Raw genomic sequence first — 454,835 nt, forward strand, 5'->3', positions numbered from 1 at the left:
AAGTTCGGGTGCGGAACTCATCGTGCTGGCGCGTTACATGCAGGTGCTTTCCGACAGGATGTGCGAGGCGATGTCGGGCAGGATCATCAATATCCATCACTCCTTCCTGCCGTCCTTCAAGGGGGCCAACCCTTACAAGCAGGCCTATCAGCGCGGTGTGAAGCTGATCGGTGCGACGGCGCATTATGTGACCGCCGATCTGGATGAGGGACCGATCATCGAGCAGGATACCGTGCGTATCACCCATGCCCAGTCGGCCGAGGATTACGTGTCGCTCGGCCGCGACGTGGAGGCGCAGGTGCTGGCGCGTGCCATCCACGCCCATATTCATCGGCGTGTATTCCTGAACGGCAGCCGAACCGTGGTGTTTCCCCCCGGTCCCGGCTCTTACGCTTCGGAAAGAATGGGATGAGCATTCTGCGTGAGCCGTGCTGATGTTGCCTTAAGCAGAGCACGGCGCTAAATAAGCTGGTACGCCATAATACAAAAGCCATTTCCCGTTTTGTTCGTAACTGCGTTGCAACGAAACGGGAGGTGTCAAACGAGGTGATACCATGACAGATGCTTCGCACGGAACTGCCATTCGCGTTGAGCGCCCGACAAAGACGCTGAGGGAGCTCGCGCTCGACAAGGTCCGTGACGCCATCGTGAACGGTTATTTCCGCCCGGGCGACCGTCTGGTCGAGCGGGATCTCTGCGCCCAGCTCGGCGTTTCCCGCACCATCGTTCGTGAGGTTCTGCGGCATCTGGAATCCGAGGGGCTGGTGGCGAATTTGCCGAACAAGGGCCCGATGGTCGCGATGCTCGATCTCGATGAGGCGAAGCAGATTTATGAAATTCGCGGTGCGCTGGAAGGAATGGCGGCGCGCCTTTGTGCGGAGCGCCGCGATCCTGCCATCGTGGAAGCGCTTGAAGCGTCGCTCAGTCATATCCGCGAAAGCTATGTCGAAAGGGATATGCCGGCCGTTCTGGCGCATACCTCGTCCTTTTATCAGACGCTGTTCAGCAAGATCGACCGTCATGTCGCCTGGGGCGTCGTCAACCTGCTGACGGTGCGGATCAACCATCTTCGTTCGATGACGATCAAGACGAAAAGCCGCGATACCGAAGGTCCGGCGCAAATGGAAAAGATCGTCGAAGCCATCCGGCAGGGGGATGGAGACGCCGCTTACAAGGCGGCTCTGGACCATGTCGCGAGCGCAAGCGCGATTGCGGAAGCCGTTCTCATCGCGCAGAAGAGCGGCAAAGAGTAACCTCTCCCGCCTCGTGTGCGGCTAAAATTTCCGACGCAGTATCTAGCCTGCGTCGGCACCTGTCCCCGCAAGCGTGGTTTGCAGCACTTCCCGAACGGAAGCTACCAGCTCGTTGAGCGGCTGGTCGTCGCGGTAAAATGGCACCGCCGTCCGGACACGCCGGTAGAGCGTATCGGTGCCGGGCGCACGGCCGCCTTCGTCTGGCTGCATGTCGTAAGCCTGCGCGGCGCTCATGATCTCGATTGCGAGAATGGTTTCCAGATTGCCGATAATCGAAAGCGTCTTGTCGGCGGCGGCGGTGGCATGTGTCAGTATATCCTCCTGCAATGCGGAGGTGATGCCGCCATCGAGGCTGGCGGGGGCGGCGAGGCGGCGATTTTCCGCGGCAAGCGCTGCGGCCGTGTACTGGATGATCATGAAACCGGAACATACACCATCGCTTTCCGCCAGAAAGGCGGGCAGCCCGCTGACAAGCGGGTTGACGAGCCGGTCGATACGCCGCTCGGAAATCGCCGCAAGTTCGGCTGCGGCCGTCGCCAGCCCATCCATGGCAAGCCCAAGCGCCGCACCGACGGCATGGGCCTGGGAATGGACCTCCGGCGCCTGCGGCGTGCCGCCGACGACCGGGTTGTCCGTGACGCTTGCGAGTTCGCGGTCTACGACGTCTGCGATCTGCGCGACGCTGTCGCGAACGGCGCCATGCACCTGTGGCACGGCGCGCAGGCTTAGCGGATCCTGCGTACGCGATCCGGCCGACCGGGCAAGAAGCGGGCTTGCCGCCAGAAGCTGGCGCAGGTTCGCACCAACGGTCTGGATGCCGGGCGAGCTGCGCAGTGCCAGCGGCGCTGCGGCGAAGGGATCGGCCTGTGCACCAAGGTTTTCATAGCTCATCGCCGCTGCCGCATCGGCCCATTCAAGGAGCGAAGTCGTGCGTGCGAGTGCGAGGCTGGCGAGGCCGGTGGCGCAGGGTGTGCCGTTGACGAGGCTGAGCCCCTCCTTCGCCTGCAGAACCATGGGTTCGAGGCCGAGCTTTTCGAGCCCCTGCCTGCCGCTGATGAGTTCGCCGCCGTTGCGGGCCTGGCCTTCGCCAATCAGCACCAACCCTATGGCCGCGGCATGGGTGAGGTAACCCACCGAGCCCTTTGATGGAATAACGGGAAGAATATCGCCATTCAGCAGGGCGAGCAGCGCTTCGACCGTCTTGACCTGCACGCCGGAATAACCATGCGCGAAGTTGTTGATCTGGGCGGCCATTATGGCGCGCGTTTCTTCGCGCCCGAGCGGTTCTCCGACGCCGCAGGAATGGCTGAGCAGGATGTTGCGGGAGAGGGCCTGCTGCTGCGGGATGTCAACGATCACATCGCAGAGTGCGCCGACACCCGTATTGATGCCGTAACCGCGCACCCGTTTTTCGACGAGTGCATCGACGATGGCGCGGGCTTCGGCGATGCGCCGCCACGCCTTATCCGACAGGGAAAGCGTGGCGCCCTTTGCAATAGCGGCGATCTCCTGCCAGGTGAGGGGACGATCGATGGTGATCGTATCAGCCATGCTGGCCTTCCCCCGCACCCGTGCGGCGCTCCACGAAACGGGCGACATAGTCGTTTGCGGGGCTGTTGAGGATCTGGTCCGGCGTTCCCACCTGCACCAGTTTGCCGTCCTTCAGGATCGCGATCTGCGCGCCGATGCGGAGCGCCTCGTCGAGATCGTGGGTGATGAAAACGATGGTCTTGTGCAGGTTCTTTTCGAGCTGCAGCAACTGGTCCTGCATGTCGGCGCGGATCAGCGGGTCGAGCGCCGAAAAGGCCTCGTCCATCAGGATGACGTCAGTATCGGCGGCGAGCGCGCGGGCGAGGCCGACACGCTGCTTCATGCCACCGGAAAGCTGGTGCGGAAACTTGTCCTCATAACCAGAAAGGCCGACGGTCTCGATCCACTTCATGCCGATGGGCCGCGCATCGGCCTTGGTCAACCCGCGCACGCGCTGGCCATAAACGACGTTCTGCAACACGGTACGGTGCGGCATCAGGCCGAAATTCTGGAACACCATGCTGACGCGCCGGTTGCGGAAGTCGCGCAGGTCCTTCGGTTTCAGCGCGAGAACATTGTCGTCGCCGACGAGAATCTCGCCGCTTGTCGGTTCGATAAGGCGGTTGATGTGGCGCACGAGGGTCGACTTGCCGGAGCCGGAGAGGCCCATGATCACGAAAATGCGCCCGCCCGCTATATCGAGGCTGACATTGTCGAGACCGACGCTGCATCCCGTCTTTGCCAGGATGTCGCTCTTTTCCGCGCCCTGCTGCGCCATGGCGAGCGCGGCCTTCCAGTTGCCGCCGAAGATCTTGGACACGTTGCGGATATGGATATCAGTCATTGCCCATTTCCTTTCGGCTGGATCGGCCAAAACCCTGGGTGATACGATCGAGCACGATTGCGAGAATAACGATGCCGAGGCCCGCTTCGAGGCCCTTGCCGACATCGAGTGTCTGGATGCCATTCAGCACCTGCTCACCGAGGCCGCGCGCGCCGATCATCGAGGCGACGACGACCATGGAGAGCGCCATCATGATTGTCTGGTTAAGGCCGGCCATGATCGTGGGCGTGGCGAGCGGCAATTCGACGCCGAAGAGGATTTGTCGCGGGCTGCCGCCGAATGCGGTCGCCGCCTCCACCACTTCCCGGTCCACCTGCCGGATGCCGAGATCGGTCAGGCGGATCAGCGGCGGGACGGCATAAACGATGGTGGCCAGCACGGCCGGAACCTTGCCGAGGCCGAAAAGCATGATGGCGGGAATGAGATAGACGAAGCTCGGCATGGTCTGCATGACGTCGAGCACCGGCAGGGTGATGCGCCGCGCCCATTCGCTTTTGGCAAGCAGGATGCCCATGGGCACGCCGATGACGATGGAGATGAGGCTGGCAATCAGCATCAGCGCCAGCGTCTGCATTGTCAGGTCCCAGAGACCGAGCGCGCCGACGATGAAAAGCATCACCGCCACCATGATGACGAGCGAAATCTTCTTCGCCGCGAACCAGGCGAGCACCAGGAAGACCAGAAAAATGACCCACCACGGCAGACCGCGCAGCACCCATTCCACGAAGAGGATCGCCTGCAGGATCGTCTGCGATATCGCCTTGAAAACGGAGCCGTAATTCACCACCAGCGAACGCACGATCTCATTGATCGGGCCTCGGATGGAAATATGGAAAACTTCAGGAAACATTGGTGTCGTCCTCGCGCCTGCCGACCCCATGTCCGGTAGCCGGCCCCTGTCCTGACGGGAAAATGCGCGCCGGAAGCCCGGCGCGCCTGCGATGTTTACTTGACGGCGGCTTCGATACGCGCCTTGGCGTCCGCAGAAACCCAGCTGCCCCAGATATCGGCCTTGGTCTGAAGGAAGGTTTTGGCGGCGGCTGTCGCATCGACCTGCTTGTCGGTCATGTAGGCGAGGCTGGAGTTGATCTCGCTCAGCGGGAATGTCGCCTTTTCAAGGATCGCGATGATGTCCGGCGCTTCCTTCGCAAAGGTGCTGTTCACGCCATAGGCCACCTCGACGGAGGGGAAGGCGCAACCGGCGTCGCGCTTTCCATCGGCGCTCGTCAGTTCCTTCCAGCAGGCGTCGCTATAGGCCGGCTCCTGCAACTGGATGAGCTTATATTTGCCCATGATTGCCGTCGGGCTCCAGTAATAGAACAGCATCGGCTCGCCCTGGAGATAGGCGGCGGCAATTGCGGCGTCGAGAGCGGTGCCGGTGCCGGGGCGGAAGTTCACATAATTTGCTTCCAGCTTGTAGGCCTGAAGCTTGGCGGTGTTGACGCCTTCGCAGGTCCAGCCCGAGGGGCAATTGAGGAAGCGGCCTTTGGTCGGCTCTTCCGGATCCTTGAACAGTTCGACGATCTTCGGGTCGGAAAGCTGGTCGACGCTCTTCAGGTCCGGAGCCTTGGCTTCGATGCCTTTTGCCGGGTCGCCCTTGACCAGATATTCTGGCACGAACCAGCCTTCGGCGGCGCCAACGAAGGTCTTGCCGACCGATGTTACCTGCCCGGCTTCCGCAGCCTTGTTCCAGACGTCGGAGCGGCCGATCCATTCTTCAGCGAAGATCTGCACATCGTTATTGGCGGTCGCCTGTTCCAGCGTCACGGAGTTGCCGGGAATGGAATCGACCTTGCAATCATAGCCCTTGGAGAGGATTTCCTTCATGACTTCGGTGATGAAAGCGCCGCTTTCCCAGTCGATGCCGGCGAAGGTGATGGTCTTTCCAGCGGCGCAATAGCCTTCCGCTCTCGCGGACCCGGCATAGGCTCCCATGATGAGCGCGGTGGTGGCCAGCGCGATTTTCAGCTTTGAATTCAGCATTGCATTCCCCTTTTGGTTTGATGATTGGCAAGTTGCTGGCATGCGTTTTGTGGTTTCAGCCGGGCGTGCCCTGGGCAGATGTCTATCCCTGAGCCCGGCGGTCATTGGTGCATTTCATGTCCCGTCGAAATCGGCGGCCGGGCGCTCGTCGAATCAATATGGAATTCGATGTTCACCCTGGAGCGGCGTGCCGGAAGTTCACTATACAACTTTGAGAAATTCATATGCTTCACGCGCATTGGCCACGCCGGGTCGAAGGAGCATGGGGTTGGCGGGTTCTGGCAAGGGCGGTCTTTCAGCGCATATTGCCCGGCCGAGCCATCAAACATGGCTTCGGCATCGGTATGGCAGCTCCTGCCGTTGCGCTGGGCGGGCATTCGAATATCGCCCCGACTATCGGCGGGAGACTTGCGGCCGCTGGAGATCGAGTCTTCGCTTGCCATTATTTTCCCCTCAAGTTGTATATGTAACTTCACACATTTGCGAAAGACAAGCAAGGTGGGATGTGATAATTTTGTGCTTGTGCGGATTCTGGCTGCGTTTTGTGCAGTCGCCCGATTTTTAGGAGTTTCAATGCTGCCCGTCACCGAAAACGAGTTTCCTGTCTCGGGCGATCGCTCCTCCCTGCCGCTGTATGAGCGGGTGAAAGAACAGATCAAGGAAAAGATCGCCAGCGGCGAGTGGTTGACCAACCACAGGATACCCTCCGAAAACGAGATCGTCGACATGCTGGGTGTCAGTCGGATGACGGCAAACCGCGCCCTGCGGGAGCTGGCAACCGAGGGGGTGATCGTTCGTGTGCAGGGGCGCGGCTCTTTTGTCGCCCCGAAAAAGCGAAGCGCCGGCATGATGGGCGTGCGCAATATCGCCGACGAGATCAAGGAGCGCGGTTCGACGCATCGGCCGAGCCTGATCCTCGCCCAGACGGAAGTTTGCGGTCCCGATCTTGCGACGGCGCTGGAGATCGCCGTGGGAGCGAAGGTTTTTCACTCCATCATCGTGCACCACGAAGACGATGTGCCGATCCAGCTCGAAGATCGCTTTGTCAATGCGGAGATCGCTCCGGATTATCTGATGCAGGATTTCAATACGCTTACCCCGAATGCCTATCTGACGGCGGCCGCACCCATTTCCCGGACCGAGCAATTCATAGAGGCGGCATCGCCCCAGCCCTGGGAATGCAAATTGATGGCCATCAGCCGAAACGAGCCCTGCCTTCTCGTGCGCCGCAGAACCTGGTCGTCGAGCCGTGCTGTCACGTCCGTGCGGCTGCTCTATCCGGGTTCCCGATATCGGCTTGAAAGTCAGGAATAGAGGCCGCCGGCCTCGGCTGCCCTGATCTTCCGGAACATGATCGCCGTATAAGGCGGCCACTTGCGTATCCAGCCCGGCTGATGATGCCCCGGTCAAATCTGCCCCATTTTCCCGCCTCCAATCGTTGCTTGCCAAGTGCAATCGGTTGCCCATAGCGCTCGACTTATCGGCGACGACAATCCTCAAAATTCAACTGCTCGCCCTTGCGGGATTACGGTACTTGACAGTCTTATATTATGGCATACCATAAGCCATCATATTTACGGAGAGAGCGCTGATGTCCATCCAGATCCGCAAGACCCTGCTGCAGGTCGAAACGACGTTGATTGAGGGGGGCAAGGCTGCCGCAGCGCCGTTGAAGCTGTTCGCCGCCATTGCGGTTGTTAAAAATCCGTGGGCGGGTAAAGGTTTCGTGGCCGATCTGAAGCCGGAAATTCACGCAGGCGCGCCGGTGCTTGGCGAGTTGCTGACGAAGATGATCCTTGACGCTGTCGGTTCCGGCGAGGCGGTGGAGGCCTATGGCAAGGCGGCCGTCGTGGGGCTGGATGGTGAGATCGAACATGCTTCCGCGCTCATCCATACGCTGCGCTTCGGCAATCACTATCGTCAGGCGGTCGGCGCCAAATCCTATCTCGCCTTCTGCAACACGCGCGGCCCCGGCAATGCGCCGATCATGATCCCCCTGATGGACAAGAATGATGAAGGCCGTCGTTCGCATTATCTGACGATCCAGACGGCCATTCCCGATGCTCCGGCGGCCGACGAGATCGTGATCGCGCTCGGTGCTTCCGTTGGCGGCCGGCCGCATCACCGCATCGGCGACCGTTATCAGGATCTGAAGGATCTCGGTCAGGATGTCGCCAATCCGGCCGGCGTTTGAGGCGCACACCAATGCAAAGGGTCGCCGACACGTCACGGGTCAATGGTGCAAAGGCAGGCGCCGCCACGCTCCCCCGGAAAACGACCGGAGGCGGGGCCGCCTATTTCGAAGCCGGCGCGGGCGAGAATCTGATCCTCATCCACGGTGTTGGAATGCGGCTCGAAGCCTGGACGCCGCAGATCGAGGTGTTTTCGAGGACGCACCGCGTCATCGCAGTCGACATGCCCGGCCACGGCGGCAGCGAACGTCTTGCGGCCGGCAGCACTCTTGAGGATTTCGTCGGCTGGTTCGGCCGGTTTCTCGACGACATGCGGATAGAGAGCGCCAATGTCGCCGGGCATTCCATGGGGGCGCTGATTTCCGGCGGGGCAGCCGCGACGCTTGCAGATCGCATAGCGCGTGTCGGGTATCTGAACGGTGTTTATCGCCGCGACCCCGTTGCGAAGGCGGCGGTGCTTGCGCGTGCGGCGGCGATCCGCACCACGGGCGTGGACAAGGAAGGCCCCTTGCTGCGCTGGTTCGGCGATGATCTGAAAAGCCGGCACGCGCGGGAATTGACGAGAGGCTGGCTGGAAATGGTCGATCCGGAAGGTTACGCGGTCGCCTATACCGCCTTTGCGGGCGGGGACGAGACCTATGCCGACCGCTGGCCTTCGGTTGCCTGCCCGGCGCTTTTTCTGACCGGTTCGGACGATCCGAACTCCACGCCCCTGATGGCGGAACAGATGGCGGCGATCACGCCGCGCGGTTATGCCCGCATCGTCGAGGCGCACCGGCATATGGTCAATCTGACCGCACCTGAAACCGTCAATGCACTGATGGCCGAATGGCTGGCTTTAGAGGAGGAGCCGCAATGACCGTTGCAACCCTTGACCCGCGCGCCCTGCGCGACGCATTCGGCGCCTTCGTGACGGGGGTGACGATCGTTACCACCCGCGACGAAGCCGGAAAGCCGGTGGGTTTCACCGCAAATTCCTTCACCTCGGTCTCGCTCGATCCGCCGCTGCTGCTGATCTGCCTTGCCCGCACCTCGCGCAATTTCGCGACGATGACGGGTGCGAAAAATTTCGCCGTCAATATTCTGTCGGAAGGCCAGAAGGACCTGTCCAATACGTTCGCCCGGCCGGTGGAAGATCGTTTTGCCGCCGCCATCTGGTCGGATGCGCCGGCAGGCTCACCGGTCTTTGCCGATGTTGCGGCCTGGTTCGAATGTTCGATGCAGGAGGTTATCGAGGCCGGAGACCACGTCATTCTGCTCGGTCGTATCGACGCTTTCGAGAATAGCGGTCTGAACGGTCTCGGTTATGCGCGCGGCGGTTACTTCACGCCGATGCTGGCCGCCAGGGCGCTTTCGGCTGCGGCAGAGGGTGAAATCGCTGTCGGCGCGGTTCTTGAGCGTCGTGGCGAGATTTACCTCGTTGGTGAGGATGTGCTGTCGCTGCCCGGCTGCGTCGTGGCGGGCGGCGATCCGGTCGCGGCGCTGACGGCGCGGCTGGAAGAGCTGACCGGACTGCCGGTCAGGACCGGCTTTCTTTACTCGGTTTATGAAAACAAGGCGGGTGGGCGTCAGCACATCGTCTACCACGCGCTTGCGGATGGGGACGACGCGCCGCGCCAGGGCCGTTTTCTGTTGCCCGGCGCGCTTGCTTCGGCAAAGTTCGACTCCGGCGCGACGGCGGACATTGTCAACCGGTTCGCGCTGGAAAGTTCAATCGGCAATTTCGGTGTCTATGTCGGTAACGAGACTGCCGGCAGGGTCCATCCCATCTCGATGAAGGCGGCAAATCCATGAAATTCTCCCTCTTCGTCCATATGGAACGACTGGACGCCTCGCAGGATCACAAGACGCTCTACGAAGAATTCGTGACGCTTTGCGAAATCGCCGATCGCGGCGGCATGCATGCCATCTGGACCGGTGAACATCACGGCATGGATTTCACCATTGCCCCGAACCCCTTCGTGACGATCGCCGATCTGGCGCGGCGCACCAGGACGGCGCGTCTTGGCACTGGTACGGTAATCGCGCCCTTCTGGCATCCGATCAAGCTTGCCGGCGAAGCCGCGATGACGGACCTGATCTGCGACGGCCGTCTCGATATCGGCATCGCGCGCGGTGCTTACTCGTTTGAATATGAGCGGCTGCTTCCGGGTCTCGATGCCTGGGGCGCCGGCCAGCGCATGCGCGAGTTGATCCCGGCCGTCAAAGGTGTGTGGGCGGGCGACTATGCCCATGACGGCGAGTTCTACAAATTTCCGGCCACCACCTCCGCTCCCAAGCCATTGCAGCAGCCCTTCCCGCCGATCTGGGTGGCGGCGCGCGATCCGAATTCGCATGAATTCGCCGTCGCCAATGATTGCAACGTGCAGGTGACGCCACTCTGGCAGGGCGATGACGAGGTGGAAACCCTGATGGGCCGCTTCAACGATGCCTGCGCCAAGAACCCGGAAAAACAGCGGCCGAAAATCATGTTGCTCCGCCACACCTATGTCGGTTCCGATGAAGCCGATATCGCTCAGGCGGCGCATGAGATGAGCGTCTATTACAATTACTTCTTCGCCTGGTTCAAAAACGAAAAGCCGATCCATCAGGGGCTGATCGAGCGTATTGCGCCCGAAGACATCGCCGCCAACGCGATGCTTTCCACCGATGTCATGCGAAAGAACAATGTCGTCGGCAATGCCGATGAGGTGATTAGCCGGCTTAAAGCTTACGAGGCCATGGGCTATGACGAATATTCCTTCTGGATCGATACGGGCATGAGCTTCGAGCGTAAGAAGGCCTCGCTGGAGCGCTTCCTTTCCGATGTCATGCCGGCTTTCGGGGAGTAACGCGATGCGCAGTTTCCAGTGCTATATCGACGGACGTTTCGAAGATGGCGAGGCGCGTTTCACAAGTCTCGATCCCGCAAGCGGCACTGCATGGGCCGAAATGCCGGAAAGCCGCGAGGCGGATGTCGGCCGTGCGGTCGAAGCCGCGCATCGGGCGCTTTACGAAGATGCAGGCTGGTCGAAACTGACGGCGACACAGCGTGGCAAGCTGCTCTACCGGCTCGCCGATCTGGTCACTGAGAATGCGAAGACGCTTGCCGAACTCGAAACCCGCGATACCGGCAAGATCATTCGGGAAACCTCCGCGCAGATTGCCTATGTCGCGGATTATTATCGTTATTATGCGGGTCTGGCCGACAAGATTGAGGGCGCCTATCTGCCGATCGACAAGCCGGATATGGATGTCTGGCTGCGGCGCGAACCCGTGGGCGTCGTGGCGGCCATCGTGCCGTGGAACAGCCAGCTGTTTCTCGCCGCCGTCAAGATCGGTCCCGCACTCGCGGCCGGCTGCACCATCGTCGTCAAGGCCTCGGAAGATGGGCCGGCACCCCTTCTGGAATTCGCCCGGCTGGTGCATGAGGCCGGTTTTCCCGTCGGCGTCGTCAATATCGTCTCCGGCTTCGGCGCATCCTGCGGCACGGCGCTCACCACCCATCCGAAGGTGGCTCATATCGCCTTTACCGGCGGTCCGGAAACGGCGCGTCACATCGTGCGTAATTCGGCTGAAAACCTTGCTTCCACCTCGCTGGAGCTCGGCGGCAAATCGCCGATCCTCGTTTTTGCCGATGCCGATCTCGAGAGCGCTGCCAATGCGCAGGTGGCGGGCATTTTCGCCGCGACCGGCCAGAGCTGCGTCGCCGGCTCGCGGCTGATCATCGAAAGAAGCGTCAAGGATCGGTTCCTCGAGATTCTGAAGGCGAAGGCTGAGGCGATCCGCATCGGCTCGCCGCTGGATATGGCGACGGAAGTAGGCCCGCTGGCGACGGAGCGCCAGAGGAAGCATATCGTTTCTCTGGTTTCCGCCTCCGTGGACGCGGGCGCCAAGGTTGTCACAGGCGGTGCGCCTGTAGACGGCGACGGTTATTTCTATCGGCCAACCATTCTCGATTGCGACGGCATTCGTTCGCCATCGATGGAGAAAGAGTTCTTCGGCCCCGTCCTCTCGGTCGTTTCCTTTGAAACCGAAGCGGAAGCCATCGCGCTGGCCAATGACACGGTCTATGGCCTCGCCTCCGGTGTCTTCACGCAGAACCTGACGCGCGCCCATCGCTTGATGAAGGCGATCCGTGCCGGCGTCGTCTGGGTGAATACCTATCGTGCGGTCTCGCCGATTGCGCCTTTCGGTGGCTTCGGCCTGTCGGGCGACGGACGCGAGGGCGGGCTTGCGGCGGCGCTCGATTACACGCGCACCAAGACCATATGGTTGCGCACCTCCGATGACCCGATCCCCGATCCCTTCGTGATGCGGTGAGCCCATGTTTTACGAAATCCGCACCTACCGTCTGAAGAACGGCACCATTCCCGCCTACCTCAAGGTGGTCGAGGAAGAGGGCATCGAAATCCAGAAGAGCCATCTCGGCGAGCTGGTGGGTTACTTCTTTTCCGAGATCGGCCCGATCAATGAGATCGTCCATATCTGGGCTTTTTCGAGCCTGGATGACCGCGAGGAAAGGCGCGCACGGCTGATGGCCGATCCGCGCTGGTTGTCCTTCCTTCCGAAAATCCGCGACCTCATCGAAGTCGCCGAAAACAAGATCATGAAACCGGCAAGGTTTTCACCGCTCGGGTGAAATGCGCCGGTCGCGACGTGCATACCAACAAGAAGCTCTAAAACGGAGTAAGGGAACATGAAATTGAAACTGGTATTGACGACATGCGCCGCTCTTTTTGCCCTTGGTGCATCTGCTGAGGCGAATGATCTGGTTTTCTCCAGCTGGGGAGGAACCACGCAGGACGCCCAGAAGGCGGCCTGGGCTGAAAAATTCATGGTATCGACCGGCATTAACGTGGTGCAGGACGGCCCGACGGACTACGGCAAATTGAAAGCCATGGTCGAGGCGAACGGCGTGACCTGGGATGTGGTCGATGTCGAGGGCGATTATGCCGCGCAGGCCGGCCCGAAAGGCCTGTTGGAGAAGCTCGATTTTGCCGTCATCGACAAGACCAAGCTCGATCCGCGCTTCGTGACGGACTACTCCGTCGGCAGCTTTTATTATTCCTTCGTCATCGGCTGCAATGTCGATGCCGTGGCCGCCTGCCCGAAGAGTTGGGCGGATCTGTTCGACACCGCGAAATTTCCGGGAAAACGCACCTTCTACAAATGGTCGGCACCGGGCGTGATCGAAGCCGCTCTTCTGGCCGATGGCGTGGCCGCCGACAAGCTTTATCCGCTCGATCTCGACCGCGCTTTCAAGAAGCTCGATACGATCAAATCCGATATCATCTGGTGGTCCGGCGGTGCGCAGTCGCAGCAGTTGATTGCATCTGCGGAAGCGCCTTTCGGCAGCGTCTGGAACGGCCGCATGACGGCGCTTGAAAAAAGCGGCGTGAAGGTGGAAACCTCCTGGCAGCAGAACATCACCGCGGCGGATTCCCTCGTCGTTCCCAAGGGAACGAAGAACAAGGATGCGGCGATGAAGTTCATTGCGCTCGCCACCTCTGCGCAGGCGCAGGCGGATATGGCGACCGCGACGGGTTATGCGCCGGTCAATATCGAATCCGCCAAGCTGATGGATCCGGAAACCGCCAAGACCCTGCCGGATCAGCAGACGGCAAGCCAGGTAAACGCCGATATGAACTACTGGGCGCAGCATCGCGACGAGATCGGCGAGCGCTGGTACGCCTGGCAGGCGAAGTAAGATAACGGCGCGGGCCGCGACAGGCGCCCGCGCGATTTTCCACGTCCGGGAGGTTTGGGCATGGTCTCGCTTACCGATGAAACAGTCAGCCCGAAAGCGAAGGTGCGGATGCCTTTCCGGCCCGGCAACTTTACGGCTACCCTGCCGGCGCTTGTCCTGCTTGTCCTGTTCTTCGTCGTTCCGGTTCTGATCCTGCTGTCGCGCAGCGTCACCGAACCCGTTTTCGGATTGGGCAACTATGCCGCCCTGCTCGGAAGCTCCACCTATCTGAAGATCTTCTTCAATACCTTCGCGGTGTCGGCGCTGGTCACGGTCGTGTCGCTGGCGATCGGCTTTCCCGTCGCCTGGGCGCTCGCCATCATGCCGGCGCGGCTCGCTTCCATCGTCTTTGCCATATTGCTCCTGTCGATGTGGACCAATCTTCTGGCGCGCACCTATGCGTGGATGGTGCTGTTGCAGCGCACGGGCGTGGTGAACAAGACGCTGATGGGGCTGGGTATCATCGATCAGCCTCTGGCGCTGGTCAATAATCTTACCGGGGTAACGATAGGCATGACCTATATCATGCTGCCCTTCATCATCATTCCGCTCTATGGCGTCATCCGCAAGATCGATCCGGCCATTCTTCAGGCGGCGGCCTTGTGCGGGGCGACACGCTTTCAGGCGCTGACACGCATCCTCATTCCGCTGGCAGCACCCGGTATGATTTCCGGCGCGCTGATGGTCTTCGTCATGTCGCTCGGTTATTTCGTCACCCCGGCGCTCCTCGGCGGTACGGCGAACATGATGCTGGCCGAACTCATTGCGCAATTCGTCCAGTCGCTGGTCAACTGGGGCATGGGTGGGGCGGCCGCACTGGTGCTGCTGGTGGTGACGCTGACGCTTTACGCCATCCAGCTCAAATTTTTCGGCGCGGCCGGGGCAGGGGGGCGCTGACATGCTTTTGAACTATAACAGCCTCGGCCTCTGGAAATGGCTACTCCTCCTGATCACGCTGCTGACGACGGCATTTCTCATCCTGCCCATCGTTTTCATCGCAGCGCTGTCCTTCGGCTCGTCGCAATGGCTGATCTTTCCGCCGCCCGGCTGGACATTGAAATGGTATGCGGATTTCTTCGCCGATCCGCGATGGCTGGAGGCCGCCTGGACCAGCCTGCGCATCGCCCTCATGGTCACGGTGCTGTCCGTGCTGATCGGCCTTGTCGCCTCCTTCGGGCTGGTGCGCGGCCGTTTCATCGGGCGTAACACGCTTCGCGCGCTGTTCATGACGCCGATGATCCTGCCTGTCGTGGTGCTGGCGGTGGCGCTTTACGCCTTTTTCCTGAAACTTGGCCTTGCCGGCACCACTGCCGGTTTCGTTATCGCCCATCTCGTCGTGGCGATGCCTTTTTCCATTCTGGCGTTGACCGGCGCGCTCGAGGGTTTCGACAAATCGATTGAGGATGCGGCGGTGCTGTGCGGCGCAAGCCCGTTGCAGGCGAAAATCCGCATCACGCTTCCCGCCATCAGCCACGGCCTGTTCTCGGCGGCGATCTTCTCTTTCCTTACCTCGTGGGATGAGGTGGTGCTGGCGATCTTCATGGCAAGCCCGACATTGCAGACGCTGCCGGTGAAAATCTGGGCAACACTGCGTCAGGATCTGACGCCGGTGATTGCGGCCGCCTCCACGCTTCTCATCGCGGTGACCATCATTCTCATGCTGCTTGTCGCGGCTGTGCGAAAAGGACTGAAAACATGACCAAACCGCTCCTGCAGATTCGCGGCATCCGCAAGCAATACGGACCGGTCGTCGCCGTTCAGGACGTCAATCTCGACGTGCAGCCGGGTGAGTTCATGACATTTCTCGGACCGTCCGGTTCGGGCAAGAGCACGACGCTTTATATCCTTGCCGGTTTCGAGCAGCCGACATCGGGCGATATTCTGCTGAACGGCGAAAGCCTGCTGTCGACGCCGTCGCACAAGCGCAATATCGGCATGGTCTTCCAGCGTTACACCCTGTTTCCGCATCTGTCGGTTGGCGAGAACATCGCCTTTCCGCTGAAGGTCCGCCGCAAGAGCAAGGCGGAAATCGATGCGAAGGTGAAGGAAATGTTGCGGCTTGTCCGTCTCGAAGGTTTCGAGGACAGAAAGCCGGCGCAGATGTCGGGCGGCCAGCAGCAACGCGTGGCGCTGGCGAGGGCGCTTGCCTACGACCCGCCGGTGCTCTTGATGGATGAGCCGCTGTCGGCGCTCGACAAGAAGCTGCGCGAAGAAATCCAGTTCGAAATCCGCCGTATTCACCAGCAGACGGAAGTGACGATCCTCTATGTCACCCACGACCAGGAAGAGGCCTTGCGTCTTTCCGACCGCATCGCCGTGTTTTCCAAGGGGGTTATCGACCAGATCGGCACGGGACCGGAGCTTTACGCTCACCCGGCGACCCGTTTCGTGGCTGAATTCATCGGCGACAGCGATTTCATCGCCTGCGATCTCCTCGCCGCCTCGGGCGGCAAGGCGACGGTGTCGCTCGGCCGGGATATCGTTTTTGATCATATTCCGATGCATGGCGAAGCCACGCCGGGAAAGAAGGCGGCGCTGATGCTGCGCCCGGAGCGGCTGCAGCTGAGCCGCAACCGGCCGGTCGCCGCCGCCGGTTTCCAGGCCACGGTCAGCGACATCACTTTCCTCGGCAACAATGTCCATGTGGTGGCCAATACAGGCTCGGGTGAGCCGCTTGCGGTGCGCCTGCCTTTCGGCCATGAGGCGATTTCCGGCCTCAGCCGTGGCGACCTCGTGCATCTCGCCTTCGATCCGGCCTCGGCGCAGGTCTTCTGTTGAGGGATGGGCCATGCATCTGAATGATCCCACACTCTTCGGCGAGAAAGTGCCGGTGGCGGGCCGCTGGGTCGGTTGCGATGGCCGTGAAACGGCGGCGATCCGCAATCCCGCGACCGGTGAGATCGTCGGGCGGGTTCCAGAACTCGGTGCGAAGGAAACGAGAGAAGCAATCGCTTCCGCCGTGATCGCCCAGAAGGAATGGGCCCGCCGCACCGCCGGCGAGCGCGCGAATATCCTGAAGGAATGGTTCCGGCTCGTCATGGAAAACCGTGACGATCTCGGCATGATACTGACGCTGGAACAGGGAAAGCCGCTCGCGGAAGCCAAAGGTGAGATCGCCTATGGTGCGAGCTTCATCGAATGGTTTGCAGAAGAGGCGCGGCGGATCAATGGCGAGACAGTGCCCGGCCACCAGCCGGATAAACGCATTCTGGTTCTTCGCCAGCCCGTGGGCGTGGTTGCAGCCATCACGCCATGGAATTTCCCCAATGCCATGATCACTCGCAAAGCCGGCCCGGCCTTGGCCGCCGGCTGTGCGGTGGTGCTGAAACCGGCGCCGCAAACGCCGTTTTCTGCCATCGCCCTTGCCATCCTTGCAGAGCGCGCCGGCCTGCCGCTTGCGCTTTTCAGCATTTTGACGGGGCCAGCGGCCGAGATAGGCGCAGAAATGACGGCAAGCCCGGATGTCCGCCTTCTGACCTTTACCGGATCGACGCGCACGGGAGAACATCTTTACCGGCAATGTGCGCCGACGATCAAGAAACTGGGGCTGGAACTCGGCGGCAATGCGCCCTTCATCGTCTTCGATGACGCCGATCTCGATGTCGCTGTCGAGGGCGCGATCCTCGCCAAATTCCGCAACAATGGTCAGACCTGCGTTTGCGCCAACCGTCTTTATGTGCAGAGCGGCGTCTATGACGCTTTCGCTGAAAAATTCGCAGGGGCCGTCGCGCAATTGAAGGTCGGTAACGGGTTGGAGGCGGCAAGCATTCTCGGGCCTCTCATCGACGCAAACGCCGTTGCTAAAGTGGAGGCGCATATTGCTGATGCGCTTTCGAAAGGCGCCGAGATCGCCACCGGCGGCAAGAGGCATGTACTGGGCGGCAATTTCTTCGAGCCGACGATCCTGCGCAATGTCGATGCCGGCATGCAGGTGGCGCGTGAGGAAACCTTCGGACCGCTTGCGCCGCTCTTCCGCTTCGAGGATGAGGCGGATGTGATCGTGCAGGCGAACAATACCGATTTTGGCCTCGCCTCCTATTTTTATGCGCGCGATCTCTCACGGGTCTTCCGGGTTGCCGAAGCGCTCGAATATGGCATGGTCGGCGTCAATACGGGGGCTATTTCCACTGCCGAGGCGCCTTTCGGTGGTGTCAAGATGTCGGGTCTCGGCCGGGAAGGGTCACGCCACGGCATCGAGGAATATACCGAGCTCAAATATGTCTGCATCGGCGGCGTCGGCTGAGACCGGGCCGCGAAGAATGATGCCTATGCCAGCAGCCCACGCATGATCAGCTCGAGATGAATTTTCAGGACAGCCTGTCTGTCCAGAATGCGTCGGTCGTTGAAAATCAGCCGAAACACCAATGTTCCGACCATGGGTGACATCACCACTTTGGCGAGTTCGGGAGGGTTGGCCCTGAACCTTTTTTTCGCGACGCCTTCCTCGAGGACCGTATCGATGCGCGCAAAGACCGGTGCCATCAACGTGTCGTGATGCTGATCGATGAGATCGGGAAATTTTGCGCCTTCCGCAAGGATCAAGCGGAACAGTTCCCGCATCTTCTTGTTGTCGACGAGTGCATCGAACAGGAATTCCAGCAGCAGGCGAAGCTCCTCGACGGGGTCGTCGGATGTATGCGTATAGGCCTTGAACGCCTCCTGGAATGGCAGGGAGGCGTGCTTGACCATCGCTTCGAAGAGCGCTTCCTTGGTTTCGAAATAGACGTAGACCGTTCCTTTCGTCACCCCCACCCTTTCCGCGATGTCTTCCACCCGCGTCGCGGTAAATCCCCTTTTGGTGAATTCCTCGAATGCGGCATCGAGAATTTGCAACGGACGTTGTATCTTCTGTTCAGCACGTGTCAGTTTTGCTTTCGCCATGGCCCCGGATCCTTCTTTATTTTCGACGCGTGCCCTTCTGTCCGTCGCGATTGGCGGAAATGAGAGATGGGTTTGCCTATAGCACCGGCGCAAAAACCGGAATGATTTTTGTGAAGGCGCGCGCATGCTTCACCATGCCGGAACATTGCCAATGCGCCCGCAGGTATGTGCCGGACGACGAGTGAATGATCATTCGCGAACCCGTGCCGGTACTCCGGACAGCTCCCCGATCAGCGGCATAAGAATTTCATTGACTATTCAGTCAGTCAAATATTATAGGATGAGGCGAAGATCAAGAGGTCACCATGAGAACCATTCTTATCGCGGCGGCGCTTGGCGGTATTTTCGCCCTGTCGTCCTGCAGCAATGAAGAGCCGCCCGCCGAAAAGCCGCTCCGCACCGTCGATGTGGTCGCGGCTGAGAAAAAGCCCGTTGATCGCGGCAGCGTCATCACGGGCGAAGTAAAGGCGCGGGTCCAGACGGATCTGTCCTTCCGGGTCAGCGGCAAAATCACCGAGCGGCTGGTGGATGTGGGCGCACGGGTGAAGACCGGGCAATTGCTTGCCCGCATGGATCCCGAAGAGCAAAAGGCCGATCTAGATGTCGCCCTGGCCAACCTGCAATCTGCCGAAGCGCAGCAGACGCAGGCGCAATTGACGTTCGACCGTCAGCAAAGCCTGTTCAAGACGCAGGTGACCTCGCGTTCGGCGGTCGACAAGGCCCAGGAAACCCTTCTCACGACGCAAGGGGCGGTGAGATCGGCGCAGGCGCAGCTCGATACGGCGCGCGATGCCCTGTCCTATACCGAACTCAGGGCGGATGCGGATGGCGTTATCACGGCGCGTAATGTGGAGGTCGGCCAGGTGGCGCAGGCCGCCCAGCTCGTCTTTACGCTGGCGCATGACGGACCGCGCGATGCGGTTTTCGATGTTTATGAATCCCTTTTCCTTGAGCGGGACATCGACAATCTCGTCAATGTCAGCCTCCTGTCGGATTCCACCCGCAGCGTTGCGGCACCGGTACGGGAAATTTCTCCGACGATAGACCCGGACAATGGAACGATCAGGGTCAAGGTCGGTCTGAACGGCGATATGACCATGCCGCTCGGCGCGCCCGTATCCGGCCATTTCCGCTTCAAACAGGTCGATGCGATTGAGCTTCCGTGGTCGGCGATGACGTCGCAGGACGGCTTCCCCGCCGTCTGGGTGGTCGATCCGCAATCCTCGGAAATCGCCATGCGGCGTATCGAGGTCGCCGATTACGAGACGGGTCAATTCGTCATCACGCAGGGGCTTAATCCCGGCGATCTCGTCGTCACCGTCGGCACCAAATTTCTCCGCGCCGGTGAAAAGGTCGCCTATGAAAAGGGGCAGGCACAATAATGTCCAGTATATACAAAAGCTTGTTTTTGGTGGCTGTGGCGATTGCGGTTTCCTCCTGCGAAGACAAGCAGGAAGCCGCCGCCGAGGCGCCGCGCCCGGTGCTTTCCGTCGTCGTGGAAGAGAAGCCGGCCGATGCCCTGCGGCTGACCGGCACGGTGGAATCGCGCATTCAGACCGATCTCGGCTTTCGCGTGCTCGGGCGCATTATCGCCCGCAATGTCGATGTCGCCGATCTGGTCAAGAAGGGTGACGTGGTGGCCTCGATTGATCCGCTCGCGCTCGAGCTTGCGGTGAAGAGCGCGCAATCCGACCTCTCCAATGCGGAAGCGCAGCTGGCCAATGCAGTGACGACCGAGCAGCGCCAGCGTGTGCTGGCGGAAGCCCGCAGCGGCACGGAAGCGGCACTGGAAGAGGCCGAGCAGGCCACCCGCACCGCCAATGCTTCCGTCGCCAAGGCCCGCGCCAATCTGGACAAGGCCGAGGAACAGCTGGGTTATGCGCAGCTGCATGCGGAATTTGACGGTGTGGTGACGGCAACCTCAGGCGAAATCGGTCAGGTCGTCTCGGCCGGGCAAACGGTCGTGACCATTGCCCGCCCGGAAGTGCGCGACGTGGTGGTCGACGTTCCGCAATTTGCGGCGCAACGGCTGGAGATCGGCTCCGCCTTCGAGATCGCCCTGCAGCTCGATCCGAAAATTCGCACCACCGGCGTGGTGCGCGAGATCGCTCCGGAAGCCGAAACGGCGACGCGCACACGCCGCACGAAGATCAGCCTTCAGGACGCGCCGCCGGCATTTCGGCTCGGTTCCGTCGTCACAGCCTCGGTGCTTGCCGCATCCGAACCGCAGATCATGCTTCCGTCATCGGCCCTGCTGAAAACCGACAATGGATGGGGCGTCTGGATCGTCAATGCCGATACGGCAACAGTAACGCTTCGCCCCGTCACGATAGAGGGCGAGCCTGCCGAAGGCGGCAACGTGCGCATCACCGGCGGCGTCAAGCCCGGCGAGCGCGTTGCCAGCGCCGGCGTTCACAAGCTCAAGGATGGACAGGCCATCAGGATCGATCAGGAGGTCCGTCAGTGAAGAAATTCAATCTCTCCGACTGGGCGCTCGAACACCGTTCGCTCGTCTGGTACTTCATGCTGGTTTTCGTTCTTGCCGGCGTTTTCTCCTATCTCAACCTCGGCCGCGAGGAAGATCCGAACTTCACCATCAAGACCATGGTGATCAGCGCGCAATGGCCCGGCGCTTCCGCCGAAGAGGTGGCGCGGCAGGTGACTGACAGGATCGAGAAAAAGCTTGAGGAACTCGACAATCTCGACCATCTGCGCAGCCAGACGGTGGCCGGCCGTACGACGATCTTCGTGGAGCTGGTGCCGGAGACCAAGGCGCGCAACGTCGAGCCGACCTGGGTGCGGGTGCGCAACATGATCGGCGACATCAAGGGCGATTTCCCCTCGGGCGTCGTCGGTCCCTTCTTCAACGACCGCTTCGGCGATGTCTATGGCAATATCTACGCCTTCACCAGCGACGGTCTCAGCCAGCGGCAATTGCGCGATCTGGTGGAGGATGCCCGTGCGAAGGTGCTGACCGTCGACAATATCGGCAAGGTGGATGTCATCGGCGCGCAGGATGAGACGATCTATCTGGAGTTTTCCACGCGGCAGATCGCGGCGCTCGGCATCGACCAGCAGTCGATCATCAAGACGCTGCAAGCCCAGAACGCCGTCACGCAGTCCGGCTTCGTCAATGCCGGGCCTGAGCGCGTGGCGCTGCGCGTCAGCGGCCAGTTCACCTCGGAAGACAGCCTGCGGTCCATCAATCTGCGGGTCAATAACCGGTTCTTCCCGCTGACGGAAGTGGCGACGATCCGGCGCGGTTATGTCGATCCGCCATCTTCGCTGTTCCGCTTCAACGGCCAGCCGGCCATCGGCCTTGCTATCGGCATGAAAACCGGCGCGAACCTGCTGCATTTCGGCGAGGCGCTGGATGCTGAGATGAAGCGGGTGGTGGCGGATTTGCCTGTTGGTGTCGATGTGCATCGCGTGTCCGATCAGCCGGCCGTGGTCGATGAGGCGGTCTCGGGCTTCACCTCGGCGCTCTTCGAGGCCATCGCCATCGTTCTCGTCATCAGCTTCATCAGCCTTGGCCTCAGGGCCGGCATGGTGGTTGCCGTTTCCATTCCGCTCGTGCTGGCGATCACCTTCGTCTACATGGAATATACCGGCATTTCCTTGCAGCGTATCTCTCTGGGCGCCCTCATCATCGCGCTCGGGCTTCTCGTCGACGATGCGATGATTGCCGTCGAGATGATGGTCGCGCGGCTTGAGGTCGGAGACGATCTCAGAAAAGCGGCGACCTATGTCTACACCTCCACCGCTTTCCCGATGTTGACCGGTACGCTGGTCACCGTTGCCGGCTTCATTCCGGTCGGTCTCAACAACAGCGCGGCGGGTGAATTCACCTTCACGCTTTTTGTGGTGATCGCCGTTTCGCTGATCGTGTCATGGATCGTCGCGGTTCTTTTCACGCCGTTGCTCGGCGTGACGATCCTGCCGAAGACGATGAAATCGCACCATGAGAAAAAGGGCCGTTTTGCCTCCGCCTTTTCCTGGCTTCTCGGCCGGGCGCTGCGTTGGCGCTGGGTGACGATTATCCTCACCATCGCGCTGTTCGGTCTTTCCGTTGGCGGCATGAGCCTTGTCCAGCAGCAGTTCTTCCCGTCATCCGACCGCGTGGAGCTGATCGTTGACTGGAACCTGCCGCAGAACAGTTCCATTGCCGAAACCAACCGGCAGATGGCGCAGTTCGAGCAGGACATGCTGGCCAAGAATCCGGATATCGACCATTGGACAACTTATGTCGGTGAAGGCGCGCCGCGTTTCATCCTGTCTTTCGACGTACAGACGCCGGATGTCACCTTCGGCCAGACGGTCATCGTCACCAAGGGGCTGAATGTGCGTGACAAGGTGCGCGCCGAGCTGCAGGACTATCTGAACAAGACTTTTATCGGCACCGACGCCTTCGTGAAACTGCTCGATATCGGTCCTCCGGTTGGAAAGCCGGTGCAATATCGCCTCAGCGGTCCTGATATCCAGAAGGTCCGCGAGCTCGGGCAGCAATTGTCGGGCATCGTCGGCGAACACCGGCTCTTGTCCAACATGGTCATGGACTGGAACGAGCCGACGCGCGTGGTGAAAGTGGATGTTCTGCAGGACAAGGCCCGCCAGCTCGGCGTCTCGTCGGAAGACATCGCCAATGCCATGAACAGCATTGTCGAAGGGTCCACCGTCACGCAGGTGAGGGACGATATCTACCTCGTCAACGTAGTGGCGCGGGCGCAGCTTTCGGAGCGCGGCTCCATCGAGACCTTGCAAAACCTGCAATTGCCGGCAACCAATGGCAAGGCCGTGCCGCTCTCGGCAATCGCCAATTTCCGCTATGAGCTGGAGCAGCCGACCATCTGGCGTCGCGACCGGATTCCGACTGTCACCGTCAAGGCCGCCGTCATCGGCTCGACGCAGCCCGCCACAATCGTGGAACAGCTGAAGCCGAAGATCGAGGCGTTCCAGAAAGCGCTTCCCGTCGGCTACACGCTGGAGACGGGCGGCTCGGTAGAATCCAGCGCGGATTCGCAAGGGCCAATCGTTGCCGTGGTGCCGATGATGCTGTTTGCGATGGCGACGATCCTGATGATCCAGTTGCAGAGTTTCAGCCGGCTGTTCCTGGTCTTTGCCGTGGCGCCGACTGCCCTGATCGGTGTCGTGGTGGCGCTGCTCTTCTCCAATGCGCCGATGGGCTTCGTCGCCATTCTCGGCGTGCTGGCGCTGATCGGCATCCTGATCCGCAACTCGGTCATCCTCGTCGTACAGATCGAGCATCTGAGAAGCGAAGGGGTCTCGGCGTGGCGTGCCGTCATCGAGGCGACCGAGCATCGCATGCGGCCGATCATGCTGACGGCGGCGGCGGCCACCCTTGCCCTCATCCCCATCTCCCGGGAAATCTTCTGGGGGCCGATGGCCTATGCGATGATGGGCGGCATTGTGGTTGGCACGGCGCTCACGCTGCTTTTCCTGCCGGCGCTCTATGTCGCGTGGTTCCGCATTCCGCGTGAGGATGACAAGCCGGAGGCAGCGGAAATCAAGGCGTAATATCGGACGCGGAGCGAGGGTGCGGCGATACCGTACCCTCGCTCCAACAAAAATATCCGCCGTCGTTGTTCCGGCGGGCAGGATAATGTTAGGAAGGTCGGCTTGGCCGCGAGAGCGGCGGCCGTCCTTTGCGTTTGGGCGGTTGTCTGGTTTTGCGTTGATATTGCGAACATATTGAGAGTGCGGAGGGTTTAAAGATGGGCGGGTTGTCGGATTGGCTAGCGGATGCGCAGCCGATCAATCGCAAGAATGCCGCAGAAGCGGTGTTCGATGATATCCGTTCCGCCATCACCTCGGGGCAGCTTGCGGTCGGCACCCGGCTGCCTTCCGAAGCCCATCTGGCCGCCCGATATGGCGTTAGCCGACCGATCATTCGCGAGGCTTTGCGGTCGCTCCAGACCCTGGGGCTGACGCAGACCCGCACGGGAAGCGGCACCTATGTGATGACGCCGACCCCGCCTTCCGAATTGAACTACGGCGCCTATTCCGCCCGCGATCTGATCGAGGCCCGCCCCTTCATCGAAGTTCCTGCGGCCGGTTGGGCGGCGTTGCGGCGCACGAATGCTCAGCTGGAAGTCCTGCTTGACCTCTGTGATCGGATGGAAGCCGAAGAAAGGCCGCATCCCTGGGTGCTGCTGGATGGGCAATTCCATTGCGCCATTGCGGAAGCTTCGGCCAACAGGCTGTTCGCCAAGGTGGTGGCCGATGCCCGCGAGGCCCTTTCCCAACAGTCAGAGATGGTCAACCTGATGGCCGGCCGACGCGTCGCGTCGAATTTCGAGCACCGCCGGATCGTCGAGGCGATCCGGCGGGGTTCAGCGCCCGAGGCGCGGGAGGCGATGGAGCTTCACCTTGGGCAGGTGAAGCAGGTGGTGACGACGATTATTGGCGAAGATCGGCTTCGCCAGCCGTGATGGCGGGCAGGTTTGCAAGGTGCCGCGGGCTCAGTGCCTGCTGCAATTGCGCGTCGGTAAGATAACCGCGCTCCAGAACCACCTGCGGTACCGTGCGGCCGCTGGCAAGTGCTTCCTTCGCCACTTCGGTCGCCGCATAATAACCGATCAACGGGTTGAGCGCGGTGGCGAGACCGATGGATTCTTCCACGCGCTGCGCCATGATGGCCGGATTGGCGACGATGCCGTCGACGCAGCGTTCCGCCAGCGTGCGGCAGGCGGCGCTGAGTTGGCTGATGCTCTGCGATAAGGCTCGCACGATGATCGGCTCGAAAGCGTTCAGCTGCAATTGCCCGGCTTCAGCGGCCATGGTGATGGTGATGTCATTGCCGATCACCGCATAGGCCACCTGGTTGACCACTTCGGGAATGACCGGGTTGATCTTGCCCGGCATGATGCTGGAACCCGCCTGAACGGAGGGCAGTGTGATTTCGCCGATACCAGCGCGCGGGCCGGAAGAGAGCAGGCGAAGATCGTTGCAGGTTTTCGATAGTTTGACGGCGACGCGTTTCAGCACGCCGGAGAGATGCACGAAGGCGCCGGGATCCTGCGTGGCCTCGATGAGGTCCGCCGCCGTCACCAGCGGTCGTCCGGTCAGTTCCGCCAGGTGCTGGCAGGCAAGCTCGGCATAACCGCGCGGTGCATTGAGCCCGGTACCGATGGCGGTGGCGCCGAGATTGATCTCGTGCAGAAGTGCTGCGGATTCGATGAGGCGCGCCTGATCTTCTCCCAGCATCACCACGAAGGTACGGAATTCCTGGCCGAGCGTCATCGGCACGGCGTCCTGCAATTGCGTGCGGCCGATCTTGATGAAGCCGGCAAATTCCTGCGCCTTGCGGTCGAAGGCGTCCTTCAGCACGCCCATGGAAGCCGCCAGATCGTCGATGGCCTCGATCAGCCCGACATTGATTGCGGTCGGATAGGCGTCGTTGGTCGACTGGCTGAGATTGACATGATCGTTCGGGTGAAGGCGGGCATAATCGCCTTTTTCGTGACCGAGCAGTTCGAGTGCACGGTTGGCGATGACCTCATTGGCGTTCATGTTGGTGGAGGTGCCGGCTCCGCCCTGAATTTCATCCACCACGAACTGCTCATGCAGCGCGCCGGCGCGGATTTCGCGGCAGGCCGCGGCGATGGCTTCCATGCGTTCCGTGTCGAGAAGGCCGAGCTCGTGATTTGCGCGTGCCGCCGCCTCCTTCACATAGGCCAGTCCCCGGACGAGATAGGGGTTATGGCCGATGGTCACCCCGGTGATCTTGAAGTTTTCCACAGCGCGCGCCGTGTGCACGCCCCAATAGACATCCGCCGGAATTTCCTTCGTCCCGAGCAAATCATGCTCCTTGCGCGTCACGCTCACTTTTTCCTCCACTGGCTTTTAAGCGTTGCTATATCTGTAAAGCTGTCTTACAGATTTTTTGACCTTAATTGGGGTAGAGGAGAAGGTCAATCATATCGAATACGCTTGACGAACGGCATTATCTGCCATTATGAGGGGCGAAAATCTGTCATGCAGCTTTACAGCGCGCATGAGCATGCATGCTGGCCATATTCCAGCGCGGACTGTGCCAGTTTCATTTTCATTTCCGGCTTATCGCCGACTGCAAGCACTTTATCGGGAGGATAAATATCCATGCATTCTGGGAAAACGGCGTCTGCCGACCGTGAGGTCTTCGTCGAAGAAGATCTCGGCTACCACAAGGCCCTCAAGCCGCGTCAGATCCAGATGATCGCCATTGGCGGCGCCATCGGCACCGGGCTTTTCCTCGGTGCGGGCGGGCGTCTGGCGCAGGCAGGGCCGGCGCTGGTGTTTGTTTATGCGCTGTGCGGTTTCTTCGCGTTTCTGGTGCTGCGCGCACTCGGCGAGCTGATCATGCATCGCCCCAGCTCCGGTTCCTTCGTGTCCTATGCCCGTGAGTTCTACGGCGAGAAAATGGCCTTCGCGGCCGGCTGGATGTACTGGCTGAACTGGGCCATGACCTCGGTGGCGGATGTGACCGCTGTTGCCCTCTACATGAATTTCTTCAAGCAATATGTTCCGTGGCTTGCGGGTATCGACCAGTGGGTCTTCGCGATGACGGCGCTTCTGGTCGTGCTGGCGATGAACATGCTGTCGGTGAAGGTTTTCGGCGAGCTTGAATTCTGGTTCAGCCTCATCAAGGTGCTGGCGCTTGCGATCTTCCTCGTGGTCGGCATTTATTTCGTCATCTTCGGCACCCCCATCGAAGGCCATGTCACCGGTTTCAGCATCATCACCGATAATGGCGGTTTCTTCCCGAACGGTATTTTGCCAGCCTTCGTCATCATACAGGGCGTTGTCTTCGCTTATGCCTCCATCGAACTGATCGGCACGGCGGCAGGCGAGACGGAAGACCCGCGCAAGGTCATGCCCCGCGCCATCCGCGCCGTGGTTCTCCGTCTCGTAGTCTTTTATGTCGGTTCGGTGCTGCTGTTCGCGCTGCTTCTGCCCTATACCGCCTATAAGGCCGGTGAGAGCCCCTTCGTCACCTTCTTCGGTTCCATCGGCGTGCAGGGCGCTGACGTGATCATGAACCTCGTCGTTCTGACCGCCGTGCTGTCCTCGCTCAATGCCGGGCTTTATTCCACCGGCCGCATCCTGCATTCGATGGCGGTTTCCGGCTCGGCGCCGGCAGCACTTGCGAAGATGAACAAGAACGGCGTGCCCTATGGCGGCATCGCGGTGACCGCCGTCGTCACTGTTCTCGGTGTGGCGCTGAACGCTGTCGTTCCCGCTTCGGCCTTCGAGATCGCGCTCAACCTTTCGGCGCTCGGCATTATCTGCGCATGGGCCGTCATCGTGCTCTGCCAGTTGAAGCTCTGGCAGCTTTCTGAGCGCGGTGAACTCGTGCGTCCGGATTTCCGCATGTTCGGCGCGCCCTATACCGGCATTCTCACGCTCATCTTCCTGTTCGGCGTGCTGGTGCTGATGGCCTTCGATTATCCCGTCGGCTCCTGGACCATCGCGTCCCTGCTGGTCATCATCCCGGCGCTCGTCATCGGCTGGTATCTCTTGCGTGACCGCATCTACCGCCTCGCGGACGAGCGTGCGGGGGCATCGCAGTGAGCGGGCAGGACGCAACGCCTCTGGTGGCGGTCATCGCCACCGGCGGCACCATCGCCAGCCGGCGTGGTGCCGATGGCGTCAGCACGCCCAGCCTTTCGGGTGAGGACCTGCTGGCGCTGGTTCCGCAGATCAACGCCCGGCTGAAGCCGGTCGACCTGATGGCGAAGGATTCCTCCAGCCTGACACTGGCAGACATGCAGCGCATCAGCGATGCGGTGGGCGCCGAGCTCGATGATCCCGCTATTGCCGGCATCGTGGTTCTGCATGGCACCGACGCCATGGAAGAATCCTCGCTGCTCGTGCATTTGCAGCGGGCCATCACAAAGCCGGTGGTCTTCACCGGCGCACAGTTTACCGCAGACCATAAGGACGCGGACGGGCCGGCCAATCTGGCCCGGGCCATAGAGACAGCGCTCGATCAGGCGAATGCCGCAAAAGGCGTGCTCCTCTCCTTCGGCGGCCGCTGTCTGTCGGCCTGGGGGCTTTATAAGCTGAGCGCGGACGAGGCGGACGCCTTCCGCTCCGCCCGGCCGCTGGCTGCTGGCGCAACGCTGCGGCTTTCCGCCCCGGTAACCGATCAACGCGTCGATATCGTCGCCATTCATCCCGGCTGTGACGCGACCCATATCGATGCAAGCCTGCAGGCGGGCGCGAAAGGCATCGTGCTTGCCGCACTCGGTTCGGGCAACGCCAATCCGCGTATCGCTGAAGCCGTGAAGCGCTGCGCCGAACGCGGCGTTCCCGTCATCGTTTCCAGCCGCGTGCCGGAAGGGCTGCTGGTGGCGACTTATGGCGGCGGCGGCGGCGGGCATGATCTTGTCGCGGCCGGCGCCGTGCATTCATCCACGCTTCGCCCGGGCCAGGCCCGCATTTTGCTGGCCGCGCTGCTGGCCGGTAAAAGTCCGGCGGAAACCATCGTTTCCGCTTTCGGTGACAGCCCGCTCGCTTAGAGCATTTCCAGGAAAAGTGGACCCCGGTTTTCCGTCCGGAAATGCGTCAAAACTCTAAGTAGCGGCAGCGATGCCCGCGACCGGCGGGCATCGAAATTCCTATAGGATTCCTATTTTATTGTCTCTGTGGCCGTCTCGAACCTTTATGCGGTTCGGGTGCATTCTTCTGTGCGTGAAGGGATGGTGTTCCCTTCTCAGCCAGAAAGAATGAAAAGCGACGTCCCACATGACGGCGCTTTTCTTCCTGTCCGGCTCCTCGAATAAAAAGGAGTCCCATCGATGATGGATGTTGTTCTGATCGGCGCAGCCACGCTGTTTTTCGCCCTCTGCTTTGCCTATACGCGCGCCTGCGACCGGCTTTAGACGGGAGGCTGCGATGACATTCGACTATATCTTGAGCGGTGCCGTCACGGTCTTTATCGCCGCCTATCTCACCTATGCTCTCATTCGCCCCGAACGTTTCTGATCGGGAAGCGGCGGCTATTGAAAGTTCAATACCATGACCCTCAATGGATGGTTTCAGATTCTGCTGTTTTGCGGGATCATTTTTGTGCTGGTGAAGCCGCTCGGCTTCTATATGGCGCGTGTCTTTAATGGCGAGCGCACCCTGCTGTCGCCGGTTCTCGCACCCGTCGAGCGCGGCCTTTATGCCCTTGCCGGGACAAGCGAGCGTGAGGAGCAGCACTGGACGACCTATGCTTTCTCCATGCTTCTCTTCAACCTGCTCGGTTTTGCCCTGCTTTATGCCCTGATGCGCTTTCAGGCGGTGCTGCCCTATAATCCGCAGGGAATGGCGGCCGTGGGGCCGGAATTGTCCTTCAATACGGCGGTCAGCTTCGTCACCAACACCAACTGGCAGAATTATGGCGGCGAAAGCACGCTGTCCTATCTGACCCAGATGGCCGGTCTCACCGTGCAGAACTTCGTTTCCGCGGCGACAGGCATGGCAATCGCCATCGGCCTCATCCGCGCTTTTTCACGCGCCTCCGGCAAGGCGATCGGCAATTTCTGGGTGGATATGGTCCGCTCAACGCTCTACGTGCTTTTGCCCCTCTGCATCGTGCTGACCCTCATCTATGTGTGGCTCGGCGTGCCGCAGACCCTCGGCGCTTATGTGAACGCGCAGACGCTGGAAGGCGTGCAGCAGACGATTGCCGTCGGTCCCGTGGCGTCGCAGCTGGCGATCAAGATGCTGGGCACCAATGGCGGCGGCTTCTTCAACGCCAATTCCGCGCATCCCTTCGAAAACCCCGATGCCATTTCCAACATGATCCAGATGGTGTCGATCTTCGCGATCGGCGCCGCCTTCACCAATGTTTTCGGGCGCATGGTTGGCAACCAGCGCCAGGGCTGGGCGATCCTCGCCGCCATGGGCGTTCTGTTCATCGCCGGCGTCGCCGTTACCTATTGGGCGGAAGCGGCCGGAAATCCGCTGATGCACAGCTTCGGCCTTGCTGGCGGCAATATGGAAGGCAAGGAGGTCCGTTTCGGCGTGGCGCTCTCGTCGCTCTTCGCGGTCATCACCACAGCTGCGTCCTGCGGCGCGGTCAATGCCATGCATGGCAGCTTCACGGCGCTGGGCGGTCTTGTTCCCCTCATCAACATGCAGTTGGGTGAGGTGATCGTCGGCGGTGTCGGCGCGGGCTTTTACGGCATCCTGCTCTTCATCGTCATCGCCATCTTCGTGGCGGGTCTGATGGTCGGACGCACGCCGGAATATCTCGGCAAGAAGATCGAGGCCAAGGAAATGAAAATGGCGGTTCTGGCCATTCTCTGCCTGCCGCTCGCCATGCTGGCTTTCACGGCAACGGCCACCGTCCTTCCCTCGGCCGTGGCGTCGATCGGTACGGCGGGACCGCACGGCTTCTCCGAAATCCTCTATGCCTATACCTCCGCCGCCGCCAATAACGGCTCCGCTTTCGGCGGGCTGACGGGTAATACCACCTGGTACAACATCACGCTTGGCCTTGGCATGCTGATGGGTCGTTTTCTGGTGATCATTCCGGCGCTCGCCATTGCCGGTTCGCTGGTCGCCAAGAAGACCGTTCCGGCCTCAGCCGGCACCTTCCCGACGGATGGTCCGCTCTTCGTCGGCCTGCTTGCCGGCACGATCCTGATTGTCGGTGGTCTCACCTTCCTGCCAGCGCTCGCACTCGGCCCCGTTGCCGAACATCTTGTCATGGCGGCGGGCCAGCTCTTCTGAGGTGATGCCATGAATGACGAAAAGTCTCGAAGTAACCGCATCGTTTCCGCCCGCAAGGGCGCTCCCGGCAAGGGGAGCGCCACGCCCGGCGGCTGGTGCGCCTCCAATCTCATTCTTGCGATGATGGCGGCTCTGTTCGCCGCCGTCGTCGCTCTCGAAGTTATCACGGGCTGATCGACCCTTATCGGTCGCCCCGTTTCAAACGCTGGAGCCTCTTCATGAGCCAGTCCAAACAAGCGAGCATCCTTGATTCTCGCATTCTCGTGCCGGCCATTGCCGCCGCATTCAAAAAGCTCAACCCGCGCACATTGGCGCGCAACCCGGTCATGTTCGTGGTGGCGACAGTGTCGGTGCTGACGACAGTGCTGTTCATCCGCGATCTCATCACCGGTGGCGCCAATCTCGGCTTTTCCTTCCAGATCAATCTCTGGCTCTGGTTTACCGTGTTGTTCGCCAATTTCGCGGAAGCCGTCGCCGAAGGGCGCGGCAAGGCGCAGGCGGATTCGTTGCGCCGGACCCGCACGGAGACCCAGGCGAAACTGCTGACCGGCGATGACCGCAGCCAATATAAAATGGTGGCGGGCACCAGCCTGAAGGTGAACGATGTCGTTCTCGTCGAGGCGGGCGATATCATCCCCTCCGACGGTGAGGTCATCGAAGGTGTCGCCTCCGTCAACGAGGCGGCCATCACTGGCGAATCCGCCCCCGTCATCCGCGAATCCGGTGGCGACCGCTCGGCGGTTACCGGCGGCACGCAGGTGCTGTCGGACTGGATCAGGGTTCGCATCACTGCCGCTGCCGGTTCCACCTTTCTCGACCGGATGATTTCGCTAGTCGAAGGCGCTGAACGCCAGAAGACGCCGAACGAGATCGCGCTCAATATCCTGCTGGCCGGCATGACGCTGATCTTCGTTCTGGCCACAGCCACCATTCCGAGTTTCGCGGCCTATGCCGGAGGTTCGATCCCGATTATCGTGCTGGTGGCACTGTTCGTGACGCTCATCCCGACCACCATCGGTGCGCTTCTGTCCGCCATCGGCATCGCCGGCATGGACAGGCTAGTGCGTTTCAATGTGCTGGCCATGTCCGGCCGCGCCGTCGAGGCGGCCGGCGATGTGGATACGCTGCTGCTCGACAAGACCGGCACCATCACCCTTGGCAACCGTCAGGCGACCGAGTTTCGTCCCGTTGCCGGCGTTTCCGAGCAGGAACTGGCCGATGCGGCGCAGCTTGCCTCCCTTGCCGACGAAACGCCGGAAGGCCGCTCGATCGTGGTTCTGGCCAAGGAAAAATACGGCATCCGCGCCCGTGACATGCAGAAACTCCATGCGAATTTCGTACCTTTCACCGCCCAGACCCGAATGAGCGGTGTCGATTTCGAAGGTTCCTCCATTCGCAAGGGCGCAGTCGATGCCGTTCTTGCCTATGTTGATGGCGGCGCTCCGCAACAGGGCAATGTGGCGCTTGCCGTCAAAACCGAAACGGACGCCACGCGCGGCATCCGGGCAATTGCGGAAGAGATCGCCAAGACCGGCGGCACGCCGCTCGCCGTTGTGCGCGATGGAAAATTGCTCGGCGTTGTGCAGCTGAAGGACATCGTCAAGGGTGGCATTCGCGAGCGTTTTGCGGAGCTTCGCCGCATGGGCATCCGCACGGTGATGATCACCGGCGACAATCCCATGACGGCCGCGGCAATAGCGGCGGAAGCAGGGGTGGATGATTTCCTCGCCCAGGCGACGCCGGAAAACAAGCTGGAGCTTATCCGCGAGGAACAGGCCAAGGGCAAGCTCGTCGCCATGTGCGGCGACGGCACCAATGATGCTCCCGCGCTGGCGCAGGCCGATGTCGGCGTTGCCATGAACACCGGCACGGTGGCGGCCCGCGAGGCCGGCAATATGGTCGATCTCGACAGCGATCCGACCAAGCTCATAGAGATCGTCGAAATCGGCAAGCAATTGCTGATGACGCGCGGTGCGCTGACGACGTTCTCCATTGCCAACGACATCGCCAAATATTTCGCCATCATCCCGGCAATGTTCCTGGCGCTCTATCCGCAGCTTGGCGTTCTGAACGTGATGGGGCTTTCGACACCCCAGAGCGCCATCCTGTCAGCCATCATCTTCAACGCGCTCATCATCATCGCGCTGATCCCCCTGTCGCTGAAGGGCGTTAAATATCGTCCGATTGGCGCCGGCGCGCTGCTGTCGCGCAATCTGGTCATCTATGGCCTCGGCGGCATCATCGTTCCCTTCATCGGCATCAAGGCCATTGACCTCGCTATTACGGCGCTCGGTCTCGCCTGAGGAGTAAAGACAATGTTTAAACAGCTTCGTCCCGCACTGGTGCTCATCCTCGCCACCACCGCCATCACCGGCCTTGCCTATCCCTTGGGCATGACAGGTCTCGCGCAGGCGATCTTCCCCTTTCAGGCAAATGGCAGCCTGGTAGAAAAAGGTGGTGCCGTGGTGGGTTCGCAATTGATAGGGCAGGCCTTCACCGGTGAGAAATATTTCCACGGAAGGCCGTCCGCTGCCGGCGATGGTTATAATGCCGCTTCGTCTTCCGGCTCCAATCTCGGGCCGACGAGCGCCAAGCTCATCGACCGGGTGAAACAGGATTACGAGGCCGCAAAAGCCGAAAATCCGGAGGCCGAGGTTCCCGCCGATCTGGTAACGGCTTCGGGCAGCGGCCTTGATCCACATGTTTCGCCTGAATCCGCCTATTTTCAGGTTCCCCGCGTGGCCAAGGCGAGGGGCATGGATGAGGCGTCCCTGCGTAGCATCATCGAGCGCCATGTCGAAGGACCGGAACTCGGCTTCATGGGAGAGCCTGTCGTGAATGTGCTGGCACTCAACATGGCCCTTGACGCAGCCGGCTCATGAATTGAAATGGCTATGGCTTGTTCGCAAGCCATAGCCTCGACCACTGGTGGGTTAAATGCCTGACGACAATCGTGATATGCCGAGCCGACCATCGCCCGATGCGCTGCTGGAAAACGCCCGGCGCGAGGCGCGGGGCCGGTTGAAGATTTTTCTGGGCGCAGCGCCCGGCGTCGGCAAGACCTATGAAATGCTGATGTCCGGCCGGGCGAAGCTGGCGGATGGTGTGGATGCCGTCATCGGCGTCGTTGAAACCCATGGCCGCCGGGAAACCGAAACGCTGGTGCAGGGTTTCGAGATCATCCACCGCCGTCGCATCGATTATCGGGGTCAGGTGCTGGAGGAGATGGATCTCGATGCCATTCTGGCCCGTCGTCCCGCTCTGGTTCTGGTCGATGAACTGGCTCACACCAATGCCACCGGCAGCCGCCATCCCAAGCGTTACATGGATGTTCAGGAGATTCTGGCGCAGGGCATCAACGTCTATACGACGCTGAATATCCAGCATGTCGAAAGCCTGAACGACATCGTTGCGCAGATCACCCGCATCCGTGTTCGTGAAACGGTGCCTGACAGCATCATCGACCGGGCCGACGATGTCGAAATCATCGATATTACCCCTGACGATCTGATCAAACGCCTGCAGGATGGCAAGGTGTACCTGCCCCGCACCGCCCGGCGCGCCATCGAGAATTATTTTTCGCGCGGTAACCTGACGGCCCTGCGAGAGCTTGCCCTCCGGCGCACTGCCCAACGGGTGGATGAGCAATTGCTCAACCACATGCAGTCCCATGCCATTTCCGGCCCCTGGGCGGCGGGAGACAGGGTTCTGGTCTGTCTCGACCATGGCGGCAATGGTCCGGGGCTGGTGCGTTACGCCCGCCGACAGGCGGATCGCCTGCGTGCACCCTGGACGGCGCTGCATCTCGATACGCCGCGTTCGCAACAATTGTCGGAGGCGGAAAAAGACCGGCTGGCGGGCACGATGCGGCTCGCGCAGCAGCTTGGCGGCGAGACGGTGACCCTGCCGGCGCTCGATCTGACGCGGGAGATCATCTCCTACGCCAACGCCAATAATTTCACCCACATCATCATCGGCCGCCCGCGAAAATCGTGGTGGCAGCGGATTTTTCAGCGTTCGCTGACGCATGATCTGATCGATCATGCGGGCGATATCAGCGTTCACGTCATTTCCGGCGATAAAAAAGAAGAGAAGCTGGGCCAGGCCGCAAAGCCGGCCTCGGCGCAATCGCATCGTTCCATACGGCCTTATCTTAACAGCACCCTGTTCGTCGGCCTGGCGATCGTGGCCGGCATCGTGCTCGACCAGACGCTCGATGTCAGAAATCTGGCGCTGGTGTTCCTGATGGCGGTTCTGGCCGCCGCCGTGCGCGGCGGGCTGGGGCCAGCGCTTTATGCTTCCCTGCTCGGCGCTTTTGCATTCAATTTTTTCTTCCTTGAGCCGCGTTACACCCTGACCGTTCGCGATCCGGAAAGCGTCGTGGCGCTGCTTTTTTATCTCGGCGTGGCGCTTGTCGCCTCCAATCTTACCGCGGCCGTACAACGGCAGGCCGCCGCCGCGCGGGCAAGGGCGCGAACGACGGAAGATTTATATCTGTTCTCCAAGAAGCTTTCGGTCACGGGAACGCTGGACGATGTGTTGTGGGCGGCCGCTTTCCAGATGGCCTCGATGCTGAAGGTTCGGATCGTTCTGCTTTTGCCGGAAAATAATACGATCACGGTCAAGGCGGGGTATCCACCTGATGATACGCTGGTGGATGCCGATATTGCCGCCGCGCAATGGGCCTGGGAACATAACAAGGCTGCCGGCAGGGGCGCGGATACGCTGCCAGGCGCCAAACGTCTTTATCTGCCCCTGCGCACCGGCAGCGGCGCCGTCGGTGTGGTGGGGCTGGACGATGACCGGCTCGGCCCGCTTCTGACGCCGGAACAGCAGCGATTGTTCGATGCTTTGGCCGATCAGGCGGCGCTCGCCATCGAGCGGATTCAGCTCGTCTCGGATGTCGACCGGGCAAGGCTTGCGGCGGAAACCGACCGGCTACGCACCGCGCTCCTGACATCCATCTCCCATGACCTTAAAACGCCGCTTGCGGCCATTCTGGGTTCGGCGGGAACGCTGAAGGATTTCGCCGAGGACATCCCGCCGGATGCCCGCGCCGAACTGCTTTCGACGATCATCGAGGAATCCGAGCGGCTGAACCGGTTCATCTCCAATCTTCTTGATATGACGCGGATCGGGTCGGGAGCGATGGAGCCGAATTACGGTCTGCATTTCGTGGGCGATATGGTCGGAACCGCACTTTCGCGCGCAGCGAAAATCGTCGTCAGGCATGAGATCGTTCTGGATATTCCCTCCGACCTGCCGATGCTGAAGGTCGATCCCGTGCTTTTCGAACAGGTTCTGTTCAATCTCATCGACAATGCCGCCAAATACGCTCCCGAACATACCGCCATCGAGATGCGCGGTTGGCGGCAGGGCAAAAATATCTTCCTCTCCGTGGCCGATGCGGGGCCGGGTATTCCACCCGACGATACGGAACGGGTCTTTGACAGTTTCTACCGGGTGCGTAAGGCGGATCATGTGCAGGCCGGAACGGGCCTGGGGCTATCGATCTGCAAAGGGTTCATCGAGGCCATGGGCGGTTCGATCCGCGCGGAAAACAGGACGGGCCGTACCGGTGCGCAGTTTACCGTCAGTCTGCCGGTTCCCGCCGATGCGCCGGTGATAGACCATGATTAAGGCGCGATTGCCGGCGACAAGCAGCTACGCCGCTGAAGGAGATCGGGAATGACCAATTCCGTCGTTCGTATTCTGATCGTCGACGACGAACCGCCGATCCGCAAGCTTTTGCGCGTAGGGCTGTCGACCCAAGAATATGCGGTGAGCGAGGCGATGAATGCGAAGGTTGCCATGGAGCTGGTCAGTGAGGACAAGCCCGATCTCGTCGTTCTCGATCTTGGCCTGCCGGATATGTCGGGGCATGATCTTCTGGCGAAATGGCGCGGCGAAGGGTTGGCGCTGCCGGTCATCATTCTCTCCAGCCGCACGGATGAGGCGGGTATCGTGAAGGCCCTGGAACTGGGGGCGGATGACTATATCACCAAGCCTTTCGGCATGAACGAACTCGTCGCCCGCATCCGCCTCGCCCTGCGCCATCGTCTGCAAAGCCAGGGGGAGAGGCCGGTGTTCCAGACCGGCGATCTTTCTGTCGATCTGGTCAGGCGCATCGTCAAGGTGGAGGATCGGGAGGTGAAGCTCTCGCCCAAGGAATATGACATTCTGCGGGTTCTGGTGCAGCATGCCGGCAAGGTGCTGACGCACCGTTTCCTGCTGGAGCATGTATGGGACGAACTGACCGATGTGCAATATTTGCGGGTCTATGTGCGCCAGCTTCGTCAGAAGATCGAGAAAACCCCGGATCAGCCGCGTTATATCCTGACGGAAACCGGTGTCGGCTACCGGCTGCAGGAGGTGTGAGGGCGCCGCAAGGCGACGCCCTCCGATAGTTTAAACGGCGGCGCAGATCGACAGGAATTCGTCCACATCGGCCTCGGTCGTCGCAAAGCTGGTGACCATGCGGATCAGCACTTCGTCCTTGCCGACCTTTTCCGGCATGTCGCGCGGCTCCAGCCAGTCATAGAACTTCGCACCCTTTGCCGTGGCGGCTTCTGCGGCGGCCTTTGGCAAGATGGCAAAAACTTCATTGGCCTGGGTCGGCCATGCAAGGCGGGCACTGTTCAGCGAAGCGAAACCGGCGCGCAGGCGATTGGCCATGGCATTGGCGTGGCTGGCGAGCCCAAGCCACAGGTCGTCCTGCAGATAGGCCTCGAACTGCGCGGCGATGAAGCGCGACTTGGAAAACAGCTGGGCGGTGCGCTTGCGCAGGAAGGAAAAATCCCGGGCGAGCGAGGGATCGAAGAAGACGATGGCTTCCGCACACCAGCAGCCATTTTTCGTGCCGCCGAAAGATAGGACGTCGACGCCGCGTTTCCAGGTCATTTCGGCGGGCGTGGTGCCGAGGGCGGCCAACGCATTGGCGAAACGCGCGCCGTCCATATGCAGCGGCAGGCCGTTGTCTTTTGCGATTTTGGCGATGGCGTCGATTTCATCGAGCGTGTAGACCGTGCCGGCCTCGGTCGCCTGCGTCATGGTGATGGCTGCGGCGCGGCCGTGATGCACGGCATCCTGCGGATAACGCGCAATGCGCTCGATGAGGTTCTCCGGCAACATCTTGCCGTTCGGCCCCTCGACGGCGACCATGCGCATGCCGGAAAAGAAATCCGGTGCGCCGCATTCGTCCTCGATCACATGTGCTTCGGAGTGACAGAAGGTCAGGCCGCCGGCGCGGGCGATGCTGGCCAGCGAAAGCGAATTGGCCGCCGTGCCGGTGGCGACGAAAAACACCGCGACCTCGCGCTCGAAAATCTCGTTGAAGCGCTTTTCGATGGAGAGATCGAGTTCGCTGGTGCCGTAAGCGGCGGCAAAGCGCGTGGATTCCCGCGAAAGCCGTTCGTTGACGGCAGGGTGGGCGCCGGCCCAATTGTCTGAAGCAAAAAACATCTCTGAAGGCTTTCCGATGGCTGGGGTTCTGGTTTGGGAATGCGTGGCGCGATGAACGGCAAAGTTCTATGACCTAAGATTGCGATTGGCAAATCCGGCAATGAAAGCAATGGCTCTGCGGGTGTTGCGATAAGAAAGTTTCGCGCAATAGGTCAGTATCGAAACTTCGCTGCAAAATGGGGCTTTCACTAATTGGATTCGCACCCTTGCTAAATTCGCCTGTTTCTGCCAAAATCCTCGTGAATTGAGACAGCTTTGCTGTCCTAAATTTGGTCGAGCCGGATTGAATGCGGATTTTGCGGGAAGCGAAAATTCGTGTCGAGCCGGATCTTCGCATGAAACCATGCAAGTAATTTTGCAGGAGGGACAAAAATGACGAACAAGCCGCAGGCGGAAATCGCCGCCGCCACCCTGACCACAGACTGTCCCACCGCGGCTGCGGCCGCACCCGTTTCTGCGAAAGCGCGTTTCGCGGGCGGTTTGCCGGAAAGGCAGGGTCTTTACGATCCGGCCAATGAACATGATGCCTGCGGCGTTGGCTTCGTTGCCCATATGAAGGGCGCCAAGTCGCACCAGATCGTCAAGGACGGCCTGTTCATCCTTGAAAACCTGACGCATCGTGGTGCCGTCGGAGCCGATCCTCTGATGGGCGATGGTGCGGGCATTCTCGTGCAGATCCCCGACCGCTTCTTCCGCGAGGAAATGGCGGCGCAGGGCGTCACCCTGCCGAAGGCCGGTGAATATGCCGTCGGCCACATCTTCATGCCGCGCGATCCTTCCCGCATCGAGCACTACAAGAAGGTCATCGTCGACGTCATCGGCGAAGAGGGGCAGCAGTTCCTCGGCTTCCGCGATGTGCCGGTCGATAACTCCTCGCTCTCCAAGGCGCCGGATATCGCAGCGACCGAACCGCACCACGTGCAGGTCTTCATCGGTGCCGGCCGCGATGCCGCAAGCAATGCCGATTTCGAGCGCAAGCTGTTCCTGATCCGCAAGGTACTGTCCAACCGTATCTATGACGAGGGCGGCGGCAAGGAAACGCAGGATTTCTATCCCGTTTCGCTGTCGTCTTCGACCATCGTCTACAAGGGCATGTTCCTCGCCTATCAGGTGGGCGCCTATTACAAGGATCTGGCCGATCCGCGCTTCGAATCCGCCGTCGCCCTCGTGCATCAGCGTTTTTCGACCAACACCTTCCCGTCCTGGAAGCTGGCGCACCCCTACCGCATGGTCGCCCATAACGGCGAAATCAACACGCTGCGCGGCAACGTCAACTGGATGGCGGCGCGTCAGGCGTCGGTTTCCTCCGTGCTGTTCGGCGACGATATCTCCAAGCTCTGGCCGATCTCCTATGAAGGCCAGTCGGACACCGCCTGCTTCGACAACGCGCTCGAATTCCTCGTGCGCGGCGGCTACTCCATGGCCCATGCCGTGATGATGCTGATCCCGGAGGCCTGGGCCGGCAACCAGTCCATGTCTGCCGAACGCAAGGCATTCTACGAATATCACGCAGCGCTGATGGAGCCGTGGGACGGCCCGGCCGCCGTCGCCTTCACCGACGGTAAGCAGATCGGCGCGACGCTTGACCGCAACGGCCTGCGTCCGGCGCGTTATCTCGTCACCGATGACGACCGCATCATCATGGCGTCGGAAGCAGGCACGCTGCCCGTGCCGGAAGAGCGCATCGTCAAGAAGTGGCGCTTGCAGCCCGGCAAGATGCTGCTGATCGACATGGAAAAGGGCTCCATCGTTTCCGACGAGGAAGTGAAGCACGAGCTTGCCGCCAAGCACCCCTACCGCACCTGGCTCGACCGCACGCAGCTCATCCTCGAAGAGCTGAAGCCGGTCGAACCGCGCGCGCTGCGCCGCGACGTGTCGCTGCTCGACCGCCAGCAGGCCTTCGGCTACACCAGCGAAGATACCAAGCTCCTGATGTCGCCGATGGCGACGACCGGTCAGGAAGCCATCGGCTCGATGGGGACCGATACGCCGATCTCGGCCATGTCGGAAAAGTCGAAGCTGCTTTACACCTATTTCAAGCAGAACTTCGCGCAGGTGACGAACCCGCCGATCGACCCGATCCGCGAAGAGCTTGTCATGAGCCTCGTGTCCTTCATCGGTCCGCGTCCGAACATTCTCGACCATGAAGGTGCCGCCCGGGCCAAGCGTCTGGAAGTGCGCCAGCCGATCCTGACCAATGGCGATCTGGAAAAGATTCGCTCCATCGGCCACACGGAAGACCGTTTCGACACCAAGACGCTCGACTTCACCTATGATGTGGAGCGCGGCGCCGAAGGCATGCCTGAAATGCTCGACCGCCTGTGCGAGCGCGCAGAATCGGCCGTTCGCGGCGGTTATAACATCATCGTTCTCTCAGACCGCCAGCTCGGCCCGGACCGCATCGCGATCCCCGCCCTGCTGGCAACGGCCGCCGTGCACCACCACCTGATCCGCAAGGGTCTGCGCACCTCGGTCGGCCTCGTTGTCGAAACCGGTGAGCCGCGCGAAATCCACCATTTCTGTCTGCTGGCCGGTTATGGTGCCGAAGCGATCAACCCCTATCTCGCCTTCGATACGCTGCTCGACATGCACAAGCACGGCGCCTTCCCGAAGGAAGTCTCCGACGATGAAGTGGTCTATCGCTACATCAAGGCTGTGGGTAAGGGCATCCTCAAGGTCATGTCCAAGATGGGCATTTCCACCTACCAGTCCTATTGCGGCGCGCAGATCTTCGACGCCATCGGCCTTTCCTCGGAATTCGTCGAGAAGTATTTCTTCGGCACCGCCACCTCCATCGAAGGCGTCGGCCTGACGGAGATTGCCGAAGAAACCGTAACGCGCCACACGGCTGCCTTCGGCAAGGATCCGATCCTTGCCAACACGCTCGATATTGGCGGCGAATACGCCTACCGCATGCGCGGCGAAAGCCACGCCTGGACGCCGGATGCCGTTGCCTCGCTGCAGCACGCCGTGCGCGGCAACAGCCAGGATCGCTACCGCGAATTCGCCGGCATGGTGAACGAGACAGCGCTGCGCATGAACACCATTCGCGGCCTGTTCAAGGTCAAGTCGGCGGAAGCGCTCGGCCGCAAGCCGGTTTCCATCGACGATGTCGAGCCGGCGGCTGATATCGTCAAGCGGTTCTCGACTGGCGCCATGTCCTTCGGCTCGATCAGCCGCGAGGCGCATACCACGCTTGCGATCGCCATGAACCGTATCGGCGGCAAGTCCAACACAGGTGAGGGCGGCGAAGAATCCGACCGTTACATGCCGTTGTTGAACGGCAAACCGAACCCGGAACGCTCGGCCATCAAGCAGATCGCTTCCGGACGCTTCGGTGTAACGACCGAATATCTCGTCAATGCCGATATGCTGCAGATCAAGGTGGCGCAGGGTGCCAAGCCTGGCGAAGGCGGCCAGCTGCCCGGCCACAAGGTGGATGCGACGGTTGCCAAGACGCGTCATTCGACGCCGGGTGTCGGCCTCATCTCGCCGCCGCCGCATCACGATATCTACTCCATCGAAGATCTGGCGCAGCTGATCTACGACCTGAAGAACGTCAACCCGGAAGCCGATGTTTCGGTGAAGCTGGTGTCGGAAGTCGGCGTCGGCACGGTTGCGGCCGGTGTCGCCAAGGCGCGCGCCGACCATATCACCGTTGCCGGTTTCGATGGCGGCACGGGCGCTTCGCCGCTTACCTCGCTGAAGCACGCCGGTTCCCCATGGGAAATCGGTCTTGCCGAAACTCAGCAGACGCTGGTGCTGAACGGTCTTCGCTCGCGCGTTGCCCTGCAGGTGGATGGCGGTTTGAAGACCGGCCGCGACGTCATCATCGGCGCGCTGCTCGGTGCGGATGAATTCGGCTTTGCCACCGCGCCGCTGATTGCGGCCGGCTGCATCATGATGCGTAAATGCCATCTCAACACCTGCCCGGTGGGCGTCGCCACGCAGGACCCGGTTCTGCGCAAGCGTTTCAAGGGCACGCCGGAACATGTCATCAACTACTTCTTCTTCGTGGCCGAAGAAGTGCGCGAAATCCTCGCTTCGCTTGGCGTTACCAGGCTGGATGAGATCATCGGTGCTTCCGAACTGCTCGAGAAGGATGAGATGCTGGCGCACTGGAAGGCCAAGGGGCTGGATTTCAGCCGCATCTTCCACAAGGTCGAGGCTCCCAAGGAAGCAACCTTCTGGACCGAGCGCCAGAAGCATCCGATCGACGATATTCTCGACCGCAAGCTGATCGAGAAGTCCCTGCCGTCGCTCGAAAACCGCGAGCCCGTGGTCTTCGAAGTGCCGATCAAGAACGTCGACCGTTCCGCCGGCGCCATGCTGTCGGGTGCGCTTGCCAAGCGCTGGGGTCACAAGGGCCTGAAAGACGACACGATCCACGTCACCCTCAAGGGGACGGCGGGCCAGTCCTTCGGCGCGTTCCTCGCCCGTGGCATCACCTTCGATCTGGTGGGTGATGGTAACGACTATGTCGGCAAGGGCCTTTCGGGTGGCCGCATCATCGTGCGTCCGCCGGAAAACACCCGTATTGTCGCGGAAAACTCGATCATCGTTGGTAATACCGTTCTTTACGGCGCGATCACCGGCGAGTGTTATTTCCGTGGCGTGGCCGGCGAGCGTTTCGCGGTGCGCAACTCCGGCGCGGTCGCGGTTGTCGAAGGTGTCGGCGACCACGGTTGCGAATATATGACCGGCGGCATCGTCGTTGTTCTCGGTGAAACGGGCCGCAACTTCGCGGCCGGCATGTCCGGCGGCGTGGCTTATGTTCTCGACGAGAAGGGCGATTTCGCTACCCGCTGCAACATGGCCATGGTCGAGTTGGAGCCGGTTCCGGAAGAAGACGATATGCTGGAGAAGCTGCACCATCACGGCGGCGACCTCATGCACAAGGGACGCGTGGACGTTTCCGAGGACATGACGCGCCACGACGAGGAGCGTCTCTATCAGCTGATCTCGAACCACTTCCATTACACGAACTCGTCGCGCGCCAAGGATATACTCGACCGCTGGAGCGAGTTCCGTCCGAAATTCCGCAAGGTCATGCCGGTCGAATACCGCCGTGCGCTTGAGGAAATGGAGCGCATGCGCATGGGCGTGGCGGCGGAGTAATCCGCCGCGTGAGGATACTACACCAACTGGTCTCGCTGATGATCGCGGTCGCCGTCCCACGGCGATCACCTGAACGAGCGGCGAGACTGGATTTGAGTTCATCGTGCTGGGGGCGGCTTTTGGTTTCGCTTACTGGTACTGGGGCCCGACAGGCGCTCCGCTTTGATGTGAGGACATAAACGTGGGCAAGGTTACAGGTTTTCTGGAGATCGACCGGCAGGTGGGCAAGTATCAGCCCGCATCGGATCGTATCCGCCATTTCCGCGAATTCACCATTCCGATGTCGGATGCCGAGGTGCAGAAGCAGGCGGCGCGCTGCATGGATTGCGGCATTCCCTACTGTCATGGCCCGACCGGCTGTCCCGTGCACAACCAGATCCCCGACTGGAACGATCTGGTCTATAACAACAATTGGGAAGAGGCGATCCGCAACCTCCATTCCACCAACAACTTCCCGGAATTTACCGGCCGCGTCTGTCCCGCGCCTTGTGAGGAGGCGTGCACGCTGAACCTTGAGGATGCGCCGGTCGCCATCAAGACCGTCGAACAGGCGATTGCCGACAAGGCCTATGAGCTGGGCTTCATCGTGCCGAAGCCGGCGACGATCCACACCGGCAGACGAGTCGCCATCATCGGTTCCGGTCCTTCGGGCATGGCGGCGGCGCAGCAACTCGGCCGCGCCGGCCACGAGGTTCATGTCTATGAGCGCGAATCCAAGCCCGGCGGCCTGTTGCGTTACGGCATCCCGGACTTCAAGATGGAGAAGAACTTCATCGACCGCCGTGTCGAGCAGATCAAGGGCGAAGGCGTCACGTTCCATTGCGGCGTCAATGTCGGCGTCGATGTGACGGTCGAGGCGCTTCTGGCCGATCACGATGCGGTTCTTTATTGCGGCGGTTCGGAAACCCCGCGCCCGGCCGGTATCGGCGGCGGCGACCTGCATGGCGTTTACGATGCCATGCCTTACCTCGTGCAGCAGAACCGCCGCGTCGGTCGCGAAAATATCGACAGCGTCGGCTGGCCGGCCGATCCGATTCTTGCCGGCGGCAAGCATGTCGTCGTTGTCGGCGGCGGTGATACCGCATCTGACTGCGTTGGTACGGCTTTCCGTCAGGGTGCGGTGAAGGTCACACAGCTCGACATTCGCCCGATGCCGCCGGAAAAGGAAGACAAGCTGGCGGTCTGGCCCTTCTGGGCAACCAAGATGCGCACCTCGTCGTCGCAGGCCGAAGGCGCCATCCGTGAGTTCCAGGTGGCGACGCTCGAATTCGTCGGCGAAGACGGCGTGTTGACCGGCGTGAAGTGCTGCCAGGTGGATGACCGCCGCAAGCCGATTGCCGGCACGGAATTCATCATCAAGGCCGATCTCGCCTTCATCGCCATCGGCTTTTCCGGTCCCTTCACGGACAGCGTGCTGAAGGAAATGGACGGCAAGCTGGCGCTCAACACCGACCGTCGCGGTTCCACCAATGTGATCGCCAACGAAACGGACTACAAAACCTCGGTCGACAAGCTGTGGGCGGCGGGTGATGTGCGCCGTGGCCAGTCGCTGGTGGTCTGGGCGATCCGCGAAGGCCGCCAGGCGGCGCGTGCGATCGATGAGGCGCTGATGGGTGCGACCGTTCTTCCGCGCTAAGCACCGACGGTAATAAGAACCGGAAAGGCCTGTTGCAGACGCAACGGGCCTTTTCTTTTGGCTGCGAAAATGACGGCTTCTTCTTCAGCAATAGGGAAGGGCGATACGAAAGCACGCACCACCGGTGGAAGCATCGCTGATGGTAATCTCCCCGCCGTGATAACGGACGATTTCCTGCACGAGGTTGAGCCCGAGCCCGGTGCCGCGATCTTTCGGTCGCAGGCGGTGGAAGGCATCGAAAACCAGTTCCCGGTCCTCCTCGGGAATGCCATTGCCTTCATCGGCTATCTCGATCACCCGGCTTGCCGCCACCCTTATCGTGATCGTGCCGCGATTGCCGCCATGTTCGATGGCGTTTTGCACGATGTTCATCAGGGCGCGCTGCAACGAAGCGTCGTCGGCAAGGGCGAGGATCGGCTCTTCCTCCGGTTCGAAAGACAGCGCATATCCCTGTGATATGGCGAGCGGGGCCATATCGGCGACGACCGATCTGCACAGGGTGACAAGATCAAGGGGGACCAGAGGGGCCTTCTGCCCGCCGAGGCGCTGCAAATCGAGCAATTGTTCGGCCAGCACGGCGATACGGCTGGCATCCGCCAATATTCTGCTGCGGGCCGGGCCGTCCAGCAAGGTTTCCACCCGGGTCTGGAGAATGGCGACGGGGGTTCGCAATTCATGGGCGGCATCGAGAATGAAGCGCTTGTGCCGTTCGTAGCCATCGTCCAGCCGCTTCAATGCGCCGTTGACGGCATGCACGAGCGGCTGCACCTCCCGTGGAATATCGCCATCCGGCAATCGGTATCCGCGCCTGTCGATATCGATGGTTTCCGCCGTGCGGGCAATGGTGGAAAGGGCGCGAAATTCCCTGCGGATGATCCAGGGGATGGTCACGACCGTCACGATGGACATGAGAATGAGGACAGGCATGATCAATATGTTCGAGAACAACAAAACGGGGAAGGTCATGCTGAACGGCCCGCCTTTGCCGATCATGACGAATTCTCCCGCCGGCCCCGAAGCGCGGCGAACGACGGCGATGCGCACCACGGCGAGGTAGGAATAGGACAGCGCCGCGTCGCGCACGTCGGAAACCCTGATGTCGCTCAGCTGCTGATCCATGTTGCTGAATGCCTCGGGCACCTGCCCGCCCTGCACGATCTCACCTTTTTCGCTGACCGCGACGAACCAGAAATCGGAGGTATTGCTGCGCAGGTTGATGAATTCGGGCGTTTCTTTGAGAACCAGCCGATTGTCCTCATTCCGTATGATCGCGTTGGCGGTTATCTGGGCCGCCTCCGGGCTGAGCAGCGCGCTGCCTGCGCCGCCGCTCGACATATAGGTGACAATGGCGGCGGTGACGAAGAACAGGCTGCCGATCTGGAACAGCAGCAGTTGAATGGTGAGCCGGCGCTTGAGCGATTTTCTTCTGGCCAGCTTCACGAGGTTGCCCTCAGCAGGTAACCGACGCCGCGAATGCCGTGGACCTCAAGGCCCGCATCCGCGGCCGCCAATTTGCGGCGCAAGCGGGAAATATGGGAATCAAGTGCATTGGACTGGATCTCATCGTCGAAATTATAAACGGCTTCCTCAAGTAATGAGCGCAGCACCGTTCTGCCCTGTCGCCGCAACAGGGCTTCGAGGATCAGCAGTTCGCGTCTCGTCAGCGGAAGGAATTCACCCTTGATGCGCACTTCGCGGGTTTCGAAGCAGAATTCCAGCCTGCCCAGTTTTGCCGTCATCGTCACGGCGCCGGCCGGGCGGCGCATCAGGGCGCGAATGCGTGCAAGCAGTTCCTCGACAGCAAATGGCTTGGCCAGATAATCGTCCGCACCGAGGTTCAGACCATTCACCCGATCCACAAGCGCCCCCTGCGCCGTCAGCACGATGACGGGCGGGGTGACGGGCAGAAGCCGCAAATCTTCGATAAGCTGGATGCCGTCACCGTCGGGCAATTGCCGGTCGAGCACGACAAGGTCGTGGACGCCGTCCATGATGGCGTGACGGGCAAGATCGAGCGTGCCGACCGTATCCACGATAATATCGAACCGATGGAGCGCGGCGGACAGGGCTGCTGCCATTTCGCGTTCGTCTTCAACAAGCAGCAGGCGCATGAATTCATCTCGGTATTGTCCGGCGTACCTTCCGGAAAGGGGCGCGGTGAAAGGCAAAAAAACGACGGCGCCGCTGACGCTACGGACAAGCGAGGCGTCGCCGTCAAATAGATGTCGCCATGCAAAAAGGGGAGCGGGGATGGTGGATGGCCAACCCCGCATTCCTGCAAAGCTGTACCTATCCTGTCATGTGCGGATTGCCTAAACATTACGCCCGCTGCGGGGCGGTCAGGCCGCTGCGAAAGCGTCTATTGTTTTGCCTGTGTGGTATCGGGCGCCACACGATAGTCATCGATGCGGCCTGCCGGTGCATCGGCCATTTCGCCCCGCTTGGTCAACCTTTCGCGCGGCGATTCCACCACGGATACGCGTGTCGGTCCGGCGGCCAAAGGGGCATCGCCCAGCAGCTTGTCGCCGCCATCGAGATTGGGGTCGGTGAGACTGATAGGCTGGGTGCGCACCTGCCCGGCATCGATGCCGAGCGCGGGCAGGGAGGTAAGTGCCGGCAGATTGCTGCCGTCCAGTTTCACGAGGTCCGGCCCGGCGCTATCGAGGTGCCTGCGCACGAATTTTTCGACGTAAAAGGCAAGCTTGCGTTTGCCGGCCTGGGTCATGCCGATGCCATCAGCCTCGCGCAGGCGCGCCTGCTGGCCGTTCATGTCGTAGCCGGTAATGACGAATTTTCCCGCCTCATCGACGAAACCGTCCCAGACGTCCACGAATTCACCGCCATATTTCTCGACATGGCTGCGATAAAGCCGGTTGAAACCGACAAGATCGGCCGAAAGCGACGGCGACTGGAAGGCGGGCAGGCCAACCCACAAGAGCGGCACCTTTTGGCGTCCGGCAAGGGCCAGAAGCTCGTCGATCCGCCGCTCATATTCCTTGAACCAGACCTCCGTGCCGAATTTTTCCCTGATATCGCCGATCTGCATCTGCTGGCGATCGTTCGATCCCATCATGATGACGATGGTGGCCGGTTTGGTCTCGCTGATGAATTGCGGCAGGTTGGTGAACCAGTCGTAATAATCGGTACGGACGAGGCCGGAAGAACCATTGGCACGCACATCGACAGCGATTGCAGGCGAACTGGCGAAGGCATTGACCAGTTCTTCACCCATGCCGCCGGCGAGAAAATCGCCGATGACCAGAACGCGTCGTGCATTTTCAAGCTTGGCGGCAGGCTCCGGCTTTGCGGTTCGCATCTGCACCACCGAGGGCGCTTTTCTGGCGGGTTGTGGGCGGGTGACCGATCTTTCGCGCGGAGCAGACGGAAAGTCGCGGCGGTTGCGCGGCTGGTATTCGCGCCCGGATCCGCCATCGCGGCCCACCGGTCTGCCGAAGAGCATTTCAAACAGGGTGCGCCGTTGCTCCTGGGCGAAGCTTTCGGAAGGAACGAGCGGCACGGTAAGGACAGCGGAAAGAAGGACGGCGCAGAAACGCCAGCCGGTTCTTCCGTTCTTCGCCGCAGGTTTCCTACTCATGATATCAACCTTTCCGGATGCATCGGCGGCGCTCACGCCGCCGCCGAATTCACCGGCACATTATCAATTGCGCAGGGCTCTCAGCAACCGCTGCGACGGCTGGCCATCGGTTTCCATACCCATGCGCGACTGGATGGCGCTGATGGCGGCTTTTGACCCGGAGCCGAAGTTCCCATCCACCTCGCCGTCATAATAGCCGAGTTCCTTCATGCGGGTCTGCAGCTCGAATTTTTCACGAATGTCCAGCGTCCCATCGGGGCGCGGCCATTTCTGCTGCATGCCGCCATAACCGGCGATCTCATCCGCAAGCAGACCGACGGCGAGCGCATAGCTGTCGGAGGCGTTGTATTTCTTGATGGTGAAGAAGTTCTTCATCATCAGGAAGCCGGGGCCGTTTGCTCCGCCCTGCAATTTCAGCATGGCGCGATCGGAGCCGCGCGTGAAGTTCTTGCCGTTCGGGCGGGCAAAGCCGAGCTTCGTCCATTCCGCAATGGTCTTCGTCTGCCCTTCATAACGGGCGCCGCCACGCGGAACGGCGGTTTCATAACCCCAGGTCCGGCCGGGCTCCCAGCCGTTCTTGGAAAGAAGATTGGCCGCGGTTGCCAGCGCGTCCGGAACGGAGTGCCAGATGTCGCGCTTGCCGTTGCCATCCGCATCCACCGCATAAAGCAGGTAGCTGGTGGGAATGAACTGGGTGTGCCCCATCGCGCCCGCCCAGGAGCCTGTCAGCTGTTTCGGCGTGACATCGCCCGCCTGGAGAATCTTCAGAGCGGCGATCAATTGTGTGCGCGCGAATTTGGCGCGTTTGGGATCGGAATAGGCGAGCGTTGCCAGCGCCTGCGGGATGTTGTGCAGCCGCTCCGGCTTTTCGAGAACCGCGCCGTAATTCGATTCCATCGACCAGATGGCGAGAATGATGTGCTTGTCGACATTGAAGTTACGCTCGATCCAGTTGAGGGTCGTTGCGTGCTTCATCTTCATCTCGCGACCGATCCGCACCGTGTACGGATTGACGCGGGAATCGAGATAATCCCAGATCTGCGTGGTGAATTCCGGCTGGAAGGTGGCCTTGCGCAGCGCGTCGGGATCCGGCTCGCTGACACCGGCAAAGGCCTTCTGATAGGTCGCCTTGCTAATGCCTTCTTTCGCGGCTGTTGCATAGAACTGGTTGATCCACTGACGGAATCCCTGATCGGCGCGGGACGAAACGGGCGCCAGCGAGATTGCCAGGCCTGCAACCACCATGCAGCCGAATTTGCGGACATCTGAAAGGATCATCTTTGTCATCGTCTGTCTTTCGTTCTCTCGAATGTCATTTCGATTGCGAAAACGCATCGGGCGTCATCATGGATAACAAAAGAACGTCAACAAATTCTTTACCATTAATAGATGGTAGCGTCACCCTTTACAAAACGTTGTTATTTTTGAAATAACAACAGCGTGCGGGGATTGTGATCAAGTTTTATCTCTCAGGAGGGATATGTGGTAGAACAGAAGAAAATTCGGAAGGCCGTATTTCCGGTCGCAGGTCTCGGCACGCGTTTCCTGCCCGCAACCAAGGCGGTTCCGAAAGAAATGCTCACCGTCGTCGACAAGCCGGTCATTCAATACGTCGTCGATGAGGCGGCGGAAGCGGGCATTGAGCATTTTGTATTTGTCACCGGCCGCGGCAAGGCGGTGATCGAAGATTATTTTGATATTCAATTTGAACTTGAACAGATGCTGCGCGAGCGCAACAAGAATGCCGAGCTGACATTGCTGGCCGGCCTTCTGCCCAAGGCGGGCACCGCGAGCTTCACGCGCCAGCAGGTGCCGCTCGGTCTTGGCCATGCGGTCTGGTGCGCCCGTGATATCGTCGGCGACGAGCCTTTCGCCGTGCTCTTGCCCGATATGATCATGCATTCGCAGAAAAGCTGCCTCAAGGGCATGGTCGAACTTTACGACCAGACCCAGGGCAACGTCATCGCGGTGCAGGAATGTGCTCCCGACCAGACGCATAAATACGGTATCGTCGGCGTGGGTGATGCCGTGGGCGAAGGTTTCAAGATCACCGAAATGGTCGAAAAGCCTGCCAAGGGTACGGCGCCGTCGAATTTCTACATCAACGGCCGTTACATTCTTCAGCCCGAGATTTTCGACATTCTCGAAAATCAGGAGCGTGGCGCCGGCAACGAAATCCAGCTGACGGACGGCATGCTGACGCTCGCGAAGTCGCAGGAATTCTCCGGCTATCATTTCCGTGGCCAGACCTTCGACTGCGGCGCCAAGGATGGTTTCATCCTTGCCAACGTCGCCTTTGCGCTGGAGCGTGGTGATATTCGCCCTGCGATTGAAGAGCCGATCAAGGCCCTGATCGATGGGCTGAAGTAATCTACCAGAACAACAACGGGATCCCGGCCTCAGCGCCGGGATTTCTTTTTGGCCGGAGCCTATCGCTTGAGGACAAGTCCTGCGCCGACGCGCAGCTCACTGCTGTCGTAAACCGGCGTCCACTGGTAACTGACATCCGCCGTCAGGTCGAGATAGCGGTTGAGCCCCCAGGTCAGGCCGGCGCCTGCGGTATATTCCACGGCATTTTCCGTGTCGGAAGAGGGGAATGTGCGATGTACGATCTGCCCCGTCAGGCGGGCAACGAGGTTGCTGCGCAATTCGTGGGTCAGGCCGGCATCCAGCCGATAGGAAATCCAGCCTCCCTGCGGTCCACCGGCAAAGTCCTCTATCGTCGTGCGCAGGCCGAGATTGACATTCGTGCCGCGCTGGGGTGACCAGTTGAGTTCGCCATCCAGCGTCAATGCGCCGATCGAGGCGAGGCGATCGTCGTCATATTGCTTGCGCAGATAACCGATGGCGGCCTCGCCGCGGGTCTTCTCGCCAAGATCGACTTCCGCGCCGACCTTCGCCCCATAGGCATTGGAGGAGCGCGCATAGCCCGAATTGTCGAGACGCCTGTCATATTTGGTCGTCCCGGCATTCAGTTCGAGGAAGGGGATGAGCGCCGGCGACAATTCATAACCGATGCGTCCGCGCAGGTTCGCGCCGTTCTGGTCGCGGTCACTGAGGCTGATCGGCCGGCCGTCGACGCCTTTCGCATCCGTATAGACCGTGCGTGAGAGATCGAGCGCCGCCAGGCCGCGCAGCTTGCCGAAATCCCGCTCTATCGATGCGCTGGTGGTGAAGCGGTGTTCGCCGCCCTGCACGGCAGCGCCGGTGAGAGCATTGGGGTCCGTCGTGTCCTCGCGGCTGAATTCGTAACCGGCCTTGAGATTGGCCGTCGTTTCTTCACCGAGATCAAGGCGCAGATCGGCCTCTATCCTTGCCCGGGGTTCTTCGCCGTCCTTGTCACTGCCGAAGTTCCTCTCCCAGGCGCCGTCGCCCGTCACCGTCAAAGCGTGGCGGGACCAGTCGCTGGTGAGCGTACCGCGTATGCCTGTCGTCAGATAGTTGCGTCTGGAAGGGCCGCCGGTATTCGTCTGCTTTTCCGTATTGATCGTCTGGCTGATCGAAGGCCGCAGCAGGAATGTGCCGAGCCGGATGCCGGGCGTCTGGCCGGGTTCGGTCGCTATCCGTGGATTTTCGCCACCGTCCACCGTCGGCTCATAGGGATTTTCGGCCTCGGCATAGGGTTGGCCCGCTTCGTCCTGCTGTTCGTAAATCGGATCGCCGGGATTGTTGGACGGACGCCAGAGTTGCGGTGCGGGCGTGGGTGTAGCTGTGGCAGGGACAGTGCCAGTGCTCACGCCATTGTCCGTCGCCGGTGTGGGTGAAGCTGCTCCGTCGACGGCAGAAGCGCTGCCCGGCAAGACTGGTATGGCTGTTGTTGCAGTCTGCGCGAAGGTGTTTCCCTGCGGGTAAAAAATCGTGCAGGCGAGCAGCAGGGTTGCTGCTTTCCGCGACGTCGGCAGACGTGTGGCGGTGCCCTTCACGTTCATTCCTTTTCACCCGGCGAGTTTGGCCGATGCCGGATCGAAGGACCACCAAGACATCTCCTCAGGCCCGATGAGTGACAGGCCGATGAAATGACGTGAAGAAACCAGGGACCAGACAGGCGACGCAAGTTTTAACATCGCTTTAACAATAGGTTTTTTATGGTTAACAGTTGATAAAGATCGCCGGGATTTCAGTGTTATGGCAGGGGCGCAAAGCCAACGGCGCCGATCATCGGACCCGGCGGGCCGATTTCCCCCGTCACCATGACTGGAGGAAAATGGTCAAGAATGCAAAATATTCCTAATATGAGAAGATTAAAACGTTTCAATTCGGCACGGAATCGCCCTATAGTTTATAGGGGCTGATCTTCTATTGCTCAGCAAGTGGTATTGAATTTTATTTTGTGTGACAGCGTCGTTTCATGAATCCCGTTTTGAACACCAAGCAGGTCGGTTTTTATTGTTGGGATATTACCAATGACCGTTTCTATCTAGACGAAGTATGTGCTGAACTCTTCGGGATTCCACTGCGGCAGGCGATGCAGGGCATCAGCATTTTTCAGATGCTTGAAAAAGTGGACCTGGATCATCGAAACCGTGTGATTGAAACGGCTTTGATTACCCTCAAGGCCGCGAGTTTTTATAATCAGGAATATGCCGTGCGCCGCAGCGACGGCTCGGTCTCATGGGTAAGGACGCTCGGGCGATATCTGGTCGACGAGGAAAACATCCCTTTCAAGCGGCTTGGAACGATGGAGGAGATTTCTCCGCCGGACCGGCGTCATTGATGATATGTCGTTATACCGAAACCGTTGAACATTTTCGGACGACATCTACTAAAACCCGGCGCTGGCCGGCTGGAGAGTGGACTTATTCCGGCTGAAAGAGTAACAGTCGGCCATGATTACGCGCGCCGTCAAACTGGTCGAAGACAATGCCATCGAATCCGCCGTGCGGACGATTTCGATGGAGCGGGCTGGCCTTGCCGCCCTTGAGGATGCTCTGAGGAACGGCCTTTCCGAGCCCTTCTGCAAGGCGATCGAGACCATCGGCCAGTCGAATGGCCGTCTCATCATTACCGGGGTCGGGAAAAGCGGCCACATAGGCGCGAAGCTTGCCGCCACCTTCGCCTCCACCGGAACGCCTGCCTTTTTTGTGCATGCGGCGGAGGCCAATCACGGCGATCTGGGCATGATCGGCGGCGATGACGTGGTGCTGGCCATTTCCAAGGGCGGCGAAAGCGCGGAGCTGCGCAGCATCATCAACTATTCGCGTCGTTTCTCCATTCCGCTGATCGCGCTCACCTGTTCGGAAAATTCATCGCTGGCACAGGCTTCCGATATCGTGCTGCTGGTTCCCAATGAGCAGGAAGCCTGCCCGCTCGGCCTTGCGCCCACGACCTCTACGTTGATGCAGCTTGCGCTGGGCGATGCCCTTGCCGTTGCACTGCTGGAGGCGCGCAATTTTACGGCGGGCGATTTCAAGGTGTTTCATCCCGGCGGCAAGCTGGGGGCGAGCCTGACGCTGGTTAGCGATATCATGCATACCGGCGATCGTGTGCCGCTGGTCAACAAGGGAACAGCCATGCCGGAAGCGGTCGGGGTTCTCTCCCGCAAGCATTTCGGCTGCGTCGGCATTCTGGACGAGGATGGCCGCCTGTGCGGCATCGTCACCGAGGGCGATATGGCGCGCAACCTGTCGCGCAACCTCGCCGAGATGACGGTCGATGATATCATGACCCGCACGCCTAAGACCGTCAAAAAATCGGTGCTGGCGACCAGCGCGCTGGCGACGCTGGAAAAATTCCACATTGGCGCGCTGATTGTCATCGATGACGACAACCGGCCCATTGGGCTGGTGCATTTCCACGATCTCTTGAGAATTGGCGTGGCTTGACGCCACCGCCGATCCTGAAAAGCTGGTCTGAATCTATCGGTCCAACGGCTCGATTGTCAGCGTTCGTCCGCGTGCGGAAGCGATCCTCACCCGGGTGCCGGCCGGCAGGTCTTCGCCGTTGACCGGCCACCAGGTATCGTCCAGCCTGATCCGGCCACGCCCTTCGACAATCGGTTCCTGAAGGGTCGCGGTGCGGCCGACAAGGCTTGCCTCACGCTGGTTGAGGAAGGGCTCGTCGCTTGCCGCCCGGTTCCTGCCGAAATACTTGCGGCCGAGCAGGGCGAAGACGACGGAAAGCGCGGCAAACAGCACCAGCTGCAATTGCCAGGCCCAGAATGCCGCATCCCACAAAAGCAGCGAGACCGCGCCGATAACCAGCGCGGCGAGGCCGATCCAGATCAGGAACACGCCGGGAGCGATGAGTTCGGCGGCCAGAAGCACGAAGGCGACGATCCACCAGCTCCATGGTCCCAGCTCAGTGGCAAGCCGTTGCAACATCATTACTTCTCCGACGAGGAACCGAAGGGATTACCGGGGATCGTGACGTTGATGCTCTGGCCGGAAGGCCGCGTCGGCGGCACGGAGCGGGACGATGTGGAGGCGGCAGGCGCGGTCGGCGCATCGCCCCTGTCACCGAAAACCTCTTTCGCAATCGTGCCGATGCCGCCGAGTGAGCCGATTAGCGCCGAAGCCTCCATCGGCATCAGCACGATCTTGGAATTCTTCGCCGTGCCGATCTCCGCCAGAGCCTCGGTATATTTCTGGGCGACGAAATAGTTGATGGCGTGGACATTGCCGGCGGCGATGGCTTCCGAGACCATGCGGGTGGCGTTGGCCTCGGCCTCGGCCAGACGCTCGCGCGCCTCGGCATCGCGGAATGCCGCTTCGCGCTGGCCTTCCGCCTCCAGAATGGCGGATTGCTTTGCGCCTTCCGCCCGCAGGATCTGGGCATTGCGGGCGCCTTCGGCTTCCAGCACCTGCGCGCGTTTTTCACGCTCGGCCTTCATCTGCCGCGCCATGGAATCGACGAGATCCTTCGGCGGCGCAATGTCCTTGATTTCGATACGGGTGACCTTGATGCCCCATGGTCCCACTGCCTCGTCCACCACGCGCAGCAGGCGATCATTGATGGCGTCGCGGTTCGACAGCAATTCGTCGAGGTCCATCGAGCCCATCACCGAACGGATATTGGTCATGGTGAGGTTTTCGATGGCCATTTCCAGATTGGCGATCTGGTAAGCGGCCTGCGCGGCATTGAGGACCTGGTAGAAGGTGACGGCGTCGGCGGAGACGCTGGCATTGTCGCGGGTGATGACTTCCTGTGTCGGTATATGAAGGACCTGCTCCATCACGTTCATTTTCGAACCGATGGTTTCGAAGAACGGCACGATGAGGTTCAGGCCCGGCTCGAGCGTGCGGGTATAGCGCCCGAACCGTTCAACCGTGTAGCGATGCCCCTGGGGCACGGTCTTGATGCCGGCAAACAGCACCAGAATAACGAGAACCACCGCTGCCATGACGACGATGTCGAAACCGCCCAATGCAATCATCACTTTTCCTCCTGATCAGAACCGTCCGGGTTTTACCCCGGCATCGTTATGGCAAGATTACACCCATCCTTGCAACTCCCGTCGCACAACCTTTTCGAGAACATTCATGCCCTCGGCGCTGTCGTTCAGGCAGGGAATATGGGTAAATTTCTCTCCGCCATTATGCAGGAAAATCTCGCCCGCTTCACCGGCGATTTCTTCCAGCGTCTCAAGACAATCCGAAACGAAGCCGGGATTCATCACGGCGATGCGCTTGATGCCTTCCGACGCCAGCTTTTCCACGGTCTTGTCGGTATAGGGCTGCAACCATTCTTCCGGTCCGAAACGCGACTGGAAGGTGATCATGAAATTTTTCTCTGTCCGCCCCAGCGCCTCGCGCAGCAGCCTGGCGGTTTTCTGGCAGTGACAATAATAGGGATCGCCCTTTTTGAAATAGGATTGCGGAATGCCGTGGAAAGAGGTGATCAGCATTTCCGGTTCCCAGTCCAGCGTCGCCAGATGGTTTTTGACCGAGGCGGCGAGCGCCTCGATATAGGCCGGATCGTCGTGATAGGGCGGTACGGTGCGGATGGCGGGCTGCCAGCGCAGCTTCATCAGATGCTCGAAAGCCTTGTCGTTCACGGTTGCCGTGGTCGATGCGGCATATTGCGGATAAAGCGGGAAAAGCAGGATTTTTTCGCAACCCTGTTCCTTCAGCGCATCGATCTTCGAGGCGATGGAGGGCTGGCCGTAACGCATGCCCCAGTCGACCGCGACATTGGGCAGGTCCTTCAGCGCTTCCGCCAGCAGCTCGCCCTGGCTGCGAGTATAGGTGCGCAGATAGCTTTCATTGCGCGCGTGGTTCCAGATTTCCTCATAGGCCTTGCCGACTTTCTGCGGGCGCTTGTTGAGAACAATGCCGTAAAGGATCGGATACCAGTAGAGACGCGACCATTCGATTACCCGCTTGTCGCTCAGGAATTCCGCCAGATAACGGCGCATCGGCCAATAGTCCGTCCCGTCAGGTGTGCCGAGGTTGACGAGCAGGACGCCGACCTTGCCAAATGCCGTGCGGGGATGGTTTGCGGGGAGTGCGGATAGTTCTGTCGCCATGAATGATACCCTGAAACTCGGACTGGTTGCGTGAGGAACGGTTCCGTTTCGGAAATGCTCCATCTTCTGTTTATGCGTGCCGAACGCAAACCGCGACGGTTGGGCCGGCAATGCCCGAGCTATACGCTCGTGCCGTCAATTTGTTCACGTGTTCTAGACGAAATTTTTCAGGATTAAACCACCGGCGGAGGCTATTTCCGGGGCGGGCGGCGCTGCAGGATGTCCTTTGCCAAAATTTGATCTGTAAAGAATTGTTTTTAAAAGGAAAATAAGAAGCCGGCCCCGATCTCCGAGGGCCGGCTTCCTGTCTGCGGCAAATTGCCCTGTCTGTTCCCGTCCGGCTTATTGAGCCGGCAGTTCCAGTTCCTCGCCGATCTCGATGTGGTTCGGATGCTTCAGCGTGTTTGCCTTGGCAATCCTGCTCCAGAGAGCGCCGTCGCCATATTTCTCGGCTGCGATCTTCCAGAGCGAGTCACCCTTTTCAACGACATATTTGCTGGCGGCTGCAGCGGCAGCGGCGGGCGTCGTCGTGGCCGGAGCCGTGGCGGCCGGTGCTGTGGCGGCGGGTGCAGTGGCGGCGGGTGCAGTGGGAGCGGGGGCCGGTGTGGCGGCCGGCGCGGGTGCCGCAGGCTTTGCCGGAGCGACATAACCCGCCGGCGTCACTTCGCTGATGCGGCCATCCGTGTAGGGCTTATAGGGGCTGTTGGCGGTGATATAGGCCGCAACGGCTTCCTCGAGGTTGGGGCCGAAGTCATAGGCGTTGATGGCCTTGGTCGCAAAGACCTTGAAGCCGTCGCCGCCGGTACGCACGTAATTATTGGCCGCGACGATATAGGTCTTGGCGGGATCGAGGGGCACGAAGGCGTCGCCTTCCTTGACCTCGACCGAAACGACGCGGCCGCCGGCCGGCTTCGAGCGGTCGAAGGAATATTTCAGGCCGGAGACCTGCATGAAACGACCAGCGCCGTCGTCGATCTGGCTGACGCCGTTTTCGAGGGCGGCGCGAATGTCCTCACCCTTCAGCTGGAAGGTCGCGACGGTGTTCTGGAACGGTAGAACCGTCAACACTTCGCCCATGGAGACATCGCCGGCATCGATGGAGGAGCGCAGGCCGCCGCTATTGGCGAAAGCGATGGTCACGCCCTGATCCTTGACGCGCGCAAGCGTTGCATCGGCCACCAGATTGCCCATGGAGCATTCCTTCACGCGGCAAACCTTACGGTCTCCCTCAATCGGGCCTTCCGAGGAGCCGACGACCTTCGATTTCAGAGCCTCGATCGGCGCCTTCAGCTCATCGATGCGCTTCAGCGTGGCTTCATCGGGCTTGAAGGAGGAGTCGATCAGGATGGGATCGCCCTTGCTTTCCTTGACCACGCCACTGTCGTCGAAGACCACTTTGAGGTCGCCCAGATATTTGCTGTACTGCCCGGCCTGAACGACCGGAACCTTGTAGCCGCCGGGATTGTCGACGAGGGTCGGATAGGGGCCTTCGGCCTTCTGGTCGGTGTTGGAAAGCAGCGTATGTGTGTGGCCGCCAACCACGACGTCGACGTCAGGGATTTTGGCGATGAATTCGAGATCGCGCGGATAGCCGACATGGGTCAGCGCGATGATCTTGTCGACGCCGTCCTGCTTCAGCTTCTGCACCTGCTCGCTGATTTTCGCGACATCTTCGGCGATGGTGATATTGGGACCGGGCGTTGCCAGTTCCGCCGTGTCGTTGGCCACCGCGCCAACGATGCCGATTTTCTGTCCGCCGACTTCGAGTACGATGGACGGCTTGACGCGGTCGCCGATTTTCGAGGCGGCGGTTGCCACCACATTGGCGGTCACGACGGGGAACTGCACCTTGTCGAGGAAGCCGGCAAGCCCGTCCTCGCTGTCGTCGAACTCATGGTTGCCGACGGTCATGGCGTCGAACTTCATGGCGTTCAGCACTTCCGCTTCCACGGTGCCCTTGTAGGTGGTGTAGAACAGCGAGCCCTGGAAATTGTCGCCGGCATTGAGCAGGAGGACATTCTTGCCTTGAGCCTTCAAGGCATCGCGGGTCTGATTGATTGCGGTCAGAAGACGGGCGGCGCCGCCGAAGCATTCGTTTTTGCCTTCTTCTTCCGCCGAGCAGGTCGAGTCGAACTTGTTGATCGATTCGATACGGGAGTGAAAATCGTTGATGTGAAGAATGTTGAGCTCGTAATCGGCCAGAGCCGCTCCGGCCGAAAGCGTTATCGCTGAAACGCTCAGCATGCCCAGTCCCAAAATTTTCTTCATGGTCCCTCTCTCCTGTTCAAAGCGGAAGCCCGGGCCGGTCGATCATCCTCCGGCCGTGCTCATTTTCTAATCTGAAATCATGTCAGTCTTTCAAAGCGCGATGTTTCCATTTAGCGGCAATCGCCGCAAGCGAAATTATGACAGGCGCACAATAAACAAAAACGCACGCCTGAGGCGTGCGTTCCGGAAGATCATCTCTTTGAAAAGGTGATGTTATCAGCCCTGGCGCGTCAGCGAGAACTGGCTGTTCGTGTCTGTCGTGCAGTTCAATTGTGACGGGGAGACGAGGGCGCAGTTGACGCGCGACTGCGTATTGCGCACCAGCGAGGTCATGTTGATTTCGTAAAGCGTCGGCGAAATCGTCACATAGGTGCCGGAGGCCAGAAGCGTGTTGGTGTCGGTCGAGCGGGTGGAGAAGGCGCCGTTCTGGAACGTCGATACGATGCCGTTGCGGTCGATCCAGCGACCGTCGACAGCCGGGCCGCGGGCAAGCGAAGGCGCCATCGAGGTCTGCTGGGAGGGACCCGGCGCGACGCATGAAGACACCGCGATTGCGGCTGAAAGCAAAGCAGCGCTTGTCTTGAAGTTCATGAGCCTGTTCTCCTGCGATTCGATGAAACCTTCTGTGCTTCGACCATGCCGCGAAGCGTTGCTTATTTCAAGGCAACGTTGTTCGCTCTCCCCGGTTCCTGATGTCGTGCAGGAAAGCCCCGACGTGACAAATATGAGACTCCGTCCCGTCAGCGCACGAGGATGTTGCGAAACTGCCAGGGATCGGACGTATCGATATTGTCGGGAAACAGGCCGGGGCGGCCATCGGTCGGCTTCCAGTCGGTATAATGTCCCTCGACGGGTCCGAGATAGGGGCGCTGCACCTCAAGGCAACGGCGGTAATCCATTTCATCCGCCTCGACGATACCGGCCTGCGGGTTCTCAATCGCCCAGACCATGCCCGCGAGCACAGCGGAACTGACCTGCAATCCGGTCGCATTCTGGTTGGGGGCGAGGGAGCGTGCTTCCTGCAGGCTCAACCGCGAGCCATACCAATAGGCATTCCTGTCATGGCCATAAAGAAGAACGCCGAGTTCATCGGCGCCGTCGACAAGCTCGTCTTCGCCGAGCACATGCTGGATCGGCTGAGGGGTGCCGCCATTGCCGAAAAGCTCATGCAGGGAAAGAATGGCGTCATTGCAGGGATGGTAGGCATAATGGCAGGTCGGCCGATAGGTCACGTCGCCATCATCGTTGCGGACGGTGAAATAGTCGGAAATCGAAATCGCTTCGTTATGCGTGACGAGAAATCCGTATTGCGGCCCAAGGCCCGGACACCATGTCCGCACCCGCGTATTGGCGCCGGGCTGATCGAGATAGATCGCCGCCTTGCTGCCCTTTTTCTGCTTTTTCGCGTTTTTCGGCATCCAGTTTTCATGCGTTCCCCAGCCGAGTTCGGCCGGCTGAAAACCTTCCGCGATAAAACCTTCGACCGACCATGTGTTCCAGAAAGCGCCGAAGGGCTTGGGTTCTTTCGCCCGCTGGGTGTCGCGTTCGGCCACGTGAACGCCCTTGACGCCAAGCCGCTTCATCAGCTTTGCCCAGCCTTCTCGGTCATGCGGCTGCGGCTCCCCGATGTCGAGGCCGGTATCTTTGGCGAGATTGACGAGTGCCTGTTTCACGAACCAGGACACCATGCCGGGATTGGCGCCGCAGGTGGAAACCGCCGTCGTGCCGCCCGGCTTGCGCGCCCTTTCCTTCAACATGGTCTCGCGCAGTGAATAGTTGGTTCGGGCCGCATTGTCGGCATCGGCGTCGAAATAAAAACCGGGCCAGGGTTCGACGACCGTGTCGATGTAAAGCATGCCATGCTTGCGACAGATCCGCATCAGATCGACGGAGGCGGCATCGACCGAAAGATTGACGCAGAAGCCCTGGCCCTGAACGCCCTTGAGGAGCGGCTTGAGAATCTCGCGGTAATTTTCCTTGGTCAGATGCGTCTGGATATGGCGGATGTTTCTCTCGGCCAGAAAGGCGGCGATGTCTTCGCGCGGGTCGATGACGACGAGCCGGGCCCTGTCGAAATTGAAATGACGTTCGATCAACGGAAGAGTGCCGCGCCCGATGGAGCCAAAGCCGATCATGATGATGGGGCCGTCAATATCGCCGTAAATCGGGTGGTTTGCATCCGTCATTCGTCAATTTTCCTTTTTCAGCCAATAAGTAAGCTAGATCACAAAAGCGTGCCACAATAAAGGGCAGGTGGATGACGGACATATGACGATGGCGACTGCAAGACGGGCGCACGCACCCTTTCCACCGCATTCTGCCTCTTCGCATTTTAGAGAGTGCGTTTATAATTAAGTTCTTCTTTTCCTCTCTATGTCCAAAGGCTTGGGGGCTTTGGCCGGATGACGACGGGGGAATTTTCGCCATCACGGGGGAGTTACCTGTTGAATAATCTTATCGAGCGTGTCGCAGCGCTTCAGAGTGCTACCCCCGTTCTTATTGCGCTTTACGATTCCGAGGACCGGTTGCGCCATGCCAATCCGTCGTTTCGGGAAAGCTTTCAGCTCGCCGCCGGCGATTTCCCGACCTGGGCGGATATCATGCGGCTGAACCACCGGCTGCGCACCGGTGTCGTCGTCCGCAACAATGATTTCGAGGGATGGCTGCTGTCGGCGCAGTCCCGGCGCGGCAAGCTGCCTTACCGTGCCTTTGAGATGGATATGCATGACGGCCGCTGGTTCTGGATGACGGAAACGGTGCAGCAGGATGGCTGGATGCTGTGCGTTGCAAGCGACGTCACCGAATTGCGCCAGGGCTACAGAACGCTGCGGCAGGATCGGGATCTGGCAGTCCGCGCCTCGCAGACGGATGAATTGACGGGAACGGCAAATCGCCGTTTCGTTTTCGCCAAGCTGGCTTTGCAGGTGGAGCGGGTTGCCAAGGGGCTGGAAACGCCTTTTTGTCTGTGCACGCTCGATATCGATTTCTTCAAGCAGATCAACGATCGTTTCGGTCATAAATGCGGGGATGCGGTGCTTCGCGATTTCGTCGGCATCGCCCATTCCGTCATCCGGCGGGTGGATTGTTTCGGCAGGATCGGCGGCGAGGAATTCATGCTCATCCTGCCGCGCAGCACGGTGGCCGAGGGCCGGGAGATCGTCGAGCGGCTGCTGCAGAAGGTGCGCCTTTCGAGGCCCCTCTCCGAATTCCCGGACTTTTTCTATAGCTGCTCGGCCGGGTTGACGGTCTATCGCGCGCCCGAAAGCGCCGACGATGTTTTCATGCGGGCGGATCAGGCTCTTTATGCGGCCAAGGAAAAAGGCCGGGACCGGCTTCTGGCGGTGACCGTTTAGACGAGTTCCGCCGCAATCAACCCATGCAGCGAATTGCCGACGAAGAGTTTCCGGCCGGCAATATCTTCCGGTTTCAGCGCCTGTCCGCGCGCCCTGCGTTCGCGGATCAGATCGGCGCGCAGCACACCCGGCAAAATGCCGCTGTCGAGCGGCGGCGTCAGCAATTGCCCATCCGGCATTTCGACGAAAATGCTTGTCGACGATCCCTCGCACAACTCGCCGCGCTCGTTGAGCAGCAGCACCTCGTCGGCCTCTCCGGCTGAAAATTCGGCCCGGGCGGCATCATAGGGCTCGCGGCGCGAAGACTTGTGACGATAGAAGGTGTCGGTGGAATCGAGCGTGGTTTGCCGGGCGATGCGAACCCGCCAGACGGCATCCTGCCGCAAGGGCTGGAAGTCGGCGGTTTCGACCTCGAGTTCGCCCTTGTAGTTCATCACCAGCCTGACGCAGAGCGGCTTTTCGCCGCCCACCTTTTTTTCCAGAACCTGAACCGCATTGACCGGCGCGCGAAAACCGAGCGCGTCGGCGGAGCGCAGCAATCGGCGCATATGCTGGTCGATGCGCTGAAAGCCGGTCTGCGGCTCCCAGCGCAGGGTTTCCCTCAAGGTCAGATCGGCGGGTTTGCGTTTCATTGCCTGTGCTCGTCGCCTGAATTGTTGCCGGTGTCTTCCGCCGGCAATATCAACCGGCAAAGCTTGTCCGAAATAGGATAGCCCTGCCGGCGGAAGAGATTAAGCCTGTTTATTATCCAGCGCTTCGAGCTCGTCGATCAGCCCCTCGATCATCGAAAGCCCCTTGTCCCAGAAGGAGGGATCGGTCGCATCGAGGCCGAAGGGTTTCAGAAGATCCGAATGATGCTTGGTGCCGCCCGCCTTCAGAAGCTCGAAATATTTCTCCTGAAAACCCGTCTCGGCCTTCTGGTAAACCGCATAGAGCGAGTTCACCAGGCAGTCGCCGAAGGCATAGGCATAAACGTAAAAGGGCGAGTGAATGAAATGGGGGATGTAGGTCCACCATGTCTCGTAGCCTTCGGAAATCCGGATCGCCGGGCCCAGGCTCTCGGCCTGAACGGACAGCCACAATTCGCCGATCTGCTCGGAGGTCAGTTCGCCCTGTTTGCGGGCGGTGTGCAGTTTGCGCTCGAATTCATAAAAAGCGATCTGGCGCACGACCGTGTTGATCATGTCCTCGACCTTGCGGGCGAGCATGGCCTTGCGTTCCCGGATATCCCTGGTGTCGTCGAGCAGCTTGCGGAAGGTCAGCATTTCCCCGAAGACGGAGGCGGTCTCGGCAAGCGTCAGCGGCGTCGCGCACATCAAGGCGCCCTGTTCGCCGGCCAGAACCTGGTGAACGCCGTGGCCGAGTTCGTGGGCAAGCGTCATCACGTCACGCGGTTTGCCGAGATAGTTGACCAGCACATAAGGATGGGCTGAGGGCACGGTCGGATGCGCGAAGGCGCCCGGCGCCTTGCCGGGGCGGGCCGGCGCGTCGATCCATTCTTCATCGAAGAAACGGCGGGCAATGTCGGCCATCTCGGGGGCGAAATTGCCATAGGCGGAAAGCACGGTGTCCTTTGCCTCATCCCAGGGAATGATCGTGTTCGACGTATCGGGAAGCGGCGCGTTGCGGTCCCAATAATTCATCTGCTCCATGCCGAGCCATTTCGCCTTCATGGCGTAATAACGATGCGAGAGGCGCGGATAGGCCTTCTTGACCGCCGCCGCCAAGGCATCGACCACCTCGCGCTCGACGCGGTTGGCGAGATGACGGCTATCGGCAATATCCTCGAATTTGCGCCAGCGGTCGGAAATATCCTTGTCCTTGGCAAGCGTGTTGGTGATGAGCGTGAAGACGCGCAGATTGTCCTTGAAGGTGGCGCTCAGCGCCTGAGCCGCTTTCTTTCGGGTTTCCGGCTCCGGCTCCTGCAGCATGTTGAGCGTCACTTCCAGCGGCAGGCTCGCACCGTCTATGTCGAAACGCAGATCGGCCATCGTCTCGTCGAACAGGCGGTTGAAGGCCGCCGCGCTGGTCATCGATTTTTCGAGGAACAGCTGCTCCAGCTGGTCGTCGAGCTGGTGCGGCTTGTCCTTGCGCAAATCCACCAGCCATGGGCGGTAGTGCCCCGCTACGGCGTCATTCGCCATGCAGGCATCCATCGTGGCGTCATCGATGCGGTTGAGTTCAAGGGTGAAGAACAGGAGGTGAGAGGAAATATCCGTCAGCTTCGCCTGGGCATCGCCGTAAAGCTTGCCATTCGCCGGGTTCGACGTATCGGAAAAATAGGTGAGCCCGGCAAAGGAGCCGATGCGGCCGATGAGATCGTCCAGCGCTTCATATTCCTTTAGCGCAGCTCCGATGCCCTTTTCGCCCGTCGCCTTCGCGGCAGCTTCAAGCTTGCCCTTCCATTTCTTCTCGAAAGCCGCCGCCATCGACGCCGCCTTCTCGAGATCGCCCTTGTATTCCGGCGAATCGCCCGACGGATAGAGGTCCGAGAGCTTCCAGCCGGGCAGGTCGCCAAGCGCCGGACCGGCGGTTTCGGCAAGGGAGAAGACGGGTTGCGGGGTAGGGCGGTTGAGGGTCATCGAACGTGTCCTTCTGATTATGCGTGCGAAGCATATGGGGACCTTGTTTCCCGCGGCAATGGATAAAATGCAAGCAATTCTCAAAACTGGATGTTCAAGTCTCCCATGCCAGAGTGCGGAATAAGGGACCGCATGAAGCAGGTCCATAAACCGGAAACCGGAGCTAAAAATGACCGCGCATGTTCTCGTGATAGACGATGATCCCGTCCAGCGCCGCCTGCTCAAAAATGCGGTGGAACGTTATGGGCATCTCGCCTTGCTCGCCGAAAACGGCAAGGCGGGGCTGGAATTGCTCAAGCAATATAGCGGCGAGATCAATGTCATCGTCCTCGACCTCATGATGCCTGAAATGGACGGGCTTACCTTTCTCAAAGCTATCGGCGAACTCGGCACCGATGTTCCCGTCATTGTCCAGACGGGGCAGGGCGGCATCGATACCGTCGTGCAGGCCATGCGCGCCGGCGCTTTCGATTTTGTCGTCAAGCCGGTTTCGCCGGAAAGGATCGGCGCTGCCATCTCCAATGCGCTCAAGCTCGACAGGAGAGAGGCAAAGGCCCGCACGGGCCGGCGCGGACGGAGCAATGCAGTGAATTTTACCGATATCGTTTCCGCAAGCCCCGCAATGCTGAGGGTCATTGAACTCGCGCAGCGCGCCGCCCAGTCCAGCATTCCCGTGGTGCTGGAAGGCGAATCCGGTGTGGGCAAGGAAATGGTCGCTCGCGCCATCCAGTCGGCCGGAGACAGGGCGAGCAAGCCGTTCATCACCGTCAATTGCGGCGCCATTCCCCATAATCTCGTGGAAAGCATCCTCTTCGGCCACGAAAAGGGAGCCTTCACGGGCGCGACGGAAAAACATGTCGGCAAATTCATGGAGGCGGATGGCGGCACGCTGTTCCTCGACGAAATCGGCGATCTGCCGCTGGACGTGCAGGTGAAGCTGCTCCGCGCGGTCCAGCAGGGCGAAATCGAAACCGTCGGCTCCGCACGGGTGCAGAAGGTGAATGTGCGGCTGATCTCCGCCACCAACAAGAACCTCATCGAAGAGGTGAAGGAAGGCCGCTTCCGCGAAGACCTTTATTATCGCCTCAACGTCTTCCCGATCACCATTCCGGCGCTGCGCCGCCGCAAGGAAGATATTCCCCATCTGGCGCGGGTTTTTGCCGAGCGCTTTTCGGCGGAACAGAAATTGCCCAATCCCGTCGGCCTCAACGCCAGCGCGCTGGCGCTGCTGACGGCCTATGACTGGCCGGGCAATATCCGCCAGCTCGAAAACGCCGTCTTCCGCGCCGTGGTGCTCTCGCAGGGCGAGGAACTGTCGGATTCCGATTTTCCGCAGATCGCGCTTCAGCTGCCGGAATTTTCGACCGGCGACGATGCGGACGATGTCATCCGCACACCATCGGGAGCGTCGCTGAAGCTTGCGGCCTATTCACCGGCTCCGCCACCGGCCGCTGAAAACCACGCCGTCATCGAGGAGCCGTCGGATATTTCCACCACCATCTACCGGGGCGGAAACCTGATCTCCAGCATGGATGAATCGGGCAATATCCGCAAACTGGCCGAGATCGAGGAGGAGCTCATCCGTTTCGCCCTGCGCTTCTATCGCGGGCAGATGAGCCAGGTCGCCAGAAAGCTCGGCATCGGCCGTTCGACTCTTTACCGAAAGCTGAAGGATTATGGCATCGATCCCGACGATCCCCTTCGAGATGCAGCCTGACCGCACAAACCCCGCATTCGAAGGCAGATCGTAAATTCGTTAACTTCTGAGCAAGGATATCCGCTTACCGTCTATAAACCTCTTGTTAGTGGCTGATTCACTATGTAGAGGAAGGTTGTATGTGTGTGGCAATTTTGCCATCGTGTCACCGTATTTGACGTTCATTTGAGGCAATGTGACAGAAATTGTCTTCCAGGCGGGGATCGAATTGCCATATCTGCATCGGAATAACGCGCTTTCGACAAAGATCGCGCGCGGCTTGATCAAGGATATATGCACGAAGCTGTCGGCGCGCGCTGTCACCTTTGCCTGCCTGATGCTCGCCGCAATGCCTTTCGTAGGTGTTTCGGCGACGGAAGCCGCCGCCGAGACGCGCAGCCTCAAACTGTATTATATCCATACACGCGAGAAGGCGGTCATCACCTTCAAGCGCAATGGAAAATATGACCAGAAAGGTCTGCAGGAGCTGAACCGCTTCCTGCGTGACTGGCGTCGCAACCAGCCGACACGCATGGACCCGCGCCTTTTCGATCTCGTCTGGGAAGTTTATCGCCGCAGCGGCGCGACCGACTATATCAACGTCGTTTCGGCCTTCCGCTCGCCGGAGACCAACGGTTTGCTGCGGACACGCACCAAGGGTGTCGCGGAAAAAAGCCAGCACATGCTCGGCAAGGCCATGGATTTTTATATCCCCGGTGTGAAGCTCGCTCGCCTTCGTGAAATCGGTATGCAGATGCAGATCGGTGGCGTCGGTTTCTATCCGACGTCGGGCTCTCCCTTCGTGCACATGGATGTCGGCGGCGTTCGCGCCTGGCCGCGCATGAGCCGCCAGGAACTCGTCCGCATCTTCCCGAACGGCAATACGCTGCATCTTCCTTCCGACGGCAAGCCGCTTCCCGGTTACGAGCAGGCGCTTGCCGATTACAAGAAGCGCGTCAGCTCCTCCTCCATTCAGGTTGCTTCCAGCGCCGGTGCCGGCCCAGCCTCATCTGGCGGCGGCAAGCGCAAGACCCTGTTGCAGGCCCTCTTTGGCGGTGGCGGCGACGAGGATGAAGATCCCGATAGCATCGCAGCGCCGGAGCCCGCAGAACGCCCGGCTGTCGCCCGTCCGGCGGCTCCGCAGCAGGCGGCTCCCGAGCCTGAACCCACAATTGCAGTTGCTTCGGCACAGGCGCTTCCCGGCGTGAACGATGCGCCGCTGCCGACGGCCCGACCTGCCTTCGGCAACCAGCCGCCAGCCAATACCGGCCTTGCGACCGCGCTTTATTCGCCGGCCCGCAATGCCGCACAGGATGCCCTGCAGGCAGCGACCACGCCGACTCCGGCTTCCGCGCCGGCCGAGCGCCAGCAATTTGCCGATCTGGCTGAAGTATCCGTGCCGGTGCCTACACTTCTTGGGCCCCGTGGCATGAAAGGTGATGCGGAAGGATCGATCCTGACGGCTTCCGCAGATGGTGCGACACCGGCTGCGACCGGCGAACTCGCTTCTGTTCCGGTTCCCGCAAATCGTCCGGCCGTGGCGGAAGCCCTGCTGGCGGCGGCCAATGCCGACCCCGAAGGTGAGGACGATCTTGCCGAAGCGCAGGAGGATACGCTTTCGCCGACGGTGGTTGCGGCTCTTGAACAGAGCGGTCAGGCCGCCCGGTCGCAGGTCCAGTCGGCTGCCATGCCGACAGCCGCGCCATTCCCGGCCGCCGTCAACCACAAGGTTACCGTCGCACCCGCTGAAACGGCCAAGGCTGAACCGCAGGCTGGCTTCGGTGATGCTTTCGACCTGAAGCCCGCCATCAATGGCGGCCTCAGCGCCGGCATGCCGACCAAGGGTTCGCGCCCGAGCAGGCAGGATGCCGCCGTTTCCCAGCAGGCCATGGTGGGCGGTGGACGCCTGACGCAGGATCTGATTTCGGATTGGGCGCTCAACCAGAACAAGGGTACGACTGGGCGCTCGGTGAAGGCGCCGCGTGTTGTCGCCAACCGCATGCTCAGCAGCGACATGTCGGCTTCCGCCACCTCGGCGAGCTTCAAGCCCGGTGCCGTTGCCATCGAATCCAGCCGCTTCAGCACGCCGGTGAAGATGCACTGAGCCTGTTTTCATAAGTAAGACGGCCGAGAGGCCAACAAAAAACCCGCCGTTACCGGCGGGTTTTTTTATGCTGTATATTGAAGCTTTAGACGCCGCTCTGGCCGTCCGAGCCGATATAGGCGATGCGGACCATATTGGTTGCGCCGGGAGTGCCGAGCGGCACGCCTGCGGAGATGATGATACGATCGCCCGGCTTGCCGAAACCTTCGGAAACCACGATGCGACAAGCGCGGTTCACCATGTCGTCGAGGTCGCTGGCATCGCCGGTGACGACGCAGTGCAGGCCCCAGACGACCGACAGTCGGCGGGCGGTCTGGATGATCGGCGACAGTGCGATGATCGGAACCTGCGGCCGTTCGCGCGCGGCGCGCAGGCCGGTCGTGCCCGAGGACGTATAGGTGACGATCGCCGCAAGCTTCAGGGTTTCGGCGATCTGGCGGGCGGCAAGCGAAATGGCGTCGGCACCGGTCGGTTCCGGCTGGGCGCGCTGCGCATAGATGATATTGGAATAATAGGGGTCCTGCTCCACCGTGCTGGCAATGGATGCCATGGTGGAAACCGCTTCGACCGGATAGTCGCCGGAGGCGGATTCAGCAGAGAGCATGATGGCGTCTGCGCCTTCGAAGACGGCGGTGGCGACGTCGGAGACTTCGGCGCGGGTCGGCACAGGCGCGGTGATCATCGATTCCAGCATCTGCGTGGCGACCACGACCGGCTTGCCGGCGCGGCGGCAGGCGCGGGTCAGCTGCTTCTGGATGCCCGGAACGGCTTCCAGCGGCATTTCGACGCCGAGATCGCCACGGGCGACCATCAGCGCGTCGGAAAGTTCGATGATTTCCTCGATGCGCTCGACAGCCTGCGGCTTTTCGATCTTGGACATCAGGCCGACGCGGCCGCGTGCGATCTTGCGAACTTCCGCAAGGTCTTCCGGACGCTGGACGAAGGAAAGCGCCACCCAGTCGACTTCGCCGGTGGCGAGAACGGCGTCGAGATCGACGCGGTCCTTGTCGGTCAGAACGCCGACGCCGAGCAACGTATCCGGCAGGCTGATGCCCTTGCGGTCAGAAATGCGGGTGCCGGAAATGACGGTGGTGACGATGCTTTTGCCGTCGCTCTTTTCAGCGCGCAGATGCAGCTTGCCGTCGTCGATCAGCAGGCGATGGCCGGGCTTGACCGCCTCGAGAATTTCCGGATGGGGAAGGAAAACGCGGGTGTTGTCACCGGGCGTGTCGTTATTGTCCAGCGTGAAGGTCTGGCCCGGAACGAGTTCGACCTTGCCTTCGGCGAATTTTCCGACGCGCAGCTTGGGACCCTGCAGGTCGGCCAGAATGCCGATGGGGCGGCCGGTACGGCTCTCGACAGAACGGATACGCTGAATGAGCGTCCGCATCACGTCGTGGCTCGCATGGCTCATGTTGATCCGGAAAAGATCTGCGCCAGCAAGATGCAGCTTCTCGATCATCGCCTCTTCGGAAGAGGCCGGGCCGAGAGTTGCAAGAATTTTGACTTTGCGGTTACGCTTCATCAGTTTTGATTTCCCTGTGTGCCTGGCGTATCGGAGAGCTGGACCATCCAGCTGCCCTGTCTGCCCGTGTCATATTCCTTGAAACCCATTCTCTGGAAGCTGCGGGCAAAACAATCGTCCACGCCGTTGATCTTGAACTCGTTTTCCGCCACGCACATGTTGACGTCACCGGTCCAGCGGCCGCCATGGGCGGCATCTTCGGCATAGAGATAATAATAACGTGACTGCAGCTCACCCTCGATCAGCGTCGCGCAGGTCGAGGAGGGGACCTGCCACCAGCCTTCGCTGACCCAGCCCTCCTGTGCCCGGTAGCCGATTGCGACCCCCACGAGGTTCTGCGTGCTGTTGCACACGCGAAAATCCGCATGCGCGGGCGCCGCGATCATGAACGGGGTCAGAAACAATGCCGCTGCGGAAAAAAGACGGGCGATATGCCGAAAGTGGCGAGGAAGAGCGAGAGATGACTGAGTCACGGCTTCCATCCGGATTCCATGGTTATAATGAACACACTTCTTGGCGTGGCCGCCCAAGAAAGTCAACGCGATTTTAATCGATTATATTGTTCGTGGGATCGTGAGTGCGATAAGGTAGATGGCTGTTCTTTCGCCGCAACTTGCGCCCGGCCTCAAGCCATGCCATCAAGCTTCTCTCCTCAATCCTGCCCCAGAAAATCATCGATGAACGACTTCATACCCTATGAAATCATAGAAGGCGATTATGACAAAGGCATGGTTCTTCTGGCGGACCATGCCATGAACCTCCTGCCGGCACACTACGGCAAACTTGGCCTTCCGCAAACCGCTTTTCATCGCCATATCGCATTTGATATCGGTATAGAGGGGCTGACACGCTCACTTGCCGCGCGCCTTGGCGTGCCGGCGGTGCTCGGGCGGTTTTCGCGGCTGCTCATCGATCCGAATCGCGGCGAGGACGATCCCACTCTCATCATGAAGATTTCGGACGGGGCGATCATTCCCGGCAACCATCCGATTTCGGACGAGGAATGGCAAAGGCGGATCGAGATTTTTCACCGGCCCTATCACAATGCCGTGGATCGTGTGCTGACCGGCGTGGCCGAGGCATCGGAAGAAGCGCCGCTGGTTCTGTCGCTGCATTCCTACACGCCGTTCTGGAAGGAAACGCCGCGGCCATGGCATGCGGCGGTTCTGTGGGATACGGATCATCGCGCGGTCGATCCGCTCCTGGCGCATCTGCGGGCCACGGGCGACATCCTCGTCGGTGACAACGAACCCTATGACGGTGCATTGAAGGGCGATACCATGTATCGCCATTGCATGATGAAGGGCATACCGCATGCGCTTCTCGAGGTTCGGCAGGATCTGATCGCGAATGAAGAGGGGATCGCCGAATGGTCGGACCGGCTCGCTCCCATTTTCGCCGCAATGAACGACGATCCCGTCCTGCATGAATATCAGCTGTTCGCCTCCCGCACCGGTCCCTATTGAGCCTGGAGTTTTGCCATGACGAATGAAAACGACAATCGGCAGGTCGAATTCGAGGCGGCGGCATTTCGCCGTCTTGTGCAGCACCTTCGCGAACGTCACGACGTGCAGAACATCGACCTGATGAATCTCGCGGGTTTTTGCCGCAACTGCCTGTCCAACTGGTACCGGGAAGCGGCCGAGGAGGCCGGTGTTCCGCTCAGCAAGGAAGAGTCCCGGGAAATCGTCTACGGCATGCCTTATGAGGACTGGAAGGAAAAATATCAGGCGGAGGCGAGTGATGCCCAGAAAGCCGCCTTTGAGCAGAACAGGCTCAGGGAATAACCCCGATCGACGGAAACGACTTGACGCGACGCCTTTCAGTGGGCAGTTCACAGGCCGGAATTCTGCTGCCCGCCGGCAGCGACCGGCGAAGGCTTCGCCCGGATATAATGAACAGGGCTCGCATGCGGGCCGCCAATGAAGGATGATATGATGGACGATACCAGCACCACCGAAACCGTCGCCGCCGCGGAACTGCGCCAGTTCATCGAGCGCGTCGAGCGCCTCGAAGAAGAAAAGGCCGCCATTCAGGGTGATATCAAGGATGTCATGGGCGAGGCGAAGGGCCGTGGTTACGACACCAAGGCGATCCGCACCATCATCCGCCTGCGCAAGAAGGATGCCAATGAGCGCATCGAGGAAGAAACGATTCTCCAGACCTATATGGCCGCGCTCGGCATGGAATGATCGGCTGGAAACGCCTCAATGAAAAATCGCCGCTTTTGCGGCGATTTTTGTTTGAGCATCTCGCGAATTCAGCCGCGTGTGCCGGCCAGCTTTTCCGAAAGGTCGACGGCCTCCTTGCGGGCGTCCTTGTCGGCGGGGTAGAGCGCCAGATAACGTTCCCACGCCTTCAGCGCCAGCTCGTCGCGGCCCGAGGCTTCGAGGATGTTGGCAAGGCTTGCCAGCGCCGGGAAATAGCGCGGTTCCCTTTCCAGCGTCAGGTTGATATCCGCCATCGCCTTGCGGGTGTCGCCATCGGCAAAATGCACCATGGCGCGGCGATAGGGCGCCTGCACATAGTCCGGATCGAGCAGAATGACCTGGTCGAGAAAATCGTAAGCGGCGGCGTTGCGCTTTTCGTCGGCGGCTTCGCCCGCCCATTGCATCAGCAGATTGACCGTTGCGCTGCCGGAATCATTCCATTCGGAGGCGATCTGGTTGGCGATGCTGCGCGCCTTGACCGCATTCCGTTCTTTTTTCAGCGATGCGAAAAGCGTGTCGATCGTCTTGGCGGGTGAAGGTGCGGAGTCCGCAACAGCAGGCGATTGCCCGTCCGCCGCATGGGCAATGGCAGCCATTCCCGGAATCGGGAGGCTTGAAAACAGGAAGCCCTGAGCGAGGATGATAGCCGTGCAAAAACGATTTGGGCGCATGGGTTAAAGCTTAACCCGACTGCGCCCAATATCAAATGCAAACTTCTGCTCTGTCAACAAAGTGATCCGCGAGCCTGATCGCGAACCGCAGTCGCAGTCAATCAGCCCTGACGAGCCTTGAAGCGCGGGTTCTGCTTGTTGATGATGTAGACGCGGCCCTTGCGGCGAACCAGGCGGTTATCGCGATGACGGGCCTTAAGCGCTTTAAGCGAATTCTTGATCTTCATTTTACTGGTCCGCAGTTTTGCACGGTTTCTGCCGTGCTTATTCAAACAATCAAAAGCGCGCAACGGGGCGCGCTCTTTTCGGTTGGCAGGCAGATACCCGTTTGAGCCCTGCCTGTCAACACTTGCCCGTGTCTTTGCCTTAAAAGACTAGGCTTTTCCTGTGCGCAAAAGCTCGGTCACATGGCCCATCTTGCGGCCCGGCCGTGCTTCCGTCTTGCCGTAGAGATGCACGAGACAGTCTTTTTTCGACAGCCATGCCGGCACATCGTCGATGTCGTCGCCGATGAGGTTGGTCATGACGCAATCCGAATGGCGATCCGTGCTGCCGGGCGTAAGGCCCGATACGGCCCGGATATGCTGTTCGAATTGCGAGATTACGCAGGCCGCCTCCGTCCAGTGGCCGGTATTGTGAACGCGTGGTGCCATTTCATTGGCGACCAGCGAACCATCCGGCAGGACGAAAAACTCGATGCCGATGATGCCGACATAATCGAGCGCGGCCAGAAGCTTTTCCGCCGATTGCACGGCAACCTCCCTGGCGGCGTCAGAAAGTGCGGCCGGAACGGTGGACGTGTGTAGAATGCCGTTCAGATGGACATTCTCGGCGGGATCGTAACAGGCAACGGCGCCGTCCTGGAAACGGGCGGCAATGATCGAAATTTCCCGCTCGAAGGAGATGAAGCTTTCGAGAATCAGCGGCACGCCGCCGAGCGCCGCAAAAGCGCCTGTAAGGTCTTCCCCACCGCGGAAAAGGCGCTGGCCCTTGCCGTCATAACCCATGCGGCGGGTTTTCAGCACGCCCTTGCCGCCGAAGGCGGCCAATGCGGCCTCCAGCTCTTCCTGGCTGTCCACGGCGCGGAAATCGGCGGTCGGGATGCCGCAGCCGTTGAGGAAGCGTTTTTCCGTCAACCGGTCCTGCGAGGCGCTGAGCGCTTTCGGAGGCGGATAGACGGGAACGGAGAGGCTGAGCTTTTCGGCGGCCGCGACAGGCACGTTCTCGAATTCGTAGGTCACGACATCGCAACGGCTTGCGAGTTCCGCAAGCGCGTTTTCATCGTCATATTCCGCCACGATCTGTTCGTTGCAGGCCTGCGCAGCCGGACAATCGGCCTGCGGTTCCAGCACGATGGTACGGTGGTTGAGACGGGCTGCGGCCATAGCTAGCATACGCCCGAGCTGCCCGCCACCGATGATGCCGATGGTCAGGTTGGTCGTCTTTGCCATCACTTTTGTCGTCACTGGGCGCTATCCATGGGATATTCCGCGACAGCCGCCGACTGGCGCGCACGCCAGGCATCCAGCCGGTCGGCGAGGTCCTCGTCGCTCAGCGCCAGAACCGCGGCGGCGAGAAGGGCGGCGTTGATCGCGCCGGCCTTGCCGATGGCGAGCGTGCCGACCGGAATGCCGGCGGGCATCTGCACGATGGAATAGAGGCTGTCCTGACCGGACATGGTCTTCGATTGAACCGGAACGCCAAACACCGGAAGCGGCGTCATCGAGGCCGTCATGCCCGGCAGATGGGCGGCGCCGCCCGCACCGGCGATGATGACCTTGAAGCCTTCGTCCTTCGCGCCATTGGCGAAGTCATAAAGCCGGTCCGGGGTGCGGTGGGCGGAAATGATGCGGGCTTCGTATTCGATGTCGAGCGCATCCAGCGTATCGGCGGCGTTCTTCATGGTCTCCCAGTCGGACTGGCTGCCCATGATGATGGCGACGGGGGGCGTTTCTGCTGTCACGTAATGTCTCCGGGCTCAGGCGATGATATCGGGAATGACCTGGTCTTCGAGCTGGGTCATCTTGTCCTTGACGGCCAGCTTCTTCTTTTTCATGCGCTGTATTCTCAGCGCATCGCAGCTGGTCTGGATCATCGCGTTGATCGCCGCGTCATAATCCTCATGCTCCTGGCGCAGCCGCGCCAGCGTGAGCCTGATGTCCGCCTGGTCCTGATCGGGCATCTCGTCATCCCCATTTTATGCCAGCCGGAGAGTGTCCGGCGCGTATGTCATCCGTTCTGGAGGCTCTATCATCAAATCGCGGTAACGGGAAGTTATCCCTTGCGACCAAATTGCCCACTTATTGCCTTCATTTCGCCTTCGACAAGCCGGTCGATCCGTGTCACATTGTCGTCGCAAACCTGAAACTCCAGCGATGGAGAGCTGGAGGTAGGTTCAAAAAGGAAGGACGTGCCGCATGACCATTCAGGCTCATATTGCATCGCTCGAAAAGAAACACGGTGCTCTGGAGGAGGAGCTCGAAAGTATTCTTGCTTCCCCGTCGTCTGACGATAGAGAGATCGCGGACCTTAAACGTCGAAAACTGCGCCTGAAGGATGAACTGCAGAGGCTCAAGGCCTCGACAAGACATTGATTTATGCCAGACCGTCGGCCTTCGATGAATGAAGGGTCGACGGTCTGAGCCTTTCGAGCTCTGGCGGCGAAAACCTGCTGCCAGAGCTTTTTTATTGTCGGATTTAGAACGGCAGTCCATCCCACAGCAGTTTAAGCGCCGCAATCAGCGCCATGGCATACATGAGTGGGTAAAACACGGCGGGTTTCAGATATTTCACCACCCTGGCGCCGGCAAGCGTCGCCAGCATCGCCACCGGCAGCAGGCTTGCCGATGTCTTGAGGTTGGTGGCGTCCAGCGCGCCGAGCGCGAAATAGGGAATGAGCTTGATCGCATTCATGATGGCGAAGAAGCGCACGCTCATGCCGGTATAGGTCTTTGGATCGAGCTTCAGCGGCAGAACATAGATCTGGAAGGGCGGACCGCCCGCATGGGCCACGAAACTCGCATAACCCGACAGGCTGGACCAGAGGGTCGCAGCCACCGGTCTTTGCGGCTTGGCCGGAATTTCCTGGCCCTTGCGGCTTTTGAAGCTCTCATAGAAATAACGCAGCACGAACAGGATCGTGACAGAGGCGACGACGAGACGCATGGCGTCCGCGGAAATGAGGCTTGAGGTCGCCCAGCCGAGCGCGATACCGGCGATTGCGCCCGGCAGCATGATGAGGAGCGTTTCCCGGTGGTTGTAGTGCCGCCAGGCAAAAAGCGCCACGATATCCATGACGATCAGGATCGGCAGGAAGATGGCCGCCGCCTGCACGGGCGATACGGCAAGCGCCATCAGCGGCACCCCCATCAGGGCGAGAGCGCCGCCCAGCCCGCCCTTGGAAAGGCCGACGAGCACGACTGCGGGGATGGCGACGAGATAAAAATGAAAATCGGTGAGCATGGATGGACGGTTGATCCTTTCGCCGGTCCGGTTTATCGGATTTGTCATATGAAAACGAGTGCAGATTGCGCGGTAAGCGTCTTCTGTCTGAAATGGACGAACCGATGACCCTAGTTGAAGATCGTTGCCGCCTTGTCCTGATCGTTCCGCAATCGGACGACGCGCAAAAGCAGGCGACAGAGGTGGAAGACGCATTGCGGGGTGGCGATGTCGCTTCCGTCATCATTCCGCAATATGGTCTGGATGACGCCGCTTTCCAGAAACGCGCCGAACTGATCGTGCCGGTTGTCCAGAAGGCAGGTGCGGCAGCGCTCATCGCCGGTGACAGCCGCGTTGCCGGTCGCGTGAAGGCGGATGGCCTGCATGTGGTTGGCAATGGCGAGGCGCTTGCCGAGGCCGTGGAAAAGTTCACGCCGAAGCTCATCGTCGGCGGCGGCAATGCGGATGACCGTCACAAGGCGCTGGAGCAGGGCGAGGCCAATCCGGATTATGTGTTTTTCGGAAAGCTCGAAGGGGACATCAAGCCGGAAGCGCACCCCAAAAACCTGGCGCTCGGCGAGTGGTGGGCCTCGATGATCGAAATCCCGGCCATCGTCATGGGTGGTACCGATGTGTCCTCGGTGGTTGCAGTGGCCGAGACCGGTGTGGAGTTCGTGGCGATGCGCAGCGGTGTTTTCGATAACGCCAGTGGCGCTGCCCAGGCCGTTTCTGAAATCAACGCCCTGCTTGACGAAAAAGCGCCACGGTTTGACGGTTGATACAGGCGATGATCATGCGCTCGGTTCACCTCTGCCTTTCCGTTTCGCTGCTGGCGCTCGCTTTCGGCGCGCCGGCGGGTGTTGCTTTTGCCCAGTCCGGGCCGCAGAGCGAAAGCAATGCACTTTCCCGCCAGCTGGAAAATGAGGCTCAGCCTACCCGTCAGGGCAGGGTGCAATCCGAAGAGCAGAAGGACTTGCAGCCGTCGGCAGGCGTGAATGTCTATCAGCGCATGGGCGCGGAGCTGCCGGCGCTGCCGCCTGAAAAGGAATTCAAGGGCCGGGTGGACGAAGCTTACGGGCATTTCCAGCGCGGCGAATATGTGCAGGCGCTCGACAAGGCGCTGAACCGCGCGCAGAACGGTGACGCAGCCGCCCAGACGCTGGTGGCGGAAATGATGTCGCGTGGTCTGGGCATCGCCCGTGACGAGAAGACGGCTGCTTTCTGGTACCAGCAGGCGGCTCAGGGTGGCGATCCCGTCGCCATGTTCAAATTCGCGCTGATCCTGATGGAAGGCAAATTCGTCACCCGGGACAAGGCGAAAGCCGACGATTTCATGCGCCGTGCGGCGGAAGCCGGCAACGCCTCTGCCCAGTTCAACTGGGGCCAGATACTGGTTTCGGAAAATCCCGGCGCCAAGGGTCTTTTGATGGCTTTGCCGTTCTATGAGAAATCCGCTGAACAGGGCATTGCCGATGCGCAATATGCGGTGTCGCAGATTTACTGGTCGCTCAAGGATGTGCCGGCCGAGAAGAAGACAAAGGCGCGGGACTGGCTGACACGGGCCGCGAAGGCGGGCTACGATACCGCGCAGGTCGATCTCGGCATCTGGCTGGTCAATGGTTTCGGCGGTGAGCGCAATCTGGATGAGGGCTTCCGCTGGCTCTACGGTGCGGCACAGCGCGGCAATGTCGTGGCGCAGAACAAGGTGGCGCATCTTTACATTCAGGCGCTCGGCACCCGGCCGGATCCGGTCGAAGCGGCCAAATGGTATGTGCTTTCCCGCCGCGCCGGGCTGAAGGATCCGTCTCTCGAGGACTTCTATCTCGGCATCACCGACGAGCAGCAGAAGAAGGCGATTGAGGCCGCAAATCGTTTCCGCCCGACGTGATGGAAGGGTAGCCTTGCCACGCCGGCGTTGACCCATGGGCTTTTTGCCTTGAATTTCCGCGCGTTTTGTGGTCTTGAACCGCAAACTTTCAATTCAAGAAAATAATGACGTGCCTGCCCGGTGAGCTTCCGGGCGGTTCGCAAGCTTTCCAGGAAACAACATCGATGGCCCGTTCAGCCCTTCTCAATGTCATGGTTCAGGCCGCCATCAAGGCGGGTAAGTCTTTGTCGCGTGACTTCGGTGAAGTGCAGAACCTTCAGGTCTCGGTCAAGGGACCGAGCGATTTCGTCTCGCAGGCGGACCTGAAAGCCGAGAAGATCGTGCGCGACGAGCTGATGAAGGCCCGCCCGACCTACGATTTTCTGGGTGAAGAAGGCGGCGAGGAAAAAGGCACGGACGGCGCACATCGCTGGATCGTCGATCCGCTGGATGGCACCACCAACTTCCTGCACGGCATTCCGCATTTCGCGGTTTCCATCGCGCTCGAGCGTAACGGTGAAGTCGTCGCCGGCGTGATCTTCAATCCGGCCACCGACGAACTCTACACCGCCGAGCGCGGTGGCGGCGCGTTCCTCAACGATCGCCGCATCCGTGTCGCTGCGCGCAAGGCGCTGACCGATTGCGTCATCGGCTGCGGCGTGCCGCATCTCGGCCGTGGCAATCACGGCAAGTTCCTGGTCGAACTTCGCCACGTCATGGGTGAGGCAGCCGGCATCCGCCGCATGGGTGCGGCTTCGCTCGATCTCGCTTATGTCGCCGCTGGCCGTCTCGACGGTTTCTGGGAAGCCGATCTTTCGCCATGGGACATGGCGGCAGGTCTGGTGCTGATTCGTGAAGCCGGTGGTTTCGCCTCCGACATCAAGGGCGGTACGGATATCTTCGGCAGCAGCTCCGTCGCTGCCGGCAATGAATATATCCACAAGGCGCTCGTTGAGGTCGCCAACCGTCCCATTCCGGGCCGCTGATTGGTTTTCGGCGGAAAACCTGCCGTTTTCTGCAAGTTTTAGACGCCCGGCGAATATTCGCCGGGTGTTTTTATTTTCCGTCATCCGGTTCCAGGCTGTTTTCGTGAAACGCCTGTGACGAAAGACCGGCTTTTCGCTTCAAATCGTCGCAATTTTCAAATAGCTTCCGCTGGATACCTGACCAGAGGGAATGCGAACGTTATGGCGGATTCGGAGCTGCTCGATCTTGGCGTCGAGAAACCGGTGACCACACGGCAATACAGCCACAAGCTGTCCAGCCCGACACCGTTTCTCTGGACGATGGTTCTGTTTCTGATCCTCGTGGGCTTTCTGGCGGCCATTCTTTACCGGCAGGCCCACACTGCCTTTATGACCAATCCGGGGCTCAACGGGTTCATTCTCGGCGTGCTGGCCATCGGCATCATTCTGGTGTTCACGCAGACGATGAGCCTGCGTTCCGAAGTGCGCTGGTTCAATGCCTTTCGCGCTGCCGGCAGCGTCGAAAAGGTCGGCCGTGCGCCCAAGCTGCTTGCGCCGATGAGCACGCTGATCGGCAAGCGTGGCGAAGTCCGGCTTTCTGCCGTTACGCAGCGGACGATCCTCGATTCCATCGCGACGCGCCTTGACGAGACGCGTGACACATCGCGTTATCTCGTCGGCCTGCTGGTGTTTCTCGGCCTGCTCGGCACCTTCTGGGGCCTGATCGGCACCATTGGCGCCATCAGCAATGTCATCCAGTCGCTCGATCCGAGCGCCGGTGACAGTAACGATATTCTCGGCTCCCTCAAGGCCGGCCTGACCGCGCCGCTGGCGGGCATGGGAACGGCCTTTTCCTCGTCGCTGCTCGGTCTTTCGGGTTCGCTGATTCTCGGCTTCCTCGATCTTCAGGCCGGCCGCGCCCAGAACCGTTTTTATACCCAGCTCGAAAACTGGCTTTCCTCGGTGACGGATACCACGGAAGGGCCGAGGGAGTTCAAGGGCGAACCCGGCGCCGTGGTCAGCACCGAGCGCTCGCTTGCGGCCATGACCAGCCTTGCCGAAGGCATTCAGGGCCTGGTCAAGAACATGCGCAGCGAACAGCAGATGTTGCGTGACTGGATCGAAGCGCAGCAAGAAGAATCGAAATCGCTCCGCCGCACGCTCGACCGGCTGTCGGCGCGGATCGACAGCGACACGAAATCTTCCGGACGCACCCGGCACGATAACGGGAGCGAGTAGCCATGGCGCTTGCGCGCAACCGCCGCCGCGACAGGGGCGTGGATTATTGGCCGGGTTTCGTCGACGCGCTTTCGACGCTGCTCATGGCCATCATGTTTCTGCTCACGGTCTTCGTGCTAGCGCAATTCGTTTTGTCGCGGGAAATCACCGGCAAGGATGAGGTGCTGACACGTCTCAACAGCCAGATTGCGGAACTGACCGAACTTCTGGCCATGGAAAAAGGTAACAAGCAGGATATTGAGGACGCACTCGCGAGCCTGCAATCCACCCTTGCCGCATCCGAAAACGAGCGCTCGCGCCTGCAGTCGCTTCTCGATGCGGGATCTGGCAACAACGCAAGCGCCAATGCCCGGATCGGTAGCCTGACCGGCGAACTGGACGACCAGAAACAGGCCAATTCCCGTGCCTCCGCGCAGATTGAATTGCTTAACCAGCAGATTGCGGCGCTGAGGGCGCAGATCGCCTCGGTGGAAGCCGCGCTTCAGGCCTCGGAAGCCAAGGACGCCTCTTCTCAGGTCAAGATCGCCGATCTCGGCCGCCGTCTCAATGTCGCGCTGGCGCAGCGGGTGCAGGAACTGAACCGCTATCGCTCCGATTTCTTCGGGCGGCTGCGCGAAATCCTGTCGGATCGCGAAAACATCCGCATTGTCGGTGACCGGTTCGTCTTCCAGTCCGAAGTGCTCTTCCCCTCCGGCGGCAATGAACTCAACCCGGAAGGGCAGGCGGAGATGGAGAAGCTGGCTGTCGCGCTGCTCGATCTCGCCAAGGAAATCCCGGCGGAGATCAACTGGGTGCTGCGCGTGGATGGCCATACGGATAATGTCCAGCTTTCCGGTTCCGGGCGTTACCGGGACAATTGGGAGCTTTCCTCGGCCCGCGCCACCTCGGTGGTGAAATTCCTGATCTCCAAGGGCGTGCCGGCAAATCGGCTGGTCGCCGCTGGTTTCGGCGAATATCAGCCAATTGCCGAAGGCGATACGCCGGAAGCACGGCAGCAGAACCGCCGTATCGAACTCAAGCTTACCGAGCGCTGAAATCGCGGACCGCGTCATCGCGGTTGCCTTCTGATGAAAGTGAATTTACGTTCGCGTAAACGTAATTCCGTCATATCTGGGAGGGGCTGATGGAAGGCTATGATGTGGTCGTTGTCGGTGCAGGGCTTGCCGGGCTGGTGGCGGCAACCGAGGCGGCTGAGCGGGGTTTCAGCGTCTGCGTCGTGGATCAGGAGGGTGAGCAGAACCTTGGCGGGCAGGCCTTCTGGTCGCTGGGCGGACTGTTTTTCATCGATAGTCCCGAACAGCGCCGGATGCGGGTGCGAGACAGTCTCGATCTTGCAAGACAGGACTGGCTCGGTTCGGCCGGTTTCGACCGTCCGGAGGATTATTGGCCGCGCCGCTGGGCGGAGGCCTATCTCGATTTTGCTGCCGGTGAGAAACGCGAATGGCTGCACCGCATGGGCATGCGCTGGTTTCCCGTTGTCGGCTGGGCCGAGCGCGGTGGCAGCCTTGCCCACGGCCATGGCAATTCCGTTCCGCGTTTCCATGTAACCTGGGGCACGGGTCCGGGCGTACTTGCACCCTTCGTAAAAAAGGCGAAGGCCGTGGCGGCAACCGGACGGCTGTCCTTTCGCTTTCGCCACCGGGTCGATCGTCTGGAGATCGCCGACGGCCGGGTGACCGGCATTTCGGGTGCGATTCTAGCGTCCGACCCCGTGCAACGCGGGCAAGAGAGCAGCCGGGAAGAGCAGGGCGATTTTATCTTCGCCGCTGCGGCGGTCATCGTCAGTTCCGGCGGCATCGGCGGCAATCAGGAACTGGTGCGGCGCAACTGGCCGGTGGAACGGCTGGGCCAGCCTCCTGCCAGCATGGTCTGCGGTGTTCCCGCGCATGTGGATGGCCGCATGATCGCCATTACGGAAACGGCCGGCGGAGCCGTCATCAATCGTGACCGCATGTGGCATTATACCGAGGGCGTAAAGAACCACGATCCGATCTGGCCGGGTCACGGTATCCGCATCCTGCCCGGTCCCTCGTCCTTCTGGTGCGATGCGGATGGAAACCGCCTCGCCGCTCCCGCCATGCCGGGTTTCGATACGCTCGGTACGCTAAAAATGCTTGGCGAACGCGGCAGCGGCCATAGCTGGTTCATTCTGACCAAGGCGATCATCAAGAAGGAATTTGCGCTTTCAGGCTCGGAACAGAATCCGGATCTGACCGGCAAGGATATAAGGCTGCTGCTCAAACGGCTGGGCAAGGAACCACCGGGACCGGTGCGTGCCTTCATGGAGCGCGGCGAAGATTTTGCCGTTCGGGATACGCTGGAAGAACTGGTGGCAGCGATGAATGCCATCAGCGGCGACGACCGGCTGAATATAGACCATATCCGCCATCAGATAGAAGCGCGCGACCGCGAAATCGAAAACGGTTTCAGCAAGGATGCGCAGGTAACGGCCATCCACGGCGCGCGCCGTTATCTCGGTGACCGGCTGATGCGGACGGCAAAACCGCACCGATTGCTCGATCCGGCAATGGGGCCGTTGATTGCCGTGCGGCTGCATGTGCTGACGCGCAAGACGCTTGGCGGCCTTCATACCGATCTTGAGGCGCGGGTGCTGGATGCTGCCGGTGCGCCGGTGCCGGGCCTTTATGCCGCCGGCGAAGTGGCGGGTTTCGGTGGCGGCGGCATGCATGGCTATAATGCGCTGGAGGGCACGTTCCTTGGCGGCTGCCTGTTTTCCGGCCGCGTCGCGGGGCGCAGAGTGCTGGCGTGATCTAGGCCTGGGCGCGCAATTCGTCCGGCCCGGTCTGGAATTGCAGCCGGGCAAGCCGCGCATAAAGGCCATTCTGGCGAATGAGGCTCTGATGCGTGCCTTCTTCGATGATGCGGCCTTCATCCATCACCAGAATGCGGTCGGCCTTCAGCACGGTGGCAAGGCGATGGGCGATGACGATGGTGGTGCGGGTTTTCATTAGCTCATCGAGCGCCTTCTGCACCAGCGTTTCGCTTTCCGCATCCAGCGCCGAGGTGGCTTCGTCCAGCAGCAGGATTGGCGCATTGCGCAGAATGGCGCGGGCAATGGCGATGCGCTGGCGCTGGCCGCCGGAAAGCGTCACGCCGCGTTCACCCACCTGCGTATCATATCCGTCGGTGAGACGTTCGATGAAGCTGTCGGCCTGTGCGGCGATGGCGGCGATGCGCACTTCCTCGCGCGTCGCATCAGGCCGGCCAAAGGCGATATTGTCATGAATGGAGGAGGCGAATATCGCCACATCCTGCGGAACGATGGACAGGCGCGCGCGCAGATCGGCAAGGGTGACGTCGCGAATATCCGTGCCATCGACGGTGATGCGGCCCTGCTGCGGATCGTAAAAGCGCATCAGCAGCGAAAAGACCGTGCTCTTGCCGGCACCGGAAGGCCCGACGATGGCGACGGTTTCGCCGGCGCTGACCTTGAAGGAGAGGCCGGAAACGATCGGCCGCCCTGTCGCGAGCGGATAGACGAAATCGACATTTTCGAACTCGGCCTCGCCGCGTGGCGGCTGCGGCATGGCGACGGGCGATGTGGGTTCCGCGACGGGCGAGTGCTCGTTCAGCAGTTCGGAAAGCCGTTCGGCCGCACCGCCCGCCTGCGCCAGTTCACCCCAGACTTCGGAGAGCTGGCCGAGACCGCTTGCCGCGATGACCGAATAAAGCACGAACTGACCGAGCGTGCCCGCGGTCATGCTGCCCGACAGCACGCTTTGCGCGCCATACCAGAGAATGCCGACAACGCTGCCGAAGACGAGCGCAATGGCGACGGCGGTGAGGATGGAGCGGGCGCCGATGGCGGCGCGTGCGCCCTGATAAGCGGCTTCCACGGAAGCGCCATAACGGGCATTCGCCAGCACCTCGGCATTAAAGGACTGCACGGTGCGGCTCGCCGCAATCGTCTCGGAAGCATAGGCGGCGGAATTGGCCAATGTGTCCTGCGTGGTGCGGGAGCGGGCGCGAACCGAGCGCCCGAAGGCGATCAGCGGAAAAACGATGAAGGGAATGGCAAGCAGCGCAAGGCCGGAAAGGCCGGGGCTGGTGTAGATCATCATCGCCACCGCGCCGCAGCACATGATGATATTGCGCAGCGCTACCGAGGCGGACGAGCCAAAAGCCGAGCGAATCTGCACGGTATCGGCGGTCAGCCGCGAGGTCAGCTCGCCGGATCGATTGCTATCGAAAAACTGCTGCGACAGGGTGGTGAGATGGGCAAAGACATCGCGGCGCAGATCGGCAACGACCCTTTCACCGATGGTCATGACGTAATAATAACGCATGGCGCTGGCGAGAGCGAGGACAACGGCAATCGCCAGAAGCATGGCGAAATAGCTGTTGATCATGCCGCCATCCGGCGTCTGGAATCCGTGATCGATGATGCGGCGAACGGCAAGCGGCAGGGCGAGTGTCGTGGCGGAAGAAAGCACGAGAGCGAAAAGGGCGGCCGCCATCAGGCCGCGATAACGCCCGAGATAGGGAAACAGGCCAAGAAGCGGCTTCAGGCTTCTTTGTTTCGCCGCTTTCTGCTCGTCAATGTCTGCCACGTCCTCTATGCTCCTCATTCCCTGCCGTTTTGGGCCTTTTGCGGGTGAATTTCCGGTGTGCGGCAAAATTCCCGCCTCTTTGGCCATCTCCTTTCACAAGGGGATAGCAGGCTCTTGTTATCTGGGCGACCTTCATGTATAGGCTCCGCATCGAATTGGGAAGCCATAGCCCATCTGGTCTATGGCTTCATTTATTGAAATGGCTCAGTTGACGCAATTGCGGCAAATGGACCGCACGTCACTTAACCAGGAAGATTGTCATGAAGGCTGATATCCATCCCGATTATCACACGATCAAGGTGGTCATGACCGATGGCACCGAATACGAAACCCGCTCCACCTGGGGTTCGGAAGGCGCCGTCATGAACCTTGAAATCGACCCCAAGTCCCATCCGGCATGGACGGGCGGCAACCAGCAGCTTATGGACCGCGGTGGTCGCGTTTCCAAGTTCAACAAGCGTTTCGGCGGCCTCGGCCTCTGATCCTCTTGCGGACGGATCGTTTAAAAAAAAGCCCGGTTTTGCCGGGCTTTTTTGTTGCCATTTTTCGGCGATGGCGCTCGCGCCCGCGTAGCACGCAAAAGAAAAAAGCAGGCTGGTGAGCCTGCTTTTCAAATTGTCCGGATAAGATCGTCTTTTCTCAGTTGATCGAGAAAGCCGTGCGCAGAAGATTGAGCTGCGCCTGCACGCTGTTTTCATTGTCCGGCACCTTGGCGGCTTCGGACGGGCGATAGATTTCGCGGTCGAGCAGGGCGATGCGGTTCTGGAGACGCAGCGAGCGCTCGATGAGGTCGCGGAAGGATTCCGGCAGGTCGTTCCAGCCGGGCGCGTTGCGGTCGACGTTGAAGCTGTCGAGTCGCACCTTGTTCTTTTCATTCAGAACCTGATCGCGCGTCATTTCGCCGTTGTTGACGGCGCGCTGCAGAAGCAGCCAGGAGGCCATCTGCATCAGGCGGGTGGTGAGGCGCATCGATTCCGCCGCATAAAGCACCGAGGCCATACGCGGCAGCACCTTGGAGGCGGCGCGGCCGGCGCCGTCGAGATAACTTGCCGTTTCCTCAACCAAGGTCATGCCTTCGGTATAGAGGGTCTTGAACTGGTTGGAAGCAGCCGCGCGACCCGCAAAGCTTATGGTATTTAAAACCTGTTCCGACATTTTCTTTAAATCCCTGCTCACGCACCACACTGTCAGGCAACGACGACCCGGATATTTTGTTCCGGCCTTTAGTGTTTTCAGGATGGTATCTTTACCTGAAATGCGCAAGGCAATTATTAAAGAAGGGTTAATACCCACAGTTTTACGGAAACCGGCCAGCGGCAAAAAAAGAGCCGCGAAAGCGGCTCTCAAGGTAAAACAGGGAGAAAAATCAGACCAATTCGCCGTATGGAGAAGATGCCTGAGGTCCAGAAGAACTGGACATGTATAGTAATCTCTCAGAAAGCTTAATTTTTGGTTAATGGTAAACGAAAGACTGCCCCGTAATATTCATTTTCGGGCGCCGGCTGAGCCGTAGCTTACAGAAGCGGAAGTGCAGTCGTGTACCTATTCTGCAGTGCGCATCAGGATCGGAAGAGATTTTCCGCCGCCTGCCTTCCGGCGGATTTCCGTGTCCTCTCCTCTTCGAGTCGGGTGATTTCGGCTTGCAGAAGATCGATACGGCTGCTCAGCTCGTCCACGGAAAGAAGGCTGAGATCGCCTCCGATCTCATGCGCTGCCGGTTTTTGCGGACGGTCATCGTCAAAGAGGCTCATATGCCTGCTCCTTTTTCCACATAGTCGCCATCGTCGCCTGGATATTGCGGCGCGCGCGGGTCAAGCGCAATACTTTCCGGCGTGACGAGCGGTGAGGGCGTCGTTGGCATCATCGTCGAGAAATTGTCTTTTTCCTCGGTGGAAAGCGCAGCGCGCCGGCGGCTTCTGATGATGGCATAGGCGGTGATGAGCAGATGCGCCACAGCCGTCACCAGGAACAGCGCATAGGGGCCGAAATGGGTCATGATCGCGCCGCCGAGCGTCGGGCCGATGATGGTGCCGATGCCGTAAAGCAGCAGCAGACCACCGGAAACCTTGACGAAGTCTTCCGATGCGGCGAAGTCGTTGGCATGGGCCACGGCGATGGGATAGAGGGCGTTGGCGGCGGCGCCATAAATGGCGATCATCGAAATCAGCACATAGACATCATGCGGTTGGACCACCGCGACAGCCAGGCCGGCGACCGCGCCAAGTCCGGCCAGCCCGGCCAGCACATAGCGGCGGTCTATCCGGTCTGAGAGCCGGCCTGCGGGAAATTGCGCCAGCGCACCGACGAAAATCGTGACGGACACCATGATGGCGATCATGGTCGGGTCCAGCCCTGCCCGCGCACCGAAGACGGCGCCGAGCGTACCGTAAGCGCCGTTGGCAATGCCTATCATCAGGATGCCGATGAAGGAAACCGGTGAGTTGCGGTAAAGGGCCGGCAGATCCAGCTTCACCTTCTGCAACGGCTGTGGGCTCGCCGCCTTCGAAAGCGTGGCCGGCAGAATGGCGATGCAATAGATGATGCCGCAGATCATGAAGAGCGAGGTATTGCTGATATCGCCCATCGGCACGATCATCTGCCCCGCCACGACGCCGAGCAGCGTGATGGCGATATAAAGCGAGAAGATCATGCCACGACTTTCATTGGTGGCGCGCTCGTTCAGCCAGCTTTCGATGATCATCGAGGTTCCGGCCGTGCAGAAACCGGTAAGCGCGCGCAGCGCGATCCATGAGGTGTCGTCGATGATAAGGCCGGTCATCAGCACCGTCAGGCACACCAGCGCCACGAAGGACCCGAATGCCCTAACATGCCCGGCGCGGCGCACGATGGCAGGCGCGACAAAGCAACCGACGACGAATCCCGCCGCCCAGGAAGTGCCCAGAAAGCCAAGAATTTCATTGGAGTAACCTTCCGCCGAACCACGCACCGGCAGCACGAGGCCCTGGAGGCCGTTGCCGAGAAAAAGAAACAGAGTGCTGGATAAAAGAGCGAATACGGGTAGAAGATTTCTGCTCATGAAAACACTCTCATGCGTTCGTACGGACGGTCGGACAGGTCATAGGACGGGCGTTACCCGAATGAGTTGCACTCTTCTGGTGAACGGTAAAAATGTCCAGCCTGTGACGATGCAGAAATAAAGAAAAGGCTCAATAAATGACGAAGGCGATCGGCCTTTTTTTACTGCTGGCCATGGTGGTCCAGATCATCCGGCCGCTCGGTCTGCCGGGCCTGAAAAAAAGAGGCGATTGCTGGAAGATCGCGGTTGCCGCCTTTGTCATCTGGTCGGTGACGCTGCTTCTGCGCCCGTAACGAAAAAGCCACCCGTCGGAATGGTTTCAAGGGCTGGCAAAGTGCGAAAATCTCTCCACCGTACCATTCCTGTCCGCGGTCAGGCCCATTCAGCCAGACGGAGGCTCGGCATCGGGTACAACTGACAATGTGTGCTTGAGGCATTTAAGTGCGAAACAGGAGCGGGAATGGCGCACACCCTCGATCTTGTAGAGCTTGCGGCGCAGAAACTGCTCGTAGCCCGCGGTTCCCGCCACCGCCACCTTGATGAGATAATCATATTCGCCGGTTGTCAGATAGGCTTCCAGCACTTCGGGAAGAGCGGCCATGGCCTTACCGAAACGTTCCAGAACCTCATCGTCGTGACGTTCCAGCATGACCTCGATGATCACCGTCTCGGCCAGTCCCAGATGGGCCTGATCGAGAATGGCGGTATAGCCGCGAATGACCCCTTCGTCTTCCAGCCGCTTGACGCGCTGCCAGCAAGGGCTGGGCGACAGCCCCACCTTTTCCGATAGTTCCGTATTGCTCAGCCTGCCGTTCTCCAGCAGGGCCCGCAATATTTTGCGGTCAATTCTGTCCAGCGGCTTCGTCATGCCGGCCTCCCTGAAATATATCGCAAAAAAATCTGCCGTCCGTGGGGCCGCTTGCGAAAGAAGTGTTTTCCGAAGGGCACTTTGGCGGCGCCATTCGAAAGCACCTTTGGCTGGTCTTTGAGTACCGTACTGCAAGGTACAGGCAGCAGGGAGGAGCAGGCATGGCACCAACACAGCAACAGCATTTTCCAAGGCCGAGAACGCTGATACACCCCGGTATTTCTTCGCCGGTGCGTATCAACAGCCTGCGCTCGCCGTCTGCGCGTCATATGCGGCTGTTCATCGCGCCGGGGTGCAGCCTCTACGATGGCATCGTGCGGTCTTTGGCCGCAAACGGCATCGAAAATGCCTCTTTGACCATTCTCGGCGGTTATTTCGACATCCTGTCCTATTGCGTGGCTCCACCCGATCCCTCCGGCAGGGCGGTCATCGCCTATACGAAACCCATCGATGCCGGGGCGGCCTGGCTGGTTTTCGGCAACGCCACGCTGGGGCGGAGCATGAAGGGCGAGCCGATCGTGCATTGCCATGCCGCCATGCGGACTTCGGCGGGTGTGGTCAAAGGCGGCCATTTGCTGACGGAATCCTGTATCGTCGGCGAAGGCGGCATTTCCGCACTTGTGACCTCGCTCGACAGTTTCGTGCTGCAGCAGTCCTTCGATCCCGAAACCAATATTCCCCTTCTTCAACCCAGGAACCGCACGGAGCGCGCCGATGAACACGCATAACATTGTCGAATCCGGCTCCATGGGCCGCGTGGCCTATGCCCGCATCGCGCCCAATGAAGACCTCGTGCTCGGCGTCGAGAAACTGTGTCTGGCCGAAGGTTTCCGTAATGCCTTCGTGCGCGGCGCGCTGGGCAGTCTGGTGGATGCGTGCCTCGGCACCCGCAGCGGCGCGTTTTTGCAGATAAGCGGTCCTGCCGTTGAGATCGTTTCGATTGCCGGTGAGGTGCGCGCCCAGCCGGATGGCTCCCTGCGCGCCGCGCTGACCGGCGTTGTCGCCGATACCGATGGCGCGGTTTACGGCGGTCCCTTCATCGCTGGCGCCAACCCCGTATGCATGACCTTTGAGGTGACGCTGGAAGAATGGTTGCCTGCGGAAAAGCCGCAGGCGGCGTGAGGTACGGTAAGGCGGGCGGTGGAGTTGCACGGCGCAACTCATGCGGCCGCCCCCTGTCTTTCGGTCAGAAGCAGCTCGAAAGTGACGCAGACCGGGTTTTTGCCGCGCACCAGCCGCCCGCCGCTAATCTGCGTGGTAAGATCGACCATCGCAATATCCAGCATTGCCCGTTCGCCACCCGTGGCGGAGGGGTGGATGCGGCCATTGCGGATGAGGATTTCGCTGGCATAGGCGGTGAGGCTTGTTCCGTCTTCATAATCCGCACCGATCAGGCTGCCGATACCATTGACCTCGGCCTCCCGCAGGTCGAATTGTCTGCAGGCGGCTTCAAGCGCCGTGCAGATATCGGTATTGGGCCGCACGGTGCACAACAGCGCCCGGAGCCCTGCATCTTTCCGGTTGCGCGGCTGCGTGATGGGCGTGAAGAGGGGGAAATTGGTTTCCTCATCCTTTTGCACGTCCAGAATGGCGCCATCCAGCGCCAGCGCCTCGAGCGGCGTTTCCCCGGCAAATTCGGACTCCAAAGGCAGCAGGTGGCCCATGGATAGAACGCCTTCGGCACTTTTCCACGAACCATGGCAGTGCAGGAACGGCTGACCGTCGCGCCGCCCCATATGCAGGCCGGCATCGATGATCGTGCCCCCCGGCATGGAGAATGTTTCGCTATACCAGGCGGCATGGGCGTCATTGGGTGCGGCTGCGGGCATCACATAGTGCAACCGCTTCATCGGCACATTTTTCAGTCTGACATAACCGCCATCGAAACCCTGTTCGACAAAGGCCTCTGCAATCGCCTGGTTGACGCAGACACCGGGTCTGGCATTCAGCGTGACCGGATGGGCATGGCAGCCGACGACGCGGAAGCGTTCTGGTGTTGCCGGCCCCGGATGGACGATGCTGCGCGGAAGCCCCTCCGGGGGCATTATCGTCATACCGCAAGCCCTGCGGTAATGAAGCCGCCATCCACGGCCAGCACCTGTCCGTTGATGTAGCTCGCATCGTCCGACACAAGGAAAGCCACGGCAGAGGCGATCTCGTCCGTCCTGCCATAGCGGTGCATGGGAACGCGGCTGTGCCACTGGCTGCGAACATTCTCCGTATGAACCGCCTGGGTGAGGGGGGTATCGACGGGGCCGGGCGCAATCGCATTGACGCGAATGCCAGATTGCCCCAGCTCGTTTGCCATAACCATCGTCAGAAGATTGACGCCGCCTTTTGAAGCGCCATAGGCGCTGCGGCCACGGTTGCCGCACATGCCGGAAACAGAGCTGATATTGACGATCGAACCGGAAATTGCGCGGTCCAGCCAGTAACGCGCGGCGGCGCGGGCCACGGCGAAGCTGCCGACGAGATTAACGTCAACGATACGACGGAATTCTTCCACGCTGGTATCGACGGAAAGCTTGTCGATACCGATGCCGGCGCTGTTGACGACGGCCACCAGATCAACGGCATGATCGGCGCCGCCTGCCGTCAAGGCGGCGAAAGCCTCCTCTATCGACGCCTCATCCGCCACGTTGCAGACGATGCCGCGCGAGGCATCGATGCCGAGTTTTTCGCAGGCCGTATCCAGCGCCTCGCGCTTGAGGTCCAAAAGCCATGGCTGCCAGCCGCGCGCCATTAAGAGCTGCGCCGTGGAAAAGCCGATACCCGATGCGCCGCCGGTGATGGCGACAGCGCCTTTCATCTCTCTCGTCTGCTGTGTCATATCGTCTCCTCCCGGTTATGCGTTACGGCCGTCAGCCGGTCAGTTTTTCCTCGAAAACCGGCATCTGGCCGCGCTTTTCCAGCTCCTCGCGGATCATCTTCTTGGTGATCTTGCCATAGGCGGATTTCGGCATGGCATCCCAGAACACAACGGCCTTCGGCAGCTTGTAACGGGCCATCTTGCCGTCGAGATAGGCTTTCAGGTCGATGCCGGCGATATCCGCGCCCTCCCGCGCCACGCAGACGGCGACGCCGACCTCGCCCCAAACCGCATCCGGCACGCCCAGAACCGCTGTCTCGCTGATATCCGGGTGCATGAGGATTTTCTCCTCGATCTCACGCGGATAGATGTTCGAGCCGCCGGAAATATACATGTCGGAGGCGCGGCCGGTGATGTAGACGAAACCGTTCTCATCGCGGTGGCCAAGATCGCCGGTGCGGAACCAGCCGTTGCGGAAGGCTTTGGCATTGGCATCGGGATTATCGTAATAACCCGCGAAAACCGCCGGGCCGATCACGCAGATCTCGCCGGTTTCACCGGCCTGAAGCTCCTCGCCCGCATCGTTCTGGATTTGCACTTCCATGCCGGTGCGATCGAAGCCGCAGGTGCCGACCCGCGCCTCCGGGCCGTCCTCGGCGGCGTGGAAGGAAGGCGGCAGCACGGTGATGTTGCCGGTCACTTCGCCGAGGCCGAAATATTGCACCAGCACAGGGCCGAGCTTGGCGAGCGCCCGTTTCTGATCGGCGCGATACATGGGCGCGCCGGCATAGATGACGTAGCGCAGCGAGGAATGATCGAAACGATCCACGGAAGGGTCTTCGATCAGCATTTTCAGAATGGTCGGCACGGTAAAGGCATTGGTGACGCGCCATTTCTCGATCAGCGCCCATACCGCAGGCACATCGAGTTTTTCCGCAGCCGGAAGCACCGTTTTTGCCCCATGCGCCACCTGCACCAGCTGGTGAATGCCCGCGCCATGCGACAGCGGCGCAACGACGATGGAAGCGTCGCCCGGTCCGGTGCCGGGCATCAGATCGCAAAGATGGTTGGTGATGACGAAGGCCATCTGGCCATGGGTCAGCACCGCCGCCTTGGGCCGACCCGTCGTGCCGGAGGTGAAGAAGAACCAGCAGGGATCGTCCCGATCCACCGCCTGGCTTTTTACTTTCTGGCCCAGATGACGGGCCACGATGGTATCGTAGTCCTCGCCGAATTCGGCCGTGCCAATGGCGATGGTGAAATCGATCGCGGTCGCATCACGGCTCGCCCTTGCATGCTCGGGAAAAGCGCTGGCGCAGATCATGCCGCGTGCGCCGCTGGCTTTTGCGAGATAGGCCACTTCATCGGGCGACTGGCGATAATTGGTCGGCACCCACACTGCGCCCACGCGGAAGCAGGCGAACATGGATTCGAACATCTGGTTGTTGTTGGAAGACTGCACCAGAATGCGGTCACCTTTCCTGACGCCGAATTCCGTTACCAGCGCCTGCGCCATGGCATCGACGCGGGCGTCCATTTCAGCCCATGTCCAGGTCTTCTCACCCCATACGAAGCCGATGTCGGCGGGGTTGCGGCGCGCTGCCTGGGTCAGGAAATGCGAGAGATTCATCACCCGCGTGGTGGAAGGCGCAACTCCGCCGGGAGGATGCTGCACGGCGCTTTGTATCGTCATTTCACGCGCTCCATGATCGAGACATAGTTGGCAACCGCAGTTCCCCCCATGTTGAAAACACCGGCGAGCGAGGCGCCGGGGATCTGCATGTCGCCCGCTTCACCCATCAATTGCATCGCCGCCATGACATGCATGGAGACCCCGGTTGCTCCGACCGGATGCCCCTTGGATTTCAGCCCGCCGGAGGGGTTGATCGGCAGGCGACCGGTTTTCAGGGCCGTGCCTTCGCGCACCACCCGATGACCTTCACCGGGCTTTGCCAATCCCATGGCCTCATATTCGATGAGTTCGGCAATGGTGAAGCAATCATGGGTTTCGACGAAGGAGAGGTCGTCGAGCGTCGCCCCGGCGAGTTCCAGCGAACCTGCCCAGGCGCGGCGCGCGCCCTCGAAGGCCAGCGGATCGCGGCGGCTGAGCGCCAGAATGTCATTGACATGCTTGCGGCCCCTGAAACCGATGGCCCGGTTGAGTGTCGCTGCAGTTTCCTCATCGGCCAGAATGATGGCGGCGGCGCCATCGGAAATCAGCGAGCAGTCGGTGCGGCGCAACGGGCCTGCGACGTATGGGTTCTTCTCCGATACCGTGTTGCAGAAATCGAAGCCGAAATCCTTGCGCATATGGGCATAGGGATTGACCGCGCCATTGGCGTGGTTCTTGGCGGCGATCATCGCCAGTTCTTCCGAGCGATCGCCATAGCGCTGGAAATAGGCCTGTGCTATGCGTCCGAACTGGCCGGCAAAGCCGCCGGAAATATCGGCTTCCTCAGCACGGTAGCAGGCGGATAGCAGGATTTCACCCACCTCGGCGGTTGGCAGCGCCGTCATTTTTTCGGCGCCGACAACGAGCGCGATGCGTCCACGCCCGGCCTCGATGAAATCCATGGCGCTGTAAAGGGCGGCCGATCCCGTCGAGCAGGCATTCTCGAAACGCACGGCGGGCGTATAGGCGAGGCGCTCATCGCCCATGGCCACCAGCGCGCCCTGGAAATCCTGTTTCGAGAAACCGTTATTCATCACGCCGACGAAAATGCCGTCTATATCGCCGACATCGACGCCGGCATGATCGATGGCCGGCGCCACGACCGAAGCCATCAGTTGCTCGGTATTTTCAAGGGCCGATTTGCCGAAAGGCGAATGCGCCCAGCCGACGATCTGCGCTTTGCTCATTTGCTCGTTCTCCTTGTTTGCCGTTTCGCGTCGCCTTCGCCGCGCGTGCGGGCGCGGCTGGCCATCATTTCCGCAATGCGTGTCTCGATGCGGGTCACTTCCTCGCGCAGCACCGCCGCCAGTTCCGGCTGGCGCTCCGGCCGCATGCGGCTGTCGACGGCGGCAATGCTCAACGCCCCCGCCACCGCGCCATCCGGTGTTCGGATGGCAACGCCGATACCCCAGGAATTCGAGAGGATCAGACCCGGATTGAGCGAATAACCATTGGTTCGCGTCAATTCGACATCGCGGCGCAGTCCATCCAGCGTGATGCCGGGATAGTTCGCGGCAATCAGCCCGCTATTGGCGGCAATGACGCTTTCCACCTCGGCATCGGGCAGCGCCGCCAGCATGGCGAGCGATCCCGCGCCAATACCCAGCGGGTGCTCGAAACCGGCCTGAAGCGCGTGGGTGCGCACCGGCCAGGTGCCTTCTTCGCGATAGAGGCACAGTGCAAACGTATCGCGACGCACGGAAAGGAAGCTCGAATCTTCTGTGCGGCGGGAAATGCGCGTCAGACTGTCCTGGGCCATCTGCAGCAAGCCGAAACGGCGCGATGACAGGCTGCCCAGCACATAGGCTTCCTCGCCCAGATAATAACGGCGCGTTTCCTCATCCTGCTCCACCAGGCCTGCGCGGATCAGCGCCAGCAGCAGGCGGCGGGCCGTGGGCTTGTTCAGCCCGCTTTCGGTGACGATGACCGAAAGCGCCACACCGCGTTCGGCATGACGCCCCACCATCGATAGAAGCCCCAGCGCCCGGTCTACCGCGCGCGCGCCTGTCAGGTCGTTTTCCGTCGGGATCATCGTGGCCATATCAGGAAAACGCTCCCACCGCACAGCTTTGCCCGCCATCGACCGGCAGGCAGATGCCGGTGATGAACTTGGCTTCATCGGATGCCAGAAAGACTGCCGCGCGGGCGATATCGAAGGCATCGCCCATGCGGCCGACCGGGACCGCGGCATTGCGCGCTGCCACCATATCCTCGACGGAGGCATATTGATTGCTGATCTGCTTGTAGATCAGCGGCGTGTCGATCATTCCGGGCAGAACGCAATTGGCGCGAATGCCCTGGCGGGCATATTGCATGGCCAGCGCCACGGTTGCCTGGTTTACGGCGGCTTTCATGGCGTAATAGGCAAAATAGGGATAGCCGGTCCAGCGAATGGAGGCGAGCGAGGAGATGTTGACGATGGCCCCGCCGCCCTGCGCCAGCATCACCGGCAGCACGGCCTTTGTGGTGCGATAAACGGAACCGATATTGAGATCGACCGAGGCTCGAAAACGTTCCTCGTCCAGCTCGACCGGGCCGCCCATATGGGTCACGCCGACATTGTTGTGCAGGATATCGATGCCGCCGAAGACCTCGCAGGTCCGCGCAACCGTGGCCGATACGGAATCGAGTTCCGTGACATCGGCAGCAATCGCAATCGCCTCGAAACCTTCGCCGCGAATGATCTGCGCGGTTTCCTCGGCCGCATCAGCGGAGAGGTCGACACAGGCCACGCGTGCGCCTTCGCGGGCAAATTGCACGGCCGCAGCCTTGCCATTGCCGAAACCCGGACCAGATGATCCTGCGCCAAAAACAATGGCGCGTTTTCCCGTCAGGCGACCTGTCAAAACAGTCTCCATTACAATCGTCAGAAATAGTCGGGTCGGCCCCGCCTGACGCGGGGCCAGTTATTCAGCGGACCGATCAGGTCAGGCTGGCGCCAACGGCCTTTTCGAGAATGGCCCAGGCTTCATCGCCATATTTGCCCTTCCATTCGGAATAGAAACCGGCTTCCTTGAGGGTTGCACGGAAGAGTGAGGCGTCGGTGTCGTTGAAGGTCATGCCCTTGGCAATCAGGTCTTCCTTCACCGAGGCATTGAGTTTCGCCACATCGGCCCGCTCGTCCTTGCCGGCCTGATTGAGGTTTTTGGCAACGATGACGCGCAGGTCATCCGGAAGGCGCTCCCAGGCGCGCTTGTTCGCCAGGAACCAGAAGCCGTCCCACATATGGTTGGTGACCGAGCAGAATTTCTGCACTTCGAACAGCTTGGCGGTGGAAATGATCGCCAGCGGGTTTTCCTGGCCATCGACAACGCCGGTCTGCAAGGCGGTGTAAACTTCAGCGAAATTGATCGAGGCTGGGGCCGACTTGAAGGCCTTGAACATCGAAGTCCAGAGCGGGCTTACCGGCACGCGGATCTTGAAGCTTTCGAGATCGGCCGGCGTGGCGATTGGCTTGGACGCGCTGGTGATCTGGCGGAAACCGTTATCCCAGATGGTGTCCATGGCAACGAGGTTCTGCTTGGCGATTTCGCCGCGCACATATTTGCCGAGATCGCCATCCATGGCCGCCCAAACCGAATCGTAGTTCGGGAAGGCGAAGCCGATGCCGCTGATGGATGCATTCGGCACCAGCGTCGACAGGATCAGTGGCGAAAGCGTAAAGAATTCAACGCCGCCCGAGCGTACCTGGCTCAACACATCAGTATCGGCACCCAGCTGGCTGCTGGGGAAGATGTTGATATTCACCTGGCCGTCGGTTTCCTTGGCGATACGGTCAGCCGCTTCCTTGGCGCGGATGTTCATGGGGTGTGCGGCAGGCAGGTTGTTGGCGTATTTATAATTGAATTGCGCAGCGCGGGCGCGCGACACAAAAGCGGTGGCAAGAACGGCAGAGCCGGCGCCGGCCAACACGGTACGTCTATTGATATTCATTGCTTTCTCCTCCCAAAATAAAAGCATGTGTCATTCATCGGCGTGGCGGATGGACCCGCCACGGTCTCAGAGCAGAATTGTCGAGAAGCCCGGAATTGCCGCAATCAGCAGCAGACCGATGACCATGGCTGCAAGATAGGGCCAGATGGCGCCCATGGCCTCATCAGGCGAAACATTGCCTATCTTGCAGGCGATATAGAAACCGATGCCGATGGGCGGCGCCATCAGGCCGATATTCATGGCGACCACCACCACCATCGAATAATGGATGTCGTTGATGCCAAGCGTGCGGGCAATGGGGAACATGATCGGTGCGAGCAATACGATTGCCGGCAGGCCTTCCAGCACGCAGCCGAGGATCATGAAAATCAGGATCGACACGATCATATAGGTCATCCAGCCGCCCGGCAGATCGGTGATCATCGCGGTCAACTGGAAGGCAAAGCCGCTCTGCGTCAACCCCCAGGCCATGGCCGAGGCGCAGCCGAGGATCAGCAGGATCGCCCCGGAAAGGGCGGCCGTCTCCACCAGCATGGAATAAAGCTTTTTGAGGCTGATGCCGCCATAAAGCACCGCACCGATAATCATCGCATAGAGCACGGCAATGGTGGAAACCTCGGTTGCCGTCGCCACGCCGCCGCCGACGAGGCTGCGGATGAGGAAGGGCAGAACCAGCGCCGGTGCGGCAACCAAGGCCGCCTTGCCGACCAGAGGCCATGGGGTGCGTTTTGCGCCTTCCATGTTTTCATGCCGCGCCTTCCAGCGGGCCAGAACGGCCAGTACCAGAAGCAGCACCATGGCGATCATGAAGCCGGAAGTGAACAGGCCGGCAATCGACACGCCCGCCGCCGAACCGAGAACGATCAGCACGATGGAGGGCGGAACCGTATCGGCCATGGCGGCGCCGGTGGCGAGCAGCGCAATCATTTCCTTGGGCTTGTGGCCACGGCGCTTCATTTCCGGAAACAACGCCGGTGCAACCGTCGCCATATCCGAAACCTTGGAGCCGGAAATGCCCGAGACCAGAAACAGCGAGCCGAGCAGCACATAGGACATGCCGGCGCGAATATGGCCGAACATCGAGGATAGCAGCTCGACAATCGCCTTGCCCATGCCGGTGGCATCGAGCACACAGCCCAGCAGCACGAAAACCGGAACCGAGAGCAGAATGATGCCCGACATGCCCTCGTCAATGCGGCCGATCATCACGATGGTCGGAACCCAGGTGGTGAAGGTCAGGTAGGCGAGGGTTCCAAGGCCGAAACAGAAGGCGATCGGTACGCCCAGCACCAGAAACACCGCCACGAACAGGCCGAGGAAGATCGCCAGATTGAAATTACCGAAAGTTTCGAGCGTCGGCGATGCCAGATAGAGCAGGCCGGAGGCGACCGCGACGGTGACAACGGCTGCGATGATGTCCCGCAGATTTTCCCTGCGGAAGAGGTTGTTGAGGACCAGCAGCAGCATTAGACAGGCGCCAACCGGCAGCGCCGCGGCGCGGAAGGACATCGGAATATTCAGCGCCGCCGAGGTGACGACCCATTCCTCGATGGCATATTCTATCGCCGGCTTGATAATCGCCGCAAGAAATGTCGCCACCAGCACCAAAGCGAGCGAATTGACATAGCCCAGAATACGCTGCGGAAACATGTTGAGAAACAGCGTCAGGCGCAGGTGTTCGCTGCGATCGATGGCAATTGCCGCACCCAGCATGGCAAACCAAAGGAAGCTCAACGACGCCGTTTCATCGATCCAGACGATTGGCAAATGCAGGGCATAGCGCGATGTCACGCCCAGCAGAAGCAGGCCGATCATCACCGCCAGCAGCACCGCCGCCACGGCCTCGATGGGTCGCATGAACCACGAGCCTGTTACCGGCCCGGTATGCAAAAGCTCTCCATCGAGTACAAATACGTCGTCATTCGCGTTTGCGGTCATGGTCATCGGGGCCTCCTCTCCCACAGAACAACCTTCGCAACGGACTGCGGCAGACAAAGAGAATTATCCGCGCCGAGGCCAATATCATGACCGACGCATCAGGATATATCTGTCATTGCCAGACCGGCCAGACCCCTCCAAAAGCCTGAAACTAGCGGTATATTGCCTCCACAATATGGACCGTTAAAAAACTATGCATTCGGGATACACAGGAAAAGTGCCAAAATCAACTGTATAAATGCAGTATTGCGCGGTTTTCATCGCATGTTTATAGGTCCACATAGTGGATCTACTGTAATTGATTGAAATTTATCTGTGATGTAACGAGCGCGCAGCAATTTCCGGGGCTTTTCGGAAGCCCGTCGAGACGAAAGCGCTTATGATGCCGGGCGATCCGGATGGTCTGGCGCTATGCGCTGGAGAAGTCGGGGAGGGCATCCACAGTCTATTGCGGCAATGACGGTCATAAAGTCGTCAGGTCGCACGACTTGAGCGGATAAGGCTGCCCATGGTGGACATGCTTCCACGCAGGTAGCGATGCACAATCAAAACGGTTGAGAATTATCAGTCAGGTAAAATGAAAGACGATTGGTCCGGGTGACGGAATACGGATGATGATCTTGCTTTATCAAACGAAGCAGCCGCCCGTTGGGGCGGCTGCTGTTTATCTGATGTTCTCTGTGAGGCTCAGGCTGCCTTTTCGAGTTCCTGTTTCCAGTTGCCCTTGGCGGCGAGGCTGTTCATCGCGGCGCGGTGCGTGAAGGCGCGCTGGCCGGCGGCGACGTTTTCCTGCTTGCCGCCCCATGTCTTGAGGGCCGTATCCTGAAGCGCGCGGCCGTAGGAATAGGTCAGCGACCAGGGCAGGTCGTAGCCGGCATTCATGGCGGAGAGATGGGCGGTCGCCTCTTCGGAGGACTGGCCGCCGGAAAGGAAGGCGATGCCCGGAACGGCGGAAGGCACGGTCGCCTTCAGAACCTTCACGGTCTTTTCGGCCACTTCCTCGACGGAAGCCTTGCGGGCCTTCTTGCCGTCGATGATCATGTTCGGCTTGAGGATCATGCCTTCAAGGTTCACGCGGGCGTCGAACAGGTCCGCAAAGACGGTCTGGAGAACCCACTGCGTGACTTCCGCACAGCGGTCGATGTCATGCGTGCCCGGCTCGCCGTCCATCAGCACTTCCGGCTCCACGATCGGCACGATATCCGCCTGCTGGCAGAGGGCGGCGTAACGGGCGAGCGACTGGGAGTTTGCCTTGATCGAACCCCAGCTCGGACGCTGTTCACCAATGGTGATGACGCCGCGCCATTTGGCGAAACGGGCACCGGCCTCATGATACTTGCGCAGGCGCTCGTAAAGACCGTCGAGGCCTTCGGTGATGAATTCATGCGGATGGAAAGCCATCGGCTTGGCGCCGATATCCACCTTGATACCCGGCAGGCTGCCAGCGGCCTTGATGATATCAACGAAAGGCGTGCCGTCGGCGGCCTTCTGGAAAAGGGTCTCTTCATAAAGGATGACGCCGGAGATGTATTTCTTCATGGCGTCGTCGGAACGGAACAGCATCTCGCGATAATCGCGGCGGGCGGTCTCGGTGGACTCCAGATTGATGCTGTCGAAACGCTTTTTGATCGTTCCTGTGGATTCGTCGGCGGCGAGCAGGCCCTTGCCGTCGGCGACCATTTTGATTGCGATGTCTTCGAGACGTTCGGTCATTTGCTATTCTCCCAAGGCACAATAAATTTCCGATAACAGAAGTTCCAGGGCAGGGAAATGGCACGCTAACTCATTGAAACGATTGAAATGATTTCAATCGTTTGAAAGTTTTCCTCCCGGTGCCGCTTACCAAAAAGCAAGGCCGGACAAGCATGGCTTGTCCGGCCTCGTGTCAGGCAAGTAGGGTGAGTTTACTTGGCGGCGGTCAGGATGGCAACGCCCGGCAATTCCTTGCCTTCCATCCATTCGAGGAAGGCGCCGCCGGCCGTCGAAACATAGGAGAAATCCTCGGAAACGCCGGCGTGGTTGAGCGCGGCAACGGTATCGCCGCCGCCAGCGACGGAGACGAGCTTGCCGGCCTTGGTGCATTCCGCCGCGTGTTTTGCAGCGGCAACGGTCGCCGCGTCGAAGGGCTCGATTTCGAAGGCGCCGAGCGGGCCGTTCCAGACCAGCGTTTCGGCGCGGGAAATCCAGGCCTTGATGCTTTCAACCGATTTTGGGCCGACATCGAGAACCATGGCATCAGTGGGAATGGCGTTGATGTCGACGATTTCATTGGCGGCACCGGCCTTGAATTCGCGAGCGACAACGCCGTCCTCCGGCAGCACGATGGCGCAGCCGGATGTCGCAGCCTCGATCATGATCTGCTTTGCGGTCTCGGCGAGATCATGCTCGCACAGCGATTTGCCGACCTGCGCGCCGCGGGCGGCGAGGAAGGTGTTGGCCATGCCGCCGCCGATGACGAGGGCGTCGACCTTCTTGACGAGGTTCATCAGCAGATCGATCTTGCTCGAAACCTTGGCGCCGCCAACGATGGCGACGACCGGACGAACTGGCTGGCCGAGGCCCTTTTCCAGGGCCTCAAGCTCGGCCTGCATGGTGCGGCCGGCATAGGCGGGCAGGTGGCGTGCAAGGCCTTCGGTGGAAGCGTGGGCGCGGTGGGCGGCGGAGAAGGCGTCGTTCACATAGATATCGCCATTGGCAGCCAGAGCTTCGACGAAGGCCGGATCGTTCTTTTCTTCGCCCTTGTGGAAACGGGTGTTTTCCAGAAGCAGGATATCGCCATCGTTCAGGTTCGCGACGGCATCCGCCGCCGGTGCGCCGATGCAGTCGGCTGCGAAGGAAACGGCGTGATCGAGCACTTCCTCGACGGCAGGCACGATCTGGGAAAGCGACATGTCGGCCACCGGTTCACCCTTCGGACGGCCGAAATGGGCAAGCAGAATGACTTTCGCGCCCTTGGAGGACAGTTCCAGAATGGTCGGCGCAACGCGTTCGATACGGGTTGCGTCCGTCACCTTGCCATCTGCGACCGGCACGTTGAGATCAACGCGGACGAGAACGCGCTTTCCGGCAATGTCGTTGAGGTCGTCGAGGGTCTTGAAAGCGGGCATAGGTCGATCCTGATTTGTTGCGAGTTCGGCACGGACCATACTATGCCTGATTGACGACGCAAGCCGGTCAGGCCTCATTTTCTCTTACTGTATTCGCAGCGGCGGGGGGCGCCTTCTTCAACGCTGGCGGCGCGCGGCTGGCGCTTCTCTGCCAGATGGTTGCGCACACGATTGAGGATTTCCGAAAAGCTGATGAAGATCGGCAGGCTGGTGGCCGGTTCCACCGGTTCGAGGGAGATGCCCACACCGGTTATCGCCTCGTGTTCGTCCAATGTGCGGACGATCAGCACGATGGAGCCGAGGCGCACGCGGTCGGCATAATCGGCCTTTCCGGCAAGACGGGCCTCGATGAGTTCTGCGACGCTCATCGCCTGTTCGGCGGGCGAAAGCAGGCCGGGGCCATAGGCTGCGTCCAGCTCCTTTGCCGGACGGGTGGGCGAGATCGCGAAGGTGCCGAAGAAATCGGCGTCGTCATCGGCAACCGGCAGGGCGCTCGCAAACAGCCGGTCGATAAGGCGGGAATAGCCGGGCGCGATGAAGAGATAGACGAGATCGTTCTCCCGCAGCCGCCCGGCATATTGATAGCGGATCGATTTGCCGTCGCGCACCACCAGCGAGGGCATGGCCCAGCGCGGAATGCGCTCGCCCTGCATGATGGCGCTACCCTTGGCGACCCGGTAGGAGATCAGTTCGTGATTGGCGGTGCCGGGAAGGTCCACCTCCAGCTTGTCCACTTCGCCCATGCGCGGCGGCACGATCAGCCCGAGCCTTGTTGCCACCGGCTTGATGGTCCAGCCCTGCACGAGGAGCGACACCAGCACGATGATGAAGGCGGCGTTGAAATAGATCTGCGCATCGTCAAGTCCGCCGAGAATGGGCATGATGGCGAGCAGGATGGAAACCGCGCCGCGCAGGCCCACCCAGGCGACGAAGGAGGTTTCCTGCTGGGTATAGTTGAAGGGCATCAGGCTCAGCCAGACCGCAAGCGGGCGGGCGACGAAGATCAGGAAAAGCGCGAGCAGCACGGCCGGAATGGCGATTGCCGGAAATTGCGACGGGGTGGCCAGAAGGCCGAGCATCAGGAACATGATGATCTGGGCAAGCCAGGTCAGCCCCTCATGGAAACGGCGGATGGTTTCCTTGGCGAAAATCCGCCGGTTGCCGGCAACGATGCCAGCCACATAGACCGCCAGAAAACCGCTGCCGCCAATTGTGCCGGTGAAGGAAAAGACCAGCAGCGCCAGCGCCAGCACGAAGATTGGCGCAAGCCCGCGGTCGGCGGCGAACCGATTGACGACGGTGGCGATCATGACGCCGCCGAGCAGGCCGAAAATCACGCCAAGGCCCATCTGCTCGATGAAAAGCAGCAGAAAGCCGCTATCGATGCCGGCCAGCCCCTGGCCCTTGGCGATGATTTCGACCAGGGCGATGGTGAGGAAGATCGCCATCGGATCGTTGGTACCGGATTCGACTTCCAGCGTCGAACGCACCTGATCGCGGATATGGATGCCGCCGATGCGCAGCAGGAAGAACACGGCCGCCGCATCCGTGGAAGCGACGATGGCGCCAAGCAGCAGGCCCTCAAGCCACGAAAGCCCGAGCAGCAGGGCCGCCGCGCCCGCAAAAAAGACGGATGTGAGGATGACGCCGACTGTAGCGAGAGCGACGGCGGGTGCCGCCGAAAGCCGGAAGGACTGGATGGACGTGCCGAACCCGGAATCGAAGAGGATGACGGCAAGCACCAGCGAGCCGAGCATATAGGCCAGCGGATTGTTGGTGAATTCGATACCGAGGCCATCCACACCAGCCACAAGGCCGATCATCAGGAAAAGCAGGAGGAGCGGCGCGCCGAAGCGGAAGGCGATGAGGCTGGAAAAGGCGGCGACGAGAACGAGAACAGTTGCGACCAGCAACAGAAGATAAAATGATTCCACGTCCACCGCCTCATTCAAACCGCGTTGACCGCTGCAATGAATGCTCTGCGCGTCTGCAGTCAATGCGCCACGGGTTGCGGTCTGTCAGCGCTGTTTCGGGTGGCGTTGAAAGGCGACGCAAGGCGGGGTGTATCGAATGATACGGCAGGGCCGAAGTGCATTGCGCACGACCGTTAACCCTGTGTTTCTTGTCCGTCCCAAAGTGGACCAGACAAAGGCAGGAAATGGGAATTTTTTCGGCGTGCAGGGAAAACATGCAAGGCCTGGAGAAGCGGCGCATAGCCTGCACAAACAATTCAGCCGCCGGTGTTTCAACGTAACATAGAGACAATGCAGCTGCGTTAGTTCTCGCCTCCGAATTGCTTTTCCCCATGATCGGAGCGATCGGATGAAACGGATATCTACCTTTATGATGCTGCTGGCGGCCGGCCCGATAGTTTCGGGTTGCTCGAGTACGGAGCAGACGGCAGAAAACATGGCCGCGCAACGGGAGCGCTGTCGCGTCTTCGGCTATTACGAAGGCTCGCGGGATTTCGCCGACTGCATGATGAAACTTTCCATGCAGCAAAGCGAATTGAGGCAACAGACTTTCGATACGATCTGGAGCAGTGCCGGGAATTCCGGTCCGGTCATTATCAACAATAGAAAATGACGAATGCGCGCACCTCTTCCGGCTGGTTGAGGGACGGCTTGCATCGTCGCTTGGCCAGTGACGGTTTTCGATCCGAAGCGCCCCGCCTTGCTTCTGGATCAATGCCGGCGGGATCCCTCATTCCCGCCGGCATTTTTAGGCAAACAAAAACCGGCAGGATCGCTCCTGCCGGTTTTTACGAAAGTGATATTTGCTTAGATGGTCTTCGCGAAGGCGACGGCCGTGTCCGACATGCGGTTGGAGAAGCCCCACTCGTTGTCGTACCAGGACAGAACGCGCACGAACTTGCCTTCCATGACCTTGGTCTGGTCGATAGCGAAGATCGAGGAATGGCTGTCGTGGTTGAAGTCGCGGGAAACCAGCGGCTCCTCGGTATAGCCGAGAATGCCCTTCAGCTTGCCATTGGCGGCAGACTTGATCGCCTCGTTGATTTCCTCGACCGTCGTGTCGCGCTTGGCGATGAACTTGAAGTCGACGACCGAAACGTTCGGGGTCGGAACGCGGATCGAGGTGCCGTCCAGCTTGCCCTTGAGGTGCGGCAGAACGAGGCCAACGGCCTTGGCGGCGCCCGTCGAGGTCGGGATCATGGAAAGGGCTGCGGCGCGGGCGCGGTACAGATCCTTGTGCATGGTGTCGAGCGTCGGCTGGTCGCCCGTGTAGGAGTGGATCGTGGTCATGAAGCCATGGTCGATGCCAACGACGTCATCGAGAACCTTCACGACTGGCACGAGGCAGTTGGTGGTGCAGGACGCGTTGGAAATGACCAGATGGTCCTTCGTCAGCTGGTCGTCATTGACGCCGAAGACGACCGTGAGGTCTGCGCCGTCAGCCGGAGCAGACACGATGACGCGCTTTGCGCCGGCCGTCAGGTGAGCGGCAGCCTTGTCGCGGGCGGTGAAGATACCCGTGCATTCCAGCGCGATGTCGACGCCGAGTTCCTTGTGCGGCAGCGTTGCCGGATCGCGAACGGCTGTCACCTTGATCGGCTTGCCGCCGCCAACGATGATCGTGTCGCCTTCGACCTTCACATCGGCCGGGAACTTGCCGTGGATCGAATCGTAGCGCAGCAGGTGTGCGTTGGTCTCAACCGGGCCGAGGTCGTTGATGGCAACGACTTCGATATCGGTGCGGCCGGATTCGACGATGGCACGCAGGACGTTGCGGCCGATGCGGCCGAAGCCGTTAATGGCAACTTTTACAGTCATTTACAGTCTCCCGAACAAGAATGGGCGTGGTCTTTGCTGAATGGTGAGGGCCTGGGAAGCCCTCACGCAAGTTTTGCCTCGACTGCGGCGACGACGGCTTCCGCCGTGATGCCGAAGTGCTTGAAGAGATCCTTCGCCGGCGCGGACGCTCCAAAGGAGTGCATGCCGACGAATGCGCCGTCGGAGCCGATGAAATAATCCCAGCCCTGGCGGATGGCGGCTTCGACCGCTATTCTGACCGGAGCCTTGCCGATAATGGCGTTGCGATAGGTCTCCGGCTGTTCCTTGAAAAGCTCGAAGCAGGGAACGGAAACGACACGGACGGAAACGCCGTTGTCCTTCAACGTTGCGGCGGCCTTCAGCGCCACTTCGACTTCCGAACCGGAGGCGAAGATCGAAACCTTGGCGTCGCTGGCGGAAACGAGTTCGTAAGCGCCGTAAGCGGAGAGGTTCTTCTCTTCATATTCCTTGCGTGAGGGCGCAAGGTTCTGGCGGGTAAGGGCCAGCGCGGAAGGACGATGCTTCTGCTCGAGAGCCAGCTGCCAGCATTCCGCCGTTTCGGTTTCATCCGCCGGGCGGAAGACGAGAAGGTTCGGAATGGCGCGAAGGGCGGCGATCTGCTCGACCGGCTGGTGGGTCGGGCCGTCTTCGCCGACGCCGATGGAATCATGCGTCAGAACGTGGACGACACGGATGCCCATGAGCGCTGCAAGGCGGATCGAGGGACGGCAGTAATCCGAGAAGATCAGGAAGCCGCCGGCATAGGGAATGAGACCGCCATGGAGCGCGATGCCGTTCATCGCCGCCGCCATACCGTGCTCGCGGATGCCGTAATGCAGGTAACGGCCGGAGAAGTCCGTCGGCGTGATGGACTTCATCTGGCTGGTCTTGGTGTTGTTGGACGGCGTCAGGTCAGCCGAACCGCCGATCATTTCCGGCAGGACGCCGTTGATGACTTCGAGCGAATCTTCCGAAGCTTTGCGGGTGGCGACCGTTGGGTTGTTCTCGATGATCTTCTTCTTGAAGGCGTCGATGGAGCTGTCGAAATTGCCGGGCAGGTCGCCGGCGAAGCGGCGCTTGAATTCGGCCTTCTTGCCGGCTTCAGCGGCTTCAAGGCGGGCTTCCCAGTCCTGGCGGGTCTTGGTGGAGCGCAGGCCGGCGAGACGCCATGCATCGAGCACGTCTTCCGGAACGACGAAGGCTTCGGCTTCCCAGTTCAGGTGCTTGCGGGTGGCGGCGATTTCTTCGGCGCCGAGCGGGTTGCCGTGAACCTTGTGGGTGCCCTGCTTGTTGGGCGCGCCGAAGCCGATAACGGTCTTGCAGGCGATGAAGGTCGGGCGGTCGGATTTCTGCGCGGCTTCGATGGCGGCGGCAATCGCGTCCGGATCGTGGCCATCGACGCGGATGGTGTTCCAGTGAACGGCCTGGAAGCGGGCGATCTGGTCGGTGCTGTCGGAGAGGCCGACTTCGCCGTCGATGGTGATGTTGTTGTCATCCCAGAACAGAACGAGCTTGTTGAGCTTCAGGTGGCCGGCAAGCGCGATGGCTTCGTGGCTGATGCCTTCCATGAGGCAGCCGTCGCCGCAAAGCACATAGGTGAAGTGGCTCTGCAGGTCGGAACCGAACTCCTCTTCCAGCTTGCGCTCAGCGATTGCCATGCCGACGGCGTTCGCGATGCCCTGGCCGAGCGGGCCTGTCGTCGTTTCGATGCCGGTCGCGTGGCCGTATTCAGGGTGGCCGGCGGTCTTGGAACCGAACTGACGGAAACGCTTGATCTCGTCGATCGTCATGTCCTCGTAGCCCGTCAGATAGAGCAGCGAGTAAAGAAGCATCGAGCCATGACCTGCCGACAGCACGAAGCGGTCGCGATCCGCCCAGAGCGGCGCCTTGGGATCGAATTTCAGGTAACGGGTGAAGAGAACGGTGGCGACATCAGCGGCGCCCATCGGCAGACCGGGATGGCCGGAATTGGCCTTCTCCACTGCATCCATGGCAAGAAATCGGATCGCATTTGCCATCCGGTTGTGTTTGTCGCGAGAAATCATGGCTTTTCCGTCTGTTTCCGGGTGAAAGGAGATAGTTTTACGCAACTATCCAAAAAGCGGGTTGATCCATAGCAGGTGAGGCCGGCAAGTCAATAAATCCACGGGCGTTTGCGGTTCGCTGAGGGAGAAAAAATCGTTTAGAAAATCGGGCATCCTGACAAAATCCGTGCGATAGGCGCTGCCGCCTCTTCGTTCATCCACAGAGCAAAACGTCTCAATGCACTGGTTTGATTGACGGGATGGTAAATCGGGTAATAACCTCGTGATTGTTGAAAAGGCCTGAAACCGGACGATTCGGCCGGTGGCGTGCGAGTTGGAAAAAACGATGTCGGCTGACAAGACCGTACAATCTGCGCTGACGGAGCTGAATGCTGCCATCACAAATCTCGAAAATGCCATCGATATGCGTATCGAGCGGCAAAGGGAGACGGGCGAGATCGATAATGAGGTCAAGCGGGTCCATGTCGACCGCGCAAGGCTCGCGCATGAGCTGGATCAGGCCGAGTTTCGCGCCAATCGTCTTGAAGAAGTCAACCGCGAGGTTTCCCGCCGGCTGGTAACGGCGATGGAGACGATCCGCGCGGTGCTGGATCGATAGGAGCGGGCTCATGGCGCAAGTCACAGTTATGATCGACGGCAAGGCCTATCGCATGGCGTGCGAGGCGGGGCAGGAAGACCATCTGACCGATCTCGCAACGAGGTTCGACCGGTATGTCGGGCACCTCAAGAGCCAGTTTGGTGAAATCGGCGATCTTCGCCTGACCGTCATGGCGGGCATCATGGTGATGGACGAGCTTTCCGAACTCAATCGCAAGATCGAGAAGCTGGAAGGTGAGGTCGCATCCCTTTCCCGCACCCGCGACGGCATGGCCGAGCACCGGGCGAAATCGGACGAGATGGTGGCGCTCGCCATCGGCGATCTGGCCGACCGCCTGAACGGGATTACCGAAAAACTGCTGGCGCGGCCGAAGCCCGCCGCGCATTGATGGCCTGAAGAGTTCTGAGGCGGCAAAATTTCGCGCGCTGCCCTCTGGCGGTTTTCTCCGATCCGTCCTATATCTTGGATGCGTTCTGCGCTTCCCGACAGGAACCACAATCCCTGGGGCCATACTCGATCCAAAGGGAGCTGTCCCTGGCCAGTCCCGTGGGGCTGGACACACGGTGCCCACCTACTTTTGTAGGCGCCCAGGATCGTAAATCTCCATCGGTCGCCGTGGATCGCGCTTGAAGTTTCGGATCAACCCCGGTGCTTCCCTGTATCCTTGATATATTCGACAGTCATTTTTCATAACTGCCGGACGCGGCTTTTTTATATTGCCGTCATTGCAATGGCGGAACAATTCCCTATTATCCGGATTGGTATGTCTGTCATGCCCTTTAAAAAGGGCGCTGCGGTCAAAACCGCGACGTGCCGTTCAACAGCCCAAAGAGCTAAACTTGTTTACTGAAATTATGATCGTGGTCCTGCTCACCGTATTGAACGGTGTGCTTGCCATGTCCGAGCTTGCCGTTGTCTCCTCCAGACCGGCGAGGCTCAAAGTGCTTGCCACACAAGGCAGCAAGGGCGCCACACTGGCGCTCAGCCTTTCTGAAAATCCCGGACGCTTTCTTTCCACGGTGCAGATCGGCATCACGCTGGTCGGCGTCCTTTCCGGCGCTTTTTCCGGCGCCACGCTCGGTGCGCGCTTCACGGCGTGGCTTCTGGAGCAAGGCGTTCCCGACCGTGCCGCCGATGCGCTCGGCGTCGGCTCGGTGGTCGTCGCCATCACCTATCTGTCGCTGATCGTCGGCGAACTGGTGCCCAAGCAGATTGCGCTGCGCGATCCCGAAAAGGTCGCCGCCCGCGTCGCCCCCACCATGATGCTGCTGTCCAAGGTCGGCGCGCCGCTGGTGTGGCTGCTCGACCGGTCGGGCAAGGCCGTTCTGGCGCTTCTCGGCCATAGCGGTGAATCCAACGCTTCGGTCACCGACGATGAAATCCGCACGGTTCTGGCCGAAGCCCACAGTGCCGGTGTGATCGAGACCGAGGAATCGGCGATGATCACCAGCGTCATGCGCCTTGCCGACCGCAATGCGCGCGGCCTGATGACGCCGCGTCGCGATGTGGAAGTGGTCGATATCGAAGACAGCGCCGAAGAAATCCGCGAGCAGCTTCGCCAGACGCAGCGTTCGCGCCTGCCGGTGCGCAACGGCGCCTCGGATGAAATTCTCGGCGTGCTTTTCGCCAAGGACGCTTTCGATGCGCTGGCTTCCGGCAAGGAACTCAACATTCGCGAGCTTCTGCGGGAAGTTCCGGTCGTATCGGATCTGACGAGCGCGGTGGATGTCATCCAGTCGCTGCGTCGCTCCACCGTACATATGGTGCTGGTCTACGACGAATACGGCCATTTCGAAGGTATCGTCAGCTCCGGCGACGTTCTGGAGGCCATCACCGGCGCTTTCCAGGAAGATGATGACGAGGAGCCGGCCATGGTCGAGCGCGAGGACGGTTCGTTCCTCGTCGCCGGCTGGATGCCCGCCGATGAGTTCGCCTATCGCATGGGTTTCCAGATCGACGAGGATGCCGAGTTCGAAACCGTTGCCGGTCTGGTTCTTGACGAGTTCCGCCGCTTGCCGGAACTGGGCGAACATGTCACCCGCAATGGTTGGCGTTTCGAGGTTATCGATCTCGATGGCCATCGTATCGACAAGGTTCTCGTGAGCCGGGCCGCCTGATGCCCGGTGACGTTGCCGAAAAAGCAAGGCTGCGCGGCGAAAGGCTCGCCGCGCGCGATGCGCTGACGCTGGCGGAGCGCCAGCAGAAGAGCCAGTCCATAACGGCCCATGGCGCCTCCGGCATCCCCTTTGCACCGGGCACCGTAATTTCCGGCTTTATGCCGATCCGCTCCGAGGCCGATACCCGGCCGCTGATGGAAGCGTTGCGGACAAGGGGCGGGCGTCTCGTCCTGCCCGTTGTGCTGGATCGTGAAACCATTGTCTTCCGCGCCTTTGAAACGGATACGCCGCTGGTGAAGACCGGCTTCGGCACGACCGGGCCGGGCGAGGATGCGGAGGTTCTCGATCCGGATATTCTGCTCGTGCCTCTTTCCGTCTTCGATGGCAAAGGTCAGCGGGTCGGTTATGGCGCGGGCCATTATGACCGCGCCATTGCGCGATTGCATGGCAAAGGTCGGTTTCCCATTCTCATCGGCGTCGCCTTTGACTGTCAGGAAGTGCCGTCGGTACCGGCAGAACCCCACGATGTGCCGCTTCATGCCATTTTGACGGAGAGCGGCCTGCGCTGGTTTTCCGGCCAGCCGTTGATGTCTGATAATGGGCAAACGGCGCTTTAGCACTTTTTAAAAGACGGATTACCCGCTAGAGGGACGAAATCCAAAGAACATACGCAAAACGGGGCGGTGAATGAGACTTCTTTTTCTCGGAGATATGGTTGGCAAGACCGGACGCACGGCTGTCTGGGAGCGGTTGCCGGGGCTGATTTCCGACCTGAAGCTGGATTTCGTCATCGTCAACGGTGAAAACGCTGCCGGCGGTTTCGGCATCACCGAGGATATCTATCTCGAGACCATCAATGCTGGCGCCGATGTGGTGACCACCGGCAACCATGTCTGGGATCAGAAGGAAGCGGTTTCCTTCTGCGAGCGCCACGACCAGTTCCTGCGGCCCGCCAATTATCCTGACGGTACGCCGGGCAAGGGCTCGGGAATTTTTTATGCCCGCAACGGCGCGCGTGTGCTCGTCGCCAACATCATGGGCCGGGTCTTCATGCATCCGGAACTGGACGACCCCTTCAAGTCGGCGGAAAACATTCTTGCCGCCTGCCCGCTGAAGGAGCAGGCCGACGCCATCATTTTCGATTTCCACGCGGAAGCGACCAGCGAAAAACAGTGTTTCGGCCATTTCGTTGATGGGCGCGCTAGTTTCGTTGTCGGCACCCACACCCATGTTCCGACCGCCGATGCCCAGATATTGAACGGCGGAACCGCCTATATGTCGGATGCCGGCATGTGCGGCGATTATGACAGTTCGCTTGGCATGGAGAAGGAAGAGCCGATCAACCGCTTCATTTCCAAAATGCCGAAGGGCCGTTTCGAGGCTGCGAGCGGACCTGCAACGATCTGCGGTGTCGGCGTTGAGATTTCCGACCGAACCGGACTTGCGGAAAAGATTGCGCCGCTGCGCATCGGACCGCGACTTTCGGAAACCCTGCCATCCTTCTGGGTTTAATCTTCCCCGAAGCGTTCACAATGACGAGAGTGTAAGCCTTCCGTTGCTCTTGTAACTGGACGCTCGCCAAAACCTGTCCCATCCTCTCAGCTTCGCAAGTTCAGGGGAGTGGCATGATGCTGCGCGTGCTAATGCTTGCAATAGCGGGGCTGATCGCCTGTTCGGGAGCGGCCTTCTCCCAGACGGCGAGCCGTCCTCCCGTCAGCCAGTGCCAGGCGATCGCCAGCAACATTCCGGGCGTCATGTTCGCGAGCTTCAATCCGTCGGGTGTTCAGCTGGCGCAGGCGACGGCGAAGGAAGAGGTGAAGATCAGCTTCATCGGCCATTCCACCTATCTGATCGAAAGCCCCGGCGGTGTGACCATCGCCACCGATTATAACGGCGTCTATCGTCCGCCCGTCACGCCGACGGTGGTGACGATGAACCGGGCGCATTCGACGCATTTTACCCTCAGTCCGGACCCGGCCATTCAATATGTGCTGCATGGCTGGAGCGATACGCCGGGAGAAAAGGCCGAGCACAAGGTTCTGGTGGGCGATGTCTATATCCGCAATGTCGCAACCGATATCCGCAACCGCTGGGGCGATTACGAGTCCTTTCAGGAGAACGGCAATTCCATCTTCATCTTCGAGGTTGCCGGGCTTTGCATCGGCCATCTCGGGCATCTGCATCATGAGTTGACGGATACGCATTATGCCGAGATCGGCCGTCTGGATGTGCTGATGGTGCCGGTGGATGGCGGGCTGACCATGGGTGCCGACAGCATGAGCCGGGTGGTCAAGCGTCTGCGCTCCGCGCTTATCCTGCCGATGCACCGCACCGGCCCGCCGCTGGAGCAGTTTCTGACGATGTTCGGCGAAAGTTTCCGCATTGCCTATGCGACCGATCCGGTGATCCGGGTTTCGATGAGGAACCTTCCCCGCCAGCCGCAGATACTGGTGCCGAAGGGCATGTAGCATGGCGACAGGCGAGGAGGGCCGGGGAGAGCCGTTTCTCAGGCAAAGGTGAGGTGCTGGCGGACGCCGACGTCAGGCGTCTTGTCATCCGACATGTTCGCCTTGGCGATTTCCCAGCCGAATTTCAGCGTGCTGTCCGTCGAAGCCCAGATATCGGCATCGTCGACATGCAACGCCAGCATGGTCAGTTGCGGGTCGCTTTTGCCATGTTCGTACCAGGCCGCCGTGACGGAGTTCCAATATTCGTCGATCTTGGTTTTGTCGTCGCGCGCTTCGAGGATGCCTGAAAGGCAGGCGTGGTAGTCATGATCCTTGCCCACCACGCAGAAATGCGCCCGGGAGCCGGATTTCAGCGATTTTACCAGATCGGTGTCTTTTTTGGAGAAAAACCAGATGGTGTTGGTCTTGGGGTCAGCATGAGGCGCCATGGGCTGCATGTGGTTGTGCAGTCCTTCGAGACCGAGCATGCCGGCATGGACGGAATTGATCTCGTCCCATAGCTGGCGGGCCGGTGCTTCTCGTGCTTCAGTCAGGCTGACCATATGTTTTCTCCTTTGGGTCTCATGCTGCGACGGAGGAAAAATGCCCTGTTCCGCCGCGTTCATGATCAGAACGAAGAGCGGATAAATCAGTTCCTTCTGTTGTTGCGGCAAGAGAAAGCGCTTGCGGGGTTGAATGGCGCGGCTATCGCACTTATAAGGCCCGCAATCTCCAAATTACGACAATCAGGTTTTCCATGGCTGGTCATTCACAGTTCAAGAACATCATGCACCGCAAGGGCAAGCAGGACTCCGTGCGGTCCAAAATGTTTTCCAAGCTTGCGCGCGAAATCACCGTTGCGGCAAAGACGGGCATGCCCGACCCGAACATGAACCCGCGCCTGCGTCTGGCAATCCAGAACGCCAAGGCCCAGTCCATGCCGAAGGACAATATCGAGCGCGCGATCAAGAAGGCCTCCGGCGCCGATGGCGAAAACTATGACGAAGTCCGCTACGAGGGTTACGGCCCGGGCGGCGTTGCCGTCATCGTCGAGGCCCTGACGGACAACCGCAACCGCACCGCCTCCAACGTTCGCTCCATCTTCACCAAGGCCGGTGGTGCGCTTGGCGAAACCGGTTCGGTCTCCTTCTCCTTCGACCGGGTTGGCGAAATCTCCTACAAGGCTGAAGTCGGCGATGCCGACAAGGTCATGGAAGCCGCCATCGAGGCCGGTGCCGACGACGTCGAATCCAGCGAAGACGGCCACACCATCATCTGCGGTTTCGAAGCGATGAACGAGGTTTCCAAGGCGCTGGAAGGCGTGCTGGGCGAAGCCGAAAGCGTCAAGGCCATCTGGAAGCCGCAGAACACGGTGCCGGTGGATGAAGAAAAGGCGCAGTCGCTGATGAAGCTCATCGACAATCTCGAAGACGATGACGACGTACAGAACGTCTATTCCAACTTCGAAGTGTCCGAAGAAATTCTCGCCAAGCTTTCCGCCTGACGTCTTTCAAAAAAGCCCCGGCAGCGATCCGCTCCGGGGCTTTTTGTTTAGGCGGCCTTCTTTATGGAGGTCCGCACGGCGGCAAAAATCTCCACGGATCGCAGCCGCTTTTCGATGTCATGGATCGGCATGGAAACGATCAGCTCATCCGCCTGCGTTTCCGCCAGGAAACCGTCGAGATGGCGCTGGATCGTCTCAGGCGAGCCCACGGCTGCGAAACGCAGCGTGTGTTCGACAGAGAAACGTTCCATCTCGTTCCAGTAATCGTCCATGCTGTGCACCGGCTTCGGAAACTGCGTGCGCACGTTGCGGCGCAGGTTGACGAATTGCTGCTGCGACGAGGTGAAGAGATGCTGCGCCTCCTCGTCCGTATCGGCGCCGACCCCCATCACACCCACCATCACATAGGGCTTGTCCAGCACTTCGGAGGGCTGGAAGCGCTCGCGATAGATATGGATCGCTTCCATCAGCATGTCAGGGGCAAAATGCGAGGCGAAGGAATAGGGCAGGCCGAGGGCTGCGGCGAGATGCGCGCTATAGGTGCTGGAGCCGAGCAGCCAGATCGGCACATTCGAATTCATGCCGGGCACGGCGAGAATCGCCTGATCCTGCTGCGGCGGGCCGAGGTAACGCTGGAGTTCGACGATATCGTGCGGGAAATTTTCCGCGCCGGCATCGAGATTGCGGCGCAGCGCCCGTGCCGTGCGCATGTCGGTTCCAGGCGCACGGCCGAGACCGAGATCGACACGGCCGGGAAGCAGCGCCGCAAGCGTGCCGAATTGTTCGGCGATGACGAGCGGGGAGTGGTTGGGCAGCATGATGCCGCCGGAACCGACGCGGATATGTTTCGTGGCCGCGCCCACATGGGCGATGACGAGCGATGTCGCCGCACTGGCAATGCCCGGCATGCCGTGGTGCTCCGCCAGCCAGATGCGGTTATAGCCGTGTTCTTCGGCCTTGATCGCCATTCGGCGGGAATTTTCAAGCGCCTCGCTGACGCTCTCGCCTTCGCCGATGGGCGAAAGGTCGAGAATGGAAAAGGGGATCATCCGACGCTCCTGCGAAATTTAAATCTTTGCTGCGGATGTAAGGCGCGTGTCCCGATTTACCAGTGAAGTCGCGCAGAATTGAAGGATGGTTCAAAAAAATTGGGGCCTCCGGAGAGGCCCCTTTGCTTTTTCAGCCTGCCCGCCGAATTTGTCGGGCGTTGTGATTGCCTGCCGCATCCCGGTCGGAAGCCAGCGTGAATTGTCCAAGCCTGCCGTCCATTTCACCCGCTTCGGAGGCGAGATTGTGAATGGCGGCCGTCGTTTCTTCCACCATGGCGGCATTCTGCTGGGTCATGGTGTCGAGGCTGGCGACGGTGCTGTTGATTTCCGAGAGCGTGTGCGCTTCCTCGCGGGTGGAGTCCATGATCTCCTCGATGCGCGCGCTGATGGTCTGCACATGCTTGCCGATGCCGGAAAGCGACGTGCCTGCTTTTTCCACCAGCGCCACGCCGGCGGAAACCTCGTCGGTGGAGCGTTTCAGCAGGCTGGTGATCTCCTTTGCGGCCGCTGCCGAACGCTGCGCCAGTTCGCGCACCTCCTGCGCCACGACCGCAAAGCCCTTGCCTGCTTCGCCTGCGCGGGCTGCCTCCACGCCGGCATTGAGGGCGAGAAGATTGGTCTGAAAGGCGATTTCATCGATGACGCCGATGATCTGGTTGATCTGGCGTGATGAGGTCTGGATCGCTTCCATGGCGGCGATGGTCTGCTCCATCACGCGGCTGGATGCCGTGGCCTCCGCGCTGGCGTCGCGGGCGATCCGCGTTGCCAGTTCGGCGCGTTCGATCTGGTCGCGAACGGCTTCGGTGATCGCCTTGATGGCGCTTGCCGTTTCGGTGATGGAAGCTGCCTGCCGCTCGGTGCGTTCGGCGAGCTGGTCGGCGCCCACCCGCATTTCCTCGGAACCGCCACGAACTGCGGCGGAGTTGCCGCCGATGGCCTGCATGGTTTCGCTGAGCCGGGAAAGCGCCGTGTTGAAGTTATGACGCAGGCTTTCGAGATCGTCGGGGAAGACGGTTTCGATACGATAGGCGAGGTTGCCGTTCGCCAGCCGGTCCAGACCTTCATCCAGGGAATGCACGACCATCTGCAGGGTGCCGGCCTCGGCCTCCCGTTCCGCAAGATGCGCGCGGCGGGCCGTTTCGGCTTCCTCCCGCGTGCGTGATGCGGTTTCTTCCATCTCCCGCTGCAGGATGAGCTTTTCGCGGAAACTGCCGAGCGCCTGCGCCATGCGGCCGATCTCGTCCTTTCGGTCCTGATTGCCGATCTCCGCATCGAGACGGCCTGCGGCCACTTCGCCGGTCAATCCTGCAAGCTTTTCCAGCGGTGCAAAGAGACGCCGCGCGAAAAAGGCCGTGGCCGCGCACATGGCCGCCAGAACGCAAAGGCCGATCACGGCAAGCGTGCCGGCAATCGAAACCGAGCCCGCATTCAATTCGCTGCGCAGCATGCTTTCCACCGCGAGATATTTTTCCCCGGCAAAGGAGAAGGGGCGGGCATAGGCATTGGCCTCGCCATCCGCACGGTCGATCTTGGCAATCGTCATGCCCGTCGTATTCAGCGCTTGTCCATGGAAACCATAGATTGCCGGATCGAGGCCGACCAGCCTGTTGCCCTCCACGCCGATAACCTTGCCATCGGCGGAAACGATCGCGGACTGTTCGGAACTGCCGGCCGTCACACCCTTCGTGAGGATCTGGCTGAAGACCTCTTCCTTGACCCGGAAGAGGACGATGCCCTTGAACGCGCCGAACTTGACGACTGGAACGCCGAAATAAATGCCGGCTTCTTTCGTGGCGGCATCGATGCGCAGGCCGGAGAAGCTGGTCTGCGCTACGTCGTTTACGGCCTTTTCGGCATTCGCGGCACCACGCGCGAAAGCCGCGCCGAGGCCGCTTTCCGCCCAGGCGCCGCCTGTGACGGTTTCCCCGAAAGCCGATCCTTTCAGGTAAGAGTAATAGACCGTGCCTGCGGGATCGATGAAGAGAACGTCGCTGAACGGCGTTCCCTGCAGATAACCGCCAATATCCGTCTGGGTCTTTTCGTGGGTGGAATAATAAAAGCCGCTCGGGCTTTCCGGCTTGATCAGCTTTTCCTTTTCGCCAAAGGGGTTTTCCTTGACGAAGACGCGCTGCAGTTCCGCCCTCGCGTCGCCGGAGTTCTTCTGCACGGTCGCCCAGCCGCTGCGCATGGAGACGACAGCCATTTGCAGGGATTCGATCTTGGCAATGGAATCCGCCTGCGTTTTCAGCTGCTCAAGACGCTCCTGAAGCATGTCGCCGCGAAAGACGAGAATGCTCTCCATGGATTTCGACGCCTGTTCTTCGAGAACGCCGCTGCTGCTTTGATAGCCGAGAAGTGTCAGAGCCCCGGTCGAGATCGCCATCAGCGCCAGGAAAATCGCCAGCACTTTGGTGGATATGGAATGAAAACGGTTCAGCATGGCCGATGCAGCCCCCAATGCCGGATCAGTTCCCGCGCCAAGCATGTGGCGCCACCGGATGGCTGATATGGCTCAAATATTATGCTGCGGATCATCATGTCCGCAGCTCCCCTTTTTTTGGTTTTGTGGGGGAACAATGCGGTACGCGGTTTAAGCAGAGGTAAATGCTGCACTGCAAATTTGATGAATGTTGTCGTTTTGTTCACTTATCGCTGGCAGGGTCGCAGCCGGAAAGATAAGGTGCCTCATGCAAAAGACGATTCGAATCATCGGCATTGACCCCGGATTAAGGCGCACCGGCTGGGGGGTGATCGACACCCTCGGCAACAGCCTGCGGTTTGTCGCCTCCGGCACGGTGACGTCGGACGGCGATATGGATCTGGCCTCGCGGCTCTGCCAGCTGCATGACGGGCTGGCGGATATCGTGCACAGCCATCAGCCCGATGAAGCGGCGGTGGAGCAGACTTTCGTTAACAAGGATGCGGTTGCGACCCTGAAACTCGGCCAGGCGCGCGGCATAGCCATGCTGGTTCCGGCACGCGCAGGGTTGTCGGTCTTCGAATATGCGCCGAACGCGGTCAAGAAGGCCGTGATCGGTGTAGGGCACGGCGAAAAGCAGCAAATTCACATGATGCTGAAAATCCTGATGCCGAAGGCCGAATTCAAGGGTAACGATGCGGCGGACGCGCTCGCCATCGCAATCTGCCACGCCCACAATCGCGGCGGTGACAGGATGCGGCGACTGCTGGCGGCCGGTTGAATATTTAGAGTCTCATTGCAGCGGGCGGCATCATGATCGGAAAACTGAAGGGCAGCATCGAGGAAATCGGCGCGGACCATGTGCTGGTGGATGTGCACGGCGTCTGTTACGTCGCCTATTGTTCGGCGCGCACGCTGTCGAAAATCGGCTCCGTCGGGGAGGCGGTGGTGCTGTTCATCGAAACCTATGTGCGTGAAGACCAGCTGAAGCTCTTCGGCTTTCTCTCCGCGCTGGAGCGGGAATGGTTCAATCTTTTGCAAAGCGTGCAGGGCGTGGGCTCGAAAGTGGCCTTGGCCGTTCTTTCCACGCTGTCGCCCTCCGAACTGGCCAATGCCATCGCGCTACAGGACAAAACGATGATCTCACGCGCGCCGGGCGTCGGGCCAAAGGTGGCGGTGCGTCTTGTGACCGAGCTTCGCAACAAGGCTCCGGCCTTTGCGGGAGAGGCTTCCGCCTCAATCGGCCTCAAGCAGGAGCTTGGCGAAGGCGTCGCGTCCGCGCCGGTAGCGGATGCCGTTTCCGCGCTCACCAATCTCGGCTATTCGCGTGACCAGGCCGCCAATGCGGTTGCCGCCGCACTGAAGAACGGCGGGGAGGGCGGCGACAGCGCCAAGCTGATCCGGCTCGGGCTGAAAGAGCTTTCGCGGTAGGCCGGGCGCGGTACACATGGTGTTCGGGCGCGATGTTGAATTTCGTGAAGCGCCTTGGCGTGACAGTCATGATATAGCGGCGAAGACCACCTCATGAATTCGTTTAGAACAATGGAATGCCCTGAATGAGCGATGCGGACAGACTGATTTCGGCGGACAAGCGCGGTGAGGACATCGACACCACCCTGCGTCCGCAATCGCTGGACGATTTTACCGGCCAAGCGGAGGCCCGCGCCAATCTCAAGGTATTTATCGAGGCGGCCAAGAACCGTGGCGAAGCGCTGGATCATGTGTTGTTCGTCGGCCCGCCCGGTCTCGGCAAGACCACGCTGGCGCAGATCATGGCCAAGGAGCTTGGCGTCAACTTCAAGTCGACATCCGGCCCTGTCATCGCCAAGGCGGGCGATCTTGCCGCACTTCTGACCAATCTCGAGGAGCGCGACGTACTCTTCATCGATGAAATCCACCGTCTCAACCCGGCGGTGGAAGAGATTCTCTATCCGGCAATGGAGGATTTCCAGCTCGACCTCATCATCGGCGAAGGACCGGCGGCACGTTCGGTGAAGATCGATCTTTCCAAATTCACCCTTGTCGCCGCGACGACCCGTCTTGGGCTTTTGACGACGCCGCTGCGCGACCGTTTCGGCATTCCCGTCCGGTTGGCTTTCTACACCGTCGACGAACTGGAACTGATCGTCCGGCGCGGCGCGCGGCTGATGGGGCTGAACATGACCGACGAGGGCGCGCGCGAGGTGGCAAGGCGTGCCCGCGGCACGCCGCGTATCGCCGGACGGCTATTGCGCCGCGTGCGCGATTTCGCCGAGGTGGCGCGGGCGGAAGCGGTCACGCGCGAGATCGCCGATGAGGCTTTGACCCGGCTTCTGGTCGACAAAATGGGTCTCGACCAGCTCGACATGCGGTATCTGACCATGATCGCCGTCAATTTCGGCGGAGGCCCGGTTGGCATCGAAACCATCGCCGCCGGCCTTTCGGAGCCGCGCGACGCCATCGAGGATATTATCGAACCCTATATGATCCAGCAGGGCTTCATCCAGCGCACGCCGCGCGGCCGTATTCTGACCGGCACGGCCTGGAAACATCTGGGGATGCAGCCGCCGAAGGATCTTGAGGCGGCGCAGTTCCGGCTGACGCTGGAGGAGGATTGAGGGAACAAGCCCAGTGTGCCGGCATTTGATCGTCTTTGGCACGGAGATGATCATGTCGGTGTATCGCAAGGGCACGAAGGTCCGATGGAACTGGGGCAGTGGTACCGGTGAAGGTAAAATCGTCGAGATTTTCACGGATGATGTCGAACGCACCATCGCCGGCTCCAGAATAAAGCGGAAAGCGAGCAGGCAGGAGCCCGCCTATCTGATCGAGCAGGAAGACGGCGCCAGTGTTCTGAAAAGCAGATCGGAGCTGGAACGCGTCGATTGAACGACGCCGTCCTTCGGCGGCAATGGAGGAGCCTTCATGTCTTACGATCCGCTGCGGGTCTTCCGCAAACTTGCGCGCAACAACAGGCTGGCCAATTTTCGGCTGCATCAGGCTTGTCTTCAGCTTTCGCAGGAAGCGTTCGTCGCCTCTCGTGTGAGTTTCTTTCCAACGCTGCGCGCGACGCTGAACCACATCTACACCGTCGACCTTTTTTATATCGATGCCCTGCAGGGTGGCACACTTGGCCTTGCGGCCTTTGCCGAAGAAGAGCCTTTCGCCACCATGGCGGATCTGCGTGTCGCCCAGACGGAGTTGGACGAGGTGCTGATCGCATTTGTCGACAGTCTCGATGAAGACGGCCTTGCGGCTAACGTCAATATCCATCGCGGCGCGCGTATCCAGCAGGATCGCTGCGACGATGTTCTGTCGCATCTCTTCCAGCACCAGACGCATCATCGCGGGCAGGCGCATGCGATGTTGTCCGGCACAGCGATCAAGCCGCCGCAACTGGATGAATTCATTGTGGGAGATGACGCAAAAGCAAGAAAAGAAGAGATGGATGCGCTAGGGTGGACGGAAACCGATTTGATGTTTCCAGCCCGCAGGTCAGCGCCATGACACACGATACCAAGCAGGACACCCGTATCCGCATGAAGTTCAAGCCGAAGCGCATTTTCCAGATGCGGGTGGCGGGACTGGCGTTTCGCGATGGCCACGTGCTGGTGCACCGGGCGTCGCATGAAAAATTCTGGACCTTTCCGGGCGGCCGTGCCGAAATGGGCGAACGCTCCGAAGAAACGCTGGCGCGCGAAATGGTGGAAGAGCTTGGCGTCGAGGCCAAGATCGGGCGGCTTCTCTGGGCGGTCGAAAATTTCTTTCACTACGAAGGCAAGGACTGGCACGAACTCGGATTTTATTACCTGATGGACCTGCCGGAGACGCTGGCCTTTCATCCGACCGATATCATTCACCGCGTTCAGGACGGCGATAACGAACTGGAGTTCCGCTGGGTTGTGGCAACCCGTCAGGCATTGACGGAGCTTGATATTCCGCCCTATTTCATCGCCGACGAAATAGAGCACCTGCCGAAGGCCACGAGACACCTCGTCTGGCATGACGGCGATCTGGACGATAAATGACCTCTGCCCCCGAACGCCACATGATCCGGCTGGACCGGAAACCGCAGCTTTTCAGCATGCGCGTGGCGGCGCTGATCTTTCAGAACGGCCATGTTCTCGTCCAGCGCGGTGCGAAGGACAGTTACTGGGCCTTGCCCGGCGGGCGTGCCGAAATCGGCGAAAGTTCGCAGGAAACCATCATCCGCGAGATCGGCGAGGAGCTTGACCGGGATTGCTCGGTCGAGCGTCTTCTCTGGTCCGCTGAAAATTTTTTCGCCTATGACGATTTTGCGGCGCATGAGCTCGGATTTTATTATCTCGTTTCGCTTCACCAGCCCCTGCCGTTCCATGAAAGCGATATCGTGCATCGGGTGCTGGATGGTGTCGAGGTGGAGTTCCGCTGGCTGCCCGCGCAACCTTCCGCGCTTCTGAAGAGCGATCTGAGGCCCCGTTTCATCGCGGAGCGTATCGAAGCGCTGCCGCAACGGCATGAGCATCTTATCGTCCGCGAAGGACGTCGCGATGCGGTTGAAATTCCCAAGGAGATAATATGAGCGAGCTTGTGGTTTCGCTTTCGGGTGAGCTTATCGAACATGGCCACCGCCTGACGCAGCGCGTCTATTACGAGGATACGGATTTCTCCGGCCTCGTTTATCACGCCCGTTATCTGCATTTTCTCGAGCGCGGCCGCACCGACTACCTGCGTTGCCTCGGCTGCGAACAAAGCGCGCTTCTGACCGCCGATGAGGAAGGGTTGGTCTTTGTCGTCCACCGCATGGAGATCGATTTCAAAAGCCCGGCGCGGATGGATGACGTCTTGACGATCACCACCGTTACAGAGAAGGCCGGCGGCGCGAAAATGGTGCTCAATCAGGAAATCCGGCGTGGCGAAACGCTGCTGGTCGCCGCCAAGGTCATCATCGCCGTCATCAACGCCAATGGTCGCCCGAGGCGTCTTCCGGAGACGGTGGCGGAAAAATTCCTGAAGTAATTGACGGCCCGGTCCAGTAAATCCATCCGGCGTGGCCCGGCTGTAACACTCCTTTAACCATAATGGTGTCTTACTTTAGCAACTGGCATTTGTGCGGCGCACGCCTTCCTTTCACCAAATTTATTGGCAAGTAAGGCTTACTGGCAAGTATCGGGGTATGGCTAAGGGGTTGGCGGCTGTTGCCGCAGGACTTCGAGCGTTAACACGCGTTTGAATCGCCCGGTCCCGTACCGGGCGTTTGGATTCGGGGATTGGATATTTATGGAACAGGCAGGTTTGGCAGCGGCGACGCACGATGTAAGTCTCTGGGCACTGTTTATGCAGGCGGGCCTCATCGTGAAGCTCGTGATGATCGGACTTATCGCCGCCTCGGTCTGGACGTGGGCGATCGTCTTCGACAAATATGTGAGCTTCGGCAAGGCAAGACGCCAGTTCGACCAGTTCGAACAGGTCTTCTGGTCGGGCCAGTCGCTCGAAGAGCTTTATCGCACGCTGGCGGAACGCCAGAATGGCGGTCTTGCGGCGATTTTCGTTTCCGCCATGCGCGAATGGAAGAAATCCTTCGAGCGTGGCGCACGTTCGCCCATCGGTCTGCAGATGCGCATCGACCGGGCGATGGACGTGACCATGGCGCGTGAAAGCGAACAATACGAGGCGCGCCTCGGTTCGCTCGCCACCATTGGTTCGGCCGGTCCCTTCATCGGTCTCTTCGGTACGGTTGTGGGTATCATGACCTCGTTCCAGGCGATTGCCGGTTCGAAGTCGACCAACCTTGCGGTCGTGGCGCCGGGTATCGCCGAAGCGCTTCTGGCGACGGCCATCGGCCTTGTCGCGGCTATTCCCGCGGTTATCGCCTACAACAAGTTCACGGCCGACGCGCACAAGCTTTCCGCCCGCATGGAAGGTTTCGCCGACGAGTTCTCCGCGATCCTGTCGCGCCAGATCGATGAAAAACTTCAGACGCGGCAGGCCGCCCAGTAAGCGGCCGCATGCTGTGCAGTAATTTGCCGCAAGGCAAAATGGAGTAAATGATATGGGTATGTCAGCAGGTGGCAGCGGCGGCGGTTCCGGTGGACGCCGGGGGCGCGGCGGACGACGCAGGGGCGGCGCGATCAGCGAGATCAACGTGACGCCGCTGGTCGACGTCATGCTCGTGCTGCTCATCATCTTCATGGTGGCGGCGCCGATGATGACGGTCGGCGTGCCGATCGATCTGCCGCAGACATCCGCCAATGCGCTGAACTCGGACACGCAGCCGATCACCATTTCCGTCAATGCCAATGGCCAGATCCATCTGCAGGAAACGGAAATCCAGGCGGCCGAAGTGGCGGACAAGCTGCAGGCAATCGCCACGACAGGTTATAACGAACGCATCTTCGTGCGCGCGGATTCCGTTGCCGCATACGGCGTCGTTGCCGATGTGATGGCGCGTATCCAGGCGGCGGGCTTCAAGAATATCGGCCTTGTGACCCAGCAGAAACAGGACAATTGACGTAAAACGATGAAGGGCAGCCTTACCACATCCGCGATCGTGCATGCGTCGCTTCTGGCTTTCGCCCTCGTTTCCCTGGGCTCGCCGGAGCCGCTTGACGTGTCGCAGGCCGAGGCCCTGCCGGTGGAACTGGTGCCCATCGAGGAGCTGAGCCAGATCCAGCAGGGTGACAAGAACGCGCCGAAAGCGGAAAAATCGGCCCCGGTCCCGACCACGCGGCCGGATATTGTCGAGAACGCCCAGAATGTCGGCAACAACACGGTCGATCTTGACGCGCCGCCGACGCCGACCACCAAGCCCAACGACAATATCAGCGCCGCCGCTCCGCCAAAGCAGGAAAAGCCGCAACCCGTCGTCGACACCAAGGCGAACGAGGTGAAGGAAATCGTCAAGGAAGAAACCTCGGCTCCGAAGCCGCAGGAAATGGCCGCCTTGCCGCAGACCAAGCCCGAGATCGCGCCGCAGCCGAAGACGGAGCCGCCGCCGCAGGAAACCAAGGCCGAAGAGCCGCCGCCCGCGCAGCAGGAACCGGCCGAAATCCCCGTGCCGCAGAACGTGCCGCGTCCGAATTCCCGTCCCGAGCCGCCGAAGCCGGAAGAGCCGAAGCAGGCCGAGACCAAGCCTGCCGAGCAGAAGCCCGCGGAAAAACCGGCCGAGACCAAGCCCGATCAGGCGAAATCCACCGACAAGCCTTCCGACAAGAAGCCCGGCGAGAAGAAGCAGGAGACTGCGAAATCGGCTTCCTCGAAGGAAAGCGATTTTAACGCTGACGATATCGCCGCGCTTTTGAACAAACAGGCCCCATCGGGCGGCGGCGCCAAGCGCTCCACCCAGCAGGCCTCGCTTGGCGGCAAGAAGACGACGGGCGGTTCGACGCTCAGCCAGACGGAAATGGATGCGCTGCGTGGCGCGATCCAGAAGAACTGGCAGATCATTCCCGGCATGGCGGATGCCTCGGACGTTCGCGTTCGGGTCACCATGAAGCTCGACCGTGATGGAACCATCATCGGTCGGCCCGAGATCGAGGCGACTGGCGGTTCCGAAGGAACGCGCCGTGCTCTTTCCGGCGGAGCCTATCGCGCCATCATGCGTTCTGCTCCGTTCACCAACCTTCCTGCCGACAAATACGACGCATGGAACGAAGTTGTCGTGAACTTCGATCCCAGTGAATTGCTATGAATGCTGAAAGGCCTGGCAACATGAAGATATTTTCGCCGATCCGGCTGGTGCTCGCTGTCGCGGCCCTCATGTCGGTTTTCTCCGCACCGGCTTTTGCGCGGGTGGAAATCAACATCAACAAGGGCAATGTCGAGCCGCTGCCCATCGCCATCACCGACTTCATGTCGAGCGACGGCATCGGCGCGCAGGTTTCCGCGGTCATTGCCGCCGACCTGCAGCGTTCCGGCCTTTTTGCGCCGGTCAACAAGAACGCCTTCATCGAAAAGATCAGCAATCCGGATCAGCAGCCGCGTTTCGAGGACTGGAAGGTCATCAACGCCCAGGCGCTCGTGACCGGCCGTGTCACGCGTGAAAGCGATGGCCGCCTGCGCGCCGAATTCCGTCTGTGGGATACGTTCGCCAACCAGCAGATGACTGGCCAGCAGTTCTTTACCCAGCCGGAAAACTGGCGTCGCGTCGCCCACATCATCGCCGACGCCATCTATGAGCGCATCACCGGTGAAAAGGGCTACTTCGACACCCGCGTCGTTTTCGTCTCTGAAAGCGGCCCGAAGACGGCCCGCAAGCGCCAGCTGTCGATCATGGATCAGGACGGATTCAACGTCCGTAACCTCACCAACTCGAACGACATCGTCCTGACGCCGCGTTTCTCGCCGAACCGTCAGGAAGTGACCTATATGTCGTTCGAAGGCCAGCAGCCGCGCGTTTATCTGTTGCAGCTGGAAACCGGGCAGCGCGAAGTTGTCGGCAATTTCCCCGGCATGACTTTCTCGCCGCGCTTCTCTCCGGATGGCCAGAAGGTCATCATGAGCCTGCAGCAGGATGGCAATGCCAATATCTACACCATGGACCTGCGCTCTCGCACCACGACGCGGCTGACGAACACGTCGGCGATCGATACGGCGCCGTCCTATTCGCCCGACGGTCAGCGCGTCGCCTTCGAAAGCGACCGCGGCGGCCGCCAGCAGATCTACGTCATGAATGCCGATGGTTCCGGTCAGCAGCGCGTTTCCTTCGGCGATGGTTCTTATTCCACGCCGGTCTGGTCGCCGCGCGGCGATCTGATCGCCTTCACCAAGCAGTCGGGCGGCAAGTTCTCGATCGGCGTGATGAAGACCGACGGTTCGGGCGAGCGCATCCTGACCAGCGGTTTCCACAATGAAGGCCCGACCTGGGCGCCGAACGGCCGCGTGCTGATGTTCTTCCGTCAGAACGCCGGTGCGGGCGGTCCGCAGCTCTATTCGATCGACCTGACGGGCTACAATGAACAGCTCATCAAGACGCCGACTTTCGCTTCGGATCCGGCATGGTCGCCGCTTCTGGACTGATATGACTGCCATGATGGCGCCGGCATGAACCGGCGCCATCATGTTCTACTTGATACCATGGGGAAGTGCGCCTCTTTCTTGCCGCAAAGTGTTGTGAGGGAGCAAAAAAATGGGACATTTCCTTTCTGTTAACCATAAGCGTTTGCCGGCTATTAACCGCGATCAGTTAGTGTCCGGCAACGTTATTGAAATCCTAAGGAGAGACCGGCGATGAGCCGTACACACATTTCGGCACTCAGCCCCATGCAGAAACTGGCCCGTAACCCGGCTGTCATCGCCATGACGCTCGCGCTCGCTCTCGCAGGCTGCGCGAACAAGAAGAACATGCCGAACAGCGCCGGTGAACTTGGCCTTGGTGGCGCGGGCTCCGCAACGCCGGGCTCCCAGCAGGACTTCACGGTCAATGTCGGCGACCGCATCTTCTTCGATACCGACTCGACCTCCATCCGCGCTGACGCCCAGCAGACCCTGCAGCGCCAGGCTCAGTGGCTCGCCCGTTACCCGAACTACGCCATCACCGTTGAAGGCCATGCCGACGAACGCGGCACGCGCGAATACAACCTGGCGCTCGGCGCCCGTCGTGCGGCTGCAACCCGCGACTTCCTCGCTTCCCAGGGCGTTCCGGCAAACCGCATGAAGACGATCTCCTACGGCAAGGAAAAGCCGGTCGCCGTTTGCGACGACATCTCCTGCTGGTCGCAGAACCGCCGCGCCGTGACGGTTCTCGGTGGCGCGGGCATGTGATTGCCTGACGTTATTGTGATCTTGAATGAAAGGCGGTCTTTGGGCCGCCTTTTGTTTTTTTCATAGTTTGGCCGAAGTTAAGTTGCTTTTTCGGTTGATATGGAAAAAATCCGGCTTGCGCCATTCCGGTGCAAATCAGTTAAGGCAGGACGAATGAGATGAAGAAACTTGTCGTGGCGGGAATGCTGGGGCTTGCAGCCTGCACCGGCTTGAGCGGCATCGCCGTTTCGGGTCCGCTGTTCGGTGCGGGGGGTAGCTTCGGCACGATCAACTCTCAACAGCAGCCCCCGGTCGTCCGGGTTCAGGCCAATGAAGCCTATCGGGTTCAGCAGCTTGAAGAACAGATCCGGCAGCTCAACGGCCGTATCGAGGAAATGAGCTTCCAGCTTCTGCAGATGCAGGAAACGATCCGCAAGGCGCAGGAAGACAATGAGTTCCGCTTCCAGGAACTGGAGAGCGGCAATGCCGGCGGCAAGGGTGCAAGCCCGACCGCTGCGCCGAAAAAGAAGGCGGAAGCCAGTCCGGTCAATCCGGCCTTACCGCCGACCGACGACGTTGCAACGATCATCGAAACGCCACCCGAGGGTGGCGCTTCCGTTTCTCCGTCTGCTCCCTCCGCAGCTCCGACAGGCGCACCGGGAGAGACGACGCTCGGCTCCATCGAGCTTGATTCCAAGGGAATGCCGGTTGGCGGCACGTTGAATCAGGGCGCTAATAATTCCTCCGCCAGCCTTCCGGGCGTCAACACGGGCAATAGCCAGCGCAAGACGGATCCGGTGAATACGGCGGCGCTTACCAGCGAAGGCGATATTTATCAGGCCGCTTACGGCCATGTTCTTTCCGGTGACTACAAGCTGGCGGAACAGGGGTTCCAGCAATATCTGCAGGGTTATCCCAAGGGCACGAAGGCCGCGGATGCGAGCTTCTGGCTGGGCGAGGCGCAATATTCCCAGGGCAAGTTCAATGAGGCCGCAAAGACCTTCCTGAACGGCCATCAGGCCTATGGCAAATCGCCGAAGGCGCCGGAAATGCTGATGAAGCTCGGCATGTCGCTTGCCGCTCTCGACAATACCGAAACCGCCTGCGCCACGCTGCGCGAGGTGCCGAAGCGTTATCCCAATGCTTCCAAGACCGTGCTGAGCAAGGTTGCCAGCGAACAGAAACGGCTGAGCTGCTGATTTTTCCCTGCGATCGCGGGTATTTCCATGCCGGTTGATGCCCGCATTCTGAACGAAAAGACTGTTGCGCCGCTCGCGGCGGCGAGGTCTTTTGTCGAAAATCTCCACACACCCGCCCATATCCTCGTCGCAATCTCTGGAGGCAGTGATTCCACCGGTCTGTTGCTGGCCTTGCATGAGGCAATGGCGGAGATGGATCGGGATGGCTTGCGCCTTTCCGCCGTCACCGTAGACCATGCGCTGAGAGCGGAATCTGCCGATGAGGCGCGCAAGGTGGCGATGCTCTGCGCCGAACTCGGCATCCCCCACGTTACCCGCCGATGGGACGGCCCCAAACCGGCCTCCGGCCTCTCCGAAGCCTCCCGGCTTGCCCGCTACCGCCTGATTGCCGAGGTCGCCCGCGAGACCGGAGCCGATCTTGTCGTGACGGGACATACAATCGGCGACCAGCGCGAAACCGTGGCGATGCGCGCCGCCCGCAGCGGCGGCTCTGACAATCTCGGTCTCTCCGGCATGGCGGATGCGGTCTTATACGATGGCCGCCACTGGATCATGCGGCCGTTCCTGATGTGTGAGAGGCAGGCGATCCGTGACTATGTGTCTTCCCGCTCGCGCGGCTGGCTTGACGATCCGAGCAATGAAAATACCCGATATGAGAGGGTGCGTGTACGGCAGGCGCTTCCCGTCTCTCCCGTCCGGATCGATGCGGAAACCTCTCTTAAAAGACAGGCGCTTTCCGAAACAACGGCCACCTTCCTGCGCGGTCATACACAGGTTTTCCACGCTGCGCTCGCCAGATTGGCCGGCGATGGCGTCAATCCCGATCGTCCCGAGTTCCGGCATGGGCTGGCGGCGCTGATCGCCACCCTTGGCGGAAGGGCATATTTTCCGGCTGCAAGCAGCATGGAACGTGTTCTGCGGTTTCTCAAAACGGCTGAACGCGGGCGACTGACGGTCGGTCGCGTCCTGCTCGATCGCCGGCGGGACGGGCTCTATATGTTCCGCGAGCAGCGAAACCTGCCGGAGCTTAACATTGGCGCAAACGACCAAGGGCTATGGGACGATCGTTTCCTCGTAAAGAACGGATCGGCTTTTCCAGTCCACGTCAAAGCGCGCAGGGTCGGTGACGCTGCGGAAGCGGCCGCGCTTTTTCCGTCCGTACCGGCCGGGGTGGCGAAACAGGCAATGGCGGGGCTGCCGCAAATTGCCGCAGCGGCCGATGAGCCGGGTTCGCGGGCGGATGCCGTCACCATCACGCCGAGGCTCGCACCTTTCGATCTTTTCCTGTCGCGTTTCGACCTTGAGTTGGCGAATGCAATCGCCAATTTATTCGGGCGGACGGCATATCCACAGCCCCCGGTTTAAATCCGGCCTCTTTTTCGTGAATTGCCTTGGAATAGTTTTTACACCAAAACGCATCAGATAATGCGCTTTGCCTTGGCAACGGCAGATGTCGTCCTTATGTTAGGGGCACGTAAGAGCGGGCAGCAGATATGCCTGTGTGAGTTCGGGGAGTTCGATGAACCCAAATTTCAGAAATTTCGCCTTGTGGGCCGTGATTGCCCTCTTGCTGATCGCATTGTTCAGCATGTTCCAGACGTCGCCGACGCAAACGGGTTCGCGGGAAATTCCGTATTCCCAGTTTCTTCGCGATGTGGATTCCGGGCGAGTTCGCGACGTGACCGTCACCGGTAACCGGGTTCTCGGAACCTACACCGAAAACGGCACGGCCTTTCAGACCTATTCCCCCGTCATTGACGACAGCCTGATGGAGCGCTTGCAGAGCAAGAACGTGACCATCGTGGCGCGTCCCGAAAGCGACGGTTCCTCCGGTTTCCTGAGCTATCTCGGCACGCTTCTGCCGATGTTCCTCATTCTCGGCGTCTGGCTGTTCTTCATGCGGCAGATGCAGGGTGGTTCCCGCGGCGCGATGGGCTTTGGCAAGTCCAAGGCCAAGCTTTTGACGGAAGCCCATGGCCGCGTGACGTTCGATGACGTTGCAGGCGTGGACGAAGCCAAGCAGGACCTCGAGGAAATCGTGGAATTCCTGCGCGATCCGCAGAAATTCCAGCGCCTCGGCGGTAAAATTCCGCGTGGTGTGCTGCTCGTCGGCCCGCCCGGTACGGGTAAGACCCTTCTGGCGCGTTCCGTCGCCGGCGAGGCCAATGTACCCTTCTTCACCATTTCCGGTTCGGATTTCGTGGAAATGTTCGTCGGCGTCGGCGCAAGCCGTGTGCGTGACATGTTCGAGCAGGCCAAGAAGAACGCGCCCTGCATCATCTTCATCGACGAAATCGACGCCGTCGGCCGCCATCGCGGCGCCGGTCTTGGTGGCGGTAACGATGAGCGCGAGCAGACGCTGAACCAGCTGCTGGTCGAGATGGACGGTTTCGAGGCGAATGAGGGTATCATCCTCATCGCCGCCACCAACCGTCCCGACGTTCTCGACCCCGCACTTCTGCGTCCCGGCCGTTTCGACCGTCAGGTCGTCGTGCCGAACCCGGATATTGTCGGCCGCGAGCGCATCCTCAAGGTGCATATCCGCAACGTGCCGCTGGCGCCGAATGTCGATCTCAAGGTTCTGGCCCGAGGCACCCCCGGTTTCTCGGGTGCGGATCTGATGAACCTCGTCAACGAAGCTGCCCTCATGGCCGCCCGCCGGAACAAGCGCGTGGTCACCATGCAGGAGTTCGAAGACGCCAAGGACAAGATCATGATGGGCGCGGAACGCCGCTCCTCCGCCATGACCGAGGCCGAAAAGAAGCTGACCGCCTATCACGAAGCCGGACACGCCATCACCGCGCTGAAGGTCGCCGTGGCCGATCCGTTGCACAAGGCGACGATCATTCCGCGCGGCCGTGCACTGGGCATGGTCATGCAGCTGCCGGAAGGCGACCGCTACTCCATGAGCTACAAGTGGATGGTGTCGCGTCTCGTCATCATGATGGGTGGCCGCGTTGCCGAGGAACTGACCTTCGGCAAGGAAAACATCACCTCCGGCGCGTCTTCGGATATCGAGCAGGCCACCAAGCTTGCCCGCGCCATGGTCACGCAATGGGGCTTCTCCGATGCTCTCGGCCAGGTGTCCTATGGTGAAAACCAGCAGGAAGTCTTCCTCGGCCATTCCGTCTCGCAGTCGAAGAACGTCTCCGAGGCGACGGCCCAGACCATCGACACGGAAGTTCGCCGCCTGATCGACGAGGCTTATGGTGAGGCGCGCCGCATCCTGACGGAAAACCACGATGGTTTCGTTGCGATTGCCGAGGGTCTGCTTGAATACGAAACCCTGACGGGCGACGAGATCAAGGCGCTTCTGAAGGGCGAGAAGCCCGCCCGCGACCTGGGTGACGATTCTCCAGGCAGCCGTGGTTCGGCAGTGCCGAAGGCAGGCACCAAGAAGGACGGTCCGAGCGAAGCAAAGGGTGACGGCGAGGCCGAAGGCGGCATGGAGCCGCAGCCGCATTGATCGTTCGCGCAAGCTAAAAATTGTAAAAGGCCATCCGGGTTTCCGGGTGGCCTTTTCATTTTGGTAACAAGATATAAGCCATTTTTGCGCTAATTTACGTGCTGTTTATCGTGGTTTGTGGCATCTAGCCAAAAACGCTTCCGGCTGTTTTCAGCTTTTGCCGGAATGCTGGAAAAGATTTGGAGTTAAAATGGCACGCCGTTATTTCGGAACCGATGGTATCCGCGGACAATCGAACGTATTTCCCATGACGCCTGATCTGGCGATGCGTGTGGGCATTGCGGTCGGGACGATCTTCCGCCGTGGCCATCATCGCCATCGCGTCGTCATCGGCAAGGATACGCGTCTTTCCGGTTATATGCTGGAAAACGCGCTGGTCGCTGGTTTCACTGCCGCCGGTCTCGATGTCTTCCTGCTCGGCCCCATTCCGACGCCTGCCGTCGCCATGCTGACCCGGTCGCTGCGCGCCGATATCGGCGTGATGATCTCGGCCTCGCACAATCCCTTCTCCGATAACGGCATCAAGCTTTTCGGACCGGATGGTTACAAGCTCTCCGACGAGCTGGAACTGGAGATCGAGGATCTTCTCGACAAGGATATCTATGCGCAGCTTGCCAAGCCGAGCGAGATCGGCCGCGCCAAGCGCGTGGATGGCGACATCTATCGTTATATCGAATTCGTCAAACGCACCCTGCCGCGCGATGTGACGCTGAGCGGACTGCGGATCGCCATCGACTGCGCCAATGGCGCGGCCTACAAGGTGGCGCCCGCTGCGCTCTGGGAACTCGGCGCGGAAGTCGTCACCATCGGCAATGAGCCGAACGGCATCAATATCAATCTGGAATGCGGCTCTACCCACCCGGAAGCGCTGCAGAAGAAGGTGCATGAAGTACGGGCCGACATCGGCATCGCGCTCGATGGCGATGCGGATCGTGTCATCATCGTTGACGAGCGTGGCGAGATCGTCGATGGCGACCAGCTCATGGCCGTCATCGCCGATAGCTGGGCTGCCGACAACACGCTGCGCGGCGGCGGTATCGTGGCGACCGTCATGTCGAATCTCGGTCTTGAACGCTTCCTGGGCGACAAGGGCCTCACCCTTGCCCGTACCAAGGTGGGCGACCGTTATGTCGTCGAACACATGCGTAACCACAATTTCAACGTCGGCGGCGAGCAGTCCGGCCATATCGTGTTGTCGGACTATGGTACGACGGGCGACGGCCTTGTTGCGGCCTTGCAGGTTCTCGCCAAGGTCAAGCGCTCCGGCCTCACGGTCAGCGAAGTCTGCCGCAAGTTCGAGCCGGTGCCGCAGCTTTTGAAGAATGTCCGTATTTCCGGCGGCAAGCCGTTGGAAAACCCTGTCGTGCAGCAGGCGATTGCGGATGCGGAAAGCGCATTGGCCAATAATGGCCGCCTCGTCATCCGCCCCTCGGGTACGGAGCCGCTGATCCGCGTCATGGCGGAAGGCGACGACAGCGCGAAGGTGGAGCAGATCGTCAACGATCTCGTCGGCGTCATCGCCAATGCCCGCTCGGCGGCGTGAGCTTCCGCGACAGTAACGCCTGAAAAAGCCGGCTCTGCAGCCGGCTTTTTCTTTGAGTATTTCCTAATAAATATAGTGAATGATCGTGGTTAATCGGGACTTAACCATTTTACGTCAATCTCCATGACTGAACAGTTCACTGGCATCTGCTGCCGAAACCGCACGTGCCTCTTCTGGAGTGGAAGTCATGAAAAACGCCCTGGCCGGATTTCTGGCCGTCCTGCTGACCGGTACAAGCGCTATCGCTGCCGATCTTTATCAAGCCGAGCCCGCACCGGCCTATGTCGAGGCCCCCGAAGTCGAGATCACCCAGGCAAGCGGCTGGTATCTGCGCGGCGACGTCGGTTATTCCTTCAACAAGCTGCGCGGCGCCCATTATTATCAGGGCGGCCCCGGCGGCTATCTCGCGGATTTTGATACCGCGACGATCAAGGACAGCTATGTCATCGGTGCCGGTGTCGGTTATCAGTTCAACAACTATTTCCGCAGTGACGTGACCTTTGACTATATGGGTAAGTCGGATTTCCGCGGCTCCACGAGCGGTTTCTGCGGTTCCGTTCCCGGTCGCTGCGTCTCGGAGGACCTTAGCTCGGTTCGCGCCTATACTCTGATGGCGAATGCCTACGTCGATCTCGGCACTTACGGTCGGGTGACGCCTTATGTCGGCGGCGGTATCGGCGGCTCCTACGTCAAGTGGGACAAGCTGCGCAACACATCCTGCAGCGTCAATGGCCTGGGCTGCGACCCGACCACGGAGCATGGCGGCAAGGGCAAGTGGCGCTTCGCCTATGCTCTGATGGCCGGCGCATCCATCGACGTCACCTGTAACCTGAAGGCCGATATCGGCTATCGTTTCCGCCATATCAACAAGGGCGATATGTTCGCTTATGAGAATGGCGGCGGTCCGGGCCGTGACAAGGGCCTTTATTCGCATGAAGTGCGCGTCGGCGGCCGTTATGTCTTCAACGGCTGCGATACCGCACAATACATGCCGCCCGCCGATATTCCGCTGCAGCCTGCCGTTTATAAATAAACGTCACGCCCAGCTGGTAGTTTCAAACCGTCCGCATCCTCCGGGTGCGGGCGGTTTTGTTTTACCGGCATCTGACACGGGGCATGACGCATATGGACCAAAATTCTTCTGCGTAGCGACATATTCCGCTTGACTGGGATCGGCGAGAGGAATAGCAACGGCGTCAGGACACTCCACCCTAACGTGGAGCGCCTATCTGGAAGGGTAGTCAAATGACAGATATCGTGAAGCCGGACGTCCGTCCGGGCAATACGCATTTTTCCTCTGGTCCCTGCTCGAAGCGTCCCGGTTGGTCGCTAGATGCTCTCTCCGATGCGCCGCTCGGTCGCTCGCATCGCGCCAAGGTTGGCAAAGCCAAGCTGAAGCAGGCCATCGATCTCACCCGTGAAGTTCTGAACGTTCCTGCCGATTATCGCATCGGTATCGTTCCGGCATCTGACACCGGCGCCGTTGAAATGGCGCTCTGGTCGCTGCTCGGTGAACGCGGCGTCGATATGCTCGCCTGGGAAAGCTTCGGCGCTGGCTGGGTCACCGACGTCGTCAAGCAGCTGAAGCTGAAGGACGTCCGCAAACTCGAGGCCGATTACGGCCTGCTGCCGAACCTTGCCGAAGTCGATTTCGACCGCGACGTGGTTTTCACCTGGAACGGCACCACCTCTGGCGTTCGCGTTCCCAATGCCGATTTCATCCCGGCTGACCGCAAGGGTCTGACCATCTGCGACGCCACGTCGGCGGCTTTCGCACAGGACATGGATTTTACGAAACTCGACGTCGTCACCTTCTCCTGGCAGAAGGTTCTGGGCGGCGAGGGCGGCCATGGCGTCATCATCCTTTCGCCCCGCGCTGTAGAGCGTCTCTTGAGCTACGCGCCGGCATGGCCGCTGCCGAAAATCTTCCGCATGGTTTCCGGCGGCAAGCTGATCGAAGGCATCTTCACCGGCGAAACCATCAACACCCCGTCCATGCTCTGCGTTGAAGATTATATCGACGCGCTGCTGTGGGCGAAGAACCTCGGTGGTCTCAAGGCGCTGATCGGCCGTGCCGATGCCAATGCCAAGGTTATCTACGACTTCATCGAGAAGAATAACTGGATCGCCAACCTGGCCGTCAAGCCGGAAACCCGCTCCAACACCTCCGTCTGCCTGAAGATCGTCGATCCCGAGGTGCAGGCGCTGGATGCTGCCGCACAGGCCGATTTCGCCAAGGGCGTCGTCGCCCTGCTCGAAAAGGAAAATGTCGCCCTCGATATCGGCGCTTACCGCGACGCCCCGTCCGGCCTGCGCATCTGGGCCGGCGCGACCATCGAGACGGCGGATATGGAAGCCGTCATGCCCTGGCTCGCCTGGGCTTACCAGACGCAGAAGGCAGCACTTTCCAAGGCTGCCGCCTGATTTTGATACCGGCCCTGCGCTGATGCAGGGCCGCAAATTCCCCGTTTTCAAAACTGCACCGCTTTCAAGGAGCCCGTGAACCATGGCACCTCGCGTACTCGTATCCGACGAACTGTCGGAAACCGCCGTCCAGATCTTCCGCGATCGTGGCGTCGAAGTCGATTTCCAGCCGAAGCTCGGCAAGGACAAGGATAAGCTTGCCGAAATCATCGGCAACTATGATGGTCTCGCCATCCGCTCCGCCACCAAGGCAACCGAAAAGCTGATCGAGGCGGCGACCAACCTCAAGGTCATCGGCCGCGCCGGCATCGGCGTCGACAACGTCGATATTCCGGCCGCCTCGCGCCGCGGTATCATCGTCATGAACACGCCCTTCGGCAACTCCATCACCACAGCCGAACATGCGATTGCGCTGATGTTCGCCGTTGCGCGCCAGCTTCCGGCCGCTGACAGCTCCACGCAGGCCGGAAAGTGGGAAAAGTCGAAATTCATGGGTGTCGAAATCACCGGCAAGACGCTCGGCGTCATCGGTGCCGGCAATATCGGCTCCATCGTCTGCTCGCGTGCACTCGGCCTCAAGATGCATGTTCTGGCCTATGACCCCTTCCTGTCGCCCGAGCGTGCGCAGGAAATGGGCGTCACCAAGGTTGAGCTGGACGAGTTGCTGGCGCAGGCCGATTTCATCACCCTGCACGTGCCGATGACCGACAAGACGCGCGGCATCCTCAATGCAGAGAACCTTGCCAAGACCAAGAAGGGCGTGCGTATCGTCAACTGCGCCCGTGGCGGTCTGGTGGATGAAGCGGCCCTTGCCGATGCCATCAAGTCCGGCCATGTCGCCGGTGCCGGTTTCGACGTGTTCGAAGTCGAGCCCGCCACTGAAAGCCCGCTTTTCGGCCTGCCGAACGTCGTCTGCACGCCGCATCTCGGTGCTTCGACCACGGAAGCGCAGGAAAATGTCGCCCTTCAGGTTGCCGAGCAGATGTCGGATTACCTCGTCAAGGGTGCGGTTTCCAACGCCATCAACATGCCGTCGATCACGGCTGAGGAAGCGCCGCGCCTGAAGCCCTTCATCCGTCTGGCGGATGTTCTCGGCTCCTTCGTCGGTCAGGTGCAAGAAAGCGCCACCAAGGAAATCGAAATCCTTTATGACGGCGCAACCGCCAGCATGAACACGAAGGCATTGACCAGTGCATTGCTGGCCGGCCTGATCCGCAGCCAGGTTGCGGATGTGAACATGGTTTCGGCCCCGGTCATGATCAAGGAAAAGGGCATCATCCTTTCCGAAGTCAAGCGTGACAAGACCGGCGTTTACGACGGCTATATCAAGCTGACGGTCAAGACGGAAAACCAGATTCGCTCGGTTGCCGGCACGGTGTTCTCGGATGGCAAGCCACGCTTCATCCAGATCAAGAACATCAACATGGATGCCGATGTCGGATCGCACATGATCTACATCACCAACACCGACGTTCCCGGCATGATCGGCTTCATGGGCACCACGCTCGGCGAGGCTGGCGTCAACATCGCCAACTTCCAGCTCGGCCGTGAAAAGGAAGGCGGCGACGCCATCGCGCTGCTTTATGTCGATGGCCCGGTTTCTGAAGCCGTGCTCGACAAGCTGCGCGCCAACCCGGCGATCCGCCAGGTCAAGCCGCTGACCTTCAACGTCGACTGATCTTATCGTTCCTCCCAAGGGGACAATAGGAACCGGTGCAGGGGAAACCCTGCGCCGGTTTTTGTGTTTCCTGCTGCTAATTTTGCGGCAGGTTTTGCCAGTCTCCCGCTTTGGTTGCATATCACAAAAAATTTAAGCCAAGTGCTCTAAAAATGATGATCATGAGTTGCTATATCGCCTGCTGACATGCCGCTCATGGGAGGGCGGCCAACAGGAGATAACGATGTTTGCTGCCTTTCGGCGCTTCAAGGGTTTGTTCGCAGTCGCCGCGCTTGGTATCGCGGTGTCTTTCGTGGCGGTTGATATGGCAGAAGCGCGTCGCGCCAGCGGCGGTTTCGGCAGCCGCGGCACGCGGACCTATTCCGCTCCGCCTTCGACCAGCACCGCACCCGGCCAGACCGCGCCTATCAACCGCAGCATGACGCCCAACACCAATCAGGCAGCGCCGAGCGCTGCTCAGCCCGCTCGTCCGGGCGCGCAGGCGCCGCAGCAGAATCGCGGCCTGTTTGGCGGCATGATGGGTGGTTTGATGGGCGGCCTGCTGATGGGCGGTCTGTTCGGCATGCTGCTGGGTGGCGGTTTTGGCGGTATGGCCGGTTTCTTCGGCATGCTGTTGCAGGTGGCGCTGATCGGTCTTCTGGTCATGCTCGCCATGCGTTTCTTCGCCTCGCGCCGTCAGGGCCAGCCCGCTTATGGCTCGGCCGGCGGGTCGCAGCGCACGGATCATTCCGGTTCCTCCTATAATGGCGGTTCGCAGGCGGGTTCTGCCGCGTCCTCGTTCAAGATTCCGAAGATCGGCGCGCTGGCCGGCGCTGCGGGCGGTGTGGCCGCCACTGCCGCAACGGCAAAGCCTGCGCCTCATGCCAATGCCATGTCGGAAGGCGATGAAATCGGCATTACCCAGGGCGATCTCGAAACTTTCCAGAAAATGCTGGAAGACGTGCAGGCCGCCTATGCCGCCGAGGATTATGGCACATTGCGCAAGCTGACGACGCCGGAAGCCATGTCTTACCTCGCGGAAGAACTGAGCGACAACGCCACGAGCGGCGTGAAAAACGACGTGCGCGACGTGACGCTGCTACAGGGCGACGTTGCCGAAGCATGGCACGAAGAGGGCCAGGATTATGCAACGGTGGCGATGCGCTACTCCGCCATCGACGTGATGCGCGACCGCACCTCCGGCAAGGTGATCGAAGGTGACGAGCACCAGCCTTCTGAAGCGGTGGAAATGTGGACCTTCGTTCGCCGCCCCGGAAACGACAACTGGCAGGTGGCCGCTATTCAGGCGGCTGCCTGACGAATCGGAACGTGTTTAACGGATAAAGGCCCGGCGGTTTGGTGACCGCCGGGCCTTTGCTCGTCTCACTTCCAGAAAGCATGGTCACGCCGACGCTCGCTCCGCCAAAGGGACAGCAAGATGCGGTCAAAAAACGACTGATAAATCTAACGGGTGATATCTCCCCCGCTCATCGGCGGTGAATTCCGCTTCGCCCTGCTATGCAAGGCTTTGAGCCCTGCTTGCCGCGACATGTTACCCGCGCATGGCTCATCCGCTTCGCGGAATTGCCTTTTTTTATTCATCCGGCATTCAGTCCCTGCATCCTAACTAGGACGCATACACGTCAATGTGACTTTTCGTGCCGGTTCTAAACCGCTTTGGAAAGGGAACCTCAGGCGCAAAACAGCGTTGACAATCCAATCCCCGGCTCCTCCCAAGCCGGGCTGGGTGGCTGGGCAATGCAGGCCCTGCGAGAACGGAGAGCTATCGAGATGAAACGCTTTGACCTGATCGACGGGATGCGTGGTTACTTCCTCGTCTTCATGCTGATCAACCATCTGGTGTTTGCCGGCGGCTTCTGGCTGGTGGAAATCAATCACCGGCAGTTTGCCTTTGTCGAGGACGCCCAGGGCTTCGTGTTCCTGTCCGGCCTGCTGATCGGCATGGTCTATGCGCGCAAGATGATGAAATACGGCTATGATGCCGGCAAGCAGATGATCTGGAACCGGGCGCTGGAACTCTATCGTTACGCGATGGGTCTCGTCATCGCCGTGCTGTTCTTCCGCATGGTCATCCCGCATGCGCCCTATATCTGGTACAACTGGCTCGGTATGACGACGTTCGACGATCCGCTGCGACTGGCGGCGATTGCGACATTCCTGTTCCAGCCGACCTTCATGGATATTCTGCCGCAATATATCGTCTACATGATCTTTGCGCCGGTGCTGGTGAAGCTCTGCCTCGATGGCAAGTGGGCCTATGTCATGGCCGGCTCCCTGCTGGTCTGGATGGCCGGCCAGCTTGGCCTGCAGCAGATCGTGACGACCCCGCTCAACGAACTCGTGAAGGGAGCGGATGAGCAGGGTATCCGCGTCAGCTTCAACCTGCTCGGCTGGCAGCTTGTATTCTATTCGGCGCTGGTGATGGGCGCGATGACGGCGCAGAACCGTATTCCATGGAAGGCGATCTTCTCGCCTGAGCATACGTGGCTGCCGAAGGCGGCGCTCGTCATCTGCCTATTCTTCATGCCGCTGCGCATCGCCACAGCCTGGGGCCTGATGCCGGAATTCATGATGGGCAAATTTTCCACCATGGAAATCCGCGCCGATTTCGGCCCGGTCTATCTCATCAACTTCCTCGCCGTCGGCGTCGGCCTGACCTGGCTGGTGATCGCAGGTCCGAAGCACCACCGTCCGCTCGTGCGCTCCATCGCCGAAGGCGTCATCTGGGTGCTTTCGCTGAAATTCCTGCAATTGCTCGGCCGCCATTCGCTGCAGGTCTATGTCTGGCACGTGGCCATTGTCTATGGCGTCTATTATCTGGACGGCCGCACGGCGGAACTGTCGCAGCTCAACAAGACGCTGATCGCCTTCACGGCTATCGGATTGCTGGCCCTGCCAGCCCTGTGGCGGGAGCGCGACAAGTGGTTCGGCAGCAGCGGCCAGAAGACGGCCGGCGCCTGACGGCCGGGTCCCTGCCCGAATCTGACGGCTTTGCGGGGCGGTTTTCCGCCCCGTACTTGCGTGCGCGGCCATTCCTTTCTATATGCAGCCCTTAAATCCGCAGGATGACGAGACAGGACGGCCCCATTGATGGCCAGGTTTCTCGCGGCGGATGACCGACAGGCGGCGGGGCCTTTACCCCCGTTATGACTGACGATGGGAAAAAACGTGAATACGCTCGATTTTGACAAGAGGCCGGAAGATACCCGGATCGTTGTCGCCATGTCCGGTGGCGTCGATTCTTCGGTGGTGGCCGGTATCCTCAAGCGCGAGGGCTATGATGTCCTCGGCATTACCCTCCAGCTTTACGACCACGGTGCTGCCGTGCACCGCGCGGGCTCCTGTTGCGCGGGGCAGGATATAGACGATGCGCGCCGGGTCTGCGAAACGCTCGGCATTCCCCACTACGTGCTGGATTACGAAGCGCGGTTCCGCGAAACCGTCATCAACCCCTTTGCCGAAGCCTATGCGATGGGTGAAACGCCGATCCCCTGCGTGGCCTGCAACCAGACGGTAAAATTCGCCGATCTGCTCGCCACGGCGCAGGAACTCGGCGCCGATGCGCTGGCGACCGGCCATTACATTCGTTCGCGTCCCAATCCCGTTTCCGGTCAACCGGGGCGGCGTGCGCTCTATCGGCCGATCGATAGCGACCGTGACCAGAGCTGGTTCCTGTTCGCCACGACGCAGGAACAGATCGATTATCTGCGCTTTCCGCTCGGCGGCCTCTCCAAGGCCGAGACGCGCGCTTTGGCGGAAGATATGGGACTTGTCGTGGCCAAGAAGGCTGACAGCCAGGACATCTGTTTCGTGCCGCAGGGCAAATATACCGATATTATCAACAAGCTGAAGCCGAATGCGGCATTGGCGGGCGATATCGTCCATCTCGACGGCCGCGTGCTCGGCCGCCACGATGGCATCGTGCATTATACGATCGGCCAGCGCCGCGGCATTGGTGTCGCCACCGGGGAGCCGCTTTATGTGGTGCATCTCGATGCGCGCGGCCGCCGGGTCATCGTTGGCCCGCGCGAAGCGCTGGAAACCCGTCGGGTCTATCTGCGTGACATGAACTGGCTGGGTGACGGCGAGTTGGCGAGCGATGCCGGGCAGGGCTTTGCCTGTTTCGCCAAGGTGCGCTCCACCCGCCCGCCGACGGAAGCGATGCTGCATGCGGACGAAAACGGTATTTATGTGGACCTGATGACCGGGGAGGCCGGTGTCGCTCCCGGTCAGGCCTGCGTGCTTTATTCCGCGCCGGGGGCCGATGCCCGCGTTTACGGCGGCGGTTTCATCGAACGGTCGGAACGCTCGGCGGAAGCCGAGGCGTCGCTGAAGGCGCTTCTGGAAAAGCCGGTTGCCGCCTGAAACCATTCGCTTTTTGCAGCGATGCGGAAAGCGAATTTTTTGCGCATCTTGCGCTTGACACTTTGGGGAGCGGCACCTTATAAGCCGCTCATCCTGATGGAACGGCCGGTCACATGACTGTCACGTTTCCCCTGTGGCGGGGTAGCTCAGGTGGTTAGAGCAGCGGAATCATAATCCGCGTGTCGGGGGTTCAAGTCCCTCTCCCGCTACCACTTTCCTTCATATGAAAAATCCAGTTCGCACCATTCTGCGCCCGTGTTTCATTGCTTTTCCGAGCCTGAGAAACGATGGATCCGATGGTGCCTGCCGGTAAGTTATGCCCAAAAAAAGGGAAACCCGCTTACTGCCAAAACGCAGCCAGCGGGTCTCAACCTCTACCCCCTCCCACAAGGGCGGCTGCACAAAAGCACATTGAATGAATTATGGCAAGATCAAGGCGACCATATTGTTGCTGTTGATGGCCCTGTTTGCCAGTTTAATGGCGGATGGCAGAGCGTGACCTGTTCCGTGTGCCGTTCGTACGGGGAGCGATAGGATACGATATTTTCGGTGCAGCGCATTTCCGTGAGATTGGAATAGATATTTTCGATCCGCTGCGGTTGATGATGTGTTTTGTGCGGTAAAACCCGTTCCTCACGATAAACCGTCATATCGGCGGCAGGCGATGTGCCTGGTATCGACAAGACGGCGAATGCGGCAATCAAGAGAATTCTTCCAGGATGTGCGGACATGGCTCTTCCCCGCGTTGAACAACGCAGGAGAACGTGCTGTGCACATAAGCTGTTCCAGGGGCGGCAGCAAAAAAATGCCCGCTCATGGCGGGCAATCAGAGGGGAACTGAGGTTAGGAGCCTCGGGTCTGAAACGGACATCTTCCGCATAAGTTCCGCTTGCGGAATAATTTCCGTCGCGACTTGCCGACAAGGGGCTGCGCAGGCCGAGTCTCAAGCCGCACGACACGGAACGATGCGACACGCGCGAACGGCGATACTTTGATGATAATTCTATCTTTAGGAAAATTTGGAGCGGGCGAAGGGATTTGAACCCTCGACCCCAACCTTGGCAAGGTTGTGCTCTACCCCTGAGCTACACCCGCTCAAATCCACCGGTCCGGGGTAGTTCGCTGAACCGTGGGCCGCCAAGCGGCGACGGGCGCTATATCGCTCAATCGATTTTGGAATGCAACAGGGAAATGACAAAAACGCGAAAATTTCTTTGAGAAATGCGACAAGCGGCGGAAATGATTGAGAATTTTTCATTCGGCTGTTTTTCCTGCGTTGCCAAGCGTCGGTTGCCCCCTTAATCAGGAAACAAGGATAGTGGAATCGGCAGAGGCAGGCGGCAGGATATGGCGGAAAATTCCCAGAAGACGGCAACGGAGCTGTTCGAGTTTCTCGACGGACTCGGCATTTCCTACACCACGAAGCAGCATGAACCGGTGTTTACCGTCGCCGAATCCCAGTCGCTGCGCGACCTCATTCCCGGCGGCCATACAAAGAACCTCTTTGTAAAGGACAAGAAGGATCAGTATTTCGTTCTGACCGTTGAGGAAAATGCGGTCGTCGATCTGAAAAGCGTTCACAAGACCATCGGTGCGGCAAGCCGTGTATCCTTTGGCAGACCGGAAAAGATGCTTGAATATCTCGGCGTCGCGCCGGGCTCGGTGACGGTGTTCGGAGCCATCAACGACACTGACAGGCAGGTCACCTTCGTGCTCGACAGCGGGCTTCTGGAAAACGAGCTGGTCAATGGCCATCCGCTTTCCAACGACCAGACGACAACGATCGCGTCCACGGATCTCATTCGCTTTCTCGAGGCAACCGGACATGCGCCGCTTGTCTTGAAAGTCAGCGAGTGAGATACGATCTTTGCTTCAAATAAGACAGATGACAGAAGTTTACGGGAGACCGGCATGAGCGGCGAAAATAATCCTTACGGCGGTTCCTATAGCGGGCAGATGACCGCAAGCGCCCATCATAATGGCGAGCTGAACGGTGCGGCCTCCGGCCACATCAAGGACACCACGACGGCGGGTTTCTCCAGGGACGTTCTTGAGGAATCGCGTCGCCAGCCGGTTCTGGTGGATTTCTGGGCGCCCTGGTGCGGCCCGTGCAAGCAGCTGACGCCAGTGCTCGAGAAGGTCATCAACGAGGCGAATGGCCGCGTGAAGCTCGTGAAGCTGAACATTGACGACCACCCGTCGATTCCCGGCCAGCTCGGTATCCAGTCCATTCCGGCAATCGTCGCCTTTGCCGACGGCCGGCCGGTGGATGGCTTCATGGGTGCCGTGCCGGAAAGCCAGATCAAGCAGTTCATCGAGAAGATCGCCGGGCCTGACGCGGGCGATCCCAAGGCCGAGATCGAGGCTGTTCTGACAGAGGCGAAGCAGCTTCTGGCGGATGGCGATTTCAACGGCGCGGCGCAGCTTTTCGGCGCCGTCATGCAGGCCGATCCGGAAAATCCGGCAGCGATTGCCGGTATCGCCGAATGCATGATCGCCGCCGGCCAATATGAGCGGGCAAGCGAACTGCTCTCTTCCCTGCCTGCGGAACTCAACGAGGATGCGGGCATTCAGCTCGTTTCGAAAAAGATCGCGCAATATGAGGAAGCCCGCAAGATCGGCGACCCGGTGGCGCTCGAGCGCGAGCTTGCGCTCGATCCCGATCGTCACGAGGCGCGGGTGAAGCTTGCCAAGGTGCTGAATGCTCAAGGGCGGCGCGACGAGGCTGCGGACCATCTGCTCTACATCATGCGCAAGGACCGGACCTTCGACGATGACGGCGCGCGCCGCCAGCTTCTGGAGTTTTTCGAGGCCTGGGGCTTCAAGGACCCGGCAACCGTTGCCGGCCGAAGGAAGCTTTCGGCGATACTGTTTTCGTAATGCGGGCATATCCCGGCCGTGGCGGTTGATCCGCCGGCCGGGCAGCAGTGAACAGGGGGCTTGATTCCCATGCATGTCGGAAATGCGAGATATGTAAAGAACGACGATCTGCCGGAAACCGTGCCGGTCTTTCCATTGCCGGGCGCGCTGCTTCTACCGGAAGGCCATCTTCCACTCAATATTTTCGAGCCTCGATATCTCGCCATGATCGACTGGGCATTGGCCGGCCATCGCATCATCGGCATGGTGCAGCCCGCCCTGCATGTCATCGAGGCGGGGCTTGAGGGCGGCCCGCTGAGCGCCGTCGGCTGCCTCGGCCGCATCACGTCCTTTTCCGAAACCGGCGATGGCCGTTATATCATTTCGCTCACCGGCGTGTGCCGTTTCCGCCTGCTGGAAGAGGTGGAGGCGGGCAAACCCTATCGCAGCTTCCGGCATGCGCCCTTCATCGCCGATCTTTCCGGCGAATATGACGAGGATGCGGTGGACCGCGAAAACCTGCTCCGGGTATTCCGCTCGTTTCTGGATGCCAACCAGCTGGAAGCGGATTGGGAAAGTGTGGAAAGGGCGGGCAACCGCGTTCTCGTCAATTCGCTTTCCATGATGTCTCCCTTCGGACCGGCTGAAAAACAGGCGCTGCTGGAAGCGCCGGACCTGAAGACGCGGGCCGAAACATTGATCGCCATCACCGAGATCGTTCTTGCCCAGGGATCGGGCGAGAGCGGCAACGTGCTGCAATAGGATCGCCGCCATGGACGACAGGATGAGCAATGTCGATCCCAAGCTCCTGGAGCTGCTGGTCTGCCCTTTGACGAAAGGGCGCCTTGCCTATGACCGCGCCCGCAATGAACTCATTTCCGAAAGCGCGAGGCTCGCTTATCCGATCCGCGATGGCGTGCCGATCATGCTGATTTCCGAAGCGCGCAAAATAGAAGACTGACCTTCCCGCTTGCCCGCCTTCACACATTGCGTGTCGCGAATTGACGAAGATGCGTTGACAACCATGCGTGGATTTGACCAGAGTCCCGCCCGACATGTCTGTTGCGGGGAGAAAACTGATGTCGTTGCGCGCGCTCGTCCGGATTTCGCTGGTTGCGGTCTCAACCGCCCTGTTTTTTCCGCCAGCCATGGCGGCGGAACCCTCCCGCAAGGTCGTTACGACCCAAAATGGCGATTATTTCGGCTTCGATCTCAGGACGGAGCAAAATGTCTCGCTGGAGCAATGCGGCGAGATTTGCGTCGGCGATACCGCCTGCAAGGCCTTTACCTACAATCCCAAGGTGAAATGGTGCTTCCTCAAATCGGATTTCAATCAGCTGAATGCCTTCCCCGGCGCGGTTGCCGGCAAGATCGTGGAAGTGGCCGCGGAAGCCGATATCGGCGCGCCGCAGCGCCTGTCCTTCGTGACCGACAGCCTGCAGCAGGAAGCGCGCCGGCTGAAATCCGGCCTTGCGGCAAATGAGGGTGAGGGCGAACAGGGCCTGGAGGCTCTCGTGGAGACGGCGCGGCAGCAGGCAGCCGCCGGCAATATTCCCGATGCGGTCACGACCTATAAACAGGCCCTTGCGATCACACCTGACGATGGCGCGCTCTGGGCGGAATTGTCGGAAAAGGCCGCGCAGGTCACCGATAATTATTCGATAGCGGGACAAGCCGCTTCCGCCGCCATCAATGCCTATCAGCTCAGCCGCACGGTCAGCGCCCGCACCGAGGCCCTGAACCGGCTGGCGAAGGCGTTTGAAAGAACCCAGAATTATCGCGCGGCACTCAATGCCTATAAGGAAAGTCTCGCGCTTACCGACAATGCACAGACCAAAGCGGCCTATGCCGATCTGCGCACCCGGCAGGGTTTCCGCGTCATCAATAATACCGTGGATACGGATAGCATCAGCCCGCGCGCCTGCGTGCAGTTTTCCGAGCCGCTGGTGAAGAACGGCGTCGATTACTCCTCCTTCATCACGCTGGATGGGGCAGCGCCCAAGGCCATCGAGGCGAAGGGCAGCGAGATTTGCGTGGAAGGCCTGACCCATGGCCAGCGTTACAAGATCGCGTTTCGCGCCGGCCTGCCGTCTTCGGTGGAAGAGCCTCTGGAAAAGCAGGTCGATCTCGATATCTATGTGCGTGACCGCGCCGCCAGCGTGCGCTTCACCGGCGAGAATTTCGTGCTGCCGGGCACAGCGCGCCGCGGCATTCCAATCGTCTCTGTCAATGCCGACAAGGCCGACCTGAAGCTTTATCGCGTCGGCGACCGCAACATCACCTCGCTTCTTTCAAACTCGCAGTTTCTGACGCAGATGGACGGCTACAATGCCGACCGTATCGAAAACGAAATTGGCGAGCTTGTCTGGCAGGGCTCGATCGATATCCAGCCCGATCTCAACAAGGATGTGGTGACGAGCTTCCCGGTGGATGAGGCCCTGCCGGAGCGCAAGCCCGGCATCTATGTGCTGACCGCCGTACCGCCGGGCACCGCGCCGGAAACCTGGGATTCGCGCGCCACGCAATGGTTCCTGGTCTCCGATACCGGCATCACCACCTATGCCGGAACCGATGGTCTGAATGTCTTTGTCCGTGCACTTGGCAGCGCCAAGCCGCTGGCAGATGTGGATTTGCAGCTGCTCGCCAAGAATAATGAGGTGCTGGGCACCGCGAAGACGGATGCGGACGGCCGCGCGGTGTTCTCGGCCGGCCTGATGCGCGGCACGGCGGCGCAGGCGCCTGCGATCCTGACGGCGCGCAACGGCGACAAGGATTACGTCTTCCTCGACATGACCCGCGCCGGCTTCGATCTTTCGGATCGCGGCGTGACGGGCCGTGCAGCCCCCGGCGCCATCGACGTGTTCAGCTGGACGGAACGCGGTATCTATCGTGCCGGTGAGACCGTGCATGCCGCAGCCCTTGCCCGCGATGTCGACGGCAAGGCAATCGAGGATCTGCCGCTCACTTTCATCTTCTCGCGCCCGGATGGTGTAGAGGACCGGCGTTTCGTCAGCGACGGCAAGGCGCTGGGCGGCCATGCGGTCGATCTGCCGTTGCAGGCAAATGCGATGCGCGGCACCTGGACAGTGCGCATCCATACCGATCCGAAAACGCCTGCGATCAGCGAAAAGAGCTTCCTCGTCGATGATTTCGTGCCTGACCGCACCGAGTTCGATCTTTCCAGCAAGGCAAAGCAGATCGACCCTGGCGCAGAAACGGCAATCGACGTCGATGGCCGTTATCTCTATGGCGCGCCCGCTGTCGGCCTGACGCTGGAAGGCGAGGTTGCCATCAAACCGACGCGCACCAGCGCCGACTTCGAAGGTTATTTCTTCGGTCTGGCCGATGAGGAGAGCGAAGAGGAAAACCGCACCACACTTGCCGATCTGCCGGTTCTGGACGAAGAAGGCAAGGCGAGCTTCAATGTCGATCTGACCGACCTGCCATCCACAACGCAGCTTCTTTCCGCCAACATCACCGTGCGCATGCAGGAGGCCGGCGGCCGTGCCGTGGAGCGCTCCCTGACGCTGCCCATCAAGGCGGAAGCCTCTGTCATCGGTATCAAACCGCAATTTTCCGGCGATCTCGCCCAGAATTCCGTTGGTCGTTTCCACATCATCGGTGTCAGCGCCGAAGGTGCCAAACAGGCGATGAATGGCCTGGCCTGGAAACTCATCAAGGTCGAGCGGAACTATCAGTGGTATCGTCAAGGCAATTCCTGGCGTTACGAACCGGTGGAATATACCAAGCAGCAGGAAGCCGGTACGCTTTCGGTCGATGCCAATGGCGGCGAGATTTCCGTGCCTGTCACCTGGGGCCGCTATCGGTTGGAAGTGGAGGGCGCCGGCAATGGCGCGCCGGTTTCCAGCGTTGAGTTCGATGCCGGTTTTTATGTCGAGGCAAGTTCTACGGAAACGCCGGATGCGCTGGAAATCGCTCTCGACAAACAGAGCTACAAGATCGGCGATACGGCCAAACTCAAGGTTTCGTCGCGTTTTGCCGGCGAGTTGATGGTAACTTCCGGTTCGGAAAAGCTGATTGCCGTGCAGAATGCCGAGATCGGCGAGGATGGCGGCGAGATCGATATTCCCGTCACCGAGGAATGGGGTGCGGGCGCTTATGTGACGGCCACGCTGTTCCGTCCCGGCGATGCGCAGGAAACCCGTATGCCGATGCGCGCCATCGGCATCAAATGGCTTGCCGTCGACCCGACCGAGCGCAAACTTGCCGTCACGCTCGGTGCGCCGCAGAAAACGCTTCCGCGCCAGCCGCTTGAAATTCCGATCACCGTCGCCGGTGCTGGCGTCGGCGAAAAGGCCTATGCCATCGTTGCGGCCGTCGATGTCGGCATATTGAACCTTACCCGCTATGAGCCGCCGAAACCGGATGAATGGTATTTCGGCCAGCGCCGGCTGGGGCTGGAAATCCGCGACCTCTATGGCCGCCTGATCGACGGTTCGCTCGGCGCCACCGGCCGGCTGCGCACCGGCGGCGACGGCGGGCAGGCAGCCCTTCAGGGCAGCCCGCCCACGGAAAAGCTCGTGGCCTTCTTTGCTGGTCCGGTCGAACTCGACGGTGACGGCAAGGCGACGGTCAGCTTCGATATTCCGCAGTTCAACGGCACGGCCCGCATCATGGCGGTGGCCTGGACGAAGACAGGCGTGGGACATGCTGTCTCCGATGCCATCATTCGTGATCCTGTCGTGGTCACGGCCAGCGCGCCGAAGTTCCTCGCACCCGGCGATGTCTCGCAATTGCGGCTCGATATCGCCAATACCGATGGCGAGGCTGGCGATTACCGGCTGGATGTGACCAGCAATACCGCATTGACGGTCGATCAGGGTGAGATGTCGCAAACTCTCGCGCTTCAGAAAGGCGGCAAGTCTTCGCTGACGGTCCCGCTGACGGGTGAACAGCCCGGCAATGGCGCGATCACCATCAAGGTTTCCAATGCCGCCGGTCTTTCACTGGAGCAGGTTCTGAACGTGCCGGTACGTCCGGCCGTTCTGCCGGTGACGACGCGGCGCGAAATCAAGATCGCGCCTAATAGCAGCCTGACGATCAATGGCGATCTTTTGGCCGACAGCATGCTTCTCGGCTCTTCCGTCGCGGTCAATGTCACGCGCTCGCCCGCCTTCGATATTCCGGCGCTGGTGATGATGCTGGACAAATATCCCTATGGCTGCGCCGAACAGACGACGAGCCGCGCTTTGCCGCTGCTTTACGTTTCGGAACTGACGAAGGATAGCGGCCTTGCAGAAGACCCCGATACCCGCCGGCGGGTGCAGGAGGCGATCTACCGCGTGCTGTCCTTCCAGTCGAGTTCCGGCAGCTTCGGCCTCTGGTCGCCGGGTTACGGCGATCTGTGGCTCGATGCCTATATCAGCGACTTCCTGACAAGGGCGCGTGAGCAGAATTACGACGTTCCCGAACAGGCCATGGTGCAGGCGCTGAACAACCTGCAAAACGGTCTTTCCTATGACAGCAATGTCAAGGATCGCGGCAACGAGATCGCCTATTCGCTTTATGTGCTGGCGCGCAACCGCAAGGCGGCGATCAACGATCTGCGTTATTACGCGGATACGGCGCTGGCCGATTTCCCGACACCGCTCGCCAAGGCGCAGGTTGCCGCCGCCCTCTCGCTTTATGGCGATCAGGCCCGTTCTAAGGCCGTGTTCGGCGCTTCGCTCGACATGGCAAGCCGCACCACCAATGTCAGCTTCTCGCGCGCGGATTATGGCTCCGCCCTGCGTGACGGCGCGGCGACGCTGGCGCTTGCGGCGGAAAGCCGGCCGGTTCCGGCCGTCGTGCCGCAGCTTGCCGGTGCGGTGGCGAAGGAATGGGAAAAGAAGCCCTATACCAGCACCCAGGAACAGGCATGGATGCTGCTTGCCGCCCGCGCCGTCAAAGGCGAGGACAAGGATATCCGTCTCGATGTGAACGGCGATCTGCAGACCGGCGGCTTCGGCAAGCGGATGAGCGGCGATGAATTGCTGGCCGCACCCTTGAAGATCGCCAATGCCTCGGCCGATCCGGTCACGGCCGTCGTCACCACGGTGGCGCCGCCGGCGCAGCCGCTTGCCGCCGGTGGGGAAGGCTTCACCATCACCCGCACCTATTATTCCATGGATGGCGAGGAGGTGAATCCGAGCGAGGTGGTCCAGAACGAGCGTTATGTCGTGGTGCTGAATGTGGTGCCGCAGAATAACTGGCAGTCGCGCATTCTGGTGACCGACCTGCTGCCCTCCGGTTTTGAAATCGACAATCCGAGCCTCGTCAATTCGGCGGAGCTTTCGAATTTCGACTGGCTGCCGGAAACGGAAGCGGCGCATACGGAATTCCGCTACGACCGTTTCGTGGCGGCCTTCGACCGCTCGGCCGGCGACAGTTCGGAAATTGCGCTGGCCTATGTGGTCCGCGCCGTTACCCCCGGCACCTACGATCATCCGGCAGCTTCGGTTGAGGATATGTACCGGCCGCAATTTGCCGCCCGCACGGCAACCGGCCGCATGGAGGTGCGCTCGGCAAACCCATGAGGCGACGCAAGGCGATCATTGTCGGCATCATGACGGCCGCGTTGCTTATGGGCGGCGCGGCCTTCGGTCTTGATGCGCTGGACAAGGCCTATCCGCCGCCGCTGGACGCTGCGCAGCAACGATCCTTCGAGGTTCTGGATCGTGACGGCAAGCTTTTGCGCGCTTTTGCGACACCCGATGGCCGCTGGCGGCTGAAAACCTCGGCCGCCGAAGTCGACCCACAGTTCCTGCGCATGCTGGTGGCCTATGAAGACCAGCGTTTCTATGAGCATCACGGGGTCGATCCCTGGGCGCTTTTGCGCTCTGCCTGGCAATTGGCCAGCAACGGCCGGATCGTTTCCGGCGCATCGACGCTTTCCATGCAGGTGGCGCGGCTGATCGAGCCGCGGGCCGACCGGTCGTTCTCGGCGAAATTCCTGCAGGCCGCGCGCGCGCTCCAGATCGAAAGAAGGCTCAGCAAGGCGGAAATCCTCGATCTCTATCTGAATATCGCGCCTTATGGCGGCAATCTCGAAGGCATTCGCGCCGCAAGCCTCGCCTGGTTTGGCAAGGAACCGGGCCGGCTCGATACGGCGGAGGCGGCCCTTTTGGTGGCGTTGCCGCAATTGCCGGAAAAGCGACGCCCGGATCGCTTTCCGGAGGCGGCGAAGCAGGCGCGCGAGCGTGTGCTGCAACGGCTTGCCGTGGAACGCGTGGTGGGTGAGGGGGAGGCGGAACGGTCGGCTCTTGCGAATGTGCCCGCCAACCGGCGGGACCTACCGGCCTATGCGCCGCATATGGCCGTCGCCGCACGGGTGAAATTCCCGAATATTGCCGAGGTGCGCTCCACGCTGAAGCTGCCGATCCAGCGGGAGCTGGAGGGTGTTGCCCGCCATGCGGCGGAAAAGCTCGGCGACAGGGTCTCCGTCGCCATCGTCATGGCGGATGCGCAGAGCGGCGATATTCTGGCGGAAGTGGGCTCGGCGGATTATCTCGATACGGCAAGACGCGGTTTCGTGGAGATGAGCCGGGCCGTTCGCTCGCCGGGCTCCACCCTCAAGCCATTCATCTACGGCCTTGCCTTCGAAGACGGTCTTGTCGGGCAGGAAACCATCATCGAGGATCGCCCGGCCGACTTTTCCGGTTACAGGCCGCGCAATTTCGACATGCATTATCAGGGCGATGTCAGCATCCGGCAGGCGCTGCAACTGTCGCTCAACGTGCCTGCCGTCAAGCTGCTCGATGCCGTCAGCCCCTCGGCGCTGATGGTGCGGTTCCGGCGGGTGGGCGTCAAACTCGTGCTTCCCGCCAATGAAGCGCCGGGGCTTGCCATCGCCCTTGGCGGCGCGGGTGTTTCGCTGGTCGATCTGGTGCAGCTTTATGCGGGGCTTGCCGGCGGCGGCGATCCCGTGCGTCTTGGAGACGGCGTCCGCTCCGCCCCGGAACGGCTGGAGGGTGACCGGTTATTTTCCGATGCCGCGATCTGGAATATCTCCGACATCCTCTCCGGCGTGCTGCCGCCACTCGGCATGAAACAGCGCGGCATCGCCTACAAGACCGGCACCAGCTATGGCTATCGCGATGCCTGGTCGGTGGGGTATGACGGGCGGCATGTGGTGGGCGTCTGGGTTGGCCGGGCCGACAATGGCGCGGTGCCGGGCATTGCCGGTTATGCGACGGCCGCCCCGATCCTGTTCGAGGCTTTCGAAAAATCCGGCGTGGCGATCACGCCGATGCCGGCCGCACCTTCCGGTGTCGCGCGGGTTGCGGTCAATGACCTCCCCGCCAACCAGCGGCGTTTCACAACGACGGCCAGCGGCCTGCTTTCTGCTTCAAGACGTGAAAGCGCCCCGCGCATCGTTTACCCGCCGGAAGGCGCGCGCGTGGAGCTTTCCGGCCAGTCAGGCATCTCGCCGTTGGTACTGAAGCTGCAGGGCGGGCGCGCACCTTTCCGCTGGCTCGCCAATGGTTTGCCCTTGCCGAACGCTTCCCATCGCCGCAACAGCGAATGGCGGCCGGAAGGCCAGGGATTTTCCACACTGACGGTGATCGACGCCGATGGCCGCGCCTCGAGCGTGCGGGTTTTCGTCGAGTAACCGGCAGAAAAGCCCACCCGACGAGGCAGCGCCACGCGGTTCAGGCAGGACAACGTCGTGCCGCGCCTGCCGTCAAGCAATATCCAGTGAATGGCGGCGGATACGCTCCTGGAGCGATGAGACAATGGCCTGCAGAAACTCCCGGCGTCTGGAGTCATCCGTTGCATCCAGCTTCATCTGCAACTGGCCACTGATCTTGTTCATGAAACCAACGTGGTCAAACGTATCGGCGGCAATGTTGACCTCGACCTCGTCCATATAGTGAGTCAGGTGCGACTCCAATGCGAGATTCGCATCCATCTGGTACAGGGCGGCCATGCGCTCTCCAAGCGTCGACATCTGCACGTATGGACCATATTCGTTGATCATCAAATCTCCTTCGCCTTGCGGATGCCGCTTCGACACCTTCTTTCGCCGCATATCATTCATAATAGGAAGCGATTTTCGGCTTTCAATGTTCACTTCAATATTCCCAAGCAGCGTTAAGTTTTTTGCCATCCGGCAAATGGGCTTCTCAGGAAATGCGGGATACTTCGTCGCTCAACCCATAAGAGGTATGGTGTCTGCCAAACGGTTCCATGCATGGCGGGATGTCTTCGCCATGTCCGGCGACGCACCGGAGGCGGGCAGATCATCCGATCAGCATCTGTCATGAACCCTAAGGATTGTCTTTGACTCTCTTCTAAGCCTTTGATTTTGTTGACTGTGTCGTTGACTTCCATTGGTGGTGTGTCTTTGCTAAATTCATAGCTTTGTCTCCATCTACCACGCAGCCGCTGGGCAACAAAAAAGGCCCGCAGTTGGCGGGCCTTCGCTTTCAATGTCGGAAAATTCAATTTGTCGGAGGAGGCTCAGCTTCGATGACGTCTTTCACTCGATAAAAGCGAGTGATCAGTCCAGACGGTTCGTACAGGAGCTTAACGCCAGCGAGGTCTAGTTGGCGTTTCATCGTTACTACGTTGAGACCCCGATCTCGGGCGAGCCGGCGAAGTGAGATATGTTCATCTAGGAATGTTTCGATATCGCGTTTGAGGACGAATGCCTGAGTTCGCTTCGTCTTGGGATTAGCCCTCATCACAGTTGGCAGAATGCCTTTTTCCACTAGAGCGGCCACCGTACTCGCGGCGGTGCCGAGCAATCGTCTGGCCTCTCTCGCAGTCGCGTAGATCGATTCTTCGTTGATGTCGGCTTTCTTCCACGAGGGGGCAATTTCGGAAGGCGAGACCAGTAGGCTCCCGATTTTCATAGTGTCGTCGATACGTTTGAGCCGGGTCAGCTTCCGGTCGATGATCATCTCAATGACATCTACAAGTGCATGACCTTTTGTTCGGCTCACTTGCCACAATGTGACCAGGCCATCCTCGTCACCAGTTACGAGCGGCACATTTTCGAACAAGCGATCGACGAGCCGCTGTAGTTCGTGTCGTGACACACGGTAAAAAGGTCTCGACTTTTTGACGCCCCTTTCGGCGACCGCCAGCAGGCCGCGTTCGACCATTTCACGAACTTGTTCCAGAGTTGTCCCGAGTGCGGAAGCGACGTCTGCGGTCGTGATGTTTTCCGCAGCGTCTGAGAGCGTACTTTCTGCCTCCGCTGCCGTGAAATAGACGCTGTAATCGGGCAGATTTGATCGGCTAATTAGTCCTCGTTCGTCGAGCATCTTTCTGACGCGCTTCTTGTCGAGGCCATATTCTGCTGCCGCTGATCGGATTGAATGCATCGAACGGCGATCTACGCGACGAATAAAAAGGTCCCCAGCTCCCAATGGGAAGTACTGGACCAAGCCTTGCAGCAGGTCGACGATTTCGGCGAAGGAGGGCGAGTCGACGTTTTCCCGGAAACGACGAATTGATGGCCCGAAAAATCTGACAATGGTTGCAACATCGGGTCGATGGAGCTCGATCGCCTCCAGCAGAATCGATCGAATCCTTTCAGCCCCTTCGCTCGCGATCATGTATCCCACTGCTCTCACCCCGAGAGCCGAGGCAGGTCTTCCCGAAAAATCGCGATGAGGAAGGTGTCTATGAACGAAGCTGCCGAGGAACAGCCAAAGCACGAGCAACACGTGAACCTCCTGACGGTCAATGAAGGATTGGGTTTTCATTCCCGCGATGCGGCGCTCCAGATAGGCGTCCACCATCAGCTCGGACTCGTCGGCCGCCAGGACATCTTGATCGACAAGGTGTCCGCCTGTTGCGACGAACAGCGAGAAGTCGTTCGCATGTTCGCCTGCGGAAGCTTCGGCGAGGATGTTGCCGTGGCGTGTACAGGCGACGACAGCGCGTGTCGCCCAAGGCGCTCGGGCGTAGGGCCTCGCGGTCGGTCTCCCGCATCCACTCACTAGGTCATCCTCCAGGCAATGCGGACAGAAGCGAAATCGGCCGGCTACCCTCATCTCCTTGCGGAAGACGGCGTCACCGAGTCGCCACTCACCAGCCTCTTCAGAAACCGGAACTGCGAAGCGTTGGAGGTCCGTCACGGGGACTCCTGACCAATACGACAAAACCCGCATCGCATGGTCATCTCCCTGGACGACCGCTTTCACATTTGTACCACCACCGCTGAGTAGATCGTTTACGGATGGATAGCCCATCGCGCGGGCGAGCCTAGAGGCGAGGCTCAACGGGGTCTCGTCTTCTGGATGGAACGTGACGTTTACGGGGAGCCTCATGCGCTCCTCCCGCGTTTCACCGGGGGTGCCATGTCGTCGAGCGCATTTGCGGGAACGATCTCGCGCCAATTCGGGGCAACGAACATGTTCTCGGCGCGGGTGCACCCGTTCATCTCCTCGTAGACTTTTGAGAAGTCGGACAATTTAACCTGAGATCGTCCAAGTTCTGCAGCTCGGAAACATGCCTCCTGCACGATCTCCACTACCTGGCCGAAGGCACCGCTGGCTGCGCGGCAGAGCTTCTCGCGGAAGACGTCGGTCTGCGTATCGTCCGCGCGAGACATGCCGCAGTCTTCGACCGTCACGGTCTCCACAATCTTTTCGATCCATTCCTCGTCGTCGGGATATTCCATTGGCTCGAAACGCATGACATAGGCTCGACGAGCGAGCTGTCGGTCACCCTGAAGGAAGGCTGCGAGCGCCGGCACGCCAGAGTAGATGGTATGGATCGGCCAGCCGTCGATCTGGATCAGAGCCTTGAGGACATCCTGGATCGCCTTAATTGCCTTTGGGGTCGGGGCGCTAAGCACGTCCTGCATCTCATCGATCCAGATCGCTTTTACCCCGCGCTCTTTCAGCTGCTCCTTGAGAAACACGTAGACCTCCGGATCGGTCTTGCGGCCGTGCATGGGGACGCCCATCGCTGTAAGCAGTACGACCGCCAGCGCACGCATGCTGCATGGCTTTGGGGGCAAGATGCAGATAAGACGAGTCACTGGCTCGTCCCACTGGTTTCGTCCAGATTTCCACTCCTCAATATGCGGCAGAATGCGTTCGATCGAGCGTGTTTTTCCGCTTCCCGTCTCGCCGATGACAAACAGTGAGCGACGATGCGATCCCTGGCGACCCTTTTCCATGGCCTTGGCGTTCTGCCGCAGTTTGTCGACGAAGCCCATGAGGACTTTGTCACGTCCGGAATCAAAATACCGGTCGTTGCTGCGCTCGCGCATCGCATCTACATCGATCTTTTTAGCCATGATCAGTTTTCCTCCTGTACGTCGAATTTCGAGCGAGACCGCACCTTTTCGGCAACTTCAGTACGAGCAGCATCTGCAGCCTCTTGGCGGTCATGGCGTTCAAGAAGCAGCACGCCGGTAGGCTCGGCATGGGGGATATCCTCCATCAGCTCTTCAGCCTCGCTGTTGGGTTCCCAACCACGGACAACCTCGCGATTGAGGCGCTCCATGTCCTCAGCCGTTGGGATGCGAGCGCCAAGGTTGGCGCGGACGGCGGCGGCCTCTCCGGTGCGGCGCATGCGACGGATACCCGCGTACATGACCTTGAGGTCCTCTTTCGTCTTCTCCGCGATCTCGTCGCGCTCTTCCTTGAGGACGGCCAGCCATTCGTGAAATGACACGGTGTGATCCAGGCCGAGGACGTTTTCGACAGCGAAGTATTCCGTTTCGTCCTTCGCCTTCACCAGGACGTGGCGCGCGTACATGGGGTCGTACATCACGTCGATCGGCTTCTGGCCGATGCGGCGGCGGAGCGCATTGAGCCGCACATCACGGAACGTCACACCGCAGACGACAATGCCGTCCTTCTGGATCGTCGCAGTCGTGGGATAACCAAACGCCGCAATCATACGAAGCTGGCTGGGCGGATACTTGATCTCGATAGAGCCGGTAGCCTCGACCCACTCGTTATGCGGGGTGTTGCCGCCGAGACCGCTGTGGCGCGTACGGTGATAGATATCGCAGATCGCGAAGATGATGATCCTGGCGAACTCATCCATGAACACGCTGGCATGAGTCTCCGCGTTGTAGTCACCCTTCTCTTCGACCGAGGCAAAGGTACGGCCGTCGAGGAAGTGCGTGATCAGCGGACCGATGATCCCGAACAGCCGCTCGATGAACGGCCGACGCGCGGGATCGCCTGCAGGCTGGCGAACGACGGTCACGCCGATGGACTGAGCGCCCGTGATGAAGTGGTCGGAAAGCATTGGCCCGCCGTTGTCCATCGACGCGAGGTCGGGCTTCACGCGGGCCGACCAAGCGGTTTCGGCTCCAACCATTCGCGACAGATCGGTCTTGTCGGTCATCGCCATGCGCAGCACGCCAGCGATTGCCTCGGCCGACGGGGTCGGCGTGATTTTCACGCCGAGGACGTATCTGGTGGCGACATCGATGGCTACGGTCACGCAGATTCGAAGCGTTTTAGGCAAGGCTTTGACGAACACGTCCGGCAGATGCGCCCATACGCCTGTCTTCACCAGCAGCGTAATGAGGTCGCCCTTCCATTCGTCGATTTCGACCAGAGCGCCGGGGCGCTCGACATCGAAGCTCGCCTTGACATCGCGGAAGTACTTTAGGGCAGCCTCTTCTCCTTCCCGGCTGGCCATGACTTCAAAGGCATCGAACCGGTTGATCGCGTTCTTTGTTTTGGTAAGCGAGAATTCCAGGAGTTCGGAGAGGCCAGCAGCACGACGCTTGTCATTCTCCCCGTCCCGCTCCGCGAGATAAGCAAGATGAACCTGCGCCGGCGTGGGCCGGAGGCGGCTCAGGTACTCACGAGCCATCTTCTGATGGAAAAGTTCGCTCGCGCGGCACGGAATTACCGTGCGGCTCCCCGGGCCGTGATGCAACGGCACAAACACTACGGGATTGCGTCCTGCCGCAATATACTTGTCGTAGTCGCGTTTGAACGTCTTCCAGCTCGGACCGTTGGAGATTTTGACAACAGTCTGACCCGTGCGGCGTCGACGACCATTCTTGTTCTTGGCGTCGGGACCGAGGAGTTCCTTTTCCCACCATTCGTCGAGCATGGGCTGAAGCTTAACTGAGAACGGCAGTTTCTTTTTCGCATCCCTGCACGCAGTTTCGTACCGCTCGATCAGCTTTTCGCGCAGGCGAGCCGCGGACCGGACCTTAGGATCGAAGGCGTTGAGCGTCTTGTCGCCATGGATGGCCAGCGTGCGCTGGATGGGCGCGCTGTGGTGATAGTAATAGACGTCGGCATCTCCGGCGTGGAGACGATCCCATACGTCCTGACGGGTTCGCACCATCGTACGAGCGAGGTCTTCCTCGTGCGCAAAGGTATAGGTCAGGCTGTCCGAGAAGACCGGGATGTAGTTCCTCGTGCCTTCCTGATAGCGGTCGGTACGCCCCATAGAAACGAGGGAATGGGTGTGGGTACGGGTCGGAAGGGGATGGCTGTAGGACACGTACGCTCTCCTTTTCGTGTCGTGACGGACTGGGTAGGCTCAGACGGCATGGGATTGGCCATGCCGGTTATGAACCAGGTCAGTTCGTCGATCCGACCGATGCCTTCGGGAAGGAGTTCGCCGAGGTCGATGAGATGCCAGATGGCGGCCCGACGGGCGGCCACGTTCTGGCATCCGGAGAGGAGGGTCATGAATCTGAAGCGTCCAGTCATGCGACGGACGATTTTGCGAAGTTCATCTGCCGCTGCGGGATCGCACGTCTCGCGCGAGGCGAGGATTTCGGAGCAGTTGTGGAAGGAGGCGACCGTACCGTCCTTCTCGGTCATCAGGCGCGTCTCGTCAGCCAGGCGGCGTCCGCCCTTGTGCGAGATGCCATCGTTCTCGATGCGGGTCAGCATGTCGAGCATCTTGGCTCGCTTGCGGTTCATCTTGACGGCGATCGCCAGCCTCCGGCCGTCCGCGAACACGACGTAGTAGTCGAAGGTGTGGGTGCGCGTGCGACCGTCGGCATCGACGTAAGTTACGCGAGGGTATTGGGAATGGATTTCCCGAACGCTTTTCCATGTCTGGAGAAGATAGGAGACGCGGAGTTCGAGAAGGCTTTCATGCCAGAGGATGATCCCGCGGAAGATCGAGTGACCACGTGACGTTTTGGCCTGCTTGAGTGCTGGGCGGCGGGTTGCGAGGCCAGGATGCGGCGGGGTGTAACGGAACGTCTCGGCGCTTTCGACAGCAGGCTTGAGCGACGAGGAACTCTTGAGGGAGTTTTCGACCTTTACATCATGAGAGACCAAGGCTGCCCTTGAGGCAACTCCAATGGCTTCACGCTTCATATAGAGTTTACGTGCAACGCGGTTCTTGAACGACATGCGCGGGTCCCTCGCTCTCGGCTCCAATGGACAATTCCACTGGCCGAAAACACACCCGTTCAGGCAGGCTCACGGCTCAGTGAGGAGCTATTCTCCGTATGCAAGCCATGATCTTCATCCTTCCGCATCTGCCCGTGCCTAAGGCCGGCCTGTTAAAACCCGAAACATCTGTCTCGTTCGAGGTCGTCAGTGCACCATTTGAGGGCACATTTCAGAACCGCACGGACCCGTACGCGGAAAAAATTAATGAAAGGTTAAAATTAGTCGAGCGTGCCGAGTTTTTATTGACTCGCGGCTCTTATAGGACCGCTCGCGAGCGCAGGTATTTACAGTTCCTCGGCGCGCACAGCCATAATCCACAACGCTTTTTCGCCAGCATCTATCGAGGACTTGATGTCCCCCACCCTAACCCTGCATTTTACTTACTGGTACGAAATGAACTGGGGACCAAGATGATTTTAACCGACGTACAGCAAATGGAGGAAGACCTACGGCATCGCAGCGAAAAATTAAACGTCGAGTTCAAGGCCTGGATGGATATCTCAAAGTCGAACAAGGACGGCCAGGCAAAGATCGCTCGGCATATAGCAGCAATTGCAAACCATGGTGGCGGTCGCCTGTATTTTGGAGTTGATGATGATGGCAATCCTGAGCCAGCCTCAGAGACATATGGCCCAGATCATTATCGTTCCGACGCCATCCACAACCTCTTGAAGACACGGCTTGAGCCGCATGTGCAATGTGAGATTCATTTTACCGAGTTCACCAACGGTGTCACATATCCTGTGATTCACGTACCTTCTCACGGCACGACACCCATCGGCGCAAAAGACGAAAACAGCTTCATGCATGTGTACGTGCGAAGCATTGGTCCAGAATCCGTAAAAATATCGAATTTTCAGCAATGGGACACCATCTTGAAGCGGTGCATGCGCTTCCGAGACGTTGAGGCGGTTCAGACGCGAGAAGAGGACGATTTTACACGCACCCAAGCGATGACGAAGGCGATTACGGAATCTGTAACTGCGTCTGTCCTTAAAATCCTGGTGGAAAGCACACGCCAAGCGCCTGTGACTGACCCTGAAGTCGATTGGAAAACAATCACAGCACTCACGGATGCAGCGCGGCGAGAGTTTGTGGGTCAGATCAATGCCTTCGACTTCGGAAATACTGAGACTGACCAGCAAGTTCGCGAAATCGCGGATAAACACGTCGCGTCCGGATATGCGCTTTTGGATGCAAAAAACAATTTCCTTACGCTCGAGCGACCCCACAGTCTGCTAAGAACCGCCAGTAGCGAAATGGAGAAAGTCGCATCGTTCGGCTGGCACGATTTCATAGTATTGAATAGCTCCGATGCCTCTCCCCGCACACGATTATGGTCAATCGACGAAAAGGAAATCACTGGGGTTGAGGGTATGCGCGTCGATGCCAAAACTATATATTTCGGCGAATACGATTATTGGCGTGTCTACGGTAATTCTGTATTCGTAATTACAAAGAGCTACAGAGAAGACTTTCATCGTCTGAGGAATCGCGTCGACCATGCGTTCCTGACGTCGGTGAACTTGTTTATCAGAATGCACTGCATTTTAGCTCATGCAGCAATTGTCACAGCCCACGTTCCTGGCGCAGAGAAGATTGCGTTTTTCACAGACCATCGAGGCCTGAAGGACCGTGTCTTCGGTAAGGGTTTTGACTTCGGATTTCGCGTCCACACCAATCTCAAAGCGCTAGAGGACAGGTATTTCACCCGGCTGGTTGTTACGAGAACCGAGCTGTTAAAGGATTATTTTGGCACTCTGAAACGTCTCTGCGTGCCGATTATGGAAATTTGGGGTGGATCGCATTTCGATCCCGACGAATGGTTTACAAGGGATAATATTAATCGGATCGTGTCTCTGTTACGAAAAGAAGGTCTTACCGTTCAGTTATTGGAGTAGCTGACGACGATGGGGGAAGACATTCCGAGAATACCTTCAACTGTGTAAATACGCAGACTCCGAACCAATTCTGTCATGGCGGTACCACTATCAAAACCCAACTTGTGTGGTTGGTCGCATTCAGCCTTTTCGCGATCGTAGTCCATAGCTTGACACTGTGCCCAAAAAGCTTGAGATCGGCATCTTAATGCGAGGCCTTGTTCGGGTTCTTCGGACTCGGCTCAGCAAAACAATGTCGTTTAGATTTGGTTGACAAGATTGGAATGTTTGGTGCTGAACCAGCAACGGAGTCTGCGGATGTTCTTCACGTCAAAACATACGTAAAGATGTGACGAAATCCACCTCGTATTAACCTGTGGTTGACAATAACTGATCGACTGCCAAATTTTAAAAACTGGAGTTGAGTTGTGCCGCGCGGGAGAAAATCACAGGAAAATAGTCCGGGAGCCAAGGCCGCGAAGGCTGGCTCCTCAATTGCGGCTACACTTTTTGCCGCCGCCGACAAGCTTCGGGGCAACATGGATGCTGCCGAATATAAACATGTCGCACTAGGGCTTATTTTTCTAAAATACATCTCCGACCGGTTTGATGCCCGTATTGCGGAAGTCAAGGCGAACCCGGAGGAAGCCTTCCTACTCGATGACCCAGACTCCGCGAGAGACCTCATCATCGGCGCTGATATTTTCTTCGTACCCGAGAGCGCGCGTTGGACCTTTCTCAAAGAGAATGCCACCAGCACCAAACCGACTATCGGCGAGCTCATTGATCAGGCTATGATAGCCATCGAAACGGAGAACCCTACTCTAAAGGGCGTGTTGACCAAGAACTACGCCCGGCAGGAACTCGACCAGACAAAGCTGGGAGAGGTCTTAAAACTTTTCTCTGACATCAAGTTCGAGGACGAGCACCACGGGCAGGATGTGCTGGGCCGCGTCTATGAGTATTTCCTCGGTGAATTCGCTAAGCTCGAGGGCAAGCGAGGCGGGCAGTACTATACGGCGGGCTGCGTAGTGAAGCTGCTCGTCGCTATGCTGGAACCGTTCAAGGGCCGCGTCTATGACCCCTGTTGCGGGTCCGGTGGCATGTTCGTGCAGTCCGAGCGCTTCGTTGAGGAGCATGCAGGCAAGAATGTCGACCCCAAGAAGGCGCGCGACCAGATCGCGGTCTACGGGCAGGAGAGCAACGCCACCACATGGCGTCTAGCCAAGATGAACCTCGCCATCCGCGGCATTGAAGCGAACCTTGGTTCCAAGTGGGCGGACACCTTCCACGAAGACCTGCACAAGGGGCTGATGGCGAGGTATGTGCTAGCGAACCCACCGTTCAACGACAGTGACTGGGGAGGCGACAGGCTGAAAGGCGACGCCCGCTGGCGCTATGGCGTGCCGCCAGCTGGCAACGCTAACTTCGCCTGGCTTCAGCACATCATCTACCACCTCGCGCCGGATGGCTATGCAGGTGTCGTGTTGGCAAATGGTTCACTCTCCAGCCAGCAGTCCGGTGAGGGCGACATCCGCCGTGCGCTGGTCAAGGGCATCACTTCTGATGAGGACGGAAAGCAAATTCACTACCCCGGCCTTGTCGATTGCATCGTGGCACTGCCGGGGCAGCTGTTCTCCACCACGCAGATACCCGTCTGCCTGTGGTTCCTCACCCGCGACAAGTCGAACGGTCTCTCGCGTGACAAGAAGCTGCGCGACAGGACCAACGACATCCTGTTCATAGACGCGCGCGGCCTCGGCACCATGGTCTCGCGCACCCTCAAAGAGCTAACCGACGAGGACATCGCCAAGGTGGCCGACACCTATCATGCGTGGCGTGAGGTGGACGGGGGCTATGAGGACGTGCCCGGCTTCGCCAAGTCCGCCACCCTAAAGGAAGTGGCGGAACTGGACTTTTTGCTCACGCCGGGGCGCTATGTGGGTACCGAGGCGGAGGAGGAGGACGGCGAGGGCTTCGACGTCAAGATGACGCGGCTGACCAAGGTCCTGCGGGAGCAGATGGCCGAGGGTGAGGTCTTGGATGAACGCATCCGCAACGCATTGGCAGGGGTTGGCCATGGTTGGTGAGTGGACAACGACCACATTTGCCGAGTTGGTCGGTGGCCCGCAAAACATAATTGGCGGCCCATTCGGCTCCAACCTCACTCAGGCTGACTACACGTCTGAAGGAGTCCCAGTAATCCGTGGCAGCAACATGAGCCAGATGGGACGTTACATTGGTGGGCAGTTTGCCTACGTCAGTAGCCAGAAGGCCGCTGCCCTTGCCTCCAACCAAGTTAAGCCAGGCGATGTCATCGTTACCCAGCGCGGCACCATGGGTCAGGTATCTGTCGTGCCGCAGGAACCTTTCAAAAAATTCATTGTTTCTCAAAGTCAGATGGGTATTCGCGCTGAGGCTAGTGATCCGTTATTCGTGTACTACCTTCTGACGTCCAAGCTATTCTCTAACTACCTTGAAGGAGCAACTATCCAAACTGGTGTTCCGCACATCAACATGGGAATTCTGCGCTCTTGGCAAGTTTGTGCACCACCAAGGGCTGTTCAAGAAGCAATTAGTGCTGTTCTTTCGTCACTCGATGACAAGATCGAGTTGAACCGGCGCATGGCGGCGACGCTGGAGGAGATTGCCCGGGCTTTGTTCAAAAGCTGGTTCGTTGATTTCGACCCCGTCCGCGCCAAAGCAGAAGGCCGTGATCCCCGCCTCCCCACGTTCACTACCGCATTATTCCCTAATATGTTTGGCGCGGATGGCTTGCCTGACGGGTGGCATGAGAGACCATTTGGTGATGTCTTCGAAATCAGGAGCGGCAATACCCCACGGACGGACGAGGCACGATACTGGGGCGGTGATCATAGCTGGGCCACACCGAAGGACCTCTCATCCCTCACGTCGCCGGTATTGCTCGGGACCGGCAGGACGCTAACAGACGACGGCGTGGCAGTGGCCAACTCCGGCCTACTGCCCGCCGGTTCAGTGCTCATCTCGACCCGAGCGCCTATAGGCTATCTCGCCTTCGCTACTTGCCCTGTCGCGATCAATCAGGGAATGGCAGGCATCGTCGGCAAGGGGCTGTCTACAGGATTTGCATGGCTTTGGTGCGACGCCAACATCGACAGGTTCCTTGCTGTCGCGGGTGGTTCGACTTTTCCCGAGATCAGCAAGGGCACGCTCCGCAAGTTGCCAATGGTTGTTCCAAACGTTGAAGTTTCAGAGGCCTTCGCTGCCTGCGTCGATCCTATTGTCGAGCGTCTTGTCGAGCTTGAGCGTGAGAATGATCGCCTCGCCTCACTGCGAGACACGCTTCTCCCTCGGCTAATCTCCGGCGAACTGCGGATCAAGGGCGGTGCCGCACAAGGAGAGGCAGCTTGACCTATCGCCTCCAAATGTTGCGTGCTCTGATCGAGGCCCATCCTGATAGGGCAGGACGATTGAAAGTACATGTGGATGCCTTGGAAACGACAATCTCGGGAGAGCCGGAGCGATGCCTCGAACGCGTGCGGGCACTGTTTGAGGCTACATATCACACCATCGCACCGCAATTGGGGTTAGGGTTAGTCGCAGGGGAAGATTTCCCAGCCCAGAACAGTCGGATTATTGGTGCCCTAGATTTCACGCTGGACGGGCACCCCGATGCCGACAAGATTGGCAAGGCGATCCGTAAGCTTGTCGGCAGCATTAACGGAACTGTCGGAGCCTTGGCGGAGCTGAGCAACATAAATGGTATGCGCCATGGCGGGTCATTCGACTGGCGTACTTTGCAGCGCCAACACGCTGTAATGCTGGGTGGACTATGCGATTCCCTTATCAGCTTCCTCTTTGATGCCGCGTGGAGCCGAGAGGCAGCGAAGGAGGCCAATACGCCGAAGTATGGGGATTATACCGAGTTCGACGGGTACTTGGACGCTGAACACGAGCTCGTCGAAATCGCGGGAGCGACCTTTGAACCTAGTCGCGTCCTTTTTCAGTTGGACCAAACGATTTACGATGCGGTTCGGGCCGAATGGGAATTGAATCAAGTCGCAGATCAAGACCAAGATAGTGAGGTCGCGGCATGACACGAGCGTGGTGCGTGCGCGCGGATTGGGGGACCTACACTGCTGCCTTTAGGCAAGGCGGATTTGTCGCAATTGGCTGGAACGACCTTGGCGATCTGTCGCTAGTACCTGGCCGGGAAAGTCTCTATCCCCTATATCGCGCGGCATATCCTAAAGACAGTGCCATAGTTACTGGCCAACAAGTCGGGCAGATTGCACGGCTGCGTTTCGAGATGCAGCCCGATGACATCGTTATCACACCCGACGCTAACACCGAACTTCTTTGGCATGGCAGAATACAAGGCGTTCCTCCTTACAACTACGTAGCGGGCGATGCCTCCTGCCCATATGCTCATCGCAGGCCAGTCAAATGGTCGTCTACGCCCCTCAAGCGCTCCGGGCTCTCAGTACCGCTCCAGAACACTCTGCGCTCCTCCCTGACGGTCTATGGCATCTCACATGTGGATGAGCTCCTAGCGGTGCTTGGAGAACCTGTTAGCCCCAAAGTCGCATCCGCCCGATATGACGCCACAGGCGCAGTCCTCGATCAAATTCTGAGGCTTGACGACAAAGAGTTCGAAATCCTCGTTGCGCATTTGCTCACCGCGCTGGGCTTCGAGGGCTCGGAGGTGACGGGGAAGACCGGCGATGGGGGAGTGGACGCGACAGGAGAACTAAATGTCGCAAACCTCGCTAAAGTTAGGGTCTATGTTCAGGCAAAGCGCTACAAGCGCGATGCCAGTATACCAGCGTCTACGGTCCGCGCCCTTCGTCAAGCAATTCCGTTCGGTGGACAGGGCGCGTTTATCACCACCGCGCGCTTTCAATCGAAGGCCTATGAGGTCGCTCTGGAGGCTCACTTCCCCCGAATAGGCCTCATCAACGGCGAGCAGTTGGTAGACCTTCTCGTTGAGCACTGGGGAACAATCCCAGTCGAGTTTCAAGAGAAGCTCGGGCTCAAACCCGGACTCGTATTAGCGCAGTGAGGCAACGATGAGCGACATCTACCACACGCCTCCCGACAATCCACGCATTGAACTAGCCGAGGAAGCGGTCGAGCTGGCGGCGCTCTCGTGGTTCGAGCTGCTTGGATGGAAGAGTGTTCCCGGCGACTATCTTGCGCCGGACGGTCCCATGGGCGCGCGGGCAGATTATCGCGAAGCGATCCTAGAGCCTGAATTGCGCAGTGCAATCGCCTCCTTGAACCCTGAGGCAACGGCCGACATGGTCGACTCAGCCGTACTAAAAATCAGGGCATCGCAGAGCCAGGACCTCATCGAGAACAACAGACTTTTCCACCCTTTCCTCGTCAGTGGTGTACCTGTCGAAGTGCACGAGGCAGGGACAACGCGTTTCGTGGGCATCAGGATCGTCGATCAGGATAATCCACCGGCAAACCGACTACTGGTTGCCAACCAGTTTATTGTGAAGGGCGAAAAGGGTACCGTGCGGGCGGACGTTACGGTTTTCGTCAATGGCTTGCCTCTCGCGGTGTTGGAGTTGAAGAGCCCGTCCGACGCGTCGGCTACTCTGGAAAAGGCTCACAATCAGCTAACGACTTACAAAAGGAGGGCACCTGAGCTGATGCGCACCAATCAGGTGCTGGTTATCAGCGACGGTAGCAACGCACGTATCGGCTCGATAACGGCGCAGTTGGATCGCTTTGCCCCATGGCGGACTATTGATGGCACCGACATCGATGATGCAGGTCGCTCAGAGCTGGAGGTGCTGATCCGCGGCGTTTTCGCCCCTGAACGGTTTATAGACCTAATTTCCGACTTCGTTGCATTTGAGGTCAAGGATGGCACCGTCAAGTCCAAGAAACTCGCGGCCTATCATCAGTTCCATGCCGTAAAGAAGGCGCTGCACTCCACCCTGGCCGCGGCACAGTCAGGAAGCCGGAAAGGTGGTGTCGTCTGGCACACACAGGGTTCTGGCAAGTCTCTGACCATGCTGTTCTTCGTACGACAGCTTCAACTCGCCAAGGACTTGAAGAACCCAACTATCGTTCTAGTCACGGACCGAAATGATCTCGACGACCAGCTTTTCGGCACTTTTGCCGATCACGGGGCGGCTCTACGTGGCACCCCTCGGCAGGCAGGGACGTCGGAAGAGATGCGCCGCCTGCTCGCGGTCGATATTGGTGGCCTGGTTTTCACGACCATCCAGCGCTTCAGGGGTGAGGATGGCTCGCATCCCCTTCTGACCGACCGGGGCAACGTGATCGTCATCGCCGACGAGGCACACCGCACACAGTATGGTTTCAAGAAGCGCTATGTTGAACGCGACGGCGGCATAAGGGAAGCGGTGGGATTCGCCGACTACCTTCGGCAGGCCCTCCCGCATGCAACGGTCGTTGGCTTTACGGGAACACCTATCGAAGAGCGGGACCGCGACACCTACGGCACTTTCGGGGATGTCATTGACACGTACGACATGACCCAGGCAGTCCTTGATAAGGCTACTGTGCCGATCCATTACTCGGCTCGTCTTGCTCGTTTACACCTTGCTCTAAATGACGAAGAGCGGGCCCAGCTCGATGAGCTCGCCGAGGAGCTTGCTGAAGGCGACGATGCTGCGGTGGAGCGGATAAAGGGGAGACTGGCACGTTTTGAAGAAGTCGTAGGTGCTCCTGATCGTGTTGCGCAGATTGCCGCTGACATCGTGGATCACTTTTCTACGCGGCGTGATGCCATGGCGGGCGGCAAGGGAATGATCGTGACGGTCAGTCGTCGCGTCGCAGTGATGCTCTACGACGAGATCGCCAAATTACGCCCACAATGGGTTTCCAACGACACCAGTGACGACAAGTCCGGCCTTTTGAAAGTAGTCATCACTGGTAACCGTTCAGACGATCCTCAGCTATTGCAGCCTCACCTACGGACCAAATCTCGTTTGGAAGCGTTGGCGACTAGGTTTAAGGACCCATCGTCCGGCTTCGATCTCGTCATCGTGCGCGACATGTGGCTGACCGGTTTCGATGCGCCTTCCCTCCACACACTGTACATCGACAAGCCTATGCGCGGTCACGGCCTCATGCAGGCAATCGCACGGGTAAACCGGGTCTGGGGTGACAAGCCGGGTGGGCTCGTAGTTGACTATTTGGGGATTGGTACCGAACTGAAGGCGGCCTTGGAAAAATATACCCAGGGTGATCGTGACCAGGTGCGTATGGACCCTGATGAAGCTGCGCGTCAGACGCTAACACTGCTGGAGAGCGCGCTGGCGCTGCTCGATGGCGTCGCATGGAAGGACTTCTTTACCTCGCCTCCGACGGCCCGCCTTACGATTCTGAAACAATGCCTGGAACACCTTCTGGGAACGGGCAGACGTGACGCTTTCATCGAGACAGGCTTCAAGCTGGAAGTCGCCTATGCGATCAGCGCGGGTGATGACCGAGTGAAGGGTCGGGCGCACGAGATAGCAATGGTCGTTGCGCTCCGTGCCAACTTGGCGAAGTACACCTCGGGCACGGGTCGTAGCCGCACCACAGTTGAACGGGACATACGCCAACTGCTTTCAAAAGCCGTGATGGCAGATGGCATCCTCGACGTCTTCAAGTCCGCTGGCCTTGATCAGCCCGACCTCTCGATCTTTTCCGATGAGTTCCTTGCAGAAGTGCGCGGCACCAGTCAGAAAAATTTGGCTGTCGAGACTTTACGTCGCTTGCTAGCCGACGAAATCAGCGCGCACACGCGAACCAACATAGTTCAGGCGCAAAAGCTAAGCGACCGATTGGACGAGACTCTGCGCAAGTACCACAACCGCGCGGTCGACAGCGTTCAGGTCATTGAGGAATTGATCGCACTGGCCAAAGAAATACGGGCGAGTGGCGCGCGGGCGGCGGAGCTGGGCCTGTCTCAGGAGGAAGTCGCGTTCTACGAGGCGCTTGCCGAGAACGGGTCCGCACGCGAACTGATGGCTCATGAGACGTTGCGCACCTTGGCACGGTTGTTGGTACAGACGATCCGAGACTCGGCAACCGTGGACTGGACCCGCAAAGAGGGGGTGAGGGCCAAGATGCGCATCGAGGTGCGGAAAATGCTCGCCCGATATGGTTATCCCCCGGACTTGCAGAAGGCCGCTGTCGACTTGGTCGTCCGTCAGGCCGAAGCCATTGCTGCTGATTGGGGATGAACTCGCTCACATTTCAATAGCTCCGCTAGCCGAGTAGTTAGAGCGCCTAATATAACGGCTCGTGATGTGCGGATATCCTCACTATGTCAGGCCAGTGCAATTACCTGAAGTTCTCGGCAATCGCACGATTGTACGCTTCTTCATTGCCGACTTCGGTCTATGCAACCGGCTTCCACGCGTTTCGGCCGAAATCGAAAAGCTCAATGATGCATGTATTGGTTTCGTAGTTCAGCCATTGGGTGGCAACCAGTCGGCTATCATTACCAAAGTCCAAACTCAGATACATGTGGTCTTGCCCGCAACGTGGGAATGATCCCGGGCGACCCGATTGATTGTTGGCGACGACAACAAAGGAGCACCCCGTGCCACGACCAATCTGGATAAGTGCTATCTCACAGGAGCATTTCAACCGCCTTTCAACACTAGCTCCTAACTTCCCCAATTTTCTCTAGGGATGGGAGGATTCTCCCACGTTGTAGAAAATATCGATTTCTCTTCTACGAGACCTTTGGTTGCCGCGCAGATATCTCCAATCAGCTCAATTGTCATAGAGTAATTAACGTCTGTGGGTTTGCAGATTAAGTTTTTGTGATGCGCGACGTTATTTCTAAACGTCTTGACCTTATCTATTTTTTGTTGAAGAGCAGAAACCGTCAGGCTTCTGTCGATGGTTGTACGTATGCGAGATAAGTCGACGCCCCATAATTTACTATGAAAACTAGATGAATATAGATTAGACCAGAATCCAAACGTCATCTCATTAGCAACATAGTTGGTCAAATTTCCGATTCGGCCCGCTGTTTTTTCGTCTGAGACTTGTTCTTTTAGTTTCTCACGTAGGCCGACCTTCAAACGATTGTGAAAGTCTACATTGTCATACCAATTTTTCCCAAAATTGTTTATTACCCGCTGTAGAGCAAGATTTCGCACTAGGATTTCTGCTACGTGCAGTGCAGGCATCGTCGATGCTGCGACCTCGGCATTCCAATGATGTAATGCTATTGCCTTTTCAATATCATTGTTTGCAAGAACACGGTATCGTTCTAAACGCGGGTCAGACAAAGCTATTTTCACGCGGTTATAGTTTGTACTGCTTTTAGAAGCGTTATTATTCGCAGCCGCGATGTTGGCGATTTCTCCCGATTCGGGAATGAGAGGTTGGATATCCGTTGTCATGCTACGCCTGATGTTAATGAAAATGATTTTTCAGTCTTTACATCTGCCTGGGTGAGCTGTACATATACGGCATGCGCTTACAAGAACGAATTAACATTCGCGTATTGTATGACACTGTTTAGAGAAAGCGGGCCTGAGGGCACCGCTTTTTCGCTTTTTAGGCTGTGGAAAACCTCTTCGCAGGTCGTTGGATAGCAGTTCGGCCTACTTGGCTTCCACCCTGTAGCTAATTTTTATTAGTCCCCTTTTGCGCTCTTTTGCCTGTACGCCGGGCTTGGCATCGCGCGCAGTCTGCGCTCGACTGATACAACGAGAACAACAGGAAGAGGATCGACGCGGCGACACGGGGCATCGGCTGCCTCGTGGACGCCGTCATTGGTGGCACCGCCGTGAAGCTGGAGACCAGCAGCGACTTGGCAGTCAATGGATTGCATGTGGCCAATATCAGACCACCTGCAATCTTTCGGCTCTCCCAAAAACAAAGCCAAGACGTTGGGTACGATATAAAATTCACAAATCTATTGACCTTTGGAGATTTGTTCCCTATCCGTTCACTAATGAAAAAGCGCACCCGCCTCATACGAATAGGTTGATCCCCGCTCGCCGCGACAATCGCGGCCTCGATCAACCGTGCTTCTTTGAGGTTCAAAATGGGTATCGCACAGCGCGCGAAGTCGCTTCGCGCCAGCCGTCATTCGGCATCCATCCGTACATTCTATCCGACGGCTACGGTCAAATGCGATGGTCCGCCGGTGTTTCGATCACAAGCCGCGCGTGATGCGGCGTGTCTGTTCGACGTCAATCCATCGGTCTTGTCCTGGCACTGCATGCCGCTCTCGCTCGATCACGGTAGTGGCGTCCACGTTCCTGATTTTGGTATTCTCGACGATGATGGCGGGCGCTTGTTAGTCGATGCGTCGGACAGGGTGATGCAGGTCGACGTAGGTAGGATCGAGGCCGCAGCCCAAAACCATGGCGTCAGATATCGACGACTGGTCGCCGATGAAGTGTACGATGGTCCGCGTCTTCAGAATGCCAAAGACCTGCTTCGATATGGCAGCACCGTGCTGGCACTCGGTGACCGTCTGCGGTTGCTGGCCGTCCTCGAGGAGCACGGCAACTTGACCATCACCGAATGCCTGACCGTATTCACCGAAACCAGACCAGTTGCTGGACTGGCCCAGATGATCTTGCGCGGTTTCGTCGAAGTCGATCTCGATACGGAATTACTCGGCCCCGAGACAATGGTGCGGCGGATACGGACCTGACAGCCCGTAATCGTCATCATCATTCCCGTGTTCCGAGGCATACATGCAGTCTTATAGCGATAACCTGATCGCCAATCGCGATCCGTTCCATAGCTCGAAGTACGAGCTTACCCTGCCGACCCATCTAGCGATCATCGCAATGTCGAGATCGATCCGCCAGTTCCTGAAAAGGCGATCGTCGTTCGTCGCGGCTTTCGTCATGCCGCCGAAGGCAGACATCCATGCCCACAAGATGGCCGCCAAATGGTTGCTTGAGGGGACTGTGCCGGTTGGTGGAGAACACGGCAACAACTACGTTCTGTTCGTCGGTGAAGAAACTGAAGTTGCCGACGATTTCCAGGCGTTCAGAAAACTTCGAGAACTCAAGCGGGCGATCATTCTTCTCCAGGACGAGGAGCTTCTGTCTGACGAGGTCCGCATCGTCGCTGATATCGTGGTCTCTTTGGCCCTACCGGCTCCGACCGATTATCGGATCGCGGCGCAGCGAATGAGGCTCGGGACTATCACGAGTGCCGATGCCGATTTTTTGGCGCAACAATCCCCAAAACGGGTTGAACTCGGTTGGCGGCGCGGACGATCCCTGGCTGTGAGCATCGGGCGTCTCCATCGGTATCCTCATATCGAGAAAGGAAAACGTCCCTCTGAACCCTTGTCGACTGGGCCGAGCCTGCAAGACCTATCCGGATACGGCGAGGCTAAAACATGGGGCCTCGAACTCACCGAGGACTTGGCGGCATGGAAGGCTGGGAGACTTTTTTGGCACGATGTCGATCGCGGCGTCCTGCTTTCGGGTCCTCCGGGATCGGGTAAGACGTCCTACGCGGCGGCTCTGGCAAGGACCTGTAACGTGCCCCTAATCCTCGGGTCGGCGGCTCGATGGCAGGCGACGGGTCACCTCGGCGATATGCTGAGGGCAATGCGCAAGGCGTTTGCCGAGGCTGCGCGGCAGGCACCGTCGATCCTCCTGATTGATGAGTTCGACAGTTTCACCAGCCGCGACGACAGAACCGGCAGTAGCAACGACAACTACCATCGACAGGTGATCAACGCCCTTCTGGAACTTTTGGACGGCGCACAGTCACACGAAGGCGTTATCGTGATCGGTGCGACGAACAACCCGGAGATTATCGATCCGGCGCTTCTTCGGGCAGGCCGTCTGGAACGCCATTTCGCCATTCCTCTTCCGGATGAAGCGGCACGCCATGACATTTACCGTTTCTACCTCCGGGGAGACCTTGCCAACGAAACGCTGGACGACGTGGTGTCGGCAAGCGACGGCTGGTCTGGTGCCGACATCGAACGGTGTGTCCGTGACGCCCGTCGCCACGCGCGACGCGCGAAGCGACAGATGGTTCTTACTGATCTCATCGCAGCCTTGCCGCCCGTTGTGCCGATCCCCATGGCGCTACAGCGCTGCGTCGCTGCCCACGAACTCGGACATGCTATTCTCGGTGTTCTGCTCGAGGCCGATCCGTTGGTGTCGGTCTCGATCGAGAAAGCCATTCAGACCGATAGCCGATCGCGATCCTTGGGTCACACGGCATTCGAGGAGCGGCTGTTCAGTCGAAAGACTTCGACGTATTTTCGAGACAAGATCGCCACGCTTCTGGGTGGTATCGCAGCCGAAGAAGTGTTGTTCGGTGAATTCGGTAATGGTGCTGGTGGCGATCCATCGGCGGACCTCAATCGTGCAACTGATCTGGCGACGATGATGGAAACTAAGTGGGGTCTTGGGAAAACGCTGTCTGTCGAACCTGGCGACAGTCCACGTGAATTGTCGACATTCCGTCACCGCCGCAAGGCTCTCCGCAAATCAGTCGAGGCGACATTGCAGGCGGAGTTCCGGCGGGCGAAATCCCTGCTCGAAGAACATAGGGATGCCCTTCTCGATCTTCATGCCGATCTTCTGCGACAGGGCAGTTTGGCCGCCGCGGTGGTCAGAACTGCCGTAGAAAGGAGCGAGAGCTTCGGTCTACCTCATGAAGCCAAAACCGCTGGATACGAACTCGGGCAATGAAGGCGGCGTCATTCCGTAATCGTCGTCGGGTATCACAGCGTGGCATGGAACGTACCATTGAACTTCAACGGGGTGAAAAACGCCCGGTAACGGGAAGTACCTGTCGATCAGGATGAAATCTTTTACGTTGAAGGAAGCGATCGGCATCTGATGGGTGATCGACAGGGCTGCGAACAGAAGATCGTGTCCGATCTTATCTTTTTTCTGCTCCGGGCTTGGTACATAGAGGTGCCTGAGCGGCCCGACGGTTGTCATTTCGGCATAGAGATTGGCGGCTTTGGCTGTGAGTTCGGCGAACTGGAAGTCCACGGAGAGGATGTCATCAATCCAGTTGTGGAGTCGTTGCGCTTTTTGTGGATCGTGTTTCAAGGCCAGATGGGCACCCCGCCTCAACTCTGCTATAGCGGGGAACGAGATGGCGAGTGAATCTGCTCCCATGGCTTTCATCCAGGCACGCAACCCTGGCGGAGGTCGTTGCAAACCGGCATTGCTCAGGATGTTCGTATCCAGCAAAAAAATGGGGCCTGCCATTTCGAAACCCTCGGACGTAAACGGAATCACCAAAGGTCGTAGCCGGCATGTGCCGGTTTTCGGTAAACGTCGAAGTATAGAAGTCGTAATTCGGAAATTGGAGAGACGGTCTATGTCACGGAACTGGACAATCGAAGAGGCGTACGCGGACCTGCCGAGCCTGCTGGAAGCGGCACGGACGTCTTCGCAGTATATCATTGCTTCCGATGGTCAGTTCGTGGTGTCCTTTGCTGAGACTCTCTCCAAATCGCTCGATGACCTCTTGGATAAAAAGGGGCCGCTGAAACCGGATGATATCAAGAAGCTATAGCGCAACCTCTCTCGTTCGCGCTATGTCGCGCCAACATCCCAGGACTAAGAGCGAGTGTACCAAACGGTTGCACGTTGCTGATGAAGCGTCGGATACGCTCGTTAATCCATGGGCGACTATATTCCTAATGTTTCTGGCACGCGGATCGACATAGAGCGCTCTAAAGTAATGGACCGTGTCATCGCCCAACGCCGCCTGGAGTACGGGGTTCGATAGGACCTCGCCCATGTTGAGAAGTATCTGCCTCCCAGCCATTGTAGGGTGATTCCGTACGATCGGCTCACCCAAGCCTCGTAGCGTCCTTCTCAGCCCCAGCTCGATCTGGGGAACGAGTACATGAAGGGCTTTGATCAAATCGCCCGTGTACCAAGCTTCGACGCCCTCGATCACCATGGTCAGGTCGTCGAACGCGCCGAGACGGTTCGCCCAGCCAGCGATATCGTGGGATTCGAGTTCATGGACCGAAATGCAGCGTTCAAGAGCTTGTTCGAGGAAGATGCTTGCGAACATCGCTTCCTGCCCGGCCTGGTGCATCATCCTCCCCTCCATGTCCTCCTCCACACTGCCGACGATTGCGGCGATGTGTTCATCCTCATGGATGTTTATAGAGAGGGTGGCCTGTATGGGCGCGACTCTCGCGGTCTCCAAGACCCTATCCCGAATAACAGTAAGCCGCGGTACGAACTCGTTCGCTATCCGAGCGAGTGACAGGCCGAGGTTGTCCGGGGCAATCAAGGAATCGAGGAATCGTTCCATGTCGTCGAAGCCAACCTCAAACCGAAACGAATGGGCTGCCATTTCGGTATTGCTCCTAGCAACGGCATCGGCGCGCGCAGTACGGACACGGTTGAACGCCTCTTCATCCCCGGCGCTTCGGTACTCGGTTGCCGCTACATCCAGATGCGCCGCTGCCACCATCGCATCGCTTTCAGCGGCCAGCGCCTCAAATGCCCGGGCGACGGTAGTATGGACACGACGCACGTCCGCTCGGGAGTGTGATCTGCCGAAATGACGTTTAAGTCGGGCAGCTATCTCGCGTGTGAGATGAGGGTTGAACCTCTCCCCTTCTATCGAGCTGTCGACAAGGGCATCCTCTAGCCTGGCGACAATCTCTTCGGTTATCTCTGGTGCTCCCACGTTCCGCTCCCAGAGCAGCCGATCCACAACATTGAAGTTGAAACGGCGTGCACTATCAAGCAGTTCGCGGAACTCCTCCATCAACAAATCTCGGGAACGCACCTTTGCATCCTGATCACCGATTGACAGCGCAAGTGTCAGCATGCGGAGGGCTGCATCAGTTTTGTCGAAGAATTCTTCGTAGGCATTCTCGGCAATCATGGATTCGTACGCAGCCCAGGCAATCCGCGCATGGTCAGGATTACGGCGTCTTCCGAGTTCAGGAGCAAGTTCCCACAACAGATCGCTGTATCGCGCTCGAAAGGCTGGATGATGGACAATTGCCAGCCGCTCGGCCCAAAGATCAAAAGCTCGCCCGTCGAGAATTAGGACATCAGGGACGTATTCCACTGTTCCGTCCTCAAACGAACGAGAACCGATTGGTCCGAAGTAGCGCCGCCATGGATCACCGAAGTGATCGCTGTCTAGCGCAAACGCAACGGCGTCGGTCCACGCGGACAGATTCTCTACTTCGCTGAGTTCGAGCTCCTTCCTCCTGCGGTGGATATCAGCTTCGAGACGATGGAACTGTACGGGCGCGCCAGCTTCCTCCTCGGCGTTGATAGCAATTGTCATCGATTCAATGAGAGGGAATGGTTCGTCTGGCATCTCAATGCACCCCGGTATCCGCGTGAGAATCGTCACATTCAACCAAGATGAAGTTTTGGATGATGTCGAGCCATTATGGATGAACAGACTGCAAGTTCTTTGGCGGCCACTGCTCTCTATCAGCGTATAGCGTGGGGAATGCTGCTGGCCTTTGACCTAGTTCGTTGGAAGCTGGGCTTCGCGTAATGTCGGGCAAGAAGCAGGATTTGTGCATGCCCTTGGCCCCAGAGACAAACCTGTGAGATTAGCAGAGACACTCCAAGGGTCTGCAGAGACAAACCTTTGAGTCGCTGACAGCATCTATCCTATTGTCTTTAAAAATATTTCAGGAAAATGGCGTCCACGAGAGGATTCGAACCTCCGACCCCAGGATTCATACCGCTTCGGCTTTCGCCGCCGTCCCGCCATTTGCCGGCAAGACGTTCGTGGTCTGGACTGTCCCTTCACCATGGGCCTTGCGGCCTTTAGGTGCTGCCCATCCAGTCTCTACACCTTCACCGGATTTCTCCGGAGCTTGGCTCGGGATTGGCATGCTGGAAGACCAGCGAAGCTTTCCCCGACTTTGAGCAGATCGATTGCGTCGTTTCCGGTCGCAACCCCCAATTTGTCTTAGGAATCCTGTGCTCTATCCTGCTGAGCTACGTGGACACTGAATTGCTCTTTAACCTGACGATGCCTGCGGATCAACCGCGTTCTTCATCGCGGTCGATCTCTTCCTCGGCTTTCTTCGCGTCAGTCGGCAATCAGCTCGTCAGGCGCTGTTCGGCCAGTTTCACCCAGTAGGAAATGCCGTAAGCGATGGCCTCGTCGTTGAAATCATAGCCCGGATTGTGAAGCCCGGCCGAATCGCCGTTGCCGATGAAGATGAAGCAGCCCGGCCTTTCCTTCAGCATGAAGGAGAAATCCTCTCCCGCCATGGAAGGATCGACATCGGGATCGACATTCGGTTCGCCTGCCACATCGCGGGCCACGCGGATGGCGTGGTCGGTCTCGGCGGCGTGGTTGAAGGTTACCGGGCAATAACGCTCATAGACGACTTCCGCTTCCGCGCCGTTGGCAAGGGCAATGCCTTCCGCCATCTGCTTGATGCGATCCTGCGCCAGATCACGCACCGTTTCATCGAGGCTGCGCACCGTGCCGGCGATCAATGCCTCGTTGGGAATGATGTTGTGGCTGGAACCGGCCTGAAAGCGGGTGACGGAAACGACCACTGAGCGGATGGGGTCGGCATTGCGTGAGGCGATCATCTGCAGATTGCCGACGATCTGCGCGCCGATGGTGATGGGATCGACGGTGCGGTGCGGCTGCGCCGCGTGGCCGCCACGGCCCTTGACAGTGATGGAGAACTTGTCCGGTGCCGCCATGATGCCGCCCTTGCGGATGGCGAAGGCGCCGAGCGGAATGCCCGGCATGTTGTGCATGCCATAGACCTCGTTAATGCCGAAACGCTCCATCAGGCCGTCCTCGACCATGGCGAGCGCGCCGGCACCCCCTTCTTCCGCCGGCTGGAAGATGACGGCAATGGAGCCGGCGAAATTGCGGGTCTCGGTAAGATATTTGGCCGCGCCAAGCAGCATGGCCGTGTGGCCGTCATGGCCGCAGGCATGCATGGCGCCCGCGGTTTTGGAGGCCCAGGGCTTGCCGGTTTCCTCAAAAATTGGGAGAGCGTCCATATCCGCGCGAAAGCCGATGGTACGATTGCCCGGAAGATTGCCCCTGATGATGCCGACCACACCCGTGCGGCCGAGACCGGTCACGATTTCGTCAACGCCGAAAGATTTCAGCTTCTCCGCAACGAAGGCCGCGGTGTTGTCGACGTCATACAAAATCTCGGGATTTTCATGCAGGTGACGCCGCCATTCGCTGACTTCCTGCTGGAGTTCGGCGGCTCTGTTCAAAATCGGCATTCGTTCATTCCTGGGTTCATCGGTGCGGCGTGTCGTAAAATCCTATCCTCCGTGGTGGATAGTGCGCCGCATAATTGACGTAATCAATGTACTTTGCCATTGCTAGGACATATATGGTGAATATTGCCATTCCCCGACCGAAGACGGGAATTCGAGGACAAGCCTTGCCACAGACTTTTAAATCGCCAAACGCCGCCAGACGGCTCTCCGCAGCCGTTGCCATCATGACTGCAGGCCTCGTTGCCGCAGCGCCCGTGGCGAATGCCAACCCGAAGATGGTGGTCGATGTCAAAACCGGCAAGGTGATTTCCCATCAGGAAGCCTTCCGCAAGTGGTATCCCGCTTCGCTCACCAAACTGATGACCGCCTATATCGCCTTTTCGCAGATGAAGGCCGGCAAGATCAGCCCGCAGACGGAAGTGGTGATGAGCAAGAAGGCCGCCGATCAGCCGGCCTCGAAAATGTATTTCAAGCCCGGTCAGAAGCTGACGATGGATAGCGCTTTGAAGCTGCTGCTCATCAAATCCGCCAATGACATCGCCGTGGCGATTGCCGAGACCATCGGCGGCACCAGCGACAATTTCGTGGCGCAGATGAATGCGCAGGCGCAGCGGTTGGGCATGAGCTCCACCCGTTACATCAATGCCAATGGCCTGCCCGGCAAGGGACAATATACGACCGCCCGGGATCTGGCGCTGCTGGCGCTGATCATCAAGCGCGAGTTTCCGGAATATGCCCATTATTTCTCGCTGGAAGGCGTCAGCACCGGCAAGAAGAACTACGCCAATTTCAACATGCTGGTCGGCCGTTTCGATGGTGCGGATGGCATGAAGACCGGCTTCATCTGCGCCTCCGGCTTTAACCAGGTGTCGTCGGCCGTGCGCAATGGCCGCTCTGTCATCACGGTCGTGCTGGGTGCGGACAGCCTTGCCGGGCGCACCGATCAGTCGGCCGATCTGTTGCAGATGGGGCTGACGGCGCCTTCGGGCCAAGGCGTCTCGCTCGCCGCGCTGGCGCCCTATGGCGATACCGGCGATGTGAACGATGTCAGCGCCGAAATCTGCAACCCGAAGGCCGCCAAGGTGCGCAGCGAAAGCCGCGACGAGGCTGGTCGCATGGTCATCCATTCGCCCTATGTGCAGGAAATGACCCGCCCGCCGGAATATTCCTTTGCCGGTCTCATTCCCGGCAGCGAAACGGTGGCGGTGAATGCCACCAAGGGAGCCGGCAAGGGCGAACTCGCGAACGTGCCGATCCCGATCCCGCGCCCGACATTCTGATGATCGGTGACTGCCTCGAAGCCGAGCCTCGCGATTGCAATGCGGTTTGTGTATTCGCAGGTCGATGATGTTATGATATTACAGTGTCGCTCGCGGTTTCCAGTCGCGGGCGATTTCTTTTAGCTCCATGCGGCTCCGGGTTTCGTGTCGTCCAGTGACCTGCCGGAGCGGCCAACAACACACAGGCAAGTCATGTCTCGCGATCGCATCCCGGTTTCCATCATCACCGGATTTCTCGGCGCCGGAAAATCGACGCTGCTCAACCGGCTTCTCAAGGATCCGGCGATGAGCGATGCGGCGATCATCATCAATGAATTCGGCGATGTCAGCATCGATCACATGCTGGTCGAAAGTGCTGGTGAAGGCATCATCGAGCTGGCGGAGGGCTGCCTGTGCTGCACGGTGCGCGGCGAGCTGGTGGATACGCTGGCGGAACTGATGGACGGTATCCAGACAGGCAAGCTGAAGCCGGTAAAACGGGTAGTGATCGAGACCACGGGCCTTGCCGATCCCGCCCCCGTCATGCAGTCGGTCATGGGCAACCCGGTCATCGCGCAGAATTTCGTGCTGAACGGCATGATTACGGTGGTGGATGCCGTGAACGGCCTTTCCACGCTCGACAATCATCAGGAGGCCGTGAAACAGGCCGCCGTGGCTGACCGTCTGGTGATGACCAAGCGCGCGCTTGCCGATGCCGCCACGATTTCCGCGCTGACAGCCCGTCTACAAGCGCTCAATCCGCGCGCGACTATCGAGGATGGCGACAAAACCGAGTGGAGCGCTGCGGGGCTTCTCGACAACGGCCTTTACGATGCCGGCAGCAAGAATGCCGATGTCGGCCGCTGGCTGGGCGAAGAGGCGGCACACGATCACCACGATCATGATCACGGTCATGGCCATGGCCATCACCACCATCATGGCGATCACGACGACCACCACCATCATCACGATGTGAACCGGCACGATGCGTCTATCCGTTCCTTCTCGATCATTCACGATCAGCCGGTCAGCCCGATGGCGATTGACATGTTCGTGGATCTGCTGCGCTCGGCACATGGTGAAAAGCTCCTGCGCATGAAGGCCATCGTCAAGCTGTCCGATAATCCGGGCCGGCCGCTGGTGCTGCATGGGGTGCAGAATATTTTCCACACGCCGGAGCGCCTTGCAGCCTGGCCGGACCCGGCTGATCAGCGCACGCGCATGGTGCTGATTACGAAGGATTTACCGGAGGCTTTCGTGCAGGACCTGTTCGCGGCCTTCACAAGCGCACCGGGCATCGACCGGCCGGACAGGCAGGCGATGACGGATAATCCGCTGGCGGTTTCGGGGTTGCGGTTTTAGGGCGTGTCGTGATGGTCTAGGTCGGTGGGTGTGGTTCACCCCCCTCTGTCCTGCCAGATATCTCCCCCTCAAGGGGGAGATCGACAAGCGGCTTGCTCGGAACATCTTTATGGGGACAGCAACCCGAAGTGCAGAGCTTGTAAGAAAACGAGCAGTCGCCACAACTGATCTCCCCCCTTGAGGGGGAGATGCCCGGCAGGGCAGAGGGGGGGGAAGCCCGGAGCGTCAGCGTTGAACGTCGGTTACCCGCCCTTCACGATCCGAAACCGATGTCCCTTATCCAGCGCAGTGGTTTCCACCAGCCTATGCCCATCCTCATTGCACATATGGGTAATATCGATCACCGCTAGCGGATCGGTCGTCTCGACGGTCAGAATATCGCCTGCCTTGAGGGTTGCGAGTTTCTTGCGGCTTCTCAAAACCGGAAGGGGGCATTTAAGCCCCCTCAAATCATAGACGATCTCGGCCGTGTCGCTCATTCCTTGGCCCAGAACTTCCAGAACGGCTTCTTTTCCGGCGCTTCGGGCGCAGGTGCTGCTGAATAGGCAAGCGGGTTCATGGCCGGAACCGGGATGCTCTGGGCGGCAGCTCCGGTCTGGCCGGCTGCTGCGGGGGCAGCCGAGGCAACCATCGTCGGTGCCGCAGGGGCCGGGTTCGATTGCGGTGCCGTGGCGGGCTGGACAGACGAAGGGCGCGGGCCGCGCAGGGAAGAGGCGGTTGCGGTCGTGGCCGGAGAGGACGACGTCACCTGCTGCGCTTTCTTCTCCATCAGCGCGGCATATTCCGTTTCCTTCATCAGCTTGCCGGCCTTCAGCGCCGAGCCCGTCGGGGCATAGGCGGGCTCGCGGCCCTTGCGCTTTTCGGCGACCAGCGCCTTGCGCTCGGCTTCGCTCGGGTCGTACCAGGCCATGCCGTCATATTTCTTCATCGCCTTTTCATAGGCGAGATCGTAGGTCTTCTCGTAGCTCGAAAGCGCGCTGACGAGCGCCGGCGGTGTGCTCATGGCCGGGCATTGGGCGGAGGCGTTGAAGCTGCCGCCTTCCGTCTGCTGGTTGAAGACGTATTTCTTCTCGCAGACATTCACTTCCGGCGGGCGCTTGGTCACTTCGAAATTGTCGTAACCGACCTTCAGCATCTTCCAGAATTCGAGATGTTCGCTCTGGCGATGCCGGGCCATGTTTTCTGCCGTCATGCGGAACGGGAAGGCCTGCAGCTGCACGGTCTTCTGGCCGCCCTTGAAGGCGTCACGGGCAAAACCGTAGATTTCAAGAATCTGCGCATCCGTCATCGAATAACAGCCGGAGGACGAGCAGGCGCCATGGATCATCAGATTGGTGCCGTTGCGGCCATTGGCGGCATCGTAGCGGTTCGGAAAGCCGGTATTGATGGCGAGGTAATATTTCGAGTTCGGATTGAGATGCGCGGGCGTCAGGTTGTAGAAACCTTCCGGTGCCTGCCGGTCGCCTTCTTTCACCTTCGGGCCGAGTTTGCCGGACCATGCGCAAATCTCGTAGCCGGCGATCTTCTCGAAACGGTTGTCGCGCCTGGCTTTCCAGATTTCCAGCGCACCTTCTTCCTTGAAGATGCGGATCATGATCGGCGAGGTGCGGTCCATGCCCCTTTTGTCGATCTCGGCCAGAATGGACGGAGACAGCGGGTAATCGACCTTGTTCTTGACGTGGGAGACGTCGCGTTCAACGGTTTCGAGCGTATCGTTGCAACCGGCAAGAACGAGCGCGGTGCAGGCAAGAAGTGCAAAATGTGTCAAACGCATGATCTGATCCGAAAGACGATGGCACGAAGCGGCGGCAGTTCTACACCGTCCCGTGTGTATTTTAAATACGGTATTAACCGTTTACATCTTCTTAACTCAAATCGGATCCGCCCCCGCGGCCGCCGATACATCTTTTGATGTGACCGGACTATGGCCGAGTTGGGGCGATATTCAAGGAAAATAAGGCCGGGCTTAAAGGTTCCGGCCAATATCCAGGAATTTCTGGCGGCGTTCAGCGCGCAGCTGGGTGCCGGAACGCTGGGAAAGATCGGCCAGAGCCTTGGCGATGACATCACCGGTTGCATTGATGACGGTTTCCGGGGCGCGATGCGCGCCGCCGATCGGCTCCGGAATGATTCCGTCGATGACGCCGAGCGACTTCAGATCTTCCGAAGTGATCTTCATATTGGTCGCGGCTTCCTTGGCGCGGGTCGAATCGCGCCAGAGAATGGAGGCGGCACCTTCCGGCGAGATCACCGAATAGATCGCATGTTCGAGCATGTAGACGCGGTTGCCGGTGGCGATCGCGATTGCGCCGCCCGAGCCGCCTTCGCCGATGACGACGGAGACGATCGGCACCTTCACGTTGAGGCACATTTCCGTCGAGCGGGCGATGGCTTCGGCCTGGCCGCGCTCTTCAGCGCCAACGCCGGGATAGGCGCCAGCCGTATCGATGAGGGTGACGACCGGCAGCGAGAAACGATCGGCCAGTTCCAGCACGCGGATCGCCTTGCGGTAACCTTCCGGCCGCGGGCTGCCGAAATTATGTTTCAGGCGGCTTTTGGTGTCGTTGCCCTTTTCCTGGCCGATGATGGCGACGGGCTGACCGTTGAAGCGGCCGAGGCCTGCCTGAATGGCGGCGTCTTCGGCAAACTTGCGGTCGCCGGCCAGCGGCGTGAAATCGGTGAACAGCGCCTTGGCGTAATCGACGAAATGCGGACGCTGCGGATGGCGCGCGACCTGCGTTTTCTGCCAGGCGTTCAGCTTGGAATAGATGTCCTGCATCGCATCGTTGACGCGCGATTCCAGACGGTTGATCTCCTCCGAGGTGTCTATGCTCTCGTCTTCATCGGCAAGCTTCTTCAGCTCGATGATCTTGCCCTCAAGGTCCGAGATAGGTTTTTCGAAGTCGAGATAATTGTGCATGAGATCCGTTTCCGATCGTTTTGCGCAAGGTTTGACCGGATTATCCGGCGGTTCCGGTCGCTCTAATCAAGGTTTTTGCCCTGTTTGGCAAGGGGGTGATGTGTTTGTACCAGCTCTTGCAAGCGTTCTTCCAGCACATGTGTATAGATTTGTGTCGTGGAAATGTCGGAATGGCCGAGCAGTTCCTGTACCGCGCGCAAATCCGCGCCGTTCTGCAGAAGGTGGCTGGCAAAGGCGTGGCGCAGCACATGCGGCGATATCGCAGACGCGGTCAGGCCCGCACGGATGGCGATGTCCTTGAGGTCGCGGGCAAAGACCTGGCGGGGCAGGTGGCCTTCCTTACTGCTGGAAGGAAACAGCCAAGGGCTTTCCGGTGTCTCCGGCTTTTTCTGCGAAGCGGCCACCTTGCTTTTTTCCGATGCGAGCGCCTTTCTGGCAGCCTCGTATTTTTCCATCGCCTCGATGGCGGCGCGGGAAAGAAGAACCATGCGGTCCTTGTTGCCCTTGCCGCGTATCATCAGGAAGCGGCCTTCCTGACGCAGCACCTTGACCGGCAGCGAAACAAGCTCACTGACACGCATGCCGGTGGCATAAAGCAGTTCGAGCAGCAGATGCATGCGGATGCGGGCAAGCTGGCCGGGACCGGACGTGGCGGCTTCCTGCGCGGCAAGGCTAAGAAGCCTGTTCACATCGGCGACGCTCATCGTTTTCGGTAAAGCGAGACCTTTCCTCGGCGCATCGATGATGCCGGTCGGGTCGTCGCCGCGCAGCCCTTCCGAATAGAGAAAACGATAGAATTGCCGCATGGTGGAAAGACGTCGTGCCTGTGAGGTTGCGGCAAAACCCTGAGCGGAAAGATGGGTCAGATAGGCTGAAAGGTCAGGCGTCTGCGCCTCCGTCAAGGACTGGCCGCGCTGACCGAGAAATTCGCGCAGATCGGAAAGATCGCGCTCATAGGAAGAGAGCGTGTTGGCGGCTGCCCCGCGTTCGGCGCTCATCATTTCCAGAAAACTTTCCAGCCGCGCGCCGTCGCGCCCTCCTGCCGGTCCGCTCATGGGATGCGCCTTGCCGGTTCGGTCGACGGCGGGTTCAGTCGCTCGGAAGGAATGCGTACCGTCACTTCGCGGTCGCGCGGTTTGACGACCATGACGAGCAGCACCATGCCGCCATAGATCAGCCCCGCGATGGTCGCCAGTATCATCGTGAAGCGGAAGAGGGTGGGCATGGCGGCTCCGTGAAGGTGGCGGTCGAAACGTATATGCGGTGCGGCGAAAGCGGCGACAAGATCAAAATGCCCGCTCCGCCCCGTGCCGCATGCGGCGATGATTGTGATTCACCGCAATTCAGTCAGCAATTTGGCTTGACGCTTCGTAAACATTTGCAGATATCCATGCCAAACGGGCTTTCAAATCTATGAATGAAACGAATTTATCCGTCCCGGCCACACTCGGGGAGCAAGCGCGGGCAAAGCTCGGACGGCGCAACATCGTCTTCGTCGGGCTGATGGGGGCTGGAAAGTCGGCGGTGGGCCGCATGGTCGCCCAGCAGCTCAGGGTGCCGTTCATCGATACGGATGTCGAAATCGAGCGCGTTTCGCGCATGACGATATCCGAACTTTTCGCCACCTATGGCGAGGAAGAATTCCGCGCGCTGGAAACGCGGGTCATCAAGCGGCTGCTGCGCGGCGGCCCCAAGGTCATCTCCACCGGCGGCGGCGCCTTCATCAACGACAATACCCGCCGGCACATCACGCGCGGCGGCATTTCATTGTGGCTGAAGGCCGATCTCGAGGTGTTGTGGGAGAGGGTCAACAAGCGCGATCATCGCCCGCTTCTCAAGACCGAAAACCCCAAGGCAACGCTGGCGGCCCTGATGGAGAAGCGCTATCCGATCTATGCGGAAGCGGATCTGACCATCGAATCCCGCGATGTCCGCAAGGAAATCATCGTGACAGAAGTGCTGGCCGCCATAGCCGGCATCGAACAGAAAGACTGATCCCCATGACGCCTTCCGAAATCCACGCCGATGAACGTCTCGTCCATGTGCCGCTCGGCGAGCGCGCCTATGACATTCTGATCGGGCCGGGCCTCATCGGCCGGGCGGGCGGCGAGATTTCGGCGCGGCTGAAGGGCCGGCGCGCGGCCATCATCACCGATGAACATGTCGCGCCGCTCTACCTCGAAGGCCTGATGGACGGGCTGCAGACCGATGGCATCGAGGCCGTCTCGCTGACCCTGCCGGCCGGCGAAAAGACCAAGAGCTTCGAGCATCTCGTCACCGTCTGCGATGCGGTTCTGGCAGCAAGGGTGGAGCGTAACGATGCGGTGATCGCGCTCGGCGGCGGCGTGATCGGCGATCTCGCCGGTTTCGCAGCGGGCATCGTGCGCCGGGGCGTGCGCTTCGTGCAGATACCGACCTCGCTTCTGGCGCAGGTCGATTCCTCCGTCGGCGGCAAGACCGGCATCAACAGCCGCCATGGCAAGAACCTCGTCGGCGTTTTCCACCAGCCCGATCTGGTGCTGGCGGATACCGCGGTGCTCGATACGCTGAGCCCGCGGGAATTCCGCGCCGGTTATGCCGAAGTGGTGAAGTACGGGCTGATCGACAAGCCGGACTTCTTCTTCTGGCTGGAAAAGAACTGGGATGACATCCGCACCGGCGGACCCGCCCGCATTCAGGCGATTGCGACGAGCTGCCAGGCCAAGGCGGACGTGGTGGTGGCCGACGAGAAGGAAAACGGCGTGCGCGCCCTTTTGAACCTCGGCCATACATTCGGCCACGCCCTGGAAGCGGCGACCAATTACGACAGCAAGCGACTGGTGCATGGCGAAGGCGTCGCCATCGGCATGGTGCTGGCGCACCAGTTCTCCGCCCGCCTCAACCTCGCAAGCCCTGATGATGCCGCTCGCGTTGAAGCGCATCTGAAGGCCGTCGGCCTGCCGACGACGATGAAGGATATTCCCGGCGAGTTGCCGCCGGTCGAAATGCTGATGACGGCAATCGCGCAGGACAAGAAGGTCAAGGGCGGCAAGCTCACCTTCATCCTCACCCACGGCATCGGCCAGTCCTTCGTGGCCGATGATGTTGCGGCGTCCGAGGTGCAGTCCTTCCTGTCGGAAAAGCATCCGGGGTAAGATTTTGAGCGATACGGTGAGGGAGCCCCCTCATCGCCTCGCTTCGCTCCGGCACTTCTCCCCGACCGGGGAGAAGAACAAGCCGCTTTGGCAATGCCATACGAAACAGCATTGCTGCAGCTGCATTGATGTCTGAGCTTTGAGCACGGCGCTGCCGCATGTTTCTTCTCCCCGCCGGGGAGAAGGTGGCCCGTAGGGCCGGATGAGGGGGCTTGCTCGAGGTTTAAAACCGCACCGCTTCCCCCGGCGCTGCCGCCTCTATCGCCAGCGCATGCAGGCCGGCATCGAGTTCCGGCTTCAAAAGCGCGTTGATCGCCCGGTGGCGCTCGACGCGAGACTTGCCGGAAAAGCTTTCCGACACTATCTGAACACGCATATGCGTCTCGCCTGTGCCGGTTATATCAGGCTGGTGGCCGGCATGCATCAAGCTTTCATCGACGACCCTCAGGCGCTCCGGTGAAAAGCTTTCCCGAAGCTTGGTTTCTATGCGTTCTCGCAGGGACATGCGACGGGCTCCATTCTCGTTGGCTGGTCTTGAAGGGGGCTACCTAAAAGCCAGCAACATTCCGCTTTGTCAATTCTTGTTGTGCGGCTTTTCGCACCCCATAATCAGGGCATCATGAAACTGGATTCGAAATATTTCGATCGCATCCGCACGCGCCGGAAAAGGGAGAGGGAACCTGAGGTTCAGGCCCCCACCTGCCAGTGGGACGGATGCGACAAACCGGGTATTCACCGGGCACCCGTCGGCCGCAATGCCGAGGGGCAATTCTTCCTGTTCTGTTTTGAGCATGTGAAGGAATACAACAAGGGCTATAATTATTTTTCCGGCCTGTCCGACAGCGAGATCGCCCGTTACCAGAAAGAAGCGATCACCGGCCATCGCCCGACCTGGACGGTGGGCGTCAACAAGACGGCGCGCGACAGTCCGCTGCACTCCACGCTGCGTTCCGGCACGGCGAGCGGGAACGCCCGTATCCGCGATCCTTTCGGCTTCGCCGGCGGTTTTGCGGGCGGCGCAAGGGCAGGCGGCACCCGCATGCAGCAGGACCGAAAATTGAAGACGCTGGAGGCAAAAGCCTTCGATACGCTCGGTCTTTCTTCCACCGCAAAGCAGGAAGACATAAAAAGGCGCTACAAGGAGCTTGTCAAAAAGCACCATCCTGATGCTAATGGTGGCGATCGTGGTTCGGAAGAGCGTTTTCGGGCTGTTGTTCAAGCATATCAATTGTTAAAGCAGTCAGGTTTCTGCTAAGCCAACTTATGTGTTTACCGCCTGATTGATGATGTGGCCGGGTGGCTGCCGCCCGCCTTGGAGACGTGATGAGCAAAATCGACCTTGATATTTCCAACCTGCCCGACACGACGGTGTCCGTGCGGGAGGTTTTCGGCATTGATACGGATCTGCGGGTTCCCGCCTATTCCCAGGGCGACGCCTATGTGCCTGACCTCGATCCCGACTATCTTTTCGATCGCGACACGACGCTTGCGATCCTTGCCGGTTTTGCTCACAACCGACGTGTCATGGTCTCCGGTTTCCACGGCACGGGTAAATCCACCCATATCGAGCAGGTGGCCGCCCGCCTGAATTGGCCCTGCGTGCGCGTCAACCTCGACAGCCATGTCAGCCGTATCGACCTCGTCGGCAAGGACGCCATCGTCCTGAAAGACGGCAAGCAGGTCACCGAATTCAAGGACGGCATCCTGCCCTGGGCCTACCAGCACAATGTGGCGCTCGTCTTCGACGAATATGATGCCGGCCGCCCGGATGTGATGTTCGTCATCCAGCGCGTGCTGGAATCCTCCGGCCGCCTGACCCTGCTCGACCAGAGCCGCGTCATCCGTCCTCACCCGGCCTTCCGCATTTTCGCAACCGCCAACACCATCGGCCTTGGCGATACGACCGGCCTTTACCACGGCACGCAGCAGATCAACCAGGCGCAGATGGACCGCTGGTCTATCGTCACCACGCTGAACTACCTGCCGCATGAGCAGGAAGTGAACATCATCGCCGCCAAGGTGAAGAGCTTCGACAATCCGAAGGGCCGTGAAACCGTTTCCAAGATGGTGCGCGTGGCCGATCTCACCCGTTCGGCTTTCATCAACGGCGATCTTTCCACGGTCATGAGCCCGCGTACCGTCATCACCTGGGCGGAAAATGCGGAAATCTTCGGCGATCTCGCCTTTGCCTTCCGCGTAACCTTCCTCAACAAGTGTGACGAGCTGGAACGCACGCTGGTGGCCGAGCAATATCAGCGGGCTTTCGGCGTCGAGCTGAAGGAAAGCGCTGCGAACATCGTTCTCAGCGCCTGATCGTCCCCGGCTTGTCCGGAGAAGATCACCGATGACTTGAAGACGCCGGTGGGGCGCGCGATCTTCCGATCGCGTGCCGCAGGCGCCGACAAATGACAGGAAAGACAATGGCAGGGCGCGGCGACAATTCCAGAGCGAAACCGGGTACGGCGGTCGATACGGAACCGTTGCGTCAGGCGATTGCCGGATGCGTGCGATCCGTTGCCGGCGATGCCGAAGTCGAAGTCGTCTTCGCCAATGAGCGGCCGGGCCTCGCCGGTGAGCGTATGCGGCTGCCGGAAATCTCCAAGAAGCCGACGGCGCAGGAAATCGCCATCACCCGCGGCCTCGGCGATTCCATGGCGCTGCGCCTTGCCTGCCATGATGCCGACACCCATGCGGTGATGTCGCCGCAGGGCGCCGAAGCGCGGTTGATCTTCGATGCGGTGGAACAGGCGCGCGTGGAATCCATCGGCGCGCTGCGCATGCCGGGCATGGCCTCCAATATCCAGGCCATGAATACGGAAAAATACGCCAAGGCCAATTTCGCCGGCATCAACAACAAGGATGATGCGCCGCTTGCAGAGGCCGTTGCGCTGCTGGTGCGCGAGAAGCTGACGGGTGAGAAGCCGCCGGAAAGCGCCGGCAAGGTTGTCGATCTGTGGCGCGATTTCATCGAGGACAAGGCGGCTGGCGACCTCAAGGATCTCTCCAGCGTCATCACCGACCAGAAGGCGTTTTCGCGGCTGGTGCGCAAGATGCTGACCTCCATGCAGATGGCGGAAGATTTCGGCGACGAGGATAACGAGCCTGACAGCCAGGAAGCGGAATCCAACGAGGACCAGCCGCGCACCAACGAGACCGAAGAAGAGCAGGTCGAGGAAGAAGCCGGATCGGACGCGACGCCTGCCGACGAAAACGAGGCCTCGCAGGAGGAAATGGAAGAAGGCGAGATGGACGGCGCCGAGATGTCGGACGAGGAAATGTCCGACGATCTCGACGAGGATTCCGAAACGCCCGGCGAGACCCGCCGCCCCAACAGCCCCTTCGACGATTTCAATGAGAAAGTCGATTACCGCATCTTCACCCAGGAATTCGACGAGGAAATCCACGCCGAGGAACTGTGCGACGAGGCCGAGCTTGACCGTCTGCGCGCCTTCCTCGACAAGCAGCTCGCTCATCTTCAGGGCGCGGTCGGGCGCTTAGCGAACCGTCTGCAGCGCCGCCTGATGGCGCAGCAGAACCGTTCCTGGGACTTCGATCTGGAAGAAGGCTATCTCGATCCGGCCCGACTCGTCAGGCTCATTATTGACCCGATGCAGCCGCTTTCCTTCAAGAAGGAACGCGACACCAAGTTCCGCGATACTGTGGTTTCGCTGGTCATCGACAATTCCGGTTCGATGCGCGGCCGTCCGATTACCGTGGCTGCCACCTGCGCCGATATTCTGGCGCGCACGCTGGAGCGCTCCGGCGTGAAGGTCGAAATTCTGGGCTTCACCACCAAGGCCTGGAAGGGCGGACAATCGCGCGAACAGTGGCTCGCCAATGGCAAGCCGGCGTCGCCGGGCCGTCTCAACGATCTGCGCCATATCATCTACAAATCGGCGGACGCTCCGTGGCGACGCGCGCGGCGCAATCTCGGCCTGATGATGCGCGAGGGCCTGCTGAAAGAAAATATCGACGGTGAAGCGCTGATGTGGGCGCATAACCGCCTGATCGGCCGCCCCGAGCAGCGCAAGATCATGATGATGATCTCGGACGGTGCGCCGGTGGACGATTCGACCCTGTCGGTCAATCCGGGCAACTATCTGGAGCGGCACCTGCGCGCCGTCATCGAGCAGATCGAAACGCGCTCGCCGGTGGAACTTCTGGCAATCGGCATCGGCCATGACGTGACGCGTTATTACCGCCGCGCCGTGACCATCGTGGATGCGGACGAGCTGGCCGGCGCGATGACCGAGCAGCTTGCGGCGCTCTTCGAGGATACGAGCGGCGCTTCCGGTTCGTCCCGCAGGGTTCGCCGTGCGGGATAAGCGGGGCCGGGCTTCTTCCGCCTGCAAAACGCTTGCGATGGCCGCCATTCTGGCGGCCGCATCGCTATGTCCGGTTTCCATCGGCGCTTCCACCATCGATGTGCCGGTAAGCGTGCGTCTGCTCTCCTCTTTCGAGGTCGGCACCAGCGAAAAACGTTTCGGCAAGCTGGAATTTATCGGCGGCATGGTGATGAGCGCGCCGGAAAAGCTGTTCGGGGCGATATCCTCCATCCGTTTCCGCCCCAATGGGGAGGATTTCGTTGCGGTGCTGGATACCGGCCATTGGCTGACGGGCAGGGTCTTGCACGACGCTCGCGGTGCTTTGTCCGGGCTTGCCGATGCCCGCATCACCCCCATGCTGGACATGAGCGGGCGTGAACCGCCGCGCAAGATGGAGATGGATGCGGAAGGGCTGGCGCTGCGCGACGGCAGGGTTTTCGTCAGTTACGAGCAGCGCCACAGGATCGATATCTATCCCGATCCGGGCTTCGCCACCGCAAAGCCGCTCGACCGCCTGCCATATCTCATCCCCAGCAACGAGTTGCGCCACAATGGCGGCCTGGAGGCTCTCGCGGTATCGCCGGCCGATTCGCCGCTCGCCGGCGCTCTGGTCGTGGTGGCTGAAAAAAGCATCGACACGGACGGCAATCTTCTCGCCGCCATACTGGAAGGTCCGCGCAAGGGCACATTCGCCGTTACGCATCATCCGTCGTTCGACGTGACGGACGGCGCGTTCCTGCCCAATGGCGACCTGCTGCTTCTCGAGCGCCGCTTCAATTTCGCCGAAGGCGTCGGCATGCGCATCCGCCGCATCCGTGGGGCCGATATTCGGCCGGGTGCGGTGGTGGATGGCGAAATCCTCATGGAAGCCGGCATGGCCTACCAGATCGACAATATGGAAGGCATGGATGTGGTGAAGGGGCCGGACGGCTCGACGCGCCTCATCATCGTTTCCGATGACAATCACTCGTTCCTCCAGCGCAACCTGATGCTGGAATTCAAACTGGTGGAGTGAAATCAGGCCTGCTGCTGTGCCGCCTTGTAGGCAGCCATCAGGTCCTCGACGGGAATGCCGTCGATCTTCATGCCGGTCATTCGGCATGACGTTATCTGCGCACCGGACAGGTTGGAGTTGCTCAGTTTCAGACCGGAAAAATTGACGTCGTCGATCGACCAGCCGGACATGTTGTTATCCGTGAACGACGCACCTGACAAATTGATATTGTTGAAGCTCGCCCCGGAAAGATTGACATTGTCGAAGACCGTGCCGGATAGATTGACGTCGTTGAAGGTTGAGCCTGAAAGCGTGGCGCTGACAGCCTCCACGATGTCTATAACGTCCTTGATCTGCATGTCGACCCGCCTCCGCGCTGTGCCACGGACGACAGACTGCAATGCTGACGGCTGGCTTGCAAGCGCGATTTGATCCGCGCTTGCCCGGCCTCAAACGCGGCCCGTTTTGACGGCGCCCGGCATCGGCTTCAGCGTGTTCATCAGCGCGCCGTAAGGCAACAACATGATGAGGCCGACGAGAACCTTCACTGAGAGATCACCCAGCGCCCAGGAAATCCAACGGGGCGCTTCCACGGCGAAGACACCGAGAATTGGAGCGTTTTCGATGGCGAAGGCATCGTTGGGGCCGACGAAGGAGAAGCTTGCGGCAAAGGCGATGGAGAAGAACAGGGCCGTATCCAGCACCGATCCCAGCATAGAGCCGGCGAGCGGCGCATGCCACCAGCGCTGGCGGCGCAGGCGGTTGAAAACGGAAATATCCAGCAGCTGGCCGATCAGATAGGCGGTGCCGGAGGCGACCGCGATGCGCGGGATTGATGTCCAGAACGACAGCGTGACCCCGACGACGAAGCCGGCAAGCACGACGCGGCGCGCGATGGAGGGGCCGAACTGACGGTTGGTCAGGTCCGTAACGAGGAAGGCGATCGGATAGGTGAAGGCGCCCCAGGTCAGAAGGTCGCCGAGATTGACGCCGAACAATGAGCCGGAAAGCGGGTATTGCACCAGAATATTGGAGGCGACGACCACCAGTGTCATCAGCAGGACATAGATAAGCGTAAAGCGCAGATAGGGCATTTTTTTATCCTGGGTGATGCCACCAGTTGGAGCCAAGCATCGGAGGAAAACATCTCAAACGGTTTTCGCAAAATCCGATGCAACTAAAATCTGGAACAAACAAAAGGCTTGAGCGGCAAAGCCATTCAAGCCTTCTGAATTCAGATGATGTCGAAACCGCTATTAAGCAGCTTCGGCCGTCTTCTTGGCGATCTGGCGGCGCAGGAGACGAGCGCGCATGCTCAGTTCGTTTTCGCCGGACTTCAGAAGGAAGGCATCGAGGCCGCCACGGTGTTCAACGGAGCGCAGAGCGGCTGCGGAAACACGCAGGCGGAAACGCTGGCCGAGAGCATCGGAGATCAACGTGACCTGGCAGAGGTTCGGAAGGAACCGGCGCTTGGTCTTGTTGTTGGCGTGGCTGACGTTGTTGCCCGTCTGGACGCCCTTGCCGGTCAATTCGCATACACGGGACATGGGTACACCTATTTCGTTTCGTCTGTTTCACCACTGGCTCGCCACCGGCAAAACCGGGGTGGCAATCCAACTGGCCATGATTGGAAAGTTGCGGTTCTATAGTCAGACGAGACTTAACAGTCAAGCCGCTCGCGATCAAATGAAAGGAAATTCCGGCGTTTTCAACCGGCATCCGCTTTTTTATTGCCACAAGTCAGCGTATATGATCGCCCGATAAGGCCGCTTCCGCGCCTCTTTTAAGGTGATATCGAAATGATTGCCAGAGGAAAAAGCATTTTCGTGGCCGCGACAATAGCGTTAGCGGGCGTCTCCCCCTCGCTCGCCGCCGAAGCGCGCCACACCAGCGAATACAGCATCAATCTCGGCATTTTGCCGATTGCCAGGGCGAGTTTCTCGACTCGCATGGATGGACCGAATTATTCGATCTCCGGTTCCTTCAGCGCCGCCGGCCTTGCCAGCATCCTCAAGGATATTTCCGGCAAGACGACCGTTTCCGGCGCCAAGCGCGGCCACCGGCTGCAGGCCAACGAATATTCGCTGGTCTACAAGGACGGCAAGCGGGTGCGCACCTATGACGTTGTCTATCGCAACGGCAACGTCACATCGACGACGGTGAAGCCTGAGCCGAAAGCCCGGCCGGACAACTGGGTGGATGTGAAGGACCGCGACCTGCGCTCGGTTCTCGATCCGATCTCCGGCCTCATCATTCCCGCGGGCGGCCGCATCTGCCCGACTCGCCTGCCGATCTATGACGGCGAATCGCGACTCGATCTGGTTTTGAGCTCCAGCGGCACCAAGCCGTTCAAGACCAATGGTTTTAATGGCGACGCCATCGTCTGCAAGGCGCGGTATGTGCCGAAGTCGGGTTACAGGCAGGGGCGCAAGGATATCGAATATCTGAAATCCATCTCCATGGAGATCTGGTTCGCCAAGTCGAACAACATGGATGTCTATGCGCCTGTTTATGCCATCATTCCGACTCGGGTGGGGCAGGTCTATATTACGGCTACGAAATACGGCGGCTGACCAAAGCTGGCGGTGGCGTAAGAAAAGTAAACGTTGCGGCGTATTTCTTCTCCCCGCCGGGGAGAAGAAACAAGTGGCATCCGCTCACCCCACCGACATAACTCAGGGAGTTACGGCGCATCTCCCGGCGCCCAGCCGGGCTCTGCCATAACGAAGCTCGAAAAGGCAAAGCCCGGTGAGACGGTGCAGCCGACGAGCGTGAAGTCGCCGAGGCTTTCGGCCGATTGCCAGCAATTGGCGGGAACGATGACCTGCGGGCGCTCGCCTTCAAGAATGGCGGGGCCGAGCGTGAAGGTCTGCACTTCCCGGCCGTCCTGCGAAAGATGCAATGCGATGGGCGCGCCGGCATAATAGTGCCAGACCTCCACCGCATCGGTGACCCGGTGCCAGTGCGAGCGGGCGCCCTTTTCCAGAAGATAATAGATCGCCGTCGAATGACCGCGCTCACCGCCTGCCCTGTCGCGGAACGTCTGATGGTAAAAACCGCCCTCGGGATGCGGCTCCAGCCCCAGTTCGCGAATGATCGCCTGCGTCGATATTTCCGTTCCCATCAGAAATTGTCCTTGCGTGTGCGGATTTCCGCGAAAACATCGGCATCGGTGGCGCTTTCAAGGCCAAGATATTTGCGAATACCGGCATCGGCCACCCGCATATAGGGATTGGTCTGTTTTTCGAGCCCGATGGTGGTGGGAATGGTGAATTCATTCGCCTGCCGCGCCCTCTCGATGAGGGCCGCTCGCTCGCTCAGCACAGCGTTCTCCGGATCGACGGTGAGGGCGAAACGGGCATTCGTCAGCGTATATTCATGGCCGAAATAAACCTTGGTCTCATCCGGCAGCGCCATGAGTTTCTGGAAGGAATGCCACATATCCGCCGCCGGACGTTCGAAGAGGCGGCCGCAGCCCATGGCAAACAGCGTATCGGCGGCAAACAGCAGCCCGTCATCGGGCAGATAATAACAGATATGTCCCGCCGTATGGCCGGGCGTGGCGATGATCTGAACGCGGCGGCCGGCGAATTCGAACTCGTCGCCATCGGCCTGCGAACGGTCGAGACCGGGGATCGCAACCGCCTCGTCGTAGGGGCCGTGAATTTCGCAGCGGAACTTGTCTTTCAGGGCCAGATTGGCTTCCACATGGTCCTGATGGTGGTGGGTGGTGAAGATATGGGTGAGCTTCCAGCCGTGGCCGTCGAGCGCCTGCAGGATAGGTCCTTCTTCCGGTGCGTCTATGGTGGCCGTCGCGCCGCTTTCGGGATCGTGCAGAAGAACCCCGAAATTGTCGCTGCGGCAAAGAAAGACGTCTATTTCCAAAGGTTTCATCTTATCCTCTCCATTTGCCGGCCAAAACCGGCGCATTCGCCCGCCTGACCTTCTATGTAAGGGCAGACGCCTTGAAGTCCAACCGCCTGATGCTACATTCTCGCCCATGAATACCGATATCGTCGATCTGCGCGAATTCTATCATTCTCCGCTTGGCCGCTCGGCCGAGCAGGCGATCACCATGGCGCTTTCGACGCTGTGGCCACCTTTGCCGGAAGAGCGGCTGGTTGGCCTTGGTTACGCTGTGCCGTTTCTGGAGCGGTTCCGTCGCGATACGGAGCGCACCTTCGCCTTCATGCCGGCGGGGCAGGGGGCGGTGAACTGGCCGGCGGGCGAGCTTTCCTCCACTGCGCTGGTTTTCGACGAGGAACTGCCGCTGCCCGATGCGTCGATAGACCGGGTCTTGATGGTGCATGCGCTGGAATTTGCAGAAAATCCGCGTGAAAGCCTGAAGGAACTGTGGCGGGTGCTGGCGCCCGGCGGCCGTCTGGTGATCGTGGTGCCGAACCGGCGCGGCGTCTGGGCGCGCATGGAGCACACGCCCTTCGGTTCCGGAAGGCCCTATTCGCGCGGACAGCTGACGGCGCTTTTGCGCGAAACCAATTTCACGCCGGGCGCCACCGCCGAGGCGCTGTTCTTCCCGCCCACCACCAGCCGGCCGATACTGAAATTCCGCCGCTATCTCGAACATACCGGCCGCCGGCTGTGGCCGCTTTTTTCCGGCGTCATCGTGGTGGAAGCCCAGAAGCGTCTCTATCAGGGATTGCCCGTCACCCAGCGCGCCTCCCGTCGCGTTTTTGTGCCCGTGCTGGCCCCGCAGGGGGTGCCCACCACCCGCACTGCCGCAAGCCAAGGAAAGCCGCGCTGACCCTCGACAAAGCGACCATTCCGGTCTAATGCCTCCGGCATTGCTTTTGCCGGGTTCTCCGGCGCTTTTCCAAAGGTCGATCAAATGAGTGCAGAGCTTAGCCAACCTGTTCCGCGTCCGGGTATTCTGGATATCGCCGCTTATGTTCCGGGCAAGGAACATGTGGACGGCGTTGCGAAGGTTTATAAGCTCTCCTCCAATGAAACGCCGCTTGGGCCGAGCCCGAAGGCGATAGAGGCTTTCGGTACGGCTGCCAGCCATCTGGAAATCTATCCGGACGGTCAGGCGATCGCGCTGCGTCAGGCGATTGCCGACGTGCACGGTCTCAACATCGCGAATATCATGTGCGGCAACGGTTCGGACGAACTTCTCGGCCTGCTTTGCCACGTCTATCTCGGCGCGGGCGATGAGGCGATCATTACCGAACACGGTTTCCTCGTCTACAAGATCCAGATCATGGGCGCGGGTGCCACCCCGGTGACGGTGAAGGAAAAAGATTGCGCGGTGGATGTGGATGCGATCCTCGCCGCCGTGACGCCGAAGACGAAGATGGTTTTCGTCGCTAATCCGGGCAATCCCACCGGCACCTATGTTCCCGTTGCGGAAATCCGCCGCCTGCAGGCCGGTCTGCCGAAACATGTCGTGCTGGTGCTGGATGCGGCTTACGCAGAATATGTTCGCAAGAATGACTACGAGGCAGGTCTCGAGCTGGTCTCCGGCAACCGCAACGTGGTGATGACCCGCACCTTCTCCAAGGTATACGGCCTCGCCGCCCTGCGCGTCGGCTGGATGTATGGCCCTGCCGCTGTCATCGATGCGCTGAACCGCGTGCGCGGCCCGTTCAACATGAGCGCGCCGGCTATCGCGGCGGGTGCTGCGGCCATCCGCGATCAGGCCTTCGTAGAGAAGGCCGTGGCGCATAACGCGTTGTGGATGGAAAAGCTGGTCACGACCTTTACCGGCCTTGGCCTCACCGTCACGCCTTCGGTTACCAACTTCATCCTCATCCATTTCCCGGATCAGGACGGCAAGCGCGCGGCGGATGCGGACGAGTTCCTGAGCCGCCGCGGTTATATTCTGCGTGCGGTACGTGGCTACGGTTTCCCGAATGCGCTGAGAATGACGGTCGGTTCGGAAGAGGCCAATCTCGGCGTCATCGCGGCCCTCACCGAGTTCATGGGGCAGGCGTGATGGCTGAGATCATGTTCGAACGCATCGCGCTGATCGGCATCGGCCTGATCGGCTCGTCGATTGCCCGCGATGTCAGGGAACTGGGGCTTGCCCGCCATGTGACCATTTCCACCCGCAGCGAAGACACACTGAAACGGGCGGAAGAACTGGCGCTTGGCACGGATTACACCGTTTCGGCGGCGGAGGCGGTAAAGGATGCCGATCTCGTTATCGTCTCGGTGCCGGTCGGTGCTTCCGAGGGCGTGGCGCAGCAGATCGCGCCGCATCTGAAGCCGGGCGCTATCGTTACCGATGTCGGCTCCACCAAGGCATCGGTCATCGCGCAGATGGCCCCGCATATGCCTGACAATGTGCATTTCATTCCCGGCCATCCGCTGGCGGGTACGGAAAAATCTGGCCCCGATGCCGGTTTTGCGGGTCTCTTCCGCGACCGCTGGTGCATCTTCACGCCGCTGCCGGGCACGGATGCCGAGGCTCTGGAGAGGCTGAAGGATTTCTGGCGGGCGCTCGGTTCGCGCGTGGATGAAATGGACGCCGAACACCACGACAAGGTCTTGGCGATCGTGTCGCATCTGCCGCACATCATCGCTTACAATATCGTCGGCACGGCGGACGATCTGGAGACGGTGACCGAATCGGAAGTCATCAAATATTCCGCCTCCGGTTTCCGCGATTTCACCCGTCTCGCCGCCTCCGATCCCACCATGTGGCGCGATGTCTGCCTGCATAACAAGGATGCGATTCTTGAGATGCTGGCGCGGTTTTCCGAAGACTTGGCATCCCTGCAAAGGGCGATCCGCTGGGGGGAGGGCGACAAGCTGTTCGAGCTGTTTTCCCGCACCCGCGCCATCCGCCGCTCTATCGTGCAGGCGGGCCAGGATGTCGACGCACCGGACTTCGGCCGTCACGCGCTGGACCAGAAGAAGTAAATCGCATTTAGCTTAGGTCGTGATGGGATTTGATCCGGCCCATCGCGCCCGCCGGCAAAGTGCCAAAGCCTCCCCGGCGTCATCCTCGGGTCAAGCCCGAGGATGACGCCGAGTATAAATCAATCCCTCAGATAGGCGGGATTTTCCCAAGCGGAATAAAGCCGCTGACCGTGGCGCGGCCACGATCCACAACGAGATCGACGGACGCCCGGTCACCGCCGCCGGCGAGCGCGCCGAGCAGTTTGCGGGCCGTATCGATGGTGGATTGCAGCTGTGGGAAGACCTGCTTGGCATTGTCCGACCATGCGCCGAGCTTTTCGATTTCCAGCTTGAACTGGCCGGAGAGATAGCCCTCATTGTCGAAGGAGAAGGGGCCGCTGATGCGCATGGTTCGGCCCTCGCCAATATCGGCCACCAGCCGGCGAAGCTCGCCGCTCGCGCCATAAAGGCCCGATCTGTCGCTGCCATCCACCATGCCCGCCTTGCCGGCAAGGGTGATATCGGCAATGGCGTTGAGGCGCGGCAGAAGCTGTGGCCAGTCCTTGATGACGGTTGCGGAGTCGGTGAGCGTGATGGCCCCGTCGAGATCCGCGCCGTTCTGGCGCAGATGCATTTCCGTTTTTACCGCATCGAAATCGATGGTCTGGCCGGTGACGGAAGAAACCGCCTGCGCCTTCAGCCCATCGATGACGAGCGAGCTGCGGTCGATGCCCTTCAGCTTGGTGACGATGCTGGACTGCATGTTCTGCCAGGCGGCCGAAATCGTCAGGCCGTGGGCGGAACGAATTTCCGCCGGCGAATCGAGTTCCCAGACGATGTGACCGGGATTATAGACCTGCGCCGCCGAGCGAAGTTCGCCGAAGGAAGCGGAAACGCCGTTCTCCTTGTCATCCACAGTCACTTTGGAGCAGAAGAGGCCGATGCGGAAGGGATAACCCTTGAAGGCGATATCACCGCATTCACCGCTGACGCTGCGGGCCTGCGAGGGGGCAATGACGTTCAGAACCGTCTGCTTCAGCCTGTCGGCGGCGTAAAACCACCCGGCGGTATAAAGTCCGATGACCACGAGGATGGCGATGGCGAGCCAGAGGAATTTTTTGGCGGTGCCGGATTGGCTTGACGCTGCCATATTGATCTCCGATGAACAGACTTCAGACAATTTCGATTTGGCTTGGGATATGGACGATTTTTGGGTCTTTGGCTACGGTTCGTTGATGTGGAACCCCGGCTTCGCCTTTGAAGAGCGGCAGCAGGCGCGGCTGCACGGGTATCGGCGCTCGCTCTGCATCAGTTCCAACTTTTATAGAGGCACCGAAGAAAAGCCCGGTCTCGTTCTCGGTCTGGAGCGCGGCGGTTCCTGCCTTGGCGTCGCTTTCCGCGTGCGCGGACAGGACCGCGAGCCGGTCATGATCTATCTGCGCGAGCGCGAACTGGTGACGAATGTCTATAAGGAGCGGCTGGTTTCCATCGCGCTTTCCGATGGCAGACGCAGCAGCGCGGTGACCTATGTGGCCGATCCCGCGCATGAGCAATATATCGGCGGTCTCGGTGTTGCCGAATCGGCGACCATCGTTGCAGCCGCATCGGGCCGATCCGGGCCGAATACGGATTATGTCTTCAACACCGTACAGCATCTGCAGGAGATGGGTATTCGCGATTCCCTGCTGGAGAGCATCGCCAAAAATGTCGGCACGCTTGCCGCTCAGCCGGCGGCGGCGGTTTCCTTGCCCTGAAGTTCGGCGATCCGCTTCACGGCGGTCGGCGGCAGCGGCAAATGCGGGTTGTTGCGCACGGTTTCCAGCAGCAACTCGTCGCTCGCCTTTTCCGTTACATCGATCAGGCGCTTGAAAAACACGTCGGGGTCCAGCCCCGGCTCGATGGCCGGCAGGATACGCACCTTGAAATGGCCGGGATAACGCATGGTGGAACGGCGCGGCCAGAAGAGGCCGGGATGCATCGCGACGGGAATGACCGGAACCTGCAGATCGCGGTAAAGCCTTGCGATGCCGTAACGATATTCGGGTTCGGCGCCCGGCGGGCGGCGCGTGCCTTCGGGATAGATGATGAGTTCGCGGCCGGCGGCCATTTCCTCTTTCGCCCGCTCCATCACCTTCAGCATCACCTTGCCGCGTGCGGCGCGGTTGACCGGGATCATGCGCTGTTTCATCACGTACCAGCCGAACAGCGGAATCCACATCAACTCCCGTTTCAGAATGTAAACAGGGTCTGGCAGATTGGGGAGCAGCGCATAGGTATCCCAGAAGGATTGATGCTTGGGCGCAAAGATGCAGCCGGTCTCGGGAATGTTCTCCAGCCCCTCGATCTCGAAGGTGGTGCCGACGATGGTTTTCATCAGCCAATGGTTGGACCGCGCCCAATTCTTGGGAATTTCGAATGCGATCTTGCGCGGCAGAATGAAATAGATCGGCGTCAGCACGATCATGCGGACAATCAGGTTGAGATAAAACAGCGTATTGAAAAGAAAAGAGCGCAGCTTGAGCATCAACAGCCTTCCCGGAGCGCAGCCGTTTCGAAGCCTTGAACAGGCCTCGATGCCGGATGCCGATGCCAGACGCCTACACGAAAACAAGGGGCCGCAGCAAGCGCGTTCTCGCCGGTCAGGACGAAGCGGTTGTCGTCTTTATCCGGGAATGATCGGCGGCGGCCTTGCGCAGACCGTCGCCCTTGCCGAAACCGGTGAGGTCGCGTCCCGCTGCCGCCACGAACTTCAGATATTCGTAAAGCATGGTTCTCACCACATCCGGCTCCACGAACCAGTTGGTGCGGGCGAGATCGGCGCTGATGACGGGATAGGCGATGAATTGCGTCTGCGGGCTGGCGCTGCGCAGTTCATGCAGGCTGCGATGCATATGATAATTATTGGTGACGACGACGATGGAGGAATAATTGTGGTCGCGTATCCAGCTTGCCGCCTCACTGGCGTTGCCGATCGTGTCTATCGCCTTGTAGCCCATGTCCACGCAGCAGGAAAACATGTCCGATGACGCTTGCGTCATCTTGCGGATTTGAGAGCGGGTGGTGGCCGGGTTGACGCCGGAAATCAGAAGCCGCTTGCCCACGCCGTCTCTCAGCAGGCCGACCGCCTGTTCGATGCGCTGATAACCGCCGGTAAGCACGATGATGGCATCGCCTCTCGCTCCCTCCGGCGGACGCATGGAGGCGACGGAATCGGCAAACCAAAGGAAACCGCCGGAAAATGCGCCGAGCACAATGACGCAAAGCAGGATGAGGCCGCGAATAAAACGGCGCAGAGGACCGCGCCGCGACAACAGGCCCTTTCTGGCCGGTCGCGCTGTCGTCTGATCCTGGTCCATCCGACTCACAAACATTCCTCCTGAATACTCGCCGATTAAGGCAAGGAACAGGCATTTTTGTCCACCGTCTGCAGGTTACATCCGGCTTGTGACGCTTTCAGTTCTACCGCAGGATTCCGGGGGTGTTCTCACGATGCAAGACCGTCGCTTTTCGATGGATCGGAGCGGACGCGGTCGATATCGTCGATGGTGCGGATGACGGTCACGCGCGCCGTGATTGTGGTCAAAAGCGCGATGATGATCATCGTCATGGCAATGCCGAAATAACCGCCGAGACCGACCGAAAACGAACCGAAAAGCGCGCTCGCCTGATCGCTCTGCGGCGTGGCGACCGTGCTCGATTGCCAGAAACCGGCGACAAGGAAAACCGCCGCGGCCAGTGCGCTGCCCGCCGCCGCCCCCTTGAGGCTGATCTTCAGGAAGTGTTTCTGGAATTCGCGCGCCACAAAACTGCTTTCCGCGCCGACGAAATGCAGAACCTCGACGATATGCCGGTTGCCGGAAAGCGCGCCGCGCGTCGCGAACACCACCGTCAGCACCATGGCGGTGAAGACGAGGATAAGAACGCCGACCCCGATCATGACAGTGGTTCTGGCCATGGAGACCAGCCTGTCGACCCAGGTGCGGTGGTCGTCCAGAAATGCCTGCGGAATCTCGGCCTTCAGCATATCCCGCATCGCCTGGAAATCGGGCGGATTGTTTTCGTCGATGGTGATGACGACGAGACGCGGCACCGGCAATTCGGAAAGATCGAGACCGCTGCCGAGCCACGGCTCCAAAAGGCGCGATGTCGCCGCATCGTCGAGGATGGTGCCATCCCGCGTGCCGACGAAGGTGAGCGCCAGATTGCGCGCCTTGTTGAGCGCCGCATCCATGTCCAGCCCGTCCTCGGGCTTGATCTGGATGGTGATCTCACGGGAAATCTGGCTCTGCCAGGTGGCGGCGGTGGCGCGCACCATGGAGACGGCGCCCAGCGTCAGGCAGGCGAGAAAGGCCATGATGGCGATCACCACCATCAGCGCATTGCCCTGAATATTGGAGGGCGGCAGAATCGGCGCCATCGGGCGGATGCGCATGGGCGGGCGCTTCGGCTGCGCCGCTTCCGGCTTCAATTGTTTGCGGTTGATCTCATTCATAGATGTCGAGCCGCCCTTCGGTCAGGATCATCCGGCGCGCATCGATCTGGTCCATCAGGCCAAAATCATGGGTGGCGATGACGACGGCCGTGCCCAACCGGTTTAGTTCCAGGAAAAGGTTGAGAAGGCGCTTGGCCATCGGCGGATCGACGTTGCCGGTCGGCTCGTCGGCAAGCAGGATTTCGGGCTGGTCCATCAAGGCGCGGGCAATGGCGGCGCGCTGCTTTTCCCCGCCGGAAAGAATGGCCGGCAACACATTGATGCGCTCGCCGAGCCCCACCCACTTCAGAAGCTCGATCACATCGTTGCGATAGGCGCTTTCTTCCTTGCCGCGCACGCGCAGCGGCAGGGCGACATTCTCATAGGTCGTCAGATGATCCAGCAGCCGGAAATCCTGAAACACGATGCCGACACGGCGGCGCAGCATCGGCAACTCGCTGCGCGGAATGCGCGATACATCGCGGTTGAACATGCGGATATTGCCGCGCGTCGGCTGCAGCGACATCAAAAGCAGGCGAAGCAGCGTCGTCTTGCCGGCGCCCGACGGGCCGGTCAGAAACTGGAACGAACCCTTGGGGATATCGAAGGTCATGTCCCTCAGGATCTCGGGTCCCATGCCGTAACGCAACCCGACATTTTCGAAATGGATCAACGGACTTCCAGTCTCTTCGTTTCGTGGTGGTTCGCAAGCCGCTGGCGCATGGGGTTCGGATGTCGGGGTTTAACCCGGATCCGGCAGCCTGTGCGAGCCGTTTTTGCGAAGCATTAACCAATTAAATTTAAAACTTGGCAGGATTCGTTGCAATGCCCAGTTTTGCGGGCCGGAAAACCTCACCCAAGGAATTCTATGGCTATGTTCCGTTCATCTCGCCGGCAAGCGGCATTCGATTTCGACCTCCTGATGCCGGAAACGCCGGTGCGCCGCACGGCGCGCGCGGCAAATCCCGACCGCGATGTGGTAGACGCGGAATTTGTCACCATCAAGGAAAACCGTTCGCGGCAACCCGGAAACGACAATCGTGGTGCTGCGCGCCGGCAGGCGGCAAAACCACCCGTCACCATCGGTGCGCTCGGTCTCGCCTTCATCGGCTGGCTGGACCGCAGATTGTCCCGTCTTTCGGCGGACGCCTATTCGGCGCTGGTGGCGGGGCTCGCGATTTTCGTCTTCGTCTGCTCGGGCGGTCTCTCGGTGGTCGTGCCGGAAAAGCCGGCTGTTGCCGCTTCGGTGAACCCTCTCGCCATTTCCCATGTCACCGTGACCCCTATGGAGGCGGACGGCATGGATACTCTGCTCATCAACGGCATTGTCGAAAATAATGGCGGCAATCTCGAAGAGGTGCCGGCCCTCCGCGCGGATCTCTTCGCCGCCAAGGGACAGCTGGTGGCCAGCATGGTCATCGAACCGCCGGTGAAGGAGATGCAGCCCGGTTTCAGCCACGGTTTTTCGGCAAAGTTGCGCCATCCCGGTGGAAAAACGCCCGAGATCAAGCTTTCCTTCGTTGAGGCGGGTGCGTCCGAACGCTGACTGTGCTAACGCGTGGTCTTCGTATTTTTACTGAAAGGTAAAATCGGCAAGGCGCAGCACAGGAGTAAGAATGCCCGTCGTCCGTGGAAAAAACATCGAGCCGCTTTATACCGCCGAGCAGATCGCCGAGCGCAATCGCGACATGGCCAAGCACATCGCCAGCGGCCCGACCAAGGATTTACTGGTCATCGCCGTGCTCAAGGGATCGTTCATTTTCGCGGCCGATCTTATCCGCGCGCTGCATGATAGCGGCCTTGCCCCTGAAGTCGAGTTCATCACGCTGTCGAGCTATGGCACCGGCACGGTTTCGCAAGGCGTCAGGATCGTCAAGGATATCGACAGCGACGTGAAGGACCGCGATGTCCTCTTGATCGACGATATTCTCGAATCCGGCCGCACGCTGCGTTTCGCCAAGGAACTGCTTTACGAGCGTGGCGCCCGCAACGTCACCATCGCCGTGCTGCTCGACAAGAAGGTGAAGCGCAAGGAAGATCTGGAGGCCGATTATGTCGGTTTCGAATGTCCGGATTATTTCGTCGTGGGTTACGGCATGGATGTCGCTTATGCCTTCCGCGAACTGCCCTTTGTCGGCGTCGTGACCGGCGACGCCTGAGCACTTTTGCCGTGCCGGAACGGCACAGCGCGGAGACGCCTCATTAACCATTCACCCAGCGAAGGGCTGGGTGTTTACCTCTTGAAAAGAGGAGCCTGCGATGTTGCTCACGGCTGGAAATGATGCCCAGGAGCAATGAGTAATGGCGAAGATTCTGATTACCGAAGACGAGGATGCATTGCGGGCTTTCGTCGCTCGCGCCCTGCGTCTCGACGGTCACGAGACCCATGAGGCGGCGGATGGCGAGCAGGGGCTGGAAAAGCTTCAGGAAACCAGTTTCGATCTTCTTCTTTCGGATATCCGCATGCCGGTCATGGATGGCATCGAGCTGGCGCACCGCGCCGCCGAACGCTTCCCGGCCATGCGCATTTTGCTGATGACGGGTTACGCCGAGCAGCGCGAACGGGCTGACGATCTGGCGGAGAAGATCGTGGACGTCGTCTCGAAGCCCTTTGCGCTTCCGGATATCCGCAAGGCTGTGGCGCGGGCGCTTGCAGCCTGAGTTGATAAGGGCGCAGAGATTTAAAGGGCGGCTGTTAGGCCGCCTTTTTTGTTGGTCAGCCCTCTGGCCCAGCGCAGTTCCCTACCTCCGTCATTCCGGCCTTGAGCCGGAATCCAGCCAGCCCAAGTCCTTGGGCTGAAAGAACTCTTTCCGCCGCGCAGACGCGCGCCGACTGGATGCCGGATCAAGTCCGGCATGACGGAAACTTTAGCTTCTGAAACAGGATGTAACGAGGCGCGCCATTACCTGTGCGAACCCTCACTGTATATCCAGCAACCGCTCCAGATACCGCCGCTCGATTTCACCGGGCGGATTGTTGCCGAGCTTTTCGCGGATGGCCTCGAGGATTTCGCGGGCGCGCTGCACGTCGATTTCATCCGGCACCTTCACCTGATCGCCGAAATCCGGGCCGGTGGTGCTGCGCGGGCGGCCGAGCGGATCACGGCCGTTCTGGCCTCCCTGTCCGGCCATGCCTTCCTGACCTTGCCCCGGCTGCTGGCCCTGCTGGCGCATGGCCTGCATGATCTGGCCCATCATGTCCTGCGCGCCCTGTCGCAGCGCATTCAGCGCATTGCCTTGACCTTCGACGGCCTGCTCGCCCTGGCCCTTGCCCAGCGCCTCACCGGCTCCTTGCATTTCCTGCTGCGCCTTGCCGAAGTTTTCACCCGGTTCCATGCCGAGATCGCGCAGCCCCTGCTGCAACTCGCCAAGCTGCTTGCCGAGCGCATCCTGCTGCGCCCGCAGGTTTTTCAGCGCGTCGCGCAATTGTTCGGCGGTCATCTGGTCGCTTGGCTGTCCGCCCTGCTGGCCATTTTCGCCCTGTTGACCTTGCTGTCCCTCTTGCGGCTGCTGGCCGTTTTCACCCATCTGCTGTTCGTCGTCGCCCTGCTGCGGGTCGCCGCGCTGCATGCGGTCGCGCAGCGCCTGATCGAGCTTGAAGGTCTCGTCCATCAGCTTCTGCTGCTGCTGCAGGATTTCGCCCAGCTTGTCGATCTGCTGGCGCATCTTGCTGCTCTGCTGCTGTCCCTGCTGGCCCTGACGCTGCGGGCGGCCCGCCTGCAGATTGTTCATCATGCGCTGCAGCTGCGAGAGCATTTCCTGCGCCGCGTCGCGGTTGCCGGAGCGGGCGAGGTTCTCGATCTGGTTCATCATGTTTTCCAGATCGCGCTGGCGCAGCACGTTCTGTGCCTGGCTGTTCATGTTGGCCTGCGGCGCATTCTGCATGCGCTGCGCAAGCTCGCTCATGAATTGCTGCATGGCTTCCCGCAATTCCTGCATCAGCTTGGCGATTTCCTCATCGGAAGCATTGCGCTGAAGCGCTTCGGAAAGCGCATTCTGCGCATCGCGCAGGCGTCTTTCTGCCTGTGAAAGATCGCCATCCTCGATGCCGAGCGCGATTTCCCAGAGATAATCGGCCGTATCCTTCAGCATTTCCTCGTTATAAGCGAGCCGCATGCGGGTCTGCGCCGATTGCAGCAGGAGATAATGCGTCGTGTTGGGAATGGTCTCTTCCGGGCGCAGGCCCACCGCCTCGTTATAGGCGATCGCCTTCGGCATCTGGCGCGTATCCAGTGAGAATATCTGCCGCTGTTCGGCAATGGAGGCGGCCAGCGGTTCGGAGAAATTGCGGCCCGGCAGCACCATTTCATGTGCGGGGCTGCGGCCGGTCTGCCCGGCGCCGTCAGTCGCCACCAGCGTGATGCGCACGCGTTTTCCCGCCATCGGATGTTCGGTCAGGTTGCGGCTGGTCAGGCCCTTGATCTCGCGATTATTCTGTCGCGGCAGATCGAGCTTGAATTCTGGCGGCGGATAAAGCGCGGTCGCACCTTCCGCAACGCCAATCGGCTCGATGATGGCATGGGCTTCCTTCAGCCCATAATCGTCCTTGGCGGTAAAGCCCACTTCCAGCGCGCCATTGACGGCGCGGCGCGGCATGTTGTCGAAGGCGATGCTGGGCGGCTGGTCGGGGATGACGTTGAACACCCATTGTTCGCCATTGGCGGTGATCATGCCGCTTTCGGTAACATCCATGGCGAAGGTGCGCGGCGCGACGGGCTGGTCTGCCGAACGAACCGGCGTTTGAACGGCAATATCGCCGCTTGCGCTGTCGGCACGCGCCGCTTCCGGCGCAAGCTTTTGCAGCGCGCCTGCCATTTCAGGCTCGAAAGTCACCTCCTCGCCGCCATCGCCGCCGGTCATGCGGATCGTCAGCTTGGAGGATTGCGGCACGGAAACCGCGTCACGGTTGGTTGCGTCGCGTCCGGTCAGGAAAATCGGCGCGCGGCCGGTATAGGATGGCGGCGTGACCCAGGCATCGAGACGGATATCGGGATTGAGGGGACCGACCGCCGGCCGGCTGCGGAAGGCATCGGCAATCGTGCCCGCGCCGTTGGAATAGGAAAAACCGAAGGCGGCCGCCAGAAGAAGGGCGGGAACGGCGCGCAGCGCGAGGCGGTCATAACGGGCGATATCGGGTTTCGGCAGGCCGGCATTCAGCGCGGCGATGCGCTCCGCCATGCGGATCTGATGTTCTTTCCAGAGCGTTCGCGAAAAGGGCGTATCGAAGGCCGGTTCGTCCTCCTGCACGCCAACCGGCTGGTGCGCGAGACCGTTGCGATCTTCAAGCAGGCGGGATGCATCATTATCCGTCGGCCATTTCAGCCGCAGGATTGGCAAAAGCGTGGCGATGAAACTGAAAACCAGCACGAAAACAACGCCGAGCCGCAGGAAATCCGGCATGTGCCGGTAGAGGCCGAACCAGGCAAGCGCCAGAAACACGGCGGCGATGGAGAGCGGCCACAGCGTTTTCGGCGCAATTTTTTCCGAAAGCAGTACGATTTTCGCGAAGAAGCGCTTGGCGGCAACCCGGCGGGCAAGGTCCGGCCGCTGCGCGAATGCGCCGGTCGGGCGCTTTCTGCCTGTCCTGTCCTCTCCGGCGGTGGTCATCAATCCGTTCTCCCGGTTCTGGCCACGTCGAACGCCATTCCCGGAACGGCGCGCTGTTTATATCACGGGAGCAAGGATAACATTCTTTGTGGCGAAGACGAGGGCACCCAAGCCCTCACCCCCATTTTTTAGGCAGCTTCGCTTGATTGTGATCGGCCAACCGGTGATGCAGGCGAGATCAATCGAGCCAGGCGGGCACGGAATCGAGCGCGATCAACTCTTCATAGGTGCCGCGCGGACGGATCACGTGGAACTTGTCATCCTTCACCAGCACTTCCGGCACCAGCAGGCGCGAGTTGTAGGTGCCGGCCTGCACCGCGCCATAAGCACCGGCGGAACTGACGGCGATCAGATCGCCTGGCTGCGGCGCGGCCATCTCGCGGTCGAGCGCCAGATAGTCGCCGGTCTCGCAAACGGGGCCGACGATATCGGCCTTGATGCGCGGCGTATTCTCGGCCGGCTGCACCACCGGGCGGATGCCGTGATAGGCCTCATAAAGCGTCGGGCGGATGAGGTCGTTCATCGCGCCGTCGACGATCACGAAGGTCTTTTCGCCGCCGTCCTTCACATAGATCACTTCCGTCACCAGAATGCCGGCATTGCCGACGATCAGGCGGCCCGGTTCGGTGACGATCTTGCAGTTGAGGCTCTTCAGCTCGTTCTTGACGATATGCGCATAGGCATCCGGCAGCGGCGGCGGATTATTGTCATCGCGATAAGGAATTCCGAGACCGCCGCCAATATCGACGTGGCTGATCGTGTGTCCGTCGGTGCGCAGCGCCTCGACAAGTTCGCGCAGCAGCCGGAAGGCATCCTCGAAAGGCTGCAATTCGGTGATCTGGCTGCCGATATGCATGTCGATGCCGGTCACTTCGATGCCGGGCAGGGTGGCGGCATGGGCATAGACCGCGCGGGCGCGCTCATAGGAAATGCCGAACTTGTTTTCTTTCTTGCCGGTGGAAATCTTGGCGTGGGTGCGCGCATCCACATCCGGATTGATGCGGAAGGAGACATGCGCCCGCTTGCCCACTTTCACGGCGCGCAGGTTGAGGACTTCCAGTTCCGGCTCGGATTCGATGTTGAAACAGTAGATGCCGGCTTCCAGCGCATAATCCATTTCCGCAACCGTCTTGCCGACGCCGGAAAACATGATGCGGCTTGCCGGAACGCCGGCTGCGAGTGCGCGGCGCAATTCGCCGCCCGAGACGACGTCGATGCCCGCGCCGAGCTTTGCCAGAGTCTTCAAAACCGCCTGGTTGGAATTGGCCTTCATGGCATAACAGACCATGGCGTCCACATCCGCAAAAGCGCCGGAAAACACCTTGTAGTGGCGTTCCAGCGTCGCGGTCGAATAGACGTAGAAAGGCGTGCCGACCGCCTTGGCGATCTCAGGCACAGGCACGTTTTCGGCGTGCAGCACGCCGTCGATATAGCCGAAATGGTTCACAGGCTTTTATCCGTCAGAGAAGCTTGTCGAGAATGAACGGTCGTTCCGCCGTCGCCGGCTTTGTCTCCGTTCCGTCGGCATTGCGCTTGTTGCGCATTTCGACCGGCGTGCTCGGCGGGTCGATGTCGCCCTTACGCCCGCAGGCGCTGAGAACAAGGCTGACGGCGAGCGTCATGCCGATGGGAACGATAAGTTTGCGCGCAGTTTTTGAAAGCATGGGCCTGTCCAAAGGAAATATGTGCCTCTCTGATAACGAAAAACAGGGCGCTTGTGCACCCTGTTTCTTGTGATCGCAGCGTAACGCGATTTTATCAGTTGCGTCCGCGCCACCAGGCGATCTGCTTCTTCACTTCCGAAGGGGCCGTGCCGCCGAAGCTGGTGCGGCTGGCAACCGACGCCTCGACGGACAGAACGTCGAAAACACCCTTGGTGATGCCGGGGTGGATGGCCTGCAATTCCTCCAGCGAAAGATCGGCGAGATCGCAGCCCTTCTTTTCCGCCAGTGCCACGGCATTGCCGGTCACATGGTGGGCATCGCGGAAGGGCAGGCCCGCTTCGCGCACCAGCCAGTCGGCAAGATCGGTAGCGGTGGAATAGCCCGAACCGGCGGCGGCGCGCATGCGGTCCTTGCGCACTTCAAGGTCGCGGATCATGCCGGTCATGGCGGCAATCGCCAGTTCCAGGCTCTCGGCGGCGTCGAAAACCTGTTCCTTGTCTTCCTGCATGTCCTTGGAATAGGCGAGCGGCAGGCCCTTCATCACTGTCAAAAGGGCGATCAGCGAGCCGTTGATGCGGCCGGTCTTGGCGCGCACCAGTTCGGCGGCGTCCGGGTTCTTCTTCTGCGGCATGATCGAGGAGCCGGTGGAGAAGGCATCCGACAGGCGGATGAAGCCGAATTGCGGCGTCGACCAGATGACGATTTCTTCGGCGAGGCGCGACAGATGCGTGGCGCAGATGGAAGCGATAGACAGGAATTCCAGCGCGAAATCGCGGTCGGAGACGGTGTCGATGGAATTGCGGGTCGGCTCGCGGAAGCCGAGCGCCTTCGCCGTCATATGACGGTCGATGGGGTAGCCAGTGCCGGCGAGTGCGGCCGCGCCGATCGGGCTTTCGTCCATATGCTCGATGGCGTGGCGCACGCGGGCGCGGTCACGGCCGAACATTTCCACATAGGCCATGCAATGATGGCCGAAGGTCACCGGCTGCGCTGTCTGCAAATGGGTGAAGCCAGGCATAACCGTATCGGCATTTTCTTCGGCGCGATCTAGGAAGGCGGCGATGAGGGCGGTCAACATGCCCTCAGTCTTTTGCAATTCTTCCTTGACCCACAGGCGGAAATCGAGCGCCACCTGGTCGTTGCGCGAGCGGGCGGTGTGCAGGCGGCCGGCGGCGGGGCCGATCAGCGTTGCAAGCCGCGCTTCGATGTTCATGTGAATGTCTTCGAGCTTGCGCGAGAATTCGAAGCTGCCGGATTCGATCTCTGACAGGATCGTGTTCAGGCCATCGGTGATCTTGTCTTTATCTTCCGGCGAAATAATGCCTTTAGATGCCAGCATGGCGGCATGCGCCATAGAGCCGCGGATATCCTGGGCGTAAAGCTTCTTGTCGAAGCCGATGGAGGCATTTATCTCTTCCATGATGGCAGATGGCCCGGAAGCGAAACGCCCGCCCCACATCTGGTTGGAGGATTTCTGATCTGTGCCGTCAGCCATGTTCGCAGTGCCCTGGAGTATTCGATGACAGAGAAAAGGCCGTTCAGGCTTCCTTCCGCCAAGTTGGTTGCAATTGCTGCCGTTGCCGGTGTCTTAAGCGGCGCGGGCGCGGTCTGGTTCAGGCATATTGGGTCTGAGAGCCCGGTTCAAGGGGCAGCGGTGACTGACGCCGGTTTATGTGAGGGGGCGGCGAACCGCATCGCTTCGCTGAAGCCGTTTCTGAAGGGGCAGGTGGCGGCCATGTCGGCCACGGACACGCCGCGCATCATTCCCCTCTCCTTCAAGGGGCCGGAGGCGCAGGACATGACGCTTGCCGATCTCAAGGGCAAGGCGGTTCTTCTCAACCTCTGGGCCACATGGTGCGTGCCCTGCCGCGAAGAGATGCCGGCGCTGAACGCGCTTGAAAAGGAAAAGGGCGGTAACGCTTTCGAGGTCGTGGCCGTCAATATCGATACCGGCGCGGATGAAAAACCGAAAGCCTTCATGGATGAATACAAGATCGATGCCCTGAAGCACTACCGCGACAGTTCCATGGGCGTCTTCAACGTGCTGAAAAAGGAAGGTCTCGCCTTCGGCCTGCCGGCAACCCTGCTGCTGGATGAAAACGGCTGCCTGCTTGCGGCCATGAACGGCCCGGCGGCGTGGGACAGCGAGGATGCCAAGGCGCTGGTGACAGCCGCGACTGGAAAATAATGCCGGCGGCTGGACATTGAGGGCTGTGAGCCGCAACCGCCTGCAAAGCCAGCCTTTCCAGCGGACGGGCCGGTGCAGACAAGCCCGTACCCGCCTCGTATAATGATCCTGGCTTCCGCCATGAATGGGTGCCGATATGGAGTTGCTTATTCCCCGGCTTGGTCTTGCCCTCGCCATCGGCCTGCTTGTCGGTCTTGAGCGCGGCTGGCGGGAGCGCGATGCGCCGGCGGGCAGCCGCACCGCCGGGATCAGGACCTATGGCATTGCCGGCCTGCTGGGTGGCGTCTTCGGCGTATTGGCCGCCGAGCAGAACAGCGCCTTCGCCTTCGCGGCGGGTTTTCTGGGGTTCGCATTCAGTTTTTCATGGTTCAAGCTGCGCGAGGCGCGCCATGACAATGATTTCAGTGTTACCGGCGTGGTGGCGGCGCTCTGCGTCTTTGCCCTCGGCGGGCTTGCGGTAACGGTGCAATATCAGGCGGCGGCGGCCGGGGGTGCTGCCCTTGCGGCATTGCTCGCGGGCAGGGAAGTTCTCCACCGCCTGCTGAAACGGCTGACATGGATCGAACTGCGCTCCGCGCTGGTGCTTGCCGTGATGACCGCCGTTGGCCTGTCGATCCTTCCGAACCGGACGATCGATCCGTGGGGCGGCTTCAACCCCTGGGAAATATGGTTGTTCACCGTGCTCAGCGCCACGATTTCCTATTGCGGTTATATTGCCGTGCGCCTCCTCGGCTCAACCCGTGGCCTGCTGGTGACCGGGCTGGCGGGCGCCCTCGTTTCATCGACCGCCGTAACCGCCAGCTTCGGGCAGAAGGCGAAAAGCGGTGAAAACGTGTGGCCTCTGGCCGGTGTGGCGGCGCTGGCCGCGGCGGTATCGCTGCTCCGGGTCCTCGTTATCGTTCTTGCCCTTTCGCTGACGACATTTTCCCTTATCGCACCGGTAACGCTGGCCGCCGCACTGGTTCTCGGGTTAAGCGGCGCCGGCCTGATAAGGCTGCAGGATATGCAGCCAGGGCAGGAAATCGACGCAAAGAACCCGTTTGAACTGGTGCCGCTTGCCATCTTCGCCACGCTCTTTGCCGCGACGAGAACGCTGAATGCCGTTCTGCTCGTCTGGATCGGCGCGGGCGGTTTCATCGCCCTCACGGCCTTGTCGGCCATATTCGATGCCGATGTCGCCGTTCTCAGTGCGTTGCGAACCAGCGCACAAAATCTGTCGCCGGATATCGTGGCGAGCGCTATCCTCGCTGCACTCGCCGCCAACGCGGTAGGGCGCGTATTCGTCGCCGCCGTTTCCGGAACGCTCGTTTATTGCGGGTTGCTCACGGCTGCATCCGTCGTCGCCGCCGGCGTCGGATCGATCATTTACCTGCTCATCGCCTGAGGGTTCAGGTGAAGGGGATCAGCGCGTCGGAACCGGCGTCTCGCCGCGATAGTCGTAGAAGCCGCGGCCGGATTTGCGGCCGAGCCAGCCGGCCTCGACATATTTGACCAGCAGCGGGCAGGGGCGATACTTGCTGTCGGAGAGGCCGTCATGCAGCACCTGCATGATCGACAAACAGGTGTCGAGACCGATGAAATCGGCAAGCTGCAGCGGCCCCATCGGGTGGTTGGCGCCGAGCCGCATGGCGGTGTCGATGGCTTCCACCGAACCGACGCCTTCATAAAGCGTATAGATCGCCTCGTTGATCATCGGCAGCAGGATGCGATTGACGATGAAGGCCGGGAAATCCTCGGCAACGGTGATCGCCTTTTCCAGCGTCCGCACATAGTCCTTGGCCGCGTCGAAGGTCTTTTCGTTGGTGGCGATGCCGCGCACCAGTTCCACCAGCTTCATGACCGGCACCGGATTCATGAAGTGGATGCCCATGAACTGTTCGGGACGGTCGGTGGCGGATGCAAGCCGGGTGATGGAGAGCGACGAGGTATTGGTGGCGAGCAGCGCCTCGGGCTTCAGGATCGGGCAGACCTGCGCATAAATCTTGCGCTTGATTTCCTCGTTTTCCGTCGCGGCCTCGATGACGAGATCCATGGCTGCCAGATCGTTGATGTCGGTCGAACCGCTGATGAGCGCCAGCGCCTGCTTGCGGGCGTCGTCCGAAAGCTTGCCATTGGTGACCTGGCGGGCGAGATTGCCGTTGATCGTGGCAAGACCGGCCTCGATGCCTTCCTTGGAAAGATCGTAGATATGGACCTTGTAGCCGGCAATGGCGGAGACATGCGCAATGCCGCATCCCATTTGACCGGCTCCAATGACACCGATGTTCTTAAAGGGGGCGGTCATAGGCTGGTCTCCTCTCAGGGATTTTGTCTGCGTTATTGCCGGCGATGTTACGCATATCGCCGAAAAAGAGAAGGCGGCGCGTTTAAAAAACGCGCCGCCCCCAATTTATGCTTAAATTACAGCGCCTTCTGCAGTTCGGGCAGCGCCTCGAAGAGGTCTGCGACGAGGCCATAGTCGGCCACCTGGAAGATCGGCGCTTCCTCGTCCTTGTTGATGGCGACGATGACCTTCGAATCCTTCATGCCGGCCAGGTGCTGGATCGCACCCGAGATGCCGGCGGCGATATAAAGCTGCGGTGCAACCACCTTGCCGGTCTGGCCAACCTGCCAGTCGTTCGGTGCATAACCCGCATCGACAGCCGCACGGCTGGCGCCGACGGCGGCACCGAGCTTGTCGGCGACGGGAAGGATCACTTCCTTGAACTTTTCCGACGAACCGAGCGCGCGGCCACCCGAGATGATGATCTTGGCCGATGTCAGTTCCGGACGGTCGGACGATGCCAGAGCATCGGAAACGAAGCTGGAGAGGCCGGGGTTTGCGGCAGCGCCGATGGTTTCAACCGCTGCCGAACCACCTTCGGCGGCGGCTGCAAAGGCGGTCGGACGCACGGTGATGACCTTCTTCGCATCGGTCGCCTGCACCGTCTGGATGGCGTTGCCGGCATAGATCGGCCGCTTGAAGGTGTCAGGGCTGACGACCTCGATGATTTCCGAGATCTGGGCCACGTCGAGAAGCGCCGCAACGCGCGGCGTCACGTTCTTGGCCGAGGCGGTGGCCGGCGCGATGATGACATCATAGGAAGGCGCGAGCGAAACGATCAGCGCCGCCAGCGGTTCTGCCAGCGCATTGGCATAGGACGCGTCGTCGGCGCGCAGCACCTTGGAAACGCCGGAGAGTTTCGCTGCTGCGTCAGCTGCGCCCTTTGCACCGGAACCGGCGACGAGAACATGGACGTCGCCACCGATTTGCGTTGCCGCCGTCAGCGTCTTGCCCGTCAGGTCGGAAAGGGTTGCGTTGTCGTGTTCTGCCAGAAGAAGAATGGCCATAAGAATATCTCCCTTTTCCGAAACCTTAGAGGACGCCGTCGGCTTTGAGCTTTTCGACCAGTTCGGCAACCGAGCCGACCTTGATGCCGGCCTTGCGGCCTGCCGGCTCTTCGGTCTTCAGCACCTTCAGGCGCGGCGAAACATCGACGCCGAAATCGGCCGGCGACTTTTTGTCGAGCGGCTTCTTCTTCGCCTTCATGATGTTCGGCAGCGATGCATAACGCGGCTCATTGAGACGAAGATCGGTGGTGACGACGGCGGGAAGCTTCAGCTCAACGGTCTGCAGACCGCCATCGACTTCACGGGTGACTGCGACCTTGCCGTCGGACGGTACGACCTTGGAGGCGAAGGTGCCCTGGCCCCAGCCGAGCAATGCTGCCAGCATCTGGCCGGTCTGGTTCGAATCGTCATCGATCGCCTGCTTGCCGACGATGACGAGGCCGGGCTGTTCGGCCTCGGCAACGCCCTTCAAAAGCTTGGCGACGGCGAGCGGCTCGACCGTCTCGTCGGTCTCGATCAGAATGGCGCGGTCGGCGCCCATGGCGAGCGCGGTGCGCAGCGTTTCTTCCGCCTTGGCCGGGCCGATGGAGACGACCACGACCTCTTCGGCCTTGCCCGCTTCCTTCAGGCGCAGCGCCTCTTCCACCGAGATTTCGTCGAACGGGTTCATCGACATCTTCACATTCGCAAGCTCAACGCCTGAACCATCCGATTTTACGCGGATCTTAACGTTGTAATCGACGACTCGTTTGACGGGGACAAGGATCTTCATCGGCGGCTTTCCTCAAACTCCTGTCCGCTTTGGCCAGTTGACCGCGCGGACCTCCAAAAACAGGTTGGCGACATGGATAAGCATTTTTCCCGCAATTACAACGGAGCAATCTTCATTATCACATGCACGTAAGGCATATCTTACGTTGACGTTCACGTAAATACTCTATCTCTTTCGCAAGAGCTCATCTGCTCCCGTCATAGCCCCGTTCGATTTGCGACAACCCCGCCGTTTGCGACGGATTCTTGAACTGTGCCGCCCTCGGCGGAACAATGGTGCGATCAAACAGGGGAACGCCCCGCCTGCGCATGAAAATCACCATGATTGCGCCAGCCATGATGCCACCCACATGCGCGCCCCAGGAAACGTTTTCCTCTAGCCCGAGCGCCAGCATCAGGAACTGTTGGCCGATCCACAGCGCCAGCGGAATGAAGGCGGGCAAAGGAAGCGGAATGCGCATGAGAACCAGCACCCAGACGCGAACCCTGGGATGCAGCAGGAAATAGGCCGCGACGACGCCGGAAACCGCACCCGAAGCGCCGATCAGCGGCCCCTCCGAGGTGGGGGCGACGAAACCGTGAAACAGCGCGCCGGCGATGGCGCAGGCGATGTAGAAAATCAGGAAACGGAAATGGCCGAGCGCATCCTCGACATTGTCGCCGAAGACCCAGAGAAACAGCATGTTGCCGGCCAGATGCCAGAAATCCAGATGCAGGAAAGCATAGGTAACGACGGTCAGGTCATCGGGCACGACTTGCAGGGCGGGTTCCAGATAGGCGTAGTCGAACACCACTGCCGGAATGAAACCGAGGCCGAGGGCTGCGGCATTGGCCTCAGTATCGCTGGCCAGCACCCCGGTAAACAGCCAGACCAGCACATTGACCACGATCAGGCCGATGGTGACATATTGCAGCCGGATATGCTTGAGGGAATTCGCATCGTGCAGCGGTATGAACATCGAACGCCCTTTGGTTGCGTCATTGAAACGCTTTAGCGGTTCTTGCCGGGAACCCACAATATATCGGCCTTGCCGGCATCATTGGCGAAGCGGGCGGCGACGAACAGGAAGTCGGACAGGCGATTGGCATATTTCAGCGCCGCCGGGCTGACGATCTCATTCTCAGTGACGGAAAGTTCCACCATCAGTCTCTCCGCGCGCCGGCAGACGGTGCGCGCCATATGCAGGCTGGCCGCCGCAGCACTGCCGCCCGGCAGCACGAAAGAGGTCAGCGGTTCAAGGGCGGCATTGAGATCGTCGATTTCGTTTTCCAGCCGCGTGACCTGGCTTTCGACGATGCGCAGCGGCTCGTAGGAAAGCGGTTCGCCGCTATCCGGCGTGGCGAGATCGGCGCCGAGATCGAAAAGATCGTTCTGGATGCGGAAAAGCATGGCATCCAGCTTTTCCATCCCACCCGTATGAAGCCGTGCGACGCCGATGGCCGAATTGGTCTCGTCCACCGTGCCATAGGCCTCGACGCGAAGATCGTGCTTCAGGCGGCGCGGGCCGGAAACCAGCGCCGTGGTGCCCTTGTCGCCGGTACGGGTATAGATCTTGTTCAGCTTCACCATGTCAGCGGCCACCGCCGGTGAGCCAGAGGGTGAACATGATCAGCACAATCGCCACAGCCTGCAAAAGCAGGCGAAGCTGCATCAGCTTGTTGGAGCGGTTGGCGTCCTGTCCCTTCAGCATGTTGAAGAGGCCGCGTATCAGCACGATGACGACGAGGCCCATGACGATAAGGGCCAGAACGGTTGTGAAGCCGGACATGCGGTATTACTCCTCCTCAATCGAATCTGCGCAGCAGACGATAGAAAAGTCCGGCAGGCAAGAGCCGTTTCAGCACAAGCCCCTGTTTGGCCGGCACGGTAACGGGATAATGCGGTTTCGGCCTTTTGGCCGTCAGGGCATGTTTCAACACGGCATAAACGGCGTCCGGGCCGAGCTTGTGGCGGTTGACGGGGCCGGAACCATCCATGCGCGCCAGCTGGCGTTTATATTCCGCCGCATGAGCGGAATTTTCGAGATCGATGTGCTCGTTGATATGGGCAAGCGCCGTTGCGGTGAATTTGGAGGTGATTGGCCCCGGTTCGATCAGGCTGACATGGATGCCGCTGCCCTGAAGCTCCATGCGCAGCGTGACGCCCAGCCCCTCGAGGGCGAATTTCGAGGCGGTGTAAGCGCCGCGATAACGATAAGGCACAAGGCCGAGAATGGAGGAGCAATGCACGACGCGCCCCGCACCCCGGGCGCGCATGAAGGGAATGACCCGCTGCGTCAGATCGTGCCAGCCGAAGACATTGGTTTCGAACTGCGCCCGCAGCGCCTCGACAGGCAAATCCTCCACCGCGCCCGGCTGGCCATAGGCGCCGTTGTTGAAAAGCGCATCGATGCGGCCGCCCGTCCGGGCGGCGACAGTGTCCACCAGCGCGGCGATGGTTTCGGGCTTGGTATAATCCATGATCAGGGTCTCGATGCCCTGGTTTTCAAGCGCCGCCATGTCGGCGATGCGCCGCACGGTGGCGAAAACCCGCCAGCCGTCCCGGTGGAGCGCGCCGGCGCAATGGGCGCCGATGCCCGAGGAGCATCCGGTAATGATGATGACGGGTTTTTCAGACATTTGCCGCTCCGGGAAACTGACTGTTGTTCTGGCCCGATTGCCCGGCCCGTTAAAATCCGATCGCGCGAAATCCGTGCCCTTCTGGAACCGAAAGGCCAGCTTGCGCGCTGTACAAAGCGAAGCTGATTTCCCATATTCGGCTCGAAGTTACAAATGAAATGCCGATGAATGGAGGTGACATGGTTGCCGCAGTGCGCCTGGCAGGCAAGGTTGCCTTCGATGCCTATTCCCATTTCGCCGAGGATGACGGCTGGGCGATGGCGAGCCATATGGCGCTGTCGATCCTGCTGGCCCTGTTTCCGTTCCTGATCTTCGGCACGGCTCTTGCCGGTTTTCTGGGGGCGGACCAGTTTTCCGAAACGGCGGTGCATCTGATTTTCGACACCTGGCCGGAAGCGATTGCCGGGCCGCTGGCGGCGCAGGTGCAGCAGGTGCTGACCATTCCGCGCGGCGGGCTGCTGACGATTTCGGTGCTGGCGGCCGCCTATTTTGCGTCCAATGGTGTCGAGGCGCTGCGCATTTCATTGAACCGCGCCTATCGTGTCACCGAAACGCGCTGGTGGTATGTCACCCGCCTGCTCAGCCTGCTTTATGTGCTGATCGCCGTTGTGGTCTTCACCGGCATCAGTATCGTGCTTGTTGCGGTGCCGGTCGCCATGTCCTTTGCGGAGGAGAAGTTTCCCTGGCTGACGGATGTTCTGAACACCGTCTCCAGCCTCGGTCTCTATGGCACCATCGTCGTGCTGACGGCGGGGCTGGTGGCGGCGCATCTGTGGCTTCCGGCCGGCAAGCGCCGCATCTGGGATGTCTGGCCGGGCATTCTCCTGACGATGATCTTCTGGGTCATCGGTGCGGCGATCTTCGCCTATTATCTCTCCACCTTCGCCAATTATGCCGCCACCTATGCCGGTCTCGCCTCGGTGATGGTGGTGCTGGTGTTTCTTTACATGGTCGGCGTCATCTTCATGCTCGGAGCGGAGGTGAATGCCGCGCTGATGAAATACAAGGTCCGGCAGATCATCCGCCGCAATATCGGCGGCAACGGCGCGCGCCGCGGGCAGGCGCTAGAGGAGACCGACAAGCCGGCGGATATCTGAGGGCGCAGCACCTTCCGAACGAAGGGCGGAAAGCCCGGTGCTGCCTTCGCTTTTCGAGAGCTTGCGCCCGTCCGCGCCCAAGATCAGCCGGTGATGATGATAGGCCGGTTGCGGCAGGTCCAGCAGGTGTTGCAACAGCCGGTGAATGGCGGTGGCGTGATAGAGATCCATGCCGCGCACCACATGCGTTATGCCCTGCAACGCGTCATCCACCACAACGGAAAGGTGATAGCTCGAAGGCGCGTCGGAACGCGACAGCACCACATCGCCCCAAAGCGCTGGCAGGGCCTCGATTTGTCCCGTCTCGCCGTCGCCGCTTTCCTGCCAGAACAGGGGGATACCGGCGGCGTGGATCGCCTTTTCCATGTCGAGCCGCCAGGCGTGCGGACGGCCGGAGGCGAGCAGCGCATCCCGCTCCGCCCTTGGCCTCTCCCGGTCGATGGCCGGGTAAAGCGGCGCGCCATCGGGATCGCGGGGCCACAACCCGCCCTCCGCCTCGAAAGTACGAACGATTGCCTTGGTTTCTCCACGGCTCAGAAAGGCAGGGTAAGCAAGTCCTGCCTCGATCAGCCTGTCCAGCGCCACGCGGTACTCTTCGAAATGCTCCGATTGCCGCCGCACCGGGTTCTCCCAGTCGAGACCCAGCCAGCCAAGGTCATCATAGATCGCCTGTTCCAGCTCCGGGGTGCAGCGTGTCTGGTCGATATCCTCGATACGCAGCAGAAAGCGGCCGCCATTTTCCCGCGCCATATCGTGGTTCAGGAAAGCGGAAAGCGCGTGGCCGAGATGCAGCAGGCCATTGGGGCTTGGTGCGAAACGGTAAACCGGTTTTTGACGGAGAGGCGAAGGCATGGTTTCTTCTGCCATGTTTTAAAGCACCCTACCAGCCGGCTAGCGGCATATGGAATGACGGACATGAAAATCATTACCGGGATGGACGACATCAGCGAAGGGCTGGAGCATCTCGCCCACCTCGATCCGGCTCTCGGCCTCGTCATCGAAAAAGCCGGTCCGCTGGAACTGCGCATTCATGAGCCCGGCTTTTCCGGCCTTGCCCACATCGTCGTCTCGCAGATGGTGTCGCGCGCCAGCGCCAATGCCATATGGGCGCGTATCCTTGCCGGCACCGGCGGCGCGGTCACGGCGGAAAATTATCTCGGCGCATCGGAGGAATTGCGCGCCACTTTCGGCCTTTCGCGGGCCAAGGCGACGACGCTGGAAGGGCTGGCGCGCGCCGTCACGGAAGGGAAGATCGATCTTGACGGCGTGGTGCGCAAGGAGGGACGCGCGGCCCTTTCCGAGCTGGTTGCGCTTCGCGGTATCGGCCCGTGGACGGCGGAGGTCTATCTGATGTTCTGCGGCGGGCACCCGGATATTTTTCCGGTCGGCGATGTGGCGCTGAGATCGGCGGTGGCTCATGCGCTTGCCCTGGAGGTCAGGCCGGAGGCGAAGTGGCTGGCGGAGCGCGCGGCGCTCTGGTCGCCATGGCGCTCCGTGGCCGCGCGGCTTTTCTGGGGCTACTACGCTAACATCATGCGGCGCGCCATGGTGCCGCTGCCCTGAACGGGGTTAAAAATCGGCGATACTGTAGGGCAGGGCTCCGCGCGAAAGATGATCGAAATGCAGCTTGCGTTTCAGCGGCGGCACGGCGCGTTGCACGCAATCCACCCTCTCGCAGACCCGACAGGAAATGCCGATCGGTTTGAAGGAGGCCGCATTGCCGAGATCGAGCGTATCGGCATAAACGAAATTCTGCGCGTGTGAAATTTCGCAGCCGAGCGCGATGGCATAACGCGGTCTCTCCGTGTTGAAACCGGCGCCGGCCTTTTCGATCTGCGTGGCGATGGAAAGATAGCGCACGCCGTCCGGCGTTTCCGCCAGTTGCCGCACGATCCTGTCGGAGCTTTCGAAGGCCTGATGGATATTCCACAGCGGACAGGCCGCCCCGAAACGGGCAAATTGCAGCCGCGTGGCGCTGTGGCGTTTGGTGATGTTGCCGGCGCGGTCGATCTTGGCGAAAAAGATCGGCACGCCCTTCATGCCCGGCCGTTGCAAGGTGCTCAGCCGGTGGGCCACTTGCTCAAGGCTCGCGCCGAAACGCACGGCGAGAAGCTCGAGATCGTGGCGCAGTTCCTGCGCCGCCCGGTGAAAGCGGCCATAGGGCAGGATGAGGGCTGCGGCGAAATAATTGTGCAGCCCGATACGACAGATTTCCGCAGCTTCCGCATTGCGGAAACCGGCGCCGGCCAGCACCCTGTCCACCGTCGCACCGGCGTGAAGCTGGGCGATCTGCAATGCAAGCTGAAAACAGCGGGTCGGCGCGGCCATGTAGGAGCTGAGGGCGAGCGTCTTGCCGGCAGGATCGAAGTGCCGGATCAGACCGCCGGCCGCCTCGGTTCGGGTGATATGGATGCCGTAGCGGCTCTTCAGATGCGCCGCCAGAATGCCATAGGTCTCGCCGCCTTCTATCTCCAGTTCTTCCGCCAGCTCCTCGGCCAGAAGATCGATCTCGGCGACGTAATTGTCGACGAAGTGGAAGAAGTCGCGCACCTCCTCATAGGGGGTTCTTTCCACCTGTGCGGTGCCGCGGCCCAGCCGGTCATCCAGCTGCACCAGCTGCTCGCTGTTCTGGCGATAGGCCTGATGGGCGCGCAGCAGTGCATGGGCAAAACCCGGCGCGTTCTGGGCAATCAGCTTCAACTCCTGAAGCCCCGGCTCGTAGTTCAGGAACAGCGGGTCTTTCAGCGCCTCGCGCACGGCGGAAACCAGCCGGTCGCTTTCACCGGTCGCCAGTTCCGCCATGTCGAGCTGGAATTTTTCCACCAGCGTCACCAGAACGCTGGCCGAAACCGGGCGCTGGTTATTCTCGATCTGGTTCAGGTAGCTCGCGGAAATGCCGAGCCGTTCGGCGAATTGCGCCTGCGTGGCGCGGGCGTTTTCGCGAAGGCCGCGAACCTTGCGGCCGATGAAGAGTTTTTCCGTCGCCATGTTGCAACTTTGCAAAATTAAACATTGCAAATATTTATGGCACGCATACGCGCACGATCAAGGCTTCTTGGCGAATGTTTTCTGGGCTATTGATCGTGGCACAACGCATGGAGGAAACATGCCTGGCATTCTGGAGCAATTGGAAACGCGGCGCGCTGAGGCGCGGCTCGGCGGTGGCGTCAAGCGGATCGAGGCGCAGCATGGCAAGGGCAAGCTGACGGCGCGCGAGCGTATCGACGTGCTCCTGGATGAAGGTTCCTTCGAAGAGTATGACATGTACGTCACCCACCGGGCGGTGGATTTCGGCATGGCGGAGCAGAAGGTGGCGGGTGACGGTGTCGTCACCGGCTGGGGCACCATCAATGGCCGGCAGGTCTATGTGTTTTCGCAGGATTTCACCGTGCTTGGCGGTTCGCTCTCGGAAACCCATGCCCAGAAAATCTGCAAGATCATGGATATGGCGGTGCGCAACGGCGCGCCGGTGATCGGTCTCAATGATTCCGGCGGCGCGCGTATTCAGGAAGGCGTGACCTCGCTTGGCGGTTATGCCGATGTGTTCAAGCGCAATGTCGTCGCCTCCGGCGTCGTGCCGCAGATTTCCGTCATCATGGGGCCTTGTGCCGGCGGTGCGGTTTATTCGCCTGCTATGACCGATTTCATCTTCATGGTGCGTGATACCTCCTACATGTTCGTGACCGGGCCGGATGTGGTGAAGACCGTGACGAACGAGATCGTCACAGCCGAAGAACTGGGCGGAGCCTCCACACACACGAAAAAATCCTCTGTCGCCGACGGCGCTTATGAAAACGACATCGAGACGCTGGAACATGTGCGGCTGCTGTTCGATTTCCTGCCGCTGAACAATCGCGAAAAGCCGCCGGCGCGCCCGTTCCACGACGATCCGGCGCGGCTGGAAGCACGTCTCGATACGCTGATCCCTGATAGTTCCAACAAGCCCTATGACATGAAGGAACTGATCCACGCGCTGGCCGACGAGGGCGATTTCTTCGAGTTGCAGGAGGCCTTTGCCCGCAACATCATCACCGGCTTCATCCGCCTCGAAGGTCAGACGGTGGGCGTTGTCGCCAATCAGCCGATGGTGCTGGCCGGCTGCCTTGATATCGACAGTTCGCGCAAGGCCGCCCGTTTCGTGCGCTTCTGCGATGCCTTCAACATCCCGCTGCTGACGCTGGTGGATGTGCCGGGTTTCCTGCCCGGCACCGCACAGGAATATGGCGGTGTCATCAAGCACGGCGCGAAACTTCTCTTCGCCTACTCGGAAGCGACGGTGCCGATGGTGACCCTGATCACCCGCAAGGCCTATGGCGGCGCTTATGACGTGATGGCCTCCAAACATATCGGCGCGGATGTGAATTACGCCTGGCCGACGGCGGAAATCGCCGTGATGGGCGCGAAGGGTGCGGCGGAAATCCTCTATCGCTCCGAGCTTGCCGATCCGGAAAAGATCGCCGCGCGCACGAAGGAATATGAAGAGCGTTTCGCCAACCCCTTCGTGGCGGCGGAACGCGGTTTCATCGATGAGGTCATCATGCCGCATTCCTCGCGCCGCCGCATCGCCCGCGCCTTCGCGTCGCTGCGTAACAAGAGCGTGGAAACCCGCTGGAAGAAACACGACACTATTCCGCTCTGAGACTGGAAAAATGCTTCGGCCACCTTACTATATGTTTGTTCAGGCGCCCGGATGTCCGGATGTCCTCCCGAAACGCACAAGGACACATTTTCATGGCCGAAAATTCCTCCGCAGATAATTTCCCCGCCGGATATGAGGTGCCCAAGGTCTGGACCTGGGACAAGGGCAATGGCGGCCAGTTCGCCAATATCAACCGCCCGATTGCCGGTCCCACCCATGAAAAGGAACTGCCGGTCGGCAAGCATCCGCTGCAGCTTTATTCGCTGGCGACGCCGAATGGCCAGAAGGTCACCATCATGCTGGAAGAATTGCTGGCCGCCGGCCACAAGGGCGCAGACTATGATGCCTGGCTGATCAAGATCGGCGAAGGCGACCAGTTCGGTTCCGGTTTCGTCGGCGTCAATCCGAATTCCAAGATCCCGGCGCTGATGGATCACTCGACGCCTGAGCCGACGCGCGTTTTCGAAAGCGGCTCGATCCTCGTTTACCTCGCGGAAAAATTCGGCGCCTTCCTGCCGAAAGAGGGCAATGCCCGCACGCAGGCGCTGAACTGGCTGTTCTGGCAGATGGGCTCCGCCCCCTTCCTCGGTGGTGGTTTCGGCCATTTTTATGCCTATGCGCCGGTGAAGATCAAATACGCCATCGACCGCTACGCCATGGAAGTCAAACGCCAGCTCGACGTGCTGGACCGGCATTTGGCTGAAAACCGCTATCTGGCGGGTTCGGAATATACGATCGCCGACATGGCCGTCTGGCCGTGGTATGGCAAGATCGCGCTCGGCCAGGCCTATGGCGATGCCGGTGCGTTCCTTGAAGCCGACGGTTACAGACACGTCATGCGCTGGACGCTCGAAATCGGCGAACGCCCGGCGGTCAAGCGTGGCGTGATCGTCAACAAGACCTCGGGCGATCCGTCTGAACAATTGCATGAACGCCACGATGCCTCCGACTTCGAGACGAAGACTGAGGACAAGATCGGCAGGGCATAAGGAAAGATTAGAGCGCCAAAAGCGCTCTAACTATTTGAATTGACGCATTTCCGGACGTAAAAGCAAGGCAGCTTTTACTGGAAATGTTCTGGAAGGACAAAAGATGGCGAACCTGCCCGAAATGACCAAACACAAGGGATTTCCCTCCGGCATGCCGAGCACGGGTGTCCAGTTCACCATCCGCCGCGCCAACCCCAAAGGGGTAACGCCTATCAAGATGATACCCCGCCGGGCGCGCAACGACACCAAGGAGCATCGCATCGATGCCGCCTTCCTGCACTCGCTCTGGCATCATTTCGGTGCCGAGCCCTTCGAGCGCGGCAATCTCGACGCCGCCCGCCTCAACCTGCTCTTCGGCCGCGAGGTCGTGCCGGCGGAGAAGAATTTCGATCCGCTTTCCTATCAGGCGATGCTGGTGATTGACGAGCGCGTTGCGCGGCAGAACTTCCCGGAATCCTTCGAGAATTTCTTCGAGATTTGAGGGCAGGCGGCGACATTTTTCCTGAGGGGGGAGGAGGAGCATGATTGTCGACATACTCCATATGGACCTGCAATGGCTGCGACGCTGGCTGAGGCAACGCCGCGGTGGCAACGCAGGCAGGGCATCCGGCAGTCGTGATCCGAAGCCAAAGATGACGCCGGAAGCCGCCCGGCTCGATCATCGGCAAATGTTGCGTTTCATGGCGCTCAATGCGGCGGTCGGCGTGCTGATCGGCGTCTGCGTCGGTGCAGCGCTGATCTTTCTCGACATTGGCGGTTTGGGCGCGCGCATCGGCCGCGCCGCAAATCCGGTCGTGCCCGTGCTGCTGGTCGTCATGCCCATTGCATCCCTGTTCGGCGCGGCCGCCACTGCCTCGGCGATCCTGATGATGCCCTATGAAAAGAAATTCCGCGACGATGATGACGATGCGAGGGGAGAATAACCGCATGATCAAGAAAATCCTCATCGCCAATCGCGGCGAGATCGCCTGCCGGGTCATCAAGACGGCGAAGAAGATGGGCATCGCCACTGTCGCGGTCTATTCGGATGCGGATGCCAATGCGCTGCATGTGAGACAAGCGGATGAGGCCGTTCATATCGGCCCGGCCCCCTCATCGCAGTCCTATATCGTCATCGACAAGATTCTTGAGGCAATCGCGAAGACCGGGGCGGATGCCGTGCATCCGGGTTACGGTTTTCTCTCCGAAAATGCCGCCTTCGCCGCGGCGCTGGAAAAGGCGGGCGTGACCTTTATTGGTCCGCCGGTCGGTGCCATCAAGGCGATGGGTGACAAGATCACTTCCAAGAAGCTCGCGGCAGAAGCGGGTGTTTCCACCGTGCCCGGTCATATGGGCCTGATTACCGATGCCGACGAGGCGGTGAAGATCGCGGCCGAAATCGGCTATCCGGTGATGATCAAGGCATCCGCTGGCGGTGGCGGCAAGGGCATGCGCATCGCTTGGAACGACACCGAGGCACGCGAGGGTTTCCAGTCCTCGAAGAACGAGGCGAAGTCCTCCTTCGGCGACGACCGGATATTCATCGAAAAATTCGTCACCCAGCCGCGCCACATTGAAATTCAGGTGCTGGGCGACAAGCACGGCAACACACTTTATCTGGGTGAACGCGAATGCTCGATCCAGCGCCGTAACCAGAAGGTCATCGAGGAAGCCCCATCGCCCTTTCTGGACGAAGCGACCCGCAAAGCCATGGGCGAGCAAGCCGTGGCGCTGGCGAGAGCGGTCGGTTACCATTCGGCCGGCACGGTGGAATTCATCGTCGATGGCGAGAGGAATTTCTACTTTCTGGAAATGAACACCCGCCTGCAGGTGGAGCATCCGGTCACGGAACTCATCACCGGCATCGATCTGGTCGAACAGATGATCCGTGTGGCATCAGGAGAAAAGCTCTCCTTCGGGCAGGCGGACGTGAAGCTGAACGGCTGGGCGATTGAAAGCCGGCTTTATGCAGAAGATCCCTATCGCAACTTCCTGCCCTCCATCGGCCGGCTGACGCGATATCGCCCGCCGCAGGAAGGTGCGCAGGAGAACGGAACGGTTATCCGCAACGATACCGGCGTCTTCGAAGGCGGCGAGATTTCGATGTATTACGATCCGATGATCGCCAAGCTGTGCGCTCTGGGCAAGGATCGTGAAACCGCCATCGACGCCATGGGGCAGGCGCTGGATCGTTTCGAGGTGGAGGGTATCGGCCATAATCTGCCCTTCCTGTCGGCCGTCATGCAGCATGAGCGTTTCCGCGCCGGTCGCCTGACGACGGGCTTTATCGCGGAAGAATTTCCGGAAGGATTTTCCGGCGTGGAACCGGATGAGGCCACGGCGCGCCAGCTTTCCGCCATCGCCGCCATCATCCATCAGCGGCTGCAGAGCCGCGCGGTCGAAATTTCCGGCACCATCGGCAATCACCGCCGCATCGTCGGTCAGGACTGGGTGGTGTCGTTTGGCGCATCCCGTCACAGGGTCAGCGTTGAAACCGGCACGGATGGTACGGCGGTCCGTTTTGAAGACGGCGCGGCGCTCAGCGTCGATACCGGCTGGCTTCCCGGCCAGAGCCTCGGCCTGTTCACGGTCGCGGGTGAGGTTATCGCCGCCAAGGTCGATCTAGCAGGTGCTGCGATCCGCCTGCGCTGGTGCGGCATGGATATTCGTGCCCATGTGCGCAGCCCGCGTGTGGCGGAACTGGCGCTGCTGATGCCGGAAAAACTGCCGCCGGATACATCGAAACTGCTGCTTTGCCCGATGCCGGGCGTCATCACCGGTATTTCGGTGGGTGAGGGCGATGAGGTGGAGGCCGGGCAGGCGCTGGCGACGGTGGAGGCCATGAAGATGGAAAACATTCTGCGCGCGGAAAAACGCGGCCGCGTTGCCAGAGTGGCGGCAAAACCGGGCGACAGCCTCGCGGTGGATGAAGTGATCCTCGAATTCGAGTGATGGCCGCTGCCGTTTTTCCGGAACGCATGTGGGTCGGAGCGGTTTACGGGGTCGGACCTGCGGGCGGATCGTTCGATTTTCGTCACGATCACCGGCCACAGTGCTAAAATGAAATGCAGAAGGGGAGAGATGCATGTCGGGTGAAAAAACGGTGCGGGATTGGCTGCAGCTTGCAGAGAAAGAGCTGAAGCGTTCACCGGAAACGCTCGTCTGGCACACGCCTGAAGGCATCGAGGTCAAGCCGCTCTATACCGCTGACGATCTGCAGAAGATTTCCCATCTGGACAGCCTGCCGGGCTTTTCGCCTTTCACGCGCGGCCCGCGTGCGACCATGTATGCCGGCCGGCCCTGGACGATCCGCCAATATGCCGGTTTTTCCACGGCCGAAGCCTCGAACGCCTTTTACCGCAAGGCGCTCGCCGCCGGCCAGCAGGGTGTTTCGGTTGCCTTCGATCTCGCCACCCATCGCGGTTATGACAGCGATCATCCGCGTGTGGAGGGCGATGTCGGTAAGGCGGGCGTGGCGATCGACAGCGTCGAGGACATGAAAATCCTGTTCGATGGCATTCCGCTCGAAAAAGTCTCGGTGTCCATGACCATGAACGGCGCGGTCATTCCGGTGCTCGCCAGTTTCATCGTTGCGGGGGAAGAACAGGGTGTGCCCCGCGCCGCCCTTTCCGGCACCATTCAGAACGATATCCTCAAGGAGTTCATGGTCCGCAATACCTATATCTATCCGCCGGAACCCTCGATGCGGATCATTGCCGATATCATCGAATATACGGCGAAGGAGATGCCGAAATTCAACTCCATCTCCATATCCGGCTATCACATGCAGGAAGCGGGCGCGACGCTCGTGCAGGAGCTGGCCTTCACGCTGGCGGATGGTCGCGAATATGTGCGGGCGGCGCTGGCCAAGGGGCTGAATGTCGATGATTTCGCCGGGCGCCTGTCGTTCTTTTTCGCCATCGGCATGAATTTCTTCATGGAGGCTGCCAAGCTGCGCGCCGCGCGCCTGCTCTGGTCGCGCATCATGGAGGAGTTCAAGCCGCAGAAGGCGTCGTCGCTGATGCTACGTACCCATTGCCAGACGTCCGGCGTCTCGCTGCAGGAGCAGGATCCCTATAACAACATCGTCCGCACCGCCTTTGAAGCCATGTCCGCCGTGCTCGGCGGCACGCAGTCGCTGCACACCAATTCCTTCGATGAGGCGATTGCGCTGCCGACGGAGTTCTCCGCCCGCATCGCCCGCAATACCCAGCTCATCCTGCAGCATGAAACCGGCGTCACGAAGGTTGTCGACCCGCTGGCTGGCTCTTATTATGTCGAAAGCCTGACCGATGAGCTGGCTGAGAAGGCCTGGGCGCTGATCGAGGAGGTGGAGGCGCTGGGCGGCATGACAAAAGCCGTGGCCGAAGGCCTGCCGAAACGATTGATCGAGGAGGCGGCGACACGCCGCCAGGCGGCGGTGGACAAGGGCGAGGAGGTCATCGTCGGCGTCAACCGTTACCGTCTCGAAAATGAAGAGGATATCGATGTTCTCGATATCGATAACGCCGCCGTGCGGGCCGCGCAAATCCGCCGCATCGAAGAAACGCGCCGCCGCCGCGATGGCAAGGACGTGACCGCCGCTTTGGCAGCGCTTTCCGAGATCGCCCGCAGCGGCAAGGGCAATATTCTCGAAGCCGCGGTTGTTGCCGCCCGCGCCCGCGCCACGGTGGGAGAGATTTCCGATGCGCTGCGTGCGGCCTTCGGCGACCATGCCGCCGTGCCGGAGGTGGTGAGCGATATTTACGGCGAGGCCTATAAGGACGAGCCGGAACTTGCCACGCTTGCCGCCCGGCTTTCCGGTGTGGCTGAGAGGATCGGCACCAAGCCGCGCATCATGGTCGCCAAGCTCGGGCAGGACGGGCATGATCGCGGCGCGAAGGTCATCGCCTCCGCCTTTGGCGATATCGGTTTCGATGTGCTGGCCGGGCCCCTGTTTCAGACACCCGTCGAGGCGGCCGATCTCGCCGTCCAGAACCGGGTGCATGTGGTCGGCATGTCGTCACTCGCCGCCGGTCACAAGACGCTGGCGCCGCAGCTGGTCGAGGCGCTGAAACAGAAGGGCGCGGAAGACATCATCGTCGTCGTGGGCGGCGTCATTCCTCGGCAGGATTATCAGTTCCTGCTCGACCACGGTGTCTCGGCGATTTTCGGCCCCGGCACCAATGTCATGGATGCTGCGAACAAGGTGCTCGACCTGCTCGAAGGCGTCAGGCGCAACGCGTGAGGGAAAGACGGCCATGTTCGGAAGATTGAATCACGTCGCCATCGCGGTGCCCGATCTTAATGCCGCCATTGCCCGTTACAGGGCGCTGGGCGCAGATGTCTCGGAACCGCAATCCCTGCCTGAACACGGTGTGACGGTGGTTTTCATTCAGGCTGACAATACCAAGATCGAGCTTCTTTATCCGCTCGGCGAAAATTCGCCGATTGCCGCTTTTCTCGAGAGAAATCCGGGCGGCGGCACGCACCATCTCTGCTTCGAAGTGCCTGACATTGTCGCGGCGCGCGACGATCTCGTCAAAAAGGGCGTTCGAATTCTGGGTGATGGCGAGCCGAAGATCGGCGCGCATGGCAATCCCGTTCTTTTCCTGCACCCGAAGGATATGGGCGGCGTGCTCTATGAGCTTGAGCAGGTTTCCCAGACATACGGCTGAAACACAGACCCCGTAAGAGGCTGGCCATACGGTGGACGGCGCGCAGCGGCCGTTCGCCTTTGCCGGAACGTGTTTCGTTTGTTTTCTTTTGACATTCGTTTTGTTTTCGTTTTTATGGCAATTGTCTTTCAACGATGGGGACGCGATCCCCGACGCTGTCGTGGAGGCTCTATGTCCGGCGAGAATATTTTCGATCTTTTTGTCATCGGCGGCGGCATCAATGGCTGCGGCATTGCCCGCGATGCCGTGGGCAGGGGCTATTCCGTGGCGCTTGCGGAAAAGGGCGATTTCGCTTCCGGTACGTCTTCCGCCGCCACCAAGCTCATTCATGGCGGCCTGCGTTACCTTGAACATTACGAGTTTCGTCTGGTGCGCGAAGCGCTGATGGAGCGGGAAATCCTCTGGGCCATGGCCCCGCATGTCATCTGGCCCATGCGTTTCGTCCTGCCCATCCAGAAAGGCGGTGTGCGCCCGGCCTGGATGGTCCGGCTCGGCCTGTTTCTTTATGACAATCTCGGTGGCCGCAAGCTTTTGCCGGCGACCCGCACGCTCGATCTTCGCAAGGACCCGGCGGGCAAGCCGCTGAAGCCGGCTTTCGCCAGGGCTTTCGAATATTCCGACGGCTGGGTGGATGATGCCCGTTTCGTGGTCCTCAATGCGCGCGACGCGGCCAATCGCGGCGCGACGATCATGAACCGCACGCGGGTCGTTTCCGCACGGCGCGAAGGCGAGCTGTGGCTCATCGAGACGCTGGACGAAAAAACTGGACGTGCGGAGACACATAAAGCGCGCATGCTGGTGAATGCCGCCGGTCCCTGGGTGGACAAGGTGCTTTCCGGCGTCTTCGGCCGCAACGACGTGCATAATGTCCGGCTCGTGCAGGGCAGCCACATCATTGTGCGCAGGAAGTTCTCCGATCCGCGCGCCTACTTCTTCCAGAATCTGGATAACCGCATCATCTTCGCCATCCCCTATGAGCGCGATTTCACGCTGATCGGCACCACGGACCGCGATTACAAGGGCGATCCGGCCAGCGTTCGCATCTCCGAGGAGGAGATTTCCTATCTCTGCAATGCGGCCAGCGACTATTTCAGTGAGCCGGTTCGGCCGGAAGATATCGTCTGGACCTATTCCGGCGTGCGCCCGCTATTTGATGACGGCGCTTCGAAAGCGCAGGAAGCGACGCGCGATTATGTGCTGAAAGTGGAAGAGGGGGAAGGCGAAGCGCCGCTCCTCAATATTTTCGGCGGCAAGCTCACCACCTATCGGCGGCTGGCGGAACATGCGCTGGAAAAGATCGGTGCGGCGATTGGCGAAAAGGGTAAGCCGTGGACGGCGGGCTCGCATCTTCCCGGCGGCGATTTCGGTGCCCAAAGATATGAGGCGCAGGTGCAGGCGCTTGTCTCCCGTTATCCCTTCCTTGACGGACGCCATGCCGAGCGACTTGTCAGAAACTACGGCACCAAGGCGGCGGAACTGTTGGGCAGCGCTACCGATGTCTCCGGCCTCGGCCGGCATTTCGGCGGCACGCTTTATGAATGCGAGGTGCGCTGGCTGGTTGAGCACGAATGGGCCTGTGCGGCCGAGGACATTCTCTGGCGGCGCACGAAACAGGGCCTGCGCCTGAACAAGGACGAGGCCGCCGGTCTCGACGAGTTCGTGGCTGTGTTGATGGGTGGCGGGCAAAAGGCCGAAGCGGTGGCGGAGCGGGCCTGAAAATGCGCCGGTTGCCCCGTCAGCTCCCGGAACTCTTCGCCGGCCTCTCCGGGCCGTCGGCGCTCAGGATATAGTCGTCGGCGGCTGAAAGCGCGTGTTCCATATGCCCTTCGAACACCAGTTCCGGCTCGTTGGGCGCTATGGCGATTTTCGGCATGCCGCCGAAACGCACCGCCTGCGATTGCGCCAGACCGTCGCGCAGGCCGCTTTCCAGAAGATCGAAATAGCGGGTGCCGGGGCCGGTGATGAAGACCGGCATATGGCCATGCAGGCTGAAGAGGCGTGAAAGGCCGTTGCCGAGCGCAAGTCCGGCGGTGCGGAAGGCGAACCGCGCCATGCGGGCGCCGGTGCGGGCCGAGGCGGCGATCTTGTCCACCTCGGCGATCGGCACGAATTTCGCCGGTTCCGCCTGCGGCGGGGCTTCGAAAGCAGAACGCAGTATGGCGTAAAACCCGGAATAGGCCTCGATGCAGCCTGTGGTGCCGCAACGGCACAGCGCGCCGTCGGCCAGATGCAGCATATGGCCGAAATTGGGGGCACTGACCTCGATTGCGCCGCCCGTCGAGCGGGCGATGCCAAGGCCGATGCTGTGGCCGAGCGACAGGGTGACGAGGGCCTCCGGCGCCGGGTTTTCTTTTGCCTGCTCCCGCATCCAGATGGCTTTTGCGGCCAACAGCGTCTCGTTGTTCAGCGTCACGCGAATGCGGCCGTCCCCGGAAACGAGCCGCTGGAAATCGATCCTTTCGTCACCGAGAACCGGCGACCAGACAAGTGTTGCCGCGGCCGCATCCACCAGCCCCTTGCTGCTGATCGAGACCTGGAGAATATCGTGCCGGTCGATGCGCGAGCGATCGGCAAGTCTTGCGAGGCCGGCGAGGATCGCGCCGCCGAATGTGCCTTTCTCAGCCGCAATCCTCTGTTCGGTGAAGCGGTCCACCAGCTTGCCGGCATAATCGACCAACGAATATTGCACGCTGTCGGAAGAGATGATGACGATGGCGACATGGCAGAAAGCGCCGCGCGGGCCGAAGAGAATGCGTGGCCGGCCGCGGCCGGCAGTCGCGAGCTGCTCTTTCCGCAGAATGAGACCGGCCCGCTCAAGTTCGGTGGTGATGGCGGAGACGGTTGCGGAGGCAAGCCCGGTGAAAGACGACATGTCGGTATGGGAAAGGCTGCCGTGCAGGCGCAGCGCCGCCATCACCGACAGGCTGTTTTTCTGGCGCACCAGTTCCGTACTTGCAATGGCGGACATGGGCTGGGGCATGCTCCCTGAACGGCCTTTTTCCTGTCGTGCTGATCCACTCTGATGGCGCATGCCAGAGCGAAGATCAAGGCACCCGGATGCTGCCCGCAGCCGTTGTTGACAGCATGGGGAATCTCTGACATTAATTTTCTCGACTGTCGAGAAAATTGTGAAACCACAGAGACCGGCAGCTTTTTCCGGGCGTTTTTCCTGCATGGAGGTGCAGGCTTCGCCCTTACCGGGAGGACATCATGAATTCTTTTGCCAAGCTTTTGGCGGGTACAGCCGTACTCGTTTCCCTGCATACCGCGGCTATCGCGGCCGATCTCGTCGTTGGCGTTTCCTGGTCGAATTTCCAGGAAGAACGCTGGAAAACGGATGAGGCAGCCATCAAGGCGGCGCTCGACAAGGCCGGCGCGAAATACATCTCCGCCGATGCGCAATCATCCGCCGCAAAGCAGCTGACCGACGTGGAATCGCTGATCTCGCAGGGCGCCAACGCGCTGATCATTCTGGCGCAGGACAGCGACGCGATTGGCCCGGCCGTTGAAAAGGCCGTTGCCGAGGGCATTCCGGTCGTGGGTTACGACCGTCTGATCGAAAACCAGAACGCCTTCTACATCACCTTCGATAACAAGGAAGTCGGCCGTCTGCAGGCTGCCGAAGTCTTCAAGGTGAAGCCCGAAGGCAATTACGTCTTCATCAAGGGCTCCTCTTCCGATCCGAATGCGGACTTCCTGTTCGCCGGTCAGCAGGAAGTGCTGAAGGCGGCCATTGACGGCGGCAAGATCAAGAATGTCGGCGAAGCCTATACCGATGGCTGGAAGCCGGAAAATGCCCAGAAGAACATGGAACAGTTCCTGACCAAGAATAACAACAAGGTCGATGCGGTCGTCGCCTCGAATGACGGCACGGCCGGCGGTGCAATCGCCGCTCTCGCCGCGCAGGGCATGGCCGGTTCGGTTCCCGTGTCCGGTCAGGATGCCGATTTCGCCGCGCTGAACCGCGTCGCGCTCGGTACGCAGACGGTGTCGGTCTGGAAGGACAGCCGTGAACTCGGCAAGGAAGCGGCCGGCATCGCGCTGGAACTGGCCGGCGGCAAGAAGATGACGGAGATCAAGGGCGTCACGGCCTTTGATGGCGGCCCGAAGAAGGTCACGATGCAGTCGGTCTTCCTGAAGCCGATCGCCATCACCAAGGACAATCTGAACGTCGTCATCGATGCCGGCTGGATCAAGAAGGAAACGGCCTGCCAGGGTGTGAAGGCCGGAACCGTCAAAGCCTGCGATTGATCGAATAGGTCCCGGTTCGGGCGCTGCGCCATGGTTCATGGCGCGGCGCCTTTAGAGCATTTCCAGGAAAAGTGGGCCCCGGTTTTCCGTTCGGAAATGCGTAAAAACAAAGAGTTAGAGCATTTCCAGGAAAAGTGGGCCCCGGTTTTCTGTTCGGAAATGCGCCAGAACAAAGCGTTGGAGCGTTTTCGCGATTCAGGGAAAAGCGAAAGCGCTCTAAGATGTAAGGAGCACCGGCAGTTCATGGCCGATATGACCCAATCCAATTCCACAACGTCGCAAAAGACGGAAAAAACAGGCTCGATAACGCGCTTCATCAACGCCACCGAGTTGGATACCAGACTGCTCGGCATGGTCGGCGCGCTTCTTCTGATCTGGATCGGATTTCATATCCTGTCCGGCGGGCTGTTCCTGACGCCGCGAAACCTCTGGAACCTTTCCGTGCAGACCGCGTCCGTGGCCGTCATGGCGACCGGCATGGTGCTCGTTATCGTCACCCGCAATATCGACCTGTCGGTCGGGTCGATCCTCGGCTTTTCCGGCATGATCATGGGTGTCATGCAGGCGGAAATCCTGCCGCAGATCCTCGGCTTCGAACATTGGGCGACATGGATCGTCACGCTCATGGTCGGCATTCTTGTCGGCGGCGCCATCGGCATGCTGCAGGGCTCCATCATCGCCTTCCTCAACGTGCCGTCCTTCATCGTCACGCTTGGCGGTCTGCTGGTCTGGCGCGGCGGCACCTGGTTCATCACCAGCGGCCGCACCGTGGCGCCGATGGATTCAACCTTCCGCCTGATGGGCGGCGGCACCAGCGGCTCGATCGGCGCGACATGGAGCTGGATCGCCGCCGTCATCGCCTGCGTCGCCATCATTGCGGCCATCCTGAACTCCCGCCATCAGCGCCGGCGTTTCGGCTTTCCGTTGCGGCCCGTCTGGGCGGAGTATTTTCTGGCCGCGCTCGGTTGCCTCGTCGTCATCGGTTTCGTGGCGGTGGTCAACAGCTACCCATGGCCGATCAACATCGCCCGCAACTATGCCGATGCCAATGGCATGGCCTGGCCTGAAGGCGGTCTGTTCATTTCGCACGGCATCGCCATTCCGGTGCTGATGGCGCTTGCCGTCGGTGCGGTCATGACCTTCATCGCCACGCGACTGCGCTTCGGCCGTTATGTCTTCGCCATCGGCGGCAACCCGGAAGCGGCCGAACTCGCCGGCATCAAGACCCGCTGGGTGACGGTGAAGATCTTCACGCTGATGGGCGTTCTGTGCGCCATCGCGGCGGCCATCTCGACCGCCCGCCTCAATGCCGCCACCAATGCCCAGGGCGAGCTGGACGAGCTTTACACCATCGCGGCGGCCGTCATCGGCGGCACCTCGCTTGCCGGTGGTGTCGGAACCATAGCGGGCGCGATGCTCGGCGCGCTCGTCATGCAGTCGCTGCAATCCGGCATGGTGCTGGTGGGCATCGATACGCCCTTCCAGCGCATCGTCGTCGGTGTGGTTCTGGTCGTCGCCGTCTGGCTCGACACCATCTACCGCGCCCGCGCCAAGTAAGAACCGAGGAGAACTCCTATGACGGACCAAGTCACGCCCCTCGTGGAAATGCGCAATATTTCCATTTCCTTCGGCGGCATCCATGCGGTGGAAAACGCTTCTGTCGATCTTTTCCCCGGTGAGGTGGTCGCCCTTCTCGGCCACAATGGCGCGGGCAAATCGACCCTTATCAAAATTCTCTCCGGCGCCTATCGGCGCGATGGCGGCGATATTCTCATCAACGGCGAGGATGCCGATATCCGCAATCCCCGCGATGCCAAGAAATACGGCATCGAGACCATCTACCAGACGCTGGCCGTGGCCGACAATGTCGATGCGGCGGCCAATCTTTATCTCGGCCGCGAGCTGAAGACGAAATGGGGCACGCTTGACGATGTCGCCATGGAAGCCTCGGCCCGCGAGGTCATGGGGCGTCTCAACCCCAATTTCCGGCGATTCAAGGAGCCGGTGAAGGCGTTGTCCGGCGGCCAGCGGCAATCCGTTGCCATCGCCCGCGCCATTCTGTTCGATGCCCGCATCCTCATCATGGACGAGCCGACGGCCGCACTCGGGCCGCAGGAAACGGCGCAGGTGGGCGATCTCGTCAAGGAGCTGAAACGGCAGGGCATCGGCATCTTCCTCATCAGCCACGATATTCACGATGTCTTCGATCTGGCCGACCGGGTCTTCGTGATGAAGAACGGCAAGGTGGTGGGCCATGCCCGCACGCAGGATGTCACCAAGGACGAGGTGCTTGGCATGATCATTCTGGGCAAGGTGCCGACCGGTGCGGTGCCGGGGCCGGGTGCGGTCGCGCTCTGAACTCAGTGAAATAAAGATATAAAGATTTCTTTATGTCTATTGACATCGTGGCACCCGTGGTGAGAAATGCGGGTGTCATGGTTCTCCGGGCTTGTTTGTTCGATCCCGGAGCTAAGAGGGAATCCGGTGCGCCGACGATCGGCAAGACCGGAGCTGCCCCCGCAACTGTAAGCGGCGAGCCTTTGTCCAACACGTCACTGGGGTAAACCCCGGGAAGACGGACAAAGGCGACGACCCGTAAGCCAGGAGACCTGCCAGGACAAAATAACGTCCACGGGCGGGGTGTCCCGGTGGTTGCTGCTATGGTCCGGCACAGGCCGGGCCTGCACGCGTCCGCTTTACCCATGCCCCCACAACCAAATGGGGTATGACAATGCCAGACAAGACCATTCCAGTCGCATCGCTCGGTTTTCCGAGGATCGGACGCCATCGCGAACTGAAGTTCGCGCTTGAAGGCTTCTGGTCCGGCAAGATTTCCGAGACGGAACTGCTCGAAACCGCAGCTAGGCTGCGCGCCGAAAACTGGGCGCTTCAGCGTGAGAAGGGGATTACCCATATCCCGTCCAACGATTTCTCCCTTTACGATCACGTTCTCGATACGGCCGTGATGGTGGGCGCCATTCCATCCCTTTATGGATGGGCGGGTGGGGATGTTTCCCTCTCCAACTATTTCGCCATGGCGCGCGGCAGCCAGAGCGAAGGGCATGCAGGCTGCGGCCATGGGCATGAAGGACATTCGCATCATGGTCAGGGCGTTCCCGCGCTGGAAATGACCAAATGGTTCGACACCAACTATCACTACATGGTGCCGGAGGTTTCAGAGGATCAGCATTTCGTGCTCACCTCGCAAAAGCCGGTCGACCACTTCCTTGAGGCGAAGGCGCTCGGCATCCATACGCGTCCGGTCATTCTCGGCCCGGTCACGTTCCTGAAACTCGCCAAGGCGCGCGAGGCAGCCTTCAAGCCTCTCGATCTGCTGGCAAGGTTGCTGCCCGTCTATGAAGAGCTGCTGCGTCGCCTGCGCGCGGCCGGTGCGGACTGGGTGCAGATCGATGAGCCGGTCGCCGTGCTCGATCTTTCCGAGGGGGAGCGGCACGCGCTGGCCGTGGCCTATCGGGCTTTGTCGAAGGCCGCGCCGGATTTGAAAATCCTGCTCGCCACCTATTTCGGTGGGCTTGAGGATAATCTCGAAGCCGTCGCAGCGCTTCCGGTCGCGGGCCTTCATGTCGATCTGGTGCGAGCGCCCGATGCGCTGGAGGCGGTGTTGAAGGCTTTGCCGGGAAATCGCGTCCTGTCGCTGGGTGTCATCGACGGCCGCAACATCTGGCGCGCTGATCTCGCTGCAATTATTACCCGATTGGAACCCGCCATCGCGGCACGCGGTGCGGCGGCGTTTCAGATCGCGCCGTCCTGCTCGCTGCTGCATGTCCCGGTCGATCTCGAACTGGAAACCGGCCTCGATGCCGATCTGAAAAGCTGGCTTTCCTTCGCCACCCAGAAGCTCGGCGAACTTGCCGCGCTTGGCAGGGCTCTCGGTGAGGGCAAGGCTGCTGTCGCGACGGAACTGGAGGCTGCCTCCAAGGCCGTTGCCGCGCGTGCATCCTCGCCGAAGGTAACGGACGTCGCCGTGCAGAAGCGTATTGCGACGATTGGCGAGGCCGACAGGAAGCGGGTGAGCCCGTTTGCCGAGCGGCAGAAAGTGCAATCGCAGGCCATTGCGCTGCCGCTTTTCCCGACGACGACCATCGGCTCCTTCCCGCAGACGCCGGAGGTGCGCAAGGCCAGATCGGCGCATTCCAAGGGCGCGCTGACGGATGCGCAATATGAAAAATTCCTGCAGAAGGAAACCGAAATGACCATTCGCTGGCAGGAGGAAATCGGTCTCGACGTTCTCGTCCACGGCGAGTTCGAGCGCAATGACATGGTGCAATATTTCGGCGAACAGCTTTCCGGCTTCGCTTTCACCCAGCATGCCTGGGTGCAGAGTTACGGCTCGCGTTATGTGCGCCCGCCCATCATTTTCGGCGATGTGTCGCGTCCGAAAGCGATGACGGTTCGCTGGTGGGAATATTCCCAGTCGCTCACCGACAAACCCGTCAAGGGCATGCTGACCGGGCCGGTGACGATCCTCAACTGGTCCTTCGTCCGCGACGATATCGCCAGAAGCCTGACATGCCGCCAGATCGCGCTCGCCATCCGCGATGAGGTCAATGATCTCGAAGCGGCCGGTGCGCAGATGATCCAGATCGATGAGGCAGCTCTTCGCGAAGGACTGCCGCTTCGGCACCGGCATTGGCAGGATTATCTCGGCTGGGCGGTGGAATGCTTCCGCATTTGCTCCAGCGGTGTGGGCGACCGCACACAGGTTCACACCCATATGTGCTATTCCGAATTCAACCAGATCATCGATGCCATTGCTGCCATGGACGCCGACGTGATCTCCATCGAGACCTCGCGTTCGAAGATGGAATTGCTGGATGCGTTTCGGACCTACAAATACCCGAACCAGATCGGTCCCGGCGTTTACGACATCCATTCCCCGCGTGTGCCGGCGGTTGGAGAAATGGTCGATCTTCTGGCGCTGGCGCGAGAGCGGCTTGACGACCGGCAGCTCTGGATCAATCCGGATTGCGGCCTGAAGACGCGTAAATGGGAAGAGGTCAGGCCGGCACTGGTCAACATGGTCGCCGCCGCTGCCGAGCTTCGCCGCGCGGTGCTCTGATATGAATGGAGGCCCGGCGAGAACCGGGCCTCCATCATGGCTTCCGCCGGGAAAATGTGGGGGAGGGCATATGAATGCCTCTCCGGAAGGATGGAGCCAGCCGGACAGGCAGAGGGAACGTTTCCGGGCCTACGACTGGAGATCGGTGTGGAAACGCTCAATCCCGGCGGATTTACGCCGTTGCGGAAGCGCTCAATGCAGATCGGCCTGAGCGAAGGCGCCGACATTCAGCTCTGCGCTTACCGGCGGCAGACCCTGCTGATTGATGTCCTGGGCCAGCGACAACAATGCCATCTCCAGGAAATAGGTCGACATGCCCAGTTCCAGAGATTTCGAGCGCTGGCAAAGATAGGAAACCATCCGCCCGAGCGCCAGAATCTCGTCTGCATTGTCCTGTTCAAGTATAGCTGTGGTAGACGCCGCCATGATTCCCTCTCGACAGTCGACAGTATGAAAACGCGATAATGTTGCGTTGTTCATTTTCGACCACATCGAGCGTCACGCGAGCGTCACACCTGCGTCAATCGTCGTTTTTGTCCGCCGGCGCGGCGGCATTTTCCGCCGCTTCAGTGGCGGCGAGCGATGTCACGAGAGCGACGATGCTTCGGCGCACGGCGGCGCTCTTGATGCGCGAAAAGGCTTGGTTGAGCGAAAAGCCTTCATTCGAGGCCACGAAGGTCTGCATGGCATTGATCGTGCCAAGGGCCGGATTGGCCGGGTCGCCATCGGGCGTGGCATTGGCGAACAGGGAGCTGACCTCAACGCCGAGAATCGACGCAATGGCCTGCAGACGGGACGCGCCGACACGATTGGCGCCCTTTTCATACTTCTGGACCTGCTGGAAGGTGATGCCCAATCGCCCGGCCAGCGCACTCTGGCTCATGCCGAGCGACTTGCGGCGCATTCTGATTTGTGCGCCGACATGGACGTCGATCGGGCTGGGTAGTTTGGCGTGCATTACAAATTCCTCCGGTTGAGGTTCTTAAATCCGATGATTATCAATTAATATTGTTGAAGGTATACATTCAACACAATTTCCACGGGTATTATGACGCTTTATTGACGAAATTGCACGATTTTTCGTTCATAATCGCGTGTCCGGGCCGCGATTTATTATTTTTGTTGCACAACGCAACGCACCGTTGCGGCTGGAAAGATGGCTCCATCCGGCCACGCCGATGGTCTGAAAGCCGATTCTGTCCCAAATTTCTCGGTTCATTGCATCGAATTCCTCAAGCGACTCGGTATCGCCGAAATGCGGAATCCAGACGAATGGCCGTTTCTGACCGGAACGTATGACATTTTCAAGAAGGACATTGTTGTAAAGTCTGGGCAGGCATTTGTTGGTGTCGATGGCCGGCGAAAGCGGGATGGGATTTCGTTCTATCGCAAAGCCCTGCCGCGCGAGCCAAAGTGCCGAGGCGTCCAGTTTTCTTTTCAGCTCGGTTGCGGCGCGAGCGTTGCATCCGCCATGCGCGACAGGGTCGGCAACGAGCAATAGCGGCCGGCCGCCGCTTCTCAGACCGGTGACGGAAACGAACTGGTCAACGTGGAAGCCGCATTGGTGCATTTTTTTGCCGGCAATCTCCGCTCCGCAAGTTTCCATCGCGGAAAAATCGGAGGAGACCGGGATTTTGCCGAGATCTTCCGGCCGATATCCGAAACTGAAGATGTTTCTGCCGTCGAGAGCCTGAATTTTTCGCCACCGCTGCGAAGGGATGGCCGCATTCCTTCCGATCCCCCTGTCATCCTGCAGGCTGGAATGGCCGACCAGCCGAAAATCCGGGCCGACAAGCTGGTTGCCCCCTGCCAAGGCGACATCCGAATGCGTGGTTGCCGCTCCCAGATATTCGGCCAGGCTGACACCGATGGCTTTCTCCGCCACCAGGACGAATTCCGCCGCAGCATCAGCTGCACGCACATGGAGCATGTCCTGTATCCATGGATGCGAAATGCCGTCGTTTCCGGCAAGGGGTATCAGCTCGGCGCTGCAAGAGGCTGGCAGGCTGCCGAGCCAGTCTCGTGCTGACCCGAGACTGGCTCGATCGGTCACGATAACGGCGGTGATATCCGCAGGCAGGGCCGAGAGCAGATTTCCAATTGGAATGAGCGGTGAAACAGTGTCAGCCGCCCTGTTTTCCGCAAAAAAAGAGGCGGGAAGCGTCAGCGCAATCGTGCGGATCAGCCCGCCGCAATCGGGCATCAGAGGCAAGGGCTGGATGGCGCTCAAGACGCTTCGTCCCCTGCCGCCCGCCTTGCCGCCAATTGCTGGAAAAACATCGTATTCTGAAGCTTCCATGATGGCGGCGGTGGGGATGGAAACGTTTCGCCCGTGAGCATTGCCAGAAGCCTGGCCGCATCGTTTCTTTTGACGGAAACCGCATTGGCCGCGAGCAGATTTGCCGTCGCGGAACCGAGGCCGGCTTCCGCGGCGATAGCGCGCCATGTCCTGCGGGTAAAATGCAGATTGTTGGCTGCGCGTGTGAGCGCGTCATATTCCTCTGGAGCGACCGTATCGCGGCAGGCGGCAAACGTCGCCTCGGCATCGACCAGCGCGACTGTCAGCGGGCGGTAATCGAGCGCGCCGGGTGCATGGCTCACCGCCACATCGGCGTCGGAAAAACGCCGCCCATCCCGATAGGCTTCGAAAATCTCGCCGATGCCTATCATGCCGAAGGGGGCGCATTCCGCCGCCCGGAGCGCCCCCATGCTGGCGGCGCCGAAAACGGTGACGCCGCTCGACAGTGCAAACAGGATTTCCTTGTGCCAGACGGCGGCGCAATCGCCATAGAGCCCGTCGATCAGTCCGATTGTCCCGACGCCTTGCCGGACCGCATCGAAAATATCGCCGCAGGCGGCCGGACCGCGAAGATCGAGACCGGACGTATATTCGCCTGCGATGCCGTGGATGGACGGGCCTGCAAAAACCACCGGCTTCATCCGAGGCCTCCGACGGTCAGCAGGTGATCGAGAGTGCGCTGCGAGATGTGTTGCAGGCCGCCGCCGGCCGGAGCAAGGCCGCTTGCCAAAACCCGCACCACATGCAGGCCGGATACCTCCGTTTCCAGCGGAAAGACATAGATATCCTCGATGCCGCCGGCGAACAGGTGTGTCGCAAGCTGACGCCATGGCGGCGAAGACGCGTCATGTATAAAATCGAGATTGGCCGACACCCTTTCCATCGGCTGCACGCCGGAGGCCGAAGACCCGGCCGCAACCATATCCCGCTGGTAGCGGAGAGGAGAAAGATCGTCCCTCGCGCCGCTGATATCGGTCAATCGCGACTGGATCGCCTCCAGCAAGGCTGCAATCGCAGCGCCATGGATATCAGGCCGGCAGGCAGCCCCCGCGGCGCTGCGGGTGGCTGGCCCGTCCTGTGCCTGAAGCGACCGGGGCAGGCTCGCCATCGCCACAGGCACGCCAAGCCCATTCGTCATGTCGAAGAAGGACGGCGGCAGGCCGATATTCGACAGGTGTCGAACAAGACCGTCGAAGGAAGGATCGACGCCCGCCGGAATGAGGATCGGTCGCGGTGCGATGGCGCGCGTCTCGAAAGTATCGACGAGAAAGCAGGCATCGTTTTCAATGAGTTCGAGCAGGGCATGGAGGACCGCATGGTCATGGTCGAACCCCGCCGCGAGCCCTTGGGAACTCATGCGGAAGGCCTGCCGGTCCCATGGGAAATCCACCCGGAAATCCATGCCGACAAGTTCGTAAGGCGCAAAAACCTCCCCCTGCCGGCGAATGGATATGCCCTTCACCCAGGCGCGTTCTTTTCGCGGATCGAGCGCGTCGCAATCGACCCTGCCGACGGTTTCGAAGGGAATGAGAGGAGTTCCCTTGTCCCGCATCTCCTGAACGGAGCTGAAGGCGGCGATATGTTTGCGGGTTTCTTCGGCAACCGCGCCTTCGATTGCCTCCATGATCGCCGATAGCCGGGCCTGTTCCGCGACAAGCCCCTTGCCCTGCGAGATCGACAGCCCGCGCGAATTGGGCCGGGCCGCGAACCAGACGGGAATGCCGATAATATCGAGGCCGGTCACGTCGCCGACACGGGTAATCCCGAACCGCCGAAGCAGTCCGGGATCGAAGAACGAAGCGTCGACATGCCTTGAAGCCGCTGTCGCTGATATGGGAGCATCGGCGCTGGTCAAGGCTGCGCGACCGCGATCAGGGCGCCGTGTTGCTGTCGTCGGCAAGGATGGCGTCGAACAGCTCGCCGGTGACGGAGCCGGCCGGGCCGACAGCCTTCAGGGCCGCTTCGATCGGTGCCTGTACCATGCGGTTGAAATCCCAGCCGGCGTCGTTCACTTCGCCGATGAAGGCGAAATCGGCTTCGGAAACCACCGCGCCGCCGGAGACGAGGGCTTCGATGCCCTGAATCTGAACCTGATCCAGTTCCGCTTCCGGCTGGCCGTTCTGGCGAACGAGCATGGACTTTGCGGCGGCTGCCACGCGGGCATAACCATCCACGCCGGGATGGCTGGCTTCATAGGCGGCAATCGTCTCATGCGACACGGACGCAACCCTGAGCGGCGCCGTGCGAATGAAGAGAACGCCGAAACCCTTTTTTCCGACAATGAAGAAATGCGAGGACATAGTATCTCCTATTTGATCCCAGCTAATCGAAGTGCGTGATAGAATTTTTCATTCGCTATCGGGTCTCGGTCTGGAGACAGGCTGCTGATCTCCCTCGCCGTCATACCCGGATAGTTTTCCTGAAGCCTGTTGCCGGATTCCCGAGCGGAGGCCAGATCGCCATGCAGCGCGTGGCTTGCGGTGAGGACGCGTAGCGCAGGCTCGTCATTTTCCATCCGCCCGCACAGTTCCACCGCCGTGCCGTAATCCTCGCGCTTGAAAGCGATGCTGGCGCCGGCCCACCAGTAGATGTCGGGCGCCAGCGGATTGAGGTCGATGGCCTGCTGAAACTTCTCCCAGGCGATTTCCGCATCGCCGAAATGAGCGAGGGCATCGGCATGCTGGAGCAGGAGGTCGGCCGAATTGGGCGCCAGCGCCTCCGCCTCGAAGAATTTTTCGGCGGAGATGTCGAAGTCCCGCTGGTAGAGCGCCACCACCGCGCACATCCAGTGGCCCACACCGAGGGCGGGGTCGATCTCGACGGAAGAATCGGCCTCCGCCTTGGCGCGGTGCAGGAGATGGGGGTCGTTGCCGCCCAGCATCAGCCATTCGAGTTGCAGGCTCTGTGCCACGCGGGCGCGGGCAACCGCCATGCTGTGGTCGAGATCGACGGCCTTGCGGAACATCGAACGGGCTCTTCTGAGAAGCGGCAGATCGCATTTGCCGCGCAGAAGCTGCTGGCCTTCCAGCAATTGCCGGTAGGCCTCGCCGCTGTGGTTGCGGTCGGGCTCCACCTGAAGCCGCTCGATTTCGCGGGCAAGCGCCGCCGCCACCTGTTTGGAGAGCAGCCGGAAGGCGGCGTGGATATGCCGTTCGGTCAGGACCGCCTCCAGTGACCAGACGATTTCACCGCTTGCATCCTCGATCAGCGCGACCGACATGCGGGTTTCGTCGAACACGGTCGAAATGATGCGGTAATCCGCCCGTAGCATGGCGTAGCCGTCATCGGCCCGGTCATGAGCCAGCGCAAAGGTGCTGTGCGGCGAAAGGACGGTGAAGGTGCGGTATCGGACAAGGCTGTTGGCGACATCCTCAACGAAGGCATGCATGACCGGCGAGACCGGCTGCCCGTCGACCCGTGCCGGGCGGACGAATGCGACACGCGGTTTTGCCATTGATTTTCGGCGACTGCCTTCTTCCGGCTCGGCGGGGGCCGTTATCGTGGCGGCCAGACTTTGTATTCTCCGCCTCAGCGCCACGGTTTCCGCTTCCGGCGAACGACCCTCCTGACGAAGCTGCTCCATCAGAAGCTGGTACATGCCCTCGCAGGCGCTGATATTTCCGATCCGCGCATAGGCCGCCATGGCGGCGCGGTAGGTTTCTTCGCGCTCCGGTTCGATCTTGCAGGCGCATTCGGCAAGTCTGGCGATGTCGTTCGAGCTGGCGCGGCCGAACCGAGTCAGTTCCTCCAGAAGCTGGGTGTAGCTCGAAAAGAACAGGTCCCTGAGACGGCGGCGCTCCGAAAGCAGCCAGAGATAAAGATGGTCCTGCCCGGCCTCCAGCCCCTCCAGCAACTCGCCGCCGAATTCGAGCAGCGCATTGAGCCGCCGCATCGGGTCTTCGGCCCTTGCGCCGGCAAGAAAGATGGCAAGGTCGGTGCGCTGCGCCAGCTTGCCGGCCTTCAGGTCGTTTCCTTCGGTCAGAAGGATGGCATCGTCCTCATTGGGCAGTTTCTGCAGGCGGAGAATGAGCTGCCGCAAATTGCCGAGAGCCCTTTTCTGCTCAACATTTTCCCACAAAAGCGATGCGGCATGCTGGCGGGAAAGGGACTGGTTCGGCGCAAGGATGAGGGCGGCGGTAAGGGCGAAGCCCTTGGACGGAAAAAATGCCTCCCGCACCGCATCACAGCGCGGGGTGCCAAAAAGCCGGATCGGTATCAGTTCAGCGTTCCCAGCCACTTTCGTCCCCTCATGAACCATCATCTAACAACGTGTCCGGGAAATTGAAAGTCATCATAGCGTTCCATTTGACGCTGGTGTGACGCGGCCTGCCTATTGTCGCAGACAGAAGCATGAATGACGGGTGGAAAACAGCGGACATGCGACGGGCAGGCATCGGGAATTTTCGACAGTGATAGCGTTTAACGGAAGCTACATGGCCTTCGAGCCGCGTATCGAGCCTTACCAGCGTGCCGACGATGTCGGATATGCGGTCAGTGAATTCATGTGGTTCAAGGGCCGTCCGTTCTATCCGGTCTCGGCGCTGGTCCATGCGAAGGTCGCGCATGCCAGGCTGTCGGCGGAAAAGGGCGACGACGAGGACGAGGATAATCTCGATATTCTCTTTCGCATGCCGCTGGTAGCGGGCGGGCACTTTTTCGAGATCGTGCTGCGTTCGAATGAAGGGACGTCCTACGGCGGCTGGGTTTGGGGAGAAGAACTGGAAATCCTGAATGAATTCGTCAACGGCTATCGCGTTCTGGCGGGGAAGTTCGACGACAGGCTCATCCGATTCGAATATTCCAGGCGGTTTCAGCGTTACCGCACGATCGAGCCGCTGCCGGTGGAAAAATCCGTCTTCCTGATCCAGCGGGAGGCAAAACCCTATGCGGGCAAGCGTGGTCTGCCGGGAGTTCCGGTGGCCTGATCGCGGGGGCGCCCTTTGGGACAACGGGCGGAAGGCATGGATGCGCGTATTGCGGCATGTCCGGCAAAGCACGGCTTTATCGGAAGTCACCCGGGAATATTTTTATTTTTATTGTGTGGAACATTATGATGCCCAATAGAGGTAAAGTGCGTAACAGGGGGATGTCATCGCAGCTTGTGGCGGTGAATTGCGTTTCCGGCGACGATACGCTTTCCGATGCGGAGAGCGTTGAGGACGAGCCGCGCCCGCTTCTGCGCAGCGACAGGCTCTACGTTGTCAGCGAGCCCGTTTCCCAGACATTGCCCACATCCGCCGTCGGCGATGATCGAGCCGGAAAAGAGGCGTCGGGCAGGACCGAGATTAGAAACAGGGTTGTCGATGCTGATATCAGGGCCGCAAAATGGGCCTGGGCGATATTGGCCATCGCGCATTGCTGGCTGATCTATTTCATGGTGCACAATCTCGGCTAGCACCTCCCGCCGGAAGACATCCGGTTTCAACCCGCTAGCGCGCAGGCCCTTCGCCGCAATTTGCGGCCATTTCGCCGTTTGAGCGGACCCGAGCGTCCGCAACCTGACATTCCGACAGCCTCCCGCGCACTTCTTCATGCTGCCGCCTGTCCAGCCGCGAAGGCTCGCTCTCCCTGCTGTTTGCCTGCGGAAATGTCATAAAGCTGTAAATGAAGAAACTTAATTGAGTGATCGGTTTCAACGGAAACGGATCACCATGTCCCGGTCGCTTTTTACCGACACGGAGGCGACCTCGGACTTTCTTACGACATCGCATCGCCCGGGATAGACGACGTCAATATCGACCGCCCGGACCTGTTTGAAGTGGCGTCGCATGTGCGGCGCCCGAACTCCCATGACCTTTCTAGCCCTGGAGATGACGAAGTGAGCAATCTTATAGGTACCGGCTTCAACGCCGGCTCGGATGATGGCGAACTGGCCACCCTCGAAAACGATCTGCGCGCGCTTGCCGAAATTGGCTGCGATACCGTGGAAATCGCCGCAACAAGCCTCGACATGATCGCCGGCGGCCGGATCATCGAGGAGCGCGCCGACCGTTTCGTGTCGCTCGCAAAGCAGTTCGACTTCCGCTACACGGTGCACGGTCTCGTCTCTTCGAATTTCATGGATCCGGTGACATGCCGTTACCAGATCGATGCGGCCAAGGCGCTTGCCGTTCTATGCGAGCGTATCGGTGCGGGCATTCTCGTCCAGCATAGCGGCGCGCTGCGTGCCGACCAGATCGCCGAACGGGCCGATGCCGACAGCCGCGAGCGGGAAGCGCTTTTCGAGCTGGCGGAGTTCTGCCGGCCCTATGGCGTGCGCATCGCCCTCGAGAATATCTTCTCCACCGAACCCGGCCAATATCGCCAGACGCCGGCCGAAGTGGCAGCGACCGTGAAGGCTGTCGGTCACGACAATCTCGTTGCGCTGATCGACTTCAGCCATGCCTATCTCGAATCCACCTATCGTGGCCTCGATTTCCGCGATGAGCTTCGCGCCATGGCGCCGGTTGCCGGCCATCTGCATGTGCACGATTCCTTCGGCCGCCCGCAGGGCTTCTATCAGCCCTATTTCCCGCAGGAAAACACAGCACTCGGCATCGGCGATCTGCACATGCCGCTCGGCTGGGGCGATATCGACTGGCAGGATATCTTCTCGGAACTTTCTTTCCTGCCCGATACCGTGCTGATGATGGAAATCGGCCGCCGTTATCGCGCCGAGCAGCCGGCAAGCCTCGAAACGGCGCGGCACCTGATCTCGCTAAATAGCGCCCGCACCCAGCTCGCGGCCGAGTGATGGGCCTGAACAGGGTGTAAGCCGAGAGGCTGATGTTTGAAACACCGGCAGTCCCGATGCGACTGCCGGTGTTTTAATTCATGCGGCCCAGTCGGAGAGCGAATAGGCCCTGATATAATCGATCATCATCTGCGAGCCGTCGCTGAAATCAGCGTCCGATGGCGTTCCTGCCGTGCCGCCGACGGCAAGGTTGACGACCATATACATGGGGTCATGCATATCATCAGGCGTATCCGTCTGCGCCACGGCGACATCGTCGAAATACCAGGTTATGTGCTCGGCATCCCACAACAGGCCGTAAGTGTGAAATCCTTCGGTGCTCGGCACGCTGACATTGTTGATGACCGAGGTCTGTTCACCGGTGGCGTTGGAATGGGCGGACATGATGAGCGTATTAGGGTTCTGACCGCGCATTTCGATGACATCGAGTTCCGGCGGCCAGGAGCCGTCTTCGGGCAGGAGCCAGAAGGCGGGCCAGGCGCCCCGGTCGGTCGGCATATCGGCGCGGATTTCGAAATAGCCATAGGTCTGGCTGAAGGAGGAATAGGTGTTCAGCATCCCCGAGGTGTAATCATACCCCTCGACCTCGTCGGCAATCGACTGCGGGGTCTCCTCGGCGGTAATGGTCAGGACGCCGTTCTCGACGCTGAAAGGGTTGACCTCCGATGTGCCGGCATAGGCCGGGTTGATATACCATTGCGCCTCGCCATTCGTCGTCAGCGAGCTTCCCTTTTCCGGCGCCCACCAATATTTGGCGTCCCAGGTGCCCTGATCGCCGCTGCGCAGCGACAGCGTATCGAATTCATCGGCAAAGGTCTGGGTGAGGGACGATCGGTCGAGGCTGAGTTCGAACTGGTCGGCCTCAAGGTCGTCCATGGTCGTTCCAGCAAGAACGATGGCCTCGCCATTGGAAAAATTGAGCCACAGGTCGCTGCCTTGCTGCGTGGCGCTGCCGACAAGCTGGTCGAAAGATGTGATGCCGTAGCCATTGAGCCGGATCGTGTCATTGGCGCTGAAATCCGTGATGAGATCGGTGCCGTTGCCGCTCGTGAAAACAAAGGTGTCGGCCCCGCCGCCACCGATCAGCACGTCGTTACCGGCCCCGCCATCGATGGTCTGGCTGCCCGACCCGCCGGTGATGATATTGTCGAGCGAATTGCCGAAGGCATAACGCCCGTCACCCGTCACACGCAGATTCTCGAAATTGTCGGGCAGGGTGTAACTCATCCAGGTATCGATGGTATCGATACCTTCCCCGGCATTTTCGGCGGCGCGATTGATGCTGGAATAGAGATAATAAATATCGTCGCCCGTGCCGCCCGCCATGGTCACGTTGACGGAACTGTCGCCCCACATGGAATCATTGCCTGCGGTGCCGGTAAGCAGCGGGCCGGAACCCGTGGCGGAGAAAAATCCCGTGGAACTGCCGCTGTAATAGAGTGTGTCTCCAAGCGCATTCACTACTGTCCGGGCCATGAACCGTCTCCTGTCCGTTAGCGTTGGTGTCTCACTCCTCCTGCTGCACACTCTAACAGGGCAAAAAGCCTCCTGTTAGGCCGAAATATGAGGGGTATGTTCCGTTGCGGTTGCATTCAGCTGTTGAACGGGCGCGTTGTCATGACCCGCTTCCGCCTGTTACATATTCGTTTTTGAACCGGCGCAGCGCGGTCTTGCGGTGCCCCTGCGCGCGATGGCAGAATTGGGGCGGATCGCAGATATGTCGCGGGGCATCTCGGGAATGGAGTGTCAGGATTGAGCGTAGCCTTTACCAAGGAAGACAGTGCGGAAACCGCAGCCGAAACCGTTCTGCCGGATCGGGTAATCTCGCCTCATCCCAATCTGGTAACGCAGTCCGGGCTGAAGGCGCTGGAAGAGCAGTTGCGGCTGGCGCGCGAAGCCTGTGAGGCGGCCAATGCCATTGAAGACATCAATGAAAGACGGCGCATTTCCGCCAGCCCGCTACGCGATTTGCGATATTTCTCCGAGCGGGTCCGCACCGCGCAATTGATGCCTGATCCGCCAGCGGATGGCGTCGTCGCTTTCGGCAGCCTGGTGACGTTCAGCCGCGATGACGGGCGAACGCAACGGTTCCGGATCGTCGGCGAAGATGAAGCCGATCCCGCTGCGGGAACGATGTCCTATGTTTCCCCGGTTGCAAGGGTGCTGATGGGAAAAGCGGCCGGCGATCTCGTCAGTTTGGGCGGGAGGGAGATCGAGATCGTCGACGTCGCCTGAAGCGTTCGGTCAGAACACAGGTGGACTTAGACCCGGCCTGTTTCCGATGAGGCTTCCTTCTTCCTGGTTGCGCGCATTGTCTGCCGTGCCCAGCATCCGCATCATCGTGTTTTTCAGGAAAAGCCTGAAGTCCAGATCAATGGCGGCATAGGCAAGCGCAAGTCCCACATGGGCCATGAAGACGGGGTTGAAATTCAGCTCTTCAAATTGATAGCCGATAATGACGCCGATTGCCGAATAGGTGAAAAAGCCGATTTTGCGTTTCCGGAAAATTGCATAAAAAAGCGCGAAGGCGCTCATGATGCAAAATCCCAACCCGGACGCATAGGCGGTGGCCATAAAACCATTATGTGGCGTCCCGATCCTCGATATCTGCGCAAGCTCTTCGTATCGTGCGGTAAATCCTATGCCCAAGGGATGCTGGAACATGACCTGAAAACCGCCGGTGATCGTCTCCCACCGCTCATGCAAGTTGTTGCTGCTATTGCTGTCCTCGAGAAAACGTTTCGAAAAGGCCTGTTCCGCAAAATCGAAAGCGCCGAGCGGCAAAACGGCGGCGATGACGAGGGCGCTCAAGGCAAAACCGAAATAGGTGCTGAGCAGCATTTTGATCGAAAAATTCCGGACGTAGAAATAGAGCCCGATGGCGAGGACGGCAAACACCCCCGACCGGTTAAGCGTAAGGGTAAAGCTGGCAAGATATGCGAGCAGAAACACGGCAAACAGCGCGGGGCGCCTGTGGCGTTCGGCGACATGGGCTGCCGCCGCTCCGGCCAGCGCGAAGGCCGGTCCAGCCGTGTTGCCGACGGGCCAGATGCCGCCTGCCTTTTCGACGCGTAAAAGCAGCGGGGTTATCTCACCTTTCGCCGCAAGCTCCAGCACGCCCGCCTCATCGAACATGAAGGACAATCCGAGGGAGGCGAGCTGGTCATGGATGACGATGTCCAGGAAAAGCAGGATCGTCACCGCTATGAAGCCCGCAAATATGCCCCAGCAGAACAGTTCGAGCAGGTTTTCCTTGAACAGCAGATAGGCAAAGAACAGAAAATAGACCGCATAAAAATAGGTCATCGCCGTTGTATAAAATTCGCCATCGCCGCGCGCGTCGGCAAAGAGCGTCGTGAGGATAAACAGCACCGTCAGCGGGAGAAGATAAAACAGGATGATCGACGGCGTCAGGCAGCGAATGTAAAGCAGCGCGATGACGGGCAGCGTCATCAGCACCAGCATGTCGGTAATATTGAGGAAACGCAGGCCAATATTGCTGGTCGCCACATTGCATTGAATGAAGAAACCAATGGCGAAAACGAATATCGCGAGAAAGATGCCGGGAATATTGATTATTTTTGAAGGGTAAAGCGGCATTGCCAAAACAAAACCCGGTATAGCGGGCTGGCGCAATGCCGCATGATTTGCTGGTCTTTTCATCCGCGGTTTCTATCTTTTGTGGGCGGATTTCGACTGTCCACAGGACAGCGCTACCGCGCGGCAATCAATATAATATGGCGACCACTATTGGGCTCGATGATGTCGCCGCGCAAGATATTTTATCGTTTCGTCACGAGATCAGATTGCCTCTCGGTAAATCCCCTTCGACGGCGATGACGCGCTGAATGTGAACCGGTTCATTCGAGGTGGGCGCGCTGGTCCCGAATGCCGGAAGGATTCGCAGATAGAAATTATACCCCGCCGGGTTGATATCGGGGTCTATGGCGACCCCGTTGGCTATCGCCCACATCCAACCGCTATTGCCGGCGATGTTGGCACCTCCGAATTGCAGGGCGGAACAAGCGATTGTCCGGACTGAGCCGCCGCTTTTCGTAACCAGCGTTATGTAGGGCAGACGCTGCTTCTCGTTGTTCTTGTAAAGCACAGCGAAAGAAACGGTCCTGCCTATCATCGCTATGGCTTCCGCATTGCGGAAATTGCGCGTAAGCCCGGCGATCTGGCTGCCATTTGGAGAGAGGGCGAGGCTGCTTGCGAAGGACGGGGAGAAGATGATGTCGGTGGCTTTGGTGGCGGAGCCTGGTGAAGTCATTCCCCAGCCCGTCGGAACGGAACCAGTCCAATCGGAGAAATCGCCATTGCCGATGAGATTGGCGGCAGGCAGCTTTGGCCAGCAAGGTGTCTGGAAGTTGTTATCGCCTGCCGATCCTAGATAGGAATCGAACAGGGTCCGGGCAATCAGCCGGGAGCCCGCATCGTTCGGGTGAACATTGTCCCGATAAAGCGCGGCGTCCTTGCCCTTCGCCAGAAATGCAGCATGCGTATCCACCAGCGTGAGGTTCGGATGGGATCGGGCCAGGTCGAGGATCGCCTGATAGACCTTGTCGTAACCCGTCCCATCCCGCCACGGGTTCTGGGTGGTGATGAGTTGTGGAGCATTTGGCCACTGCCATTCGGTCATTCCCAGCGGTCCGAGCAGGGTGGATCGTCCGGAGCTCAAAATGCCGCCGGGCGCTTCGAAGGTCTGCATATTGTGGCCATGATGCATGATGCAGAGATCGGGGCGGGTAATCTTCAGCGCTGCTGCGCGCTGTTCCGCAAGCATGTAACCCGCCATACCGCCGGGCAACGTCGCAAGATAGAGCGTCAGCGTCGCCCCCTTGCCGGCACGCAGCGTGACTGGGGCGGCATAGGTTTTTGGCCCGGTGGCGGCGCTCGTCTCCCATTCCGCCCAACGGTATAACACAACAGTCGTATCGTGAAGATCGCCGAGCATCATCGCAAATTGCTGAAATGGTCCGGCTTCGGCATGGGCGGTGCTGTCGCCGTTCACGAAGATCGTGGCATTCTGGCCGGCCGCCAGACGGGCCCGCAGGGGCGAGAACGCGGTCAGGGAAAAACCGATGCCACCCATGTTTCGGGGACGTATGCCGAGCGTCAAACCGATCATGCGGCCACCTCTTCCGTTCGCGCCGTATATATGCATATGTTGTGTTCGGGCGGTGTCATCGTTCGTTCTCCTGGTCTGGCTTCAGAATAATTCCGCCACGAGGACCGGGGAAAAAATGCCGGGAGCGAAACAGAAAACAGCGCATGAAAACGAGCGTCATGAATTTTTCTTTGATCTCGCTTGAAGCGTAAAAATAGAATACTATTCTAATTATTATTGTTGAATTTTATTGCGAATAAAGGTTTTGATGCTGGTGTTTTTATCTAGCGATATGCGTTTCCACGCAGCTTTCAGGCAGGTCCGTTCTTTCCGCCGGCCTGCTCGTCATGCCCGCAATTATAGACAGATGCGTCGTGGGTCCTCTCATCCGGCAGGGGAGATGTCATGACATCCGCTCTTTTCGTCAGCCATACCGGAGAGAAGGGCGGCGCCGAACTTTTTCTGACGGACCTCGTCAAGGCGGGCCCACACTCCTGGCGTGCCTGTTTTCTCAGTGGCGGTGCGGCCGCAGACGATCTCGTTGATGCGGGGCGAGCTCCGATCATGCTGTCCGCTGGAGAAAAAATGCTGTCGATCCGCCGAAATGCGTCCTTCGGGACCCTGTTGCGCGGAGCGGCCGATGTGATGGCGGTTGCCTGGCAATTGAGCCGGGAGGCGAGGCGCTATGATGTGATCTGCGCCAACTCGCAAAAGGCGCTTTTCGTCTGTGCCTTGGCCGCGAAGCTCAGCCGTCGGCCGCTCGTCTGGATTTTACACGATATCGTCACCGATCCGGCTTTCAGCGCCACCAATCGCCGCGCCTCGCTGGCATTTGCGCGCCTTTTCGCCAGGTTGGTGGCTGTCAATTCCGAAGAGACGGGCCGGGCTTTCATCGAGGCCGGCGGCGAGGCTGATAAGGTTCGCATCGTTTACAATGGCTTCGACCCTGCGAAAGCAAGGGTTTACGAGCCTGGCGCCGCCGCGCGGCTGCGTGCGGAACTGGGCCTTGGTCCGCAACCGCTTGTCGGCCTTTTTGGCCGGCTGAGCGAATGGAAGGGACAGCATGTGTTTCTGGACGCGATTGCGGCGATGGAGGGCGTGCAGGCGGTCATCGTCGGCGGTGCGCTCTTCGGGCAGGAGGCCTATGAGGCGCGCATCCGCGAACAGGCGTCCCGTCTCGGTCTCGACGGTCGCGTCCGTTTCCTCGGTTTCCGCCCGGATGTGCCGGAACTGATGTCGGCGATGGATGTGGTTGCTCATACCTCGATTGTTGCCGAGCCCTTCGGCCGGGTGGTGGTGGAGGCCATGATGTGCGGGCGTCCGGTTGTCGCCACGCGCGGCGGCGGTGTTACCGAGATCATCCGTGACGGCGAAACCGGCCTTCTTGTGCCGCCGGGGGATGCATCGGCGCTGGCGGCGGCGATCGGCTGTGTCCTGTCGCAACCGGCTCTGGCGGAAAGGCTGGCGCAAAAGGGGCGGGAGGATGTGAGCCAGCGTTTCTCGCTGGAGGAAACCTGCCGCTCCGTTTCCGCGCTGCTGACGGAGGCGGCGTGAGGTTTCGCCCGGCGATCAACAGGAACAGGCAATGCCGGCAGGCGGAAGGGCCAGGATGCGCATTCTCGTAAACATGCCGAGCCAATATGGCGGCAAGGCCTCCGGTGTGGCCCGCGTGACCTTCAGCCTGCTGGAGCGGTTGCTGGAACAGACGGGTGACGATTATGTACTGCGTTCTCCCTGGACGCGGGCGCAACTGCCTGAAAACCTGCGCGACAGCCGGTTGCAGCTCATCGAGACTCCGCGGCCGCGCGTCATGGTTTTCGATGTGGTGCGTCAGGCTGCGATGCTGCCCGCGCTCTGCCGCCGGCACGGTATCGATGTGCTGTTTAATGCCGATCCTTTCGGAAGTCCCCTCGGCGGCAAACGGCGTCTCACCCTTGTTCATGATCTTTATTTCAAAACCATTCCCGAACAGATCGGCTGGCGGGCGACCCTGACGACCGATTTCATCTTCAAGCTGATGATGGCCGGTTCGGATCGGGTCATCTGCGTATCCGAAGCGACGCGGAAGGATCTTGGACGTTTCTATCCCGCCGCTGCCGATAAGAGCCTTACCATTCATTCCGACAGCACGCTGAATGTCGATCCCGGGGCTTTCGACACGGTGCCGCCTGTTCCCGGACGCTACATACTCGCGGTCGGAAACGCGACGTCCAATAAGAATTTCGCTCTCCTGGGCAAAGCCTTTGCCATACTCGGTAAAAAATGGCTGGATTTGCGCATCGTGCATGTTGGCCGCGACGAGGCGGAGGAAATCGCCGGCGCGCTGGATGATCCGGAATTGAAGGCCCGGCTGATCCGGCTTTCCGGCATAGATGACCGGCAACTGGCCGAACTTTACCGTCACGCAGCCTGCCTTTGCGTCCCCTCCACCTATGAAGGCTTCTGCCTGCCGGTGCTGGAAGCGCAGCAGCTGGGATGCCCGGTCGTCTGCTCCAATCGTTCGGCAACACCGGAGATTGCCGGCGAAGGCGCCCTGACTTTCGATCCAGCGGATGCTCAAAGCCTTCTCGACACGCTTGAGCGACTTTTGGACAATCCGGAACTGGCAGAAAATCTCCGCCAGGCGGGTTATGAAAACCGCAAATTATATTCGTGGCGGAAGGCGGCGGAGAGCTACGCGCGGCTTTTCAAGCAAGGAGCCGCAGCCTGAGGAGGGACGCTGTCGTCACGGTCATGCGGTCTTGCACACATCCGCATAGAGCTTTTCATAGGCCGCGACGACCCCTTCAGGCTCAACGCCTTGGCGAATTCTCTCCCGGGTTTCAGGTGTTTCCGCAAGCATGGCGGGATTGCGCATCGCCTCTGCCATGCGCGCGGCCAGTTCGGCGGCATTGTCCGGGGCGAACAGGCGTTCCGGCCTGTCCGCGCCGATCTGTTCGGCAACACCCGCAAGATTTGCGCCGATGACGGGTACGCCGCGCAGAATGGCTTCAGCGACGGTGCGGCCGAAGGCCTCCGGCCATAGGGGCGGTACGATGAGGCAATCTATGCCGGCGAAGAAACGATCGGCCTCCACATAGCCCGGAAATTCGACCGGCAGGCCGGCTGCCTTTTGCTGATAGGTCTCGATACCATCCGGCGCGCGGCCTGCCATGACAGCCCGCCAGCCCTGCGGTGGCAAAAGCCGCAACGCTTCTATCAGCAAGTCAGCCCCTTTCGCCGCTTCGATGCGGCCCAGATAGCCGAAAACCAGCGGCTCGCCGGGCGTGCGGGGAATGTGCGGTTCTGGCGAATCTGGCGGTGAGATGGCGTTCCAGATCGCCGTGCGGCGGTTTTCGGGAACATGGGTGAAAAAGCCGGCCCGCACATGGCGTTCGACGATATCGCGACCGACGCCGGCGACAGCATCGACCGCGCATTGGCAACGCCGGTGGAGATAAGAAAAGGCACGGCATTTTTTGCTGCTGCCATCGCAGATATGCCCGTCATGAAACAGGGAGCCATTGGTGCACATGCTCGTGAAATCATGCAGCGAATGAACCAGCGGAACGCCGCGCCTGCGGATCATCGGCCAGATCAGCGGCGTCAGTTCCGATAGCGAATGGGTATTGACCACGTCCGGCCGGAAATCATCGATGACACGCGCAAGCCGGCGAACGAGGCGCGGATCCAGTTGCACGACGATTTTGTAATATTTTCGCTTCCATTCCGGTTGTTGCCCCCAGTCGCCGATAAAGAACGGCGTGGTATGCCCGAGACGGTGAATGGTGAAACCGTCTCGTTGTTGTGCTGCCTGCTCTTCACGGGAGATGGCGGCCACTGCGACCGTGTGCCCCTTATCGGCAAGTCCGCGCGCAAGGTCTTCCACGAATATTTCCGCACCGCCCACCCGATCCGGAGAAAACAGCGAGGTTACTTGCAATATCCGCATGCTCAAATTCCTGCGCCTTTAAGATCACGAAACCTGTTTTGCATCCGCGAGATCCGTTATTGCAGACGAAGCGGCGTTTGTACTGTCTGGTCTGAATGGCCCGGCGCCGGCATTGCAGCGTCTTCCGGAAATTGTCTCCGCCTTTTGCGACCCTCCCGCTCCATTCCGGGCGGGTTCAGGCAAAGCGTGACGACCGGGGCGAGGAAAACGGCATAGGCCATGGCAAAGCCCGGAATCTGCAGCGAAAAATCAAGCGTCGAATGCAGCAGGACGAGCAGCAGCGCGGCAAGGCCGAGATGAGAGGCATAACGATAATTTCTGCGCTTCAGTGCCCCGCGAACGAAAATCACCAGTTGGATGAGCACAAAAAAAGCGAGGTAAAACGGGAAGGCCGCACCGAGTGTCAGCAATCCCTCCGCGTAGACATTGTGGGCATGGGTGACGACGGCGTCCACCCCGCATCGCGCCACATGATAGGGCGCATAGATTTCCGTAAAGCTTGCAAGGCCCGACCCCTGCGGCCAATTGTCGGCGATGGCGCGGGCGATGCCCGGCATGTAGCAGAAGCGCATATCGTCTTCCAAACGCGTTTCCATGCGAAGCGCCACCCGGTTGGCGAAAAGCGCGAAGAGGGCGATGGCGATTGCGATCAGGAGCGCGGCACGACGTCTCGTCCCGCGCTGCCTGCGCCGGCTGGAGGCCCCATTGCGGCCGGTTCTGGCGGGAGAGTTGAACACAATCAGCAGGATCAGCAAAATCAGCGCTACGAGGCTTGAGCCGATGCCGGCACGCGATCCCGTCAACATCAACGCGATGAAACAAAAGCCCGCGAGGACGCTGAGAAAAGCGGCCCTGCGGATGAGCTGTTTCTGCTCTGCCGGCACGGTCAGGCGATTTGCCACGAGCGCCTTTACCCTGGCCCAATCCGGAGCGAGGAGGCTTTTGTGCAATAATGCGGCGAGCGTGAGAAGAATGAGACCGAAGAAGGTCGCGGCGGTATTGCGGTTGACAAAAAGGCCGGTGAGGCTGCCGAGGTAGAAACGCTTCTGGATGAAGCCGAGAGCTTCGGGGAAAAGCACGAATTGCACGATGGAAAACAGCGCGAGCCAGCCACCAGCGATTGCGAACCATCGCAGCGTCTTCGCCGCACGCTCGTCGCTGTCGAAAAGCACGAGGCCGGCCATGAAGGCGCCGAAGGGCAGGGCGGCGCTCATGAGGCCGAGCCGGTCATCGGCCGGCGTCAGTGAGATTGTGGCGGCTGGCGCATTCTGCATGAACATGGCGGCGGTGGACCATGCCGGGTTGGCGCGCGCGATGCCGGGTATGGAGAAGGCCTGCAACAGCACCTGAACGATGAGCGCTCCCAATAAAAGGCAGGCTGCCGCGAATACCTTGCCCGCACTGGCCTTCGGAGGTCCGAACAGGAGGATCGCTGGCACCAGCAGGAGATAGATCGCGGCCGTGACGACGATGCGACTTTCTATTTCCGTTGCGCCCCTATTGAGAAGCGCCAGCAGAAATATTGCCCAGAATGCGACTATTGCGATCGGCCGAACATAGTCCCGAACCGCCACCAGTGGGGGCTGCGAGGAGGAGAGCGGTTCTGATCGGGCTTCGGTGAGCGACATATCTTTGGGCTTTGTCGGAATTGTTTGTGGTGGCTATGCCGCGAATATCGACGAGGCTCAGCCGTTTCATCGTTTCAGATCATGACAGCGGCGCAGGGCGTTTTGTGTCTGCCGGCGGTGGCTTTGGGCAGACTTCCGCCAGAGTCCATCGCAGGATTTCTCCCTGCCTGCCGCAGACGACGGCCGTATCCGCCTCGCGGGACGCCTCGGCCTCGGGCAAGGTGTTCTTCGGAAATTGCTGCCACATCACGAAACGCCCACGGATCAGATTGGCATCGGCAGGCCCATAGAGCTGGGAGAAGTTCATCAGCACGGCGACTTCCATGGGCGAGGCGTTGCGTAGCGAACGAACCATGGCAAGACGCAGCCAGACATCGCCATTTGCGGGAAAACAAGAGAGCGAATGGCGAATAAAGGTCTCGGCAAAACCGAGACGCGCCGCGCCGGAATCGGGTGTCGGATCGACGCCATTTGCATCGAGATCGGCCAGAACGAGCCTTAGTCCGGCTTTGACGATATCCGAACGGCAGATTTTCTCGGTGACGATGGGCTGGAGTTCAGGGACCGTTTCCGCAAGGAGATCAGGCGCGAGGCCATTATTGTCGTCGGCGATCCGCGCCAATGCGACAATATCGGAAAAACGCCGGCTTTGCGAAAAGGCCTGCGCGGCGACGGACAGGACAAAGATGGAAATGACGAGGACCGGTACGACCGCGAGGATTTTCCGCAGGCGCATCACGCCGTCACGCCTGGTCATGGTAATATCGTGTATAGCGCGAATGATAATATTCGCTCGAACCATAGGCGCGATAAAGCTTCAGCTTTTCGGTGTCCACCTTGTTGAGGACGACGCCGAGGCATTTCTTGCGGATATGAACCTCGTTCTCCACCGTGTTCCGCACTGCCCTGCGGGCGGTTTTGCCCCATTCGGTGACGAAGATAAAACCGTCGATCCGCCCCGCCATGGCGCGGGCATCGACCACCGGCCCGAGCGGGGGCAGGTCAACGATGATATAGTCGAAAGCGTTGCTCGCTTCGGCCAGCAGCTTGTGCATCTGCGCCGAGGTCAGCAGTTCGGAGGAATGAGGGACACGCTGTTTGACCACCGTGGGCAGGAAAGCGAGCCGTGTCTTTTCGTCACGAAGCAGCACATCCTGCACGCTGCGGCCTTCCAACAATACTTCGAGCAGACCCTCGCTCGCGTGACGCGCCATGGCGCGTGTGGCGCCGGGATTGCGAATATCGGCATCCAGCAACAGGACCCGCGCACCCTGCCCGGCAAGCAACTGCGCCAGGTTGATGGAAATCGTGGATTTCCCTTCGCTCGGCAAGGCTGAGACGACACCGACAATGCGCGCTCCGCTTTTGGCGGGAATACCGAGATCGATGGCAAGCCTGGTGCTGCGCAGGGTTTCGGCGAAAGAGGAGAGCGGATGGTCGACCGCGTAGCGCGCAACGCTGGTGGGGCGCGTCAGGGCCGGATGGCCGCCTTCCTGATCTTCTATTACGGCCTTGTTCTGGATGAGCGGGGTATTGCCGAGGAATTCCAGCCCGAGAACATCGCGAACCTGTTCGCCAGTGCGGAAAAACCGGTCGCGGAATTCGCGGAACATGGCGATACCGCCACCGGCCGCAGCACCCATGATCATGAACAGGGCCAAAATGATGGGCTTGTTCGGCTTGCTCGGAATTCTGGGCGGCATCGCCTTGGAAATCACGCGCGCTTCCGTCACGGGGAAGGATTGCTGCTGCATCGCTTCCTGATATCGCTGCAGGAAGGTCTGGTACATGTTCTTGTAGGTTTCGGCCTCGCGCTGCAGTTCGCGCAGCTGAACCTGTGTCTCGCTGGCAGAGTTGCTGATGTCGGTCGCCTTGGCGACACTTTCGGCGAGCGACTTTTCCCTCGCTTCCGAGACTTCCAGATCGCTTTTGTAACTTTGCGCGATGCGGCTGATTTCCTGGAACATCAACCGTCGGTATTCCTGCATTTCATTGCGCAGACGCACCGCCTGAATGTGGTTGCTGCTGAGCCTGCTGGTAATTTCCGCCTCAGTCTTGGAGGCTTCGAGATATTTTTTGCGCAGATCGTTGGCGACCGAGCTGTCGAGAATATCGGTAACGACCGCATCGACATCGTCGGTGGCGAGAATATGTTCGATGCGTTGCACCCGCGCCCGCGCCCTGGCCGTTTCCGACTGCGCCAAAATCAGCGCGCTGTTGGATTCCGCCAACTGCTGATCGGAGAGCAGGCCGTCATTGCCGGTCGAGATCAGATTATGTTCGGCGCGAAACTTCTGCACGGCCAGATCGGTTTCGAGCGCCCGCTGGCGCAGCTCGGCAATACGGTCGGACAACCAGTCGCTGGCCCGCCGCGTCGCCTCGTATTTGGAATTCAGCTTGTCCACCAGATAGGCCGAGGCCACGGCATTGACGATCTGCGCGGCGAGAACCGGCGATGTCGAATTATAGGTGAGTTCCAGCGCATATGTCCGGCCGATGCGCTTGACGCTGAGGCCGTTGAGCAGCTGGTCCGACAGCGATCTCTTCAGGGTTCCATCGTCAACCACCGCCTCTTTTTTCTTCGTTGGCGAGAACCATTGCGAAACATTGACGAGTGAGCGGATGGTGCCGAATATCGAGCTTAGAAGTGATGCGCGTGTTGCCCTGAATTCCTGATTTTCCGTGAGGTTGAGACTATCGACAACGGCAAGCCCGATGGTTTCCGATTGCAGAACCTCGACCTGGCTGAGAATGGAAGCTTCATCCTCTATGACGCCACCGATCGTCGAAAGCTGTTCGACAATCTGGCTGTTGTTGCGGTCGATCAGCAGCGTCGCCGTCGCCGAATAGATCGGAACGGCCGTTGCGGCAAAGGCGAGGCCGATTGCCCCGGCGACTGCGACGGCGGCAAGCACGATGCGCCACTGCCGGCGGATCATCGCAAGAACGGCGTCGATATCGATAAATTCGGCCGTCAGCCCGTTTTTATCGTAGTCAGCCATCGTCAGGGGATCGTGCCTTTGTAACAACTGTCAGCCTCGCTCTTTTCGGCGGGCGCAGGGCCCGCCAAGTCACGGTTGCATCACAGAACTGGCGGCAGCCTTCCTCACGGGAAAGGCGACAAAGCCAAACTCAAACGGGACTTGTGCTCGTCGTCGTGCTGGTGCTGCCGGTTGAAAGCGATCTGCCGCGGCCAGCCGGCGGGCTTCCGCCACCCGCCTGTGCGGTACCGCCTGCGGCACCTGCCGTTCCCGAACCGCCGATGCTGTTGGCGCTTGCCGGCGAGGAACCGGCGCCGCCGATCGGCGAGGCCGCCGCTGCGGCCGCCGCAGGGGCGGCCGGACCGGCAGCCGTTCCCTCGATATTCTCGCTAAAGGCTATCAGGAGATCGGCGGGTACGTTGGCGCCCTTTATCTGCAACTGGATGGCTGCTGCGAGTATCGTATTGCCGTTCCTCATCGCGGTGGCGTGGGCAAGCGCCAGGCCTTCGCCGACGACTTCGGAAAAGTCCTTGTTGCCGACCTTCTGGGCCAGTGCGACGATGGTTGGCAACTGGCCGGAGTCACTCAGGATGAGGCCGGAAAGCTGTTCGGAGAACTGTGCCGCGCTGGTGGAAACGGCGATGATCGGAAACCCGCTCGTCACTTTTCCGGTTACGTCGGCCGTTGCCGCATCCGTGCTGGACGCGATGGTGACCAGATCCCTGATCGTCCCCTGCGTCGGAGACTGCTTGAACAGTTCCGCTGCGGCAATCGAAACCGTGTCCGGATTGGTAGCGTTTACGCGGCTCAGAAATGCAGCGGTGGTTTCATCGGCGGCCTTGACGGGTGCGCCTGTTGCAGCGCTCTCAACCGAGGGCGCCTGCTGCGGTGCGGCCGGCGGTGCGGTTTCCACGTTCTGTGCGTTGGCGACAGCGGAAAAGAGACCCATACTGGCAATAAACATCGCACCAACGAACATCGAGCCGTTACGAATGCGGGGCATCCAACTCTCCAAATCTTTTAAAATACGACTTTAAATACATCCAATGCCGGGCAAGGTTACCCAACATCTAAAATTTCTTTTTAAATCGCACAGCCCAAGCAAAGGATCAAGCGCTAAAATAAACCTGCGGCGCAAACCCTCAGCTATTGTTAACGGCCGCCCGTGCCTTTCTCTAGTTTGTTCATGACACGGCGATTTTCCGTGGCGATGTTATCAGCCGGTCACGCAGCCAGATATTGGCCGGCGTTTCGACAAAGACGTGGAAGGTGTGGGCTATGGCGACGGTGCTGACGACGATGACGAGATAAACGAGGTTGCTCCACTCGGGCGGGAACGTGACGCCGCCGAGCGCAATCTTGAAGCCCCGGAAAATAAACGGGTGCAGCAGGTAGAGCGCATAGGATGAATCGCCGAGTTTTGCCAGCGGCCGTGCGAAACGGGGCAGGGAGATGTTTCTGGTCAAGGTCGCCGCCGCCATCAGCAAAATCGCGCCGCCGCCGAAAACGAGCAGTCGCGAAAAGGAATAACAGCCGGGATCGCACTGGAATCCTATCCTGTTCAGATCGGTCAGCATCCAGATCGCCAGGCCGCACAGGGCCGTTGCAAGCCCTAGCAGGGGCGGCAGGCGAACGCCTCGCAGGAAGAGGACTGCCAGGAACATGCCCGCGACGAATTCGAGAATGATCGGCTGGAACCAGAAGCTGAATGGCAGGCCGAGATCGAAGGCGGAGCCGATCATGACGGCGGCAAACAGCACGCCGGCTGTCGTGAATACCGCGCGCTCCAGCGGCAGGAAAATGAACGATGCGAAAACGATATAAAAGAACATCTCGTAATTCAGCGTCCAGCCGAGATCGATCAGCGGAAACGGATATGCGTCGCCATAACCCATGCTGTCATAGGGAATAAACAGGTAGGAGGTGAGGATCGACTGTAACGGCGGGAAGGCCTTTGCACTGATAAGGGTCACGCTGGCGGCCATGGCAAGCCGCAGGGTCAGCACAAACCAGTAAAGCGGAACGATGCGGAGAAACCGGCGCAGCAGAAACGCCGAACGACCGCCTGTCGCTGCGAAATAGGGCCGGGACGCATAAACGATGACAAAGCCGGAAATGACGAAAAACAGGTCGACACCGCCGCCCAGCCGCAGCAGATGCAGTGGGAAAAGCGTGAATTGCCAGTTCACGTCTGCGTGCAGCGCAACAATCATGGTTGCCGCGACGGCGCGCATCACCTGAAGAACATCAAGACGCTGCGCCCCGGCAGCGGGCGCTTCTTTAAAGTTTTTCATCATCGTCAATCTATAAAAATAAAGATATATTTAGTATTATATTGCGGCCGCTTTTGCGGGGCGGAAGTCCGGTATTCAAGCAGGCTATCATGCAATGGACAGGCGCGATACACACAATTTTGCGATGCGGCATTTCCTGTGCGCCATTCAGAAAACTTCCAGAACCGTCAGCTGGTCGCTGACCGAAAGCCGGTATTGCCCGCTTTCCTGCGTGATTGTCTGCTGGCTCACGGAGCCATCATCGCGGAAACGGTGTGCGATAACATGACTATGCTGGCCGGCCACCGAAAATGTCGCAACCCGTTCGGCGGGCGGGTTTTCGATGCGGGCCGGCCATTGCCAGCCGGAAATTCCAAGCCAGACAGGCACGAGCAAAGCACCGTCCGTTCTTGTAAGGTGAAGGGACAATCTTTGGGAATCGGCGGTGAGGAAATCGAGCTGTCGTTGCTCCGGTCCGGTTTGCCGTTCTGCCCTGCAGAGGGAAAGAAGGGCGCGAACGGCCTCGTAAGCCGGGGTGCGGCTCAGATCGTGGCGCAGGAGGCCGAAGGAGGATTCCGGGTTTGTCTCATCGGCGGCGAAGCTTGAAACCATTTCATAGATGTAGGACCGGCGGATACCGCTGATGAAACACCAGAGCAGCATGCGCGGCATATAGCGCGCCTTGATGCCTTCTGTGACGGGGAAATGAAATGTCTTGGTTTGCAGCGAGGTATGGTAGCCCATTTCCGTGGCGAGCACCGGCCTGCCGGCCGCTATATGCGCCGAAGCGGCGACGGATTTCGAGAGTGCCCCCGGACCGGTCGTTTCGGGATGCTCCATCCCGGCGTAAGCGTGGATATTGCCGTAATCGCAGGCATTTTTCAGGTCCAGCGCTAGCGCTCTGTTCGACAGGACATAACTTGGCGCCGCAACGGGCACCGCACTCAGGCGCGGAACCGAACGGATGGTGTCGTGCAGCGCCGCCTGATGCTCCGCCGAAATACGCGGAGCATTTTGCGGATCCTTCGTCAGGTTCGGTTCATTGCTGCCCTCGAAAATATCGATACCCGCGTCGCACCAGTCGTAGAAATCCGCCAGCCTGTCGAGCGGCGTGGAAACGTAAGGGTTGAGATTGTCGTAACAGATAATGGTGAGGCGAACACCCGCCGCCACGATCCGGCGCAGCCGCCGAAAGACGGGGCTGTCGCGACTGTCTCTCGCGGTGATGAGCCCGTCATCGCGCAGATGCCGGACGCCCAGTGCTTCGAGTTCGGGCACGATCCGCTCGAACTGTTCGGGATAGATGCCCGTGGGACGGGTGAAGTGACCGCACACCCCTACGCTGTCCAGAAAGGCTTCGGCATTGGCTGAAGCAACCGTCTGCGCCCGTGCGGGAATGGCTTGCAAACCGGAGGCGGCGACCAATGCAAGCGGCGCGGCTGAAAGCAGGTTGCGCCGTGTCAGGCTGCCCATGGCGATCGGCATTTTTCCATTCATCTGCGCCTCCTGGTGTGTCCGGAGAAAATGTAAGCCAGACGTCAACACATGGACGTCGCCGTTTAAATGGCGATGATGCCTCTCAATACGTCGAGATCAGAATGTCCTGGAAGTTTTCGGCATCTACAATCGCCCTGAAATCCATGTCTCTGAAATAAAACAGATATTATCAACTCGAATATGATCACCAGCTGCAACGCAACCGATTTCTCCCGATTGCCTGCACTTTAAAGTGGCTAAACCGTAACACGAGACCTGTTCTTTTCGCAACACCGCATGGCTTTTACCGCGCCGCGAAAAAAATCACTTGAAATGCCGCCAATTCCCGTGCTTTTTGAAAAGTAGATTTTGGTAATTCATATTTTCAAACATTAGTTCTGCTCCGGCTCTTTTATTTTTGCAGATGTCTCACTGGTCTCTTGGAATGAAGGGAGACGAACGAGCCCGGGATGGACGCCATAGATTTTCGATGAAGGAAAACAGAGCGTATCCGCATGAGAATTCTCCATCTTAGCAGCCTTTATCCGCCGCATATCGTTGGTGGATGCGAACGCTCGGTCGAACATCTCGCCGAGGAACTCGTTTCCATGGGACATACGGTCGGCGCCGCCTGTATCGAGCGGCAGGCCGAACCGAAAACCATGCGCAACGGCGTCACCGTCTACCGCATGTTCCATAATAACGATTTCTGGCTCGAGGACTGGCCGCAATATTCGCCGCAGCAGCGGCGCATGCAGAAGCTCAAGCAGCAGTGGAATTTCGACGTCGAAAAGCAGTTCGAGGCCGTTCTCGACGATTTCAAACCTGACGTTCTCAACACCCACTCACTGCTGGATGTGACGACGCTGGTGTGGCGGGCGGCGAATAAGCGCGGCATTCCGATCGTTCACACGATCTGCGAATATGATCTCCTGTGCGGCAACGCCGCCATGTTCAAGGGCGGCAAGCCCTGCGAGCACATCCATCTCGGTTGTCAGGCGGTGAATTTCACCAAGAAATTCACCCAGCGTTATATCGGCGCTGTCGCAAGCGTCGGCACGGAAATCCTCAAGACGCATGTCAATCACGGGCTTTTCCACCACATTCCGGAAAGCCTGCGTCGCGTCATCTTTTATTCCTGCACGGTTCCGGAGGGCGATCCCGTCGCCCGCCGGCAGATCGACCGCACTGGCCGACCGCTGACCTTCGGTTATATTGGTCGCATCAATACGGAAAAAGGCGTCGGCAACATGGTCGATGCCTTCAAGGAAATCGGCCACGGCAACTGGCGCTGTCTGGTCGCCGGCCATGCGATGGACGATTCGATCGAACGTTTCACGGCTCAGGCCGGCGATCTGCCGATCGAATTCGTCGGTTGGGCGAAACCGAAGGAGTTTCTCGAAGAGATCGACGTGCTCATCGTTCCTTCCTTCTGGGCCGAACCTTCGCCACGCACGATCTACGAAGCCTATGCCATGGGCGTTCCGGTCATCGGCGCAGCCTCCGGCGGCATTCCGGAGCTGATCGGCGAGACCAACCATGACTGGCTGTTCGAGCCGGGCAACGCCACCGACCTTGCCGCCCGTATCCGCCGGGTGCTGACACTCTCGCGCGAAGAATTGCCGACGGAGGCGGATTTCGGAAACATCGTCGAAGAATCCACCTCGCGTCGGGTCGGCGAAAATTATGTGAAACTCTATGAGGACGTCCTGACGAGCTACAGGCAAAGCCGAACCCTGCGTGCATCTTAACCGGCAACGGACCCGGTCCGTTGAAGCGGTTTTCTTCGAAGGAGAGAGCATATGGTGGGAAGCAATAAGGGCAGCCTCCGCTTTCACGGCCTGGGCGTCGACTGTTTTGCGGTCGCTGCACATGTTGCGTCGACGCGGCCGGCTTTACGAGTGGTGAATTGATGTCCGAAGCTACGTCGATAGGCAATGCTGCCCTGAAAGGCGTGTTCTGGTCCATCGTCCAGAATTGGGGCGGCAAGCTTTTCACCTCCATTCTCTTCATCGTTCTGGCCCGTTTCCTCAGTCCTACCGACTACGGCATGGTCGCCACCGCCGGGCTGGTGCTGATGCTGATCCAGATGGTGTCGGAGTTCGGATTCGCAGATGCGATCGTGCAGAAACGCAACCTGGAACCCGGCGACGTCAATCTGCCCTTTTATGCCTCGGTTGCGATGGCAACGCTGCTGGCCATTGCCGTCTGCGTGTTCTCACCGGAACTGGAACGCTGGTTCGAGGTCGAAGGGCTGGCGCCGGTCATCGTGGCTATCTGCATATTGCTGCCGCTGAACACGGCATCGATGTTTCAGGAGGTGAATTATCGCCGCGCACTGGCTTTCAAGCCGCTGGCAATCAGAACCTTCATATCGAACATCGTCGGCGGCGGCGTGGCGATTGTTTTCGCGATCATGGGCATGGGCGTCTGGAGCCTTGTCGTCCAGACCTATGTCGCCACCCTCGTCACGCTGATCTGGCTCTGGCGAAAGCCGCATTGGCTGCCGGGCACCGCTCTCAATCCCGGCACCTTCGTCGAACTGCTTCGCTTCGGTTCGTCGGCGCTCGGCCTTCGCATTGTCGATTTCGCGGCCACGCGCCTGATCGATTTCATGATCCTGGGGCGTTACGGGGTCGCGCTCTTCGGTCTCTACACCGTCGGCAGCCGCCTTTATCAACTTCTCATGCAATTGCTTCAGTCGGCACTTTATGACGTGTCGCTGACGGTGCTTTCGCGCGTCTCGCACGAGCGTGAACGCATGGCGGAACTTTACAAGCAGTTGATCGCAATATCCGCAATCGTCTCGACACCAGCCTTCGTGCTTTTTGCGGCACTGACGCCGGAGATTTGCCGCGTTTTGTTTGGGGCGCAGTGGCAAGGGGCAGATGAGATCGCGAGACCCCTGCTGCTTCTCGGTGCTTTACAATGTGTACAATTTCAAAATGGCCCGTTTCTCTCCGCACGCGGCAGCCCCAACAAGGTATTGATTGCCGGTGCCGTCAAATCGATTGCCACAATTCTGATGATTGTTTTCATACCGACAGACGGTATCGATGAACTCGTCATTGTTTACGTATTTGGCCAGCTTGCTTCCACGCCCTTTACGTTCTTTTATGTTTCGCGCGAATTGGGCGTGTCGCTCCGAAGAATAATGTCTCTGCTTCTGCCGAGTTTTGCAGCCAGCGGTCTCTGCTTTGTCATCGTTCAATGGATGCGCCCTGAAATTGCCGCCCTGGGTTTAGGCGATTTCATGTCTGCAATACTGCTTGGATCCATTTTCGTCTTAACTTATTTTTTGCTCATAGCGCTGGTTGCCCGAACGCAGGCGCGGTCGGCCCTTCTTTTCGTCACGAGCAAGGTACTCCCACGGAAGGAAGTGAATGCGTAAGCTCATAAAAAAAATCATTCCCGCGCCGCTACATCGTGAATGGGTGAAGTACAATGAACGCCGCAATCAGGATGTTGCCATTCGTCACTCCTTTCACGCGCTGCAGGAGCAGAAGCGACGTATAAAAAAACTCCCCGGTGGGGATCATATAAATCGGGTTTTGATTGTCGCCTGCGATCCCTATTCCGTTTTTGGCTCTATCGGCGACGATGCCATGATCACCGCGACAGTTCAGCATGCTCGCGCAAGAAATCCTGATGTCGAAGTCGATATACTGGTCGAGGGAACAAGTGCCGCGGACTTGGTTCGCCAAAGGGGATTTAATCCCGTCGATCTCTTTGGCGAAATTGATTTTTCCGGAGCACTTCTAAATCACTTTGAAGCGCGGCGATACGATTGCGTCGTGGTGGTTGGGGCGGATGTGATGGATGGATATTACCATCCGTTGGTCAGCGCAAAACTCCTGGCAAGTGCTGATTTGGCTGCGGCTGCCGGGATAAAAAATGTCATCCTCGGTTTCAGCTTCAATCAAGCGCCTCATCCCGCTCTGGCTATGTTTTATAGCGCCCTGCATCCCGACGTCTCAATTAATGTGCGCGATCCGGTTTCCCTCAGCCGCCTGCAATCCTTCGCCAGGACGAATGCGGTACTGGTTGCCGATTCGGCGTTTAGCCTTGTTGCCTCAGAACCGGATGAAGACACCGTCTCCTGGATCAAACGGAAACGTGACGAGGGATACAGGGTGATGGGCTTCAACCTGCATCCCATGCTGTTCAAAAATGCTGACCGCAGCCAGGTCGATACCATCATCAAGCGTGGAGCCGAGGCATTGCACTTCGTGGCGGGTGCACGACCCGTCTGCTGGCTGCTTATGCCGCATGATTACCGGGAGGGTTTCGGTGACCAATTTTGCCTTCAGGCGATTGCCGGGCAGGTTCCTGATTCGCTGGCAGATAGGGTTCGATATCTGAACGGCAAGTGGTCCGCGTCCGTTCTCAAGGGTATTGCAGCGCAACTGGATGGAATTGTCAGTGGGCGCATGCATCTCGCCATAGCAGGGCTGGGTAAAGGCGTTCCGGTCATATGTATCGCCTATCAGGGGAAATTCGAAGGGCTATACCAGCATTTCGCCCTATCTTCGTCGGAACTGCTCGCTCCGTCTGCCTTCTACAGCGATGACGGAATCAGGAATGCCTTGATGGAGTTCGTCGATAATGCTGATGACCTTCGTGAGCAGGTCCAGCGGAAATTGCCTGATGTTCTCAGTCTGTCAAAAAACAATTTTCAGATTTTCGAGTCCTTTCCAAAACAGAATCAATCGTTCTCATGAAAGTTGCTTTCGTCTCAGCCATTCCCGCCGTTCCTGCGTCAGAGGGTAACCGCAGCCGGATTCTCCAGCTGACACGTGCCGTTCGCAGCCTGGGACATGAGGTGCATTTCGTCTATGTTGATACGCCGATTGCCGCCGATTTCGATCCGGTCGTGCATGAAGTGGAATTCGGTTCCGGACGCCTGCATTTCGTGTCACGGCAGCGGAATCGTTTTAAAACACGGCTTATCGGGGATTTGGGTTTCGAAGCTGAAGTCATAGCGTTTCGAGCGATTCGAAAGGTCCACCGCCTTCTCGGTCACGACAGCGGTTTTTATAATCACCTCGACGAGTTCTATTATCCCGAAATCGGCCGGCAGGTTCGGGACCTTCAGCGCCGGCTTGGTCTCGATGCTGTCATTGTCGAATATGCCTTTCATTCGCGGGCGTTCCTGGGATTGCCGAAGGGTGTGCTGCGCATTCTCGATACCCATGATTCCTTCGCTGACCGACACAAGGCTTTCGTCAATACCGCGAACAAATATGGATACTGGTTCTCCGTTCCGCCGGCCGTGGAGAGCAAGGCTTTCCGCCGTGCGGATGTGGTTGTCGCCATTCAGGAGGAAGAGGAGCGCGCGTTCAGGCAGCGGCTGGGGGCAGAGCCACCGGTTGTTGCGACCGTCAGCCATATTCTCGATCTCGGTGGAAGAGTGGAAGACTTCACGCCGAGCGACTTCTTGTTCCTCGGTTCCGGCAACGACGCCAACATCATTTCCCTGAAGGGGTTCCTCCAGAACGTCATGCCGCTGGTCAGGGCTGCCCGGCCGGATATTCGTCTGGTTCTGGCGGGCGGCATATGCGGCAAGATCGAAGACGGGGAAGGTATTCTCAAGCTCGGGCGCGTGGATAATTTGAAGGACGCCTTCGCGCGCGCGCCGCTCTCCATCAATCCCATCACGCTCGGAACAGGCATCAATATAAAATTGCTCGATGCCCTGGCTGCCGGTGTTCCGACAATCAGCACCCGCACAGGTGTGAGGGGACTTTCAGAACGATACCGGCGCGGCGTGGTCATTGTGGAGGATAATGACCATCGGGCTTTCGCAGACGCGATCCTGCAGCTCGCCTCCAGCCGCGATCAGCGGCAGGAACTGGGAAGCAGGGCGTTTGAGGACGCAATTGAATGGAATCGCCAGCAAATGGCGGTCCTCGATGATATTCTGAGTGGCAGGCAGGCTGGTTGAAACTAAGCCCTGACGCCGCCATCGGGCCTTATCCGGATGGTGTGGCCTGACGCTGGTGGGCAACGCGCGCTCAACCAATCAGGTGCAAGCCCGCATCCGAAAGCCTGAGAACGGTAAGCCTGCCGGTAGTGAATGCACCCGTGTCGATGCCGATCCGTTGCGGGCCGGTTTCCGGTTCGGTTACCGGCGTGTGGCCGTGGATGACGACGAGGTCCAGCCCGGCCCCTTGTGACAGGAACGGCTCCCTGATCCAGAGCATGTCCTCATCCGTTTGCGCCTCCAGTGGCAATCCCGGTCTCAAGCCGGCATGCACGAAAATATAGGGTCCTATCCGGGCGTAGATCGGCAGGCTGGATAAAAGCTGGCGGTGGGTCTGCGGAATTGCACCGAGCAGGGCGTCCCTGAATGGCTGCAGTCTCAGGCGGCCATTTTGCAGGAAATAGTCGATATCGACGCCGTAGGATAAAAGCGTCTGGCGGCCGCCAAAGTCCAGCCAGTGCATATTCTGCTGCGGATTTTCGAGAAAGTCATGGAAGAGTTGCTCATGGTTGCCGCAAAGCGCAATACGGCGCAGCGGCGCGGGCGGCGGCTGCAGCAAATGTTCGAGAACGCCACGGGAATCGCGCCCGCGATCGACATAGTCGCCGAGGAGAACGACCAGCGCGGGAGAGGGGTCGGGTCCCAGATCGGCAAGGATTTTCCGCTCCGCCTGCAATAGCAAGTCGAGGCTGCCATGCACGTCGCCAATGGCATAGATCGGGAAGGAGGCCGGCTTGTCGCCAAGGTCAATTCTGCGCCGCCTCCGGTCGTCGCGGGAGGCTGGTTGTTTACGACCGCGAATCCAGTTGAGCACCTTGGGCATAGCTGCCGATACTGTCTCTCCCGCACAAGGTCAAGAGCGTTGAAGGCGGCTGTCGCATCACCCGCCAAAGCTGCGTTTACGCGTCGATTCTGCGGGGAAAGAATACCCGCTTTGATGGGCGAAAGATACGTTGCCTTAAACCGGCAACCGAAATGCCTGCCATCCGAAAGGGCGGCTTCAGCCTGAAACCGTGTTCTAGAGTTTCAGCCAGACACGCGGGTCCTCGTGCGACTGGATCTTGATCCATTTCAGATCCACCGCTTTCCACGGCTTGACGACATTGGTGCGGTTATCCAGCACCAGATCGCCCTGGCTGGTGCTGACGACCAGAACGGCATGTCCTATGCCATCCGTCGTGCGGGCTGTGGCGATGCGCAGGGCGCCCGAAGGCCAGCCGGCGCGCAGGAGGCGTTGCCGCTTGGTCACCGCAAAATCTTCGCAGTCGCCGCTTGCCGGGTTCAGTTTCCAGTCGTCTTCGCCGTCCTGCTCCCCGACATAGCTTATCGAGGTGTTGATCTCGGCGTTGATGCGCTGGAGTTCCGTGCGCTTCTGCTTGCTCAGTTCCACCGTATCGCGGTCGCCAATCCGGAGGCACTGGTCGGCGGCGCTTTCACAGAATTTCGCGAAGGCAATGGGTGCGATGGTGGGACGGCTCGTGGTCATGAACTGGCCGGGCCGCGAGGCGCCGGGCTTCTGGGCAAGGCCACCGAGCTGGACGGCCGATGCCGTTGTCGCAACGCTTGCCGCCACGCCGGCAGCGACGGCAAAAATCTTTGCCAGACGGATTGTTCTCTTCGCCATGTCCTTGCCCCTGCACAATTGTCTTGTCTTGTGCCTGGCACCATAGCGACCCATTCTTGCGGGCCGTTTAAGTCGATAGATTGCATTTTAATGAAATCTAATTTTGTGACAGCGCGCTGAAAACAGCGGGAAAGCCGGGTTCGCACTCACCTGCAGCGGGTTCGCCCCTCGGTGTCGACAATACAGGTTTGCTGCGGGACAGTCCGCCTGAGTTCACGCCGGGTCTCGGGGGAGGCGCGGTTTGCCGGCGGCCGGTCGTAATTTCGGTAAACTTCGAAATTGCGCCCGCCGATCGTTCCCTGCGCCCCGCCGCGGCCATCCGGCGTTACTTCGAAATTCTGATACTGCTGGGCATGGGCGCCCGCGGAGAGGCAGATGAGGGCGGTCAGGACGCCGGCCGCCAGGCCGCCCCGCAATGCTGCCGCTTGCTGCCTGCCCAATCTCATGACCGTTCCTCCATTGACGGAAATGATGAATGCCGCCGCCGCACATTTGCCATGCCCGGCGCGCATTGATTTTCCAGTCGTCCGTCGGGGGGTAATCATATCACCGATAGTGCATCCGGTGTGAGAAGGATTTGTGCCTGGCAAAGGCCCGAATCGCCTTCCTGCAGCATCGGCCAGCGGTGTCACAACGCCAGGAGGTGTCACCGTGCCGTTCGATCGTCAGGAATGCGAAAAAGGCCATTCTACGGCTCAAAAATTAAGCTCTTCGCCGCTGCATTTATAGGCTTCACAATCCTGTAACAACGGACCTAATATACAAGTGCAGATGCCGAATCGCTCAGGAGAAGCCCTTGACGATTGCAGTTTCACCACAGGCCCTGCCGGCGCTCGTTCTGAACGCAGACTACAGGCCACTGAGTTATTATCCCTTGTCGTTATGGTCCTGGCAGGACGCGATCAAGGCCGTCTTTCTAGACCGTGTGAACATCATTGCAGAATATGATCACGCGGTGTCGTCCCCCAGCTTTTCCATGCGGCTGCCGAGTGTCGTCAGCCTCAAGACCTATGTGCAGCCCACCCGCAACCCCGCCTTCACCCGCTTCAACGTTTTCCTTCGGGACAAGTTCGAATGCCAGTATTGCGGCACGCGGGACGAATTGACCTTCGACCATGTGATTCCCCGCGCGCATGGCGGTGAAACCACCTGGCACAATGTCGTTGCGGCGTGCTCTCCCTGCAACCTTAAAAAAGGCAGCAAGCTTCCCAAGCAGGCAGGCATGTTCCCGGCTCAGAAGCCCTTCCAGCCGACGGTTCAGGATTTGCACAATAACGGGCGGCTGTTCCCGCCCAATTATCTGCACGAAAGCTGGATGGACTATCTTTACTGGGATACCGAACTGCAGCCCTGATCTTTCGAGGACTGCAACGCGGTTTTCCGCTTACCGGCTTTTACGGCTCGCGCCAAAAAAGGCGACTGCCGCAAGTGCAACGCTTGCGATGACATTCCAGCCCGCGAAGGAAAGGCCGAGCACCCGCAAAGCGGCGTCGTTGCAGGAAGGCGCCTTGATAGCGTTCAGATTGCCCAGCAGATCGCCGGCATTGGTGGTGATGGAAGGCGCCCCGGTGGCGCAGGTGATCGGCCCTTCCCAGAAACCCCATTCCACACCGGCATGATAAACGCCGAGCCCGGCGCCGATCAGCATCGCCACGCCGATAAGGGCAAGAAGCAGCCGGGTGATCTGAACCGGCAATTTGAAGATGCTGGTCGCAATGGCCAATATGCCCAGCGGAATGGCGTAATAGTAGGGATCGCGCTGCAGCAGGCACAGCGCGCAGGGCGTATAACCGCCAATATGCTGGAAACCGAGGGCGGAGCCGACGGTGAAGATCATTCCCGCCGTAACGCCGAGAGCGGCGAGCGTGCGGCTATTGTCGGCGGTGGTCGCATTGGCCATGTTGTTTTCCTCAAACTTCGCGAAGAAGCAGATATCCCGGACGGGCTTTCAAAAAGGCGGGCGTGATGGCGAAATTAAGTCGCCAGTCCTCACGGGGTGTAACGGGATTCGTCTAATCGAGTCCGCCGCATCTGGCAAATGAAAGCCCGGTAATACTCGGGAGCGCGCAAGCAAAGTTTCGTGAGCTTGTCGGCGGCTTGAAGCCATTGGAGAATTCACTGGCCCGTGCGGGGCAAAGCCTAGAGAAATCAATGCGCTTTTGGAAATGGTACCCCAAGCCGGGATCGAACCAGCACTCCTTTCGGAACCGCATTTTGAGCCCGCAAAGAACGGCTAATCTCAGCCCCGCCGTTATGTATCCGCAAATGCGAAAACCTACTACGATCAACGATTTAGCTTGATCTTTATGGTTTTCAAAATGCTCCATGCTTTCCGGCAATCGCCGGGAGCCGTCCCTCTGAATGCCCCTATTCGGCTCCCAGAACCTTGTGTGTTGGAGACGATAGATGGCCAAAATCAAGCTGACCAAGACGGTGGTTGACGCCGCTGCTACGAAAGATCGCGACTACGAACTCCGGGATACGATCGTACCCGGCTTCCTGCTGAAAGTCACGCCGGCCGGCGGCAAGATCTTCATGCTGCAATACATGACCAATTCCGGTATCCGCCGGAAACCCGCCCTGGGTCGGTTTGGCGAGTTGACTGTCGATCAGGCACGCAACCTCGCTCGGGATTGGCTTGCCGAAGTACGACAGGGACGCGATCCCGGCGCCGAGAAGACCGCGGCTCGTGCCGCGCCGACCATGAAGGAGATGTGCACTAAGTTCATCGACGAGTATTCGACGCTGCACAACAAACCGAGAACCGTCGAAGGGAACGAGACAAATATCAAGAACCATATTGTTCCGCGCCTAGGGCGGTTGAAAGTTCACGAGGTCACGCGCGCCAACATCTCGGAGTTCATGACCGCCCTGGCCGATCGACCGGTCATCGCCAACCGAACGCTTGCTCTCTTGCGCAAGATGTTCAACCTCGCCGAACTCTGGGGGTACCGGCCTGATGGCTCCAACCCCTGCCGCCATGTCCAAAAATACACGGAAAAGGGATCCACACGCTTCATCACCGACGAAGAGATGCGAAAGCTATATGCTTATCTCGATCGAGCAGATCGCGAAGGCCTCGAGCATCCTTTCATTCTCCTCGCAATCCGCCTGCAGTTTGAATTTGCTGCCCGCAAGTCCGAGGTCCTCTCTCTCGAATGGACATGGATTGATCTCGAGCAGCGCAAGGTGACATGGCCCGACAGCAAAACTGGCGGCATGACCAAACCTCTCGGTGCAGAGGCGCATCGGCTCTTGAGCGAAGCTCCGCGCTTCGACGAATCGCCCTTTGTCTGCCCATCGATCTTCGATCTCTCGGTACGTATGACAGACAATACCTATTCGCAGGCATGGCGGCGCATTTTACAGCGTGCCGGCGTCCCTCATGTCGGCACACATGGCATTCGCCACCGCGCTGCCACCGACATCGCCAACTCTGGAGCGCCAATCAAGGTCGGGATGGCGTTGACCGCGCACAAGACCGTCACTCAGTTCATGCGTTACGTCCATACAGAAGACGATCCTGTCCGATCGGCTGCCGACGCAGTCGCAGCAAATCGGCGCACCGTCACCGGTAGCGGTGCCATCATCCCGTCCCCGGTCGACCCCTTCGAAAGCTACCTTAAAGAGGAGGGAGTTGCACCGGTTGTGGCGGCCCCGGAGGCCCAGCAACCAGTTCCTCCTCCCGGCCTCGAGGACGGTAAGTACACCTCCAGGACAAAGCTCGGGAACTATCGCCCGTTCAGGCATCGGGCAGGGGACAACCGCGCGGTTCCGCCGGGGAGGCGACGCGTCGAGGAGACGGAGTCTGCCGGATAAGCCCTATCCGACAGTTCTGCAAACACCCCAAGAAAATCAGAAAGGAACGCCCCATGGTACGTCCAAATAATCGGGCTAAGTGGCCATCTGCTCAGCTTCTCACGCGTGCTGTTCTTGTGGACGAAGCAGGCCCTGTCCGTTTCGTCGATACGGCAGCGGCCGCGAAGTATCTGGCGCTTGAGCCGCATACGCTCGCCTGCTATCGCTCCTTGGATACCGGCCCCGCCTTCTACAAGTTCGGTCGCTACATCCGCTATGCTGTCGCCGACCTAGACGCCTGGGCAGACAGTTGCCGTCGCTCGACCTCGGTCTCACCTGTCGCTCCGCGGGTGCTTCCCGTTGACGCCTCATAGCTTGGAGGCTATATAATGTGGGAAGTCCAATTCCACGCAGCCTTCGAAGCAGAGGTTTTGACCTATGAGCGGGATGTTCGTATCGCCTTGATTGCCGTCACTAAGTTGCTGTCCGATTACGGACCGCAACTTGGCCGGCCCTATGCCGACACGCTTAAAGGATCAAAACACTCCAATATGAAGGAGTTGCGCTTTGAAGCAGCCGACGGCGAATGGCGCGCAGCATTCGCCTTCGATCCACAGCGACGAGCAATTCTACTCGTCGCAGGGGACAAATCCGGCGCAGGTCAGAAGCTGTTCTATCGTCGTATGATCGCAAAAGCGGATTTCAGGTTCTCAAAACATTTGGAGAGCCTGAAAACTGAAAAGAAGGGAAAGTGACATGGCTCGGAGCCTGAACGATATCATCGCCGACCTTCCTGCGGACGAACAGGAGGCGATCGAAGCGCGCTATCAGGACCTCAAGCAGGAAGTGGAAGGGCTCCGTGAGCTGCGACAGATCGCTGGAAAGGCTCAAGCCGAGATTGCGACAGCCCTCAACATCAAGCAGCCATCTGTTTCAAAGATCGAAAAGCAGGCGGACATGTACTTGTCGACGCTTCGGAGCTATGTAGAAGCCATTGGGGGGGAATTGGAATTGACGGTTAAACTGCCGCGTCGGCCGGCTTTGCTTATTCATCATTTGGGCGATGTTACGGTTGCGCCGCAGCGGCCGGTGCGAAAATCACGTTCTCGCGCGCAGATGGGCAACGGCCGTGGGCGCTAGTTATCCAACCAGAATCATCTTGGCCTTTCGGAGTGGTGGGGTTTGCGCAATCCCGAAATGCGGCAAGCATCTGACCTATGACGCCAAATCCGGAGACGACACCTATGTCGGTGAAGCGGCGCATATCAGGGGCGAGAAGTCAGGCGCGGCGCGCTACGACGCCTCGATGACCGACGCCGAGCGCGATCACGTTGACAACCTTCTGTACCTCTGCACCGACCACCACACAATCATCGACAAGGTTTCGGCCGACTGGCCGACGGAAATGCTCTTGGACCTCAAAGGCACTCACGAAAAGCAGGTCCGGCAAGCGATGGAAGAGGCCTTCGCGGATGTGGCTTTCCCGGAACTGCAAAACGCCGTGTCATGGGTTTCGAACCAAGCTCCCGCATCCAACGGGTCCTTCGACCTCACTGCGCCTGACGAGAAAATCAAGAAGAATGCGCTCTCGAACGGAGCCCGTCGCATCATCGCCGCTGGGCTGATGTCGCGCGACACCGTTGCAGACTATGTCGAGGCGGAAGCGCAGTTGGATCCAGACTTCCCCGAGCGCCTCAAGGCGGGCTTCCTTGAGGAGTATTTCAAGCAGCGCAAGGAGGGGCATAAGGGCGACGAGCTTTTCGAGCTCATGTGCGTGTTCGCTCAACGCGGACTGCGCAGCCAAGCCGACAAGACTGCTGGAATTGCAGTCCTGATCTACCTGTTCGAAATCTGCGACGTGTTCGAAAAATGATTCTGCCAACCAAACACATTCCGCAGAACGAAGCCCTCCTAGGCGTGGGCGCGACGGTGCTTGCCCACCTGCAAGCCCCCATGACTGTCTCAGGCCTTTGGGAGCGCCTCCGCGCCGAGCCCAATGTAGGCACGTTCGAGCGCTTCGTGCTCGCATCGAACCTTCTCTATATGATCGGTGCCATCGAAATGAAGAACGGCCTGATCGTGAGGGCGGTGCCATGATCCGATCCATCCGCGCCAACAAGAAGGGTTTTCACACCGTCGTCTTCAAAGCCGGTGTCAACCTTATCTTGGCTGATCGATCCAAGTCCGCAGGCGACAAGGACACGACCAACGCGCTCGGCAAGTCGACGCTTATTGAGATCATCGATTTTTGCCTCGGTAATAACACCCCACCGGCCAAGGGCCTTCGTGTAGAGGCCCTTCAAGGCTGGGCCTTCACGCTCGAAATGACGCTTGCCGGCAACGATGTTTCAATTACGCGAGCTACCGATGCACCCGGCTTTTTCGCAATTGAGGGGAAAATCGCTGATTGGCCGATCAAGCCAACACCGAACAAGGATGGTGTTCCCGGTCTCGACACGAAGAAGTGGCGCGCGGTGCTCGCTTGGGCGTTGTTCGGAATAAGCGAACAGGCATCCGAAACCGGCTACAAGCCTTCCGCACGATCTCTGCTATCCTATTTTGTGCGTAACCAAGCCGCAGCGTACAATACCCCGTTCAAGTATTTTGACAACCAGAAGACTTGGGACATCCAGGTTCACAACGCCTTCCTGCTTGGCCTTAGCTGGGAAAAGGCCGCAACTTGGCAGCAGCTCAAGGATCAGAAAAATGCCCTCGATGCACTCAAGCAAGCGATCAAGACCGGCGCGGTGGACGGCGAACTGGCATCGCTTGGCGAACTGGAAGCCGAGCGTCTGCGGCTGTCGACTCAATTGGAACGGGAACGCGAAGCCCTTTCCAACTTCCGCGTACTGCCGCAATATCGAGAGATCGAGGCTCAGGCCAACAGCCTCACCGCAGACCTCCACCACTTGGTCAACGCCAACATCGTCGACAAGCGACGCCTTGAACGATATCGGGATTCAGTTGTAGGCGAGGACGCGCCCACTGACGACCGCCTGGAAGCCCTCTACGCAGAAGCTGGTGTTGCCCTGCCAGGCGCCGTTGTGAAGACGCTCGACGATGCGCGCGCTTTCAACGCCAAGATCATCACCAACAGACGCGAGTTCATCGCCGCGGAAGTGTCCGCACTTGAAGGAGCGATCGTCGAGCGAGATCTCCAGATTGTCGCGCTGACCGAACGGCGGGCTGGATATCTCAACGCGCTTGCTGGACAGGGCGCGCTTGAAGAACTCACCCAGTTGCAGGACCTTCATGCCGCCACACGGCTCAAGGTCGACGAGCTTACCAATCGTATCACTCAGTTGCGGCAGATGACGACTAAGGTGGACACGATCAAAGTCGAAACGGTGGAGTTGAAACGCGCAACCACCCTCGATTACGAGGAACGGCGCGCAGTCTGGTCGCAGGCATTGAGCCTCTTTTCGGAGTTTTCAGAGAGCCTTTACAAATCACCTGGCCGGCTCGTGATCGACATCGATGACACGGGATACAAGTTCGACGTCGAGATCGCGGGTAGCCCGAGCGAAGGCATCAGCAAAATGAAGATCTTCTGCTATGATCTGACGCTCATCTCGTTTGCTCGCCAACGAGGTCTGGGGATCGACTTCCTCATTCACGACAGCACCATCTTTGATGGCGTGGACCCCCGTCAGCGAGCCCATGCGCTCGAACTGGCTTCTGCAATGGCCGAGAAATACGGGTTTCAATATATCTGCACGCTCAATACCGACATGGTCCCGCTAAAGGACTTTTCTGCTGATTTCGATTTTGAATCCTTGGTCCGTGTGCGTCTCACGGACACCGACCCAAGCGGCAGTCTGCTTGGGTTCCGGTACTAGTAGCGCGAGGTGGCACAGACATGGCGCTGTTCTCGCAGGACCAGTTGGAGGCAATTGCCGGCGCACTAGGTGACACGGAGGCTGGTCTGACGGGGCCGGAGATCCAGCATCTCATTGCATCGACCAAGATGATCGATCCTGGACCGATGACGAAGCGGGTCAGAATTTACAACGCCTTCGTCGAAGCCCAGAACACCAAGCAAAACCGGACCAACGTCCTTCAATTTATCCGGCTCGCGATGAAACCGGCGCGCTACACTCGCGCGCCCGAGCGCTACGAGCCCATGCGCGCGCTTCTCAACCAAGCCTTGGCATTCGCCGGTCTCGTCGTTGACCAGTCGGGCGAACTCAAGACCGCCGAGGTGGCGCAAACGTTGCCCGAGGCCCAGCGTCGAGCCCGCGAACTCCGGGCCGATCTCGAAGGTCGCGGCGTTCATCCCGACGTCCTCAGGTTCTGCCGGGCGGAACTGCTCGCCGATAACTATTTTCACGCCGTGCAAGAGGCGGTGAAGAGCGTTGCGGACAAGATGCGGACACGAACGGGTCTCACCGACGATGGTGCAGGCTTGGTGGATCGCGCTCTTGGTGGCGAGCCTCCCCTGCTTGCCATTAATCCGCGCAGCACCATCAGCGAACGCAGCGAGCAAAGTGGCTTTGCCAACCTCGTTCGAGGCACATTCGGAATGTTCCGCAATCCGACCGCTCACGACGCTCGAATCCATTGGACGATGTCTAAGGAGGATGCCGAGGACCTCCTGACGATTGTCTCGCTCATTCATCGCCGCCTCGACAAGGCGCACATGCCACCTCGCGTCTAGGTAGTGCCTGGACGAAGAGAAAGGGTAGAAGGGAAATCACTATTGGGTCTCCGCATGCCGACGACCCGCGCGGCCGCATCCAGTGCGAAGGCGAAGTCGTCCATGTTGTTGTCCAGAAGGGCTCGGATCTCTCGGCCGAACTGCTGAGCGTCTGCAACCGGGGGGACCATTCCCGCTGCGCTTTGGTCGGGGAGACCAGGCCCCTCATGGCGACGGACCCGATCCGCGGTAGCAGCCGTCGAAAGGGTAAGGGAGGGGACTTCGTCGATCCTTATGACCATATAGATGAGATCAAGGTGAAACGCGAGATTTGCGCTAAGCAGTCATGGCGTGGTGAAAGGGCTAACGCCGGCCTTCCCATTGATGCTTGTAGCAGCTTCGACATTCAAGAATATGGATGACATCATCCGGCAACGGATCTCGTCCGATGTGTTGTTGCACGCGCCAAACCATCTCAGGGTGCTCCCGTAACAGATCTTCGCCAGATAATTGGTACCGTTGAGTGATCTGGATGAAACGGTCGTCTTTGTGTCCGAATCGAACCACAGCAACGTCGCTTGGTTTTAGATGCGCAAAGCGTCCGTCAACATCGAACAGTTTGTCGAGGTCGCCGCCGCGGAAGTTCACATACTGCTCACAGATTTCTCTGGGCAAAGCGATCCCTTCGTTATCATAAACTTCTCCGAATGCCGGGCCGGGAAACGATTTTGGAAAGACGGGCTTGCGCGAGAAGCCATCTAGCCGAACCTGCAGCTGTCCCTTTTCCAGATAGGCGAACTTCCCGGACACCGGCGAGCCGTCGACGAAGTCGATGAATATGTGCGGGATCTTAATCCAGCTATCGCCCTTGTCATCGATGACGAGCATGTCCTCAAAGCGAATGATGCCGTTTAGATGAAACATTGCCTGGTTCTTCTGGGGCAATCGTTCCCAATAGTCCCTGACGCGATCAACCTTGTCTCGCTCCTCCCGGTCGAGTTCCGTGTCGTGCGTTCTGCTGTATGGGTTCCGAAACACCAGGGGCGGCTCTGCGAAGTCAAAGGTTTTCTCTGTCTCGTTGAAGTACGCGTAGCACTGCTTCAGCATAACGATTACGCCGCGCGGATGAAGGTCGACGACCTGAAATTCTTTCCAGCGTGGTCTCTCATCAAAGTCCGCATACTCGGTTTCATATGGATAATGCCGGTCCTGAGCGTCTCGCACCAACATCCAAGAATGCGAGGGGCTGTCTCCGAGCGCCCGCACAACCCGGTTCTTGTTTGTGACTTCGGACCTGATTTCGGTGGCGCGTGATCTTCTCCGCAGAACGTTCGATATTCCAAAAAAAGTGAACAGAATTCTGTCGTTCTTGGGTTGATGAAGCTCGGTTTCGAGTGTCGCGTTACCCCAAAGGTAGAACTCTAGGACGCCTAGCTTGGTGAGCTCGTCGCGGAACGTATCGTAGGCCCTTTTTGAAAAGTTTGTCGCGGCCGCCAGGATATATCCGTAGGGCGGATTATCTGGAGAGATGTCCGCCAGAATCGATCTTATTTTGCTCGGCGGAATTGCTTTTTCGCGCTTGCATTGGATCATCCATACATTGCCGTCCATGGGACGGACAACCTCGTCACCATCCTCATCAATGGTAACGGTAGAGGCGCGCTCGTATGCCCTGACATCAAAGCCGCCATCGTCGCCGCCCTTGCCAGTAGCCTCAATCGTTTGCCAATCCCGAAAGTCATAAAGCAGTTCACGGACCAAGTCCTCGAACCTCTTGGGATCAAGGTCTTCGAAATGGATTGGATTCGTTGTTTTTGTTGGTCTTGCTTTGTTCATAGCGAGAAGCAATAACACGCTCGCGATTTTGTCAAATGTCGAATATCCGCTGCAAGGATGTGGCGCCGTGACTTGGTTACGCGTGTCTTTGTGGCAGGTATCAACGGTCGTGTCGGTTTGCGTTGCTTGGACCAATGCCGATCCCGGGGTTTTGTCCGCGGCGTCGTTCCTCTCGTGCTTGCTCAAGAGGAGGAAGCAAAACCGTGATTGTGTCACCAACCGGGAGGGAATTGGTGGTCGTAAAGGCTTTAATCGACCATCCGGTTGCGGATTGGGTCTCTCGAAAAGTTTATGATCGGCTGTCGGGCCGGGCGTTGTCGTGCGCTGTGAATGCTCGAAACCATCTGGTTAGAGCCCAGAGAATTGCGGATATATCCACGACCGTCTCCTATTTCTGTGCGACACACGCGACCGAGGAGGCGGTGGCATGCTTTGTCGCTGCAGCGAAGGCGAACGGCTACCGGCAGGACGCTGGCAAGGTGAATATTCGCGATCACGCCCAGAAGGTGGTAGTCGCGTCCTATGCCCAGGTGGTCTCAGACCATGCCGAACAGATCGGGCTGGCAGTCGCTCACAATCCAGTCGCCGATGAACTTGTGGCGAAGGTTAAATTGGAGGGCAAGGAAGTGGTGTCTCCGTTAGGACTACACCTGTTTTCCTTCAATGAGGACGGCGAGAACCCATCTCCCGACGCCGCCCATGACGCGTTCGCCAGCCGATTCCCCGATCAGCGGGCAATGGTGGACTATGTCCACAAACGCGCAGGATTCAGGGACGCAGCGCTTTATGCCAGCGACGGAGGCGCCCCCGATCTAAGCCGAGTACAGCTGGACACTGCTCTCCGCGAGCACGCGCTTCTGACAATCGGCCTCATCTGGGCGGCCATAGACGTCACTTACCACAAAGAGCCGGAGCCATTCGTCATCCAGATACTTGGTGCGATATCCTCAGTGATCGACGACGTCAGACCTCCGCGGGTCTGCAAACATTGCGGGAAATAATGGCAGAGAAGGCAAATCATCACTTCATCCCTCAGTTCTATCTGCGGAATTTCAGCGCCGGCTGTGACAGGCGAAAAGCCAAAGTCTTTTGCTACGATCAGTCGACGAGAAAGTCGTTCGAGACATTGGTCCGAAACGTTGGCAGCCGGCGCCACTTTTTCCGCATCGACGTTGAAGGTTTCGATCCCAATCATATCGAAGACGGGATGGCCGAGATAGAGGGGGAAATTTCTGGGCATCTCGCCGAGGCTATTGGCGCCAAGGATTTTCCTTCGGGCGCCCATTTTTCCTCGATTATGCTGCTAATGGCGAACGTGGCTGTGCGCAATCCGCGCTTCAGGTCGATGACCGAGGGATTTCATCTCCAAATCGCTCATCGCATGATGGCTACGATGTTGAAAGACAAGGATCACTTTGATGACTCAATAAAGCAGGCGCGGGAGAATGGTGCCCCGATCCGCGACGACATCACCTACGATGAGATGAAGGATATCGTGGCTCGCGGCTTATTTAAGATTGCGATCGATCAGACGTACCTGATTGGACTGGAGCTTCAGGCGGTTCCAACCGCGCTCGAACAACTGGCGCGCAGGAGTTGGTCTTTCGTTTCGGCTGCGCCGGGTAGCAGTTACGCGACCTCGGACGATCCGGTAATCCTCGATTGGGTTGACGGGGTGCAACGGCCTTTCTCGCCGGGCTTCGGCCTCACAAATACGATTGTCATGTTTACGATCTCGCCAGAGCTTACCCTGATCGGACTTTTCGTCCAACAGCCTGCACAGCGAGAACATCGCCGCGACCAGGTCGCCGCGTTGAATACGAGCATTGCCAGATATGCAACCAAGCAGCTTTACGGCCGTGATGGCTCGTTCGAGATCCATACCCGAACAGAGGCCTACATTCGAGGCTGGGACCTTGGAGCAGCGCTGGAACGACAGGCGAGAGGCGGTCGCTGATGTCTCCCGCCATAGCATGGCGTCGGTAAGGTCGCGAGTATGTCCGCCTGTCCAGTCAGATTGCCACCGAAAACGCCATTGAATTAGGCCGCGCAAGAGCCGAGCGCCGCTGTATTTTGAAACTAGAAGTTTGTAGCGTCACAAAGATACAAAATCTTTTCTACAGAGAGGTTGCTTAAGGTGATTGGCCTCGAACTAAAGCAGGATATAAAAATTCGGGGGTTTGCTCTGTTCTCTCGATTTGAGCCGAAACTGAGCATTATCGACGTCGCGAATGCACTGGGAACTCCATTAACGCCCTGGGAGGGCGGTCTCGTGCAGACCCTCGAACCTAGAGCGACGGCGACTCCAAACACCTACAGCGGAAACTTCGGGCTCGATCGCTTCCCATTTCACACCGATCTAGCCCATTGGCGCGTACCGCCCCGCTATCTCGTCCTGCGTTGCCAGGTGGGCTACCGCGATGTCCCCACACTGTTGCTGGATGGCCGCGAACTGGCCGATGCTGTCAGCCGCAATGTTCTTGCCCGGGCTATCTTTAAGCCTCGCCGACCACGGAACGGAGCCTTCGAGCTCCTGCGGCTTTACGAGGCCTGCACCAACGGTGATGAGCTTCTGAGGTGGGATGAAATATTCCTGACACCTGCAAGCAGGATCGGCGAGACCGCAGATCTCGCGATCCGCGAGTGGCTCGCGAAGGCAGAGCCGCTGCAGATCGCCCTTCACCTGCCCGGAGACACGCTCGTAGTCGACAATTGGCGGATGCTGCATGCCCGCTCACCTATTCCACCCGGGCGTGAGGACCGATCCATTCAACGCGTATATTTGGGGGCACTCAATTGAAAAAGATCATCTCAGCAGGGTCAACGCCATCGACGTTCGATACGGAAGCGCTCTACGCCAAGGCGGAGCGATACATCCAGCATATGGGCACCTATGACAGCGACGAGTGGGAATATGCGCTTTGGTCGAGCCTTGCCCTCGAATTCCTGGCCCGCGCCGCCCTCGCCAATGTCAGCCCGGCACTTCTTGCGGAAACGGATCGCAGTTGGTCGAGCCTTTATTACGCTCTCGGTTTCACCCCGTTCGAAGAGAAATTCTCACCGAAATCGATAGCGATTACCGAGGTCTTCAAACGCCTCGCCGCGATCTTGCCCGAGTTCACCAAAGAGCATGAAAGCTTCGGTGTAGTGCACACAGGCAGACGTAACGCTGAGCTTCACTCCGGTGATTTGGCGTTCGACGGCATCAAGGGGTCGAGCTGGCAGCCTCGCTTTTATCAGACGTGCAACGTCCTGCTGATTTCAATAGGCACGACGCTCGCCGACTTTCTAGGAGAGGATGAGGCGAAGGTTGCGCAAAAGCTCATTGATGCTGCGGCAGACGACAGCGCCAAAGCCGTGAAGGGCGATGTCGAGGCACACAGCAAGGTATGGCAAGGCAAGTCACAGGACGAACGTTCGGCACTGCAGGCCCAAGCAAAAGTATGGGCGACGCGTCAGAACGGGCACCGCATCGGCTGTCCTTCCTGCGCCTCTACGGCACTCGTAATCGGCGAACCATGTGCACCTCCCACGCAGAAGCTCGATGATGGTGAAATTGTCGAAACCCAGGAATATCTTCCAAATCAATTCGAGTGCGTGGCATGCGGCTTGAAAATTAGTGGGCTGTCGCGCCTTGCGGTAGTTGGCCTAAGTGATCGCTACAAGAAGACGCAAGTGTACGATGCGGCCGAGTACTATGCTCCCGAAGACGACTGGTCGGCTTACGAAGAGGACAACAACGAGCGATGAGCGATATTGAGGCTTCATGACAGCTCTTCAGCTGCGATTTCCGCGCTGAGAACGCCACCTTCCATCATTGCCCGGTACGAGCTCCATTCCCACCTGTAATTTCCGTTCCTCTGGCAGTTCGTCAGGCGACCCGTCATGATACGGCGCCATTCGCCAGTGATTGCAAAGCCGTCGGCGAACTCTAACACACACATGCCACCCTTTCTTCGGCGTCCCCGATTGCGATCGACGCACCGGGACGAGCGTGGCTGTGAGTGTTATGCGCTACTCTCCGTGCGTCCGGCAGCGGCCGCTTTTCCGATAGCCGATTGCGAACATTATGTTTTTTCGGCTTCCAGTCCCACAATGGGGAGAGATGGTTTCGGCCATCTCTCCCCCGCGACCGCCGCCTGCACATGGCAGGACCGGCGCGCTCGCAAAGCGACCAATAACCCTCACAGTCAAATCGGCTACATCCGCCTCGCTCGCCGCGCAGCCCGGCCATGCTCGCCGGCAGCCGCCCCCCTCTCTGCCGAGCGCTCACGCGCCCCCGGGAGGCATGTCGGGGACATGCCTCCGGCATTAACGGAGAAAGGATTGGAACAATGGCAAGGACAGCAAAGAAGGCGAAGGCCGTCACGGCGACAGTCGAGGACGCGGTGGCGGATGCGGAAATCCGCAATGTCGCAGAAACGGTTGGAGATGAGGCAGTGGCAGTGCCGATACCAGACACGGCCAGCCCGATGGAGGAAGCCGCAAGCGCCACAAAAATGGAACCCGCAGCGGAAACCGTAACCGGCAGGGAAGTCCTCATTCCTTTGGACAAGCTCAAGAAGTCTCCCCGCAATGCGCGCAAGACACCGCATAGCGATGAGACCGTCGAAACCTACGCGGTCAGCATCGCCGCCAAGGGCATCCTGCAAAACCTCGTGGTGGAGCCGGAGCTTGACACGGAGGGAGTGCCGACCGGCTTCTATTTCGTGACCATCGGCGAAGGCCGCAGGCTGGCGCAGATGTTGCGCGTGAAGCGCAAGGAGATCAGGAAGACGGAAGTCGTCCGTTGCGTGATCGACACTGCGAACGACCCGTTCGAGATCAGCCTTGACGAAAACGTGTCGAGGACCAACCTCTCGCCTGCCGATCAGTTCGAGGCTTTCCTTCAACTCTCACAGGAACGCGGATGGGGCGCGGAGGAAATCGCCGCCCGCTTCGGCGTCACCGCCCATGTGGTGAAGCAGCGGCTCAAGCTCGGCGCGGTCAGCCCGAAGCTGATGCAGGCCTACCGCGACGGCGAACTGACCCTTGAGCAGTTGCAGGCATTCGCGATTACCGACGACCATGCGCGGCAGGAGCAGGTTTATGCGGGTCTCGGCTATAACCGCGAACCATGGATCATCCGCCGTGACCTGACGCGGATGCATGTGCAAGCGAATGATCGCTTGGCCGTCTTTGTCGGACCGGAAGCTTATACGGAAGCAGGCGGCACTATCGTCCGCGACCTCTTCACCGAGGATCGCGGCGGATATTATGACGATGCCGCATTGCTGGACCGGCTTGTCCTCGAAAAGCTGGTGAATATCGCCGCCGAGGTACAGGCGGAAGGCTGGAAGTGGGCGGAAGCCTCCGTTGACTTCCCGCACGCCCACGGCTTTCGCCGCGTCTATCAGCATCCGGTGGAGCTTTCGGAAGACGATGCAGCCGCCTATGCCGCAGCGCAGGACGAGTTTGATCGCCTGACAGCGGAATGGGAGGACGTGGACGACGATCTTCCCCCGGACGTGGACGAGCGCTTCGCGGAGCTTGAAGCGGAGATCGAGCGCATTGATAGGCTGCGCCATGCCTATGACCCGGACGAGATTGCGCGCGGCGGCGCATTCGTGGTGTTGAACCATGACGGAACCGCCCGCATCGAACGCGGCTTCATTCGCCCCGAGGACGAGGCGCCGGAGCCGGAGGAAGGCGTGGACGGCGAAACCGCTATCGACGGCATGCGCGTCAACGCCGATGGCGAGATCATCGAGAGCGGCGATCATGGCGAGGATGGCAACCATGTTTCCGACCTCGAACCGGAGGAAGAGGAAGGCGATGCGGCCAAGCCGGTATCCGATCTTCTCACCCGCGATTTGACCGCCCACCGGACGCTTGGCCTGCGCCTCGCGCTTGGCGAGCAGCCTGACATGGCGCTGATCGCCGTCACCCATGCGCTCGCCGCGCAGACCTTTTATCGCGGTGTCGATGCCCATGCCCTCGAAATCCGCCCGACCAGCGTTCAGCTTGGTGGGCATGCGGACGGCATAGAGGACACGGCAGCAGCGAAGATGCTGGCGGATCGTCATGCCGGATGGGCGTCGGACATGCCGCAGGACGTGGCTGACCTTTGGGGCTTTATCGCCGGTCTCGACCCCGTAAGCGTCATGGCGCTGTTCGCGCATTGCGCCTCGCTGACCGTCAACGCCCTCAAGCTCCCGTGGGAGAATCAAAAGCGCCGTGCCCATGCGACCGCCGACAGGCTGGCGACGGCGCTGGTGTTGGATATGAACCAGCACTGGACGCCGACCGTCAGCACCTATCTCGGCCGCGTCACCAAGGCGCATATCCTCGCCGCCGTGCGGGAAGCTGCAGGCGACGAGACGGCGGAACGGCTCGCGGACATGAAGAAGCAGGCGATGGCGGAAGCGGCCGAGCAGCGTCTTGCCGGAACCGGATGGCTCCCGCCGCTGCTGCGCACCGAGCGGCCCGCATGGCTGGACGCTCCGCAGGCAGAAGCGGTTGCGGAAGCCCCGGAGGTGGCCGAGCCGGATGCGGCCGACGCCGCAGAACCGGAAGCGGTGGACCTTGGCACCGTCGAGGACGGCAGCGCGGTAGAGGAAAGCGAAACTTTCAACGTCGCCGCCGAATGAACCGTCATGGTCGGAGTCGCGTCCGCGGTTCCGGCCAATCTTCCGACAGCAGCGAGGACAAGTCCGGCCGCACCAGCGCGGCCGGAACCCTCGATCGCACGACAGGACCAAGACCCATGAGAAGCTATTTCGAGCAGCGGGCGATGCTGTCCCGCCTGGAGGCAGCGCGCGCGGAGACCGAGCGCCGCATCGCCATCATAGAACGGCAGATCGCCGCGCGCGCCGAGCGCATGACAACCAGCAGCCGCGTCAAAGCGCGCCAGTTCGGCCATGCCTCGACCACGGGGATACGGGCCGACAAGCGTGATGTTCAGGCGAATATCGCAGCACTACGCTTCGAACGGCGCGGCGAAATCGAAGCACTCGACCGTAGGCTGGCGCGGCAGGTCGGTGCCATCGCCGCCTTTCGTGTTCGCTACAGGGTCAGCGGTTCGGTGCAGGAGGCAGCGTCATGATATGGCGATTTCCCCGCACCGAACCGCTGATCCCCGACGATCTGCGCGACCGCCTTATCGAGAACGGTCGTACCGGCGAAGTGCAGGACGGCTTCGATCCGTTCCCGGTCGTAAAACTGTTCACGCCGGACGCGGCGGCGACATGGTTGCTGACAGAGGCCTTTCCCGAAGGCGATGACATCAGGCTGTTCGGTTTATGCGACCTTGGCCTCGGCAGTCCCGAACTCGGCTATGTCATGCTCAGCGAGATCGAGGATGTGCGCGGCGGGCTTGGCCTGCCGGTCGAACGGGACCTGTATTTCAAGGCCGAGTACCGGCTCAGCTCCTACGCGAAGATCGCCCGCCACGCCGGCATGATCGTCACCTGAAACCACGAGCCGGCGCCGCAACCTCTGCCGCGCCGGTTCACCCTTTCAGCCCCGCAGGAAAAGGAGATGGGGATGATTCCACTCCTGATGATTGCCGTCGCCTTTATCGGCGCGGCATGTATGGCTGCCTATGCGCTTGCAACCTATGCCCTGCCTGTCATGATTGCCATGACGGCAGCGCGCGTCGCCTACGCCAGCGGAGCCGGACCAGTCGGCGCGGGAGTTGCCGGATTTCTTGCAGGGGTGGCGTGCTTCGGTCTGTTGGCCTGCCTGTTTGTCACGCTGCGCTCTCCGACCCTGCGCCTTGCCGTCGCGCTTGTTTTCGCCATCCCCGCCGCCATCGCGGGTTATGCCCTTGTGCATGGTGTGACGGGCGAAGCCGTCCCCTCCGAACTCTGGCGACAGGTCTTCTGCATGGCAGGTGGTGCCTGCACCGGGATGTCTGCCTTGGCGCGACTTGCGAACTACCCTTCATCGGGCGGCGACTAAGTGCCATCTGCCAGAACCACTGCAGATCTGCAGATTTATCGCTCGGGATGTCCGTCATATTCAAGCTGCTGTATTCGAGACCTTGGAGACAGCGACGATGAGTGAACCCTGCATAATCTACACCTACACGGTCCATCGCGACGACCCGGACTTTGATCGCTGGGAACATGTCGACTTTCCGGATGCCTCATACTTTTCCACTTTTGAGGAGGTGCGTGCGGAAGTGATGGACCTTTATGAAAACAGGCGTAAAGATTTTCCGGATGGCATACCGACGATCCAGATCGAAAGGATCGAGACGCTACCCATCACACAGGATTTCTTGCTGCTATTGCTCAACAAAGGGTTCAGGCCCTTCATCACCGACTATCAAATCCTGGAAATCATAGCCGATGATTTTGGGTCTATGGGTGGTTGACGGACATCTCCTTCGGGTCGGGCTCGCGGTTGCGCCATAGCCCACCCGTGCGGTCTTCACCCATTGGGACTATGATCTCTGACGCAAGGGTGGCGGCGGACATCTCGCCCGGAAAGCCAGCGCCTCCACGAAACTCGGCCGATTGCCTGTCCAGTTGACGGTACAGCGGCAGGGACCAGATCAGCGCCAGTTCCTCGGTGTCCGCCCCGAACATGCCTGCATGGAGACGATCGGAGCGGGGAAGCTCGGATCGTCCAGCGTCACCAAGAGGTAGGCATTGCCTAGCCCCGGCAGCGTCTCCTTCCACACTGCACCGAACACGGCGGTTCATAAGGGCGAATGACTGGCGAAAGGGGTGGCCGTTCCGGGTGCCGACCTCGACATCGGCGGGGAACATCACCGACTTGACGTTGAGGTTAAGGGACTTGAGCGGGGCGCTGGCAAAGCCGTTGTCGGTGCTCGACGAGAAAGCGCTGAACAAGCGCAGCCATAATGAATTTACTTTCTCCTTCCGACCAAACAGCACCCAACGCGAACCCGATTGATCAGGTCTGACCGAAGACCGGCGACGCAAAGCGCCGCCTCGATCTCAATCCCGCAACGTCCGCCGCCCGCTTTTTTCCGCCACCGGCCTGAAGGCCGGCTTTGCAGCGCGAAGCAAAAAAGCGTTCGCCCGCCGCCCTCCACTTCATTCCGGCCCATGAGGGGTGCGGGCCGATCGTCCCCGGTCAATCGACCATCATCGAGATCGCGATGGGCGCGGTCCGATCAACAGAAGGAAATTCATTATGGCTACGATCGGCACTTTCTCCCGCACAGAAAACGGCTTCTCCGGCGCTGTGAAAACCCTCAACCTCAACGTCAAGTCGGTGAAGTTCTTGCCCGTCGAGGGCGAAAACGAAAACGGTCCCGACTTCCGCGTGCTCGCCGGAACCACCGAATTCGGAGCAGCTTGGAAGAAGCAGTCCGACAAGGGCAATTCCTACCTCTCGGTGAAGCTGGACGACCCGAGCTTCCCCGCTCCGATCTATGCGAGCTTGGTCGAAACGGAGACCGAGGAACTGGCGCTGATCTGGTCACGCCGCCGCGCCGTCAACTAAGCAGGCAATCGGCTGAGCCCCGCGAAAGCGGGGCTTTGCCATGCTCATGTCCGCCGCCATCAGAGAATACGGAGCGCGGCGCGCGCTTTCTCATGATCGGCTGCGGCCTGAGCCTTGCCGATTAAAGGGGAGGCCAAGGGAAACTTTTCCCCTTTCTCCCCTCAAACGCCGCCTGCGCAGTGGCAGACCTGCCGGTTCGCAGAACGGTCGACGATCCTCATGCTTCCGATCCCGCCATTCCGTCCCGCTCACGCTGGCAGGCCGGCCATGCTCGCTGGCATTTGCCCCCTCCCATCCCCGCGCGCTCTCGCGCCCCCGGAAGGCATGTCGAGGGACACGCCTTCGGCATCAACGGGAAAGGAGCAAGGACCATGAACTATCATCTCGCCACACGGTTTGGCCGCAACAGCCACCAGATCAGCGGCCGCGAAGCCCTCGACAACGAAGCGCTTTATCGGCACGTCCCATCCATCTTTGCCCGCGAAGCTCACGACAGCCGTTCGGAGCGTTACGTTTACGTCCCCACCATCGACATCGTGGAGGGGTTGCGCCGGGAAGGATGGTTTCCGTTCTTCGCCGTGCAGGCGGTTCCCCGCGACGGCGACCGCATGGGCCACGCAAAGCACATGCTGCGCTTGCGCCGTGATGACGGCATCGGCAAGCCCGAGGCGGCGGAAGTCATCATCGTCAACAGCCATGATGGAACGAGCAGCTACCAGATGTTTGCGGGAATGCTGCGTTTCGTCTGCACCAACAGCCTTGTTGCGGGTGAGCGGTTCGAGGAAGTCCGCGTCCCGCACAAGGGCAACATCCAGCATGATATCATCGAAGGCGTTTACACCGTCGCCGAAGATTTTCCGCGCCTCATCGATGCCAGCGAGACGATGAAGGAAATCACGCTTTCGGAGGATGAACGCCATGTACTGGCGGAGGCGAGCCTTGTCGCGCGCTATGGCGAGGAAGAAAGCCCGATCCGCCCGGACCAGATCATCCAGCCGCGCCGCCGCGAGGATGCCGGTAACAGCCTCTGGACCTCCTTCAATCAAATTCAGGAGCACTTGACGAAAGGCGGCCTGCACGGACAGCGGCGGAATTCCGAAGGCCGCATCCGGCGCAGCCAGACCCGCGCTATCAACGGTATCGACCAGAACGTCACCCTTAATCGTGCCCTTTGGACGCTGGCAGAAGGGATGCAGCGTTTGAAGATGCGATAACCACACCATCGTAGAGCCGGAAAGCCGGCTCTACGGATTTCCGCTTTTCAGGTTTTGTGCCTTCCCAATTTTTACGCCGATCCGGCTTCGCGGATCAGTGGAATGGCTGCGCGTCAATGCGGCCGCCGCTCGCCGGGCTCCGCCCGGCTCGCGATACAAGGGCACCACAATTGTGACTGTAGCACCTCGTGGCCGAATCGCCTGAAGCCGCGATCCGGTCTAAATGCGAGAGACAAGACGTTTATGGGTGGTATTCTTCCAAAGAACGATTATTATCATCGTAGTTCTGGCTTCTGCGCCGCGACTTGTGGCGGTGATCCCCTTCATGATCACCGCCCGTCAGTCACGGGCCGCACGAGCGTTGCTTGGCTGGAAACAGGAGACGCTTGCCGACAAGGCCCAGGTATCGTTAACCGCACTCAGACGCCTCGAATCCGAGAATGGTCTGCGTGTCTATGAATCAACCCGCGATCAGGTGCGGCGTGCGCTTGAGAGCAATGGCATCGTCTTTCTGACCACGGACAGGGGAGAAGGCGTGATGATCATGGATAACAGTAGTCTGTCGAATTCCGGAAAGCGGTCGTGAACATTGGCGCGTTTCGTCGTTTTCAAGCTACTTGACGTCGCCTGTGCAAACTTCATTCGACCACGACGTCATCATCCTGGCATGCATCCACTCGACAATGATGGTCGTTCACATATTGCCCGATGACAGATATAGATTTCCCGTTTGGGAGGATGAATGACGGAACCGGGATTCCTGGATGAGCCACCGCATAGTGCCGTATTGACGGATTACGACCGGTCTCACATGAAGGTCTATATGCGCGTGCTCGACGCCGCGGCGGACGGTGCTGACTGGCGTGAGGCGGTTTCCATCATTTTCGGAATTGACCCCGACGCGGAGCCTGAACGTGCCCGGCGCGTTCACGACACCCATCTCGCTCGCGCCCGCTGGATGACCGAGCACGGCTATCGGCTGCTTCTTCGCGACGGTCGCCGCTAGACCGAGGCGATGCGCCGGCGGCATCGCCTGGCGCCTCCGCAGGACCTTCCCGCTTGCCTATATCTTGGGCATGGTGCCACTCCACGTTGCGGCACGGGGAAAAAGGATGACGGCAAAGATATCGCGCTGGCGATCCTCGGAAATCTATGACTACCTGGACGACCTCGACTCTCCCGACCTCGCCTGGGAATGGCTCAGGCGCAACCCCGACTATCAGAAGGACTACGCCTGCGCCGACAGCCCCTCCCTGAAACGGGAGCTTCGTCGGAAGTGGGGATTGCAGTTTTTTCGTCCCGCCGTCGGTGAATGCTGGAGAGCGTCGCGTGATCTGGTCCGCGGAGGCGGACACCAGCACCGTGTTGCTCACCCAAATGCCCATCGTTCTACCGGCGGCCGGCAATCTCTACTCCGGGCTGCCTGACATTGCCGAGCGCGCGGACGACGACGGAACGCATTTTGTGTTCGAAGCCGGCGGTCAAACGATCCGGCTCCTGCGGCTTGCCGGCATTCTGCCCGAAACGCCTTTGGCGGCGCTCGTGCCGCTCAATGCTGATGGCTTCGACCGCACAGAGGCGATCGACCGTTTGCTGCGCGCCTTGCTGGGACGCGCCGTCCCAGACGACCGTCGTTTGACTCCGCAGCAGAAACGCCGTCATCGGCACATGCTGCAGGCCACCGACGGGCGCATGAACGGCGCCACCTATCGCGATATCGCCAGTGTCATTTTCGGCGTCGATCGCGTCGCCTCCGAACCTTGGAAAACCTCCGCTCTCCGTGATGCCACGACAGCCCTGGTCAAGGATGGGCTTGCGATGATCGCAGGTGGTTATCGCATGCTGCTGCGCCATCGCCGCCGGTCCTGACCCTGGCCCGCTGGGGGTGAGAAATAGCGCCCCCTAAATTCCCCCTCCCTCCAGCCGATCGATCTTCGCCACCGTAGTCGCAGTCCGCCGCTCCTCACCAGCGGCCACACGCAACGCCACGGAGGCCCGACCCATGCGACCCGTTCTTCCCACCGTCCCGCCGCGCTTCCTGCGCACCAAGGAAGCCGCCGAGTTCCTGAGCCTTTCCGCCCGCACCCTCGAGAAGCATCGTACCTATGGGACTGGCCCGGCCTATCGCAAGCTCGGCGGCCGCGTCGTTTACGCCATTGACGATCTTCAGGCATGGGCCGAGCGCGGCTCCGTCACTTCGACCTCCGATCCTCGTGGCTCCGTATTGCCCGCCAAGCGCCAGACATCCGCAGTCTCGCCCGCCTACGGCGGCGTGCTGCGCCATCGCTGAGGCGGACCCGGCATGCAGCGCCGCCGCCTTATCACCCCCAGCGAGCGCACCACGCTCGATCCGTTCGTCGTGGCGACCGGCGACGCGAAACCGCGCGACCAGCGCGATCTGATGGAGCGTCCATTTTTCTCGCTGGCCAAGGCCAAGCGCGTCATCCCGATCCTCTATGAGACCGGTGACGTTCGCGTTGAGGTCCTCGCCGTGGAGCAGCACGGAATGGCGACGATCTGGGACGCCGACGTCCTGATCTGGGCCGCCAGCCAGATCGTCGAGGCCGAGAACCTGGGGCTTCGAACCTCTCGCTTCCTGCGCTTCACGCCCTATCAGCTTTTGACCGCAGTTGGTCGCGAAACCGGCGCGCGTGACTACAGGCTCCTGAAGGGTGCGCTCACCCGGCTGCAATCTACCGTCATCCGCACCAATATACGCCAAGGCGAGAATTGGCGCCGGCACCAGTTCTCGTGGATCAACGAATGGGAAGAACTCACCCGTGCCGACGGTCGTGTCGAGGGCATGGAGTTCGTCCTGCCTGACTGGTTCTACCGGGGCGTCATCGACCGCTCGCTGGTTTTGACGATCGACCCGGCCTATTTCAGGCTGACCGGAGGGATCGAGCGCTGGCTGTATCGTGTTGCGCGAAAGCACGCCGGTCGCCAGCCGGGCGGCTGGCTGTTCGACGTTCCGCATCTCCATGAAAAATCCGGCAGCCTGGTGCGTGTCTCCGACTTCGCGCTTCAGCTTCGTCGCATCGTTCTGCGTCAGCCGCTGCCAGGCTACCGCCTCCGGATCGAGCGTGAGGGGCGCCGGGAGTTGCTCAGAATTCTTCCCGCCGGCCCGTCAGTCGCCCCTGTGGACAAGGCTGTGGAAACACTCGGGACTTCGCACGCAGGGCTATCGGGATTTCGCACGCAGACGGTATCGGGACTTCGCACGCAGAAACCACAGTTAAGCCTCTGGCCCGAAACGACAATTCCGGACCTTAACTTAGAGTCTAATACAGAATCTAACCTTGAAGGGCGCGCGCGCGATGTGGAAAACCTCATCCGTAGCGCGGCAAAAAGTCTGGATGTCGCTTCGCCAAGGGCAAAACCCGGACAGGGATTGTCGGTCAAGCCGGATACGTCTTTCCGTAAATCCTCCTTTACGACCGAGAACACGTCAAGTGTCCGGGCGCCCCGATCCCGCAAGCCGGGGGATGAATCATGATCGTCGCTGTCCTCAATCAAAAGGGGGGTGTCGGCAAGACGACGATCGCCCTCCATCTTGCCGGCGAATGGGCCGGGCGTGGCCTGCGCGTCACCCTGATCGACGCCGATCCGCAGGGATCAGCACTGGACTGGTCGCAACAGCGTGCCCATGAGGGCCTGCCACGCGCCTTCGGCGTCATCGGCCTGGCGCGCGATACGCTGCATCGCGAGGCGCCGGAACTCGGTCGTAACACCGATCATATCGTCATTGACGGGCCGCCGCGTGTTGCCGGCCTCATGCGCTCCGCGCTGCTGGCCGCTGATCTTGTCGTCATGCCGGTGCAGCCGTCGCCGCTCGACGGCTGGGCATCGGCCGAAATGCTCGCGCTTCTGACGGAAGCGCGCATCTACCGGCCCGAACTCACTGCCCGCTTTGTCCTCAACCGCTGTGCCGCCCGCACGATCATTGCACGGGAAACGGCCGAGACTCTGGCCGACCATGATCCGCCTGTCTTCGCGACCACGATCGGTCAGCGTGTCGTCTTCGCCGATGCGGCGCAGACCGGGCGTCTCGCCTCGGAGATCGCCGCCGACAGCCCGGCAGCGCGCGAGATTTCGGCACTGGCATCAGAGATCGACCGGCTTCAGATAGGGAGGTCCGTATCATGACGGGGTTCTCCGAAACCGTTCTGGCTGGTGACTGCCGCGAGCTCATGCCTCGGCACGCGCCGTTCGACATGATCCTCGCCGACCCGCCCTATGGCGACACCTCGCTTGCCTGGGACCGGCGTGTTGACGGTTGGCTGACGCTTGCCCGCACGTCGCTTGCTCCCGCCGGCTCGCTTTGGGTCTTCGGTTCGCTCCGATGCTTCATGGCGACCGCCGATCGTTTCGCCGATGCGGGGTTGCGCATCGCGCAGGAGATCGTCTGGGAGAAGCAGAACGGTACCGGCTTCCACGCCGATCGATTTAAAAGGGTGCATGAACTGGCCGTCCAGTTCTATCCGGCAGAGACACCTTGGCGCGAAGTATACAATGACGTCCAAACGACGCCCGACGCGCTGGCACGGACGGTACGGCGCAAGAAGCGCCCGCCCCACACGGGTCATATCGACACTGGTCATTATGTCAGCCATGACGGAGGACCGCGCCTCATGCGCTCCGTCATCTACGCACGCAACGCGCATAGCCGTGCAATCCATCCGACCGAAAAGCCGTCCGCGCTCCTCGAAATTCTGATCCGCACAAGCTGCCCGCCGGGCGGCCTTGTCGGCGATTGGTTCGCCGGATCGGGCGCGGCCGGCGAAGCCTGCCGGCTCTCCGGCCGCCGCTATCTTGGCTGCGAAATCGTTGCCGACATAGCCGCGCGCGCCCGCGCGCGCATCGCCTCCGTACTGCCGTTTGACGACGGAGGCGCGTCATGACGGCGCGCACGGATAAGCGTGGCTTCGCGGCCCGGCCGGGCGACGCAGACGGCTGGATCAAGGCCGCCGAGCCGACGCCGACCCGCAGCGGCACATCCACCGCCGCCTTCACCGCACGCCTCACTATCGACATCACGCCTGAGCTGCGCGGGCGCATCAAAATCGCCGCGTTCCGGCGCGGCGTCACGGCCTCCGACATGCTGCGCGAGTTGCTCGAACGCGAATTCCCCGAACGCCAAGGAGACATACCATGACCAACAATGCGGCGCTCCGCATGCGCGGCCACCCGTTGCCGGACGGTCCCGCGCCCTTCCTCACGCTTGTCGAACTTACCTGGGTCGAAAAGCGGATCGAGAACTGGATCAGATTCGGCCGCGCAAGCTACGATCAGAAACTCGACAATCACAAAAGGCTCGTCGGTTTCTCGCCGGAGATGATCTTCTGCCTCGTCCGCTGGGCCGCAAACGAGCACGGCACGATCATCTCGCGCGTCGACATCGTACGTGCCGTCGACTGCGGCGAGCCGTTCCAGACACTCCCGTTTGTCCGCCCCGGCGGTGAGATGCTTCTCAAGATCGGTGGCTGGCCGAAGGTCGAGCGTGTTCTCCGGATCATCGATGCGATCGAGGCGCAGGGTGTCGAGCCCGCCGAAGTCTCGCCCGATCACTGGCGGCATGTCCATAACCGGATGACCGCCGACGCTGAGCCGCGCGCTTACGGCGCCAGCCAGCACAAGGCGTTCCTCCTGCGCCGGAAGGTAGAGCCATGACGCGCCTTGGCTACGTCCTGACAACGTGCATAGCGGCGCTGGGCGCTTTCGCTTCGACAGTCATCCCGACATCCACGAAACTGATCTGGAACGCGACCGCCAGCGCGCCGATCGGCTTCTACACCGTCGAGCTGGCTGACGCCATCGAGGTCCCCGAACTGGTTGCCGTCCTGCCGCCCGAACCGCTCGCCCAATTCATGATTTCGCGCGGCTATATCGGGCGCGGCGTGCCGCTCCTGAAGCGCGTGCTCGGGTTGCCGGGGCAAAAGGTCTGCCGCATCGGCCGCACCATCACGGTCGATGCAATCGAAATGGGCGAGGCGCTGGAGCACGATCGAATGGGCCGCGACCTCCCCACCTGGCAGGGCTGTCGCGTGATCGCCGAAGGGCAACTCTTCCTCATGAATTGGGAAGTCCGCGACAGCCTCGACGGCCGCTACTTCGGCGCGCTTCCCGCCTCCGCGGTCATCGGCCGCGCTGTCCCTCTCTACACCGACGACGGCGATGGCCGCTTCGTCTGGCGTGCCCAAACGCGTTGAAGGGCGCACTGGCACCTTCCATCCACTCGCAATAGAAGGAGATACCCCATGGCCAATATCGGCGCATTCCAGAAAACAAAGATCGGTTATTCCGGCCGCATCCACACGCTTGTCATCGATGCCGAAGTAGTGCTCGTCCCAGCCAAGAAGTCCGACGCGGAGAACGCGCCGGACTTCCGTATTCATATAACCGACAAGGACGGTCCCGAAGTCGGGGCCGCCTGGAAGGAGACCGGCGAGAAGGCCGGCGACTATCTCTCCCTGCAGTTTGACGATCCAACGCTCGCGCAGCCAATTCGCGCGAATCTCTTCCGGTCGGACGGCGATGAAAGTGCTTGGTCGTTGCATTGGAACCGCCCGAAGCCACGCGATGGGCGGGATTGACAGCCATGCGGTCCGGTATCGTACTCGCGTTCAAAATCCTCATCCCGTTGTTCGCGGAAAGGCCGTCTCATCCCGTCGTCCCGCTCGGCCGCAGGACGGCCGGCGCGCGCAACGTAGGTCAGGGGCGGCCTCCGGCCGGCGCTTGCGCCTTGCCCTTGACCGCAGCGAGCACGCTGGCAGGCTTGCGGTGCAGCGGAGGCAGGGCGCTATTCCGTTATGCGGTTGTTGTGGCGGTCGCCGCGCTCTCGCTCGGCAGCAGATCGAGCGTGGCGATCGCGCAATCCGCGCCGGGCGTACACTCGGCTGCCGCTGATCCCCATGCAGCGCATATCGCCGAAGCCTCGAAGCGCTTCGGCATTCCGGAGCGCTGGATCCGCGCCGTGCTGCGCGCGGAAAGCGCGGGAGACGTGCGCGCCGTATCCCCGGCCGGTGCGATGGGTTTGATGCAGGTCATGCCCGACACATGGGCCGAACTTCGCGCCCGCTATGGTCTCGGCCCCAGCCCCTACGATCCACGCGACAATATCCTCGCTGGCACGGCGTATCTGCGCGAGATGTGGGATCGCTATGGCGACATGGCCGCCATGCTTTCCGCCTACAATGCCGGCCCCGGGCGTTATGATGAGCATCGTGCGAAAGGCCGGGCTTTGCCCGCAGAGACGGGCGCTTACGTAGCTTCGCTCGCGCCCGCGCTACGCGGCGCGCGTCCTTCGATGAACGGTTCGACGCTCGGCCGACCGTTCGATTGGCGCGAGGCGGCGATCTTCGTCGGGCGCGATCACGGCGCTTCGCCTGTCAATTCCGCGTCTCCGGATCGCTCGTCGGACGACGCGCTTTCACCCGTCACGGCGACGCAAGATGCACTGACCTACGCAAAGCCGCACGAACTATTCGTTGCCCGTACTGCTGCAGGAGACCTGCCATGAGCGGCTCTGCGGCAAATCGCATCCCATCGTGCGCTGGCGTGTCATGGAGAGCGCCAGGGGTGGTGGCAGGCACAACAACCGGACGATGGCGAGATAAAAGGGCGCACGGTGCGCTTCGGTCGGGCGGTTGTTTTTGTTCGTGGTTTTGGCATGTGCCGCACCGTGCAGCGCTTACGCGCACCGTGCGACCCGCGCCCATCTTGATGATTTCCCTCTCTGTTTTGCACGGTGCGGGGTTTTGCCATGGCTGATGACCGCGAATTCCGCATCCGTCCGGGACGCATTCGTTCCACCCGGGCTCAAGCTACCCGGCCCTTCATCGCCCAGGCACTCGCCGCCACGCAGAAGGCCGGCGGCCGTGTCTCGCGCTCCGGCAATATCTCGTCGGGAAAGCAGTCACGCTTCGGGCGCGGCCAGCGCGCCAGCATTCAGGCTAACCGCCTGCTGACAGGATGCTCCCGCATCGTCGTCATCAAGACCCGCGTTGTTCGTCACACCGCGCGCGCCGCGCCGCTCGGCGCGCATCTGAACTACTTGCGCCGCGACGGCGTAACCCGCGACGGAGAGAGGGCACGGATGTTCGGCCCGGCAAGCGACGACATGGATGTCCGTGCCTTCGCCGAGCGCTGCGAGCCGGACCGGCATCATTTCCGGTTCATCGTTTCGCCGGAGGACGCGCCGGATATAGCCGACCTCAAATCCTATACCCGCGAACTGATGGGCCAGATGGAAAAGGATCTGGGCTCGAAGCTCGACTGGGTCGCCGTCGATCACTGGAACACCGACAATCCGCATATCCACGTCATCCTGCGTGGCCGCACCGACGATGGCCAGGACCTTGTCATTTCCCGTGACTACATCAAGGAAGGGATGCGTGCTCGCGCAGCCGATCTCGTCACACAGGAACTCGGACAGCGCAGCGAACTCGACATCACCCGCAATCTCGAACGACAGGTCGAAGCCGAGCGTTGGACGCAGCTCGACCGGCAGCTCGTCCGCGACGCCGGCAATTCCCGCATCATCGATCTCGCCCCGCACGCCGATCGCCAGCCGGATGCATTCCAGGCCCTGAAGGTTGGCCGGTTGCGGGCGCTCGAAATCCGTGGGCTGGCGGGACAGGTCGGGCATTCGCAATGGTTCATCAAGCCCGACGCCGAGACCGTGCTGCGCGAGCTCGGTGAGCGCGGCGACATCATCAAGCGCATGCACCGTGCGCTCACCGAACGCGGCATCGAGCGCGGTTCCGCGAGCTACGTGCTCGCCGGCGAAAGCCTCGACGTGCCCGTCATCGGACGTCTGGTCGCTCGTGGCCTCGACGACGAGCTGAAGGGCACAGCCTATGCCGTGGTCGATGGCGTTGACGGCCGCACCCATCACATCAAGCTGCCCCATATTGACGCCGCCGGCGACAGCCCGCCCGGCTCGATCGTCGAGCTGCGCGCCTGGGGGGATGTGGAAGGCCAGCGCCGTGTCGCGATCGCGGTCCGTTCCGACCTGGACATCCACGCTCAGGTAACAGCCACTGGCGCAACATGGCTCGATCGGCAGGCGGTTGCCCGCGAACCGATTGCCCTTTCGGAAGGCGGCTTCGGTTCGGAAGTGCGGCAGGCGATGGATGAGCGAGCCGAACGTCTTGTCAGTGAGGGGCTTGCCGATCGGCAGGGAGGGCGCGTCGTCTTCGCGCGACGGCTGCTGAACACGCTGCGCGACCGGGAGGTCGATGCGCTCGGCGAAAAGCTTGCCACTGAGACCGGCCTGCCATTCAAACATACCGGCAGCGGCGAATATGTCGCCGGCTCCTATCGCCGGCGCTTCGCGCTCGCCTCCGGCCGCTTCGCCATGATCGAAGTTATTAGCGGGGATGGGGGCCTCGGTTTTCAGCTCGTACCCTGGTCGCCCTCCCTCGAAAAGCAGATCCGCCGCCACGTCTCCGGCATCGCCCGCGATGACGGTGGCGTCGACTGGGATTTCGGCCGCAAGCGCGGGATTGGCCTCTAACCTCAACCAGAAAGGATCATCGCAATGTCCGCGACCAAAATCCTCTGGGGACAGATCCTGATCGTGTTCCTGATCGTCCTCGCTACCACCTGGGGCGCGACGCAATATGTCGCGTGGAGCCTTGGCTATCAGGCGCAGCTCGGTGAGCCCTGGTTCAGGCTGTTTGGCCTGCCGGTCTATTTTCCGGCCGCCATCCTGTGGTGGTGGTATTTCTTCGATGCATACGCGCCCGGCATCTTTGCCACTGGCGGCATGATCGCCGCATCGGGCGGCTTCATCTCGATCGCCGTCGCCATCGGCATGTCGGTCTGGCGGGCACGCGAGGCAAAAAATGTCGCCACCTATGGCTCGGCGCGCTGGGCGCAGGATCAGGAAATCCGTGACGCCGGTCTGCTCGGTCCGGATGGCGTGGTGCTCGGTCGGCACGAGCGGGACTATTTGCGCCATGATGGAGCGGAGCATGTCCTGTGCTTCGCGCCGACGCGATCAGGCAAGGGTGTCGGCCTTGTCGTGCCCTCGCTGCTGACCTGGCCGGGCTCGGCTATTGTCCACGATATCAAGGGAGAGAACTGGACGCTCACCGCAGGCTTCCGGTCACGGCACGGCCGGGTACTGCTTTTCGATCCGACGAACCCGAAATCCTCGGCCTACAATCCCTTGCTCGAGGTGCGCCGTGGAGAATGGGAAGTCCGCGACGTGCAGAACATCGCCGACATTCTCGTTGATCCCGAAGGCAGCCTGGACAAGCGAAACCACTGGGAGAAAACCAGCCATTCGCTTCTGGTCGGCGCGATCCTGCACGTTCTCTATGCCGAGCCGGAGAAGACCCTCGCAGGCGTCGCCAATTTCCTGTCCGACCCGAAGCGCCCGGTCGAGTCGACGCTGCGCGCCATGATGAAAACCGCGCATCTGGGAGAGGCGGGACCGCACCCCGTCGTGGCGAGTGCTGCGCGCGAGCTGCTCAACAAATCCGACAACGAACGCTCCGGCGTGCTGTCCACCGCCATGTCGTTTCTCGGCCTATACCGCGACCCTGTTGTCGCCGAAGTGACGCGCCGTTGCGACTGGCGGATCAGTGATATTGTCGGAGCCGCGCGTCCGGCGACGCTCTACCTCGTGGTGCCGCCCTCGGACATCAATCGCACCAAGCCGCTCATCCGCCTGCTGCTCAACCAGATCGGCCGTCGCCTGACCGAGGAACTGCAGGCAAAGGCCGGGCGGCATCGCCTCTTGCTGATGCTCGACGAGTTTCCGGCGCTGGGCAGGCTCGATTTCTTCGAGAGCGCGCTGGCCTTCATGGCGGGCTACGGTCTCAAGAGCTTCCTGATTGCACAGAGCCTGAATCAGATCGAGAAGGCATACGGCCCGAACAATTCGATCCTCGACAATTGCCACGTGCGCGTCAGCTTTGCGACGAATGACGAGCGCACCGCCAAGCGCGTCTCGGATGCTCTTGGCACCGCCACCGAAATGAAGGCGATGAAAAACTACGCCGGCCACCGCCTGTCGCCATGGCTGGGGCACCTGATGGTCTCGCGCTCCGAGACCGCCCGCCAGTTGCTGACACCCGGCGAGATCATGCAGCTCCCGCCGACCGACGAGATCGTCATGGTCGCCGGCATCCCGCCGATCCGGGCGAAGAAGGCGCGCTATTACGAGGACGCCCGGTTCAAGGAACGTCTGCTTTCTCCGCCCCAGCTGAAGCGCCCGGCCACCATCGGCCCGGATGACTGGAGCAGCCTGCCGATACCGGCAAAGCCGGACGAAGCAGCGACCGCCTCATCCTCGGACGATGAGGACACCACCAATTCCGAACGCCGGCTGCAACCCGAACTCAGTCGCGTAAAGCCGGTGGACAAAAAGGCGCCGATCGAGAACGAATTCGAAATCGAGCCGCCAGATGATACTGACGAGGACGCCGTGCGCAATCGGCGGGTGGTCCGCCAGATGCAGGGCGTCGCCCGCCAGGTCTCGCTCGACCCGAATGACGGCATGGAGCTGTAGGCGCCATGACCAGCCGCCGGAAGAAGAAAAAGACCTCAGTCTATCTGGACCCCGACGTTGAGAAGATGTTGGCGGATTTTGCTGCACGCCGGGATCAGTCGCAATCCATGATCGCCGAGGCCGCAATCGCATCTTTCCTGTCGCCTGACGATGCCGAGCGACGTGAGGCGATCGTTGCAAAGCGCCTCGATCAGATCGATCGTCGGATGACGCGCGTTGAGCGGGACGTCGGCATCGCCGTCGAGACCCTTGCGGTGTTCATCCGCTTCTGGCTCACCACGACACCCGCTTTGCCCGAGCCGGCCGCACAGGCAGCGCGCGCCAAGGCAGGGGAACGGTACGAAACCTTCATCACCGCCCTCGGGCGACGTCTGGCACAGGGACCGAAACTCCGTCAGGAGATTTCGGAAGACGTGACTGGATCGGACCAGCAATAAAGACTTCTTGAACGCGATGCTACGGATTGGGCGACGCGGCAGCTTCGACCAATTGCCGCCGTTTACTATGAGTTTCCAATGTCCCGAAAGCTGCTGTTCCCAGAACGGAGCCATCCGACACCGTCAGCAAATGTCAGTCCCGGCAATTCTCGAAATCCGCGAGAACACCCATCGCTGCGGCAATCGTCAACATGTCTGCTTCGTCTAGCCTGCATTTCGGGCCGCGCACCGCCATGCCCCAGCCTGGGCCGTGATCACGCGTCAGTTTCAGGCTGCTCAAGAGCGGTTTGATCAAGGCAGGCCGGGCATCTTTCAGATAGTCCACATCAACGCGATAAGGATTGAAGTTCATCGCCTGCTCGGCGCGATAAGGTGCGTCCGATGTTACACGGCCGATGGTCGTGAACGCCTGCACCACCTCGCCTTCCCCCATGCCCTCGCGCGGGGAGTAGTAGACGATCCAGTCGCCCTTTCTGAGAGACTTTACTGCGATATGCTTGCCGTGCCCAAGTTGTGCGAAGCCGCCATCGCGTCCCCCGCGGGCATGCTGCGCCGATGCGACACCCATCCAGAGCGCCATAGCTCAAGACCCCTCAAGCGCATCAGCGCAACGTTGCAAAAGGTCACCCAGCAGCTTGGCCTCGTCGCCGGTCAGGCCGGCGAGCATCTGCCGCTCGACAGCCTCGGCCGCGATCATGCCGGCCTGTGCCGCTGCTTTGCCCTTTTCGGTCAGCTCCGTCATGATGATCCGCCCATGTTCGGGATGCGGCGTGCGAATGATGAACCCGTCTCGCTCCAGTGTGACCAGCATGCCCTGCATGGACTGCGGCGTCACGAAGGCAGCTCGCGCCAGCGAAGCGTTCGAGATCTGCGGATTGTCGCCGATGGCAAGCAGCACAGCATTCTGCGCCGCGGAAACGCCAGTTCCGGCCAGTTCTGCCTCCAGCCGTTGTCGCAGACGATGTTGGGTGATTTTCAGACTGTAGCCGATCCAGCCCTCCCCACTCGACGGGTTCATTTTGCGCATTGACATGTCAGGAACCTGATATAGATATAAGGAACCTGATAATATGCTGGAGCGTAGAAAATGACAATGCCTATCGGACCATCCTTCATCGCGTTGCAGGTTCGTGACCTCGCAACGTCCGCCGCGTTCTACAAGGACGTGTTCGGCTTCACGCCAGCAGACCGGAATCCGCCCGGCGCTGTCGTCTTCACCACCAGGCCGATTGCCCTGGCACTGCGCGAACCGCTACGGCCTCTGCCCGAAAGCGGCCCCTTGGGAACCGGCATGGTGTTGTGGGTTGCCTGCGACGATGCAAACGCCTTTCACGACCTGATCGTCGAGCGCGGCGGGAAGGTGCTGAGCCCGCTGAGCGATGGTCCATTCGGCAGATTTTTCGTGGCCAGCGATCCCGATGGTTACGCCATTACGTTCCACACTGCGCAAAGCTGAGCACGGCCAAACGCGGCCCTTCAGGCTGCTCTGACGACGAAGAAGGACATCGAATTAGAATGACGCATGACACACAGCGCCGACTGTTCGTTACCGGGTCGACCGGCCAGCTTGGACGCCTCGTTATCGAGGAATTATTGAAGCGGGTCCCAGCAAGCAGCATCGTGGCGGGCGTTCGCTCGCCCGATCATGACGTGGCGAGGCAGTTCAGCGCGCGAGGCGTCGAGATCCGCTTTGCCGACTAAGCCAGGGGAGCCTTAAAGAAACCTCGGAGCCTGTCTGAACAATTAAAGCGGGGGCGTTACCGACAGGCAGTTACGGGGCCGTCTACGGTCTGACAGCTTCCCGACCGATGAATGATTTGCCTATGTGACAGCAGGGGCGGGTGCCGGCTGTTGGGTGGCACTTGGCGCAGGCAGAATCATTGCCCTGATTCAGGTTGATCGAGAAGATTCAGTCACGGCCCGCGCCTATCCGATAACCACGGCTAATCGCTCGAAAGTTCACGAATGGGTTCGGGCTGTGCGAAAGCCCAGCGCGGGCCTCATTGCAGGTGAATAAATTGGGCGTGCTGCGTTTCGACTGTGCCAAAGTCTTCGAGAGGATTCAGTCCACAAATTTGGAATGTCGGGCTGCACAATTGAGGACCTAGTTTGGGCATCGAGCTTAAGCCGCTATGACGAGCTCTCTACCCCGCAGGTCGTCAGGTGCATATTCTTTCCCGGAGCCAAAGGAATAGATCCGACTGACACGCTTTCCATCCCAGACGAACTTGAAGTGGTTGCCCTGAACGGCCCGATCCAGGACCTCACCTCGAAGCACGCAGACGCAAAAACCGGTGGCTCGTTCTAGCGGCCGATAGAGCAGGCCGTCGAAACCGGCGGCCATAATCTGCTGACCACGCCTGAACCTCGTGTCTATATCAAGGCCCGGATCCCAATCGCGACCATCAACGAAGCGACCTTTCACGGCGCGCGACAATTCTCGCATCTCAAGCCCAATCGGTGCCTCGCCGGTGCGAGACAGGAATGTCTCCCGCTTCCGTATAGAAACAGAAAGGGCTGTTTGAATGTCGTTAGATAATTCTAGCACCGGATGTTCGGGGCCGAAAAACCGCGAGCCCTCCGGGTTATGATATGTGAATGGGGCATGATTCCAGTTCTGAAGGAGTGGGGCACTATCATCAACGATCGCAGCTCCACCTCTGAGTATGCGCTCACGCTCTTTCAGGCGCGGATTGGTCAGGGACTCAATCTCAGCCAATTCCTTGCTGCGATCGTTCGCTACTCGCGCGAAAACATCAATCGTCGGAAACCGCGACGGAATGAGAGTAAAGAACGTTTGTTTGACGTCGATCACAGTAAATGAGTTAGCCGCCACGCTGCGCGTCCACATACTGTCTGACACGGAATATATCCATCACCTGGCCGCCGCGCATCACATCGAGAGCGCTCTGCCCACGGAAAAAATGGTTAGGTCTTCGGATCCAAGTGTCAGCAGCTCTGTTATCTGGAAGTAGAATCTCGAGGGCCTTGTGGATCGCGAGCAGGTGAGAGACTCGTTCGACGGTGTCTCTTGGCATTGAGCCTCCTTCTTTTTTCCACTTAAAGAAGGTCGATCGTCCAGGCGATCCGAGTAGAAGAAGTTGGTCTTCCGTTGAAAGGCCCCACAATTCCGCAAGTCCTTGAAATGCCTCCATGACTGCCGGAATCGATGATCGCCCTTCGGCCGCTACGGCGACGGGTTCGATATTAGCCACGCGCGATTCTCCCAAAAAGTCCCGATATGGACTTGATATACGAATTAGTCCTGATATAGATTAGTCCACATCGGGACTTGAGTCGCAGTGTAGTCCACCAGCGAATCGCAATCAAGAGTCGCCGGAGAACGGAGCGCAGTTATGGTAAAAGATCACAAGAAATTCGAATTCACCGTCGACGGCGCGCTTTACAGCACCGGCGATAAAGTCATGGACGGAAGTCAGATTCGCGAGACTGCAGGCAAAGTGCCCGCGAGCGAGTTTGTGCTGATACAGATCGTTGATAAATCCGGGCGCTCGATAGGCCTGGAGGACGACGTGACGTTCGCCCAGAGTGAGACTACGGTATTCCTGTCTTTCCAGAGCGATCGAGTTTTCAACTTCACTGTTGATGAGCGCGGTTGGGAATGGGGCGCCGCAGCAATCGCTGCCGCCGATATCTATCTTTACGCGGACATCGATGAGGACCGCGAACTGGTCCTCGATAGCGATGGTGATTCGATCATCCCGGCCGATGGCAAACTCGATTTGAGCGGCAAGGGCGTGGAGCGCGTCCGTAGCCGCGAACCCAAAACGGTGACAATCAAAGTTAACGGGAGGCCGCGGAAAGTTGAGAAGCGTCGCCATAGCTATCGAGAAATCGCAGCGCTTGCTTACCCGAATCCCGACTTCGAAAACTTCAACTACACCACGACATATCTCCATGGGGTCGGAGGTGCAGAGGGCGATCTCGTCGAGGGTGAATCGATCATGGTCAAGAATGGGATGGTGTTCAATGTCCGTCGATCTGATAAATCATGACCCGTTTCTGAAGCAACTCGAAGACGAAGGCTTCGAGCTTGAGGTGAGCAATGGTCATTTGATTGTCCGTAGCATTCCTTACGTAACAGTCGACGGCTCCCTGGCTCGCGGCGTCCTCACCTGTGCCCTCTCGCTTGAAGCGTCCTCGGGGCTGACATCGACGCCGCAGGGCGATCACACCATGTATTTCGCAGGTGGGATGCCATGTCATCGCGATGGAAAGCCAATGAACAATATCGTCAACGGCGCCGTTCAGCATCGCTTCGGTGACATCGATGTTAGCTATTATTTGTCGTCGAAGCCAGAGATCACTCATCGCTACGAGAATATCTACGACAAGGTATTGGCTTACGAGGGATTGATCGGCGGTGCCGCGAGATCCTTGGACCGAACTGCCAACGCCAGGACGTATGCCCGCGGGTTGATCTCGAATGACGACAGTCCATTCGCAATCCCTGATTCTGCCTCGGCCCGATACCATATCGGCGCAGTAAACCGAAAGCTTATGGGGCGGGTCGCCATCATAGGCCTTGGCGGGACCGGGTCCTACCTGCTCGACCTTCTTGCCAAGACATGGGTCACGGAGATCCACCTGTATGACGGGGATCAGCTTCTTAATCACAATTTGTTCCGGTCGCCTGGCTCGCCTGAAAGGGAACTACTCAAGGAGTTCCCTTTCAAGGTGAACTACTACGCGCAGGTTTACGCACGTATTCACAAGGGCATAGTTCCCCACCCGGTCCGCGTTACATGCGGCAATGTTGACGAGCTCTCGGGCTTCGACTTCGTCTTTGTCTGCATTGATAAGGGGTCGTCGCGTCGCGACATAGCTGAGGGACTGGTGCGGTTGTCGATCCCGTTTGTCGACACCGGAATCGGCGTTGGCCTGGAGGATGGCAGGCTGGACGGATGCGCAAGGGCGACATTCATCCGGCCAGGCACCGACTGGAGCGAGGTCGAGAGGCTGCTTCCCTTCGGTGATGACGTAGAAGATGACGATGTCTACCGAACGGATATCCAGATCGCGGCCGTCAACTCGCTAAACGCAATCATGGCCATCATGCGCTGGCAGCGATGGGCGGGCTATTTTCGTGATGAGCGTAATGAGATGAATTCGGTTTACATGATCGAGGGGAACAATATCTCGAACAGGGCTGCGATATGACGCGGATTAACAGGCTGAGAACTGTCTTCACGGCGGAGATACCTGAAACTCTCGACGACGGGGTTTTGTATGTTTCGCGGGAGTGCCGCGTCGCACTCCACAATTGCGCGTGCGGGTGCGGTGAGGAAGTATCGACGCCTCTGGTCGCGACCGAATACAGGTTAACTATGCACGGCGACGACGCATCGCTCTGGCCATCGATCGGCAATCACGACTTTGCCTGTGCTTCGCACTACGTCATCGATCGAGGGATGATAGTTTGGGCCAACAAGATGTCACGGGCTGCAATCGAGGCCGGCCGAGAGAAGGATCGGCTTCTTAAGCGACCGCCCGCGCCTCAGCACTTCCCTGTTGCAGAAACGATGGGACCAAAAGCCGGAGGCCTATTTGGCTGGCTCAAGTCCACCCTCCGAAAGTTCTTCAACTGACAGGCGGTGGACGCAGGCGCGCAAAGACCTGCGTCCTTCTGACATCCAGTGGCTTGCGGTGAAGCGCCGCAGGGTGTGATCTATGGCAGCATCGCGCTCAAAAATATCCGTCTGCTATGATCGGTCGCTGCGATTCAGCAACATGGCCCCATTTCTGCCTCCAACCTCGGAGCAGTTCATTTCTCCTATTGGCGCTTTGCGGAATAGGTAATCCGACAGGCTGCTTACGAGTGTCCCCCCGAGCAGCCTGAACGGCCGAAATGAGGGCGCATTGGGGACCGGCCGGAACCGACCAGGTCGGCCGGCCAGGGCAACGATCGACGATGCTGAAAGCGGGCGTAGCCGAGCGTTGCTAACCTGGACCGACATCTGAGCTTCTTAGCCAATTTCGGTGATTTGGATTTACAACTCCGTCTGGTCGTAAGCGCGTCGGTGCGCCTTGATGGAGTCCAGATTGTCGTGGACCCAGAAGTTAAATCCCTCAAGGACGCGCAAAGCTCCGTGGCCCATCTCCGTCAGCTCATACTCGACGCGCGGCGGCACTTCAGGGAAATAGTGGCGTATAATAAATCCGTCACGCTCGAGATTGCGCAGCGTGAGCGTCAGCATCCGCTGGGTGATTTCGCCGACCTCTTTTCTCAAAGCTGAAAATCGGAGCCGATGATCCTCCGCGAGCGAAAGACGCCAAAGAACCGGCACAGTCCATTTGTCACTCAGCAGGCTACAGACCCCGTTTGACGGGATGGGTCTGAAGTGTCTGTCGTTCTCTGATCCGCGCAATGTGCCGGCATCGATCTCTTTGTCCAAGGGTATCATCCTTGTGCCTGATGCTGAAAAATGTGCCGTCTTCCGACGGTACATTATTCGTATATATGGATGGCCCTTGTTTAACGCGAGGGTTTCAAGTGACCAATAGCAAGCACCCCATTCTGGTTTTCGGCGCCACCGGAAGGCAGGGAGGATCAGTCGCCAAAGCCTTGTTGAAGGCGGGATGGCCTGTTCGCGCACTCGTTCTGGATTCCACCAAAGCTGCATCGCTACAATTGCGGAATGCAGGCGTCGAGCTTGTGCAGGGTTCATTTGAAGAGACCAATGTAATCCGCACAGCGATGAAAGACGCTTACGGTGTCTTTAGCGTACTGCCAGCCAACCTGGCCGCCGAGGACGAAGTCCGGCATGGCATTTCAATTGCGGATATCGCTGCTGAGACCGGCATCAACCATTTTGTCTACTCGTCGGGCGCCAGCGTGGGGAATGAACTGACAGGTGTTCCGCGTTTCGACGCCAAGCCTCGTATCGAAGCACATGTTCGAGAACTGGCCATGACCACGACCATAATCCGGCCGATGATTTTCATGGAAATGCTGGTGCGACCCGGCTTCGGTCTGGATGAGGGCCGGCTGGTGTCCCTGATCCGACCGGAGCATTCCATTCAGCTTACCGCCGTGGAAGACATCGGCAGGTTTGTTGCTGCAGTGTTCGCCGACAGGCCCCGTTTCGGCGGCAGGACGCTCAAGATCGCGAGCGACCGCCTGACCGGGCGCGAGCTTGAGGCAGCCTTCAGCGAAGTAGCCGGTTGCCCGATAACCTATGAACGTTTTCCCGACGACATTCTCGCTGCAAACGATGATCTCGCGCATATGGCAAAGAGCCTGGAAGACGGGCCGCTTGCCGAGCAGGTCGATCTGAAACTCATGCGCGAAATCAACCCCGACCTGCTGACTTTCGCGTCCTGGCTTGCTGGCAATGGGCGCAGGTCACTTGATGAAGCCTTGCGAACATCAGCCTACTGACCCGCCTTCGTCCTCTTTAAAGTAATAGCGTTTCATAGCGGACTGGCAGGAAACCACCTAAAAGCAGCTTTCCAGCTTGCCGACCGATTAAGTCCGATTGCCTTGCAGGACCCAGCCCGCTTGTGGCGACATATAGCCACCGCCGTTCTCCTGTATTTGCGCGCCACACCACTACGACGCCAAATACTTGTTGAATCGGCCTGATTCCGGGCTCTCTTAATCATCCCCTATCCGGGGATCATCCGTTGCGTCCCCACGACAAGGGGGACGACATGACATCCACTTACCAGAGACGTGAAGCGCTTCAGCGCGGCGCGCGCATGTTGCGCACCGCGCTCGGCCCGGCCATCGCACGGCTTCTGGAAGACCCCGCTGTCGTCGAGGTGATGCTGAATCCTGACGGTCGCATCTGGGTAGATCGTCTCTCCGAAGGGCTAGCCGACACGGGCGAGATGATGTCGGCCTCAGATGGCGAGCGCATCGTGCGCCTGGTCGCACACCATGTCGGCGCGGAGGTGCATGCGCGGTCCCCACGCGTCTCGGCAGAACTGCCGGAAACGGGCGAGCGCTTTGAGGGCCTCCTTCCTCCCGTTGTTGCTTCACCTGCCTTCGCCATCCGTAAGCCAGCCGTCGCGGTCTTCACGCTCGAGGACTATGTTGCGGCCGGCATCATGACCGCCGACCAGGCCGCGGCGCTGCGCGAGGCCGTCGCCTCCCGCGCCAATATCCTCGTGGCCGGCGGCACCTCCACCGGCAAAACGACGCTCACGAATGCGCTGCTCGCCGAAGTCGCCAAGGGCGCGGATCGCGTCGTCCTCATCGAGGACACCCGTGAACTGCAATGCGCCGCGCCAAATCTCGTCGCCATGCGGACGAAAGACGGCGTGGCAACACTCTCCGATCTGGTCCGGTCCTCGTTGCGCCTTCGCCCGGACCGCATCCCGATCGGCGAGGTGCGCGGCTCCGAAGCCCTCGACCTCCTGAAGGCATGGGGCACTGGCCATCCGGGCGGCATAGGCACCATCCATGCCGGCTCAGGCATCGGCGCACTCCGCCGTCTGGAACAGCTCATTCAAGAGGCCGTCGTAACCGTTCCGCGCGCCCTGATCGCCGAGACGATCGACCTCGTTGCCGTCCTTTCCGGCCGTGGCTCCACGCGCCGGCTCACCGAGCTCGCCCGCGTCGAAGGGCTTGGCCCTGACGGCGATTATCGCATCACCCCAGCCACATCGAACCCAGGAGAACGCGAATGATAGGCATGCTTTCGCGCGGCCACCGCACTATTGCGATTGCCGCAGCCACCGTGTCCCTCAGCATGGTGCTTGCCCCCGCCGCCCATGCGTCCGGCTCCTCCATGCCGTGGGAGCAGCCGCTTCAGCAAATTCTCCAGTCGATCGAGGGGCCGGTGGCCAAGATCGTCGCGGTGATCATCATTATCGCCACCGGCCTGGCACTCGCCTTTGGCGACACATCGGGCGGCTTCCGCCGCCTGATCCAGATCGTCTTCGGCCTGTCGATCGCGTTCGCGGCATCGAGCTTCTTCCTGTCGTTCTTCTCGTTCGGCGGCGGGGCGCTGCTCTGATGGCCGCCGTCCTCGAACAGCTCGATACCGTGCCGGGCTTCACGGTCCCGGTTCACCGTGCGCTGACCGAACACATCCTGCTCGGTGGCGCCCCGCGATCGATCGCCATCATGAACGGCACGCTGGCTGGGGCCGTGGGCCTCGGACTGCGCCTCTGGCTGATCGGACTTTTGATCTGGGCTGTCGGGCATTTCGTGGCGGTGTGGGCAGCGAAGCGCGACCCGCTCTTTGTAGAAGTCGGCCGCCGCCATCTGCGTATCCCTGGTCACTTGTCTGTCTGAGGAGCGCGCTCGTGATGAATCTCGCCGAATATCGCCGCTCCGCCTCCCGCTTGGCCGACTATCTCCCCTGGGTTGCGCTTGTCGCTCCCGGCGTCGTGCTTAACAAGGACGGCAGCTTCCAACGTACGGCCCGCTTTCGTGGCCCTGATCTCGATTCTGCCGTCGCAGCAGAGCTTGTCGCGGTCGCCGCCCGCATCAACAACGCCTTCCGCCGGCTCGGTTCCGGCTGGAGCATCTTTGTCGAGGCGCAGCGCTCCGAGGCCGCGACCTATCCTGACAGCACGTTTCCCGATCCGGCCTCGGGCCTCGTTGATGCCGAGCGGAAGGCCGATTTCGAGGAAGCGGGAGCGCATTTCGTATCGGGCTATTTCCTCACCTTTCTCTATCTGCCTCCCGCGGAGGAAGCCGCACGCACCGAGACCTGGCTCTACGAGGGCCGCGAGCGTTCCGGCGTCGATCCCAATGAGGCGCTGCGCGCCTTCACCGATCGGACCGACCGCGTACTGGCGCTGCTTGATGGCTTCATGCCGTCCTGCCGCTGGCTCGATGATAGCGAGACGCTGACCTACCTGCATTCCACAATTTCCACCAAACGCCATCGCGTGCGCGTGCCGGAAACGCCAGTCTATCTCGACGCACTGCTCGCTGATCAGCCACTGACGGGCGGGCTGGAGCCGCGGCTGGGCAACGAGCACCTCCGCGTCCTCACCATCGTGGGCTTCCCGACCGCGACGACGCCCGGAATACTGGATGACCTCAACCGGCTGGCCTTCCCGTATCGCTGGTCGACACGCGCGATCCTGATCGACAAGACCGATGCGACCAGGCTGCTGACCAAAATCAGACGGCAATGGTTCGCCAAGCGCAAGTCCATTGCCGCGATCCTGAAAGAGGTGATGACCAACGAGCAATCCGTGCTCGTGGACACGGACGCGGCGAACAAGGCTGACGACGCCGATCTGGCGCTGCAGGAACTCGGCGCGGACATAGCCGGCATGGCTTACGTCACCGCCACGATCATCGTATGGGACGCCGATCCCCGCCTTGCAGACGAGAAATTGCGGCTAGCCGAGAAGATCATTCAGGGCCGCGATTTCACGGCCATGGTCGAGACGGTCAATTCCGTCGATGCCTGGCTCGGCTCGCTGCCGGGACATGCTTACGCCAATGTGCGGCAGCCTCCGATCTCGACGCTTAATCTCGCCCACATGATCCCCCTCTCTGCCGTGTGGGCGGGGCCGGAACGGGACGAGCACTTCGACGCTCCCCCGCTGCTTTACGGCAGAACGGAAGGCTCGACCCCGTTCCGGCTTTCCCTCCACGTCGGTGATGTCGGGCATACCCTCGTCGTAGGCCCGACCGGCGCAGGGAAATCGGTACTGCTGGCGCTCATGGCCTTGCAGTTCCGACGCTATCAGAACGCACAAGTCTTCGCATTCGATTTCGGCGGCTCGATCCGGGCGGCAGCGCTCGCCATGAGCGGCGACTGGCATGATCTTGGCGGCGGCCTCACCGAAGGGTCGGACACCTCGGTGTCGCTTCAGCCGCTCGCCCGCATCCACGACACTTATGAGCGCGCCTGGGCCGCCGATTGGATCTCTGCCATCCTCACGCGCGAGGGCATCACGATCACCCCGGAGGTGAAGGAGCATATCTGGACGACCCTGACGTCACTTGGCACCGCGCCCGCCGAGGAACGCACCATCACCGGCCTCGCGGTCCTGCTCCAGTCCAATGATCTCAAGCAGGCGCTCCATCCTTACAGCGTCGGCGGCCCCTACGGCCGTCTGCTCGACGCCGAGACCGAACATCTGGGTTCGGCGGATGTCCAGGCTTTCGAGATCGAGGGCCTTGTCGGGACAGGCGCGGCACCGGCAGTGCTCGCCTATCTCTTCCATCGCATCGGCGACCGGCTCGACGGCCGTCCGACGCTGCTCATCATCGACGAAGGCTGGCTGGCGCTGGACGACGAAGGCTTCGCAGGCCAGCTCCGTGAATGGCTGAAGACGCTCAGAAAGAAGAACGCCAGCGTCATCTTCGCCACGCAAAGTCTGTCCGATATCGACGGCAGCGACATCGCGCCGGCGATCATCGAAAGCTGCCCCACGCGGCTGCTCTTGCCGAACGAACGCGCGATCGAGCCCCAGATCACCGCGATTTATCGCCGCTTTGGCCTCAATGACCGCCAGATTGAGCTTGTTGCCCGCGCTACGCCGAAAAGGGATTATTATTGCCAATCGCGGCGCGGCAATCGCCTGTTCGAGCTGGGCCTGTCCGAAGTCGGGCTCGCGCTCTGCGCCGCTTCCTCCAAAACCGACCAGACACTGATTGCCAACCTCGTCGCCGAGCATGGCCGCGAAGGCTTTCTCGCTGCCTGGCTCAAGGTCCGCGACGTCGGCTGGGCGGCAGATCTCATCCCGACTTTCCCATCCATCGTCTCAGAAAACAAAAAGGAAACTGAAGCATGAAGACCCGTTCTGTCCGCTCTTCCGCCGCACTTCTCGCGGCGACCATGCTTGCAATGCCGCTGACGATTTCGCCGGTCATGATCACGCCCGCCTATGCCTGGAGGATCGTCTTCGATCCCAGCAACTATGCGCAGAATGTGCTGACCGCCGCACGCACGCTGGAGCAGATCAACCATCAAATCACCTCGCTTCAGAACGAGGCGACCATGCTGATCAATCAGGCCCGTAATCTGGCCAGCCTGCCGTTCTCCTCGCTCCAGACGCTTCAGCAGAATGTGCAGCGCACGCAGCAGCTCCTCAGCCAAGCGCAGAACATCGCCTTCGATGTGCAGGGGATCGATCAGGCGTTCCAGCAACAATATGGCAATGTGTCCATGTCGGCCACGGATCAGCAGCTCGTCAGCGACGCCCGGACTCGCTGGCAGAACACGGTCGGCGGTTTGCAGGATGCCATGCGCGTCCAGGCTGGCGTTGTCGGCAACATCGACACCAACCGTACCCAGATGAGCGAACTTGTCAGCCAGAGCCAGGGCGCCACCGGCGCGCTCCAGGCGACGCAGGCCGGCAACCAGCTTCTCGCCCTCCAATCGCAGCAGCTTTCCGATCTGGTCGCGCTCCTCGCGGCCAACGGCCGGTCGGGCGCGCTGACCGAGGCTGAGCGCACAGCGGCGGCCGAGCAGGGACGCGAGCAGCGCCGCCGCTTCCTGACGCCCGGTTCGAGCTATCAGCCTGGCAACGTCCAGATGTTCAACGGCAACTGAGGGCCGGAAGGGAGCACCGTCATGGACGGCAAGATGCTGGCCCGGCTGGGCGCTGTCGTATTCGTCGCCGTCGTCATCACGGCGGCGGTCGTCGAACTGACACGAAAGGAAGAACCGACGAAGGATTTCTCCACGCGCATCATTGAACCCCAGCACGATCCGCTGCGCGAGGGCCAGCGTCGGTGCCAGCAGCTTGGCCAGCAGGCCGCGAGCGATGCGGAATGCTTGGCGCTATGGGCAGAGACACGCGACCGTTTCTTGCGTCCGTCGCCAGCACCCGTGTCGCCGGCCTCCAGCGAAGGGCGGTGACAGATGGGCGGCGCGGGCGTTATCGACACGTTCCTCGGAACCTTCACCCGTTATATCGACAGCGGGTTCGGCTTGCTCGGTGGCGAGGTTGCCTTCATCGCGACCACCCTGATCGTCATCGACGTGACGCTGGCCGCCCTGTTCTGGAGTTGGGGCGCAGACGACGACATCATCGCGCGGCTGGTAAAGAAAACCCTGTTTGTCGGGGTCTTTGCCTACTTGATTTCCAATTGGAATAACCTGGCGAAGATCGTCTTCGACAGCTTCTCCGGCCTCGGATTGAAAGCCTCCGGCACAGGTTTCACCGCGCAGGATTTGCTCCGTCCCGGCAAGGTCGCACAAACTGGTCTCGATGCGGCGCGTCCCTTGCTCGACGCCATCTCGCCGCTGATGGGCTGGATCGCGGTCTTCGAGAACCTGATCCAGATCGTTTGCCTGCTCTTCGCCTGGGCTTTGGTCATTCTCGCCTTCTTCATCCTGGCGATCCAGCTCTTCGTCACCCTGATCGAGTTCAAGCTGTCAACTCTGGCTGGCTTTGTGCTGATCCCGTTCGGCCTGTTCGGCAAGACGGCCTTCATGGCCGAGCGCGTGCTTGGCAATGTCATTTCGTCCGGCATCAAGGTTCTGGTGCTCGCGGTCATCGTCGGCATCGGTTCGACACTGTTCAGCCAGTTCACAGCGGGGTTTGGCGGCCAGACCCCCAGCATCGACGACGCGATGGCCATTGTCCTCGCCGCGCTGTCGCTTGTCGGCCTCGGCATCTTCGGTCCCGGCATTGCTTCCGGCCTTGTCAGCGGCGGCCCTCAGCTTGGCGCCGGCGCGGCGATCGGAACAGGTCTGGCGGTTGGCGGAGCGGCGCTTGCTGCAGGTGGTGGCACGATGATGGCCGCGAAGGGGGGAACCGCAGTTCTCTCCGGCGGCGCCGCGGCCACACGTGGCGGAACAGTAGCGGCCGGCGCGGCATCGTCGGCTTACACGCTCGGTTCCATGGGGCAGTCGGGAGCTGCAGGCGTCGCGTCCGGTCTTGGTGGTGTGGCGCGTGCCGCCGGTTCCGCCTCTGTCTCACCGTTGCGCCGCGCCTCCTCGCGCGCCTCCGACAGCATGAAATCCAGCTTCTCTGACGGTGCTCGCGCAGGTGTCAGTGCGACCGGCGGCACCTCCTCGATGGGGACAGTGGCCGGCGAGGCCGAACCCGCCTCCGTCGCTCCCGCCGCCACACCCGATCAGCCCCCCGCATGGGCGCAGCGCATGAAGCGCAGCCGGCATGTCTCGCACGGCGCCAGCGCCGCTGCCCATGCCGTTCGCTCGGGCGACGGCCACGGGTCCGGCGCATCCGTCAATCTCTCTGAAAGTGACCGCTCATGAACCTCTTCAAACGGCCTGCCGTCCACTACGGCAAAACACCCCAGCCGGAAACGCCTTATCAGAAGGCCGCTCAGGTATGGGACGAGCGCATCGGCTCGGCCCGCGTTCAGGCGAGGAACTGGCGCTATATGGCCTTCGGCTCGCTGATCCTGTCGGCGGGCTTCGCCGCCGCATTGGTCTTTCAGTCCGCGCGCGGAACCGTCGTGCCGTGGGTTGTCCAGGTGGACAATCTCGGGCAGGCTCAGGCCGTTCAGCCCGCCTCCGCTGACTTTCGCCCGACCGATCCGCAAGTGGCCTGGCACCTCGCGCGTTTCATCGAGCAGACCAGAAGCATCCCCGCCGATCCGATCATCGTCCGGCAGAACTGGCTGCGCGCCTATGAATGGACCACGGATCGGGGTGCCGCCGCGCTCAACGACTACGCCCGCGCCAACGACCCGTTCACCAAGGTCGGCAAACAGCAGATCGCGGTTGAGGTCTCAAGCGTTATTCGAGCTTCGCCCGACAGCTTTCGTGTCGCCTGGACGGAGCGGCATTTCGAGAATGGCCAGATCTCCGCGACCGAACGATGGACTGCGATCCTGACCATCGTGATCCAGCCGCCGAGCGACGCCGAGCGCCTCAAGGCCAATCCGCTCGGAATCTATATCAACGCCATCAACTGGTCGCGGGAGATGAGCCAATGAACCGGCCGGCAATCCGCAAACTCGTCTTTCCGGCTCTCCGTAAATCCGCGTTCCCGGTTTTGCTGTTTTCCGCAACTATGCTCGCTGGCTGCGCCACGCCGCAAAAGCCGCCGCAGATCAGTTACGACCAGAACGTGCCTCCCTTGCCAGCCGTGCCTGCCGCCGTCACGGACGACCGGCCGCGACCGCTGCATGTCCCGCCGGCCTGGACACCGGCAAAGGGTGGCGCGGCCGGCGGCACGCCGGTTGCCCGTGTTGAGAACGCCAATGCCGCCGCTCGCGTCCAGCCACGCCGGGAGGGATATTTCAACGCCATCCAGATTTACCCCTGGTCCGAAGGCGCTCTCTATCAGGTCTATGCCGCGCCGGGACAAATCACTGACATAGCTCTTGAGCCGGGTGAAAGCCTGACCGGCGCGGGGCCGATTGCGGCCGGCGATACCGCCCGATGGATTATCGGCGACACCGAAAGCGGCAGCGGCACAAACCGCCGTATCCATATTCTCGTGAAGCCGTCACGGCCAGATATCACGACCAACCTCGTCGTCACCACCGACCGGCGCGTCTACATGATCGAGCTGCGGTCCGGCGAAAAGCCATACATGCCCTCAGTGTCCTGGGCCTATCCGCAGTCACGGGCCGCACAGGGCCAGAGACTTCCTGCCACGCCTGTCATCCCGGCTGTCGCTGCGCGCAATTATCGCTACGGGCTGACGGGCGGCAATCCTCCATGGAAACCCGTCACCGTCTATGACGATGGTCGGCGCGTCTATGTCGAGTTTCCCAAAGGGATCGTGCAGGGCGAGATGCCTCCGATCCTCGTCATCGGACCGGATGGCGAAGCGCAACTCGTCAACAGCCGTATCCATCAGCACATCCTGATCGTGGATCGCCTGTTCGGCGCGGCCGAACTACGTCTCGGCGGAGGTAAACGCCAGCAGGTCGTCAGGATTGTCCGTACCGACGGGAGACCACGATGATGACCGAAGCCGAAACCAGCACAGCCGCCCCAATGCGCCTTCGCGCCGAGCCACCGCGCGTCATGCGCCTGTCCCGAAAGGTACTCGCCAGCGTCGCGGCCGTCGCGCTGGTCGGGATCGGTGGCGTTCTGATTTATGCGCTCCAGACCCGCGATGCAGGTCAGGGCGGAGAGGAGCTGTATTCGACCAACAATCGCCAGACGGCGGATGGTCTTGCCGGCCTGCCGCGCGACTATACAGGCCCTGTGCTTGGCCCGCCGTTGCCCGGTGATCTCGGGCGGCCGATCCTTGACGCGCAGAACCGGGGCCAGACGGTCGTTCCGCCGACGATCACAACGCCGACCGTCGACGAAGCGGAGCAACGCCGCCGAGCCGAGGAAGAGGCGGCGCGCACCAGCCGCGTCTTCTTCCAGACCCAGCCAGGCACGACATCGGCGACACCGGGAAATTCGACCACGCCGAGCCTTCCCCGCCTCGACCTTGCCGGCCTGACGGGCCAGTCCAGCCAGCAAACTGCACAGGATCGGCAATTGGCTTTCCTCAACGCGCCCGTTGATCGCCGTACCACGTCATCGGATCGTGTCATGGCTCCGGTGTCGCCCTTTGTTCTCCAGGCCGGAGCGGTGATTCCGGCCGCGCTCATCACCGGCATCCGTTCGGATCTTCCGGGGCAGATCACGGCGCAGGTGACGGAAAACATCTACGACAGTCCGACCGGCAGATTGCTTCTGATCCCGCAAGGCACCCGCATTATCGGCCAATACGATAACAACGTGCAGTTTGGGCAAAGAAGGGCGTTGTTGGTCTGGAACCGGCTGATCTTGCCGAATGGCCGCTCCATCGTGCTCGAACGCCAGCCCGGCGCCGATACCCAAGGGTTTGCCGGTCTCGAGGATGGGGTCGACTATCATTGGTGGGATCTCGCCAAGGCTGCTGGGCTGTCCACGCTGCTCGCAGTCGGCACGGAACTGGCCGTCAGTGATGAGGATCGGCTTGTCGCTGCGATCCGCGACGGCACCCAGGACACGATCAACGACGCTGGCCAACAAATCGTCCAGCGACAATTGCAGGTCGCGCCGACGCTGACGATCAGGCCAGGCTTCCCGGTCAGAGTCATCGTTACGCGCGACCTTGTCCTCGAACCCTACAGAAGTTGACCATGACAAAGTTGAAACTCGGCCCGATTGCCGATGATAAGCCTGTTAAAGTGTCGCTGGAGTTACCTGCTTCACTTCATAGCGATCTGATCGCGTATGCTGACGTGCTTGCACGTGAGACGGGGCAGCCTGCAGCCGATCCCGTGAAGCTGATCGTGCCGATGCTCGTCCGCTTTATATCAACGGATCGGGGGTTCGCGCGTGCGCGAAAAGGCGTAACAGGGGTCTAAACCCCTCTTTGCGGCGTTGCAGTCCGTTCTTGCGCAATGTCGAGAAGGCCACGCAGTGCGGGATTGGGGTTGGAATCCATCCATATCGCCCACACCGATATGGTGCTCCTGCCCGCGAGGGGAATGTAGACAATACCATCGATGGCGGCGCGGGTCCGACCGACGGCAATCGTCACGCCAAACCCCGACGCCACCATGTTGATCAGGTCGCATTGATTGGCCCGGTGCAGTTGAATTCGCGGTTCTGTACCCGACTTTGTCATGCGGCGAGTAAGATAATCCCCGATATCCGGCCCCAGACCGCTTGCACCCAGGATGAACGTTTCCTGTTGAAGTTCCTCTATGCTCAATCTGCGAGCACCGGCCTGGGAATGCGATCGTGGGAGAACGGCCAGCATGGGCTCATCACCAAGATGCAGTGACTGGAACCCTCCGTTCTCATGGCGTTTCGCCACAATTGCCACGTCCACGCGCCGCTGCTGCAACAATGCCGAACCCCCACTGGTGGTGCTCTCCACTATTTCCAGCTCGACTCCGGCATGCTTCTCACGGAAGCGCTCAAACAATTCGCCGAACAGGGTAAATGGAACGCTGGCGCCAACCGTAAGTTCGCCGTCTTCACCACGTTGCGACGCCACAGCCTGCCGCATGGCGCGTCTCAAATGATCAAAGCCCAGCTTAGCTTCCCGTAAGAATCGATCGCCAGCCGGCGTGGGTCGAATTCCCGCGTGGTTCCGTTCGAATAGTTCTGCTCCGACGCGATGCTCGAGGTTTCTGATGCCTCGACTCACGGTAGATTGTTGAAGGTTCAGAACAGCCGCTGCTCGGCGAAAACTGCCATGTTCGGCCGAGGTCAAGGCATATTGAAATAAGCGGAAGTCAACGAAGTGGGGTGGCATCAGTCTCACCTCTCATGAATGAGGTTATTGATTCCTTTGGACTTCGCTGTTGTCACGCCGATCGCGTCGTGCCACATGGAACTCCTTCAAGAAGGTGATGAAACCACTCCATCCATACGCGTGTAGCCAAGCGCTGCCATTTCCCTGAGATTCGCAGTGCTTATACGACTGCGCGCCGCACTGATCGGGCTTCGGTCCACAAGGAAGCTCTTTTCATCCCGTCAGGGAATGCACGAGAAACGGCTCGATCCGCTTCCGGTCGACCTCGACCCCGAGGCCAGGTTCTGTAGGTACTGCGAGCCTGCCGTTGGTGATCCGGTCTTCCGGTGGGTTTCGCAGGACCTGCACATAGCCATTCGCCTCGGGAAAGTAAGGATAGGTCTCCAGTGGCATAGGGCTCGCCGTCGCCAGCCATGCCTGCATGGAGACCGCTGTGCACAGGGATGAAGCACAGTTATGCGGCGAGATGCGCACATTGTGTGCTTCCGCCATGCCGGCTATTTGTACCAGTTCGAAGATGCCGCCGCAGTTTCCCACATCAGGCATAACAATGTCCACGCCGCCGGTCTCCAGCAGATTCTTGAAGCCATTCCGAGTGTAGACGCGCTCGCCTGCCGCTATGGGTACGCTCCAACGTCCCTTCAACTCCCTGTAGCCACCAAGGTTGAAAGCATCGAGCGGTTCCTCGACCCACGAGACACCGATCTCTTCGCACACCGCCATGAAACGGATCAACTGGTCGTTGCTCAGCCCGCCGCTCAAGTCCAGCAGGATTTCGGCATCCCCGCCGACCACATCCTTGAGCGCATACAGCCGCTGCACGGCGACATTGAACAGTTCCGCGGACAGAGTTCGCCGCGAAACGTGGCGCAATGTGCCGCCTTGCTGACGCATCGCCAAGGGATAGGTCTTAAGGACTTTATAGCCGTCTTTCAGGGGCCGCTCTGCTGCACGTGCCCATTCCAGGACGTCATCGTGGCGATAGTTCCAACCGTTGGCATAGACGGGAATGCTGTCGTGGAGGGATGCGCCGAACAACTCCCAGACCGGCACTCCGAGCGATTTGGCTTTGATGTCCCAGAGTGCCTGATCGATCGCACTGAGCGCGGCGAAGACGATGGCGCCTCCACCCTTCGTCCAGAACGAATGATCATAGATCTCGTGATAGACGTTTCGCGGATAGGACGGATCGGCGCCGATCACCTTCGGGGCAAGATCCGCCAGCATCCCGGCTGCTGCCTGTGCGCCGAGACCATATGCAATCGCGGCCTCACCCCAGCCGCTAATTCCTTCGTCCGTCAGAAGCTCTACCAAGACGGGATGAAGCTCGCCGCCGGTGATAGAATAGATGTTCATTTTCTCAACACGCACGTTGTCTTGTTCCTTGTCGTTGGGAATGCTGGCGAGAGCACGCGTCTCGCATCGTCGGCAAGCGTGCCGTCTTGGAGGCGGCCGCGAGGCATTTGTGGGGGAAATCAAGCGAAGAGATGCGTTTGCCCCACGTTCCATCCGAGCTTTAGCGGTGCACCTTTCTCGGCTTCTGGCAGAGAACAATCGTTGGGAACCTTGATCGTAACTTCGGAACCTTCGGCCACCCGCGCTCGGATCTCCATCACTTCTCCGAAAAAGGTCGCCCCCGTTGAAACCGCTCTGAGGACGTTGCGATCGTGCGCGGTTTCCTGGTGGTTCAACAACCTGATGTGTTCGGGCCGGACCATAAGCCTGACCTTCTGGCCCTCGGAGAACCCGTCTCGTCTCGGCGCTAAAACTTGCTCACCGGAGGCCAGCCGGCACATCGTCTCGTTGGCCGTTTGCGCCGTTACGGTCGCCTCCATGAAGTTCGAACTACCGAGGAAATCGGCGGCGAAAACCGTTTCAGGGGCGAAGTAGAGTTGACGGGGCGAGCCGATCTGCTCGATGCGTCCGCCGTTCATCAGAGCCACACGGTCTGACATCGACATGGCTTCCTGTTGATCGTGGGTGACATATAGGATCGTAATGCCCAGCCTGCTGTGCAACTGCTTGATTTCGAACTGAAGTTGTTCGCGGAGTTTCTTGTCCAGAGCACCCAGCGGCTCGTCCATCAGGACCAGCGACGGATTGTAGACGATGGCGCGCGCGATCGACACGCGCTGCTGTTGCCCCCCGGACAGCGCCTGTGGCTTGCGATCCTTCAGATGTTCGAGCTGAACCATATTCAAAGCCCCCTCGACCTTTCGCCTGATTTCGTCGGCGGCGGTCTTGCGCACTTTCAGTGGGAAGGCGACGTTGTTGAAGACGGTCAGATGCGGCATGAGCGCGTAGTTCTGGAACACCATGCCAAGATCCCTCTCCCGGACGGGCATGTCCGTCGCGTCGCGCCCGTTGATGACGACCTTTCCTTCGGTCGGCAATTCCATCCCGGCGATGATCTTCAAGAGAGTGGATTTTCCCGACCCGCTTGGTCCCAGGAGGGTTACGAATTCGCCTTCCTTCACCTCGAGATCGGTCGGGTGAAGAGCGGTGACTCCGCCATAGCGTTTCGATACGCCCTGCAGCGATAGTTTGTTCGACGTCATAACTATATTCTTTCTATTATAACCGCTGTCGCTTGGTTCAGAACCCGTCCGAGTTTGCGGATTGCGTGAACGCGGACACGACGGAGATGATGACGGTGATGAAGACCAGGAAGGTCGAAATCGCAGCCAGAACCGGCGAGACTTCCCACTGGATCGAGCTGTACATCTTGACCGGCAGCGTCGGTTGGTCGCTTCGGGCGATAAACCAGGACACGATGACCTCGTCGAAAGAAAGCAGGAAGGCGAACAGCGAACCCGCCAGAACCGGACCCTTGATCGCCGGCAGGACCACACCGAAGAAGATTTGCGATTGAGTCGCACCCATCACCATCGCAGCATTTTCGATGTTTCGATCGAGATGTTTGAGCCCCGACATCGTGGTCACGACCAGGAAAGGCGTGATGATGACCGCGTGCGCCATCGCGAGCGCGAACATCGATCCATTGATGTGTAATGTTGCGAAATAAAGATACAGCGCGAGCGCCACGACGATCGTTGGCGCAAAAATTGGGCTCAGCAACATGAAGCTCAGCGCTTTCTGCCCCGGGAAGTCGGTGCGAGACAGTCCATAAGCCGCCGGCACGCCCATCAGCAGCGCCAGTCCCGTCGCGACCAAGCCCAGGATGAAACTACGGCCGCCTGCCGACAACCATCCCTGTGCGGGGTCGATCGCCTTCGCGTAGAGGTCAAGTCCCCAATGCTGGGGCGGAAACACGAGTTCGCTCGACGTCCCGAAGGACATCGGGACCACGATCAAGGATGGGACGATCAGGAAAAGATAGACGAGCCACGCGATGAAAACCGACGCGCTTACATTGCGTCCCATGCGGTGTAGTGCCTTGGTGTATTGACGGTGCGTGGTCATGTGATCACCTCGACAGACGGGAACGAAGATAGGCTGCACCTGAGAGTATCAGCAGTGCGAGCAGAATAAGGATGACGGCGATGGCCGAGGCCATGCGCCAGTCAAGCGCCTCGCGGATATAGAAATCGACAAGGTTTGCCATCATCAGATCCCTCCGGCCGCCCAGCAGGGAGGGAGTCACGAAACTACCCATCCCAATCACCGAAGCCATGAGACCGCTCGCGAGAACACCGGGCAGGCTCAAGGGGAAGGTGACTTTCCAGAATACATCTCCCGGTCGAGCCCCCATCACCTCGGCCGCATCGCGCAGTGCCTTGTCCTGCGAGAGCAGACTGCTGAGGATCGGGAGCACCGAAAACGGGATCAGCCAATGAGACATGCCGATGATCACGCCGGCTCTGTTGAAGATCATCGGGATGACGATATCGGTTCCGGATATTGCTTGTAGGGTCCGGTTGATGATGCCGTTGGTCCCGAGAATGACGGTAAAGGCGAAGCTCTTGACCAATATGCTGGTCCAGAACGGAAGCATGACCAGGATCAAATACAGCCGGCGCTTCCGCTGAGGCATGCGGGAGAGGTGATATGCGACAAAGTAGCCGCATATCACCGAGATCAGTCCGGTCAGGAATCCGATCGACAATGTGTTGACGAGGGCGCGGTGAAACAGCGCCCCCGCTACAAACTCCTTGTAAGCCGAAAACGACCACCCGTCATTGTAGAGGCTTGTTCTGGCTACGCCGAGCAACGGAACGCAGAACACGAGCAGCATGAAGAGGGTCAGGGGCAGAAGGAATGTTCCAAATCCCAGCCTCCTCATGAAGACGGAAAGGCGACCGCTGCGATGCGTCGTCTGGTTTATCAAGTCTGTCTCCAATGCGTACATTCTGTGTCAGGACCCCTGGATGGTATTCAGCTCAACAGCCATTCCTTGAAACGGCGATCCAGTTCCAGGAACTGGTCGGCCCAGAACTCTTCCTTCAGCAACACAATTTTCGGATCGGCTGGATTGGGCAGAACAGCTCGAACATCCTGGGGCAGTGTCTCCAGCACGCCGGGACGGACCGGGACGGAAGCGTAGGCCTTCGCCAAATTGGCCTGGGTTTCCGGACGGCATGCGAACTCGATGTAGTGCATCGCTTGTTCGCGCTTCTTCGATCCCTTGAGGACCGAATAATACTGGGTGAGCAGGAGCGCCTGGTCCGTCGAAAACTCGACGCTGAGGCCCTCCTTCTTAGCCGTGGCGACCCGACCGTTATAAGTGTAGGAATAGTCGATCTCGCCGGAGGTCAGAAGACTGATCGTCTGAGGGGTCTGGTCGATCCATTTTGCCACGCGCGGCTTGATCTTATCCAGTGCAACAAAGGCTCGATCTACATCCAGCGGATAGAGGTCGGCCGGCGACACGCCGTCGGCCAGCAACGCCAGTTCCAGCGTTTCCGACACACGGGTACGAAGTCCGATCTTCCCCGGGTGTTTCTCGCTGTCCCAGAGCTGGGCAAAGGTCTGCGCCGGGCTTTTGGTGCGCTTCGGATCATAGGCGATCCCGCCGGCGTAGATCAGGAACGGCATGCTGTGCGGCGTCGCTTTGCCCACGAGGTTCGACGTCTTGATGATCTTGGTGTCCAGTTCCTCGAAGAGGCCTTCGGCGGACGCATTGAGCAGGGGGCCGCCGCTGCCATCGAGGAGATCCCATTCCAGGTTGCCGGTTTGGACCTGCGCCTTGGCCTTCGCCAGGTCGGGTCCGTTGGCAATCGTCACCGCAATGCCGGTTTCCTTGGTAAAAGGATCGACGATCACTTTCTGGGTCACGTCAGCAAAACTTCCACCGAAAGTCACCAGCACGAGCGGATCCGCGGCGCGGGCGCTACGGGAAGAGAGTACGATAGGCGCAGCAAGTAACCCGGCGCCGATGCCACCGAGAACCTGCCGGCGAGTGGAAGTCATGTGTTGAAATTTGTCTGCCATTTTCATTGTTCCTCTCCAGAGTGGTTATTGTGATCTTCACTCGCATTGCCGCCCCCGAACCGGAGCCGTTATTGCCTCAGTTCCAGCCTGCCGCCGACCGGATGCAGGCTGGAGTCTGAGGAAGCATCGCACTTCACCTCGGCCCAGACGTGCTTTCGCATGACGGCCTCGTTCAACATGACGCCGAATCCGGGGGCATCCGATACGGACAGCTTTCCGTTCTCCGCCCGAGATTCGAATGCCTCCGTGGCAACCTCGACGTGGCCCGGCAGGCGCCCCCAGTAAGGGAAGTGCTCCTGGATGTAGAAATTTTGGATACAGGCGCTCAGATGAACCGCGATATTGGCCCCGACGGAACTGGCGCAAACATGTGGCTGAACCTTCAGACCATAGGCATTGGCGAGGGAGGCAACCTTGATCGCTTCGGCAAAGCCGCCGACATTGCCTATGTCTGGCTGAAGAATACTGATGGAGCGTGTTGCCAGCAACTCACGATAGCCGCTGAGGAGATAGTGCCGTTCGCCGGTGGCGATTGGGATGTTGATGGCGCCCTTGATCTGGTCCATGACGCCGACGTCGCTGGGATCGATGATCTCCTCGACGAAGGAGATATCGTATTCCTCGACCTCTCGGCAAAACCGGATGGTGTCCGATACCGACAAGCCGCCCGAAAGATCGAGCATCAGGTCCACGTCGGGTCCGATGGCATTGCGAACCTCGCGGACCAGCTTGACTGCGCGCGGAACGGCTTCACGATCATCCGAACAGCGATTGACGGGATGCTGAAGCGTGCCGTTGGGGCGGATCTTCGCCAGCGGATACATTTTTAGAGCGGGATGGCCATCCCTGACCGCATTCTCGGCCCTCAGCAGCAGTTCGGCCTCGGAGACCGCACCGAAATACCAGCCGTTCGCGTAATAGGGCAGGCTGTTGCGCATCTTGCCGCCAAAAAGCTCGTAGACCGGAACGTCAAGCGTCCGCGCCTTGATGTCCCAAAGCGCCTGTTCGATAGCGCTGAACGCGGCACCAGCGATTCCCCCGGGGTTCCGCAGCCAGAAGGACTGGTCGTACATTTCGGCGACGATCGTGTTGATGGATCGAGGATCCTTTCCCACGACAAACCGTGCGCAGAGATCCTTGATCATACCGGCGGCCCCAGTGCCGCCTGCACCATAGGATGGTGCCGCCTCTCCGAGACCGACGTCGCCAGAATCGGTTTCGAGCTTGACGATAACCGGCTTCAAGCCCTCGCCATTGACGTAGTAGATGGTCGCGCAGGTGATCTTCAATTTTGTTCCTGTCGTTTCAGCCGCAAGGCACTCGCATATCGATGCGCGCGCTGATCTATCCTTGGGTCGGAATGTCAGATCGCAAAGTTTCGCAAGGATGCGTGTTCCCGTTCGTCACTTTGATAACAGGGGGCCTCAAACCTCCCCATCTTGTGACTGTTTATGGCGACACATAACTATTACTTGAGCGAAGGCGTCAAGGTCGTCGAAAAATGGAACAATAACGAACGATACCAATGTGTTGGAAACTTAAAACCAGCGTACCCCATCGCGTCTCTAATGATTATCATAACTCAGGGTAATGATATTCTAGGACCCTTCGCACTTGTTTTGCTGTGAACGAAAAATCTTATGACAGGTAAACAAGTCTTCAGTCGCTGATCAGTGCGACTTTCCTTGCGAAGGCGAAAGCCGGCCTAGATTTTCGAATTTCCAGCAGATCCGCGCGCACCTCATCCTGCATCCATTTCCGTACCTTTTCGACGAGATCGTTTGGCGGGTAGGACTCGTTGGTCAGCAGGTTGTAGTTCGCGCCCGAGGCGAAAAAAGCGTCCGAGGCGGCGAGCAGCTTGCCGGAACGGATCAGCCTGGACGTGACGGAGAGCCAGCCCAGAACAACACCCTGCCCGTTGATGGCGGATTCCAGTGCCACTGAGTAATCCGAAAAGCGCAAGTGTGTATGCTCTTTGGGAAGGACCAGTCCGCTATTCGCGGCAAATGTTTCCCAGTCGCACCAGTGATCGCTGAGCGAGATCAACGTGTGCGGTCGCCGGGCCGACGGACTGTCGAGCGAGACGGTCCGGCGCAAATATTCTGGCGACGCCATCGGCTGGATGATCTCAGGAAGGTAGAGGGTTTCCGTGCTCGTGGGCCGGCCGGCTTCCCATCGCCGAAGCCCGAGATCAGCCATGACTGGCCCATCGCCGACCGCGCCCGCAATCAGTTCAAAACGCAGCTCGACATCGGGAAAGATCCGCCGGAATTCAAACAAGCGAGGAATCAGCCAGTGGGATGCCATGGAAGACGAGATAGACAACAGCACCGTCCCCCGGTTTCGCTGCGCTCTCCATCGAGCAAAAAGGCCATCGACCGATTGAAACGTACTGGACAGGATGGAGCTCAGTTCCGCACCCTTTTGCGTGAGCCGGATCGTAGGTCCCGACCGATGAAAGAGTTGTTCGCCGGTTTCAGCCTCAAGCGCCGCAATGGCGCGACTTACCGCAGGCTGCGTAATCTGAAGTTCGTTCGCCGCTTTCGAAAACGAATTATGGCGTGCAGCGGCCTCGAAGGCGTAGAGAGTGTGCGGAGCAGGACGTTTCGTGATCATGGCGAGGACTATAACAAAGTGCAAACCGATCGGTTACGGACAATTTGAACTTTGTCGATTGGATGAACTGACGAAACTGTCCGGTGGTCTCGACGCAAGTTTCGTCCCGACGTTCCGACGTTCAATGCCGATGACAAGCAGCCTCGGGATGATTTCGTGGACTATTTCCAGGAAGTGGCCGTCGCATCAGGCGCTGCCATAACTTCGATTTGGGTGACGAACGCTGTTTTGATGGAGGAGATCGAGGCGAAACTCAGATTCTCTCCAGCGGCCCTTCCTAACTTCGGTGTTTGGCGGGCGTTCCAGTCAGGGGCCTATGCTATCGCCCTAGAACCCATGCGGCGCCGAGACGTGATCGAAGGGCTGGGCGCGCTGTCGCCTGGTCTAGTTCCGAGCTACTGGCTCGAATTGCAGCTGTTGTCGATTGACCGAATCTGATCTCTGCCTCTCATCGCGAGGCGTGGTCGGGACTAAAGTCATGAAACAAGATGGTGCGGGTGGTCGGGCTCGAACCGACACTCCTCTCGGAACCGGATTTTGAATCCGGCGCGTCTACCAATTCCACCACACCCGCACGGTGCCGATCTCCTGCGTGCGTAGCGCCTGAGGGTAGCCGACCGCTCCTATACAGCACATGCGCAGTGATTTCCAGAGCAAAGTTGCGCTGTGGAAAAACAGTAATTTCAGCGCTGTAGCGAACGCTGTCGAACCAATTGCTGCCTTTCCTTCAACTCGTGCCCCTGTTACTCGGGAACACATACAACCTCGGGACTGACCACATGCGGCGACGACGATCATGTCGGCGCTGTGGTGCACTGCCTCCACGTTCAACTCGGCAGGGATCAGATCGGAAGGCCGAAAATGGGCTCGCATGCGCTGATTCTCCGTCAGAAACGGCCAGTAGAATCCGAAACGACATCGAGAATGAGTCAGACCCCGTTACGACGCCGATTGACAGGCACTGGACAAGGCAGGGTGGAAGGTTGAAGACCTCGATCTGGTGGAAGCGAATGAGGCATTTGCTGCACAGGCATGCGCCGTAAATAAGGAAATCGGTTGGGACTCGGGCATTGTAAAGGTCAACGGCGGAGCGATCGCTCTCGGGCATCCGATCGGTGCATCTGGTGCACGCATCCTAGTTACGCTTCTCCACGAACTTGCCAAAAGAGACGGACATAAAGCACTGGCAACGTTGTGCGTAGGCGGTGGAATGGGGATCGCACTGACAATTGAACGCTGACTATATGTCAGTCCCCGGATGGCTCAACGCAGATTTGGTTAAAAATCAAATTGGCAATTCGTGGAGTTCCGTAATCAGACAGCTAAAAAGGCGATTGTCTGAGATCGTGTCTCCTGTTCTCAACCACATTCAACTGGTCAGGCGCTCATCGTCGCCGAGGAAGGCAGCTTTATTCGTGCCGGAAGAAGGCTCAACACGCATTACTTCCTGGTGAGCCGCAAAATTCGCCACCTTGAAGAGTCGGTGGGGATAAGGTTATTTACCCGCGGTGGAAGCGGTGTGACCCCTACGCCCGATGCAGCCCATTTCGCGACGTTCGCCAGATCATCACCGACCTCGAAACTGTTCTCAACCTCGGGGATAATGGTCGTCACAACAAGCGGCAGCCTCTCCGTCGGCGTGCATGTGTCCATGCTCGACGGTGAACTTTACAAAAGCCTTCACCAATTCGTCACCGAGTATCCGGATTTTTCCCCGCAATATCTCGACGCGCCCCGTGTTGAATTGATAATTGCCGCGAATGCTGGCGATCGGCAGTAGTGGTCCTAAGCGTCTTGGTGGCCGCCTCAAACAGGATCGAATAGACTTGCCGCTTGTTCTGGTAGGCTCGCGTCTCTCCATAACGTGCGGGAAAATCGATCACCACGCCCGCGGCCGGGGAGCTCTCCACGTTCATCGCTTATCCAAACGCCGCCAGAAACACTTCCGTCGCCCTTTCGACTGCGGACTGACGAACTTGGTGATCGGGTTGGTCATCCAGTCCCCATAGCTGACGCTCGACAAGTCCAGCCTCACAAAGGGACTTGAAGTAAAGGCTGGCCTCGCGGAGGTCGGATCGTTGAAGCTTGCCCGCCTCCATCAGCGCGGCAATGATTTCACTGATTGCGATGAGGGTTTTCCGCGGTCCGTTCTCATAAAAGATGCGGCTTAGCTGTGGCTGTCGTCCGGCCTCGCCCATGATCAGGCGATTTGCCTCGATGACGTCAGGGCGCGTGACAAGATCGAGATAAGCAGTCCCGAGCTTTCGAAGAATTTGCTCGACATCGTCGCCGCGTCCCGCAGCCTCGATTTCCTCGACGCCGCCTTTCCCCGCCTCGTTAACAAAGGCCTCAAAGAGCGCCTCCTTGCTTGGGAAATAACCGTAAAGCGTAGCCTTCGACGCCGTGGCCTCAGCCGCTACCGCTTCCATAGTCACCGCGCCGAAGCCCCTTTCGATGAACAATTTCCCGGCGGCCTTCACAAAACTCAACCGCCGATCCTCGGTCTTTCTTCGCATCGCGTCATTCCCGTTTCGCATCAGGCTCAACGCCCGCCGTCATCATAATTAAACGATATCGTACAGGAATATTGACAATGAACAAGTCAGGTTATATCTAAACGCTAACGTTCAATTATGGGTGCCTCTGTGAGCGCTAAGCCGGAAATGCTTGAAAACGAAAAAGGCTGGGGGCGATCCGGCCCCTTGGCTCCATGCGCTGTGGGAAAGCCGATGGACAACCGGCCCGCTGCCGATCCACCTCGTCATCCGATCGCGTTCGCCTTGCACACCACCATTGCTGCACTCATGGCGCTCGCCCTAGCACACGTGCTCGCCATCCATCATCCATGGTGGGCGGCGATGACCGTTTGGCTGGTCGCTCAGCCGACACGCGGCCTTCTTGTGGAGCGCAGCGCCGCGCGCCTCGTCGGAACGATCTGTGGAGCCGCCGCCGGCGCATCGATTCTGCTCGTCCATGCATATCTGCCGGTCACTCTGATCCTGCTTGCCTTCTGGCTGGCTTGTTGCGCTGGGCTCGGCACGATCTTCCGGCATTTCCGCAACTACGGCTTTGTTCTTGCCGGCTACACTGCGGGGATCGTCGTCCTGTTTGGGTTGGGCGACGGACATGCGGACAGCGTGTTGGCGCAGGACAGGGTTCTGTGCACGCTGATCGGCATCGTCTGTTCGATGCTGTTGTCCTTCAGAGCCCTGCCGTCGCGAAAGGCGGATGCACAGGCACGGGCCAGGAACCTTCTGGGTCGCGTTTTGCAGCGGATCGAAAACCGGCAGGCCGACAAAGAAGCGCATGCGGACGCTTCGTTGATCGCCGAGATAGCGGCCTTTGACCGAGCCATCGACGAGCAGTCCGCAGGATCGATCCGCGGACGTGCCGACGCCCGGCGCCTGCGGCACATCTCCGGCATATTGCTGGAACTTCTCGCGCTGGGCGGAAGTAGGAACACGGCTCTCGACAGACCCTTCGCGCCTGACGATCCGTTTCAGCGGGCGCGGCGTATGGCCAGGGATGCCGCAGCACACGGTCACGTGGTGCTGGCGGGCGCGCTGGAGGATCTTGCGAAGGCGCTGGAGCCCGGCCGTCTGTCTGCACTCGGTTATTTCCGGTTCGACCTCGATCGCGTCGCCTCGTATCGCGCCGCCATGCGGCCGGTGGTTGCACTGGCAGTCGCGTCCGCGATCTGGCTGGCCGCAGGCTGGCAGGCTGGCTCCATGATGGCGATGACAGCGGTCCTGTTCACCTCGCTGTTCTCCAGTCACGACCATGGAAACCATATGGTTGTCCAGGTATTGCTCGGAACCCTCGCCGGCGCCGCGATGGGACTGCTTGTCCGGCTGCTTCTGCTGCCGCATGCCGAAGGTCTGCTGACGATACTAGTCTGCGTCACGCCGTTCCTGTTGGTTTCAGCGTGGCTCATGCGCAAGACCGTCACCGCCAAGATGGCCATAGACATGGCCATGACATTCCTGTTGACCGCCCAGCCGGGAACCGCGCCAGTAGCCGCCGAGACCGCCGTTCTGGAAGCCCTGGCAATCGTCTCGGGCGTGGTCATAGCGGTGGCGATATTTTGGCTGGTCCTCCCGTCGACGCCGGATGTACGCCGCAGGCTTCTCGCCCGCCGTATTGCAACCTTGACGCACCGCATCGCCTGCGGCGCCGACGAAAAGACACTGGCATCCCATCATGAGACGTTGCGCAGCGCGCAGGTGCAGCTGCTCGACGTCACGGAGGTTGAGTCCCCGCTTTTCAAAGCAGCACAGGCCTGCCTGGCCGCCGCCGCAGAAAGCCGCCGCCTCAAATCGGCTACCGCAAGAGAGGCTTCGGTCAAGGCGAGCGCGGCGCTCGATGCGCTGGCCACTTCAAACACAAGGAGGAAAAACAATGCCTGATACTCAGATCCAGCGTCAGTTCACCGGCCAGTATATTGATGGGCGCTGGCGAACCGGTCGGGCTGCAACATCGCTTAGCGATCGCAACCCGTACAACGGTGAAGTCTTAACCGAAATCGGTTGCGCCTCCCACGATGATCTCGACGACGCCTATCGCGCCGCAGCGAGAGCCCAGCTCGACTGGGCGCGGCTCCTGCCAGGAGAACGGGCTGCGGTCATGCATCGCGCAGTCGCCGTCATGGACCGCCGCCATGCCGAGATAGTCGACTGGCTGATCGCCGAGTCCGGCAGCACCCGCATGAAGGCGGAAATCGAATGGGCGGCCGTTCGTGCCGGCACGCTGGCTGCAGCATCCATGCCCGCGCGTGTGATGGGACGGATACTGCCCATCGACATTTCCGGGAAGGAGAGCAGAGTTTATCGCCGGCCGTTGGGTGTCGTCGGCGTCATCAGCCCCTGGAACGTTCCGATGCATCTGTCGAATCGTTCGGTCGCTCCGGCGCTCGCACTTGGCAACGGTATCGTGCTCAAACCTGCCGAGGACACGCCGGTCACCGGTGGCCTTCTGCTTGCCAGCATCTACGAGGAAGCGGGACTGCCCGCCGGCCTGCTCAACGTTGTCGTCGGCGACGTCAGGGAAATCGGCGATGCGTTCACGCTGCACGAAATTCCCAAGTTCATCTCGTTTACAGGGTCTACGCGAGTAGGACGGCGTATCGGCGAACTGGCGATGACCGGCGCCACGTTGAAGCGCGTAGCGCTCGAACTGGGTGGCAATGCGCCCTGTGTAGTGCTGGACGATGCCGATCTCGACCATGCGGTTTCCGGAGCTATCGTCGGTCGCTTTCTGCATCAGGGGCAGATCTGCATGAGTACGAACCGCATCATCGTCGAGTCGCGACTTTATGATCGCTTCGTGGAGGCGTTCATCGAGCGAGCACGTTCATTGAAGGTCGGTGACCCGAACGAACCGGACACGGTGATCGGTCCGCTCATCAATGAGAGGCAGCTCAAGGCAGCGCTCGGTCATGTCGACAAGGCGAGGGCCGCCGGCATTCACCAAGTCCTGAGCGGTGAACCCTCAGGACAGGTTTTGCCGCCTCAAGTCTTTGTCGATGTCGCTAATAATTCCGTTTTGGCGCAAACCGAGCTGTTCAGCCCGATCGCGCCTCTGATCCGCGCTGCCGATGAAGCCGACGCGTTGCGCATGGCAAATGCCGTCGAATTCGGCCTGTCGAGCGCGGTCTTCACCACCGATGCCGCGCGCGGACTGCGCTTTGCCAAAGGCATCGAGGCGGGCATGACCCACATCAACGACATCTCTCCCAATGACGACCCGAACACAATGTTCGGCGGCGAGAAGAACAGCGGTCTCGGCCGCTTCAACAGCGACTGGATCATCCAGGAACTGACCACCGATCACTGGATCAGCGTGCAGGACGAACCGCGCGTCTATCCGTTCTGACCTTACCCCCCAGCAACCGGGCCTAAACAGAAAGAAAGACAAAATGAGCATGACCTTCCCGGAAATTCCAGAATTCACTGGCCTCTACGAGCCCAGTCGCGTCGAAACGCAGATCTTCGATCTCGAGGTCGAGGGGACCGTTCCTCCGACGATTGCCGGCACCTTTTTCCAGGTATCCCCGGATTCCTATTATCCGCCGATGCTCGGTAAGGACATCTTCTTTAACGGCGATGGACTAGTCTCGGCCTTCAGGTTCGAGAACGGCCATGTCAGTCTGCGCAGGCGCTATGTCCATACAGACCGGTTGGCGGCGCAGTGGCGCGAGCGGCGCTCGCTCAACGGCGTCTATCGCAACGTTTTCACCAACGACCCGCTGGCAGCCGAAAACAACACGACAGCGAACACGACGGTACTCTGCCATGCCGGCGTATTGCTCGCCATGAAGGAGGATGCACTTCCTTATGCGCTCGACCCCGAGACGCTGGAAACGATCGGCGTCTGGGACTTCAACGGCCAGATCAAGTCGGCCACTTTCACAGCCCATCCCAAGGTCGATCCTGACAACGGCGACCTCCTTTGCTTCGCCTATGAAGCCAAGGGCGACGGCACGCCCGATATCGCCTATTTCGAAATCGACGCCTCGGGCAAGCTCAAGAAGGAGATCTGGTTCAAGGCTCCCTACGCCGCAATGATCCACGATTTCGCCATCACCGCCCGGCATGTCGTCTTCCCGCTCATCCCTCTGACCGTCGATATCGAACGCATGAAGGCGGGCGGGCAGCATTTTGAATGGCAACCGGATCTGGCGCAGCTCTTCGGTGTGCTGCCGCGAGACGGCAGCGCTGAGGATGTCATGTGGTTCGAGGGGCCGAAGGACGGATTCCAGGGGCATACTCTGAACTCGTACGAGGAAGACGGCTTTCTGCAAGTCGACATGCCTGTCACCACGGGGAATATCTTCTACTTTTTCCCTCAGGCAGACGGGTCCGTACCGCTTCCCGAAACCCTCAGTTCGCAGCTGATGCGCTGGTCGTTCAATCTCAATGGTCCTGGCGAACCGGGTGCGGCCGACTATGCTCTCCAGCCGCGCCCCATCACATCTTTCCCGTGTGAATTCCCGCGTTGCGATGAACGGTTCACCGGCAAACCCTATGAGCATGGTTTCGTGTTGGCCTTCGATCCGACACTACCTTTCGATGAAAGCCTGGGGGACCGACCGTTCCAGTTCTTCAACCAGCTTGCCCATGTCAATGTGAAGACAGGTACGACTGATGCCTGGTTCCCCGGTGATGGACAGTGCTTCCAGGAGCCGATCTTTGTGCCGCGTTCGGACGATGCTCCTGAAGGCGATGGATATGTGATTGCGTTGCTGAACCATCTCAACGGCGACAACACGGAACTGGTCGTGCTCGACTCGTTGAATATGGCGGCCGGCCCAGTGGCCCGCATCAAGATCCCGTTCCGCCTGCGCATGTCGCTGCACGGCAACTGGACGCCCGCGAAGGCGCTCGAAGCGGTCCGCAAACAGGCCTGATCCGCAAACACGCAACCGTGCGTCGGGATACGTCCCGGCGCAAGGGATCCAGAAAGTTCTGTCTGATTTCAACCATGTGTCCGAATCTCGGTGCAGGGTCGCTGGCGGCTCACGCCTGCTGAGTCCGTCCATTCCGACCGTCGAAGATGCCCCTGCCGTCGATTGACGCACGACCAGTTCCGGTTGGAAGACAACTTCAGCCGATGGTCGGGTTGGCGCAGAAAGACGGGCAATCAAACGGTCGACTGCCGTCTCCGCAATTTGTGACAAAGGTTGGCATATGGTGGTCAGCCGCGGCGTCGTCAGGCGAGATAAGACAATATCGTCTATTCCAACCAGGGAAATATCATTCGGGATCGAGATGTCGCGCTGGCGTAGTTCCGAGAGGATGCCCACAGCGATCATATCATTGAGCGCAACGATTGCCGTTGGCCGCGGTACCGTCTCCAGCAAGCGCCCCGCCGCACGCCGCCCCACTTCGAACAACTCGATGTCCGAATAGCTGATCGCTTTTTTATCAGAGTTTTCTTCGAAGACAGGGCACTCCGCGAGGTTAATTTCAGCAACCGCAGCTCGGAAACCCTTGAGGCGCGAGGCGCGGGCAAAGGTGAATGATTTGTCCGTCACGTAGGCGATCCGGGTGTGCCCGAGGCCGCGCTATAAACGGCGTTTGCGGCTTCAAATTCTTTGGTATCGCGCACACCGGCCTCATTGAGGACAATGCGCCGCCCAGAGATGGTAACAAATCGACTTGACGGTTCACGTCAGTTGCGACGTTTAATGTCGAGGCCGTTGAGGACGTTTGCCGGCTTGGGGTGATATCTCGGCGATCGCACGACGAATCGGGATTACGCCCTCTTAACTCTACCGCAACCGCCCGGTTTGGACCGCGTGCCGCCTGAGGGTAGATACCCATCTGATCGCCCACGACGGAGATGACCGCCCCTGAGGTGTCTCTCGTGAGCAAGGGGGCGGCCGAGACCTCGCACCAGCGTAAGCTGAACAGCAAAACCCAGGCGACTGCGGGAACGGCAACGCACCTTGCGAGGCCTTCAACCACCGGATACTTGCACTCTCTCAAAGTCTTATTGTCGACGGCCTAGCCGCAGGAGAGGGCCTCCTCCCGTCAGGGGCAAAGGCCGCTCCGCTGACCAAAGGAGATCGTGACGACTGACAAATCCAACGCAAACTATGTAACGACCGAGTACGAGATCCAATCATGCCTGGCTGGACGATGCCTGACTATTTTGCGGCCTGCCACAGGTCACAACGATGATCGGCGCGATACTCATCTTCGCTGATGACTTTCGTAATGCCGTCTTCCAGAAACGCCAGACGCTGGGGGTTTTCCACGGTAAACCGAGGCCATTCGGGCGGCATTCCTTTGGGATCGGCGAGCGCCGAAAAATAGCGACGCATCACCTCGGCGAGTTTCAGTTGCCGAGTCGTCAAGCCCGCAGGCACCATGCTTTCTCCCCACAGATAGGAAATCTCCGAACTATGGCCGCTTCCTACGGCGAAGGACTGTGGAACGGAGGCATAGGAACGCAACGGCGCCGTTTCGTCCCTGAACTCGTAGGCATAAGTGGGGGTCCAGCGGGCAAGTGCCGTAACAAGCTTTGTCGTCGGGCAGGTAGAGCCGCGGTCGGTGCTATAGTCGGCCAGCGCGGCTCCGGGAGCGGTCTTTTCGATCGCCGAATAAGCAGCGAGGATTTTTTCCGCCTTGTCTCCTTCGTTCTTGCGGACTTCGGCGCGATACTGTGCCTGACTGACCGGTTGATCCTTCAGATCGTTGGCCTCATAGACGAATATGCGCGCTTCGTTTCGCGTATTGCCCACAATGACCGGGACCCGGTTGAATTCTCCGGTCTCGAATGCCTCTAAAGGCGGTTTCGGCATGGCGTAGCCGCCGGAAACCGTTGGGAGAGTCAGTGCGGACTTTTCCTGAGCATCCAGGATTTCGTCTGGGCTCTTGCCGCGAAGGCAGGCGAGGCGGGTTGCCTTGTCCGCACAACCGATTGCAGCCGCGAATTTCTCCCCGCTTTCCACCGCCTTTTCGTTCGGCGTGCTCGGGCAGTCGCGTCCACTTTCTATGATCGCTCCATGAAACAGGCCCTTCGCTTGCGGCGACGCGACGATGAAGCATACGCCTCGGGCTCCGCCCGATTGTCCGGCAACCACGACCCTTTCCGGATTGCCTCCGAAAGCGGCGATGTTCTTCTTGACCCATTTGAGAGCCTCGATCTTGTCGAGATCACCGAAATTCCCACTGCTCTTGCCATCCTGAGATTCCGCATTCAGTTCCGCAAGCGCGAGATAACCGAGAGCTCCCAGTCTGTAGTTCGCGGTTACAACGATATTCCCGCGCCTTGCAATCTCCTTCGGGTCCCAGTCGGTCTTGGCGCCATTGCGCGATCCACCGCCATGATATCCCACGATGACGGGCAAATTTCCCGCATCGCCCTGCGGCCGGTAGATGGTGAGCGTCAGGCAATCCTCGGTCCAGCTTGCCCCTTTGTCCGGACGCCAGAACACCGCGTGTTGGACGCATTCGTTGCCGGGCACATCTGCGACAAAGGGTTGCTTGAACGGCTCCGCTTCCCGAGGTGGAGCGAAGCGCAAATCACCTATCGGCGGTCGGGCATAGGGTATACCCTGATAGACAAGCAGATCGCCCTGTTCTTGTCCGACGACTTCGCCGATCGGCGCGGAAACGGGTTGAGTGACGGCATGCGCGGCGGGTACTGCGAACGATAGCAGCATGACGCCGATCATCGTGGGGCGATGTGCGAACAACATTCGTGTTCCTCCTGATATAGGGTCTTCAGTTTGCTTCGGGGCCTTTGGCGCACATCAGTTCGTGCGCTTGCGTTCGATGTGGTCGCTGACCATGCCGGCAATGCCCTTTGCAATGCCCTCTTCGGCGCAACCCGGCTTCAGCCGCGAACCCAGAACCTGGAACGTCTGATGTTCGAACGACTGGTCGTCCGGAATATAGCCGGAATTGGCGCGACCGTTCGCCAGGGTGATCAACACGGTTTTCGACAGGGGCGACATCTGTTTCGCGCGTTGGCCGATACGGCTATAGATCTCGGCGTTGACGGTCGAGAGCGCGATATCACCGATGCCAACGGCCCCTAGCCGGATGTCGACGTCCTTGCCGTCTTCGTATTGACCGGCCGCACCCTCGCGCACTTTGTCGAGTCGCGTCCGGCCAGGGCAGGTCAGCGTGGTCTGCGCCGCCCAGATTTCCGGCGATGCCATCCATCCATCCGTATGAGACATAACGCGGATGACTTCCTCGCCGAGAATCACACCGAGGGCCTGCATATAGTCGGCAAGCTGGTGCGCTCTTTTCGGATCGAGGGGGCCGTCCACCACCTGCTTGTTGCGCAACGGCGCCTCGACATCCTCGCGGCTCATCTCGTAGCCGGAGATCGGTACTCCGGTTTTTGACGCGAGCGTGTTGGTGCCAGTCCTCAGCCAGCGCGGGTTCTGATCACCGGATGCTCCCTGGGTGAATATCGCCACGACATCATCGCTGAAATTGCGCTCGATATAGCGGCTCGTGGCGGCGGCGAAATCTCCGCTGACAAAACCCGAGAGATAGCCGTTCACAGGATGCATCGCATAGTTGACATAGGTCGCGATCGGCTCGCCACTCGGCTTGATGACGGAAAGGACGCTTACGGTCTTGTCGGAATAGGCATTGAAATTCGCTGCCTGCGTCCACAGATGCGTCCGCGGATTGATCGCGTCGCGGTTGACGTTGAGATAGGCTTCTCCGGTGGAATAGCCGACCTTTGCCGGTTGCAATGCGGAAACGGCCTTTTTCACCGCATCGACCGCAACATTCGACACGAAATCGCTGCCGTAGCGCGGCTGGCCAGGCGCCGTGGTCGCATTGGCCGGCCAGTCGCTATGGGTATGGGTGGATGACAGGACAACGTTCTGAGGCGGAATGCCGAGGGTTTCGCCGACGCGCTTGCTGGCCTCGGCCCAGACTTCCTCGTTTATGCCGCCGAGATCAGCACCGATGAGCGCCATCTTCGTCTTGCCGTTGTCGATGACGATCACCCGAAGATAAAGCTTCTCGTGATCGTATTCGTTCATCGCCGGGTAAGCCGGGCTCGCTGGTGGTGTGATCTCGATGCGTGCAGCCCCAGCACGGAGCGTTCCCGTTGCACTCTGCGCCGCGGCAGGGGCCGCCGCCAGGGCAGACACGCTCGACGCGATTGCGAGGCTAATAACTGTCTTTTTCATGCTTTCCTCCAATGGAATAAATGAAAAGAAATACAGGCGCCTGTTCTTGTGGCGCGCCGGCTGGACATCCCGTGACATTGCGTAAAGGCCAGCCGCTCTTCCGGCGACGGCACCGCCGGAAGTTTGTCACTCATCAGGAATGGAACGAGATGCGGGCTACAACACGCCGGCGGCCTTGAGCAGCGGCAGGTCGTGATTGAACCGGACTTCGCTCTTGTTGTCGAAGATCATCGTCGCACCCTTGTCGGCGGCATAAGCCGGCCATTTAGGCAGGCCAGGATGGTTCGGATTGCCGGATTTCGCGAAATTGATCCATGCCTCGCTCATCTTGTCCTGCAAGGCAGCAGCCTCTGGCCCGCCGCCTGTGGCCTGCGAGACAAGTTCGGCATTGGCAAAGACATAGGGAATTTCCGAGCAATGCCAGGCGCCGCCGATTCCGCCCATGGCAGGCGATTCACGCGTGAAGACGTAGGAATAGACCGGTGCGCCGCCCTGCTTGGCCTTCATCTGAATGTTCTTCAGCATGCCGGTGCGGCCGGTCAGATCGACGAAGGCGGCATCCGCCAGCTTCTTTTCAGGATAGGCCTCCAGAAAAGCCTTGCCGATAGCATTCGCCTTGTCGCCGAAGCGTTGCTTCAGTTTGGCGTCGGTCTTTTCAGCGTTCCATTCGTTCTTGTTGTCGGCATAAAGGATCGCCGGGTTGACACGGGTGACGGTCTCTTGCTCGTTGAGCACGGTACCTATCAGCAGCGGGATATGCTTGGCCTGATCCACCCAGCCATCACCTACCGGATCGCGCGGCAGATATGCGCCATCGACAACCGGTGCCCAGCGCGGGTTTTCGATGCCTTCTTTCTTGGCATCCTCCAGTGCCTTCGTACCGGCCTCGACAAGTTGCTCGACGGGCACCGTCTTGAGGTGGTCGACCTGAGAGGTTTCGATACCGAGATTCTTCAAGGTGAGTTCCGCAACGCGGCGTGCCGACCTCTGGCTGGTGACCGGCGAGGTCGTCGCGCCGCTCTGAACGATCGCCTTGCCGAACAGGCCTTTTGCCGCCGGGAGCCCCATCAGCGTGCGCACCTTGCTGCCGCCGCCCGACTGACCGAAGATCGTCACATTGCCCGGATCGCCGCCGAACGCTTCGGCATTGTCCTTGACCCACTGCAGCGCCGTGACGAGGTCGGCGATGCTGGCATTGCCCGATTCCTTGTATTCCGGCCCATAGGCGGAAAGATCCAAGAATCCGAGCGCGTTCAGGCGATGGTTGAGGGTGATCACCACCACATCGCCCTTGCGCGACAGGTTTTCGCCGTCATAGGAGACCTGCTCGATCGAAGAGCCGTTGGTGTAGCCGCCACCATGCAGCCAGACCATCACAGGCCGCTTCTTGCCGTCCTTCAGGCCGGGCGTCCAGACATTCAGGAACAGGCAATTCTCGCTGGTCGGCAGGTAGCGATGCGGATTGAACAACTCGTCGCCCGCGACCGACTTCATCGTCGGGATCGGGCATGTTTCGCCGAACGCCAACGCAGGCCGCACGCCCTCCCAGGGCGCGACCGGTTTCGGCGGCACGAACCGCTCGGCGGTCGCATATTGAACGCCGAGATAGCTATAGACGCCGTTGCGTTCGGCCCCGACGATCTCGCCAGCCTTGGTATCGACAACGGCCGCCTTGGCGCCTGACACGTAACCGTCGGCATAAACCGTCGAGGCAGTACTCACACCTGCGAGAAGAATTACCGAGGCCATGGCCAGGTGGCGCGGCGTTTTGTCGATGGCAAAATAAAGGCCTTTGGATATTAACGATGGTTGGTAACGCATCTGCTATTCCTCCAATTCATGATGACGTTCGGGAGCGAGAAATCGTCGAGGCTGACGGTATCCTCACACAACCGCGTGCAGCTTCCTCCAAAGCCGCACGATGCCCTCCCGTCCAGAGGACCTGCGTAAAGTCGAACATAATCGATTTAAGTCAATCCTTGCGGGCGGCATAACTGATAGAGCAAAATGCAATATAAAAGCAGAGCAAGCGATTTGAGATGCTCAGCGAGCGCTTCGCACAATTCCGTCCGCAATATCCAGATGCGTTGTGCGTTTCGTCGCCGAGCGGCTTCAAGCAGCACCGGTCCGTCCGGCATTACCAGTGCTTGATGAGATGTGATTCACGTTCTCCGAGAAGGAGGCCGTGATGGGTGATTTGTTCTGCTGAGCGAGCGCCAGATTGCGCGAATATCGCCGCATTTCCCGCTTTCGCATGGTATTGCGCGGGTCGATGACCGGCGCGTGGTAAGCGGCATCGTCTATGTGATCAGGAACGGGCTGCAGTGGAAGAAAGCGCCGGCTGACTACGGTCCGCACAAGACGCTCTATAACCGCTTCATCCGCTGGAGCCGCCTCGGTGTTTTCGACCGTATCTTTGCGGGGCTTGCGGGCAAAAGGCCGAAACCCGAGCGCATCATGATCGACGCGACGCATCTGAAGGCCCACCGCACGGCAGCGAGCCTGTTTAAAAAGGGGATGTTCCACGTCGTATCGGGCGAACCAAGGGCGGGCTGAACTCGAAGCTCCACACCGTTTGCGACGGTGACGGACGGCCAATCATCCTGCTCCTGTCGGAAGGCCAGATGAGCGACCACAGGGGCGCTCGTCTCGCGCTCGACGCGTTGCCTCCCGCCGATCATCTGATTGCCGATCGAGGATACGACAGCACTTGGTTCCGCGAGGAACTCGGAGCCAGAGGCATAGAGCCGTGCATCCCGTCCAGCCGGAGCCGCAAAGTTCCATTCGCCTACGACAAGGTCCTCTACGTCAGCGCCACAAGGTCGAGAACCTCATCGGGCGGTTCGGGATACGGGCAATATTCCGTCGGTTCCGATCAATTGACCCGCTTTCAAGCTTGATGGAGGCCGTTACAACCGGCCCGTACCGCGTCTAACGCTCACGTCTCCACCGCGCCATTTGAGAAAGCGGATCTGGCCGACGATTGGTTCTACTTGATATTCCAACTGCGGGGGTGCAGACCATATTGACCGCGAAGATTGCCAAGTCAACGACGGTGACGATTGTCAGGATCGTAGTGCGACGATAGGTTTTATAGTGAATTCATCTTGTAATCACTGACACCTTCACCGGCACCATGAGCTGATAGCCGCCGTTGCGGATTGTCTTGAAGAGCGGTCCGGTTTTGCTTTCGCCTAGCTTGCGACGCAGTCTGCTCACCAGGACGTCAATCGAGCGGTCCATATGATCACGAGAGCGTCCCTGCGTAAGTTCAAGAAGCTGGTCGCGTGACAGGGGCCGACCGGGCCGCTCAAGAAATACCCTGAGAAGCTCGAACTCGGCACGGGTGAGATCGACGGTGTCGCCATTTTCGCGTGACACGTGGCGCTGCTCGGGATCGGCTTCCAGTCCGGCGAAACTGTAGATCCTCGCTTCAGCATCGGGCGGATCGTTTTGACCCGAGCGCCGTAATGCGCTCTTGATGCGGGCAACCAGTTCCTTGGGGTTGAAGGGTTTGCCGAGATAGTCGTCTGCATCGATCTCCAAACCGACGATGCGATCGACGTCTTCCTTCAGCGCCGTCAACAGGATGACGGGTATGGGGGAGCGGCGATCACGCAACCCACGGCAAATGTCCAGACCCGAGCCATCTCGCAACATGGCATCGAGAACCAGAAGATTTGGATTGGCAACCTGCATGTGATGTTCGAATTCGCGCTTGTTCGATGCGACGGAGGCACGAAACCCCTGTCCGCTGAGATAACGCGCAAGCAGGGAGCGAATTTCAAGGTCGTCATCGACGATTAATATATGAGCCTGACTGTTCATCTCCGATGCCCTCTTGCATGGCGGAATTATAGAGATCACACCCGCGCGAAGCTGAGAATTTTGTAAAAAATCTTTTCTGCTTTAGAGTTAGCAACCTTTCTTTGCAAATTTTGCGGGCTGGGAAACCTTCCCAAATATGCGGACCAATTCGGGATACGCTCGCTGCTTATGGTCATCAACCGTGAACACTGACATTGGAAGGAAGACGTCATGAGAGGCTCCCTCATGGTTACGGGGCTCCTGTCGGCAGCTTTGGTGATATTGATAAGCGCGCCCTCCCATACGCAAGATCTCAGCGGCGGAACTTCGGAAGAAAGGGAATTGAGGATCCCAATCGTTGCGGGCAATCCAGGCAAGCCGAAGAAGGACGGATCGGCCGCCACCGGAATGTTGCGTCTTCCCATGCCAGGAGGCGGTGACGGTCCTGGCTTGCCTCCGCCCTGGATCCACGGTGAATATCCATTTGCCCAGCCAATCCGACCGCACGAGGATACTGGTCTGCCACCAATCGGCGCGGGGCCTGGTGGCGATTGGCCCGGTGATCCCGCACTTAGTTTTGCAGCGCAATTGTCGGCGTTAGAACTGTATGTCGGTATCGGCGCCGCGCAGATCGATGCTTGGCGCGCCTATACATCCGCATTTATCGCCTTCTTGGAGCCCCCGGCTGTGCCTTGGGTGATCATCGGGCCTCCTTCGCCTCCAGCTACCGGTCGGCCAGCAATGCCGGCTGAAGATCAAAGGGCAGTACCGCTTTTTGCCGAAATCCTCGCCGACGGTGCCATCGTACGTGCGAAGAAGGCCAGGTCCTTGAAGCAGGCGATCGACATCTTGCAAAAGACGCTCCGACCCGAACAGCTCGACAAGCTCGCTAAAGCCGACCACCCTTTTGGTCCGCTTCATCTTTTTGCGCCGCCGCTCCCCCCGGAAATTCTTCCGAGTCCGGGCGGCGACGCCCTGCCTCTGCCTCTGCCGCTGAGGTGAGACACCACCCCCCCATGTCAGCTCCCAGGACGAATGGCGATGAGGCCGGAAACGGCTGTAACTTGGGGTACCCAAAAAACTTCATTGTCGCCCCGGTCCCAACCGTATCAGACAGCCTCTTCTGAGAGCGGCGCTTCCCTCAATTCGAAGACGTGCCGGTCGCAGCGGATTGGGCGCGCAGCCACCGGCGGTTCAGAACGGGCCAACCACGGAAAACGACGACTGAAATGGTAAACACGAAGATTTTGAAACGAATAGCTTGGTTCGCCCCGTCCCTTCTTTTGCTTCACGGCGTTGCCGGCGGCACAGTCTCGGGCGGAGCAGTCGATTGGTTGGTCCTGGGACCGTTGATGCAGCTGGCGTCCGAGAGGATGCCCGGGGCGAGCGGCGAGGTTGATATCCCCTCGGTTACGGCGGAGGATGAGCCCGCGCCGCATTATAGCGCCAATTCCGTTAGGGAGGGTTTTGAGGACTGGGCGGTCGAATGCAAGATTATCGAAGCGGCCCGAAGATGTTCGATGGGGCAATATCATGAAGATAAGAAAACGGGCAGAACGATCATCGCGATAGCGATTTTCCCGCCTGCAGACGGATTAACGCGTGTTCTGGTACTGATGCCGTTTGGTCTTTCGCTGTCGCAGGGAATTCGGCTGAAAATGGATGGTCAACCAGCTGCTCAGATCGCACCCTTTGCGACTTGCGTCGCGGATGGTTGCCTCGTTCCAATGGTCTTTTCAGGGGATAGCATCGATGCTCTGAAACACGCCGGGACCCTAGCGATCGCTGCCACGGTTCACGGCACGTCAACAGAGCAGATGTTCGAGATTTCGTTAAAGGGATTCGCAGCTGCTTACGGGCGGCTAATCAGTTTGAAATGAGAGCCCGTGACGACGTGGTTGGTCGTAAGCAGGAACTGCAGGTCATGCCTGCGCGGCGGGAGTGAGAGGAGCCGAAGAGCGGTGTCCTTCACCACGAGAGCGTTCTTTTGCTCCACGGCACTCAATGCACTAGGCCCTGTTCGTCAGGCGACCTCGAAGCAATTTCATCCCGAGTCACCCTCGCGGGGCAGGATAGGGGCTCCAACGAGCAGCAACGACGGCTTCGTCAGTCCAGCCGAATGGTCTATTTTAAAGGAGGTCATCGTGCCGAAAACGATAATTAATCAAGGCCCCCTACTTGGTTGCGTCCGTCTTTCCGTTATCGGGACAATGGTTGCGACACTTGTCGGGTGCGTCGTCGGGCCTGACTATCAGACGCCGAAAACGGTCCATCTCGCCTCATGGGCCAGTGCAAAAAAGGCCGAACGGGCCAAGCCGCCGGAGCTGACTCAATGGTGGCGAAAGTTGAACGACCCGCTCCTCGACGATCTCATAGCGCAAGCCATCGAGAAGAATTTGGATGTGGCAAGCGCCAAAGCCCGGGTGAGGGAAGCAAGAGCTGCATATCGCCAGCAGACGGGGGCGCTCCTCCCCACACTTGACGGTTCGGCTTCGACAACACGGAGCAAATCCAAGTCGTCCGACGAAAACACGATCTCCACCGAATATCAGATCGGCTTTGACGCGAACTGGGAAATCGATCTGTTCGGCGCAAACCGCCGCGCCGCCGAAGCCGCGCGCTATTCGGCGGAAGCAGCGGACGAAGATTTGCGCGATGCCTATGTCACGCTAATCGGCGACGTTGCCTCATACTATATCCAGGCACGCGAATATCAGGCTCTGATCATCTTGGCCGGACGTACGGCCCGATCGCAGCGCGAAACCGCCTCTCTCACGCGCAAGCAGCAGGAAGCTGGCGATGCAACGAGTGTGGATACTGCTACGGCTGATGCTCAGGCTGCCTCCACGGAAGCCGATATCCCATCCTATCGGATTTCCTATCAGCATTCCGTCCATCGGCTGAGCGTTCTTCTCGGCAACACACCTTCGGCGCTACAGCAACTCATGGATAAACCCGTCCAGATTCCTTCTCCGACATATCCGGTAAACGTCGGCATTCCGGCCGACGTACTGCATTCGCGTCCGGATGTGCGATCGGCGGAAAGACAGTTGGCGCAGTACACGGCAAAGATCGGTCAGGCTGAAGCCGCTAGATATCCCACCATCAGCCTGACGGGCGACATCGCGTCATCGGCAGCAAGCATTTCCGATCTCGCCCAGAAGTCGTCGATCAGTTGGTCGTTCGGACCGACTATTTCGATCCCTCTTTTCAAGGGCGGGCAATTGAAGGCCGCCGTCGACGTGGCAAAGGCACAAAGAGACCAGTATTTCGTTGCCTATCAATCTGCCGTCCTCTCAGCCATGGAAGATGTCGAGAATGCCATCGTCGCTCTCAACCAGTCGCAGCAGCGCCGGGCAAAGCTGTCGGCGTCGGTCGCTGCCTATCGGCAGGCGGTGCAATTGGCGCATGCACTCAACAAGGCCGGGATGGAGGATCTTCTGGATGTATTGGAATCGGAACGCGATCTGTACTCCACCGAAGAAGACCTCATCGAGAGTAAAGCGAATATAGCAACCTATTATGTCTCCCTCCACAAGGCCTTGGGTGGCGGATGGGAAGGGAATGCCCGCGTCGAAAAACCCGCAGTTGTGGATACGGATACAGGACCCAGGATCGCCAGCAGGTGAGCTCAGTCATTGCGGTTTCGCCGATCAGATAGCGCCACATGGGCCGTGGCAGGCGGCCGCCCCCAGTCGCATTCGGCTCTCGATGGCGTAATTCAAACGTGCCGAAAGACGGTTGAGCGTCCGAGCAGTTGCTCCAACTTCGCCTGGGCCGTCTCCGGGAGTGTGCACATACTCAGTCCGATCCGACATGTCCGATCGAACTATCGACAAGCCGCAGGGGTTTTAGGAGGCCGCAGAGATCGAAATGATCGTGCTGCTGACGATGATCAAGACAATCCAGTCGGCAAGGACCATCCGGGCGCCGGTCTGTGATTGGTTGGCGGAAGAGGTCAGGGAGGGGCATGCTTTTGGTGGCAATGGTCCTTTTGGGCTTGAGAAATTTTCCACCGGTCGGGTGGAAAGCAGCGAACTCATTGTTCTTCGTACCACTCTGTCCGGCCCGAATTGCTGGCCCATCCTAAAGGCAACAACTCCCCGCACGGTATGTTCTATTATCGAGGGACGTATCTATTAAGCCTTTGGGGGTGAACTGCACCCCCTTTCGACCGGACAATCGGCATAAGCAGAAAGGCTCAAGCACGGGCTTGAGGACAGGCTTATGTCTAACGAGTATCGACATGTTGAATTGCTGACGGGTGATATCCGCCGGAGGCGGTGAACAACCGAGCAGAAGCTGACAATCATTGAGCAGAGTTTCGAACCAGGCGAGACGGTATCTTCGACCGCTCGCCGCCATGGCGTTGCGCCCAATCTGCTTTACCGGTGGCGCAGGCTCTTAAGTGAGGGAGGTGCCGCCGCCGTGGATTCAGACGAGCCGGTTGTCGGCAATTCGGAAGTGAAGAAGCTTGAAGACCGCGTCCGCGAGCTGGAGCGGATGCTGGGCCGCAATGGAGGTCGAGATACTCCGCGAAGCCCTTTCGAAAGCAGACTCAAAAAAACGGATATCGCGGCCGATCTTGTTGCCGAAGGACGGTTCCCGATGAAAGCCGTCGCAGACACGCTTGGGGGTGTGCCGTTCCAACCTCGTGGAGCGGTTGAAAGGCAGATCAAAGCCGCGCGGGCCCTATCGGAAGGCCGAGGATGCAGAGCTTCTGCCCGCCATTCGCAGGTTGGTGGATCAGAGGCCAACCTATGGCTATCGGCGGATCGCCGCGCTCCTCAATCGCGAAAGGCGAGCCGCCGATAAGCCTGTCGTCAACGCCAAACGGGTTCACCGCATCATGGGCAACCACGCCATGTTGCTGGAGAAGCATACGGCCGTTCGCAAGGGCCGCATCCATGACGGCTCCGCAAATCCGAATGAATTATAACTACTTGAAACACTCAACTATTTTAGAAAGGACACTTGGGCTCGTGGATGAGTTCCAAGCCTGCCGAGCGTCGATAGTTGGTGAGGCGATGGCTCAGAACGTGCCGCGGACGCCGATGCCAAACATGCGCGGTTCGGTCATGCTGGCCTCGATACCACCAATGCCGCGGTTCTGCTGCATATAGGTGGGCGCGCGCTCGTCGAAGACGTTCTTGACGTAAGCGTAGAACTCAAGCTCCTCCTGGAACTTGTAGCTCGCCCGCACGTCCGCGATCGTATAGGGATCGATCGCATAGGTGGCCGTATTGGCCGTATCGGAATAATAACCGTCGATATGGCGCACCTGTCCAGAAACGGTGAACTTGTCGGTCACATCCCAGCTTGCGCCGATACTAAACATGTAGCCCGGCGATTTTGCGAATTCATTGCCGGCATAGCTGGTGTTGCTGGCGATCTCGTCGATTTCGGTCTTCAGCAGACCGGCGCTGGCCTTCAGCGTCAGATTGTCGAGAACCTGATAATCGGCGCCAACTTCCAGACCATAGGCGTGAGCCTTCTGTGCATTGATCGTATAGGACTGGGTAACACCCGAAGAGATGACGACCGGAATGTTAAATTGGGCATTCGTATAGTCCATGTAGAACAGGTTGCTGTTAAGCACCAGCCGGTCATCCAGCAGACTCGCGCGGGTGAACAACTCATAGTTCCAGATCTTTTCCTCCTCGAAGGTCATCCATTTGCCCGAGGAGATATTGAGTGACACCCCGCCCGGATTGTACCCGCGGCTGATCATGCCACCGACAGTCCAGTCGTCGTTCACCGCATAGGCAAGCGTCGCCTTGGGTAGCAGTTCGGAGAATGTTTCGTCAAAATCCACGGCCTGAGCCGAATAGACGGAACGGCCGGTACGCTGAATTCGGTCCTGCTGGTAGCGCAGCCCGCCGGTCAGCGTCCATTGGTCGGTTAGGCGATAACTCAACTCGCTGAAGATACCTAAGTTATCTTTGGTGTCGTCGAACGTCGAAAGACTATTGTTATATCGCCCCGTAAGCCGAAGAAGCTCGTCAGCCTGAGTATGAGCGTAATAAATACCCGCAACACCGCTCAGCACGTCTTCCTGATCACCGAAGGTCACGCGTGTTTCGTGGGAAGTGTTCGTCTGGTCGATATCCGCATCGCCGTTATTCACGACGCCAACCCGGCGTCTGGCATCGGAAGCCGAGAACTGCGTCTGGTTGAACAGTTTCACGCCGTTCTCGAAATCGTAATTGATGTCGAGAATACCGGTGTGGGTGTTCTGGCTCCAGCTTGGCATGGTGGTGGTGACGTGATTGAGATCCTCGAAAGGACGCGACGCCGCTTCCTGGCTCGGCCGGTTGGCGGCATTATAGGAATAGGTCAGTTTGGTCGTCAGCCCGGGAATCTCCGGCGGTTCCCACAGAAGCTTGAAGCGACCGTTGAACTCCTTGAAGTCCTGATCCGTTCCCTCATGGGCGAATGCGGAATTGATGTAATCGATGAAGGTGTCGCGGCCGGAATAATCAACCGCCAGACGCGCCGCCAGCTGATCCTCGACAAGCGGGCCCGAAAGCGCAAATGAAGCCCGCTTCTGGTGGTAATTCCCGATTTCCGCCTGATAGGAGGCTTCCGGCGTGAATGTCGGATCCTTCGTGTTGACGATGATCGCGCCGGCTATGGCGTTGGCACCCTGCGAGGTGGTCTGTGGGCCACGGAAAACTTCGATGCTTTCGACATCCCAGATGGAGGTGGCACCATAGATGAATTCGTTATAACCGAGATAATGGCCGTCTACATTGATCGTGGCGCGTGGCACGGTGCCGGCAAAAAATGCCGTCGCGCCCGTATTCGGACCTTGCGTATCCAGACCGCGAATGATCGGGGCGCTGACATTGTCGGTGTAAACGACGTTCGGAATATCCTTGATCGCTTCCGATACGGTCGGGTCGCCGGTCTTTTCCTTCTTGATTTTATCCCCGGATATGACCGAAACGGACGACGCCGTGTTCTTCATGTCACGCGCCACTTTTTCACCGGTCACGACGATCGGCTTCAAGACGGTGGTGCCCACCGTCGTCGCCTGCTGATCCTGACCGAGAACCGGCGTCACAAACAATGTCGCCAGCGTCAGAGCGCTGACCCCGCTCATCAAGCGACCGTTAGAGCTAAACCCCATCACACACCCCTAATAAACATGAGTATTAAAGTCATATTCAAGTAACGGAAGCGTTATCCGTTTCGCAATAGAGAATGCGTTCTGTATTGCGGACAAAAAGGCTTCCGTAACGGGATGTGCCATATTTACAACAAAGTTTACGGACCGCCGCTTCCTCACCCGCAGCGTTTCGAAAGGGAACAGCATAGTTCCGTCCGCAGAAATCGATTCCGATTTCCGGCCCGATGCGTTAGGCATGCTCAACAAAACGGGGGAACGCGCTTGAACGCCATGGGTGACGATTCGGACAAACTGCCGGAAACGAGGGCGAAAAGCGCTCGGCCCTCATTCAGTCGGTGTCGATCGCGGCGCGTTTCCTCAATCTTCTCGCCAGATCGGACAGGGCGTTGGCACTTGGCGAACTGGCCAAACGCGCCGGCACCGGCCGTTCCACCGCGCATCGCTACATGCAAAGCCTCGTGCGGGAGGGGCTGGTGATACAGGACCCCGCAAGCGGCAGTTACGATCTCGGACCGGCGGCGCTTGGGATAGGCATCAGCGCGCTCAGGCGAATCAATCCGGTCGAAACCGCCGGCCGCCAGATGAATGCGCTTGCCTCCAGGATCGGCGCCAGCTGCGGCGTGGCGATCTGGACCGAGCGCGGCCCGACCGTGGTGCGGTGGGCGAGAAGCGCCAGCTTTTCCATCAGCACCGTGGCGCTCGGCGATGTTCTGCCGCTGGACAACAGCGCCTGCGGGCTGGTTTTTCAGGCTTACCTGCCACCGGACAGGATAGCCGCCGTGCGCAGGCTGCAACCGGCCGCCTTTCGCGGCTCCCGTCCCGATGCCGGCATTCTGGAAACCATCCGCGAAGCCGGTGGCGCGGAACTCAATGAACATCTGTTCTCCGCCCTGACCGGCAAGGCCGCACCGGTTTTCGACGCCCAGGGCGAACTCTGTTGTGTCGTCACCACCGTATCCTTCGTGGCCACCGCCGAGACCGAACGGCATTTTTCCCGACTGATCGAAGCAGCTAGACAGGCGACGGCCGAATCCGGCGGCGCATAAGCCTATTCGGCCAGATGCTCCGCAAAGGTGCAGCACGAGGATAGCTTGGACTAGTGTGAGTACCGGATCCGCCACACCAGCGACGGTCGGCTTCCGATTAATAACTTCTTCCTAGAACGCTATCAGGCCGTTTTGTACCCGACGGAAGGGAAGCTTCGCCGCAGCTGGCAAGTACTCTTTGGGCGGATCTGCAGTTGCCCAGCCGTGCCCTTGCCCCCTTTATCAAGGGAGTCTGACCCCGCCCCCAAGTTTTATCCGGTTTTTGAGTTCGCTCGCGCGGTTATTGAGGTGCTCCCCGATTTAGGGCCAGCGGGAGCTGGAATTTTCCGGGGTTAAGGCTCAGTTCGGCGGAGGTGCCGATGAGCCGTTCATGAGCGAAATCGGCACCTTGTTACCGATAGCGCTGTGTGGCGGGAACTCATCATAGTCTCTACGCCAATCCTCACGGCACGATTTTGGAACAGCGAGGTTGACGGGGGTCGATTCTCTCAAGATCTTCACAGTGGAGGCTTGGAATTTCATTGGCCCCGCCAGAAGCGGGGCTGAATTTTTTTCGATCAATCGAGGCGGATACCGGCTTTGTTGACCAGCGCTCCCCATCGGTCGATTTCGGTGGCAATGTGCTGACTGTAGTGGGACGGACTGTTCGTCCAAACATCTGCACCCTCGACCGAAAGGCGATCGCGGATTTGACTGTCTGCCATGCCTTTCACGATCTCGTTGTTCAACGTCTCGATGATTTCTTTGGGAGTTCCGGCGGGTGCCGAGATGCCATACCACTGCGACGCCTCAAAGCCTGAGAAGGTCTCCGCGACGGTTGGGACTGTCGGAGCTGAGCGAAGACGCGTTTCACCCGACACGGCGAGCGCTTTAAGCTTTCCGGCCTCGACATGTTGGAGGAGGTTCGGCGCGCCGGTAAAGGTTAGTTGTACCCTACCGCCAAGAAGATCAGTAACAGCCGGCGCCGTCCCCTTATACGGAACGTGGGTCATCTTGACGCCAGCCTGCTCATTAAGTGCGACCATCGCGATATGCGCTGCACTGCCATTGCCGCCGGACGCGTAGTTCAACTTGCGGGGGTTTTGCTTCGCATATTCGATGAGCTCGGCGAGAGTGTTTACCGGTACATCGGGATTGACGACGAGCATATTGTGAACCTTAGCGATCCCGCTGACATGCTCGAGGCTCTTCAATGGGTCATAGGATAGCTTCGGATAAAGGGCAGGTGCGACGGCAAGCGTACCAATGTGCCCCATGACCAAGGTATATCCGTCGGGCTGTGCCCTGGCCACGGCCGCTACCCCGACCGTTCCACCTGCTCCGGGTCGTGACTCAACGATGACGGGCTGTTTCAGAGCTGTTTCGAGTTTCTGGCCAAGCAAACGCGCGAGAATGTCGGTCGACCCTCCCGGGGTAAACGGAACGATCAACGTGATGTTCCGGCCTGGGTAGGTTTGCGCCTGAGCGCTCAATCCCGGTAAAGCCGTCGCGGCAGCCGCAGCCGTCCCGATGAGCATCGTGCGCCTGGTAATTCTTATGTCTTGGTTCATGTGCATTCTCCTCCAAAGATGCGTGGTTTTTGTTAGTCGTCCGCGAAAACCTCATCGCGCCCGCGCCGAATGCTCGGTAAAAGGGCGAGAACGAGTGTCACTGCTGCGAGCAAAAGCAATGAGATACTGATCGAGCTTTCTACTAGCGTAGCTAGCGAACCATGGGAGATCAGCAGCGCCCGCCGGAAGTTCTCCTCGATGAGATCTCCCAGCACAAAGCCGAGAAGCAGCGGGGCGGGTTCGAACCCGAGCCGCGTCAATGCGTATCCGAGCAGGCCGAAGAAGCCGATGAATAGCACGTCGGTCGGCATTGAGCTGATCGTGTAAATGCCAATACAGCAAAACAGCAATATCGCCGGGAACATCAACCGGTACGGGACCGTCAAAAGCCTGACCCAGATCCCAACCATTGGGAGATTGATCACAAGCAGCATCAGGTTGCCGATCCACATGGACGCAATCATTCCCCAGAATAGGTCAGGGCTCTTCGTCATGACCTGCGGACCTGGCACGATGCCATGAATGGTCATCGCACCCACCATCAGCGCCATAACTGCGTTAGAGGGGATACCCAGTGTCAGAAGCGGTATGAACGATGTCTGTGCCCCGGCATTGTTGGCTGATTCTGGCCCCGCGACACCTTCGATGGCTCCATTTCCGAAGCGATCGGGCGTCTTGGATATCTTCTTTTCCAATGTGTAAGAAGCGAAGGGACCTAGGATCGCCCCGCTTCCTGGCAAGATACCGAGAATAGCTCCAATCACGGTGCCACGAAGGACCGGCCAACTGGATGCTTTGACGTCGCTCCTGTTCGGTAGCAAACGCCCGATCGCCTTTTTCACGGTATCGCGTGTTTCTGGCGCGTCGAGGTTCCTAAGAACTTCGGATATGCCAAATAATCCCATGGCGAGGACCGAGAAATCAATGCCGTCTGCCAGGAACGGCAATCCGAACGTCATCCGTTCTTCGCCGGTCTCAAGGTCTGTCCCCACCGTCGAAAGCAGGATGCCGACCAGGATCATGGCGACAGCCTTGATGACGGACCCTCTTGCCAGAACGACAGCGAAAATTAGCCCCATCACAACCAGTGCAAAATATTCCGGAGCGCCGAACATCAGGGCTATACCGGTAAGTGGACCGCTCAAGGCCGCGATGACAATTGTCGCGACCGTACCGGCAATGAACGATCCGATTGCGGCGACGCCGAGGGCGACGCCAGCTCTGCCCTGCTTCGCCATCTGATGTCCATCAAGCGCCGTCACGACTGATGAGGCTTCACCTGGAATGTTGACGAGGATTGCTGTTGTGGATCCGCCGTATTGGGCACCGTAATAGATGCCTGCTAACATGATCAGGGCACCGGTCGGATCGATGCCGAATGTAATTGGCAGCAGCATGGCTATAGTGGCGATAGGGCCAACGCCTGGCAAGACACCAATCAGGGTGCCAACAAGACATCCGATGAATGCTAAGCCAAGGTTGACTGGGGTGAAGGCGATTGAGAACCCAAAGGCGAGATTAGCGAATAGGTCAGGCATTGTTCGCCTCCGCTTTTTTCGATGCTGTCCCGTCCGCTTTTGCTGATACGACATTGGAGGAGATGTGCGCTGTTATGGCGAGAACTACCAAAAGACCAGTCGTAACCCTCAGCACCAGCTTCGCCGAGATCCCTGACAACACGACGTTCAGAATCTTTGGGAAGACCGGAAGCGGGAGGTTCAAGACGTCCGCAAACAGCAGGATGCTGAATGCCGTCAGTGAAAAAGCGATTATGAGCAGTTCGCGAAGATTTGTCTCAGGCGATGCATAGCCGGCGATAAGCACCGTTGTTGGGCCGGCAATGAGCATGCCGAGACCCGGGGTCGTGACGAGACCAAGGTCGAATGGGCGGATGGTCAACGCAAAGACCGCCACAGAGAGTGAGACCAATGCGAGCCCTCGCCAGTTTGTACGGCCAAAGCCGCTCGCGGGGGATCGCAGGCCCGCAGCGAAAAGCACTGCACCGAGGACGCTGATCGCCATTCCAAGGTATCGAGGCAAGAAGCCCGCGCCCATCGACGACAAGTTGCCCTGGCTCAAATCGCTTGTGAGCCAGATCGCAAAACATCCGAGTGCGATCAGAAATGCGCCCGCAAATACGTTTTCATTGAGCGACGGAGTCGCTTTTCTCCCTAAAGTCATATGCACCTCCCTTGCATACTCTGATAGATCGTGCATTTTTCCCGATGAAACAAACGAATTTAATGAACCATCAGATGATCTAGATTCATTAGGAGTGTAGAGATGAGCATTGTTTCGCGCATGGATTTTCTTGGCCTTCAGGCGTTCGTGGCGATCGCCGATCGAGGTAGCTTTCGCGAAGCAGCACAACACCTTCATTTGTCTCATACGGCGATAAGCCACCGTATTCGAAAGCTTGAAGACGAGGTCGGCCAGAAGCTGTTCATGCGTAGTAGCAAGGAGGTAAGCCTTACCCAGGCGGGGCTGGAACTGCTTCCCAAGGTCAAGGAGATGCTTGCTGTCCTAGCGGCAACGATCGACGACTTGAAGCTATCTGGGAACGCGCGCCGCGAACGAATTGCAATCGGTTGCCTCCCGACATTCGCCGCCGGCCGGCTTCCCGAGATTTTGAAGAGTTTCAGCGCTGCCAATCCTGACGTTGTCGTCCACATCTTCGACAAGTCAGCAGCGGAGATCTCAGACTTGCTCGCAAAAGGTCTCATCGAGTTCGGCATTACCATCATCACCACCAACCGTTGGGACTTTGATGCTGAGGTCCTTGTCGAAGATCCTTTTGTTCTTGTAGCTCCTTCTGATCATGCCTTGGCTCAGCCCATGGCGGTAAAGTGGCGTGACTTGGAGGGTTTCCCGCTTATCCGTGTCTCTCAGCATTCCGGAAACCGCCTCATCATCGACGATGCGCTGGCCGGCTCCGATTTCGACTTGTCGTGGCAATTCGAGGCACAACATCTTCAAACAGCGATTGCGATGGCGCGGGCAGGAACGGCGTTAGCTGTGGTTCCTCGCATGGCTTTTGATGCAACAGCCGACACCGCGCTATCGCTCCAGGTCCTTACCGAGCCGAACGTCTCCCGCGAAATCGGCATCATCACCCGTAAGAGCGGTTCGCTGTCCGCCAATGCGGAAAGACTACGAAATCTTATCCGGCAGTCTTTCGGCTATGTGGGAGACGCATAAATTGCTCGACGATCGCTCGAGCTGCTCGTTAGTCGTTCCAATAGATGCGCATCGGGTTCTCGACGAGAAGCTTTTTCTGAAGTTCGGCAGTCGGCGCTATGCGCGGGATGATGTCAACCAGGTGACCGTCGTCCGGCATGTGAGTGGTCATGTTGGGATGAGGCCAGTCCGTGCCCCAGAGCACGCGATCGGGAAAACGTTCGACCAGCATACGGGCGAAGGGAACGACGTCGTCGTAGCCTGGTGCTCCCGTTTTTGACAGACGCTCCGGGCAACTGACCTTGCTGACGACGTTTTCGTATTCCGCCATCAATTTCACGAAGCGGCCGAATTCCGGACCGTCGACAGGCTTGCTGACGTCCGGTCTTCCCATGTGGTCGACCACGACAGTCGTCGGCAGCGAGGTGAAGAACTTCCATCTTTCCTCAAGGTCTGCTGCTTCGAAATAGATGACGACATGCCAGCCCAACGGTGCGATGCGGTCGATAATGGTGCGGTAATAGGCGTCCGATTTGGGATCTACGAGGCGGCGGACAAAATTGAAGCGTACGCCCCGGACTCCGGCTTCGTTCAGTTGCGAAAGCTCATCGTCGGAAACTGTGTCGCGTACGGTCGCCACGCCGCGTGCCTTGCCGTTGGAGGCTTGCAGTGCATCGACAAGCGCACGGTTGTCTGCGCCATGGCAGGTTGCCTGTACGATGACGTTGCGGTCGAAACCTAGATAGTCGCGCAACGCGAATAATTTGTCCTTACCGGCATCGCAAGGCGTATATTTACGCTCATCTGCATATGGAAAAGCGTTGCCCGGGCCGAAGACATGACAATGCGCGTCGACTGCGCCGGCCGGCGGACGATAGCGCGGTTTGCTGGGATCAGGATCGAAACATAACCAGTTCGGGTCCATCGTGAATGTCGTCATTACAATCCCCTTACCTTCAGTTGTGCGTCGAGACGCGGATAGACGCGACGGGCATTCAGTTCGAACACCTTTTTCTTGTCGGCATCCGAAATATCGAGAGCATCGACATAGCGTTTGGTGTCATCGAAATAATGGCCGGTCTGCGGGTCGATTCCGCGGACAGCGCCCACCATTTCCGAGCCGAACAGGATGTTGTCGACGTCTATGACCTCGAACAGCAAGTCGATGCCGGGCTGATGATAGACGCAGGTATCGAAGAACACGTTTTTCATGACGTGCTCGTCGAGCGGTGGCCGTTTCAGCATGTCCGCCAGTCCGCGATAACGCCCCCAGTGATAGGGGACAGCGCCACCGCCGTGGGGAATTATGAAGCGCAGATCCGGAAAGTCCTTGAACAAGTCACCCTCTAGGAATTGCATGAAGGCAATCGTGTCCGCGGCAATATAGTAGGCGCCGGTGGCATGCATGGCGCAATTGCAACTCCCGGAGACATGGATCATCGCCGGGACATCGAGCTCGACCATTTTCTCGAAGAACGGATACCAGGCCTTGTCCGTCAGAGGCGGTGCATCGAAACGTCCGCCAGACGGATCGGGGTTTAGATTGCAGCCGACAAATCCCAGTTCCGAAACGCAGCGTTCCAGCTCTTCGATCGAGGTGGAAACGGAGATGCCGGGTGTCTGCGGCAGTTGGCAAACACCGACGAATGTCTCCGGATAGAGGTCGACAACGCGCTTGATCAGATCGTTGGAACGCCGTGCCCATACTTTTGCCGCAGGCTGGTCGCCGACGTGGGGCGCCATCGCCGAAGCGCGTGGTGAAAAGATCGTCATGTCGGCGCCGCGCTCGCGCAAGAGCCGCAACTGGTTGGCCTCGATCGTCTCACGGATCTCGTCGTCGGAAATTTCGGGATAAGCTGGATTGATATCGCCACCGCTTTTGATCGCGTCTTCCTGACGACCACGCCATTGAGAATGAGCGGCGGGTGCAGTTGTGTAGTGGCCGTGGCAATCGATAATCATGACGTCCGGGTTCCTCCTGTATTTTTAAGCGTCCTGAAAGCGCGAAGCTGCGGCCGCATCCATGACAAGCGGAAGGAGTTTGGAACGTGATCAGACTTGGTGAGCGGTTCTCCTCCCGGCTCATTGCGTTATAGCTGGCAAGCCGATATCAGCCGTATCGGAATGAGTTACTCTCCATTCGTTTTTCTGAAGTCCAGTCAACACAAGCTCGGCGGAATTCTGCTACGAATGCGGCTTGTAGACGGGTCGGTTGCCAGTCGCTGCGGAACGTCAGGCCAATCTTCCGCTGTGAAGAGAAAGCGCTGGGGATTTCGACGAGAAGGCCGGCAAGCCTTTCAACAACGAACTGGTCTCGCGACATCAACGTTAGCCAGTCATCGTTGAGCATCAAGCCGCGACTGATCGTGACCGAATTGCTTTCGATCCGCATCGGCGGCGGGTCAATACCATGCTCCGTGAATATCGATTCCCATTTCAAGCGCATTGGCGCCCCGCTGGATGCAGTGATCCACGGGAAATCTCTCAGGCTCGTAAAGTCGACCTCTTTGCGCCGGGCCAGAGGGTGTTCCTTGCGTGCAACGATGACCAAGTCATCGTCAAACAATTCCTCTTGCACCACGTCCTTCACGGGTGAGGGATCACGAACGGCACCAATCAGCACATCCATTTGGCCATTGCGAAGATTGACGAGCAGGTCTGCGTACGGCCCTTCAACGACGGCGATACTGGCAGCTGGATTGGCACTGGAAAAACGAGCGAGAGCCCGTGGGAGCAAGATCGTCTGCGCCATGGGTAATGTTCCGATCGTCAGTCGGCCAGCACCATCACGATGAAGCGCCGCCAGTTCATCGAAACCGGCTTCAATTTCGGCAAGCGCCAGGCGTGCAAAGCGTAAGAGATGTGAGGCCGCGTGGGTTGGCTGAACTGTCCGCCCATGTCGCGTGAGAAGCAATACGCCAAGAAGCTGCTCGAGCTCTCGGGACGATCGATGCAAGGCAGGCTCTGATAGTGCGGTCATCTTTGACGCCAACGCAAAGCTGCCTGCCTGATCGACAGCGGTGAGTGCGCGCAACTGTCCGAACGTGATGCGACGTTCGATATTCGGCAATGCAGGCAAGCGGGCTGAGCGACGAACTCCCTGTCCGCCTCTGATAATGTAGGCGAGCGCCCGCTCTATTCGCTGCGTCATGAGGTGGCCCGCCTGGGTCATGACCACACCGCCGGGCTGTCGTTCAAGAAGAATATGCCCAAGCTGAGCTTCCACCTTGGCCACTGCCTGGGTCACGGCCGGCTGCGATAGGTTCATCGCGTTTGCGGCGCTGCTGATGCTACCTAAACGGCCGGCAATCGCGACGGCTTCGAAGTGACGAAAGTTGATCTCACGCTGCAAGGTCATATCGATACTTAACCAGAACTTATGGGCCATGCGCAAATCCATTTTGCCTTTTCAGGCGCTTTGTCCCTTAATTTGGGTCGGAGGTTGAAGAGGAGGTCTTCTACAAAGCCCAACGGGAAAGGTGACCTCTGTGTCTGGCCTTGCAACGGGATCGCTGGAGCGGGCCGGGTTGCTTTCCCTTCATCTCCATGGAGTTCGGATATCGAGCGAGCACAAGCGCGTGCTTGATGTCCGGGGAGTGGCATAGCGCCAATTATGTGCCGGGACCGCAATCCGAGACCCTGTCGGGGTCGGAGCTGAGGTTTCGGGAGGAGAATATCGCGTGACTTATTCAGGAATAAGCAGTCCTGTGCCGACAAGGCCGGGCAAGGTCGGCGAAAGCAGCCGGTTTGGCATTTTAGGGCAGCTCTGGTTTCAGGTTCTCGCCGGCACGGTGATCGGCATCCTGCTCGGCCATTTCGCACCGGAAATAGCGATTGCGATGAAGCCGTTCGGCGATGCTTTCATCAAGATGATCCGAATGATGATCGGGCCGATCATCTTCGTCACCGTTGTTCACGGCATCGCCGGCATGAACGACATGAAGAGCGTTGGCCGGGTTGCTTTGAAGTCGATCTTCTATTTTGAAGTCATTACCACACTTGCCCTGGTTTTCGGCCTTGTTGCCGTCAATCTATGGAAGCCCGGTGCAGGCATGAACATCGATCCGACGACGCTTGATGCATCATCGATCAAATCGTATGTCGCAACGGCGCATGATCAGTCAATGACCGCCTATTTCATGGGTATCATTCCTGACAGTTTCGTTAGCGCCTTCACGGAAGGGCACGTCCTCCAGGTACTGTTCATCTCCGTCCTCTTCGGTATTGCCCTGGCTTCCATCGGCGAGCGCGGCCGTCCGGTCTTTCATGTCATCGAGAGCGCGTCGCAGGGCTTCTTCAAGATCATCGGCTACATCATGTATTTCGCGCCGCTCGGCGCATTTGGAGCCATCGCATTCACCATCGGGCAGTTTGGTACGTCCTCACTCTGGTCGCTGGGTTCGCTGATTATCGAGTTTTTTGCGGTCTGTGCGCTCTTTACCGCAATCGTTTTCGGGATGATTGCGCACTGGTGCGGTGTCAGTCTGTTCCGGTTGTTCAGCTATCTGTGGGATGAAATCATCATTGTCGCAGCCACCACGTCGACCGAGACGGTGCTCCCGCGGCTCATCCAGAAAATGGGTAAGGCTGGTTGCGAGGAATCCGTCGTCGGGTTTGTCATTCCGGCAGGCTATTCGTTCAATCTCGACGGGACGTGCCTCTATCTCACGACGGTCGCGGTGTTTCTCGCCCAGGCAACGAACACGCCTCTCACCATCTGGCATGAATTGAGCCTAATCGGCGTGCTTCTCCTGACATCGAAGGGGGCTGCGGGCGTTGCGGGTGCGGCATTTGTCGTTCTTGCAGCCACGCTCAACACGACCGGCGCCATCCCTGTCGCGAGCATCGCTCTGATCCTCGGCATTCACCGCATTCTGGCCGAAGGGCTGACTTTCGTGAACCTCATCGGCAATTCCCTGGCATCGATTGTCATCGCCAAATGGGAAGGCAAGCTCGATGAAAAGATGCTGGCAGAGACGGTTGGCAATGTTCGCTTAAGACGCGCTCAAGGCGTTGTTGCCGCGTGAACCTCTCGCAGACTTTCTCATAGGTAAAAGGACTTATTGAAATGGGTATCGTTGTTCAAAATATCGAGCGGGTCGAAGCCGACATCATCAGGCGTCTTGGCGCGGCTGGTGTCGCTACGGTGCATGAGGCACAGGGCCGGAAGGGAATGTTGGCGAGCTACATGCGCCCGATCTATGCCGGTGGTCAGGTCGCTGGGTCGGCGGTCACCATTTCCTCGCCTCCTGGCGACAACTGGATGCTGCATGTTGCAATTGAACAGTTGAAGGACGGGGACATCCTTGTGTTGGCGCCAACCTCCCCCTGCGACAACGGTTATTTCGGCGATCTTCTGGCGACCTCGGCAATGGCCCGCGGCTGCAAGGGCTTGGTCATCGACGCGGGCGTACGTGATATCCGCGACCTGACGGCAATGGGTTTTCCGGTTTGGTCCAAGGCAATCTCCGCGCAGGGGACGGTGAAGGAGACGTTGGGCTCCGTCAACGTGCCGATTGTCTGTGCCGGTGCACATATAGAGGCCGGGGACGTTATCGTCGCCGATGATGACGGCGTATGCGTTGTCAAGCGCATCGAGGCGTCAACCGTACTCGCCGCTGCGGAAAAGCGGCTTGCGAACGAAGACGCCAAGCGCACCAAGCTTGCTGCCGGAGAACTCGGCCTGGATATCTACCATATGCGCCCGATGCTTGAGCAGAAGGGTCTCAAATATGTTTGAAGAAGGCATTCCGTGCCTTTGGATGCGCGGCGGCACATCCAAAGGGGCATATTTCCTCGGGCAACATATACCCGGTGAGCCGCGCGCGCGCGATGCATTGCTGCTCGCCATCATGGGATCGCCGGACCCGCGCCAGATCGATGGTATAGGCGGCGCCGATCCACTCACGTCGAAGGTCGCAGTTCTTTCACCTTCGACGCGCAATGATGCGGATGTCGACTACCTATTTCTGCAGGTTTTTGTCGACCAGGCTCTGGTGAGCGATGCGCAAGGATGCGGGAACATCTTGGCGGGGGTTGGCCCCGCCGCGATCGAACGCGGGCTCGTCACGGCAACAGACGGGGTCACCGAAGTCCGCATCCACATGGTCAACTCAGGGGAGGTGGCTGTGGCGAAGGTCTCTACCCCTGGTCAGCGCGTGGACTATCGAGGCGAAACCGAAATCGCCGGCGTACCGGGTCGCCACGCGGCTGTGCCGCTATTATTCGAGAACATTGCTGGATCGATGTGTGGATCATTGCTGCCCACCGGTAATGAAGCGGATGTTATTGATGGCATCTCTGCAACCCTCATAGACAACGGCATGCCATGCGTCGTGATGCGCGCCTCGGATTTCGGCCTGAGCGGCTCGGAGACGCGCGAACAAATTGAAGCCGATGCGGAACTGAAGCAGCGTATCGAAACGATCCGATTGAAAGCCGGGCCTATGATGAACCTCGGGGACGTCACAGCTGCTTCGGTTCCAAAGATGACTTTGGTCTCAAAAGCGTTCGATGGTGGAGCAATCTCCACCCGCAGCTTCATTCCCCATCGCGTCCATGCGTCGGTTGGCGTTCTGGCAGCCGTGACCGTCGCCACTGCAACGCAGCTAGCCAAGAGTCCGGCTGCGGAACTCGTCACGAAACCAGACAATGGCCGTTACAGGATCGAGCATCCCACCGGCGCCATGGAGGTATTTCTCGACATCGATGCTGACGGAAAGATCAAAGCGGCTGGCACCGTGCGAACGGCGCGCAAGCTTTTCGACGGGTTAGTGTTTCCTGCACCGATGGACTGACGATCACAACCGCTCATCACCGATGGAAGAGGAGCCTCGGCGGTGAGCGCTATCCAGGATCATCCAAAAACCAAGCTGCCCTGCGGCTTAAATGGGAGGAGAAGACATGAGACTGTTCGTTCGTAAGATCGCTGGTGGTTTTTGTAAAGCTAGGAGGTTCACCATGGCGGTTGGAGCATTTGCGTTGGCAGGTGTGTTTCCTAACTTTGCTGCGGCACAAAGTTACCCGGAGCGAGAGATCACCCTCGTTTTGCCTTTTGGTCCTGGAGGGATCGCCGACATAACTGCGCGCATCGTGTCGGATGCACTCGGCAAAAAGCTCGGACGTCAGATCATAATCATGAACCAGCCTGGAGCTGGTGGAGCGTCCGCGGCACGTGCCGTTCTCAATGCTGAGCCGGATGGCTACACGCTTGCCCTTTTTTCGAACGGAACGGCGATCAGCGTGCCGCTGTTTAAAAAGTTACCCTTCGATCCAGTTGCCGAGTTCGTACCGGTTTCCAGCCTTGCTTACTTCGATTTCGTTTTCGTCACCAAGGCGGGTAGCAAGTTCAACTCGCTGAAGGATGTTCTGGATGCCGCAAAGGCAGATCCGGGCGCGTTGAACGTTGGGACGATCAACACAGGCAGCAGCCAGAACCTCGCGGCTGAACTATTCAAATCATCCGCCGGGATAGATTTCACAATCGTTCCTTACAAGGCCACTCCTGACCTCCAAGTCGCATTGTTGGGAGGCGAACTCGACATGATCATTGACAGTCCATCGGCGTTAAAGGCCGCGTTGCAACAGAACAACGCCATTGCGATTGCTTCTTCCGGAGCTCAGCGATCAAGTCTTACAGGAGATGTTCCCACGGTCGCGGAGGCGGGTGTTACGGGCTTCGAAGTCACTTCGTGGAATGCTGTTTTTGCGCCCAAGGGGACGCCGCGAGAGGTATTGGATGTCCTCAATGGGGCCCTCAAGGAGGTGCTTGCGGACGAAGGGATAAAAAAGCGCTTTGCAGACTTGGGCGTTGAGGCACGTTCGAGCGAACCGCAGGAAATCGGAAAGCGGCTGGCAGATGATATCGCGAAATGGTCGTCGGTGATCAATCGTGCGGGTGTGCCGAAGCAGTGAAAAAATGGGTCGGCTTGGGTGCTCGCTATTCCATATCGGCTTTGGAATACTTGTCTACAATTTCAAGAAATTGGCGTTGAGGCGCGGTGGGCACCCAGTTGGCTCGAGTGGTGAGACCTATCGGGCGAGCCGTTTGCTCAAGGTCCGGCGATATGGATGAAATGAGGCCGCGCGACAGCTCTGCTTGAGCTTGGCGGTATGAGATGCATCCAAGGTGATCGGTTGTCAGCAGCAGTTCCCGCATTAGGATAAGCGAAGCCGATTCCACGATGCTGTCCGGACGACAGTTCCACCGTTCGAACATGCGATCGAACTGGGTACGAATTGGCGTTCCGGGCAGGCCGACGATCCAGGGGTATTCCACGAGCCTATCAGCTCGCACGGGCATATCTCTCAGTATCGGATGAGATTTCCCGGCAACGATCACAATTGTGTCGCTGAAGAGAAATGTTTGCTTAACGTCGGCAATCGGAAGTGGGTCGCGAAGGGCGCCGATCAGGAAATCGATCTCACCTCGACGCAGGCCGGCCAGAAGTTCGGCGTAAGGTCCGTCGACAATTTGAATTGTGATCTTTCTGCGCCAATTGCGAAATTCGGCGATGGCTCTTGGCAGTAAATACGAACGCGACAAGGGTAGCGCACCAACAACGATCTTGCCAACCTCTTCCGACCGCGTTTCCGCCAGATCGACTTCCGCCTGTATAAGTTCGGCAAAGGCGAGCCTTGCTGCCTCGGCAATGCTGACAGCCTGTTTCGTGGCTATGATGCCGTAAGATGTCCGCTCGAACAGTGGCTTGGCGGCCTCTGCCTCCAATTGTGTTACGGCGCGATGGACGGTGGGCTGTGCCAGACCGAGCCTACGAGCCGCCAGCGTAAAGTTGCCGGCTTCCTTGACCGCGATCAGCGCTTCAAGCTGGGATGTGGTTGCGATAAGTTTTAGCCGTGGACTGAGCTCGGTGAGGGCTGGATCGAGAAAATCGAAGGCGCGCCGTACGCGCCGCTCCAGAACCTGGCCTTCGGTATTGGGAAAAAGCCCCTGCGCCGTGCGCTCGAATAGCGGCGTCTTCAAAATGCGCTCGATCTTCGAAAGTGCCTGGGTGACTGCGGGCTGCGACAGATAGCAAAGCGCCGCCGCCCGGGTTACCGAATTGGTGTCGGCAACCGCGAGGAAGACCCGCAGATGTCGAAGATTGTGTTGAACGTTCGATGCGGTCTGAACCAGGGTCACGTCGGGAGGGATTTCAATATTGCATCTGCCCGCCCGGTCAGGCTGGCGTCGGTGATTTCGGCGTCGAGTTCGCCAAGTTGGCTTTGCCAGTCCACGGTGGCAAGGGCCATGCGATTGGGCAGGTTCAATTCGCTCAACGTCATCGCAACCTCGCGCATCTCAGCGGCGCGCCGTTTTCCATGGACCAGCATTCTCTCCAGATTGTATGCGGAACGAGCGGTCCAGTCTATGCCGGGGTCGGACGCCTGAAGCGAGGCGAGCACTTGTTGCTCGACGCCGGCGCGCCGAGCAGCCAGCATGCATTCTGCAGTTAGCGCCTCAAGCCCCTTGATCATCACCGAGCGAAGCATTTTGATCGAAGATGCCTCGCCGACGTTCTCGCCGGCAATCCGGGCCTTCATGCCGAGATCGGCCAGCAAAGCCAGCGCACTCGGTGCATTTTCGCCCGAAAGCAGGAGCGGCGTGCGATGCCGGCCGGGATGGACCGGAGACATGACAGCGACGTCGACATATCGGGCGCCCGCGCCTTCGATCAGCGCGGCGGCGGCTGACTTGGTCGCAGGGGAACAGGAATTGCAGTCGAGATAAAGGCTGTTTTCTTCAAGAAAGGGCAGGGCTGCTTTTGCCGCTTCCAACGCGCAGTCGGCCGTGACGAGGCTGAAGATCGCCGAACTGTCCTTGAAGGCTACTGCCCGCGTCTGAGCGCAGGTGACGTCGAGCTTTGCGCAGGCATCGATGAGCACATTATGTTGCGCCTTGTCCTCGATCTTGATATCGAAAGTTGAAACTAGGCCCAGTTTTTGCGCATCGATTTCGCTTCGCCAGCCGGAGACGAAGGCCTGAGCCGCTTCACCGAAGCCCAAAGTCGCTATTTTCAACATGATCTCTCCCGAACCGCGCGCCAACCCAATCTAATGTCCTGTGCAGGGGCGCGCGATGTCGCGCCCCTATTTTGTGCAGGTGATCAGGCGCTTACTGTGCCGGATCCTTCACTTTTTCAAAGGTCTTGAACTCAGTGTTGTAGAGCGCGCCTTCAACGCGCTCTACCTTGCGCATGTAGATATTCTGTACGATGTCGCGGGTGTCAGGGTCGATCGAAATTGGCCCGCGTGGGCTGTCGAGTTGCATACCCTTGGCCGCATCGACAAACTTATCGCCGCTGGTATCGCCCTTGGTCTTGTCGAGCGTCTTGTAGATAAGATCCAGCGAATCCCACGCAGCGGCAGCCACCATATTGGGGCGCATCCCGTCATTGCTCTTCTTGAAAGCTTCAACGAAGGCCTTGTTCTGAGGAGAATCGTGGTTGGTCGAGTAAGGTCCGCCTGTGATGACACCGATCACGGGGTCGCCCATGCTGTCGAGGATGTCGTCATCGGTGACGTCGGCCATGGCGATGACCTTGATGCCGGACTTGTCGAGACCGCGTTCGACGAACTGCTTCATGAAGGCAGCGCCTGCGCCGGTTGGCACGAAGACGAACAGCGCCTCAGGCTTTTCGTCGGCCGCACGCTGCAGGAAGGGGGCAAAATCCGGGTTAGCCAGCGGTACCTTGAGTTTCGATACGACCGTGCCGCCATTCGCTTCGATCGCTTTCACGAACCATTCCTCTGCATCTTTCCCCGGACCGTAATCCGACACCACGCTGACGAATTTCTTGGCGCCGTTTTCCGGCGCCCATTTGCCGATTACGCTGGCGACCTGAGGGATGGTCCAGGAGGTGCGCAGGATATATGGCGAGGCCTTCATGATCGACGAGGTCGCTGCTACCATGATGACCTGCGGGACCTTTGCGCGTTTGGACAATTGCGCCACGGAAAGTGCGGTCGGCGTATTGCCGAAACCGGTCAGGATCGAAACCTTGTCATTGGCGACAAGCTCCTGTGAAATTCGCAGCGCGTTATCCGGGACGCTGCCATCGTCCTTGACGATGAATTCGATCTTCTTGCCGCCGGCAGTCTCGCCATGGGTCGCCACATAAGCCTTCAACGCTGCGTTGATCTGGCGGCCGTTTGATTGGAAACCACCAGTCAACGGAATGACCACACCAACCTTGACACTGTCATCGGCGTGCAGCGTGGAGGCTCCCCCCGCCATCAGCGCAACCGCGGCCATCGCGCCTGTCAGGAACTTGTTCAATCGTTTCATTCTCTCCTCCTGTGTTTTGGTTTTCATTGTCCTGTGGTTTTTAAACTTGCGCGCCGACCCCCAGAAACCGACCCAGAGTCTGGTGATCGGCCGCAAGCGTCGAGCTTTGGCAGGCATGAGCGACGCTGCCCCGGTCAAGAATGATCGCCTCATCCGTGATGGAGAGGATCTGCTGGGCATGCTGCTCTACGATGATTGCCGCCATTCCTTCGTCGCGAACGATCTTCCTGATCGCAGCAAGAAGTTCCTCGACGATGATCGGCGCTAATCCTTCGGTCGGCTCATCAAGCAGAAGGACTTTCGGATTGAGGACCAATGCGCGGGCGATAGACAGCATCTGTTGCTCGCCTCCTGAGAGCTGATTGCCGAAATTCGAGCGCCGTTCTTCCAGCCGGGGAAAGAGCGCATACATGGAAGCAAGCGTCCATTTCCCCCGTCGCGCGACCGCCGTGATGTTCTCCTCGACGGTCAGCGAGCGGAAGATGCCGCGTTCCTGCGGCACCCAGCCGAGACCCGTCTCGACGCGGCGCTCCGGCATCATCTTCGTCACATCGAGGCCGTCGAGCGTGATCACTCCGCCATGGTGACGGGTCAGGCCCACCATGGTGTTGAGCAGTGTCGTCTTGCCGACGCCATTGCGCCCAAGCAGGGCCATGGCCTTGCCACGTTCGAGTGTAAGATCGATGCCGTGGATGACGGTCGCCTTGCCGTATCCGGCCGAAAGCGATGTTATGCTGAGCAGTTCACCCATGCTCTGCGCCTCCAAGATAGACTTGCTTGACCCGCTGGTCTTTCGAGATTTCCTCGACGGAGCCCTCCGCAAAGAGCGCACCGGCCACGAGAACGGAAATGCGATTGGCAAAATTGAAGACGAGATCCATGTCGTGCTCGATCAACAGAATGGAGACCTCGTTGGGAAGGGCGGCAATCCGCGCCATCACCTCCTTGCGATCGGCCTCGGGAACGCCGGCTGCCGGTTCGTCGAGCAGCAGAACCTTCGGCTTGCAGGCGACGGCTAGTGCGATCTCCAAGAGTCGCTGCTTACCATAGGGGAGAGAGGAGCATTTCTCGTCGAACACCGTGTCGAGTCCGAAGTCTTTCAGCAGTTGTGCGACTTCCGTTTCGGTCCCGGCAAACTTCGCCGCGGATCGCAAGCAGTTCCAGCCGCGCCCTTCGCGTTCAGTGATCACCAGCATCAGGCTTTCCACGACAGTGAGGCCCGCAAAAAGCTGGTTGATCTGGAAAGTACGCACGAGCCCACGATGAACGCGGCGTTCGCGGTTCAGCCCCGTCACGCTCTCGCCGTCAAGAAGTACATCACCACTCGAAGGGCGGATAACACCTGTTAGAAGGTTGATGAAGGTCGTCTTGCCGGCACCGTTCGGGCCGATTAGTGCATGGCGAGCGCCCTTGGCGAGACGAAAGCTGACATCGGTGGTCGCTTTCAACGCACCGAAGGTTTTGTTGAGATTTCGGGTTTCCAGTGCGACAGCCGTCATGACGCCTTGCCTTCGCTATTGAGGTTTCGGGACTGTGCGACGGTACGTTTTCTGCGCGTCAGCCTAGCGGTGAGTATTTCCACGGTTTGGCGTGGACGATCGCGTCCGATGATGACAAAGGCGATCAGCAGAAGTCCGAGCCAAAACTGCCAGTATTGCGGCGTGAGCGACGATAGCGTGTCCTGGATGAGTTTATAGACCAGGGCACCAACGATCCCGCCATACAGATAGCCGGTCCCACCGATCACGAGCACCATCAGGCCATCGGCAGATTTCTGAAACGATAGGACATCGAGTGAGATGAACTGCTGGGTCTGGGTAAAAAGCGCGCCGGCGATGCCGGCATAGGCACCGGAGAGTGTATAGACGACAATCAGGCGCGCCTTGACGGGAACCCCAATTGCAGATGCGCGCAAGGGATTGTCACGGATCGCTCTCAGCGAATAACCAAAGGGAGAGGCGACGATGAAGCGGGCGATGACGAACAGAACGAAGAGGACGGCGAGACTGTAGGCGTAGCCAGTATGACCATAAAAATCGAACTCGAAGCGTCCAAACAAGGGTTCGATCGTGATCCCTTGAAGTCCATCAGCGCCGCCGGTCAGCCAACTCGCCTGGTTGGCGATCTCATGCAGGACCGCGGCGACGCCGAGCGTGACCATCAGCCGCGTCAGATCCGCCCCGCGCAAAAGGAGCAGGCTTGTCGGCAAAGCGACTGTCGCTCCAGCAAGGGCAGCGATCAGGAGCCCGGTCAACGGTTCACCAGTGACATAGATCGAAAACAGTCCGCTCGCATAAGCGCCAACGCCAAACATTGCAGCCTGGCCGAGCGTCACGATACCGGCATAGCCGAGTACGAGGTCGATCGACAGCGCAAGGACGGCAAAGCCGACAATCTCGGTCAGGATCAGATGCTCACCTGGAGCTAAGAACCATGCGGCCACGGCGCAAACCCAGAAGATGATCTCGAGCGGCGACCAGCGAGTTTTGCGCCGCATGCCGGCATCGATGTTAGCGGGAATGACGGGGGCTTCTGTTTTGCTGTGCGGCATTAGTTCGCCCTTGCGAAAAGGCCCTGCGGGCGCACGACCAGCACCGCGACGAGGACGATATAGAGGATAAAGCCGCCAAGCGACGGGACGTAATATTTGCCGAGCACGTCGGCGACGCCGAGAAGGATCGAGGCGACCAGGGGGCCGGTCATGCTGGATGTGCCGCCGACGGACACAACGATCAGGAAATAGACCATGAACTTCAACGGAAAGGTTGGGTCGAGGCCCAAGATCTCAGCGCCGAGCGCGCCGCCAAGGCCGGCAAGGCCGGAACCAACGGCGAAGGTCACGGCAAAGATCGTGTTGACCCGGATGCCAACTCCACGGGCGACGCGCCGGTCATCAACCGACGCCCGCAGTCGGCTGCCAAAACGCGTGCGGGCAAGAACAAGCTGAAGTGCGACAGCAAGAATACCGCAGACGACGATCAGAAAGGCGCGATAGACGCCGATGCCGACACCGAATATCGTCAGGCGGCCGTGTAGGTATTCCGGCAGTCTGAGGATCTGCTGCTGCGATCCCATGACGTAGTCGATCCCGGCTACGGCGACAAATACGATGCCGATCGAAAACAGCACCTGGTCGAGATGACTCTTGTCGTAAAGGCGGCAATAGAGCGTCTTTTCCAAGAGCCCGCCCACAAGTGCGGTGACGAGGAAAGCGGCTGGCAGGGACAAAAGAAAAGGCACGCCCAAGCGGTTGGTCAGGATGACCGTGACATAGCCGCCGGCCATGGCGAAGGCACCGTGGGCGAGATTGATAAAGTTCATGAGCCCGAGGGTAACGGCCAGTCCGCATGACAATACGAACAGCAGCATCCCGTAGGCGAGCCCATCGAATAGAAGGGTCAGCATTTTTCCTCCCGACAGATGCCCTCCTCCTCAGAGCGGCACCAAACTCGAACTTTCTCCATGGCAATCGCGAGAGCGGCGCCAGTTCGAGGCCCAAGGCTTACGCCAATGTTGGATAATGCCTATTTCAAATTGGCGTGGTCATCATAAAAAATAGCTATAGCTGTCTGTTTTTCGGAGCCGGTGCCTATAGCAATATCTTATGGATTTGAGCGGAAATCCAAATTGGCAAATCGGCCTTCGAAGCATGGAATCTCTGCCAAGAGGAAGGAGATCATCATGTCTGAGAAAAAGACGGCGCTTGTCATCAGCGCGCATGCCGCGGATTTCGTCTGGCGCTGCGGCGGCGCAATCGCGCTCCATGCGGAAATGGGATATGACGTTACTGTCGTATGCCTGTCGTTCGGCGAGCGTGGCGAGTCCGCCAAGCTCTGGAAACAGCCCGGAATGACCTTGGACAGGGTTAAATCCGCGCGTCGAACGGAAGCCGAGCAAGCAGCCAGAACGCTTGGCGTTCATAACATCATCGGTTTCGAGCTCGGGGATTATCCGCTTCGACTGACGGACGAGGACAAGTATCGCCTGGTCGATGTGATCAGGGATGTGCAGCCGTCCTTCATGCTCAGTCATTCGCAATATGATCCCTATAATACCGACCATATGTATGCGACGCAGGTTGCACTGGAAACCCGAATGATCGCCCAGGCATGGGGCCATAATCCTGGCGAAAAAGTTCTTGGTGCGCCGCAACTCTACCTCTTCGAGCCGCATCAGACCGAACAGATGGGCTGGAAGCCGGATGTATTCCTCGATATCACCTCTGTCTGGGAGAAGAAGCGCGCGGCGATCGAATGCATGGAGGGCCAAGAGCATCTGTGGGAATTCTACACCCGCGTCGCTCAGAACCGCGCCAATCACTTCCAGCGTAATTCCGGCGGCCAGTCGGGCGGTCGGGCAGTACAATATGCAGAAGGCTTTCAGTCCGTCTTCCCGCGAACGGTCGATGAACTCTGACAGGCCTTGGGGAGGAAAAAAATGGAGCAGTGCTTTGATATCGCGCATCTGGCGCATGTCGAGATGTATTCGGACAGGTTCGAGGAAAGTCTCGATTTCTTTGTGACCGTCTACGGTCTGACCGTGACCGACAGGGACGAAAACTCGGCCTATCTGCGGGCTTGGGATGACTACGAGTTTCACACGCTGAAACTGACCCGCCACACGACTACGGGTGTCGGCCATATTGCCTATCGAGCGAGTTCCCCGCAGGCACTGGAGCGGCGGGCAAGTGCCATCGAGGCGAGTGGCTACAAGGTAATCGGCTGGGTCGACGGCGATCTTGGGCACGGCCGGGCGTTTCGTTTCGAGGATCCTTTCGGTCATGTGTTCGAGATCTATTACGACACCGTTCGCTATCGGCCGCCACTCGAGGAAACGCCAAAACTCAAGAATTTGGCACAGCGTTTCCATGGACGCGGATGCCACCCGCGTCGCCTCGATCATCTCAATCTTCTCGCATCCGACGTTTCTGAATTTCGCGGGTTCATGGAAACCTGCCTCGGCTCGAGGGTGACGGAGATGATTCAGTTGGACAATGGCAGGGTCGGCGGATGCTGGTTTACCGTCAATAACAAGACCTATGATCTTGCCTGCACGGAAGAGCATGGGCGCGCCGATGGCCGTCTGCATCATGTCACCTATGCGACCGACACGCGCGAGGATATCCTGCGTGCCGCCGATATATTCCTGGAAAACGGCGTGCATATCGAGACTGGCCCGCACAAACATGCAATCCAGGGCACCTTCTTTCTCTATGTCTGGGAGCCGGCCGGAAATCGCGTCGAGCTTGCCAACGCTGGTGCACGGTTGATCCTGGCGCCCGACTGGGAGCCGGTCGTGTGGACGGAGACGGATCGCAAGAAGGGCCAGGCCTGGGGTCTCAAAACCATCGAGACATTTCATACCCACGGCACGCCGCCGTCGGACAGATAAGGAAGCAATATGAAGAAGCTCTGCGTCAGCGGAAGGCCGCTGACGCTTGAAGGAGCGGTGCGCGCATCCAGCCAAACTCCTTCCGTTTCGGGCGGATTCAGTCTCGGTGGTTTGGGTATGGGGACAGCACTCTCGAGCAGATCATTGCGGGTGCCAATCAAGCCATGTGCAAATTTCTTGATCACTTTCGATAGCATATCTCATGATAGTGAAGTTTCCCGGCCAAAGAACGGACGAAAGGAATTTGAAAGGGTGAACTGTGTAATCGTCGATCTTATCAAACTGAACCGCGGTTTGTGCGCGGTATCGGTTACTGCTGGTCGATGACATCGGATGTGGCTCGATATCTCAGATCGCCGCCCACAGCGGTCCCTTTATGGGAAACGCAGCGAAGTCGTGATTGATGGTGTCGAGAATGGCGGTTGCCCGCAATGCGAGCCAACTCGTCAAAACAGGAGATATAGAACCATGCTTTCGGGCGACCCTTGATGCCATTTGATCGGCGGATCGACGTTCAGCAGCGTCCGCCAGAAGCTCGGCGCGAGGGAAGCCGGCCAAACGTTGTTCAATCGATTGCGCGAACTGTTCTGGAAATTTTTCTCCATTATCTGGCTGATGATGGCCGCATCGATCGCGGATTGCTCACATTCAGCGTGCTACTCAATGTTAGCGCCATTTCCGAGGACATCGCGCCAGTGACGGGTCTTTTCCCTTGATGTTGCGGAGCGATTGCTTTCGCGAGAGAGATTAGAACAGTGAAGGCTTGCGCACGCGCGGCCAACGCCGCGCCTTAGCCCGTTGGCCTAACGGTCTCTGCCATTGGCCGGCGACCGCTTATCAAAGCGTCGTTGATGCAAAGAGTGTCCGCAGCGTCATCGTCATCGCGCAGGAACCGGGGCCGTCTGGCTTCACGAAGGGCAAAAGTATTATCGCCTGAGCTTGCGGATATTCCGGCCATTTTCCCGCGGCAGCGATGCAATGCAACTGCACGAAACGGCTTTGGCCTTGCCTAGCCATCACAAAGCAGGAGATCGAGCGGCATTGTGGTCGTGTTTGGGCATCGACAGCTGCTAGACGCTGTCACTCTGGAGATTCCAAGGCAGACCGTGTCCGCAAGAGTGCGGTTGATAAGAATGACAAACGGAGGCGCGCAGCGATTTCCGGAAAGCGCAGTCTCGACGTCCACCCGCGAGCGGGATTCTATGCCGAAAAGGTATATCTGAAAGCAAAGTTATGAAACTAGTGATATCGGGGGAGAGTGATATGGTTGGGATGCGATGGGAGTGAGGCATCGTCGCATTGCGAGATTTTCTAATTTACGAATTACACGAAAGCGGCGGTCGCGCGGCATCGGCACTTCGGTGCATCTGCCCGTGCCGGCTCAGGAGGTTTTATGGTATCGACACGAAACTGGAAAGTAGCACTGGCGGGCGAATGCATGGTGTGTCGCCCCTTCTCCATGCATGACGAACCCGAATTCAAGGAAGTTTGGGATGTCCTGAAGGAGGCCGACGTCACTTACGGCCATCTGGAAATGAATTTTGCCGATTACGATGAGCTCAAGTACCCGGCGCGCGGTCAGGGTATCGGCAGTTTCATGATGGCGGACCCGGAGATTGCCAAGGATCTCAAGTGGGTCGGCTTTGACATCATGTCTACGGCGCACAACCACAGCTTCGATTTCGGGGCTGAAGGTCTAATCGCAACCAAGAAGCATATGAAGGCCGCTGGCATCGTCACCGCAGGCACCGGCGCGGATCTTGAGCTCGCAAGCGAGCCGGGGTACGTCGAAAAGAAAAACGGTCGCGTTGCGCTCGTTTCGACCAGCTCGGGCAACCAGCATTTCATGTGGGCAGGCATGCCGAAGGGAGCCCTCAAGGGCCGCCCCGGCGTCAACCCCCAACGTTTGACCTTCGAATTCATGGTTGATGCGGAGACTGCCAGAAACCTCAAGGATTTCGGCAACAAGCTCAACGTGATGAAGAAGCCAAAGCATGGCCGCGAGGGCTCCTTCGGCATCCAGATCCCCGGCGCGCAGCAATGGGGCGATCCGGAATCCTTCTTTGTCGGCGATCGTTGCGAGATCATCAGTCGTTGCCACAAGCGCGACCTGGAGCGCAACCTGCGTTCGGTCCATGAAGCGCGATCGATGGCGGACCTGGTCATCGTGGCGCATCACTTCAGCGTCTCCGACGGCCCCCGCGGAGATACTCCGCCCGGCTTCGTCAAGGAATTCGCGCGTGCGGTCATCGATGGCGGCGCCGATGTCTATGTCGGCCACGGCTGGCACCGAACGCTCGGTATCGAAATTTACAATGGAAAGCCAATCTTCTACGGTATCGGCAATTTCTTTGCGCAGTCCGAATTCATACAGCGCGTTCCCTACGACAGCTACGATGCCTGGGGTCACGATGTGGATCGTCTGTCTACGCTGACGCCCGCTGCCCATCCGCTTCATCCGGGCCTCGATACGCCTTCCGACACCTGGTGGAGTTCTGCGATTATCAAGCTTGAGATGGAGGGCGAAAAGCTGAGGCGCATCCTTCTGCATCCGGTGGAAATGGGGCGCGACTCGTCGCCCGAGGTCAAGCAGACTCGACGCACCGGCAATGGTGATCACCACAATACCGAAGGCCGGCCAATGGCGGCAAAGGGAGAGGATGCCGTCCGTATCATCGATCGCTACCGTCGTCTCTCCGAGCCGTTTGGGACGAGGATCGAGATCAGGAATGGCGTGGGCGTCGTCGATCTCTAATCAGGACCTGCTTGCAGCGGCTTGTGCCGCTGCAAGCAGCTATAGAAGAGAACAATAACTGAGCCTTTGAAAGGCCAGGCATTCGAAAGGGAGGTGACGAATGCTTTATGTCAACGACGTCATTGTTGGTGACGGAGCTGCGTCGATCGCGGAGGGCCCCACGCCTTTGCTGGACGTTCGCGACCTGACGGTCTCCTTTCCGGGGCCAATGGGCTCTTTGCAGATCGTAAGAGGTCTGAGCTACAAGATCCCGCGCGGCCAGACCCTGGGCATTGTCGGGGAAAGCGGCTGCGGCAAGACCATGACATCGCTTGCTCTACTCGGTCTGGTGGCGGGCGGGGGCAAGGTTGGCGGGAGGATCGATTTCACCGGCAAGAACCTTGCCAGCTTCAGCCAGCGCCAGTGGCAGCAGGTCCGCGGACGAGAGATCGCCATGATCTTCCAGGAGCCGATGACTGCCATGAACCCTGTCATGCCGGTGGGCCGCCAGATAGCCGAGGTGCTGATAAAGCACGAGAAGCTCGGTAAGGGCGAAGCGCAAAAGCGGGCGGTGGACCTGCTTGCGCAGGTCGGCATACCGTCGCCGGCGCGCCGTGCGGAGGACTATCCGCACCAACTCTCCGGCGGCATGCGCCAGCGCGCGATGATCGCCATGGCGCTTGCTTGCCGCCCCCAGCTTCTGATCGCCGACGAACCGACGACCGCACTCGACGTGACCATCCAGGCGCAGATTCTCGACCTCATGCTGACGCTGCAGGACGACGCACACATGTCGATCCAGTTCATCAGCCATAACCTCGCTGTCGTCTCCGAGATCGCCCATGCGATCATGGTGATGTATGCCGGCAAAGCGGTCGAATACGCGCCGGCCGACACACTGTTCGCCAATCCGCTGCATCCCTATACGCAAGGATTGATCCAGACGTTGCCGGACCCTGACAAGCGGGTCGATCGTCTCTACGTGATACCCGGCCGTGTCACCTCGGACGTCACCGCAGGATGTCGTTTCGCTAAACGCTGTCCTTATGCGGACGAAACGTGCCGGCAGATAGAACCGGACCTTCTTGAAGTTGTCCCCAACCATCACGTCGCCTGCCACAGGGTTAAGCCATGACCGAACTGCTAAAGCTCGACCATATCAACGTTGACATTCCAATTGGCGGCGCGTTCATGAAGCCTGCACTCTGGCTTCAGGCCGTAAACAACGTGTCGCTGAGCGTTGCCAAGGGCGAAACGCTGGCGCTCGTCGGAGAAAGTGGCAGCGGAAAATCGACGCTTGGCTATGTCGTGGCCGGCCTGCGCAAGCAGACCGCAGGCTCCGTAACGTTCAACAGTGAGAGGCGCGATAGCAACACGGGTGCCGCGGTGCAAGTCATTTTCCAGGATCCATTTTCCGCGCTCGATCCGCGCATGGTGGTCGGGGAGATTGTTGCCGAGCCTTTGAGGCTCAAGGGCGTGCCGTCGGACCAGCGGCAGGCGAGGGCAATCGAGGTGCTGGGGCAGGTGGGGCTGCCGCCGGACGCCGCGCGGCGTTATCCGCACCAATTTTCCGGCGGCCAGCGCCAACGTATCGCGATTGCCCGCGCGCTTATCGCCGAGCCGGAATTGATTGTCGCCGACGAGCCGCTTTCGGCTCTCGATGTCTCGATCCAAAGCCAGGTGCTCAACCTGCTGGACGACATCAAGAAGCAACACGGCATCAGCTACCTCTTCATCAGCCATGATCTCGGCGTCGTTCGCCATCTGGCGGACAGGGTCGCGGTTCTCTATCTCGGCCGATTGATGGAAGTGGCGGCGTCCGAAGACCTGTTCGTCACGCCGAGTCATCCTTATACGCAGGCCTTGCTTGCAGCCGTGCCGCGCATCGGCAGGGGGCGCCGGAAGAAAGAGCAGATCCTTATGGGTGAAATTCCGTCACCCTTGGCGCCACCTTCCGGCTGCGTCTTCCACACCCGCTGTCCGAAAGCACAGGATATCTGCAAACAGGAGCGCCCAGCGCTTCTGCCTGCACCCGGACGGGCCACCCAGCTTTCCGCGTGCCACTTCAAGGAGTGAACTGATGTTGAGATATACGATTTCGCGTCTTCTCCAGGCAGTTCTCGTCACTCTCGTGATGTCGCTACTGTTGTTCATGCTGATCGGCCTGATGCCGGGCGATCCAGTCGAGAACATGCTGGAAGGAAACCCGGCGCTGACCCCGGAGACGATGGCGCAGATGCGGGCGCTTTATGGAATGGACCAGCCTCTCTATACCCGCTACGGCCATTGGCTCTATTCCGCGTTCCAGGGTGACCTCGGCTACTCAAGTGTCTATTTCAGGCCAGTTCTGGACGTTCTATGGCCGGCGGTGATCCAGACCGCAAAGCTGCTTGTCGCGACGGAACTGATCAGCATTCCGCTCGCGATGCTGCTCGGAGCGCTTGCCGCTCGCAAGCCCGGCGGCTGGACGGACAGCATTATTAGCCTGCTTGCTTTCGCCAGTATCTCGCTTCCGGGCTTCTGGACATCGCTCATCCTGATTATCGTGTTTTCGGTAAAGCTGGGCTGGCTTCCGGCGAGCGGCACGCCTCTGATGAGCGACGCGGCGATCGGCGAGCAATTCGTCCATCTGATACTGCCGGTGACAGTCCTGACCTTTTTCCATGTCGGGCCTCTGGTGCGGTACGTCCGCGCCTCGATGATCGAGACCCTGAACTCGGACTTCGTCCGCACCGCGCGGGCCAAGGGTCTTTCGGAAATCACCGTCGTGATGCGTCATGCGCTGCGCAATGCCCTCATTCCGATGGTGACCGTGCTGGCACTGGGCTTCGGCTCGCTGTTTTCCGGCGCGCTGGTCGTCGAGACGATCTTCGGCATGCTCGGCATGGGTAAGGTCATCTATGACGCGATCAGCAATATCGACTTTAATCTGGCTCTCGTTGGCCTGCTGCTGGCGACTATCGTCACACTGTTCTCGAGCCTTCTCGCTGACCTCGCCTATGCATGGCTTGACCCGAGGATTACCCTGAAATGAGCACCGTCACCGCCGACAAAGCACCGGCAGACGCCGGATCGAATTCCGTCTGGAGTAAGCGCTGGGAGCGTTTCCGCCACAACAAGCTTGCGATGATATCGCTAGTGTTCGTCGTCATTCTGGCGCTGGCCTGCGCCATGGCCGGTTCGATCGAGTATCTGACGGGTATCGACGCCAATGCGACAAACCTCTTGCGGCGGTTCCGACCACCGTCGGCGCAGCATTGGCTCGGCACCGACGAACTCGGACGCGATGTGTTGCTGCGTTTGCTTTACGGTGGACAGGTATCCATCGCTGTCGGGCTGCTCGCCACGTTCATCACCGCGATTATCGGTATCGCGATCGGTGTCACAGCCGGCTATATTGGCGGTCAGTTCGACAATATTCTCATGCGAATGACGGACTGTATCATTGCCCTGCCGCTCATCCCGGTGCTGATCGTTCTGGGGGCAGTGGACCTGACGAAACTCGGGCTGAGCCAGACCGCGGCAACGTCGCCCACGGCAGTCTTTCTCCGGATTGTCATCATCATCGCGCTGGTGGACTGGACGACGATCGCCCGAATTGCGCGCGCTGGCACGATCAGCCTTCGGGATGTCGACTATGTCCGTGCGGCGACCGTCAGTGGTGCCAGCGGCCGCTACAATGTCTTCATCCATGTGTTGCCGAACATCGCCACACCGCTCATCGTCGCCATGACGCTATCGGTCGGGCGCATCATCCTGTTCGAGTCGACGCTCAGCTTCCTCGGCTTCGGCATCGTTCCGCCGACACCTACCTGGGGCAACATGCTGACCAACGCGCAGCAACTGATTATCTCGGCGCCCATGCTCGCCGTTTATCCGGGTCTTCTGATCTTCGCCACGGTGATGGCCGTGAACTTCGTCGGCGACGGCGTTCGATCGGCGTTCGACCCTCGTTCGGAAACACGTTCCGGATCGCATTGAACCAACTCAAACAGAAGTCTGATGGAGGAGAAAATGACGTCTGTAAGATCGAAATTGAGGAGATTCGCCAAAACCGCGCTGGCCACAGTGGCCCTCACCTCGTTGACCGTCGTCAGCGCGATGGCTCAGTCGAAAGACCAGCTCGTCGTCGGCCAATTGCAGTTTCTGACCAATTTCCACCCGTTGGTACAGGTCAACAATACGAAGCGACTGGTCGTGAACTATTCCCTTCGCCCTATCACCGCCTTCGACGAAAATGTCGTCAACCAGTGCGTTCTCTGCGAAAGGCTGCCGACCGTCGAAAACGGTCTCGCAAAGATCGTGGACCTGCCTGGTGGCAAAAGAGGAATGAAGGTAACGCTGAAGCTGAAGGAGGGTCTTGCTTGGGGGGACGGCAAGCCGGTGACTTCGAAGGACATCGAATTTACCTGGAAGATGGCCCGCGATCCGAAGATCGGCTTTTCCAACTATAATTCCTGGACGCGTGCATCCGAACTCGAAATATTGGATCCGCAGACCGTCATTCTGACGATCCCGCAAATCTTGTCCAGCTACAACTCTTGGGATCAGGTAATTCCGGAGCATCTGGAAGGGCCAGTCTACGCCGCCAATCCAACGCTGGACACCTATGTCAAGCAATCGCTCTACAATACCCAGCCTACAAATCCTGGCCTGTGGAACGGCTCGTATTTGCTCAGCGACTACCAGATCGGTACCCGCATTGTCTTCACTCCCAATCCGAATTGGCCGGGAACCAAACCACACCTGAAGAGGATCGTCCTGAGCTATCGCGATAATTCATCCTCATTGCTGCAAAATCTGCTCGCCGGTTCGGTTGAAGCTGTGCCGGTCAGCCCGGGTGGAATCAGCTTCTCGCAGATGCTGGACTTGAAGAACCAGCAGCCGGAAAAGTTTACGTATCACCTCGATTACGGCACCAACGTCGAGCGCATCGCGGTGAACTTCGACAACCCGATCCTGAAGGACAAATCGGTGCGTCAGGCGATCCTCTACGCGATCGACCGGCAGGCGATCAGCGACGAGCTTTTTGGCGGTCTCCAGCCGGTTGCCAACGGCATTCTCAGCAACGAGAACGCTTATTACAACAAGGATATGACCCTCTACGCCTATGACGCAGACGAGGCGAAGAAACTCTTGGAAAGCGCAGGATGGAAGCCGGGGAGGGACGGGGTCTGCGTGAACGACAAGGGGGATCGTCTTTCTCTCGAACTCGTTTCCACGGCCGGCAACCAAACGCGCGAGCAGATTGCCCAAGTGATCCAGAGCCAGCTCAAGGAGGTGTGCGTCGAGATTACCAACCACTTCGTGCCGCTGCAGGAATTCAACGGCGAAATGGCCCGCAAGCGTAAGTTCAAGGCGCTGATGATGTCGTCGATAGACTTTTCTCCCTCGGTTTCTCCACGCATTGCGCTGGGTTCGGACGCCATTCCGAAACCTGAGAACAACGGCGTTGGCAACAATTTTTCCGGTTATGCCAGCCCGGCGATGGACAAGGCCATTTCCGAACTCGAAACGGCCCTCGATCCCCAGATGGCGAAGGAAAAATGGGCAGAGGTCCAGAGGATTTTTGCCGAAGACCTGCCGATGCTGCCGCTCTATTTTTATCCGCGGGCCTACGTGACAGTGACCGACCTCACCAACTTCCGGCAAGGAACGCTGGACCCGCTGCAGATCTGGTCGGAGGAATGGCAGCGCAAATAGGCCGGAAACTCGGTCAAGCCTTTAGAACAGCATCGCGCGGGGATTTATGAACATGAACATCGCCATTCTCGACGACTATCTGGGAATTTCTCAAGTGGTCGCTGACTGGAGAGACTTGAAGTCCCGCGCCAATGTCGTCGTCTTTGACAAACCGTTGCCCTTGATGGACGAAGCGGCAAGAGAACTTGCCGACTTCGACATCATCTGCACGCTACGGGAGCGGATGCCGATCCCGGAAGAGCTGATTGCCCGTTTGCCGCGGCTTAAATACGTCGTCGTAACCGGCAAACGTTATGATACTGTGGATGTCGCAGCGGCGGCCCGTCGCGGCATTCTGGTCTCCAATACGCCGGTAAGCGGCGGCGGTGCCGGCGGGGTCGCCGAACTCGTCTGGGGCCTCATCCTCGCTTCAACCCGGCATATTGCTTCCGAAGATCGTATGATGCGCAGCGGCGGCTGGCAGCATCAGGCCGGCACCACCATCGGCGGCAAGACGCTGGGCATTCTGGGGCTCGGTGGACTCGGTAGGCGGGTGGCTGAAATCGGCCGTGTCTTCAACATGGAGATTCAGGCGTGGAGCCAAAATATGACCGCCGAACAGGCGGAAGCCGCCCATGCTCGCCTTGTGTCGAAAGAAGAGCTGTTCGCCAGCAGCGATATCATCACCGTCCATCTGGCGCTCAGCGACCGGACGCGCGGCATCGTCGGCGCTCCCGAACTGCGAGCGATGAAGAAGACCGCCTACCTTATCAACACCGCCCGCGGGGCGATCGTCGACGAGACCGCGCTGATCGACGCCCTGCGCTCAGGTTCGATCGCCGGCGCCGGTCTCGATGTCTACGAGAAGGAGCCGCTTCCGGTCGACCATCCCTTCCGCAGTCTGCCGAACGTGGTAATCACGCCGCATCTTGGCTATTTCACGCAGGAGATGCTTGGGACCTACTACGGCGATGCGATCCGTCTGATCGGCGCCTTCCTGGATGGGCGCCCGCGGCGCGTGGTCAACTCAAGGCCGGATACCGGTCCTTGAGGGTGTCGTCGCTTCTTCCGAAGATAGCACGTTCGCGGCTGGTACGATTGCTGACCAAGGGGCAGTTCGCGGCTTATACCGCGGGTAACTGCCTCTCACTGCTCGGTACGTGGATGCAACGGATAGCCTGCAGTCTCGTCGTCTGGGATATGACGCATTCGCCGTTCTGGCTGGGGGTTCTGGCGGCTGCCGACCTGTTGCCGACCGTGTTCGTCGGACCGATCGGTGGCGCTGTGGCCGACCGATGGGATGTACTGAAGCTGAATAAACTGTCGCAGCTTGCGATTGCCCTTATCGCGGTGCTGCTGACAGCATTCATGTATTTGGATCTCCTTACTCTAGGTGCATTGATTTCGATCATTGCATTGCAGGGTTGTGTTATCGCGCTTGGTCAGTCGGCGCGTATGACGATCGTTCAGGAGCTCGTGCACCGGGACGATATCTCGACCGCAGTCGCCATCAATTCCATGAACGTCAATCTCGCCCGATTGGTTGGGCCGGCTCTCGCCGGGCTGCTGATCGTCCAGTTCGACGTGATCTGGGTATTCCTGCTGAACACGCTCGTCACCATCGTCTTCGTCGCCGTGCTTCATCACCTTGCTCCGGCCGTCAAGATATCGAAGACGAGGCCGAGCCGAAACGTGCTCGCTGAGATCCTGGACGGATTTCGTTACGTGGGGTCGAACCACAGCATTCGGGCAATGCTGCTTTTGCTTCTGGCCGGCGGTGTGTTCGTCCGCGCGATTGCAGAAATGCTTCCGGCCTTTGCCGCCCAGTTTTCTGCGGTGCCGACAACCGGCCTCGCGGTGCTGACATCGTCTATGGCATTTGGATCGATAATGGCCGGACTCACCATGAACACCTATCTCTCCACCTCAAGGCTTCCCCATCAGGTCACGCTGGGGTGGTTTCTCTCGGGCTGCGCGGCCATGGCGTTTGCTCTCGGAAGCTCGATCTGCATTCTGGCCGTTTTCGCTATGTTGATGGGCTATCTGTCCTCTGTAAGTCTCATCGCCACTCAGACATTTATCCAGTTGGCTATTCCGGCAGCGCTGAGGGGGCGTGCGCTCAGCGTGCATGGCCTTATATTCCGCGCCAGCCCCTCGCTCGGAGCACTGGGACTCGGCATGGCTTCGGACATCTTTGGCCTCGCTGCGGCGGCCTTCGCGAGCGCCGCCGTCGTGATCGTAATCACAGGCATTTTCCTGCCATCCGCATCCCGAATGAGCTTTCGGCCGGACGACGATTAAGCCGGCTGCGGACGAAGAAGCTTCAGACTCAGATCTCGCATAATGCGGAACGCTGCTTCGTGCAGTCTGTTTGAAAGTCTCCGAGCCGGTCGAACAAGCTGGACGGCAAGGATGAGTTCCGGCCCGACGATCTTGCGCAGCTCCAATCCTTGCTCAGCCTTCGGCCCTTTCGACGCTAGAGTGCGTATAGATGCGACAGTGAATCCATAACCATCCCTGACAAGGTCGAACATGGTGTCGAGAGGGTCCAACTCAAAGACGATATTGAGCTTCTGTCCGAGCCGTGCCAGTTCCGAATCGAGCACGACCCGTGTGCTGTTTGGACGACATGCGATCACCATCGGTACCGCCGCAAGGGATTCCAGAAGCACCGGTTTGTCGTCCTCGAAAGCGCCTTCGCGGCCGATAAGATGAAGATTCTCGTCCACAAGCTTGTGGATCTCTAACATAGGCGAGGAGGGGGCATCATACATGATCGCCATATCCAGTCGCCCGGATAGGATCCATTCCTGCAATTGATTGGACCGACCGTGGACCAGCATGACCTGCGCGTCGGAAAGCTCTTCTCTCAGTTTGCGGATCAGCGCTGTTGCGATGCCGGTGGAGATAGTAGCGGGCAAACCGATCGCTACCTTGCCGGACTTCCCGGTGCGGGAATTTTCGATGTCCTCGTAGGTGCGCTCAATTTGTCTGAGAATTCCACGAGCATTGTCGAGCAGCCGCTCACCTGCTTCCGTCAACTCAACGCCTCGTCCGTTCCGGATGAGCAAACGTTCCTTAAGCTCCGTTTCAAGGTTTTGAACCTGTCGGCTGAGTGCGGGTTGGGCCACGTGTAAAAATGCCGAGGCCCGACTAAAACTGCCCAGTTCCGCCACACGGACGAAATATCCCAGTTGCCGAATGTCCATATTTTCTCCTCGATCATCTGATATGCCAAATCGGCATGTCTGTTAGTATGGCAGATCATCTAGTGATAACCAAGATGACATTGTAGATTTGCCGAGATGCATTTTTTCTTGGAGGAGAAAACCTTGCTCTCTGCAGAAGCCACTGAGCGGCCCGATTTTAAAGTATGGCAATGCGTGCTTTGCGCCTATGTCTACGACGAGTCGGTTGGTGATCCCGATGGGGGCGTGCCGGCAGGCACCCGCTGGGAAGACGTGCCCGATGACTGGGTCTGTCCTGAATGCGGTGCCCGCAAGAGCGAATTCGATATGGTTGTCGTCGGATGAGCGCGATTAACTCGTTGAGCCTGTCATGTCCGGTGTTCTGATCCTCGGTGCTTCCCATTCGGGTGTCGCGACGGCGGCAGCCCTGCGTAGCGCAGGTTACGACAATCCGGTCGCGCTGGTAACTCAGGAAACCATACTGCCGTACCACCGTCCTCCTCTTTCAAAGGAGGCGCTCTCCAAAGAGGACTACTCTCCGACCCTGCTGAGGCCGGAGAGTTTCTATAAGTCGAACCGTATCGACCTTATACAAGGTGTGCGTATTGTCAGCCTCGATCTGGACCAGCGTTACGCGCTGTGCGAGGACGGTGCGCGCTATCCGTACGAGCGACTGATCCTCGCCTGCGGGGCGGAACCGCGCCGCCTCTCTGCCGCGATCGATCCTGAGGGGGTTGCTCGCTATCTGCGGACATACGAGGATTTCAGCGAACTGAAAAGCCGTCTTGCACATGCCACGTCGGTCGCCATCATCGGCGGCGGACTGATCGGCGTGGAGATCGCTGCCATGGCGGTGCAGAAGGGGCTGCGTACCACGGTCATCGAGGCGGGCGCGCGGCTGATGGAGCGCACCGTCAGCAAGTCGATCGCGAACTATGTGCTCGACCGCCATCAGGCCAAAGGGCTAAATGTGAGGTTCGGGGCCGTTGTGACGGCGATCAACCGAAACGAAGCCCGGAATGTGGACATCGTCACCCTGAATGACGGTGAGGCAATCGAGGCGGACCTTGTCGTCGTAGCAATCGGCGCGGCGCCGAATGACGCACTGGCACGCGCGGCAGGGCTGAAGGTCCGTAACGGCATTCTCGTTTCCGAAGAAGGTCAGACCTCGCGCCCCGGCGTCTACGCGGTCGGCGACTGCGCCGCATGGTACGATCCGGCGCATGGTTGCCATGTCCGAAACGAAGCCGTCAACCCCGGACAGGATCAGGCCAAAGCCGCCGCTGCGGCGATCGCCGGGACGGCGCCCCCGCCGAAGCGCCTGCCGCGCTACTGGTCGCATCAGGCCTCCATCCAGATCCAGATGTCCGGCGATGTGCACGGTGCCGATATGGAAGCGGTACTGAACGCACCAGCCAGTGGTGCATTTTCGCTGCTGGGTTTCAAGGCGAACCGTCTTGCCGCGGTCCAGACAATCAACGCGGCGCAGCAGTTCGGGAGGTTGCAGGAGATGATTGGAATGGATCGCGATGCGCTGGCGGCAGCGCTCGATGTTGAGTTCCCGCCGCCGCATCGCCACTGAATTACGCCGGTATCAGTTTAAGGAGGATCACTTAATGCAGGCCGCTTCCTATACGGAAAAGGAACCGACGCGCTTTCGCCGCGGGCAGTCCTGGAAAATAAACATGTTTGGCCAGAACTCGGATATTGCCGCGCCCGATCCACAAGCCTTTCGGCTTGACCTGAACGCCCACCAGAAGCTCGACTCTCACTTCCACATTGTCGACCAGTTCCAGGTGTTCATCGCCGGCAGTGGCACGATCGGCCGTGATGAGGTGCGGCTCGTCACCGTGCATTATGCGGACCATCATACCGGTTACGGTCCGCTGATTGCCGGTGCGCAGGGGCTTTCCTATCTGACGCTGCGCAGCAAGACCGATGCGGGGCTCGTCTATCTGACCACGCCGAACGTCCGCGAAAAGCTGCGGCCGACCAAACGCCGCCATCGCACGTCGGATGCCGTGGCGCTATCGATTGAACCCGTCCTTCGCAATCGCACCGACCTAACCGTCGACACCGTAATCGAGGAACAGCCCGGCGATGACGGCATGAATTGCAAGGTTCTCCGGCTCGGTCCGAACATGACCGCGCAGACTCCCGATCCGGCCCGGAGCGGTGGCCAGTACCTGATCGTGCTCAACGGCAGCCTGGTCTATCAAGGCGAGACCTACAAACCGTTCTCCCTGCTCTTCGTCCGGTTCGACGATCCGGCACCAATCATTTCCGCTGGCGATGGCGGTCTTGAGCTGATGGTGACGCAGTTTCCCACCGAGGACGACTGGATGAAGTCCATCTAGTCTCAAGAGGCCGATGAAGGCTAGGTCGGCAGGGAGGAGGAAAACCGTGACCGAGTTCGATATCGAGACGATCCGCAACGAGATCGCGCCATCTGGCATACTGGTATGCGCCCTCAACCACGGCAATGTCGTGCTTGTCAGTCGCGGACAAACTGACGACACGCCAACCGGAGTTTCGGTGGACCTTGCGAGGGCTCTGGCTGAAAGACTCTCGCTGCCGATCCGCTTCCGGCACTACGAAAAGGCCGGGGCGGTGTCCGGCAGCGCCGACACTGGGGAGTGGGATATCTGTTTCCTGGCTATCGATCCCGAGCGTGCTGAGCGGATTGCCTATAGCGAGCCCTATGTCCTGATCGAAGGTGCTTTCCTGGTGCGCTGCGTGCTCGACGTATCAAGTTTGCCCGACATCGTACGGCTTCGATTGAAGATCGGCGCAGTCAAGGGCAGTGCCTACGAACTCTTTCTGTCTCGAAACGGTGGTGCCGGCGAGCTGATTCGGTTCGACAGCTTTCCGGAAGCGCGCGATGCGCTGGAGGCGGGCGAACTCGACGGTCTAGCCGGAGTCAGGCAGGCCATGCAGAAAGTTGCCGGCGATCAGCCCGGATACGAAGTGACGGCAGAACCGTTCATGGCGATTCCCCAAGCAGTGGGCGTCAGCGTAAGCAGACCTCTGGCAGCGGCGTTCGTAAAAGCGTTTGTTGATGAAAAGAAGGTGGCTGGCTTCGTGCGCACCGCGCTCGACAGGTCAGGCCACCCAGACGTTGTTGTTCCTTAAATGCAACAGTTTCGTACACTCTCGTCTGTGAAAGGCTTCCACTGAAATTTTGTGCGGAAGCGGGTCAGTAAATAGGAGAAAGAAGTTGTTAGTTCGAAAAGCTGCTCTCGTCATCAGCGCCCATGCTGCAGACTTCGTCTGGCGTTGCGGCGGCGCGATCGCCGTGCATGCTCAGAAGGGCTACGAGGTCACGGTTGTCTGCCTTTCCTTCGGTGAACGGGGCGAGTCCGCCAAGCTCTGGAAGGAACCCGGCATGACGCTCGAAAAGGTCAAGGCGGCTCGCCGCGTGGAGTCGGAAAAGGCGGCGAAGGCGCTCGGCGTGCACAACCTGATCTCCTTCGATCTCGGTGACTACCCGCTGCGCCTGACGGACGAGGACAAATACAAGCTGGTCGATGTCATCCGCGACGTGCAGCCGGCATTCATGCTCAGCCACTCGCATTACGACCCCTATAATACCGATCACATGTATGCGACGCAGGTGGCGCTGGAAGCGCGCATGATCGCCCAGGCCTGGGGCCACAACCCCGGACAGAAGGTGCTGGGCGCGCCGCAGCTTTATCTGTTCGAGCCACACCAGACCGAGCAGATGGGCTGGAAGCCGGACGTCTTCCTCGACATCACCGAAGTCTGGGACAAGAAGCGCGCCGCCATCGAGTGCATGGAAGGCCAGGAGCACCTTTGGGAGTTCTACACTCGCGTTGCCCAGAACCGCGCCAACCACTTCCAGCGCAATTCCGGCGGTCAATCCGGCGGCCGCGCTGCCAAGTATGCAGAGGGTTTCCAGTCCGTGTTCCCGCGGACGGTCGACGAGCTCTAGCGCTTGTCGGGAGGTGGTGGAAATGGAGCGCTCGTTCGATATTGCCCATCTGGCGCATGTGGAAATGTATACCGACAGGTTCGAAGAAAGCTTGGATTTCTTCGTGCGGGTCTACGGCCTGACCATTTCCGGCCAGGACGAAAACTCGGCCTATCTGCGCGCCTGGGATGACTATGAGTTCCACACGCTGAAACTCACTCGCCATCACTCGACAGGCGTCGGGCACATCGCCTATCGCGCGGCTTCGCAAGAGGCACTGACGCGGCGGGTGAAGGCGATCGAGGAAAGCAAGTACAAGGTGATCGGTTGGGTGACGGGCGACCTCGGCCATGGCAAGGCGTTCCGTTTCGAAGACCCCTTCGGGCATCTCTTCGAGATCTACTGGGACACGGTGCGCTACGAGGCGCCGGCGGAGGAAAGGCCGAAGCTCAAGAACCTCGCGCAGCGGTTCCATGGGCGCGGCGCTCATCCCCGCAGGCTCGACCACCTCAATCTTCTGGCCGGGGACGTCACGGAGTTCCGTGCCTTCATGGACACCTGCCTTGGCTCGCGCGTCACCGAGATGATCCGGCTCGACAACGGGCGTCTTGGGGGCTGCTGGTTCACGAACAACAATAAGACTTACGATCTTGCCTGCACGGAAGAGCATGGTGGGGGTGAGGGGCGGCTCCACCATGTTACCTACGCCACCGATACGCGAGAGGACATTCTGCGCGCGGCCGATATCTTCCTCGAAAACGGCGTGCACATTGAGACCGGCCCACACAAGCACGCCATCCAGGGCACCTTCTTCCTCTATGTCTGGGAGCCGGCCGGCAATCGCGTGGAGCTCGCTAATTCGGGAGCGCGCCTTATCCTGGCGCCGGACTGGGAGACCGTCGTCTGGACCGAGAGCGAACGGAAAAAGGGACAGGCCTGGGGGCTGAAGACAATCGAGACGTTCCACACGCATGGTACTCCGCCGGTTAAGAGAAAAGGACACTGACATGGGAATTGTTGTGCAGACGGTTGCGCGGACCGAACAGTCCGTCATCGACAGGCTGAGGGAGGCCGGTGTTGCCACGGTCCACGAGGCGCAGGGCCGCAAGGGGATGCTGGCGAGCTACATGCGCCCGATATATGCCGGCGCGCAGATTGCCGGCTCGGCGGTAACGATTTCCGCGCCTCCCGGCGACAACTGGATGTTACATGTCGCCATCGAGCAATTGAAGCAGGGCGATACGCCTCTTGAAGCTTGTTGCGGACCCGCAGTTTTATCTGAATTGCTTGCGTAAACCTTACAGAGGGCAGCCTCAATCTATCAAATGTCACTAGGCCCACCGGTTTCTGGGTCGTCTCTTTACGGAAAATCTTTCCGCTAGGATTCAGAATGCCGATCGGCCGCGTGATCTAATCTGGGAGGAAAGTACCATGACGACGAATTCCAAGCGCAGATGGCGTGTAAGCGGCGCGATCGGCATTCTGGCCGCTGCTTTCGTTTGGGCGCAGGGTTTTACCGAATTTGCGCAGGCGATACCTCTGACGGAAGCCGTGATTACGGGTGGCAAGGTGCAAGGTGTTCCAAGCGACACGTCAGGTGTGATGCAGTTTCTGGGCATTCCTTTCGCCGGTGATGTCGGCGGGGAAAATCGCTGGAAACCTGCACCACCTGTGAAAGGCTGGGAGGGAACCCTGTTGGCAGACAAGTGGGGCAATCAGATGCTTCAGGACCCCAACGTGCTTAGTGACGCGCCCGTCAGCGACAATGGATTGAACCTTGCCATATGGACACCGGCCGAAAGTACTGAGGAAAGGCTGCCGGTCTACATGCTGATCCATGGCGGTGCGAACCGGCTGGGCTCGAGTGCAATGAAGGATATTTATGCCGCGGAGTTGGCCGCGAAAGGTGTCGTTGTCGTTTCAGTTCAGTATCGCCTCGGAGCGCCGGCCTGGCTGGCGCTGCCGGAAATGGCAACAGAAAATCCGGATGGGCCAAAGGGCAACTTCGGCGTTCTCGACCTTGTCGATGCACTCCATTGGATCCGGAACAATATCAAGGCCTTTGGTGGCGATCCGGCCACGGTTACGATCGGCGGACAATCGGCTGGTGGCGAAAATACTGTTGCGCTGCTTCGGACGCCGTTGGCGAAAGGGCTCTTCAAACGAGCGTTCATCCAGTCCAGCTTCACCGGCTTCCTGCCAGGAAAGGTGGTGGATTTCGCCAAGAAATCCAAGCAGAACCAAGAGGCGATCAATAAGCTGTTCGATAAGGAGATGACGCTTGCGAATCTGCGCGCTATCGATACGAAGACCTGGCTCGAAAAATGGCAGGGAGGAAAGGAAACACTCTACGGCGCCATGGCCGGCGCCGTCGCAACGAATCAGTTCTATACGATCGATGACTACGTCTTCACCAAAGATTCGGTGAACTTGCTGCAGCCGGGTGATTTCGACGAGCTCGACATCATGATCGGGCAGACGGCCGACGAATACACCAGCCTGCGGCCGAACGACTTGAAGATGACCGCGGAGGAACAGCACCATGCGATGCTTACGGCGATCCGTCCGCATCAGGCTGGGAACGTGGATGAAGATGTCTTCCCGCTCTATGCCACGGACGATCCGGTGGAAGCCTATCGTCTGTCGCTACGCATGCTCAACGATTTTATGTTCGAGTATGTTCGGGTGGGAGCCGAGTTTGCCAAGACGCATAGCAAAGCCAATGTCTACCTCTATTATTGGGATCATTGGCCGCCGGGCAAGGATCAGGGTTTTCGCCGTGCCTGGCACGCTGGTGACAACTGGTACTTCAATGGTTCCCTCCGTCCGGACAACCACAATCAGCTACCCTGGACCGATCCTGACCTCTCAATGCGCGATATCGCGGTGACTTATCTTGCGAATTTTATCAAGACAGGGGATCCGAACGGCCATGATGTTCCACATTGGGGACAGGTGGCCTCTCAATCCGGCGGCCAGTTCATGCGCTTCCACGAGGGGCAGGCGGAAATGCGGACTTCGACGGTCTACCCCACGCGGGATGCCTACCTTCGCAGCAAGATTCTTCAGGGCATCGGCATCACGGAAGCCGATCTTCGAGGTGCCAGCAAATAATACCGAGGCGACCCATGTCATGATCCGCAGCAACGTCTTGGAACGGGCCAGGCAATTCTACGACGCGAGTTCGTTGCATCGGGACGCAAGCGCGGGCCATCTTCTTGTGTGGTACAAGACCGGCATCGCGCACGGTGCACGCCGATCGAGAGCCTTCCCGCGGAACGTCCGAACGGGTCGTTCGTAGACTGTCTTCGATCCGGAGGCAAATTAGCTCACCGCACGATCTCAGTCGACGAAGTGAGATCGGTTTCAGCGACACCTGCGATTGTTGTCCGCTCGTACGGATCCGCTAGCAAGCGGACCGTCCGCAGCTGAACCCCTGCCAATTCTTAAGCGCGCAGTGCAGGAAGATTCATCAGCTTATCGTGCGATAAACATCGAGCGAGCTCACCAGACCGATATCAGGATCATGACGTGGCAGGGTATCGCCCGCCACTTCGTGATCGGACTGTCTCCATCCCTGCTTCAATCTCACCGCCGTTCCAATTTTTGAGCGGCCGGCTTGGGAATCTCCAGCATCACTGCCAGCCCGCCACCGGCCGCTGTCGATGCCGAAACGCGGCCGCCATGCTGTTCGACCGCGTGCTTTGTGATGGCGAGGCCCAAGCCAAAGCCGTTTGGCGCAGCCGTGTCGCTTCCGCGCGCAAACGGCTGGAATATCCAGTCGACTTGAGGCGCAGGCACACCTGGCCCTTCATCCGTGACCGTCACGCGAAGGGCTCCATGAATAATCTCCGAGCGAATGGAAACGCGAGAGTTGTCGGGGGAATATTTCAGGGCGTTGCGGATGACATTCTCGAAGGCGCGATAGATCAGCTCCCCGTTGACCTCGGCGATGAAGGTGGCGGAGCCGTCATGGGACACAGTAATCCCACGCGCCTGTCCCTCAAAAGCCGCGTCTTCGATGATTCCGTTCAGCAGATCCATCAGATCGAGAGTTTGAACGACGTTGCTACCGGAGCCGGCGGTCAATCGCGCGAGGGTAAGTATCTCGCCAACCAGCCCGTCGATGCGCTCGATCTCACGGTCCATGCGCTCCATCATTATCTCAAGCTTCGAAGGATTCTGCCGCAGCACCCCAATCGCCGCCTGAAGGCGGGACAGCGGCGAGCGCAGTTCATGGGACACGTCGTGAAAAAGGCGCTGTTGGACCTCCTGAAGTTCCTGCAGGCGCGCGGCGCTGGCATCGAAGTCATGAGCCAGAGCCGTTACCTCGTCCTTCCGACCGTCCATTTTGTCACCGATGCGGACGTCGAATCGGCCATGAGCGAGAGCGCTCAGGCCGTGACGGAGATGGGCGACAGGACGAATGAGATAGCGAGCGAGCCAGAAGGCGGAGATCGCGCTTGCGATCAGGGCCGATGCCCAGGGCACCAGCTTCGGCCAGGTCTCCGCGATAACCCCCGGTTCCTGCGCGATGATCGTCGCGCGGTAGCAAGCGTCACCCACAACGACGTTGCGCATGTTCGTTGTAGCGACATCCGGGCAAGCACTCGCCGGACCGATGTCGGATATGGAAAGGTCGACCGGCTGAGGCACTGCCCTTGCGGCTCGCGCGAACGATTTGGCAGCTTCCTCCTCTTCTAGCGCCAGCAACTGTTGCGCTACGTCAAGCGCGAAAACCCGCTGCTGGCGGGCGATGTCCTGAGAGAGCGGGCCGACATCGAGCATAGCGCTGATTGCAAACAAACCTGCGATTGATGCAGCCATCATCAACCATGTGATGGTGAAGAACTTCCAGAACAGGCCACGCATCATCGGTCTTGCAGGAGTTGATAGCCCTGTCCCCGCACCGATTGTATCCAGGATTGGCCGTCATCCCTGCTGCCGAGCTTCTGGCGGACGCTGCTCAGGTGAACGTCGATCCGCCGGTCAAACGGCGTCAGGGGGCGTCCGAAGGCGTGCTTCGATATTTCCTGCTTGGAGACGAGCTGACCGGCATTACGGGCAAGCACCTCGAGCAGGGTAAACTCGGTGCCTGTCAGTTCCAGACGCTTTCCACGCCATTCCGCCGTCCTGTTTCCCGGATGCATGGCCAATTCGCCAGCCCGGAGCACTTCCTGCGAGATGCCGGCGCCAGAGGAGCCGGCCCGGCGCAATATGGCCTTCAGCCTTGCCGCGAGCTCGCCGGGTGAGCACGGCTTTGGTACATAATCATCGGCGCCGAGATTGAGCCCCGCGATCCGGTCGACGTCATCGCCCTTGGCCGTCAGCATCAGGACGGGCACCGGACTCGATCGTCTGATGCGCTGCAGGACATCAATGCCGTTCATATGCGGCATCATGATGTCGAGGACGATGATGTCGACGGTGCCTGATGCAGCCTGAACGATCGCGGCGCGCCCGTCCTGCGCGGTCGCTACGTCGAAGCCCTCCTCGGAGAGATACTCCTTGAGGAGTGTCGTGAGATCGGCGTCGTCGTCGATAAGAAGAACCTTTGCCATTCGGAAGCCTATCATTCGTTCAGAGGGCAGCCATACAGGACAAATCCCTGTCGGACAGTGAATTTTACCTATCTTAACACCGGCTTGACCGCACTTGACGTTAGATCCGCTACGGACAGGCAAATTCTTCGCTAGTCCGGGCAGGTCAATGAAAATTGTATTCAGAAAAAGATCCAATCCGCCTTTGGCGGTCACGCTCTGCCTGCTCCTGTCCGGTTGCGCGACATTCGTGGAGCTTCAACCAGCCGACGTCAAGATCGCAAGTGTCTGGCATGCGACCGTGCCGCATGGCGGCAAGACATCCACCCTCGTGTCGTGGTGGTCAACCTTCAACGATCCTTCGCTGACTTCTCTCATCGGCTACGCCCAGGAGCAGAATCCGAGCCTTGCCTCGGCCGCCGCCGACATCGACAAGGCGCGCGCGACATTGGCTTCCGCACGGTCGAGCCTGTTTCCGAGTATGGACGGCTCGGCCTCCGTCGCGCGTTCCGCCACCGATGGCGACGCCACCAACCGCGTCGCCGCTGCGACGACATCGAGCGGCGGCCTTGATGCCTCCTGGGAGATCGACCTGTTCGGCAAGACGCGGCAAAAGAGCGAAGCGGCTCAACTCCGGGTCCAAGAGCAGATCGCCAACTGGCACGACACCCGGGTATCACTCGCCGCCGAGGTCGCCGACTATTATGTACAGTACCGGGCCTGCCGGCAGCTCGAGAACGCCTACAGCGTCGAACTCGCCTCACAGCGCGAAACGATACGGGCGACGGAGACCGCCGCGACATCGGGCTTCACCTCCGCCGCCGACCTTGCATTAGCACGGGCAAGTGCTGCTTCATCCTCATCGACGCTGACGGCGCAACAGGCCGAATGCGCGGTGCTGGTGAAATCGCTCGCCCAGGTCACCGGCACTGACGAGGCACGGGTCCGGCAACTGCTGGCGAAGGGCAAGACAGACATTCCGACGCCGAAGAACTTCAAGCTCGCGGCTGTGCCGGCAGAAGCGTTGCGGCAGCGTCCGGACATCGGCGCGCTCGAACTGGAGCTTGCCGCTTCCATCGCTGATGTCGGAGCGGCGAAGGCCGATCTTTATCCGAGCCTAAGTCTTGATGGCTCGCTCACGATCAGCAGTTCGACCCTGACGGGCGAATCGCTGCCCTGGTCCTTCGGTCCGGCGCTAACGATTCCGCTTTTCGACGGTGGATCGCGTCACGCCGCCGTCACAAGCGCTATCGCCGATTACGATACGGCGGTCGCCAACTACAAGTCAGGCGTGCTGAGCGCGGTCGCCGAAGTCGAGACTGCGCTTGTTCGGGTGGACAGCACCCGTAGACGGATCGGTGACGCCGGCAGCGCGGCGCGCAACTACAGGACCTATTTCAATTCGGTTGATGCCAACTGGCGGGCGGGTGGTGTCAGCCTGCTCGACCGGGAGGAAGCCCGGCGCTCTGCGCAATCGGCAGAGATTTCGCTCATCGAAATCCGGCGCGACGCGGTGCGCTACTGGATTGCCCTCTACAAGGCGCTCGGTGGAGGCTGGAACGCCGATCCCGTTACCCCGGCACAGCGCCAGACGAAATCACAAGGAAATTCTCTCTGATGCGAACAGCCCCGTTTTTTGTTGCTCTCTTCGCGGGGGCAAGCCTTGCCTTTTCCGGTCAATCTTCGCTCGCGCAGCAAGAAGAAGCTGCGGCCCTCACCGTAGCCGTCGTGAAGCCGTCTGAGCGCCAGTGGGCGGAGACCGTGCCGGCGAGCGGCTGGCTGAAGCCATGGCACGAGGCTATCATCGCATCAGAAATCAGTGGGCTTCGCATCACCGATGTTCTCGTCGATGTCGGCTCGGTGGTCGCGAAGGGTCAGGCGCTTGTTCAACTGGCGGACGAAACCGTACTTGCGGATTTGCGCAAAGAGGAGGCGTCGGTCGAGACCGCCAAGGCAGACCTCGCCAAAGCGAAGGCGAATGCCGACCGCGCGCGGCAGGTTCGTGGCAGCGGCGCGCTTTCGGACGAGAAGGTCACTGAATACCTGATCGCCGAGCAGACCGCCGAGGCGAGCCTCAAGTCCGCCGAAGCCGCGCTGGACAGCCAGAAGATCAAGGTCAGTCAGACCAAGATCGTCGCGATCGATGACGGGCTGATCACCTCCCGCTCCGCGCAGCTTGGCGCAGTGGTCTCCTCAGGAACAGAGCTGTTCCGGCTCGTCCGTCAGCAACGCGTTGAATGGCAAGCCGAGGTCTCAGCCCGATATTACCCTCACATCAAGGAGGGCCTTGCTGCAGCGATTGCCGGCCCTGGCGGCAGGCGCATCGAGGGGAAGGTAAGGCTGGTCGGACCGACGGTCAGCACCGATACGGGCCGCGCGATCATTTATGTCACGCTGCCACCGGAGGATCATCCTCCGGTCGGCATCTATGTCACCGGACAGATCGAGCTGCAGTCGACCAGCGCCCTCACGGTGCCCGAGACCGCGCTCGTGTTCCGCGACGGCATCAACTATGTCTTTACGGTCGATAAGGATCGGCGCGCCTCTCGCGTGCGTGTCGAGACCGGACGCCGCAATGGTGGCGAGGTGGAGGTTCTGTCCGGCATCGATCGATCAACCTCGGTTGTGAAATCCGGTGGCGCCTTCCTCTCGGATAAAGCGCTGGTACGGGTTGAAGGAGAAGCGCAATGAACTTCTCCGCCTGGTCGATCCGCAATCCCGTTCCATCCATTCTGCTTTTTGTTCTGCTGACCGTCGGCGGTCTGCTCGCCTTCGAGCGGCTCGCCGTCCAGAACTTTCCAGACATGGACCTGCCAACGGTGAAGATCACCGCGACGCTCGAGGGCGCGGCTCCGACGCAACTGGAGACCGAGGTCGCCCGCAAGATCGAGGACAATCTCGCCTCGCTTAGCCTGCTCGACCATATCACCACGACAATCACGGACGGGTCCGTGTCGATCAGCGTGTCTTTCGAACTGGAAAAGGACAGCGAGGAGGCTCTCAACGAGGTCCGTAACGCAGTCGACAGCACGACGGATCTGCCGGCCGACATGGAGTCACCGAGCGTCACCAAGGTCACAGTCCAAAGTTCACCGCTGCTCACCTACTCCGTCCGCTCGACCCGGCTCAACGAGACGGAACTTTCTTGGTTTGTCGACAACGACATGACAAAGGCCCTGCTTTCCGTATCCGGTGTAGGCGAGGTAAGCCGAGTTGGGGGGATCGACCGCGAAGTGCATGTCGATTTGAACCCGCAGCTCATGGGATCGCTGGGAATTACGGCCGCGACGGTTTCGTCCCGTCTCAAATCCGTTCAGGCGGACAGTTCGGGCGGACGCGGCGAGATCGGTGGTAGCAGGCAAACGATCAGGACTCTCGGCGCCGTCGCCTCGGTCGAGGAGCTTAAGGCGCTCGCGATCCCGCTGCCGAGCGGCGAATTGGTGCGTCTCGATGAAATTGGCACCGTGACGGACAGCTTCTCCGATCGCTCGTCGCTTGCCTATCTCGATGGGCAGCCGGTGATAGGCGTGCAGGTCAAGCGCTCGAACGGCTTTTCGGACACGGGCGTCGCAGCCGACATCCAGGCCGCGATGAAGACGTTCGCGGCCGCCAATCCCGATGTGGAGATCGTAGAGGCCTACAGTACGGTCGGGCCGATCATCGAGAATTACGACGGCTCCATGCACATGCTCTACGAAGGCGCGATTCTCGCCGTCGTCGTGGTCTGGCTGTTCCTGCGCGACTGGCGAGCAACCTTCTTGTCCGCGGTGGCGCTGCCCCTGTCGGTTATCCCGACTTTTCTGGCGATGTATTTCGCGGATTTCAGCCTGAACACCGTAACGCTTCTCGCCCTTTCCCTGGTGGTCGGCATCCTCGTCGATGACGCCATCGTGGAAGTCGAGAACATCGCGCGCCACCTCAACATGGGAAAATCGCCAATGGAGGCGGCACTTGAGGCCGCCGACGAGATCGGCCTTGCCGTCATCGCCACGACCTTTACGCTCGTCGCCGTGTTCCTGCCGACCGCCTTCATGAGCGGTATTCCCGGCCTCATCTTCCGCCAGTTCGGTGTCACCGCAGCCGTCGCGGTGCTGGCTTCGCTGCTGGTCGCGCGCCTGCTGACACCAATGATGGCCGCCTACATGATGAAGGCGCATCCGACTGAGGAGAAGGACGGACGCATCATGCGCACCTATATGGCCATCATGAAAGCCTGCCTCAGCCACCGGAAGCTCACGGTTCTCGGTGTCTCCGTCTTCCTCGGACTTTCATTATCGGCAATCCCTCTTCTCAAATCGGGATTCCTGCCGGCCTCCGACGACGCACAGACGAAGGTAACGCTCACACTGCAACCGGGGAGCACCATCGAGCAGACAGACGCTGTGACGCGCCAGGCCGCGGACATTATCGCAAAAATGTCGGACGTGACCCACGTGTTCGCAGCCGTCGGCAGCGCCTCCTCGGGGGGCGGCCTGGAGTCCTCAACAACAAATGACGTCACCTCGGCAACCCTTGTCGTTGATTTGACATCGATCGGCGATCGCGACCGCAAGCAGTCCCAGATCGAAAATGACATCCGGCAGGCGCTCGCGGCGTTGCCCGGTGTGAGGGTCGAAGTCGGAACGGGCGGCAATGGAACGACGCTTGAGATCACGCTTGCCAGTGACGACTCCAATGCCCTCGATCAGGCGGGCAACGCGCTTGAGGAGCAGTTGCGCACGCTTAAGGGCATCGGCGCCGTTACCTCCAGTGCCTCACTCCAGGCGCCAGAAATCCAGATCGTTCCTGATTTTACCCGGGCAGCCGCACTTGGTGTCACATCGGAAGCGATCTCCGAAGCGGTCCGCGTCGCGACCAATGGTGACTATTCCTCGTCAATGGCAAAGCTCAATCTGCCACAGCGGCAGGTATCGATCCGCGTGCGGCTCGATCCCGACAACCGAACGACGCTGGACGACATCGCCAATCTCCGCGTCAGCGGCGCGAACGACAGCGTAGATCTCGGTTCCATCGCCGCGATCGGCATCGGCGGCAGCCCGTCGGAGATCAATCGCATCGATCGATCGCGCAACGTCACGCTCTCGGTCGAACTCAACGGCCGGATCCTTGGTGACGTCAACCGTGAAGCCCAAGAACTGCCTGCGCTGAAGAACCTTCCACAGGGCGTCCACCTTGTCGAACAGGGCGAACTGCAGCGCAGTTCTGAATTGTTTGAAAGCTTCGGTATTGCCATGGCTATCGGTGTGTTCTGCATCTATGCCGTGCTGGTGCTTCTCTTCCACGATTTCCTGCAACCCCTCACCATCCTCATGGCATTGCCATTGTCGCTCGGTGGAGCACTTCTGCCGCTCATCGTCACCGGCACGAGTTTCTCCATGCCGGCGGTGATCGGACTGCTCATGCTGATGGGCGTGGTGACGAAGAACTCCATCCTGCTGGTCGAATACGCCATTATGGCACGGCGCGGCGGTATGGAGCGGTTCGATGCTCTGGTGGACGCCTGCCACAAGCGGGCGCGGCCCATCATCATGACCACCATCGCCATGGGATGCGGCATGCTACCCGTTGCACTCAGCCTCACTGGCGGCGATGCGAGCTTCCGCCAACCCATGGCGATCGTCGTGATCGGTGGGCTGCTGACCTCCACATTCCTTAGCCTGCTCGTTATCCCGGTCATCTTCACCTTCGTCGACGACTTCCTTGACCTCCTCAAGCGGCCATTCCGCGGCAAGCAGAAGGAAAAGGCATAGCCTATGCCTGCAGAATCTGGCTAACCGGCTGGGAGATAAGAGCATAAATTGCGTTAGGCCAGGCACGATCATTGCTTCGAACGGCTCAATTGGACCGGATCGCCACCGTCAGAGACCACAATTTTGTCGCCATCAAAGGAGATGGATCGACACTCTGACCGATCTGGCAGCAACGGCGTTCTCTATTCCGAATACATCGGGACGGATCATTGAGTGCTATCGCAGTTTTCAGCAAGGATGCCGAATGGATCCACGTTTCGCCTTCAGATGGTTCGCATTTAAGCGTTTGACGCTGTCAGCTTTGGCCGAGTTGGCACGTGTTGATGGCTCGCTTTCCCGTTCAGTTACGCGAAAAATGAGCAAGCCACGGACCAGCGTGCTTCCCTTTATCCTTGTCATCGCTATCTGCATGCCTGTGTACGGCTGCGTGACGACAACCCGGGCTGTCTATTCCGCCAGCGAAGCGGCGGTTGCCGAAGTCGATGGTTTCGATAACATTCGTGCTTATGCCGATGCTCCCGAGGGCAGCATTGGAGACGAGACACAATGGTTGCCCCGCACGACCGACAAGAACCTCAACGTTCTCTGCGTTTCGGGTGGAGGTTCTGGAGGAGCATTTACGGTTGGCGTTCTGTCCGCCTGGAGCAATCAACATACACGGCCAGTATTCGACGTTGTCACAGGTGTCAGTACAGGTGCGCTGATAGCACCTTATGCATTTCTCGGTCCCGCATACGACAAGGCGCTCGCCGATCTTTACACTGGTGGCCAGGCGAGAGAGCTCGTGGATATGAGGTGGATGGGTACCGGCCTTTTGGGGACGAGCATCCTCAAGGGGGAGCGCTTGCGGCAGATGGTCTCCGACTACATAACGAGCGATATCCTGCAAAAGATTGCAGCCGAGCACCGCCGGGGACGACGGCTGTTCGTTCTTACGACCAATCTCGATTCGCAGCGCGGTGTGGTCTGGAACATGGGCGCTATTGCAAACAGCGGCCGGCCGGATGCGCTCGGGCTTTTTCGGGATGTCCTGATCGCCTCCGCCAGCATACCGGGCGTCTTTCCGGCGGTGACAATCAAGTCCAAATCCGGGTCCCGGCAGATCGAGGAGTTGCATTCCGACGGCGGCTCATCGATGCAGTTCTTTGGCTTGCCCGACGCTGTGCTCGCCTCGCCGGGCAGACAGGCGCCGCTTAACAAGCGCAATCCAGACATCTACGTGATCGTGAACAACGCCCTGATGCCGGAGTTCGCCGAGACGAAGAATTCGACGATCTCGGTGGCCGGACGGTCCTACGCAACGATGGTTAAATCTCAGACCAAACAGGCTTTGCTTGCCCTCTATAACCATAGCCAAAGAACCGGCAGTCGATTGAGGATCGCATGGATCGACAAACAGATCCCCTATTCAATGCTCGATCCCTTCAATACCAACTATATGCGCGCTGTTTACGCGGACGGTTACAATCAGGCGATGGTCGGCACGGTATGGAAGAGCGCGCCGATCTTTTGAGCCGGGCGTCACGACAAAAGGCGGTATCTGGTCAGGAAGGCAGAAGAGAAATCAACTTTGTCAGGGTTGCAACCAGATCGCGCCGTTCTGAGATGTCGAGAACACGAATGCCCTGGAGCAGATGAGATGACCTTGCAACTTCTTCCCTCGTCCTGCTCAAAAGCTCCCGACCTGCCTTCGTGATTTCAACGTATATCGTTCGCTTATCTGAAGGATGCGGTACGCGCTTAAGGTAATTTCGCTGCTCCAGTTTGGTTAACCGCCCCGTGATGGCGCCTGTCGTCACCATGCAGAGTTCAGCAAGATCACTCGGCCGAATCGGGCGACCCTCTGGACGTTGAGCAAGGTGGGTCAGGACATCGATATCACCCACTCCGAGACCAAAAGGCGTGAGAATTGCCTGAAGAGATTCCTGATCCAGCTGATAAAGGTGCCGTATTCTCATTGCGATCGCTATCGGAGAGCTGTCTTCACCGGGAAAATCAATCTCCCACTGTCGAACGAGTTCATCGAACACCTTTTGGGTCTGAGATACAAGGCGATCGCTGCTGTCTAACATGTTGAAATCCAATCCCATGGGCTTAGCCACTACTTACCAAAGCCAGGCATGATGCGCAAAGGGGTCCACGCGTAGCCGCGTCCAACACTAATCATCCAGGACCCTTGACACAAGATAATTTAGATCTAAGATACCTCTAAACGATATGGGAGGTATCGATGAAATTTAATGCTGTTACTGCTGCGCCGCCACTTCCTTGTTCGCCACAGGTACAAGCTTACCCGAGCCGGAACGCGTTGAAGGACGTCTTTGGTCGTCTCCCGTCCGGAGTGGTGATCGTCACAAGTATTGCAGAAGATCAACCCACGGGCGCGACTGTCAGCTCCTTCAGTTCGCTATCGTTTGACCCACCTTTGGTCGTCTTCGGCCTCGCGCAAAAGTCAAAGACGCTACAGGCGATTTTGCACTCGAGGAAATTTGCTGCTCACATCGTTTCCGAGCCCAACCGCGAGCTCGCCCTCCGGTTTGCATCCGACGCGCATGACAAGTTCGAAGGGTTGGCATGCACACTATCTCAGAACGGAGTTCCTTTCCTTCCAGGGTTCGATGCGTCCATCGAATGCTCCTTGGACAGTACACAGACTATCGGAGATCACCAACTCCTGATCGGCAGGGTTCTTGCCACCTCGATCAATGATGAAGTCAGCGCGCCGGTGGCGTGGTTTCGCCGGGACTTTCATTCATGTGTCCCCTTTGCCGCCCCGTGAACACAGGGCACCATCAGCTCCAAAAAATAAGGAATTTCAGCGTGGACATGAACTTGAAGCTGTTTAGGGAGTCGCCCACGAACGTGCTTGAATCGCCTTACTCCAGTGAGATCGGACGCGGCGTTCGGGAAAAAGCCGCTGATCTCGTTCCCCTGTTGCGCAAGAATGGGTTGGAGGGTGAGAAGCTCGGCGCCCTGAGTCGGGAAAGCCTGCACGCGCTTAACGATATCGGCGCATTTCGTCTTACGCTGCCGACGGATTTCGGGGGTTATGCACTCGGAGCGCGTGACGTGGTCGAGATTGTCAGCGAAATCGGTCGCGGCGATGGTGCCGCGGGCTGGATCGTGTTCGTGGCGGGTGGCCTGCGCAATATTATCTCCTTTCCGGACGATGCGGTCCGCGAGATCTTCGGCGAAGGGCAGAATTGGGTCGGACCGCTTGCCGCGGGAGCCTCAATCTTTGCGACCAAGGTTGGCTCCGCCCGCCGCGTCGACGGGGGCTGGATGCTCCGTGGCTCATGGCACTTCGGCAGCGGCTGCAAGCATGCAAAATGGATTGCCGTTGGCGTCGATTACGAGCGTGCCCCGGGACAGATGAGCCGTGCAATGGCCATCCTTCAAGCAAACCAGGTCGAGATCGTCGACAACTGGCATGTGATGGGAATGAAGGCGACCTCATCGAACAGTCTCACGGTAGAAGAAGAGCAATTCGTTCCCGATCGACGCTTCATGGACATGCGTGATTTCCCGATGAGGATGGATGAAACGCGCCGTCGCTATAATGGCCTCGCCAGCAAATTCGATGCGCGTGGCCTCATGCTTCTCACCAACCTCACTCACATGGCGATTGTGCTTGGGATGGCTCGGGGCGCATTCGAGTGCTACGTCGAGATGGCCAAGAAGCAGCAACCCTTCAATTTGCCTTATGCAAAAGTTGCGGAAATGGCCTCGACGCAGGTCTGCGCGGCCAAGGCCTACGCCATGATCAAGATGGCGGAGGCGGTTGCCCACCGCAGCGCCGACATTCTCGATCGCCACGCACTCGAAGGCATCGAAATCACCAACGGCCAGGAACAGGCAATGATGATGGAGTCCGTCTACGCGACGAACTCCCTCGATGCCGTCCTCAGCATGCTTCAAATCAGCATCGGGTCGGCGACCGCGAGCGAAAACAATCCAGTGCAGCGATTTGCCCGCGATGTGCGCGTCGCTCTGCTGCATGGTGCGGTTCGTCTCGACCCGACGGCAGAAATTTTCGGGAGGCAACTTATGGGGATTGAACCATTTCCGATGTTCGCGGGCGGTCTTCCAGACCGGTCGGCACCCGCATCGGTCGCATAAATTCGGCGCTTGTGCGGTAGGAGGCCGCGCAAGCAGCAACTCGGGAGGAGTGAGTTTTGGAACAGGGAGTAGGAGCGCGCGCGGTCGGCAGGCCGCCTGCGGCGCGTGGATTTGAATACAGCGCGGACGCCTGGAGGGTTCTCGGCGCACTTTGGCTGGTCGTGCTTTTGGTGGTGGCGGTGCCAAGCGCTGGCATCGCCGTAATTAACGCCCGCATGATCGCAGATCTCGATCTCGATCGTTCAGTCTTTGGTTTGGGATTCGGACTGTTCGTTATGATGATGGGCTTCCAGGGGCCGGTCGTGGCGATATTCATTCAAAAGTTCGGATATCAACGCACCGTTACGTTCGGCTGTTTCGTCCTGCTTATCGGGTCCGTTGCAATGGCGTCAGTCGTCAACACCGGCTGGCAGTATGTCATCGCGTTCGGAGTGGTCGTCGGGACCGGCGTATGCGTTGCCGGCATGCTGCCTGCGCAAGCGGCTATTGCGCGGTGGTTTCATGTCCGCCGCGCCCTGGCAGTCTCGGTCGTGCTTTCGGCCATCGAGTTTGGTGGGTTCCTGTCGCCGCCGGCCCTTGACCGCCTTCTGGCGGTCTCGGACAATAACTGGCGCCTCGGCTGGTGGGTGATCGCAGGCCTCGCCGCCGTCGCCTTGCTTACCGCCCGGTTCGCCCTGATCGAACGCGATGTTGAGCGGCTTGTAGCTGAGAACCCAACGACCGTTCAGACGAGGGGGGAGACTGCTGTTTTCAAGAGCCAGATCCACTGGCCCCTGAAAGAGGCGGTCAGAAGCAGGGCATACTGGCTTATCCTTGCCTACATGAGCGTCGCCGGCGTGGCTTGGGTTTTCCTGATGGCGCACGGCGTAGTCCATCTCCAGGACATCGGCTATTCGTCGGCGGACGCGGCTATGGCCATGGCCATCACAATCGTCGCCTCCTTCATCGGCAATATGACGGCTGGTTTTCTGGGGGACCGCATGTCACCGGCAATCATCGCTGCAGTTAGCATGGTGCTCGTCACGCTTGGCTTCTTTCTGCTGAGCCATCCGGAGGGCTTTGCTGGGATACTGCTTTACGCCGTGCCTGCGGGGATCGGTTACGGTGCTTCGCAGGTCTGCATCATGGCACTTCTGGGAAACTACTTCGGGCGAGAATCCTTCCCGTCGATGTTCGGTTCGATGATGCCGGTTTCCACGCTATGCGCGGCATCGGGAGCGGCTGGCGCCGGAGCGATTTTTGACCGGACCGGATCTTATGCGCTGATGTTCAACATCATTATCGGCCTTTGCGTCGTTGGCGCGCTCGCGGTGCTGCTGGCCTCGCCGCCCAGGCCGATGAGCATTGAGGGAGATCGTGCCGGGGGAGCAGGCCGATGAGAGAATTTATCGACATGTGGGAGGGGAAAATGCGCATTCGACTTGGTTGTGCCGCCTCGATTGTTCTTATGACTGCAGCTGTCGCTTGTGCAGACGACGATGGTCTTGCCATCGCGGTTCCGCCAGTTAATCCGATCGGCAGCGCCCAGGAACCCATATTCGTCGGACCATTGTCGGACGCCGGCAAATGGCTCCACGACAGTGGCATCGATATTCACCTCGATTATGTGGACATCTACCAGAACGCACCATCTTTTGGATTCGAGGGAGGATCTTCCGCAAATTACGGAATGTTCGTCTTCGGGGCCACGGGTAACCTGACGCCTGACCTGAGGATCAAATGGGTCGAAACAATCAACTACCCATCATACAACACCGACAATTATCTCTTCGATCTGTCGAACGCGTTTTTTCCGGTACCCGTTGTGGATTCACGGACTGATCTGACGCGCCTGACGGTCGAAGCCGATCTCCTTGATGACCGGCTTCAGATCGAGGCGGGCAGAATGGGACTCGGACAAGACTTCATGACGCGGGGTTTTTGCGGGGGGCTCGGATGTCTGAACTCGACGCTGGCAACAACTCTCAATATGCCGGGGGAAGCGCTTTCGGTTTGGGGTGCGCGCGCAGGCTATCATTTCACGCCCAATACCGCGATCGGTTTCGGGATCGTTGAGGACAATCCAGACAACTGGCAGGAGGGAAATGGCTGGGACTGGGGCAAGGGTGATGCCGAGGGCGTAATTGCGATCGCGAACCTCACACACCAGGAGTCGTTTTTTGATAATCCGAATCCATTGAAATTTGAGCTTGGTGCCTATTATCGCTCGACGCGTTATGAGGATGCTCTCTACAATTCTGGCTGGGGCAACCCGACCTTTGGGCCGGCACCCACCATCGTCGAACACGAAGGCACGACCGGCGTCTACGGACAGGTCCGTAAAGTCGTCTGGAGCGCGCCGGGCGCTGGGCCCGTTCCGGAGAACATCGCGCTCTATGGCGGATTGTTTCACACCTTCGGCGATGGTCAGGCCTATCCTTGGGAGGCCTATGCGGGGGTCGAATATTCGGGCTTCTGGGCAGAAAATCCGGTCGCCACGATTGGCGCGTCGATCCATTACATCGGGCTGAGCGAAAAGCGAGCGGAATACGAGAGGAATGCGCGGCTGTTCTTTTCCGGCATAGATGAAAAGCAGCCGCGGGATACGTTCATGTTCGACGTCCATGGAAGCGTTGGACTTTTCGAGCACGGTGTTCTCGATCTCGGCGCCGCCTATATCGTCAACCCCAACACGTCTGTGCTCGCAGATTATTCCTCCGGCCGACAGAAAGACGGCTTTGTCTTCTATGCCACCCTTGCCTTCGACATCAGCGGCGGCCTTGGACTCTCCCCGTTGCGCCGGCCGTGAGGACGTCGTTGCTGACCACAAAGGACAATGTCATGGAACATGAAAACAAAGAACAGCTGGAACGCAACAAGCATCTGGTTCGGGAATTCTATCGTCGGGTCTTCGATGGTCAGAACCCTGATGCTGTGAAGGACTTCGTGACTGAGGACTACCGCCAGCACTGCGACCATATACCCAGCGGTCTGTCTGGGCTCGAAGGTTTCGTGAGGACGATTTTCCCGAACGGGCCGGTGCCAGAACCCGCGGAGATGCTTATTCCTCCGGCATTCGTCGTCGCCGAGGGAGACATGGTTGTTGTCGCTGCCTGTTTGCCTCAACCGGAACCGGACGGCAGCGGCAAAACCTACGATTATTTCATTTTCGATGCCTTCCGCGTTCGTGGCGATAGGCTTTCCGAGCACTGGAGCAGTGTGAACAAGATCGCACCCCCCAAGCATTGATACCACGCACAACAGCCTCGATTGGGAGTACCAACATATGAAGCTTTACCAAGTCCCCGGAACCTGCTCGACCGCATCACGGATCGTTCTGGAGGAGGTAGCGATTCCGGTCGATCTCGTAAACGTCGATCTGCAGACCAAGAACCTGCGGGACGGAATGAGCTATCTGGACGTCAATCCCAAAGGACAGGTTCCGGCGCTCGTTCTCGACAGCGGCGAGGTCCTTACCGAAGGCGCGGTGATCATGCAGTATGTCGCCGACCAGGCACCGGCTTCCGGGCTTTTGCCGCCACCGGGCGATTTCAACCGCTATCGTGTGCTCGAATGGACGAACTACATCGCAACCGAGTTGCACAAGACCTTCTCGCCGCTCAATCGGCCCAACACGCCGGTGGAATATCGCGACTTGACGAAAACGACCTTCCTGCCCCGGGTTTTCGGTGTCATCGACACTCGTCTCGCCAGTAGCCCTTATCTGGCCGGGGAAGCGTTCACGATCGCCGACGCCTACGCGTTTGTGGTGCTGGGCTGGGCGAAGAGAGCCGAACTTGATCTCTCGGCCTGGCCGGCAATCGTCGCTTATTTAAAGCGCATCGGCGAGCGTCCCTCCGTCAGAAAGGTACTGAACACGGCGACCTGAGGCCCGACACAATTCCGAGCGGCGAGCCGCAAGGCTCGCGACCCGGCTACATGCAGGCAGAACCTGCATGCTTCGAACATCTCCGACAAGTTTGTGGTCTCCGCATAGCAGGGTGCGGGGAGGGTTGTTTTGCGGACTCTAACGCGAAAAAGCACCACGGGAAAAAATTCATTCATTCAAGAGAAGGAACCGGAATGACATACCTAATTCGACAGATGGGACATGTGGTCATCTCTTCGCCCGATCCGGTCGGCGCTGCGAAGGACCTTTGTGACGTCGTCGGTCTTCGCATCACCGAGCAGGAAGGTGACAGGGTTTATCTCTCAAGCAACGACCGGCATCACGAGGTGACCTACGTCAAGGGCGACGGCAAGGCGATTGCCTGCGGGCTGGAGGCCGTCAGTCCAGATGCGGTCGACGAAGTCAAGCGGAGAGCCCTGTCCGATGGACTCACCGTGCTCGACGACACACCGCTCGGCAAGCACTACGATAAGGCCGTTCGCCTGATCGCGCCGGGAGGTAGTATCTTCGAGGTGCATACGCCGATCGCTCGCAATCAGCCACGTCGTTATAACTATTCGACGCCCGGTGCACGGCCCCGCCGCATCGAACATATCAACTCATTTGCGCCGGATACCCAGGCCTTCGGCGAGTTTTGCGAGAAGGTGCTTGGCATGAAGCTGTCGGACCAGACCGGGGAAGATGGCCTGCGTTGGTATCGAGCCGAGGACGGGTTTCACCACACCATCGCCATGGGGCCGGGGGAGAGCGGCCTTCACCATTACGCCTTCGATCTCCACTCGCTCGAGGATCTGGCGGCAATCGCCGACAATCTCACCCTTAAGGACAGGGCGCTGGTCTGGGGCCCGGGTCGGCACGGCGCCGGCGGCAACATCTTCACCTACTACGCCGACCCGCATGGCTGCCTGGTCGAAAATTCGATTGAGCTGGACCGCATCGATAATGACGCAACCTACGAGCCACGCACCTGGGACATTTCCGAAGGTCTGGCCGGTCGCTGGCTCAATCTGTGGGGCACACCTCCCACACCGGAGTTCCTGCGTCCGGGCATCGCCTTCGACCCGGATTTCTGAGCGTCTGGATTTCAGAAGCGGTCGCCGGTTGTTCATGTGCGGTTGAGGGAGGAAAGTCATGACAGAATACGATGTCATCATTATCGGCTATGGACCGACAGGCAAGGTACTTGCCCGGCAGCTTGTCGACGTCGGGCACACTGTGGCGGTCGTGGAGCGCTGGCCGCAGGCCTATCCGTTGCCGCGTGCGATCGGCTACGACCACGAGATAAAGCGCATTTTCCACGCTCTTGGCATATCCAGTGAAGTCGCCGCCATCTCCCGGGAGATGGGTCATTACGTCTGGTACAATGAAGACTGGAAAGCGTTGATCGATATCGACGAGACCCGAGAATCGATCTCCGGCGGCCCGACCGGATATACGTTCAACCAGCCCGACCTTGAACAGATCCTTCACGAGGATCTTCTGCACCGCGACGGGATCTCCTATCACCTCGGCATGGAGGCCGTCGCAGCACACGACGCAGATGATCATATTGAGGTCGAGCTGGCCCGATTCGACGCGCAGACCCTGACCATCGATCATTCAGAAACACGAATGCTGACCGGCCGCTATCTGGTTGGCTGCGACGGAGCCAACAGCTTCGTACGCAAGATGATGGATGTATCCGTTATCGACCATGGGTTCGATGAATCCTGGCTCGTCGTCGACGTCAGGCCACACGATCCGGACAAGCTCTCCATTCCCAATGCGGCTCAGTGGTGCAACCCGGCACGCCCCACCACGATCGTGCCAAGCGGTGTGCGCAACAGGCGCTGGGAATTCATGCTTCGCTCCGACGAAACGCCCACGCAGATGTGCGAACCCGACAGGGTTTGGGAACTTTTATCCCCATGGCTTTCACAAGAAGACGGCGAGCTCATCCGCAGCGCGAGCTATCGATTCCGCTCGCTGCTTGCGGGTGGCTGGCGGAAGGGCCGGATGCTGATTGCCGGTGATGCCGCCCATCTCATGCCACCCTTCATGGGGCAAGGCATGTGCGCCGGATTGCGCGATGTTTGGAATCTCGGTTGGAAGCTCAACCGGGTCCTCGACGGTTCCGCGCCAGAAAACCTGCTCGACACCTACGAGGCCGAGCGTTCTCCCCATGTGGACGCCGTCATCAGAATCTCGATGGCGATGGGACAGGTGATCTGCGTCCCCGATCCCGAAGCAGCTCGCCGCAGGGATGAGGCCTTTTTTGCCGGAAACCTGCCGCCACCGCCGGCTTTCCCGCCGTTGTCCGGTGGCATCATAGCGCGAGACGGTGATGGTAAGCCCATCGGCGGCGCCGGTGAACTTCTCCCGCATGACGATCTGGCGCGCGGCGATATTCGGGTTCGTCTCGATGATCTGGTCGGCCGGGATTTGGTCTTGGTCACACGCATTGCGGTCGATGACGGGCGACTGGAAAGACTTGGCATCCGCCAAATCTTTCTCGGCGAAGCCGGCTGGCGGGATATCAACGGGCGCCTCACTCACTGGCTCGATAGCCGTGGTGCTGTCGCCTACCTCGCGCGACCGGATTTTTACGCTTTCGGCACCGCTGCCAATACCGATGAGATCGATACCTTGCTTGAGACCGTTGAAGGCATGTTGGGGGGAAGAGAGCATGTTCTCAATGAAGTCGCATAGCGCCACCGTCGCACTGATATTTGGGCATATCGCCGGGATGATCGATCTTGCGGCCTTGCCAGTATGGGTGGGGACGCTCTCGGCCGGCTTCGGGTTCGGGAACACGCATGCGGGCGGACTGGTTACCGCATTCCTGCTCGGCGTCGTGCTGGCAAGCCTCGGAGTAGCGCGAATGTTCCACAAACTCCCCGGCCATTTGCTGGCGCCGGGTGGCTACGGCGCAAGTGCAGTCTGCTTCGTTTTGATGTCACAGCTTCCGCCGGGGTTCGGAACGTTCCTCGTCCTGCATGCCCTTGCCGGTATGGCCACGGGAGCGGCGCTTTCGTCAACGCATGGAACAATGGGACGGACGGCCAATCCTTTGCGGATCTTTGCGCTCGGCTCGGCCGGATTCGGCGTCTTCGCGCTCGTATTTCTCGGGACCGCGCCAGCGGTCATCGCCCAAAGCGGGCCTCCAACCTTTTTTATGATCCTTGCCGCGATCATGGGAACGGCGGCGCTCGTGACGTCGATATTCTTCCCCAGGCAGCAGGCGGGGACGGAAGTCCAGCACTATACGGCCGCTCGCATCCCTGCCGCCGCTTGGCTTGTAACCATTGGAGTGATGCTGATGAACTTCGTCCAGGCCCTGACCTTTTCCTATGTGGAAAGGATCGGCATGGCGAGGGGCTACGGCGAGGGAGAGGTTCAGACAGTCCTCCTGTCGATCGGGATCGTCAATATGTTCCCGGCATTGATCGCCGCCGCGCTCCAGAAGCGGTTACCGCCGCTTGTAGTTGGCATTGCCGGCGCCGCCGTTCAGGCTCTTCTTTCCGTTCTCATCACCGGGTCGAACGATTTCCTGCTGTATGCAGTGCCGTCGCTCTTCTTCGCTGCGGTTATGATCTTCACCCACACATTTCTGTTTGGCTTCCTCGCCAAGGTCGATCCCTCCGCTCGGGCTGCGGCCGCTACGCCTGCAATGACGATGGCGGGCTCTGCGATCGCGCCTCTCCTGGGTGGCGTCCTGTCGGATGTGATCGGCTACCATGCCATTGGCCTAACGGCCGCCGTGGTCGCCTGCGTGACCGTGGCGCTGTTCGCCCGGGCCCGTCTGTCCACGCGCGTGATCCAGCAGGCCGGGACAACGTGACATTTGCTGCCTAGACGCTTTCAAGGAGATCAAAACATGGGCTTCACACCAAACCCCGATCATCGCTACCGAATGCCTGTCGTTTTCGGGCCGGCGGTAGGTCCCCGCCAAAGGCCCGGCGGCGGCATGTGGTCACTGGAAGAAACCGGCACGATGAATGCGGAGTGGATGGCGATCACATATCGCACCGACCCCGAGAAGCTGGCGGCTCTTCTTCCGCCTGGCATGAGCTTGCGAGGCGAACCACTGCTCAGCGTTTCCTGCGCCTGGTTCAAGAACCTCTACTGGCTTGCCGGTCGAGGTTACGGAATTCTGTCGCTTGATTTTCCGGTTACTTATCAGGGTAAAACCGAGACCCTTGATGGCTCTTTCTGCCCGGTGATCTGGGAGGGCCAACCTGAGGCGATCCTGACCGGCCGCGACGAGATGGGCTTCCCGAAACTCTTTTGCGACATGCCCGAAATTGCCTGGGACCGCGAAAAGGGTACGGCTTCATGCGAGACGTCCTGGTTCGGCTTCAAGTTCTTCGATATCGCGCTCACGGATATGGTGGAGGATGATGCCCCCCCGAGCCTGCCCGGTTCGGGCGGTGGCGCGGCCATGTACTATAAATATGTGCCCCGCACGAACCCGCGCAAGGGGGGTGGCGCCGACGTCGCCTATGTCACCACACCGGCGCCGCGGCCAGGCGAAGGGCGTCCCGACGCCATCAGTTTCGAGGGCTACGACTTCAAGCGGTGGAGGGCCAACGGCAGCTTCAATTGGCACCGCGCCACGTTCGAGCAGCTCCCGACTACCTTTCACATCGTCAACACCATTGCAGACCTCCCATGTCTCGAAATCGTCAGAACCGAGATGGTCGCCTTTTCGGGCCCTGGCATCGGTGTATCCGTAAACAGCATCCGGCCGGTCGAACCGGCGACAGAGTAAACAGGAAAAAGATATGAAACTCGCCAGATTTGCGGTCGAAGGAAAAACCAGGCTCGGGAGGGTCGAAGGCGACTATGTCTTCGATCTCACGAATGTCGCGCCAGACCTGAATGGCTCCATGAAGCTCTTGATCGAAAGGTTGCACGAACTGCGATCTGCCATTCAGTCCGTGAATGCGCCCTGTTTCCAGCTATCCGAAGTACGTTTGCTTGCGCCGATCGATGATCCCCGCAAGTTTCTGGCCATCGGGATGAACTACAAGGCTCATGCGGAGGAGGCTGCCGCCGCAGGGATCGCGACGCCGAAGTCGCAGCTCTGGTTCAACAAGCAGGTCACCTGCATCAATGGGCCCTTCGACGACATTGTGATCCCGAACGTCTCCGAAAAAGTCGATTACGAGGCCGAACTGGGTTTCGTCATCGGAAGACGGTGCCGGCATGTCAGCCGCGAGGACGCCCGGTCCGTTATTGCAGGCTATTTCGTCGCGAACGACGTCACGGCGCGTGACTGGCAGTTCCGCTCGCCCACCTATACGCTCGGCAAGAGCTTCGACACGCACGGTCCGATCGGGCCGTGGATCACCACCGACGACGAGATCGCCGATCCTCACAATTTGACCCTTACGCTCTCCCTCAATGGTGAAGAGCGCCAGCGGACCTCGACTGGCGACATGATCTACAACATCTGGGATCAGATCTCCTACCTCTCAACCGTGATGACCCTCGAACCGGGCGATATCATCGCAACCGGAACGCCGTCGAACGTGGGAATTGCGACAGAAACGTTCATGAAGCCGGGGGACGTCGTGCGAGTGGAGGTGAGCGGCCTCGGTGCAATCGAAAACCACTTTGTCGCCGAATGAGGAGAAACGACATGAACGTAGATCTTTTGATTTCCGGAAGCAGCGTGCTCGCGTCACAAAACAAGACGTTCCAGCGGCTTAACCCCTATAATAACGAGGTCGCTTCAGTTGTAGCCGCCGGCTCACCGGAAGACGCGATCGCCGTGGTGCGCGCCGCACACGGGGCCTTTCCTGCTTGGTCTGCAAAAGGTCCGCATGAGCGACGAAAGCTCCTTCTCAAGGCGGCGGACCTTATGGAGCAGCGCTCCGGTGATTTCATCGCGGCTACCACCGAGGAAACGGGTGCGACTGGACCTTGGGGCTCCTTCAACGTTGCCGTTGCTGCGAAGATGCTGCGAGAGGCGGCATCAATGACGACCCAGATTACCGGGGAAATCATCCCCAGCGAGAAGCCCGGCAGCATGGCAATGGCTGTCCGCCAGGCAGTTGGAGTGTGTGTTGGCATCGCTCCCTGGAATGCCCCGGTCATTCTTGGTACGCGCGCAATCGCCACGCCTTTGGCCTGCGGCAATACGGTGGTTCTCAAGGCATCCGAGATGTGCCCCCGAACCCATCGGATGATCGGTGAGGTGCTGAATGATGCAGGAATTCCTGCAGGTGTCGTGAATGTCATAACGAATGCTCCCGAGGATGCCGCCCGCGTCGTCGAAGCGCTTGTTCGGGCGCCGGAGGTGAAGAGAGTGAATTTCACGGGTTCGACGCGCGTCGGCCGGATCATCGCAAAGCTGTGCGCGGAGGAGCTCAAGCCTTGCTTGCTGGAACTTGGTGGCAAGGCCCCATTCATCGTGCTTGACGATGCGGATGTCGAGGCTGCGGTCAATGGGGCGGCGTTCGGGGCTTTTATGAACATGGGCCAGATATGCATGTCGACGGAGCGCATAATCGTCGTTGAAAGCATCGCTGACCAGTTCACGAAGGCGCTCGCTGAGAAAGCCGATAAACTGCCCGCGGGTGACCCCAATGGCCCGAATGTTTTGGGGGCGTTGGTGAGTCTCGAGGCTGCGTTGAAGATGGACGCAATTATTGCGGACGCTTTGGACAAGGGCGCCAAAATCGTCGCTGGCGGCAGGCGGAATGGGGCCGTGGTCGAAGCGACTGTCCTCGATCATGTCACACCGGCGATGCGCATATATAGCGAGGAGTCCTTCGGACCGGTCAAACCGATCATCCGTGTGAAGGATGTGGAGGAAGCTGTCGCAATCGCAAACGACACCGAATATGGTCTTGCCGCTTCGCTCTATACGAACGATGTCACGGCCGGCTTGAGAATCGCGGCGCGCATAAAATCCGGCATTTGCCATATCAACGGACCTACAGTTGCCGATGAGCCGCAGATGCCTTTCGGCGGCGTCAAGGAATCAGGCTGGGGACGGTTCGGTGGCAAAGCCGCGATCTCGGAGTTCACGGATCTTCGGTGGATCACCATCGAAGATCCGAAGCAAGGCTATCCATTCTAATTAAGCCAGACCGCATTCCACGTGTTTGCTCGGCCGGTGCCTGGCCCGCATCGCGCAGGCTGCCGGACTATTTGCCGGCCGACCGGGACGGCTTGGTGACCGAGAGGTCGCTGAGCCGGACCCAAGCCACCCGCTATGACGTTGTTTCGTTCGCAAAGGTACCGCCCAGATCCGGAGAGGGAGATGAAAAAAGTCGTTGTAAATCCACAGGAAGCTCTGGCCGATACGTTGTTCGATGGAATGACAATTCTGGCCGGCGGCTTCGGTGTCTGCGGTATTCCCACCGTTCTTATCGAGGCAATACGTCAGTCGGGCGTGAAGGACCTCACAGTTATCTCGAACAATGCCGGCATCGACAATTTCGGACTCGGCATCTTGCTGGAAAGCGGTCAAATCCGAAAGATGATTTCTTCCTATGTCGGCGAGAACAAGCTGTTTGCCGCACAGTTCCTGTCCGGCGCACTCGAACTCGAATTCAACCCCCAAGGAACCTTGGCCGAACGGATTCGAGCAGGCGGTGCCGGAATTCCTGGGTTTTACACGAAGACAGGCGTTGGAACGGTTGTTGCTGAAGGCAAGGAAACGCGGATGTTCGGCGATGCCGAGTATATTTTGGAAACCAGCCTGACCGCGGACCTCGCTATCATCCATGCGTTCAAAGGGGATACCGAAGGTAACCTCGTCTATCGAAAAACCGCGAGGAATTTCAATCCCGTGATGGCGACCGCGGCTAAAGTGACCATTGCGCAGGTTGAGCACCTTGTGCCTGCGGGGACTATTGATCCCGACGGCGTCCATACACCCGGCATCTACGTACGGAGGGTACTGCAGGTGCCGAATCCTGAAAAGCGGATCGAACAACGGACCGTTCGGCCCAAATCGCACAAGGAGGTTGCCTGACATGGCGTGGACCCGCGAACAGATGGCTGCGCGAGCCGCGCGTGAACTGAAAGACGGCTTTTACGTGAATCTTGGGATCGGTATACCCACACTGGTCGCAAACTTCATACCGCAAGGGGTGCGGGTGACGCTCCAGAGCGAGAACGGAATGCTTGGGATGGGGCCGTTTCCCATCGATGGAGAAGAAGATGCCGATTTGATCAATGCCGGCAAACAAACCATCACAGAGGTCCCAAAAAGTAGTTACTTTTCGTCGGCTGAGAGCTTTGCAATGATCCGGGGCGGTCATATCGACCTGTCTATCCTTGGTGCAATGCAAGTGTCCGAAAGGGGCGATCTTGCCAATTGGATGATTCCGGGCAAGATGGTGAAGGGCATGGGTGGCGCCATGGATCTCGTTGCCGGCGTCAAGCGCGTGATCGTATTAATGGAACATCAGGCTGGTGGGGTGCCCAAGCTTCTGGAGGAATGCACGCTCCCGCTCACAGGGCGTCGGGTTGCCGATCTGGTTATCACCGATCTCGGCGTCTTCGAAATCGATCGAAAGGGTACAGCGGGGATGTGCCTTATCGAGTTGGCACACGATGTGTCCCTGGCCGAAATTCGATCAAAAACGCCCCCGTCGTTCCACGTTCGCCTCACTTAGCAGCACCGTTCATATCCGCAGGTTTACTCGGCGCCAAAGATTTTCGGAATCGTCTTGCGGCTATATATGCGGCGGCGTCCGCATGATCATATGTGGCCGGGACTGAGAAAAATAGCTTTCGGCTGGAGATAAATCATGTCCTGGTTTGATAAAAGCCGCCAACGCAAACCAAACGCAGCAGCCGGATGTCTTCCGTTCGAAAACTAAGTCGCAACTCGCGATTCAAGCTCCAGAGCTGCGATCTGGTGTCGTCGCTCAGGTAGTGGAGATCAGCTGAACCTCCATACGTCGAGCTCCATTTCTTCGAGGCCCACACCCCAACGTGGCTAGGTCCCATCAACGTTTAGACGCCGAATGCTCCGTGCCTTGAGATAGTGCCAGGCGGAGATCCACCGGTGTGCGAATACTTCGGCTAACGTGTTAGCACAGTCTTATCGTTTCGAAGCTAAGCTGTACCACTGACGAATTGGGGGGTATTCATGCTGTCGATCAGGAACGTTCTCACAATGGTGTTTTTACTATTCAGCCTTGCACTGTGTATACTTTGTGGCAGCGCGCTGAACGCTTCCTATTCCAGTTTCCGCACCTACAGCACCGTGTCAGCCTATACAGCCGTCAACCGCGCGGTTTTTGACATCCTTCTTGGTTACCGTCTGGAGCGGGGTCACAGCGTGACGATTCTCGAGGCGACGCTTGAGCAAGGACGCGCCCGACTTCAGGATGTCCCGGTCGATCGCGCAATGGTCGATCAGGGAATGACGGCTCTCAGAATGGCTGGAGCTGCGATACAGTCGGCCGAACTCGCCGGTTCCTTGAAGAAGATCAACTATTTCTAGGGAGAAAACGAAACCCTCCGCAAACGCGCCGATACGCAGTTCGTTACCGAGCTCGCTCAGCGGGATCAGGCTGTTGGTAAAGCCTATACGAGCTTCGGCCAGGAATTCTTGAAAGAGCTTGAGATTGCCTCTGCCATCACCGAGAGCAATATACGCTCGCTAGACAACAAACTTGTCGATCTGTTGCAGATCCGCGCCGGGGCTTGGGCTACTCGCGCAGCCGTTGGTGCGGCTTCCATCGTTCTGAACAAGGCGGCTACCACTCAACAGCCTCTCGCTCAAGACGATCTTGTAACGTTGATGATGCAGAACGGCCGATCCTTCGCGAACTGGGATCAAGTTCGCAATCTTGTCGATCATCCCACGACCGACCGCTCTCTGAAGGACAGCTTCAACACGGCGGAAAACACCTATTTCAAGGGTCCGCTTTGGGACCTTGTTAACTCGATGCATGTGGATCTCGCTGACGGTCGCAGCGCGATGGTCGACCTGAAGGACTGGCTGCCTGCGAGCAGCAAGGGCCAGGCCAGCGTTGCGGATGTTGCCCTGGTGGCGATGAAACTTCTTGATGAAAAGGCAGAGCCTGGCGCAATCCGCTCTCGTGGGTGTTGCGTCATACCTGGCCATCCTGCTGGGCGCGATCGCCATGACGATCGTCGGAATGTTCATCGTCATCCGGCGCGTCACCATCCCCATCACCCACCTAACTGGGTGCATGAATAGCCTAGCGCAGGGGAACCGCGACGTGACCGTTCCGGGTGGAAAAAGGACCGACGAGATCGGCGGCATGGCGCGGTCGGTCGAGGTTTTCCGGCAGGCCGCCATCCGAAACGCCGAACTTGAAGCAGAAGCGATAGAGAACAGCCGCAGAGCGGAAGCCGAGCGTCTGGCCATCGAAGAGCGCGCCGCGGCCGAAGCGGAAGTCCGCCTTAACAACGCCACCGGCGCGCTGGCCAAAGGGCTCAGAAAATTAGCGTCGGGAGATATGCTTTGCGAGATCAAGGAGGAGCTCGCGCCCCAGTTCGAAGCACTGAGAATGGATTTCAACTCGTCCGTTGCTCAACTGAGGGAGGTGTTGATGGCTGTTGCCGATTCGTCCGGCAACGTTCATGGAGGTTCCAGCGAAATCTCTGGCGCATCGAACGATCTTGCGAAGCGAACGGAGAGCCAGGCGGCCTCACTGGAAGAAACTGTGGCTGCGTTGGAAGAGATTACAGTGAACGTCCAGACAGCGTCCGTCCGCACTTCCGAGGCTCGCGATCTGGTTCAGGGCGCACGGAAAAAGGCCGATCATTCCGGTGAAGTGGTCGGAAACGCCGTCGAGGCCATGGGACGGATCGAGCAGTCATCCAGGCAGATCATTCAGATCATCAGCGTCATCGATGAGATCGCCTTCCAGACCAATCTCCTTGCCTTGAACGCCGGGGTCGAAGCTGCCCGAGCCGGCGAGGCAGGCAAGGGCTTTGCCGTCGTAGCGCAGGAGGTCCGCGAACTCGCCCAACGTTCCGCGCACGCAGCCAAGGAGATAAAGACCCTTATCGCTAACTCTGAAGCGGCCGTTTCGGAAGGCGTCAAACTTGTCAGGGAGACAGGCGGAGGGCTGGCCGATATCGTCGATCTCATCCAGGCGATCAACCAACATATGGACGCGATCAGCATAGCCGCCAGGGAGCAGGCGTCAGGGTTGAAGGAGATCAACTCGGCAGTAAACCACATGGACCAGGCGACGCAACAGAACGCAGCCATGGTCGAAGAGATGAATGCCGCGAGCTTCGGCCTTGCGCAAGAGTCAGAGAAGCTGGCGCAGTTGCTTTCCAACTTTCGAACCTCCGGGAGCTCTGCGGAAAGAAATCGTCAGGCGGCTTGAGCTTCACGCCTGATGGCAATCCCCTTCCTCAGGGTCGGTCGGCACCGGGGGCTGATCAAATGTCATTGCCACTCAGCTGACCAGCTTCTTTTATTGTTTCGGCGGCGATCTCACGAGCCTTAACTATGTCTTTCTTGGTGGCGAAGATGTTCGCAATGTTGGCCAAAGCGGCTGATCGAACCGTCTGCTCAATCGTCCTCAACGAATACTTGGTCGCGCTTCGAACGGATGGATGGTAGCAAGGCGGCAATCACGCACAGCAGCCCTATCGCCAGAAGAGAGGCGGCAATGGGGTTTGTGACAAATACCGTCGGATCACCGCGCGAGATGATCATGGCCCTGCGTAAGTGTTCCTCAAGCAGCGGTCCAAGCACGAAGCCGAGCAGTAGCGGCGCCGGTTCGCAGCCGACGCGGATGAGGACATATCCGAGAACGCCAGAAGCAATGATGGCGTAGACATCGAACGGGTTGTTGTTAATCGAATAGCAGCCGATCGAGGCAAAGATGACAATCGCCGGGAATAGCATTCGATAGGGGATCGTCAGCATTTTCACCCATAACCCGATAAGCGGGAGATTGAGGATGACAAGCAACAGGTTGCCGACCCACATGGACGCGATAATGCCCCAGAACAGGGCGGGCTGACTATTGATCACATCAGGGCCGGGCGTGATCCCCTGAAGAATAAAGGCTCCCACGATCAGGGCCATGACGGGATGTGCAGGGATGCCGAGAGTGAGTAGCGGGATGAACGACGTCTGGGCGGCAGCGTTATTGGCGCTTTCTGGACCGGCCACGCCTTCGATTGCGCCATGACCGAACTCTTCCGGCGTCTTGGAGAGGTTCTTTTCCGCAGAATAGCTGGCGAACGAGGCGAGCACATGTCCGCCGCCGGGGAGGACGCCCAGGATCGAGCCGAGCGCAGTGCCTCTCAAGACCGGACCCGCGATTCGGCGGAAGTCCTGTTTGCTAAGCCACAGATTAGTCACTTTATTTACACCCACTTCACGCGTGTACTCGTGCTGCAGATTGCGGAAGATTTCTGCAACGCCGAATACGCCAACGGCGATCGAGACGAAGTTGATGCCTTGCGACAGTTCCAGATATCCGAAGGTGAAGCGTTCTTCGCCGGTGTAGATGTCCTGCCCGACGGTGCCCAGCAACAGGCCGACGATGATCATCCCTAGCGCCTTTAGCACAGAACCATGAGCAAGAGAGATCGATACCAGAAGGCCGAGAACGATCAGCGCGAAATATTCCGGCGCGCCGAATTCAAGTGCGACCGCGGCAAGAGGCGGCGCAGCAATCGCCAGCAGCATGGTTGCCACGCATCCCGCGAAAAAAGACCCAAGGGCTGCCGTGGCCAAAGCCTGACCCGCCCGTCCTTTCCTTGCCATCTGATAACCGTCGATGGCGGTCACCGCCGAGGAACTTTCCCCCGGCAGATTGATGAGGATCGCCGTCGTCGATCCGCCGTACTGAGCGCCATAATAAATGCCGGATAACATGATGAGCGATGTCACGGGCGAGAACGTGAAGGTTATCGGCAGCAGCATGGCAATCGTCGCAGTCGGCCCGATGCCGGGCAACACACCAACCAGTGTGCCAAGCAGCACGCCGACAAAGCACCAGACGATATTGACAGGCGTCATCGCCGTTTCGAAGCCAAGCGCGAGATTGGAAAACAGATCTATCATAGAAGCCACCTCAGAAGCCGAGAGCCGGACCGAAGGTCGGCAGCGATACGGCAAGACCGATCTTGAAGATCACGTAGCACAGGACGGACATGACGAACGCGCTGACCAGGGCGGACAGAGGCGCGTTCTTCCGCGAGGCTTGGGCCGCCATGAAGGTACAAAGGAAAACGACCGGAATGAGCCCTAGAGAACGAGCCCCGGCGCCAAAGACCGCAAGCGCCAGGCACACGAGGATGAGACCGCGCCAGGGCACGGCGCCATCGACTGGCTCCGGCGGCTTGCGCAATCCATCGATCAGGATCAGCATTCCAAATATGGAAAGTGTCACGGCCAGCACGATCGGAAAAAAGCCCGGGCCCATCTGCAGCGCGGTTCCGAAGTCGTAACTCGAACTCTGCACGATGAAGAGGGCCGCGATCCCGATGAATATACCGCCCGCAATCACGTTGTGGCGGCTGTACTTGACCGACGAGTCTTCCATTTTTTCCCTCCCGAACCTCGACACGAACTGTCAGAGGATATTGGACCCTGCGATAGCCTCGCAGACGGCGTCGGTGACCTGCTGCGTATTGGCCTTGCCTCCGACGTCTGGTGTGAGGATGCCGGCTTCTGTGACGCGTTCGACCGCAGTCATGAGCCGCGCGGCGGCATCCTTTTCACCGAGATGCTCGAGCATCTGGGCTGCCGTCCAGAAGGTGGCGATGGGGTTTGCGATGCCCTTGCCGGTGATGTCGAAGGCCGAGCCGTGGATCGGCTCGAACATCGACGGGAAGCGGCGTTCCGGATCGATGTTGCCGGTCGGGGCGACGCCGAGCGAGCCTGCCAGCGCGCCGGCAAGGTCCGACAGGATGTCGGCATGCAGGTTTGTGGCAACGATCGTATCGAGGCTCTTCGGGTTCAGCGTCATGCGCACGGTCATCGCGTCCACCAGCATCTTGTCCCAGGTGACGTCCGGGAATTCCTTCGACACCTCGGCGGCGATCTCGTCCCACATGACCATGCCGTGACGTTGTGCGTTCGACTTTGTGACGACGGTGAGCAGTTTGCGCGGGCGCGATTGAGCCAGCTTGAATGCATAGCGCATGATGCGGGTGACCCCGACGCGGGTGAAGATCGCCACTTCCGTGCCGACTTCTTCCGGCAGGCCCTTGTGGGCGCGCCCGCCATGGCCGGAGTACTCGCCTTCAGAATTTTCGCGCACGATAACCCAGTCGAGATCACCCGGGCCGCAATTGCGCAGCGGCGGGGTGATGCCCGGCAGGATCTTGGTTGGGCGCACATTCGCATACTGGTCGAACCCCTGGCAGATCGGCAAACGCAGGCCCCACAAGGTGATGTGGTCGGGCACATCCGGCGCACCCACAGCGCCGAAATAGATTGCATCGAATTTCTTGAGCGTTTCCAGCCCGTCCGCCGGCATCATCACGCCGTGCTTCTTATAGTAGTCAGAGCCCCAGTCGAAGGTTTCCGAGTGGATCTTGAAGTCACCGCTGCGCTTTTCCAGCGCTTCGAGAACCTGAAGACCCGCAGCAATCACTTCCGGCCCGATGCCATCCGCAGGAATGGCAGCTATCTTGTATTCACGCATAAGAAACCTCGAAACATCGATTGAGAGCAAGCCGTGTCCAAAAGGACACGGCAAATGGTCGCCCGGAACGTTCGTTCCGCCGATCCCTTGCAGGGACCCGCCAGCGGGATGCCTTATTTTCCCGTCTCGCTGACCAGTTTCGTAAGGCGATCTACTTCGGCCTTGAACTTTTGATCGAGGGCCGCAGGCGTTGCGAGATCCGGCGAAACCGGCGACGTTCCGAGACTTGCGAACCGTTCGATAACTACGGGATCCTTGAGGGTGCCCCGAAGCGCCTCGGCCAGCTTGTTGCGAATAGGCTCGGGCGTATTCTTCGGTGCCCAAAGTGCATGCCAGGCGCTCAGTTCAAAATTCTGGATGCCGCCTTCGGCAACCGTGGGGACATCGGGCAGTACGTCTATTCGTGCCTTCGTCGTTACGGCATAGGCATGAACTTCGTTTGCCTTGATCTGTTGCACCGTATTGGTCGTCTGGTCGCATGCCAGATCGATGCGTCCGCCGATGAGATCGGTCATTGCCGGTCCCATGCCCTTGTAGGGGACAAGCGTGATCTTGGTGCCGAGCGCGTCCTGAATAAGACGTCCACATAGATCGGAAACCGCGCCGGTTCCTGCCGTTCCGAACGTCACCTGAGGGCCACTCTTCTTCACGTAGGCTACGAGTTCGGCAAATGTCTTCGGCTCGAAATTTTTCCTGCCGACGATCGTCATCGGCACTTCGGTGATCAGCCCGATGCTCGAGAAATCTTCAATCGGCTTGTACGTCAGCTTCGGATAGAGAGCCGCGAAGGTCGCGACGCCGATGTGGTAGAGCAGAAGGCGATATCCGTCTGGATCTGCCTGAGCCACGGTCGCCGCTCCGAGCGAGCCGCCGGCTCCGCCCATATTTTCCACGAGAACCTGCTGTCCAAGAGATTTCGACATGGATTGAGCGACAAGTCGGGCGACCGTGTCGCTGGGGCCGCCCGCCGCAGCGGGGACCATGATGGTAATCGGCTTTTCTGGATAGTTCTCCTGGGCGTGGGCCAGAACGCTCGACGTTGCCAGAAGGGCGCCTGTGAGCGCCACAAGCATTTTCTTCATCGCGACTTCCTCCTCAAGTGCGCGCCAGAGTGCCTCCACACTCTGTTCCATGCTTACTTGCATGCAAGATGGAATGTATCGAAGTATCCGTGTTTGTCAATTGGCTCGATCGTCACTATAAAGGATGCTGAATAATCGAAGGTTCGTTATGATTACAGCAAACGATGTCGCCGGCGTGATTCCGCGAGATGTGCCTCAGGACGCCCCAGACAGTGGCGTTGATACGGCGGGCGCCGGTCGCGTGACCGCTGCTTACAGTGCGATCAAGGAGGCAATTCGGTCGAATGTCTTTCCTCCCGGGTACCAGGCGGCGGAGATCGAGATTGCCCGTCAATTGGGAATGAGCAGAACCCCGGTCCACGAGGCCATGGCACGGCTTCAGGAAGACGGGCTGGTTCGTATCCTTCCCAAAAAGGGTATCATTATCTGTGCGCTGTCGCCTGCTGACATTGAGGAAATCTATGAAGTGATTATCGCTCTGGAGGGAGCAGCAGCAGCACGCCTCGCACAGTTACAAATGAAAGAACGAACCCCTGTCGTGCAGATACTGCAATCAGCGACCGCCTCAATGGTCGGGGCACTGGCGGAGAATGATCTGGAGGCTTGGGCGGCAGCTGACGAGCGATTTCATGAGGAGTTGGTTGCCAGGAGTGGCAATCGACGTCTCATGCGTATGGCCGGCACGGTTGCGGATCAACTGCATCGCGCCCGAATGTTCACTCTCAATTTACGTCCCCTTCCAATCCACTCTTCAGATGAGCACTGGGAGATAATCCAGGCGATTGACAAAGGGGACGCGGAAGCCGCCAGTCGCGCCGCACGATCACACCGCCAGCACGCGCACGACGCTCTCGTCCCCCTAATCGCAAAGTTAAACCTGCGGAATCTCTAGCATTTGCCGATTTGAGCAACGCGGAGGTTGTTGGTGCTTCCAGATTGGGAGAAAGGAAAGCCGGTCACGACGACGATCAGGTCATTCGCTCTGGCAAGGTCTGTATCGATTGCTGCCTGCTCAGCCCGCTGGATAGATTGTTCGTAAGTGACGATATCTTGCGAACGCAAGCCGACGACACCCCAGAAGAGGCTGAGTTGCCGAGCCACCTGTTCAGAAGGCGTCAGCGCCATGATTGGCAAAGCAGGGCGCGCCCGCGATATTCTTGCTGCGGTCGTTCCGCTTGCGGTATAGGCGACGATTACAGGCGCCTTGACTGCCACAGCCACGTTTGCTGCTGCGGTCGCTACCGCATGCGGCGGCGACTGTGCGATCTCCGGCTCGGTTGCTTCCATAATCGGACGGTAGAGCTTGTGCTTCTCGGTCTTTTCTATGATGCGGTCCATCATCTCTACAGTTTCGATCGGATAGGAACCGGTGGCAGATTCTGCCGACAGCATCACTGCGTCCGCGCCGTCGTATATTGCGCCGGCGACATCCGAAGCCTCTGCCCGTGTCGGGGTCGGCGCCGAAACCATGGAATCCAGCATCTGCGTTGCGACGATCACCGGCTTTGCCGCCATCCGGCATGCGCGGATGATCTCCTTCTGCTTGCCGGGGACGTCTTCGGGCGGGATTTCGACGCCCAGATCGCCCCGTGCAACCATGATCGCATCCGAAAGTGCGACGATATCGTCGATCTCGTCCAGCGCAGATGGCTTCTCGATCTTGGCGACGAGCCCGGCGCGGTTGCTGACTAGCGAACGTGCCTCGATCATGTCACGCGCTTTCTGGACAAATGAAAGCGCGACCCAGTCGACCCCAAGCTCAAGGCCGAACTCGAGGTCTTTTCGGTCCTTTGTGGTCAGCGGCGATATGTCGAGTACCGCGCCCGGGACATTGACACCCTTGCGGTTGGAAATCGGGCCACCGACAATCACCTCTGCATCGAGATGCTCGTCATCGATGCTAATGGTGCGTACCCGCACCCGGCCGTCATCGATCAGCAGATCATCGCCCGGTTTGACGGCTGCAAAAATCTCGCGATGGGGGAGCGGGATATCCATCAGGCCCTTGCCGGGCTCTGTGCTGCAGACGAAGCGGATTGCAGCGCCCTTCTGGAGGTCGAGACGCCCATCCCCCAGTATGCCAATACGGATCTTCGGTCCCTGGAGATCCTGCAGTATGCCGATCGCCGTGTCTAATTCCTTCTCCATCGCCCGGATATGGCGATAGACAGCGGCATGATCGTCGCGGTTTCCGTGGCTGAAGTTGAGCCGGAAGGTATCGACGCCTGCATTGAAAAGCGCCTTCAGAATTTCGGGCGAGTTGGAGGCGGGCCCGACCGTTGCGACGATCTTGGCCCTGCGATTGCTGCGAATGAACATGGTGTTTCTATCCAATCAGGATGGCACGAATGTCGTTGACATTGGTAAGCGTCGGCCCGGTGACCACGAGGTCATCGATCGCCTTGAACGCGGTGTAGCTATCGTGGCCCGAAAGGGCCGCGCGCGGTGTGATGCCGGCCTGGCGCAGGCGGGACAAGGTTGTCGGCGTAACGATGGCTCCGGCGGCGTCCTCGACACCGTCTATCCCGTCCGTATCGCCCGCGATTGCCCAGATGCCGTCTGCTTCATTCAGGCCAATGGCGAGACTTAGCAGGAACTCGGTGTTGCGCCCGCCGCGACCAGTGGCGTCAGGCGGAAGCGAGACAGAGGTCTCGCCGCCGGACAGGATGACTGCCGGACCGGCAATCGGGTTGCCATTCTGCCTCGCAGATAGCGCGATCCCGGCAAATACGGTTCCAACTTCTCTTGCTTCCCCCTGTAGCGCATCACCAAGAATCAGGGACGTCAGTCCGTAAGAGCGGGCGGTTTGTGCTGCGGCAAAAAGCGCCATGCCTGGTGAGGCGATCATCCTGACCTCAGAATTCCGGTTGTCCCGACCTGCGGCTGCACCGCCATTAGCCAGGACCTCAACGGCTGTCTCGGGAAGGTTCAGCCGATATCGACTGACGATTTCCCTGGCGTCATCCACGGTCGTCGGGTTTGCGACCGTGGGGCCGGAAGCGATTTCGGATGGGCCGTCACCCGGCACATCGGAGATGACCAGGCTGACGACACGGGCTGGATAGGCAGCCTGTGCGAGGCGGCCACCCTTGATCCCGGAAAGCTGTCTACGCACGGTGTTCATTTCGGAGATCGTGGCGCCGCTTGCCAGAAGTACCCTGTTGACCGTCTTCTTGTCATCGAGCGTCATGCGTCCGGCAGGGGAAACAAGAAGCGAGGATCCGCCGCCGGAGATCAGGGCAATCACCAGATCGTCTGATCCGAGGCCGCTCACAGCTGCCATGATGCGGGTTGCTGCCTCGACGCTCATCTCATCAGGAACCGGATGGGATGCTTCGATGATTTCGATACGCCCGGCGGGTACGGCGTGGCCGTAACGGGTTACGACGATTCCGGTGAGATCCACATCACTCCAGGCGGTATCGAGAGCCGCGGCCATTGCGGCCGAGGCTTTGCCGGCGCCGATGACGACGCAGCGGCCCTTGGGCCGTTCCGGCAGGTGGGATGCGACCACCTTGGCCGGATCGGCGCTCGCAACCGCTGCGTCGAAGATTCGACGCAGCACATCGCAGGCGGACGCATCGTTCCAGATCATTCTGCGGCAACCAGAATATTGGACCCTGCGATAGCCTCGCAGACGGCGTCGGTGACCTGCTGCGTATTGGCCTTGCCTCCGACGTCTGGTGTGAGGATGCCGGCTTCTGTGACGCGTTCGACCGCAGTCATGAGCCGCGCGGCGGCATCCTTTTCACCGAGATGCTCGAGCATCTGGGCTGCCGTCCAGAAGGTGGCGATGGGGTTTGCGATGCCCTTGCCGGTGATGTCGAAGGCCGAGCCGTGGATCGGCTCGAACATCGACGGGAAGCGGCGTTCCGGATCGATGTTGCCGGTCGGGGCGACGCCGAGCGAGCCTGCCAGCGCGCCGGCAAGGTCCGACAGGATGTCGGCATGCAGGTTTGTGGCAACGATCGTATCGAGGCTCTTCGGGTTCAGCGTCATGCGCACGGTCATCGCGTCCACCAGCATCTTGTCCCAGGTGACGTCCGGGAATTCCTTCGACACCTCGGCGGCGATCTCGTCCCACATGACCATGCCGTGACGTTGTGCGTTCGACTTTGTGACGACGGTGAGCAGTTTGCGCGGGCGCGATTGAGCCAGCTTGAATGCATAGCGCATGATGCGGGTGACCCCGACGCGGGTGAAGATCGCCACTTCCGTGCCGACTTCTTCCGGCAGGCCCTTGTGGGCGCGCCCGCCATGGCCGGAGTACTCGCCTTCAGAATTTTCGCGCACGATAACCCAGTCGAGATCACCCGGGCCGCAATTGCGCAGCGGCGGGGTGATGCCCGGCAGGATCTTGGTTGGGCGCACATTCGCATACTGGTCGAACCCCTGGCAGATCGGCAAACGCAGGCCCCACAAGGTGATGTGGTCGGGCACATCCGGCGCACCCACAGCGCCGAAATAGATTGCATCGAATTTCTTGAGCGTTTCCAGCCCGTCCGCCGGCATCATCACGCCGTGCTTCTTATAGTAGTCAGAGCCCCAGTCGAAGGTTTCCGAGTGGATCTTGAAGTCACCGCTGCGCTTTTCCAGCGCTTCGAGAACCTGAAGACCCGCAGCAATCACTTCCGGCCCGATGCCATCCGCAGGAATGGCAGCTATCTTGTATTCACGCATAATGTTTCTCCAATAATCGTATCAGTGTTGGATGGAAGCAGTTCGCCCGGTCTGACGCGAAGCACCGCGCGCAAGTAGCAGGGTGACGACGGCCGAAACGATAAGCAATGCGGCGACGAAATAGAGACCCCCGGCGAAGCTTCCGGTCATATCCTTGATCCAGCCGATCATGGACGGGCCGACGAAGCCCCCAAGGTTGCCGATCGAGTTGATCGTCGCAATGCCCGCAGCAGCGGCCGGTCCCGACAGGAAAAGGGTCGGCATGCTCCAAAGTGGTGGTTTTGAGGCGCTGATGCCGATGTTGACGAGCGTCAGGGCAGCCAATACCGCGAAAACAGTCGTTGCGCCGGTCGCCAGGGCAAGTCCGGCAGCAGCGAGTAGGCAAGCGCCGACAACGTGCCAGGTGCGCTCGCCGGTCTTGTCGGAGTGGCGAGCCCAAAGGATCATGCCGATGACCGCGAAGACAGCCGGGACGGCATTGATAAGACCGACCTGGAAGGAGGAAAGTCCAAATCCCTTGATGATTTGCGGTGCCCAGATGCCGAGCGTGTACAGGCCAGCGGACGTGCCAAAATACACCAGCGACAGCGCCAGTACCCGCAGGTCTGCCAAGCCTGCCCAGACGCTGTGGCTCGCCTTGGGCTTGCCAGCCTGCTCCTGCTCCATAGTCTTCACCAGCCAGGCGCGCTCGTCGGCGGAGAGCCAGTTGGCCTTTTCCGGACGATCAGTCAGATAGAACAAAACCACGACGCCAAGGATCAGAGCAGGGATAGCCTCGATGATGAACATCCACTGCCAGCCTGCGAGGCCCCAGATGCCGTGCATCTCCAGCAACGCACCGGAAATCGGCGAGCCTATCGCTGTCGCAAGCGGGGCGGCTGCCATGAACATCGCCGTTACGGCGGCACGCCTGCGCGCCGGGAACCAGTAGCTCAGATAAAGGATGATACCCGGGAAGAAACCTGCTTCAGCAACGCCCAGAAGAAAACGAAGCGTGTAGAAGCTTGTCGTACCCTGCACAAGCGCCATGGCGCCGGAGACGATGCCCCAGGTGATCATCACCCGCGCAATCCAGATGCGCGCGCCAACCTTGTTCAGGATCAGGTTTGAAGGCACTTCGAAGAGAAAATAGCCAAGAAAGAAAATGCCGGCGCCGACGCCAAAGACAGTCGATGAAAACCCGAGGTCCTGGTTCATCGTCAGCGATGCGAAACCGATATTCACGCGATCGATGAAGGCGATGAGATACAGGACCATTATGAATGGCACGATGCGCCACGTAATCTTGCGCAAGACGCGCGTTTCCAGTTCGCTGGTCATAGCGAGCTCCTCCCAAAAATTCTGACGCCTCCTGCGTCACTACAAAACAATAGCTGGGGCTTGCATCGGATCACATCCTCATACAATTATATAAAAAAATGAAATAATGGAGATCAGGGTGGAGCTTGAGCAACTGAAATGTTTCGTGGCGGTCGCGGAAGAACTGCATTTTGGACGGGCTGCGCAGAAGGTGGGTCTTCTGCCCGCATCTTTGGGCAGGCACGTCAAACTGCTGGAAGAGGCGCTGGGGGCACCTTTGCTGGAGAGAACCACGCGAAATGTTTCGCTGACGGAGGACGGGATCGTTCTTCTGGAAGAAGTGCGTCCCATTCTCGGCCGCCTTGACGAGCTGGAGCAGCGGTTCAGGGCCGAAAGGCATCGACCAAGCACTGTTCTCCGGATTGGCGCCATAGACAGCGCGGCGGCCGGCCTTGTTCCTCAAGTGCTTCATGATCTCAGAGAGGAAAAGCCGGACCTTGTGACGCAACTTGTCGAGGACAAATCAATCCGGCTTATTCCCAAGCTGTTGGCCGGCCGCCTAGACCTCATCTTCATTCGTCCCAGGGAAGGGATGAGCCGCAATCTGGGCGTGAGGTTGCTCCTGGAGGAAACGCCCGTGGTGGCCGTGCCGGAAAGCCACATGTTGGCGGACCTGTCGGAGGTCACGGTTGCGGATCTGCTGGACGAGCCGCTCATCGTTCCGGAGCGCCGGTCCCGGCCCCACAGCTACGACCTGACACTCGACATCTTCGCACAGGCCGGAATTCATCCGCGTATCGCCCAAGTGGCCGATGAGAAGCAGACGATCATCAACTTGGTGGCCGCCGGCATAGGATGCGCGGTAGTGCCGCGCTGGACCTCTAAGCTTACTGTTTCCGGCGTCCGTTACATTCCCTTGAGATCGCTTGACGGTCGCCCGTTGAAAACGCTGCCGTTGGCCGTCGCGTGGGTTAAGGCAGTGCGCCACCAGGCAAGGGACGCGGTGCTGGATCTGCTCGACCGCTACGCCGATCGATACGCTGCCCTATCGTGACGTCGTCTGTCACTACTCGGACGAACGAACTTTTTCAAATTCAATATCATCATCGATTTTTCTGAGAAAAGCTTTTCTCATATTGACATTCGCCTTGCGAAAAGGTTTTCTCACCTCCTATCGAAGAGGAGGTGGGACTGAGCAACCAACGCACCAGAGCAGGACGTATCACGATCCACGATGTTGCTCGTGCCGCCGGCGTCAGCGTTTCCACCGTCTCCAAGGCGCTGAATGACAATGGTCGGATGGCGGCTGCGACGCGTGCCCGAATAAAGCAGGTGGCGGAGAGTGTCGGTTTCCGCCCCAATGCCCTGGCGCGGGGCCTGCTCTTTAACCGCTCCTTCACCATCGGCCTCCTGACGAATGATACCTATGGCCGCTTCACCCTGCCAGTGATGGCGGGCGTGTCCGAAGCGTTGGTGGATCAAGGCGTCTCGGTCTTCCTCTGTGCGATCGAGGATGATCCGGCCCTGGGAAAAATCCACGTGAACGCCATGATGGACAAGCAGGTGGACGGCATCATCGCCACGGGAAAACGCATCGACCGATCACTTCCGGTCGATCTTACCGGGCTTCCTGTTCCAGTCGTCTACGCGTTCACCGAAGGCGCGCCGGATAGCGTGACGCTAACGTCGGACGATGGGCATGGGGCAGGTCTTGCCACCGATTGGCTGCTCGGCCTCGGTCGGCGGCGGCTGGTGCATGTCACCGGGCCGGAAAGCTTCGCTTCGGTCCGCGAGCGCGCCTGTGCCTTTCGCGCCAGCGCGGGTGAGGGGGCGGAAGTGCTCAGCGGCATCTGGGCGGAGAGTTGGGGGCATGAGGCCGTCGGCCGCCTCTGGTCGCAGGCAGGAGAAAGGCCTGATGGCATCGTCTGCGGCAACGACCAGATCGCGCGCGGCGTAATCGACGCACTGCGCGAGCGAGGGATCCGGGTGCCGGAGGACGTCGCCGTCGTCGGCTTCGACAACTGGGAGATTATGGCCGCCCAGGCGCGCCCGCCGCTGACCTCGGTGGACATGAACCTGAAAGAACTGGGCAAAGAGGCGGGCCGGACCGTGCTGGCGCTTGCCGAAGGCAAGTATATCGAGCCGGGGCTGCGCAAACTGCCGTGCCGGCTTGTCGTGAGGCAATCCTGTGGAGGCAGGCCGCCTGATTGAAGTGAGGAGACGGAGTAGTCGATGACGCTCCGCGATATGGAGGAAAGTCATGCTCAGAAAATTATTGGCCGCGACATGCCTGTTTTCGGCTGCGATGCTGTCGTCCGCGTCAGCGGAAACTGTCTCTATGTGGGTTCGCTCGGGCATCGGCGATTCCTTCAAGGAGGTAGTCAAGGCGTATAACGCCAAGGGTGGCGACAGGGTCGAACTGACCGAAGTGCCTTTTGCCGAGCTGGTTCAGAAATACGCCACCGCAATTGCGGGCGGACAAGCGCCTGACGCGCTCTCCCTCGACTTAATCTACACGCCGGCCTTTGCCGCGGCTGATCAGCTCGAGGACATGACGGACTGGGCGAAGTCGCTGCCCTATTTCAATTCGCTCTCGCCGGCCCATGTGAAGCTCGGCACCTATGAGGGCAGGATCTATGGTTTGCCCCTGTCGGTGGAGACCTCGATCTTCGCCTGGAACAAAGAACTCTATAGGAAGGCCGGACTGGATCCGGAAAAGGCGCCGGCAACCTGGGAAGAGATCACCGCCAATGCGGAGAAAATCCGTGTGCTGGGCGGCGACACCTACGGCTTCTACTTCTCCGGTGGCGGCTGCGGCGGATGCATGATCTTCACCTTCACGCCGCTCGTATGGGGTGCAGGCGCCGACATCCTGTCGGCAGACGGCAAGACGGCGACCCTCGACACGCCTCAGATGCGCAAGGCAATCGACGTCTACCGGAACCTGATCGCTAAGGACACGGTTCCGGCGGGTTCGGCGAGCGACAACGGTGTTAATTTCCTGTCGATCACCAATGGCAAGATCGGCCAGCAGAGTCTTGGCGCCTTCGCAATCGGGACGCTGGTCACGCAACATCCCGAGATCGATTTCGGAGTGACTCTGATTCCGAGTGTCGATGGCAATCCCTCCTCCTTCGCCGGCGGCGATAATTTCGTCGCGACCAAGGGCACCAGACGGATCGGTAACGTCAAGGCCTTCCTGGAGTACATCTATTCTGTCGACGGCCAGAAGATCATGGCGAAGTTCGGCAGCCTGCCGACGCGTTCGGATATTGCCGACGAGGTGCTTGCCGGCCTCGATCCCCGCCTCGGCGTCGCCATGAAGGCGGTATCGGTCGCCAAGACGCCCTATACGCTGCAGTTTAACGACCTCATCAATTCGGCGAACGGCCCCTGGGCGACTTTCACCAACGCCGCGATCTACGGTGATGATGTCGACGGCGCCTTCGCCGACGCGCAGTCGGACATGCAATCGATCATCGACGCGGCACAATAAGTAGCGCCGAGCGGAACGGACCACTCTCCCGCCCAAACCGCAGGAGGAGCAGAAAGGCTCCTCCTTGCTCCAGCCAATCGAAAGCGAACGTACCATGACGACGCCCCACGTCCCATCCCGGCCGCCCCGTGCGCTGCGCAAGCGAAGCAGATCAGACCTGTCGGGCCTTATCTACATTGCGCCGGCTATGGCCCTGGTCACGTTGTTCTTTGTGATCCCCGTGCTGTTCACGCTCTGGATGAGCTTTCACCGCTGGCCCCTGCTCGGCGCGCCCCGCTGGATCGGGCTCGGAAACTACGCCCGCATGCTGACGGATGCGCGCTTCTTCACCGCCCTCGGCTTCACTGCCCACTACACGGTGGTGGTCACGATCGCCATTTTCGCAATCGCCTTTCCTCTCGCCTTCTTCGTGGAGAAGCAGAGACGGTTCGTTTCAATCTATCGCACCATCATCTTCCTGCCTGTCGTCGTCGGCCTTGCCTCGGCGTCGCTGCTATGGGTGTGGCTCGCCAATGTCGACAGCGGGCTTTTTGCGCCCTTGCTCCAAGCGCTCGGCCTAACGTCCAGCCGGGTGAACCTGCTCGCGACTTTTGACATGGCCTTCCTCACCGTCATCATCATGGTGGTCTGGAAGGTCGCGGGCTTCACCATGATCATTCTTCTGACCGGACTTCAGGCGATTCCGGCCGAACTGACGGAGGCCGCGCGCATCGATGGTGCCCGCCGCTGGCAGCGCTTCCGTCATCTGACGCTTCCGCTGATGCGCCGCACACTGGCGCTGGCGCTGATCCTGTCGATCACCGGCTCGATCCTTGCCTTCGACCAGTTCTACATCATGACGTCCGGTGGGCCGCAGAACCGGATGATTTCAGTGGTCTACTACATCTTCAACCAGTCCTTCGTATCCTTCAATCTTGGCTATGGCGCAGCGCTGTCCATCGCGCTTCTGGCCATTCTTGTCGCCATCAGCATCGCACAACTCCGGCTGCTCAAAGTGGGAGACGACCGTCCATGAAGACCCGTCGGAATATTCGAGCCCGCAAGGTGTTCTTGAGCCGCATCGCCTATCACGGCGTCGGTATCGGAACGGTATTCTTCTTCCTTGCGCCGTTCCTTGTCAGTTTCCTCGCCTCGTTCCGGTCGAACAGTGAAAACGGGCAGCCGCCGCTACCGCCGTGGCCGATCAACGGCATCAGCATCGATGCGTACCGGACGCTGGACGGGTTTGGCTCCGGCGTTTGGCAGCACACACTCAATTCGCTTGTCGTGTCGCTGGGCACCGTTGTCCTGACCGTGGTGGTCAGTGTGCTTGCCGGCTACGGTTTCTCGCGCTGCCGCTTCCCGTTGAAGAACGCGCTCTTCGTGCTGATCATCACCACGCTGATGATCCCGTTCCAATCGATCCTCACTCCGCTCTTCATCATTCTGGCGAAACTCGGCCTCAACAATTCGCTGTTCGGGCTGATGCTGATCTACGTGACGCTGCAACTGCCCTTTTCCGTCTTTATGATGCGTAACGCCTTCGATGCAGTGCCTAAGGAAATCGAAGAGGCTGCCCGTATTGATGGAGCACGGGATTTGAAGCTGCTTTTGCGCGTCCTGACGCCGCTTGCGATGCCCGGCATCGCGACGGTCTCCATCTTTGCCTTTCTCAATGCGTGGAACGAGTTCTTGGCCGCACTCGTACTGCTCTCCAGCAACGAGAACTATACGTTGCCGGTCCTGATGACGGCAGTTCGTGCCGGGCGGCTCGGCGCGATCAACTGGGGAGCCGTCCAGGCCGGCGTCACCGTCATGGTCGTGCCCTGCCTTTTCGTCTTCCTTCTCCTGCAACGCTACTACATGCGCGGCCTGATGGCCGGGGCCGTGAAATGAAAGAGAGTAAGCCCATGAACAATACCCCCAAAACTCGCCAGTTCCGCCCTGTCGCCGTCCCGGATGTCGAGGTGGGAGGCCTCTTTGGCCAGAAACAGGACGCAATATGTCAATCCACCGCCGCCACGCTTCTGGATCGCTGCATTGAAGCGGGCATGCTTCGTCAGATCGATATCGACCAGCCGGCCCCCGGTGTCGTCATTCCTTACCATAGCATGAGCCCGACCATGCCGGCCACCGAGAGCAAGGCGCGGGTATCCACACAGATGTTCTGGGACAGCGATTTCGGCAAGTCGATCGAGACCGCCGCCTATTCGCTTTATCGCAAGCCCAATCCCGAGCTTGAGGCGCGGGTCGATGCCATCATCGATCTTTACGAAAAGCTTCAGCGGCCGGACGGCTATCTCAATTCGTGGTATCAGCGTATCGTCCCCGGCCGGGAATGGACGAACCTGCGCGATACGCATGAACTGTATTGCGCGGGTCATCTGATGGAGGGGGCTGTTGCCTACTTCCAGGCGACAGGAAAGCGAAAGCTGCTCGACATCATGTGCCGCTATGCCGACCACATGATCGCTGTGTTCGGGCGCGGCGAGGGCCAGATCGCCGGCTATTGCGGCCACGAGGAAATCGAACTCGCGCTTGTCAAGCTTGCGCGCGTTACGGGAGAAAGGAAATATCTCGGCCTCTCGAAGTTCTTCATCGACGAGCGCGGCACCCAGCCGCATTACTTTGATATCGAGGCGCGCAAAGACGAACGTGATCCGAAGAACTTCATCTTCGGAACCTATGAATACAACCAATCCCATGTGCCGGTGCGCGAGCAGCGGAAAGTCGTTGGGCACGCGGTGCGGGCCATGTATCTCTATTCCGGTATGGCTGACATCGCCACCGAGTATAACGACGATACGCTGAGCACGGCACTCGACGCGCTTTGGGAGGACCTCACCGCCAAGCAGATGTACATCACGGGCGGGATCGGTCCGGCTGCGGCTAACGAAGGTTTCACCGACTACTACGATTTGCCGAATGACACGGCCTATGCGGAGACCTGCGCGTCTGTCGGGCTTGTTTTCTGGGCGAGCCGGATGCTTGGACGCGGCCCGAACCGGCGTTATGCGGATATCATGGAGCAGGCGCTCTACAACGGCGCCATGTCGGGCCTTTCCATTGACGGCAAAACGTTTTTCTACGAGAACCCGCTGGAAACGACGGGCGGGCATCACCGGTGGAAGTGGCATCACTGCCCCTGCTGCCCGCCGAATATCGCCCGCCTCCTGGCCTCGGTCGGTTCCTACATGTACGCGGTAGCCGATGATGAGGTCGCCGTGCATCTTTATGGCGAAAGCACCTTGCGCTGCACGCTCGCCAACAGTGCAGAACTGACGCTGAAGCAGGCCACCAACTATCCCTGGGAGGGCAGCATCGCGTTCAACGCAGCGCTTGCCGCGCCGGCGCATTTTGCGCTTTCGTTGCGCATTCCGGCATGGGCCGAGGGGGCGACACTCAGCATCAACGGGGACATGCTGGATCTGCGTGCCGTCACCGTCGACGGCTATGCCCGTATCGAACGCGAATGGGCCGACGGTGACAGGGTGGCTCTTTTCCTGCCGCTGTCGCTGCGGCCGCAATACGCCAATCCCAAGATCAGACAGGATGCCGGCCGCGTTGCGTTGATGCGCGGGCCGTTAGTCTATTGCGCCGAAGAAGTCGACAATGGCGGCGATCTGAACACCTTCTTCGTGCCGGCCAAACTATCGCAGGAGAAGACCGAGATGCTGGCGGACCTCGACGGCGCGGTCGCCGTCGATCTCGCCGTCGAGCGGGAAGACGCTTCCGGATGGGGCGATGCACTCTATCGCACGGCGCCGGCCGAGCGCAAACCTGTCTCGCTGCGCCTTGTACCCTATCATCTCTGGGACAACCGCGCGCCGGGCAGCATGCTCGTCTGGCTGCGGGCGATGAAATGAGGTGGCCCCAATGACGAACGATGCACGGGCCACGAGCCTGACGCTGACGGCGGTGCGCAAAAGCTACGGCAGTCTCGATGTCATTCACGGTGTCGATCTGACAATCGGCGAGGGCGAGTTTGTCGTCTTCGTCGGGCCTTCCGGATGCGGGAAATCCACGCTGCTTCGCATGATCGCCGGGCTGGAAGAGGTGACCGACGGCGAAATCGCCATCAAGGGGCGGGACGTCACGGATCTCGATCCTTCGGACCGCGGCATCGCCATGGTTTTCCAGTCCTATGCGCTTTATCCACACATGAGCGTGCGGGACAATCTCGCATTTGGCCTTAAGATGTCGCGGACCGATGCGGCGGAAATCCAGGCTCGAGTCGCGCAGGCTTCCGCAATTCTCAAGATCGAGCATCTTCTGGGCCGGCGGCCGGGTCAGCTTTCCGGCGGGCAGCGGCAGCGCGTGGCGATCGGCAGGGCCATCGTGCGCAAGCCTGACGTCTTTCTGTTCGACGAACCCCTGTCGAATCTGGACGCGGAGCTGCGCGTCTCGATGCGGATCGAAATTGCCCGGCTGCACCGAAACCTGAACAATACGATGATCTATGTGACGCATGACCAGACGGAAGCCATGACGCTTGCCGACCGGATCGTCATCCTGCGGGACGGCCGGATCGAGCAGGTTGGCACGCCGCGGCAGGTCTACGAGGACCCGGCCAATACGTTCGTAGCCGGATTCATCGGCTCGCCCCGCATGAACCTGCTGGAAGGGCAGTGTGCGCAAGGCGGCATTCGCATAGGCGAGGCGCTTCTGCCGTTGCCATCACTTCATGTCGGTCTTGCAGAACAGGCCCCTGTGACCCTCGGCATCCGGCCCGAACACATGCTGATCTCGGAAGACGCCGAAAAGAGCATTCCAGCTGTGGTGGAGTTCACTGAGTATCTCGGCGGCACCTACTATATCTACTGCCGCTTGGCGGGAGGGCAGAGCATTACCATCGAAAGCCAAGGCGACCTGCAGCCCACCAACGGGGAGCGAATAAGGATCGCTTATCCCGCCGCGCGTAGCTTCGTCTTCGACGACAAGGGCCGCCGCGTGAGGTAACGGTAAAAACGCGACGATGAGCTGCTCGCCGGGGCAACAACAGCATTCGATTCGACCTCGATGTTGCACGGCGGCGCAGGTTCGCAAAGGCCCGCTCGAAAGCATAGCGCCCGTCGGAGTGTCTCGACAGTTTATTTTCGTCCGTAGGTGCCGGATCTGGCTTTTCAAATGCTCAAAGCAAGTCTGTAAGGTCAACGGGTCAAAAGACGGTGGAGGACGTTCTTCAAATGGCGGTGGAGCGCCTCGATGGCGCGATATACGTCCCGATCTTTCAGCGCCACGACGACGTCCACATGTTCCTCCGTTGACCGTATCGTGTTGACGGTGTTGACGGCGTCGCGGTTGAGGAGTCTGAGAAGATACATCTTCTGACTAAGTCGTTGATAATAGGCGGTAATTTGCTCGTTGTCGAAAGCCGCCACGAAGCTGCCATGAAAGAGTTCCTGGAGTTCGCGAACCGGCGCAACCAAATCCGAGGACTGCCCGAACCCTCTGACAAGCTCGATGATATCGGCATGCGCCTGCGGCATATCGTTGATCCAGGCCGGAGAAAGGCCTTCGGCAAGCCGACGAAGACCTTCCGATTCCAGTAGTTCGCGGAACTGAAATTTGCCGCCAACGAATTTGACATTGGGATAGAATATCGTCGCCCCGAGACGTTTGCGACAAAAGCTCTGACGGCATTCAAGGGAGGCAGGCGACGGGAGGGTCAATAGCGACTTTCTAGGCGGGAAGAGCTTGGCTGATCGTGAAGGGTCGCACCAGTTCAAGTTACGTTGCCGCTTGCCGTCAAATAACGCCGTCTTTTCGCTTCCGTTCCGCTCCTATCCTGTACCTAGCCGCATTTCGCGTTCATCAGGCGACTTTGAGCCTCATTAGTAAGCTACTGAAAATATGACGTAAATTGGCGGATAAATTTCTGTGGATAGGGTAGACAAACCTCTTTTTGAGTGCGGCGCGTCTACCAATTCCGCCATTGGGGCAACGGTGGTAATGCCACGGCGTCTATCATGGTCAAGGCCATACGTGCAACCCCAAAGCTGACTTATCCTTTTGAATTGCGCGTGTTTGCGCGCGCGGTTTGCCGTCTTTGCCGGGCCGCCGATCAAAATGTTGCGGAGGGTGGCTGTGCCGGATCGCGACACCTGCAGTTGCGGCATTAGGGTAATATTAGGGACCTCTAATAAATTAGAATATACGCAATTACTAATTGAATTATGATGTCAGCGTGGAGTTTCCACGCGGGGCGGGAATGGCCAAACTCATAGGGAGGAAATTATGAGGGCTTTTTCTCGCAATTTATTACTGTCCGCCTGCCTGATCCTGCCGATCAACGCCCATGCGCTGGATATCGGGATCGGTGGCGAGAATGGGGTTAACGCCAGTGTTGGCGACAATGGCAGCGGTGGGCTCGGGGTCGATGCCTCCGTTGGCGGCAGCAGTGGCGTTAACGCCAGTGCGGATGTCGGCGGCAGGAGCGGCGGCGGGCTGGGTGCGGATGTCAACGCATCGGTCGGCGGCAGCAATGGGGTCAATGCGGATGTCAATGCATCCGTCGGCGGTTCCAGCGGCGTCAATGCCGGTGTGAACGCTTCCGTTGGCGGCTCGGATGGCATCAATGCCAATGTCGGGGCCAATGTGGGCGGCTCGAGCGGTGTCGGTCTCGGCGTCGGCGTCGGTATCGGCGGCTCCGGTTCGACCGGCACACCCGGAAATCCCGGCGGCAGCACCACCGGTCCCGGCGGCTCGGGCACGGTGTCTCCCGGCGCGATGCGCAATGCCCTGCAAGCCTACAACGATATGTCGCGGACCGAGCAGATCAAGCTCGCCCGCCGTTGTGTCGATATTCTGGGCGGCGGATACGATGCGGCGCTGACGCAATTGTGCAAGATGATCCGGACGGCTTCGCGCTGAAGCAGGCTTTGCCCGTGTCAGAAACTTCGAAGGGCGCCACCGGCGCCCTTCGGATCAATTGCCCTTGCGTCCGAAAGACAGGATCTTCTGCCGCAGGCTGCGGGCGAGGTTGCGGGTGTTGCGGTACATGTCCACCTGCGTGGAAACCTGCCGCACGTCCCGGTCGCTGTTCTGGGCAAGCCCGACGACCAGCGTGCCCATTTCCTGACGCTCCTGCCAGAAACGGCTCATGATCGGATGATCGGGCACGGCGCAGCTGTCGCTGCGCAGAATATTGGCGTCATCCAGATGCCAGTCGGTCAATTTCTGCACCAGCAGCTTGCCGGGAGAAAATTGCGCATAGCTCTCGTCGAAAGCGGTCTTCCACGTATAGGCCTCGCCCGCCGTGATGAAGACGACCATGGAGGCGATGGCGCTGCCATTGAGATCGATGGTGTGGATACGCACCGCATCCGCTTCGGCCAGATTGGTGATCGCCTCGCGGGCGAAGGCGGCGCGATAACGGTCGTTGACCAGCGCGGTGCGCTTGCGGCCTTTCCAGCCGCTCGCCTCCAGCGCCAGAAACTCCTCCATGCGGTAACGCACGTCCGCTGGCTGCCGGGTAACGGTATAGGAGAGGGGCCCAAGTTTTTCGAGCTGACGCCACTGCCTGTTCATTTCGCGCAAATGGTGCGGCGCAAGGGCGTTTCGCAGATACGCCTTGCCATCGAGAAGGCTTTCCAGCATCGGCCGGTAATAATTGCCCGTCGTCGTCACCGGCAGGTTGCGGCTGAGCGCGATGGCTTTGAACATGCGGGCAAACGGCCCTTCCAGCCGGACATCCGGCAGAACCAGAACATTCGGCAGACGCATGTTGCTGTCGGAAAGCGCGTCGAAAAGATTGTCGAGGGTTTCGGCAGCGCCTTCGGTGTCGACCAGCGGCGTGCCGAGCGGCCCGAATGGATTGGCCCAGACGCGAATGATGGAGGGACCGATGGAAAAGCCCGGCTTTTCCACGGTGAAGGGCATCAGGAAGCGCATGCGGCTTCTGGCGCCATTCTCATCGCGAATGAGAGCGAAGCGCACGGACTTGTCCTCGATGCGCGGCATGGCGGGCGCGAGAAGCCTTCCGGTGAAGAAGACATTCGCCTCCATGACGCGGTTGGACAGAAAGTCGAGTTCTTCCTGCATCTCATAACCGAGCTGACCCGGATAGATGCAGAATTCCCTGCCATCGCGGCCCACGCGTCGGCTGCTGTCGGCCACGGGGCGGTCACGCTCCGCAGACGCCATCAGTGCCGCGATGCGCGGGTCCTGAAAATCCGGATTCTTTGGATCGCTGGACATGCTTATCGTTACACCGCCTTCCCAGTGTTTTGACCCGCCCGGGGATCGTTGAAGGCAAAAAGGACGATCCCGAGTGTGCGGCGAATGGCAATATGCAATAGCACAGCTTCTATGCACATGGCTATCGCCACCGCTGCCGCGGCCCCTGCCAGACCATAGACCGGAATGAGCGCCATGTTGAGTGCAATGTTGCAACCGAAGATAATAATATAAAGGACGACGCACAATTTTTGTTTGCCGGCCATGTTCAGCAATGTTTCCCCCGGGCCGATCAGCGCCTTGGCGAGGAAACCGGCAAAAAGGAAGAACATCAGCTCATAACCCTGAACGAAGCCGGGACCGAACAGCGACAGCAGGAAAGGGCCGGCCAGAAGCACCACGCTGCCGACGGCGAGCGACGGCCAGAAGGCCCAACGCGCGGCCTGGCTGGCGAAACCGGCGAGCCCCTGCCGGTCATTGGCCGACATGAGGGCGGCCAGTCGCGGGGCGGCGGCTGCCTGCACCGAGAAAAACACGAATTGCATCAGCACGATGGTCTTTGCCGCGGCAAAATAGATGCCGACCTGATCCGGCGGCAGATAAAGCCCGACGATCACCACATCGGAATTGGTCATCAAAAAACCGATGCCGTCGATCAGGAACATCGGGAAGGCGAACCTTATCCAGTGGCGGAAATGCACCCTGCGGACCGTGCTGCGGAAATGCCGGTTGAGCCTGCGGTTCATGAAGGCGAAATGGAAGAGCGTGGTGACATAGGTGGCAAGAAGGGCCGTCAGCATGGCCGTCGTTGCGGTTTTTTCCGCGCCGAGACCGATTGCCACCAGCATGAACAGCAGGATCAGCACCGGGCGAACGATATAGGTGGGGCTGAGTGCGGAGACCGCCCAGCCATTGGCGCGCGCGGTGCCGTTCAGCACGTCGCCCAGCGCCACCATCGGCAGGGTGAAAAGCGCCAGCGACACGGGAATGAGATAATAGGAGGCGATGCGCTCGCCGAAGAAATACAGGAAAACGAAACCGAAAATCGCAAGCGCGCTGGCGGAAAACATGGCGAAGACACGCGCCGTCGAGGTCAGCCCCATGATCTTGTCATGGGCATCCTCCAGACGATAGCCGGGTAAAAAGCGGATGACGGTCGTGTGAAAACCGAGACAGGAAAGATTGCCGAACAGGATCACCAAAACCCAGACGAAGGCGAACAGGCCATATTCGAATTCGCCCATCAGGCGGGCAAGAATGATCTGGGAAATGAAGGCTATACCGGCGCTGACGATACGCACCGCAAACGCAACCAGCGCCATGCGCTGCGCGCGAGACACTTCATCCCCGCCGGAAAGAACAACGGCGACTTTCGCTACCAGCGGCGAAAGCTTCGCGCGCAGGCCTGCGGGTAAGGCTTTTTCCGCCGTGTTGAGGATAGCCATGATCCACACGCCATCATTTCCAGTTGAATAGGCGAGCCGATCATACGCGCTTCATCCTTAACGAAGGGTTTGGGACGCGCCGGCCTGTGTGCCAATATCGTCCGCCACGCGTGGCTTGCGAATGCCGTTGAACAGGAAAAGGGCGAGCGGGCTGAGGCGTATCGCCTGATGCAGCATATAGGCCGCCGCCGTGGTGGCCACGACGATGATGGTGAATTCCAGGATCGGCGGCAGCGCAATGAGGATGAACAGCGTTCCGAAGGCGTAGATCAGCGGATGGTGAAACAGGTAGATGGTGAAGGACGCATCCGTCATGCGTCTGGCAAGCCGGTTCGGCCTGTCGAAATATCGGCAGGCGAGGTCTATCAACAGACGGCTTGCCGCCACCGCCGCAATTGCCGACACCAGCACCAGAAGGGCCGAATTCGAAAAGGGATGTTGCAGGCGCAGGGTCACCGCCGTCGCGATGGCGCCCGCCGCGATGACGCCGGTGAGAAGGCCCGTCTGGCGAAAGCGGTGAAAGAGGGCGCGGTCACGGTGCAGCAGCGCGCCGATGAGGAAGAATGGCAGGTAACGCGCATAGGGATCGGAAGCGCGTTCATAGAGAAGAAAGAGGCCGCTTCCGCTCTTTGCCGCAAGCAGGCCGGATCCGTAGATCATCAATTCCCACACAACAGGTATGAGGCAGAGCATTGCGAAAAACAGGGTGGTATGCCGCTGCCGCAGGCTGCCGAACCAATCTCTCACATAGGTTACTGGCGGACGTTCCGCGAGAAACAGCAGGCCGGCGAGCAGGATCGAATAGAAGATAAGGGCCGGCAGGAACCATAGATGCATGATCCACTGTTCGCTCGGGCGCAGCAGGCCGGGCAGGCTCTCAAGCAGCCGGTCGGCCGGGATATCGCCTTTGGCGACGCCGGCCAGTTGCAGCAGGAAAAGCTGTGATGGCCCGAGCAGAAGGACCGCGACGATGAAGGGCACGCCGAGACGCAGGAAACGCTGTCTCAGCCAGCGCATCTTGCCCTTTTTGCCGATGACCATGGTGGAAAAATAGCCGGCCACCAGAAAGAATGCCGGCATACGGAAGGTGACGAGTGCGGCACCCAGCGCGCTCAGAAACGGGCTGGTGTCGAAATCCTTGATGTCCCATGGCAGGGCATGGCTGTAGAGGAGGGAGGCGTGATAGGGAATGCCAAGCAGCATGAGGAGCGCCCTTAGCGGGTCCCAGTAATGCTCGTAGTCAGGTTTGCCCGGTTGCATTTTTCCCTCGCGCCGCAAGCGCGATCCCGTGTGATCAGCAATGACCAGCACGACTATTGGTGGAAAACGCTAATAAACCCTTCACGCCCCGGAGGGGGTGGGCGGAGCCTTTTTTCTGGGCATGAGATCGAGGACCAGCGCACAGCCCAGAATGATGATGCCGGCGCCGAAAAGCTGGGGAAGCGAAAGCGGCTCATCCAGCACCAGCGCGCCGACGAGGACCGCAACGACGGTCACGGCGAATTCCACGCTGATCGCCCTGGTTGCGCCGATCGAGGAGACAAGCTTGAAATAGGTGATGTAGGTGAGGCCGCTCATGACCACCGCCTGTACCAGAAGATAACCGTAATCGATGAGATCGGGCGTTCTCGGCAATGGGACCGCGAAGAGAAGCGGCAGGGTCATCAGGCCGCCTGTCAGGAATGAGCCTATGGTGATTTCCCAGGAACCCACGCCCTTCAGGTGCCGGCTGGCAAAATTGCTGCCATAGGCCGCGCAGATGCACGCGGCGACAGCGGCGGCGCAGCCGATGATGAAACCGGTTGTAACGGGAACGGCGGGAAAGCCGACAAGCAGGACGATGCCGGCAAGACCGATGACGAGACCGGCAATGCCCTGACGCGTCAGACGCTCGATACCCCAGACCTGCGCGATGAGCATGGAAAAAAGCGGGATGGTGGCCACCAATATGGCGGCCATGGCGGTGCCGACCAGCGGCGTCGCATAGGAGAGGCCGATCAACTGTCCAGCGACCGTTGTTGCGCCGACGACTGCAAAGGCGCGCCAGCTCGCGGAAAATGCAAGCTTTCGGCGCGCCGCAATCGCGATCAGAAACAGGGTAATGGCGGTGACCAGCGAGCGGAGCGTGACCGCCCCGATCCAGCCGAAGGCCTCCACGACATGCAAAAGCAGCAGGAACGACATTCCCCACGCGAGTGCGAGAAAAACATAAGCGGCAAAGTCGCGAGGGGACATGAAAGCGTTTTCCGGAAGACGATCCGGCTCCCATATTGGAAATTGCCGATATCCGTCAACAGCGATCGAGGAGTGTAACGAAAATCGCCCGCAACCGAAGGTGCGGGCGATTTCGTTTGTCTGTCAGCAACTGCCTCAGGCCTGTTCGTAAACGCCGTGGCAGTGCTTGTATTTCTTGCCGGAGCCGCAGGGGCACATTTCGTTGCGGCCGATGCGACCCCAGGTGGCGGGGTTTTCCGGATCGCGATCCTCGGCCGGCACGAAGGCGGCTGGTGCGGCCTGTTGGCCCTGCGCCATTTCGTCTTCGCCCGTATTGGGGTCGAGATGATGCGCCGTCATTTCCGGCAGTTCCGGCTGCTGCGGTTCCTGCTGCACCAGTTCCACGCGCATCAGCTGGGCGGTAACGGCCTCGCGCAGATTGGCGAGCAGCGCCTGGAACAGTTCGAAGGCTTCCGCCTTGTATTCCTGCAGCGGGTCGCGCTGGGCATAACCGCGGAAACCGACGACCGAGCGGAGATGGTCGAGGTTGACGATATGTTCGCGCCACAGATGGTCGATCGTCTGGAGAATGACCGAGCGTTCCACATAGGTCATGATCTCGGGACCGAAACGTTCCGCGCGCTCGGCGGCGTATTTGTCGGCGGCCTCGGTGACACGCTGAAGAATGTCGTCCTCGGCGATGCCTTCTTCCTTGGCCCATTCCTCCACCGGCAGGTCGAGGTTGAGGAACTGGGCGATGCCGGCCTTCAGGCCTGCAATATCCCACTGTTCGGCATAGGCATTTTCCGGAAT

414 protein-coding genes, 3 tRNA genes, 1 other RNA gene, 7 pseudogenes and 1 riboswitch (2 of these 426 only partly in view) are annotated in these 454,835 nt (G+C 59.6%); of the genes and pseudogenes, 259 read left to right on the forward strand and 166 right to left on the reverse strand.

What is annotated here, in order from left to right:
* Both purU and ACQZ60_RS13180 read left to right on the forward strand, forming a co-directional pair.
* On the forward strand, positions 1-412 hold the final stretch of the coding sequence (purU, locus tag ACQZ60_RS13175; protein ID WP_448735410.1) for a formyltetrahydrofolate deformylase. 473 nt of this gene lie to the left of the window's left edge; only the last 412 of its 885 coding nucleotides appear in the window; its start codon lies off the left edge, out of view; it ends in the stop codon at positions 410-412.
* 142 nt (positions 413-554) lie between these two features.
* On the forward strand, positions 555-1,253 hold the full coding sequence (locus tag ACQZ60_RS13180) for a GntR family transcriptional regulator (protein WP_448735411.1): 699 nt from the start codon (positions 555-557) through the stop codon (positions 1,251-1,253).
* 42 nt (positions 1,254-1,295) lie between these two features.
* Here ACQZ60_RS13180 and ACQZ60_RS13185 read toward each other — a convergent pair whose 3' ends face one another.
* The 5 genes from ACQZ60_RS13185 to ACQZ60_RS13205 form a co-directional block, all read right to left on the reverse strand.
* Positions 1,296-2,804, reverse strand: a complete 1,509-nt coding sequence (locus ACQZ60_RS13185; protein WP_448735412.1) for an HAL/PAL/TAL family ammonia-lyase — start codon at positions 2,802-2,804, stop codon at positions 1,296-1,298.
* On the reverse strand, positions 2,797-3,627 hold the full coding sequence (locus tag ACQZ60_RS13190) for a quaternary amine ABC transporter ATP-binding protein (RefSeq protein WP_003519594.1): 831 nt from the start codon (positions 3,625-3,627) through the stop codon (positions 2,797-2,799). Before ACQZ60_RS13190 ends, ACQZ60_RS13185 begins: the two co-directional genes overlap by 8 nt.
* Complete coding sequence (locus ACQZ60_RS13195; protein WP_003519593.1) at positions 3,620-4,477, reverse strand: ABC transporter permease; 858 nt, start codon at positions 4,475-4,477, stop codon at positions 3,620-3,622. The genes ACQZ60_RS13190 and ACQZ60_RS13195 overlap by 8 nt, the downstream gene beginning before the upstream one ends.
* 95 nt (positions 4,478-4,572) lie before the next feature.
* Positions 4,573-5,610 (reverse strand): ABC transporter substrate-binding protein, encoded by a 1,038-nt coding sequence (locus ACQZ60_RS13200; RefSeq protein WP_448735413.1) that lies wholly within the window; start codon positions 5,608-5,610, stop codon positions 4,573-4,575.
* A gap of 101 nt (positions 5,611-5,711) precedes the next feature.
* A complete protein-coding gene (locus tag ACQZ60_RS13205; protein ID WP_448735414.1) occupies positions 5,712-6,053 on the reverse strand; it encodes a hypothetical protein in 342 nt (113 codons plus the stop codon).
* 130 nt (positions 6,054-6,183) lie between these two features.
* Here ACQZ60_RS13205 and hutC point away from each other — a divergent pair, with 130 nt between their 5' ends.
* The 12 genes from hutC to ACQZ60_RS13265 all read left to right on the forward strand — a co-directional run bounded on the left by hutC (position 6,184) and on the right by ACQZ60_RS13265 (position 17,773).
* Entirely contained in the window at positions 6,184-6,924 is a 741-nt protein-coding gene (gene hutC / locus ACQZ60_RS13210; protein ID WP_003519590.1) for a histidine utilization repressor, read from the forward strand.
* A gap of 277 nt (positions 6,925-7,201) precedes the next feature.
* Positions 7,202-7,804: an amino acid synthesis family protein gene (locus ACQZ60_RS13215; RefSeq protein WP_448735415.1), complete on the forward strand. Its 603-nt coding sequence runs from the start codon at positions 7,202-7,204 to the stop codon at positions 7,802-7,804.
* A gap of 11 nt (positions 7,805-7,815) precedes the next feature.
* Complete coding sequence (locus tag ACQZ60_RS13220) at positions 7,816-8,661, forward strand: alpha/beta fold hydrolase (RefSeq protein ID WP_448735416.1); 846 nt, start codon at positions 7,816-7,818, stop codon at positions 8,659-8,661.
* On the forward strand, positions 8,658-9,596 hold the full coding sequence (locus tag ACQZ60_RS13225; protein WP_448735417.1) for a flavin reductase family protein: 939 nt from the start codon (positions 8,658-8,660) through the stop codon (positions 9,594-9,596). Before ACQZ60_RS13220 ends, ACQZ60_RS13225 begins: the two co-directional genes overlap by 4 nt.
* A complete protein-coding gene (locus tag ACQZ60_RS13230; protein WP_020813482.1) occupies positions 9,593-10,633 on the forward strand; it encodes an LLM class flavin-dependent oxidoreductase in 1,041 nt (346 codons plus the stop codon). The genes ACQZ60_RS13225 and ACQZ60_RS13230 overlap by 4 nt, the downstream gene beginning before the upstream one ends.
* A 4-nt stretch (positions 10,634-10,637) precedes the next feature.
* On the forward strand, positions 10,638-12,104 hold the full coding sequence (locus tag ACQZ60_RS13235; protein WP_448735418.1) for an aldehyde dehydrogenase: 1,467 nt from the start codon (positions 10,638-10,640) through the stop codon (positions 12,102-12,104).
* Positions 12,105-12,108: 4 nt separating this feature from the next.
* Complete coding sequence (locus ACQZ60_RS13240) at positions 12,109-12,423, forward strand: NIPSNAP family protein (protein ID WP_448735419.1); 315 nt, start codon at positions 12,109-12,111, stop codon at positions 12,421-12,423.
* Between the two features lie 57 nt (positions 12,424-12,480).
* Positions 12,481-13,491, forward strand: coding sequence for an ABC transporter substrate-binding protein (locus tag ACQZ60_RS13245; RefSeq protein ID WP_080819559.1), 1,011 nt, complete (start codon positions 12,481-12,483; stop codon positions 13,489-13,491).
* Between the two features lie 108 nt (positions 13,492-13,599).
* Complete coding sequence (locus ACQZ60_RS13250; RefSeq protein WP_425646577.1) at positions 13,600-14,427, forward strand: ABC transporter permease; 828 nt, start codon at positions 13,600-13,602, stop codon at positions 14,425-14,427.
* 1 nt (position 14,428) lies between these two features.
* Positions 14,429-15,229 carry an ABC transporter permease gene (locus ACQZ60_RS13255; RefSeq protein WP_448735420.1) on the forward strand — a complete coding sequence of 267 codons (801 nt, stop codon included), beginning with the start codon at positions 14,429-14,431 and terminating at the stop codon, positions 15,227-15,229.
* Positions 15,226-16,308 (forward strand): ABC transporter ATP-binding protein, encoded by a 1,083-nt coding sequence (locus ACQZ60_RS13260; protein WP_448735421.1) that lies wholly within the window; start codon positions 15,226-15,228, stop codon positions 16,306-16,308. The genes ACQZ60_RS13255 and ACQZ60_RS13260 overlap by 4 nt, the downstream gene beginning before the upstream one ends.
* Positions 16,309-16,318: 10 nt before the next feature.
* The gene (locus ACQZ60_RS13265; RefSeq protein ID WP_448735422.1) at positions 16,319-17,773 is read left to right on the forward strand and encodes an NAD-dependent succinate-semialdehyde dehydrogenase; all 1,455 of its coding nucleotides are present in this window, start codon (positions 16,319-16,321) and stop codon (positions 17,771-17,773) included.
* A gap of 23 nt (positions 17,774-17,796) precedes the next feature.
* Here ACQZ60_RS13265 and ACQZ60_RS13270 read toward each other — a convergent pair whose 3' ends face one another.
* Positions 17,797-18,411 (reverse strand): TetR/AcrR family transcriptional regulator, encoded by a 615-nt coding sequence (locus ACQZ60_RS13270; RefSeq protein WP_080819556.1) that lies wholly within the window; start codon positions 18,409-18,411, stop codon positions 17,797-17,799.
* A 305-nt stretch (positions 18,412-18,716) separates the two neighbouring features.
* On the opposite strand from ACQZ60_RS13270, the gene ACQZ60_RS13275 reads away from it, so the two are divergent.
* From ACQZ60_RS13275 to ACQZ60_RS13290, 4 genes are all read left to right on the forward strand, one after another.
* Positions 18,717-19,793, forward strand: coding sequence for an efflux RND transporter periplasmic adaptor subunit (locus ACQZ60_RS13275; RefSeq protein WP_020813473.1), 1,077 nt, complete (start codon positions 18,717-18,719; stop codon positions 19,791-19,793).
* On the forward strand, positions 19,793-20,878 hold the full coding sequence (locus tag ACQZ60_RS13280) for an efflux RND transporter periplasmic adaptor subunit (RefSeq protein ID WP_425645945.1): 1,086 nt from the start codon (positions 19,793-19,795) through the stop codon (positions 20,876-20,878). The genes ACQZ60_RS13275 and ACQZ60_RS13280 overlap by 1 nt, the downstream gene beginning before the upstream one ends.
* Positions 20,875-23,946, forward strand: a complete 3,072-nt coding sequence (locus ACQZ60_RS13285; protein ID WP_448735423.1) for an efflux RND transporter permease subunit — start codon at positions 20,875-20,877, stop codon at positions 23,944-23,946. The genes ACQZ60_RS13280 and ACQZ60_RS13285 overlap by 4 nt, the downstream gene beginning before the upstream one ends.
* Before the next feature lie 197 nt (positions 23,947-24,143).
* Positions 24,144-24,860 carry a FadR/GntR family transcriptional regulator gene (locus ACQZ60_RS13290; protein WP_020012272.1) on the forward strand — a complete coding sequence of 239 codons (717 nt, stop codon included), beginning with the start codon at positions 24,144-24,146 and terminating at the stop codon, positions 24,858-24,860.
* On the opposite strand, the gene ACQZ60_RS13295 is transcribed toward ACQZ60_RS13290, so the two are convergent.
* Complete coding sequence (locus ACQZ60_RS13295) at positions 24,829-26,256, reverse strand: aspartate ammonia-lyase (RefSeq protein ID WP_448735424.1); 1,428 nt, start codon at positions 26,254-26,256, stop codon at positions 24,829-24,831. The two genes, ACQZ60_RS13290 and ACQZ60_RS13295, sit on opposite strands and share 32 nt — an antisense overlap.
* A gap of 273 nt (positions 26,257-26,529) precedes the next feature.
* Between ACQZ60_RS13295 and ACQZ60_RS13300 the strand changes: the two genes are divergently transcribed.
* The 9 genes from ACQZ60_RS13300 (at position 26,530) to ACQZ60_RS13340 (ending at position 37,512) form a co-directional block, all read left to right on the forward strand.
* The gene (locus tag ACQZ60_RS13300; RefSeq protein WP_020813467.1) at positions 26,530-27,981 is read left to right on the forward strand and encodes an amino acid permease; all 1,452 of its coding nucleotides are present in this window, start codon (positions 26,530-26,532) and stop codon (positions 27,979-27,981) included.
* Positions 27,978-28,931, forward strand: coding sequence for an asparaginase (locus ACQZ60_RS13305; protein WP_448735425.1), 954 nt, complete (start codon positions 27,978-27,980; stop codon positions 28,929-28,931). The genes ACQZ60_RS13300 and ACQZ60_RS13305 overlap by 4 nt, the downstream gene beginning before the upstream one ends.
* A 376-nt stretch (positions 28,932-29,307) precedes the next feature.
* Entirely contained in the window at positions 29,308-29,397 is a 90-nt protein-coding gene (gene kdpF / locus ACQZ60_RS13310) for a K(+)-transporting ATPase subunit F (protein WP_003506089.1), read from the forward strand.
* A gap of 33 nt (positions 29,398-29,430) precedes the next feature.
* Entirely contained in the window at positions 29,431-31,134 is a 1,704-nt protein-coding gene (kdpA, locus tag ACQZ60_RS13315) for a potassium-transporting ATPase subunit KdpA (protein ID WP_448735426.1), read from the forward strand.
* 9 nt (positions 31,135-31,143) lie between these two features.
* Positions 31,144-31,308: a hypothetical protein gene (locus ACQZ60_RS13320; protein ID WP_020012266.1), complete on the forward strand. Its 165-nt coding sequence runs from the start codon at positions 31,144-31,146 to the stop codon at positions 31,306-31,308.
* Positions 31,309-31,352: 44 nt separating this feature from the next.
* The gene (gene kdpB / locus ACQZ60_RS13325) at positions 31,353-33,437 is read left to right on the forward strand and encodes a potassium-transporting ATPase subunit KdpB (RefSeq protein WP_060723126.1); all 2,085 of its coding nucleotides are present in this window, start codon (positions 31,353-31,355) and stop codon (positions 33,435-33,437) included.
* Positions 33,438-33,449: 12 nt separating this feature from the next.
* On the forward strand, positions 33,450-34,016 hold the full coding sequence (gene kdpC / locus ACQZ60_RS13330; protein ID WP_003506097.1) for a potassium-transporting ATPase subunit KdpC: 567 nt from the start codon (positions 33,450-33,452) through the stop codon (positions 34,014-34,016).
* Between the two features lie 55 nt (positions 34,017-34,071).
* Positions 34,072-36,774, forward strand: a complete 2,703-nt coding sequence (locus tag ACQZ60_RS13335; protein WP_448735427.1) for a DUF4118 domain-containing protein — start codon at positions 34,072-34,074, stop codon at positions 36,772-36,774.
* A 48-nt stretch (positions 36,775-36,822) separates the two neighbouring features.
* Positions 36,823-37,512, forward strand: coding sequence for a response regulator transcription factor (locus ACQZ60_RS13340; protein WP_020809053.1), 690 nt, complete (start codon positions 36,823-36,825; stop codon positions 37,510-37,512).
* A 30-nt stretch (positions 37,513-37,542) separates the two neighbouring features.
* Here the strand turns inward: ACQZ60_RS13340 and ACQZ60_RS13345 are convergent, their stop codons facing one another.
* The gene (locus tag ACQZ60_RS13345; RefSeq protein WP_020809054.1) at positions 37,543-38,595 is read right to left on the reverse strand and encodes a threonine aldolase family protein; all 1,053 of its coding nucleotides are present in this window, start codon (positions 38,593-38,595) and stop codon (positions 37,543-37,545) included.
* 372 nt (positions 38,596-38,967) lie between these two features.
* On the opposite strand from ACQZ60_RS13345, the gene gltB reads away from it, so the two are divergent.
* On the forward strand, positions 38,968-43,713 hold the full coding sequence (gltB, locus tag ACQZ60_RS13350) for a glutamate synthase large subunit (protein WP_020809055.1): 4,746 nt from the start codon (positions 38,968-38,970) through the stop codon (positions 43,711-43,713).
* 181 nt (positions 43,714-43,894) lie between these two features.
* Positions 43,895-45,349 (forward strand): glutamate synthase subunit beta, encoded by a 1,455-nt coding sequence (locus ACQZ60_RS13355; protein ID WP_020809056.1) that lies wholly within the window; start codon positions 43,895-43,897, stop codon positions 45,347-45,349.
* A gap of 84 nt (positions 45,350-45,433) precedes the next feature.
* Here the strand turns inward: ACQZ60_RS13355 and ACQZ60_RS13360 are convergent, their stop codons facing one another.
* The 4 genes from ACQZ60_RS13360 to ACQZ60_RS13375 all read right to left on the reverse strand — a co-directional run bounded on the left by ACQZ60_RS13360 (position 45,434) and on the right by ACQZ60_RS13375 (position 50,231).
* The gene (locus ACQZ60_RS13360; RefSeq protein WP_020809057.1) at positions 45,434-46,789 is read right to left on the reverse strand and encodes a sensor histidine kinase; all 1,356 of its coding nucleotides are present in this window, start codon (positions 46,787-46,789) and stop codon (positions 45,434-45,436) included.
* Positions 46,786-47,460, reverse strand: a complete 675-nt coding sequence (locus ACQZ60_RS13365) for a response regulator transcription factor (RefSeq protein WP_003519552.1) — start codon at positions 47,458-47,460, stop codon at positions 46,786-46,788. Before ACQZ60_RS13365 ends, ACQZ60_RS13360 begins: the two co-directional genes overlap by 4 nt.
* 248 nt (positions 47,461-47,708) lie before the next feature.
* The gene (locus tag ACQZ60_RS13370) at positions 47,709-48,944 is read right to left on the reverse strand and encodes an SGNH/GDSL hydrolase family protein (protein WP_020809058.1); all 1,236 of its coding nucleotides are present in this window, start codon (positions 48,942-48,944) and stop codon (positions 47,709-47,711) included.
* 63 nt (positions 48,945-49,007) lie between these two features.
* A complete protein-coding gene (locus ACQZ60_RS13375) occupies positions 49,008-50,231 on the reverse strand; it encodes a lytic murein transglycosylase (protein WP_448735428.1) in 1,224 nt (407 codons plus the stop codon).
* 195 nt (positions 50,232-50,426) lie between these two features.
* Here ACQZ60_RS13375 and galU point away from each other — a divergent pair, with 195 nt between their 5' ends.
* Positions 50,427-51,314: a UTP--glucose-1-phosphate uridylyltransferase GalU gene (gene galU / locus ACQZ60_RS13380; RefSeq protein ID WP_003519549.1), complete on the forward strand. Its 888-nt coding sequence runs from the start codon at positions 50,427-50,429 to the stop codon at positions 51,312-51,314.
* Between the two features lie 59 nt (positions 51,315-51,373).
* On the opposite strand, the gene uppP is transcribed toward galU, so the two are convergent.
* Complete coding sequence (gene uppP, locus ACQZ60_RS13385) at positions 51,374-52,873, reverse strand: polysaccharide biosynthesis protein UppP (protein WP_448735429.1); 1,500 nt, start codon at positions 52,871-52,873, stop codon at positions 51,374-51,376.
* Between the two features lie 419 nt (positions 52,874-53,292).
* Between uppP and ACQZ60_RS13390 the strand changes: the two genes are divergently transcribed.
* On the forward strand, positions 53,293-53,658 hold the full coding sequence (locus tag ACQZ60_RS13390; protein WP_020809352.1) for a PAS domain-containing protein: 366 nt from the start codon (positions 53,293-53,295) through the stop codon (positions 53,656-53,658).
* Between the two features lie 112 nt (positions 53,659-53,770).
* Complete coding sequence (locus ACQZ60_RS13395; RefSeq protein ID WP_174058066.1) at positions 53,771-54,766, forward strand: KpsF/GutQ family sugar-phosphate isomerase; 996 nt, start codon at positions 53,771-53,773, stop codon at positions 54,764-54,766.
* Between the two features lie 33 nt (positions 54,767-54,799).
* Here ACQZ60_RS13395 and ACQZ60_RS13400 read toward each other — a convergent pair whose 3' ends face one another.
* The 6 genes from ACQZ60_RS13400 to ACQZ60_RS13425 all read right to left on the reverse strand — a co-directional run bounded on the left by ACQZ60_RS13400 (position 54,800) and on the right by ACQZ60_RS13425 (position 61,862).
* Positions 54,800-55,264, reverse strand: coding sequence for an NfeD family protein (locus ACQZ60_RS13400; RefSeq protein ID WP_031233584.1), 465 nt, complete (start codon positions 55,262-55,264; stop codon positions 54,800-54,802).
* Between the two features lie 2 nt (positions 55,265-55,266).
* Positions 55,267-56,316: an SPFH domain-containing protein gene (locus ACQZ60_RS13405; protein WP_020809354.1), complete on the reverse strand. Its 1,050-nt coding sequence runs from the start codon at positions 56,314-56,316 to the stop codon at positions 55,267-55,269.
* Between the two features lie 57 nt (positions 56,317-56,373).
* A complete protein-coding gene (gene hemH / locus ACQZ60_RS13410; protein ID WP_020809355.1) occupies positions 56,374-57,408 on the reverse strand; it encodes a ferrochelatase in 1,035 nt (344 codons plus the stop codon).
* A 342-nt stretch (positions 57,409-57,750) separates the two neighbouring features.
* On the reverse strand, positions 57,751-59,676 hold the full coding sequence (locus tag ACQZ60_RS13415; protein ID WP_020809356.1) for a 5'-nucleotidase C-terminal domain-containing protein: 1,926 nt from the start codon (positions 59,674-59,676) through the stop codon (positions 57,751-57,753).
* Positions 59,677-59,892: 216 nt separating this feature from the next.
* On the reverse strand, positions 59,893-60,267 hold the full coding sequence (omp10, locus tag ACQZ60_RS13420; RefSeq protein ID WP_003497694.1) for an outer membrane lipoprotein Omp10: 375 nt from the start codon (positions 60,265-60,267) through the stop codon (positions 59,893-59,895).
* Between the two features lie 149 nt (positions 60,268-60,416).
* Positions 60,417-61,862 (reverse strand): homospermidine synthase, encoded by a 1,446-nt coding sequence (locus ACQZ60_RS13425; protein ID WP_020809357.1) that lies wholly within the window; start codon positions 61,860-61,862, stop codon positions 60,417-60,419.
* Positions 61,863-62,120: 258 nt separating this feature from the next.
* Between ACQZ60_RS13425 and ACQZ60_RS13430 the strand changes: the two genes are divergently transcribed.
* Positions 62,121-63,029 carry a diguanylate cyclase domain-containing protein gene (locus ACQZ60_RS13430; RefSeq protein ID WP_448735430.1) on the forward strand — a complete coding sequence of 303 codons (909 nt, stop codon included), beginning with the start codon at positions 62,121-62,123 and terminating at the stop codon, positions 63,027-63,029.
* Here ACQZ60_RS13430 and ACQZ60_RS13435 read toward each other — a convergent pair.
* Positions 63,026-63,661 (reverse strand): aminotransferase class IV family protein, encoded by a 636-nt coding sequence (locus ACQZ60_RS13435; protein ID WP_020809359.1) that lies wholly within the window; start codon positions 63,659-63,661, stop codon positions 63,026-63,028. The genes ACQZ60_RS13430 and ACQZ60_RS13435 overlap by 4 nt on opposite strands.
* A 99-nt stretch (positions 63,662-63,760) precedes the next feature.
* Entirely contained in the window at positions 63,761-65,611 is a 1,851-nt protein-coding gene (locus ACQZ60_RS13440) for a M3 family oligoendopeptidase (protein ID WP_020809360.1), read from the reverse strand.
* Between the two features lie 169 nt (positions 65,612-65,780).
* On the opposite strand from ACQZ60_RS13440, the gene ACQZ60_RS13445 reads away from it, so the two are divergent.
* Positions 65,781-67,328 carry a sigma-54-dependent transcriptional regulator gene (locus ACQZ60_RS13445; RefSeq protein ID WP_003520377.1) on the forward strand — a complete coding sequence of 516 codons (1,548 nt, stop codon included), beginning with the start codon at positions 65,781-65,783 and terminating at the stop codon, positions 67,326-67,328.
* A gap of 175 nt (positions 67,329-67,503) precedes the next feature.
* Positions 67,504-69,411, forward strand: coding sequence for a DUF882 domain-containing protein (locus tag ACQZ60_RS13450; protein ID WP_035261053.1), 1,908 nt, complete (start codon positions 67,504-67,506; stop codon positions 69,409-69,411).
* Positions 69,412-69,496: 85 nt separating this feature from the next.
* On the opposite strand, the gene pyk (ACQZ60_RS13455) is transcribed toward ACQZ60_RS13450, so the two are convergent.
* Entirely contained in the window at positions 69,497-70,936 is a 1,440-nt protein-coding gene (gene pyk, locus ACQZ60_RS13455) for a pyruvate kinase (protein ID WP_003520375.1), read from the reverse strand.
* Entirely contained in the window at positions 70,936-71,322 is a 387-nt protein-coding gene (locus ACQZ60_RS13460; protein ID WP_020012242.1) for a DUF1036 domain-containing protein, read from the reverse strand. The genes pyk (ACQZ60_RS13455) and ACQZ60_RS13460 overlap by 1 nt, the downstream gene beginning before the upstream one ends.
* A 291-nt stretch (positions 71,323-71,613) precedes the next feature.
* Between ACQZ60_RS13460 and ACQZ60_RS13465 the strand changes: the two genes are divergently transcribed.
* The 3 genes from ACQZ60_RS13465 to ACQZ60_RS13475 all read left to right on the forward strand — a co-directional run bounded on the left by ACQZ60_RS13465 (position 71,614) and on the right by ACQZ60_RS13475 (position 73,128).
* Entirely contained in the window at positions 71,614-72,402 is a 789-nt protein-coding gene (locus ACQZ60_RS13465; protein ID WP_020012241.1) for an N-formylglutamate amidohydrolase, read from the forward strand.
* A gap of 15 nt (positions 72,403-72,417) precedes the next feature.
* Positions 72,418-72,723 carry a DUF1244 domain-containing protein gene (locus ACQZ60_RS13470; RefSeq protein WP_035262885.1) on the forward strand — a complete coding sequence of 102 codons (306 nt, stop codon included), beginning with the start codon at positions 72,418-72,420 and terminating at the stop codon, positions 72,721-72,723.
* 147 nt (positions 72,724-72,870) lie between these two features.
* Positions 72,871-73,128: a DUF2312 domain-containing protein gene (locus tag ACQZ60_RS13475; protein WP_020812069.1), complete on the forward strand. Its 258-nt coding sequence runs from the start codon at positions 72,871-72,873 to the stop codon at positions 73,126-73,128.
* Between the two features lie 68 nt (positions 73,129-73,196).
* Here ACQZ60_RS13475 and ACQZ60_RS13480 read toward each other — a convergent pair whose 3' ends face one another.
* The 5 genes from ACQZ60_RS13480 to ACQZ60_RS13500 all read right to left on the reverse strand — a co-directional run bounded on the left by ACQZ60_RS13480 (position 73,197) and on the right by ACQZ60_RS13500 (position 75,999).
* A complete protein-coding gene (locus ACQZ60_RS13480) occupies positions 73,197-73,817 on the reverse strand; it encodes a tetratricopeptide repeat protein (protein WP_035262887.1) in 621 nt (206 codons plus the stop codon).
* Between the two features lie 101 nt (positions 73,818-73,918).
* Positions 73,919-74,044, reverse strand: a complete 126-nt coding sequence (gene ykgO, locus ACQZ60_RS13485) for a type B 50S ribosomal protein L36 (protein WP_003497670.1) — start codon at positions 74,042-74,044, stop codon at positions 73,919-73,921.
* Positions 74,045-74,191: 147 nt separating this feature from the next.
* A complete protein-coding gene (locus tag ACQZ60_RS13490; protein WP_020812291.1) occupies positions 74,192-75,268 on the reverse strand; it encodes a 5-(carboxyamino)imidazole ribonucleotide synthase in 1,077 nt (358 codons plus the stop codon).
* Positions 75,269-75,279: 11 nt separating this feature from the next.
* Positions 75,280-75,747, reverse strand: coding sequence for a 5-(carboxyamino)imidazole ribonucleotide mutase (purE, locus tag ACQZ60_RS13495; RefSeq protein WP_035212960.1), 468 nt, complete (start codon positions 75,745-75,747; stop codon positions 75,280-75,282).
* 48 nt (positions 75,748-75,795) lie between these two features.
* On the reverse strand, positions 75,796-75,999 hold the full coding sequence (locus tag ACQZ60_RS13500) for a YdcH family protein (RefSeq protein WP_003497661.1): 204 nt from the start codon (positions 75,997-75,999) through the stop codon (positions 75,796-75,798).
* 235 nt (positions 76,000-76,234) lie between these two features.
* On the opposite strand from ACQZ60_RS13500, the gene ACQZ60_RS13505 reads away from it, so the two are divergent.
* The gene (locus tag ACQZ60_RS13505) at positions 76,235-76,411 is read left to right on the forward strand and encodes a YdcH family protein (RefSeq protein ID WP_003506164.1); all 177 of its coding nucleotides are present in this window, start codon (positions 76,235-76,237) and stop codon (positions 76,409-76,411) included.
* Between the two features lie 103 nt (positions 76,412-76,514).
* On the opposite strand, the gene ACQZ60_RS13510 is transcribed toward ACQZ60_RS13505, so the two are convergent.
* Positions 76,515-77,279 carry a sulfite exporter TauE/SafE family protein gene (locus ACQZ60_RS13510; RefSeq protein WP_035262890.1) on the reverse strand — a complete coding sequence of 255 codons (765 nt, stop codon included), beginning with the start codon at positions 77,277-77,279 and terminating at the stop codon, positions 76,515-76,517.
* Positions 77,280-77,383: 104 nt separating this feature from the next.
* On the opposite strand from ACQZ60_RS13510, the gene ACQZ60_RS13515 reads away from it, so the two are divergent.
* The 6 genes from ACQZ60_RS13515 (at position 77,384) to ACQZ60_RS13540 (ending at position 84,099) form a co-directional block, all read left to right on the forward strand.
* A complete protein-coding gene (locus ACQZ60_RS13515) occupies positions 77,384-78,037 on the forward strand; it encodes a thiamine phosphate synthase (protein ID WP_035262906.1) in 654 nt (217 codons plus the stop codon).
* An 8-nt stretch (positions 78,038-78,045) separates the two neighbouring features.
* Positions 78,046-79,146: a tetratricopeptide repeat protein gene (locus ACQZ60_RS13520; protein ID WP_448735431.1), complete on the forward strand. Its 1,101-nt coding sequence runs from the start codon at positions 78,046-78,048 to the stop codon at positions 79,144-79,146.
* A gap of 164 nt (positions 79,147-79,310) precedes the next feature.
* Positions 79,311-80,111, forward strand: coding sequence for an inositol monophosphatase family protein (locus tag ACQZ60_RS13525; protein ID WP_035262908.1), 801 nt, complete (start codon positions 79,311-79,313; stop codon positions 80,109-80,111).
* A 201-nt stretch (positions 80,112-80,312) separates the two neighbouring features.
* Positions 80,313-81,329, forward strand: a complete 1,017-nt coding sequence (locus tag ACQZ60_RS13530) for a hypothetical protein (RefSeq protein WP_003520359.1) — start codon at positions 80,313-80,315, stop codon at positions 81,327-81,329.
* A 2-nt stretch (positions 81,330-81,331) separates the two neighbouring features.
* Positions 81,332-82,363: a peptidoglycan -binding protein gene (locus ACQZ60_RS13535; protein ID WP_035262896.1), complete on the forward strand. Its 1,032-nt coding sequence runs from the start codon at positions 81,332-81,334 to the stop codon at positions 82,361-82,363.
* A gap of 89 nt (positions 82,364-82,452) precedes the next feature.
* Positions 82,453-84,099: an FAD-binding dehydrogenase gene (locus ACQZ60_RS13540; RefSeq protein WP_035262899.1), complete on the forward strand. Its 1,647-nt coding sequence runs from the start codon at positions 82,453-82,455 to the stop codon at positions 84,097-84,099.
* Position 84,100: 1 nt separating this feature from the next.
* Here the strand turns inward: ACQZ60_RS13540 and ACQZ60_RS13545 are convergent, their stop codons facing one another.
* Complete coding sequence (locus ACQZ60_RS13545) at positions 84,101-85,900, reverse strand: ABC transporter transmembrane domain-containing protein (protein ID WP_448735432.1); 1,800 nt, start codon at positions 85,898-85,900, stop codon at positions 84,101-84,103.
* Between the two features lie 260 nt (positions 85,901-86,160).
* On the opposite strand from ACQZ60_RS13545, the gene rpmE reads away from it, so the two are divergent.
* Positions 86,161-86,382, forward strand: a complete 222-nt coding sequence (rpmE, locus tag ACQZ60_RS13550; protein ID WP_003497640.1) for a 50S ribosomal protein L31 — start codon at positions 86,161-86,163, stop codon at positions 86,380-86,382.
* A gap of 157 nt (positions 86,383-86,539) precedes the next feature.
* Here rpmE and rcdA read toward each other — a convergent pair whose 3' ends face one another.
* From rcdA to ACQZ60_RS13565, 3 genes are all read right to left on the reverse strand, one after another.
* Positions 86,540-87,055 carry a protease adaptor protein RcdA gene (gene rcdA, locus ACQZ60_RS13555; protein ID WP_035262902.1) on the reverse strand — a complete coding sequence of 172 codons (516 nt, stop codon included), beginning with the start codon at positions 87,053-87,055 and terminating at the stop codon, positions 86,540-86,542.
* Positions 87,056-87,459: 404 nt separating this feature from the next.
* Positions 87,460-87,651: a DUF1192 domain-containing protein gene (locus ACQZ60_RS13560; protein ID WP_003506186.1), complete on the reverse strand. Its 192-nt coding sequence runs from the start codon at positions 87,649-87,651 to the stop codon at positions 87,460-87,462.
* Entirely contained in the window at positions 87,648-88,937 is a 1,290-nt protein-coding gene (locus tag ACQZ60_RS13565) for an MFS transporter (protein ID WP_035262904.1), read from the reverse strand. The genes ACQZ60_RS13560 and ACQZ60_RS13565 overlap by 4 nt, the downstream gene beginning before the upstream one ends.
* A gap of 137 nt (positions 88,938-89,074) precedes the next feature.
* On the opposite strand from ACQZ60_RS13565, the gene ACQZ60_RS13570 reads away from it, so the two are divergent.
* Positions 89,075-89,230 carry a hypothetical protein gene (locus tag ACQZ60_RS13570; protein WP_003520354.1) on the forward strand — a complete coding sequence of 52 codons (156 nt, stop codon included), beginning with the start codon at positions 89,075-89,077 and terminating at the stop codon, positions 89,228-89,230.
* An 89-nt stretch (positions 89,231-89,319) separates the two neighbouring features.
* On the opposite strand, the gene ACQZ60_RS13575 is transcribed toward ACQZ60_RS13570, so the two are convergent.
* Positions 89,320-89,805 carry an Lrp/AsnC family transcriptional regulator gene (locus tag ACQZ60_RS13575; protein WP_031234302.1) on the reverse strand — a complete coding sequence of 162 codons (486 nt, stop codon included), beginning with the start codon at positions 89,803-89,805 and terminating at the stop codon, positions 89,320-89,322.
* 161 nt (positions 89,806-89,966) lie between these two features.
* Between ACQZ60_RS13575 and ACQZ60_RS13580 the strand changes: the two genes are divergently transcribed.
* Together ACQZ60_RS13580 and ACQZ60_RS13585 are read left to right on the forward strand one after the other, a co-directional pair.
* Positions 89,967-90,533, forward strand: coding sequence for a PPC domain-containing DNA-binding protein (locus ACQZ60_RS13580; protein WP_425645997.1), 567 nt, complete (start codon positions 89,967-89,969; stop codon positions 90,531-90,533).
* Positions 90,520-90,927: a PPC domain-containing DNA-binding protein gene (locus ACQZ60_RS13585; RefSeq protein ID WP_162936067.1), complete on the forward strand. Its 408-nt coding sequence runs from the start codon at positions 90,520-90,522 to the stop codon at positions 90,925-90,927. Before ACQZ60_RS13580 ends, ACQZ60_RS13585 begins: the two co-directional genes overlap by 14 nt.
* A gap of 38 nt (positions 90,928-90,965) precedes the next feature.
* Here ACQZ60_RS13585 and ACQZ60_RS13590 read toward each other — a convergent pair whose 3' ends face one another.
* The 11 genes from ACQZ60_RS13590 to ACQZ60_RS13640 all read right to left on the reverse strand — a co-directional run bounded on the left by ACQZ60_RS13590 (position 90,966) and on the right by ACQZ60_RS13640 (position 105,198).
* Positions 90,966-91,859, reverse strand: coding sequence for a PCC domain-containing protein (locus ACQZ60_RS13590; RefSeq protein WP_448735433.1), 894 nt, complete (start codon positions 91,857-91,859; stop codon positions 90,966-90,968).
* Positions 91,856-92,635, reverse strand: coding sequence for an SDR family NAD(P)-dependent oxidoreductase (locus ACQZ60_RS13595; protein WP_448735434.1), 780 nt, complete (start codon positions 92,633-92,635; stop codon positions 91,856-91,858). The genes ACQZ60_RS13590 and ACQZ60_RS13595 overlap by 4 nt, the downstream gene beginning before the upstream one ends.
* A gap of 31 nt (positions 92,636-92,666) precedes the next feature.
* Positions 92,667-94,307, reverse strand: a complete 1,641-nt coding sequence (locus tag ACQZ60_RS13600) for an acyl-CoA synthetase (RefSeq protein WP_448735435.1) — start codon at positions 94,305-94,307, stop codon at positions 92,667-92,669.
* A complete protein-coding gene (locus ACQZ60_RS13605) occupies positions 94,304-95,473 on the reverse strand; it encodes an acetyl-CoA acetyltransferase (protein ID WP_020812232.1) in 1,170 nt (389 codons plus the stop codon). Before ACQZ60_RS13605 ends, ACQZ60_RS13600 begins: the two co-directional genes overlap by 4 nt.
* Positions 95,470-96,327 (reverse strand): IclR family transcriptional regulator, encoded by an 858-nt coding sequence (locus tag ACQZ60_RS13610; RefSeq protein WP_020812231.1) that lies wholly within the window; start codon positions 96,325-96,327, stop codon positions 95,470-95,472. Before ACQZ60_RS13610 ends, ACQZ60_RS13605 begins: the two co-directional genes overlap by 4 nt.
* Position 96,328: 1 nt before the next feature.
* The gene (locus ACQZ60_RS13615) at positions 96,329-97,132 is read right to left on the reverse strand and encodes an SDR family NAD(P)-dependent oxidoreductase (RefSeq protein WP_448735436.1); all 804 of its coding nucleotides are present in this window, start codon (positions 97,130-97,132) and stop codon (positions 96,329-96,331) included.
* Between the two features lie 76 nt (positions 97,133-97,208).
* Complete coding sequence (locus tag ACQZ60_RS13620) at positions 97,209-98,219, reverse strand: TRAP transporter substrate-binding protein (protein WP_448735437.1); 1,011 nt, start codon at positions 98,217-98,219, stop codon at positions 97,209-97,211.
* 66 nt (positions 98,220-98,285) lie between these two features.
* On the reverse strand, positions 98,286-100,163 hold the full coding sequence (locus ACQZ60_RS13625) for a TRAP transporter large permease (RefSeq protein ID WP_269828951.1): 1,878 nt from the start codon (positions 100,161-100,163) through the stop codon (positions 98,286-98,288).
* Between the two features lie 681 nt (positions 100,164-100,844).
* Positions 100,845-101,870: a class I fructose-bisphosphate aldolase gene (locus ACQZ60_RS13630; RefSeq protein WP_003523197.1), complete on the reverse strand. Its 1,026-nt coding sequence runs from the start codon at positions 101,868-101,870 to the stop codon at positions 100,845-100,847.
* 191 nt (positions 101,871-102,061) lie between these two features.
* Positions 102,062-103,264 (reverse strand): phosphoglycerate kinase, encoded by a 1,203-nt coding sequence (locus ACQZ60_RS13635; protein ID WP_020812228.1) that lies wholly within the window; start codon positions 103,262-103,264, stop codon positions 102,062-102,064.
* Positions 103,265-103,338: 74 nt separating this feature from the next.
* On the reverse strand, positions 103,339-105,198 hold the full coding sequence (locus tag ACQZ60_RS13640; protein ID WP_448735438.1) for a potassium/proton antiporter: 1,860 nt from the start codon (positions 105,196-105,198) through the stop codon (positions 103,339-103,341).
* Positions 105,199-105,607: 409 nt separating this feature from the next.
* On the opposite strand from ACQZ60_RS13640, the gene ACQZ60_RS13645 reads away from it, so the two are divergent.
* Complete coding sequence (locus ACQZ60_RS13645) at positions 105,608-105,850, forward strand: hypothetical protein (RefSeq protein ID WP_020812226.1); 243 nt, start codon at positions 105,608-105,610, stop codon at positions 105,848-105,850.
* 194 nt (positions 105,851-106,044) lie between these two features.
* On the opposite strand, the gene gap is transcribed toward ACQZ60_RS13645, so the two are convergent.
* Both gap and tkt read right to left on the reverse strand, forming a co-directional pair.
* Positions 106,045-107,055: a type I glyceraldehyde-3-phosphate dehydrogenase gene (gene gap, locus ACQZ60_RS13650; RefSeq protein ID WP_003506200.1), complete on the reverse strand. Its 1,011-nt coding sequence runs from the start codon at positions 107,053-107,055 to the stop codon at positions 106,045-106,047.
* Positions 107,056-107,117: 62 nt separating this feature from the next.
* Complete coding sequence (tkt, locus tag ACQZ60_RS13655; RefSeq protein WP_448735439.1) at positions 107,118-109,100, reverse strand: transketolase; 1,983 nt, start codon at positions 109,098-109,100, stop codon at positions 107,118-107,120.
* 325 nt (positions 109,101-109,425) lie between these two features.
* On the opposite strand from tkt, the gene ACQZ60_RS13660 reads away from it, so the two are divergent.
* From ACQZ60_RS13660 to ACQZ60_RS13690, 7 genes are all read left to right on the forward strand, one after another.
* The gene (locus ACQZ60_RS13660) at positions 109,426-109,698 is read left to right on the forward strand and encodes a DUF4164 domain-containing protein (RefSeq protein WP_035263131.1); all 273 of its coding nucleotides are present in this window, start codon (positions 109,426-109,428) and stop codon (positions 109,696-109,698) included.
* 10 nt (positions 109,699-109,708) lie between these two features.
* Complete coding sequence (locus ACQZ60_RS13665; protein ID WP_448735440.1) at positions 109,709-110,086, forward strand: cell division protein ZapA; 378 nt, start codon at positions 109,709-109,711, stop codon at positions 110,084-110,086.
* Between the two features lie 79 nt (positions 110,087-110,165).
* Positions 110,166-110,324: non-coding RNA, 6S RNA (gene ssrS, locus ACQZ60_RS13670), on the forward strand.
* A gap of 228 nt (positions 110,325-110,552) precedes the next feature.
* On the forward strand, positions 110,553-111,815 hold the full coding sequence (locus tag ACQZ60_RS13675) for a hemolysin family protein (protein ID WP_448735552.1): 1,263 nt from the start codon (positions 110,553-110,555) through the stop codon (positions 111,813-111,815).
* Positions 111,815-112,432: a 5-formyltetrahydrofolate cyclo-ligase gene (locus ACQZ60_RS13680; RefSeq protein WP_020812223.1), complete on the forward strand. Its 618-nt coding sequence runs from the start codon at positions 111,815-111,817 to the stop codon at positions 112,430-112,432. The genes ACQZ60_RS13675 and ACQZ60_RS13680 overlap by 1 nt, the downstream gene beginning before the upstream one ends.
* Before the next feature lie 70 nt (positions 112,433-112,502).
* On the forward strand, positions 112,503-113,327 hold the full coding sequence (locus ACQZ60_RS13685; protein ID WP_020812222.1) for a TIGR00282 family metallophosphoesterase: 825 nt from the start codon (positions 112,503-112,505) through the stop codon (positions 113,325-113,327).
* A gap of 113 nt (positions 113,328-113,440) precedes the next feature.
* On the forward strand, positions 113,441-114,283 hold the full coding sequence (locus ACQZ60_RS13690) for an MBL fold metallo-hydrolase (protein WP_020812221.1): 843 nt from the start codon (positions 113,441-113,443) through the stop codon (positions 114,281-114,283).
* 38 nt (positions 114,284-114,321) lie between these two features.
* On the opposite strand, the gene ACQZ60_RS13695 is transcribed toward ACQZ60_RS13690, so the two are convergent.
* Positions 114,322-114,825 (reverse strand): pyridoxamine 5'-phosphate oxidase family protein, encoded by a 504-nt coding sequence (locus ACQZ60_RS13695; protein WP_031234299.1) that lies wholly within the window; start codon positions 114,823-114,825, stop codon positions 114,322-114,324.
* Positions 114,826-115,019: 194 nt separating this feature from the next.
* On the opposite strand from ACQZ60_RS13695, the gene ACQZ60_RS13700 reads away from it, so the two are divergent.
* Positions 115,020-115,766 carry a YebC/PmpR family DNA-binding transcriptional regulator gene (locus ACQZ60_RS13700; RefSeq protein ID WP_003523214.1) on the forward strand — a complete coding sequence of 249 codons (747 nt, stop codon included), beginning with the start codon at positions 115,020-115,022 and terminating at the stop codon, positions 115,764-115,766.
* A gap of 47 nt (positions 115,767-115,813) precedes the next feature.
* Here ACQZ60_RS13700 and ACQZ60_RS13705 read toward each other — a convergent pair whose 3' ends face one another.
* Both ACQZ60_RS13705 and ACQZ60_RS13710 read right to left on the reverse strand, forming a co-directional pair.
* Entirely contained in the window at positions 115,814-116,815 is a 1,002-nt protein-coding gene (locus tag ACQZ60_RS13705; protein ID WP_031234298.1) for an LLM class flavin-dependent oxidoreductase, read from the reverse strand.
* A gap of 130 nt (positions 116,816-116,945) precedes the next feature.
* On the reverse strand, positions 116,946-119,255 hold the full coding sequence (locus tag ACQZ60_RS13710; protein WP_020812219.1) for a methyl-accepting chemotaxis protein: 2,310 nt from the start codon (positions 119,253-119,255) through the stop codon (positions 116,946-116,948).
* A 247-nt stretch (positions 119,256-119,502) separates the two neighbouring features.
* On the opposite strand from ACQZ60_RS13710, the gene ruvC reads away from it, so the two are divergent.
* The 24 genes from ruvC to ACQZ60_RS13830 all read left to right on the forward strand — a co-directional run bounded on the left by ruvC (position 119,503) and on the right by ACQZ60_RS13830 (position 143,820).
* Positions 119,503-120,015, forward strand: coding sequence for a crossover junction endodeoxyribonuclease RuvC (gene ruvC, locus ACQZ60_RS13715; RefSeq protein WP_020812218.1), 513 nt, complete (start codon positions 119,503-119,505; stop codon positions 120,013-120,015).
* Positions 120,016-120,047: 32 nt separating this feature from the next.
* Positions 120,048-120,665 carry a Holliday junction branch migration protein RuvA gene (gene ruvA / locus ACQZ60_RS13720; RefSeq protein WP_035263130.1) on the forward strand — a complete coding sequence of 206 codons (618 nt, stop codon included), beginning with the start codon at positions 120,048-120,050 and terminating at the stop codon, positions 120,663-120,665.
* Positions 120,666-120,790: 125 nt separating this feature from the next.
* A complete protein-coding gene (gene ruvB, locus ACQZ60_RS13725) occupies positions 120,791-121,831 on the forward strand; it encodes a Holliday junction branch migration DNA helicase RuvB (RefSeq protein WP_031234297.1) in 1,041 nt (346 codons plus the stop codon).
* Between the two features lie 52 nt (positions 121,832-121,883).
* Complete coding sequence (locus tag ACQZ60_RS13730) at positions 121,884-122,102, forward strand: hypervirulence associated TUDOR domain-containing protein (RefSeq protein WP_080657615.1); 219 nt, start codon at positions 121,884-121,886, stop codon at positions 122,100-122,102.
* Positions 122,103-122,138: 36 nt separating this feature from the next.
* Complete coding sequence (locus ACQZ60_RS13735) at positions 122,139-122,720, forward strand: DinB family protein (protein WP_020812216.1); 582 nt, start codon at positions 122,139-122,141, stop codon at positions 122,718-122,720.
* The gene (locus ACQZ60_RS13740) at positions 122,717-123,241 is read left to right on the forward strand and encodes an NUDIX hydrolase (protein ID WP_020812215.1); all 525 of its coding nucleotides are present in this window, start codon (positions 122,717-122,719) and stop codon (positions 123,239-123,241) included. Before ACQZ60_RS13735 ends, ACQZ60_RS13740 begins: the two co-directional genes overlap by 4 nt.
* Positions 123,238-123,774 carry an NUDIX hydrolase gene (locus tag ACQZ60_RS13745; RefSeq protein ID WP_448735441.1) on the forward strand — a complete coding sequence of 179 codons (537 nt, stop codon included), beginning with the start codon at positions 123,238-123,240 and terminating at the stop codon, positions 123,772-123,774. Before ACQZ60_RS13740 ends, ACQZ60_RS13745 begins: the two co-directional genes overlap by 4 nt.
* The gene (gene ybgC, locus ACQZ60_RS13750) at positions 123,771-124,211 is read left to right on the forward strand and encodes a tol-pal system-associated acyl-CoA thioesterase (RefSeq protein ID WP_020812213.1); all 441 of its coding nucleotides are present in this window, start codon (positions 123,771-123,773) and stop codon (positions 124,209-124,211) included. Before ACQZ60_RS13745 ends, ybgC begins: the two co-directional genes overlap by 4 nt.
* A gap of 261 nt (positions 124,212-124,472) precedes the next feature.
* Positions 124,473-125,192 carry a protein TolQ gene (gene tolQ, locus ACQZ60_RS13755; RefSeq protein WP_003523238.1) on the forward strand — a complete coding sequence of 240 codons (720 nt, stop codon included), beginning with the start codon at positions 124,473-124,475 and terminating at the stop codon, positions 125,190-125,192.
* A 52-nt stretch (positions 125,193-125,244) separates the two neighbouring features.
* Positions 125,245-125,703, forward strand: a complete 459-nt coding sequence (tolR, locus tag ACQZ60_RS13760; protein WP_003523240.1) for a protein TolR — start codon at positions 125,245-125,247, stop codon at positions 125,701-125,703.
* A 9-nt stretch (positions 125,704-125,712) separates the two neighbouring features.
* On the forward strand, positions 125,713-126,882 hold the full coding sequence (locus tag ACQZ60_RS13765; protein ID WP_003523241.1) for a cell envelope integrity protein TolA: 1,170 nt from the start codon (positions 125,713-125,715) through the stop codon (positions 126,880-126,882).
* 20 nt (positions 126,883-126,902) lie between these two features.
* A complete protein-coding gene (gene tolB / locus ACQZ60_RS13770; RefSeq protein ID WP_003523242.1) occupies positions 126,903-128,210 on the forward strand; it encodes a Tol-Pal system beta propeller repeat protein TolB in 1,308 nt (435 codons plus the stop codon).
* A 210-nt stretch (positions 128,211-128,420) separates the two neighbouring features.
* Complete coding sequence (gene pal / locus ACQZ60_RS13775) at positions 128,421-128,954, forward strand: peptidoglycan-associated lipoprotein Pal (protein WP_003506243.1); 534 nt, start codon at positions 128,421-128,423, stop codon at positions 128,952-128,954.
* A gap of 158 nt (positions 128,955-129,112) precedes the next feature.
* A complete protein-coding gene (gene ybgF, locus ACQZ60_RS13780) occupies positions 129,113-130,132 on the forward strand; it encodes a tol-pal system protein YbgF (RefSeq protein ID WP_448735442.1) in 1,020 nt (339 codons plus the stop codon).
* A 27-nt stretch (positions 130,133-130,159) separates the two neighbouring features.
* Positions 130,160-131,497, forward strand: a complete 1,338-nt coding sequence (gene tilS, locus ACQZ60_RS13785; protein ID WP_448735443.1) for a tRNA lysidine(34) synthetase TilS — start codon at positions 130,160-130,162, stop codon at positions 131,495-131,497.
* 154 nt (positions 131,498-131,651) lie between these two features.
* The gene (ftsH, locus tag ACQZ60_RS13790; RefSeq protein WP_003523247.1) at positions 131,652-133,598 is read left to right on the forward strand and encodes an ATP-dependent zinc metalloprotease FtsH; all 1,947 of its coding nucleotides are present in this window, start codon (positions 131,652-131,654) and stop codon (positions 133,596-133,598) included.
* Positions 133,599-133,788: 190 nt separating this feature from the next.
* Positions 133,789-135,141, forward strand: a complete 1,353-nt coding sequence (gene glmM / locus ACQZ60_RS13795; protein WP_003523248.1) for a phosphoglucosamine mutase — start codon at positions 133,789-133,791, stop codon at positions 135,139-135,141.
* Positions 135,142-135,328: 187 nt separating this feature from the next.
* Positions 135,329-136,174 (forward strand): outer membrane protein, encoded by an 846-nt coding sequence (locus tag ACQZ60_RS13800; RefSeq protein WP_080854266.1) that lies wholly within the window; start codon positions 135,329-135,331, stop codon positions 136,172-136,174.
* Positions 136,175-136,386: 212 nt separating this feature from the next.
* The gene (locus ACQZ60_RS13805) at positions 136,387-137,565 is read left to right on the forward strand and encodes a phosphoserine transaminase (RefSeq protein ID WP_448735444.1); all 1,179 of its coding nucleotides are present in this window, start codon (positions 136,387-136,389) and stop codon (positions 137,563-137,565) included.
* 82 nt (positions 137,566-137,647) lie between these two features.
* On the forward strand, positions 137,648-139,243 hold the full coding sequence (gene serA / locus ACQZ60_RS13810) for a phosphoglycerate dehydrogenase (RefSeq protein WP_003523252.1): 1,596 nt from the start codon (positions 137,648-137,650) through the stop codon (positions 139,241-139,243).
* Positions 139,244-139,466: 223 nt separating this feature from the next.
* On the forward strand, positions 139,467-140,540 hold the full coding sequence (locus ACQZ60_RS13815) for a Tim44 domain-containing protein (RefSeq protein ID WP_121490436.1): 1,074 nt from the start codon (positions 139,467-139,469) through the stop codon (positions 140,538-140,540).
* Between the two features lie 473 nt (positions 140,541-141,013).
* Positions 141,014-142,204: an OpgC family protein gene (locus tag ACQZ60_RS13820; protein ID WP_448735445.1), complete on the forward strand. Its 1,191-nt coding sequence runs from the start codon at positions 141,014-141,016 to the stop codon at positions 142,202-142,204.
* A 207-nt stretch (positions 142,205-142,411) separates the two neighbouring features.
* On the forward strand, positions 142,412-143,608 hold the full coding sequence (gene mnmA, locus ACQZ60_RS13825; protein WP_035264186.1) for a tRNA 2-thiouridine(34) synthase MnmA: 1,197 nt from the start codon (positions 142,412-142,414) through the stop codon (positions 143,606-143,608).
* A 135-nt stretch (positions 143,609-143,743) separates the two neighbouring features.
* Positions 143,744-143,820, forward strand: a tRNA-Met gene (locus ACQZ60_RS13830).
* Positions 143,821-144,039: 219 nt separating this feature from the next.
* On the opposite strand, the gene ACQZ60_RS13835 is transcribed toward ACQZ60_RS13830, so the two are convergent.
* Together ACQZ60_RS13835 and ACQZ60_RS13840 are read right to left on the reverse strand one after the other, a co-directional pair.
* Positions 144,040-144,339, reverse strand: coding sequence for a hypothetical protein (locus tag ACQZ60_RS13835; protein WP_155272863.1), 300 nt, complete (start codon positions 144,337-144,339; stop codon positions 144,040-144,042).
* Positions 144,340-144,628: 289 nt separating this feature from the next.
* Positions 144,629-144,703 (reverse strand) — tRNA-Gly (locus ACQZ60_RS13840).
* Positions 144,704-144,955: 252 nt separating this feature from the next.
* Here ACQZ60_RS13840 and ACQZ60_RS13845 point away from each other — a divergent pair.
* From ACQZ60_RS13845 to pbpC, 6 genes are all read left to right on the forward strand, one after another.
* Entirely contained in the window at positions 144,956-145,465 is a 510-nt protein-coding gene (locus ACQZ60_RS13845) for a prolyl-tRNA synthetase associated domain-containing protein (protein WP_448732489.1), read from the forward strand.
* Between the two features lie 54 nt (positions 145,466-145,519).
* Complete coding sequence (gene trxA / locus ACQZ60_RS13850; RefSeq protein WP_003523262.1) at positions 145,520-146,488, forward strand: thioredoxin; 969 nt, start codon at positions 145,520-145,522, stop codon at positions 146,486-146,488.
* 69 nt (positions 146,489-146,557) lie between these two features.
* Entirely contained in the window at positions 146,558-147,229 is a 672-nt protein-coding gene (locus ACQZ60_RS13855) for an LON peptidase substrate-binding domain-containing protein (RefSeq protein WP_020808696.1), read from the forward strand.
* 10 nt (positions 147,230-147,239) lie between these two features.
* Positions 147,240-147,428 carry a Trm112 family protein gene (locus ACQZ60_RS13860; protein WP_003523265.1) on the forward strand — a complete coding sequence of 63 codons (189 nt, stop codon included), beginning with the start codon at positions 147,240-147,242 and terminating at the stop codon, positions 147,426-147,428.
* 118 nt (positions 147,429-147,546) lie between these two features.
* Complete coding sequence (locus tag ACQZ60_RS13865) at positions 147,547-153,003, forward strand: alpha-2-macroglobulin family protein (protein WP_020808697.1); 5,457 nt, start codon at positions 147,547-147,549, stop codon at positions 153,001-153,003.
* On the forward strand, positions 153,000-155,078 hold the full coding sequence (pbpC, locus tag ACQZ60_RS13870; protein ID WP_020808698.1) for a penicillin-binding protein 1C: 2,079 nt from the start codon (positions 153,000-153,002) through the stop codon (positions 155,076-155,078). The genes ACQZ60_RS13865 and pbpC overlap by 4 nt, the downstream gene beginning before the upstream one ends.
* A 72-nt stretch (positions 155,079-155,150) precedes the next feature.
* Here pbpC and ACQZ60_RS13875 read toward each other — a convergent pair whose 3' ends face one another.
* From ACQZ60_RS13875 to ACQZ60_RS13890, 4 genes are all read right to left on the reverse strand, one after another.
* Positions 155,151-155,447 carry a hypothetical protein gene (locus ACQZ60_RS13875; protein WP_031233375.1) on the reverse strand — a complete coding sequence of 99 codons (297 nt, stop codon included), beginning with the start codon at positions 155,445-155,447 and terminating at the stop codon, positions 155,151-155,153.
* A 463-nt stretch (positions 155,448-155,910) separates the two neighbouring features.
* Positions 155,911-157,749, reverse strand: a complete 1,839-nt coding sequence (locus ACQZ60_RS13880) for a TniQ family protein (protein WP_448735446.1) — start codon at positions 157,747-157,749, stop codon at positions 155,911-155,913.
* Entirely contained in the window at positions 157,746-158,726 is a 981-nt protein-coding gene (locus ACQZ60_RS13885; RefSeq protein ID WP_448735447.1) for an ATP-binding protein, read from the reverse strand. Before ACQZ60_RS13885 ends, ACQZ60_RS13880 begins: the two co-directional genes overlap by 4 nt.
* Before the next feature lie 2 nt (positions 158,727-158,728).
* Positions 158,729-160,912 carry an integrase gene (locus tag ACQZ60_RS13890; RefSeq protein WP_448735448.1) on the reverse strand — a complete coding sequence of 728 codons (2,184 nt, stop codon included), beginning with the start codon at positions 160,910-160,912 and terminating at the stop codon, positions 158,729-158,731.
* Positions 160,913-161,879: 967 nt separating this feature from the next.
* Between ACQZ60_RS13890 and ACQZ60_RS13895 the strand changes: the two genes are divergently transcribed.
* The 6 genes from ACQZ60_RS13895 to ACQZ60_RS13920 all read left to right on the forward strand — a co-directional run bounded on the left by ACQZ60_RS13895 (position 161,880) and on the right by ACQZ60_RS13920 (position 171,898).
* The gene (locus ACQZ60_RS13895) at positions 161,880-163,724 is read left to right on the forward strand and encodes an AlbA family DNA-binding domain-containing protein (protein ID WP_448735449.1); all 1,845 of its coding nucleotides are present in this window, start codon (positions 161,880-161,882) and stop codon (positions 163,722-163,724) included.
* Positions 163,725-164,131: 407 nt separating this feature from the next.
* Complete coding sequence (locus ACQZ60_RS13900; RefSeq protein ID WP_448735450.1) at positions 164,132-165,793, forward strand: N-6 DNA methylase; 1,662 nt, start codon at positions 164,132-164,134, stop codon at positions 165,791-165,793.
* Complete coding sequence (locus tag ACQZ60_RS13905; protein ID WP_448735451.1) at positions 165,783-167,096, forward strand: restriction endonuclease subunit S; 1,314 nt, start codon at positions 165,783-165,785, stop codon at positions 167,094-167,096. Before ACQZ60_RS13900 ends, ACQZ60_RS13905 begins: the two co-directional genes overlap by 11 nt.
* On the forward strand, positions 167,093-167,782 hold the full coding sequence (locus ACQZ60_RS13910; RefSeq protein ID WP_448735452.1) for an abortive infection family protein: 690 nt from the start codon (positions 167,093-167,095) through the stop codon (positions 167,780-167,782). Before ACQZ60_RS13905 ends, ACQZ60_RS13910 begins: the two co-directional genes overlap by 4 nt.
* 212 nt (positions 167,783-167,994) lie before the next feature.
* Positions 167,995-168,747, forward strand: a complete 753-nt coding sequence (locus ACQZ60_RS13915) for a restriction endonuclease (RefSeq protein WP_448735453.1) — start codon at positions 167,995-167,997, stop codon at positions 168,745-168,747.
* Between the two features lie 7 nt (positions 168,748-168,754).
* The gene (locus tag ACQZ60_RS13920; protein WP_448735454.1) at positions 168,755-171,898 is read left to right on the forward strand and encodes a type I restriction endonuclease subunit R; all 3,144 of its coding nucleotides are present in this window, start codon (positions 168,755-168,757) and stop codon (positions 171,896-171,898) included.
* Between the two features lie 429 nt (positions 171,899-172,327).
* On the opposite strand, the gene ACQZ60_RS13925 is transcribed toward ACQZ60_RS13920, so the two are convergent.
* Positions 172,328-173,074 (reverse strand): Abi family protein, encoded by a 747-nt coding sequence (locus tag ACQZ60_RS13925; protein WP_448735455.1) that lies wholly within the window; start codon positions 173,072-173,074, stop codon positions 172,328-172,330.
* 650 nt (positions 173,075-173,724) lie between these two features.
* On the opposite strand from ACQZ60_RS13925, the gene ACQZ60_RS13930 reads away from it, so the two are divergent.
* Together ACQZ60_RS13930 and ACQZ60_RS13935 are read left to right on the forward strand one after the other, a co-directional pair.
* Positions 173,725-174,342 carry a hypothetical protein gene (locus tag ACQZ60_RS13930; protein WP_448735456.1) on the forward strand — a complete coding sequence of 206 codons (618 nt, stop codon included), beginning with the start codon at positions 173,725-173,727 and terminating at the stop codon, positions 174,340-174,342.
* A 43-nt stretch (positions 174,343-174,385) separates the two neighbouring features.
* On the forward strand, positions 174,386-176,359 hold the full coding sequence (locus ACQZ60_RS13935) for an AAA family ATPase (protein WP_448735457.1): 1,974 nt from the start codon (positions 174,386-174,388) through the stop codon (positions 176,357-176,359).
* Here the strand turns inward: ACQZ60_RS13935 and ACQZ60_RS13940 are convergent.
* Entirely contained in the window at positions 176,315-176,890 is a 576-nt protein-coding gene (locus ACQZ60_RS13940; RefSeq protein ID WP_448735458.1) for a type II toxin-antitoxin system VapC family toxin, read from the reverse strand. The genes ACQZ60_RS13935 and ACQZ60_RS13940 overlap by 45 nt on opposite strands.
* 112 nt (positions 176,891-177,002) lie before the next feature.
* Between ACQZ60_RS13940 and ACQZ60_RS13945 the strand changes: the two genes are divergently transcribed.
* Positions 177,003-177,200, forward strand: a complete 198-nt coding sequence (locus ACQZ60_RS13945; protein WP_448735459.1) for a hypothetical protein — start codon at positions 177,003-177,005, stop codon at positions 177,198-177,200.
* Here the strand turns inward: ACQZ60_RS13945 and ACQZ60_RS13950 are convergent.
* Complete coding sequence (locus tag ACQZ60_RS13950; protein WP_448735460.1) at positions 177,195-178,985, reverse strand: DUF4209 domain-containing protein; 1,791 nt, start codon at positions 178,983-178,985, stop codon at positions 177,195-177,197. The genes ACQZ60_RS13945 and ACQZ60_RS13950 overlap by 6 nt on opposite strands.
* Before the next feature lie 743 nt (positions 178,986-179,728).
* Entirely contained in the window at positions 179,729-180,892 is a 1,164-nt protein-coding gene (locus ACQZ60_RS13955) for a M20 aminoacylase family protein (RefSeq protein ID WP_003523272.1), read from the reverse strand.
* Between the two features lie 224 nt (positions 180,893-181,116).
* Between ACQZ60_RS13955 and ACQZ60_RS13960 the strand changes: the two genes are divergently transcribed.
* Together ACQZ60_RS13960 and ACQZ60_RS13965 are read left to right on the forward strand one after the other, a co-directional pair.
* Positions 181,117-182,172 (forward strand): D-alanyl-D-alanine carboxypeptidase family protein, encoded by a 1,056-nt coding sequence (locus ACQZ60_RS13960; RefSeq protein ID WP_052025775.1) that lies wholly within the window; start codon positions 181,117-181,119, stop codon positions 182,170-182,172.
* A gap of 192 nt (positions 182,173-182,364) precedes the next feature.
* Positions 182,365-183,513, forward strand: a complete 1,149-nt coding sequence (locus ACQZ60_RS13965; RefSeq protein WP_448735461.1) for a CobW family GTP-binding protein — start codon at positions 182,365-182,367, stop codon at positions 183,511-183,513.
* A 242-nt stretch (positions 183,514-183,755) separates the two neighbouring features.
* On the opposite strand, the gene ACQZ60_RS13970 is transcribed toward ACQZ60_RS13965, so the two are convergent.
* The 5 genes from ACQZ60_RS13970 to ACQZ60_RS13990 all read right to left on the reverse strand — a co-directional run bounded on the left by ACQZ60_RS13970 (position 183,756) and on the right by ACQZ60_RS13990 (position 187,658).
* Positions 183,756-183,992 (reverse strand): sulfurtransferase TusA family protein, encoded by a 237-nt coding sequence (locus ACQZ60_RS13970; protein WP_020811686.1) that lies wholly within the window; start codon positions 183,990-183,992, stop codon positions 183,756-183,758.
* Positions 183,989-185,287, reverse strand: coding sequence for a L,D-transpeptidase family protein (locus tag ACQZ60_RS13975; protein WP_003523279.1), 1,299 nt, complete (start codon positions 185,285-185,287; stop codon positions 183,989-183,991). The genes ACQZ60_RS13970 and ACQZ60_RS13975 overlap by 4 nt, the downstream gene beginning before the upstream one ends.
* 192 nt (positions 185,288-185,479) lie before the next feature.
* On the reverse strand, positions 185,480-186,433 hold the full coding sequence (locus ACQZ60_RS13980; RefSeq protein ID WP_448735462.1) for an acetyl-CoA carboxylase carboxyltransferase subunit alpha: 954 nt from the start codon (positions 186,431-186,433) through the stop codon (positions 185,480-185,482).
* A 62-nt stretch (positions 186,434-186,495) separates the two neighbouring features.
* Positions 186,496-187,488, reverse strand: a complete 993-nt coding sequence (xerD, locus tag ACQZ60_RS13985) for a site-specific tyrosine recombinase XerD (RefSeq protein ID WP_448735463.1) — start codon at positions 187,486-187,488, stop codon at positions 186,496-186,498.
* Positions 187,485-187,658, reverse strand: coding sequence for a histidine kinase (locus ACQZ60_RS13990; protein WP_425646176.1), 174 nt, complete (start codon positions 187,656-187,658; stop codon positions 187,485-187,487). The genes xerD and ACQZ60_RS13990 overlap by 4 nt, the downstream gene beginning before the upstream one ends.
* A gap of 188 nt (positions 187,659-187,846) precedes the next feature.
* Here ACQZ60_RS13990 and ACQZ60_RS13995 point away from each other — a divergent pair, with 188 nt between their 5' ends.
* A complete protein-coding gene (locus ACQZ60_RS13995) occupies positions 187,847-188,428 on the forward strand; it encodes a shikimate kinase (protein WP_035262338.1) in 582 nt (193 codons plus the stop codon).
* 5 nt (positions 188,429-188,433) lie between these two features.
* Complete coding sequence (aroB, locus tag ACQZ60_RS14000; protein WP_448735464.1) at positions 188,434-189,567, forward strand: 3-dehydroquinate synthase; 1,134 nt, start codon at positions 188,434-188,436, stop codon at positions 189,565-189,567.
* Between the two features lie 223 nt (positions 189,568-189,790).
* Here the strand turns inward: aroB and ACQZ60_RS14005 are convergent, their stop codons facing one another.
* Positions 189,791-190,072, reverse strand: coding sequence for a BolA family protein (locus tag ACQZ60_RS14005; protein WP_078051975.1), 282 nt, complete (start codon positions 190,070-190,072; stop codon positions 189,791-189,793).
* A gap of 114 nt (positions 190,073-190,186) precedes the next feature.
* On the opposite strand from ACQZ60_RS14005, the gene ACQZ60_RS14010 reads away from it, so the two are divergent.
* The 4 genes from ACQZ60_RS14010 to ACQZ60_RS14025 all read left to right on the forward strand — a co-directional run bounded on the left by ACQZ60_RS14010 (position 190,187) and on the right by ACQZ60_RS14025 (position 194,907).
* Positions 190,187-190,822 (forward strand): J domain-containing protein, encoded by a 636-nt coding sequence (locus ACQZ60_RS14010; RefSeq protein WP_059755848.1) that lies wholly within the window; start codon positions 190,187-190,189, stop codon positions 190,820-190,822.
* 68 nt (positions 190,823-190,890) lie between these two features.
* Entirely contained in the window at positions 190,891-191,880 is a 990-nt protein-coding gene (gene cobS / locus ACQZ60_RS14015) for a cobaltochelatase subunit CobS (RefSeq protein WP_004445672.1), read from the forward strand.
* Between the two features lie 107 nt (positions 191,881-191,987).
* Positions 191,988-193,892 carry a cobaltochelatase subunit CobT gene (gene cobT, locus ACQZ60_RS14020; protein ID WP_035262332.1) on the forward strand — a complete coding sequence of 635 codons (1,905 nt, stop codon included), beginning with the start codon at positions 191,988-191,990 and terminating at the stop codon, positions 193,890-193,892.
* A 37-nt stretch (positions 193,893-193,929) separates the two neighbouring features.
* Positions 193,930-194,907, forward strand: coding sequence for an esterase-like activity of phytase family protein (locus ACQZ60_RS14025; protein WP_035262330.1), 978 nt, complete (start codon positions 193,930-193,932; stop codon positions 194,905-194,907).
* 2 nt (positions 194,908-194,909) lie between these two features.
* Here the strand turns inward: ACQZ60_RS14025 and ACQZ60_RS14030 are convergent, their stop codons facing one another.
* The 3 genes from ACQZ60_RS14030 to rpmB form a co-directional block, all read right to left on the reverse strand.
* Positions 194,910-195,245 carry a pentapeptide repeat-containing protein gene (locus tag ACQZ60_RS14030; RefSeq protein WP_035262327.1) on the reverse strand — a complete coding sequence of 112 codons (336 nt, stop codon included), beginning with the start codon at positions 195,243-195,245 and terminating at the stop codon, positions 194,910-194,912.
* Positions 195,246-195,335: 90 nt separating this feature from the next.
* On the reverse strand, positions 195,336-195,980 hold the full coding sequence (locus ACQZ60_RS14035; RefSeq protein WP_003523300.1) for a queuosine precursor transporter: 645 nt from the start codon (positions 195,978-195,980) through the stop codon (positions 195,336-195,338).
* Between the two features lie 162 nt (positions 195,981-196,142).
* Positions 196,143-196,433 (reverse strand): 50S ribosomal protein L28, encoded by a 291-nt coding sequence (gene rpmB, locus ACQZ60_RS14040; RefSeq protein ID WP_003509888.1) that lies wholly within the window; start codon positions 196,431-196,433, stop codon positions 196,143-196,145.
* A gap of 252 nt (positions 196,434-196,685) precedes the next feature.
* On the opposite strand from rpmB, the gene ACQZ60_RS14045 reads away from it, so the two are divergent.
* Positions 196,686-197,459: a DUF3108 domain-containing protein gene (locus ACQZ60_RS14045; protein ID WP_059755520.1), complete on the forward strand. Its 774-nt coding sequence runs from the start codon at positions 196,686-196,688 to the stop codon at positions 197,457-197,459.
* 110 nt (positions 197,460-197,569) lie between these two features.
* Here the strand turns inward: ACQZ60_RS14045 and ACQZ60_RS14050 are convergent, their stop codons facing one another.
* Complete coding sequence (locus ACQZ60_RS14050) at positions 197,570-198,010, reverse strand: cupin domain-containing protein (RefSeq protein ID WP_448735465.1); 441 nt, start codon at positions 198,008-198,010, stop codon at positions 197,570-197,572.
* On the reverse strand, positions 198,010-198,780 hold the full coding sequence (gene gloB / locus ACQZ60_RS14055) for a hydroxyacylglutathione hydrolase (RefSeq protein WP_174024256.1): 771 nt from the start codon (positions 198,778-198,780) through the stop codon (positions 198,010-198,012). The genes ACQZ60_RS14050 and gloB overlap by 1 nt, the downstream gene beginning before the upstream one ends.
* Positions 198,781-198,886: 106 nt before the next feature.
* On the opposite strand from gloB, the gene ACQZ60_RS14060 reads away from it, so the two are divergent.
* From ACQZ60_RS14060 to ACQZ60_RS14070, 3 genes are all read left to right on the forward strand, one after another.
* Positions 198,887-199,648 (forward strand): class I SAM-dependent methyltransferase, encoded by a 762-nt coding sequence (locus ACQZ60_RS14060; protein WP_003523306.1) that lies wholly within the window; start codon positions 198,887-198,889, stop codon positions 199,646-199,648.
* An 84-nt stretch (positions 199,649-199,732) separates the two neighbouring features.
* Positions 199,733-200,839 (forward strand): histidinol-phosphate transaminase, encoded by a 1,107-nt coding sequence (gene hisC, locus ACQZ60_RS14065; RefSeq protein ID WP_020808958.1) that lies wholly within the window; start codon positions 199,733-199,735, stop codon positions 200,837-200,839.
* A complete protein-coding gene (locus ACQZ60_RS14070) occupies positions 200,839-201,768 on the forward strand; it encodes a prephenate/arogenate dehydrogenase family protein (protein WP_020808959.1) in 930 nt (309 codons plus the stop codon). Before hisC ends, ACQZ60_RS14070 begins: the two co-directional genes overlap by 1 nt.
* A gap of 127 nt (positions 201,769-201,895) precedes the next feature.
* Here the strand turns inward: ACQZ60_RS14070 and ACQZ60_RS14075 are convergent, their stop codons facing one another.
* Complete coding sequence (locus tag ACQZ60_RS14075; RefSeq protein WP_196380205.1) at positions 201,896-202,897, reverse strand: DUF2125 domain-containing protein; 1,002 nt, start codon at positions 202,895-202,897, stop codon at positions 201,896-201,898.
* 49 nt (positions 202,898-202,946) lie between these two features.
* On the opposite strand from ACQZ60_RS14075, the gene ACQZ60_RS14080 reads away from it, so the two are divergent.
* A complete protein-coding gene (locus ACQZ60_RS14080; RefSeq protein WP_080858151.1) occupies positions 202,947-203,501 on the forward strand; it encodes a gamma-glutamylcyclotransferase in 555 nt (184 codons plus the stop codon).
* Here the strand turns inward: ACQZ60_RS14080 and ACQZ60_RS14085 are convergent.
* The 4 genes from ACQZ60_RS14085 to ftsE form a co-directional block, all read right to left on the reverse strand.
* Complete coding sequence (locus ACQZ60_RS14085) at positions 203,471-204,271, reverse strand: lysophospholipid acyltransferase family protein (RefSeq protein ID WP_196380204.1); 801 nt, start codon at positions 204,269-204,271, stop codon at positions 203,471-203,473. The two genes, ACQZ60_RS14080 and ACQZ60_RS14085, sit on opposite strands and share 31 nt — an antisense overlap.
* 115 nt (positions 204,272-204,386) lie before the next feature.
* The gene (locus tag ACQZ60_RS14090) at positions 204,387-205,103 is read right to left on the reverse strand and encodes a YdcF family protein (RefSeq protein WP_448735553.1); all 717 of its coding nucleotides are present in this window, start codon (positions 205,101-205,103) and stop codon (positions 204,387-204,389) included.
* A 128-nt stretch (positions 205,104-205,231) separates the two neighbouring features.
* Entirely contained in the window at positions 205,232-206,239 is a 1,008-nt protein-coding gene (locus ACQZ60_RS14095; protein WP_065657057.1) for a cell division protein FtsX, read from the reverse strand.
* Positions 206,232-206,891 (reverse strand): cell division ATP-binding protein FtsE, encoded by a 660-nt coding sequence (gene ftsE, locus ACQZ60_RS14100; protein ID WP_003497447.1) that lies wholly within the window; start codon positions 206,889-206,891, stop codon positions 206,232-206,234. The genes ACQZ60_RS14095 and ftsE overlap by 8 nt, the downstream gene beginning before the upstream one ends.
* Before the next feature lie 201 nt (positions 206,892-207,092).
* Here ftsE and ACQZ60_RS14105 point away from each other — a divergent pair, with 201 nt between their 5' ends.
* The 3 genes from ACQZ60_RS14105 to ACQZ60_RS14115 all read left to right on the forward strand — a co-directional run bounded on the left by ACQZ60_RS14105 (position 207,093) and on the right by ACQZ60_RS14115 (position 208,879).
* Entirely contained in the window at positions 207,093-207,764 is a 672-nt protein-coding gene (locus tag ACQZ60_RS14105; RefSeq protein ID WP_031233441.1) for a hypothetical protein, read from the forward strand.
* Between the two features lie 70 nt (positions 207,765-207,834).
* The gene (hpt, locus tag ACQZ60_RS14110) at positions 207,835-208,377 is read left to right on the forward strand and encodes a hypoxanthine phosphoribosyltransferase (protein WP_004445644.1); all 543 of its coding nucleotides are present in this window, start codon (positions 207,835-207,837) and stop codon (positions 208,375-208,377) included.
* Positions 208,378-208,519: 142 nt separating this feature from the next.
* On the forward strand, positions 208,520-208,879 hold the full coding sequence (locus tag ACQZ60_RS14115) for a response regulator (protein WP_003497441.1): 360 nt from the start codon (positions 208,520-208,522) through the stop codon (positions 208,877-208,879).
* Positions 208,880-209,137: 258 nt separating this feature from the next.
* Here ACQZ60_RS14115 and ACQZ60_RS14120 read toward each other — a convergent pair whose 3' ends face one another.
* The 4 genes from ACQZ60_RS14120 to argH form a co-directional block, all read right to left on the reverse strand.
* Positions 209,138-211,825, reverse strand: a complete 2,688-nt coding sequence (locus ACQZ60_RS14120; RefSeq protein ID WP_020808967.1) for a TIGR02302 family protein — start codon at positions 211,823-211,825, stop codon at positions 209,138-209,140.
* 178 nt (positions 211,826-212,003) lie between these two features.
* Positions 212,004-213,272, reverse strand: coding sequence for a diaminopimelate decarboxylase (gene lysA / locus ACQZ60_RS14125; RefSeq protein ID WP_020808968.1), 1,269 nt, complete (start codon positions 213,270-213,272; stop codon positions 212,004-212,006).
* A 13-nt stretch (positions 213,273-213,285) separates the two neighbouring features.
* Positions 213,286-213,489 carry an LPS translocon maturation chaperone LptM gene (lptM, locus tag ACQZ60_RS14130; RefSeq protein WP_003497438.1) on the reverse strand — a complete coding sequence of 68 codons (204 nt, stop codon included), beginning with the start codon at positions 213,487-213,489 and terminating at the stop codon, positions 213,286-213,288.
* Positions 213,490-213,583: 94 nt separating this feature from the next.
* Complete coding sequence (gene argH / locus ACQZ60_RS14135) at positions 213,584-214,984, reverse strand: argininosuccinate lyase (protein ID WP_035262163.1); 1,401 nt, start codon at positions 214,982-214,984, stop codon at positions 213,584-213,586.
* A 24-nt stretch (positions 214,985-215,008) separates the two neighbouring features.
* On the opposite strand from argH, the gene tlpA reads away from it, so the two are divergent.
* Entirely contained in the window at positions 215,009-215,677 is a 669-nt protein-coding gene (gene tlpA, locus ACQZ60_RS14140; RefSeq protein WP_031234226.1) for a thiol:disulfide interchange protein TlpA, read from the forward strand.
* Between the two features lie 136 nt (positions 215,678-215,813).
* Positions 215,814-217,061 carry an MgtC/SapB family protein gene (locus ACQZ60_RS14145; RefSeq protein ID WP_448735466.1) on the forward strand — a complete coding sequence of 416 codons (1,248 nt, stop codon included), beginning with the start codon at positions 215,814-215,816 and terminating at the stop codon, positions 217,059-217,061.
* Between the two features lie 18 nt (positions 217,062-217,079).
* Here ACQZ60_RS14145 and ACQZ60_RS14150 read toward each other — a convergent pair whose 3' ends face one another.
* The 7 genes from ACQZ60_RS14150 to ACQZ60_RS14180 all read right to left on the reverse strand — a co-directional run bounded on the left by ACQZ60_RS14150 (position 217,080) and on the right by ACQZ60_RS14180 (position 222,397).
* Positions 217,080-217,961 carry a 3-hydroxybutyryl-CoA dehydrogenase gene (locus ACQZ60_RS14150; RefSeq protein WP_003523331.1) on the reverse strand — a complete coding sequence of 294 codons (882 nt, stop codon included), beginning with the start codon at positions 217,959-217,961 and terminating at the stop codon, positions 217,080-217,082.
* A 116-nt stretch (positions 217,962-218,077) separates the two neighbouring features.
* On the reverse strand, positions 218,078-219,007 hold the full coding sequence (locus ACQZ60_RS14155) for an electron transfer flavoprotein subunit alpha/FixB family protein (protein WP_448735467.1): 930 nt from the start codon (positions 219,005-219,007) through the stop codon (positions 218,078-218,080).
* 25 nt (positions 219,008-219,032) lie between these two features.
* Positions 219,033-219,779 carry an electron transfer flavoprotein subunit beta/FixA family protein gene (locus tag ACQZ60_RS14160; protein WP_020012152.1) on the reverse strand — a complete coding sequence of 249 codons (747 nt, stop codon included), beginning with the start codon at positions 219,777-219,779 and terminating at the stop codon, positions 219,033-219,035.
* 184 nt (positions 219,780-219,963) lie between these two features.
* On the reverse strand, positions 219,964-220,737 hold the full coding sequence (locus tag ACQZ60_RS14165; RefSeq protein ID WP_031234556.1) for a rhomboid family intramembrane serine protease: 774 nt from the start codon (positions 220,735-220,737) through the stop codon (positions 219,964-219,966).
* Positions 220,738-220,769: 32 nt separating this feature from the next.
* On the reverse strand, positions 220,770-221,348 hold the full coding sequence (locus ACQZ60_RS14170) for a cob(I)yrinic acid a,c-diamide adenosyltransferase (protein WP_020813416.1): 579 nt from the start codon (positions 221,346-221,348) through the stop codon (positions 220,770-220,772).
* A 1-nt stretch (position 221,349) separates the two neighbouring features.
* On the reverse strand, positions 221,350-221,547 hold the full coding sequence (locus tag ACQZ60_RS14175) for a twin transmembrane helix small protein (protein WP_003520830.1): 198 nt from the start codon (positions 221,545-221,547) through the stop codon (positions 221,350-221,352).
* Between the two features lie 16 nt (positions 221,548-221,563).
* Positions 221,564-222,397 carry an SDR family oxidoreductase gene (locus ACQZ60_RS14180; RefSeq protein WP_448735468.1) on the reverse strand — a complete coding sequence of 278 codons (834 nt, stop codon included), beginning with the start codon at positions 222,395-222,397 and terminating at the stop codon, positions 221,564-221,566.
* A gap of 179 nt (positions 222,398-222,576) precedes the next feature.
* On the opposite strand from ACQZ60_RS14180, the gene ACQZ60_RS14185 reads away from it, so the two are divergent.
* Complete coding sequence (locus tag ACQZ60_RS14185; RefSeq protein WP_448735469.1) at positions 222,577-223,494, forward strand: YihY/virulence factor BrkB family protein; 918 nt, start codon at positions 222,577-222,579, stop codon at positions 223,492-223,494.
* Here the strand turns inward: ACQZ60_RS14185 and gluQRS are convergent.
* A complete protein-coding gene (gene gluQRS / locus ACQZ60_RS14190; RefSeq protein WP_448735470.1) occupies positions 223,462-224,361 on the reverse strand; it encodes a tRNA glutamyl-Q(34) synthetase GluQRS in 900 nt (299 codons plus the stop codon). The genes ACQZ60_RS14185 and gluQRS overlap by 33 nt on opposite strands.
* A 39-nt stretch (positions 224,362-224,400) precedes the next feature.
* Here gluQRS and ACQZ60_RS14195 point away from each other — a divergent pair, with 39 nt between their 5' ends.
* Positions 224,401-225,057: a DNA-3-methyladenine glycosylase family protein gene (locus ACQZ60_RS14195; protein WP_448735471.1), complete on the forward strand. Its 657-nt coding sequence runs from the start codon at positions 224,401-224,403 to the stop codon at positions 225,055-225,057.
* Positions 225,058-225,063: 6 nt separating this feature from the next.
* On the opposite strand, the gene ACQZ60_RS14200 is transcribed toward ACQZ60_RS14195, so the two are convergent.
* Entirely contained in the window at positions 225,064-226,482 is a 1,419-nt protein-coding gene (locus tag ACQZ60_RS14200; protein WP_080854386.1) for a helix-turn-helix domain-containing protein, read from the reverse strand.
* A 118-nt stretch (positions 226,483-226,600) separates the two neighbouring features.
* Here ACQZ60_RS14200 and ACQZ60_RS14205 point away from each other — a divergent pair, with 118 nt between their 5' ends.
* From ACQZ60_RS14205 to ACQZ60_RS14240, 8 genes are all read left to right on the forward strand, one after another.
* The gene (locus ACQZ60_RS14205; RefSeq protein WP_448735472.1) at positions 226,601-228,133 is read left to right on the forward strand and encodes an acyl-CoA carboxylase subunit beta; all 1,533 of its coding nucleotides are present in this window, start codon (positions 226,601-226,603) and stop codon (positions 228,131-228,133) included.
* Between the two features lie 92 nt (positions 228,134-228,225).
* Positions 228,226-229,122 carry a glutathione-dependent disulfide-bond oxidoreductase gene (gene yghU / locus ACQZ60_RS14210; protein ID WP_448735473.1) on the forward strand — a complete coding sequence of 299 codons (897 nt, stop codon included), beginning with the start codon at positions 228,226-228,228 and terminating at the stop codon, positions 229,120-229,122.
* Positions 229,123-229,225: 103 nt separating this feature from the next.
* Positions 229,226-229,603: a hypothetical protein gene (locus ACQZ60_RS14215; protein WP_003520841.1), complete on the forward strand. Its 378-nt coding sequence runs from the start codon at positions 229,226-229,228 to the stop codon at positions 229,601-229,603.
* A 40-nt stretch (positions 229,604-229,643) separates the two neighbouring features.
* Positions 229,644-230,045: a hypothetical protein gene (locus ACQZ60_RS14220; RefSeq protein WP_020813424.1), complete on the forward strand. Its 402-nt coding sequence runs from the start codon at positions 229,644-229,646 to the stop codon at positions 230,043-230,045.
* A gap of 4 nt (positions 230,046-230,049) precedes the next feature.
* Positions 230,050-232,053 (forward strand): acetyl-CoA carboxylase biotin carboxylase subunit, encoded by a 2,004-nt coding sequence (locus tag ACQZ60_RS14225; protein WP_020813425.1) that lies wholly within the window; start codon positions 230,050-230,052, stop codon positions 232,051-232,053.
* A 133-nt stretch (positions 232,054-232,186) separates the two neighbouring features.
* Positions 232,187-234,328, forward strand: coding sequence for a methylmalonyl-CoA mutase (scpA, locus tag ACQZ60_RS14230; protein WP_020813426.1), 2,142 nt, complete (start codon positions 232,187-232,189; stop codon positions 234,326-234,328).
* A 13-nt stretch (positions 234,329-234,341) separates the two neighbouring features.
* Entirely contained in the window at positions 234,342-234,758 is a 417-nt protein-coding gene (gene mce, locus ACQZ60_RS14235; protein ID WP_262531381.1) for a methylmalonyl-CoA epimerase, read from the forward strand.
* A 171-nt stretch (positions 234,759-234,929) separates the two neighbouring features.
* On the forward strand, positions 234,930-236,474 hold the full coding sequence (locus tag ACQZ60_RS14240) for a glycerol-3-phosphate dehydrogenase (RefSeq protein WP_448735474.1): 1,545 nt from the start codon (positions 234,930-234,932) through the stop codon (positions 236,472-236,474).
* 19 nt (positions 236,475-236,493) lie between these two features.
* Here ACQZ60_RS14240 and ACQZ60_RS14245 read toward each other — a convergent pair whose 3' ends face one another.
* Positions 236,494-237,726, reverse strand: a complete 1,233-nt coding sequence (locus ACQZ60_RS14245) for an ROK family protein (RefSeq protein WP_448735475.1) — start codon at positions 237,724-237,726, stop codon at positions 236,494-236,496.
* Positions 237,727-237,968: 242 nt separating this feature from the next.
* Between ACQZ60_RS14245 and xylF the strand changes: the two genes are divergently transcribed.
* From xylF to metE, 4 genes are all read left to right on the forward strand, one after another.
* On the forward strand, positions 237,969-239,009 hold the full coding sequence (gene xylF / locus ACQZ60_RS14250; RefSeq protein ID WP_059753660.1) for a D-xylose ABC transporter substrate-binding protein: 1,041 nt from the start codon (positions 237,969-237,971) through the stop codon (positions 239,007-239,009).
* 243 nt (positions 239,010-239,252) lie between these two features.
* Positions 239,253-240,566, forward strand: coding sequence for a sugar ABC transporter permease (locus ACQZ60_RS14255; protein WP_448735476.1), 1,314 nt, complete (start codon positions 239,253-239,255; stop codon positions 240,564-240,566).
* Positions 240,567-240,584: 18 nt separating this feature from the next.
* Positions 240,585-241,367 (forward strand): ATP-binding cassette domain-containing protein, encoded by a 783-nt coding sequence (locus tag ACQZ60_RS14260; RefSeq protein ID WP_196380182.1) that lies wholly within the window; start codon positions 240,585-240,587, stop codon positions 241,365-241,367.
* 61 nt (positions 241,368-241,428) lie between these two features.
* Positions 241,429-241,640: riboswitch (cobalamin riboswitch) on the forward strand.
* A 100-nt stretch (positions 241,641-241,740) separates the two neighbouring features.
* The gene (metE, locus tag ACQZ60_RS14265) at positions 241,741-244,089 is read left to right on the forward strand and encodes a 5-methyltetrahydropteroyltriglutamate--homocysteine S-methyltransferase (RefSeq protein ID WP_448735477.1); all 2,349 of its coding nucleotides are present in this window, start codon (positions 241,741-241,743) and stop codon (positions 244,087-244,089) included.
* Positions 244,090-244,281: 192 nt separating this feature from the next.
* On the opposite strand, the gene ACQZ60_RS14270 is transcribed toward metE, so the two are convergent.
* The 7 genes from ACQZ60_RS14270 to ACQZ60_RS14300 all read right to left on the reverse strand — a co-directional run bounded on the left by ACQZ60_RS14270 (position 244,282) and on the right by ACQZ60_RS14300 (position 250,649).
* Complete coding sequence (locus ACQZ60_RS14270) at positions 244,282-244,515, reverse strand: hypothetical protein (protein WP_020811749.1); 234 nt, start codon at positions 244,513-244,515, stop codon at positions 244,282-244,284.
* A 94-nt stretch (positions 244,516-244,609) separates the two neighbouring features.
* Positions 244,610-245,047, reverse strand: a complete 438-nt coding sequence (locus ACQZ60_RS14275) for a helix-turn-helix domain-containing protein (RefSeq protein ID WP_003520859.1) — start codon at positions 245,045-245,047, stop codon at positions 244,610-244,612.
* 126 nt (positions 245,048-245,173) lie between these two features.
* Positions 245,174-246,319 carry a hypothetical protein gene (locus ACQZ60_RS14280; RefSeq protein ID WP_448735478.1) on the reverse strand — a complete coding sequence of 382 codons (1,146 nt, stop codon included), beginning with the start codon at positions 246,317-246,319 and terminating at the stop codon, positions 245,174-245,176.
* Complete coding sequence (locus tag ACQZ60_RS14285; protein ID WP_448735479.1) at positions 246,316-247,029, reverse strand: TfuA-like protein; 714 nt, start codon at positions 247,027-247,029, stop codon at positions 246,316-246,318. The genes ACQZ60_RS14280 and ACQZ60_RS14285 overlap by 4 nt, the downstream gene beginning before the upstream one ends.
* The gene (locus tag ACQZ60_RS14290) at positions 247,026-248,243 is read right to left on the reverse strand and encodes a YcaO-like family protein (protein WP_448735480.1); all 1,218 of its coding nucleotides are present in this window, start codon (positions 248,241-248,243) and stop codon (positions 247,026-247,028) included. The genes ACQZ60_RS14285 and ACQZ60_RS14290 overlap by 4 nt, the downstream gene beginning before the upstream one ends.
* A 16-nt stretch (positions 248,244-248,259) precedes the next feature.
* Positions 248,260-248,688, reverse strand: a complete 429-nt coding sequence (locus ACQZ60_RS14295) for a hypothetical protein (protein WP_003520863.1) — start codon at positions 248,686-248,688, stop codon at positions 248,260-248,262.
* An 8-nt stretch (positions 248,689-248,696) separates the two neighbouring features.
* A complete protein-coding gene (locus tag ACQZ60_RS14300; protein ID WP_174057939.1) occupies positions 248,697-250,649 on the reverse strand; it encodes a BTAD domain-containing putative transcriptional regulator in 1,953 nt (650 codons plus the stop codon).
* Positions 250,650-250,821: 172 nt separating this feature from the next.
* Here ACQZ60_RS14300 and ACQZ60_RS14305 point away from each other — a divergent pair, with 172 nt between their 5' ends.
* The 3 genes from ACQZ60_RS14305 to ACQZ60_RS14315 all read left to right on the forward strand — a co-directional run bounded on the left by ACQZ60_RS14305 (position 250,822) and on the right by ACQZ60_RS14315 (position 253,121).
* Positions 250,822-251,313: a hypothetical protein gene (locus tag ACQZ60_RS14305; RefSeq protein WP_035261386.1), complete on the forward strand. Its 492-nt coding sequence runs from the start codon at positions 250,822-250,824 to the stop codon at positions 251,311-251,313.
* 161 nt (positions 251,314-251,474) lie between these two features.
* Positions 251,475-251,783 carry a hypothetical protein gene (locus ACQZ60_RS14310; RefSeq protein ID WP_448735481.1) on the forward strand — a complete coding sequence of 103 codons (309 nt, stop codon included), beginning with the start codon at positions 251,475-251,477 and terminating at the stop codon, positions 251,781-251,783.
* Positions 251,784-252,206: 423 nt separating this feature from the next.
* Entirely contained in the window at positions 252,207-253,121 is a 915-nt protein-coding gene (locus ACQZ60_RS14315) for a TIM barrel protein (protein ID WP_448735482.1), read from the forward strand.
* Positions 253,122-253,199: 78 nt separating this feature from the next.
* On the opposite strand, the gene eglC is transcribed toward ACQZ60_RS14315, so the two are convergent.
* Positions 253,200-254,597: an endo-1,3-1,4-beta-glycanase EglC gene (eglC, locus tag ACQZ60_RS14320; protein WP_448735483.1), complete on the reverse strand. Its 1,398-nt coding sequence runs from the start codon at positions 254,595-254,597 to the stop codon at positions 253,200-253,202.
* A gap of 276 nt (positions 254,598-254,873) precedes the next feature.
* On the opposite strand from eglC, the gene greA reads away from it, so the two are divergent.
* Entirely contained in the window at positions 254,874-255,356 is a 483-nt protein-coding gene (gene greA, locus ACQZ60_RS14325; protein WP_137004952.1) for a transcription elongation factor GreA, read from the forward strand.
* 9 nt (positions 255,357-255,365) lie between these two features.
* Here the strand turns inward: greA and ACQZ60_RS14330 are convergent, their stop codons facing one another.
* On the reverse strand, positions 255,366-256,784 hold the full coding sequence (locus tag ACQZ60_RS14330) for an O-antigen ligase family protein (protein WP_448735484.1): 1,419 nt from the start codon (positions 256,782-256,784) through the stop codon (positions 255,366-255,368).
* A 130-nt stretch (positions 256,785-256,914) separates the two neighbouring features.
* Positions 256,915-258,252 (reverse strand): SGNH/GDSL hydrolase family protein, encoded by a 1,338-nt coding sequence (locus ACQZ60_RS14335; protein ID WP_020811761.1) that lies wholly within the window; start codon positions 258,250-258,252, stop codon positions 256,915-256,917.
* Positions 258,253-258,636: 384 nt separating this feature from the next.
* Here ACQZ60_RS14335 and ACQZ60_RS14340 point away from each other — a divergent pair, with 384 nt between their 5' ends.
* Together ACQZ60_RS14340 and ACQZ60_RS14345 are read left to right on the forward strand one after the other, a co-directional pair.
* Positions 258,637-259,785 carry a glycosyltransferase family 4 protein gene (locus ACQZ60_RS14340; RefSeq protein WP_174057936.1) on the forward strand — a complete coding sequence of 383 codons (1,149 nt, stop codon included), beginning with the start codon at positions 258,637-258,639 and terminating at the stop codon, positions 259,783-259,785.
* Positions 259,786-259,840: 55 nt separating this feature from the next.
* Positions 259,841-260,941 (forward strand): glycosyltransferase family 4 protein, encoded by a 1,101-nt coding sequence (locus ACQZ60_RS14345; protein ID WP_174057935.1) that lies wholly within the window; start codon positions 259,841-259,843, stop codon positions 260,939-260,941.
* 21 nt (positions 260,942-260,962) lie between these two features.
* On the opposite strand, the gene ACQZ60_RS14350 is transcribed toward ACQZ60_RS14345, so the two are convergent.
* The 7 genes from ACQZ60_RS14350 to ACQZ60_RS14380 form a co-directional block, all read right to left on the reverse strand.
* Complete coding sequence (locus tag ACQZ60_RS14350; protein WP_448735485.1) at positions 260,963-262,162, reverse strand: glycosyltransferase family 4 protein; 1,200 nt, start codon at positions 262,160-262,162, stop codon at positions 260,963-260,965.
* A 56-nt stretch (positions 262,163-262,218) separates the two neighbouring features.
* Positions 262,219-263,790, reverse strand: coding sequence for an O-antigen ligase family protein (locus tag ACQZ60_RS14355; protein WP_448735486.1), 1,572 nt, complete (start codon positions 263,788-263,790; stop codon positions 262,219-262,221).
* A 79-nt stretch (positions 263,791-263,869) separates the two neighbouring features.
* Positions 263,870-264,547 (reverse strand): hypothetical protein, encoded by a 678-nt coding sequence (locus ACQZ60_RS14360; RefSeq protein ID WP_448735487.1) that lies wholly within the window; start codon positions 264,545-264,547, stop codon positions 263,870-263,872.
* Complete coding sequence (locus tag ACQZ60_RS14365; RefSeq protein ID WP_448735488.1) at positions 264,534-266,792, reverse strand: polysaccharide biosynthesis tyrosine autokinase; 2,259 nt, start codon at positions 266,790-266,792, stop codon at positions 264,534-264,536. The genes ACQZ60_RS14360 and ACQZ60_RS14365 overlap by 14 nt, the downstream gene beginning before the upstream one ends.
* 130 nt (positions 266,793-266,922) lie before the next feature.
* A complete protein-coding gene (locus tag ACQZ60_RS14370; protein WP_448735489.1) occupies positions 266,923-267,774 on the reverse strand; it encodes a hypothetical protein in 852 nt (283 codons plus the stop codon).
* A gap of 181 nt (positions 267,775-267,955) precedes the next feature.
* On the reverse strand, positions 267,956-269,068 hold the full coding sequence (locus ACQZ60_RS14375; protein ID WP_448735490.1) for an acyltransferase family protein: 1,113 nt from the start codon (positions 269,066-269,068) through the stop codon (positions 267,956-267,958).
* Positions 269,069-269,212: 144 nt separating this feature from the next.
* Positions 269,213-270,541, reverse strand: coding sequence for a hypothetical protein (locus ACQZ60_RS14380; protein ID WP_448735491.1), 1,329 nt, complete (start codon positions 270,539-270,541; stop codon positions 269,213-269,215).
* A gap of 494 nt (positions 270,542-271,035) precedes the next feature.
* Between ACQZ60_RS14380 and ACQZ60_RS14385 the strand changes: the two genes are divergently transcribed.
* The 4 genes from ACQZ60_RS14385 (at position 271,036) to ACQZ60_RS14400 (ending at position 276,464) form a co-directional block, all read left to right on the forward strand.
* Positions 271,036-272,271 carry a glycosyltransferase family 4 protein gene (locus ACQZ60_RS14385; RefSeq protein WP_448735492.1) on the forward strand — a complete coding sequence of 412 codons (1,236 nt, stop codon included), beginning with the start codon at positions 271,036-271,038 and terminating at the stop codon, positions 272,269-272,271.
* Positions 272,272-272,432: 161 nt separating this feature from the next.
* On the forward strand, positions 272,433-273,911 hold the full coding sequence (locus ACQZ60_RS14390) for a lipopolysaccharide biosynthesis protein (RefSeq protein WP_448735493.1): 1,479 nt from the start codon (positions 272,433-272,435) through the stop codon (positions 273,909-273,911).
* Entirely contained in the window at positions 273,904-275,241 is a 1,338-nt protein-coding gene (locus ACQZ60_RS14395; RefSeq protein ID WP_448735494.1) for a polysaccharide pyruvyl transferase family protein, read from the forward strand. Before ACQZ60_RS14390 ends, ACQZ60_RS14395 begins: the two co-directional genes overlap by 8 nt.
* Positions 275,238-276,464 (forward strand): glycosyltransferase family 4 protein, encoded by a 1,227-nt coding sequence (locus tag ACQZ60_RS14400; protein WP_448735495.1) that lies wholly within the window; start codon positions 275,238-275,240, stop codon positions 276,462-276,464. Before ACQZ60_RS14395 ends, ACQZ60_RS14400 begins: the two co-directional genes overlap by 4 nt.
* Before the next feature lie 70 nt (positions 276,465-276,534).
* On the opposite strand, the gene ACQZ60_RS14405 is transcribed toward ACQZ60_RS14400, so the two are convergent.
* From ACQZ60_RS14405 to ACQZ60_RS14415, 3 genes are all read right to left on the reverse strand, one after another.
* On the reverse strand, positions 276,535-277,326 hold the full coding sequence (locus tag ACQZ60_RS14405) for a metallophosphoesterase family protein (protein WP_448735496.1): 792 nt from the start codon (positions 277,324-277,326) through the stop codon (positions 276,535-276,537).
* Between the two features lie 195 nt (positions 277,327-277,521).
* Entirely contained in the window at positions 277,522-278,127 is a 606-nt protein-coding gene (locus ACQZ60_RS14410; protein ID WP_080854412.1) for a transglutaminase-like cysteine peptidase, read from the reverse strand.
* Positions 278,128-278,273: 146 nt separating this feature from the next.
* Positions 278,274-278,639, reverse strand: a complete 366-nt coding sequence (locus ACQZ60_RS14415; RefSeq protein WP_448735497.1) for a hypothetical protein — start codon at positions 278,637-278,639, stop codon at positions 278,274-278,276.
* A gap of 284 nt (positions 278,640-278,923) precedes the next feature.
* On the opposite strand from ACQZ60_RS14415, the gene ACQZ60_RS14420 reads away from it, so the two are divergent.
* The gene (locus tag ACQZ60_RS14420; protein WP_003585610.1) at positions 278,924-279,481 is read left to right on the forward strand and encodes an HNH endonuclease; all 558 of its coding nucleotides are present in this window, start codon (positions 278,924-278,926) and stop codon (positions 279,479-279,481) included.
* A 30-nt stretch (positions 279,482-279,511) separates the two neighbouring features.
* Here ACQZ60_RS14420 and ACQZ60_RS14425 read toward each other — a convergent pair whose 3' ends face one another.
* On the reverse strand, positions 279,512-280,027 hold the full coding sequence (locus ACQZ60_RS14425; RefSeq protein ID WP_035264342.1) for a disulfide bond formation protein B: 516 nt from the start codon (positions 280,025-280,027) through the stop codon (positions 279,512-279,514).
* Positions 280,028-280,533: 506 nt separating this feature from the next.
* On the opposite strand from ACQZ60_RS14425, the gene ACQZ60_RS14430 reads away from it, so the two are divergent.
* Genes ACQZ60_RS14430 through ACQZ60_RS14465 form a run of 8 tightly spaced genes read left to right on the forward strand, consistent with a single transcriptional unit; the run spans position 280,534 to position 286,582 of the window.
* On the forward strand, positions 280,534-281,946 hold the full coding sequence (locus ACQZ60_RS14430; RefSeq protein ID WP_149622354.1) for a tyrosine-type recombinase/integrase: 1,413 nt from the start codon (positions 280,534-280,536) through the stop codon (positions 281,944-281,946).
* A gap of 53 nt (positions 281,947-281,999) precedes the next feature.
* On the forward strand, positions 282,000-282,299 hold the full coding sequence (locus ACQZ60_RS14435; protein ID WP_188110309.1) for a MerR family transcriptional regulator: 300 nt from the start codon (positions 282,000-282,002) through the stop codon (positions 282,297-282,299).
* A gap of 15 nt (positions 282,300-282,314) precedes the next feature.
* A complete protein-coding gene (locus ACQZ60_RS14440; protein WP_153315292.1) occupies positions 282,315-282,680 on the forward strand; it encodes a type II toxin-antitoxin system RelE/ParE family toxin in 366 nt (121 codons plus the stop codon).
* 1 nt (position 282,681) lies between these two features.
* Positions 282,682-283,065 carry an XRE family transcriptional regulator gene (locus tag ACQZ60_RS14445; RefSeq protein ID WP_112346480.1) on the forward strand — a complete coding sequence of 128 codons (384 nt, stop codon included), beginning with the start codon at positions 282,682-282,684 and terminating at the stop codon, positions 283,063-283,065.
* Between the two features lie 19 nt (positions 283,066-283,084).
* Entirely contained in the window at positions 283,085-283,798 is a 714-nt protein-coding gene (locus tag ACQZ60_RS14450) for an HNH endonuclease (protein ID WP_236762488.1), read from the forward strand.
* Complete coding sequence (locus ACQZ60_RS14455) at positions 283,795-284,022, forward strand: ABC-three component system middle component 6 (protein ID WP_149622357.1); 228 nt, start codon at positions 283,795-283,797, stop codon at positions 284,020-284,022. Before ACQZ60_RS14450 ends, ACQZ60_RS14455 begins: the two co-directional genes overlap by 4 nt.
* Positions 284,019-285,764: a DUF2326 domain-containing protein gene (locus tag ACQZ60_RS14460; protein WP_149622358.1), complete on the forward strand. Its 1,746-nt coding sequence runs from the start codon at positions 284,019-284,021 to the stop codon at positions 285,762-285,764. The genes ACQZ60_RS14455 and ACQZ60_RS14460 overlap by 4 nt, the downstream gene beginning before the upstream one ends.
* Before the next feature lie 20 nt (positions 285,765-285,784).
* Positions 285,785-286,582 (forward strand): TIGR02391 family protein, encoded by a 798-nt coding sequence (locus tag ACQZ60_RS14465; RefSeq protein ID WP_149622359.1) that lies wholly within the window; start codon positions 285,785-285,787, stop codon positions 286,580-286,582.
* Positions 286,583-286,924: 342 nt separating this feature from the next.
* On the opposite strand, the gene ACQZ60_RS14470 is transcribed toward ACQZ60_RS14465, so the two are convergent.
* Positions 286,925-288,532: a restriction endonuclease gene (locus ACQZ60_RS14470; RefSeq protein ID WP_153315297.1), complete on the reverse strand. Its 1,608-nt coding sequence runs from the start codon at positions 288,530-288,532 to the stop codon at positions 286,925-286,927.
* Between the two features lie 98 nt (positions 288,533-288,630).
* On the opposite strand from ACQZ60_RS14470, the gene ACQZ60_RS14475 reads away from it, so the two are divergent.
* The 9 genes from ACQZ60_RS14475 (at position 288,631) to ACQZ60_RS14515 (ending at position 296,756) form a co-directional block, all read left to right on the forward strand.
* On the forward strand, positions 288,631-289,398 hold the full coding sequence (locus tag ACQZ60_RS14475) for a hypothetical protein (protein WP_153315299.1): 768 nt from the start codon (positions 288,631-288,633) through the stop codon (positions 289,396-289,398).
* Positions 289,398-290,354: a DUF4238 domain-containing protein gene (locus tag ACQZ60_RS14480; protein WP_448735498.1), complete on the forward strand. Its 957-nt coding sequence runs from the start codon at positions 289,398-289,400 to the stop codon at positions 290,352-290,354. Before ACQZ60_RS14475 ends, ACQZ60_RS14480 begins: the two co-directional genes overlap by 1 nt.
* A 180-nt stretch (positions 290,355-290,534) precedes the next feature.
* Positions 290,535-291,197, forward strand: a complete 663-nt coding sequence (locus ACQZ60_RS14485; protein WP_336507955.1) for a Fe(II)-2OG oxygenase family protein — start codon at positions 290,535-290,537, stop codon at positions 291,195-291,197.
* Positions 291,194-292,147 (forward strand): hypothetical protein, encoded by a 954-nt coding sequence (locus tag ACQZ60_RS14490; RefSeq protein WP_153315305.1) that lies wholly within the window; start codon positions 291,194-291,196, stop codon positions 292,145-292,147. Before ACQZ60_RS14485 ends, ACQZ60_RS14490 begins: the two co-directional genes overlap by 4 nt.
* Before the next feature lie 584 nt (positions 292,148-292,731).
* Positions 292,732-295,026 carry a ParB/RepB/Spo0J family partition protein gene (locus ACQZ60_RS14495; RefSeq protein ID WP_153315307.1) on the forward strand — a complete coding sequence of 765 codons (2,295 nt, stop codon included), beginning with the start codon at positions 292,732-292,734 and terminating at the stop codon, positions 295,024-295,026.
* 116 nt (positions 295,027-295,142) lie between these two features.
* Complete coding sequence (locus ACQZ60_RS14500) at positions 295,143-295,481, forward strand: hypothetical protein (protein ID WP_153315309.1); 339 nt, start codon at positions 295,143-295,145, stop codon at positions 295,479-295,481.
* Positions 295,478-295,849 carry a DUF2958 domain-containing protein gene (locus ACQZ60_RS14505; protein WP_153315311.1) on the forward strand — a complete coding sequence of 124 codons (372 nt, stop codon included), beginning with the start codon at positions 295,478-295,480 and terminating at the stop codon, positions 295,847-295,849. Before ACQZ60_RS14500 ends, ACQZ60_RS14505 begins: the two co-directional genes overlap by 4 nt.
* A gap of 72 nt (positions 295,850-295,921) precedes the next feature.
* Complete coding sequence (locus ACQZ60_RS14510; RefSeq protein WP_153315430.1) at positions 295,922-296,338, forward strand: hypothetical protein; 417 nt, start codon at positions 295,922-295,924, stop codon at positions 296,336-296,338.
* 97 nt (positions 296,339-296,435) lie between these two features.
* Positions 296,436-296,756 (forward strand): hypothetical protein, encoded by a 321-nt coding sequence (locus ACQZ60_RS14515; RefSeq protein WP_153315313.1) that lies wholly within the window; start codon positions 296,436-296,438, stop codon positions 296,754-296,756.
* 180 nt (positions 296,757-296,936) lie between these two features.
* Here the strand turns inward: ACQZ60_RS14515 and ACQZ60_RS14520 are convergent, their stop codons facing one another.
* Entirely contained in the window at positions 296,937-297,077 is a 141-nt protein-coding gene (locus ACQZ60_RS14520) for a DUF736 family protein (protein ID WP_336507957.1), read from the reverse strand.
* Between the two features lie 467 nt (positions 297,078-297,544).
* Here ACQZ60_RS14520 and ACQZ60_RS14525 point away from each other — a divergent pair, with 467 nt between their 5' ends.
* The 18 genes from ACQZ60_RS14525 (at position 297,545) to ACQZ60_RS14610 (ending at position 311,028) form a co-directional block, all read left to right on the forward strand.
* Positions 297,545-297,856, forward strand: coding sequence for a DUF736 domain-containing protein (locus tag ACQZ60_RS14525; RefSeq protein WP_153315315.1), 312 nt, complete (start codon positions 297,545-297,547; stop codon positions 297,854-297,856).
* Positions 297,857-298,227: 371 nt separating this feature from the next.
* Entirely contained in the window at positions 298,228-299,070 is an 843-nt protein-coding gene (locus ACQZ60_RS14530; protein WP_153315317.1) for a DUF932 domain-containing protein, read from the forward strand.
* Positions 299,071-299,395: 325 nt separating this feature from the next.
* Entirely contained in the window at positions 299,396-299,656 is a 261-nt protein-coding gene (locus ACQZ60_RS14535) for a helix-turn-helix domain-containing protein (protein ID WP_265613942.1), read from the forward strand.
* A 156-nt stretch (positions 299,657-299,812) separates the two neighbouring features.
* Positions 299,813-300,076, forward strand: a complete 264-nt coding sequence (locus ACQZ60_RS14540) for a DNA -binding domain-containing protein (protein ID WP_153315321.1) — start codon at positions 299,813-299,815, stop codon at positions 300,074-300,076.
* A 106-nt stretch (positions 300,077-300,182) separates the two neighbouring features.
* Positions 300,183-300,497 (forward strand): transcriptional regulator domain-containing protein, encoded by a 315-nt coding sequence (locus ACQZ60_RS14545; RefSeq protein WP_448735499.1) that lies wholly within the window; start codon positions 300,183-300,185, stop codon positions 300,495-300,497.
* Positions 300,400-300,939 carry a DUF2285 domain-containing protein gene (locus ACQZ60_RS14550; RefSeq protein WP_265613943.1) on the forward strand — a complete coding sequence of 180 codons (540 nt, stop codon included), beginning with the start codon at positions 300,400-300,402 and terminating at the stop codon, positions 300,937-300,939. Before ACQZ60_RS14545 ends, ACQZ60_RS14550 begins: the two co-directional genes overlap by 98 nt.
* Positions 300,940-301,072: 133 nt before the next feature.
* Positions 301,073-301,360, forward strand: a complete 288-nt coding sequence (locus ACQZ60_RS14555) for a helix-turn-helix transcriptional regulator (protein ID WP_153315323.1) — start codon at positions 301,073-301,075, stop codon at positions 301,358-301,360.
* Positions 301,361-301,372: 12 nt separating this feature from the next.
* Positions 301,373-302,566 carry a replication initiator protein A gene (locus tag ACQZ60_RS14560; protein ID WP_265613945.1) on the forward strand — a complete coding sequence of 398 codons (1,194 nt, stop codon included), beginning with the start codon at positions 301,373-301,375 and terminating at the stop codon, positions 302,564-302,566.
* Positions 302,563-303,216, forward strand: coding sequence for a ParA family partition ATPase (gene parA, locus ACQZ60_RS14565; protein WP_153315326.1), 654 nt, complete (start codon positions 302,563-302,565; stop codon positions 303,214-303,216). The genes ACQZ60_RS14560 and parA overlap by 4 nt, the downstream gene beginning before the upstream one ends.
* A complete protein-coding gene (locus ACQZ60_RS14570; protein WP_153315328.1) occupies positions 303,213-303,971 on the forward strand; it encodes a DNA-methyltransferase in 759 nt (252 codons plus the stop codon). Before parA ends, ACQZ60_RS14570 begins: the two co-directional genes overlap by 4 nt.
* Positions 303,968-304,225 (forward strand): ribbon-helix-helix protein, encoded by a 258-nt coding sequence (locus ACQZ60_RS14575; RefSeq protein WP_153315330.1) that lies wholly within the window; start codon positions 303,968-303,970, stop codon positions 304,223-304,225. Before ACQZ60_RS14570 ends, ACQZ60_RS14575 begins: the two co-directional genes overlap by 4 nt.
* Entirely contained in the window at positions 304,222-304,740 is a 519-nt protein-coding gene (locus ACQZ60_RS14580) for a DUF2840 domain-containing protein (protein ID WP_153315332.1), read from the forward strand. The genes ACQZ60_RS14575 and ACQZ60_RS14580 overlap by 4 nt, the downstream gene beginning before the upstream one ends.
* Entirely contained in the window at positions 304,737-305,279 is a 543-nt protein-coding gene (locus ACQZ60_RS14585; RefSeq protein ID WP_153315334.1) for a S26 family signal peptidase, read from the forward strand. Before ACQZ60_RS14580 ends, ACQZ60_RS14585 begins: the two co-directional genes overlap by 4 nt.
* Positions 305,280-305,327: 48 nt before the next feature.
* Complete coding sequence (locus ACQZ60_RS14590; RefSeq protein ID WP_153315336.1) at positions 305,328-305,663, forward strand: DUF736 domain-containing protein; 336 nt, start codon at positions 305,328-305,330, stop codon at positions 305,661-305,663.
* A gap of 149 nt (positions 305,664-305,812) precedes the next feature.
* On the forward strand, positions 305,813-306,589 hold the full coding sequence (locus ACQZ60_RS14595; RefSeq protein WP_434058029.1) for a lytic transglycosylase domain-containing protein: 777 nt from the start codon (positions 305,813-305,815) through the stop codon (positions 306,587-306,589).
* A 243-nt stretch (positions 306,590-306,832) separates the two neighbouring features.
* Entirely contained in the window at positions 306,833-308,587 is a 1,755-nt protein-coding gene (locus ACQZ60_RS14600) for a relaxase/mobilization nuclease domain-containing protein (protein ID WP_448735500.1), read from the forward strand.
* 24 nt (positions 308,588-308,611) lie between these two features.
* The gene (locus ACQZ60_RS14605) at positions 308,612-310,591 is read left to right on the forward strand and encodes a conjugal transfer protein TraG (RefSeq protein WP_448735501.1); all 1,980 of its coding nucleotides are present in this window, start codon (positions 308,612-308,614) and stop codon (positions 310,589-310,591) included.
* A gap of 5 nt (positions 310,592-310,596) precedes the next feature.
* Positions 310,597-311,028, forward strand: coding sequence for a CopG family transcriptional regulator (locus ACQZ60_RS14610; RefSeq protein WP_448735502.1), 432 nt, complete (start codon positions 310,597-310,599; stop codon positions 311,026-311,028).
* A 133-nt stretch (positions 311,029-311,161) separates the two neighbouring features.
* Here ACQZ60_RS14610 and ACQZ60_RS14615 read toward each other — a convergent pair whose 3' ends face one another.
* Positions 311,162-311,608: an EVE domain-containing protein gene (locus ACQZ60_RS14615; protein WP_448735503.1), complete on the reverse strand. Its 447-nt coding sequence runs from the start codon at positions 311,606-311,608 to the stop codon at positions 311,162-311,164.
* A 3-nt stretch (positions 311,609-311,611) separates the two neighbouring features.
* Positions 311,612-312,061: a MarR family winged helix-turn-helix transcriptional regulator gene (locus ACQZ60_RS14620; RefSeq protein WP_448735504.1), complete on the reverse strand. Its 450-nt coding sequence runs from the start codon at positions 312,059-312,061 to the stop codon at positions 311,612-311,614.
* A 54-nt stretch (positions 312,062-312,115) separates the two neighbouring features.
* Between ACQZ60_RS14620 and ACQZ60_RS14625 the strand changes: the two genes are divergently transcribed.
* Positions 312,116-312,484 carry a VOC family protein gene (locus ACQZ60_RS14625; protein ID WP_448735505.1) on the forward strand — a complete coding sequence of 123 codons (369 nt, stop codon included), beginning with the start codon at positions 312,116-312,118 and terminating at the stop codon, positions 312,482-312,484.
* A gap of 59 nt (positions 312,485-312,543) precedes the next feature.
* Positions 312,544-312,729 carry an SDR family oxidoreductase gene (locus ACQZ60_RS14630; RefSeq protein ID WP_448735506.1) on the forward strand — a complete coding sequence of 62 codons (186 nt, stop codon included), beginning with the start codon at positions 312,544-312,546 and terminating at the stop codon, positions 312,727-312,729.
* Between the two features lie 421 nt (positions 312,730-313,150).
* Here ACQZ60_RS14630 and ACQZ60_RS14635 read toward each other — a convergent pair whose 3' ends face one another.
* Together ACQZ60_RS14635 and ACQZ60_RS14640 are read right to left on the reverse strand one after the other, a co-directional pair.
* Entirely contained in the window at positions 313,151-313,891 is a 741-nt protein-coding gene (locus tag ACQZ60_RS14635) for an RES family NAD+ phosphorylase (protein ID WP_448735507.1), read from the reverse strand.
* Positions 313,854-314,243 carry an MbcA/ParS/Xre antitoxin family protein gene (locus ACQZ60_RS14640; RefSeq protein ID WP_115063617.1) on the reverse strand — a complete coding sequence of 130 codons (390 nt, stop codon included), beginning with the start codon at positions 314,241-314,243 and terminating at the stop codon, positions 313,854-313,856. The genes ACQZ60_RS14635 and ACQZ60_RS14640 overlap by 38 nt, the downstream gene beginning before the upstream one ends.
* Positions 314,244-314,384: 141 nt before the next feature.
* Between ACQZ60_RS14640 and ACQZ60_RS14645 the strand changes: the two genes are divergently transcribed.
* The 3 genes from ACQZ60_RS14645 to ACQZ60_RS14655 are packed head-to-tail and all read left to right on the forward strand — an operon-like array spanning position 314,385 to position 316,637.
* Entirely contained in the window at positions 314,385-315,044 is a 660-nt protein-coding gene (locus ACQZ60_RS14645) for a multiubiquitin domain-containing protein (protein WP_448735508.1), read from the forward strand.
* The gene (locus tag ACQZ60_RS14650; protein ID WP_448735509.1) at positions 315,019-316,209 is read left to right on the forward strand and encodes a ThiF family adenylyltransferase; all 1,191 of its coding nucleotides are present in this window, start codon (positions 315,019-315,021) and stop codon (positions 316,207-316,209) included. Before ACQZ60_RS14645 ends, ACQZ60_RS14650 begins: the two co-directional genes overlap by 26 nt.
* Entirely contained in the window at positions 316,206-316,637 is a 432-nt protein-coding gene (locus ACQZ60_RS14655; RefSeq protein ID WP_448735510.1) for a DUF6527 family protein, read from the forward strand. Before ACQZ60_RS14650 ends, ACQZ60_RS14655 begins: the two co-directional genes overlap by 4 nt.
* A 402-nt stretch (positions 316,638-317,039) precedes the next feature.
* Here the strand turns inward: ACQZ60_RS14655 and ACQZ60_RS14660 are convergent, their stop codons facing one another.
* Complete coding sequence (locus ACQZ60_RS14660; RefSeq protein ID WP_448735511.1) at positions 317,040-317,453, reverse strand: winged helix-turn-helix transcriptional regulator; 414 nt, start codon at positions 317,451-317,453, stop codon at positions 317,040-317,042.
* Between the two features lie 89 nt (positions 317,454-317,542).
* Between ACQZ60_RS14660 and ACQZ60_RS14665 the strand changes: the two genes are divergently transcribed.
* The 12 genes from ACQZ60_RS14665 to ACQZ60_RS14720 all read left to right on the forward strand — a co-directional run bounded on the left by ACQZ60_RS14665 (position 317,543) and on the right by ACQZ60_RS14720 (position 328,249).
* Entirely contained in the window at positions 317,543-318,430 is an 888-nt protein-coding gene (locus ACQZ60_RS14665) for an NmrA/HSCARG family protein (protein ID WP_448735512.1), read from the forward strand.
* A gap of 272 nt (positions 318,431-318,702) precedes the next feature.
* Positions 318,703-319,683 carry a P-type conjugative transfer ATPase TrbB gene (gene trbB / locus ACQZ60_RS14670; protein ID WP_448735513.1) on the forward strand — a complete coding sequence of 327 codons (981 nt, stop codon included), beginning with the start codon at positions 318,703-318,705 and terminating at the stop codon, positions 319,681-319,683.
* Positions 319,680-320,012 (forward strand): TrbC/VirB2 family protein, encoded by a 333-nt coding sequence (locus tag ACQZ60_RS14675; RefSeq protein WP_448735514.1) that lies wholly within the window; start codon positions 319,680-319,682, stop codon positions 320,010-320,012. Before trbB ends, ACQZ60_RS14675 begins: the two co-directional genes overlap by 4 nt.
* Positions 320,012-320,293 (forward strand): VirB3 family type IV secretion system protein, encoded by a 282-nt coding sequence (locus ACQZ60_RS14680; protein WP_448735515.1) that lies wholly within the window; start codon positions 320,012-320,014, stop codon positions 320,291-320,293. The genes ACQZ60_RS14675 and ACQZ60_RS14680 overlap by 1 nt, the downstream gene beginning before the upstream one ends.
* Before the next feature lie 11 nt (positions 320,294-320,304).
* Complete coding sequence (gene trbE, locus ACQZ60_RS14685; RefSeq protein WP_448735516.1) at positions 320,305-322,761, forward strand: conjugal transfer protein TrbE; 2,457 nt, start codon at positions 320,305-320,307, stop codon at positions 322,759-322,761.
* Positions 322,758-323,522, forward strand: a complete 765-nt coding sequence (gene trbJ / locus ACQZ60_RS14690) for a P-type conjugative transfer protein TrbJ (RefSeq protein ID WP_448735517.1) — start codon at positions 322,758-322,760, stop codon at positions 323,520-323,522. The genes trbE and trbJ overlap by 4 nt, the downstream gene beginning before the upstream one ends.
* Positions 323,523-323,543: 21 nt before the next feature.
* Positions 323,544-323,831, forward strand: coding sequence for a putative entry exclusion protein TrbK-alt (gene trbK-alt / locus ACQZ60_RS14695; RefSeq protein WP_448735518.1), 288 nt, complete (start codon positions 323,544-323,546; stop codon positions 323,829-323,831).
* A 3-nt stretch (positions 323,832-323,834) separates the two neighbouring features.
* Positions 323,835-325,196, forward strand: coding sequence for a P-type conjugative transfer protein TrbL (gene trbL, locus ACQZ60_RS14700; protein ID WP_448735519.1), 1,362 nt, complete (start codon positions 323,835-323,837; stop codon positions 325,194-325,196).
* Positions 325,193-325,882 (forward strand): conjugal transfer protein TrbF, encoded by a 690-nt coding sequence (gene trbF, locus ACQZ60_RS14705; protein WP_448735520.1) that lies wholly within the window; start codon positions 325,193-325,195, stop codon positions 325,880-325,882. The genes trbL and trbF overlap by 4 nt, the downstream gene beginning before the upstream one ends.
* Positions 325,879-326,862 (forward strand): P-type conjugative transfer protein TrbG, encoded by a 984-nt coding sequence (gene trbG, locus ACQZ60_RS14710; RefSeq protein ID WP_448735521.1) that lies wholly within the window; start codon positions 325,879-325,881, stop codon positions 326,860-326,862. The genes trbF and trbG overlap by 4 nt, the downstream gene beginning before the upstream one ends.
* Positions 326,862-328,019, forward strand: coding sequence for a TrbI/VirB10 family protein (locus ACQZ60_RS14715; RefSeq protein WP_448735554.1), 1,158 nt, complete (start codon positions 326,862-326,864; stop codon positions 328,017-328,019). The genes trbG and ACQZ60_RS14715 overlap by 1 nt, the downstream gene beginning before the upstream one ends.
* A 2-nt stretch (positions 328,020-328,021) precedes the next feature.
* Positions 328,022-328,249, forward strand: coding sequence for a DUF2274 domain-containing protein (locus ACQZ60_RS14720; protein WP_448735522.1), 228 nt, complete (start codon positions 328,022-328,024; stop codon positions 328,247-328,249).
* On the opposite strand, the gene ACQZ60_RS14725 is transcribed toward ACQZ60_RS14720, so the two are convergent.
* From ACQZ60_RS14725 to ACQZ60_RS14760, 8 genes are all read right to left on the reverse strand, one after another.
* Positions 328,246-329,148, reverse strand: a complete 903-nt coding sequence (locus ACQZ60_RS14725) for a LysR family transcriptional regulator (protein ID WP_448735523.1) — start codon at positions 329,146-329,148, stop codon at positions 328,246-328,248. The genes ACQZ60_RS14720 and ACQZ60_RS14725 overlap by 4 nt on opposite strands.
* A gap of 213 nt (positions 329,149-329,361) precedes the next feature.
* Complete coding sequence (locus tag ACQZ60_RS14730) at positions 329,362-330,519, reverse strand: mandelate racemase/muconate lactonizing enzyme family protein (RefSeq protein ID WP_448735524.1); 1,158 nt, start codon at positions 330,517-330,519, stop codon at positions 329,362-329,364.
* A gap of 104 nt (positions 330,520-330,623) precedes the next feature.
* A complete protein-coding gene (locus ACQZ60_RS14735) occupies positions 330,624-331,706 on the reverse strand; it encodes an ABC transporter ATP-binding protein (protein WP_448735525.1) in 1,083 nt (360 codons plus the stop codon).
* Positions 331,707-331,743: 37 nt separating this feature from the next.
* Positions 331,744-332,571, reverse strand: coding sequence for an ABC transporter permease (locus tag ACQZ60_RS14740; protein ID WP_448735526.1), 828 nt, complete (start codon positions 332,569-332,571; stop codon positions 331,744-331,746).
* 4 nt (positions 332,572-332,575) lie between these two features.
* Positions 332,576-333,436, reverse strand: a complete 861-nt coding sequence (locus ACQZ60_RS14745; RefSeq protein WP_448735527.1) for an ABC transporter permease — start codon at positions 333,434-333,436, stop codon at positions 332,576-332,578.
* Positions 333,437-333,483: 47 nt separating this feature from the next.
* Complete coding sequence (locus ACQZ60_RS14750; protein WP_448735528.1) at positions 333,484-334,545, reverse strand: ABC transporter substrate-binding protein; 1,062 nt, start codon at positions 334,543-334,545, stop codon at positions 333,484-333,486.
* Positions 334,546-334,607: 62 nt separating this feature from the next.
* Positions 334,608-335,828 carry a mandelate racemase/muconate lactonizing enzyme family protein gene (locus tag ACQZ60_RS14755; RefSeq protein WP_448735529.1) on the reverse strand — a complete coding sequence of 407 codons (1,221 nt, stop codon included), beginning with the start codon at positions 335,826-335,828 and terminating at the stop codon, positions 334,608-334,610.
* A gap of 370 nt (positions 335,829-336,198) precedes the next feature.
* Positions 336,199-337,155, reverse strand: a complete 957-nt coding sequence (locus ACQZ60_RS14760) for a LysR family transcriptional regulator (RefSeq protein ID WP_448735530.1) — start codon at positions 337,153-337,155, stop codon at positions 336,199-336,201.
* A gap of 156 nt (positions 337,156-337,311) precedes the next feature.
* Here ACQZ60_RS14760 and ACQZ60_RS14765 point away from each other — a divergent pair, with 156 nt between their 5' ends.
* On the forward strand, positions 337,312-337,593 hold the full coding sequence (locus ACQZ60_RS14765) for a hypothetical protein (protein ID WP_448735531.1): 282 nt from the start codon (positions 337,312-337,314) through the stop codon (positions 337,591-337,593).
* Positions 337,594-337,644: 51 nt separating this feature from the next.
* On the opposite strand, the gene ACQZ60_RS14770 is transcribed toward ACQZ60_RS14765, so the two are convergent.
* Positions 337,645-337,729: transfer RNA gene (locus ACQZ60_RS14770), tRNA-Leu, on the reverse strand.
* Positions 337,730-338,110: 381 nt separating this feature from the next.
* Between ACQZ60_RS14770 and ACQZ60_RS14775 the strand changes: the two are divergent.
* Positions 338,111-338,395, forward strand: a pseudogene (locus tag ACQZ60_RS14775) (acetyl-CoA C-acetyltransferase); the annotation flags it as partial.
* 147 nt (positions 338,396-338,542) lie between these two features.
* Positions 338,543-338,935: a LysR family transcriptional regulator gene (locus ACQZ60_RS14780; protein WP_174056022.1), complete on the forward strand. Its 393-nt coding sequence runs from the start codon at positions 338,543-338,545 to the stop codon at positions 338,933-338,935.
* A 139-nt stretch (positions 338,936-339,074) separates the two neighbouring features.
* On the opposite strand, the gene ACQZ60_RS14785 is transcribed toward ACQZ60_RS14780, so the two are convergent.
* A complete protein-coding gene (locus ACQZ60_RS14785; RefSeq protein ID WP_149622362.1) occupies positions 339,075-339,671 on the reverse strand; it encodes a TetR/AcrR family transcriptional regulator in 597 nt (198 codons plus the stop codon).
* 213 nt (positions 339,672-339,884) lie between these two features.
* On the opposite strand from ACQZ60_RS14785, the gene ACQZ60_RS14790 reads away from it, so the two are divergent.
* The 3 genes from ACQZ60_RS14790 to ACQZ60_RS14800 are packed head-to-tail and all read left to right on the forward strand — an operon-like array spanning position 339,885 to position 344,560.
* Entirely contained in the window at positions 339,885-341,561 is a 1,677-nt protein-coding gene (locus tag ACQZ60_RS14790) for an FUSC family protein (RefSeq protein WP_174056016.1), read from the forward strand.
* A complete protein-coding gene (locus ACQZ60_RS14795) occupies positions 341,554-343,026 on the forward strand; it encodes an aldehyde dehydrogenase family protein (RefSeq protein ID WP_149622364.1) in 1,473 nt (490 codons plus the stop codon). Before ACQZ60_RS14790 ends, ACQZ60_RS14795 begins: the two co-directional genes overlap by 8 nt.
* 43 nt (positions 343,027-343,069) lie before the next feature.
* Positions 343,070-344,560 (forward strand): carotenoid oxygenase family protein, encoded by a 1,491-nt coding sequence (locus ACQZ60_RS14800; RefSeq protein WP_149622365.1) that lies wholly within the window; start codon positions 343,070-343,072, stop codon positions 344,558-344,560.
* Between the two features lie 168 nt (positions 344,561-344,728).
* On the opposite strand, the pseudogene ACQZ60_RS14805 reads toward ACQZ60_RS14800, so the two are convergent.
* The 4 genes and pseudogenes from ACQZ60_RS14805 to ACQZ60_RS14820 form a co-directional block, all read right to left on the reverse strand.
* Positions 344,729-345,202 (reverse strand): annotated as a pseudogene (locus ACQZ60_RS14805) (substrate-binding domain-containing protein); the annotation flags it as partial.
* 600 nt (positions 345,203-345,802) lie between these two features.
* The gene (locus tag ACQZ60_RS14810; protein ID WP_149622366.1) at positions 345,803-347,359 is read right to left on the reverse strand and encodes a carboxylesterase/lipase family protein; all 1,557 of its coding nucleotides are present in this window, start codon (positions 347,357-347,359) and stop codon (positions 345,803-345,805) included.
* Positions 347,360-347,413: 54 nt separating this feature from the next.
* The gene (locus ACQZ60_RS14815) at positions 347,414-348,823 is read right to left on the reverse strand and encodes a neutral/alkaline non-lysosomal ceramidase N-terminal domain-containing protein (protein WP_174056017.1); all 1,410 of its coding nucleotides are present in this window, start codon (positions 348,821-348,823) and stop codon (positions 347,414-347,416) included.
* Between the two features lie 156 nt (positions 348,824-348,979).
* Positions 348,980-350,644, reverse strand: a complete 1,665-nt coding sequence (locus ACQZ60_RS14820; RefSeq protein ID WP_448735532.1) for a carboxylesterase/lipase family protein — start codon at positions 350,642-350,644, stop codon at positions 348,980-348,982.
* A 381-nt stretch (positions 350,645-351,025) separates the two neighbouring features.
* On the opposite strand from ACQZ60_RS14820, the pseudogene ACQZ60_RS14825 reads away from it, so the two are divergent.
* Positions 351,026-351,665, forward strand: a pseudogene (locus ACQZ60_RS14825) (IS5 family transposase); the annotation flags it as partial.
* 260 nt (positions 351,666-351,925) lie between these two features.
* Here ACQZ60_RS14825 and ACQZ60_RS14830 read toward each other — a convergent pair.
* Positions 351,926-352,651: a response regulator gene (locus ACQZ60_RS14830; RefSeq protein WP_149622370.1), complete on the reverse strand. Its 726-nt coding sequence runs from the start codon at positions 352,649-352,651 to the stop codon at positions 351,926-351,928.
* A 225-nt stretch (positions 352,652-352,876) separates the two neighbouring features.
* Between ACQZ60_RS14830 and ACQZ60_RS14835 the strand changes: the two genes are divergently transcribed.
* The 5 genes and pseudogenes from ACQZ60_RS14835 to ACQZ60_RS14855 form a co-directional block, all read left to right on the forward strand.
* Complete coding sequence (locus ACQZ60_RS14835; RefSeq protein WP_153315393.1) at positions 352,877-353,632, forward strand: hypothetical protein; 756 nt, start codon at positions 352,877-352,879, stop codon at positions 353,630-353,632.
* 227 nt (positions 353,633-353,859) lie between these two features.
* A complete protein-coding gene (locus ACQZ60_RS14840; RefSeq protein ID WP_149622372.1) occupies positions 353,860-354,510 on the forward strand; it encodes an invasion associated locus B family protein in 651 nt (216 codons plus the stop codon).
* 264 nt (positions 354,511-354,774) lie between these two features.
* Positions 354,775-356,259, forward strand: a complete 1,485-nt coding sequence (locus ACQZ60_RS14845; RefSeq protein WP_336508298.1) for an efflux transporter outer membrane subunit — start codon at positions 354,775-354,777, stop codon at positions 356,257-356,259.
* A 244-nt stretch (positions 356,260-356,503) separates the two neighbouring features.
* Complete coding sequence (locus tag ACQZ60_RS14850; RefSeq protein ID WP_149622373.1) at positions 356,504-356,773, forward strand: hypothetical protein; 270 nt, start codon at positions 356,504-356,506, stop codon at positions 356,771-356,773.
* A gap of 84 nt (positions 356,774-356,857) precedes the next feature.
* Positions 356,858-357,545: pseudogene (locus ACQZ60_RS14855) on the forward strand (transposase); the annotation flags it as partial.
* Between the two features lie 117 nt (positions 357,546-357,662).
* Here ACQZ60_RS14855 and ACQZ60_RS14860 read toward each other — a convergent pair.
* Complete coding sequence (locus ACQZ60_RS14860) at positions 357,663-359,762, reverse strand: TonB-dependent receptor (protein ID WP_149622374.1); 2,100 nt, start codon at positions 359,760-359,762, stop codon at positions 357,663-357,665.
* 270 nt (positions 359,763-360,032) lie between these two features.
* On the opposite strand from ACQZ60_RS14860, the pseudogene ACQZ60_RS14865 reads away from it, so the two are divergent.
* A pseudogene (locus ACQZ60_RS14865) lies at positions 360,033-360,808 on the forward strand (IclR family transcriptional regulator).
* 339 nt (positions 360,809-361,147) lie between these two features.
* Here the strand turns inward: ACQZ60_RS14865 and ACQZ60_RS14870 are convergent.
* The 4 genes and pseudogenes from ACQZ60_RS14870 to ACQZ60_RS14885 form a co-directional block, all read right to left on the reverse strand.
* Positions 361,148-361,282: pseudogene (locus ACQZ60_RS14870) on the reverse strand (IS3 family transposase); the annotation flags it as partial.
* A gap of 83 nt (positions 361,283-361,365) precedes the next feature.
* The gene (locus ACQZ60_RS14875) at positions 361,366-362,358 is read right to left on the reverse strand and encodes a Bug family tripartite tricarboxylate transporter substrate binding protein (protein WP_236762486.1); all 993 of its coding nucleotides are present in this window, start codon (positions 362,356-362,358) and stop codon (positions 361,366-361,368) included.
* Positions 362,359-362,390: 32 nt separating this feature from the next.
* Positions 362,391-363,896 carry a tripartite tricarboxylate transporter permease gene (locus ACQZ60_RS14880; protein WP_149622376.1) on the reverse strand — a complete coding sequence of 502 codons (1,506 nt, stop codon included), beginning with the start codon at positions 363,894-363,896 and terminating at the stop codon, positions 362,391-362,393.
* On the reverse strand, positions 363,889-364,539 hold the full coding sequence (locus ACQZ60_RS14885) for a tripartite tricarboxylate transporter TctB family protein (protein WP_174057915.1): 651 nt from the start codon (positions 364,537-364,539) through the stop codon (positions 363,889-363,891). The genes ACQZ60_RS14880 and ACQZ60_RS14885 overlap by 8 nt, the downstream gene beginning before the upstream one ends.
* Before the next feature lie 102 nt (positions 364,540-364,641).
* Here ACQZ60_RS14885 and ACQZ60_RS14890 point away from each other — a divergent pair, with 102 nt between their 5' ends.
* Complete coding sequence (locus tag ACQZ60_RS14890; RefSeq protein ID WP_149622378.1) at positions 364,642-365,556, forward strand: LysR family transcriptional regulator; 915 nt, start codon at positions 364,642-364,644, stop codon at positions 365,554-365,556.
* A 28-nt stretch (positions 365,557-365,584) separates the two neighbouring features.
* On the opposite strand, the gene ACQZ60_RS14895 is transcribed toward ACQZ60_RS14890, so the two are convergent.
* From ACQZ60_RS14895 to ACQZ60_RS14905, 3 genes are all read right to left on the reverse strand, one after another.
* Entirely contained in the window at positions 365,585-366,475 is an 891-nt protein-coding gene (locus ACQZ60_RS14895; RefSeq protein ID WP_149622379.1) for an amidohydrolase family protein, read from the reverse strand.
* Complete coding sequence (locus tag ACQZ60_RS14900) at positions 366,475-367,497, reverse strand: amidohydrolase family protein (RefSeq protein ID WP_149622380.1); 1,023 nt, start codon at positions 367,495-367,497, stop codon at positions 366,475-366,477. The genes ACQZ60_RS14895 and ACQZ60_RS14900 overlap by 1 nt, the downstream gene beginning before the upstream one ends.
* Before the next feature lie 148 nt (positions 367,498-367,645).
* On the reverse strand, positions 367,646-368,923 hold the full coding sequence (locus ACQZ60_RS14905; RefSeq protein ID WP_236760057.1) for a LysR substrate-binding domain-containing protein: 1,278 nt from the start codon (positions 368,921-368,923) through the stop codon (positions 367,646-367,648).
* 319 nt (positions 368,924-369,242) lie between these two features.
* Between ACQZ60_RS14905 and dctA the strand changes: the two genes are divergently transcribed.
* The 4 genes from dctA to ACQZ60_RS14925 all read left to right on the forward strand — a co-directional run bounded on the left by dctA (position 369,243) and on the right by ACQZ60_RS14925 (position 373,449).
* Positions 369,243-370,562 (forward strand): C4-dicarboxylate transporter DctA, encoded by a 1,320-nt coding sequence (gene dctA, locus ACQZ60_RS14910; protein ID WP_149622555.1) that lies wholly within the window; start codon positions 369,243-369,245, stop codon positions 370,560-370,562.
* A gap of 41 nt (positions 370,563-370,603) precedes the next feature.
* Entirely contained in the window at positions 370,604-371,275 is a 672-nt protein-coding gene (locus tag ACQZ60_RS14915) for a 4-carboxy-4-hydroxy-2-oxoadipate aldolase/oxaloacetate decarboxylase (RefSeq protein ID WP_149622381.1), read from the forward strand.
* Positions 371,268-372,332: a 4-oxalomesaconate tautomerase gene (locus tag ACQZ60_RS14920; RefSeq protein WP_149622382.1), complete on the forward strand. Its 1,065-nt coding sequence runs from the start codon at positions 371,268-371,270 to the stop codon at positions 372,330-372,332. Before ACQZ60_RS14915 ends, ACQZ60_RS14920 begins: the two co-directional genes overlap by 8 nt.
* A 106-nt stretch (positions 372,333-372,438) precedes the next feature.
* The gene (locus tag ACQZ60_RS14925) at positions 372,439-373,449 is read left to right on the forward strand and encodes a Bug family tripartite tricarboxylate transporter substrate binding protein (RefSeq protein WP_149622383.1); all 1,011 of its coding nucleotides are present in this window, start codon (positions 372,439-372,441) and stop codon (positions 373,447-373,449) included.
* A 25-nt stretch (positions 373,450-373,474) separates the two neighbouring features.
* On the opposite strand, the gene ACQZ60_RS14930 is transcribed toward ACQZ60_RS14925, so the two are convergent.
* The 7 genes from ACQZ60_RS14930 to ACQZ60_RS14960 all read right to left on the reverse strand — a co-directional run bounded on the left by ACQZ60_RS14930 (position 373,475) and on the right by ACQZ60_RS14960 (position 380,227).
* Positions 373,475-374,677 (reverse strand): LysR family transcriptional regulator, encoded by a 1,203-nt coding sequence (locus tag ACQZ60_RS14930; RefSeq protein WP_149622384.1) that lies wholly within the window; start codon positions 374,675-374,677, stop codon positions 373,475-373,477.
* Complete coding sequence (locus tag ACQZ60_RS14935) at positions 374,674-375,558, reverse strand: NAD(P)-dependent oxidoreductase (RefSeq protein ID WP_149622385.1); 885 nt, start codon at positions 375,556-375,558, stop codon at positions 374,674-374,676. Before ACQZ60_RS14935 ends, ACQZ60_RS14930 begins: the two co-directional genes overlap by 4 nt.
* Before the next feature lie 91 nt (positions 375,559-375,649).
* Positions 375,650-376,822, reverse strand: coding sequence for an ABC transporter substrate-binding protein (locus ACQZ60_RS14940; protein WP_149622386.1), 1,173 nt, complete (start codon positions 376,820-376,822; stop codon positions 375,650-375,652).
* Between the two features lie 40 nt (positions 376,823-376,862).
* Entirely contained in the window at positions 376,863-377,573 is a 711-nt protein-coding gene (locus tag ACQZ60_RS14945; protein WP_149622387.1) for an ABC transporter ATP-binding protein, read from the reverse strand.
* Complete coding sequence (locus tag ACQZ60_RS14950; protein ID WP_153315401.1) at positions 377,566-378,321, reverse strand: ABC transporter ATP-binding protein; 756 nt, start codon at positions 378,319-378,321, stop codon at positions 377,566-377,568. Before ACQZ60_RS14950 ends, ACQZ60_RS14945 begins: the two co-directional genes overlap by 8 nt.
* A complete protein-coding gene (locus ACQZ60_RS14955; protein ID WP_153315403.1) occupies positions 378,318-379,373 on the reverse strand; it encodes a branched-chain amino acid ABC transporter permease in 1,056 nt (351 codons plus the stop codon). Before ACQZ60_RS14955 ends, ACQZ60_RS14950 begins: the two co-directional genes overlap by 4 nt.
* Positions 379,373-380,227, reverse strand: a complete 855-nt coding sequence (locus ACQZ60_RS14960; protein WP_149622390.1) for a branched-chain amino acid ABC transporter permease — start codon at positions 380,225-380,227, stop codon at positions 379,373-379,375. Before ACQZ60_RS14960 ends, ACQZ60_RS14955 begins: the two co-directional genes overlap by 1 nt.
* A gap of 276 nt (positions 380,228-380,503) precedes the next feature.
* Here ACQZ60_RS14960 and ACQZ60_RS14965 point away from each other — a divergent pair, with 276 nt between their 5' ends.
* The 11 genes from ACQZ60_RS14965 to ACQZ60_RS15015 all read left to right on the forward strand — a co-directional run bounded on the left by ACQZ60_RS14965 (position 380,504) and on the right by ACQZ60_RS15015 (position 392,930).
* Positions 380,504-381,238, forward strand: a complete 735-nt coding sequence (locus ACQZ60_RS14965) for a PIG-L deacetylase family protein (RefSeq protein ID WP_149622391.1) — start codon at positions 380,504-380,506, stop codon at positions 381,236-381,238.
* A gap of 21 nt (positions 381,239-381,259) precedes the next feature.
* A complete protein-coding gene (locus ACQZ60_RS14970; RefSeq protein ID WP_149622392.1) occupies positions 381,260-382,213 on the forward strand; it encodes a VOC family protein in 954 nt (317 codons plus the stop codon).
* Positions 382,214-382,701: 488 nt separating this feature from the next.
* Positions 382,702-382,929 (forward strand): hypothetical protein, encoded by a 228-nt coding sequence (locus ACQZ60_RS14975; RefSeq protein WP_149622393.1) that lies wholly within the window; start codon positions 382,702-382,704, stop codon positions 382,927-382,929.
* Between the two features lie 677 nt (positions 382,930-383,606).
* Positions 383,607-384,968, forward strand: coding sequence for a CapA family protein (locus ACQZ60_RS14980; protein ID WP_149622394.1), 1,362 nt, complete (start codon positions 383,607-383,609; stop codon positions 384,966-384,968).
* A gap of 100 nt (positions 384,969-385,068) precedes the next feature.
* Positions 385,069-386,082, forward strand: a complete 1,014-nt coding sequence (locus tag ACQZ60_RS14985; RefSeq protein WP_149622395.1) for an ABC transporter ATP-binding protein — start codon at positions 385,069-385,071, stop codon at positions 386,080-386,082.
* Positions 386,079-387,023 carry an ABC transporter ATP-binding protein gene (locus ACQZ60_RS14990; protein WP_149622396.1) on the forward strand — a complete coding sequence of 315 codons (945 nt, stop codon included), beginning with the start codon at positions 386,079-386,081 and terminating at the stop codon, positions 387,021-387,023. The genes ACQZ60_RS14985 and ACQZ60_RS14990 overlap by 4 nt, the downstream gene beginning before the upstream one ends.
* A 4-nt stretch (positions 387,024-387,027) precedes the next feature.
* The gene (locus ACQZ60_RS14995) at positions 387,028-387,981 is read left to right on the forward strand and encodes an ABC transporter permease (protein ID WP_149622397.1); all 954 of its coding nucleotides are present in this window, start codon (positions 387,028-387,030) and stop codon (positions 387,979-387,981) included.
* Positions 387,978-388,928: an ABC transporter permease gene (locus tag ACQZ60_RS15000; protein ID WP_149622398.1), complete on the forward strand. Its 951-nt coding sequence runs from the start codon at positions 387,978-387,980 to the stop codon at positions 388,926-388,928. The genes ACQZ60_RS14995 and ACQZ60_RS15000 overlap by 4 nt, the downstream gene beginning before the upstream one ends.
* 21 nt (positions 388,929-388,949) lie before the next feature.
* The gene (locus ACQZ60_RS15005) at positions 388,950-390,650 is read left to right on the forward strand and encodes a peptide ABC transporter substrate-binding protein (RefSeq protein ID WP_236775762.1); all 1,701 of its coding nucleotides are present in this window, start codon (positions 388,950-388,952) and stop codon (positions 390,648-390,650) included.
* A 52-nt stretch (positions 390,651-390,702) separates the two neighbouring features.
* Complete coding sequence (locus tag ACQZ60_RS15010) at positions 390,703-391,680, forward strand: D-2-hydroxyacid dehydrogenase family protein (protein WP_236760056.1); 978 nt, start codon at positions 390,703-390,705, stop codon at positions 391,678-391,680.
* Between the two features lie 47 nt (positions 391,681-391,727).
* Positions 391,728-392,930: an MFS transporter gene (locus ACQZ60_RS15015; protein ID WP_174057914.1), complete on the forward strand. Its 1,203-nt coding sequence runs from the start codon at positions 391,728-391,730 to the stop codon at positions 392,928-392,930.
* On the opposite strand, the gene ACQZ60_RS15020 is transcribed toward ACQZ60_RS15015, so the two are convergent.
* On the reverse strand, positions 392,927-393,838 hold the full coding sequence (locus ACQZ60_RS15020) for a LysR family transcriptional regulator (RefSeq protein ID WP_149622401.1): 912 nt from the start codon (positions 393,836-393,838) through the stop codon (positions 392,927-392,929). The two genes, ACQZ60_RS15015 and ACQZ60_RS15020, sit on opposite strands and share 4 nt — an antisense overlap.
* 123 nt (positions 393,839-393,961) lie before the next feature.
* Here ACQZ60_RS15020 and ACQZ60_RS15025 point away from each other — a divergent pair, with 123 nt between their 5' ends.
* The 8 genes and pseudogenes from ACQZ60_RS15025 to ACQZ60_RS15060 all read left to right on the forward strand — a co-directional run bounded on the left by ACQZ60_RS15025 (position 393,962) and on the right by ACQZ60_RS15060 (position 400,862).
* Complete coding sequence (locus ACQZ60_RS15025) at positions 393,962-394,162, forward strand: rubredoxin (protein WP_236760055.1); 201 nt, start codon at positions 393,962-393,964, stop codon at positions 394,160-394,162.
* A gap of 25 nt (positions 394,163-394,187) precedes the next feature.
* Positions 394,188-395,399, forward strand: a complete 1,212-nt coding sequence (locus tag ACQZ60_RS15030) for an NAD(P)/FAD-dependent oxidoreductase (RefSeq protein ID WP_149622403.1) — start codon at positions 394,188-394,190, stop codon at positions 395,397-395,399.
* Positions 395,332-396,174 (forward strand): hypothetical protein, encoded by an 843-nt coding sequence (locus tag ACQZ60_RS15035; protein ID WP_236760054.1) that lies wholly within the window; start codon positions 395,332-395,334, stop codon positions 396,172-396,174. The genes ACQZ60_RS15030 and ACQZ60_RS15035 overlap by 68 nt, the downstream gene beginning before the upstream one ends.
* A gap of 46 nt (positions 396,175-396,220) precedes the next feature.
* On the forward strand, positions 396,221-396,949 hold the full coding sequence (locus ACQZ60_RS15040) for a transporter substrate-binding domain-containing protein (RefSeq protein WP_174057913.1): 729 nt from the start codon (positions 396,221-396,223) through the stop codon (positions 396,947-396,949).
* An 85-nt stretch (positions 396,950-397,034) separates the two neighbouring features.
* A complete protein-coding gene (locus ACQZ60_RS15045; protein ID WP_149622406.1) occupies positions 397,035-397,769 on the forward strand; it encodes a PIG-L deacetylase family protein in 735 nt (244 codons plus the stop codon).
* A gap of 22 nt (positions 397,770-397,791) precedes the next feature.
* A complete protein-coding gene (locus ACQZ60_RS15050) occupies positions 397,792-398,754 on the forward strand; it encodes a VOC family protein (protein WP_149622407.1) in 963 nt (320 codons plus the stop codon).
* Position 398,755: 1 nt separating this feature from the next.
* Positions 398,756-398,989: pseudogene (locus ACQZ60_RS15055) on the forward strand (RraA family protein); the annotation flags it as partial.
* Positions 398,990-399,179: 190 nt separating this feature from the next.
* On the forward strand, positions 399,180-400,862 hold the full coding sequence (locus ACQZ60_RS15060) for a carboxylesterase family protein (RefSeq protein WP_149622408.1): 1,683 nt from the start codon (positions 399,180-399,182) through the stop codon (positions 400,860-400,862).
* A gap of 474 nt (positions 400,863-401,336) precedes the next feature.
* On the opposite strand, the gene ACQZ60_RS15065 is transcribed toward ACQZ60_RS15060, so the two are convergent.
* The gene (locus ACQZ60_RS15065; RefSeq protein WP_149622556.1) at positions 401,337-402,620 is read right to left on the reverse strand and encodes a HAMP domain-containing sensor histidine kinase; all 1,284 of its coding nucleotides are present in this window, start codon (positions 402,618-402,620) and stop codon (positions 401,337-401,339) included.
* On the reverse strand, positions 402,620-403,309 hold the full coding sequence (locus ACQZ60_RS15070) for a response regulator transcription factor (RefSeq protein WP_149622409.1): 690 nt from the start codon (positions 403,307-403,309) through the stop codon (positions 402,620-402,622). The genes ACQZ60_RS15065 and ACQZ60_RS15070 overlap by 1 nt, the downstream gene beginning before the upstream one ends.
* A gap of 148 nt (positions 403,310-403,457) precedes the next feature.
* Here ACQZ60_RS15070 and ACQZ60_RS15075 point away from each other — a divergent pair, with 148 nt between their 5' ends.
* The 4 genes from ACQZ60_RS15075 to ACQZ60_RS15090 all read left to right on the forward strand — a co-directional run bounded on the left by ACQZ60_RS15075 (position 403,458) and on the right by ACQZ60_RS15090 (position 410,551).
* Positions 403,458-404,906, forward strand: a complete 1,449-nt coding sequence (locus ACQZ60_RS15075; protein ID WP_149622410.1) for an efflux transporter outer membrane subunit — start codon at positions 403,458-403,460, stop codon at positions 404,904-404,906.
* Positions 404,906-405,979, forward strand: a complete 1,074-nt coding sequence (locus ACQZ60_RS15080; protein ID WP_149622411.1) for an efflux RND transporter periplasmic adaptor subunit — start codon at positions 404,906-404,908, stop codon at positions 405,977-405,979. The genes ACQZ60_RS15075 and ACQZ60_RS15080 overlap by 1 nt, the downstream gene beginning before the upstream one ends.
* Complete coding sequence (locus ACQZ60_RS15085) at positions 405,976-409,038, forward strand: efflux RND transporter permease subunit (protein ID WP_174067484.1); 3,063 nt, start codon at positions 405,976-405,978, stop codon at positions 409,036-409,038. Before ACQZ60_RS15080 ends, ACQZ60_RS15085 begins: the two co-directional genes overlap by 4 nt.
* 244 nt (positions 409,039-409,282) lie before the next feature.
* Complete coding sequence (locus tag ACQZ60_RS15090) at positions 409,283-410,551, forward strand: patatin-like phospholipase family protein (RefSeq protein WP_236760052.1); 1,269 nt, start codon at positions 409,283-409,285, stop codon at positions 410,549-410,551.
* 31 nt (positions 410,552-410,582) lie between these two features.
* On the opposite strand, the gene ACQZ60_RS15095 is transcribed toward ACQZ60_RS15090, so the two are convergent.
* Positions 410,583-411,110, reverse strand: coding sequence for a MarR family winged helix-turn-helix transcriptional regulator (locus ACQZ60_RS15095; RefSeq protein ID WP_149622412.1), 528 nt, complete (start codon positions 411,108-411,110; stop codon positions 410,583-410,585).
* A 158-nt stretch (positions 411,111-411,268) separates the two neighbouring features.
* Between ACQZ60_RS15095 and ACQZ60_RS15100 the strand changes: the two genes are divergently transcribed.
* The 17 genes from ACQZ60_RS15100 to ACQZ60_RS15180 all read left to right on the forward strand — a co-directional run bounded on the left by ACQZ60_RS15100 (position 411,269) and on the right by ACQZ60_RS15180 (position 428,364).
* Positions 411,269-411,817 (forward strand): flavin reductase family protein, encoded by a 549-nt coding sequence (locus ACQZ60_RS15100; protein WP_425624128.1) that lies wholly within the window; start codon positions 411,269-411,271, stop codon positions 411,815-411,817.
* 47 nt (positions 411,818-411,864) lie between these two features.
* Positions 411,865-413,157 carry an acyl-CoA dehydrogenase family protein gene (locus ACQZ60_RS15105; RefSeq protein ID WP_149622558.1) on the forward strand — a complete coding sequence of 431 codons (1,293 nt, stop codon included), beginning with the start codon at positions 411,865-411,867 and terminating at the stop codon, positions 413,155-413,157.
* Positions 413,158-413,213: 56 nt separating this feature from the next.
* Positions 413,214-414,536, forward strand: coding sequence for an MFS transporter (locus ACQZ60_RS15110; protein ID WP_149622414.1), 1,323 nt, complete (start codon positions 413,214-413,216; stop codon positions 414,534-414,536).
* Positions 414,533-415,945, forward strand: a complete 1,413-nt coding sequence (locus ACQZ60_RS15115; RefSeq protein ID WP_236760051.1) for a carbohydrate porin — start codon at positions 414,533-414,535, stop codon at positions 415,943-415,945. Before ACQZ60_RS15110 ends, ACQZ60_RS15115 begins: the two co-directional genes overlap by 4 nt.
* 32 nt (positions 415,946-415,977) lie before the next feature.
* A complete protein-coding gene (locus ACQZ60_RS15120) occupies positions 415,978-416,385 on the forward strand; it encodes a nuclear transport factor 2 family protein (protein WP_149622415.1) in 408 nt (135 codons plus the stop codon).
* Between the two features lie 37 nt (positions 416,386-416,422).
* Positions 416,423-417,025 (forward strand): glutathione transferase GstA, encoded by a 603-nt coding sequence (gene gstA, locus ACQZ60_RS15125; RefSeq protein WP_149622416.1) that lies wholly within the window; start codon positions 416,423-416,425, stop codon positions 417,023-417,025.
* Positions 417,026-417,219: 194 nt separating this feature from the next.
* Positions 417,220-418,119, forward strand: coding sequence for a VOC family protein (locus ACQZ60_RS15130; protein WP_149622417.1), 900 nt, complete (start codon positions 417,220-417,222; stop codon positions 418,117-418,119).
* Between the two features lie 58 nt (positions 418,120-418,177).
* Positions 418,178-419,734: a bifunctional 3-(3-hydroxy-phenyl)propionate/3-hydroxycinnamic acid hydroxylase MhpA gene (gene mhpA / locus ACQZ60_RS15135; RefSeq protein ID WP_149622418.1), complete on the forward strand. Its 1,557-nt coding sequence runs from the start codon at positions 418,178-418,180 to the stop codon at positions 419,732-419,734.
* Positions 419,712-420,866, forward strand: a complete 1,155-nt coding sequence (locus ACQZ60_RS15140; RefSeq protein WP_174057911.1) for an MFS transporter — start codon at positions 419,712-419,714, stop codon at positions 420,864-420,866. The genes mhpA and ACQZ60_RS15140 overlap by 23 nt, the downstream gene beginning before the upstream one ends.
* Before the next feature lie 36 nt (positions 420,867-420,902).
* Positions 420,903-421,796: an acetoacetate decarboxylase family protein gene (locus ACQZ60_RS15145; protein WP_153315413.1), complete on the forward strand. Its 894-nt coding sequence runs from the start codon at positions 420,903-420,905 to the stop codon at positions 421,794-421,796.
* A gap of 13 nt (positions 421,797-421,809) precedes the next feature.
* Positions 421,810-422,658: a fumarylacetoacetate hydrolase family protein gene (locus tag ACQZ60_RS15150; RefSeq protein WP_149622420.1), complete on the forward strand. Its 849-nt coding sequence runs from the start codon at positions 421,810-421,812 to the stop codon at positions 422,656-422,658.
* An 11-nt stretch (positions 422,659-422,669) separates the two neighbouring features.
* The gene (locus tag ACQZ60_RS15155; RefSeq protein ID WP_149622421.1) at positions 422,670-424,115 is read left to right on the forward strand and encodes an aldehyde dehydrogenase; all 1,446 of its coding nucleotides are present in this window, start codon (positions 422,670-422,672) and stop codon (positions 424,113-424,115) included.
* A gap of 183 nt (positions 424,116-424,298) precedes the next feature.
* Entirely contained in the window at positions 424,299-425,015 is a 717-nt protein-coding gene (locus ACQZ60_RS15160) for a CoA transferase subunit A (RefSeq protein ID WP_149622422.1), read from the forward strand.
* Position 425,016: 1 nt separating this feature from the next.
* Positions 425,017-425,661 carry a 3-oxoacid CoA-transferase subunit B gene (locus tag ACQZ60_RS15165; RefSeq protein ID WP_425624132.1) on the forward strand — a complete coding sequence of 215 codons (645 nt, stop codon included), beginning with the start codon at positions 425,017-425,019 and terminating at the stop codon, positions 425,659-425,661.
* 479 nt (positions 425,662-426,140) lie between these two features.
* On the forward strand, positions 426,141-426,497 hold the full coding sequence (locus tag ACQZ60_RS15170; RefSeq protein ID WP_149622424.1) for a hypothetical protein: 357 nt from the start codon (positions 426,141-426,143) through the stop codon (positions 426,495-426,497).
* 108 nt (positions 426,498-426,605) lie between these two features.
* Complete coding sequence (locus tag ACQZ60_RS15175) at positions 426,606-427,220, forward strand: hypothetical protein (RefSeq protein ID WP_236760050.1); 615 nt, start codon at positions 426,606-426,608, stop codon at positions 427,218-427,220.
* Positions 427,144-428,364 (forward strand): methyl-accepting chemotaxis protein, encoded by a 1,221-nt coding sequence (locus tag ACQZ60_RS15180; RefSeq protein ID WP_236760049.1) that lies wholly within the window; start codon positions 427,144-427,146, stop codon positions 428,362-428,364. Before ACQZ60_RS15175 ends, ACQZ60_RS15180 begins: the two co-directional genes overlap by 77 nt.
* Before the next feature lie 188 nt (positions 428,365-428,552).
* On the opposite strand, the gene ACQZ60_RS15185 is transcribed toward ACQZ60_RS15180, so the two are convergent.
* From ACQZ60_RS15185 to ACQZ60_RS15200, 4 genes are all read right to left on the reverse strand, one after another.
* A complete protein-coding gene (locus ACQZ60_RS15185; RefSeq protein ID WP_210247477.1) occupies positions 428,553-430,058 on the reverse strand; it encodes a tripartite tricarboxylate transporter permease in 1,506 nt (501 codons plus the stop codon).
* A gap of 13 nt (positions 430,059-430,071) precedes the next feature.
* Positions 430,072-430,542 (reverse strand): tripartite tricarboxylate transporter TctB family protein, encoded by a 471-nt coding sequence (locus tag ACQZ60_RS15190; protein WP_149622426.1) that lies wholly within the window; start codon positions 430,540-430,542, stop codon positions 430,072-430,074.
* Positions 430,543-430,572: 30 nt separating this feature from the next.
* Positions 430,573-431,649, reverse strand: coding sequence for a tartrate dehydrogenase (locus tag ACQZ60_RS15195; protein ID WP_149622427.1), 1,077 nt, complete (start codon positions 431,647-431,649; stop codon positions 430,573-430,575).
* A 113-nt stretch (positions 431,650-431,762) separates the two neighbouring features.
* Complete coding sequence (locus tag ACQZ60_RS15200) at positions 431,763-432,731, reverse strand: tripartite tricarboxylate transporter substrate binding protein BugD (protein WP_149622428.1); 969 nt, start codon at positions 432,729-432,731, stop codon at positions 431,763-431,765.
* Positions 432,732-432,879: 148 nt separating this feature from the next.
* Between ACQZ60_RS15200 and ACQZ60_RS15205 the strand changes: the two genes are divergently transcribed.
* Positions 432,880-433,623 (forward strand): GntR family transcriptional regulator, encoded by a 744-nt coding sequence (locus ACQZ60_RS15205; RefSeq protein WP_149622429.1) that lies wholly within the window; start codon positions 432,880-432,882, stop codon positions 433,621-433,623.
* Here ACQZ60_RS15205 and pyk (ACQZ60_RS15210) read toward each other — a convergent pair.
* The 4 genes from pyk (ACQZ60_RS15210) to ACQZ60_RS15225 are packed head-to-tail and all read right to left on the reverse strand — an operon-like array spanning position 433,620 to position 438,731.
* The gene (gene pyk, locus ACQZ60_RS15210; protein ID WP_149622430.1) at positions 433,620-435,050 is read right to left on the reverse strand and encodes a pyruvate kinase; all 1,431 of its coding nucleotides are present in this window, start codon (positions 435,048-435,050) and stop codon (positions 433,620-433,622) included. The two genes, ACQZ60_RS15205 and pyk (ACQZ60_RS15210), sit on opposite strands and share 4 nt — an antisense overlap.
* 7 nt (positions 435,051-435,057) lie before the next feature.
* Positions 435,058-436,326 (reverse strand): glycerate kinase type-2 family protein, encoded by a 1,269-nt coding sequence (locus ACQZ60_RS15215; protein WP_149622431.1) that lies wholly within the window; start codon positions 436,324-436,326, stop codon positions 435,058-435,060.
* On the reverse strand, positions 436,323-437,411 hold the full coding sequence (locus ACQZ60_RS15220; RefSeq protein ID WP_149622432.1) for a tartrate dehydrogenase: 1,089 nt from the start codon (positions 437,409-437,411) through the stop codon (positions 436,323-436,325). The genes ACQZ60_RS15215 and ACQZ60_RS15220 overlap by 4 nt, the downstream gene beginning before the upstream one ends.
* 21 nt (positions 437,412-437,432) lie before the next feature.
* On the reverse strand, positions 437,433-438,731 hold the full coding sequence (locus tag ACQZ60_RS15225) for an MFS transporter (RefSeq protein WP_149622433.1): 1,299 nt from the start codon (positions 438,729-438,731) through the stop codon (positions 437,433-437,435).
* Positions 438,732-438,849: 118 nt separating this feature from the next.
* Here ACQZ60_RS15225 and ACQZ60_RS15230 point away from each other — a divergent pair, with 118 nt between their 5' ends.
* From ACQZ60_RS15230 to ACQZ60_RS15260, 7 genes are all read left to right on the forward strand, one after another.
* Entirely contained in the window at positions 438,850-439,764 is a 915-nt protein-coding gene (locus ACQZ60_RS15230) for a LysR family transcriptional regulator (protein WP_149622561.1), read from the forward strand.
* Between the two features lie 137 nt (positions 439,765-439,901).
* Positions 439,902-440,921 (forward strand): LacI family DNA-binding transcriptional regulator, encoded by a 1,020-nt coding sequence (locus ACQZ60_RS15235; protein WP_149622562.1) that lies wholly within the window; start codon positions 439,902-439,904, stop codon positions 440,919-440,921.
* A gap of 49 nt (positions 440,922-440,970) precedes the next feature.
* Entirely contained in the window at positions 440,971-442,206 is a 1,236-nt protein-coding gene (locus ACQZ60_RS15240) for an ABC transporter substrate-binding protein (protein ID WP_149622434.1), read from the forward strand.
* Between the two features lie 94 nt (positions 442,207-442,300).
* Positions 442,301-443,221, forward strand: a complete 921-nt coding sequence (locus ACQZ60_RS15245; RefSeq protein WP_149622435.1) for a carbohydrate ABC transporter permease — start codon at positions 442,301-442,303, stop codon at positions 443,219-443,221.
* The gene (locus ACQZ60_RS15250; protein WP_149622436.1) at positions 443,218-444,081 is read left to right on the forward strand and encodes a carbohydrate ABC transporter permease; all 864 of its coding nucleotides are present in this window, start codon (positions 443,218-443,220) and stop codon (positions 444,079-444,081) included. Before ACQZ60_RS15245 ends, ACQZ60_RS15250 begins: the two co-directional genes overlap by 4 nt.
* A 14-nt stretch (positions 444,082-444,095) precedes the next feature.
* Complete coding sequence (locus tag ACQZ60_RS15255; RefSeq protein WP_448735533.1) at positions 444,096-446,051, forward strand: glycoside hydrolase family 127 protein; 1,956 nt, start codon at positions 444,096-444,098, stop codon at positions 446,049-446,051.
* A gap of 10 nt (positions 446,052-446,061) precedes the next feature.
* A complete protein-coding gene (locus ACQZ60_RS15260) occupies positions 446,062-447,144 on the forward strand; it encodes an ABC transporter ATP-binding protein (protein ID WP_149622438.1) in 1,083 nt (360 codons plus the stop codon).
* Positions 447,145-447,335: 191 nt separating this feature from the next.
* Here the strand turns inward: ACQZ60_RS15260 and ACQZ60_RS15265 are convergent, their stop codons facing one another.
* Entirely contained in the window at positions 447,336-447,914 is a 579-nt protein-coding gene (locus ACQZ60_RS15265) for an FCD domain-containing protein (RefSeq protein ID WP_149622439.1), read from the reverse strand.
* 508 nt (positions 447,915-448,422) lie between these two features.
* On the opposite strand from ACQZ60_RS15265, the gene uppQ reads away from it, so the two are divergent.
* Positions 448,423-449,058: a polysaccharide biosynthesis GNAT family N-acetyltransferase UppQ gene (uppQ, locus tag ACQZ60_RS15270; RefSeq protein ID WP_020812124.1), complete on the forward strand. Its 636-nt coding sequence runs from the start codon at positions 448,423-448,425 to the stop codon at positions 449,056-449,058.
* Between the two features lie 54 nt (positions 449,059-449,112).
* Here the strand turns inward: uppQ and ACQZ60_RS15275 are convergent, their stop codons facing one another.
* The 5 genes from ACQZ60_RS15275 to secA all read right to left on the reverse strand — a co-directional run.
* Positions 449,113-450,384, reverse strand: coding sequence for a GNAT family N-acetyltransferase (locus tag ACQZ60_RS15275; RefSeq protein ID WP_031234272.1), 1,272 nt, complete (start codon positions 450,382-450,384; stop codon positions 449,113-449,115).
* 8 nt (positions 450,385-450,392) lie between these two features.
* Complete coding sequence (uppV, locus tag ACQZ60_RS15280; RefSeq protein ID WP_448735534.1) at positions 450,393-451,808, reverse strand: Wzx-type polysaccharide biosynthesis protein UppV; 1,416 nt, start codon at positions 451,806-451,808, stop codon at positions 450,393-450,395.
* 57 nt (positions 451,809-451,865) lie between these two features.
* A complete protein-coding gene (gene mdoC, locus ACQZ60_RS15285) occupies positions 451,866-453,068 on the reverse strand; it encodes a glucans biosynthesis protein MdoC (RefSeq protein ID WP_448735535.1) in 1,203 nt (400 codons plus the stop codon).
* Between the two features lie 81 nt (positions 453,069-453,149).
* Positions 453,150-454,043, reverse strand: coding sequence for a DMT family transporter (locus ACQZ60_RS15290; protein ID WP_448735536.1), 894 nt, complete (start codon positions 454,041-454,043; stop codon positions 453,150-453,152).
* A gap of 135 nt (positions 454,044-454,178) precedes the next feature.
* A protein-coding gene (secA, locus tag ACQZ60_RS15295) for a preprotein translocase subunit SecA (protein ID WP_448735537.1) crosses the window boundary here: on the reverse strand, positions 454,179-454,835 show its final stretch. Its footprint extends 2,061 nt past the window's final position; the window shows 657 of its 2,718 coding nt (coding positions 2,062-2,718); its start codon lies beyond the right edge, outside the window; its stop codon occupies positions 454,179-454,181.

Source organism: Agrobacterium sp. 22-223-1, from assembly GCF_053522385.1.

Excerpts from the sequence above, each read along its gene's own strand:
- ACQZ60_RS13180 (WP_448735411.1), top strand. The coding sequence starts at position 555 with ATGACAGATGCTTCGCACGGAACTGCCATTCGCGTTGAGCGCCCGACA.
- ACQZ60_RS13185 (WP_448735412.1), bottom strand. The coding sequence starts at position 2,804 with ATGGCTGATACGATCACCATCGATCGTCCCCTCACCTGGCAGGAGATC.
- ACQZ60_RS13190 (WP_003519594.1), bottom strand. The coding sequence starts at position 3,627 with ATGACTGATATCCATATCCGCAACGTGTCCAAGATCTTCGGCGGCAAC.
- ACQZ60_RS13195 (WP_003519593.1), bottom strand. The coding sequence starts at position 4,477 with ATGTTTCCTGAAGTTTTCCATATTTCCATCCGAGGCCCGATCAATGAG.
- ACQZ60_RS13200 (WP_448735413.1), bottom strand. The coding sequence starts at position 5,610 with ATGCTGAATTCAAAGCTGAAAATCGCGCTGGCCACCACCGCGCTCATC.
- ACQZ60_RS13205 (WP_448735414.1), bottom strand. The coding sequence starts at position 6,053 with ATGGCAAGCGAAGACTCGATCTCCAGCGGCCGCAAGTCTCCCGCCGAT.
- hutC (WP_003519590.1), top strand. The coding sequence starts at position 6,184 with ATGCTGCCCGTCACCGAAAACGAGTTTCCTGTCTCGGGCGATCGCTCC.
- ACQZ60_RS13215 (WP_448735415.1), top strand. The coding sequence starts at position 7,202 with ATGTCCATCCAGATCCGCAAGACCCTGCTGCAGGTCGAAACGACGTTG.
- ACQZ60_RS13220 (WP_448735416.1), top strand. The coding sequence starts at position 7,816 with ATGCAAAGGGTCGCCGACACGTCACGGGTCAATGGTGCAAAGGCAGGC.
- ACQZ60_RS13225 (WP_448735417.1), top strand. The coding sequence starts at position 8,658 with ATGACCGTTGCAACCCTTGACCCGCGCGCCCTGCGCGACGCATTCGGC.
- ACQZ60_RS13230 (WP_020813482.1), top strand. The coding sequence starts at position 9,593 with ATGAAATTCTCCCTCTTCGTCCATATGGAACGACTGGACGCCTCGCAG.
- ACQZ60_RS13235 (WP_448735418.1), top strand. The coding sequence starts at position 10,638 with ATGCGCAGTTTCCAGTGCTATATCGACGGACGTTTCGAAGATGGCGAG.
- ACQZ60_RS13240 (WP_448735419.1), top strand. The coding sequence starts at position 12,109 with ATGTTTTACGAAATCCGCACCTACCGTCTGAAGAACGGCACCATTCCC.
- ACQZ60_RS13245 (WP_080819559.1), top strand. The coding sequence starts at position 12,481 with ATGAAATTGAAACTGGTATTGACGACATGCGCCGCTCTTTTTGCCCTT.
- ACQZ60_RS13250 (WP_425646577.1), top strand. The coding sequence starts at position 13,600 with ATGCCTTTCCGGCCCGGCAACTTTACGGCTACCCTGCCGGCGCTTGTC.
- ACQZ60_RS13255 (WP_448735420.1), top strand. The coding sequence starts at position 14,429 with ATGCTTTTGAACTATAACAGCCTCGGCCTCTGGAAATGGCTACTCCTC.
- ACQZ60_RS13260 (WP_448735421.1), top strand. The coding sequence starts at position 15,226 with ATGACCAAACCGCTCCTGCAGATTCGCGGCATCCGCAAGCAATACGGA.
- ACQZ60_RS13265 (WP_448735422.1), top strand. The coding sequence starts at position 16,319 with ATGCATCTGAATGATCCCACACTCTTCGGCGAGAAAGTGCCGGTGGCG.
- ACQZ60_RS13270 (WP_080819556.1), bottom strand. The coding sequence starts at position 18,411 with ATGGCGAAAGCAAAACTGACACGTGCTGAACAGAAGATACAACGTCCG.
- ACQZ60_RS13275 (WP_020813473.1), top strand. The coding sequence starts at position 18,717 with ATGAGAACCATTCTTATCGCGGCGGCGCTTGGCGGTATTTTCGCCCTG.
- ACQZ60_RS13280 (WP_425645945.1), top strand. The coding sequence starts at position 19,793 with ATGTCCAGTATATACAAAAGCTTGTTTTTGGTGGCTGTGGCGATTGCG.
- ACQZ60_RS13290 (WP_020012272.1), top strand. The coding sequence starts at position 24,144 with ATGGGCGGGTTGTCGGATTGGCTAGCGGATGCGCAGCCGATCAATCGC.
- ACQZ60_RS13300 (WP_020813467.1), top strand. The coding sequence starts at position 26,530 with ATGCATTCTGGGAAAACGGCGTCTGCCGACCGTGAGGTCTTCGTCGAA.
- kdpF (WP_003506089.1), top strand. The coding sequence starts at position 29,308 with ATGACATTCGACTATATCTTGAGCGGTGCCGTCACGGTCTTTATCGCC.
- kdpA (WP_448735426.1), top strand. The coding sequence starts at position 29,431 with ATGACCCTCAATGGATGGTTTCAGATTCTGCTGTTTTGCGGGATCATT.
- ACQZ60_RS13320 (WP_020012266.1), top strand. The coding sequence starts at position 31,144 with ATGAATGACGAAAAGTCTCGAAGTAACCGCATCGTTTCCGCCCGCAAG.
- kdpB (WP_060723126.1), top strand. The coding sequence starts at position 31,353 with ATGAGCCAGTCCAAACAAGCGAGCATCCTTGATTCTCGCATTCTCGTG.
- kdpC (WP_003506097.1), top strand. The coding sequence starts at position 33,450 with ATGTTTAAACAGCTTCGTCCCGCACTGGTGCTCATCCTCGCCACCACC.
- ACQZ60_RS13335 (WP_448735427.1), top strand. The coding sequence starts at position 34,072 with ATGCCTGACGACAATCGTGATATGCCGAGCCGACCATCGCCCGATGCG.
- ACQZ60_RS13340 (WP_020809053.1), top strand. The coding sequence starts at position 36,823 with ATGACCAATTCCGTCGTTCGTATTCTGATCGTCGACGACGAACCGCCG.
- ACQZ60_RS13345 (WP_020809054.1), bottom strand. The coding sequence starts at position 38,595 with ATGTTTTTTGCTTCAGACAATTGGGCCGGCGCCCACCCTGCCGTCAAC.
- gltB (WP_020809055.1), top strand. The coding sequence starts at position 38,968 with ATGACGAACAAGCCGCAGGCGGAAATCGCCGCCGCCACCCTGACCACA.
- ACQZ60_RS13365 (WP_003519552.1), bottom strand. The coding sequence starts at position 47,460 with ATGCGCCTGCTGCTTGTTGAAGACGAACGCGAAATGGCAGCAGCCCTG.
- ACQZ60_RS13370 (WP_020809058.1), bottom strand. The coding sequence starts at position 48,944 with ATGAGTAGGAAACCTGCGGCGAAGAACGGAAGAACCGGCTGGCGTTTC.
- ACQZ60_RS13375 (WP_448735428.1), bottom strand. The coding sequence starts at position 50,231 with ATGACAAAGATGATCCTTTCAGATGTCCGCAAATTCGGCTGCATGGTG.
- uppP (WP_448735429.1), bottom strand. The coding sequence starts at position 52,873 with ATGAACGTGAAGGGCACCGCCACACGTCTGCCGACGTCGCGGAAAGCA.
- ACQZ60_RS13390 (WP_020809352.1), top strand. The coding sequence starts at position 53,293 with ATGAATCCCGTTTTGAACACCAAGCAGGTCGGTTTTTATTGTTGGGAT.
- ACQZ60_RS13395 (WP_174058066.1), top strand. The coding sequence starts at position 53,771 with ATGATTACGCGCGCCGTCAAACTGGTCGAAGACAATGCCATCGAATCC.
- ACQZ60_RS13400 (WP_031233584.1), bottom strand. The coding sequence starts at position 55,264 with ATGTTGCAACGGCTTGCCACTGAGCTGGGACCATGGAGCTGGTGGATC.
- ACQZ60_RS13405 (WP_020809354.1), bottom strand. The coding sequence starts at position 56,316 with ATGATTGCATTGGGCGGTTTCGACATCGTCGTCATGGCAGCGGTGGTT.
- hemH (WP_020809355.1), bottom strand. The coding sequence starts at position 57,408 with ATGGCGACAGAACTATCCGCACTCCCCGCAAACCATCCCCGCACGGCA.
- ACQZ60_RS13415 (WP_020809356.1), bottom strand. The coding sequence starts at position 59,676 with ATGAAGAAAATTTTGGGACTGGGCATGCTGAGCGTTTCAGCGATAACG.
- omp10 (WP_003497694.1), bottom strand. The coding sequence starts at position 60,267 with ATGAACTTCAAGACAAGCGCTGCTTTGCTTTCAGCCGCAATCGCGGTG.
- ACQZ60_RS13425 (WP_020809357.1), bottom strand. The coding sequence starts at position 61,862 with ATGACGGATGCAAACCACCCGATTTACGGCGATATTGACGGCCCCATC.
- ACQZ60_RS13435 (WP_020809359.1), bottom strand. The coding sequence starts at position 63,661 with ATGAAACGCAAACCCGCCGATCTGACCTTGAGGGAAACCCTGCGCTGG.
- ACQZ60_RS13440 (WP_020809360.1), bottom strand. The coding sequence starts at position 65,611 with ATGACCCTCAACCGCCCTACCCCGCAACCCGTCTTCTCCCTTGCCGAA.
- ACQZ60_RS13445 (WP_003520377.1), top strand. The coding sequence starts at position 65,781 with ATGACCGCGCATGTTCTCGTGATAGACGATGATCCCGTCCAGCGCCGC.
- pyk (WP_003520375.1), bottom strand. The coding sequence starts at position 70,936 with ATGAAGCGTAACCGCAAAGTCAAAATTCTTGCAACTCTCGGCCCGGCC.
- ACQZ60_RS13460 (WP_020012242.1), bottom strand. The coding sequence starts at position 71,322 with ATGATCGCGGCGCCCGCGCATGCGGATTTTCGCGTGTGCAACAGCACG.
- ACQZ60_RS13465 (WP_020012241.1), top strand. The coding sequence starts at position 71,614 with ATGAACGACTTCATACCCTATGAAATCATAGAAGGCGATTATGACAAA.
- ACQZ60_RS13470 (WP_035262885.1), top strand. The coding sequence starts at position 72,418 with ATGACGAATGAAAACGACAATCGGCAGGTCGAATTCGAGGCGGCGGCA.
- ACQZ60_RS13475 (WP_020812069.1), top strand. The coding sequence starts at position 72,871 with ATGATGGACGATACCAGCACCACCGAAACCGTCGCCGCCGCGGAACTG.
- ACQZ60_RS13480 (WP_035262887.1), bottom strand. The coding sequence starts at position 73,817 with ATGCGCCCAAATCGTTTTTGCACGGCTATCATCCTCGCTCAGGGCTTC.
- ykgO (WP_003497670.1), bottom strand. The coding sequence starts at position 74,044 with ATGAAGATCAAGAATTCGCTTAAAGCGCTTAAGGCCCGTCATCGCGAT.
- ACQZ60_RS13490 (WP_020812291.1), bottom strand. The coding sequence starts at position 75,268 with ATGGCAAAGACGACCAACCTGACCATCGGCATCATCGGTGGCGGGCAG.
- purE (WP_035212960.1), bottom strand. The coding sequence starts at position 75,747 with ATGGGCAGCCAGTCCGACTGGGAGACCATGAAGAACGCCGCCGATACG.
- ACQZ60_RS13500 (WP_003497661.1), bottom strand. The coding sequence starts at position 75,999 with ATGCCCGATCAGGACCAGGCGGACATCAGGCTCACGCTGGCGCGGCTG.
- ACQZ60_RS13505 (WP_003506164.1), top strand. The coding sequence starts at position 76,235 with ATGACCATTCAGGCTCATATTGCATCGCTCGAAAAGAAACACGGTGCT.
- ACQZ60_RS13510 (WP_035262890.1), bottom strand. The coding sequence starts at position 77,279 with ATGCTCACCGATTTTCATTTTTATCTCGTCGCCATCCCCGCAGTCGTG.
- ACQZ60_RS13515 (WP_035262906.1), top strand. The coding sequence starts at position 77,384 with ATGACCCTAGTTGAAGATCGTTGCCGCCTTGTCCTGATCGTTCCGCAA.
- ACQZ60_RS13520 (WP_448735431.1), top strand. The coding sequence starts at position 78,046 with ATGATCATGCGCTCGGTTCACCTCTGCCTTTCCGTTTCGCTGCTGGCG.
- ACQZ60_RS13525 (WP_035262908.1), top strand. The coding sequence starts at position 79,311 with ATGGCCCGTTCAGCCCTTCTCAATGTCATGGTTCAGGCCGCCATCAAG.
- ACQZ60_RS13530 (WP_003520359.1), top strand. The coding sequence starts at position 80,313 with ATGGCGGATTCGGAGCTGCTCGATCTTGGCGTCGAGAAACCGGTGACC.
- ACQZ60_RS13535 (WP_035262896.1), top strand. The coding sequence starts at position 81,332 with ATGGCGCTTGCGCGCAACCGCCGCCGCGACAGGGGCGTGGATTATTGG.
- ACQZ60_RS13540 (WP_035262899.1), top strand. The coding sequence starts at position 82,453 with ATGGAAGGCTATGATGTGGTCGTTGTCGGTGCAGGGCTTGCCGGGCTG.
- rpmE (WP_003497640.1), top strand. The coding sequence starts at position 86,161 with ATGAAGGCTGATATCCATCCCGATTATCACACGATCAAGGTGGTCATG.
- rcdA (WP_035262902.1), bottom strand. The coding sequence starts at position 87,055 with ATGTCGGAACAGGTTTTAAATACCATAAGCTTTGCGGGTCGCGCGGCT.
- ACQZ60_RS13560 (WP_003506186.1), bottom strand. The coding sequence starts at position 87,651 with ATGAGCCTCTTTGACGATGACCGTCCGCAAAAACCGGCAGCGCATGAG.
- ACQZ60_RS13565 (WP_035262904.1), bottom strand. The coding sequence starts at position 88,937 with ATGAGCAGAAATCTTCTACCCGTATTCGCTCTTTTATCCAGCACTCTG.
- ACQZ60_RS13570 (WP_003520354.1), top strand. The coding sequence starts at position 89,075 with ATGACGAAGGCGATCGGCCTTTTTTTACTGCTGGCCATGGTGGTCCAG.
- ACQZ60_RS13575 (WP_031234302.1), bottom strand. The coding sequence starts at position 89,805 with ATGACGAAGCCGCTGGACAGAATTGACCGCAAAATATTGCGGGCCCTG.
- ACQZ60_RS13580 (WP_425645997.1), top strand. The coding sequence starts at position 89,967 with ATGGCACCAACACAGCAACAGCATTTTCCAAGGCCGAGAACGCTGATA.
- ACQZ60_RS13585 (WP_162936067.1), top strand. The coding sequence starts at position 90,520 with ATGAACACGCATAACATTGTCGAATCCGGCTCCATGGGCCGCGTGGCC.
- ACQZ60_RS13590 (WP_448735433.1), bottom strand. The coding sequence starts at position 91,859 with ATGACGATAATGCCCCCGGAGGGGCTTCCGCGCAGCATCGTCCATCCG.
- ACQZ60_RS13595 (WP_448735434.1), bottom strand. The coding sequence starts at position 92,635 with ATGACACAGCAGACGAGAGAGATGAAAGGCGCTGTCGCCATCACCGGC.
- ACQZ60_RS13600 (WP_448735435.1), bottom strand. The coding sequence starts at position 94,307 with ATGACGATACAAAGCGCCGTGCAGCATCCTCCCGGCGGAGTTGCGCCT.
- ACQZ60_RS13605 (WP_020812232.1), bottom strand. The coding sequence starts at position 95,473 with ATGAGCAAAGCGCAGATCGTCGGCTGGGCGCATTCGCCTTTCGGCAAA.
- ACQZ60_RS13610 (WP_020812231.1), bottom strand. The coding sequence starts at position 96,327 with ATGGCCACGATGATCCCGACGGAAAACGACCTGACAGGCGCGCGCGCG.
- ACQZ60_RS13620 (WP_448735437.1), bottom strand. The coding sequence starts at position 98,219 with ATGAATATCAATAGACGTACCGTGTTGGCCGGCGCCGGCTCTGCCGTT.
- ACQZ60_RS13625 (WP_269828951.1), bottom strand. The coding sequence starts at position 100,163 with ATGACCATGACCGCAAACGCGAATGACGACGTATTTGTACTCGATGGA.
- ACQZ60_RS13630 (WP_003523197.1), bottom strand. The coding sequence starts at position 101,870 with ATGACCGAACGTCTCGAAGACATCGCAATCAAAATGGTCGCCGACGGC.
- ACQZ60_RS13635 (WP_020812228.1), bottom strand. The coding sequence starts at position 103,264 with ATGCCCGCTTTCAAGACCCTCGACGACCTCAACGACATTGCCGGAAAG.
- ACQZ60_RS13645 (WP_020812226.1), top strand. The coding sequence starts at position 105,608 with ATGATGCTGCTGGCGGCCGGCCCGATAGTTTCGGGTTGCTCGAGTACG.
- gap (WP_003506200.1), bottom strand. The coding sequence starts at position 107,055 with ATGACTGTAAAAGTTGCCATTAACGGCTTCGGCCGCATCGGCCGCAAC.
- tkt (WP_448735439.1), bottom strand. The coding sequence starts at position 109,100 with ATGATTTCTCGCGACAAACACAACCGGATGGCAAATGCGATCCGATTT.
- ACQZ60_RS13660 (WP_035263131.1), top strand. The coding sequence starts at position 109,426 with ATGTCGGCTGACAAGACCGTACAATCTGCGCTGACGGAGCTGAATGCT.
- ACQZ60_RS13665 (WP_448735440.1), top strand. The coding sequence starts at position 109,709 with ATGGCGCAAGTCACAGTTATGATCGACGGCAAGGCCTATCGCATGGCG.
- ACQZ60_RS13675 (WP_448735552.1), top strand. The coding sequence starts at position 110,553 with ATGATCGTGGTCCTGCTCACCGTATTGAACGGTGTGCTTGCCATGTCC.
- ACQZ60_RS13680 (WP_020812223.1), top strand. The coding sequence starts at position 111,815 with ATGCCCGGTGACGTTGCCGAAAAAGCAAGGCTGCGCGGCGAAAGGCTC.
- ACQZ60_RS13685 (WP_020812222.1), top strand. The coding sequence starts at position 112,503 with ATGAGACTTCTTTTTCTCGGAGATATGGTTGGCAAGACCGGACGCACG.
- ACQZ60_RS13690 (WP_020812221.1), top strand. The coding sequence starts at position 113,441 with ATGATGCTGCGCGTGCTAATGCTTGCAATAGCGGGGCTGATCGCCTGT.
- ACQZ60_RS13695 (WP_031234299.1), bottom strand. The coding sequence starts at position 114,825 with ATGGTCAGCCTGACTGAAGCACGAGAAGCACCGGCCCGCCAGCTATGG.
- ACQZ60_RS13700 (WP_003523214.1), top strand. The coding sequence starts at position 115,020 with ATGGCTGGTCATTCACAGTTCAAGAACATCATGCACCGCAAGGGCAAG.
- ACQZ60_RS13705 (WP_031234298.1), bottom strand. The coding sequence starts at position 116,815 with ATGATCCCCTTTTCCATTCTCGACCTTTCGCCCATCGGCGAAGGCGAG.
- ACQZ60_RS13710 (WP_020812219.1), bottom strand. The coding sequence starts at position 119,255 with ATGCTGAACCGTTTTCATTCCATATCCACCAAAGTGCTGGCGATTTTC.
- ruvC (WP_020812218.1), top strand. The coding sequence starts at position 119,503 with ATGCAAAAGACGATTCGAATCATCGGCATTGACCCCGGATTAAGGCGC.
- ruvA (WP_035263130.1), top strand. The coding sequence starts at position 120,048 with ATGATCGGAAAACTGAAGGGCAGCATCGAGGAAATCGGCGCGGACCAT.
- ruvB (WP_031234297.1), top strand. The coding sequence starts at position 120,791 with ATGAGCGATGCGGACAGACTGATTTCGGCGGACAAGCGCGGTGAGGAC.
- ACQZ60_RS13730 (WP_080657615.1), top strand. The coding sequence starts at position 121,884 with ATGTCGGTGTATCGCAAGGGCACGAAGGTCCGATGGAACTGGGGCAGT.
- ACQZ60_RS13735 (WP_020812216.1), top strand. The coding sequence starts at position 122,139 with ATGTCTTACGATCCGCTGCGGGTCTTCCGCAAACTTGCGCGCAACAAC.
- ACQZ60_RS13740 (WP_020812215.1), top strand. The coding sequence starts at position 122,717 with ATGACACACGATACCAAGCAGGACACCCGTATCCGCATGAAGTTCAAG.
- ACQZ60_RS13745 (WP_448735441.1), top strand. The coding sequence starts at position 123,238 with ATGACCTCTGCCCCCGAACGCCACATGATCCGGCTGGACCGGAAACCG.
- ybgC (WP_020812213.1), top strand. The coding sequence starts at position 123,771 with ATGAGCGAGCTTGTGGTTTCGCTTTCGGGTGAGCTTATCGAACATGGC.
- tolQ (WP_003523238.1), top strand. The coding sequence starts at position 124,473 with ATGGAACAGGCAGGTTTGGCAGCGGCGACGCACGATGTAAGTCTCTGG.
- tolR (WP_003523240.1), top strand. The coding sequence starts at position 125,245 with ATGGGTATGTCAGCAGGTGGCAGCGGCGGCGGTTCCGGTGGACGCCGG.
- ACQZ60_RS13765 (WP_003523241.1), top strand. The coding sequence starts at position 125,713 with ATGAAGGGCAGCCTTACCACATCCGCGATCGTGCATGCGTCGCTTCTG.
- tolB (WP_003523242.1), top strand. The coding sequence starts at position 126,903 with ATGAAGATATTTTCGCCGATCCGGCTGGTGCTCGCTGTCGCGGCCCTC.
- pal (WP_003506243.1), top strand. The coding sequence starts at position 128,421 with ATGAGCCGTACACACATTTCGGCACTCAGCCCCATGCAGAAACTGGCC.
- ybgF (WP_448735442.1), top strand. The coding sequence starts at position 129,113 with ATGAAGAAACTTGTCGTGGCGGGAATGCTGGGGCTTGCAGCCTGCACC.
- tilS (WP_448735443.1), top strand. The coding sequence starts at position 130,160 with ATGCCGGTTGATGCCCGCATTCTGAACGAAAAGACTGTTGCGCCGCTC.
- ftsH (WP_003523247.1), top strand. The coding sequence starts at position 131,652 with ATGAACCCAAATTTCAGAAATTTCGCCTTGTGGGCCGTGATTGCCCTC.
- glmM (WP_003523248.1), top strand. The coding sequence starts at position 133,789 with ATGGCACGCCGTTATTTCGGAACCGATGGTATCCGCGGACAATCGAAC.
- ACQZ60_RS13800 (WP_080854266.1), top strand. The coding sequence starts at position 135,329 with ATGAAAAACGCCCTGGCCGGATTTCTGGCCGTCCTGCTGACCGGTACA.
- ACQZ60_RS13805 (WP_448735444.1), top strand. The coding sequence starts at position 136,387 with ATGACAGATATCGTGAAGCCGGACGTCCGTCCGGGCAATACGCATTTT.
- serA (WP_003523252.1), top strand. The coding sequence starts at position 137,648 with ATGGCACCTCGCGTACTCGTATCCGACGAACTGTCGGAAACCGCCGTC.
- ACQZ60_RS13815 (WP_121490436.1), top strand. The coding sequence starts at position 139,467 with ATGTTTGCTGCCTTTCGGCGCTTCAAGGGTTTGTTCGCAGTCGCCGCG.
- ACQZ60_RS13820 (WP_448735445.1), top strand. The coding sequence starts at position 141,014 with ATGAAACGCTTTGACCTGATCGACGGGATGCGTGGTTACTTCCTCGTC.
- ACQZ60_RS13835 (WP_155272863.1), bottom strand. The coding sequence starts at position 144,339 with ATGTCCGCACATCCTGGAAGAATTCTCTTGATTGCCGCATTCGCCGTC.
- ACQZ60_RS13845 (WP_448732489.1), top strand. The coding sequence starts at position 144,956 with ATGGCGGAAAATTCCCAGAAGACGGCAACGGAGCTGTTCGAGTTTCTC.
- trxA (WP_003523262.1), top strand. The coding sequence starts at position 145,520 with ATGAGCGGCGAAAATAATCCTTACGGCGGTTCCTATAGCGGGCAGATG.
- ACQZ60_RS13855 (WP_020808696.1), top strand. The coding sequence starts at position 146,558 with ATGCATGTCGGAAATGCGAGATATGTAAAGAACGACGATCTGCCGGAA.
- ACQZ60_RS13860 (WP_003523265.1), top strand. The coding sequence starts at position 147,240 with ATGGACGACAGGATGAGCAATGTCGATCCCAAGCTCCTGGAGCTGCTG.
- ACQZ60_RS13865 (WP_020808697.1), top strand. The coding sequence starts at position 147,547 with ATGTCGTTGCGCGCGCTCGTCCGGATTTCGCTGGTTGCGGTCTCAACC.
- pbpC (WP_020808698.1), top strand. The coding sequence starts at position 153,000 with ATGAGGCGACGCAAGGCGATCATTGTCGGCATCATGACGGCCGCGTTG.
- ACQZ60_RS13875 (WP_031233375.1), bottom strand. The coding sequence starts at position 155,447 with ATGATCAACGAATATGGTCCATACGTGCAGATGTCGACGCTTGGAGAG.
- ACQZ60_RS13880 (WP_448735446.1), bottom strand. The coding sequence starts at position 157,749 with ATGAGGCTCCCCGTAAACGTCACGTTCCATCCAGAAGACGAGACCCCG.
- ACQZ60_RS13885 (WP_448735447.1), bottom strand. The coding sequence starts at position 158,726 with ATGGCTAAAAAGATCGATGTAGATGCGATGCGCGAGCGCAGCAACGAC.
- ACQZ60_RS13895 (WP_448735449.1), top strand. The coding sequence starts at position 161,880 with ATGCAAGCCATGATCTTCATCCTTCCGCATCTGCCCGTGCCTAAGGCC.
- ACQZ60_RS13905 (WP_448735451.1), top strand. The coding sequence starts at position 165,783 with ATGGTTGGTGAGTGGACAACGACCACATTTGCCGAGTTGGTCGGTGGC.
- ACQZ60_RS13915 (WP_448735453.1), top strand. The coding sequence starts at position 167,995 with ATGCAGCCCGATGACATCGTTATCACACCCGACGCTAACACCGAACTT.
- ACQZ60_RS13920 (WP_448735454.1), top strand. The coding sequence starts at position 168,755 with ATGAGCGACATCTACCACACGCCTCCCGACAATCCACGCATTGAACTA.
- ACQZ60_RS13925 (WP_448735455.1), bottom strand. The coding sequence starts at position 173,074 with ATGACAACGGATATCCAACCTCTCATTCCCGAATCGGGAGAAATCGCC.
- ACQZ60_RS13930 (WP_448735456.1), top strand. The coding sequence starts at position 173,725 with ATGGGTATCGCACAGCGCGCGAAGTCGCTTCGCGCCAGCCGTCATTCG.
- ACQZ60_RS13935 (WP_448735457.1), top strand. The coding sequence starts at position 174,386 with ATGCAGTCTTATAGCGATAACCTGATCGCCAATCGCGATCCGTTCCAT.
- ACQZ60_RS13940 (WP_448735458.1), bottom strand. The coding sequence starts at position 176,890 with ATGGCAGGCCCCATTTTTTTGCTGGATACGAACATCCTGAGCAATGCC.
- ACQZ60_RS13945 (WP_448735459.1), top strand. The coding sequence starts at position 177,003 with ATGTCACGGAACTGGACAATCGAAGAGGCGTACGCGGACCTGCCGAGC.
- ACQZ60_RS13950 (WP_448735460.1), bottom strand. The coding sequence starts at position 178,985 with ATGCCAGACGAACCATTCCCTCTCATTGAATCGATGACAATTGCTATC.
- ACQZ60_RS13955 (WP_003523272.1), bottom strand. The coding sequence starts at position 180,892 with ATGCCGATTTTGAACAGAGCCGCCGAACTCCAGCAGGAAGTCAGCGAA.
- ACQZ60_RS13960 (WP_052025775.1), top strand. The coding sequence starts at position 181,117 with ATGACTGCAGGCCTCGTTGCCGCAGCGCCCGTGGCGAATGCCAACCCG.
- ACQZ60_RS13965 (WP_448735461.1), top strand. The coding sequence starts at position 182,365 with ATGTCTCGCGATCGCATCCCGGTTTCCATCATCACCGGATTTCTCGGC.
- ACQZ60_RS13970 (WP_020811686.1), bottom strand. The coding sequence starts at position 183,992 with ATGAGCGACACGGCCGAGATCGTCTATGATTTGAGGGGGCTTAAATGC.
- ACQZ60_RS13975 (WP_003523279.1), bottom strand. The coding sequence starts at position 185,287 with ATGCGTTTGACACATTTTGCACTTCTTGCCTGCACCGCGCTCGTTCTT.
- ACQZ60_RS13980 (WP_448735462.1), bottom strand. The coding sequence starts at position 186,433 with ATGCACAATTATCTCGACTTCGAAAAACCTATCTCGGACCTTGAGGGC.
- xerD (WP_448735463.1), bottom strand. The coding sequence starts at position 187,488 with ATGAGCGGACCGGCAGGAGGGCGCGACGGCGCGCGGCTGGAAAGTTTT.
- ACQZ60_RS13990 (WP_425646176.1), bottom strand. The coding sequence starts at position 187,658 with ATGCCCACCCTCTTCCGCTTCACGATGATACTGGCGACCATCGCGGGG.
- ACQZ60_RS13995 (WP_035262338.1), top strand. The coding sequence starts at position 187,847 with ATGAATGAAACGAATTTATCCGTCCCGGCCACACTCGGGGAGCAAGCG.
- aroB (WP_448735464.1), top strand. The coding sequence starts at position 188,434 with ATGACGCCTTCCGAAATCCACGCCGATGAACGTCTCGTCCATGTGCCG.
- ACQZ60_RS14005 (WP_078051975.1), bottom strand. The coding sequence starts at position 190,072 with ATGTCCCTGCGAGAACGCATAGAAACCAAGCTTCGGGAAAGCTTTTCA.
- ACQZ60_RS14010 (WP_059755848.1), top strand. The coding sequence starts at position 190,187 with ATGAAACTGGATTCGAAATATTTCGATCGCATCCGCACGCGCCGGAAA.
- cobS (WP_004445672.1), top strand. The coding sequence starts at position 190,891 with ATGAGCAAAATCGACCTTGATATTTCCAACCTGCCCGACACGACGGTG.
- cobT (WP_035262332.1), top strand. The coding sequence starts at position 191,988 with ATGGCAGGGCGCGGCGACAATTCCAGAGCGAAACCGGGTACGGCGGTC.
- ACQZ60_RS14025 (WP_035262330.1), top strand. The coding sequence starts at position 193,930 with ATGGCCGCCATTCTGGCGGCCGCATCGCTATGTCCGGTTTCCATCGGC.
- ACQZ60_RS14030 (WP_035262327.1), bottom strand. The coding sequence starts at position 195,245 with ATGCAGATCAAGGACGTTATAGACATCGTGGAGGCTGTCAGCGCCACG.
- ACQZ60_RS14035 (WP_003523300.1), bottom strand. The coding sequence starts at position 195,980 with ATGCCCTATCTGCGCTTTACGCTTATCTATGTCCTGCTGATGACACTG.
- rpmB (WP_003509888.1), bottom strand. The coding sequence starts at position 196,433 with ATGTCCCGTGTATGCGAATTGACCGGCAAGGGCGTCCAGACGGGCAAC.
- ACQZ60_RS14045 (WP_059755520.1), top strand. The coding sequence starts at position 196,686 with ATGATTGCCAGAGGAAAAAGCATTTTCGTGGCCGCGACAATAGCGTTA.
- ACQZ60_RS14050 (WP_448735465.1), bottom strand. The coding sequence starts at position 198,010 with ATGGGAACGGAAATATCGACGCAGGCGATCATTCGCGAACTGGGGCTG.
- gloB (WP_174024256.1), bottom strand. The coding sequence starts at position 198,780 with ATGAAACCTTTGGAAATAGACGTCTTTCTTTGCCGCAGCGACAATTTC.
- ACQZ60_RS14060 (WP_003523306.1), top strand. The coding sequence starts at position 198,887 with ATGAATACCGATATCGTCGATCTGCGCGAATTCTATCATTCTCCGCTT.
- hisC (WP_020808958.1), top strand. The coding sequence starts at position 199,733 with ATGAGTGCAGAGCTTAGCCAACCTGTTCCGCGTCCGGGTATTCTGGAT.
- ACQZ60_RS14070 (WP_020808959.1), top strand. The coding sequence starts at position 200,839 with ATGGCTGAGATCATGTTCGAACGCATCGCGCTGATCGGCATCGGCCTG.
- ACQZ60_RS14075 (WP_196380205.1), bottom strand. The coding sequence starts at position 202,897 with ATGGCAGCGTCAAGCCAATCCGGCACCGCCAAAAAATTCCTCTGGCTC.
- ACQZ60_RS14080 (WP_080858151.1), top strand. The coding sequence starts at position 202,947 with ATGGACGATTTTTGGGTCTTTGGCTACGGTTCGTTGATGTGGAACCCC.
- ACQZ60_RS14085 (WP_196380204.1), bottom strand. The coding sequence starts at position 204,271 with ATGCTCAAGCTGCGCTCTTTTCTTTTCAATACGCTGTTTTATCTCAAC.
- ACQZ60_RS14090 (WP_448735553.1), bottom strand. The coding sequence starts at position 205,103 with ATGGACCAGGATCAGACGACAGCGCGACCGGCCAGAAAGGGCCTGTTG.
- ACQZ60_RS14095 (WP_065657057.1), bottom strand. The coding sequence starts at position 206,239 with ATGAATGAGATCAACCGCAAACAATTGAAGCCGGAAGCGGCGCAGCCG.
- ACQZ60_RS14105 (WP_031233441.1), top strand. The coding sequence starts at position 207,093 with ATGTTCCGTTCATCTCGCCGGCAAGCGGCATTCGATTTCGACCTCCTG.
- hpt (WP_004445644.1), top strand. The coding sequence starts at position 207,835 with ATGCCCGTCGTCCGTGGAAAAAACATCGAGCCGCTTTATACCGCCGAG.
- ACQZ60_RS14115 (WP_003497441.1), top strand. The coding sequence starts at position 208,520 with ATGGCGAAGATTCTGATTACCGAAGACGAGGATGCATTGCGGGCTTTC.
- ACQZ60_RS14120 (WP_020808967.1), bottom strand. The coding sequence starts at position 211,825 with ATGACCACCGCCGGAGAGGACAGGACAGGCAGAAAGCGCCCGACCGGC.
- lptM (WP_003497438.1), bottom strand. The coding sequence starts at position 213,489 with ATGCTTTCAAAAACTGCGCGCAAACTTATCGTTCCCATCGGCATGACG.
- argH (WP_035262163.1), bottom strand. The coding sequence starts at position 214,984 with ATGGCTGACGGCACAGATCAGAAATCCTCCAACCAGATGTGGGGCGGG.
- tlpA (WP_031234226.1), top strand. The coding sequence starts at position 215,009 with ATGACAGAGAAAAGGCCGTTCAGGCTTCCTTCCGCCAAGTTGGTTGCA.
- ACQZ60_RS14145 (WP_448735466.1), top strand. The coding sequence starts at position 215,814 with ATGGAGTTGCTTATTCCCCGGCTTGGTCTTGCCCTCGCCATCGGCCTG.
- ACQZ60_RS14150 (WP_003523331.1), bottom strand. The coding sequence starts at position 217,961 with ATGACCGCCCCCTTTAAGAACATCGGTGTCATTGGAGCCGGTCAAATG.
- ACQZ60_RS14155 (WP_448735467.1), bottom strand. The coding sequence starts at position 219,007 with ATGGCCATTCTTCTTCTGGCAGAACACGACAACGCAACCCTTTCCGAC.
- ACQZ60_RS14160 (WP_020012152.1), bottom strand. The coding sequence starts at position 219,779 with ATGAAGATCCTTGTCCCCGTCAAACGAGTCGTCGATTACAACGTTAAG.
- ACQZ60_RS14165 (WP_031234556.1), bottom strand. The coding sequence starts at position 220,737 with ATGTTCATACCGCTGCACGATGCGAATTCCCTCAAGCATATCCGGCTG.
- ACQZ60_RS14170 (WP_020813416.1), bottom strand. The coding sequence starts at position 221,348 with ATGGTGAAGCTGAACAAGATCTATACCCGTACCGGCGACAAGGGCACC.
- ACQZ60_RS14175 (WP_003520830.1), bottom strand. The coding sequence starts at position 221,547 with ATGTCCGGCTTCACAACCGTTCTGGCCCTTATCGTCATGGGCCTCGTC.
- ACQZ60_RS14180 (WP_448735468.1), bottom strand. The coding sequence starts at position 222,397 with ATGTCTGAAAAACCCGTCATCATCATTACCGGATGCTCCTCGGGCATC.
- ACQZ60_RS14185 (WP_448735469.1), top strand. The coding sequence starts at position 222,577 with ATGGTTGCCGCAGTGCGCCTGGCAGGCAAGGTTGCCTTCGATGCCTAT.
- gluQRS (WP_448735470.1), bottom strand. The coding sequence starts at position 224,361 with ATGGCAGAAGAAACCATGCCTTCGCCTCTCCGTCAAAAACCGGTTTAC.
- ACQZ60_RS14195 (WP_448735471.1), top strand. The coding sequence starts at position 224,401 with ATGACGGACATGAAAATCATTACCGGGATGGACGACATCAGCGAAGGG.
- ACQZ60_RS14200 (WP_080854386.1), bottom strand. The coding sequence starts at position 226,482 with ATGGCGACGGAAAAACTCTTCATCGGCCGCAAGGTTCGCGGCCTTCGC.
- ACQZ60_RS14205 (WP_448735472.1), top strand. The coding sequence starts at position 226,601 with ATGCCTGGCATTCTGGAGCAATTGGAAACGCGGCGCGCTGAGGCGCGG.
- yghU (WP_448735473.1), top strand. The coding sequence starts at position 228,226 with ATGGCCGAAAATTCCTCCGCAGATAATTTCCCCGCCGGATATGAGGTG.
- ACQZ60_RS14215 (WP_003520841.1), top strand. The coding sequence starts at position 229,226 with ATGGCGAACCTGCCCGAAATGACCAAACACAAGGGATTTCCCTCCGGC.
- ACQZ60_RS14220 (WP_020813424.1), top strand. The coding sequence starts at position 229,644 with ATGATTGTCGACATACTCCATATGGACCTGCAATGGCTGCGACGCTGG.
- ACQZ60_RS14225 (WP_020813425.1), top strand. The coding sequence starts at position 230,050 with ATGATCAAGAAAATCCTCATCGCCAATCGCGGCGAGATCGCCTGCCGG.
- scpA (WP_020813426.1), top strand. The coding sequence starts at position 232,187 with ATGTCGGGTGAAAAAACGGTGCGGGATTGGCTGCAGCTTGCAGAGAAA.
- mce (WP_262531381.1), top strand. The coding sequence starts at position 234,342 with ATGTTCGGAAGATTGAATCACGTCGCCATCGCGGTGCCCGATCTTAAT.
- ACQZ60_RS14240 (WP_448735474.1), top strand. The coding sequence starts at position 234,930 with ATGTCCGGCGAGAATATTTTCGATCTTTTTGTCATCGGCGGCGGCATC.
- ACQZ60_RS14245 (WP_448735475.1), bottom strand. The coding sequence starts at position 237,726 with ATGTCCGCCATTGCAAGTACGGAACTGGTGCGCCAGAAAAACAGCCTG.
- xylF (WP_059753660.1), top strand. The coding sequence starts at position 237,969 with ATGAATTCTTTTGCCAAGCTTTTGGCGGGTACAGCCGTACTCGTTTCC.
- ACQZ60_RS14255 (WP_448735476.1), top strand. The coding sequence starts at position 239,253 with ATGGCCGATATGACCCAATCCAATTCCACAACGTCGCAAAAGACGGAA.
- ACQZ60_RS14260 (WP_196380182.1), top strand. The coding sequence starts at position 240,585 with ATGACGGACCAAGTCACGCCCCTCGTGGAAATGCGCAATATTTCCATT.
- metE (WP_448735477.1), top strand. The coding sequence starts at position 241,741 with ATGCCAGACAAGACCATTCCAGTCGCATCGCTCGGTTTTCCGAGGATC.
- ACQZ60_RS14270 (WP_020811749.1), bottom strand. The coding sequence starts at position 244,515 with ATGGCGGCGTCTACCACAGCTATACTTGAACAGGACAATGCAGACGAG.
- ACQZ60_RS14275 (WP_003520859.1), bottom strand. The coding sequence starts at position 245,047 with ATGCACGCCAAACTACCCAGCCCGATCGACGTCCATGTCGGCGCACAA.
- ACQZ60_RS14285 (WP_448735479.1), bottom strand. The coding sequence starts at position 247,029 with ATGAAGCCGGTGGTTTTTGCAGGCCCGTCCATCCACGGCATCGCAGGC.
- ACQZ60_RS14295 (WP_003520863.1), bottom strand. The coding sequence starts at position 248,688 with ATGTCCTCGCATTTCTTCATTGTCGGAAAAAAGGGTTTCGGCGTTCTC.
- ACQZ60_RS14300 (WP_174057939.1), bottom strand. The coding sequence starts at position 250,649 with ATGATGGTTCATGAGGGGACGAAAGTGGCTGGGAACGCTGAACTGATA.
- ACQZ60_RS14305 (WP_035261386.1), top strand. The coding sequence starts at position 250,822 with ATGGCCTTCGAGCCGCGTATCGAGCCTTACCAGCGTGCCGACGATGTC.
- ACQZ60_RS14310 (WP_448735481.1), top strand. The coding sequence starts at position 251,475 with ATGTCATCGCAGCTTGTGGCGGTGAATTGCGTTTCCGGCGACGATACG.
- eglC (WP_448735483.1), bottom strand. The coding sequence starts at position 254,597 with ATGGCCCGGACAGTAGTGAATGCGCTTGGAGACACACTCTATTACAGC.
- ACQZ60_RS14330 (WP_448735484.1), bottom strand. The coding sequence starts at position 256,784 with ATGAAAAGACCAGCAAATCATGCGGCATTGCGCCAGCCCGCTATACCG.
- ACQZ60_RS14335 (WP_020811761.1), bottom strand. The coding sequence starts at position 258,252 with ATGATCGGTTTGACGCTCGGCATACGTCCCCGAAACATGGGTGGCATC.
- ACQZ60_RS14340 (WP_174057936.1), top strand. The coding sequence starts at position 258,637 with ATGACATCCGCTCTTTTCGTCAGCCATACCGGAGAGAAGGGCGGCGCC.
- ACQZ60_RS14345 (WP_174057935.1), top strand. The coding sequence starts at position 259,841 with ATGCGCATTCTCGTAAACATGCCGAGCCAATATGGCGGCAAGGCCTCC.
- ACQZ60_RS14350 (WP_448735485.1), bottom strand. The coding sequence starts at position 262,162 with ATGCGGATATTGCAAGTAACCTCGCTGTTTTCTCCGGATCGGGTGGGC.
- ACQZ60_RS14355 (WP_448735486.1), bottom strand. The coding sequence starts at position 263,790 with ATGTCGCTCACCGAAGCCCGATCAGAACCGCTCTCCTCCTCGCAGCCC.
- ACQZ60_RS14360 (WP_448735487.1), bottom strand. The coding sequence starts at position 264,547 with ATGACCAGGCGTGACGGCGTGATGCGCCTGCGGAAAATCCTCGCGGTC.
- ACQZ60_RS14365 (WP_448735488.1), bottom strand. The coding sequence starts at position 266,792 with ATGGCTGACTACGATAAAAACGGGCTGACGGCCGAATTTATCGATATC.
- ACQZ60_RS14370 (WP_448735489.1), bottom strand. The coding sequence starts at position 267,774 with ATGCCCCGCATTCGTAACGGCTCGATGTTCGTTGGTGCGATGTTTATT.
- ACQZ60_RS14375 (WP_448735490.1), bottom strand. The coding sequence starts at position 269,068 with ATGATGAAAAACTTTAAAGAAGCGCCCGCTGCCGGGGCGCAGCGTCTT.
- ACQZ60_RS14380 (WP_448735491.1), bottom strand. The coding sequence starts at position 270,541 with ATGAATGGAAAAATGCCGATCGCCATGGGCAGCCTGACACGGCGCAAC.
- ACQZ60_RS14385 (WP_448735492.1), top strand. The coding sequence starts at position 271,036 with ATGAGAATTCTCCATCTTAGCAGCCTTTATCCGCCGCATATCGTTGGT.
- ACQZ60_RS14390 (WP_448735493.1), top strand. The coding sequence starts at position 272,433 with ATGTCCGAAGCTACGTCGATAGGCAATGCTGCCCTGAAAGGCGTGTTC.
- ACQZ60_RS14395 (WP_448735494.1), top strand. The coding sequence starts at position 273,904 with ATGCGTAAGCTCATAAAAAAAATCATTCCCGCGCCGCTACATCGTGAA.
- ACQZ60_RS14400 (WP_448735495.1), top strand. The coding sequence starts at position 275,238 with ATGAAAGTTGCTTTCGTCTCAGCCATTCCCGCCGTTCCTGCGTCAGAG.
- ACQZ60_RS14405 (WP_448735496.1), bottom strand. The coding sequence starts at position 277,326 with ATGCCCAAGGTGCTCAACTGGATTCGCGGTCGTAAACAACCAGCCTCC.
- ACQZ60_RS14410 (WP_080854412.1), bottom strand. The coding sequence starts at position 278,127 with ATGGCGAAGAGAACAATCCGTCTGGCAAAGATTTTTGCCGTCGCTGCC.
- ACQZ60_RS14415 (WP_448735497.1), bottom strand. The coding sequence starts at position 278,639 with ATGCGCGCCGGGCATGGCAAATGTGCGGCGGCGGCATTCATCATTTCC.
- ACQZ60_RS14425 (WP_035264342.1), bottom strand. The coding sequence starts at position 280,027 with ATGGCCAATGCGACCACCGCCGACAATAGCCGCACGCTCGCCGCTCTC.
- ACQZ60_RS14430 (WP_149622354.1), top strand. The coding sequence starts at position 280,534 with ATGGCCAAAATCAAGCTGACCAAGACGGTGGTTGACGCCGCTGCTACG.
- ACQZ60_RS14435 (WP_188110309.1), top strand. The coding sequence starts at position 282,000 with ATGGTACGTCCAAATAATCGGGCTAAGTGGCCATCTGCTCAGCTTCTC.
- ACQZ60_RS14440 (WP_153315292.1), top strand. The coding sequence starts at position 282,315 with ATGTGGGAAGTCCAATTCCACGCAGCCTTCGAAGCAGAGGTTTTGACC.
- ACQZ60_RS14445 (WP_112346480.1), top strand. The coding sequence starts at position 282,682 with ATGGCTCGGAGCCTGAACGATATCATCGCCGACCTTCCTGCGGACGAA.
- ACQZ60_RS14455 (WP_149622357.1), top strand. The coding sequence starts at position 283,795 with ATGATTCTGCCAACCAAACACATTCCGCAGAACGAAGCCCTCCTAGGC.
- ACQZ60_RS14460 (WP_149622358.1), top strand. The coding sequence starts at position 284,019 with ATGATCCGATCCATCCGCGCCAACAAGAAGGGTTTTCACACCGTCGTC.
- ACQZ60_RS14465 (WP_149622359.1), top strand. The coding sequence starts at position 285,785 with ATGGCGCTGTTCTCGCAGGACCAGTTGGAGGCAATTGCCGGCGCACTA.
- ACQZ60_RS14480 (WP_448735498.1), top strand. The coding sequence starts at position 289,398 with ATGGCAGAGAAGGCAAATCATCACTTCATCCCTCAGTTCTATCTGCGG.
- ACQZ60_RS14495 (WP_153315307.1), top strand. The coding sequence starts at position 292,732 with ATGGCAAGGACAGCAAAGAAGGCGAAGGCCGTCACGGCGACAGTCGAG.
- ACQZ60_RS14500 (WP_153315309.1), top strand. The coding sequence starts at position 295,143 with ATGAGAAGCTATTTCGAGCAGCGGGCGATGCTGTCCCGCCTGGAGGCA.
- ACQZ60_RS14505 (WP_153315311.1), top strand. The coding sequence starts at position 295,478 with ATGATATGGCGATTTCCCCGCACCGAACCGCTGATCCCCGACGATCTG.
- ACQZ60_RS14510 (WP_153315430.1), top strand. The coding sequence starts at position 295,922 with ATGATTCCACTCCTGATGATTGCCGTCGCCTTTATCGGCGCGGCATGT.
- ACQZ60_RS14515 (WP_153315313.1), top strand. The coding sequence starts at position 296,436 with ATGAGTGAACCCTGCATAATCTACACCTACACGGTCCATCGCGACGAC.
- ACQZ60_RS14525 (WP_153315315.1), top strand. The coding sequence starts at position 297,545 with ATGGCTACGATCGGCACTTTCTCCCGCACAGAAAACGGCTTCTCCGGC.
- ACQZ60_RS14530 (WP_153315317.1), top strand. The coding sequence starts at position 298,228 with ATGAACTATCATCTCGCCACACGGTTTGGCCGCAACAGCCACCAGATC.
- ACQZ60_RS14535 (WP_265613942.1), top strand. The coding sequence starts at position 299,396 with ATGATCACCGCCCGTCAGTCACGGGCCGCACGAGCGTTGCTTGGCTGG.
- ACQZ60_RS14540 (WP_153315321.1), top strand. The coding sequence starts at position 299,813 with ATGACGGAACCGGGATTCCTGGATGAGCCACCGCATAGTGCCGTATTG.
- ACQZ60_RS14545 (WP_448735499.1), top strand. The coding sequence starts at position 300,183 with ATGACGGCAAAGATATCGCGCTGGCGATCCTCGGAAATCTATGACTAC.
- ACQZ60_RS14555 (WP_153315323.1), top strand. The coding sequence starts at position 301,073 with ATGCGACCCGTTCTTCCCACCGTCCCGCCGCGCTTCCTGCGCACCAAG.
- ACQZ60_RS14560 (WP_265613945.1), top strand. The coding sequence starts at position 301,373 with ATGCAGCGCCGCCGCCTTATCACCCCCAGCGAGCGCACCACGCTCGAT.
- parA (WP_153315326.1), top strand. The coding sequence starts at position 302,563 with ATGATCGTCGCTGTCCTCAATCAAAAGGGGGGTGTCGGCAAGACGACG.
- ACQZ60_RS14570 (WP_153315328.1), top strand. The coding sequence starts at position 303,213 with ATGACGGGGTTCTCCGAAACCGTTCTGGCTGGTGACTGCCGCGAGCTC.
- ACQZ60_RS14575 (WP_153315330.1), top strand. The coding sequence starts at position 303,968 with ATGACGGCGCGCACGGATAAGCGTGGCTTCGCGGCCCGGCCGGGCGAC.
- ACQZ60_RS14580 (WP_153315332.1), top strand. The coding sequence starts at position 304,222 with ATGACCAACAATGCGGCGCTCCGCATGCGCGGCCACCCGTTGCCGGAC.
- ACQZ60_RS14585 (WP_153315334.1), top strand. The coding sequence starts at position 304,737 with ATGACGCGCCTTGGCTACGTCCTGACAACGTGCATAGCGGCGCTGGGC.
- ACQZ60_RS14590 (WP_153315336.1), top strand. The coding sequence starts at position 305,328 with ATGGCCAATATCGGCGCATTCCAGAAAACAAAGATCGGTTATTCCGGC.
- ACQZ60_RS14600 (WP_448735500.1), top strand. The coding sequence starts at position 306,833 with ATGGCTGATGACCGCGAATTCCGCATCCGTCCGGGACGCATTCGTTCC.
- ACQZ60_RS14605 (WP_448735501.1), top strand. The coding sequence starts at position 308,612 with ATGTCCGCGACCAAAATCCTCTGGGGACAGATCCTGATCGTGTTCCTG.
- ACQZ60_RS14610 (WP_448735502.1), top strand. The coding sequence starts at position 310,597 with ATGACCAGCCGCCGGAAGAAGAAAAAGACCTCAGTCTATCTGGACCCC.
- ACQZ60_RS14615 (WP_448735503.1), bottom strand. The coding sequence starts at position 311,608 with ATGGCGCTCTGGATGGGTGTCGCATCGGCGCAGCATGCCCGCGGGGGA.
- ACQZ60_RS14620 (WP_448735504.1), bottom strand. The coding sequence starts at position 312,061 with ATGTCAATGCGCAAAATGAACCCGTCGAGTGGGGAGGGCTGGATCGGC.
- ACQZ60_RS14625 (WP_448735505.1), top strand. The coding sequence starts at position 312,116 with ATGACAATGCCTATCGGACCATCCTTCATCGCGTTGCAGGTTCGTGAC.
- ACQZ60_RS14630 (WP_448735506.1), top strand. The coding sequence starts at position 312,544 with ATGACGCATGACACACAGCGCCGACTGTTCGTTACCGGGTCGACCGGC.
- ACQZ60_RS14645 (WP_448735508.1), top strand. The coding sequence starts at position 314,385 with ATGGTAAAAGATCACAAGAAATTCGAATTCACCGTCGACGGCGCGCTT.
- ACQZ60_RS14650 (WP_448735509.1), top strand. The coding sequence starts at position 315,019 with ATGTCCGTCGATCTGATAAATCATGACCCGTTTCTGAAGCAACTCGAA.
- ACQZ60_RS14655 (WP_448735510.1), top strand. The coding sequence starts at position 316,206 with ATGACGCGGATTAACAGGCTGAGAACTGTCTTCACGGCGGAGATACCT.
- ACQZ60_RS14660 (WP_448735511.1), bottom strand. The coding sequence starts at position 317,453 with ATGATACCCTTGGACAAAGAGATCGATGCCGGCACATTGCGCGGATCA.
- trbB (WP_448735513.1), top strand. The coding sequence starts at position 318,703 with ATGACATCCACTTACCAGAGACGTGAAGCGCTTCAGCGCGGCGCGCGC.
- ACQZ60_RS14675 (WP_448735514.1), top strand. The coding sequence starts at position 319,680 with ATGATAGGCATGCTTTCGCGCGGCCACCGCACTATTGCGATTGCCGCA.
- ACQZ60_RS14680 (WP_448735515.1), top strand. The coding sequence starts at position 320,012 with ATGGCCGCCGTCCTCGAACAGCTCGATACCGTGCCGGGCTTCACGGTC.
- trbJ (WP_448735517.1), top strand. The coding sequence starts at position 322,758 with ATGAAGACCCGTTCTGTCCGCTCTTCCGCCGCACTTCTCGCGGCGACC.
- trbK-alt (WP_448735518.1), top strand. The coding sequence starts at position 323,544 with ATGGACGGCAAGATGCTGGCCCGGCTGGGCGCTGTCGTATTCGTCGCC.
- trbL (WP_448735519.1), top strand. The coding sequence starts at position 323,835 with ATGGGCGGCGCGGGCGTTATCGACACGTTCCTCGGAACCTTCACCCGT.
- trbF (WP_448735520.1), top strand. The coding sequence starts at position 325,193 with ATGAACCTCTTCAAACGGCCTGCCGTCCACTACGGCAAAACACCCCAG.
- trbG (WP_448735521.1), top strand. The coding sequence starts at position 325,879 with ATGAACCGGCCGGCAATCCGCAAACTCGTCTTTCCGGCTCTCCGTAAA.
- ACQZ60_RS14715 (WP_448735554.1), top strand. The coding sequence starts at position 326,862 with ATGACCGAAGCCGAAACCAGCACAGCCGCCCCAATGCGCCTTCGCGCC.
- ACQZ60_RS14720 (WP_448735522.1), top strand. The coding sequence starts at position 328,022 with ATGACAAAGTTGAAACTCGGCCCGATTGCCGATGATAAGCCTGTTAAA.
- ACQZ60_RS14725 (WP_448735523.1), bottom strand. The coding sequence starts at position 329,148 with ATGCCACCCCACTTCGTTGACTTCCGCTTATTTCAATATGCCTTGACC.
- ACQZ60_RS14735 (WP_448735525.1), bottom strand. The coding sequence starts at position 331,706 with ATGACGTCGAACAAACTATCGCTGCAGGGCGTATCGAAACGCTATGGC.
- ACQZ60_RS14740 (WP_448735526.1), bottom strand. The coding sequence starts at position 332,571 with ATGACCACGCACCGTCAATACACCAAGGCACTACACCGCATGGGACGC.
- ACQZ60_RS14750 (WP_448735528.1), bottom strand. The coding sequence starts at position 334,545 with ATGAAAATGGCAGACAAATTTCAACACATGACTTCCACTCGCCGGCAG.
- ACQZ60_RS14760 (WP_448735530.1), bottom strand. The coding sequence starts at position 337,155 with ATGATCACGAAACGTCCTGCTCCGCACACTCTCTACGCCTTCGAGGCC.
- ACQZ60_RS14785 (WP_149622362.1), bottom strand. The coding sequence starts at position 339,671 with ATGCGAAGAAAGACCGAGGATCGGCGGTTGAGTTTTGTGAAGGCCGCC.
- ACQZ60_RS14790 (WP_174056016.1), top strand. The coding sequence starts at position 339,885 with ATGGACAACCGGCCCGCTGCCGATCCACCTCGTCATCCGATCGCGTTC.
- ACQZ60_RS14795 (WP_149622364.1), top strand. The coding sequence starts at position 341,554 with ATGCCTGATACTCAGATCCAGCGTCAGTTCACCGGCCAGTATATTGAT.
- ACQZ60_RS14800 (WP_149622365.1), top strand. The coding sequence starts at position 343,070 with ATGAGCATGACCTTCCCGGAAATTCCAGAATTCACTGGCCTCTACGAG.
- ACQZ60_RS14810 (WP_149622366.1), bottom strand. The coding sequence starts at position 347,359 with ATGTTGTTCGCACATCGCCCCACGATGATCGGCGTCATGCTGCTATCG.
- ACQZ60_RS14815 (WP_174056017.1), bottom strand. The coding sequence starts at position 348,823 with ATGAAAAAGACAGTTATTAGCCTCGCAATCGCGTCGAGCGTGTCTGCC.
- ACQZ60_RS14820 (WP_448735532.1), bottom strand. The coding sequence starts at position 350,644 with ATGCGTTACCAACCATCGTTAATATCCAAAGGCCTTTATTTTGCCATC.
- ACQZ60_RS14830 (WP_149622370.1), bottom strand. The coding sequence starts at position 352,651 with ATGAACAGTCAGGCTCATATATTAATCGTCGATGACGACCTTGAAATT.
- ACQZ60_RS14835 (WP_153315393.1), top strand. The coding sequence starts at position 352,877 with ATGGTTACGGGGCTCCTGTCGGCAGCTTTGGTGATATTGATAAGCGCG.
- ACQZ60_RS14840 (WP_149622372.1), top strand. The coding sequence starts at position 353,860 with ATGGTAAACACGAAGATTTTGAAACGAATAGCTTGGTTCGCCCCGTCC.
- ACQZ60_RS14850 (WP_149622373.1), top strand. The coding sequence starts at position 356,504 with ATGATCGTGCTGCTGACGATGATCAAGACAATCCAGTCGGCAAGGACC.
- ACQZ60_RS14860 (WP_149622374.1), bottom strand. The coding sequence starts at position 359,762 with ATGGGGTTTAGCTCTAACGGTCGCTTGATGAGCGGGGTCAGCGCTCTG.
- ACQZ60_RS14875 (WP_236762486.1), bottom strand. The coding sequence starts at position 362,358 with ATGAACCAAGACATAAGAATTACCAGGCGCACGATGCTCATCGGGACG.
- ACQZ60_RS14880 (WP_149622376.1), bottom strand. The coding sequence starts at position 363,896 with ATGCCTGACCTATTCGCTAATCTCGCCTTTGGGTTCTCAATCGCCTTC.
- ACQZ60_RS14885 (WP_174057915.1), bottom strand. The coding sequence starts at position 364,539 with ATGACTTTAGGGAGAAAAGCGACTCCGTCGCTCAATGAAAACGTATTT.
- ACQZ60_RS14890 (WP_149622378.1), top strand. The coding sequence starts at position 364,642 with ATGAGCATTGTTTCGCGCATGGATTTTCTTGGCCTTCAGGCGTTCGTG.
- ACQZ60_RS14895 (WP_149622379.1), bottom strand. The coding sequence starts at position 366,475 with ATGACGACATTCACGATGGACCCGAACTGGTTATGTTTCGATCCTGAT.
- ACQZ60_RS14900 (WP_149622380.1), bottom strand. The coding sequence starts at position 367,497 with ATGATTATCGATTGCCACGGCCACTACACAACTGCACCCGCCGCTCAT.
- ACQZ60_RS14905 (WP_236760057.1), bottom strand. The coding sequence starts at position 368,923 with ATGGCCCATAAGTTCTGGTTAAGTATCGATATGACCTTGCAGCGTGAG.
- ACQZ60_RS14915 (WP_149622381.1), top strand. The coding sequence starts at position 370,604 with ATGGGTATCGTTGTTCAAAATATCGAGCGGGTCGAAGCCGACATCATC.
- ACQZ60_RS14920 (WP_149622382.1), top strand. The coding sequence starts at position 371,268 with ATGTTTGAAGAAGGCATTCCGTGCCTTTGGATGCGCGGCGGCACATCC.
- ACQZ60_RS14925 (WP_149622383.1), top strand. The coding sequence starts at position 372,439 with ATGAGACTGTTCGTTCGTAAGATCGCTGGTGGTTTTTGTAAAGCTAGG.
- ACQZ60_RS14935 (WP_149622385.1), bottom strand. The coding sequence starts at position 375,558 with ATGTTGAAAATAGCGACTTTGGGCTTCGGTGAAGCGGCTCAGGCCTTC.
- ACQZ60_RS14940 (WP_149622386.1), bottom strand. The coding sequence starts at position 376,822 with ATGAAACGATTGAACAAGTTCCTGACAGGCGCGATGGCCGCGGTTGCG.
- ACQZ60_RS14945 (WP_149622387.1), bottom strand. The coding sequence starts at position 377,573 with ATGGGTGAACTGCTCAGCATAACATCGCTTTCGGCCGGATACGGCAAG.
- ACQZ60_RS14950 (WP_153315401.1), bottom strand. The coding sequence starts at position 378,321 with ATGACGGCTGTCGCACTGGAAACCCGAAATCTCAACAAAACCTTCGGT.
- ACQZ60_RS14955 (WP_153315403.1), bottom strand. The coding sequence starts at position 379,373 with ATGCCGCACAGCAAAACAGAAGCCCCCGTCATTCCCGCTAACATCGAT.
- ACQZ60_RS14960 (WP_149622390.1), bottom strand. The coding sequence starts at position 380,227 with ATGCTGACCCTTCTATTCGATGGGCTCGCCTACGGGATGCTGCTGTTC.
- ACQZ60_RS14965 (WP_149622391.1), top strand. The coding sequence starts at position 380,504 with ATGTCTGAGAAAAAGACGGCGCTTGTCATCAGCGCGCATGCCGCGGAT.
- ACQZ60_RS14970 (WP_149622392.1), top strand. The coding sequence starts at position 381,260 with ATGGAGCAGTGCTTTGATATCGCGCATCTGGCGCATGTCGAGATGTAT.
- ACQZ60_RS14975 (WP_149622393.1), top strand. The coding sequence starts at position 382,702 with ATGCCATTTGATCGGCGGATCGACGTTCAGCAGCGTCCGCCAGAAGCT.
- ACQZ60_RS14980 (WP_149622394.1), top strand. The coding sequence starts at position 383,607 with ATGGTATCGACACGAAACTGGAAAGTAGCACTGGCGGGCGAATGCATG.
- ACQZ60_RS14985 (WP_149622395.1), top strand. The coding sequence starts at position 385,069 with ATGCTTTATGTCAACGACGTCATTGTTGGTGACGGAGCTGCGTCGATC.
- ACQZ60_RS14990 (WP_149622396.1), top strand. The coding sequence starts at position 386,079 with ATGACCGAACTGCTAAAGCTCGACCATATCAACGTTGACATTCCAATT.
- ACQZ60_RS14995 (WP_149622397.1), top strand. The coding sequence starts at position 387,028 with ATGTTGAGATATACGATTTCGCGTCTTCTCCAGGCAGTTCTCGTCACT.
- ACQZ60_RS15000 (WP_149622398.1), top strand. The coding sequence starts at position 387,978 with ATGAGCACCGTCACCGCCGACAAAGCACCGGCAGACGCCGGATCGAAT.
- ACQZ60_RS15005 (WP_236775762.1), top strand. The coding sequence starts at position 388,950 with ATGGAGGAGAAAATGACGTCTGTAAGATCGAAATTGAGGAGATTCGCC.
- ACQZ60_RS15010 (WP_236760056.1), top strand. The coding sequence starts at position 390,703 with ATGAACATCGCCATTCTCGACGACTATCTGGGAATTTCTCAAGTGGTC.
- ACQZ60_RS15020 (WP_149622401.1), bottom strand. The coding sequence starts at position 393,838 with ATGGACATTCGGCAACTGGGATATTTCGTCCGTGTGGCGGAACTGGGC.
- ACQZ60_RS15030 (WP_149622403.1), top strand. The coding sequence starts at position 394,188 with ATGTCCGGTGTTCTGATCCTCGGTGCTTCCCATTCGGGTGTCGCGACG.
- ACQZ60_RS15050 (WP_149622407.1), top strand. The coding sequence starts at position 397,792 with ATGGAGCGCTCGTTCGATATTGCCCATCTGGCGCATGTGGAAATGTAT.
- ACQZ60_RS15060 (WP_149622408.1), top strand. The coding sequence starts at position 399,180 with ATGACGACGAATTCCAAGCGCAGATGGCGTGTAAGCGGCGCGATCGGC.
- ACQZ60_RS15065 (WP_149622556.1), bottom strand. The coding sequence starts at position 402,620 with ATGCGTGGCCTGTTCTGGAAGTTCTTCACCATCACATGGTTGATGATG.
- ACQZ60_RS15070 (WP_149622409.1), bottom strand. The coding sequence starts at position 403,309 with ATGGCAAAGGTTCTTCTTATCGACGACGACGCCGATCTCACGACACTC.
- ACQZ60_RS15075 (WP_149622410.1), top strand. The coding sequence starts at position 403,458 with ATGAAAATTGTATTCAGAAAAAGATCCAATCCGCCTTTGGCGGTCACG.
- ACQZ60_RS15080 (WP_149622411.1), top strand. The coding sequence starts at position 404,906 with ATGCGAACAGCCCCGTTTTTTGTTGCTCTCTTCGCGGGGGCAAGCCTT.
- ACQZ60_RS15085 (WP_174067484.1), top strand. The coding sequence starts at position 405,976 with ATGAACTTCTCCGCCTGGTCGATCCGCAATCCCGTTCCATCCATTCTG.
- ACQZ60_RS15090 (WP_236760052.1), top strand. The coding sequence starts at position 409,283 with ATGGATCCACGTTTCGCCTTCAGATGGTTCGCATTTAAGCGTTTGACG.
- ACQZ60_RS15095 (WP_149622412.1), bottom strand. The coding sequence starts at position 411,110 with ATGTTAGACAGCAGCGATCGCCTTGTATCTCAGACCCAAAAGGTGTTC.
- ACQZ60_RS15100 (WP_425624128.1), top strand. The coding sequence starts at position 411,269 with ATGAAATTTAATGCTGTTACTGCTGCGCCGCCACTTCCTTGTTCGCCA.
- ACQZ60_RS15105 (WP_149622558.1), top strand. The coding sequence starts at position 411,865 with ATGAACTTGAAGCTGTTTAGGGAGTCGCCCACGAACGTGCTTGAATCG.
- ACQZ60_RS15115 (WP_236760051.1), top strand. The coding sequence starts at position 414,533 with ATGAGAGAATTTATCGACATGTGGGAGGGGAAAATGCGCATTCGACTT.
- ACQZ60_RS15120 (WP_149622415.1), top strand. The coding sequence starts at position 415,978 with ATGGAACATGAAAACAAAGAACAGCTGGAACGCAACAAGCATCTGGTT.
- gstA (WP_149622416.1), top strand. The coding sequence starts at position 416,423 with ATGAAGCTTTACCAAGTCCCCGGAACCTGCTCGACCGCATCACGGATC.
- ACQZ60_RS15130 (WP_149622417.1), top strand. The coding sequence starts at position 417,220 with ATGACATACCTAATTCGACAGATGGGACATGTGGTCATCTCTTCGCCC.
- mhpA (WP_149622418.1), top strand. The coding sequence starts at position 418,178 with ATGACAGAATACGATGTCATCATTATCGGCTATGGACCGACAGGCAAG.
- ACQZ60_RS15140 (WP_174057911.1), top strand. The coding sequence starts at position 419,712 with ATGTTCTCAATGAAGTCGCATAGCGCCACCGTCGCACTGATATTTGGG.
- ACQZ60_RS15145 (WP_153315413.1), top strand. The coding sequence starts at position 420,903 with ATGGGCTTCACACCAAACCCCGATCATCGCTACCGAATGCCTGTCGTT.
- ACQZ60_RS15150 (WP_149622420.1), top strand. The coding sequence starts at position 421,810 with ATGAAACTCGCCAGATTTGCGGTCGAAGGAAAAACCAGGCTCGGGAGG.
- ACQZ60_RS15155 (WP_149622421.1), top strand. The coding sequence starts at position 422,670 with ATGAACGTAGATCTTTTGATTTCCGGAAGCAGCGTGCTCGCGTCACAA.
- ACQZ60_RS15160 (WP_149622422.1), top strand. The coding sequence starts at position 424,299 with ATGAAAAAAGTCGTTGTAAATCCACAGGAAGCTCTGGCCGATACGTTG.
- ACQZ60_RS15165 (WP_425624132.1), top strand. The coding sequence starts at position 425,017 with ATGGCGTGGACCCGCGAACAGATGGCTGCGCGAGCCGCGCGTGAACTG.
- ACQZ60_RS15170 (WP_149622424.1), top strand. The coding sequence starts at position 426,141 with ATGCTGTCGATCAGGAACGTTCTCACAATGGTGTTTTTACTATTCAGC.
- ACQZ60_RS15180 (WP_236760049.1), top strand. The coding sequence starts at position 427,144 with ATGACGATCGTCGGAATGTTCATCGTCATCCGGCGCGTCACCATCCCC.
- ACQZ60_RS15190 (WP_149622426.1), bottom strand. The coding sequence starts at position 430,542 with ATGGAAGACTCGTCGGTCAAGTACAGCCGCCACAACGTGATTGCGGGC.
- ACQZ60_RS15195 (WP_149622427.1), bottom strand. The coding sequence starts at position 431,649 with ATGCGTGAATACAAGATAGCTGCCATTCCTGCGGATGGCATCGGGCCG.
- ACQZ60_RS15200 (WP_149622428.1), bottom strand. The coding sequence starts at position 432,731 with ATGAAGAAAATGCTTGTGGCGCTCACAGGCGCCCTTCTGGCAACGTCG.
- ACQZ60_RS15205 (WP_149622429.1), top strand. The coding sequence starts at position 432,880 with ATGATTACAGCAAACGATGTCGCCGGCGTGATTCCGCGAGATGTGCCT.
- pyk (WP_149622430.1), bottom strand. The coding sequence starts at position 435,050 with ATGTTCATTCGCAGCAATCGCAGGGCCAAGATCGTCGCAACGGTCGGG.
- ACQZ60_RS15215 (WP_149622431.1), bottom strand. The coding sequence starts at position 436,326 with ATGATCTGGAACGATGCGTCCGCCTGCGATGTGCTGCGTCGAATCTTC.
- ACQZ60_RS15220 (WP_149622432.1), bottom strand. The coding sequence starts at position 437,411 with ATGCGTGAATACAAGATAGCTGCCATTCCTGCGGATGGCATCGGGCCG.
- ACQZ60_RS15225 (WP_149622433.1), bottom strand. The coding sequence starts at position 438,731 with ATGACCAGCGAACTGGAAACGCGCGTCTTGCGCAAGATTACGTGGCGC.
- ACQZ60_RS15240 (WP_149622434.1), top strand. The coding sequence starts at position 440,971 with ATGCTCAGAAAATTATTGGCCGCGACATGCCTGTTTTCGGCTGCGATG.
- ACQZ60_RS15245 (WP_149622435.1), top strand. The coding sequence starts at position 442,301 with ATGACGACGCCCCACGTCCCATCCCGGCCGCCCCGTGCGCTGCGCAAG.
- ACQZ60_RS15250 (WP_149622436.1), top strand. The coding sequence starts at position 443,218 with ATGAAGACCCGTCGGAATATTCGAGCCCGCAAGGTGTTCTTGAGCCGC.
- ACQZ60_RS15255 (WP_448735533.1), top strand. The coding sequence starts at position 444,096 with ATGAACAATACCCCCAAAACTCGCCAGTTCCGCCCTGTCGCCGTCCCG.
- ACQZ60_RS15260 (WP_149622438.1), top strand. The coding sequence starts at position 446,062 with ATGACGAACGATGCACGGGCCACGAGCCTGACGCTGACGGCGGTGCGC.
- uppQ (WP_020812124.1), top strand. The coding sequence starts at position 448,423 with ATGAGGGCTTTTTCTCGCAATTTATTACTGTCCGCCTGCCTGATCCTG.
- ACQZ60_RS15275 (WP_031234272.1), bottom strand. The coding sequence starts at position 450,384 with ATGTCCAGCGATCCAAAGAATCCGGATTTTCAGGACCCGCGCATCGCG.
- uppV (WP_448735534.1), bottom strand. The coding sequence starts at position 451,808 with ATGGCTATCCTCAACACGGCGGAAAAAGCCTTACCCGCAGGCCTGCGC.
- mdoC (WP_448735535.1), bottom strand. The coding sequence starts at position 453,068 with ATGCAACCGGGCAAACCTGACTACGAGCATTACTGGGACCCGCTAAGG.
- ACQZ60_RS15290 (WP_448735536.1), bottom strand. The coding sequence starts at position 454,043 with ATGTCCCCTCGCGACTTTGCCGCTTATGTTTTTCTCGCACTCGCGTGG.